Raw genomic sequence first — 455457 nt, 5'->3', positions numbered from 1 at the left:
GATGCGCAGGCCGGACACATCCGGCCCGATAGCCTGGATCTCGCCAGAGAGGTCGGAACCCAAGGTCAGGGGAAGGGGCTGGGGCAAGGCGCTGTTACCAGACCTGATCCAACCGTCCCAGGGGCCAACTCCGGCCGCGTGCACCTTGACGAGCACCTCGCCAGGGCCGGGAGTGGGCACGGCAATGGGTTCAAACTGCATCGCGTCCGGGGGACCGAACTCATGCACACGCCAAGCCATCATAGAGGACATCACCGCAGATCCTTACTTCTGCTCGGGGGTAACTAGAGTTTCGCCAGGATCGGTAACGAACACGGCGAGCAGCTTTGCCGGTTCGGTGGTACTGGCGTTCTCGCTGACCTTATGGTGCGAGCCAGGATCCTCGTACCAGCCTTCACCCACCTGGTAGACCCTGGCGGGCCCATCGCCGACTTGGCTGCGAATGGCGCCGGATGTCACGTGCGCATAGATGAAAGCGGACTTGGGATGGAAATGGGATGGAGACTTGCCACCCGGAGCATAGGCTACCTCGAGAGCGATCAGGGTCTTGCCCGGGATATTCGGGATGGCGCGCTCGAAGACGGTCTTCACCGTCTCGCCCTGTCCCTGGGCGGATGCGGGCATATTCGCGAGTGTGAGTGCAATGCCGGCGGCGCCGATAACGCTGACTGACTTGCTCTTGATCATCCTCATTGTCCTTTCCTCATGCTGGGATCGGGAACGCGGAGATCTTGGGGCCGGAGCGTCCTACTCGGGAGGCCCAAGAACGACTAAAAGGACTGTACCATCAGCAGGGGGCGTTATGTCCGGGCTCCTCCGAATGCAATGGCCACCGTTGTCGAGCGCCATTATGAGCGTTACGCCGGTCTATGCCTAAGCCGCAAATGTCTCGATATTGCGGGAGATCCTCCGATTTTGCGAAAATCGGCCCCGTCGAACGCATTCTGGCGCTCGGAGTAACAGAACCGCCTCAATAAAATGGCCCGGATTTCTCCGGGCCATTCCAATCGGAAGCTGCTCTACGGGAGACCGACTCCCCGAGTTTTCTGTCCTAAGCAGCGTTGCTGCGGCGCGGCAGCTTCCAGCCGGGACGGATGAAGTGGCACGTATAGCCGTTCGGAAGCCGCTCCAGATAATCCTGGTGCTCCGGCTCGGCCTCCCAGAAATCGCTCGCCGGCTCAAGTTCCGTGACTACCTTACCCGGCCAAAGGCCCGAGGCATCGACATCGGCGATCGTGTCCTCGGCCACCTGCCGCTGCTCATCCGAAGTGTAGAAGATCGCCGACCGGTAACTCAAGCCGCGATCATTCCCTTGCCGGTTCTTCGTGCTGGGGTCGTGGATCTGGAAAAAGAACTCCAGCAGGTCGCGGAAGCTCGTCTTCTCGGGATCGAATATGATCTCGATCGCCTCCGCGTGCGTGCCATGATTGCGATAGGTCGCGTTCGGCACGTCTCCACCAGAATAACCAACACGAGTGGAGACGACGCCGGGAAGGCGGCGGATGAGATCCTGCATGCCCCAGAAGCAGCCTCCAGCCAGAACGGCCCGCTCAGTCACGCCAGTCATACTGTTCCTCCTTTCTCTGCAAACAGCTTGCGGAATTCACCGTAGCCCTTGCTCTCCAGATCATCGTAATGGATGAACCGTAGCGAGGCCGAGTTAATGCAGTAGCGCAATCCGCCCGCCTCTTGTGGCCCATCCGGGAATACATGACCCAGATGGCTGTCGCCGTGGGCGGAGCGCACCTCGGTTCGCACCATGCCGTGGCTCGTATCGCGGATATCGACAACGTTGTCGGCATCGATCGGCTTGACGAAGCTGGGCCAGCCGCTGCCGCTGTCGTACTTGTCGAAGGAGGCGAACAAGGGCTCGCCTGATACTACGTCAACGTAGAGCCCAGGCTCCTTGTTATCCCAGTACGCATTGGCGAAGGGACGCTCAGTTCCGTCTTTCTGTGTCACCCGATACTGCTCTGGCGTAAGCCCGGACACAGCCTCGGGGTTCTTATGATAGGTTTTCATCTGATGTTCTCCTTCCGATGGGCGGAAGTGTGATTGGGGAGCCGCTTATGAGGCCACACTCTGACGCGCGATGGCATCGATATCGTTGCGCGAGATGCCAAGATCGTCGAGTTCGCGATCTGAGAGTTGCATCAGCTCGCGGATGACCTGGCGATAGCGCAGGAAGGCGCGGATCTTGGACGTGATAAAGGCGACAAACATGGGAAACTCCTGATGTTGAGCCGACTGTCACAGCCGGCGGAAGGAAGGCGAGGCCTCTTTGAGGCTTCGCTGGGGTTCGATTACGCAACGCGGGCGGAACGCATGCTCGAAAGCGAGTCGACAGCGATCGCGAGCGACACAGCGAGCAAACCTATGTCCTTGAGCAGGAACTGCCCGGGCGCGACGGATATCGCCGGATAGCCGACCTCCGGCAGAAACACGCCGGGCGTTGTTGCCATGAAACTAAGCGTCGTCACGAACAACCCGGCCGACAGCGCGCCGCCGACGAGCGAATACACCGGGTTGACGAGCCGGGCTGCGATCAGGGCGCCGATGCTGAGTTCGAGGACACCGAGAAGGCCTGAGAAGCCCCGCACTCCAAAGATGGGATAGACCCAACTCAACAGTGGGCTGTTTCCGACCAGTCCGGTCAGGCCTTCCGCCTCATAGGCGGTAAACTTCATGCCGCCGAACCAGGCATAAACCACAACCAGCGAGGCATAGAGGCCTGCTGTCGTGACCATTCGGCCATGACGATCAACGAGATCGAACAACGAAGTTGCGGCGGCCTGAAGGCTCGGATACGCCGCGACGCTGGGAATAGAAACGCGAGACATTGCTTGCTCCCTAAGTTTCGGAGGCCAATCTGACCAACCACTGCACAAGCGATACCGCTCTGTATCGCTGAGAGAGTTAAGTATACCGATCTGTATCGTTGGACAAGGGATTTCCGGCGGGCTTAGCCGGATCCCGGCGACGTAAGGTGCCATTTAGCACATGCAAAGAAATGCGCCGGCAATCGAGGTAGGAAGACTGCAAAGAGTACTAGTTGGTATCTTCTTAACAAAGCTAGGCCGCGGAAGCGCCTGTCGCGACTGAAACTGATTGCCAGCGCAAGACCAGGCGATTTGGCGTCCTCAGGCGGTCAGAAGATGAACCGGGTGTTGATGAAGTTGGACGTCTGCTCGGTGATGATCGCCTCAAGCAGGTCCTTGTTGCGCTGCGTTTCCTTGGTGGCGATCATCGAGCGGATCGAAAACGAGCGTAACGCATCGGTTACCGACAGCGTGCCTTCTGCCGAATCCTTGCGGCCGGTGAAGGGAAACACATCAGGACCGCGCTGACACTGGCAGTTGATGTTGACCCGGCAGACCTGGTTGACGAGCGGATCGACAAGCCGGCCGATCTGATCCGGGTTTGAGCCGAAGATGCTCACCTGCTGACCATGTTCGGACGTGGTCACGTACTCGAGCGCCATTTCGAGATCCTCGAAAGGCATCACCGGGACAACGGGCCCGAACTGCTCCTCCCGGTAGAGCCGCATGCCCTCTTGAACAGGATAAACGACCGCCGGGAAGAACAGGGTGCCGGCCACGCTGCCGCCGTCCTTATTGACCACGCGAGCCCCCTTGGCCTTCGCGTCCTCAACCAGCGCCGTCATGTGATCGGTCTTGCCGGCTTCAGGCAGCGGGGTGATGTTGACATCCTTCTCCCACGGCATGCCAACCTTGAGCTTACTCACCTCCTCGCTGAACCGGCGAAGAAACGACTCAGCGATTGACTCATGAACGATTAGCATCTTCAGCGCGGTACAGCGCTGGCCGTTGAACGTGAGAGACCCGATCAGACACTCCTTCACCGCAAGCTCAATGTCAGCGTCTGCCAGGATGATGGCGGCATTCTTCGCATCGAGCCCGAGAATGGCCCGCAGCCGGTTGGTCTTTGGATGCAGCTTTTTGAGATGGTCTGCAACCTTGCTCGAGCCAATCAGGGCCAGCACGTTCAGTTGGCCGGTATCCAGCAGGCGCGGCACGACCACCGAGCCACGTCCGTACACCATGTTGATCACGCCCTTCGGGAAGGAGTTTTGAAAGGCCTCCAGCAGCGGATAGAACAATAGTGCGCCGAACCGCGGCGGCTTGAACACGACGGTATTGCCCATGATGAGGGCCGGGATCAGGGTCGCAAACGTCTCGTTCAGGGGATAGTTGTACGGCCCCATGCAGAGGACGACCCCGAGCGGGGTGCGCCGGATCTGCCCGATGGTGCCTTCGATGATGGTGAACCGGGAATTGCTGTTGTCGAGCTCCTTCATAGCGTTGATCGTCGCCCGGATGTAATCGACGGTGCGGTCGAATTCCTTCTCGGAATCTGCTCTGGGCTTGCCGATCTCCCACATGATGAGATCCACGACTTCCTTCCGTCGGCCGATCATCCGACTTGTGAAGTCTTGCAGGCAGGCGACGCGTTCGGCAACCGTCATGGTGGGCCACTGGCCACGGCCGCCATCGTACGCGGCGACGGCAGCCTCGAGTGCCTCTTCCGCCTCCCGCTCTCCTCCAGAGGGGACACTTCCAAGTTCGATCTGCTGCAGTCGGCCATCCGCGGCACGCAGGCAGACTGGCGATCGCACCGCGTCGACAGATCCGTCCCAGACCTTCAATTCGCCGTTGACCAGATAGGCGCGCTGGTGAATGGGCGCTGGCGGACGATGTTCCGCAGGGATCCCACCGTCCTTGGGGAAGAGCAGCCTCAACGCATCGGAGTTGGCCATGTCATGCATCCCGTGTTGGTCACCGATGTAACCCGTCAGCGAGGCGGATCTATGGCTTGCTGGCCATCAGCCTGGGCATTGCTATGATCTGGTTTCGGATTGCCGGAGGGTGACCTCATCGAGATCGGCTTCAGCCCTGAAGGGGCTGCTCGGATCTCCACCAGAGTTCCCAATCGGGATAAGCTCTCAACCGAGAACGTGAACTGAACCAAAGCCTCACATCTAGGACACAATGCGGGTGATGAACGCGCTCCTCGCTCATCCTGAGCTTTGCGAACTCAGGATGAGCGAATCTAACTCACCGCTGCTGTTGATGGCATGCAGGTCATCGGATCCGCCGATATGCCGGCCGTCGATAAATACTTGAGGAACTGTGGTCCGCCTGCCTGCTTTCTGAACCATCTCCGCCCACTTCTCGGGCTGTGTTTCAACGTCGATTTCGGTAAAGCTGGCTCGTTTCTGGGTGAGCAGTCTCTTCGCTGAGGCGCAGTAAGGGCACCAGCTTTTGGTGTAGAGGGTGATTTCCGACATGATCATCATCTCCATAGTGTGAATGGTTGAGCTAGAGAAACAACGGCAGATAAAGCACGCCAATGACGAGTGTCAGCGTGAGCACCGCAGTGGCGGACGCCCAGAAAGAGTTTCGTTCATTGCTTCGGTCCATGGCTTTGTCCTCATCGATGGATTGGCACGGCCGCCCGCTTCGGACTGCGGGTCAGTGCGGGAGCGGGCCAATACGAGGGCCGGCATCATGCGCAGCGCTCACGATCATCTCGACAGCGGCTGCCAGTTCATCCTCGCCAAAGTCGTTGAATCCCAGACTGTCGATCGACATGTCGGTCGGGCCGGACATGACCTCGATCCAGAATGGCGGAAGGTCTAGGCTGGTACGTACCGGGCGCATTTCGGACAGATAAACTTCAACCAACCCAAGCCGCAGCACGGCAATAGTGCGCGAATTGTTTGTATTAACAGTCCGAAACACGAGTTGAAGATAGGCTTGGACGATGTGCCGCTCGATTTCGCCAGCGCAGAGGTCGCTCAACAGAGGGTAGTCGACACAGGCTTGTTCGACGATCGGTTTGGTAAACATTGTCGATGCCTCCAAGTGAGGGTTTTTATGGCCGACTGTAGGTTTCGGACGAGAACTTCGGTTAGGCCGCGACGCGCTGTGGACCGGGATGCGACCGTGGCATAAAAGCCTCCTGATTACCGGCTCACCGTTGACGTGACGACGGCTTGGTTGCCCAGCCAGACCCAAGCGTGAGTCCGGTCACCTTCGCTCTTGATGTACACGTAGCCGGTCTGATGCCACGGCAGGACGGTATCCCGCTTGTTGTCGAGGATGAAGTCACCGCGATCGGTCCGGACCGCCATGACGGCATGGCCTGCATCCAGCTCATCGAGCACCACAACCATGCGAAGCGCCCGCCGCGGCAGCCCGGCCTCGACCAGCAGACGACGCTTGAGAAGCTGATAGTCTTCACAATCGCCATAGCCATCGTCCGGGTAGTCCCAGCGGTCGATCACGCCCCAATGGGCATTGTCTTCCTGCGGTGAGATGGCGGCGTTGACATGCTGGTTGATCGCCACGATCAGGGCCCAGGCACGCTCGTCGAGCTTGATCGTGGCAGGCTCGGAGGGGTCGATCGCACAGTCACCCGGGCTCCGCTCGCAAAACTCACTCCAGGCGTCTGTCGGCTGAGCGCTCTCGCCCGCTGACGGAATCCAAGCTGCATTAAACGGGTGGAGCTCGCCTGCATTGACGCGCGGGATCCCGACAAGGGAGAACAACAGGAGGAGGCCGATCACGATCGACCGCAGAGTCCAAACCGGGCCTCCGCGGGCGGCCTTCTTTTCAGAAACAGGGTAACAGGAGAACTGCCGTTTGATGGTCCAGGGCATCATCGCCCCTCCTGGTCTGTCCGGCTTGGCAGGCCATTCCTGCCAATTCCGGAAACGATACAGTTCTGTATCGATAAACAGACAAATATACCGATCTGTATCGTCCGACAAGGCGGCTTTGAGAGCAGATCCGCCAAGTCACCCTTGCGCAAACGCAGAAATTCCCTCAGGAGCACTTGATCTCGCGTGGGGCTAGGCATAGGTAAAGCTACTGATCTGTTTTGTGCTTGAGGGTATGATGCGCCGTTCAGAGATCCGAAATCATCTGCTTGAGACCGCGCTCCGGCTGTTTAATCAGCACGGCTATCACGCTACGGGGATCGACTTGATCATTGCCGAGGCCGGAGTGGCCAAGACAACACTCTACCGCCACTTCGAAACCAAGGAAGACCTGATCCTGGCCGCCCTCGAGCGTCGTGACGAGCAGGATCGGGACGCCATGAGGGCCTTTGTCGAGCAGCGCACGAAGGATCCGGTCGAGCGCCTGCTGGCGACCTTCGATTTCCTCGAAGCCTGGTTCCGTGACGAGCACTTCCGCGGCTGCATTTTCATGAGCGCCGCAGGGGAGCATAAGGAGACCGTCAATCCGGTGTTCCAGGCCGCCGTGCTGCACAAGCGTCTGTCCCTGGCATACTTCGAGGAACTTGCCCATGCGGCGCGGGTTGCCGAGCCGAAGCGGCTTGCGGCCGAGATGAACATGTTGCATGAGGGCGCGATCGCCGTCGCGCAGATGACCCGCAACGTCGAGCCCGCCCGGCAGGCCAAGCAGATGGCGACCCAGTTGCTCGCAACGGAAGCACGGTCTGCGGTGGCGTCGGTATCCTAGGTGGTGTGGACGGATTTGATGAGGATGAAGCTCAAAGCAAGCGCGACGAAGGAGCCGTAGTTCTCGTCCGTTTTCTCGCAGCGTAAAGCAACGCGCTTGAACCGCTTGAGTTTGCCCATGGTCTGCTCGATGCGAGCCCGCCCACGATAAAGCGCTTTGGGAAAGTACTTTGGCTTGTCCTTGGTGGTCGTGCGATACGGAATGGCCGGGCCGATGCCGCGGGCCCGGGCCGCCTGTCGGTTGGCCCTCGCGTCATAGCCCTTGTCACCCACAGCCGCTCGCGGCGTGATCTCAGGCCCGAGATCGAGCAGCGTTTCAAAGTGCGGGCTGTCGCTGGCTTCCCCGCCAGTCAGGCAAAAGCCGAGCGGATCGCCATCCCAGTCGGTCTTGAGGTGGATCGTGGTCGAGAAGCCGCCCCGGGAGCGGCCCAGCGCCTGCCGGCTCTGCCCCCTTTTGCCCCGGCGGCCGAGACATGGGCCCGCACGATGGTCGAGTCGACCATCTGCACCAGATGAGCGGTCTCGCTCAGCGCCGCCAGGGCTTCGAAGAACGCCTCGAAGACGCCCGCCCGGCTCAAGCGCCAAAAGCGTTTCCAGATTGAGTTCCAGTTGCCGAAGCACGCCGGCAGCGCCCGCCAGGTGATGTTGTGGACGGTGAAGTCATGCAGCGCCTCGAGGAAGCGGCGGTCGTTGCGGCCCTTGGCGCCGCGCCGGGAACACGAGGCGGCAAACACCCGCAGCACCGTCGCCCAGTCGTCCTCCGTCATTCCCGTCAGCATGGTCGCGCCTCCTGAAGCCGACCCGCCATGAATCATCGCCACTCTGATTTGGGAATCCACTCACCCATTACTCATCTCAATCCGTCCACACGGCCTAGCTAAATCCCGGACTTGCGGTCAGGCTAAATGCCTTCAAGTCACTTCAGATTCGCTGAGGTCGATTGACACGAGCGTGCGTGAGCGGTCCGGCTGGCGGTTCGCGAGGCGCGGGTGAGCGCGTCTTTGGGTGGGGAACATGAATCCCCCGAAGTCTCTGACATCGTAGACGTACTGTGCAGCGAGGAAGCCGCCGGAAACGTCCACCTGATAATCGTGGCGGCGGAGCAGGAAATCGGGGCCAAAATAGAAGTCCTGTTCGCGGCAATGGCTGGCGATCGCAAGAGGAAAAGTCGCACGCAGGACCCGCCAGGTTTCATCTGCTTCCTGCCATGGCTCGACTTCCTCAACTTGAAAGCCGGGCATTGCCAGCAGGAAGGGAGTCGTCAGATACGTCCATAGCGCATATCCGTTGAAATAGGCCAGGTGTAAGGGGTCCCACGGGGACTCGAACCCATGACCCGCGAATGCTGATCTTGGATCGTCTCTTTCAGCGACGATCGATTTGTCACTGCCCTCGACCACAACACGGGTGGGGCCGAATGTCATGTGCCAGTCCGGACTGCCAAACGGCGCGAGTGTTGCCCATTCCTCATGGATCCCGGCTCTTGCTCGGCGCCGAATGTCGTCGGTGGGAATACCTTTCGTGGCCCAGAACTCACCCCCAGTCACAACGGTTGCACTAACCTCGTTAAAGGTGTTCCACCGGTCCAGTCCGCCATGTGCGGCGAGGACGCGCTTAAGTAGGTCTTGCATGGCATCCCTCATAAGGATCATTAGTCGGCCGATAGCTCTCCGATCTCAGCGCGGGCCTGCTCATGTAACGCTTCGAGTTTCGCGCGAAGCGCAGCTCCACCCACTTTGATGCCGGCAGCCCGCATATCGTCGCCGACTTTCTGGATAATATCGAGATCACCAGGTTCTTCCAGGTCAGCATCGACCACGCTCGCGATGTAGTGAAGCATCTCGCAATCGATCTTGCCGAGTTGCTTCCCCACCCAGAAGCCAAAGAGCCGGTTTCGCCGGAGGATGATCTTGTATCGGTGCACCCTCTCCGGATCGAACCTGAGGGTGTCGTCGGCTTGGTCTTCGATAATCATCATGGAATTCGACCCACTTTCTGAGACAGAGCGCGATCCTGCCGCCGGAGTGGGTCACGAAACAGATCCAAGAATCGTCGAAACGATTGTACTGTCGCCGGGCGGACATCATGTCGGCTCGCTGGCTGCTCCGCCGACGGTCTCGATTGGGTTCTGCATATCGGCTGGGTCAGGCCCTCTTTCCCCAGCGCCACGCTCCAGCTTTCCCGCAATCTCGGCCACATGCCGGCCCTGAAAGCGCGCACCATCAAGCTCGTTCTGGCTCGGCTGGCGGGAGCCGTCGCCATCGGCAATCGTGGAGGCTCCATACGGTGAGCAGCCGGTGATCTCGTCCATCCTGGACTGGCCGGCAAAGGAGTAGGGCAGGCCGACGATGATCATGCCATGGTGCAGGAGCGTGGTATGAAACGATGTGATGGTCATTTCCTGACCGCCATGCTGAGTGCCCGTGGAGCCGAAAACGCTGCCGACCTTGCCGATGAGCGCTCCCTTCACCCACAGGCTCCCGGTCTGGTCGAGGAAGTTGCGCATCTGCGCCGCCATTCCGCCGTAGCGGGTCGGCGTGCCGAAGATAATGGCGTCGTAATCGCCGAGTTCATTCGGAACCGCGATCGGGGCGTCCTGGTCGATCTTCATGCCGGCCTTGCGCGCGACTTCCTCGGGAACGAGTTCCGCAACCCGCTTGATGATGGCATCGGTGCCTGCAACAGAGCGGGCGCCCTCCGCAACGGCTTGGGCCATCTGCTCGATATGGCCGTACGACGAGTAGTAGACGACAAGGATCCTGGTCATAGGAGATTTCCCCCCTCATTCGGCCGGAGTCGAGTTAGGAACCGCAACCCGGGCGGGCTTAGAACGGCGCCTCCTGCTCAGAGTGATATTGTCGATGATTATATCCAAGCCCAAAGTCCTGACCCGGCGAGCCAGGGGTGACATGCCATCAAGAAGGTCCTGTCTTTGACTCCCCAGGATATCGTCGAGCGAGGCGAGCGCCGATCCCTCGAGCGACCACCACACGCTTTGTGTCTTTGTCGCGAGCATTCCCGTCTCTGCCAGCACCCGGAGAATGGCCTGCGCCATCAAGCGGCGGTTGAAGCAGTTGAGATTGCGGCCAGAATCCATAGTCGGCCATGCCTCGGCGAGCATTATGCCCGCATTCGTCTCGCGCCCCATAGTGCAGGCGGAATCGCGCGAGCCCGAGGCATCTTACCGTTCAAGAGAAAGAGCAGCAGATCCAGCTTTGCGGTAACTCGCCCGAAATTGCGGAAATCCGACTCACTTAAAGGTGATTGCGACGCTCCGGATCTATTCAGGGTGTTTCATAGTGCTCATGGCGGAAGAGGGATATAGTGTTGGCCCGATGGTATAGGGATCGTGAACTAATCGGCTGCCAGTGTCGGGCCCATGCCGGATCAGCAGCAAAACCGTCGTACCCGTTTATGCGTGAAACATTGTTCTAAGGGAATTCATCCACCCTGTGCTTTGGCTGCCCGGCGATCTTCTGGGCCAAGGCCTCCCCGGGGAGGGCGCCATGAACCCAGACGATGCCATCGCCGTGCAATTCCACCGATCGAAGGCGGACATTTTGAAGTTGAGCCATGGATGGGAAGTGCTCGACGCCGCTCATGTAATGATGGCGCACCCCAAGCCCTACGATTTTACGCTTCACAGCAGCCGCCACTGCGTCGTCCTCCTGAACTGCTATCGCAGAGACGGCGAAACAAACCTCGATGGTCTGCTACGCTCCACGATAAAGGACAATCGGGGCAAACTGACCTTTATCCCGGCCGGATGCCGCCTTCGGGGCTGGGCACAACCGGGATCAAGCGCCATGGCTTTCACGGCGGCCTACCTCGACCCGAAGCTATGCTCTTCTCTCGACGCCGGCGGGCAGCAGCTCTATCCAATCATGCATTTCGAGCATCCATTCCTGACCCAGATGATGCTGCGGCTCGAACGCATTCTGGCTCATCCCGAGAACTATTCCCGTGTCTATGTCGAGTCGTTCTCGGTGGTCATGCTGTCGGAGATCATGAGCTTTCAGGCAGCTCATCGCTTGCGCGACGGCCGCGTTGATGCAACCCGTCACCAGAAAGGAGGGCTGGCGAACTGGCAGTGCAAGGCCGTGTGCGACTACATTGACGCGAATCTGCACCAGGATATCTCCCTGGTTGAGTTGGCGGCGATCCTCCGGCTCAGTCCGTATCATTTCTGTCGCGCGTTCAAGCATGCCCTTGGGGTTCCGCCACACCGTTACCAGATGGATCGTCGCATCACATGGGCCAGGACATTGCTGGCCGACCACTCGCTGTCGATCACCGAGGTGGCGAACATCATCGGCTATGGCAGCGTCAGCCGGTTCTCCGCCTTGTTCCGACGGTTTACCGGCCACTCGCCCCGGGTGTTTCGGCGGCAGTTGATCTAGCATCTGGCTCAGGAGCGAACGATGCCTTCCATAGCTGCCGCAGGACCTTCGGTTATGGAAAGACGCCGGGAGCAGGCGTTTCCCGTCCTTGAGCAGGCTGAGATCGCTCGCATGCGCCGGTTTGGCGAGGTCCGCCATTACCAGCCCGGCGAGACGCTGGTCCGGGTTGGCGAAGCAGGACGCGGCCTGGCGGTGATCCTGACCGGCCGGGTGGAGATCATCCAGCACGCTTCCGGAAAGCGCCTGCTGATTATCACGCATGAGGCCGGGGAGATCATGGGCGAGCTCACCCAGCTTTCCGGCCGCCCCTCCCTCGTCGAGGCCCTGGTTGTCGAGCCGGTGGAGGCTCTGGTCATTCCGCCCGAAAAGCTCAGGGCCGTACTGATCGCCGAGGCGGAACTGGGCGAGCGCATCATGCGGGCGCTGATCCTGCGACGCATGGGGCTGGTGGAGTTGGGCGCCGGCGGGCCGGTGATTGTCGGAGCGGAGGAGCATGGTGACGTGCTGCGGCTGAGTGGCTTCCTGTCCCGCAACGGCCATCCGCACCAGAGCCTCGATCCGGACAGCGATCCGGAGGCAAGGGCGCTTGTCGAGCAGTTCGGTGTTGATCCCGGAGAACTGCCGATCGTCCTGTGCCCGGATGGGCGAATGCTGCGCAACCCGAGCGAAGACGAGTTGGCCCGCTGCCTTGGCTTGGTGGGTCCGCTCGATCCGGATCGGGTCTATGACGTGACAATCGTGGGTGCAGGCCCTGCTGGCCTGGCCACTGCCGTGTACGCGGCCTCAGAGGGGCTCTCGGTCCTGGTGCTCGACTGCCGCACCTTCGGCGGCCAGGCGGGCGCCTCCATGCGGATCGAGAACTATCTCGGCTTTCCCACCGGGATCACCGGTATGGCCCTGATGGCGCGCGCCTACACGCAGGCTCACAAGTTCGGAGCCGAGATGGCGATGCCGGACGAGGCCGTCAGACTTGAAGGTGAGGGAGCGGTGGGAGGCGGCCCGTATGTGGTGCATCTGCTCAACGGCGAGAGGGTCCGGGCTCGCTCGGTGGTGATCGCCACGGGCGCCCGCTACCGGCGGCTCGAGGTGCCCGACCTGGAGCGGTTCGAAGGTGCGTGCGTCCACTATTGGGCCTCGCCTCTGGAGAAGAAGCTCTGCACTGGACAGGAGGTCGCTCTCGTCGGCGGGGGCAATTCGGCGGGGCAGGCCGTGGTCTACCTTGCCAGCCAGGTCGCGAAGGTATGGCTGCTTGTACGCGGTCGGGATCTCGCAGCAAGCATGTCGCGCTATCTCGTTGACCGAATCGAATCTCTTCCCAATGTGGAGATCGTCACCCAGGCCCAGATCACCGGACTAGAGGGACAGCCCGGACGGATGGAGGCGGTGCGCTGGCGCCTGGCAACCGGAGAGGAAATCCGCCGGCCGATACGGCATCTGTTCCTGTTCATCGGTGCTTCGCCCAACACGCAGTGGCTGGAATCATCGCAAGTGGCGCTGGACCCGAAGGGCTTCGTTCTGACCGGAGCCGATGTGACTTCTGGCCGGAGGCCGTTGGAGACGAGCCTCAACGGCGTCTTTGCTGTCGGCGATGTCCGGTCCGGTTCGGTGAAGCGGGTCGCTGCGACGGTGGGCGAAGGGGCGCAGGTGGTGTCCGCGATACACGCCTTTTTGGCAAAGGATGCCGTTCTGACCAAGGCTCGCGCCGAAACTCACCCCTCCATCACAAGCGAGGTCCACCATGACGGTCTCGACGTTTCTGTTCGCCACAGGGATTGAGAACAGCGATCCGACCATCAATGGCGGCCGGACCCGCATCGATGAGATGGAAAAGTGCGGTCATTACATTCTGTGGAAGACCGACTTCGACCTGCTCGACGACGTCGGCATCAGGGTATTGCGGTATGGCCCGCCGATCCACACGACGTGGCTCGGTCACGGGCGCTACGACTGGGACTTCTGCGATCAGACCTTTGGTGAACTCCATCGCCGCAATGTGGTGCCGATTGTCGACCTGTGTCACTTCGGCGTGCCCGACTGGATCGGCAATTTCCAGAGCCCCGGCTTTCCAGAGCTCTTTGCCGGGTATGCCGGCGCCTTCGCCGAGCGCTTTCCCTGGGTTCAAGTCTACACGCCGGTGAACGAGATGTTCGTCTGCGCCGTATTCTCTGCGGCCTATGGCTGGTGGAACGAGCAGCTTACGAGCGATCAGGCCTTCGTCACGGCCCTGAAGCACATCGCCAAGGCCAATGTGCTGGCCATGGGGACGATCCTCGATGTCCGTGCCGATGCCATCTTCATCCAGAGCGAGGCCTCAGAACACTTCCACCCCGGCTGCCCGGGCGCGATGCCGGTCACCGAGTTCTACAACGCCCGCCGCTTTCTTCCTCTTGATCTCAACTACAGCCGCCGGGTCGACTCGGACATGTTCGTTTATCTCATGGACAACGGCATGAGCCGGAAAGAGTACGACTTCTTCATGCAGGCCAACCTCAAGCGTCACTGCATCATGGGCAACGACTATTACGTGACCAACGAGCATCTCGTCTCGGCCAGTGGACACACCAGCGCCTCCGACGAGGTCTTCGGCTATGCTGAGATCACCCGACAGTATCACGACCGCACATGCTACCGGTCATGCACACGGAGACGAACGTCAAGGAGGGCCCACGGGGCGACGAGGCGGTCAAGTGGCTCTGGAAAGAATGGTCCAACGTGCTGCGCGTGCGCAACTCCGGCGTGCCGGTGATCGGCTTCACCTGGTACTCACTTACCGATCAGGTCGATTGGGACACCGCCCTGCGCGAGGAGAACGGCAATGTCAACCCGCTCGGCTTGTGCGATTTGGACTGCAACATGCGGGCGGTCGGGCGGAGCTATAAGCAGCTGATCCATGACTGGTGCCAGGTTCTGCCGGTCCAGAGTGTTTGTCTTCAGCTTCCGATCACCGAACCACATGACTTCGACGACCCGTTTGCCGAACGTGCCCGTAACTCCATGAAGTGGATCTGCGAGAGGACGCCGAGCGAGCCGCTCATGTCGAAATAGGATCTCTGGAGAGACTCCAATGCGTTGGAAAACCAAACCCCGGCCTGAGTGCTACCCTGGAGTTGAAGCAGGATCCAAGCCGCAGGAACGTTTAGTGCGGCTTGTGCTGATAGCCATGATCGCGATCCTTGCGGTGTTCTCCTTAATCTATGTCTCCCGCGCCAGGGCGCATGGCACCCACCCGTCTGGTGTAGATTATTTGTATCCGAATGTATCAACATCAGCGTCTAGAGGCAGTCCGATACATCCGGGCAGTGTCCCTGAAACATCCAGGACACAGAAGTAGCGCGATCTTTCCACCAGCACGAGGCATGTCGCCTCCTCGGAAGGAAGAGCAGATGAAAGCGCTTAATCTCTTGATGTCCGCCGGCGTAATCGCGTTCGGTGCGCTGTCGCTTCAGGCCGCCCAGGCTCAGCAGAACGTGACCCAGCGCACTGATTTAGTGAAAAGCGATATCAGCGTACCCGGAAAAGAAGTCCTTCAGGTAAAAGTCGACTTCAATCCCGGTGTTGTATCGATCAACCACAGGCACCCTGGCGAAGAGGTCGCCTACGTGCTCGAGGGAACTCTCGAGTATCAGTTCGAAGGCCGTCAGCCTGTTACCCTCACGGTAGGCCAGGCGCTGTTCATCCCGGCTGGTGTGGCGCATATCGCCAAGAATGTCGGCACGGGCAAAGCGTCGGAATTGGCGACTTACATCGTCACGAAGGGCGCCCCTCTCCTCGAACCCGTGAAGTGAGCTTCCTGATGGACCTCAACACCGTGGAGAGCGAAATGTCATTGCAGGACACATCAGAGGATCGACAGTTCTCTCGTCGCTCGCTGCTTTTGGGCGGTGCGACGATGGGACTGGCGTCAGCTGCCCTTCCGTTGGCAGGCGCTTTGGCCTCAGATGCTGTGAGGAAGCCCGCTCCGGATTGGGTGCGACCCTTCCAGGTGAGCATCCCGGAGGCGGCTCTCGTTGACCTGCGCGTGCGCCTTACCGGGACACGATGGTCAGACGGGGAAACCGTGACTGACCGATCGCAGGGCGTTCAGCCCGAAAAGCTGAAGGCCCTCGTGGAGTATTGGCAGACCGCATACGATTGGCGTCAGGCCGAGGCCAAGCTGAATGCCTTTCCACAGTTCCTGACAACCATCGATGGGGTGGACATTCACTTCATCCACGTCCGCTCTCCTCACGAGAATGCGCTGCCGCTGATCATGACCCATGGATGGCCCGGATCCGTCTTCGAGCTCCTGAACCTGATCGGGCCCCTTACTGATCCCACGGCTCATGGCGGCAAAGCCGAAGACGCCTTCCATCTCGTACTCCCGACAATTCCAGGCTTTGGGTTCTCGCAGAAACCCACAACGAAGGGTTGGAACCCGCAGCGTATCGCGGCGGCATGGGATGTGCTCATGAAGCGCCTCGGATATCCGAGATATGTTTCTCAAGGCGGAGATTGGGGCGCCATCATCAGCGACGCCCTGGGCCGTCAGGCACCTGAAGGACTTCTGGCGATCCACGTCAACCGGATCGAACGTGCAACCACCTTCCCACCCGATGCCGCGCTTGCTCTCAGGAGCGGCGGCCCGGCACCGGACAACCTGTCCCCCGAAGAGAAGGTCATTTTCGATGAAGCCCGGGACTTCCTGAACAACGGCTTCGGATACGCCGCGATCATGGGAACCCGGCCTGAGACGGTCGGTTATGGGCTCGCGGACTCGCCAGTCGGCTTGGCCGCCTGGCTGTATGACAAGATCGCCGATTGGGTCTACACGCGGGGCGACCCCGAGGCGGCTCTCAGCAAGGACGCGATCCTCGACAACATCACGCTCTATTGGCTGACGAACACCGGCCCATCAAGTGGGCGGATCTACTGGGAAAATACCGCCTCCGGCGCGAAACTGACCCCTGTGAAGGTGCCAGTAGCCGTGACGGTGTTTCCAGGAGAGGTCTACAAGCCGCCGAAGAGTTGGCTGTCGCGGGCTTATCCGAACCTCATCTATTACAATCGGGTCGAGAAAGGTGGCCATTTTGCTGCCTGGGAAGAGCCCGAACTCTTCAGCGCCGAGATGCGTGCCGCATTCAGGACCGTTCGCTGATCAAGGTCATGCCGAGCCGGCGCATAGCCGGCTCGGCATGATACGTCGGGCGCGAATCATCATGGAAACTTCAGTGACAACACAATCGAAACGGAAGATCGCTTTTGCCCTGCTGATGGGCATCGTGACGACGGGTGTTATCTCCTTTGTGCTGCTCGCACTCAACGTGGGCTTCTCGGAGAAATTTGCCCTCACATGGCTGCGCTCATGGGGCATCGGATACGTGATTGTCGTCCCTGTCATTCTCCTCGTCGGTCCGTGGCTACAGGCACAGGTCAACCGAATGATTCAATGAACTCCCCGAGTTTTCTGGAGGGATCTGCTATGCTCAAGCGTTCGTTGTTTGCCATTTTCGGTTTTGTCCTCGGCTCCTCGGCTGCTTGGAGCTGCACCGACATATCTGCCGCGAAGGAACAGGCCATGGACATCGGATACATTGATGTAACTTCCGACATCACGCTCAGAAGGATGAGAGCCGGCCCTCCGAGTCCTAAGGGGACAGTGCTTCTGCTACATGGGTTTCCGGAGACGTTATGCGCCTGGAAAGAGATATCCAGGGATCTCTCCGCAGACTACGAGGTCCATGCCATCGACTGGCCGGGCTATGGTCTTTCATCGCGGCCTGCCGCCGATAGGTTCTCCTACTCGCCAAAAGACTACGCGGGTGTCTTAGGCGAATACATCAAGAAGGCTGGTATCGATACATCGAAGCTCACGATCTATGCGACAGATATCGGTGCCCTGCCGGCGCTGCTGTTGGCTCTGGACGATCCGAAGGTCGCTAGGACTATCATCGTGGGTGACTTCGCGCCCTTCAACCGGCCCCAGTACATGCACGATAGATTGCAAGGTCTGAAGTCTGAGCCTTCGGCAACGGCGATACTCGCTACCTACAAGACCAGGACTGGCGGGGAAATTCTTGACACTGCAGTGAGGGGAGGACTGTCCAAAGAGGCGCAGTTTGACGTCTCCGCTGACTTCAAGGAGGACGTCTCCCGTGGATGGAGCCATGGGGGAATGACGCCACCCGAGGCCTTCTACCACTACTATGCCAACTTCACCCGCGACGAAGATTTTCTCGAAGCGAACCTGCACAAGCTCAAAACACCCGTAAGGATAGTGTGGGGCGAAAAGGACGTCTACATTACGAAGGAGATGGGGATCGAGTTCGCGAACAGGGTCAATGCGGACATCACCCTTCTGCCTGGTATCGGACACTACCCTCATCTTCAAAGCCCGAAGCAGACCGTTGAGGAGATCCGTGCCTCGTTCCGATGACGGACAGAAACCAAGGGAAACGCGGAGCAATGTAAGGTAGCGCGTCATTGCCTCTGCGAACACCAGCGCTTAGACAGGCTGAGCATGCCGAGCCACCTCGATAGTGGCTCGGCGCACGACTTCAATCAAGCACGATCGGCATCAACAATCGCCTGGGCGAAGGCGTGTGGGGCCTCCTGAGGCAGGTTGTGGCCTATCCCGCCAGTGATCAGGCGATGCTCATACTTGCCGGAGAACTTCTTGGCATACACAGCCGGATCCGGGTGAGGTGCGCCATTGGCATCACCTTCGAGAGTGATCGATGGGATGCTGATCACCGGGAATTCAGCCAGACGGCGCTCGAGGTCGTCGTACCGGCGCTCGCCGTCTGCCAAGCCAAGCCTCCAGCGGTAGTTATGGATCGCAATCGCGACATGATCGGGATTGTCGAAGGCGGCGGCGCTACGATTGAATGTCGCCTCGTCGAAATCCCACTTTGGTGAGGCGAGTTGCCAGATCAGCTTGGCGAACTCGCGTCGGTACTTCTCATACCCAAGGCGCCCACGCTCTGTAGAAAAGTAATATTGATACCACCATTGCAGCTCAGCCTGAGGTGGCAGCGGCATCTGGTTGAGTGCCTGGCTGCCAATAAGATAGCCGCTCACGGAGACCATCGCCTTGAACCGCTCCGGCCAGAGCACCGCAAGGATGTTGGCGGTGCGCGCGCCCCAGTCGCAGCCGGCCACGACCGCCTTCTCGATCCTGAGAACATCCATCAGGGCAATGATATCGACGGCGATCGCCGACTGTTGGCCGTTACGGTGCGTATCGCTCTTGAGGAATTGCGTGCTTCCGTACCCACGCAAATAGGGCACGATCACCCGATAATCTGCCTCGGCAAGAACGGGCGCGACGTCAACATAGGTGTAAATGTCATAAGGCCAGCCGTGCAGCAGGATCACAGGCGTGCCATTGGAAGGACCGGCCTCCGCGTACCCAACATTCAGGACGCCTGCCTCGACCTGCTTAAGCGAGGAGAAGGATGTATGAGCGCCTCGCGTTAGCGGCGGAAGCCGGGATAGGGCTGCAGTGGGTACCTGCGCACGTGCGGCGCCCATCATCCCAAGTTGCGAGGCCGCCGCCGTTAGGGCAGCCAAGCCCACGAAGTTGCGCCTCGAACGGTCGATACTCTCTGTCATCGCTTTATCCCTCTGATGAATGAACCGGAGCCATAGAACAGGACCGTCGTGTGTCTCCATTGTGTTCGCTTGGACGCCTTTTGTAAGCTTTTGTATCAGGATCCCTGAACGAAACGTGCGCTTACAATTCGGGCCGATCTGCAAACATCCCGGATACGTAGTTCCGGCATCTGTTGGCTACGCTGACAGCACAATCCTCAGCGATGCAAGGAGCCGACACCATGTCAAAGATTGAAAAGGTTCTCTACACCGGCAAGACTCGCACGACCGGCGGACGCGATGGTACATCGCGCAGCGACGACGGTCGTCTCGATATCCAGCTATCTCACTTCGTGGGAAAGGGAAGCGGTACAAATCCCGAGCAGCTCTTTGCAGCCGGCTGGTCGGCCTGCTTCCTCGGCGCGATCGCCAAAGCAGCCTCCAAGCGGAAGATTGAGCTTCCGAAGGACCACGCGATCAATGCGGAGGTCGATATTGGTCAAACCGGCGATGCCTTCTCCCTCCAGGCTCGTCTCAATGTAAGCCTCCCGGGCATCGAACCGGAGACCGCCCGGGCTCTCGTCGATGAGGCCCACCAGACGTGCCCTTATTCCAAGGCCACGCGCGGCAACATCGATGTCGCAATCAACCTGATTTAAGGCCCGTCCAGGCGGGGGCTGCAAGCGGCGCTTTGCCGAACAGCTGGCTTTCCGAGGTGTGACTCCCCCGTGGCGCCATAGCCATGGGGGCTGTCACTCCGAGTTCAATTCTAGAGAATCTGCCTCTTACTGGAGATCGTTATGGGTGTTCCCATTTGGCTTAAGATTGGCGATGGCAGCGGCATTCCTCCATCGATGCGGCGGGCGTGCCCGGTTTGGCTTATCGCCGACAGTTCCAGCTTGGTCGGCCTCTCCGTTGCCAAGGACGTTGTCTAGCGTAGGCATCGGGTCATCCTCGCAGCCCGCGACACAACAGCGATGCAGGATCTTGTCAGGGGATTTCCGCATACGACTGTTGTTGTCGCACTCCCCGGCACGACGCCGGACGACATTTCTCGTATGGTTCAGGAAGCGAAGGACCAGTTCAGGCCGATCGAGGTCCTCGTCAATACCCCAGGTGTCGGCAGTCTTCCGTCCCTTGGATGATGGCGGCACCCTCCGTTGCGTGAGTGGGTGTCGAGGTGGGGTCAGCCAAGGACAATCTCCGCGGCAAGGCCCCCGCCAGACCGGTTCTTGAGGTTGAGCGAACCGTCGATTGCCAAGGCCAGTTGCTGGGCTATGGCCAGGCCAAGACCGGTTCCTCCCGTATCCCGGTTCCGGGACTGCTCCAGCCGATAGAAGGGCTGAAGGACAGCTTCGAGTTGCCCATCGGGAATCCCCGGGCCGCGATCGAGGACAACGATGTAAATTTTTCCATCCGGCTTCCTCCCGACATCGACTTCCGCCTCTCCAGCAAACTTCAGGGCATTGTCGATGAGATTCGTCAGGATCCGCCGGAGAGCATGGGGCCGTGTGGTCACGACGGCATCAATCGTCTGTAGAGCTTTTACGGCCTTCCCCGTATCCTGATAATCGGAGACGATGCTCTCAACGAAAGAACCGACATCGATCCGAGCCGGCTTTTCGACGTTGCCATGTGCTGTCCTGGCATAAGCCACACCCTCGCGCACAAGTCGCTCAATCTCCGAGAGGTCGCTGAGAAGTTTCTCCTTTCCCGGGCCATCCTCAGCGACCTCGGCACGGAGTTTCATGCGCGTAATGGGCGTCTGAAGATCATGCGAGATCGCAGCCAGGATCTGGACCCGCTCCTTGAGGTAGTGGGTGATCCGGTCCTGCATCGTGTTAAAAGCTGTCGCCGCGTAGGCGACTTCTGCCGGTCCGGTTTCATCGAGCCGAGCCACCTCTTTGCTAGGATCCAAGGCCTCGGCCGCCATTGCGAGCCGGTGAAGCGGCCTGATTGCCGAGCGGACAGCAATGTAGGTGCACAGCAAGAGAAGGGCGAGTTGTGCTAACAGAACATAGGGAAGCCACGAGGCGAGCGGCATGACCCTTGGACGTAAGTCGATCGTCACTTGAGAGCCATCACTAAGTGTCACATGAGCTTGAACCCGTTGCCGTACGCCCGGAATGGTTTCAATGGTAACTGGCAGCCGCTGTCCTACCGCTGTCTGGATGATGTCTGCGACCTCTTTGCCCAGCCCGCTCAGCTCGGGAACGCCAGGGAGACCTGGCCCGAGCTCATATCGATAGTTCCCCCGCTCCAGCGTGGCAATCCATTGATGGCGCTCGCCTGCTGGCAGGCGATCGAGCAGGGCCAGAGAGATCCCGACGTCCTTCTCCAAGTTGCCGAGCATCATCGTCTTGGCGGCCGTGTAACGCTCAAGGAACAGGACCCCAAACGAAAGAACGTGCGCTACGGCTAATCCGGCAAAGAGGATGAGAAACAGCTGCCATCGTAAGGTTCGCGGCAGTTGAAAGAGCCTGCGATGCCAGCTTTCCATGATCATTGCCGTGCCGTCGTGATCTCGACCGGCATTGCGAGTACATAGCCTTCGCTGCGGACGGTCTTGATATAGGCGGGTTCGCGAGCCTCGTCGCGGAGGCGTTGCCTAAGCCGGCTGACGAGCAAATCGATCGATCGGTCGAAGAGTTCGGATTCGCGTCCTTGTGTCAGGTTGAGCAACTGATCCCGTGTGAGAACACGTTGTGGATGGTCCAGGAAGACACGAAGCAGGCGGTACTCGGCGCCGCTCAACGCAACGGCAGTTCCCTCCTTGTCGAGCAGGTGCCTCATCGTCGTATCGAGTTGCCAATCGCCGAAGGTCAACAATTGGCCGGCTTCCGTCACCTGCAGGTTCGGCGGCATCATGCGCGTGCGGCGCAGCACCGCCTTGATCCTAGCAAGCAGCTCCCGAGCGGCGAATGGCTTTACCAGATAATCGTCGGCGCCCATCTCGAGGCCAACGATTTTGTCAGTCTCGTCACTTCGTGCGGTCAGCATCAGGATCGGCGTCGATTTGTGCTTTCCCGCCCGAAGTTCGCGACAGAGAACCAGCCCGTCATCCCCCGGAATCATAATGTCAAGGACAATGAGATCGACCCGGTTGGCTTCGAGAAACGTCCGCATTTGCCGTCCGTCAGCAGCGACGGTTGCGCGGAGACCATTCTTCTTCAGGTAATCGGCAACGAGTTCTCTGATTTCGCGATCGTCATCGACGATCAGGATGTGGTCTGTATGCTCCATGTCCATCACCGCAGATTGTGCCGAGCCACTTTAGCATCCCGATTTACGTGAGCATCCCACCTCCCATCGGAGATTTGTACCTTTCTGTATCCAGCCGATGCAATGATACACGTCCTGACAAAAAATTCCTTTTCGGCTGCCAAACCCATCAACGCGACGCTCCGGGCGGACCCTTTGAGACGTTACTTTGCGGCAATTGGGTGCGATCCTGCGCTCCAGGCACCTACACTGCGATACACTTCGGCCTGTCCTGGACACATGCCAGATACTTCAAGCTGAACAGATGCGGGTCGCGTTCGCCCCGGCCAGTGCACCAGCGCATTGACCCCATCCGAGAGGCCCGGCCATGACCCTGTTCATCGTTTCCTATCTGGCAGGAGTGCTGACGATCGTCAGTCCTTGTATCCTTCCGATCCTGCCATTTGTCTTTTCCAGGACGGACCAGCCGTTTGCCAGAAGCATCCTGCCGATGGCGTTGGGCATGGCCGGCACATTTGCGGCGGTCGCGACCCTTGCTGCCGTCGGCGGAAGTTGGGCGGTGCATGCAAACGAAATCGCGCGCGCTGCTGCCATCGCCTTGCTCGCTGTATTTGGCGTGACCCTCGTCTCGGCACGCGCGGCCGCCTTCCTGACCCGGCCCGTGGTTGCCCTTGGGGGACGCTTGTCTGGGGTTGCGCCCTCAGATCGGCCAAGTGCCAGTGGATCAATGCTCCTGGGAGCCGCGACAGGGCTCCTCTGGGCGCCCTGCGCCGGCCCGATCCTGGGATTGGTTCTGACGGGAGCCGCTCTCCAGGGAGCCAATTTGCAGACATCGTTGCTGTTGCTGGCCTACTCCGCCGGTGCGGCAACATCCTTGGCGCTGGCCGTCCTGGCAGGGGGACGGGTCTTTGCGATGATGAAGCGATCGATCGGTGTCAGCCACCGCGTTCAACAGGCCATGGGCATAGCAGTTCTTGCAGGCGTTGCAGCAATTGTCCTCGGCCTCGACACCGGCCTATTGGCACGCCTGTCCTACGCCAGCACAGCCGGGATCGAACAATCGTTGCTAGATCAGGTTCAGAGCAAGCCCGATGCCATCTCGACGAGTTCCGTAGGATCAGACGCGACTCTAGCCGTCAACAAGGCTGGTCAGGGCTATCGCAGCAGCTTGCCACTCGAAGGCAAGTTCCCGTCCCTTGATGGGGCCGTGAAGTGGCTGAACTCCGGGCCACTGACGACTGAACAACTGCGCGGCAAGGTCGTCCTCATCGGCTTCTGGACCTATTCCTGCATCAACTGCATTCGCACGATGCCGTACGTACGGGCCTGGGCCGAGAAGTACAAGGATCAGGGTCTCGTCGTGATCGGCGTCCATGCTCCCGAGTTCGCGTTCGAAAAGCGCATCCACAACGTCGAGCGTGCGGTCCAGAATTTCGGGATCACCTACCCGGTGGCGATCGACAACGACTTCAAGATCTGGCGCGCCTTCAGAAACAGCTATTGGCCTGCCCACTACTTTATCGATCCGCGAGGACAGATCAGGCACCACCACTTCGGCGAAGGCGACTACGAGGAGTCGGAGCGTGTCATTCAGGAACTGCTGGCGGAAGGCGGGACACAAAGAGCAGACAAGGGCTTCGTCGCGCCGGACGCAAAAGGAGCGGAAGCTGCAGCTGACTTCGACAGCGTCCAATCGGGCGAGACCTATCTCGGTTACAAAAGAGCCTCCAACTTCGCGTCGCCTGAACAGGTTGGCGCCGACGAAGCGCAGGTCTATTCCGCCGGACGTTTACAGCTCAACGAATGGGCTCTCGCCGGGAACTGGACCATTGGATCTGAGGAGGCTGTGCTCAATCAGTCAGGAGGGGCGATCTCCTACAAATTCTGCGCCAGGGACCTGCACTTGGTCCTTGGGCCCAGCCGCGACGGCAGACCGGTACGGTTTCAAGTCACGATCGATGGCAAAGCACCAGGGACAAACCGTGGTACCGATATCGACGCCAACGGGAATGGGACGGTTTCGGAGATCCGGCTCTACCAGTTGATCCGCCAAGATGATGATGTAGGAGAGCGCACTTTCGGAATTCGGTTTCTTGATCCCGGTGTTGAGGCATACGTGTTCACGTTTGGCTAGGAAGGCTGAATTCTGTCAACCGAAACAACCGTCATTTTGCGGATCGTTGGATGCCATGCCAGTTTGTTTATGACTGGCGTCGGGAATCATCGCCTGTCCGATGATGCGCAACCGCATCTGGGACAGGATGCGACGCGTGTAGAATGTCGCGAAAATGCAATCTGAACGCCGGAGTACTCAATTGATGCTAAGGGCAGTGCTGATCTCATTGATAGGGCTGAGCGCGACTATGCCTGCGTTCGCCAGCTCGGATGACGCTTGGCGGGCAATGCGACAGAAGGTGCGCAGCGGATGTCTCGCAAAGGCGAACGCGACTGGCCTTGGTAAGGTGAACGTCAGTGTGGATCCATTCGGAACGCAAAGTTATGGCACTGCCATTCTCTTCAAGCGCAGAGCTTCCAGACAAGCAGGTCTGGCCTACATATGCGTGATGGACAAGAAGACGGGAGAGGTTGAGATCGGAGGAGAACTGACGCTGCAATGATTGGCACTCAAGCCAGAATTGACCATGCGGGCCAACGGACTGTGAGTTACAGCATCCTGGGCGCCGTCCCTCAACGATGCACTCTCATAGCCTGCTCAGGCTTCAGTTGCGTTCCATCACATCAAATTGCTCACCCGCCTCAAAGCATCCTTTTCCACGAGGCTCGGGCCCGTTCGGTTAGCCGACCGAGACCCCTGATAGCTACCAGATCAATCGACAGATCTGCGGGAGGAACCTTGCTCCTCTGGTGATTCGCACCTTCGAAACGCACTGCCATAAACGGACTTCTCGTCCAAATGGTCCAGCGGCGCTCCGAACGCGGCCCATCGGCCCACGCGGCGCCTATTACGCTTCTTATTGTAGCGACCAGCTTTTGCCTGTACTAGCTGACACGTACTCGATCTTAGTCCCATACACCGATCATCTGCTGATCACGCTGTTCGATCAACTGGGTAACCGGAACAGGTGAATGCTCGGCCAGGAATTTGTCGGCTTCCAAGGCTGCCATGCTCCCCATGCCGGCGGAACTGATAGCCTGCCTGAACACCGGGTCGATGACATCGCCGGCGGCCATGCACCCGGCAACGGAGGTTTTCGTCGACCAGGAGCCGACCGTGATGTAGCCGGCCTCGTCCATTTCAAGCTGACCACGAAACAGCTTGGTCGCGGGATCATGGCCGATGGCAACGAAAAGGCCGTCTGTGGGGAGCTCCTTCGTCTCGCCTGTGTTCACATCACGGATCCGAACTCCAGTCACCGCCTTCATCGGCTCCTGTTTGCCAAGGACCTCGTCGATGACGTGGTTCCAGATCACCTCAACGTTCGGCTTGGCCAGGAGGCGATCCTGCAGAATGGGCTCCGCCCTGAGGCGATCACGGCGATGGATGATCGTGACTTTGGAAGCAAGGTTCGACAGGTAGAGCGCTTCCTCCGCGGCTGTGTTCCCGCCTCCCACAACCACGACTTCTTTGTTGCGATAGAAGAAGCCGTCACAGGTTGCACAGGCAGAAACCCCGTACCCGTTGAAGATCTCTTCCGAGGGCAATCTGAGCCAGCGAGCCTGGGCGCCCGTTGCGATGATGAGGGCCTCAGCGATGTACGTATCTCCGGAGTCCCCTTGGGCGTGGAACGGGCGCCTGGAGAGATCAACAGAGGTGATGGTGTCATACACCAGATTGGTGCCGACATTCTCTGCTTGCTGCCGCATCTGCTCCATCAGCCATGGCCCTTGAATGGGCTCCGCGAACCCAGGGTAGTTCTCGACATCCGTCGTGATCGTGAGCTGGCCGCCCGGCTGAATGCCGGTCACGAGAAGCGGCTTGCGGTTGGCGCGAGCCGCGTAGATGGCGGCGGTGTAGCCGGCCGGTCCTGCTCCGATGATCAGGACCTCGGTGCGATGCGTGGTCATAGGGTGGTCTCCGATTTCGAGGGTGGCGGATGCATGCACCCGTTGGAAGGCCTCGCTGCCCGAGCCGAAGCATACGAGGACCTTGTGACGGCATCGATCTCGTTACGGGAGATGCCGAGGTCATCGAGCTCGTGCTCGGAGTAAAGCAACAGCTCACGGACGGACGCACGATACCGCTGGTAGGCGCGGATCCTGGAAAGAAGAAAAGCGACGAACATGGGAATTCTCCGTTTGCAGCTGAAGCAATGGCTTCTTTCAATAGAGGTGATCCTGCCAGCCGGCTGGACTACAAAACAGGCCCAAGACTGAATGAAAGGACTGTACCGTCGCTCGCTCGATGGCAATTGACTGGTCGACGGCGCTATCGGGCTTGAGGATCAAATAGTCCTTGGCCAAAGGGATTATGCGGGATAGAGGCGCTGCAGTTTGGTGCGCGCTTGGACGGTCGTGAAACGCCAATGAGCTGTGGCTCTAAGTAGGTCGCCATAAGAGTTGCAACGGGAGAGCTGCGGGTGTTCCCTGGGGAGCATGCAACGACATGATCACTCTCCCGAGACGTGGCTCGACGAGGCGGATCGCAAGCGGCTGGCCGCAGCTCTTGCTGGCGCCCGTGAGGCCCGTGTGTATCGCCCCTCGAGGCGGTACTGTCAAGTTGATGCCTAATGGACAAAGTTGAAGTGGGCGGAGCCGTTAGGTCGGTCCAAGCGATTATACGAAGGCAGCACCGGTCGCATCGCGGTAATTGGCGAAGGCGTGATCACGCGCAATCCGGTACTCATTGGCAGGCAGGCGATGACGGCGGAGTTGGAAGTGGTTGTGGATCGGGCTATGGGTTGAGAGAAACTGCTGGGCCTGTTGAGCCGACTTGAATCGCCTCATGTGGCGCTCCTGCCGTCGGGTGGGTTGGTGTGGGACCTCACAGCGGTTGTTCAGGAATCGGCTCTGGCGATGTTCAACACCCTCCAGGATCTCGCGGTTAGCGGCGCCATAGGATCCGAGTTTATCCGTCACGATGACTCTGGGCGTGTAGCACAAACCCTTCAGCAGCTTGCGAAAGAAGCGCTTGGCCGCCTTCGTGTTACGACGGCTCTGGACCAGCACATCGAGCACGTTCCCGTGCTGATCGACGGCTCGCCAGAGGTAGTGCAGTTTGCCTCGGATGCGGACAAACACTTCGTCCAGGAACCACTTGTCACCGGGTTGCGGTCGGCGCCGCTTGAGGCTGTTGGCATAGGCTCGCCCGAAGCGCAGGCTCCACTCGCGAATGGTTTCATAGCTGACCACGATGCCTCGCGCCGCGAGGATCAGCTCGACTTCGCGCAAGCTCAGGCCGAAGCAGTGATACAACCAGACCGCTTGGTTGATGATCTCAGGCGGGAAGCGGAAGCCTCGGTACGGGTTGGATGTTGTGCTCATGTCCAAGACTCTGCCACAGGTCCCGAACCTTCGCCAACCTGACAGTACCAGCGCCAGTCCTTTTCTTGTCTGCTCTCCCAATTTGCGACGCAACCGGGCAGAATGCCTCTCCCGGAGAGAAGCAAGAGCTCGCGAGGAGTGCGCTCTACCTAGAGGTTGATAAGAGAATGCTTGACGTGGAGGTGCCGAATAGAGAAGGGTCAGCGGTCATGCAGCACCGCGCTTATAGGCCGGCGACATGACCGCACCCGCCAGGCCCAAACATCATCAACAATCACATTGCCAAACGAGCGCCATCCAGACATGACGACGCCTCTCAGAATTGCAGATCTCTGACTGTGAACTTTCGAGGTGGCGTTGCGTCGAGGATGCGGGCCATCACCGAGTTCAGTGTATCTGGGTCATTGTCAAAGCCACCATGCGAGTTGCTCCTGGACACACCGAGCCCTTTTTTTGCTCGTTCACCCGCCACCACAATCGAGTTCTGCAGGAGTGAGACAACAGCGGGATCGGGAGTTGAGTCGTCTGGACCCGCTGCTTTGCGCAGGTACTTCTCCATGCCTAAAAGTGGCACACCGCGCCTTCCCTCGAAAGCATTGCTCACGAGGTACAGCAGGGATTTGCCATAAGGACCGACATCGTCGTCCCGCTCTCCTGTGTCGCTGAGGACAAAAATGTCAGGTATGGGACAGCGTTTCTTCTCAATGAGCGGCAGCATCCGGTCCTTGAAGAGATCGACTGTCATGGCGGGAGCCATCAGCTGCAGCGTCTTCAGGCTGATGCCACATGAGAGAAAATGGGGCAGGGCATAGGCTGCATAGATCGATCCTGCGCTGTGGCCGACCACGTGCAACTCCCAATCGCGTAGGTCGTTCGCCTTTAGGCCAGAAGTTGCAGCCTTCACGCATTTCGCCAGGACCTGCATCGCGCCCCTTTTGTCGGGGTGTTCCGAGGAGAGCTTGGCGTTTTCCTTCATCTCGCGCCACAACGCGGATCCAGGTCCGGCTGCCGTGAGTTCAAGGGTCCAGTCCTTGGCCTCAATCAGATTATCTCTCGTCTTCCTGAGCCAATCGGCGACTCCGCCTGCACGCTCATCAGTATCGGTGAAGATGTCGGCAATCATGTGTCGGAGAGCGTCCATCACGCCCGACTCCCACATGATGTGCAGTGGATAAATCTCATTCGCCAGGAGAACATCCCGGAACGCCACAATCCGGCGCGCGACGGCATCCTCGTCGTTGAGCCCCCCATGCAGGTAGAGCAGCACGCGCCGTTTGCTCCAGCTTTTCGTCTGCTCAGGGATAACCTCCTCAAACAGCCGTACGACGTCGTCCTCGGTGGTCCAGTAATTGCCGGATCGGGACAGCTCTCCGTTGTTGCCGACATCAACAACAAAAGGTCTGACGTCGGCAAGTGGAATTGCGGTCGCGGCTCGGTGCAGACCAGCAGTCGTATCGGCGACGTTACTCCGCTCCCATAAGTCTGTTGTGACCGGAACACCAAGCTGCGCAGCCCAGACGTCGGTCGCATGGAGCATCCAGTCCTCGTACGGCAGAAGTGCGAAGCCTCTCTCGCCCCAGTCCTCTCCCCAGGAATTTTGAACTATAAACCCGTTTTCAGTGTAGCCGACGACAGCTACGGCATGACCGCTGTCGGCGCGCCCTTTCCTTTGAATGACAGGAAGACTGATCTGCCGCTTGGATCCAGATTCGAAGTAGTCAATGATCTGCGTTGTAGGCCCAGGCTCGAACCAGCCATCGTGAACCATCAGAGTCGCATAGAGGATCCCGATCTCGGCAAGAGCCCCATGCATGTCACGCACCTCGCGGTGCATGACACGGTAGAATGCTCCACCTGGGATTCGCCGCGACTCCTGTGCGAGGTCCGGAGTGAAATGGTGAGCCCCATGTTTTTTGTCAGGCCAACTCCTTCTCAGACAGACGCCGTGTCGAACCCAGCCTTTCATGGCTCCCCGGGCCGATGAGCCGGAATAGGCTTCACCGGGCCACTCATCGTAGCGCCGTGCAAGCTCATAGAGCATCCGAGGACTCACGGACTCATCTTGGTAGCGCCCGCGCAGATGGTAATTGACAACTGCAGCAAGGGCGAAGCCGGTGCAGGCACCCTCAGTTCCCTGATCCAGGATCAGCGGAACCCGGTCACAGTTCACAAGAATGTCGGGGAGCGGAAACAGCCGGGGCTGGTAAAACCAATCTCGAATATCGATCCGGTCCGGCACAGCGTCGAGCCGCCTGCCTGACCGCAATCCTACTGGCTGAGAAGAGCCAGGTGTGCGGCGGCTTGAGGCGAGCGGACGCGTTGTCTTCGGACCAGATGGATCAGAGATTCTTGAGGATGCAGACTTTCGAGCCGGTCGCTTTGCCATGCGTGTGCCTCCGCCATCGCATCAACCTTAAAATGAGGGTATGTTTTGGACAAGAAGTACGATGTAAATATGCTGAAACTCTGATGAGGATTATACTCACCTGATGCTCGGTAGCTTCTTGATTACTCAGTTGGGGTGGGTTCAGCCTTGATGTGGCCGCCCTCATTATTTTGGCAGTCACACAGTTTGGTGATACGGGCCGAGGCGTGACGGGCGCCATCCAGGCTCACGATGCCCGTCGGAGATCGGTGCGGCTCCTCAAAGCGTCCTTGGTGTGGAACTCGGCTCAAATTTCTAGAGCCGCTTCCGCAGCGGATTGGCTGTGTAGTGTTCAGCCGAATGCAAGGAAGTGACGAAGGCGGCTTTGGAGTGGGGTCGATCCATCAAACTTGCGCGTCTCGCCCTCAGGGTCGCGCGGTTCGGCAGCTAATGCAGCGATGATCGCTGGAGCCGCGGCGCCGATGTTCATCACTTGATTGCCGCTCATCGGTTCTGAATCGTAGAAGGTCGCAATCAGGCTGCCGACGACAATCATGGCAGTCGTTAATGTCCGGTAACAGTTGTGATCCAAGGCTAGTTCGGAACGGTGCTGCTCGTACGCATCGCAATCGTCCGAAACAGGTTCTGGGATCGCCTGGAACGCGCAGCCTAAACGCCCGACACTTCCTCATACTCCCGATTACATTGATGAACTGCGGATCTAGCAAGCGAGGAGTCCAGCACCTGCCGCCCTCCGTGTAGTGCTTTGATCGTTATCCATAAACGCCCTCAATCTTCTTCCACATATCCAGCAACGACATCACGGTGCTGATCAATAGAGCGCCCTGTGCACCCGCAAATTTCCCGAGTGTTACAAAATCGATTGGCCAAGTGGGGATGGTTCGCTGATGGAGATAAGTGCCGCGCAATGACTCAATCTGCGCAAGGCGGGCCGCCAGTTCCTTATGGTCGGTGTCCGCCCCAGACGCGAGGAGCGTCTCCTCAAGATCGGCGATCCGTCTGGCTAACGCGTGCCCTTGGGCTTCATAGACCGCGGTGTCTTCCTCCATGAAGCGATGGATACTAAGGAGAGGAACAGCGAAAGCCCCGATACTCAGAAGCACTATCCCGATCAAGCTGCCGGCGAAGACGGACGCGAAAACCTGGGCGCCATGGTCACTTCTGCCGCTTGTCCCGTAGAAGACCAGAAGCCAGCCACTCAAGTACACACCGACGGCAACGAGGATCAAGGAGAGGAAGAGGAACAAGCGCCCGATGGCGCCCAATCCCGCACATCCATCCGGGAAGAAGGGCCGAATCTTCAAAGCACGTTTTTGTCCCAACTGCCGGAATTCCCACCCGGTAACCAGAGCTTTCCAAGCGGCTACACCCGCGGCATATCCCAACAATATATCAATAGCCACCAAGGTCGTCCAAGCGAGGGCGAGATCGAGCCGCATGTTCCCCAGATCCGGCCATCGAAGCCAATAAAACCAATAAACGCCGAGCCCACACGCAATACCCATGATGGTTCCAACAGGATGATTCAGGCGACGTGTGAAATCCTCCGCTAATTGCTGCGCCGCCCGTTCGTCCAAAGCGCCGGTTTCGCGCAAGCGGGAAAAAACACCAGGAACCCTTTTGAACAGAAAGGACTTGGTGAGACCACCAACTATAATAAACATTGGATAAAAGGAAATTTCAATCGGCGCCGGCCACTTCGTCTCGCAGGTGAGCGGATAATTCATATGACAGTAGTGCGTATAATATACAATTAAACTGAGGCTAATGCCAGTAAATAACCAATAATAATCGATTGCGATCCTCGCAAGGGTCTCCTTGACAACCGTCTTTCCTGTGATTGGCCGAGCTGGCGTTTCGATTGCTGCTATATTAGCATCAGACATTACTTAAGTTCTTTGGCATTTGTTAGCAGGGACTTAACTTTGATACGCCTCCGCGCTGCCTGCCGGCTGGACTGGCATCTAAGAATAGAGGATGCGCGTCTCCACGGCTGCCCGCAATACAAAACCTGATGCGCTCCAAGGACGAAGTAGTCATAATCAGGGTAAGGCCGAGAGCATGCAACGTACCTACTCCTCCGGCTCTGGTGGTGCGAGCGGCAAGAGTTGTAAGTACTTCGCGCGCAGAATGCGGTAACACTCACATGCCGCACTTTCGAGGCGAGGACGGTCGAGGATTGTGATTTTCCCTCGCCCTTGGTGGATCAGGCCATTGTCCTGGAGAGCCCTGGTGATTGCGCTCACCGTTGACCGCTGAACGCCCAGCATCTCAGCCAGATACTCGTGTGTGAGAGGCACATCTTCGCGGCCGGTCCTGTCACTTGAGGCGATGATCAGCGGCAACAGCGGGCTTCAACACTATGAACGGCATTGCAGGCCACCGACTGGAGGGTAAGTGCCATCAACACTTCAGTGTACCTCAGGATCATGTGTTGAATGCCTGGCCAAGCAGCAACTACCTTGCCCATCCTCTCAGCATCCATGCGCAAGGCTGCTCCAGGGATCTGGACGAAATAGCGTCCAAAGGAGGCGAGCGGGATGCCACCAAACGACAGGCCAACCATGCCCTCACGGCCGAACGTCGCCATCTCGACAACCCGGCCATCAACCATATCCCGAACGAGCGAAACAATGGCCGTTTGAGGAAAATAGATATGTTGAAGTTGTTCACCTTGATGGGCGAGTTCCATTCCCCGTGGCAGGTCCACCTGGTCAAGGTAAGGCTCCAAGCGGTTGAGGTCTTCTGAACTCAAGGTCGCTAGAAGGCGGTTTTTGGGATAGCCGGCCGTCATTCAACTCTACGCCGATGCACAAGCACTTAGCCTATACTTCTAATGTTAGGATTAAAGAGCAAATGTAGGATAATGAGCTCGTCTTAATGGGTAGGCCGCAGCAGCGGAATGCTATCGAGCAAGCTAAATCCCGCGCACGGGTAGAGCCGAACAGCGTTCTGTGGAAGGCTTGATACGCACCATAGCCTTGCATTGTGTATGGCCGAAGGGCGTAAACGACCTGTGCCTCTCTCCGGGCCAGTGATGCTTGCGGATTCCCATGGTCACGCCAGGAAGGGCAAGGCCCTCTGCTATCAGGTTCGCGTCACCGGCTCGGGAGGTTGTGCCTCCCCGGCTTTCTCGTCCGGAACGGTTTCGATGATGTCAGCTAAGGCTCTCAGATCCAGATTGGCAGCCTTGAGCACCTTGGCGAGAGATTCAGTTGATGGCCATCGTTCGCGACATGGGAACTAAGCCGCTTAGAGCGATTGAATGTCGTCGCATCCAAGCCGGCGCTTTTCGCCAGAGCAGAAACCGACATCCCTTGCGCCTCGGCAATGGCATCAATGGCAGCCCAAATCTGTTTGTGAGTGAACATCCTTCTCTCCGCGCCTTAGAGGAATAAGATGCCCCACTCGGGGCGGGAGCAGAGTTTCAGTCGGGGTAAACTGCCTTTGCGTGATGCCGCCCAAAGAGAGAATGCTCAGAACTATTTAACGAAATGCTTTATGCCTTGCCCTCGTTCATGTGCAGGACGTCGAGGATGAGGGAAAGGCCGATGCTGTGGCCTGTTTCCAATCTCTCTTCGAGGGCATGGTCCAGTTCGTCCACCGTTGAGACTGTTGCGGGATCCAGAGCAGCCATCCGCGCCCATACGAGCCCCTTAGGTGTCTTCGACGCACTCTCGTCACTCCACCACATCCCGCCTTCCGCCGACGCGGGTGCGGCTCCGAACACTCAGAAAGAAAAACATGCCAGCTTATACAGCGGACTTTCATGTATCCAAGAGGATTAATCCCTCAGCCGAATAACCTGTTGCTTTGGATTAATCGCCAATACCCTCATCGAAAAGGGGAGTGCTGGCATAAAATAGTATCTGCTGTTGTGAATTCTTGGAGGCCGAAATGCTCATGGAGACAGTCAGCCGCCCCAAGAGGAATGTAGCAAGTGGCAACGCAAGCTCGCCCGTGGGAACTCGAGCCATCGAAACGGCGACCAGCTGGTCGACTGAACATGAGTACCAACGGGATATCGTTGAATTTCTAGCTCATTGTTGGCAGAGGAATGCACGCGCCATTGACGAGCTCACGTCGTGCAAACGCTTGAGTGAGTTAATTGTGGTGCAGTCCAAGTGGGCCTGGGAAGCCGAACAGGATCATCGCACTATGCTGGGCAAAATCCTGCTCTACCCCTGGAAGATCCTGTTCCGCCCCGGGCAGGTTCACTAACAGTCAACAGCGCTCCACCACACCCCACTCTCCGCTGACGGGGGCGGGGGATGCGGCTACGCTCAAGCCCGTGGCTGCGGGAATGATGGTGTCCTGGTTGGCACCTCCCGAGGCGTCGTTGGAGGCACACCTAACGGCTCTCCGTTGGGCACTTCAGCGGGCGTGGTTGGCGGGAGGCCTCAGGCTCCTCATTCCCCGGCAAGCCAGGCGGGCTAGCAGGTGGTAGGACAGGATTAGGACTAGGTGCTGGCGTGTCAGGCTGCGGAGATGGCGGAGAAGGAACGTCCGGCTGTTGCGGATCTGACATCACGCATAACCTCCCTTTCGGCAACTTGACCGTCTTGAGCCATCAACTCAACTCAGCCGTTTCGAATAGCGGGTGGGGTATGAAGAAACCAGAGTTAATGATGCACTCGCTGCTGTTGAGATATCGATCAAGCATCCGGTCCGGGCGAGGGCAGTATTGGGTTTGCGCCCGACAGGTCCCGAATCCAAGCACGTCACTGGTCACCTTGATCCCGTCCTCTCTCTGTGCGAGCTTAACCACCTCGCGGCTTATCTCATGACCGTGAATAGCGACGATGTAGTTTTGCGTTCTGATCAGAGGCTGCTTGGTGATCGTCTCCGCAAGGTCGGCTATGGACCACCGTATCAAGGGGGCAGCCTCATGGATGTACAGCTTTATCCCAATGAGCCTCAGCTTCATATCAGCAAGCTCACGAGCGTCCTGCGCGTGAATGCGGTAAACATCGATGAAGGTCACAGGTGTCTCGGCCACTGGTTTCCTCGCGGTTGATGCCATCACAAATCTCGATATCGCCGAGGATGATACCTCCGCATCCTCAATCCAAAGGATGACGGGCGCGCCGTCTCCACCAAACAAGTATGGAACGGGCAGGGGCGTTTCCGAATAGTAAGCTCAATGGGCCATCAGCACCGGCACCGTCATGGTTTGAAGGATCCTGCGGGTCGTGCCGCCCATCACGATTTCCCGCAGCCGCGAATGACCATAGCCGCCCATCACGATCAGATCGGCCTGCACATCGACGGCATGGGCCAGCAGCGTGCTGGCGACACTCCCCCGGTCGGCTGCCAGACTCGTCATCTGAGCCTCGATGTCGTGTCGAGCCAGATGACGCACCAGGTGACTGCTGTGCCGATTTCGGTCGCGGCCGTGGTCGCCGACAGTCACAACTTCGATCCGCTCGGCGATGGCGAGCAGGGGCAAGGCATCGGCAACAGCGCGGGCAGCGGGGCGCCCCTCATCCCATGCGATGAGGATTCTTTTGAGCTGTGAGTGTCCTTGGTGGGAGGGAACGATCAACACCGGTCGCCCTGATCCGAACAGAATCGCTTCGATGAGGTCGGCGGTCTTTGTACCCGCAGGATCAGGTTGCTGGAGCACGGTGGCATCGAAATACCGGGCCAGACGGCTGACCTCGGTGTCCGCATCACCGGTGGAGAGGTCAAGCATCACCGTCTCGACCGCCATGCCCATCTGCTTGGCTCTCTCCGAGAAGGCCTCTAGAGCGGCTCGGGCCCTGGTCTCCACATCCTCCCGCATGTGCTCCAGGAGATCACTCGGCATTTCCGAGCGGATAAAGGCAGGCAGGCTGGGAGCAGCTCCGGACGAGGTGACCGTCACGGACGCCCCATTGGTCCGAGCGAGTTCGAGGGCATAGCGCTCGCCGGCTTCAGTGTCTTTGCCAATCACGAGCAGCAGGTCTTTGAGGGGCATGCACGCCTCCTCTTGGCAAGGTGCGGGATGGCTCCGGGTGGCACCAACTCGCATCCAATGATAGCACAGCCAAGCATCAGGGCCTATCTGTGGCTGCGGTCAAGCTGTTGTCTCGACTGATTTCATGAAGGCTGATCGGCTGTACATGCCGTTTGACAACGCGTGACGAAACTCACATCGTGGATCCGCAAGGCTCCGCTGGCCCGAGGCATCTCCCGAGCGGATATGCGGGACATGGAAGTCCGCAGGTAACTAAGGAGCCCTGCTTTTATTTGCACTTCATATGAGACTTGCGCTCTCCTCAATCTCACATGAAGTGCACAAATCGGCATCCACATCGCCCAGCCCCATCACGAAGTGCAAAATGACAGCCGTGGCCGATAAACTCGAAGGGGTGCCTCGTCCTTGGCTTTAGAGGCTCAGACGCGGGAACCCTCAAACTACGCAGAGTCGTGGGCGGCCGTTTCTGGAACGGGCGCACGGACACCCGCTCTCATCCGCTGTGTGCCGTGTGGCCGGAGCTGTTGCAATGCTCAGGTCTGAATGCGGGTCACCACGCTAGATGTTCCTCATTGACCGCAGTCAGTAAGGGCCACGCTTGGCGAGAGCCTCAAAGCCGCCTCTCAGCTGCTGGACGCGCTCCTGATAGGCTTTGCCTAAGTAGGCTCGGTCGGCTCCACAGGCCGCCCGCCGTTTGAGCCAGGCAGCCTGTTCATCCTCCATGTCACCGCGGGCGCCCATGCCAAGCAACGGCTTGAGCTGGGTGTTGAGGACTGCCATCTCGACATCCTCGTCGTTCAGCTGGCGATCGGCACAAACTGCCTTCTCGTCAGCAGCTTCGGCTTTTGTGCAGTCGAAACTGGCAGCCCCGGCAGGCGGCCATCCCGCAGTCGTCAATAGGGCAACAAGACCCGTGAGGCAGAGAGCGGTCCTGATCATTGGATCATCCTTGATAAACTGACTCCTGAGCAAACCCCTCCAGCTGATCGAGGCTCCCGGTCGAAGAGAGCTGTTGTGAAGCAGGGTTAACAAACGGTGAGGGGCTTAGGTCATGCCCAAGAAGATCCTCAGCCGGAGCTCGCTGGATAGGCATCTGCTGATCTGGCGTGTGGCACCCGCTCGGCACAGCCGCTCTGTTGTTACGGTCGGCCAGCCGTCTCACGGATTTCTGCTGATCTCAGATCGAGAGTGACGCACGCTACCGCCGGCCATGATCCCGACTGTCAGCGGGTCGAAGCCGGTCAGGCGGCTGTAGTCACCTCCCGCACCCGACCCGACTGCCAGTCCTGTGCCGATCGGATCCATCCCCGTGATCTCGACTCGCGTGTTCTCGGCTCCTTCCAGCATGATGAGATCGAAGAGAATCCTCGCCTCTCTGGGTGCCAGCCGCACGCAGCCGTGCGAGGCTGGGGCCCCGAGATAGTTCGTGGCACGGCTGCCGTGAATGGCATGGCCCGCATCGGTGAAGAAGATCGAGTGCGGCATGGGTGCGTTGTCCCATTCCCGTGAGTAATGCACCCTGGCCAGCCGTGACGGCGTGAAGGTGCCGACTGGTGTGGAGTAATCGGCGGTGCCCGTCGATACCGGCCAGGAATAGCGCTGCTGCCCGTTGACAGACACAGTCATGCGCTGTGTCGTCTTGTCAACCACGATCGACACTTCAGCCACCGCAGGACCGGCCAGGATGATGCCTGCGAGCAGTGAGATCACGGGCCAGATTGCTCTGCGCATCGATCAGCCTCCGATGTTGTTCAAGCCTGGGTTGAGGCGCCGCACAAGGATGACGGTCGATAACAGCTAAGGTTCCGCCTTCAAGCCGGTGGTGCGCAGCGATCCACCCAGAGAGAGCTGCGACCGAGGGCAGGGGAGGGCCGTCCGATAGCCAGATCGGGAGCTCGCAGATGCTGATGAACTGCCGAAAGGCCGCGGCCTAGGATGCGAAAGCCTCCTCACCCGCCGTTGCCAGGTAGATGAGGAGGTTCTGTTGCAGCTTTGAAGCTTGCTCGGCCCGAGCTACGACAGGAGCGGGCTGAGAGGGGCTGGCGGTGAAGCGAAATAACAAAAACCCGTTCAAGGGCCGGCAATTTACGGCGGTGGTCATCCTGTGGGCGGTGCGTTGGTACCTGCAATTCCCGATCAGCTATCGCGACCTTGAGTGCATGCTGGCGGATCGCGGTGTCCGCGTTGATCACACGACGTTGTTTCGCTGGATCCAGGCCTACGCTCCAGAGCTCGAGAAGCGCATCCGACCGCATCTGCGTCCAACGAACGGCTCATGGCGCGTGGATGAGACATATATTCGGGTCAAAGGCGAGTGGGTGTACCTGTACCGCGCCGTTGATGCGACCGGGCAGACAATCGACTTTCTGCTTTCGCCCCAGCGGGATGCCGCGGCAGCCCGACGGTTCTTCCGGAAAGCTCTGAAGCAGTCACATACAGGCAGTCCGCGGACCATCACGATCAACAAGAACGCCGCTTACCCCATCGCGACAAAAGCCATGAAGCGGGAGGGGCCGCTTTGGCGCTTTGCCAAAGTCCGGCAGGTGAAAATTCTGAATAATATCGTCGAGCAGGACCGCCGGCGCATCAAGCGCTTGGTCCGGCCAGGTTTGGGCTTCAAGAGCTTTCAAACTGCCTTGCAGTTGCCGGCTATGAGGTGATGGCGATGATCCCCAAGGGTCAGGTGGCCTGCGTGCCTGCGAATGACATGAAGGCTCAGAGTGACTTCATTGCTGCTCTCTTCAGCGCTACTGCCTGACCAGAGGCCACGTCCGGCCGTCTCTTAACCTATGTCAGGGTTTGCAACGGAACCTGCGCAGGTGGGACCGTCACTCCGCATCGTGGACACTCCGCCGAATGCTGAAGCCATGCTGACGAACGAAGGCCGCAACGAAGGTGCCAGCCATGAGCAGAACGATGGTCGGGGCGGGGGCGCTGTCGATGAAGAAGCTGACATAGACACCGGTGAAGGATGCCACCGCGGCAACCAACACCGACACGACCAGCATCGTCCCGAACCGCTTCGTCAGGAGAAACGCCACGGCGCCCGGCGTGATCAGCAGGGCAATGGTCAGAATGATGCCGGTCGCGGTCAATGCGCCCACAACCGTCAGGGAGAGCAGGGACAGGAAGCCATAGTGGAGAAGCCGCACCGGCAGGCCCATAGCTTGGGCCTGCTGCGGATCGAACGCATGGAGCAGCAGATCCCGCCACTTCATGGCAATGATGGCCAAAACGACCGCGGCGATGATCCCGCTCTGTACCAGATCCGGCCAACCCACGCCGAGCATGTCACCAAAGAGGATGTGGTCGAGATGCACCTCCGTCTCCACCTTGGTGTAGAGCACGATGCCGAGGCCGAACATGCCGGAGAACACAATGCCCATGACCGTGTCCTCCTTGATGCGGCTATTCTCCTTCAAATAGCCAGTGGCGAGCGCGCAGGTCATGCCGGACGCGAAGGCGCCCACCGCCAAGGGAAGGCCGGCAATATAGGACAGGACAACACCGGGCAGCACCGCATGCGAGATCGCATCCCCCATGAGCGACCAGCCCTTGAGCACCAGGAAGCACGACAGCAGTGCCGCTGGCGCCGCGACGAGCATGGCGATCACAAGGGCTTCCCGCATGAACGGAAAGGTGAGGGGCAAGATGAGCGTGTCGAGCAGGCCGGTCATAGGCTCGCCTCCGATGTGGCTCGCATGCGCCGGCGGGCGGCGAGCAGCCCATGCTTGGGCGCCAGGAAGAAGGCGGTCAGGAACACCAGCGTCTGCAGCACGATGATGATGCCGCCGGTGGCACCGTCGAGGAAATAACTGAGATAGGCGCCGATGCCGCTTGAAAGCGCGCCGACCGCTATGCTGATCAGGATCAGCCGTGGAAACCGATCAGTCAGAAGGTAGGCCGTAGCACCGGGTGTCACCACCATGGCGATCACCAGGAACGCCCCGACCGTCTGCAACGCCGCGACCGTGCAGGCGCTGAGCAGGGTGAAGAACAGGACTTTCAGAGCCGTGGGATTCAGGCCGACCGAGCGGGCATGGTTCTCGTCGAAGAAGGTGACGAGGAGGTCCTTCCACTTCACCAGCAGAATGGCGAGAGACACGCCCGCAATGATGACAAGTTGCAGCGTATCCTCGGGCGTGACCGCCAGGATGTTGCCGAGGACGATGGTCTGGATGTTCACGGAGGTGGGCGACAGCGACACCATGAACAGCCCGAGGCCGAAGAAGGAGGTGAAGATCAGCCCGATGATGGCGTCCTCCTTGAGCTTCGTGCGCTGGTTCAGGAACAGCATGGCGCCGGCCGCCAGTCCGCCCGAGAGGAAAGCTCCGACGGAGAAGGGCAGGCCGAGCATGTAGGCGCCAGCCACACCTGGGACGATGGAGTGTGAGAGCGCATCGCCGATCAGCGACCAACCTTTGAGCATCAGATAGGCGGAGAGGAAGGCGCAGACCGCCCCGACGAGGGCGCTCACCCACATGGCGTTGACCATGTAGTCGTAGGAAAACGGCTCAAGGAGCTGGGCCATCAGGTGCGCTCGCTTCCTGCGGCCGGTGGGTTAGCCGTGCTATCCTTGGTCGCATCCGAAGCTTTGTCTGCGTAGATGACCAGCGGCCGCTCGTCGTCGGAGATGACATCCACCGAAGCAATACCGGCACGAAGTTTGGCATCGAACACGAAGTGCCGAAGCACGCCGCCAAAAGCCTTTTCCAGGTTGGCCCGCGTGAATACTTCTTCCGTCAGCCCGGCAGCGAGCACGGTCCGGTTCAGCAGCACGGCGCGATCACAGAACTCGGGAACGCTACCGAGATTGTGGGTCGAAACCAGGATCACGCGGCCTTCGTCGCGAAGCCCACGCAGGAGCACGATGATGGCCTCCTCCGTGGTCACGTCGACGCCGGTGAAGGGCTCGTCCAGGAGAATGACACGGGCGTGCTGCGCAAGGGCGCGTGCCAGGAAGACCCGCTTCTTCTGGCCACCCGAGAGCTCGCCGATCTGGCGCTTCCGGAAGGCCGTCATGCCGACCCGTTCCAGCGCCGCGTCCACCGCCTCGTGGTCCTGGCGCCGGGGCAGACGCAGCAGGTTCATGTGTCCGTAGCGGCCCATCATCACCACATCGTCGACCAGAACGGGGAAGTTCCAATCGACATCCTCACTCTGGGGCACATAGGCGACGATATTGTTCTTGAGCGCCTGGGCAACGGAGCCGCTGAGGATCGAGATCGAGCCGGGTGACACGGGGACAAAACCCATCACGGCCTTGAACAGGGTCGACTTGCCGCTGCCATTGACCCCCACCAGAGCCGTGATGGTGCCACGCGGGATCACAAAGCTCACGTCCCGAAGAGCCGTATGCCCATTGCGGTAGGTGACCGTTGCACCACTGACGGTAAGTCCTGCGTCGGCGGCGCCGGAACGAGGGTCGGCTCGTCGGGTGGGGGCATTCATTCGGTCAATCCCTTGGCGATGGTCTCCGAGGTGACGCGCAGGAGATCAAGATAGGTCGGCACCAGACCTGTGGCATCACTCAGGGAGTCGACGTAGAGAACGCCGCCGTATTTGGCGCCGGTCTCGCGGGCCACTTGCTTGGCCGGATCGGGCGAGACGGTGCTTTCCGAGAACACAGCCGGGATGGAGTTGGCCCGCACGGCATCGATGACCTTGCGCACTTGCCGCGGCGTGCCCTGCTGATCGGCGTTGATCGGCCAGAGGTAGAGTTCCTTTAGGCCGAAGTCGCGAGCGAGGTAGCTGAACGCGCCCTCGCTGGTCACGAGCCAGCGGCGCTGCTCGGGGATCGCCGCCAGGGTCGAGCGGATCGGCGCGACGGTCGCCTGGATCTTCGCCTTGTAGGTCTCCGCATTGGCCCGGTAGGTCTCGGCATTCCCGGGATCGTGATTGGCGAGCGCATCGCGGATGTTGTCGACATAGATGAGGGCATCGCTGGGGGACATCCAGGCATGGGGGTTGGGCTTGCCGGTGTAGGGCCCCTCCTGGATCCCCATCGGCTTCACGCCCTCGGACACGACGACGCTGGGCACCTCCCTTAGATTGCGGAGGAACTTCTCGAACCAAAGCTCAAGGTTGAGGCCGTTCCATAGGATGAGCTTGGCATCCTGCGCCCGCAGGATGTCGCCTGGTGTCGGCTGGTAATTGTGGATCTCCGCTCCGGGCTTGGTGGTTGATTCCACGATGGCTGCGTCACCAGCCACGTTCTGCGCCATGTCGGCAATGACCGTGAAGGTGGTAACGACCTTGAACTTGCCCTTTGCTCCTTGAGCAGATGAGGCAGCGAAGAACAAGGTTGCAAAGATCAGCAGCAAGGGAGGAAGCTTCATTAGGGTCTCCTCGAGAAACATCCCGGTAGTTTATGCAGTTGCAAAGCATTTGCAAGAAGCTCGATTGCCTAGGTGGCCTTAAGGCTGAGGGTTCACAGGCCTTGGTTTGCAAGTGTCCAAGACCCGATTGCTTCACCCTTCGACCTTGGCGTTTACGGCATCAGTTGGCGGATGGGCCTTGGCCGATTTCGAGGAGACGCGGATCGCCAAGCCAGAGTAACCAAGAGCCGCCTCTGCCCTTGGGTGGCTTTGGCTTCAAGGAGCTACGTGCCGGCTGCCGCCTTTGGGGCGTCGACTGGTCTCTGCCCACGTGCTCACGAGCGACGCTGCTGGCCTATAGGGACTACAAAGGGCCGCGTAAGCGGCCCTTGCCAAGCCCTTCTGCCAAGATAGCGTCAATGCGGACCGGGAGGTCCGTCCGACCGCTTCGTCGTCACAGGTCAGCGTCAGCGTCCGGGTTGGGCTTGGCGTCTGCGGGCGTCGCGTCTTTCACCGTGATCCTGATGGTGTGGCTCTCCACCTTGCCACTGGCCGACTTGACCTCGTAGCTGACCTCGTCGGCTCCCTTGTAGGTGGGGTTGGGCTTATAGAAGATCCCTTGGGCCGTAGCCTCCAGTTTCGGGCAGCGGGAGATCCGTCCGGCTTTGAGCTTCCCACTGCGCACATTCAGCTCGCCGTGTTTGGGCGGGGTCACGACCCGGACGGTTGGCAGCGGCCCCGACGTGCAGTCCTTTTGCACGTTGCCATAGACGCCTAAGCGATGCGGCTTGCCGGCAACCACATCCGTGCTCCGGTAGGCGCTGTTGCTCTGAGCGAGGACGGCGGTTCCAGACAGGGCAAAGATGCAGGCAAGGGCGAAGGTCGCGGCAGGCTGCAAACAGTGCATTCTTAAACTCCGTACGGGGATCGTGCTGCAGGAAATGATGGGGCTGGAAATCGGTGTAAGGTCACCGGGCAACGGCGTTGCAAGGCCGGCATTCCATCTCTGTCGTGAGCCTGAGACGCGCATGGACCTGCGACGGCGGAATGGTACTGGGGATCCGAGAGGTCTCCAAGACGGGCGCTCGGATCGGGAGGGATGAGATCATGGGGCGGTCAGCCCTGGTCTGGGAGGGCCGCCCCATCGTTGATCGGACTTAGATGTCCTCTTCGAAGCTGAAGTCATCGCCGCCAGTATCCTCGGCGGCGGCTTGCTGCGGCTCGGCCTGGCCGGCATCGGCGGCTTTCGCCTCGTCTCCACCTCCGAAAGCATCGGCGATCATGTTGCCCAGCAGTACGCCGCCGGCCACGCCCATGGCGGTCTGGGCCGCGCCAGCGAGAAAGCCTCCGCCGCCACGGGGAGCCATGCCGCCATGTGTCATGTGGGGCGGCATGCCGTGCATCGGCTGCTGATAGGGCTGATGCGGCTGATAAGCGGGTTGCGGCTGCGGCCGTGACTGCCCACCGCCAAACAGGCCAGAGAGGAATCCCCCACCGCCTGCCGGACGGCTGGCCAGCTCCTGTTCCAGTTGCTGGATCCGGCCTTGGGCGGCATTCAGTGCCTGCTCCTGCACCACGATGGTCTGGGCCATGTAGTACGGAGCATTCGGCTGCCGCGCGATCTGCGAGCGGATGAACTCCGCCGCCTGCGTGTCCGGAGCTCCGGCTTGGCCCTCGACCTGCGCGATCTTCCCGAAGAGCTGTTCGATGGCCTGACGGTCCTGATGGTCCATGTAAATCAATTCCTTTCTTGCAATGGACGGGGGTTACTCTTCCCGCTGCCCGGTGAGGCTCAGCAGCAGCTGGAAGAGATTGATGAAGTTCAGGTAGAGCGAGAGCGCGCCAAACACGGCCATCTTGTTGTTGGCTTCGTGGCCATAGCCTTCGGCATACCGCTCCTTGATCGACTGCGTGTCGTAAGCGGTCAGGCCGGTGAACACGAGCACGCCGATGATCGAGATCGCGAACTGCAAAGCGCTCGACGCGAGGAAGATGTTAACCAGCGAGGCGATGACGATGCCGATCAGGCCCATGATCAAGAACGAGCCGAACTTCGAGAGATCGCGTTTCGTCGTGTAGCCGTAAAGACTGGTGGCACCGAACATGGCCGCCGTTATGAAGAACGTGCGGGCGATGCTGGCTCCGGTGAAGACCAGGAACACCGAGGCGAGTGACAGCCCCATGACGGCCGAGAAGGCAAAGAAGGCAGTGCGGGCGGACGCCGCCGTCATCCGGTCTATGCGAAACGAGAAGAAGATGAAGGCCAGTGGCGCCAGCATCACCACCCACTTCAGCGGGGTTTGGAAGATCGGCACATAGAGGGCAGGGGTTGAGGCAACAAAAAACGCCACGAGTCCGGTCACCACAAGGCCAATGCCTATGTAGTTGTAGACCCGCAGCATGTGCTGGCGCAGGCCCTCGTCAAAGACGGCGCTACCCGCGCGTGCGGTCGTTGTCTGCCAGGCGTAAGGTGTATTCATCAAAGTCCTCCTGTGGGTGTTATCGAAGCTGGCGGGACAACCCGATGGCGGCCCGTTCAAGGGTTGTGTCGCTGCCGGTCCCGGTCAGCGCGTAGGCGAGCGGGCCGGTCTGCCAATAGACAGCCTTCGCCTTGTCGAAGCGGGCCAGGGTTGGGGCGATCACGTTGAAGGCCGGAGTCTGGGCGGCAAACAGGGACACCCGGCCAAGATCATTGGCATCGATGACGAGTTCGACGCTGTGGCCATGCCTGGACGGGAAAACCTGTGCATCCCGAACCTGCCAGTCATCAGGCAGGGGCGGAAGTTGGATCCCGGTCTCGGCCAGGATCTCGGCCGGGTCATAGGCCTCGACTTCAGGCTGTGAGACCATGCGAGCGCGCAGAAGGCCCGTCTCGTGCGAATGCAGGGCATCCTCGACGAAAGCCGGCGGCTTGGGCGAGGCCTCGCTGTCGGAAATCCCCAGCCCGACCTGCCCGTGAGCAAACCAGCCGAACCCGATCAGCGCCACCACGGCGGCGATCCGGCGCAGCTTCAGGCCGAACTCCTGCCAGGCCAGAGCGCGCTCAAGTCGGGAAGCCGCTGCAAAGGTGGTCTCTGGAGCGCGGGGCAGAGGACAAGCGTGGAGCAGCCGGAGGGCATCTCGGTCCTTCAGATCGGCCATGATCCGCGCGGCGGCTTCCGGATCGTGGGCAAGATGCTCCTCGACCTCAATCCGTCGCGCGACGTCAAGCTGGTCATCCACATAGGCCAGAAGGTCCGCTTCGGTGATAGGGTCAGACATCGGATCCTCCTACAGTGCGCAGGCTTGGACGCTTGCCTTCGGACGGTCGCGACACCTCGGTTCCTGACTCGAAGCCTCGCAAAGTGGCGCGGGCGCGGCCGAGGCGGGACATAAGGGTGCCGACTGGGATCTTCAGAGCGGTGGCGGCCTCTGGGTAGGACAGGCCTTCGATAGCGACGAGATGCAGGGCAGCCCGTTGCTCGTCTGGCAGGCTCACGAAAGCGGCCTGAACCTGCTGGAGCCGCACCCGGCTTTCCTGGTCGGGTGGAGCCGCTGTCTCGGCAACAGCGGCAACCTGCTCCAGGCGACGGAACTCCGCCACGTGACGCCGCCGGTGATCGATGAAGGTGTTGTGCAGAATCGAGAGCAGCCAGCCACGCAGGTTGCCGCCCGGGCGGAACGAGCTGCGCTGCTCATAGGCCCGAACAAGGGTGTCCTGCACCAGGTCCTCGGCTTGGCTCTCGTCCCGTGCCAGCGAGCGAGCATAGCGCCGCAAGGGTCCGAGCAGTCCGATGACATCCATGCGCTTGGCGTCGTTCATGACCCGTATACGGAGCTGATCGCAGGGTTAATCCGGCAAGGATCGAATTTTTCTGCCCGTCACCAGACTGGGAGCGGAAAAGAAAAGGCGTGTGCGGTCGAAGCACTCGCCTTCTACCTTTGCTTTAGCTCTGGGGCTGCGGAATCAGTTCCCCGTCGCTCTCCCGCGGCCGGCCACGGCCGGCGGTGGGCACGGCGGAGCCGCGGCTGGGGGTGATGGTCTCGCCGGTGTCGCGCACCGGCGGCTGGCCGTCGAGCAGATGGCGGATCTCGTCGCCGGTCAGAGTCTCGTATTCGAGCAGACCGCGGGCCAGGGCCTCGAGCTCGTGCGCCTTCTCGGTCAGAATGCGGCGGGCATCGTTGAGCCCGTCCTCGACCAGGCGGCGGACCTCCGAGTCGATCTTCTGGGCGGTGGCCTCGGAGACGTTCTGCTGGCGGCCCATCTGCATGCCGAGGAAGACCTCGTCCTGGTTCTCGCCATAGGCCACCGTGCCGAGTTCGGGCGAGAAGCCCCACTTGGTCACCATCATCCGGGCGAGACGGGTCGCCTGCTCGATGTCCGACTGAGCACCGGAGGTGACCTTGTCCTTGCCGAAGATCATCTCCTCGGCGATGCGGCCGCCCATCATGATGGCGAGGCGCGAGGTCATCTGCTCGTAGGACATGGACAGCTTGTCCCGCTCGGGCAGCTGCATGACCATGCCGAGCGCGCGGCCGCGCGGGATGATGGTCGCCTTGTGGACCGGATCGGTCGCCGGGACGTTGAGGGCGACGACGGCGTGGCCGGCCTCGTGATAGGCGGTCAGGCGCTTCTCGTCGTCGGTCATGACCAGGGTGCGGCGCTCAGCGCCCATCATCACCTTGTCCTTGGCGTCCTCGAACTCCTTCATCGTGACGATGCGCTTGCCGCGGCGAGCGGCGAGCAGCGCCGCCTCGTTGACGAGGTTCATGAGGTCGGCGCCCGAGAAGCCGGGCGTGCCGCGGGCGATCACCTTCAGGTCCACGTCGGGAGCGAGCGGCACCTTGCGCACATGGACGCGCAGGATCTTCTCGCGGCCCAGGACGTCCGGATTCGGAACGACGATCTGGCGGTCGAAGCGGCCCGGACGCAGCAGCGCCGGATCGAGCACGTCGGGACGGTTGGTGGCCGCGATGATGATCACGCCCTCGTTGGCCTCGAAGCCGTCCATCTCGACCAAGAGCTGGTTGAGGGTCTGCTCGCGCTCGTCGTTGCCGCCCCCTAAGCCTGCACCGCGATGGCGGCCGACCGCGTCGATCTCGTCGATGAAGATGATGCAGGGCGCGTTCTTCTTCGCCTGCTCGAACATGTCGCGCACACGGGAGGCACCCACGCCGACGAACATCTCGACGAAGTCGGAGCCCGAGATGGTGAAGAACGGCACGTTGGCTTCGCCCGCCACTGCGCGGGCGGTCAGGGTCTTACCGGTACCGGGAGGGCCGACCAGCAGCACGCCGCGCGGAATGCGGCCGCCGAGACGCTGGAACTTCTGCGGATCGCGCAGGAACTCCACGACCTCCTGCAGGTCTTCCTTGGCCTCGTCGATGCCGGCGACGTCGTCGAAGGTGACGCGGCCATGCGCTTCAGTCAGCAGCTTCGCCTTCGACTTGCCGATGGACATCAGACCGCCTCCGCTACCCTGCTTGTTCATAGCATTGCGGGACATCCAGACCACAATGCCGACCATCAAGGCAAACGGCAGCAGCGACAGCAGCAGGCTGCCGAGCAGGCTCGGCTGCGGCGGTGGCTCTGCTTTGATCACGACGCCCTTCTGCTGGAGTTGGGCGATGAGGCCGGCACCTTGCGGAACGTAGGTCGTGACGACGCCGCCGCCTGAACGCTCGGCCACGACCTCCTGCCCCTGGATAGTGACCGAGCGGATCTCGCCTTGATCGATTGCCGTGATGAAGGCGGAGTAGGGGAGTTGATCAGGTTGCGGTCCCGCCGTGCTCTGGAAGTAGAACATCGACAGCAGGGACATGACCGCAGCGGCTATCGCAAAATTGCGAAAGTTAGGCGCGGCGTTGGGGGTGTTCATCGCTATGCTTTCTGAGCGGCAAAGGTCTAGCCGAGATACGAGGGTAACAGCCGGACACGATCGGGTTCCTGAGTAGTGTCATCTCTGGAAGGTGTTCAGCCCTGGATGGAATCGGTCGAGATGGTCACGCAGCAGTGCCATGTTGCGCAGGTTCGAGCGAAAGAACACATCGCCAACCCAGCCGACCACCGGGACCGCGCTGATGGCGAAGTCGACGCCGACATTTCCTGTCATCCGCAGGAGCGTCGACATTGGTACACCAAGACGGCGCGCCTCCCAGATCAGGTAGGCCGACATGCCCTTTGACGTCAGCGTGCCGACGCCAGGAACCAGGTTCAAGAGCGCGTCGGCACCGAGCCGGATGTTGGTTCCCGGCACGCGAATGGCGCTGTCGAGGAAACGTGCAAGGGTATCAAGCCTCGCTCGTGTCTCGCTCGCGCGGAAAGAGGTGTCATTGAGGGAAGATACGTGGAGGTAAGACGTCACAGTCGTCTCCCAGATGCAGAGCAGCCTCACGCTCCTCAGGTGAGAGAGTCCGACATCGCAGCTTTGGGGAAGACTGCCAGAGGGGCCCGGACCCCGATAGTTGGCATGTGTGGTTAGAATGACTCCGGTTCAAGAGCTGGGTCCAATCCGTTTCCCCGTTATTTGCCTCGGATCCACCAGCCCGGCAACATTACGAAAGCTTAATGCCAGCATTCAGTACTCATTCACTGACCGCATCCTATGCAGACAACAAGATCACCACTGGCACCGTTAACTTAACTAAGTAATGGCTGTTTTAGGCTGACACCCCATCGGCCTAAGCTGTTGAAAATGCAGTACGGCGCACCCTTCAAACCACCGGCAAGAACAAGTAAAAGTGTTAAGTTGACGAGACCCCAAGGCGTTTGGCTCGCTCGGCACGTTGAGCTCGCATCGGATTTTGCCGGCGGCATCCACCACATAGACACCGGAGGATTCCAATTCCACGTCGGTGCCGGCATACTGCTCCGTGGCTGTCCCTCATGCTGCTGGGAGCCGATCCAATCGGACCCCGTTTCCATGCCATCACGCTGAGGGATAGCCGCTACGCTACTTCGCGAGCGGCAGGCGCATTACGATCTAGTTGATGAGGTAGCGATGAGACCAACCACTCGGCTCTTCCTGGTCAGTGCCGTGCCGGCCATGTTGATAGCAACGTCGCTTGTCGCACAGACTGACAGCTCCGCGTTGCGTGACGCCGTGACGGTGGCGGCGATCCGCACCCATCAGGAGGAACTGCAGAAGATTGCAGACGCCAACAACGGGACCCGCGTTTCGGGCAGTCCCGGGTATGATGCTTCCGTCCGCTACGTAGAGCAGAAGCTTCGGGACGCGGGCTACCAGGTCGTGGTCCAGCCATTCCAATTCCCAGTCTTCGAAGAAAGATCTCAGGCGGAGGTAGCACGGCTTAGTCCGGGGTCTCGGGCCTACGCTCATGGGACCGAATTTCTCACCCTGCGGTACTCAGGACCGGGAACCGTCGAGGGCGTGCTGGTGCCGACCCGCGACATCGTTATCCCACCAACCAGCAGTCCCAGCTCCCCCAGCGGGTGCGAGCCTACCGACTTTCCTGCCGCGCCGTCAGAGCCGGCCGTGGCGCTCGTCCAGCGCGGCACTTGCTCCTATCAGATCAAGGTCACGAACGCGGCAGCGGCCGGCTACGAGGCGGTGATTATCTTCAACGAAGGCCAAGACGGACGCCGGGAGGTCCTTACAGGCACGCTTGGTACGCCGGTCGGCATCCCCGTGGTGTTCGCGAGCTTTGCAGTGGGCGAGGAGCTGCACGCGCTGGCCCAGAGGGGCCCAGTGCGAGCCCGGGTCAGAACGGACACGATCACCGAAAGCCGTGAGACAGCTAATGTCATCGTCGAGACAAGCGAAGGTACGGCGGATCGGGTTGTGGTCGTGGGCGCTCACCTCGACTCCGTGCGAGAGGGGCCGGGCCTCAACGACAACGGCAGTGGCGCAGCCACCATTCTCGAGATCGCGCTCCAGATGCGACGGTTGGGCATTGCCTCGAATAACCGGCTCCGCTTCGCCTTCTGGGGCGCTGAGGAGTGGGGCCTGCTTGGCTCAAAGCACTACGTCGACCAACTTCCGCCGGAGGATCTCAGCAAGATCCTGCTCAACCTCAACTTCGACATGCTCGGCTCACCCAACCCCGTGCGCTTCGTCTACGACGGCGACGGCTCCGCGGATGGACCCGTCGGCCCGCCTGGCTCGGCCGAGATTGAGGCCGTTTTCCTCGACTACTTCCAGAGCCAGAACCTCCCCACGCTGGCGACACCTTTCGACGGCCGCTCTGACTATGGTCCGTTTATTGACAAGGGTATTCCGGCCGGCGGTCTCTTCACTGGCGCGGAAGGCCGCAAGACGGAGATGCAAGCCCAGATCTTCGGTGGGACGGCGGGTGAGGCCTATGATCGATGCTACCATCAGGCCTGCGATGACCTCGCGAACAACAACGACCGTGCACTCGACGAACTCAGCGACGCGGCAGCCCACGCGGTGCTGCACTTCACGACCATTCCGCCTCCGCCTCCTATGGTAGCCGCCCTCGCGGCTGGTGTTGTTGCTCGGGCAGCCAGAGGTGTGCCGCTGGAGACGCTTCCCTTCCGTGGTGAGGCCCAGCTTCAGAAATGAGACTCTGACCGAGAATTGCCCATGTGAGGGCACTGTTGCAGTAACTTGAAACGGGCAAAGGAAGCTCATCGAATGGGCCGCTCGGGCAGCGAGATCGAAGAGCTGATTGACGAGACGGATTTCGCCGGTCGCCTGTCGCTCGACGTTTCCGCTGGATGCAATGACCGCGGCGGATCATCCGCATGATTTCAAAACCCTTCAGGGTCGCGGCGGCAGTGTTCATCGTCTGGGAGCCGCGCGTCGGTCGGGTCATCCGCTTGAGCGCGCCGTGATTCGCCTCGGTGATGTTTTTTAAGTACTTTGACGTGCGGTGCTCGATGTCTTTCGGCAGCAGCCCTTCGTCCTGCAGGCGCAGGATAGCCTTGGGATACGACGCCAGTTGATCCGTCGTGATGGATGATGGTGGATAGTGGCTCATCGCCTTTACGGCTTTACGCAGGAAACGATAAGCGGCGTTGGTGTTCCGGCGATTGGACAGCATAGAGCCGATCAGCCGACCGTGTTTATCGACCGCTCGAAACAAGTACCGCCAGCGTCCGCCAACTCGCACAAGGTCTCATCGACCCGCCATGAGCCTGACCGATGTCCCTGGTACGGTCGCACCCGCTTCTCGATCTCTGGGGCATAGCGCTGCACCCAGCGGAAGATCGTGGGTGGGTTCACATTGATGCCTCGCTCTTGCATCATCTCGGCCAGATCGCGATAGCTGATGCCGTACTTGCAGTACCAGCGCACGCACAGCAGGTTGATCTCAACTGGGAAGCGACGACGCTTGAACAGATACATTGGAACGGCTCCTCAATAGCCGCTCCGGATTATCTAAGACCAGTTAACGCAACAGCCCCTGTCGTCTTCGGGATCATGTCGCACCCCCAAGTCGGCTGGTAACTATTCGAAAACCATGTTGGCTCATTCTATTGTCGTCGCAGGCGAATTTGCTTGCGCGACAAGCGGGGTGGACTCCGGTGGTTTTCAGCTTGTTCCTGGTGGTTGTTGTCTCCTTGGCCCTTCTGATTATCCCTGTGTTGGTAGGCATGATAAGCGAGCCCGAACGGTTCAGAGTTCGCCCTACACCTCCGAGCCTTGCCCCTCCCAAGGAGCGTAGCCGATTTGGTTTGCCGAACCGGTTGATCATGCCGCGCCCCCGAACATTTAGTTCCTCGCGAACGGACTCGTGATCTCAAGCGTAAGAGCAAGGCTAATCTTTCGTTCGTAATCTAGCTTCAATGCCTCAAGTGCGTTTGGCGGCAATCGGTCCTAATGATCTTCGCCGAAGTGCCTGCAACGGAGAGGCTTGCGTGACGAAAGAAACTGGCGATCATTTCGGGTCGCGGGTCATGGGCTTGAAACCCCGCAGGACCCATTAGACTTGGCCTATTTCAACGGCTATGCACTATAGACGTATCTCACGACTCCATTCCTCCTAGCGATGCCCGGCTTCAAAGTTGAAGAAGTCGAGCCCTGGCAGGAAGAAGATGAGCTTTGGCGGGTCCTGCGTGCGACTTTCCCCTCCGAGATTGCCAGCCACTGCCGCGAGCAGGACTTCTATTTTGGCCCCGATTTCCTGCTCCGCCGTCACGATTATCAGGTGGACGTTTCCGGCGGCTTCCTTGCTGCGCATTACGTCTACAATGTCAGGGAGTTTGGGGATTCATGTTCCCCACCCAAAGGCGCGCTCACCCGCGTCTCGCAAACCGCCAACCGGACCGCTCACGCACACTCGTGTCAATCGACCGCAGTGACTATGAGGTGACTTGAATGCATTTGGCCTGACCGGAATTCTGGACGTGATGCCTTCTGTCCTCAGACGGCTTGGTTCGGTTTCACAAGGGATGGGACCAGAGGAACTCAGGTCTGTCCGGTGTCTGATCCAAGGCCGGGCTCGGTGACCACTTGCTCTCGGTTGCCATAGCCAGCGCTGAATGCCGTTGCAGGCTCTGCGGCTTTTCTGACAACGAACTCGACTCAGGGCTCCTCCAGATTGACAGGGATGATGCCGGAGGATCACCATCCTGGAGTGGGGGCGCCACGAGGATGGCCGCCATGGGCAGTTTTGACCACATCCTGAACTGGACCCTGAAACAGGGCTCGCACGTGTTCCCCGGCAAGGACGGTGGGACCTGCATCAACGAAGCGGCCGTGGTCGCGGCGGGCTTCCACTACCGACCGGTGCGAACCGTCGACGACATGCCGGGTTGCTTCTCTCATCCAATCTGCCGGCTTGCGATGCACCTGAATGATGAGGCCGATGACGAGGAGCGGCAACTGCTACTGCCCTTCGTGACCCGCCTGGCCTGTGCTGACACGGCGGAGGTTGAGCGCAAGCGGCAGGCGTATATCGACGCGCTAATGCCATACCGCATCTCGTTTCGGGACCGGCTCGACGTCCTCGAAGATGCGCTCGCCATCGGACGCCAGGCTGACCTGTTCCCGTCAGAAGAGGTGAAGACCCGGCTGGAGGCTGTTCAGCAGGGTGCGAATACGGCCACCTCGGTCGCGGACTATGCTGTATTCTCTCAGGTGAAGACTTGGTTTGGTCCTCTCCTTTGAGATCAGGATCCTGCAGAGCTTCAGGTCAAGAGAGGCATCTGGACCGGAGCAGTCAGTTTGTGTTTTTGATGCGCTGCCCGACGCTTGGACGATCGTGGGGCTGGCATCATTGCGGCCAGCGGCCTTTACACCGTCTATCGCGAGCGGGTTCGGGCTGCCCGCCGACGGTAGTCCGCATTGGCTCGGCCCATTAGGCCTCTTGGTGCATAATCCTGACCGACAGCTTGATCTTCGATGCTCAGACTGAGGAGTTTGTGGATCTGGTCCAAGCCGGCATCGTCGATCCGGCCAAGGTCGTCCGTGGCTGGCCTGCTCGTCACGACCGAGGCCATGGTCGCTGCGCTGCCGAAGAAGGAAGCCGCCCCGGCAATGCCAGGTGGAGGAATGGGCGGCGGCATGGCGCGCGGACCATTCGTCAATGAGTCACTAGATGTTCGGTCCCAGGGTGTGGTGTGTCGGGTCAGTGATGAACGATGCGACTGCTCGGTCCAGGTTTTGCAGATGTACTCGTAGGGGGTGAGCCCGCGCAGGGTTTTAAGCCGGCGGGCGAAGTGGTTCTGTTGCAGCTTTGAAGGTTCCCCTGCCCGGGTTATGACGGTGAGGGCGTTGAGAGGGATCATGGTGAAAGCAGGCAAGAAGAACCCGTTCAAGAGTCGACAGTTTACGGCGGAGATCATTCTGTGGGCCGTACGCTGGTACCTGCAATTCCCGATCAGCTACCGCGATCTTGAGCGCATGTTCTCTGACCGTGGCGTGCAAGTGGACCATACGACTCTCTTTCGCTGGATCCAGGCCTACGCTCCCGAATTGGAGAAGCGCGTCCGGCCTCATCTGCGCATGACGAATGGCTCCTGGCGGGTGGACGAAACTTACATTCGGGTGAAGGGCGAGTGGGTTTATCTCTATCGCGCTGTCGATGCGAGCGGGCAAACCATCGATTTCCTGCTCTCACCCAGACGGGATGCGGCGGCAACTCGGCGCTTCTTCCGCAAGGCTTTGAAGCAGGCACATACGGTCAAACCGCGGACCATCACGGTCGACAAGAACGCCGCTTATCCTATTGCGGCGAAAGCCATGAAACGTGATGGAGAACTCTGGCGCTTTGCCAAACTCCGACAGGTGAAATTCTTGAATAACATCGTCGAGCAGGATCACCGGCGCATCAAGCACCTGGTTCGGCCGGGGCTGGGCTTCAAAAGCTTTTCGACCGCCTCGCAGACAATTGCTGGCTATGAGGCTATGGCGATGATCCGCAAAGGGCAGGTCGCGATCGCACCAGCAAACGACATGAAGGCTCAGCGTGATTTCATTGCTGCTCTCTTCAGCGCTGCTGCCTGATCTGGATCACGTTCGGCCTTCGCTTAACCTAAGTCAGGGTTTGCAACGGAACCCTGCCAGATTGCGTTCGCTCGCTGGACGCGCCGAGACGTCCCTGCCGGGACGTAGGTCAGGTCATTCCGTTGATGGGACTGCAGGTGCGCGTCATCGACCCGCAGACTGCGTCGAATACATTGGAAGGCCCCATCTGCGAAGACCATCATGCGGCGAACTGGTGTCGACCGCGAAGACAACCGTGCTCCCGGCAAGTGACCATCACTGGCGCCAAGGAGAACAGGCAACGCGATCACAATATCAGCCCTCTGTTCGCGATCCGTCGAACAATCGGCAATGGCATCGTCGATGCAATTCGATAAAAGACTTGATCAGGAGGCTGCGATTAGACAACCTCATCTGAGAACTCGCATCAGGTGATGCGCCGACGAGAGCGCAAGATGCAGGGCTTTCGCTCTCCGGGAGGTCTGCAGCGTTTCGCCAGTGTCTTCTCAGCTGCCCGCAACGTTTTCGTTCCACCGCGCTCCCGCCGCTCTGCGCTTGCCATCCATCTTCACCGCCTTAATGCTATGGCGGCGTGGAAGTCTGCAGCCTGCGTTGCCGCGTGAGCCCGTCAGGCGACCGCTGTTGCCTCAATGCGCCCGTTATCAGTTAACGTGATGTCGTGGATGGCGCCCTCCACCAGCGTCAGACGTGCCAAAATGGGCATGTTGAAGAACCGGAGAGGATCCACGTCCATGCCAGAGATTGTCACGATCGGCCTTGATATCGCGAAGAACGTCTTCCAGTTGCATGGCGTCGACAGGAGTGGAAAGATCGTCCTGCGCCGGGCACTGCGGCGCAGCCAGGTCCCAGGCTTCTTCAGCACTCTTCCGCCTTGCCTGATCGGGATGGAGGCCTGCGCGACGGCTCGCCCCTGGGCGCGCACGCTCATGGCCTTCGGGCATGACGTCCGCCTGATCCCTCCCGCCTACGTCAAACCCTATCTTCGTCGGCAGAAGAACGACGCAGCGGACGCGGCTGCGATCTGCGAGGCCGTCACACGGCCATCAATGCGCTTCGTTCCGGTCAAGAGCCCCCAGCAGCAGAGCACCCTCATGCTGCACGGAGCCCGCGATCTCCTGGTCGGGCAGCGGACCGCCCTGATCAATGCTCTGCGCGGTCACTTCGCCGAATTGGGCATCGTGGTCGCTCAGGGCGCTCGCACCACGCGCCAGTTGATCACTTTCCTCCATGAGGAGGGCAATCCAGACTTCCCCGCGGCAGCTCGAATTGCGCTCCAGCCCCTGGCGGCGATGCTGGTTGAGATCGAGGCGCAGATCGCCAAGCTCGACAAGGCCATTCTGGCGGCCCACCGCAGCGATCCGGTGAGCATCAGGCTCGCCACCATTCCCGGCATCGGCCCGATTGCGGCCTCTTGTCTCTCGGCCAGTGTTCCGGATGCCGGCCTGTTCCAGGGCAGCCGGGAGTTTGCCGCCTATCTCGGCCTCGTGCCCCGGCAGCATTCAACCGGCGGCAAGGCGAGGCTCGGCTCCATCTCGAAGATGGGCAATCGGCATCTGCGCAAGCTGCTGGTCGTCGGCGCACACGCGGCGCTCTACAGCATGAAGTCGGCCAAGACCAGGACGGCCCTGGCTGACTGGGCCCGGTCGCGGCTGGCCAAGAAGCCATTCAAGGTGGTCGCCGTCGCCTTGGCCAACAAGATGGCCCGGATCGCCTGGGCGGTCATGGCCGGGAGCACGGCTTACGAGCCCGGGAGCAAGGGAGCGGCCGCGCCGGCGGCCTCATAGACGACCAGCTCAAAACCATTCGCCCCTTGGGGCAACCCAGTTGGCACGGTGACGATGAGATGATGTGAAGCCAAGCGGATATGGATCGCCGGAACTGGCAAACCCGTGGTGTCGTCTGGCGTCAGTCGAGCGCGATAATGTGAGAGGGACCAGCTCCAGCGTAAAACATCAGGGCCAGCGGTCATAAGCACCGCATCAACAGGTCGAACACATGGCCTATGTGGACGGCCCCCGCCTCGCAAGAAGATTTCGGCATGGTTTGATCGGATCGCTTGCGGTCATATGTCCGGCCTTTCATTGCAGTCACACATGACCGCTGGCCAAGATGGCGTCCGCTCTGTGAGTTCCCAACAGCACCGCGGCCTCGCCAGACCACAGTCATGTGCGGAGTGTCTCACCGTCTGGATCGATCGATCACACCATCTGCTCGCTTCCTTGCAAGGTCCGACACCAGCTCAACACGAGAGCGCTTGAAGGGTTCTCATGTCGGGCTGATCTCTACACAGCGCACGCCGCTGCCGATACTGACGCTGGGGCTTTGTAGCTCTCCCCTGTCACCATCAGCTTCCAGGCAATGCGGGCGATCTTGTTGGCCAGCGCCACGGCAACCAGCTTGGGCGGCTTGCGCTGGAGCAACGCCACCAGCCACGGCGAAGGCGGCGCACTCTGGCCGCGCCGCAACTGCCGGATGACAGCAGTCGCCCCGACCACCAGCACGCTGCGCAGGGCCTCGTCACCGGCCCGCGTGATCACCCCATGCCGCACCTTGCCGGCGGTGGAATGATCCTTCGGGGTCAAGCCAAGCCAGGCGGCAAAGTGGCGGGCCGAGCGAAAGGCCTCGGGTGCAGGCGTCTTCATCACCAACATCGCAGCGCCGATCGGACCCACCCCAGGAATCCTGGCCAAGCGTCGGCTGATCTCATGGGCGCGGTGCCAAGCCATGAGGCGATCTTCAATCTCCTCCAATCGGGCCTGCAGCTGCGCATACTCCGTGGCCTGCATCGCAAACAGCTCCCGGGCGAGAGCCGGCAAGGTCTCCTCGGTTTTGACCCGCTCCAGCAGAGGCTCGATCCGGCACAGCCCCTTAGGGGCAATGAGCCCGAACTCCGCCGCATAGCCGCGGATCACGTTGACCAGCTGGGTGCGCTGCCGGATCAAGCGATCGCGCACGCCCACCAGCATCAAGGCCGCCTGCTGGTCGGCTGTTTTGACCGGCACGAAGCGCATGGTGGGCCGGCTCATCGCCTCGCAGATCGCCTCGGCATCAGCCGCATCGTTCTTGCCACGCTTGACGTACGGCTTGGCCAATTGCGGCGCGATCAGCTTCACCTGGTGCCCTAACGACTGCAGAAGGCGCGCCCAATGGTGCGAGCCCCCACAGGCTTCAAGGGCAACTACGGTGGGCGGAAGCTTGCCAAAGAAGGTGATCAGATCCTGGCGCCGCAGCTTCTTGCGCAGCACCGGCTCCTCGGCGGCATTCACGCCGTGCAGTTGGAAGACGTGCTTTGACGTATCCATTCCGATGCGGATAATCTGGTCCATGGACGGTCTCCTGTGACTGAGATCTGCAACGACCTCATTCTGGCACAGCGATGCCGTAAGGGGGCCGTCCACTCCAACAGCACCCGCCCCGCTCGGCCCAAACGTCAACAACAATCACATTGCCAAACGGGCGCCATCCAGACAGGACAGCACCGCACTTTCACTTCCTCACAAATCTGCTCAATCACCTCGCATGACGCCGAGAACACCCTTGTTCTGATACCAGCGGCTTGCACCGTCGTGAAACGGGAGAAAGGTATTGCGGGTGAAGTTCCCCGGCACCGTCTCGGCTGCGGCCGAGTGGACCTCAACCAGCTCGTCATGGTTCGCGAAGACCGCCTCAAGGATCGCGTGAGCGAGGTCCGCGGGAACATCACGATGAGCAACCGCGAAGTTGTAGAGCCCGACCGTCCCGTAGTTGCTCCTCAGTGACGGGTAGGTGCCTGCTCCGACCACAGAGGCTCCAAGCTCGGGCATGGCGAGACGCAGATCGAGGATCTGTTGCTGAGTAAGCGGAACGTAACGGACTCTTCCCTTTCGTTCGAGATCAATAAAGGAGGGGAATGGAACGCCAGCTGCCACTGCGAGTGCATCAAGGGTTCCAGCCTGCACCTGGTTCGCCACGTCAGCCCAGCCGCCATGAGCAAGTGAGGCGTCAACTTTCAAAACCTTGAAGAATTCGGGGATGTAGACTCCCGATGTGCCACCCTGCGGGCCGATCCCGACGCGCTTACCATTGAGTTCGCCCACTGAGCGGATCCCAGATTCCTCGCGGACCATGAACTGGAATGGCGTGTCGTACATGGGGAAGAGAGCACGCATCGTCCTCAGCTGTTTGCCTCCAGTCCAAGAAGCTGATCCGTTCCAGCCCTGCAGAGCGACACCAAGGGTGACAAACCCTATCTGGATCTCGCCTGTCTCCAGCAAGAGGATGTTCTGCCCCGGTCCTTCGGTTGCTCGCGCCGTCACCGGAATGTCAAGGACACGAGTCAGAATGCGCGCGAGTCCTTCGCCATAGGCGTGATATGTGCCTCCCGGCGAGGCAGTGCCGATCGTCAGCGATGGGGGCCAATGCGGTTCTACTGCTGAAGCGGGCCGATGGACCGCAACCAGCACCAGAAGCATCGCGAAGATTTTCGCAGCGAATCGAAGCATGAGAACCTTCCTCGCTTTCAATGCCGCGGTCCCGGTTCAAGTTCATTCGCATTGTCAGAAGACAGTCTCTCCCAAACGATAGGCCTTGTGAAGCGACATCGTGCAGTGATCGCATGAACTCGGTATCGGACAGCCTGTTCACCACGGCATGCTAGGCCGGATAGCCTAGCTTATTCCCGGCTGGGATCCTGTCGTAAGGCCCTGCTTAACGTCCTGAATGGCTGTGATATGGAAGATATTCAGGCCTGAGGAGAATGGTTGCAAGAACTTCTCCAGCTGAGTTTTCACAAGGGGAACCGAATGCGTTACTGCTGAGTTTACATCAACCAGCTAACCTAGGTTAGTCAGCACAGCTGTTCGGCCGAACCCAAGTCATCAGCGTACCCACGTCTAAGTAATCAGCGCACCCGCGTCTGACGGGAGGCGCCTGGGAGGTCACGGTGGACCGCAGTCGCGACCTTGATCCGATCGAGACCAGAGAATGGCTCGACTCGTTGAATGGTGTTCTGGAGGTCGATGGCCCCGACAGAGTCCACTTCCTCTTGGAACAAGTGATAGACGGAGCCCGACGCAAGGGCGCTCCTGTTCCGTACTCGGCAACAACCCCCTACGTTAACACAATTCCTGTCGAGCGGCAGGAGTCCCATCCCGGCGATAGGGCCATCGAGCATCGGATCCGGTCGGCCATCCGCTGGAACGCCCTCGCCATCGTGCTCAAGGCCAACAAGGAAACCTCCGAGCTCGGAGGCCACATTGCCAGCTTCCAGTCGGCGGCAACCCTCTACGACACCGGCTTCATGCATTTCTGGCGGGCCGCCTCGGATGAGCATAGCGGCGACCTCGTCTACGTACAGGGCCACTCCTCGCCAGGCGTCTATGCTCGTGCCTTTCTCGAGGGCCGCCTTACGGAGGAGCAACTCCTCAGCTTCCGTCAGGAGGTCGACGGCAAGGGCCTGTCGTCATATCCGCATCCGTGGCTGATGCCGGACTTCTGGCAGTTCCCAACGGTCTCGATGGGGTTGGGCCCTCTCATGGCAATCTATCAGGCCCGCTTCCTGAAATACCTGCACTTCCGCGGCCTTGCCCAGACTGAAGCCCGCAAGGTTTGGGCCTTCATGGGCGACGGCGAGATGGATGAGCCGGAGAGCCTCGGCGCGATCTCGCTGGCGGGACGGGAGAGGCTCGACAACCTGATCTTCGTCATCAATTGCAACCTGCAGCGCCTCGACGGGCCGGTGCGGGGCAACGGCAAGATCGTCCAGGAGCTCGAGGCCAACTTCCGAGGGGCAGGATGGAACGTCATCAAGGTGCTGTGGGGCTCAGGCTGGGACGCTCTGTTCGCGAAGGATATGAGCGGCATGCTCGTCAGGCTGATGGAGGAATGTGTCGACGGTGAGTACCAGGACTTCAAGTCGAAGGATGGCGCCTACATCCGCGAACATTTCTTTGGCCGCTACCCGGAAACCCTGGCGCTGGTGGCCGACATGTCGGACGACGAGATCTGGAAGCTCACCCGCGGCGGGCACGACCCGAGCAAGGTCTATGCGGCTTATGCAGCCGCCGTCAAGCACAAGGGCCAGCCAACCCTGATCCTCGCTAAGACTGTCAAGGGCTACGGCATGGGCGAAGCCGGCGAGGGCCAGAACATCACCCATCAGCAGAAGAAAATGGGCGAGGCGGTGCTGCGCCAGTTCCGCGACCGCTTCCAGATCGGCCTGACGGATGAACAGCTCCAAGAGATGCCTTTCATCCGCTTTGCCGACGATAGCCCAGAGATGCGCTATCTGAAGGCCCGCCGCGAGGCGCTCGGCGGCTATCTCCCATCGCGCCGACGTAAGTCGGATCCTCTGAACGTGCCCGCGCTCTCCGCCTTCGAGGCGCAGCTCAAGGCGACGGAGGGGCGCGAGATCTCAACCACCATGGCGTTCGTGCGCGTGCTCAACACGCTGCTGCGCGACAAGACCATCGGCAAGCACGTGGTCCCGATCGTGCCGGACGAAAGCCGCACCTTCGGCATGGAAGGTATGTTCCGCCAGTTCGGCATCTTCTCTCAGGTAGGCCAGCTCTACCGGCCCGAGGACGCCAACCAGCTCATGTTCTACAAGGAGGACAGGTCCGGCCAGATGCTCCAGGAGGGCATCAACGAGGCCGGCGCCATGTCGTCCTGGATTGCGGCCGCGACGGCGTATTCGACCTCGAATACGCCGATGATTCCGTTCTACGTCTACTACTCGATGTTCGGCTTCCAGCGGGTGGGCGATCTCGCCTGGGCGGCCGGCGATCTGAGAGCGCGAGGCTTCCTGATCGGTGGCACGGCAGGGCGTACCACGCTGAACGGGGAGGGCCTGCAGCACGAGGATGGCCACAGCCATCTGTTCTCGGCCACGATCCCCAATTGCGTCTCCTATGACCCGACGTTCTCGTATGAGGTTGCCGTCATTGTCCAGGACGGGCTGCGCCGAATGTATGCGGAGCAGGAGGATGTCTTCTATTACCTGACGGTGATGAACGAGAACTATGAGCATCCCGCGATGCCGGAGGGTGCTCAGCATGGTATCCTGAAGGGCATGTACCTGTTCCGGGAAGCGCAGGGGACTGGGAAAGCCCCACGGGTGCAACTCCTCGGCAGCGGCACAATTCTGCGGGAGGTGATTGCAGCTGCTGATCTGCTGGCGCAGGACTTCAATGTTGCGGCGGATGTGTGGAGTTGCCCGGGCTTTACGGAACTCGTCCGCGAGGCGATGGCGGTCGAGCGCTGGAACCTGCTTCATCCGACACAGGAGCCGCGCAAGTCCCATGTCGAAACTTGCCTGGAGAGCCGCGACGGACCCGTTGTCGCCGCGACTGATTACATGCGTCTGTTTGCCGACCAGATCCGGCCGTTCGTGCCGCGCCGTTACCGCGTGCTTGGCACGGATGGGTTCGGCCGTTCCGACTATCGCAAGCGCCTGCGCGATTTCTTCGAGGTCGACCGCCGCTGGATTGCGCTGGCCGCGCTCAAAACCCTTGCCGACGAAGGAGCGGTGAAGCCCACCGTCGTGGCCAAGGCCATCGCCCGGTACGGCATCGATCCGGAGAAACCCGCGCCCTGGACAGTCTGAGCATCGCGTAGTGAAGACATCGAAATGGCGACCCGCCCAACGAGGTTGCCCGATCACAGGAGGAACGCCGTGGCAACCGAGGTGAAGATCCCTGACATCGGCGACTACAAGGATGTGCCGATCGTCGAGGTGCACGTCAAAGAAGGGGATCCCGTCAATGCGGATGATCCTCTCGTGTCACTGGAGTCCGACAAAGCCACCATGGAGGTGCCGGCGCCCTCTTCAGGGATCATTGAGAAACTGCTGATCAAGCTCGGGGACAAGGTCAGCGAGGGCCATCCCATCGTCCTGCTGAAGGATGGCAACGCCACTGTCCCTGAGCCATCGTCACTCATCGAGCAGCAGGAGCCATCTCCTCCACCCGCCAGCCAGCCATCGCCGCCGGCCGCGGCGGCGGCCAGCGCGAAGCTGAATGGTCCAGGAGCCCAGGCCGACTTTGGGCACGTGCACGCCAGTCCGGGCGTGCGGCGCTTGGCACGGGAACTCGAGATCGATCTTGGGACCCTCCGCGGGACCGGCGAGAAGGGCCGGATCACCAAGGACGATGTGAAGGCGGCCGTCCGAGGCCCAGCTGCGCCGGTCTCGGCGCCTGCTCCGGTGAGCGGGATGGGCATCCCGGAAATTCCAGCAGTCGGTTTCTCCAAATTCGGCCCAACCGAGACGCGCCCGCTGCCGCGCATCAAGAAGATCTCAGGCCCGCACCTCCATCGCGCCTGGCTCAACGTGCCCCTCGTCACGCATCAGGACGAGGCGGATATCACCGAGACGGACGTCTACCGCAAGGAGCTCGACGCTGCCGCCAAGGACAAGGGTTATCGCATCACCCTGCTCGCCTTCCTGATGAAGGCCTCTGTGTCGGCGCTTAAGGAGTTCCCGGAGTTTAATGCTTCGCTGAGCCCCGAGAAGGACGCCCTGATCCTGAAGCAGTACTATCATATCGGGGTGGCGGTCGACACACCGGAAGGGTTGGTCGTGCCGGTGATCCGGGATGTTGATCGCAAGGGCATCGGCGACATCAGCCAGGAACTGGGCGCGGTGTCGAAGAAGGCCCGCGACGGCAAGCTCGGGGCGCTGACATGCAGGGCGCCTCCTTCACGATCTCGAGCCTCGGAGGGATTGGGGGCACGGCGTTCACGCCGCTCGTGAACGCGCCCGAGGTTGCGATCCTGGGCGTCGTGCGCTCCCGAATGGCGCCGATCTGGAATGGCGAGACCTTCCAGCCGCGCCTGATGCTGCCGCTCTCGGTGTCGTACGACCATCGCGTGATCGATGGAGCTCTGGCGGCCCGGTTCACGCGCCATCTCGCGCATGTGCTGGAGGATGTTCGCCGCTTGGTTCTCTGACCCGACCTGCGCTCTGGGAGACAATGTGATGAGCACGATGACCGAGATCCACCTGCCTGACATCGGCGACTTCAAAGACGTCCCGGTCATCGAGGTGCATGTTCACCCCGGCAGCAAGATCAACGTCGACGATACTCTGATTACGTTGGAATCCGACAAGGCAACGATGGACATCCCGGCAACAGCGGCTGGCACTGTTCGCGAGGTCAGGGTTAAGGCCGGCGACCGAGTATCCCAAGGCGATCTGATCGTCACTCTGGACGCGGAGGGAGCCTCCGCCACTCCGCCCAAGGAGCGGATCAAGGAGGAGGCCACTCCGTCCCCCGGTCAAGGCCAAGCCGGTTACGGCAGTCCCAGCGGAGTGTATGAGGCGATTGAAGTCAGGATCCCGGATATCGGCGATTACAAGGACGTACCAATCATTGAGGTGCATGTGCAGCCGGGAGCGACGATCAAGGTCGACGAGCCGTTGATCACGCTGGAATCCGACAAGGCAACCATGGAGGTGCCCGCGGCACACAGCGGCACGATCGGGGAGGTCAGAGTTAAGGTCGGGGATCGTGTCTCCCAAGGCGACGTGATCGCTGTCATGGAGGGGGGGGCAAGTGCCACCGTTGCACCTCTCAGCAACCACGCGCCCGGCCAGGGCCAGGCCGGCTACGGGTCATCGGCGCTCGAGGCTCGGGCCGCACCGAAAGGGAATGGACACAGTGCCCCAGCGCCAACCGCAAAGCCTCCAGTCGCTATGACCGGCGACTTCCATGCCGAGGTGCTGGTGCTCGGGGCAGGGCCGGGCGGCTACACGGCTGCCTTCCGGGCTGCAGATTTAGGCAAAAGGGTCGTGCTGGTGGACCGCTGGCCGAGCCTTGGGGGCGTCTGCCTGAATGTGGGCTGCATTCCCTCCAAGGCGCTCCTGCACGCCGCCAAGGTCATTGACGAGACAAGGAGCATGGGAGCGCACGGAATCGGCTTTGCGGAGCCTTCTATCGACATCGAGAAGCTACGTGGTTGGAAGGACGGCGTGGTGCAGCGCCTCACGGGCGGCCTGGCCGGGCTCGCCAAGCAACGTAAGGTGACCGTGGTGTCGGGGATCGGACGGTTCGCTTCCATGAATCAGCTCGAGGTCAGATGGGAGGACGGTGCAACCAAGATCGTGAGCTTCGAGCAGGCCATCATCGCGGCCGGATCGGAGCCGGTGAGGCTGCCCTTCATTCCGCACGATGATCCGCGCGTGATCGACTCGACGGGAGCACTTGAGCTGGACGGTATCCCGCAGCGGCTCCTGGTCATTGGCGGCGGCATCATCGGCCTGGAAATGGCGACCGTCTATCACGCGCTCGGTGCCATGGTAACGGTCGTCGAGCTGATGGATCAGATTATCCCAGGCGCCGACAAGGACATTGTCACCCCGCTGATGAAGCGGATCTCGAAACAATATGAGGCCATCCACCTCAAGGCGAAGGTCACCAGAGTCGAAGCCAACGGGCACGGGCTGACCGTGCACTTTGAGGGCGGCAGCGCTCCGGCTACTGACATGTTCGACAAGATCCTCGTGGCGGTTGGTCGCAAACCGAACGGCAAGCTGATTGGGGCCGAAAACGCTGGCATCGTGGTGGACGAGCGTGGCTTCATCCCGGTCGACCGGCAGATGCGGACCAATGTGCCGCATATCTTCGCCATCGGCGACATCGTCGGTCAGCCCATGTTGGCCCACAAGGCGGTGCACGAGGGCAAAGTTGCCGCCGAGACCGCCGCTGGCAAGAACGCGTTCTTCGACGCCAAGGTGATCCCGTCGGTGGCGTACACCGATCCGGAGGTGGCTTGGGTCGGGCTGACCGAGAACGAGGCCAGGGCGAAGGGGATCAAATACGGCAAAGGAGTGTTCCCCTGGGCCGCAAGCGGTCGCTCGCTGTCACTTGGACGTGACGAAGGTCTCACCAAGGTTCTGTTCGATGAAGCCACAGACCGGATTATCGGCTGCAGCATCGTCGGGCCGTCTGCGGGCGACCTAATTGCGGAGGCCGCGCTCGCCATCGAGATGGGGGCGGATGCGCAGGATATCGGGCTAACCATTCACCCGCACCCGACCCTCTCGGAGACGATTGGCATGGCGGCGGAAGCCTTCGAGGGCACGATCACCGATCTCTACATGCCGAAGAAGCAGCCACAGAAGGCACACTGAGCTGATTGTCGGGCGCGAACAGGCAACGTGCCTCTGAAAGTCTTGGAAACCACGTGCCGCCAGCCGTGCCAAAGTGAGGAACCATGAGCCAGGAAATAAACTTCAAAACATCAGGCGGTGAGATTAACCCATCCGAACCAGGCGCAGATGAAATCCTGGTCAAGGCGGCCCTCGACTACCATCGCTTCCCGACCCCGGGGAAGATCACGGTCCTGCCTACTAAGGACATGACCACCCAGCGCGACCTCGCGCTGGCCTACTCTCCAGGTGTGGCGGCCGCATGCTTGGCCATCAAGGACGATCCGCTCGAAGCTGCGAACCTGACATCGCGCGGAAACCTAGTCGCCGTGATCTCCAATGGCACGGCCGTGCTGGGCTTGGGCAATATCGGTGCACTGGCCGGCAAGCCAGTCATGGAAGGCAAGGGCTGCCTGTTCCGCAAGTTTGCTGGCATCGATGTGTTCGATATCGAGATCGACGAGACGGATCCCGATAAGCTCGTCGACATCATCGCCTCGCTTGAGCCGACCTTTGGAGGCATCAACCTCGAGGACATCAAGGCGCCTGAATGTTTCGTGATCGAGACGAAGCTGCGCGAGCGCATGAAGATCCCAGTCTTCCACGACGATCAGCATGGGACAGCGATCGTCGCTGCGGCGGCTGTCCTCAACGGCCTGAAGGTGGTCGGCAAGCGCATTGAGGACGTCAAGCTCGTCTGCTCCGGAGCCGGTGCTGCGGCCATTGCTTGTCTCAATATCCTGGTTGGCCTGGGCGTGCGGAAGGAGAACATCCTCGTTACCGACTCCAAGGGCGTCGTTTACGAAGGTCGCACCGAGGCCATGGACGAGCAGAAGGCGCAGTATGCTCGTTCGACATCGGCTCGCACGCTAGGCGAGATCGTCGAGGGAGCCGACATCTTCCTCGGTCTCTCGGCTGCCGGTGTTCTCAAGCCCGAGATGGTGAAGACGATGGCGGAGAGGCCGCTGATCCTGGCACTCGCCAATCCCGATCCTGAGATCCGACCGGAGCTCGCGAAAGAGGTCCGGCCCGATGCTATTATCGCGACTGGGCGCTCGGACTATCCCAACCAGGTCAACAATGTTCTTTGCTTCCCCTTCATCTTCCGTGGCGCCCTTGACGTCGGCGCCAGCACCATCAATGAGGAGATGAAGCTCGCCGCGGTGCGAGCGATTGCCGAACTCGCCCAGGCCGAGCAGTCGGACGTCGTCACGGCTGCCTACGGCACGCAGGATATCAGCTTCGGTCCGGACTATCTCATCCCGCGCCCGTTCGACCCAAGGCTGATCACCAAGGTCGCTCCAGCTGTCGCCCAGGCCGCGATGGACAGCGGCGTTGCGACCCGGCCGCTGCCAAACTTAGAGGAGTATCGACGGTCCCTCCAGCGGTTTGTCTACACCTCAGGTACGGTGATGCAGCCCGTTTTTGCCGCGGCGGCCGAGTCCGGCCGCAAGCGCATCGTGTACGCGGAAGGCGAGGATGATCGTGTCCTTCGTGCAGCGCAGGTGATCGTCGACGAGGGCCTTGCTATGCCAATCCTGGTGGGCCGGTCGGACGTAATAGCGCAGAAGATCAAAACGCTCGGCCTTCGGATCCAACCTGGCCAGCACGTTGAGATCGCCAGTTTCGATGACCAAGATGCCATTGCCGAAGCCACGGAGACCTATTACCAGCGGCGCAAGCGGCACGGACTGTCGCGCGATGTCGCCGCGGCCGAGATGCGGCGCAACAGCACTCTAATTGGGGCGATGCTGCTCTGCGGAGGCAAGGCGGAAGGGCTCCTGTGCGGCACGTTCGGAGCCTACACCCAGCATCTACGCTACATTGAGGAGGTGATTGGGCTGGCCGAGGACGCCCATGGCTTCGCGGCGATGAGCCTGCTTCAACTACCGCGGCACACGGTTTTCATCTGCGATCCCTATATCCACCTCGATCCGTCGGCCGAGGAGATCGCCGAGATGGCCGTACTGGCGGCAGCCGAGCTGCGGCGCTTCGGCCAGACGCCACGCGCCGCTCTCATATCCCACTCCAATTTCGGGACCGCCAGTGACCCGGCCGCCCGTAAGATGCGGGACGCTCTTGAGCTCATCAACCGCCGTGCTCCAGATCTCGAGGTTGAAGGCGAGATGCATGCCGATGCGGCGCTCAGCAAGCCGTTGCTCAATCGCATCTTCCCCGATGCGCGTCTTTCTGCGGAGGCGAACCTCCTGATCATGCCGAACCTCGATGCCGCGAATGCCACATTCAACGCTCTTAAGATCGTGGCAGGTCAGGGGATCAGCGTCGGGCCCATCCTGCTGGGTGCAGCCAGGCCGGCTCACATCCTCACCCCCACAGCGACTGTAAGAGGAATTGTGAATATGACCGCGTTGACAGCGGTGGCCGCCGGATCAGCTTCGCAGGACACCTAATAGAACCTCTTGGAGGGAGGATTTGCAATGGCAACGGTGACCCCGACAACGGCAGTCCTGGAATCCCACCATAAAGGCCGGTGGTACCAGCACCTCTATGTCCAGGTGCTGGCCGCCATCCTGATTGGTGTTCTCCTGGGCCATTTCTATCCTTCCATCGGCGAAGCGATGAAGCCCTTGGGCGATGCCTTCATCAAGATGATCAAGATGCTGATCGCCCCGATCATCTTCTTCACTGTCGTGCATGGCATCGCGAGCATGAAGGACATGAAGAAGGTTGGGCGGGTCGGCTTGAAGGCGCTCATTTACTTCGAGGTCGTAACGACGCTGGCTCTGGTAATTGGACTCATCGTCGTGAATCTGTGGCAGCCCGGTGTCGGGATGAATGTCAATCTTTCAACTGTCGATACCTCAGCAATCGCTACCTACACCACAAAAGCAAAGGACCAGAGTACAATCGGCTTCCTGCTTGACATCATACCTTCCACCGTCGTGGGCGCCTTCGCGACTGGTGAAATCCTGCAGGTGCTGTTCTTCGCAATCCTGTTCGCGTTTGGATTACAGGCGCTCGGCGAGCGCGGCGAGTCGGTCCTGCGCCTCATCGATGTCGTCAGTCACATCTTCTTCCGCATCGTCGGCTTGATCATGAAGCTGGCCCCGATTGGCGCGTTCGGCGCGATGGCCTTCACGATCGGCAAGTACGGAGTCGGAACCCTGCTGTCGCTCGGCAACTTCATGCTGGCATTCTATACCACCTGCCTGCTGTTCATCTTTGGCGTCCTGGGCGGAATCGCGGCGCTGTGCGGGTTTTCCATCTTCAAGTTCATCCGGTACATCAAGGAGGAGCTTCTCATCGTGCTCGGCACCTCGTCGTCGGAATCGGTGCTGCCCCGCATGATCGCCAAGATGGAAAACCTGGGCTGTGAGACCTCGGTTGTCGGGCTGGTGATCCCCACCGGCTATTCCTTCAACCTTGATGGAACCTGCATCTACCTGACGATGGCGGCTATCTTCCTCGCGCAGGCGACCAATACCGATCTAACCATGACGCAGCAGCTGGGGATTATAGCCATTCTCCTGCTGACCTCCAAGGGAGCCGCCGGAGTCACGGGCTCGGGCTTCATCGTGCTGGCCGCGACGCTTGCCTCAGTCGGCACGATCCCGGTCGCGAGCATTGCCCTGATCCTTGGCATCGACCGTTTTATGTCGGAGGCACGAGCCCTCACCAACCTAATCGGCAATGGTCTCGCAACTGTGGTCGTCGCTAAGTGGGAAGGCGCACTCGATGAGGACCGCCTTCACAGCCGTCTCAACAGGGAGACGGACCTCGAAGCTGACGAGCCTGAGACCGTAAAAGTGGAGGATGATGTCGTTGAGGCAGGGGCCCCACAGCCGATCCGGGTGTAAGCGAAAAACCCAAAGGACGGATGACCATGTCCGACGAGCCTAGTCCGGATACACACGCGGAACATCAACAGGACCCGCCTACCCAGCCACGAGCCGAGCCGTCCCTTCACCAGATTGTGGTTGTCGGCGGAGGCGCGGCGGGTCTGCAACTTGTGACCAAGCTTGGGGACCGGCTTGGCCGGCGCAGGAAAGCACAGGTGACGCTGGCCGAGCGCTCGAGGACCCATATCTGGAAACCGCTTCTGCATGAGGTAGCAGCTGGCAGCATGGATGTCGGCCACCATGCTGTCGATTATCTGGCGCAGGCGCACCGGCATCATTTCCGCTATCGAATCGGCGAGATGGTGGGCCTCGACCGTGACAAGCAGGAGGTATTCCTCGCGGCGGCACCGTCAGGTTAACGTCGAGTTGAGGGGATGCTGGCACAAGCGAGGAATGAAATCGACCCGCCATCCTCGCTACTCCCGCCACCGCTTTCCAGCTGAAGTGATCAGCCATGCTGTCTGGCTGTACTTCCGCTTCCCCTTGAGCCTGCGGATGGTCGAGGAGATGCTCACGGCCCGAGGCATCGAGGTGAGCCACGAGACCGTGCGGCAGTGGGCCCTGAAGTTTGGCCAGGAGTTTGCCGCGCAAATCCGCAGGCGTCTTCCGGCACCGGGAGACAAATGGCACCTCGATGAGGTCGCGATCAGTATTGCAGGTCGGAAGCACTGGCTCTGGCGAGCCGTCGACCAGCATGGAGTCGTGCTCGATATTCTGGTGCAGAGCCGCCGCAATACAAAAGCCGCCAAGCGCTTGCTGCGGAAGTTGCTCAAGAAGCAAGGTATCACACCGCGCGTGATGATCACCGACAAGCTGGCCAGCTACGCCGCCGCGAGAAACAAGGTTATGCCCAGCGTGGAGCATCGCCAGCACAAAGGCTTCTCTATTCGGCCGGGTTCAGTCAAGCGCTTCCGATCTAATTGGCTCCATAACATGGCTGCCCCGCGGGCTCTCGCTTCTCTCCGGAATCAGCGCGATGGCTCTTCCACTATGGGGTCAGAAGAATGAAGCGGAACGATCTGAACAGCGTCCTTTGTGCCGGGGGCGCAAGGAACAAACCTTTGTGCGGACTCGCTTCATTCATCGTCCCGCGAGGGACAGCTCTCCGCCTCGGGGCGGAACCTTGTCTTTCTGTCTGGCTCGGACGGTCTTCGTCGGCCACAAGCACCTACATCGCCTGAGCCTCTCTCGTCCAACGGAACTCAGTGCCATCACACCAGATCCGATGCAGAATGGTCGCCAGCCGGCGGGCGAGCGCGATGACAGCCTTTCCCCGCCCGCGCCGCTGGGCCACCTTCATGGCCCAGGCTTTCAGCCAGGACCAGCGGCTGGCTCGGGTCAGGATGATCTGAGCCGCCTCAAACAGTAGGGTTCGCATCATGGCATCGCCGCACAATGAGATCCGGCCGACCCGGCTGCTTTCCCCTGACTGGTGCAGGACGGGCGTCAGCCCCAGGGCCGGCCCCACCGCCTTGGAGCGCCGGAACCGAGCTGGTGTGTCGATCGTCGCCACAAAGGCCAGGGACACCACCGGCCCCACTCCCGGAACCGTCATCAGGCGCCGGCACACCTCATCATTGCGGACCAGGGCCAGCAGCTTCCGGTGCAGGGTGGCAAAGTGCTCGCGCAGCTCGCGACGGGCCTGCAGCAGCGGTTGGATGATCTCGATCAGATCGGGCATGCTCTCGATGAGCTCATGGATGCGCGCCTCGAACCGAACCGCCCCCACGGTCCCGACTTTGAGCCCGAAGTTGCGCAACAATCCGCGGATGTCGTTCTCAACCGCGAGGGCTTTCTCCTGCAGGAGCTTGCGAGCGGTAAGTAGGGCTCGGCGCTTCTGACTTGAGAGCGTCTTTACATGCACTGGGCGGAAGAGGTTGACCCGCATCATCTGGGCGATGCCGCGGGCATCGTGGCGGTCGCTCTTGTTCACCTGAGCTTTGAGAAAAGCCCTGGTGTGCCGCGCCTCGATGCACACAACGGGAAGCCCGGCCTGGGCAAGCCCCTCGAAGAGCCATTGGGAGAGCGGGCCCGCCTCAAGACCAACCCGCTCGAGGTGCCAGGCAGCGTCCTGCAGCACCCGCAGAAGATCCTCCGGATGGCTGAGAGCCTTGACCTCACGACAGATCTTCCCCGTCTCGTCAACGATGCACACCGAAGTCTCTTTGACCGAGACATCCAAACCCGCATAGTGTCTCATGCTGCGCTTCTCCCACTGGGGCCTGAGGCCGCTGCGAACGATCCTCGTTGTACCATCAGCCTGCAGTGCAGCACCTCACCGGGAATCGAGGGCTCCGGCGGCAGGCCGAATACATGGGGTAATCGCGGGGCGAGTCGCCTGTATGGGCTGGGTCACGCAGACGCCAGAGGCGAATGCCTATCCGAAAGGTGGTTGCTCCCCGATAAGATGAAGAAACGGGCTCACGACCTGACGCCGGGCCCAAGCATCGAACGGAGAGCAACCATGGCGCAGTATATCGGTCTGGACGTGTCGTTGAAAGAGACGGCGATCTCGGTGCGGCAGAATGGCAAACGGATCTGGCGCGGCAAATGCCCGTCGGATCCGACATTGCTGGCGGATGTGCTCCGCAAGCGTGCGCCCGCGGCAAAGCGAGTGGTGTTCGAGACCGGCCCATTGTCGGTGTGGTTCTATCATACCCTCAGTGCTGAAGGGCTGCCGGCGATCTGCATCGATGCTCGCCATGCCAAAGCAGCACTCGACATGGCACCGAACAAGACTGATGCGAATGATGCCGACGGCCTGGCGCAGCTCGCAGAGGCGGGCTTCTACCGTGAGGTGCGAGTCAAGCAGTATGACAGCATGCTGACCCGCACGCTGGTGGCCGCGCGCGGTCAACTGCTAAAATCCGTGACCGAGCTGGCCAATCAGATCCGCGGGCTCATGAAGACCTTCGGGCTGGTCGTTCCCAAGGGGGCCGGTCGCGTGTTTGAAACCAATGTCCGCGGTCTGCTTGCCGGTCACAGCGGGCTGGAGCGGATCGTTCTGCCTCTGCTCGAGGCCTGGCGCAGCCTGCGTGTCCGGGCAGCCGAGCTCGACCGACAGCTTGTCGCCGCCGCGCGGGAGAGCGCATCGTGCCAGCTCTTGATGTCGGTCCCCGGGATTGGCGCGGTCACCTCAGCGTCCTTCACCGCGGCGATCGAAGATCCGGAGAACTTCAGGACATCGCGCTCAGTGGGCGCGTGGCTCGGCCTCACAACCCGACGGTATCAGTCAGGCGAAGTCGATTACGATGGCCACATCTCGCGACGCGGAGACAAGCATCTGCGCGGCCTCCTCTACGAGGCGGCAACGGTGATCCTGACCCGGAGCCTTGCCGACAGTGCGCTCCGATCCTGGGGGCTGAAGCTGAGGGAGAAGATCGGCTTCAAGCGAGCCGCCGTGGCCGTAGCACGCAAGCTCGCGGTGATCATGCACACGATGCTGAAAACCGGCACGCTCTTTGATCGAGCCGCCCGCACGATCGCTTGAAAGCGCACTGCGGCATGGGAGACCGGCCATGACCTGAAGCTGAGCCACAACCAGATTGCGTCCGCTCGTCGGATGCGCCGAGACGTCCCTGCCGGGACGTAGGTCAGGCCATTCCGTTGATGGGATTGCAGGTGCGCGTCATCGACACGCAGACTGCGTCGAATACATTGGAAGGCCCCACCTGCGAAGACCATCATGCGGCGACCAAGTGTCGACCGCGAAGACAACCCTGCTCCCGGCAACCGGCCATCAATGGCGCCAAACGAATACGAATAAGCAGCACAGCCGCAATATCGGCCTCCCGTCCTTGCCGGTCACAAGACCGGCAAGGACATCGTTGAGCAATGACGAGAAAGGACTTGATCAATGAGCTGCGATTAGACAACCCCATCTGAATAACCGGGCGGAAAACTCACACCAGCCCACCCGCCGACGCGAACGACAGATGAAGCGCTTCAAATCAGCGGGGCAGGCCCAGCGCTTTCTCTCAATTCATGATCAGGTCGCAAACCTCTTCCACCGCACCGCTAACACTACTGCCGCAGAACATCGCACCTCCTGAGCCCAGGCCTTTACGACTTGGGCCGAGGTGACGGGCCTTGTTGCTGGCTTCTGACCGGCTGATCCCGTGGCGCTCTGTGACGTCAACTCATTAACCTGACGGTGCCGCAGGCACTCATCACCGAAGCTGCCAAGGAAGCCAAGGACTTTGAGCGTAAGACCATTCGAGGGTTTGAACTTACTGCTCTCGATGAGCTCAAATCTAAGGGGGTGGAGTTTTCGACCTCGCCGGAGGCCGAAGTGACAAAGCTGAGGGAGAAGACCAAGGCCGTGCGGGAGAAGTTCACCGTCGAGTTTGGGCAAGCCAGTGCAGCAGAGATGATGTCGGAGTTGGAGCGAATTCGCTCGACCAAACAGTAGTCTTGACGTTTCTATCATCTCCGATTGGCAATGGAGGTGCCGGCTCTCATTGTCGGCACCTCGAAGCCACAGCTCCAAGATCACGCCAAGGCTGCCCAATCCCTATTGACCTATGCTGAAGTTGATCGCGCTCTGGCAGGACGGCCAGCTCGCCGACTGACTTGTTTGCCTCGTGCGTCACTAAAATTTGTCAGGTCCAACGCTCGTTTGGAAGCAAACGTCGTCACCCAGTCCGTGTCACGGGCAAGGGCATCCTCGACGCAACCCTGAATGTGATCAATCAAAACCTGTTGGGCCGTCGCGAAGTCCCGTGCCAGCGAGCATTCGAGAAGTTTTTGATGCTGGTTTGCTGCAACTTCCCCGCGGAAGACCACTGCCACCATCTGGTAGCGGAGATACTTATCATAAATGACAGCATGCGTATCGAGAAGCACCTTGGAGCCGCAGGCGGAGATCAGCGCGTGATGGAACTGCCAGTCGAATTGCTTCCAGATCTCTGGCTCGGAGTGGTCGCCAGCAAGCATCCGCTTCTCCATCACTGATAGCTTATGATGGGCGGCGACAACCCGGCTTTCCCAATCCAGATCACTCCGTTGGAAGGACTGCTCCAGGGCGTGACACTCAAGGAGCTGACGCATGGCCGCCACTTCCCGGAAGTCCCCTGCCGAGACGGGCGCCACCTCAAACCCACGCTGGCCTTCAGCAACGGCTAAGCCCTCTGAGCACAGCCGGTTCAGAAGCTCCCGTAGTGTGCTGATACTTACACCATAGGCCTCACTGATCCGGTCGAGCTTGAGCTTCTCGCCCGGGATGAGCCGGCCGAACACGATGTCCAAGCGGATCCGGCGATAGGCGGTTTCGCCGACCGTTTCACCCTGCAACGGGTCTGACAGCATGATCTTACTCCCCTAAACCTTTGCGTCGGGCAGGAGCACAAATGGTCGTTGGAGCCGAAGCTATTGTTGGCTCTCGTCAATGAGACGCGCAAGCCGCTGAAGAGCCAATTGGTAACCTTGCGTCCCGAAACCAGCGATGACCCCGGAGGCAACGGTTGAGACATAGGAATGATGCCGGAACGCCTCCCGTCTATGCACATTCGAGATATGCACCTCAATGATCGGGAACTCGCAGGTGTTTAGGGCATCAAGGATCGCGACAGACGTATGGGTAAAGGCTGCCGGGTTGATGACGATGCCGCCCGCCCGCTCCCGCGCTTCGTGGATCCAGTCAATGATCTGATGTTCAGCATTGCTTTGGTAAAACTCAATCTCAAGCTTAAGTTCAGCCCCGACGCGGCGGCATTCTGCCTCTACGTCTGCTAAGGTTTCATGCCCGTAGATCGCCGGCTGGCGCTTTCCGAGAAGGTTCAGATTGGGGCCATTCAAGACATAGACGATGCGGCTCATAGTGGCTTTCCTGTTGCTGTGGGTTAAAGATGGTTCTGAGGTTGCACTTCCAGTGAAAAACGCGGCTCCACAAACTGCTTTGGGCCGTTGCCCGGGTCGCATCCAACAGCGCGAGCCAAAAACGTCAATTCTCATCCAAACCTTGGCCGAGTCGGCTGGAGGCATGAGCCGATGGCACGAAATGCCTCCCTCAGACGCGCAATCATACTCTGGACATCCCCACTGCTGTTGAGACCAATGCCTGCGCAGGGTGCAGATAATTAAGCCTTCAACACTTGTGTTATGCATCCTGCGCAGGCGAACTATGTGGCGTTTTCTCTGGTGCAGAGCGGCAAGCCGATCCATATTCCTTAGAAAGATCAAGAAGGAAACGCCTGAGGTCACGTTCTCTCTGAGAAGGATCCTCTCATGGCCACCACCCATTTCCCTGTTCAAGACCTGCCCAACCACAAGACAAGAATCCGCACACATTCACTGCTTCAGCTGCTTGGCCAGTTCGTCGCCAAAATGGTTAAGGTTGCGGGAGAAGCGGACCAAACCCACCAGGGACTTCGTCGTCAACGCTACGCAGCACTTCTGGGCTGACCGTCGGCGTCGCCATGCCCCAGCCACCGGAACATCACTTCCTCAAATAGCGGATAACCGTATCAATTACGGTTTCCCGCCGTTTGGCGAGCATGTCCGCTGACGCCATGTCTCTCTTGAAGATTTGAGAGAAAGTTGCACGGTTCGAGACGTTGAAGAAACACAACGCGCTAATCGTCATGTGCAGATCGATCTCATCAATGCCTTTCCGGAAGATTCCATCCTTGACGCCTCGCTCGTAGATGCCTCGCAGCGTGTTGATCACAGAGACGTTCAGTTCCTGGATTGCTCGGGAGCGTGCGAGATGGACGCCTTGGTGGATATTCTCGACCATGACGAGACGAATGAAGTCTTCATTCGAGTTCTGGTAATCAAAGGTGAAGCCCACAAGAGCTCGGATCGCCGCCTCGGGCTCAAGACCGGCTAAATCCAGGGTCGCTTCGATCTGCCTGATACGCCGGTAGGCGTCTTCGAGCACCGCAACGAACAATCCTTCCTTATCCTCAAAGTAATAGTAGATCATCCGCTTGCTGGTGTTCGTCCGGGCGGCGATCTCGTCGACGCGTGCTCCGCTATAGCCTTTCTCTGCGAACTCCTTGGTTGCTATTGCCAAGATGTTCTGCCGGGTCAATTCGGGATCGTACCCGCCGCGGCCGGAGGTCGACCGCTTCGCGGCATGACTGGAAGGTTTAACGTCATGCATGGCGGTTACATCCTTCATAGCACACCATCGACCAGCCTCTTCTCACCTAATCCTCTCGGGAAATGGCTCAGACCCAAGCCTGTTTTGAGAGCAAGTTCGCCTTAGCGTCAACGTGAAAGCTCCCAAGTACCAAACTCACTGGAACGCGTAAGATCTGTTCGCCTAAGGGCGTAGAGGCGCACGTAAAAAACACCGACGACCCCTGTTGACTATACTAACTAGTTCGTACATTAATGGCGTCGCCCGGCGGACGCAAGCAGTCGAGAGCAGAGAAATGCCTCGATCCCGGGCAATAATGAGGAAACTGCTCCGACCTAAGCGTCGGAGCACCAAGAGGGACATCATGGTCATGCCCATCGAAGGCATCCGACACGCTGATCCCATGCTTCATGCAGATACTGTCCGTTTCCAGTCGGCTGAGACCGGCAGTGGCAGCATCGGCAACTCTAGCCTGGCAGCACAGTACGCCTCCGCCCAATCTGTCCTGGTTGGTCTGATCGGATCCGGCATTCAGGCCTCCCGCACGCCCGCCATGCATGAGCGGGAAGGAGCCGAGCAGGGCCTCCGTTACATCTACAAGCTGATCGATCTCGATGTGCTCCGCCTCGGGCCGGAATCTCTGCCCGAGCTTGTCACAGGTGCCCAACGTATGGGCTTTGCCGGGTTGAACGTCACATACCCCTGCAAACAGGCCATCATCCCACTGATGGATGAACTGACACCGGATGCCCAAGCCCTCGGTGCTGTCAATACGGTCGTGTTTCGCGAGGGGCGCAGCATCGGACACAACACCGACTGGTGGGGCTTTGCGGAAAGCTTCAAGCGCGAACTGATGGATCTCGGCCGCGATCGCGTTGTGCAGTTCGGGGCCGGTGGCGCGGGTGCCGCTGTGGCACACGCCCTGCTGACCCTTGGCGTCGGCACGCTTATGATCGTCGATACGGACAAAAGCCGTGCTAAGCAGCTCGCTTCCGAACTGTGCGAGCGCTTCGGCGGCGAGCGCGCTGCGGCGGCCGATGACCTTGAGCCAGCAGTGTCGCGTGCGAACGGCATCGTCAACACGACGCCCGTCGGAATGGCCAAATATCCGGGCATGGCACTTCCCGCGCCTCTTCTGCAGCCAGGCCTTTGGGTTGCGGACATTGTCTACTTCCCCCTTGAGACGCAACTGCTGCGAACGGCCCGTGCCCTGGGCTGCCGCACCATGGGCGGCGGCGGCATGGCTGTCTTCCAGGCTGTCGGAGCCTTCCGTCTTTTTACCGGCATTGAGCCCGATCCGGAGAGAATGAAGCAACACTTTCAGTCGATGTGACGCGTCCAGATCAAATAGAACCAATAAGGACGCAAACCAGAGGAAACGCCCATGAACATGATCGTGGAAGGCTACTTTAAGCTGCTGAAGATCCTGATTGCTCTTTTCCTGGCGATCATGGTGGTCCTGGTCTTCGGCAATGTGGTGCTGCGCTACGCTTTCAACTCGGGCATCACTGTCTCCGAAGAACTCTCGCGCTGGCTGTTCGTCTGGCTCACCTTTCTCGGCGCGATTGTGGCCCTGCGAGCGCGCGGTCATCTCGGCGTGGACACCCTGGTCAAGCGTCTGCCCAATGTAGGCAAACGTGCCTGCCTCATCGTCAGCCAGGTCCTCATGCTCTACGCCACGTGGCTGCTCCTGCAAGGCAGCTGGGAGCAGACCCTGATCAACTGGGATGTGGCGGCACCGGCCTCTGGTCTGTCAACCGGCTGGTTCTACGGCGTTGGTGTGGTTTTCGGTATCTCAACGGGGCTAATTCTGTTGGCCGATCTCTACCGAACCCTGACCGGGAAACTCTCCGACGAGGAACTCGTCATGGTCAAAGAGTCGGAGGAGCAGGAGGAGCTTGAGGCCTTGCAGCACGAGCTCGCCGAGCGCGATCGCCGCGAAAGTGAGCTCGCCCCCCAGGCTCCCGCATCCGCACCGCGGAGGGCGCAGTCATGACCATCGCCATCTTCGTCGGCTCCCTTCTCGGCACCATGGCGATCGGCATGCCGATCGCCTATGCCCTTCTCATCAGCGGCATCGCCCTGATGGTCTACATGGACCTGTTCGACGCCCAGATCGTGGCGCAGAACATCATCAACGGCGCCGACAGCTTCCCGTTGCTGGCCGTGCCCTTCTTCATGCTGGCCGGTGAGATCATGAACACCGGCGGTCTGTCGAAGCGAATCGTGAATGTCGCTCTCGCGCTGGTCGGACATGTCAAAGGTGGCCTGGGCTACGTGGCAATCCTCGCCGCCTGCATCCTCTCGGCCTTGTCGGGATCAGCGGTGGCGGATGCAGCGGCGCTCTCGGCCCTGCTCGTGCCGATGATGGTGCAGGCCGGCCACGACAAGGCGCGCTCCGGCGGGCTGATCGCCGCCTCTGGGGTGATCGGACCGGTGATCCCGCCCAGCATCGGCTTCGTGATCTTCGGCGTCGTGGGCGGCGTGTCGATCACCAAGCTGTTTCTGGCCGGCCTGGTGCCCGGGATCCTCATCGGCCTCGGCCTCGCCTTCGCCTGGTGGTGGGAGGTGCGCAAGGAGACCATCGTCAGCCCGCCCAAGAGGTCTGCAGGCGAGATCGGTCGCGCCCTTCGGGAAGGCGTCTGGGCCCTGATGCTGCCCTTCATCATCATCTTCGGGCTGAAGTTTGGTGTCTTCACGCCCACCGAGGCGGCCGTGGTGGCGGCGGTGTACTCGCTGATCGTGGCGGTGTTCGTCTACCGCGAGCTTAAGATCGCGGAGCTGTTCGCCGTCTTCGTGACTTCGGCCCAGACAACGGCCGTCGTCATGCTGCTGGTCGCCGCAGCCCTGGTCTCGGCCTGGCTGATCACGGTATCGGAGATCGCCACTTCCGTGATCGACCTGCTGCAGCCGTTCATGGACAACCAGACGATGCTGCTGATTGCCATCATGGTGATTGTGGTGATCGTTGGCACGGCCATGGACATGACCCCGACGATCCTGATCCTGACGCCCATCCTGATGCCAGTGATCAAGGCGGCAGGCATCGACCCGGTCTACTTTGGCGTCCTGTTCATCGTGAACAACTCGATCGGCTTGATCACGCCGCCGGTGGGCACGGTGCTCAATGTCGTGGCCGGCGTCTCGCGCATCAGCATGGAAGACCTGATGAAGGGCGTGTGGCCTTTCCTGCTGGCGCAACTTGTCGTGCTGTTCCTGATGGTGCTGTTCCCGCAGCTCGTGATGTGGCCCGCCAAACTGATCGGAGGGTAGCAGACGACAATCCACAACCATGGTGCCGTGCACCGACAAACCATCCTGAGGAAACGTGAGGGAGATCAGAGTTATGAAGCATTTCGGAAAAATCATCTGCAGCGTCCTGTTGAGCAGCGTGTTTCTCTTGCCAGGATCAGCGAACGCCGAAATCAAAGAGCGCACCATTCGCTTCGCGTTTCAGAACGCGCAGGAGCACCCACAAGGACAGGGGGCCAAGAAGTTTGCAGAACTGGTCGAGCAGAAGAGTGGCGGCAAGATCAAGGTCCGTCTGTTCCCCAGCGGCCAGCTCGGTGGCGACCTGCAAACCGTCTCAGCCCTCCAGGGCGGCACCATCGATATCACAGTCCTGAATGCTGGGCTGCTCGTCGGCCAGGTCAAGGAGTTTGGCCTCTTTGACCTGCCGTTCCTGTTCGACAGTGCGAAGCAGGCGGACGCCGTGGTGGACGGCCCCTTCGGCCAGAAGCTCTCGGAGTCTCTCGTTCCCAAGAACCTTGTCGGCCTCGGCTATTGGGATCTGGGCTTCCGCAATCTCACAAACAGCCGACGTCCTGTGACGAAGCTCGAGGATATTCAGGGCCTCAAGGTTCGCGTGGTGCAGTCGCCGCTCTACATCGATCTGTTCAATACCCTCGGAGCCAACGCGGTCCCGCTGCCATTCCCGGAGCTCTACACGGCCCTAGAGCAGAAGACCGTCGACGGTCAGGAAAATCCCGCGACCGTCATCCAGACGTCGAAGTTTGCCGAGGTCCAGAAACACCTCACGTTCACCCGGCACGTGTACAACCCGCAGATCCTGATCTTCAGCAAACGCGTTTGGGATCGCTATGACCCTGAGGAGAGAAAGCTCATTGAGGAGGCCGCTGCGGAGGCGAAAGTCTACCAGCGTCAGGTCTCCCGTGACGCCGAGGCCAAGGCGGTTGAGCAGCTCAAGACCCAGGGCATGCAGCTGACGGAACTGTCGCCGGAGGAGGTCGCACGACTGCGTGACAAGGTGAAGCCGGTCACGGAGAAGTTTGCAAAGGAAGCGAACGAGGCCGCGTCTAAGGAACTCTTTGCGGAAGTCGAGAAGTCCCGCGCAACACGCTGAGCCATTACCAAATGTTATGCGTGCTGGCGGACAACCGCCGCCAGCACAACCACCCGCATCTCGCAAAACGAAGGTAGCAAAGCCGTGCAAACCGCCATCGCCACTGTTTGTCTCAGCGGTACATTGGACGAAAAGCTCCAAGCTATCGCGGCAGCTCAGTTCAAGGGCGTTGAGATCTTCGAGAACGACCTGTTGTCCTTCAATGGGACGCCAACGGACGTGCGCCGTATGGTCGGGGACCTTGGCCTCGTCACAGCTGTCTTCCAACCCTTCCGGGACTTCGAGGGGATGCCGGAGCCAAAGCGCGCCAAGGTATTCTCACGTGCCGAGCGGAAGTTCGATGTCATGCAAGAACTCGGCTGTGACTTCCTGATGGTCTGCAGCAATGTCTCGCCCGACAGCGTTGGCGGTATAGACCGGGCTGCTGCGGACTTCCACGAGCTCGGTGAGCGAGCAGCGAAGCGCGGCATGCGGGTTGCCTTCGAGGCGCTGGCCTGGGGCCGCCACGTCAACGACTATCGCGATGCCTGGGAGGTCGTCCGCCGTGCCAATCACCCCGCGGTCGGTCTTGTCCTGGATTCCTTTCACATTCTCGCGCGTGGGACGGACCTGACGGCGATCCGCTCCATCCCTAAAGACAAGATCTTCCTTGTCCAGATGGCCGACGCGCCGGAGCTCGATATGGATTATTTGTCGTGGAGCCGGCACTACCGCTGCTTCCCAGGGCAGGGGGATCTGCCCATCGATGCCTTCATGGATGCCCTGCAGGCAACGGGCTTCGATGGCCTGCTCTCGCTTGAGATCTTCAACGACCGTTTCCGGGCAGGATCCGCCCGAAGCGTTGCGCTCGACGGTCAGCGCTCGCTGCTCTTCATACTCGATCAGCTCCAGCGACGGACGGCGGTTCCGGTAAAGAGTTTGCCCAAGCTCCCCCCTCGCGCGACTTGCCACGGCGTAGAATTCGTCGAGTTTGCCATGGACGAGAGAAGCGCGAAACCTTTCGAGCATGTCTTAGAGGGGCTCGGCTTTGCCAAGGCTGGCAAACATCGCTCGAAGGACGTGACACATTGGCGTCAGGGTGACATCAATATCGTGGTGAACCGTGACAAGGAGGGCTTTGCCCATTCCTTCAACATCACGCATGGACCTTCGGTTTGCGCCGTCGCGTTGCGGGTCGATGATGCACCAGCGACGATCAATCGCGCCGTCCGACTTCTGGACCAGCCCTTCAGGCAGGCTGTGGGCCCGGGTGAGCTGGACATCCCAGCCGTTCGCGGTTTGGGCGGGAGCCTGATCTACTTCGTCGATCAAAAAAGCGGCCTTGACCGTCTTTGGGACACTGACTTCGAGCGTGTGACTGATGGCGATTTTACGGGCGCGGGGCTCACCGCCTTCGATCATGTGTCCCAGTCGATGTTTTATGAGGAGATGCTGACGTGGCTCCTGTTCTACGTCTCTCTGGTCGATGTGCAGAAAACGCCAGTCCAGAACGTGATCGACCCTGGCGGCGTCGTGCAAAGCCAGGTGATGGAGACCGAGGATGGAGCCTTACGCCTCATTCTCAACGCTTCGCAGAGCCGGCAGACCCAGTCATCCCGCTTCCTGACCGATATGTTCGGCTCAGGGGTTCAGCACATCGCACTGGCCACCTCTGACATCTTCGCGACAGTCGAACGGCTAAAAGCGAATGGGGTCGACCTGCTACCAATTCCTGAGAACTACTACGAGGACCTCGAGGCACGTACCGATTTGTCGGAAGAGGAGATCAAGCGGCTGCGAGCCGGCAACATCCTCTACGACCGTGAGGGTGCGGCAGAGTTTTTCCAGGTTTATACGAAAACTCTGGAGAATGGGTTCTTCTTCGAAATTGTCGAGCGCCGTGGCTACCAGGGGTTTGGTGCGGTTAACGCCCCGATCCGTCTTGCCGCACAAACCCGACTGGCGCCGGACCCCGCAATGCCAAAGCACTGAATGTCCAGGAGCGATTCCATGACTGTCGACAGCATCCGCAGGAGTCCCACGGCATTCTATCAGGACGAAGGCATGGGACCTGAGAGCGAGTTCATCCAGCGCGATCGCAGCCTTCACCCGCCCGCCTTCACGCCCAATTACAAGACAAGTGTGTTGCGGTCTCCGCGCATCCCGCTCTGGTCTCTGCAGAACTCCCTTTCGGAAGTGACCGGACCTGTTTTCAGTCCCGAGGACATCGGCCCGCTCGATAACGATCTGATCCTGAACTATGCCAAGGATGGCGAACCGCAGGGCGAGCGGATCATTGTCCACGGGCACGTCCTCGATGAGAACGGGCGAGGCGTGCCGAACACTCTCGTTGAGTTTTGGCAGGCCAATGCCAGCGGTCGCTATCGCCATGTCAATGACCGCTATCTGGCGCCAATCGATCCGAACTTCGGCGGGTGCGGGCGCACCCTGACCAATGAAGAGGGGTACTACGCCTTCCGGACGATCAAGCCTGGGGCTTATCCGTTCCGGAACTTTGTCAACAGCTGGCGGCCGGCCCACATCCACTTCTCGGTGTTCGGCTCCGGCTTCGCCCAACGGCTGATCACCCAGATGTACTTCGAAGGTGATCCGCTCCTGCGCCAGGATGTGATTGCCGGAACCATTCCGGACCCGGAAGCAGTCAAACGCTTGATTGCACCTCTTGATCTGGAGGCCGCTGTGCCGCTCGATTGCCTCGCCTACCGCTTCAACATTGTGCTGCGTGGCCGCCGGTCCACGTTGTTCGAAAACAAGTTGCAGGGGAACTAGAGCCATGATTCCGTCGCGTCCGTACAAGGAAAGCCCGTCCCAGACAGCCGGTCCCTACGTGCATATCGGCTTGATCCCGCACCAGGCTGGGTTCGTTATTTTTGAGAAGAACTTCAGTCATGTTCTGGTGGGGCCTGACACTGTCGGCGAGCGCATCCGCATCGAGGGGCGGATCTTTGATGGCTTGGGAGCGCTGGCGCGGGATGTCCTCGTTGAGATCTGGCAGGCAAATGCGGACGGCCGCTACAACCACCCTGCCGACCGGCAGGAGGATAAGCGCCTCGATCCCACCTTCCGTGGCTGGGGCCGAACCGGGACTAACTTCGAGACGGGTCTCTACACTTTCGAGACCATTAAGCCCGGCCCTGTCATTGGCCGCAGGGGGCACCGGCCCATGGCGCCGCACGTGAACGTCTGGCTGGTGGCGCGAGGCATCAACATTGGGCTCAGCACGCGTATGTACTTCTCCGACGAGGCTGAGGCGAACGCGCAGGATCCAGTGCTCAACATCATCGAGCCGCGCGAGCGGCGGGAGACCTTGATCGCCCGGCGCGAAGAGCGGGGAGGGGAGATCGTTTATGTCTTCGACATCCACCTCCAGGGTGAGCGCGAGACCGTCTTCTTCGATCTCTGAGCATCAACCAAGGACAATTTTGATGAACCCTGTTGTCATTGCCGTTGCCATTACTGGCTCGGTGCCACGCAAGAAGGACAATCCGGCGGTGCCGATCCTGCCGCCCGAGCAGGTCGAGAGCACGCGGGAGGCTTACGAGGCCGGAGCGACTCTCGTGCACATCCATGTCCGCAACGACGACGAGACCTCCTCCTCCGATCCGGAGCGGTTCCGGCAGGTTCAGGAAGGGGTGAACCATCTCTGTCCGGGCATGATCGTCCAGTTCTCCACGGGCGGACGCGGGCGTGACCCGTCCCTGCGCAGCAGTGCGCTGTACCTCCGGCCCGATATGGCATCTCTCTCCACAGGCTCGGTGAACTTCCCGACCATTGTCTATGAGAACCATACGACCCTGGTCGAGGAGATGGCTGGCAAGATGAAGGAGTTCGGTGTCAGACCTGAGATCGAGATCTTCGATCTCTCCCACCTACACGGCGCACGCCGCTTGGCTGACATGGGTCTGCTTGACGAACGACCGCACATCCAGTTCGTCATGGGCGTGCAGAATGCCATGCCTGCCGAGGAAGGACTGCTCGACATCCTGCTGAACGAAGCCAGGAGGCTGTTCCCGGCTTGTACCTGGACGGCAGCCGGCATCGGCCGTCATCAGTCACAGGTCATGGAATGGGCGCTGGCCTGCGGTGCCGATGCGGTCCGCACCGGGCTCGAAGACAACATCCGGATCACTAAGGACCGGCTCGCCGCCTCGAATGCGGAATTGGTGTCACTGGCGGCCGAGGCGGTGCGCCGTCATGGCCGGCGTGTCGCCACCGCTGAGGAGGCCCGTACGCTTCTCGGGCTTAAACCCACCCCGGGCGTACAGGCTGCGTGATCGAGCCCCGTACGGCCTTGTTTGTGATCGGATGTAACCGATGCCCGTGCTCAAAGTGAATGGTGTCGAAGTTTTCTACGAGCTGAGCGGACCAACCGGTGCACCGGTGGTCGTCTTCTCAAACTCACTCGGCACCACGTTGGCCATGTGGGATGGAATCGTTCCGGCCCTGCGGGGGTGGTACCGCGTTCTGCGCTACGATACGCGCGGTCATGGTCGGTCTCAAGTCGTGGACGCCCCCATCACGATCGATGACCTGGCCGCAGACCTCGTGGGTCTTCTCGATGGCCTTGAGATCGCGAGGGCCCATGTGGTCGGACTGTCTCTAGGCGGCATGACGGGTCAGGCGCTGGCGAGCCGCTATCCGGATCGGGTAGCCAGCCTAACTCTGATGGCCACTACCGCCTACATGCCGAGCCAGCAATCGTGGGACGAGCGGGCCTCCCTCGTGCGGGCGCAGGGCACAGTTGCCATTGTCGAGGCTACGATGGGGCGCTGGTTCACGCCGGGCTATCCTGACCAGGAACCAGAGCGGGTCTCTCCCGTACGCGAGGCCTTCATCGGCATCGATCCGGTGGGCTATGCCGTCTGCTGTAATGCGATCGGGCGCATGGACCTACGACCTGTCATCGGCCAGATTTCTGCCCCCACCCTGGTAATCGCAGGAGCCGATGATCCGGCCACACCTATTGCAATGGCGGAGGAGATCCGTTCTACCGTTACAGGTGCCGAGATGATCGTTCTCCCGCGCGCCGCGCACCTTCTTGCGGTCGAACAGGCGGAGAAGGTCGGAGCCTACCTGGTCTCGTTCCTGGACCAGTATCGTGACCGGGATCGCGACGGAGCCTTGGGCGCAGTGCCATTCGATGTTGGGCTTTTGAATCGCAAGAGCGTGCTGGGCGAAGAGCATGTTGACCGCTCACTGGCGAAGGCCGGGGCCTTCGCCCAGCCCTGGCAGGACTTCATTACGCGAACCGCTTGGGGTGAGGTGTGGGGCGACCCGCGCCTGCCTTGGAAGACACGCTCCCTGGTAACGCTTGCCCTGATGGTGGCCTTGCACCGGGAGGAGGAGTTCAAGCTCCATGTCAGGCCGGCGCTGAGGAACGGCGTGACTGCTGGCGAGCTTCAGTCCTTGCTCCTGCAGAGCGCGATCTATGCGGGCGTGCCGGCGGCAAATGCCGCATTTCGCTGGGTGAGGGATGTGCTCGGAGACGAGCTTGCGTGAAGGGACGATCACGCCAACAGAAAGGGCCAGAGAATGGATAAAGTTTACAGCGATGCGCGGGCAGCGCTGGCCGGTGCGGTGCGGGATGGCATGACCATCATGGCCGGCGGTTTCGGCCTGTGCGGCATTCCGGAGACGCTGATCGAGGCGATCCGTGATTCGGGGGCGAAGGACCTGACCTTCATCTCCAACAATGCCGGCGTCGACGGCATCGGCCTCGGCCGCCTGTTGGAGACCCGCCAGATCCGCAAGATGATCTCCTCCTACGTGGGCGAGAACAAGCTGTTCGCCCAGCAATATCTCTCCGGCGAGCTGGAGCTGGAATTCAACCCGCAAGGCACGCTGGCCGAGCGCATCCGCGCCGGCGGTGCCGGCATCCCGGCCTTCTACACCAAGACCGGCGTCGGCACGCTGATTGCCGAGGGCAAGGAGGTGCGCGCGTTCAACGGCGAGCCATACGTCATGGAGACCGGCCTGTTCGCCGACATCTCCATCGTGCATGCCTTCAAGGGCGACACCGAGGGCAACCTCGTCTACCGCAAGACCGCCCGCAACTTTAACCCGATGATGGCGACCGCTTCGCGCCTCACCATCGCCGAGGTCGAGCATCTGGTCGAAGCCGGTGAGATCGACCCGGATGGCATCCACACGCCGGGCATCTTCGTCAAGCGCATGGTGCATGTGCCGAACCCGGTCAAACACATCGAGCAACGCACGACCCGCAAGCGCGCCGAGGCTGCGCCTGCCGGAGCAGGGGAGGAAGTCTGATGGCCTGGACCCGTGACCAGATGGCCGCCCGTGCGGCCAAGGAGCTGCGCGACGGCTTCTACGTCAATCTCGGCATCGGCATTCCGACGCTGGTGTCGAACTACATCCCGAAGGGCATGCGCGTGCAGCTGCAGTCGGAGAACGGCATGCTCGGCATGGGCCCATTTCCTTACGAGGGCGAGGAGGACGCCGACCTGATCAATGCCGGCAAGCAGACGATCACCGAGCTGCCGACGACGAGCTATTTCTCCAGCTCCGATTCCTTCGGCATGATCCGCGGCGGCCATATCGACCTGTCGATCCTGGGCGCCATGCAGGTGGCGGCGAACGGCGATCTCGCCAACTGGATGATCCCCGGCAAGATGGTGAAGGGCATGGGCGGCGCCATGGATCTGGTGGCGGGCGTCAAGCGCGTCGTCGTGGTCATGGAGCATGTCGCCAAGGCCAAGGATGGCTCGGAGGATCCGAAGCTGCTGAAGGCCTGCAACCTGCCGCTCACCGGCACCGGCGTGGTCGATCTGGTGATCACCGATCTGGGCGTGTTTGCCATCGACAAGAAGGGCGGCTCCGGCATGAGCCTGATCGAGCTCGCCGACGGCGTCACCCTCGATGAGATCAAGGCCAAGACGGCGGCGGATTTCAAGGTTGCTCTCGTCGGAAGCCAGTCGAACGCAACCGAGGTCGGTCATGCCAAGCAATCCGAGGAAGAACCTGCCTCAAACTAGATCTCAATTGGATAGCTTGGTTGCGAAGGTATGATCTTCATCTCGATGCCATCGCTTGAGGAGGGTAGGGTCCTCTACAATGCCGCTGAGTTCTGAGATCTCTGCCATTCGCGAGGCTGTTAGCATCAGATCCCTTGTGCTGATCGGCATGATGGGCGTTGGTAAAACTAGCATCGGCAAGCGGCTAGCAGCCCGCCTACAGTTTCCGTTCGTGGACACGGACAAAGCAGTAGAAGAAGCCGCCCACCTGAGCGTGAGCGACATTTTTGACATTTATGGTGAGGCGGCCTTCCGCGATTGTGAGCAGCGGGTAATCGCCCGCATACTCCAAACTCCTGGCTAAGTGGTCGCTTTGGGCGGTGGAGCCTGGAAGGACATCCGAACCAGAGCGGTCGTGGAGGCGAATGCGATCTCGATTTGGCTTGATGCCGATCTGGCGACCCTCGTTGGACGTGTCCAACGCCGGACGACACGCCCGCTTCTGCAGAACGCCAACCCAGTCAGTGTGCTCGTAGCGCTCGATCACGAGCGCCGGCCGATCTATTCCCTTGCTGATATTCATCTAAAGGTCGGCCACGGTTCTCACAATTGCGTCGTCGATAATCTGATCCACGCTCTTGGCCGACACTTGGGCACGTGAATGTCCCGAGGTGTGGCGGATTCACTCGGACGACGACACGTATCAGAATCTTGCATCGAGTCCGACGATTGTCGGCGAACGTCTCTTTTTGGCACATCTCGGAAGAATTGCTTTGGTCTGCTCATGAGGCAGTGAGCGGACCTTCATTTCATTTGCTGTTCGTTACTCTTTGACCCTTTCCAGACGTTCAAGCAGCGGAGTGCACTTCACCAGCACAGTGTGAGCTGCGGCCATCGACTGGCGCCAGCTATCCGAGACGAATGAGCTGCCCCGTCTCTGCCGCCTGCTTCACAGCCGCTATAACTTTAAGAGTGTTCAGACCTTCTCTCCCTGAGACACGTGGGGCTTCCTCGCCACGAATGACCCGGCAGAAATGGCGGATCTGCAAAGCGAGAGGGTCCGCCTGATCGACACGAATCCGCTCCTGATGGATAGGCTCATGCCAGCCTCTTTTCTGGTTGTTGTACCAGACATCCAAGTACGGGATCGTCATGGACGCATGGGTGCCCCCGATCTGGTAGCAAGCTTCACCAGTCTGCGGGTAGGCAGGATTCTCGCCTGTGGTGAGTTCCCAACTCCATGGCGCGACGATCGCGTCGGACACGGTGATGGTTCCGAGAGCTCCGCTCCCAAAGCGCAACAGAATGGCAGCAGTATCTTCGACGGCGTTCCCGCGGGCCGCGTTGGACTCGATTGCCTGCACGGAGACGATGTCGCCGCAGAGGTAGCGGAGACTGTCGACGTCATGAATGAGATTGAGGAAGACGGGTCCTGCGCCTTTCTCGCGCCGCCAGGCAATGTTGAAATAGTCATCGGGCTTGAAGAACCAGCAGGTCCCGTGAACCGCCAGGACCCGGCCCAGCCGACCGGATTCGATCGTTTCCTTCGCCTTACGGATCAGCGGATTGTGGCGACGATGGTGGCCGACCAGGAGGGGCACACCGGCACTCTCGGCCGCTTCCACAAGCTTCTTTGCTGAGTCGATGTCATCAGCAATTGGCTTCTCCACCAGAGCAGGGATGCCGGCGGCGACACTTTCCAAGCCGTTGGCGGCGTGGACTTGGTTCGGCGTTGCGATGATGATCCCGTCAGGCCGACCTATCTCGATCAGAGCGGAGAAGCTTGGAGCCCACCCAACCCCGATGTCCTCGGCCAGGGCCTTCCCAGTCGGTGAGGGATCTACGACGGCCATAAGTTCTGCGTCGGGTGCGGCTCGCACATGCTCGATGTGCCTTTTGCCGATCAGCCCAGCGCCGAGCACGGCGAGCTTCACTTTCCTAGTCATCGCATCTCCCCCTCGATCATGAGACGGAACAAACCGGCGCAGGTTCTCCGCCAGCTTTGCTAGATTAGTTCTGGGACTGATCGATAAGGCGGGCGAGGCGCTGAAGGGCCAACGGGTACCCTTGCGTGCCGAAGCCGGCGATCACTCCCGAGGCGACGCAAGACACATAGGAGTGGTGCCGGAAGGCCTCGCGCTTGTGCACGTTCGAGATGTGTACCTCGATGATCGGGAACTCGCAGGTATTCAGCGCATCGAGAATGGCGACCGAGGTGTGCGTGAAGGCAGCCGGGTTGATGACGATACCCCCCGCACGCTCCCGGGCTTCATGGATCCAGTCAATGATCTGATACTCGGCGTTGCTTTGGTGGAACGCAATCTCGAGATTGAGCTCCTGTGCCACCCGCCGGCAATCCGCCTCCACATCGGCGAGGGTCTCGTAGCCGTAGATCGCAGGCTGGCGCTTTCCGAGTAGGTTCAGATTGGGACCGTTCAGGACGTAGACGATGCGGCTCATGGCGTTTTTCCTGTTGTAGTCTTGTATCTTGGTGTCAGCAGAGGCGCCCGATGCGGCCCCACCGTCATTGCTCTCCCGCGCGAGCCGTCGGGAAATGGGATGTCCTCAGCCTAGGGGCCGATGATGCGTGGCCTTCCTCGGAGAAGCGGCTACGGCGATTGCAGATCCTGGACCCGGCAGCTCTCAAACAGGGTTTGGGTCGCCTCGAAGACGTGCCGGGCGCGAGCCTCCGCTGGCGCCGTGCTGTCCATCGGGACCTCAACCGAAAGGCATACATCGTCCGGCAGCACGGCGAGCAGTTCACATAGGGGCAGATCTCCGTGACCGGGCGGGAGACGCCTGGACCGGGCTTCCTCGATGATGGCCTCGGTTGATCCCGGTCGTGTTGCCGGAGCATCGCAGAGCTGTGCGCTGCGGATCCGTTGCGATGGTACGGCCTTGAGATCGCTGGGAGACCCACCTGTGCGCGAGAGGTGGAGGGCATCGACGAGAGCACCACCGTTGGGGCGGCCCGCTGCCTCAACGACCCTAACGGCTTCCGGAAAGCTGGAAACCTGTCGCCAGGCCATGCACTCCAGATCTACGCCCATGCCGAAGCCGGCGGCCAGATCGCAGAGTTTGGCGAAGTTTGCTTCGAGCCGACCACGATCCGGATCGTCACCGCAGACGCTCAGCCTCCTGGCTCCCAGCTCACCTGCGGATTCGAGTATCGCCGTCAGCCGCGTCGCCGCAAAGTCAGGGTCGATGATCACAAACTCGATATCGTAGATGCTGACCCCTTCGCCTTGCATGCGCTCCCTCATCTCGCGCATGGCGCTGCTGCCGACCGGGATGGTGTAGTAAGGGGCTCCTGGGAATGCAGGGTGCAACCGAAGGCCCACGGCTGCATAGCCGATCCTTGCCGCCAGGCTGACGAGGTCAAGCGGCGGAACCTCCAGGACCGTGAAATGAGCCAGCCCGAGCGGCGGCGCGTCTTTGGCAATGATCACGATGGTTCCTCCCAGATCGCGGCCTTCTCGCCGCTTGGTTTCGGACCGCGGCGTCAGTCGCCGTCAGCTTGCGAAGCGTCGTTGAGAGCCGCAGCCAGGGCCCTCTTGAGGTTGGTGCCGGTTCTGTCGATGTGACGGCGCAAGGTCTCGCAGGCCTCTGATGATCGTCGTGCCACGGCCGCCTCAGCAATCGCGCTGTGTTCGCCCCGGACGTCGCGGTCGCCCGGATTCGTCGCAAGGAAGATCCTGCGATACCGGTCGTTCAGATTATGCAGCACTGAGCAGAAACGCAGGAGAAGAGGCATCCCACAGCCTTGGATCAACTGCCGGTGGAAGCCGTGGTGGGCCTCTTCCCAGGCTTCCAGGCTCGCCGGACGGGAGGGATCGCGCTCGATACGATTGAGGCGGTAGAGCGAGCGCATGACGTCGCTCTCCCATTCGAGATCGCCCTGTTCGATGGAGTGTTTGAGAGCGAGCGATTCGAACTCGACGCGAAGGCGGGTCACTTCGGCGAGGTTGCTTGTGGAGACTGGAGCAACCCGGTAGCCACGCAGATCCTCCAGTTCGACCAGTCCATCCGCGACCAGGCGCGAGAGGGCTTCGCGCAGGGGGCTGAGGCTGATGTCGTAGCCGGTGCGCAGCCGGTCGAGGTTGATTTTCGAGCCCGGCTTCATGTCGCCCCGAAGGATCGCCTGACGGATCTCTTGCGAAACCCTGCTGGCGATCGTCTTCTTCTCCCCGTCTTCGGGCGGGTGCTGCATGACCTTCATCTCACCGACGATCACTCCTGACCTCCAATATGGACCCTTTGCCTCAGCTTCACGGCTCAACTGCGAGCGGACCAGGCAGGTCCCTATGCAACAAAATACAAACAATCAGGCGAATGCGAATGCCGAGCCTCACTCGCTGCGAAGATACCACCAATAATCGCCGATTGACAATATAATCGATTATTCGTAATTAAACGATCATTCTAAGCCCCGACAAGAGGGTTGGCCGAGCCGCTCGACCGCTACAAGAGGCCTTTGAGGAGGGAACGGATGATCATCCAGCGTCAGGAAGACGTCACAACAGCCGCTCTTATCGTCATGGAGCAAACGACGGATCCGCGCCTGCGTCAGATCATGGTCTCGCTCATTCGCCACCTGCACGGCTTCGTCCGCGAGGTCCGCCTGACGGAGGAGGAATTCCGCGACGCCACTGCCATCCTGAATGAGATGGGAAAGCTGGCGAGCGACACCCACAACGAGATGGTCCTGATGGCCGGTTCGCTTGGCGTGTCGTCCCTCGTGTGTCTCCTGAACAACGGCGATAACGGCACGACAGAGACCTCTCAGTCGCTGCTCGGTCCATTCTGGCGCCTGAACTCGCCACGTGTTGAGAACGGCGGCTCGATTATCCGATCCGATACGCCTGGCCCAACGATGTTCGTCACGATGCGAGTCGTGGATCGGGAGGGGCAGCCGATTGCTGGCGCCGAGGTGGATATCTGGCATTCCTCACCCGTCGGCCTCTACGAGAACCAGGACCCTGACCAGGCCGACATGAACCTGCGTGGCAAGTTCATGACCGATGCTGACGGCCGCATCTGGTTCCGCTCCGTGAAGCCCGCAGGCTATCCAATCCCGACGGACGGCGTCGTCGGACGATTGCTCGAGGCGCAGAACCGGCATCCCTTCCGGCCGGCTCATGTTCATGCCCTCGCGTTCAAGGAGGGTTACAAAACCCTGACCTCGCAGGTCTATGCCGACGACGATCCGAATCTTGAGACGGACGTTCAGTTCGGCGTGACCCGTGCGCTCGTCGGCAAGTTCGACCGCCATGACGAACCGCATCCAAGCGAGCCCGACGTGGAAGTGCCCTGGTACTCGCTCGACTACACATTCGTGATGGAGCCGGGCGAAGCCCGCCTGCCGAAGCCGCCGATCAAGTAACCCTTGTCCCAGACCTGGCCCGCGGCAGCCGCCGGCTGGCCCCATGTATGAACGGATGCCACGATGCTGACCGATGACGAGCGCCGCCGCGGCGCAGAGGATCTCTACAACGCCGATCGCGAGCGGAGAGTCATTCCGCAGTTGAGCCGGACCTTTCCCAACATCGAGCTGGAGGATGCCTATGCCATCCAGGGCATGTGGGCCGAGAAAAGGATCGCGGACGGCGCCCGGATCATCGGCCATAAGATCGGTTTGACGTCCCGCGCCATGCAGATGGCGTCCAAGATCACCGAGCCCGACTACGGCTATCTGACGGACGACATGCTGTACCGGGATGGCGCCCAGATCCCGGCCGGGCGCTTTATGGCGCCCCGGCTCGAGGTGGAGCTTGCCTTCGTCATGAGCGAAACGCTGGAGGGGCCGGGCATTCAGATCTACGACGTCATGCGGGCGACCGAGTTCGTCGTGCCGGCCCTCGAGATCATCGACTACCGGACGGAAGTGCCCCGTGCGATCACGGACACGATTGCCGACAATGCGGCGGCCGGCGGCATGATTGTGGGCGGCCGGACCGTTCGTCCCATGGATGTCAATATCCGATGGGTTGGCGCCACGCTCTCGAAGAATGGCATCATCGAAGAGTCTGGCGTGTCGGCCGCCATCATGGGCCATCCGGCTGCGGGAATCGCCTGGCTCGTCAACAAGCTCCATGCCGTGGGCGCTCGGCTCGAGAAGGGCCAAATCGTCCTTGCGGGCTCCTTCACGCGGCCCGTGTCCGTTGCGCCGGGCGACGTGATCCACGCGGATTATGGGCCGCTTGGAGCGATCGGCGTTTCGTTCGTCTGACAGGAGAGGGCCGATGCACCTCCCCGAAAATCGATTCAAGCAGGCGTTGAACGAAGGGCGGCAGCAGATTGGGCTTTGGTGCGCCCTGTCGAGTTCCTATGCGGCAGAGGTCGTCGCCGGGTCGGGGTTCGACTGGCTCCTGTTCGATACGGAGCACTCGCCCAGCGACGTCGAGATTGTGTTAGGCCTGCTTCAGGCCGTTTCGGCCTACGACGTCTCTCCGATCGTTCGGCCGGCGAGTAACGATACGGTGCTGATCAAGTGCTACCTCGACATAGGGGTTCAGACACTACTCATCCCATACGTTCAGTCGGCTGAGGAGGCACGCAGCGCAGTCGCGGCGATCCGTTATGCCCCGGATGGTGTCCGGGGCGTCTCGGCTCTCACCCGCGCAACCCGCTTCGGCCGGGTGGAGGGCTATGCCCGCCGAGCCGCCGATGAGCTCTGTCTCCTGGTCCAGATCGAAACCCAGCAAGCGCTCGATGAACTCGAAGCTATTGCTGCCGTCGACGGCGTGGATGGAATCTTTATCGGACCGGCCGACTTGGCGGCGAGCCTCGGGCATGTCGGGGACCAGGGGCACCCTGACGTCAAGGCCGCCGTTGAAGATGCCGTGCGGCGGATCCGAGCCTGCGGGAAGCCCGCCGGTATTCTGACGGGAGACACCGTGTTCGCCCAGCGTTGCATCGAGATCGGCACGACCTTTACCGCCGTTGGCGTAGACCTGGGCGTCCTAGCCCGTGGCACGGAGAAGCTCGCACGACAGTTCCAAGCCGAAGGCACGTCCTCGCCGCACTCTGCGGTCAAAGCTCGTTGAGGAGAGGCCCATGTTCGCAACCGCCGACCTCATCGATGCCCATGAAGCCGTCCTTCAATCTTGTGATCTCCAGTTTCGTGACTTCGGCGGACGGACCCGTTTCCATGGGCCCATCCGGACGGTCGCCTGCCGTGAGGACAACGTGCTCGTTCGTGCAACCTTGTCGCGGCCGGGCCATGGCGGTGTGCTCGTGATTGACGGTGGAGGGTTGCTGCATCGCGCCCTTGTCGGCGATGTGATTGCAGGGCTTGCCATCGAGAATGGCTGGGCCGGGATTGTGGTCAATGGAGCTATCCGGGATGCCGCCGCGATAGCGGCGATGCAGATCGGTCTCAAGGCGCTCGGCACCAATCCCCGCCGCTGTGCGAAGACCGGCGTCGGCGCCGTCGATGTCCCAGTCGCCTTCGGCGGCGTGATCTTCACGCCTGGGGCTCACCTGTACACCGATGAGGATGGGATCGTGGTCTCCGAGCAGGCGCTTGAGATCATCAGGAGCGGCTGAGCCGCATCACGAATGCTCGGAGTGCCGCATGCAACAAGAACAATGGCGCTTCGAGGAGGTATCTAACCAGGAGGAAACACATATGAGACACCTCAAGTCACTGCTCACAGCAGCTCTCGTCGGAGCCGCTGCCTTGCTCGCAGGCGAGGCGAGCGCACAGGTGAGCGAACGGACTCTCCGCTGGGCGCAGCAGAATTCCCTGGAGCATCCACAAGGTCAGGGCGCGAAAAAGTTCGCCGAGCTCGTCGAACAGAAGAGCGGCGGCAAGATCAAGGTCAGGGTGTTTCCGAGTGGTCAGCTTGGAGGAGATCTTCAGAACGTGTCGGCCCTTCAGGGTGGCACGCTGGACCTGATGGTGTTGAATGCAGGCCTGCTGGTCGGCGTCGTGAAGGAATTCGCCGTTTTCGACCTGCCGTTCCAGTTCAACACGCCGCAGGAGGCCGACGCTGTCGCGGATGGCCCTGTCGGCAAGAAGCTGTTCGACAAGCTGCCCGAGAAGGGCCTGGTCGGACTAGGCTACTTCGAGCTTGGCTTCCGCAACGTCACCAACAGCAAGCGTCCCATCGCCAAGTTGCAAGACCTCCAGGGGCTCAAGCTGCGGGTGCTCCAATCGCCCCTGTTCATCGACGTGTTCAATACACTGGGAGCCAACACGATCGCGATGCCCTTCCCGGAGGTGTACACCGCCATGGAACAGAAGGTCATCGACGGGCATGAAAACCCGTTCACAGTGATCGCCGACTCCAAGCTGTACGAGGTGCAGAAGTACGTTTCGACGACCCGTCACATCTACAACCCGCAATCGGTGATCATGAGCAAGAAGAGCTGGGACAAGCTCTCGGACGAGGAGAAGACGATCATCCAGTCGTCCCTGGACGAGGCCAAGACCTACCAGCGCCAGGTCTCCCGCGAGGCCGAAGCCAAGGCGATTGCGCTGCTCAAGGAAAAGGGCATGCAGATCAACGAGGTGTCGCCTCAGGAGATTGCCCGCATGCGCGAGAAGATCAAACCGGTTCTCGACAAGTACTCCAAGGAAGTTGGCGAGGCTCTGGTTGCCGAGGTGAATGCCGAGATCGCTAAGAAGCGAGGCACGAACTGATCTCCCTGACTAAGGTGGGCGGCGATGTCACGTTAACTCAAGCGTGAGGGCAAGGCGGGTAGATCGACCGGCATGATTAAGCCTGTCAGCTACAAACGCCACCGGTTCCCACCTCAGATCATCGCTCATGCGGTCTGGTTGTATTTTCGTTTTCCCCTGAGCCTTCGCTTAGTTGAGGAAATGCTATTGGAGCGCAGCATTGCCGTCTCCTACGAGACGGTCCGCCGCTGGGCTTTGAAGTTCGGGCCGGACTACGCCCGCCGCATTAAGCGCAAAGCACCAAATCGCAACGACATTTGGCACCTCGACGAGGTTGTTGTTACCATCGCCGGCCAAAGGCACTGGCTGTGGCGAGCCGTTGATCAGGACGGATACGTGCTCGATGAGATCGTGCAGGCGCGCCGCAACACCAAGGCAGCCAAACGTTTATTGAAGCGTCTCCTGAAAAAGCAGGGATGTCCGCCCCGGCGGATAATCACCGATAAGCTCGGCTCCTACGCTGCCGCTCGACGCCAAGTCATGCCAGCTACCGAACATCGCTCCCATAAAGGGCTTAACAATCGCGCGGAAAATTCGCATCTGCCGTTGCGCCGGCGAGAGCGGGCGATGCAGGGCTTTCGGTCACCGGGAGGCCTGCAGCGCTTCGTGGCCGTCTTCTCCGCCGTCCGCAATCTCTTCGTCCCACCCCGCTCCAGCCGCTCTGCTCTTGCTACCTATCTGTATCGCCTCAACGCCATGGCCGAATGGAGAGCCGTGGCCAATGTCGCCGCTTGAGCCAATCAGGCGGCGAGATTTGCCTCAATTCGTTCGGCTTCAGTTAACGTGACAACGCCGAAGCAAGTATCTGCTCCCAGCCCGAATTCCGGCAAATGACGCCTTTTGGCACTTCTCGGAAGTAGCGTCATGGTCGGGTTGTACAGGCAAAGCCGACGTTGCTGGTGGGCAATGATTTCCTCATCGGCCTGATCCATTGCTGGGCATCAACAACAACCTTGGTGCGGTTCCACAGCCTTACCGCGTAGAAGGGCTGGTCAGACATTCGGTCGATGATCCTTAGTTCGGTTGTAAATAGCCGAAAGCTCCCCGGCAAAGTCTGCTGGGTGTCAGGTCTGGAGCATCACGAGTTCCACCCGGTCCGCCAGAAACTTGGTTCTAATAAACTGCACCGGCCGCCCTTCAAGATCCACATCAATTGCCTTACTAATCAGAACAATGGCATCGGCTGCGCAGCTCAATAGTTCAGCGTCCTTAGCCGAAACGCGCTCTGCTGTCAGGCGGGTCTCCCCGCGGCGATAATCGACAATTCCTTCGCGCCGTAGCGCTTCGGTGATGGAACCGGTTTCGGCATAGGCCTCGATGATCCCGGGAAAACGCTCAGCCGAAAAGTATGATGTCGAGCGCGAGAGCGGAACGCCATTCGCGACCGAGAGGCTGTCAAGACGGTGAAGTCGTGTGCCGACGCGGCATTCAAGCAAGGCCGCCATCACCAAATCCGACACGACATAGTCGGATTTGATGAGCCGGCCTGATGGCTCCAGCGATTGCTTCAGCATGTTTTCGGAAAAGCGTGTCCGCGAGCCGATGGGATAGACGATACGCTGCGGCTTATCGTTCACGAAGGTGCCGCGCCCACGCTCCACGCGAAGCACTCCATCTGCCGTCAAAGCTGCGATGGCACGACGAACCGTGTGGCGATTGACACCATACCGCGCTGCCAACTCAAGTTCGGATGGCAGAGCATCAGAAATGGCGCCGTCACCAATATTGCTGCGAATGTCATCCGCCACCCGCCGCCAGCGTGTGACGCCGTCTCCGTCCAAGCTCATCGACCCACCTTTCTTGAACCGTCATCAGGTTGTCACGGTCGGTGGAGTAAACAACGACCATGACTGGTTGTCTAGACAAATAGACAAGTGACGAGCTAAATGCACTCCTACGATGAAGCCCGAAAGCGGAGGCTGGATGCCCTGTCCTGTGGCGATCCGACCCACCTCGCCGAGCGATACGCTACGCTGGAGCCTTCCGCCCCTGCAGCAACACCCATCCGCGGTCCCGAAATCGGCATGGTCATGCTTCGAGGGCGTGCCGGCGGCGGGGGCGCGGTCTTCAATCTCGGCGAGGCCACGGTGACCCGAGCCACCGTGAAGCTCGCCACAGGTGAGGTTGGTCACGCGATTGTTCTCGGTCGCCACCTGCAGAAGGCAAGGATCGTCGCACATCTCGATGCGCTCTCCCAAATTCCCGACTGGGTCCAAGTGATCGAAACCGATTTCGTGGCGCCAGCGCTGGCGGAACAAGAGGCCGCGCGGACACGGCAGGCCGAAGAGACGCAAGCCACACGTGTCGACTTCTTCACCATGGTTCGCGGAGAGGACTGATGGCTGGTACAACACTGTTGGACGGCGGGTTCACGGCTCCCGTCTTTCAATCGCAGGCCGCATTCCGGCTGGTGATGGATGCGATGGCACAGCCGGGCCGCATCGTTGATCTGGGCCATGCGGTCCAGCCGCCTGCGCCGTTGGAGCCTGCAGCGGCGGCCTTCCTGGCAACGCTCGCCGATTATGACACACCGGTTTGGTTTGAAGACAATGGCACAGATGCAGCTGCGTCGTGGCTGACATTCCATACGGGTGCGGCTGTCGCGAACAACCCATCTACGGCGAGCTTTGTGGTTCTCTCCAAGGACAGCCTGGTTGCTGGCTGGCTGAAATTCGCCACCGGCTCTCTCTCTTACCCCGACCGATCTGCGACACTGCTTTTGCCGGTGGAAAGCCTGCGCGATGGCACGCCGCAAACGATCCGCGGCCCCGGAATTGAAACTGTCGCCACTATTGCACCACGCGGGCTGCCGGACGGGTTCGCCGCGACGATGGCGATCAATACGTCCCGCTATCCGCTGGGCTTCGACCTGCTGTTGACCTGCGGCAGCGAACTCCTCGCACTGCCGCGCACCACCCGTCTTGTGGAGGCTTGAGCCATGTATGTCGCGGTTAAAGGTGGAGAGGCGGCGATCTCCAATGCACATCGCCTCATGGCCGACCGCCGGCGTGGAGATCGCAATGTGCCGGCGCTCTCCGTCGAGCAAATCGTCAACCAACTGTCCCTCGGTGTTGATCGCGTGATGGCGGAGGGCTCTCTCTACGATCCCGAGTTGGCGGCGATGGCCGTGCGCCAGGCCCGTGGCGATCTGATCGAAGCCATCTTTCTTCTGCGTGCTTATCGAACCACGCTGCCGCGGTTCAGTAACGCATGCCCCATCGACACGAGTAGAATGCACCTTGAGCGCCGGGTCTCCGCGACCTTCAAGGACATCCCGGGCGGCCAGCTCTTAGGCCCGACCTTCGACTACACGCACCGCCTGATCGACCCATCCATGGCCGGTGACGAAGCTGTCGCAGGCCCTGTCAAGCGGGAGCGCCCCACGGATGAGAGCTGCCCGCGCGTGACTGATCTTCTCGATGGCCAAGCGCTGATCGAGGCTGATGTCCCAAGCAATGATGAACCGGGTGACCTGACGCGTGAAGCGATTGCCTATCCCGTCGGACGCGACATCCGCCTGCAGGCGTTGACGCGCGGCGACGAGGGCTTCCTGCTCGCCCTCGGCTATTCGACGCAGCGTGGCTACGGTCGCACACACCCCTTTGTCGGTGAGATCCGCATCGGCACGGTTGATGTCGAAGTGGACGTGCCGGAGCTCGGCTTTGCTGTGTGCATCGGCGCGATCCGGGTCACGGAATGCCAGATGGTGTCGCAATTCAAGGGAAGCGCCGATACGCCGCCGCGTTTCACACGTGGTTATGGCCTGGTCTTCGGCCAAGCCGAGCGCAAGGCGATGGCCATGAGCCTCGTCGACCGCGCGCTGAGAGCTGACGAGTTCAATGAGCAACGGCTGGCTCCGGCGCAAGATGAGGAATTCGTGCTGGAGCATTGCGACAACGTGCAGGCCACCGGCTTCGTCGAGCACCTGAAGCTGCCTCATTATGTCGACTTCCAGGCAGAGCTCGATTTGCTGCGAACGCTACGCCGGGAGGCCGAAATGGCGAGTGCTGACATACCCATGAGGGAGGCAGCAGAATGAAAAATCCGTCCTTGCCTGCTTATAACTTCGCCTATCTCGACGAACAGACCAAGCGCATGATCCGGCGGGCGATCCTGAAGGCGATCGCGATTCCCGGGTACCAAGTACCGTTCGCCTCCCGTGAGATGCCGATGCCGTATGGCTGGGGTACGGGCGGCGTGCAGGTCACCGCATCGATCCTGGGCCCGGATGATGTGCTCAAGGTCATCGATCAGGGCGCTGACGATACCACCAACGCGGTGTCGATCCGGGCCTTTTTCGCCAAGGTTGCGAATGTGGCAACGACGACGCGGACAGCGGATGCAACGATCATCCAGACCCGCCACCGCATTCCCGAGGCGCCCCTCACCCAGGGCCAGATCATCGTCTACCAGGTGCCGATCCCTGAGCCGCTTCGCTTCCTCGAGCCTCGTGAGACGGAAACGCGCGTGATGCATGCGCTGGAAGAATATGGCCTAGTGCATGTCAAACTCTATGAGGATATTGCGCAGCACGGCCATATTGCCACGACCTATGCCTATCCCGTGAAGGTCGAAGGCCGCTACGTCATGGATCCGTCTCCGATCCCCAAATTCGACAATCCGAAAATGCACCGATCGCCGGCGCTGCAGCTCTTTGGCGCCGGCCGCGAAAAGCGGATCTACGCGCTGCCGCCCTTCACTGATGTGGTCAGTCTCGACTTTGAGGACCACCCATTTACGGTCCAGCGCTTCGATTCCCGTTGTGCTCTCTGTGATGCACACGACGTCTATATGGACGAGGTCGTCACGGACGACCGCGGGGGGCGCATGTTTGTCTGCTCGGACACTGATCATTGCGAAACACGGCGGTCCGACGGGCATCAGGGCACAGGCCTGCCGCAGCATGGCGCCGCAAAGGACCATCGGGAGGCCGCGGAATGAACAGCGAACCCATCCTTTCCGTCCGCAAGCTGGAGAAGCGCTACGGCAACTTCATCGGCTGCACCGATGTCTCCTTTGATGTCTGGCCGGGCGAGGTCGTCGCGATCGTGGGCGAGTCCGGCTCCGGCAAAACGACCCTGCTCAACTGTATTTCCACTCGCGTGGAGCGGAGCAGTGGCGAAATCCGGTACAGAATGCGCGACCGGCGGTTCCCGGATCTCGCGGAGTTGAGCGAGGCCGAGCTGCGCTTCCTCATGAGGACAGACTGGGGTTTCGTTCACCAGAACCCGGCGGATGGATTGCGAATGCGCGTATCGGCAGGCGCTAATGTCGGTGAACGGCTGATGGCGATCGGCGACCGCAGCTACGGCGAGATCCGGAGCCGGGCGAGCGACTGGTTGGAGCGCGTCGAGATCGCAGCCTCCCGCATCGACGATATGCCCGTGGCCTTCTCGGGCGGTATGCGGCAGCGTCTGCAGATTGCGCGCAATCTCGTCACTCACCCCCGCCTGATCTTCATGGATGAGCCGACCGGCGGCCTCGACGTATCGGTCCAGGCGCGGGTTCTTGACCTGCTGCGAATGCTGGTCTCGGACCTCAGTCTGTCGGTGATCATCGTCACCCACGATCTGGCTGTCGCCCGGCTCCTGTCGCAGCGCATGATCGTCATGAAGAGCGGACGGATCGTCGAGCAGGGGCTGACCGATCGCGTGATGGACGATCCACGCCATCCCTACACCCAGCTTCTCGTCGCCTCGATTCTGGAGAACTGAGATGGTGCCTGACAATCAACCTGCCATGATCGGCATCCCGCTGCTTTCGGTCGAGGATGTATCCAAATCCTTCACGATTCATCTTCGCGGCGGCATCCGCCTCCCCATCGTGGCCAATGTTACGTTTGACGTCTCGTCCGGCGAATGCCTCGTGTTGGGCGGACCGTCGGGTATCGGCAAGTCTTCTATCCTGCGCATGATCTTCGGCAATTACGCCGTCGATACCGGCCGGATCCTGGTGCGGGATCGTAAGACGGGGGAGACGGCAGACCTCGCGTCCGGCGATCCCCGCCTCGTACTCGGGCTCCGGCGCGATCATATCGGCTATGTCAGCCAGTTCCTGCGGGCGATCCCGCGGGTTTCAGCTCTCGACGTCGTGGCTGAGCCGCTTCTCGCGCGTGGAGTGGATCGCAAGGTAGCATCGAACCGGGCCGCCGCCATGCTCGAGCGCCTGAACCTGCCATCGGCCCTGTTCAATCTTCCTCCGGCGACGTTCTCGGGAGGTGAGAAGCAGCGGGTGAACATCGCCCGTGGCTTCATGATCGATCACCCGATCCTTCTGCTCGACGAGCCGACGGCGTCGCTCGACGAGGCCAACCGGGACGTCGTCGTCGGCATGATCCGGGAGAAACTCGCCGCCGAAACAGCCATCCTTGGGATCTTCCACGACATTCCGGTCCGCGAGGCGGTCGCAACGAAGATTATCGACGTCTCGGCCTTCTCGACGCGGGAGGCCGCATAATGCCCAAGCTCAATGAGCATAGGCCGCTCATTCACCTGACGGCCGAAGTCGAGCAGTGCACGCTCGGCCGCTTTGTCGAGGTCGAAGCGCGTTCACGCGTAACCGAGACGGTGCTGGGAGACTACTCTTACATCATGCAGGATTGCGCCATCTGGTGTGCCAAGATAGGCAAATTTGCCAACATCGCGGCCGCCGTGCGGATCAATGCCACCAATCATCCCACTTGGCGCGCCACGCTGCATCACTTCACCTATCGCGCGGGCGACTATTTCGACGGAGCCGGAGACGAAGAGGACTTCTTCGGATGGCGCCGCTCCCAACCGGTGACGATCGGCCATGATGTCTGGATCGGCCATGGAGCGACAATCCTGCCTGGCATCACCATCGGCAACGGCGCTGTTGTTGGCGCAGGAGCCGTCGTCTCACGCGATGTGGCGCCCTACACCATCGTAGGAGGCGTTCCGGCCCGTCTCATCCGGGAGCGATTCACCCCTGAGATCGGGCAGCGGATGGATCGCCTGGCCTGGTGGGAGTGGCCGCACGGCAAACTTTTTTCAGCGCTCAATGATTTCCGAAGGCTTACGGCAGAGGCTTTTGTGGAACGCTATGAGGCGCTGACGCCAAACCTTCATCAAACTGACATTGAACTGTCGCCATCGAGTTACCCTGGCTAAGTAGGTTTAGACAAACGGGAATGATGCATATGGCTGCAATCAGCGTTTCTAGCCTCTCGAAGCGTTACGGAAAGACCCGGGCGCTCGACAATGTCAGCATCGAAGTCCAGCGTGGCGAGATGGTTGCACTGATCGGCGCCTCAGGTTCCGGCAAGAGCACCCTCATCCGCCATATCGCTGGACTTGAAGCAGGCGATGGCGAATCTGGCAGGGTCGTGGTTCTCGGGCAGGTATCACAGATGGCGGGACGGTTGATGCGTGGGCGGCCCGCCGGCCATGTGGCGGTCATCTTCCAGCAGTTCAATCTTGTGGGCCGCCTGTCCGTCCTGACCAATGTGCTCATCGGCAACCTAGGACGGGTTCCCCGCTGGCGCGGCACACTCGGCCTGTTCAACCGGTTCGAGAAAGAGAAGGCTGAGAACGCCCTGGCCCGCGTCGGTATTCCCCACGTGGCAACCCAGCGCTCATCAACTCTTTCGGGCGGCCAACAGCAGCGTGCCGCCATCGCGCGGACCCTGGTGCAGGAGGCTGAAATCCTGATTGCCGACGAGCCGATATCTGCGCTGGATCCGTCCTCCGCACGACGCGTGATGGACGTGCTAGCCGATATTAATACACAGGACCATATTACGGTCCTCGTGTCACTGCACCAAGTTGAGTACGCGCGGCGCTACTGCAAACGTACAATCGCCATGCGCGACGGGCGCGTTGTTTACGACGGGCCTTCGACGTCTCTTTCCAACAGTTTCCTCGCGGAGCTTTACGGCGACGCTTCGGAAGAGCTGGTTCTGCCGGAAAGTCCGGCCGAACCTCTGCCGCCTCGGCCAGCCCGGTCGAGCGGTCACGAACCAGTGCACATGTTAGCCTGAAACCAGGATATAAGCGGAGAATCTGGAATGAACGCGATGCTCAAATGGGTAGCGACGGTGTCGCTTGCCTGCACGACGTCGACGGCCGCTCTGGCCCAAGAGGTCATCAACTTCGGCATCATCTCGACCGAGTCCCAGCAGAACCTGAAGACCAGCTGGGAGCCCCTGCTTGCCGACCTGAAGAAGAAGACCGGCCTCGAAGTTAAGCCGTTCTTTGCGTCCGACTACGCCGGAATCATCGAAGGCATGCGCTTTGGTAAGGTGCAGATGGCCTGGTATGGCAACAAATCCGCCATGGAAGCTGTGGATCGCGCCAATGGCGAAGTCTTCGTGCAGAGCGTGCCGGTCGGCGGCGAACCCGGCTACTGGTCGGTCATCATCGTCCCCAAGGACTCCTCCATCAAGTCGGTTGACGATGTCCTGAAGTGCGACAAGTCCCTCAACTTCGGCCTTGGTGACCCGAATTCGACCTCCGGCTATCTGGTCCCGATAACTTTCGTGTTCAGCGCCAAGGGGATCGACCCGAAAACCTGTTTCAAGAACGTCACCAACGCCAACCACGAGACCAATGCGATGGTGGTCGCCAACAAACAGGTCGACGCGGCGACCAACAATACTGAAAACATGGCGCTGATTCAGAAGAACCAACCCAAGGCGTTTGAGAACATCCGCGAAATCTGGCGCTCGCCTCTGATCCCTTCCGACCCGATCGTGTGGCGTAAGGATCTTCCGGAGGCCCAGAAAACCAAGATCCGCGAGTTCTTTCTCACCTACGGCACCGACAAGTCGACAGGTGACATCGCTGCCGAGAAGAACGTGCTGGCTGGCCTGAAATGGGCCCCGTTCCGCACCTCTTCCGACCGGCAGCTCCTGCCAATCCGCATCATGGAGCTGACCAAATCGATTTCTCAGATCGAGGCCGACGCTTCGCTCGCGGTCGATGCCAAGAAGACCAAGCTCGACCAACTGAAGGCGCAGAAGGCCAAGTACGAGGCGGAACTGGCTGCCGCCGGCTGAGCCACCCCAAAGGAAGTGGCCTGGGTACAGGCCACTTCTCCCCATCAATGAACATAGAGCCTTGATGAACGGCATGGACCAGACAGTATCGACTCCCAGGCCTACGGCCCTCAAGCTTGTAAAGGCAATCGGGGATCGCGCCACTTCATCGCCAAAAGCTGAGCACGGATCCGGCGGACGCCGAAACCTGTTCCTATTAGCCGTGCTCGTAGCAGCGCTCTCCTGGAGCTGGGGACCGGCCGAAATAAGCCGCTGGACCTATCTTTTTACCGATTCCGGAAACATGGCCGAATATGCGGCCGGATTCCTGCGTCCCGATTTCAGCGGCTGGCGCCATTATCTCGAGGAGATGCTGGTCACGATCCAGATTGCGCTCTGGGGAACCTTCCTCGCGGTGGCGCTGTCGATACCCTTCGGAGTTCTATCCTCGCATAACATGGTGCCGTGGTGGGTCCTACAACCTGTGCGGCGGCTCATGGATCTTTTTCGCGCCATCCATGAGGTTGTCTTTGCCGTCCTGTTCGTCGTGGCGGTCGGTCTCGGCCCGTTTGCCGGTGTCATGGCTTTGTTCATTCACACGACCGGAATCCTGGCAAAGCTGTTTTCCGAGGCGGTTGAGGCGATCGACCCGCGTCCCGTGGAGGCCATCCGCACGACGGGCGCATCACGCGTCCAACAGGTGATTTATGGCGTGATCCCGCAGGTCCTGCCACTCTGGATTTCGTATTCGCTCTATCGGCTTGAATCGAACGTCCGGTCCGCGACTGTTCTCGGCATCATCGGTGCTGGCGGCATTGGCCAGGTGCTCTTCGAGTCGATACGCGCCTTCTATTATCCCGAAGCATCAGCGATCCTGATCATCGTCGTGATCACGGTCACGATCATGGATCTGATCTCGCAACTTCTCCGCCGGCTGGTGATCTGATGCGGGCGGCAATCTACTTCACCCCGGCCAAGGACCACCCGCTGACCTTACGCGCAGCCGAGTGGCTGGGACGCGACGCATTCGATCGTCGTCCGGTACGTGACCCTAATCCAAAGATAGACGTGCTCGTATCTGAGCCCGCACGTTATGGGTTCCATGCAACGTTGAAGGCGCCCTTTCGGCTTGCCGATGGCAGGACGCTCAACGATCTCGACCGGGCACTAGCCGCATTCGGGCAAAGGATGCAGTCTTTCTCTCTCGGAAGGCTTACGATTACCCGTCTGGACAGCTTCTTTGCACTCACGATTCAGGCCACGCTTCCGCTGTTGCTTGAAGCTGAGGAGGCCATTCGCATGGCCTTTGAACCATTCCGGGCTCCGCTGACCGAGCAGGAGCTGGCTCGGCGCGATCCGCAAAGTCTGTCGGAGCGCCAGCAGGCGAACCTGTCGCGATGGGGCTATCCACACGTGGGTCCGGACTTTCGCTTCCACATGACGCTGACCAACTCGATTGTGGACGAGGATGAGGCAGCCCGGGTCGAAAAGCGGCTGCACTCCCAGTTCAATCCCGTGCTCGAGACCCCTGTTGTCATTGACGCGCTCGCGCTGTTCGTCGAGCGGAAACCGGGTGCACCCTTCCATGTTCATTCGCGCCAGCCGCTTCAGGGCGGCATGCCATCCTAAGTCATAGAGCCATGAACCGAGAACTCATCTTCACCAATGCACGCATCGTCCTTGCCGACGAGATCGTTGAAGGTACCCTTAAGATCCAAGATGGCGATATCGCCGATATCTCGAGTGGGAGCTGCAGGACAGGCGAGGATTGCGCGGGTGATGTGCTGATCCCAGGCTGTGTCGAGCTGCACACCGATCACCTTGAGACCCATTTGCAGCCACGCCCAAAGGTGCGCTGGAACATGGATGCAGCACTCCAGGCGCATGACGGTCAGATTGCAACGTCAGGTATAACGACCGTCTTTGACGCACTTCGGGTCGGCTTAGAGGGTGATACCGAGTTCGGTTCGCAAGAGATGTCGGCCATGGCAGACGCCATCGCGTCGGCGAGTGCCGATGGGCGCTTACGTGCAGAGCACTTCATCCACCTGCGTTGTGAAGTTTCGGTGTCTGACGTGGTGGATCATTTCGACGAGCTTCGAGGCAACAAGCAGGTTCGTCTTGCCTCGCTGATGGATCACGCACCCGGGCAGAGGCAATTTGTCAGCCTGGAAGTCTACCGTATCTATTATCAGGGCAAGAAGAAGCTCAGCGACATCGAATTCACCGCCTATAGTGAGAGACGTATTGCGGAATCGGCGGCCAATTCCGAGCGCAACCGCCGGCTCCTCGCCGATCGCTGCCGCGCGGCTGGCATTTCGATCGCGTCCCATGACGATGCGACGCGCGAGCATGTGGAGGAGAGCGTCTCGCTCGGGGTTGCCCTGGCAGAATTCCCGACCACGATCGAAGCCGCAACATTATCGCGCGATGCGGGACTGCATGTGCTCATGGGCGCGCCGAATGTTGTGCGAGGCGGCTCTCACTCGGGCAATGTATCGGCCATTGACCTCCTGCATGCCGGCGCGCTCGACATCCTGTCCTCAGATTATGTGCCGTTTAGTCTCGTCCAGGCGGCCTTTCTTCTCGCCGAGCGGGCCGACATCAGCCTGCCCCACGCAATACGCCTGATCTCAGCCAATCCGGCCGATGCCGCGGGCCTGTCAGATCGCGGCCGCATCGAAATTGGGCGGCGTGCCGATCTGGTGCGTGTCCAGGCCACCAGCGGTCGGCCGCCCCGGGTTTACTCGGTCTGGCGCGAGGGGGTCCGCGTTGCGTAAGGGAATGCTCGTTGCGATCGTCGGCCCCAGCGGGGCAGGCAAGGATACGGTTATCCGAGCCGTTGCAGAAGCGGTGCGCGATCAGCCTGACATCATCTTCGTGCGCCGAGTCATTACCCGTTTGTCAGACGGCATCACCGAAGATCATGATACGATGACCTCGGAAGCGTTTGAAGCAGGACGTGCTGCCGGCATGTTCTGTTTGAGTTGGGGGGCACACGGGCTCTTCTATGGACTTCCTCAGTCAGCACTTGATGCAATTGATCGAGGCAACACGGTCGTCGCTAATGTATCCCGTGCTGCTCTTAACGAGGCAGTGCGAACGTTCGGCCGGGTTGCTGTCGTCGAGATTACGGCCGATCCGGAGATCCTGCTCAAGCGCATCGTGGCTCGGGGTCGAGAGAGTGCAGAAGAAGCGAAACGGCGCATCGCACGATCGGTCGATTTTCACCTACCACACGCGGCATGCAGTTACGTGCGGATCGACAACTCCGGCCCAATTGATGTCGCCAAGGATCAATTGACCAAGATACTCAGCTCATCATCGATCTGATGCCGAGCAGGCAGATTTCGAACTGCAGGACCTTCGGGTGTTTGGATAGCTCGGCATCGCAGAACCGATGAAGTCGCCCAGCCAATCGAGGCGTAGCGCAACCTCGCTCCTTATAGTTGAGGCCTTTGCAGGCGACCGGCTCCCATACCGTTCCATAGTACCTCATTCTCTCCTCGATATTCGGAACGCGGCTATATGATATCAATCAGGAAGCATACGTCTTGAGCAGACGCAGCAGAGCGAATCCTTAAATCTCTGTTCCGCTTAAACTGCAGAGAGTCATGCCAACGCGCTCGTCTGGCCTCCGATCACATGAGACCCGTTGGCGCCGAGCACAATCTACACGGTGAGACCTGCGACGACGTCGGCCGATTGGGGTGTCATCAAACCATCATCTGATCATCATCCAACCTTTGCATGTCAGGGCTAGTACCTCGGCCGTCGCGGTGTGGTGGCGTTTTCGTCCTTCCATCCGCCTTCCAAGCCGCGCCCGAGGTATTCGACCGGCTCATGCTGAAGCGTCTAAACAAGGGGATTTGAATGATGACGATAAACCGCCGTCAGGCGCTTGGGCTCCTTGGTGCAACCGGCGGCGGTTCTGTTGCAGCTTTGAAGCTTGCTCCGCCTGAGCTACGACACGAAGGTGTTGAGAGGGGCTGGCGGTGAAGCAGAATAACAAGAACCCGTTCAAGGGGCGGCACTTCACGGCGGAGATCATTCTGTGGGCGGTGCGTTGGTACCTGCAGTTCCCGATCAGCTATCGTGACCTGGAACGCATGCTTGCGGATCGTGGGATCCAAGCGGACCATACGACCTTGTTCCGGTGGATCCAGGCTTATGCACCCGAGCTCGACAAACGTATCCGTCCCCATCTGCGCATGACGAGCGGCTCTTGGCGCGTGGATGAGACTTATATTCGGGTGAAGGGTGAGTGGGTGTATCTGTACCGCGCTGTCGATGCGAGCGGGCAGACCATCGACTTTCTGCTCTCACCCAAACGGGATGCCGCGGCCGCACGGCGGTTTTTCCGGAAGGCTTTGAGGCAGTCGCATTCGGTCAATCCGCGGACGATCACGGTCGACAAGAATGCGGCTTACCCCATCGCGGCGAAAGCCATGAAGCGGGATGGGGAACTCTGGCGTTTCGCCAAACTCCGGCAGGTGAAGGTCCTGAATAACATCGTCGAGCAGGATCACCGGCGCATCAAGCGGTTGGTTCGTCCTGGGCTGGGTTTCAAGAGTTTCGTGACAGCCTCACGGACGGTGGTGGGTTACGAGGCTATGGCGATGACCCGCAAGGGCCAGGTCGCGATCGCACCAGCAAACGACATGCGGGCTCAGCGTGATTTCATTGCGGCTCTCTTCAGCGCTGCGGCCTAACCTGGGATCATTCCCGGCAGTCTCTTGACCTTTATCTGGGTTTGCAACAGATCCGTATTGACCGACAACGGCACCCACTTCACTAGTCCCGGCAACACCAGTTCGGCAGCCCCTCTGATCAAAGAAGCCATGGAACGAGGCGAGATCTTCCGCGCTCATTCCTTCGAACTCGCCTGTGCCCAGAATGACATTGATCATCGCCTGACCAAGCCGCGTCATCCCTGGACGAATGGGCAGGTTGAGCGGATGAACCGGACCCTCAAAGAGGCAACCGTCAGGCGCTACTACTACGATACTCATGACCAGCTGCGAGGCCACTTGGGTGACTTCCTGACCGCCTACAACTTCGCCCGAAGGCTCAAGACCCTGCGCGGCCTCACCCCCTATGAGTATATCTGCAAAATCTGGACAACCGAGCCCGGACGCTTCAGGCTCGACCCGCTCCACCAAATGCCGGGACTAAACACAATCCATTGTCACCAGCTTAGCGCCATGGCAGCGTGGAACGCTGCAGCCAGCGTTGCCGCTTGAACACTTATGTCTCCAGCTAAATCTCATCGCGTCCAACGACAGTTAACGTGACAAGCCCCACGTCACTTTCTGCCCCTGAACTCGCGCAGCAGAGCTTGAGCCTCGGAGTCCTCACTGCACTTGCTGCACTGCAGCATATAGTAGTACAGCTTGGCCATGAGGAGCGGCTTTTGACGGAATACGGCTATGCTTTTTGGGCATAACACCCGCGGCCTGTCAGACGGCCTTAGTCCAAGGAAAGCCGGTTCCTTTCATCTCGGCCTCCGGCCCAATGTGCCGCCTACGGCAACTGGCTGCAGATTAGAATAGCGGTGGCGACGGCGGTCATGGCGGTGGCAACCAAGCCAATATCGACAGCATCCGCCCTTGGCGACTCCGCCCTTGGCGACGCGGACTTCAACAATCGCTCAAACAATGTTTCGCCTCCACCGGCATAGCTCAGTTTATCGCCAGATGGTGCAGTGCAGCACCAGCGCAACCCGGGTGCGACAAACGGGCAGGCTATGGATCTGTGCGGTCATGACGAATTCGCCGCGCAAGGCTTGCCTTGGCTGGACAGTTGCCTCAGCCGTAATCCCGGCCAAGCCTAGAAGGCGCGGTCCTTCGCATCATTGCGGGATAGATGACGGAGGTTTGGGTAATTGAGTCACAATGGCATGGCAGTTGTAGGCGATCCAAACGACTCTGCCGCTGGAGAGTGTGAGCGCTTTGACACTGTCGTGGATAGATGAAGCTAACGACTTCTACGGCGAGCGACGAACACCCCGGGATAGTACGTGGATGACGTCGTTGACATGACGAAATATCCTACAGCTAGTTCCATAATGTTTGTTACCAGTCCTGTGCGTGTAGGCGCAAAGTTGAAATGTCAGCACTGAGCAACGTCCAAATGCGCTTATCCGTGCAGTCTTAATACCATTATGCTCTTTGATCGTTCCGGTTTGCAGGCGTGTTAGGTTGTCCGCGCGTTACGTGGATCTTATTCGGACTTCCGCATCGGGCACTTATCGACTCCGCTCTTCGCTACGTTTTGAACCGAGCACTATCTGCGTTTCGACCTCGATCATCCGATGTCAATCACTTCAAGCCTGAGACTAACTTATGCTGTGCAGCAGCATCATGCCGGCGTCCAACTGCCAATATACTGTCGAAATCCGTGCATGAAGGTTGTAGCCAATGCCGAAGCTGAGTGCTGAGGCGAGCGCAGGGCAACAAACCCGGCGTCAATGAAAGGGGTGAATGGCTTCGCGACGATGCCCTTGTCGAAAAACTCCGCTGCCGAATAGGGATCCACGAGGCTGATGCCGCCACCCTCGGCCACAAGAAGACAGGCAATGTGGGATAAAGGCGTTTCGAGCGAGATTGTTCGTGGGATCCCTGCAAGAGCCGTGTCGATCCTGGATCGAAAGAGGGTGCCCCGTCCGATCCCGACGAAGCGCTCCCCCTCAAAGTCGGCTGGCGTAATAGACTCATGCCGCGCCAGAGGGTGATCCTTTGGCATAATTGCTACCGCTGCCACGGGGATAGCCTCGGGTTCCATCCCGACCCGGTCAAGCGGTCCATCCGCGTACCCGAAATCAGCCTGACCACTTGCGACCGCGTCGATGACGAGGTGAGACGGTACTCCGCTGATCGAGATATGGACGCCCGGCCTGCGGGTGGAAAACTGGGCCACAAACCGGGTCAAGACGCTCCCAGCAAGTGCTGGCATCGCTGCAATCCGCAGCGAACCAGCCGTCTGGTCGCGGAGCGCCTGAGCGAAGGCTCCGATCCGCGAGAGGCCGACAAACGACCGCTCGACTTCCACAAGGAGGGCTGTCGCTTCAGCCGTGGGAACGACATGGTTTCCGCGCCGCTCGAACAGCGTAAGCCCCGTTACACCCTCAAGGCTCTGGATGAGCCGACTGATCGCCGGCTGGGTCACGAACAGAGCCTCGGATGCGCTGGTGATACTGCCCGTGAGCATCACCATGCGGAAGGCTTCGATTTGACGAGCAGTGATATCCATCGGCGGTGGCCTAGCATAACATCAAGACATACTGAGATGAATAAATCTGATTTGACGTTATGCAAAGGCCCCGATCATTGTGTCCGTTGGAGCATCAGAGATCGACTCGAACAGACCGGCTGATGGTCTCAAAGCCAGTTGAGGAACAAAGACGATGAACACCTTGGGAGTCTTGGGGGCTGCTGCTCTCAGCATTCTAGTGACCGCGAGCGGAGCGGCGGCACAGGAGAAGACCGTCAAGATCGCCACGGAAGGCGCCTATGCCCCGTGGAACTTCACGGGCGCGGGCGGCAAGCTGGAAGGCTTCGAGATCGATCTCGCCAACGACCTGTGCGGCCGCATGAAGGTGAAGTGCGAGATCGTCGCCCAGGACTGGGACGGCATCATCCCGGCGCTTCAGGCCAAGAAGTACGACGCCATCATGGCCGGCATGACGATCACCGATAAGCGTAAGGAGGTGATCAACTTCTCCATTCCGTACGCAGACACACCAAGCGTTTTCCTGACGGCAAAGAACTCGCCGTTGGCCAAGCTCCCGGGCACCGGCCAAGCGTTCAACCTCTCGACCCAGCAGGCGGCTGCCGAGAAGGCCATCGAGGATCTCAAGCCGCTCCTGAAGGGCAAGTCCATCGGCGTCCAGACCTCGACCATCCAGGCCAACTTCGCCGACAAGTACCTGAAGGGCACGGCCGAGATCCGGGAATACAAGACCACGGAGCAGCACGACCTCGATCTCGCAGCCGGCCGCATCGATGCCGTCTTCGCCGGTGCCGCCCAGGTGATTGGCACCCTCGAGAAGCCCGACTTCAAGGACTATGCCGTTGCGGGTCCATCCCTGACGGGTGGTCTTCTCGGTGCTGGTATCGCCGTGGGCCTGCGCAAGGACGAGGGCGATCTCAAGAAGGCCTTCGACGAGGCGATTCAGGGCGCCATCAAGGATGGCACAATCCAGAAGCTCTCGATGAAGTGGTTCAAGACGAACATCACGCCTCAAGGCTGAGGCGCATCATGCCCAGCGGGGCGCTCGCGCGCCCCGCATTTTCGGATGACAGGAATGGCAGTCAGTCGAATACACGCGGAGCCCGACATCATCGTTGTCGGCGGCGGTCTCATGGGTGCGTGCCTGACCTGGGGTCTGGCACGGCAGGGATTGCGCGTTTGCGTGTTGGATGAGGGCGACATTGCGCTGCGCGCGTCCCGAGCAAACTTCGCCCTGATCTGGGTGCAGGGGAAGGGCCTCGGGTTCCCCGCCTACACCGCCTGGACGAAGGCTGCGGCCGCGGCTTGGCCTCAGCTGGCGTCGGATCTCAAGTCCGATACCGGAATTGATGTCGGCCTTGATCAGCCTGGCGGCTTCACCCTTTGTCTTTCCGACCGGGAACTGCAGGCCAATGTCGATGCGCTGAGGAGACTGCACAACCAGCCCGGCGCGGTGGCACATCCCTACGACGTGCTCGATCATGGGCAAGCGAAGGCGCTGCTCCCTGCGATCGGCCCTGACGTGAGTGGAGCGATCTACTGTCCTCTGGACGGGCACGTGAACTCGCTCCGGCTCTTCCGGGCTTTGCATGCCGCGTTCAAGATCGGGGACATCGACTATCGGGCGGATCATGCGGTTGACACGATCGAGCCTCAGGCCGGGGGCTTCGTGCTGAAGGGAGCGTGGGGCGAGATCAGCGCACCGAAGGTCGTTCTTGCGGCCGGGATCGGCAACGCCCGGTTGGCTCCCATAGTAGGGCTCGACGCCCCAATGAAGCCGAGCCGAGGGCAGATCATCGTCACCGAGAAGGCCTCTCCCTTTTTGCGCCATCCCATCGTTACGGTCCGCCAAACCGATGAGGGCGGTGTCATGATCGGCGACAGTGAGGAAGCGGATAGTGCAAGTCTCACGATCGATCACGCAATCTCGTCCGTCATGGCCGATCGAGCCATCAGGATGTTCCCGCTGCTGGCAGACCTGAATGTCGTCAGAACGTGGTCGGCGCTTAGGGTCATGACGCTGGACGGCTGCCCTGTCTACGAACAGTCCCGATCCCATCCCGGCGCCTTCGTCGCAATGGCTCATTCAGGCGTCACCCTGGCTCCCCAACACGCTTACAATCTGGCGCAGGCGATTGCTGCCGGAGTGATCCCGGATGAGATTTCGGTCTTCGGAACCAGGAGGTTTCATGTTCCGGCGTGCGCCTGATCGCAGCGGCGATCAGGTTACTTTCACTTTCGATGGAATTCCGATCAACGCATCGGCGGGGGACAGCGTCGCTGCCGCACTCCTTGCAGCGGGCATCCGCTCCTGCCGCACGACCCCCGTTTCAGGCGTACCGCGAGGCCCCTATTGCATGATGGGCGTGTGCTTCGAATGTCTGGTCAGGATCGATGGCGTGGGCAACCGGCAGGGGTGCCTTGTCCCAGTGCAAGAAGGAATGAAGGTCGAAACCCAGAAGGGTCCGCATGTCCTGTCAGCGGAGCCGGCGCCATGACATGCACCATAGAGGGCAAAGCGGCCCATACGGTCAAGGATCTCGCCGATGCCTATGACGTTATCGTCATCGGTGCTGGGCCTGCCGGACTGTCCGCAGCAACAACGACTTCGACCCATGGAGCGCGCACGCTTCTCGTCGACGAGAACCAGACGCCTGGCGGCCAAATCTACCGGTCCATTCTCCTTGCGGAGACGGCAGATCGTCAGCGCCTCGGAGAGGACTACTGGAAGGGCCGGGAGATTGCCGAGACACTCCTTCGCTCGGCAGCTCAGTATGCTCCCGCAACGACAGCGTGGAGCATTGGGCCAGCAAACGATGAAGGAGGCCGGTTTATCGGCCACGAAGTCGGAGTCTCAGCCAGTGGAACGGCGCGCCTGATCCGCGCAAGGCAGGTTGTGCTTGCAACGGGTGCGCTTGAACGGCCCTTTCCGATACCTGGATGGACGCTGCCCGGTGTCATGACGGCGGGCGCCGCCCAGATCGCGCTGAAGACATCTGGCCTCATTCCGGAGGGGAGGGTGGTCATCGCCGGGACGGGACCGCTTCTCTATCTCCTGGCCGCTCAGTTGATCGAGGCTGGCGCGACAGTCACCGCGGTTCTCGACACAACCCCCAGAAGCAACTGGCTGAAAGCCTTGCGCCATATGCCGGCCTTCCTGACCTCACCCTATGTCAGCAAGGGACTGCGGCTCCTGCGCACGGTGCAGCGCCGTACGAAGGTGGTGCGGTGGGTCTCGGCCTTGTCAGCCGAAGGGCAGGGAGAACTGAAGGACGTCGTGTGGACGGCGGGCGGGCAGGAGCATCGCATGCCGGCGGACCTTCTCCTGCTTCATCAGGGTGTGGCTCCCAATATCAATTTCTCCAATGCGGCCGGCTGCAAGCATGTGTGGGACGAGACGCAGCTCGCTTTCCGGCCACAGGTCGAAGAATGGTACGAAACCTCCGTTCCCGGCATTGCGATCGCGGGGGATGGAGCGGGAATTCGCGGTGCTGAAGCGGCGGCCCTTCAGGGCAAGCTGGCAGGGCTCGGGTGCGCGGCCCGGCTTGGCTTGATCGGCAGTGAGGATCGCGATCGGCATGCGTCCTCGCTCAAAGTCCAGCTCACGAAAGTCACACGAGGCCGGGAGTTCCTTGATGCCCTCTACCGGCCTTCCAAGGCGTTCCGGGTGCCGCAGAACCCTGAGACCATTGTCTGCCGCTGCGAGGAAATCTCCGCCGCCCAGATCCGGGCATCGGTGAGCGCGGGCGCGATCGGCCCGAACCAGATGAAGGTGTTCCTGCGCTCCGGCATGGGACCGTGCCAGGGCCGGCTCTGCGGACTAACGGTCACAGAACTGATTGCAGACGAACGCGGCGTGAGCCCTGACAAGGTCGGCTATTACCGGCTGCGTTTCCCAATCAAGCCACTGAGGCTGCGCGAACTGGCTTCACTGCCGCAGTCGGACGCGGCCAAAGTTGCGGTTTTGGCCGACCTCGCCGACACACATCATTCGAAGGTCAACTAACCAAGGAAAAACCAAGTGACTGAGCGGCATATTCAAACGCCCATCATGCATCGCGTCGTCGTGCACAACGGACTTGTCTTCGTCGGCGGGACGGTCGCTGACGATATGTCGGTTGGACTCGAGGGGCAGACGGCACAGATCCTTGCCAAGTTCGACGAGTATCTCAGGACGGCCGGCACGGACAAAACCCGTCTGCTATCTGCAACCATCTTCCTGACGGATCTCAACCGAAAAGCCGAGATGGATGCGGCCTGGAAGCGATGGCTCTCGCCGGAGAGTTTTCCTGCACGGGCCACTGTAGGCGTCGCTGATCTAGGCGAAGATACTCTGGTCGAGATCGTGATCACGGCCGCCGCCTGATCAAACAGACATACGCTGGGCGAAGGAGACCACTCGTCGGCATTGACAGAACCTGAAGCGGGTAATGACTGAGGGCAGCGCAAGATCAGCAAGTCTTGTTCAAGCCCCTTACCTGACCAGCACGATAGGTGTAAGGCGGGCCTATGTTCACGCTGGACCAAACCACATCGCTCGAGCAGGTGATCAAGAAGAGCCGGTTCATCGCCGTAGCCGGCCCGCTTGCGAACGAGCAGGAGGCCAAGAGGTTCATTGCGGACCATTCCGATCCGAACGCCAATCACAATTGCTGGGCCTGGCGGACGGGTCAGACCTACCGGTTCAGTGACGATGGCGAACCCGGTGGCACCGCCGGTAAGCCGATCCTCCAGGCTATCGACCGGCTCGAGCTCGACCATGTTGCTGTGGTCGTGACGCGTTGGTTTGGCGGTGTCCTGCTGGGCAGCGGTGGACTGGCGCGGGCCTATGGCGGGACCGCAGCAGCCTGTCTGCGCGTCGCTCCTCGCGTTAAGATAGTACCGGTTCAGGAAGCAAGTATCTTTGTCCTGTTTTCTGACCTTGCGCTGGTGAGGGCACGGCTTTCCAGCGCTTCAGGGGTTCAGATCCGTCATGAGAGCTTTACCGAAGCAGGCGTGACCATCACCGCGGATCTGCCTGAGGAGAACACTGAGCACATCATCCGGATGATCACGGATGTCACCAGCGGGCGCGCATCGATCACGCGAAAGCAATGATGCCCAGGACGTGAGAGCTAGGACGAGGTGCCGGCCAGTTGTCTTTGAATCACGTCGTTGCGGGCGCCAGACGTTGTTGAGCCCCTGTCCGAAGATGCCAGGAAGTGATCAGGGTAGGGGTGCTGGCAGGAGTGGAGGGACTCGAACCCCCAACCCCCGGTTTTGGAGACCGGTGCTCTAGCCGATTGAGCTACACTCCTAAATGGTCGTTCCACAGGAACTGACCAGAGGCGGGGCCTTATGCGGCGAACGCTCGATAGCGTCAAGCTTCCGGCTGGCTCTCAAGTGGGCATGCTCAGGTGGCATGTAAGTGAGCTTCCGCAGTTCGATGTCGACTTCCAAAGCGAATTGCGGATCAGTGTAGAGCATAGCCGGCGTGCCTGAACCAGCTCGAGCATCCTCTGCGGTGATGGTATCGAAGGCTGGTTTAAGTTCTGCTTCCAGGGTTTCGAGGCTGCGGGCGGCTTTGGCCTCGAGCCGCTCTTTCATTTTGGACCAGGGGTGCTCGACTGGGTTGAACTCGGGCGAATAGCGCGGCAAGTACACCCGCCCGATCGCGGCACGGGCGAGAAGCTCACTGACTGTCGTGGCATGGTGCAGGCGCAGGTTGTCCATCACCAGAATGGCGTCGGGTTTCAATGGCTTCATAGCGATCGTCATCCTCGCGGGTCCGGCCAGTCTCATACTTGTCCATGAGAAGCTCACTCGAACGCAAGCCCAGGAAGTCTTTGAATCGTTCGAACCACCGCCAGTCCTGCGCCAGGCCTACACTCAGTGTGCCGACGCTCCCAAGCAGCAGCGTCAACCCAGTGCGACCAGTATGTGAACTTCTTCGAAGAGTGCGCCGCTCAGACGAACGAGTGCGGCCCGCAATCCGTCTACGAGGTCCTTACCAAGCTCATACTTTCAGAGCCACCCAAGAGATCAAAACCGGAAAAGCCTGTTATTCCGACTGGCGTCTAACCCAATAACCAGTGACAATCTCGTTTCGACGGTGCGTGCGACATTACTCAAGTGATCTATTCCCGCGAAACCACCGCGAAACCGGAACACATCGCATGCGCCCTGGTGAGAGGTCTGGTGCTCAGCCTCCTGCCGGGGCATTCCCGTTTATGCACAGCCACATGTTGAACCACTGTTCTGGCTGCGGTATTATTCGCGGGTAGGTGTTGCAACCGGCACCATACAGAATGCGCCCTGACAGTGAGCTCCGCACGGCTAACTCTGTCAGGGCGTTGTCGTTTGTGAGCGCCTTGCTCTCAGGGGTGACGAGGCGAGCGGAAACCATAGTGCGGGATCAGGGTTGCCGCTCCGGTCCAGCGCCCTGTACGAATGGCAGGCGTCCACAACCCCTCACCTTGATAGGGTGCCATGACAGTTCGCCGCCGCTTTCTGCTCACCCCGTCCTTCGCCCGCCTGATCCGGCGCGAGAGGGGTGGACTGCGCCACGTCGAGGGCTTCTTCCCCGAGCAGCGGGACCGCTCTGCCTGGATCCGCCTCGAAGAGAACAGAGGTCTGCTGATCCTCAAGACGGTCGGCGCTGATGGTGAGACCGAGGACCAGTGCGAAATCCCAGCGGGCCATGCCCATGCGCTGCTTGATGTCTGTGCCGGCGAGGTCGACTACACCCGGACCGCCGTGCCGATCGGCGAGGGGCATGCCCTGGTCGACGAGCTCACCCGGCCCCGTGCCCTGCACCTCGTCACGGTGGAGTTTGCGTCTGACGGGGAGGCGAGGGGCTTTCATCCGCTGGAATGGTTTGGGCCGGAGGTGACGGCGGATCGGCGCTATACCAATCAGTCCATCGCTCTCAAGGGGCTCGATGCCGTTGCGGAGATCCCGCTGTCCGACGCGGCGCTCGACAGCCTGATCGACACCTTGGATGGCCATGTCCCTGCCCAGGCGCCAATGGTTGCCAGCCGGCCCAAGGCTAAGCAGGTGCCGGTGACCAGGGCTAAGGCCCAGACGGATGGCGGAGCCGTCAAGGTCAACCTCGACGACATCGAGGCGGCGATGATGCGCGAGATGGAGAACACGCTCCGGAAGGGCAAACCCGAGTAGGAGCTCTGCCACGATGCCGGATGCCCGCTCGCCCATACGGCACCATCTGGTGCTCTATCGGCGTGACCCGGAGCAGGGCAGGGCGCGGTTCTTCAGCTTGATGATCGAACGGGATCTGTTCGGCACGATCCGGCTGGTCCGGAACTGGGGTTCCGTAGGCTCCAAAGGCAACGAGAAGGTCGAGATCTTTTCCGACGAGACCCAAGCCGCGCAGGCGCTGGAAGGCTGGGCCAAGGCCCAACGACACAAGGGCTATACGGACCTTTGATCTCGCCATGGTCGGCTCTCGTTTGGGTCCCGGCCTCTTGCCTCGAGTAGACCTGTCGACCTATATGGAGGCGCAAGAGAGGACGACCTCCCCCAGACACTGGGCCGATCGTTCGGGACGACCCGAGCTATGCCCCCTGGGGGACTTCATGCGAACCTCACGCGACCGCATTCGACACGCGATCAGCTTCGAAATCATTGGACTGGCTCTCGTCACACCCCTTGGTGCCTGGGCGTTTCACATGCCTGTGCATGACATCGGCGTGCTGGGGATCGTCGGCGCGACGATCGCAACGCTGTGGAACTACATCTACAATCTTGGTTTCGACCACCTCATGCAGCGGGTGCTGGGAAGCACCAGGAAAACTGCCTATTTCCGCATAGTACATGCTGTGATGTTCGAGGTCGGGCTCCTGATCGTCCTGCTGCCGCTCTTCGCCTGGTATCTCGGCATCAGTCTCTGGCAGGCCTTTCTGATGGATGCGTCCTTTGCCCTTTTCTACATAGGCTATGCGTTCGTCTTCAATTGGACGTATGACCGCCTGTTCCCGTTGCCAGAATGGCAAAAACTGGAAGTCGCATGATCGCTAGATGGGCGCGGCGATATCTGTGGCCTGATGGTCTGCCGCTAGCACGTGAGATCCCCGCTCCAGCGGTTCAGGCGGCTGTCGTATGCTCCTCCTTATTGAGAGGATGAAGGTCGCGGACCATCTGGTGCAAGCGAGAGGTGTCCAGATGGGTGTAGATCTGGGTGGTCTCGATGCCGGCATGGCCGAGCAGCTCCTGCAGCACGCGCAGGTCGGTGCCGCCGGCATGCATGTGGGTGGCGAAAGCGTGCCGCAGCACGTGAGGCGATACCCGCTCAGGATTGGAGAGGTCGGCGGCCACAGCAGCTTCCTTGATCTCGAGCAGGGCGGCCTGGCGCGTCAAGGCCTTGCTGCCATTGCGCACCGAGTGGAACAGCCACTGGCTTGGCTTGCCCCCAGAGTACGCGCTGGCGAGCTTCTGCCATTGGGCAATGGCCGCGATCGCTCGCTCATGCAGGGGCACCAGGCGCTGCTTGTCGCCCTTGCCGCGCACCAGCAGCATGCGCGTGCCCGCAGGCGCCGCATCGGACGGTAGCGACAGCGCCTCGCTGATGCGCATGCCCGAGGCATAGAGGGTCTCGAACAGGGCAGCCCGTCGGGCATAGCCGGCCTGCCGGTAGAGGCCAACCGAGGGATCGGCCGCAAGCCTGTGGGCGCTCTCCAACAGTGCTTCCGTCTCGGCAATCGACAGGACGAACGGCAACTTCCGGGCTCGCTTCATCGTCGACAGATTGCTTGTTGGGTCTCCGGACCCGAGTTCCTCGGCGACCAAAAACTTGTGCAACCCCCGCGCCACCGTAATGCGTCGGGCCATGGTCGATCCGGCATAGCCGCGCCCATCGAGAGCGGCGATGTAGTCGCGGATCTGCTCCAGGCCGACGTCGTCCAAACCGAGGCTGTTCTCATCGAGCCAAGCGAGATAGCAGTTCAAGTCATCGGTGTAGGTGTCGATGGTACCGGCCGCGGCGCCGAGCTCTGTTGCCAGGGCATCGAGCCAGAGCTGGGCCAGCCGTCGATTGGGCCGCATGAGATCCTCCTGTAAGAGGACCCTGCCACGGTACCGGTTACAGACTTCTTGTCAAAATGTTTGTTATCAGCCACAAACCATGTAGCCGCAAAGTTAAAATGTCCTGATCCTGCGTCATCAGGGCAGACGGCGGAAGCTCTCGAAAATCAGATCGTAAAGCCCTTCGGCATCAACATCACGGACGACGTAAGCGTTCTTTTGCCGGTTGGTGACGCCCCACCAATCGATCACTGTCATCCCAGTTGTCAGAGGAGAGGTCGTCTCGACCTCGACATTCACATGGAGACCCGAGAACAACTCGGGTCGCAGCAACCAGACAACTGTTGTCGGATCGTGCATCGGGGCGCGGTCAGTTCCGTACTTCTGCCAGTCAAACTGCTTAGCGTAGGTGAGGAGTTCCGCGAAGATCGGGCCGACCTTATTCCGCATTGTGCGAAAGCGTTCGATCCGATCAGCCGTCACATGAGCCTTATGGGTGACATCCAGCGGCATCATCACGACTTTGGCTCCGGAACTCAACACTCGCTCAGCCGCCTCCGGATCCACGTAGCAGTTGAACTCGGCGGCCGGAGTCACATTGCCGCCCTCCGACAAAGCACCGCCCATCCAGACGATCTGTTCGATCCTCTCAGCTATGCACCCGTCCCGTTCGAGGGCATTTGCTATGTTCGTCAATGGGCCAAGAGCACAGATCGTTATTGTCTTCGGCGGCCGGCTTACAACCTCTTCAACGATGAAGTCTGCCGCATGCAGTGACTGGACCGGCATCGTCGGTTCTGGGAGATCGTATCCGTCAAACCCGGTTTTGCCGTGTACGTATTCGGCCGTGAACAGAGGACGGGCCAGAGGAGCCTCGGCTCCGGCAAATGCCCTGACATCCTGTCGCTCAGCGAGCTCCAGGATCTTGCGAACGTTCCGGACGGTATGATGAAGGGGAACATTGCCGGCGACGGCACAGACCCCGAGAACTTCGATCACGGGAGAGCCCAAAGCCGTTAAGATAGCAATCCCATCATCTGGGCCAGGATCAGTATCGATAATAACCTGCTTCTTCATCGATCTGCGCTCACAGGCACCTCTGACCTCTGCCTTCAGCAAATGCTACGCCACAGTTGAAGTGCATTGATTTCTGCATGATTGTGATCGCCCATCCAGACCTGTGAGGGGCCGGATGGGCTACGCTGCCAGCCTTACTTCGGAACCCCAGCGCTCCAGTTCTGCCAATCCGCCACAACGGTGTGAACGAACCTGGCGCCGACCCGGTAGGCGTTCGTGACGGACGGAATGTAGCCGCCCGACTTTGCCGTCAGGGACTCCACCGGGGTCTGACCCGATCCTTCCCGATCGAAGTTCGACGCAGTCCTAAGGATGGCGACCCTGTCGAAGTTAAGGAGGTTGGCATCGGCACCGCGCCGAAGGGCCGTCAGGGTTGCGTTGTCCTCCTGCTGCGTCGTGCAATAGTTGGCCTCGCCATTGGTGATCAGCTTCGCCCATGCCTCCATCGTGGCACCAAGCTTAGAGCCGTGCCACCATGTATCCATGGAGATCGTATCGCAGATGCTCACACGCGGTGCGGCATTCGCCGGAGCGGCTGCGTACCGCGCCCGATAGGCTTTGGCGGCATCGCCATCGGCCAAGTCCACGTCCTTGGTCAGATTGTAAGCCTTCTGCAGAAGATCCTCGTTCAGCCGGTAGACTTCGCTTCCGTACTTGAGCTCGACCTTTTCGCCCGGTCGGCTCGCGCCGATGGCGACATAGCCGGTGCTCCAGTCACCGGGCATTTCGCGGGCATCGATCGCATTCTGCAGGCCACCGTCGACGGCAAAGCGTGCCCAATGAGCCGATCCCAATGTTCCATCCGCAGGATCGACACCAGCAATTCCGGCAATGAGAAAGTAGGTCTGTGAGAGGTCAAAGCGGCCGCTGTAGATCATCGCCGAAACAGAGCTCGCTGCGTTAGCATAGCCCATGCTGGTGGTCATCAGGCAGAGACCGGCATCCGTGCACGAGACATCGGGGAAGGTCTTCGACAGGCCAGGAACCGCTACTTTCCGGGTGAACGGCTCATTATCCAGCCAGGGCTTGGCCTCACCAGCGAACATGGTAATCACCACCACCTTGGGGCTGAGGCGTTGCGAGGCTTCCTGTGCGGAGAGGGCCAGCGGAAGGCTAGCCGCGATAAGGCCTAAAAGACCGGCTCTAAATTTACGTAACATCATCAGCTCCTCACGTCTACGATCACAATTTCTCCAGCAGCCAGACGGCTATCGGGGTGTCGACTGGGTTTGGTCTACCAAACCCAGTCGGATCGGAGCTATCGGAATGTTCGATCTTTGTTGCTTGTCATGCAGGCAGAGGGCTCGTTGAGGCCCCAAATCTGGTCATCGAGTGGGCATCTCAGCGATGCATCCATAGGCGGTTTGGGCCGCCAACTTCTGCTCGACTTGGCATCTGGTAAGGAGTCTGCCTCGTTGAGCGACTCCGCGGCTATACTCAGTTAATGTGACATTCCCACAATGTGACATCCCCTAGAAGATCCTGCGCTCGCTGGCGTTAGCAGGCAGGCACTTCGAGACTTGGGACGAGATCACCAACGCGGTCCACCGCTCCACGATCTACTGGAACGCGCATCCCCATCCCTTCATCTGGGGCAAGCGCCGTCGGCATCGACCACGCCGTGCACCCGGTGTCGCCCTCCTGCCGAAGGCTGCATAACTTACCGGATGATCCACTTCGACGGATCGCCGTGCTGTCCCACTCCGCACTTACTGAACACATCCAGCAAGGGCCGTGTGAGCGAGATCACAGTCGACAATCCCATTACTCGCTATAAGGGAATAATCGTTCGCTAAAGCGAACCTGGCCCTTGGAAAGTGCAGAGCCGTCAGCAGCGTGGACTCAGCCGCTCCGTGACGGCGCGAACAGGACTGCGTCATGCTGGTATTTGCTTATGGCTCGCTGATCTGGAACCCGGGTTTCGACTATGAGTCGACGATGCCCGCGATGGCTCCCGGCTGGCGCCGTTCCTGGTGCATCCCTTCTACTGTCCATCGTGGTTCCGCTGACAGTCCCGGCGTCGTCCTCGGTCTTGTTCCTGGCACCTGCTGCATCGGCATCGCGTATGAGGTCACCGATGTCCGGGAGGCCGCGGTCCGGCGCTACTTGGCGGAGCGCGAGACCGCGGAAGATGGCTACGTCGATTCCTTGATCGACGTTCTGACGCCGCGGGGATGGGACAAGGCCCTCTGCTATGTCGCCGATCTCTCGAATCCCTGCGTCCGCGAGTTGTCCGAGGCGGGGCTCCTGTCCCGGCTCAGGACCGCGTGGGGCCGGGCAGGAACGAACGCCGATTACGCCAAGAACACCATCGCTGCCGTCATGACGCTCCCACGTCCCCTTGCATGGCCCGAGCCGTGCCCCGGCATGGCTCTGCGACTTGCGGGCATCCTGTGCGGAAACGCCGGTGCCGAGTGGGTCTGAAGAAGGTCTGGGCCGTTACCGTCACCCTCGGCTTTGAGACCCGAAGTCGTGATTGTCGGGAGCCCCTGGCTTCGAGATCGACAGGGGATGGACCAGCTTGCGCGAGGTTGTGATCCCTGGGCCACACCTGGCCCGCTACTGTTTCCGGTTAGGTTGACTGATGTTCTTGGAAAGGTAGGTTGTCAGCCCCCTAAACGATGCCAAACGCCATGAGATTCATCACCTCCAGCATCATGAGAGGAGCGATCCCCGCTCTCGGCTTCCTTTTCCTGACTGCAGGAACGCAAGCCCAGACCCTGAACGGCATTCGCATCGGGGAGGAGATCTCGGCTGCGTCGCGGATCGCCGGGAAGCCGGCCTCGAGGGTTGCCGCTGGCGCCCACGAGGAGGTCAGATGGAGCCTGCCGGACGGGAACAAGCTCGCGCTCGCCACGGATCCGGGGAACGGACGGATCGCCTTTGCCAAGGAGACCTGGGGCGGGCGCCCAGACGGGAAGCCGGCCGACTTCCCAGGCTTCACCTACGGCGAGACCACCCTGGCCAACATCCGGGAGCACGCGGAAAATAATGGTTTCGCCTTCGTCGAGCGCCTCGTCGAGGAGAAGCCGGATGGGCTGAGGCTTTTCAATTCCTACGAGGTCGAGGGGACTCCAGGCCTCGTCGTGACCTTCGTCACCAGGATGTCCGCAAAGGATTCACAGAGGCTGCTCAACAAACAGCCGGGCCTGGACATCAATAAATCAGCCCGATTGGAATCGATCATTCTAGGGGATGCTAGGTATCTGGACTCCATCTGGGGCGAGCGGAAGCTCAAGGGCAAGAACTACAAACCGATTCGCTGGGCATCGATACGGCCCTAGTCTACCCTTCAAGGTCGTCGCTGTCGCCTTGGCCAACAAGATGGCCCGGATCGCCTGGGCGGTCATGGCCAGGAGCACGGCTTACGAGCCCGGGAGGCAAGGGAGCGGCCGCGCCGGCGGCCTCATAGACGACCAGCTCAAAACCATTCGCCCCTTGGGGCAACCCAGTTGGCACGGTGACGATGAGATGATGTGAAGCCAAGCGGATATGGATCGCCGGAACTGGCAAACCCGTGGTGTCGTCTGGCGTCAGTCGAGCGCGATAATGTGAGAGGGACCAGCTCCAGCGTAAAACATCAGGGCCCGCGGTCATGTAGCACCGCGTTCAAAGGCCGGAGACATGACCGCATCCGCCCCGCTCGGCCCAAACGTCGTCAACAATCACATTGCCAAACGGGCGCCATCCAGACAGGACATCCCCATCTGGATCGGTTCGGCGTCGAGCCGGATCGGATGCTGGCGCCCGGCGGCCCGCATGGTCACGTCGAGGTCTTCGACGAGACTTGCCAGATACGCATCGATCGCGACAACGCAAACGTCGTCGGAGTTGTACAGCCGGCGGTGCACGCCGGCGATTGCCATGACCCGGGCCTGCATCTCCTTGAGCGCGCTCGCCGCCGCCGGATTGTCGACGCTCGCAGTCTGCAGGTGCGCGAGCGCGGCGACCAGCGCCAGACTGCTGGCGATCCGGTGGTTCATTTCGCGCAGCAGTAGTTCCGCCCGATCCCGTGCTTCGCGGGCCTCTTGTTCGGCCTGATCCTTGGCGCGCCGCAGCCGCTCCTTTTCCAGCGCCGTCACGATCGCCTCGACCAGGAGCTCCCAGAAATGTCCCTGGATGTCCTTCCAGACGTAATTGGCTGCGCCCGCCTTGAGCGCGGCGACGGCGATGCGGCTGTCCTCGCAGCCGGTCACGTAAATGACAGGCGGAGGCTGAGGGAGCGCCTGGATCTGGGGAAGGATGTCGAGGCCGGTCTGGCCCAGCATATGATGATCCAGTGCGACGATGTCGATTCCGCCCCGACGGAGTTGCCGTAGGCCATCGGCGCCATTGGACGAAAGCTCGACGCCATAGCCCTTCTGTTCCAGCGTCCGCTGGACGCGGCGGGCCAGTCCCGGATCGTCATCGATGTAGAGAACCCAAACGGGCGAGTGATCGGACATTCTAATGATCTTCACGAATGTCATGTGACGGAGAGGCCTGCATGACGAAAGAAGCTGACGATCATCTCGGGTTGGCGTTGCAGGCGGACGAACTCGCGGCGCGCCAGCCGGTGCAGGTCGGCGACGGATTCGGGTAACGCATTCTCCATAGCCCGCTTGACGCACGCATTGCACTGCTCCTCCGGATTGAGTTCGGGGGCATAGGCCGGCAGGTAAGCGACCGCGAAGTCCCGCGCATGAGCTGCGATGAAGGCAGTGGTAACTTGTGATCGATGGGCATTGAGCCGATCCCAGACCACCAGCAGCGGCGTGCCGATCTTGCGCCGGAAATAGAGCAAGGCCGAGATCACGGTCTGGCTCGAGACGCTGGTGCGGAAGTGGCGGGCATAAAGCCGCCCGTCGGGCGTGATCGCCACGATGCTCGAGACCTCGCGCCGCTTGCTCACCCGCCGCAACAGCGGGGGCAGCCCGCGCCGCGCCCAGGTCGTGTCCGGCCGCGGCCCGGAAGCTGTGGCCGGTCTCGTCCCGGAGGAGCAGCGTGCGGCGCTCCCGCTGTGCCTTCTTTTCAAAGCAACCCATTCGCGCTTGGGCCAGACCGCAATCACGAGTTCGTCGCGCTCCTTGGCCTTTGTGGCGGGACGCTGCACGCTAAATCCATGCGCCTTCAGCGGCCGCTCCAGATAGTGCGGGATGATAGTGCACCCCGAACTCGCGCTCGATCAGGGCCGCAATGCGCTGGAGGGTCCAGCGCTCGGTGGCAAAGCCCGCTGCCAGGGCACCCCGGTCCAGGAGCCGATCCAGATCAGCCCAGGCCTCCTCATCAAGCCGGGGCGCTCCTCCATCTGCCCCGGCGTCAGATGCGCCGGACGCCACACGTTGTCCTCCATCGCGCACCTCCTCACGAGGATCGACACCGCCCTATGTTACACCACCTTCGTAATGATCATTAGGCGGTCTCCGGCGCCTGGACGACCGCGAAGAACAGCCAAGACTGGTGAATCGCGTTGACGAACCCTTCGTCGTTGACGGGCTTGATGATGTCGACGTTGCCGCCGAGATCATCGCAGCGTTGAATCTCACGCAGAATGAGAACGGGCCGTGCGGCACCGACCTCACCTAAACCATCCGGCTCGAACAGATAGGCGAGGGCATCGGTGCCGTTCGAGAAGGGCACAATGTCATTGTTGACACCGGGCGCCGGATGTTGCGCTCGATCAAATGCGCTTGGCCCTCATCATCTTCGATCGTCACGTCGGGGACGGGTACGCCAGTCGCTGGAGCAGGAGATGCTCCATCGAAGCGAACGCCAAGATCGAATGGCTCCCATCATACTCCAAGCCATCGCCCGCTTGTGTTTTCTAGCCGACACACCCGGGCAGAGCCGCATGCGGATTGAAACTGCGGTCAGTCCAGCAGGTTTTCCGGAATGTGAAGGAGAGCAAGTCATGTCGGAGGACCGCCACGGCACGCACAACTCGCTTCTCGGATCAACCCAACCCGTTGCAGCTTGGAGCTCGAAACAGCCACTGTGGTGCGCTGAGCCCCATCATCTGGGCCAAGAGTTCCTGGATCAGAGAAAGCATCTGCGCGATACGACTGCAACCAGGATCGAACGGCACAGACGGCTTTCGACAGAGAGCAGGATATCGTACGTGACGAACTGCCGGGCCTCCCTCAGGAGCATCTCAACATATTTATCTTTGGCTGCGCGCAAAGCGCGGGACTGCTTGAATTGCTCGCAATGTGTCGAGGCTCGCAGCCTGATCGCCTCGCCTGTAACCTGGACAGGTGCCGGAGCGAACGACTGCTGGCTGCTGCATGCCTCAGGGACGCTCCTCGCACCGTCATAGCCAACCATCGCGCGGCCAACGCTCTCGCCCTCAATTGTTGCCGAGACGATTGCCACGGCCCCGCGGCGGTACGTCTCCCAGCCATTCACATCGTTGCGCTGATCCAGTTCCTGATGTGTGTGTGACGATCTCGGCCGCCGGGAAGGCCACCGCATCGATCCAGATCACGGCACTCAGCGCGTCCGGCCTGGCCCGCTCCGGCAGCTGGTTTCCCAGTTCCACTCTCCAACATCGGGCCAAGGCGAGCCATCAGCCCTGTGCAGGACCCACGTGGTCGGCCATGTGGGCGCCGCGTCGGCCGAGGGGCTTTGGGGGCCCCTCTGTCGTGTCCTGGGCCGTCTGGTGCTCCATCTCGGCGTTGAGCTCGGCGCCCAGCAGGACAATCACCACCGACAGCCAGCTCCAGGTCATGAAACCGACCGCGGCCCCGAGTGCGCCATAGGTCCTGTTGTAGCTGTCGAAGTTCGCGACATACCAGGAGAACAGCATCGATGCCCCGAGCCAGAGGAAGGCCGCCAGGACGCTGCCCCACGTCACCCAGCGCCACTGCGCATCTCGTCGGCTCGGGCCATAGCGGTAGAGAACCGCCAGCCCCACGACCAGAACGCCGAGCAGGATCGGCCACCGCAGCAGGGCCAGGAGCCGGTCCGCCGGCGTGGCAACGCCGATGAAGCTCAGGACGAGCGGCGCCACGACCACCGCGGCAATCGCCGCGATGATGAAGCCGATCGCGCCCAGCGTGACCAGAAAGGTCGTGGCGTAGAAGCGCAGAAAACTGCGCTTCTCCTGCTCCTTGTAGACGACATTGAGCGCATCGAAGAGCGCCGCGACGCCGGAGTTTGCGCTCCACAGCGCAACCAGAAGGCCGAGGATGAAGGCAACGCCGAGCGTATCGCCGCTTTGGCCCGCAATGCGAGTGATCTGATCGCTGACCAGGCTCAACACCCCACCGGGCAGGATCCCGGCCAGCAGTGACAGGTGGCCGGCGATCGTGTGAGAATCTGCAACAAGCCCGTAGAGGGAGACGACGGTCGCAAGGGCCGGAAAGACCGCGAGCAGCGTGAAGAAGGCGACCCCTCCGGCCGTGGACAGGATCCGATCCGCCGGAATGGACCACAGCACGCGCCAGAGGATGTCGTTCCAGCCGCGTCTTGGAATCTGTGTCGGCGTGCGTGCCCGCCGGCCGCGCCCGCGCTCCCGGGCGCGGACCAGATCGACCGGTGCGGCGCCAGCCTCGGCTTCTTCGTCGACGGTCGAGCGCCAGTCCTCACCGTGTTCCTTGGTCATGGTGTGTCCTGCGGCGCAACCGGAAACGGCCGGCGCCGACCAGAGCACGGGCCGCGAACACGGGTCAAACGGTTTGGTGTGGCACGGGTCGGATCCATTTTGGTGGGCCCTCCTATCAAATGGGAGCGGTCGCTTGCTCCTCCAAGCCTGCTGGCGTGGCGTGGGATCTCTCTGTCGGCCCGGGATCTTCCGTCAGAGACATGCAACCTTCATTTAGGGCCGTGCGACCGCATGTTCTATGAGGCCGTCGGCACCGTCTCCTCATCCGAGGACAGCGACCAATCCAAACCAACAAGCCTCGTCCCAATAGTTCAATGATCTGCCGAAAGGGGACTCACGATTGTAAACTGCCAGAGCAAGACACAACCCTCCCGACAACCATACAAGATCAACGCAAAAATTTTGATGTCCGAGAGCAATCTGAAGCATGCAGATGGTTAGGATCACCACCATCTTCAAAATCGAATGAAAACATACGAACTGGGCAAGCGAGAGCCTCTTCGTGTCGTGTCCATCGCCCGACGATGCCCTTGAGCCAAAGTGCCCATACGCATCGGAGTTCACACTGCGCCGCACTGGCAGAACTGGCTTGGGGAGCGCACGCGGTCAGGAGACCGATCGACACTATCCTGCACGGCCAGAACCCGGTCTTGGGCCTGTCTCTTCGACCGGGAGGGTGCGGGCGATCAGCGCTGTCCGTGCCGGCTGGCCGCGCAGAAGAACACGCCGATCTGGCCGTGCGTGAGACGGCCGGCCGTTCCAGGGGAGCGCTCTCCATGGTCACCGCGTTGCTTCTGGCGTTCTTCGGGCGCGGCTTACGGCGGGAATCGTCGCGGGACTGCCGCTGATTGCTGGCGTGTTCGCCAACCGAAGCTCCTAACATTATCGTCAGACGGCCGTATTGTGCCTCAATCGCATTATCAGATGAAAGCCGCATAGATAGTCTGTACGCAACCGACAAAACGGCTCGCGTTCACCGTTGGGGCCGGTTGGGAAGGCGTAGCGGATCTCCACCTCACCGTCAGTGACAACAACGCGATCAACGAGCAGCTCGAGAAGAGCCCGCTTGCGGTCGAAGTCGGCACTGGCCAATCCATCGCGAACGCGTCGGCAGAACTCTTCAGCATTATCCGCCAAGCGCGCCGTCTCATGCCGATCGCGTGCGTCAGCAAGGAGTTCCTGTTCTTGCCTCTCCAAAGCCCCCAAGCGGCCCTCGGTTTCCCGGCGCCGCCGCTCAAACTCGGCTAAGGGCACGACCCCGCCTAAGTAAGCCTCGGTCAGTCGTTCGATCTGCTGGGTCAGGCTCATCCGGCCGCGCCGCAGGTTCTCCCGCCGGGCCTGCCATTCCTGCGGCAGCCAATGACCGCTGCGGGCTCGCTCCATGGCTTGCGCGATAACCTCTGGATGCTGCAGCACCTCACAAAGATCCTGCCAGACCAGCTCCTCCAGAGGCCTGGCCGGAATATAGCGCGCCGGGCAACGCTCACCAGGAACGAGCAGGCGCAGTTGGGTCTTCGTGCGGCACAGATAGTAATCATAAGCTGGCGGCAGCCGGCGGCCGGTGCAGGCACGCCGACAGCATCCGCAGCTGACAAGCCCGCGCAGAAGATACTGATGCACCCGGTTGTTACGTGGGGCCATCCGGCGATTATACACCAGCCGTGCGGCGGCCGCGTCAAACTGCTCCCGGCTGATGATGGCCGGAACAGAGGCCACCGCGATCCACTCCGCCACATCGGTAGGCCGGCGCGTTCCTTTTGAGTGGCCGACCGGGCGCAGCGCCGAGTATCGCGTTTGCGGAGGGCTGGTTCGCATGCGGTTGGCAAAGATCTGACCCGCATAGGCCGGATTGGTGAGCAAGCACCGCAAGGCCGAGGGGCTCCAAGTCATGCATCCCGTGGGCGAGGCAATGCCAAGTCGGGCCAGGCGCTGGATCAACGCGATCATGGTCGCGCCTTCGATGTACCAGGCGAAAAGATCGCGCACGACGGCGGCTTCGGCTTCGTCAATGCGCACGCCAGCCGGGTCTCGCGGGCGGTCGGGATCAAGACGGTAGCCGTAAGGTGGACGCGTCCACGGCAACAGCGTTCCCGCCTTGAGCCGCCGCAGCCGGCCGCGACGCATGCGCTCGGTAATCAGGGTTCGCTCGTACTCGGCCACCGCGCCGCGGATCTGGAGGAGCAATTGATCATGCGGATCCTGGCTCATGGGCCGGTCAAGGAACTCGACCGTGGCACCATGCTTCTGAAGCTCCTCCACCAGCAGAACCTGATGAACGTAGTTGCGAGCCAGGCGGTCCGGGCTTGTGATCAGGATGCGGTCGAGGCGGGCGCTTGCGACAGCATCGCGCAACCTATCGAGCCCAGGGCGTTGCAGGCTGGAGCCACTGTAGCCATCGTCGCGAAAGATGTACTCGGGGGCCAGATCTGTCCCTTGTGCGAGAGCGTAGGCTCGCAACCGTTCGATCTGCTGTTCAGTCGACTGACTTTGAACCTGGCGCTGGGTGGAGGCGCGGCCATAAGCGGCGAGGATTAGCATGGGGGCTCTCCTGTAGGGTCGCCTCGCCCCCGCCGCCGTCCGGGTCGGGTTCGGCCGGGCGTGCCGTTTCCAGGAGCAGCTGGAACGCACGGTCCCAACGCCGCTGCGCATCCGGGTGGTGGGCCCAGTGCCGTACGATCCTCCACGGTGGCTGGCGCATGATCTGCTCCCTGGGGGCGGGATGCCTCGGGAGCAGAACCCTGTTGGGCCGCACGTCGGCGGCAGGGGCTAAACGGAACCCGGCTCCATGTCAGAACCAAACGGCCAAGCCGGACGTAGCAGAATTTGTCGTTTGTGAATCTACCATCTAAGGCTTGTGTGGTCGGTCGTAACGCGTGTGCCACAAAAAACCCTGCCCGCATTGGGCAGGGTTGAGTTCTTCTCCTCGCCTTCGGGGGTTACTCCGAAGCCAGTCCAGTAGGGCATGCAACCGCCCCCGAGTCAAATCCATGGCTGTATTCGCAAGATCGGAGGCCTGTATTCACGTCAGCATTTCTGACGCACAAGGCGTAAAGCTGCGCGGTGTTGCATCTTTGCTATAGCCCATCTTGGCTCTCACTCCATACTCTGCCCTTGCGACTCCTCGCACTAGGGATGAATGCTCATGAAATCTCGTCTTCTTGGGTTGCTCGCCGCAACCGCTCTCTCAACGGCGGCGGTCTCGTCCGTTTCCGCTGCCGACCTCCCGGCCCGTGCCGCTCCGCCCCCAATGATCGCGGCTGTTCCGGTCTTCACCTGGACCGGCTTCTATGTCGGTGGCAACCTCGGCTGGGGCTGGCGTGATGACGACAACGAGACCGTGGTGCTGACCGGCCCGGGCATTCCGGCCGGCCTCGTGGGCACGCTCAACTTCGACAACGGCAACGACGGCAACTTCACCGGCGGCGGCCAGATCGGCTACAACTACCAGATCGGCGCGTTCGTGATCGGTGCCGAGGCCGACATCCAGTGGATTGACACCGACGACAATGATGCGGTGTTCATCCCAGGTCCGGGCTTTGCCGGCACCTTCGTGCCCGGCGAGTTCGAGGACTCTTCGGATTGGTGGGGCACGGTGCGCCTGCGCGCCGGTGTCGCCTTCGACCGCTTCCTGGTCTACGCCACCGGTGGTCTGGCCTACACCGACAACAACACCGGCTGGACGGCCGGCGGTGGTGTCGAGTGGGCCCTGCCGGTGAACTGGTTCGGCTCCTCAGCCGTCACCCTTGGCCTGGAGGGTCTGTGGGTCAGCATCGATCAGGACGATGATGACGACGGCCGCATCGGCACCTTCACGCCGGTTGGCGGAGCGCCGGTTGATGTGTTCCTGCCGCGGGACAATGACGAGCAGGACTTCTTCGTCGCCCGGGCCAAGCTGAACTTCAAGTTCGGCACCTACTAAGAGCGCCGCAGCACCAGCAGCCGAAGAGGCCCGGGGCACCCCGGGCCTTTTTGTTACTTGGACGTCAAGGCATGGGCTTGTGGCAACCAAGTTGAAATGTCGCTTGAAGCGCAAAGTCAAATTGTCAGTCAGGCCGGGTGAGACGGAGCCTGGGACGGCGGTGCGCAGACCGTCCGATCGGAGCGCCGGCGGCCCAGGCGTTTGGGTTTGGACTGGGACCGAGCAACTTGCGCCAGGCGATCTGCGCGATCTTTCATCAGGTCAAACTTTTGGCTCGAGCGGCGGGGGCCTGCCCCAACGCCGGATGGAACGGGCCGGGCATCCTGGCGCTCCTTGATCCAGGTCAGCACCTCGCCCAAGCGCTTGTTCTCGACAATCGCCGGCGTGTGTTTGGGAGCAGATCTTGTTCCAGCCCCAAAGATGCCCGAGGCTGGATCAGGCACGCCGGCTATGCCCTACACTGATCTCAAAAGCGCTTTAACGACCGGTCACGGGCTGGTCGGATGCCCGTCTTCAATCGTGACCTTTGGCAGGGGCATTGCTTGTTCGTGCGCCTTGCCGTGCAAGGAGGGCTTTCTGATGCCAGTCCGCACATTTGCATCGATCGCCGCGGCCATCTCGCTCACCGCTCTCATGGCATCGCCAGTCTCGGCCGACGAGCCCATGAAGGTGAAGGTCTTCATCGGGTCGATGTTCGAGATCGGCCAGAACACTGGCGACCGGGCCGGCGAGTTCCAGCACTGGTACGAGCGCTACTTCAGCCAGAGCAAGCCAATCACCGTTAAAGGCGCCCTCAACCCTGTTTACTGCAACGACGATGGCGTCTGCGGGTCCGTGCTGGGGATGGGCAAGGTCGCCTCGTCCGCGTCGGTGCAGGCGATCATCCTGAACCCGCAATTCGACCTGTCGGAAACCTATTTCATTGTCAGTGGCGTAGCCGGAACACCACCGGAGCACGGCACCATCGCAGACGTCAGCTGGGCGACTTGGCTCGTCGACTATGATCTCGGCCACCGCTGGGCACCGGAGGAGGGGGAGCCTGGTGCTCCGACCTTCATGCCGCGCAAGGGCTATGAGAAGGTCCGGCTGTTCCAGCTCAATCCCGATCTCGTCGGCTGGGCGATGCACCTCACGCGCCAGACGAACCTGAACGACTCGGACTCGGCCCGGAGCTATCGCATGCGTTATCCGCAGGAGGCGGCCCGGCGGGCCCCGGCGGTCAAGGCCGGCACCCACATGACCGGAGACACCTTCTTCCATGGTCCGGGCATGTCAGCCCAGGCGCAGTACATCGCCAAGCTCTACGGAGCGGATGATTACCTTATCACCGAGATGGAGGCGGCCGGCATCGCTCAGGTGGTCCAGCGGACGCTGGGCGACCGCAGGCTCCTGAGCCTGCGGGGAGCGGTGAACTTCGACCAGGGCAATCCCAACGAGACCACGCTCCAGCATCTCGACCCGGCTCCGGGCCAGACCGCCGGCGGGTTCGCCGAGACTGTCGATAACATCGCCGCTGTCGGAAGCCGGATGGTGGATCACATCGTGGCGAATTGGCCGGAGTGGAGGGACGGAGTTCCCCAGCTGTCGAAGCCATAGGAAAGGCTTACTCGTCGGGACGTGGCGAGCCTGTGCGACACCTCCCTGAGAGCAATTCAGGGGAATGCCCACCCTCGCGATCTCCTGATAGGATAGGCCCAGCTAGCTGACGAACTGGATGAGGTGACCCGTTTGGGTCTTCGGCCGCTGGTCCTACAGCCCCGCGGCAGACAACATCCGGAACCGGGGCATCTGTTGGATCGCATATAATGAGCGATGAAACCCAGACTAGCGATGCCCTCCGAGCCGAGTTGGCCGACCTGCGTGCCCTGTTCCAGCAGGCCCCCGGCCACATGGCGGTCCTGCGCGGGCCGAACCATGTCTTCGCACTGGTCAACGATGCCTACCGGCGCATCGTTGGCAACCGTGACCTCATCGGCAAGCCGGTGCGCGAGGCGCTGCCGGAGCTGGCCGGGCAGGGCTTCTTCGAGCTGCTCGATCAGGTCTACGCGACGGGCAAGCCCTTTGTCGGGCACCAGATGCCGGCGAAAGTCCAGCGGCAGCCCGAAGGCCCAGCCGAGCAGATCTTTGTCGATTTTGTCTACCAGCCGATCATCGGGGCCGATGGACAGGTCTCTGGCATCTTTGTTGAGGGCAGCGATGTCACGGCCCGGGTCCGGGGGGCCGAGTACCAGCAGCTGCTGCTGAACGAGCTCAACCACCGGGTCAAGAACACGCTCGCGACCGTGCAGTCGATTGTGTCGCAGACGCTGCGGAATGCCCCCACGCCACCCGAAGCGCGAACTCTGATCGAGCAGCGCATGATCGCTCTGTCGCGGGCGCATGACGTGCTGACCCAGGAGAAATGGGAGGGGGCGGACCTGCACGCGATCGTTGCGCAAGCGCTGGCACCGTTCCGCGACCCCAGCAACGACCGCTTTCATGTGCGCGGGCCAAACGTGCGGCTGTCGCCGCGCATGGCGCTCGATCTGGCGATGGCGTTGCACGAACTGGGGACCAACGCCGTCAAGTATGGTGCTCTGTCGAATGCGTCCGGCACGGTCGACCTCGCTTGGACGGTGGACCGTCACGGCACTCCGCCACACCTCAAGCTGCACTGGACGGAGAAGGGCGGCCCACCGGTCGAGCCACCCCGTCGCCGCGGCTTTGGCACCCGGCTGATCGAACGCAGCCTGGCGCAGGATTTCGGCGGCAAGGCCCAGATCGAGTTCGCCGCGACCGGCATCGTCTGCACGATCGACGCTCCAGTCGCCTAAGCACTCGGACCTTGGGGGCGGCCTGTCGCCAACTCGAAGTATAGGCATTAGATCTGGGGAGAATGCGACACCGTGCTGGCACCTCGGCTCGGCAGGCGCGACCGCCTTCAGGAGAAACCGTTTAACCATGCGGCGCATCGGCATGGCTGGACTTGCCGGATCCACCAATCATGTCATCTCGGCCGAGAGTTGCTGTACTCCTGAACATCTCTGCCGGGATGCTGGAGAGCCAATCCAGTGACACCCTGCGTGCAGCGCTGACCGCCGCCTTTGAGCAGCATCGGGTCTCCGCGGTTCTGGAGTTCCTGACGGGACCGGAGCTGCATAAGGCCGCTCAGCACGCTGCGCATCGGATCAAGGATCAAGAGCTGGACGCCATCGTGGTGGGCGGGGACGGCAGCATTCGCACCGTTGCTCATGTACTTGCCGGAACAGACATTCCGCTTGGCATCCTCCCGCTCGGAACCCTAAACCATTTCGCCCGGGATCTTGGCATTCCCACCACGATCGATGAAGCGGTGGCGCTGATCGCTGCCGGGCAAACCCATCTATTCGACGTCGGGGAAGTCAATGGAGAGGCGTTCATCAACAATTCCTCCATCGGACTTTATCCGTACCTAGTTCGAGAGCGGGAGCGAAGGCAGCACCGAGAAGGGATATCGAAGTTGAGCGCCTTGATCGTGTCCGGGTTTCGCGTGCTGCGCATCTTCCGCTGAGGCGGCTCTCGATTGCCGCAGAAGGTTTGGTTAAACCGTACCGGAGCCCAATCGTGTTTATTGGCAACAACGAATACGCTCTCACGGCGTCGGTCTTCGGCAGGCGGGGGAGGCTCGACGGTGGTGAGCTCTGCATCTACATAACCCAGGCCCAGAGCCGGCTGGCTTTGTTATGGCTCGCCGCTCAGGCGATCATGGGGCGTTTGGAGTTGAAGCAGAACCTACGGATCATGAGAGTCACGAAAGCCGAGATCCGCTCGCGTGCCAGCAGGCTTCTCGTCGCGCTCGATGGAGAGATTGCCGTACTGCGCTCGCCACTGTGCTACCGAAGCCGGCCCGGTGCCCTGCGTGTATTCATCGCCCCGATGCAAGAGGATGACGAGTAGCAGAGCCTCTGACTTTTAATCAGAGGGTCCTGGGTTCGAGTCCCAGCGCGCTCACCAACAATTTCAAAGGGTTACCGGCATCTGCCCTTTGAGCCATTTCCCCCAGGTAGCCAATAGGTAGCCAAACGTTGAGGCAAGGACATTCACCTCAACTTCGAGCCTCGTGCGACTCAGTGCTTGCTTTGGATGAGTCCCCGAACGTCATCGGGGCTGCTATGGCAGAGGCTTGGGAGAGGTAAGGCTGCTCAGTAGTGGCAGGAGTGGAGGGACTCGAACCCCCAGCCCCCGGTTTTGGAGACCGGTGCTCTAGCCGATTGAGCTACACTCCTTCAAGGCCGGCTATTGGAGGCCGGCGAGGGCTGGCCTTATCCACTGCGGGGAGCTTTACTGTCAAGCTTGTGCCGGCACTCACCTGTCCTTGGTGAGCGGAATACAGCGCCTGCCGAGATCCAGGTCTTGCACGCCGGTAGATCGTCAGCACTGCCGGGGTAAGCGGACCTTCATTTCGTCTGTTCTTCGTCGCTTTTTGACCCAGCCTGTCAAAACGCGAACGGGTCCGATCTCGGCGAACTATTTGTACAACATAAACCCCATACGCCGTGAAATCTCCGGCCTATTCGGCCCTCCAAGACATAAGATTGCTCCAACGAGCGGCACGTCAGCGTTTTTACACAACCAAGACCCGAACGCGACATTCGGAGTGTGGCCCAGTGCATTTCCAGAGGATCAGGCGCGATCTATTCGGGCCATCCCGCAACGGGTCCAGCCCTGCCGTTTGCCGCCGGGTGCTAATGTGAAAGGCAGCGTTTCCGGGGCCATCAACCGGTAGGGTCCCAAACCCCATCGACAGCAAACGCCTCGTCTTCGCCCGGCAATGGCGGCATGGTCGTGCCAACCGCCGTCAGAGGCCCGTGCGAGACAGAGCGAAACTGAAAGTGGGTCCCAACCGGAATTGAGATGGCGACACCAGGCTCCACATCGACGACTTCTTCCCGGTCATGCAAGCGGCGCCACATTTGTCCCCGGCCCGAGGCGAAGTACCAGACTTCCTCGGCGGTCCGGTGTGCCATGGCTTTTGAGACCGCATGAGGCGGCAGAGTGAATGCGCCAAGCTGCCCCGGCTGGTGCTGCACAAGACCCGCACCTCGGAACCGTCAGGGGCAGTAGCGCCAAGGAACGTGCCGAGCTGTTTGGCCGAGCTGTTTGGTGGCAAAGGACATCGAGCGTGCTTCTGCAGCCGGTGGAGGATAGTTACCATACCGATGAGGTGCTGCGTTGTATGCTTCGATGCCGGTCAGGGAATAGGATTGCTGGGGCCTTCGGCGACCACCATGAGGATGGTAGAGAGCACACCCGCCAAGGCCACGCCGCCCAGCAGAAGCGTACGCAAAGGGATATGGCGGCTGGCCCAAGACAAGCGAACCGCTTCGCGATGCTGCTGCCGTGCTGTCAGCTGATCGGCTGCTGTCTTGTTGAGCAGAGTATCGACGTCATCGAGCAAGTCGATCATATCCTGGGAGAGGGCTGTTTTCCGCCAGTGCTGCCGCTGATTCTTGCTTGTTTTCAGCTTTATGGACTGTGCCCGAAGCAGTGCCTCCGCATGGATCTCTCGGCGGATCACAAGAATGCCCAGGATCATCAGGACAGGCATCAGAGCAAGCAATCCGAACGCGATCCAATCGGCGGCTGTGAAGCTTGACTGAGGGATGCCCATGGCGGTTCCTCCGCATAGCTGTCCATAAATCGCTTCCTAAGCACATTTACGCTCGTTAGGGCCGGCCCTTCGCTGCCTCTAGGGCTAAGAACCTTTTGACCACCGTCTCATCTGGAGGCTTTCAGACAAAGCGTTAGAACCAAAACGGTTCAGGCGCGTGTCTCACGCAAGTGTCCCAGGTTGTGGCAGGAGCTCTGATGCGGCTGCTCGGAAACCTTTCTCAGACGCGGTTTTGGATCCGCGGGACCCTGGCGTTTGTGGTCCTTATCGCGATTGTTGTCCTGACGGCGAGCGCATCTGTGTATTGGCATTTGCGCGCCAGCCTTCCCGTATTGGAAGGCAGTGTTGCGGTGCGTGAGCTCTCGGCTCCCGTCACGGTGACACGGGATGCTCAAGGGGTGCCAACCCTGAGCGGCCGTTCCCGGGTCGATCTTGCCTGGGTGCTGGGCTTTTTGCACGCGCAGGAGCGCTTCTTCCAGATGGACGGTCAGCGCCGCCTCGCGGCCGGCGAACTCTCCGAGCTGGTCGGAACCGTCACCCTGGACCAAGATCGTCAGCATCGCGTGCATCGCTTCCGAACGCGGGCCGCCGCAGTTCTGGCCGCCATGATGCCGGAGGAGCGTGCGGTCATCGATGCGTATGTCGGCGGAGTTAACCGCGGCTTGCGGGATTTGGACGCTGCTCCCTTCGAATACATGATCTTGCGTTCCACCCCTGCGCCTTGGACAGCCGAGGACACCATACTGGCCGTCTACACGATCTATTTGGACCTGCAGGAAAACGATGGGGCGACCGAGCGTCAGCAGGCCGATGCGGAGGCAGCCCTCGGAAGCCCGCTGGCTGCCTTCCTTTTTCCTGAGGGCACAACATGGGATGCGCCACTCGATGGGTCGTCCCTGCCGATGCCGGCGATGCCCGACGGCAATGCCAAGACCAAGGCCGGTCTCCCGTTGCTGCTCAAGGAAGGCGGGGAGGAGGCTGTCAGCCGCGGTAGCAACAACTGGGCCGTAGGAGGCAGTCTCAGTGCCCGCGGGGCGGCTATCGTGGCCAACGATATGCATCTTAACCTGAGGGTTCCAAACACCTGGTACAAAGCACGCCTCGTGCTAAGCGATGAGAGTGGCGGCACGACTCTCGACATCACAGGTGTCACGCTGCCCGGGGCTCCGAGCATCGTCGCCGGCAGCAATGGCAAGATCGCCTGGGGCTTCACCAACAGCTATATCGATACGGGCGATGTCGTCATCCTCGAACCGGTCGCAGCAAACCCCGATCTCTATCGCACGCCCGCGGGCCCTCGGCACCTTGACCACGTGGAGGAGCGCCTCTGTCCGAAGGGCGCAGCATGCGAGATCCTATCTATCGAGGAGAGCCTCTGGGGACCTGTCATTGCCGCCGACCGCCAGGGCCGCAAGCTGGCTTATCGCTGGATCGCGCACGATCCGGTGGCGGTGAACCTGCGCGGCATATTGGACCTCGAACAAGCCGCCACAGCAGGCGCAGCGCTGGACATCGCCCACCGGTTGGGCATTCCGCACCAGAACCTTGTCGTCGGCGACGCTCACGGCAACATCGGCTGGACAGTGACATCGGTGATACCGAAGCGCTTCGGGTTCGATGGACGACTTCCAACGTCGTGGGCAGACGGGACCAAGGGCTGGAACGGATATCTGGCGCCGGAGGACGTGCCGGTGATCTATAACCCCGAGAACCGGCGCATCTGGACGGCAAACAGCCGAGTGGTCGGCGGGGAGGTCTTGGCGAAGATCGGCTTTGGCGCCTATGCCCATGGATCGCGTGCGCGCCAGATCAGAGACAGGTTATTGGCCAAGGAACTCTTCGACGAACAGGACATGTTGGCCATCCAACTGGATGATCGTGGGGTGTTGCTGGAACGGTGGCAGGTTCTGATGCTTCAACGGCTGCAGGCCGGTGCTGGAAACCCTCGCTACGCGGCCCTTATCCCAACAGTGGAGAATTGGGGCGGCCGGGCAGTCCCGGACTCTGTTGGCTATCGGCTTGTCCGCACCTTCCGGACCGAACTGATCAATGCCGTGTATGCCGCCTATTCCGTGCCGATGCGAACAGGCGAGCCCACGCCGGCGAGCGCGCGTGCCACTCCGCCTTTCGTCCCAAAGCAGGCTGACGAGCCGGTGTGGCGGCTGTTGACGGAGCGCCCGGCTCATCTTGTGCCGCCCGGGTATCGGGATTGGGATGCCGTTGTGGACGCCACAATCGAGAGAATCCTATCAGCCGTTGCCACACAGGCGCATGGCCGACTCGAAACCTTCACCTGGGGCGCCGCCAACCGGACCGAGATCAGGCACCCGCTTGCGCGAGCCATACCTGGGCTGGCCCTCCTCCTGAACCCGCCAAGTGTGGCGCAATCGGGGGATCTCTACCAGCCTCGGGTGGCGAGCCCGAGAACCGGAGCATCGGAGCGGTTCGTGGTCGCACCGGGTCATGAAGGAACAGGAATCTTTCACATGCCGACCGGTCAGACCGGCCATCCTCTGTCACCCTACTACAATGCCGGCCATGAGGATTGGGTGAGGGGCCGACCAATCCCATTCCTGCCGGGCGAACCGAAGTGGCGAATTGTATTCAACCCACAATGAGCGCACCGATCCGGATAGCCGCTCAGAGTGCAGCAACAACCGTGGGCGCCAATCGGAGTGGGGTGCTGCCGGGTCGTGCGACAGACGATCCTCTATGACGGCCCTCCGGTAGCTTGGCCTCGACGCCGCGTCTCCCGCAACGCACATATTGCTGCGAGCAATGTACGTCAGCTCCTGGCACAGCGCGGAAGTAAGCCGAACTTCCGCTCTGAGGTCGAAAGCAGTCGTTCGTGCCGAGCGCTGTAGGTCGAGTTGGGGGAAGGACTTTTGGTACACAAAGCTGGTCCAAAGCAGGTTTTACCCCAGCCTATCTCTTTGTTTTTCTTGAATACTGCGCCATGTGGTTCTCCTCTCCTCGGCTCCATTACGGCTCCGATTGGACTCGTGGGCGCCTGACGTTTTGCTGGAACATGAAGAAACGGATTGTCGGCTTTCACCTTGACGAAGAACAGCACTGGGTTGCTGAACTTGAATGTGGCCACAACCAACATGTCCGCCATAATCCGCCTTGGACCATTCGTCCGTGGGTGATTACAGAGGAAGGCCGTGATAGGGCGCTAGGCCACGAGCTGAACTGCAAGAAGTGCGACGTCGGCGCGCCACCCGACCAGGGTGATCTGCATTAAGAGGCTGGTGAGCAATTTTATTGCTCGATCCAAGTGTTTGATTCAGAATCGGTTTGGTGCTGGGCCGCGGAGGCGGATGCGGGCTGTTTCACGATCGAGGCCCGTGCCATGGATGTCAGTTCCTACGCCAGTGATCTCACCGATGCCGAATGGGCGCTGCTGGAGCCGCTGATCGCCCGCAGTCATCCCGCCGGGCGACGACAGACCTATCCCTTACGCCGCATCGCCGACGCCATCTTCTACCTGCTGCGGACAGGAGCTCAATGGCGGATGCTGCCGCACGAATATCCGCCACGCGACGCCGTCTTCTACCATTATACGCAGTGGCGGGAGAACGGCACGTGGGAGCACATCACTCAGGCGCTGCGCGAGAGTTATCGGCGCACGATCGGCCGGTCTGCTCAACCGAGTGCGGCGATCATCGACAGCCAGTCAGTCAAGACCACCGAGATGGGAGGGCCGCGCGGCTATGACGGCGCCAAGAAGGTGAAGGGCCGCAAGCGTCATCTGCTCGTTGATACGCAAGGCAATCTGCTGAAGAACAAGGTGCAGCCCGCCGACATCCATGACCGCGCCGGAGCTGAGGTCTTGTTGGAGGGTCTGCAGCATCTGTTTCCGGCCATCGAGCTGATGTGGGCAGACACCGCTTATCGAGGTTTGCGGGACTGGCTTCAGAAAGCCCTGGGCTGGAGATTATCCATCCCGCAGCATTGGTGGAGCGGCGGAACCTGGATGCGGATTGACGCAGAGCCACCGACGCGCCCGAGCGGCTTTCAGGTGCTCGCACGCCGATGGGTGGTGGAGCGGACCATCGGCTGGCTGACCACCAATCGTCGCCTCGCCAAGGACTATGAGCGCTTCGTCGAAACCGGCGAGATGCTGCTCTATCTCGCGATGAGCCGCATCCTGCTGCGCCGTCTCACTCGCAAAGGCGAAAGATAATTGCTCACCAGCCTCTAATGCCTGAGCTGGCACAGAGCCGAAGTAGACCGAGCGTCCGCAGTCGTGGGGTCAGCAGACCTTTACACGGTCACGCTTAACGGCTCAGTTTGACCCCAAGCCGACATTGAATGAGCATCAAGAACGCAGAGTAGGAGCGGATAAATCCCACCCTGACATGGGCATGAGTATCTTCCGCGCAGCCTTCAGTAAGTCGACGCGTCTCGTAGGCCCCTCAAGCCATGACACTGCATGAAGCTCAGAGGACATGCTCTGGCGCTGAGGTTCGCCAGAATAGGCGACGAAAGGGATGGCGTGGCTGTTGAGCTTGCCTGCAGCCTCTGTGGCAGGACCGTCGTTGAGCATGAAGTCGACAATGGCACCGCCGGCTGTTTGGCCTCCAGCCAAACCCATGCCTCGGCCATGGAGGCGACCGTCTGCACGGCAAAGCCAGCCCCCTCATGGGAGGTCGCGACCGACATGCGGTCCCGTCGAACTCGCTCACCTTCCTGGTCAGACGCACACCTATTCGCTGTTGCGTCGCGCAGGGTCATTCGATTGCGGACTCATCGTAAGCGCGCAAATCTCTGCACCTTTTCATTGCTGATGCAGTGAAGGAGTCTGTGTCCGCAATGGAGGCTGCGGACGCAATGACAGTGAATAGCGCGGAAGTACCAGGGCAGTTGCGGGTCGTCAGGGTTCTTCGCAACGGCAAGCGGTGGTTTGATCCGGTCGAGAAGGAGCGCTTGATCGACGCCTGCCTCGAGCCGGGGGTATCGGTGGCAGGGCTCGCGCTGGCGCACGGGATCAACGCCAATCAGTTGCGCAAGTGGGTCAAGCTGCGCCAGGACCGGAAGGCGACCGAGAAGGCGGCGTTGACGGTGATGCCGAGCGGCGCGCCGTCAGCCTTCGTGCCGGTGGTTGAGACCACGCCGATGGCGCGGCTGCCGGCCCCGTCAGCTCGGCCGCCAGCGGCACGGGTCCGCGTGACGGCGGCGCTGCCGAACGGGGTGCGGCTGGAGCTGGACGATGCGGATGCGCAGGTTCTGTCGGCGATGATCGAAGCGCTGGGGCGGTGCCATGTTCCGGCTCGCTGATGATCTGCGCGTCTACCTGCACCGGGATCCGATCGACTTCCGGGCCGGGATCAACACCTTGGCGATCCTGGTCGAGCAGGCGATGGGCCTCAACCCGTTCGAGCGTGCGGTGTTTGCCTTCTGCAATCGCCGGCGTACCCGGATAAAGTTGCTGTTCTTTGACCGGTCGGGCTTTGTGCTGGTGCTGAAGGCGCTGACGCAAGACAAGTTCCGCTGGCCGCGGCGGCCGGAGACGGTGGTCCTGCTTGACGCCGAGCAGTTGCACTGGCTGCTCGACGGCATCGATCTCGACGCGATGGTCCGCCATCCGGTGCGGCAATACGAATTTGTCGGGTGAGGTTGCCGGTTGACGTCAGGGGAGGCTTCCGATTCAACAATACGATGACTCGAGCCGGCACCCCGACCGTTGCGGAGTTGATGGCGCTTCTGGCGGCGCATACGGCCGAAATCACCGCGCTGAAGGCCGAGCGGGAAGCTCTTTCGCAGCGCATCGTCAAGCTGGAGGAAGAACTGGCACTGGCGCGGCTGCATCGGTTTGCGCCGCGGAGCGAAAAGCACATGGATCGCGTCTTCAACGAAGCCGAGCAGGTCGCCCGCGAGGCCGATGCAGACGAGGGCAGCGCCGAGGCGGATGCCGTTGAACTTCCGGACACGGGATTGCCGGACACCCAAAAGCCGGACGGCCAGAAACGCGGGCGCCGGCCCCTGCCGGCGAACCTGCCACGCGAGCGCGTCGAGTATGACCTCGCCGACGACCAGAAGAACTGTCCGTGCTGCAGTAACCCGATGCATCGCATGGGCGAGCTAGTGACCGAGCAGCTGCAGATCGAGGTGAAGGCGAAGGTTTTGCAGAATGCGCGGTTCAAATATGCATGCCGACACTGCGACCGCACCGGGATCATCACGCCCGTCGTCATCGCGCCGATGCCCGCGCAGCCCTTGCCCGGCAGCATCGCCACGGCCTCGACGCTGGCCTTCGCGCTCGTTCACAAATATGTCGACGGCACGCCGCTTTATCGCCTGGCGCAGGCCTTCGCACGGGCCGGGGTTCCTGTCAGCCGCGGCGCTCTGGGCCATTGGGTGATCGGTTCGAGCGAGAGGCATCTGCATCGCCTCTATGACGCGCTGAAGCTGCGGCTGCGATCCCAGACCGTCATCCATGGCGACGAGACCACGGTTCAGGTGCTGAAGGAAGAGGGTAAGGACCCCACCAGCACCTCGTACATGTGGACCTATCGCAGCGGCGAGGACAGCGAGCAGCCGATCGTGCTGTTCGATTACCAGCCCGGCCGCGGGCAGGAACATCCGCGGACCTTCCTCGGCGACTATCGCGGCATCTTGATGAGTGACGGCTACTCGGCCTGGCGCACGGTGAACGGGGCCACGCATGTTGGATGCATGGCTCATGCCAGGCGGCGCTTTGTCGACGCCCTCAAGGCGAGGAAGAAACCCGGCGGGCCGCCGGCGCAGGCCCTCACGTTCTTCGACCAGCTCTACCGGATTGAAAGGCAGGCGCGGGACGAAGAGCCGGATGAGGGCGCAACGCAAGCCGACGCCAGACGCCGCTTTCGCCAGAAACATGCCGTTCCGGTCCTGAACGCCCTCAAGGCATGGCTCGACGTTATCGCTCCGAAGGTTGTGCCAGACACCAAGCTCGAAGATGCCGTCTCCTACACGCTCAACCAGTGGGAATACCTGACGCGCTATACCGAAGACGGCCGGATGCCGATCGACAACAACCTTCTGGAGCGAGACATCCGGATTTTTGCAACAGGCAGGAAGAGTTGGCTCTTTAGCGATACAGTCCAGGGCGCCCATGCCAGCGCCGTCATCTACAGCCTGATGCTGACCTGCCGGGCCTGCCGCGTCGAACCCTTGGCGTGGTTACGACACGTCCTCACCGAATTGCCGCAACGTCCCGACGATGCCGATATCGAGGACCTGCTGCCCTTCAACTTCAACAAACAGCCAGCCTGAATGCCGCCTTACGAGGTGCACTGAAATGCGCGCTTACGACTCATCCATCCTTTCCTGATGTGACCGCTCGGCCCAAACGCCCCTTCTGCCGCCTCACAGGCCTGGATTGCAGACATCTTGGAGACAAGGGTTGAGTAGTACGACAGACGCTCCCTGAAGAAGGAGAAGTGTCGTCCACCGGCGCGCCATTGACGCGGTTGGAGATTGAGCTCTGAAAACCGCTTTTCAGCTTCGTTCAGATCAAGATGCCAGGAGAAGCATTTGCTGATCAGCAGAGTTGCCGCGGCAAAATCGTCCAACGCGACCTGTTGCGCGTCACGCGGCTGGACGGTGGCTGAGGGTGGCGCGACGAGCAAAGACACGACCATTGCCCCGCCTGGGCGAGGCGCGAGAGAGCCTTGAAGCCGAACCAGCAGACCGGTGCGTGATTGAGCCAGAAAGGCCTCGTACACACTCGAGGCAACAAAGCCATCGAAGGCAACCTGCTGCCCGTCACGCGGCTGGGCTTTGGCCGCTGCTATCGTAATGGGAAGAGGGATAACCGCTGCCGCACCGAGAAGCAGCCCAAGTGAGCTTTGACACCGACCAGGTAGTCGGCGGCGTGACTGGAGGGTCGAAAGCGTGTCATGGCTCAATCACGTGTCCTCCGGTTTGTAGAGTCTACCGCCCTGTTGGAACACGGTGCGCTCTGTTGCACACGGATCGGCGGAGAGCGCCGCGACCGGCCCCCAGACCGACAGGATGCTGCGGCCGGCACGAAGCCCAGGCCGTCCGAGCTAGCCATCGCGCCTCCTGAACGGGACGATGTTGCCGCTGGACTCGACCACCTTCTGCAGGCACGCCAGCTCGATAACCGCGCGGGCCCGGGACAGCCTCCACATCGGGCTGACCACTGGCTGGACGGGGATCGCCGTATTTAACGCCCACCGGTACTCCCACTCCCGGGCGGTGAAGTCGTCGCCGTATGCGTGCGTCACGTTCTGGTCCGGCTCGAGGCCGTCGTTGGCGCAGAGGGCCTTCGCCTTCTCGATCTCGTCATTCGTTACGCGGGATGGAGCCCATGCCCTTGAGTGTAACATCAATCCGACGCCGACTTGATTGCAGGGAGAGGCTTGCTGCGCTGCTCCAGGCAGCATGCCAGCTCTTGAATGACCCAGCGTCTGGCCTGGCGTTTCGAGGATCGCCTCATGATGACCTCCTACGGTTGATCCTAGGATCGCTCGAAACAACCCATGCTTCTGTGAACGGCACCACACAAGCCTTTGATTTGGCTCACAGCCATTCAGCGATGAAACGACTAGAGCTAAGGGGTTCGTTATGGTCCTCCCTGACTTAGGCGCCTCAGTTTGATACCGAGGCGCTCTTTTTGGCCCAGTTCAGCTCTACGAACGGCCCTCAGCGAAACTCTGCCTGTAGGCAGTCGAAGATTGGGCGTGTGGGATACCATGAACCTGGAAGGGCTCCTCCTGGCACGAGGTAGACGAAAGCCGAACTTCCGCAGTCATAGGGTAAGCTGATCTTCATAAGGCAAGGCCCAACGGCTCAGTTTGACCCGTTTGTATGGACCGGCCGTGCGTCGCAAGAGGCTTTTCGAGATGGCGAGGTTGGTCTTGCGCTAATGTATCCGGCCCATGTGGAGCGATTGCTCCTGGCCATCATGGAGATCCGCGCGCATCGGTTCTCATAAGCGGACCGGCCCTTCATGGCCAAACGGGTCACCAGAGCCCAGATGCGACGGCGCGACCGTTCTCCATCTCGTGTTCCTCTCGCAGACCTCGGCGAGTTCCAGGCGGTTGATGCAGGGGAGGGGCGATGCTGCCCTCAACCCATTACAGCCGCTGTCCGTGGTTCATAGGTGCGGTTCTGGCTCAGCACGCTCCAGGCAATCCGCGCCAGCTTGTTGGCTAAAGCCGCCGCCAGCACGTTGTGGTGCAGGCGTGTGGACGCGGCGGTGAGCCATGCCCCGAAACTGTGTTGGCGCCACTTGGCCGGCCAGAGCAGCAGCACGCGAGCGGCCTGAACCAGGAGCGAGCGCAGGTAGCTGTTGCCGCGCTTCGACAGGCGGCCCAGGATCGTGCGGTCGCCCGTTGACGTCTGTTTGGGCACCAACCCGAGCCAGGCGCCGAAATCACGTCCTCGGCTAAAGGCGGCGCCGTTGCCAATGGCGGCTACCATGGCGCTGGCGATGATCGGTCCCACGCCTGGCACGCTCATCAAACGCTGGCAGGCTTCGTCTGCCGCTACGAGAGCTTCAATCTCGTCGGTGACAGCATCGATGCGCTCATCCAGATGATGCCAGTCCTGCATCAAGCCTTCGATCAGGCGTACCATACGCGGCGTGAGGACATCGGCGCGTTTGGCCAGGATATCGGGCAGCGCTTGCCGCAGGGTTCGCAGCCCCTGTCGCACCGCAATCCCGCGCTCGAGCAGGAAGGCGCGGATCTGGTTGACCACGGCCGTGCGCTGGCTGACCAAGCGGGCGCGAACACGATGCAGAGCTTGCAGGTCGAGTTGCTCGACTGTCTTCGTAGGCACGAAGCGCATCGTGGGACGCTCCACGGCTTCAGCAATGGCCTCGGCATCGCGGAAATCATTTTTGTGGCTCTTGCGGAACGGCTTCACGAACTGCGCCGGGATCAGCTTCACATCATGGCCAAGGGCCAGCAACTGACGGCTGAGATGGTGAGCGCCGACGCAGGCTTCCATGCCGATCAGGCAGGCCGGCATATTGGCCAGGCGTGCCTCGATCTGTCCGCGAGAGAGCTTCTGGCGCAGAACGATGGCGCCACGGACATCCAGGCCGATGAGGTGGAAGCTGTTCTTGCCGATGTCGATGCCAAGAGTGGCAATGGGCGGAAGCGGGGCTTTAGGCATGGCTCAGATCCTCGTGCTGGGCGCCCCTGATGAAGGGTGCGCCGGTAAGCACGGCCGGTCCATCCCATTAGCGGACGAGCGGGAGCATGCCCCCTCGTCCGCGGAAGATTGAAGGCACAGTCGAGAGCTTTTATCAGGCTACCCTCATAGGACTCTGTCTGCAAACGATGGCCGCGCTTTGCCATTCCGTCGTTGTGCTTCGGGCCGGATCTGATCCATCCAATCATCCACATGGAGCTTCGTACGATCCACGGAGTTAGACGCCCAGTAGCGATTTTGGCTCAAGGAAAGCCTCCAGGCCGAATGGTCCATATTCCCGCCCAATGCCCGATTGTTTGAAGCCACCGAATGGCGCTTTGGGCTCATGAGCCAGCGTGTTGATCAGCACACGACCGGCGACAATCCGATCTGCGACGCTGCGGGCACGATCTCTATCGCCCGACAAGACATAAGCCTGAAGGCCGTAAACTGTGTCATTGGCGATCGCGATTGCTTCCTCCTCGTCTTGATAAGGAATAATGGACAGAACGGGTCCAAAGATCTCCTCGCGTGCAATGGCCATGTCGTTTCTCACCCCAGTGAACAGCGTCGGGCGAACGAACCAGCCGGTTGTCCCCTCCGGTTTTCCTGCGCCGCCGGCAAGCAGCGCTGCTCCTTCCTCGATCCCTTGTCGGATGTAACTCTGCACGCGCTCCCATTGCTTTCGGCTGACCATTGGGCCGACCTGCGTTGCCGGATCGCGCGGATCCCCCGCCTTCACTTGCTCGACTGCCGCCGTCGCGAGGGCCTCAATTTCAGCGAGGCGGCTGAAGGGGGCCAGCAACCGCGTGCCGGCGATGCAGGCCTGGCCGCTGTTCATGAACGCAGCGTTGACCGCAAGGGAAATGGCTTGTGTTAGGTCGGCATCGTCGAGAATGAGGGTCGGCGACTTGCCGCCGAGTTCCAACGTCACACGCTTCATCGTGTCCGCCGCTGCGCGCAGGATCGACTTGCCCACGGCGGTCGAGCCCGTGAAGGAGATTTTGGCAATGTCGGGGTGAGTGCTGATCTCCCGGCCCACGACCTCGCCTCTGCCGGTGATGATATTGAACACACCGGCCGGCAGGCCCGCCGCGTGGAGAGCCTCGGTCACGATCTGGGTCTGGATCGCGCTCATCTCGCTGGGCTTGATCACGGCGGTGGAGCCCGCTGCAATGGCAGTCGCAAGCTTCCCGCAGATGAAGCCCGCATTGCTGTTCCACGGCGTGATCAGCCCCGCTACGCCGAGCGGCTCCATCTTCACTTCGGCGGCGCCCATTCTCCTGACGAAAGGGTATTCCCCCAGGAGGTCAGCCGCTTCGGAGAAAACATTGATGGGATGATCCACCATGAAGGCGGCACGTGAGGCAGGGGCGCCATATTCCTCAACAACGGCTTCAAGGAGGTCGTTCCGGTGGGCGGCCATAGCATCACGAAGGCGATGCAGTATGGCAATCCGCTCCTCCGTGTTGGTCTGGGAAAAGGCCGGAAAGGCTCGTTTGGCCGCGGCAATCGCGGCGCGGGCATCCTCTTCGTCAGCCAAGCGGACCTGCCCAATCACCTCGCCTGTGGCCGGATTGTGCAGGTCGAACGACTCCGTCCCATGTGGGGTCACGAACTGTCCGTCGATGTAGATGTGCTCGATGCTGCGCACTGATTTAGCTCCTTTGCGTGTTCGCCCTGAAACATGACCCTGCTGGATTGATCCGATAAGCTGCATTAATCTGGATGAGTTATTGCAAGGATCAGGATAATGACGCGCGGTCGACTGGTGGAGCTTGAGGCCGTGGTTGCGGTCGCGCGGCGGCGCAGCTTCCGGGCGGCAGCCGTTGAGGTGGGGCTGTCCACCACTGCCTTGAGTCAGACGATCGCCGAACTTGAGGCACGATTGGGGGTGCGTCTGTTCAACCGGACCACCCGCAGCGTCTCACCCACAGAGGCGGGCGACCAGTTCGTAGCGGAGGTGGCGCCGGCGCTGAGCACCATCCGCAATGCCATGGACGGGGTGAACATACACCGGTCGACGCCTTCGGGCATGCTGCGCCTCAACAGCGCGGTGGGCGCGGCGCGTCGAATTTTGCGGCCGATCGTGTTCGAGTACCTGAACCGCTACCCGCAGATGTCTGTCGATCTCGTGACCGAGGACAAGCTGATCGACATCGTTCGCGATGGCTTTGATGCCGGCTTCCGCTTGGCCGATCAGGTGCCGGGCGACATGATCGCCATTCCCCTCGGGTCGAACGAGCGCCTCATCCTGGTTGGTGCCCCCTCCTATCTGGACGGGCGCGAGCCTCCCAAGAATCCTGCCGACTTGGTCCGGCATGACTGCATTCGCATGCGCCTCTCCGGCGGTGCAATCTATCGCTGGGAGCTTGAGAGGGGCGGGGAGGAGGTTTCGGTCGACGTGTCCGGCCGGATCATTTTGGATGAAGCTACTCTCATTCGGGAGTCTGTCCTCGCAGGCTACGGTTTGGCCTATGTGTCGGAATGGGAGGTGGCCGAGGACATACGGGCTGGCCGACTGATCCAGGTGATGGAGGATTGGACCCCACCGTTCTCAGGCCTCAGCTTGTACTATCCCGGGCGGCGTCACGTGCCTGCCGGATTGCGCGCCTTCATCGGCCTGATACAAGAACGGCGATCCAAGGCTGCCGGTTGAGTGCGAATGCTAGGCAGATTGCCATCGCTCATATGAGCACCTGCGATGAACGACTGCTATTGGCACGGGGCTGACCTTAGCCGTATTTCCGCAATGGGCCTACGAAGCGACCTTCACGCGATCTCACTTGAGGGCTCAGGTTGACCCCGAGCGGACCTTGCCCCGGGTGGATCTATTCCTGATAACTGACCAATGCCGTTCGGCCGTGCGCTCCATGCTTCCCGTCTTTCCCGAATTACGCACTCCAAGGCTGCGCAGGCTGATCCTCGACCTGGGCTCGTTCGAACCAAAGCGAGACGGTCACGGTGATCAGGCGCTCTTTGCTTTCGTTGCAGACCTCAACAATGACAACATGGTTCGAGGGTTCCAGCGGCATGGCCTTGGCGATCTCTCCGGCAAGGCCCACGGCGTGGGCTTTGGCAGAGCCCAGGTCCTCGAACTCCTCGCCGGCACGATCAGGACGGAATCCCAGCCCCTCGCGGATGTCGAAAAAGTAGCGCGGCATGGCTGTGCATCCCTGGCGGATGGTAACCATAACGCTCAGGTGAGCATTGTGTTCGCCGGTCCAGATCGGCGCCTACCGGACATCAGGCCCCTGATCGAGGCTCCGGCTTGGCGCCGTCGGCCTGAGCACGCCGCTCCTCTTCCTCCGCGAGCCCTTCCAGGCGCTTGGCCGTCTCAAGGAGTTGCTCGCGGGCCTCATCGACCGAGAGCTTCTGGACAATGGCCCGGATCTCCTGCGCCTGATGGCGATATTCAGCCGCCTTGTCGTGACAGGGATGTTGCACGGCCTACAGCCTCCACCACAGCCCGAGATTATCCCCTACAGCCAAGGGGGCGACGCCGGCGCGATAGGGGTTGGAGAACCTCCCGATCGGCCGGCGTCGGGGCCTCGCGATCAAGGCCGTCCAGCGGACCAGGCCATGAGAGGCCACTGACTCCAGCCTACTCCCGCAAGCCGCCGCTTCGAAGCTCTCCTTTGGTTGAGGCCACTCCTCGCATCCTCCGCAGATTGGGCGGTATGAAACGGGAACCCTCATCGGCATGAGCGCCATCCGTGAACCGATAAGGGGCCGGCGGGAGGCATGGCTTGGAGGCTGGATGGCCTTCTCATGGCACTTCTCGGAAGAAACGCTCTGGTCCGCTCATGAGGCAGTGAGCGGGCCTTCACTTCATTTGCTGTTCGTTACTCTTTGACCCTGAGCTGACCTTTAGACGCGATCTGGAACAAGACGTTCGTCCTGTCCATCGGTCCGCTTCAAGCTGCTTGGGTCATGAGCTCGCTTGCGCCCGTCCATCAGGCCGCGCGATCCTGGTCAGGCCGGCTTCGCAAGCCTCGGTCGACCGTCAAGAGCGCTGCTGTGCCTGGCCCCAGAAATCCAGAAACGCCCGTAGCTTGGGCAGCATCTGCGCCCGGCTCGGGAAGTAGATGAAGAAGCCGGGATGCTCGGGCATGTAGCTTTCCAGGCAAGGCTCCAGCAGCCCCTGTTTCACGAGAGGCTCGACGTTGGCTGCGATGTTGTAGGTCAAGCCGACGCCGGACACCGCCGCCGTCAGGCTAAGGCCCGCCCCGTTCACGATCAACGGTCCCGGCACGGCAATCTCAAACCTCCGCAGCTTGTTGCTCTTGAGCCGCTCCGCGAATTGCCAGCGGTAGAGGTTGCCGGTCGTCTGCCGGATGTTGATGCAGGCGTGTTCCGCCAGCGCTTCGGGGTACTGTGGCTTGCCGCGCTTGGCGAAGTACGCAGGCGAGCCCACCACGGTAAACACCGATGGCGTCGTCAGGCGCACCGACACCATGTCCTGCGCGACCATCTCGCCCACTCGGATGCCGGCGTCATATTCGTCGGCCACGATGTCGATGAAGCGGTCCTCGATCGCCAACTCCAGCTCGATGTCAGGGTAGGCGGTCGCAAAGCCCGCCAGCATCGGTTCCAGCACGGGTTGCGCGACCGCTGGAACGTTGAGGCGGAGCAGCCCTGTCGGGCGTGCGCCGAGCGTCTGGGCTGCATCGAATCCTGCCGCCACCTGCGCCACGCCAGCCCTTGCATGTTCCAGGAACAGCGCGCCCGCCTCGGTCAGGCCCACCGAACGCGTGGTGCGGGTCAGGAGGGGGGCACCAATCCGCCCCTCCAACTGCTTGATAGTCCAGCTCACGGCCGCCGGACTGACGCCAAGTTCCAGTGCCGCAGCCGTGAAGCTGCGCTTTTCCGCCACCCGGGTGAAGGCCAAGACACCATCGAGAAGGTCTGCGCGCATTATCAAATCCAAATTGAAAGTCCTTTTAGATTTTCAGCCATTATCAAGCAGTATGCTAGGGCCTACCTTCCTCTCATCATCGGGAGAGGACACGGATGACCCACGCATCGATCACTCGACGGACGTTCGGCTTGGCCGTCGGAGCGACCGCCACCCTCTTCAACACGGGGATCGCCATGGCACAGACGCTTACCGAGCAGAACCAATCGAAGCCACCGCTGAAGGTCAGCTTCCCGAGTGGAGACGGGTTCGTGGTGGCGAACCTCTATCTGCCGGAGGGATACGATGCCTCCCGCCGTTATCCCGCTGTCGCGGTCGGCGGCTCGATGAGCTCGGTCAAGGAGCAGATGGGCGGGAACTACGCCCGCGAACTGGCCCGACGCGGGATCATCGCGTTGGCGATCGATTACCGCAACTATGGCGAGAGCAGCGGCATCATCCGCCAGTACGAGGATCAGGAATCCAAGGCTGAAGACCTGTCGGCGGCCCTCCGTTTCCTGAAGGCGCGGTCCGACGTCACGGCGACCGGAATTCTTGGAGTCTGCACCTCGGGAGGCACCGCCATGTATGCGGCGGCCAGGGACCCGAACGTGCGCGCCCTGGCGACCGTTGCGGGATATTTCGGCGACCCAGAGTTCATGCTCAAGTTCTTCGGCGGCCAGGAAGGTGTCGATCGCCGGATCGCCCTCGGTCGTGCGGCCCGTAAGCGGTATGACGAGACCGGAGTGATCGAAACCGTCTTCGCCTACATGCCCAACGACAAGACGGCGACGAGCGCGAGCCCGAGCGAATATTACATGGATCAGACCCGTGGCGGTGGCGTGCGAGCCTGGCGCAACGAGTTCGCGGTCATGGCTTGGGAGCCGTGGTTGGCGTTCAACCCGGTTGCACAGGCTCCCAAGGTGACAGCGCCGACGCTCATCATACATTCGGACGGTGCGGCATTCCCCGAGCAGGCGCGCAAGGTTCACGACCTCCTCGCGGGGCCCAAGGAACTGTACTGGTCGGTCGGCAAGCACTTCGATTTCTACGATCAGGCGCCGACGGTCGGCGATGCCGCCGATCGGGTTGCGGCGCACTTCCGTGCGAAACTGGCCTGATCGGCAGCCTTCCCGCATTCGTGCGGGAAGGCTGCCCATTTATCTCATGACGGCGCTGGTGTTCGAGGTTTTACCAATGAAGTTGCTCGCCCAGCGGGCTTGGCGGGCTGTTGGTCTGTTCGCGATGCTGTCCCTGTCAGGACTACCCGCATTGGCGCAGAGCAACCGGGCCACCTTCCCGGCGAACGTCGATGAATTCGAGGTTTATTCGGTCCAGGAGCGGGGTTCCTCCAGGACCGAGGCCCTGGCTCTGCCCGAGACCATCCGCTTCGCAAAGGCGGGGCAGCCATTGCCACCCGGAACACGGATCCTACTCGGCATTTGGGAAAACAACACCCTGACAGGTTATTTTGTCATGGAGAAAGGCCAGGACTGGGGGCTCGATTTCAGCGCAGAGGAGCGTACCGGCGACTGGCATTTTCAGGAATACAATACAAAAGGCCAGATCAGCCGCCGGCCGATCGCCGAACGCTGTCAATCCTGTCATCAAGGCGCTGCCAAGACCGATTTCATCTTCACCTTCAACCGCATGCTTGACTAGGTCTTGTGACGCCAGTGTTTCTGTTGCGCCTGCTTCTGGACTTTCTCGCACTCGCCCTCCTGTTGGTAGCCCTCGCCTACGACTGGCTCGGCAACGTCGCTCACGAGATCATCGGGACCGTGATGTTCGCCCTGTTGCTTGACCACAACTTTTTCAATCGATGGTGGTACGCAGGGTTCAGCCGGCGGCTGTCCGGGCAAAGGGTCATCAGGATCGGAGTCAACCTGTCACTGCTGGTGTCTATGCTCGTCCTTGTGACGACGAGCATCATCGTCTCGCGGACGGTGTTCAGCTTCCTGCCGATCACGAGCACGGTTCTTGCCCGCCAGCTTCATACCATGGTCGGCTATCTCGTCCTGCTCATTGCAGGCGTCCACCTTGGCATGCACTGGAGGATGATCATGGCGGTGATCCGGGGCCTGCTCGGCATCTCAGGGCACAGCAGGAACCGCACGCTGATCTTGCGGGGTCTCACCGCGATGACCGCTCTCTTCGGCTTCGTGAGCCTCTCCGTCGTCAATCTCAAAGCCAAACTGACCATGGAGTTCACTCTGGAGGCCTGGGATTTCGAAGCACAAGCCGCCGCGTTTTTCATGCATCTCACAGGGATCATTGGCTTGGGAACCGCTATCGGACACTACGCCATCCGGATGTCCCAGCGGTTCGGAAAATAATCGGCAAGCCAGCCCTTCGCATGACGGGAAGCGGGAGCTTCGGGCTGACGGGTTGATCCTCTGATCCTTACAGTGCAATCGGGTAGCTTTTGCTATCTAATGTCGAGAATAGGTGTTGCTGCGGGGTGTGGGGCGGAAGGACCGCTTGTGGCACGTTCCTGAAGTACGCCGAGTGTCCGCAATGGGGCTGAAAACAGACAAAGCTACATTGACCGAGAAAAGAAAAGGTCGCCCGGTTGGGCGGCCTCTCGTTGCGATCTGTTTGCCGAAGTTTCCATTCGATTGCAGAAGAACCTCGTCTCACGCTTCAGTGGGTGAGGCGGACCGATGCGCGCATTGAGGAAGCACTTTGCCGGATTATGGCTATCCTATGCGAGCGTCCACATCTAGAACTCGTCTCCTACGAGCACTCGGTCGTGCTGCCGCATTAATAATAGGGGATCAGGCATATTCGTGTGTATGTAGAATGGTTTAGCTCTCGGCATATTCCGAGCGTCTTATTCCGACCTATACAACACGGAATAATCGCTTTTACGAGAGCAATAAGCTTCCCTCCGCCTTTCGGGATCGTCGCCCGCCTACACATGATCGGCTCTCGCTGTGTCTCTTCTGATTGGTTCAAGGCCTAGCCGGGGTGGCGGACCCAACCTTAAGAGTTGAGCCATTTACGTGGGGGATCGCCGTCCCACGCTCGGCTCAGCAGATCCCTCAGGCCTTCTTCCTCGAGTGGGCGGGGATTCCAGTAGGGAGCCGCCACCGCGGCCTTGACGGCCATCTCAATCCCGTCCGCCGGCATGCCGATGTCCCGCAGCGCCTGCTTGGCGCCCAAGCGCCGGGCTAGCGCGAACAGGCCTTGTGCGGCGTTCTCCACTCCCAAGGCGTTCGCTACTCGGTCCATGGCTTCGGGCGCAGCCGAAGCATTGTAGGCGACCGCGTGCGGCAGGATAATGGTATGGGTTTCCGCATGCGGCAGGTTGAAGGAGCCGCCCAGAACGTGACAGAGCTTGTGATGCAGGGCCATGCCGACTGCCCCGAGGCATGCCCCGCACAACCAGGCGCCATAAAGCGCATCCCACCGCGCCGCGCGATCCTGAGGATCGTCCTTGATCCTCGGCAGAGCCCGAGCGATAGCTCTGAGGCCCTCCTCGGCCATCAGGCAGATCACCGGATTGGTTTCCTTGGAGTAGAGTGCCTCGACCGCATGGGCCATGGCGTTCATTCCCGACGTGGCGGCGATGGAGGCAGGCAGCGCCATGGTCAGATCGACATCATAGATGACGACCTCCGGCAGGACCTTCGGCGTACGCTGCGTGATCTTCACGCCCTCCTTGGTCTCCCCCAGGATCGTCGTCATCTCCGAACCAGCGTAGGTGGTCGGCACCGCGATTTGCGGCAAATCGGTCCGCAGGGCGATGGCCTTTCCAAGGCCGATGGTCGATCCCCCGCCAACGGCCACTACGGCATCCACGCCGGCATCCCGAACCACCTGCAATGCGACTTCGGTGACTTCAACCGGGGTATGCATTACTGCGCCGGCATGCACACCGGCGGACAGATTCCCGAGCAGGGCGGCAATTTCATGCGCCAGCGCTTCGCCACGTCCTGGCGTGGAGAGGACAAGGACCCGTCGCACTCCCAAGCGCTCGGCCTCGGCCCTGACCTGCGTGACGGTGCCCTGTCCGAACACCACACGGGAGGGAAGGGTCTCATAGACGAAGGATTGCATCGTCGAACCTCCTCGAGAAGTCAGGCCGCGTCCGGACATCGAACTGCAATCTCTTCTACCGCGAGCGTCTGCCTTTTCGCATCATAAAGCTAGCGCAGGTGCTGGCGGCGGCCCTGAACGCCACCCTTGCCCCGACCGGCCCATCCGCTCGCCGACGCGGAAGAGCTCTTCCATGTACGTGCGATCGAACTCCGATCGAGCGACGTTGGCAAAATCCGGCGGAATGGAGGTAAATAAGACGTTTGCGTTGGTCTCGCCGGCAATCCGATCCAGCCTCCGCAGATCCGCCAGACCCTGATACTTGGTCATGGTCGAGATCGATCGGATCGCAAGGGGAAACGCCCCATCCTCCGTGGGCTTGTAATCGGGCGTGAGCTTGCCGTTCCGGATCACATAGAGGGTTCGCTCTCTCGCACGGCCAAATGCCAGCTGCTCGAAGCGGGTGAAGCGTGTCCGGGGTGGCGCAAAAAAGAGTTGAGCCGTGACGCCACCATCGACATGCAGCTCGTCGTAGACCCGTCCATTGGCATTCACCTGTATTCGCACAGGAGGGAATACCCCGGGGATCGCACTCGACGCGAGCAGAACTCGCACAATGAGATCCCGACGGTCAGGCTGCTGGCTCGCCGCGATCGCCGAAAGATCCCAGATTACGGGACGCTGTGCGTCAATATTGGTGGTCTGCACGAGGAGGCGGCGCCCTATCGAATACTCCCGTGCGATCGCATTCAAGACATCATCCGTCATGTACTGCTCGATCAATCGCTTAAGTGGGGCCGTGTCGTACAAGGACGAGCCAAGCAATCCGAGGAGGCCGCGATCAATAACGAGGTCACTGTCGCCGTACTTCGTGTACAGGTCCTTCAGAACGCTGTCATACTGCGACCCGAGGAAGGCGAACGGCGCTGCCAGGGCACCTGTCGAGACACCTGTCACCACCTCGAACTGAGGACGCCGTCCACTGGAACTCCATCCAGTGAGGAAGCCGGCCGCATACGCGCCATCGCCGCCGCCCCCTGAGATGGCCAGAAAGTCGGCCTTTCGGGTGCTGGCCGCGCGTTCACCAGCGAGAGCAGCCGCCTTAACCTGACGGTATTGTCGGCGGATGACAGCCTCGATCGTCGGTGTGACCTCGTCGCCCCAGAAGCGGATATCGCCATAACCAGCGACCCGAGCCCCCTCGAGCTGCGGTTCCGGTACAGCCGCGCGATCACCTGTGGTCACGCACCCACTCATCATCGCCGCGAGGGTCACGATGAAAGCCACGCGGGCTGGAACGCCATAGATCACGTCTGGACTCCCGGATAGTGCTTCGCTTGAGTTTTAATCTGAACGAACAACCTGCCTCTAGAATTTTAGGACGGTCTCGAACCCGACGAAGTGAGCCGTCTTGGACGGGCCGGTGTCCTTGATGAACTGTCCCGGCACGAATACCGAATAGGCAAGTTCAGCGCTGAACCACCGGGTGGGCTCCCATCCGAGGACTACATCCGCTTGGGTTCCGATGTAACGGGCGTGGCTGTTATCGGACGGCCGCACCAGACCGCCGGCACTATCGTAGATGCCGTCACCCAGGCTCTCCCGCCAATAGAACACCGCTGCTCCCGACAGCGTCCACTGATCATTCAGGTGGAGGGTCAGGTTAGGATGGAGATCCATCAGATTGTATGGCCCGATCAGGCCGATCTCGCCGAAGTATTTCCCTCTCGGAAACAGAGCGTTGAATGTCTGCAGGTTCGGATTGTTAGGATTGCGATCGCCGCTGATGATGTTGGCCCTCAGGCCAACCCGCGGGCTGAAGGTCAGGTCCGTGAACGTGTAGCCGGTGTCGGAGGCGACCGACCAGGCACGGATGTTGCCGCCGTCAAAGCTGCCGAATTGGAGCATCGCCTCAAAATTCCAGTCCCAGCCCTGCGCTTTGCCGAAGAACCGGCTGCCGAGCGTGTGCCGCACCTCATCGCCAGCCCCCTGGTTGAACACCGCATCAATGTTGCGATAGCCAATATAGTAGAGGTCGAGCCCGGATGTCGGGCTAATCTCCTCCAGGGTGCGGGTGGCGTAGACCGACCACAGCGACCGCTCCTCGTTGAAGCGGTCGTTGAAGCTGTCGACTTTGTTCCGCACCGGTCGGGCATAGAACGTGTCGACTCGCCAGGGACCCGCTTCAACGGATGCCAATCCTGCGTCGAACGAGCGGAGCACGTTGGGACCGTACCGCAAACTGATCAGCCGCTCCGACCCGTAGGACAGCAGTTGGCGTCCGCCTCGCAGGGTCAGATTGGCATCCTCGCCGAGCGGCAGCTTGAGTTCGCCGAAGCCCTGAAGGAACTCGAGCCCGGTCTCATCGACGCCGGTGACCGGAGTTTCCTTGCCCGTAGCCCAGGCTCCGATCATCTGACCGAACAGGCGCACATTTGGCCCGAGATGCAGGTCGGCATAGGGCAGCACCCGGTACCATTGGTAATTCTCGACCGGGACCTCGCCCCAGTTGAAGTTCCGGTAGGCTTCCTCCCTGAACCGGAGCTCGGCCCCAAAGCTTAGAAAGCTGGTCCCCGTGGGATCAAGCGGAATGTACTTGAACGGCTCCCACCACGCGCCGGTCCGGTTGGCCGGGTTTTGCAGGTACGAGTAGTCTTCCGTGTAACGGAGATTGGTGAGAGGTGGCGCCGGCACCTTGCTCGCGGACACGCTCCGATCGCCAGCTGACGTAGTCTCGCCCACAGATTGGGCGGCTGCTCCCGGGGCTGCCGCCAGAGCAATCGCCAGCAGAGCGACTCTCGGCGTCCATGAGACAACGACCGAACGGAACCGGGACCGCGCTCTTGGATCTTGAGAAGCTCTAGAGCTGGTAGTGTCGGTCACCGCACAGGACATGCCGTTCTTCCGTTTCATCTGGGTAAGGCCCCTCCGCACATGTCAGCAGGACAGCGGACAAGCCGTAGAGGGCGCTGTGTTGGAACGATCACACGGTGCCTGGAGGCTTGATCATGTCGCGGGCGTAGCTGAGGCCGATTCCGTAACCGCCGCCGTAGGTCTCCACGATGGAGCGTGCACCGTCATAGGTCTCGTGACGGGTCCAATCGCGCTGCAGTTCGAGCAGCACCTGGATCCACGACGTCATGCGTGCACCGGCGGATTCCATTCGGCGCAGAGCAAGTTCATGGCTGATGGATGTCAGACCTCCGCATGCATCCGCAACGACGTAGACGTCATAACCCTCAGCCAACGCTGAAAGCACGGCGAATGAGACACAGGCCTCCGTGAGAAGGCCAGAGACCAAAAGGCGTCGTCGACCCGAGGATACGACTGCCGCACGGGCCGCCTCGTCTTCCCAGACGTTCATGCTTTTGCGGTCGACCGCTTGCACATCCGGAATGACCTTCTGGATCGCGGGCATGAGAGGTCCGCTATAAACCCTCGTCGCCGATGTCGAAACAATGACGGGAACCCCGAAGACAATGGCGGTCCGAGCGAGAGCGGCGGTGTTGTTGAGCAACGTCTGACGGTCGATGGACTCCACCGCGAACGCGAGACCTGCCTGATGATCGATCAGCAGCAATGCGCATTCCGATGGCGTCAGAAGAGATGGGATGTTCGTCATGGATCTTCCTCGGGTTAATTAATGGCAGACGATGCGAATGCATCGAGCGAGTTTCATGGGCGACCTTGTTAGGATCCAAACGGGGGTCCGCGATTGCCGACTGGGCAGCATTGCTACAACGCGCGGGCGTTCACCCTCGCCAGCCATCGGCTCCAATTGAATAGTTCTTCGAACTCATCGTTCTACCTTCCATGAGGAGCAGCGGCAGCACGCTTAGCGCATGAGAAGCTGAAGAATTGCATTGCGCTGGCCAGTACTCCGAAGGCGAGGCCGAGACCGACGACTCCGGCCCAACCTCCCGCTTGCCAAGCGGCGGTTGCCGCAGCCGATCCGAGCGCTCCGCCGAGGAACATCGAGCCCATCAGGATTGTATTGAGGCGGGCGCGAGCGTCTGGTTGGAGCGCGAAGACGATGTGCTGATTGGACACCAGAGCCGATTGCATCGCGAAGTCCAGAAGGATCACGCCGACGACCAGACCAGCCAGCGACGTCCACAGGCCAAACACGATCCATGAGGCGAGCGTGAGCGCAGCGCCCATCGCAACAACCGGAGCCGGCCCCCGCGCGTCGGAGAAGCGGCCGGCAAGGGGAGCGGCGAAAATGCCGACAGCGCCGATGATGCCGAACAGGCCGGCCACGTCCGCACCCAGGCCGAATGGCGGTTCTTGAAGCCGAAAGGCCAGGATCGTCCAGAAGGCGGTAAAGGCTGCGAAGATCAGGGCCTGGGTAATCGCGGCAAACCGCAGCGCGGGAAATTCCTGCCAGAGGTGAACAAGGGAGTGCAACAGGCGGCCATAGCCGAGGCGTGAGGTCGGTGGACTATTCGGTAGCACGATCATCATCAGCCCGCCCGCCACAAGAGCCATCGGAACACCGAGCCAGAACATCTCGCGCCAGCCGCCATGGGTCGCCACGAAGCCGGCGAGCGTCCGGCTCAGCAAAATTCCGGTCAGAATGCCGGCCAGAATGGTGCCGACTACCGCACCGCGGCGCTCAGGAGCGGCAAGATGCGCCGCCAGCGGAACAATTTGCTGTGCCACCGTCGATGCAACACCGAGGACGAGGGAGGCAATCAGGATCAACGGCGCGTTCGGTGCGATAGCGGCCAGGGCGAGCGCCAGAGCCAGAACGCCGAACTGGACGACGATCAGACGTTTGCGTTCGAGAATATCCCCGAGCGGAACCAATAGAAACAGGCCTGCGGCATAGCCCAGCTGCGTGGCCGTCGGGATCAGCGATGACAAGTGTCCGGGAATATCCGCCTCGATGAGGCCCAGCATCGGCTGATTGTAATAGATGTTTGCGACCGCGATCCCTGCAGCAATCGCCATGACGTAAATCACCGACCGGCTGACAGCTGAAGACTGGTGGTTCACCGCGTTGGTTTGGTCCATGGTCCGAATTCCAGAGATCCGATTGTCGGGTCAGCTTCGATCCCGCTGAGGTGGCTCGCGATGATGTGCTCTGTGAGCTATGAACTCGTCGGCTGAGGATCGCGGATGGTGTCGAGCAAAATCCGACGTGACAGACGGATCTTGCTCGACACGTTTAGGAGGTGGTCTCGCGGTTGCGGAGCCGGGACTACTTGCGGATGAAGGCCAGCAAGTCGGCGTTCACCTGATCCTTGTGTGTCGTGCACGTGGCGTGCGGGGCGCCGGGATAGACCTTGAGCTGTGCACCGGGAACAATGCTCGCGGCCAGTTTTCCCGTCGGTCCGATGGGGACAGTCTGGTCGTCGTCGCCATGGATGATAAGGGTCGGAACGGTGATCTCGGCCATTTCTCGCCGGAAATCGGTTTCAGAGAACGCCGTGACACAGTCGATCGTGCCCTTGATGGACGCCTGCAGCGCGATCTGCAGCGTCTGGGTCAGGACGCCTTTCGATACCTTGCTGCCCGGCCGGTTCGTGCCATAGAAGATCGTGTTGAAATCATCCAGGAACTGTGGACGGTCGTTGGCGATACCGGCGCGGATGCCCTCGAACACGTCCGCCGGAACACCGTCCTGATGATCTTCGCTCTTGATGAACAAGGGGGTCACCGCGCTGATCAGCACCAGCTTGGCGACCCGGCCGCTCCCGTGGCGGGTGAGATAGCGAACGACATCGCCGCCACCCATGGAAAAGCCCACCAGGACCACATCCTTCAGATCGAGACGTTCGATCAACTGAGCGATGTCGTCCGCGAAAGTGTCGTAGTCATAACCGTCCCACGGCTGACTCGACCGGCCGAAACCACGGCGGTCGAAGGCCACGGCGCGATAGCCGTTCTGGGCCAGATGCAGCATCTGGTACTCCCACATATCGGCGCTGAGCGGCCAGCCGTGGCTGAACAGGATTGGCTGACCGGATCCCCAGTCCTTGTAATAGATCTCGGTGCCGTCCTTTGTCGTGATTGTACCCATGCTGGGTCCTTCGCTTGGTTGTGTGACTTGGGTGAGAGGGAGAGTGAGTTGCCGGCGCCCAGACACCGCGAGGGCGTCTGCGCCGGGAACTCAATGGGCCCGTCGGCCAGTGCGGTCGACCGTCAGGAAGTGCTGGACCAGGGGCGGCTCACCGCCCTGGTGGAAGCGGCGTGTCTCAGCCTGGATGTCGGCGTCCGCCTTCGAGACCCGCTTGTGCTGGCGCATATGCTCCGCCCAGGACTCGACGAAGAACCACTCGACGATGTGCTCGGGATCGGCCGCGTCCTCGGAGACGCCCCAGGCATAAGCGCCATCGCGGCGGCGCCCTTCGGAGAGACGCTCGAGCACGGTCAGGAAGGCGGCGCGGTCGGCTTGCTGGATACGGTAGGTCACCATGATCATGACCGGTCCCCGATCGTTCGCGACGGGTTCAGCCATGGCCGGCTCGGGCCAGTGCAGCGACGGGGTGAGATCGCCTTCGCCGCTCGGCAGAGGAGCGCGGTGAACCAGGACTGCAACAATTGTGAGAGTGATGCCGGCGACGATCAGCGTGGTATCGGTGCCGATCTCCTGGGCAAGGAAGCCCCAGCCCAGGCTGCCTGCGGCCATGGCGCCGTTAAAGGCGGTGAGATAGATCGCGAGACCACGCCCTCGGATCCAGTTCGGCAGAATGGCCTGCATGGTGCTGTTGAGCGTCGTCAGCATCGCGATCCACGCGACGCCAAGCACGAAGGTCGCCATGAGTGCCACAATCTCAAAATTGGTCAGCGCGAGCAGAGCCGTCGATCCGGCTGTGACGAGTGATGCGACCAGCACCAGTCGATCCTGCCCCAGCCGAGAGCGAACGCGCGGCAGCAGAACCGCTCCCAGGATAGCACCGGCCCCGACGCTGCCGAGCATCAGACCGTAGAAGCTCGGCCCTCCGCCGATCTCCTGTCGGGCCACGATGGGGAGCAGGGCCCACACAGCGCTGGCGAAGGAGAAGAACAGGACCGCACGCCATAGGATGCGGTGAAGATCATGGCTGGCCCGGGCATACCGCAGGCCGGCCCGCAAAGCCCCACCGAAATGCTCCCGCAGGCCGTCATCGGCATCAGCCTCGCGTCGCCACCACAGCAGGGCGCCCCCGACAAGAAGATAGGTCAACACGTCGAGGCCATAGACTGCGGCGGCTCCGAAGCCTGCCAGCAGGAAGCCTCCCAGGGCGGGTCCGATGGACCGTGCGATGTTGATGCCCAGCGAGTTGAGCGCGATAGCGCCTTTGAGGTCTGATCGCGGAACGAGTTCCGGGGTGATCGCCTGCCAGGCAGGCGTTGCGAGCGCAGCCCCGACACCGCCGAGGAAAGTGAGAACAACCAGGCTCTCGACCGTAACCGATCCCGTCCAGGCCAGCACGGCGAGCAGAGAGCTCACGGTCCCAAGCATGATCTGGATGGCAAGGAGAAAGCGGCGCCGGTCGAGGATGTCGGACAGGACGCCTGCCGGAATGGCCAGGAGGAAGACCGGGAGCGTTCCGGCCGCCTGAATCATGGCGACTGCCGCCGGCGAGGCGGAGAGCTCCGTCACCAGCCAGGAGGAGGACACATCGCGCATGAAGGTGCCGACGTTGCCGAGCACCGTCGCGGTCCAGATCACCGCAAAGAGACCGTGCCTTAGCGGGGCAAAGGTGCCGGGCGGAGGCGGTGGGACCGCCTGCTCAAGGGTCGTGCCTTGGGTCATGACCGTGTCCTCCGTTGGTTGACGAACAGAGCGGCAAGGGCGAGTCCGCCCACGATGGCAACGTGCTCGAAGAAGGTTGCGGTCTGGCGGCCCCGATCCGAGCCCTCGAACATCCAGAACGGATGCGCGAGCAAGGTGGCCATGACGGTGAACACGGCCAGGATGCCGGCGCCAAGCCAGCAGTAACGACGAGTGAGGAAGAGAGCGGACCCGCCGAGTTGCGTCAGGGTGACGGCGGCGGCGATCAGCCCTGCGGGCTGGAGCCCCAGCCCCGTGACCTCGGCGGTGGCTCCGCCGAAATCCGTGAGCTTCACGATCCCGCTGATCAGGAACGGCGAGGCGAGCGCAAGGCGCGCCAGATAATCGAACCCGGGCAGAGCCAGCAGCCGGCCGATCGGACGGGGAACTGCGACGTCAGTCATGGCGCCCTCCGTCAAAACGCCCAGCACGAGCAGCCCAGCACGCCCCAGAACGAGCGGGCGTCGGATGCAGGTGTGTTGGCAGCCCAGGCGCTGGCATGGCTGTGGCCATGCACGCCACAGGAATTGGCACAGGCGCAGGCCGCTGCCGCGAAGGCGTATTTGCGGTCGGCATCGAGCCCGGCACGCCGCTCCTGGTAGCCGCCGAAGGTGCCAACGGGCGACCAGTCCGGCATGGGAGGAGGCAGGGAGGGCGCGAGATCTTTGAAGTCGGCGTCGCCATGCACGGGCTTGCCACCGAGCAACGTCAGAACCGAGGTGATGTCCTGGATCGCGTCCTCCGGAACGGAGAAGTAGTCATCGGACAGCACCGCCAGATCGGCCAGTTGGCCCTCGGCAATCCGACCCTTTTTGGTCTCCTCGTTGGAGAACCAGGTGTTGGCCTCGGTCCACAGCCGAAGGGCACTTTCGCGATCGAGGCGATTGGCTGCTGGATAAAGCGTCAGACCACCCAGCGTCTTGCCGGTCACGAGCCAGGACAGCGACACCCACGGATTGTAGGAAGCAACACGTGTGGCGTCCGTGCCGGCGCCCACCGGCACGCCAGCCTCCAGCATGCGCTTGATGGGCGGTGTGCGCTCGGCCGCCCTGGCACCGTAGCGCTCGACGAAGTCCTCGCCCTGGAACGCCATGCGGTGCTGGACCGCGATGCCGCCGCCAAGGGCCGCGATGCGGTCGATGTTGCGGTCATCGATGGTCTCGGCATGATCGAAGAACCAGTGCAGGCCGTCGAAGGGAATGTCCCGGTTCACCTTCTCGAACACGTCGAGCGCCCGCGTGATGGTCTCGTTGTAGGTGGCGTGCATGCGCCACGGCCAGCGGTTCTCGGCCAGCAGGCGAACGACGGGCTCCAGGTCGCCCTCCATGTTGGGCGGCATCTCGGGCCGTTCGACCTTGAAGTCCTCGAAGTCGGCGGCGGAGTACACCAGCATCTCGCCGGCGCCGTTGTGGCGGTAGAGATCGTCACCCTGACCTGGTTTGACCTGCTTGGCCCAGGTGTCGAAGTCCTTCAGCTCTTCCTTTGGCTTCTGGGTGAAGAGATTATAGGCCAGGCGCACCGTGAGCTGGCCGTCCCGGTGCAGCTCCTCGATGATCTGGTAATCGTCCGGATAGTTCTGGAACCCGCCGCCGGCATCGATCACGCCGGTCACTCCGAGCCGGTTCACCTCGCGCATGAAGTGGCGCGAGGAGTTCTTCTGGTACTCGGGCGGAAGCTTCGGACCCTTGGCGAGGGTTGCATACAGGATCGTGGCGTTGGGCTTGGCGATCAGCAGGCCGGTGGGATTGCCGTTCGCATCCCGCTGGATCTCACCGCCGGGCGGGTTCGGGGTGTCTTTGGTGTAGCCTACTGCCCGCAAGGCAGCGCCGTTCAACAGGGCACGGTCATATAGGTGGAGGATGAAGACCGGCGTGTCAGGAGAAACGGCGTTGATCTCATCGAGCGTCGGCAGACGCTTTTCAGCGAACTGATGCTCGGTGAAGCCGCCGACGACGCGCACCCATTGCGGGGCTGGGGTGCGGTCGACCTGTTCTTTCAGCATCAGCATGGCGTCGGCTAGAGAGCGGACGCCGTCCCAGCGCAGCTCCATGTTGTAGTTGAGGCCGCCACGGATGATGTGCATGTGGCTGTCGATCAGACCCGGGATGACGCGCCGGCCCTTGAGGTCGATCCGCTGCGTGGTCGGTCCGGCGAGAGGCATCACCTCCTGCTCGTTGCCGACCGCGGCGAAGCGCCCGTCCCGGATGAGGAGCGCCGATGCTTCGGGCTGCTGGCGGTCAAGGGTCGTGATCCTCCCGTTGAACAGGATGAGGTCGGCTTGCATGGACGTGTCTCCCATCGGGGATCGGGTTGCGTCTGAAGCATTGGCGGGCGCGGTTGACCCGTGAAGGACAAAGCCTGCGGCGGCACCGAGAAACGTGCGACGTGTGGTCATGAGGCTTTATCCTGGGCATCAGCCGTCTGGTTGGAGGGGCTTGCCCCTTGTGGCAGGTGGCCGAAGACATGCGGACGCACTTGATGCGACCAGGACCGCGTCGGTGACTCCTTCTGCCAGAAGCTCTTGACGAGAGGCGGGATCTGCTCGCCGACCAGAATGCCGAGCAGACCCACCAGGGCGACCACCGGCGGCGCCGGCGAGCGCACGTTGATCAGGCTGTAGATGATGCCGACCAGCAGGCCGGCTCCAAGTGACAGAAGGTAGACTTTCAACAACGCCTCCCTGAGGATTGCACAAGGAGGGGCGACGCATCGATGCCGATACGGCGCCCCTTCGGCAGGGACGGGACACCTGTACCAAGTAGCTTATTCGGCAGCGACGGCCGACGAGCCGTGAGCGCCTTCGCTGGCGCCGAACATGGTCTTGGCGTAGATGATGCCGAGGCCGTAGGAACCGCCGAACTTTTTCGCGATGCCGGTGGTCATGTCGTAGGTCTCGGTGCGGGCCCAGTCGCGCTGCAGTTCGAGCAGGTATTGCAGCGAGGTCATCGGCCGAACGCCAGCCTGGATCATGCGTTCCACGGCACGCTCGTGGGCTTCGGTCGAGACGTCGCCACAGGCATCGGTGATGATGTAGACCTCGAAGCCCTGATCGAGGGCCGAGAGGGTCGGGCCGACGATGCAGACGGAGGTCCAGAGGCCGGCGAAGACCAGGCGGTTCTTGCCGATCAGGTTCACCTCGTCGATGACAGCGGCGTCCTCCCAGGTGTTCATGGAGGTGCGGTCCAGGAGGTTCTGGCCCGGGAAGGCGTCGGTGATCTCGGAGAACATGGGGCCCGAGAAGCTCTTCTCCGCAACCGTGGTCAGGATCGTGGGCACCTTGAAGCCGGCGGCGGCCTCGGAGATCAGGGCTGCGTTGTTGCGCAGGTTCACCGCGTCGATGGACTTGGTCGCGAACGACATCTGCGACTGGAAGTCGATTAGGATCAGCGCGTGATCGGTGGGGGTGATAAGCTTCGAGCCGGGAGTGGGAGACGCTTTGATCGCCATAGTCTGTCCTCTTGTGGTGCGAACTGCCGCAGGACAATTGCGTCATCGAGCCTCGAAATCTTGGACATCCTGAAACTCGGTTGGACAATCTGGTCGTCTCGTGACGGGAAAAGCCGAAAATCGCCAAAGAGTGCAAGACAAACCTTTCTCGGTGCAATTAGGGTCTAGGAAAGGATGCACTGGAGGGAGCCCATGGCCGGCCGCGGCCTACATCACGTCACGCTGATCTCGAGCGACGCCGAGCGGAGTTGGTGGTTCTACGCACGCCTGCTCGGAATGAGGCTCGTGAAGCGGACGGTGTCCCACCAGGACCCCGGCACGTTCCACCTCTGCCTTGGCGACGAGACCGGCCGGCCCGGCACACTGTTCACCCTGTTTCCATGGCAGCGCGTGCAGCGTGGGAGACGCGGGGCTTGCGAGGCATGGCAGACATCGTTCCGGATCCCAGCAGGCTCGCTGGATTATTGGACGCGACGCCTCAATATGGCGGACGTTCATCATCGGGTCAGCCAGACCGTATTCGGTGAGAATTGCCTGACCTTCGAGGACCCAGATGGCGCATTGCTCGCCCTTGTGGAAGCGGGCCTGCCAGCGCAGCCAACAGCTTGGCGCCATCCCGAAATCCCCGCGTCCTATGCTCTCCAAGGACTTCACGATCTTGTCTTGAAGGTGCGCGAGGCTGACCCGCTGAGCGAGTTGTTTCGGGAGATCCTAGGCTTTGCCGAGATTGGCCGTCACGGTGGACTCGTCCGGCTTCGGGCGCATGATGAGCCTGGCGGCACGATCACGCTTGACGGGTCCGGACCGCTCGCACGCGGCCAGCTTGGAGCAGGAAGCATTCACCATCCCGCTTTCCGCGCCTGTAACGCAGCCGATCAGGATGCTCTGGTCCAGGCTCTCCACGACCGGTACGGGATCGCTGCAACAGAGCCCAAGGATCGAGTCTATTATCGATCCGTCAACTTTCGCTCGACCTGCGGCATCCTCCTGGAGATCGCGACGGACGGGCCGGGCTTCGATGTGGATGAAAGCTTTGAGACTCTGGGCAGGAGCTTAAGGCTGCCGCCTAATCTTGAGGCGCGTCGGGCCGAGCTTCAGCGGCTTTTGCCGTCACTTCCAACCCCTGACATCTAAGGGCCCATGCCTGATAGCCAGAGGTCTGTGGCCACGCAAACCCAGCGTGCCCCCTCCGCACGCACAGTTTGCTTGGAGTCGCCTCATCGCCGTAATCCCAGAGACGCCACGAGGGGCGTCTCTGCTTCACTGGAGCATCGACCTGCGCCAGACGCCGGGGCTTGAGCCAACACAACGCGTAAACACACGCGTGAAGTAGCTTTGGTCTCCGAAGCCACAGATGAGAGCGATGTCGGCCAGGGACAGGGTTGAGGACGAAAGAAGGCTCTTCGCCTCCTGCACACGAATATGGGTCAGATACTGGTGCGGGCTCATACCTGTCGTTCGGCGGAAGGCCTTGGCGAAATAGCTCGGCGTGAGCCGGCATTCGCGTGCAACGTCGGCAATCGTCACACGGGCAGCAAGTCGGGAATGCATGATCTCCTTGGCACGGCGCTCCTGCCACGATGCAAGCTTGCCAGTGTCAGGAACCGGGGGAAGGTGCATGCCTCCATAGCCTTCGGCGAAATAGGTCAACAGGCTCAGGGCCAGCTGATCGACGAAAAGCTGATTGGTTTGGGCCAGCTCCGGCGGTGCCGACAGAAGGAACGCACACATTGATCCGAGAATGGGGTCAGGGGTATCGGGCAAGGCGCGCAGGGCCGAAACCGGTGAGGCGCCACGCTCATAGGCCAAATCGTCCAGAGCCTCCTTGCGCATGTAGAACTGCACGCCGTCATACGGTCCCCGGATACGACTGCGGGGGTCTTCCGACAGGTCGGCTGCGCTGACGGTTCCGGCCGCGAAGCCCCGGGCGTACCGCATGCGGCCATTGAGCCAGAACTCATGCTCCTCGACATCCTTCAACTTGTAAGAGGCGCTGAAGGCAGCCTCGGGTTCGATCAGAACCGTGCGCTCCCGGTCCTGGCGCATACAGGTCAGCCGGGTCACGGCGAGGGAAAGACGATCCCCCTTCGAGACCTGTAGAATGTTCTGGCTAACCATATCGAGATGGCGTCCAAGCCGCTGGCCAAATAGCCCGGGGCGTGTGTTCTGCTGAAGGATTTCCATTTTCATGTTGCCATCAACAAGCTTCGTGTCGGGGAGAGTGACGCCACTGGACCTCGGAATATTGTACGTTTCAGCGCATTTTTGAACGTTTCCTTCGCGGTTGGCGGAGCGGTTCTCAGGTCGCAAAACACTGCGTTACGTGTTCGGCGATCACCCGCGATCCGAATGACGCCAAACCCTCGGGGTGACACCTGTCATGCTGGTGAACACGCGCGTGAGATGACTTTGATCGGCGAATCCACAGGCCTGGGCGATCTGTGCCAGCCCAAGTCTCGGATCACGCAACAGGTCCTTGGCGATGTCGACGCGCCGCATCAGCAGCCAGCGCTTGGGATTGACACCGGTCGAGCGCTTGAATTGTCGGGCGAAATGGCCTGGTGAGAGCATGCACTCACGGGCGATCTCCGAGATGGAAATATCACCGTCGAGATTGGCTTCGAGAAGCTCCTGTGCACGACGAAGCTGCCAGGAAGCCAAGCCCCCTCGCACCTTTTCCGGCGGAGAGAACCCTCCACCGTACTTGTGCGCCACGTGCGCACACAAGGCCAGCGACAGGTGATCCACGAACAATCGGCTCACCTCATTGGGCCTGTCGAGCGCGGGAAGAAGGAGCTTTCCAATGCCCGAGATGACGGGGTCATCAACGCCGACGCCGATTGGTCCAGTCAAATCCTTAATCGCCGGGATTGAGTGAGCGGCCGCGAGTTTGTCGAGAAAGCTTTGGGGAATGTGGAATTGAATGAAATCGAAGGGATCTTCCAGATAGGCCTCGACCTCGTGCCGCAGATCGTAGAACACGCTATGATTCTCCCAGAGCTGTTCCTGCTTGTGGCTCCGCCCATCAAGCCAGAGCTCACCTTTCTGGAAGTTCATGAGTTCAAATGAGATGGCGTAGCCATCCTGTGCCGGAACAGGTGAAACAAAACCGTATTTCGCTCCGGCAGCGACGCGGGCGATCGTAACCCCGTTGGATTGGGGTAGGGAGAGCGACACAATTGAGCCCTCCCTTGGCCTCCAGTGGTCCTTGTACCGAGAACCGTAATGGGCGGACCCAAGGGCTTCCTGCATTCAAAATCTCCTAGCCCCCTGTAACCGGCCCGAATGTGACGCAAGATCAACAGGCACAGACCTCCAAGACTCTACCCATGATGTCAACCCATGTGCCTGGGGCGAGCCTGTAATGCTCTACGGTCCCGCCCTGACCGTCAGCGCGAGAGATTTCTGCATCGCCAACGCTCCAGGCAATGGTCCTGAACGGGTCAACCGTCCTAGATCTTCATGTGCTGGGGCGGCGGCGCGGGTTGGCGCCGGTCGCCGGATTCAGATGTTGCTGGATCAGCCAATTCGCGGGCGGAGCGAGGCTGCCGGAGCCGCTTGGAAGGCAACCGGCTTTACGGCGAAGACGCCGTCGCCGATCAGGACGTGAACTACAGCCGCAAGGGCGAGGAACGCCGGATACTCCCAGCCGCCGTTCGGGGCGTTGAACACCCAGCCGTTCGGCGCATGGACGAGAAAGGCGCCAAGCAGGACCGGCAGCAGGGCGACCGAGACGATGCGGGCATAGAAGCCGGCGAGGATGGCAAGACCACCGATCAGTTCGGCCAGTATAATCGGCCAGGCGAGGAAGCCGGGGAAGCCGACCTGGCTAAGGAAGCCGGCGAAACCCGGTACCGTGAACACGGCGAGCTTCAGGTAGGCGTGGGCAATGAATATGATGCCGAGGCTGGCCACGCAGGGCGAAGGCGCCATAGGGAGCGAAGCGATTGTCGATCATGGGTCTATCTCCAGGACCGGAAGTGGTCCGCTGGCGTCAAATCTGATCCTTTCGGAAATGCAAATCAATCGACTGATAAGCAACATTTATCTTGCATATATGCAATCGAAATTGCATGGCGCTCGTCCGGGTTCGGCTTATGTCTTGAAGCATCCCAGGGCGGGTATCGCCCGATGAAAGGACACGACAATGCGCCAGAACGGCATCCACCACATCACCGCCATTGCTGGCCCCGCACAGCGCAATCTCGACTTCTACACCCGCGTTCTTGGGCTGCGCCTGGTTAAAAAGACCGTCAACTTCGACGATCCCGGCACCTATCACTTCTACTACGGCGACGAGGCCGGTCAGCCTGGGACGATCCTGACCTTCTTCCCATGGGAGCATGCCGCTCCGGGACGGCTCGGCGTCGGTGAGACACAGGAGACTGTCTTCCGGGTGCCCGAGGGCGCCATCGGCTACTGGACGCATCGCCTGGTCGAGAAGGGTGTGACGCACGAGGCGCCCCAAAAGCGCTTCGGCGAGACCGTGATCGCGTTCAAGGATCCGGATGGCATGCGTTTGGCGCTTGTCGCCGTGCCCGACATCGAGAACGAGCCGGCGTGGACCACCGGCGAGATCCCGGCCGAGCATGCGATCCGCGGCTTCCACAGCGCCAGCCTGCTGGTGGCGAACGCCGCCCCCACGGGTGCGATCCTGACCGACATCTTCGGGTTTACCGAGGTCGCAAGGGAAGGCTCGGTGATCCGCTTCAAGGCGGGCGACACGGCACTCGGCGGCATCATCGACCTGCGTGAGGCGGAGAACTTCCCGCGTGGCCGCTCTGGTGCCGGAACGGTGCACCACATCGCCTTCCGCGCCGCCAGCGACGCTGTGCAGGCCGAGATGGTCAAGAAGCTCGCCGCGAACCACGGCATCCGCGCCACGGAACAGAAGGACCGCGACTACTTCCGGGCGGTCTACTTCCGCGAGCCGAACGGGATCCTGTTCGAGATCGCCACCGACGATCCGGGCTTCGCCGTCGACGAGCCGGTCGAGTCGCTCGGTCAGGCCCTGAAGCTGCCCCGCTTCCTGGAGCCGAAGCGCGAGAAGATCGAGGCCGTGCTGCCGAAGGTCGCCTGACCCGACGTCATCCCATCCTGCCGCTAGGTCCGTTCCGGCGGCAGGGACACTTTCCCGTTCCGCATCGCCAGGCCAGCAAGGTCCCGATCGAGGTTGCCATGATCACCACGACCGAACTCTCGTTCATCCATCGCTTCAAGCCGGCCTCTGAGCCCGGCAAGCCGCCGATCCTGCTGCTGCACGGCACCGGCGGCAATGAGGACGATCTGCTGCCGCTTGGGGACATGATTGCCCCGGGCTCTGCGCTTCTCTCTCCGCGCGGCAAGGTGCTGGAGGGCGGCATGCCGCGTTTCTTCCGCCGTCTTCGCGAAGGCATCTTCGATGAGGAGGATGTACGCCGTCGCGCCGGCGAGCTCGCCGACTTCATCGCCGAGGCGCGGGAGGCCTACGGTCTGGCGGCACCCATTGCCGTCGGTTTCTCGAATGGCGCCAACATCGCCGCCGCCGTGTTGCAACTCCGGCCCGAGGCTCTTGCTGGGGCTGCCCTGCTGCGGGCGATGGTGCCGTTGCAGGATCCGCCGGCAGCCGACCTCACTGGTAAGCCGGTGCTGATCCTTTCAGGTGCCTCCGATCCCATCGTGCCGGCGGATAACGCCAAGCGGCTGGCCTCGCTGCTGAAGGGCTCTGGCGCCACCGTTGAGCACCGGGTGCTCCCCACGGGCCATGGGCTGTCCCAGACCGACGTGGCCCTCGCCAAGGCCTGGATTGACAAACTCTAAACATTCCCGGCAGGCGGGCCGATCAGCCCGCCTTGCCTGACAAGGACACGGATCATGCAACTCACCGGCATCCACCATCTCACCGCCGTCACCGGCAACGCCCCGGCCAGCCACGCCTTCTACACCAAGACGCTCGGCCTGCGGCTGGTGAAGAAGACCGTCAACCAGGACGACGTGACAGCCTACCACCTGTTCTATGCCGACGGGCGCGGCTCGCCCGGTACCGACATCACCTTCTTCGACTGGCCCGTGGAGCGCGAGCAGCGTGGCACCCACAGCGTCACCCGCACGGGTATGCGTGTCTCTGGCACTGACACGCTGGCCTGGTGGAAGCAGCGCTTCCAGGATCTCGGCGTCACGCACTCCGATGTTGTCGAACGCGATGGCCGGCTCACGCTCGACTTCGAGGATTTCGAGGGCCAGCGCCTCAGCATGGTCGACGACGGCGGGCAGGGCGAGGAGGCCCATTCGTGGGAGCGCAGCCCCGTACCGGCCGAGCACCAGATCCGAGGCCTCGGGCCGATCACCATCAGCGTGCCCGTGCTGGATCATACGGACCTCGTTCTCACAAAGATCATGGGCATGACCCGCGTGCGGGACTACGCCACGCCCGGCAACGAGGAAACCCGCACTCATGTCTACCAGATGGGTCCAGGCGGCGCGGCCGCCGAGCTGCATGTCTCCGTCGAGCCCAACCTGGCGATCGCCCAGCCCGGGGCAGGGGGCGTCCACCACGTCGCCTTCCGCATCCCCGACGCCGACTATCAGGCCTGGGCCGAGCGGCTCAACCACGTGCGCATGCCATCGAGCGGTCCGGTTGACCGCTTCTGGTTCCGCAGCCTGTACTTCCGCGAGCCGAACGGAATCCTGTTCGAGATCGCCACCGACGGGCCGGGCTTTGCCACTGACGAGCCGATGGATACGCTCGGCGAGACACTGTCCCTGCCGCCGTTCCTAGAAGGGCAGCGCCAGCAGATCGAGGCTGGCCTGCAGACCCTGTAAGCGCGTATGCAGGTCATTGAACGAGCCGCCCATGACCAGAGGCATGGGCCGGCCCTCTGGTCCACCCCGCACCTCACCTACCCAACACAAGCGTGCAAGGAGACGATCTGATGAGTTGGAATCCCGCTGAAGATCCAAGGCCTGGCGACAAGCTTGCCTGTGATGCCATTGAGACGGTCGTCGTGCCCCGAGCCCGCGATCTCGGCAGCTTTGAGGTGCGCAGGGCGCTTCCCTCTGCCCAGCGGCAGATGGTCGGGCCCTTCATCTTCTGGTTCTGTTGCAATTTCTGACGGCGCTCAAGTGAAGACCGGACAGGAGCTCAGGTTAGGCAGCAGCGTTGAATAGACCAGCAATGAAATCACTCTGGGCTTTCATATCATTCGCTGGTACGCCGACGACTTGGCCCTTGCGGATCATCGCCATAGCCTCATAGCCGGCAATCGTCTGCGAGGCAGACGTGAGGCTCTTGAAGCCCAGCCCAGGACGAACCAACCGCTTGATGCGCCGGTGATCCTGCTCGACGATGTTATTCAGGACCTTCACCTGCCGGAGTTTGGCGAAACGCCAGAGTTCCCCATCCCGCTTCATGGCTTTCGCCGCGATGGGGTAAGCCGCATTCTTGTCGACCGTAATGGTGCGTGGATTGACCGTATGTGACTGCTTCAAGGCCTTGCGGAAGAACCGCCGAGCGGCAGCCGCATCCCGCTTTGACGAAAGCAGAAAGTCGATTGTCTGTCCTGTCGCATCAACAGCACGGTACAGGTACACCCACTTCCCCTTCACTCGGATATATGTTTCGTCGACCCTCCAAGAGCCATTGGTCATCCGCAGGTGCGGACGAATGCGCTTGTCCAGTTCGGGAGCGTAAACCTGGATCCACCGAAACAGGGTCGTGTGATCGACCTGAATGCCACGATCGGAGAGCATCCGCTCGAGATCGCGATAGCTGATTGGGAACTGAAGATACCAGCGGACCGCCCACTGGATGATCTCTGCCGTGAATTGCCGACCCTTGAACGGGTTCTTGCTACTCTGCTTCACTGCTGATCCCTCTTAACACCCCTACTTCATAGCTGCAGTGGGCGAAGCCTTAAAGCTGCAACAGAACCCTCGGGCATGCGCTCGAGCCGGGCCTGCGTCCGGTCGAGCACATCCTCATGCTGCCAGCGCTTCGCCCGCTTGTGCTTGTCCGGCGTGCACCGAGGTTTGAGCGCGCAGGCCGGGCACGCCGTCAGGTTACGATATGATCGATGGTGTCGCGCCGGTCTGAGCGCATCTTGCCCTTGGTCAGGTGCTGGCCCGCCGGGCAGATGTAGTGGTCATGCTCAGCGTCATAGACGAAGTCCTGCCCGGTGAAGAGACCGCGGTTGGTGTTGCCGGAGGTCTGGGTCTTGGGAACACAGGGCAGGACACCGCTGCCCTCGCAGGCCAGCACCTCGTCGCCGTTATAGTAGCCTCGATCCGCCAGCGCAGTGATTTCCTCGCACGCCATCACGTCCTGGGCTTGCCATCCCATCGCGAGCAGTTGTGCGGTCGTTGCCGACATTGGTCACCTCGTGCGCCACGATGAGATGATGCTCGGCCTCCACCGCCATCTGCACATTGTAGCCGACGATGCCCGTGCCCTTGCCGCTGGTGGCCATCGAGCGCGCATCCGGATCGGTGAGGGAGATCTGCTGGTCGGGCGCGGCCTCGACCTGCTGGCCCATAGCGTTGAGGGCTTGCATCTGCCGGCGCAGGCCCTTGATCTTTTCCTTGAGCCGGCTTGTGCGGGCCTCGGCCACATCGTTGTCCTGCCGGTCGGCTCGATCGAGCGCCGCCAGGTAGCGGGCAATACTGGCCTCGACCTGCTCGATGCGTTTGGCCACCTTGGCGGTGGTGAAATTCTTGTCGCGGTTGTTGACGGCCTTGAACTTGGAGCCGTCGAGAGCAACGACCGCGCGGGTAAACAGGTTGAGCTTGCGGCACAGCACGATGAACTGGGCACAGGCCGCACGGATGGCTGGCCCGTTGTCGCGGCGGAAGTCGGCAATGGTCTTGAAGTCGGGCCTCAGCCGGCCGGTCAGCCAGATCAGTTCGAGGTTGCGCTGACTCTCCCGTTCCAGCCTCCGGCTCGACTGAATGCGGTTGAGATAGCCGTAGATGTAGATCTTGAGCAGGATAGCGGGGTGGTACGACGGGCGGCCTGTTGCCTCCGGCACCACGCCGGCAAAGCCGAGGGCCGCCAGGCCCAGTTCATCGACAAAAGCTTCGATGATGCGCATGGGATTGTCGGGCGCCACATAGTCGTCCAGGCACTCAGGAAGCAGGGTGGCCTGCCAGCGGTCTTGCCCTTCAACGAAACGCTTCATCGCGACCTCCGCCGACCACGATCAGCTTAGCAGATCAAAGCGTTTCCACACAGGCTGGACCCTCAGGCGACATTCCCTAGCAACCCAAGGTCCTATGACCCCGGTCAGTTGAGATCCGCCAGCCTCTGGCGGAGAACCATGCGGCGCCCCGACGTTTACGAGGAAAATAGCCCTATATATACGTAAAAAGATGCGGAAATCTCATGAGTTCGCCTTGATGGGCAAGGAAGTGGCCTGTGGGGCAATCACGCAATTGTTCAATAGCCACTTACTTCACCTTTAGTCATATAATTCGCCTTCGCCGCTTGCTCCGGTTGAAAGTTGCTGTATAGGCCGCGCAGCATAAGCTGACCACATTCAGATGGAGTTCCCCATGGCCAGGTTATTGGCCCTCAGTCATGTTATTGACCGGATCACTTGGTTCGCGGGGATCATCGCCAGTTGGTTCGTGTTCTTGGCCTGCATGATCAGCGCCGGCAATGCCGTGTCCCGATACTTGTTCAGTGCCTCCTCGAACGCCTGGCTCGAGATCCAGTGGCAATTGTTCGCCGGTACGTTCCTGCTTGGGGCTGCCTGGGTGTTCAAGCTCAATGAGCACGTTCGCGTCGACCTGCTCTATGGCCCCCGGTCGGAGCGGGGCAAGCTCTGGACCGACGTGCTGGGTTTGATCTTCTTCTACTTCCCGGCAGTCTTCACCATCCTCTTCATGGCTTGGCCTTTCTTCCTCTCCAGCTTCCGCTCCGGAGAGGTGTCGTCCAATGCAGGCGGGCTTATCCTCTGGCCTGTAAAGATGCTGCTGCCCCTCGGCTTTGCGCTCCTAGTGCTTCAGGGCATCTCCGAGCTGATCAAGCGGATCGCTGCTCTGCGGGGAGAGGCACCTGCGAGCGAAGTCGTCGCTTACGAAAAGCCCCTCCAGTAGTTTCGGGGCTCGTAGAACGGGCCGCGCACACCAGAGAACCAACCTGACGCAGGGACCGGGTTTCGGCGCTCCTGCCCGAGAGACCAACAATGCTCGAATATGGCCTCACCGCCCCCCTGATGTTCGCCGGGCTCATCATCTTCTTGCTGGCGGGCTTCCCAGTTGCCTTCTCGCTTGCTGCGCTCGGACTGTTCTTCGGCATGATCGCCATCGAGATCGGCTACTTCACACTGCCGTTCCTCCAGGCGCTGCCGTACCGGATCTTCGGCATCATGTCGAACGAGCTGCTCCTCGCGATCCCGTTCTTCACCTTCATGGGCGTGATCCTTGAGCGATCGGGCTTGGCAGAGGACCTGCTGGACGGAACCGGTCAACTCTTCGGGCCCGTGCCCGGCGGTCTGGCCTATGCTGTCATCTTCGTGGGCGCAATCCTCGGTGCCATCACCGGTACCGTCGCCGCATCTGTCATCGCCATGGGCATGATCTCGCTGCCGGTGATGATGAAGTATAACTACGACATGCGCATTGCCACGGGCGTGATCGCCGCGTCCGGCACCATCACTCAGCTCATCCCGCCCTCCCTGGTTCTCGTCGTCCTGGCCGATCAGCTCGGCGTCTCTGTTGGCGATATGTATCTCGGCGCCATCGGTCCATCGTTTCTTCAGGTCGCGCTCTTCGTGCTCTTCATTGCCGGGGTGTCGATCTTCCAGCCACACAAGGTGCCGCCGCTGCCACCGGAAGCCCGCACCCTCAAGGGCTGGCCGCTGATCCGCAAGGTGCTGTGGGGCATGGTGCCCTCCATCGTGCTGATCTTCCTGGTGCTCGGCACGATCTTCATGGGCCTTGCCACCCCGACGGAAGCCGGCGCGATGGGCGCGGTCGGCGCCATCGTGCTCGCCGCCATGCACCGGCGCCTGACCTGGACCCTGGTCTGGCACGGCATGGATTCGACCATGCGCATCACCGCCATGGTGATCTTCATCCTCATCGGCGCCACCGTGTTCAGCCTGGTGTTCCAGGGCGTGAACGGCGGCAAGTGGATCGAGCATATCCTGTCCGGCCTGCCGGGCGGCCAGATCGGCTTCCTGATCTTCGTCAACATATTCGTGTTTTTCCTGGCCTTCTTCCTCGACTTCTTCGAGATCGCCTTCATCGTGATCCCGATGCTGGTTCCGGTGGCGAAGACGCTCGACATCAACCTGGTCTGGCTGGGCGTGCTGCTGTGCGTGAATATGCAGACCTCGTTCATGCACCCGCCCTTCGGCTTCGCCCTGTTCTACCTGCGCGGCATCGCGCCGAAGGAAGTGAAGAGCTCGGACATCTACTGGGGCTCGATCCCGTGGATCGTCTTGCAGATCATCCTGGTGGCCGTCGTGATCGCGTGGCCGGAGTCGGTGACGTACTGGCTTGGAAGTCACCAAGAGATCAATCAGGAGGAGGTCCAGAAGACCCTGGACAACCTGATCATGCCTGGCGCCGATCCCAATGCCCCGGGCGGTCTGCCCGGTCTAGACCTCCCTCCGCCTCCTAAGTTCCCATAAGGCAGGGTAATGCGGGAGGACTCGGTACGGAATTGTATGATGGAGGCCGAACCCACCTGGGATCTCTACCAAACCTTCCTTGCCGTTCTCTCCGAGAACTCGCTTGCCGGAGCGGCCAGGGTGCTCGGCCTCACGCGGCAGACCGTGGCCTGTCAAATCAAATCGCTCGAGGACGCCGTCGGGTGCGACCTCTTCATACGCTCACAACGTGGGTTGGAGCCGACAGAGGTTGCGCTTGAGCTGCGGTCCTATGCGGAGGCCTTGGCCTCGACCTCCGCGGCGCTACTGCGGGCAGCGTCGGGTTATGGCAGCGGTGTTAAAGGAAGGGTTCGGGTCAGTGCCAGCGAGGTAGTAGGTGTCGAAGTTCTGCCCACCATCCTGGCAGCTCTTCGGGCCCAGTATCCAGACCTCGTCATCGAGCTGGTGCTGTCAAACGGCCTTGACGGTCTTCGGCGGCGCGAAGCCGATGTTGCTGTCCGGATGGCTGAACCCGCACCTGAAGCTTTCGTGTCACGGCACGTGGGATCGATCACGCTGGGGCTTCACGCTCATGAGCGCTACCTGAACCAACGAGGTGTTCCCGCCACGCTCAAGGATCTGAGCCGGCACGACCTAGTTGGGTTTGACCGCAGAGCCAGAAGCGTGCTCAACGGTGTCAGCGGCTTCGAGCGCACGCGCTTCGCATTAAGAGCTGACAGCGACCTTGCGCAGTTTGCCGCCATTCGGGCCGGGTTTGGCATTGGTGTGTGCCAGGCTCCGCTGGCGGCTCGAAGCCCTGAACTCGTTCGGGTGCTCGCAGACGCGTTCAAGCTTGATCTCAGCACCTATGTCGTGATGCACGAGGATCTTAGGTCGAGTCCCCGGTGCCGCGTCGTCTTCGATGCACTGGTGGACGGGCTTACCACCTATACGAGAGCTGCCCAGCCTCTCACCTGATGGTGATGTCACAGTAACTCGCAGCAGGCGTGGGAATCTGCGGGCATTTCCGCAAAATGGACTATTGCAAAGCTACCCTTATCCGCCATCCCATAGCGGCATTGCCCGACAAACCTGTAAATCAGGAAGGTCTGGAATTGGCACTCCCCGGACCAAAGAGCTTGGTCCGCTTCGGCGCTTGAGAGCCGACGTTCGTTGAGCGGCCGGAAGGTGAAAGGTTGATCCGGTGCCGACCTCCAGGTGACCGTATGAGGGGTCCCGCTACTTCATTTGTCTGGCGTCCCTGACGACATCGAGGAATGCCCGCAGTGCCGGCGGCACTGCTCGATGCCCTGGGTAATAGACGGCCACTCTCTCCGGCTCGTGCATCCAGGCGGACAGCACCGTCCGCAAGCGCCCCTCCGCGATGGCGGCTTCGGCAACCCAGTTCGCCACATACGCAATACCCAAGCCCTGCACGGCCGCTTCCACCATCAAGTCCGTAAGCGTGGCGTGATGGCCGCGGGCTGGGACCGGATCCTGTCCACTCATGGCCAAGTGGACACTAAGACCGTGGCATCCAGTTCCATGGAAGGAGTTCATCGACCCTGTTGGCCGGGTGATCAGCAATGCGCTCGATGACGTCAGCAAGATAGGCTTGCGGGTTGACGCCGTTCATTTTGCAGGTTTCGACGATGGTGTAGATGACCGCTGCGCGATTGCCACCGGCATCGGAACCGCTGAAGAGATAGTTCTTCCGGCCCAGGGCCAAAGGTCTGATGGCCCGCTCAGCGGCATTGTTGCTCATCTCAAGCCGCCCGTCCGTGGCGTAAACCGTGAGAGCCTTCCAGCGGGAGGTCATATAGCGGATCGCCTCGGCCAATTCGCTTTTGCCGCTGATGCGCGTGAGCGTCGTGTCGAGATGGCTCTTCAGGATTTCCAGAAGAGGGACCGACCTGGCTCGGCGCGCAGCGAGCCGCGTTTCTGGATCCAAACCGTTGATCCCGGCTTCAACCGCAAACAGGTCGGAGATGAGGTCCAATGCCCGTTCCGCCGAAGGCGAGCGATTGCGGAGGAACTCGTTGTACAGATCGCGGCGGGCGTGGGCCCAACAGGCCACCTGAATCAGGCGCGTCTCGCCGGTGAGTGGATGGCCTGCATAGAACTTGTCGAAGCCGGCATAGGCATCGGCATGCAGGAAGCCACGGCATTGCGACAGCAGGTGCTGGGCACGCTCCCCTTTGCGATCTGGAGAATAGGCATAGAAAGCCGCGGGCGGCACGGCCGATCCCCATGGACGTTCATCCCGCACAACCGTCCAAAGCCTGCCGGTCTTGGTCTTGCCGCGTCCAGGGTCGAGCACTGGAACGGGGGTGTCGTCAGCATGCACCGTTTCGCCGGCGCGGGCATGGGTTCCGATCCTGTCACTCAAGACCTGAAGCAGCGCTGCCATGGCCCCGACCCAGCCGGCCAGCGTCGAGCGATCGAGATCGACGCCTTCGCGCGCATAGATGTCACTCTGGCGGTGCAGGGGAAGATGATCGCAATACTTGGAGACCAGGACATGGGCGAGAAGGCTGGGACCAGGTCGACCGCGCTCGATCAGCAGCGATGGCATCGGCGCCTGAACGATCGTCTCGCAGGTGCGGCAGCTCAACTTCGGACGAAGGTGGACGACCCGCTTGAAGTGCGAGGGCACATATTCCAGCACCTCACGTTCATCCGTGCCGATCGTGCTGAAGATGCTTCCGCCGCAATTCGGGCAGGTGCAATTCGGCTCGTGCACGATCGTCTCACACGGCAGATGGGCCGGTAGCGGCTTGCGGCCCAGCGACGGTTTTGCCGTCGCGCCAGCCGATGGGGAGGATGCGATTGGCCCCGCTGCCGTCCGCTCAATGTCAGCATGAGCCTCGCTCTCTTCCAGATCGGCAATCGCCAGTTCCAATTGCTCGATGAGATGGTCGAGTTTCTCCGAGGAGCGGCCGAAGCGGGCGCGCTTCAGGCTCGCGAGCTGCGCCTTCAGCTTTTCGATATAGAGGTTCTTGGCATAAAGCTCCGCCTGCAACTGCGCGGTCAAAGCGCGCAACGCCTCCAGTTCGGCCAGCACATCGGGAGCAGCAAGAGACATCTGTTTCTCTAGCACAAGCGGCCCGATGCAGCTACGTTTTTATATGTAAAAACAGTATGTTATCAGGCCATTGTCGGTTTTGGCAGACGCTCGGGCATCAGCGTCCGCCGCCAATCCATCCCTTCGATGAGAAGAGCGAGTTGTGCCGCCGACATTTGCAGCACGCCATCGACAAGCGACGGCCAGACGAACTTGCCATGTTCCAATCGCTTGGCAAAAAGACACATGCCGGTTCCGTCCCAATAGAGAGCTTTCAAATAGTCGCCTCTTTTCCCGCGGAAGAGGAACAGATGGCCGGAATAGGGATCGGCGTTCATCCGGTTGACGACCTCCGCGGACAGACCGTCGAACCCCCGACGCATGTCGACCGGCTGGCAGGCCAGAGACACCTTCGTTCCCGCAGCGATCTGGTCACGACTTCGCCCCGAGGGCCGCCAGAACCCGCCGAAGCGCCCGCTCGTTGACAAAGGCGTCAACCCGAACGCGCGCGCCGCCTGGCAGGTCGATCTCGATCACGCCAGGCCGCTCCTCCAGCGTCGACGTTCTGGTCGACCGATCGGCTCTCGACTGTGCTGAACTCTCCACCGGACTGGTGTCCGGCGGGCGAAGAGCCGGCATCGTGATCGCGGGCCCTTCGTCGTCGCACGTCCCGAAGACCCCGATCGGAATGAACTCATTGTGCGTCGAAGCCTTCGGTACAAGGATCAGAGGAGCCGGCCGGGGGCCCAGTTGGCCCGCTTCTGCCGCCCGGATCCAACCGAAAAGCTGATTGTTGTTGACGCCGTGCCGACGAGCCACCTCCGCGACAGCGTTTCCCGGGAGCCTGGCCTCCTCGACAAGCCGCCACTTCTCCTCCGTGGTCCAACTGCGTCGACGACGAGGCTCCATCTCTGACATGCATGCCGCCTAAGTGTCCGCTTCAATCTTCGTGGACACTTATCTCATCCTGATCGCCGCTTCGGTAGGCGGCCATGACGCCCTTTCAATTACCCACATCTCCGGAGTGAGGGCTGCTTGAGCTTGCGCGGCACGGCTCGGGCGTGATTCCTTGTCGGGCACCCGCTTGGATGGAGGGTGTCATGGATCCGATGGCTGAGGGTGCCTCGTGGCTCGACGAGGAACTGGCCGGTTCGACCTTTGCCGACGCACGGCTGGGCCAGCGGCTGCGGCGGCTCCTGGAGCAACTTGGCGGAGCAATCGGAGCGAGCCTGCCGCTGGCCTGCCAGGACTGGGCTGCCACCAAAGCCGCATATCGCTTCTTCGACAATGAGCGCGTCAGCGAGGCCCAGATCCTGGCCGGCCACTTCGCAGCCACCGCCAGCCGCGTGGCTGCGACCGAGGGGCCGATCCTCATTCTCCACGACACCACCGAGTTCGTCTATCACCGGGTCCGGCCCGAGCCCGTCGGCGTGATCGGGCAATATCCCTGCCGCAACGTCACTTATGATCGGCGCCAGTTCTATACCGTCTGCGGCCTGCTGATGCACTCCAGCCTTGGCGTCACACCGGACGGTCTGCCGCTGGGACTGTGCGCGATCAAGTTCTGGACCCGCGCCAACCTCAAGGGCTCAAGCACCCTCAAACGGCATATCAACCCAACGCGCGTGCCGATTGAGCAAAAGGAGAGCCTGCGCTGGCTCGACAACATGCGGCAGGCATCGGCGCTTGCTGCCGATCCGGCCCGATGCATCCATGTCGGTGATCGCGAGAGCGACATCTATGAGCTGTTCGTTGCCGCGCACGAACTCGGCACGCACTTTCTCGTGCGCAGCTGTGTTGACCGGCTGACGGACGACGGCGCCCGGACGCTCATGGCCGCGATGGAGACGGAGCAGGGCCAGGGCGAACACCGGATCGATGTGCGCGACGACAAAGGCAGGAGCAGTCAGGCGCGGCTTACCATCAAGTATCATCGCCTGACGGTACGGCCGCCTCTTGCCAAGCAGAGGCGCTATCCCGCGCTCGAACTTGCCGTGATCTGCGCCGATGAACAAGGCGCTCCTGAGAACCGTCAGCCGATCCATTGGCGCCTCATCACCGATCTGCCCGTCACCTGCGTTGATGAGGCGATCGCGAAGATCGGCTGGTACGCCCTGCGCTGGAAGATCGAGCTCTTTCACAAGATCCTGAAGTCGGGCTGCCGCGCCGAGGATGCGAAACTGCGGTCGGCCGAGCGGCTGGTCAACCTGCTGGCGCTGTTCTGCATCCTGGCCTGGCGGGTGTTCTGGCTGACGATGCTCAACCGGACGGCACCACAAGCCTCGCCACGCCTGGTCTTCACCCCGCTCGAGATCCGCCTGCTCGATCGCCTGGTCAAGAATAAGACAGTCTCACCGGCACCAACCTTGGCGCACTATCTGACCAAGATCGCCCAGCTCGGCGGCTATCTTGCCCGCGCCAAGGATCCGCCGCCCGGCAACATGGTCCTGTGGCGCGGCCTCTCGCGCCTCACCGATATCGAACTCGGCGCAACCGTCGGAACCGGACTTATGGGTAAGTGAAAGCATGACGCCACGCTTACTCAAGTCCTCATCATCGAGAATCACGGGTCCGTTTGCCGTGATCGTCATCTCTTGCCCAGCCCGCTCGAACTCCCATCGGTACAGCTTGCCGCTGGGCATGCGGTGGCCGATGCAGCGATGATGCTGCAAGTCCTCCGGGGTTTCCGGTTCGCAGAGGCGATTGAGATAGGCCGGTGATGCGACGCAGACGAATTGTATCGGGCTTGCGAGCGGCACCGCGATCATGTCCTTGGGGCCAGCGCAAGATCTGTTCCCATTGACACGCTAAGGTAGAACGGATCGGCAACCTTTCCGATAAGGCATGCGACCGGACCACTAAGCGTGGACCACGACGATGTTCCCGTCGATTGGGTACCCGTTTGAAACTATTGCATTAACTTGCTTTCTCGAACTCATCTCGACGGCGGCCGTCTCTCATCAGCAAGACCTCGGGGAGAAGTACGCTGCCCTGTCAGTCGTTCGCCCCAGGATGATGGCTCAGACACCAAGATGAAAGCTGGATTCAGCCATTGTGAGGGCACGCTCGGTCGGTTTGCGGGTCCACGTTCTTGCTACGTACTGCGTTAGCGTGTGTCGGCATTATAAACCAAACACAGCAATTCTGGAGATGGGATCGCTTTCTCGGATCTTGGTTTGACGCATTTCGTGCCCAACCGCCTGAACCGAAGCACCGGCGGTGTGATGGAGCGGCAATAGCCGAAGGTGAGGCAAATCCGCCTTATGCCAGACCATCGCCGCAAGCAGATGCCATCAATGGTCCTTATCTTGGAGGTCCTTATCTTGGAACGCCCTAGCCATGTCCGACATGGTAGTGATGCTCGCCACCGCCGACCACGAGGTCAGAGCCTCGCACAAAGCCATAGTTCCCAAGGAAAAGCTGTCTTTGGTTTATAATGCCGGCGTGTGTTTGGGAGCAGATCTTGTTCCAGACCCAACATGGGACATCCGAGGGTCGCAAGAGGGGCAAGGGTTTCGATGAGGCGGTGATCCGCGAACTCGAGCGGACGGGAACCCCACCGTCCGCAATCACGGAACAGCGACTACCGGAGAAAATGCCAGCCTGGCCGAGTCGCATCCCCAAGCAACTCGGCCAGATCGTCCTCGTGCTCCAGGGTGGCGGTGCGCTCGGCGCCTACCAGGTTGGCGCCTATCAGGCCCTGCATGAAGCTGGGGTCGAGCCAGACTGGGTCATTGGTACCTCGATCGGCGCCATCAATGCCAGCCTGATCGCCGGCAACGCTCCGGAGAGCCGGATGGAGCGGCTCCGAGAGTTCTGGAGCCGTATGCAGCGCAGCCCCTGGATGGAACTCCTGGGAGAGTGGCCTCTGATGGGGCCTTGGGCGGCCAACCTGACAACGATGGCTCAGGGCATCCCGGCCTTCTTCCGGCCGAACCTGCCGGCTTTCCTCGGCCCGCACGTCCCGCTCGGATCGGAGGCCGCCAGCTATTACGACACGTCTCCTCTGGCTCGGACTCTCTCCGAGCTCGTCGATTTCGAGCAGATCAACGGGCGGGAGACGCGGCTCACGGTCGGGGCGGCGAACGTGCGTACGAGCGAGATGCGCTACTTCGACAGCCGCGACATGCATCTCGATGTCCGGCATGTGATGGCCTCCGGTGCTCTGCCCCCGGCCTTCGCGGCCGTGCGCATCGACGGGGACCTCTATTGGGATGGCGGCATCCTGTCGAACACGCCGGTGGAGGCGGTGTTCGACGACAAGCCCCGGCGCAACTCGATCGTCTTCGCGACCCATATCTGGAATCCGCAAGGGCCCGAGCCCGATACGATCTGGCAGGTGATGAGCCGACAGAAGGACATTCAGTACTCGAGCCGCACCAACAGTCATATTGCCCGGCAGAAGCAGTTCCACCGTCTTCGGCATGTGATCGCCGAGCTCGTCCGTCGCCTGCCGGAAATGGAGCAGAAGACCCAGGCGGTGCGCGAATTAGCGGCTTATGGCTGCTTGACCCGGATGCACGTGGTCAGACTGCTAGCGCCGCCGCTCGATGGTGGATCACACGAAGGACATCGACTTCAGCCCGAGCGGCATCCGCGAACGCTGGGAGGCTGGCTACGCCGACACGAGCCGGGTTCTGGAGCTGGCACCTCGGTTCGGCGCGTTCGATCCGATGGAGGGCTTCATCCTGCACGAGGCACACTCCGGGGCGATGATGACGGCCGGCTGAGATATGGCAGTGAGGGCGGCTCTGGTGCATGAACCTGTCGGGCCAGAGGATTAAGGAACTCTTGGCCGGATCGAAGGCGCAACAGATCGTGACACGCGAAGTTCATGAACCGGTGCCCTGGCCGTGCCGGATGTCATACCTCGCGATACAGGCTGACCACACAGATGTGCGTGTCCTGTACAGCTGTCGCCTCAATACTCGCCCTAAAGCAGAATTCCTCAGGTAGGGCCGATATGACATTCGACTCAGCGGCAGCGCTTCTCAAGCTTTTTCGACAACAGAGACACCCGGAGAGTTGCCGGGTGTCTCGCCGTTGATTTCAGGCTCGGGTTAAGGCAACGAACCTTCCGAAAGACCCTGCGACCTCCCCAGTGCAGGAAGGCGCCCTGTGGCGAGCACGATCATGAGTGCAAGGAGGGTCGCGACCGCCCCTGTCCAACCCAGGTCAGCCGGCGTTCCAACATTGATCACCGCGCCGCCGACAACGGACCCGAGCGCCACGCCGAGATAAAGAGCCGAGGCGTTAAGCGATAGCGAAACGGGGGCGCTCGCAGGATGGAGCGCCACAAGGCGGCTCGCCTGCGCCGGCAGCAGCATCCAGCCCACGATCCCCCACAGAACGGTCAGCACGATGAGGGCCGGCCCAGCAAGCACAGGACTGAGGAGCTTGGCGGCCAGCGAGATGATCGTCAGGATCACGCTGATGCCGAGAATAGAGAAGATCCCGGTGGCACGCGCACCATACCGGTCCGCGGCTTGGCCGCCGATGAAATTGCCCAGAGCGGCGCCGCCACCCCAGGCAAGCAGCAGGCCCGGTATGACCACCGCCGGCAGCCCCGTTCCCTCAACGGCAAGGGGCGCGAGATACGTGAAGACGCTGAAGCCCCCGGTCATGACCAAGAGGGTCGTGGCCAGAATCGGCAGCATTCCGGGCTTCACAATCGTCATTGCACGCTCACGCAGCGGGATGCGTGTCCCCCGCAGATGAGCGGGAATCTTGAAAAGAAGAGCCACGGCTGCGACGGCACTCAGGGCCGCGATCGCCGCGAACGTGCCCCGCCAGCCCGTCAGTGTTGCCAGCAGCGCACCGATTGGAGCCCCGAGCGCCACCGCCACCGTGGTGCCGCCCACCACCACGGAAATGGCGCGTGCACGCCGTTCGGGTGGAGCGAGCGCAATGGCCGTGGCCTGTGCGGTCGCAGCATAGAGGCCCGCAGCGAGCGCCATGATCACACGAGCGAGGAGCAGCGTCAGGAACGAGGAGGTCAGGGCCGCAGCCAGGTTGCTGGCCGCGAAGAGAACCATCGTACCAGCCAGAACGCGGCGCCGGTCGACGTCACCCAGCAGTGTCGCAAGAACAGGGGCGCCGACAGCATAGGACAGGGAAAATGCGGTGACGAGGGTTCCACCCTGAGCGACAGAAATCCCTGCTTCTGCGGCGATGTCGGGCAGGATGCCTGCGATTACAAAGCCTTCCGTCCCAACGGTAAAGGTGCCGAGCGCCAGCCAAACCAGAGGTGAGATCACATGAATTCTCCATATTAAAAGGTTATTGAACAGCGGCAATCCCAGTCCTGCTGGATCAGCTGACCGCATCCGCCAAGCGCAAGGAGGGCAGGACGAGGGATCTTCAGATTGCGGCTCAGCCTCACGGATGCGAAAGCGGGGCACAGCGGTTGCCGACCCGATGGCGATGCAGGTTCTGATCTGACCCCCGCCCATTCAACTCAGTCGCATGTCCGCTCTCCTGGCAGGATCGGGTGCTAGTACTGGGCAGGCTCCCGGGAGTCGCGGCTGCCCTTTTCACTCCCCACATTGTACCGGGTGGCCGGCTTCGTCCTTGAAAGCTTGCCGGCCATCGCCCGGCGGGCCGCGTCGTAAGCATCCCACTCTGACTTTTGCTCAAGGGAGGGGATGGTGACCGTCTCGCCCTGGTCTAGACCTGCCAGTGCAGTGTCGACCAAGTCCTGCGCCGACATGACGATTTCCGCTGGGAGATTGTTCACTGGTAGCCCGGCAATGTCCCAGAACTCCGTCGCTGTGGCACCGGGCAGGACCGCCTGGATCCGCATGCCCTTGTCAGACAGTTCATGGTGAAGGGACTGGCTGAAGGCCAGGACGAAGGCCTTGGTGCCGCCGTAGACGCCGTTAAGCATCTCCGGCGAGATGGCAACGATGGATGCGATGTTGATGATCGTGCCGCCACCGCGCGCCACAAAGGCCGGCGCGGCCGCGTATGTCAGTCGTGTCAGCGCCAGAACGTTCAGCCGGATCATCCGGTCCATCGCGTCGATATCGGAGGCAAGCAGGGGAGCCGCTCCACCGATGCCGGCATTGTTCACAAGCACCGCAATCGCGGTGTTCGTCCGCAGGATCGTTTCGACTCGACGGAGATCGGCGTCGTCGTTTAGATCAGCAGGCAGGATCTCGACCGAGCGGCCGGTCTCGTCCCGCAGTCGCGCCGCAAGCGCCTCGAGGCGGTTCTGATTGCGTGCCACGAGGATCAGATCGTAGCCGCGCCGGGCCAGGCGATCGGCATAGATGGCGCCGATGCCGGACGAGGCGCCGGTGATCAGGGCGGTGCCCTGGGAGGTCGATGTATTCATCTGTGTCTCCTCATTCTCAAGGTTCTAAAGACCGTGGATGCTCACGGCCGAGGTTGGCCATCAGTTGGAATTCAATGGCCGGCGCTCTGGCCGCCGCCGACGTGGAGGATCTCGCCGGTCACAAAGCCGGCCGTCTCGAGGTAGAGGACTGCCTCGACGATGTCGGAAACCTCGCCCATGTGCCCGACCGGGTGAAAAGCCCCGAAGGCTGCGTGGGTCTCAACCGGGTGCATCGACAACTTGATGATGCCGGGCGAGACGGCATTCACCCGGATACCGTGCTTGGCGTATTCGATAGCGAGTGACTTGGTTGCCGCGTTGAGGCCACCCTTCGTCAGCGACGCGAGCACGGAAGGTACGCCGTCGACCGCGTGGTCGACGAGGCTGATTGTGATCTGCACGATATGGCCACTGCCCTGCTTCTCCATTTCGGCCAGAGCAAGCTGGGTAATGTGGAAGAAGCCGGCGGTGTTGGTTCGCAGGACAGCGGTGAAGTCGGCCTCGGTATACTCGGTGAACGGCTTGGCGATGGAGATGCCGGCATTGTTGACGAGCGTGTCGATGCGCCCAAAGCGCGATACACCTTCGGCGATCGCCTGCTCCGCCGTCTTCCGGTCACCGATGTCGCCGGAGATGACGAGAACGTCGGGGTTGCTCGACGGCCTAACGGACCGCGCCGTTGCGATCACTCGGTAGTTGCGATCGAGATATCCGTTGACGAGAGCGGCACCGATGCCTTTCGATGCATCTGTGATGATTGCTACTTTTCTGTCGATGCCCATGATGGGAACCCTTGGTTCTTGCTAATCGTGGTGCTGCTGCCCGTTGAGTTGGGTCATGCTGCATTGTTGGGGACATAATTAGTCTCGTCCGATGCGGGTGCGAATAGCCGCTAAACGAGAGACACTCTTTCGTTTCGTGGTTGAATGCGGAGAGGGGAGGGCGTTGGATTGCTGCTTTGACCGAGTGATGGCCGAAGGCGAAAGATCGGCTTCGGCCCAGCTTGCTTGGTTGCTCAATCCCTCAAGCGACGCATCGTTCGGAGCGGTCCTCTGGGTCCGCACGATGCGCAAGTATTTACCGACTGTGCCAACAGCCCTCTAAGGGCCCATCATTAATGCGGTCGATGAGCGAGTGACAGGCTCTCGCGTACTTACTCGGTGTCGCGGCTCGCAGTCGCGAAGTGACTGCGGAACCGCGGTAGAGCCAAGTCGAAAAATACGCGAACTTTTGGCACGGAGAGACGCCCGTTCGGCGAAATCAAGTGCACGGGCGTAGGCGGCAGCTCATGGTCCTTGAGAACAATCGCCAATGACCCTTCGCGCACCTGTTGTGGGACGTGATAAGAGAGCACGCGCGTCACGCCTCGGCCGCTGACAGCAGCGACTATGGCTCCCCAGATGCTGTTGACGATAAGCCGCGGTGTAAAATGCACCGTGCGGGGAGCAGATGATCCGTCCAGCGGGGGAAAGCTCCAGGAGTCGATCCCAAGATCTGCAAATGTGATGATCTGATGCTTGGCAAGGTCCGCCGGTTCTACAATGCGGGGATTCTGCGCAAGGTAGCGCGGCGACGCCGTAACGACCCGGCGCACCTCGCCGACACGGGTCGCCACCAAGCTCGAGTCGGCAAGGTGCCCGATGCGCAGGGCAACATCGATGCCCTCATCGATGAGATTTACAAACCGATCCAGCAGGTACAGACGCACCGACACGGCCGGGTAGGCATCCAGGAAGGCGTCGAGGATCGGGCCCAACACAGTCTCACCGGCAAAGACCGGGGCGGTCACGGTCAGCGTGCCGCGCGGCGCCGAGCGCTCCCCGGCCGCCGTGATGTCGGCCTCCTCGAGATCGATGAGCACGCGCCGGCAGGCGGCCGCGTAGCGTTCCCCTGCTTCGCTGAGCTTGATCGATCGCGTCGTGCGGTGAAGGAGTTCGGCGCCGACATGCTTCTCCAGGAAGGCGATGGCGCGGCTGACAGCGGCCGGCGAGCGGCGAAGCTTGCGGCCGGCGCCGGCGAGGCTGCCTTCGTCGAGCGCCGCGACGAAGACTTTCATGGCATCGAGGCGGTCCACGTCTTCGTCCTCCCCTTATTCTTCCGGCCGGAGGAGTAATGGCCGCCAAATCATAGCTATTCACTCGCGTTCCGGCAATTCCTGTCGTCCTCGCCGCTTCGCCCCGGGATGGGCTCTGCTCATCCCCATACAGGATCTGATTGGAAGAGAGTTGTCCCGGCTTTGCCTGTGCGTCCGCACATGATGAGGCAGGGTCAAAGCTGTCCTGCCTCCTTGCAGAACGCCTGTACCAGAGGGCCATTCGCTCACAAGGTGAAAGAGTGTCTCCCGAAACCGGGATATTCAGTCTCCCTCCGATTTCCCTCATCTTCTCGCCCATCAAAGCCATCGCATGAGGCCAATGGCTTTCTTAACGAAAGGAAAGACTGTAATGACTAAGCTCATCAAGACCCTTGCCGCGGCCGCTGCCGCTACCGTTCTCACCACGGGCGCCTTCGCTCAGAGTGCGAGAGAGATCCGTGGCCCCTCGCCATATGTCGCCATCGAGAACGAGCCCGCCCCCAAGCTGATCGTGGACGCCCCACTTCCCGAGGGGCTGGCCATCGGCGTCTACTGGGCCCAGTATCGGGTGGAAAACCTGCGCATCGTACCGGTGTTCGGGAAAGGCGCCCTCGGCGCATCGCCACGCATCGGGCATCTGCACGTTATCGTCGACGACCTGCCGTGGTGGTGGGCAGATGCGAGCGACAACAACACTGTCGATATAGCCAATTTTCCCCCGGGCCCGCACAAGGTGAAGATCCAGTTGGTCGACGCCGGCCACAACGTCATCCCGGGCCAGGAGGTGACTCACACGTTCACCATCCCGGACACTGCGGCTTCTCACAAGCACTGAGGATCGCGAAGGCTCTGTATGACAGTCCGACCGACTCAAAACGAGCTTGGCGTGAAACCCGAACTCTCACGCCGGCCCTATGACATTATGCTCGTAAGTCCATCTGATGATCATAGTGCAACAGGTCCACTATGGCAGCGCAACTGTAACGACGGGACAGACAACTCACGTTGATCGTCCCAAGCTAAAGTGAGGTTTTCATGCAAACGAACGAAGTATCCATTAGAAAAGCGTCGGAAGCGGACGCGCTCGCACGGCTTGGCGTCGGCGCAGCGGCTGCCGCCATTCGCAATGGCGACGTCTCGTCAGAGTCATATACCGCTGCGCTCCTCCAGCGAGCCCGAACGCACTCCGATCTGAATGCCTTCATCACGATAGATGAAGCCGCTGTGCTGGCTGCGGCCAGAGACGCGGACAAGGCTCGCGCCGCTGGTTCCACTGGTCCCCTTCTGGGCGTTCCGTTGGCAGTCAAGGACAGCTATCTAACTCAGGGCCTCCGCACGACGCTTGGAGTGCGGAACCTGAAAGACTTCGTACCGAACGAGGATGCCGACGTCGTTGGCGCGATCAAGGATGCTGGTGGCATCGTCTTTGGCAAAAACAACCTCGTTGAGTTGTCCTATGGCTTGACCGGCAACAACAGCCCGTATGGTCAGGTGAAAAACCCACACAACCGTGATCATATCTCTGGAGGTTCCTCCAGCGGGTCTGGCGCATCTGTCGCGGCTCGGATCGTACCCGCGGCCTTAGGGGGCGATACCGTCGGTTCGATCCGAGTGCCCGCGTCACTCTGTGGTGTGGTTGGCTTCAAGCCGACGACGGGACGGTGGCCACGCAATGGGGTCGCTCCGATCTCCCATACCCTCGATACAACAGGCGTCCTTGCCCGCAACGTTGACGACTGCGCGCTGATCGATCAAATCGTCACGAAGGATGAAGCGACCTCACCCTCCGATCGATCCGACCTGAAGGGCGTCAGGTTCGCCTATGCGCCCCGGCAATATCTTGATCTAGTCGAGCCTGACATCAAGACGCATTTCAAAGACACGGTCCGGCGCCTACGCGACGCTGGTGCCGAGGTCGTCGAGGTCGATCTCGGGGAAGGCTTTTCCGCGCGCGCCGAGACGGCGACGTGGAACATCTTTTTCCATGAAACGATGGAAGCGCTCTCGGATTTCCTTCGTCGCAACAACGTTCCAGCTACATTCGACGAAATCTATAATGGACTTAAACCTGGGCTAAAAGAAGCGTGGGCGCACGTCGTTCTGCCAAGTGGGACTGGGTTTATTTCTACAGACACATATGAGGCAGCGCTGTCTGCCGATCGCTCCGAAATCCGGCGCCGCTTCCATGAAGCATTTTCTCGCAGCGGGGCGGAGGCGCTTCTCTTTCCAACGACTCCCCGCACAGCGCCGTTGATCGAGCATCAGTCGAAGTTCTTAATCGCGGGTCAGGAGGTCAGCGATTTGGCTCTGGCCAGGCACACCATCCCTACGAGCGCAGCGGGTTTGCCGGGCATCAGCATTCCTACGGGTCTGTCCGAAAATGGCCTGCCGATAGGGCTTGAGATCGACGGCACGCACGGTCGTGACAGGCGCCTCCTCGACCTTGCACGTCGTGTGGAAGCTGCCGTTGGCGCACTGTCATCACCGGTCTGAAGAACCGGCGCAAGACACACCTATAGTGGGCTGGATGAACAACAGCCTACACGTCACAGCACTGAGTTGGAAAGATTACGAGAATGACAAATCAAACATACGTCAAGCAAACGATTTCCGTCGAGCACGTCACGATCCGGTCCAGCAACTCGTTCGATATCGTCAGAACGAAGCTGGAGGCGCTGCTTCCGCGGCTTGATGAAGGGATTCTAACGCTCTTGCGGGACGGTGAGAGCGCGCGGGCCTTGCAAGAGGCAGAGGCTTTGCCGACGCTCTCGATCTTCGGCTTTCGAGATCATGGCGCATTGCTGAGGTTAGCCGGTCTTCAGCGCCGAGCGGTGCAATATGATATTGGTAACCCACTCACGGCATCCAAGATGACCCGGCATCAAATCTCTGCAGCTCTCTATGCGCCCATTCGCATCCTCCTTCATGAAGACAGCGATGGACTCGTCGCGTTTGAGTATGACCGCCCGACTTCTGTTTTCGGCCAGTTCGGTGACGATCACGTCGATGGAGTTGCGCGCCAGCTTGATCAAGATTTGCAATCGGCGCTAGAGGCGGCCGCGTCCTGATGGGTGGTGGCCATCCGTATCCGACATGAAAGCGCGGCGCAGTTACGTCAAATACAGATCGTCACTTCCCAGACCGATCACTGAACCCTATCCCAGGCGCATCCACGCGCCGGAAGTTGGAGAAAGACTATGCGAACGTCATCAACGAGGCAGACATCGACAATTGGTCGTGGTGGTAAGGAGTTGCGTCAGTCTGCGCCTGGATCCAAAGGAGGTTCCATGAAAGACAATCTACACATAGATCGGCGCAGTCTGGTCGCAAAGCTCGGACTGGCTGCCGCAGCCGCCGCGCTTTCTGCGCCCACAGCAGCCCATGCCGTTCAAACTGTGGCGCTCCCGAAGGGAGCCGTTACCGTCGTTGCATTTGTTCGGGCACGCGGCGGCAAAGAGGCTGAACTCGCTCGGGCTACTGAGGTTCTGGTCCCAAAGGTGCGACAGGAGGCAGGAAATCTCCTCTGCCAGGTTCACCGGGGTCTAGAAGAGCCCGGGCTTTTTGTGTTTTATGAGATCTTCGAGAGTGCCGCGGCGCTCGAAGCCCATAAAGCAGCCCCATACGTGAAGCAGTGGGCCATGGACATTGAAGCGCTGACAGCAGGACCGGTCGAACTGAAGCTTCTCGAAGCCTTAGGTTAGAGCCAGCTCCGTTCCATGAGCGTGTCAGGCCGCGGAATGTAGGAGATGAACTGAATAAACGGACCATGCTTCTCATAATCAACCTAGCTCTGGTCCTCAGCCTTGCTGCTGCAGGACCAGCTTTTGCGCGCCGCCGCCCTCGAGACATGGCTGCCATCGATAATGCCCTGCGGACGGCGCAACTCTCGGCCTCTGGAAGGCAACAGGTTTGGATCTGCGCACAAGAGGCGGGGAAGTGCACGAGGCGGATAATCACCCCGAGTCGGAGAGACTTCTCGACCAAGCCAAGAGACCCCTCAAAATCTGAGGCTACCCTGAGCGGGCCACTCGTGGGTTAGTCCGCTTTGTTTTTCGGCCCTGATCTGCCGAGCGACCCCCGGGAGCACTTGTCATGCCTTGGAACTTCGACGGTACGCACGGAACGGCTTTTAGGGCATCAGCTTGCGAACGAGCCGGTCATGCACAATACCCTCGTCCTCGGGAGCGGCAGCCTCAATTCAGAGGCTTGAGATCGCCGAGCACGGTCGGTATCAGCTCGGAGACGGTGGGGTGGACCGGCACCGCCCATTGCAGTGTCGGATAGGCTGCTCCGGCATTCATCATATTGAGGACGCTGTGGACGACCTCATCGCCGGTCACGCCGAGAACGGCAGTGCCGAGGATCTGCTTCGTGTCCGCATCGGCGACGATCTTGATGAAGCCCTTGGTCTCGCCTCTCTCGATGGCGCGCCCGACCCGCGTCATCGGGCGCTTGGACATCAGCACCTTCCGGCCTGACCTGAGCGCTTCGGTCTCGGTCATGCCGACTCGCCCCAGCGGTGGATCAATGTAGAGCGCATAACCGGGCACACGCTCGCTGACCCGGCGGCTGGCACCGTCAAGAAGATTGGCGGCGACGATCTCGTAATCGTTGTAGGCGGTGTGGGTGAAGGCCCCACGCCCGTTGCAATCGCCCAGGGCCCAGATGCCGGGGACAGTGGTGGCGAGGCTGTCATCCACCTCAATGTAGCCCCGGGCATCGACCGCGACTCCAGCATTGTCGAGACCGAGATCGTCCGTGTTGGACCGGCGCCCCACCGCCAGCAGCACATGCGAACCGACCACGACGGGTGCCCCGGATGTGCAGTCGACGCTGGTCGCTACACCGTCCGCGTGAGGCTCGAACCCGATGCAGGTGACGCTGGTGCGCACCGTGATTCCCTCCTCGGTCAGGATCTCGCGGACCGCTTCGGACACGTCCTCGTCCTCGCGGGCAATCAGTCGCGGCATCATCTCGACCACCGTGACCTCGGCGCCGAAACGCCGATACATCTGGGCAAATTCAAGCCCGATATAACTTCCGCCGACGACGACTAGGTGCCGTGGAATGGTATCGAGCTTGAGGATCGAGGTGTTGGTGAGATAGTCGACTGTGCTGACGCCCGGCATGTCGGGCACGCTTGCGCGGCCGCCGACATTGATGAAAATGCGAGGAGCCTTCAGCAGGCTCTCGCCCACCTGGACGACATCCGGGCCTTCAAACCGGGCGTGCCCTTCGATGACTGTCAGGCCGTCCATACCGCGCAGCCACGCCTCGATGTTCCGGCGAGCATTCGTTGAGACGGTATCGGCCCGGGCCTTTACCCGTTTCATGTCGATGCTGACCGGACCCTCGCTTGCGATCCCGTACTCGGCGCTTCGGCGGGCAAGATGGGCCGCGTAGGCGCTGGCAACCAGCGTCTTGGTCGGCATGCAGCCGGTGTTGACGCAGGTGCCGCCGAAGAGCTTGCGTTCGATGAGCGCGACCCGCATTCCTGCAGCGGTCAGGCGCCCGGCCAGGGATGGGCCTGCCTGTCCGGCCCCGATGACGATGGCGTCGAAGACTTGGGTCATGGTACGGGCTCCACGATGGGCACTGGCCGAGGATCACTGCGGTGTTCCCCGGCTGGCCTCTTTCCAAAACGAAATCTTAGACCGCCGGGACCGCTGCTCACGTCGGCAGCGGCTGGCCGGTCTGCCGCGCGACCATGTACTCGGCGTACCAGTCCGGCCAGCCCTCATCATGGTGGCCAATCCGCTTCTCGTGCTCACCGTGCGCGGCCGCTGCACGCCGGAGCGCCGTCGCGAGGTCTGCCGACGAGGTAAAGGTCGCGCCGTCCGTGTCCACGCGTCCGGGCAGGCGCTCGATAACCTCCTGTAACAGCCAGCCGTTGCCGTCCGGGTCGCTGAACGAGGTATACGTGCGGTAGGTGCGGTTTTCGGGGTCCCGGCCGCTCACACGGACCCGCCCGAACAGGTACGGCTCGTCCGTACCAGAATGCTCGTCGCCGGCGTGGAACACCTCGCCGACCTCGACGCCACGTCGGAGCAGTTCATCGCGCGCGGCCTGAATGTCGGAGACGATGAGGTACAGTCCCTGGGCGGAGCCAGGGGCCGCCGCGGTCACGTTCTTGCCGAAGATGACCGAGCACCCGGAGCCCGGTGGCGTGAACTGAATCACGCGCCAGTCATCACCGGCGGCGAAGTCAGCGTCGAGCCTCCAACCGAGGTTGCTGTAAAAGCTTTTGGCGTGATCGACGTCCGCAACCGGGATGACGACGACCTCAAGCTTCAGGTCGACTGTTCGCGCTCCTGGGGTCTGGGTTGTGGTTTCTCTGAGGGCCTGAGTATCGCTCATGTTTCGCTCCTACGGTTTGGGCGTCTTGATACTGCGGGCTCAGGCCGGCCCCAGCCCCGATGGGCGCAGCGCTTGGAGCGTCCGCTAAGGCGTTCAGCTTCGCTTCCGCCTTCCGCCAGTCATAGCCGGTGCCGCAATACCCAACGAGCGACTAGCTGCGCCGGCGGGAAGCATATGCAACGCACCTGCGGCAGCCGAGGCAGCCGGGACCTCGCGCCGGTTCGGGAGTGATGACAGCTCCGACATTGATCTTCTCCATTCGTTCGCGTCGCTATAGTCAGCGCGGCGAGATTGGCGAATGGACAACCGCAAGACTGCTGGCGTTGTGTGCACAAACCGCTGCAGTGCGGCCTTTCCTAGACCTCTCCTAAATGTCGATGGAGGCTGCTGCCCTTGCGATCAGGTCCTCCTCCCGCGAGTTACATAACCACTCTGTTCACGAGCGACGTCGGCAAAGCTGCCGGTCAAAAGCGGCTCGTCGGGGAGCCCAAGTCCAACGCAGGGACATTGATTAAGTTAGTAGGCTATACCTCGGTAACTTGGCCCGCAAGTGGCGCCTGGAGTGTGCCCCATGTTCGTCGACCATGATGCCGCGAATGGCCGCATCGGGCCATGGGCCGGCAGAAGGCGAGGACGCTCTTTAACCCGGAGGCCGCCCGAAAGCTTCCTTCCACCGCATAATTCCAGATCGACACAGTCTCTCAGAACCGGCTTGTTAAAAGGTGGGGAGTCCCATCAGTTCATGCGCTGCCCCCAAATTACAACCGTGCTGCATTTTCAGCCTTATGTCCCAAGAAGTCGAAAAGGACGTGGGGCATGCCTTTCACCTCGAAGCGCGGTGGCTTGTCTGTACGGAGCTTGAGATAAAGTTCGATGGCAGCAACGAGACTTGCCTTTACTGATGCGAAATCATGGCGGGCGACCGTAGCGGCCAGTTCTCCCGTTTCATCAAGCGTTACGTCTCAACTCGTCTCACACCACGCTGCGGGCGCCCCGCACGGCGATGGAGCATAGGTCCCAGAACCTGATCACGGAAGAAGGCGAGCATGCTGATGGCCTCAAAGAGTTCTCCGCTCAAGGCTCTGGCCGCTCCGTAATGAAGCCAGATCCAGGCCCGGGCCTCAAACCAGTCCGGATCCAGGTTCGGCCAGGAAATGTCCGCCCGGTCCAACCTTTCCTCGACGGCCGCCTTGTCTCGTGACCAGAAGACGATCGGGCGCTGGAACCGCCAAGCTTGATCGCGCGTTCTGCTGCTGCGGCTCTCCCTTCCTTGGCCGCTCCGTGCTCCAAGCCTTTCTCTACAACGCCGATGGACATGACCAAGAGGTCGAGCTCGATCAGCAATGCCTTGTCGGCCTCGACGAGCGAACGCTCCTGTGGGTGGACGTCAGCGGCCGCAACCGGGATGAGATGGGGCATCTGGTGCGTCTCTTCGGTCTGGACCGCGGTTCGGGCCGGGAGCTCCTCAATCCGCAAGAGGCACCCTATCTCGACAATTACGGCGAGTACTTTCAGTTCGACGTCATCGGCCTCTCACGTGGAGAGAATGACAACGGGGATCGAGCCTTGACCAGGTGGCTCCCCGTCCATCTGGACTTTCTCGTCGGCCCGGGGTGGATCATCACCGTTCATGACGGCGAGCTGCCTTTCCTCCAGGCATTCCGCGACCAGGACAAGGGTGAGACCGTCATCGGAGCCTTGAGCCTGCCGGCGCTCGCGGCTTCGCTGCTGGACTGGCACCTGAGCGCATATTTCGAGGCCGTCAGCGAACTCGAGGAGTTTCTGGACCGGCTCGACGAGGCGATGCTGGCGCATTCGGCACGCCGCAGCCTGCTCGCAGGCGTGGTCGGGATGCGGCGCAAAGTGTCCGAACTGCGCCACTTCCTGAACCAGCAACGCCCCGTCTTCTACGCGCTCTCGCGTCCGGACTTCGCTCAGATCTTCGAGTCTGACGCGGCTGCGCATTATCAGTCGCTGGAACGGCGGTTCGAGCGGGCCGTGGATGCAGTTGACCATGCGCGCGAGCTGGTGAGCGGCTCCTTTGAGCTGTTCACGACCCGCACGGCGGAGGCGACCAATGATCTTGTCCGGCGGCTGACGTTCGTCACGGTGATGCTGGGCGTGGTTGGGGCGGTGGCGGGCGTGTTCGGCATGAACTTCGAGACGCCCTACACGCAAACCGGCGTCCTTGGCTTCTGGGTTGTCATCGGCGCCTTGGGTGCTTTCATCGGCATCGCGGTCGGCCTGGCCCGTCGCAGAGGCTGGATCTGACGGGTGGGGGCAACCGCCAGCGCGTCCCGGTCCTTCCGAACTCTGGTTAAGCGCATCAGGGCCAAGGAGGCAACGATTGAGAGATCATGCCAGTTAAGTCGACGATCACCCCCGATTGCGTTCATAACCGGCGAATTTCAGCGATGTTTCAGTGCAATCGTCGCCTCATGGCGCTTCTCGGAAGTGAACCGAATGTCAGCTCTGGCAGGGAATACCAGACGTCCCTGACGGACAGCAAATTTCCCGGATTGACCCGGTGCCGGCATTCGAACCGACTTGCAGCGCCCCAACCTCTTCCAAGGAAGCGGATTTCAGCGCGAGCGGGCTTCTTTGGCCCGCATTTGCGTCGGTGTCATCCCCGTCCAGCGCCGGAAGGCATGGGTGAAGGCGCTGACCTCCTGAAAGCCGAGCATCCAGGCAATGCGCGAAATTGAAATGCTTGCATCCTTAAGATAGCAAAGGGCCAGATCCTTGCGCATCTCCTCGCGGATCCCGAGGAAGGTCAGGTTCTCCGCCGCCAGCCGGCGCGCCAGGGTCCGTTCACTCATGCCCAGCGCCCGGGCCACTTCGCCCGCACGGCCCTTGCCATGGGGCAGGAGCGGAGCGAGGGCGTTCTCCACGCTCGCGCGGATTGGGCTGGCGGGATTGGCCCGCCGGGCCAGGGCCTCCTCGCTGTAGCGGACAAGGAGCTCGTTCAGAAAAGGATCCGCGTTGACCAGCCGAAGCTGCGACGCCCCGCGGGCGAAGGTAATGTCGTCAGCCTCCGACGCAAAGGCCACCTCACACCCGAAAAATGCATCAAGCTGACCTGATGCGCTGCAGCGCGGATGAGCGAAGCTGACCCGGATGGGCCTGACCTCGGTGCCGGTCAGGGTTTGACAGATCCGGACGAGCGTTCGCGACCAGAACTCGACCTGGTGCCGATCCGTGTGTCGCGGCACCCCGACATAGCTGTAGCGGAGGCTCAGGTCGCTGCCCTCCTGGCATCGCAGCCGGACGCCCTCATTGGTGATGGCGCTGAACCGCTCGACGCGGGCCAACGCCTCGCCGAGCGTCGCCGAGGAGGCCAGCACGAAATAGAGCAGGCCGCCCTCCCGCAGCTCGAATGCCGCGGCGAGATGGAATCCCAACAACTCATCGGGAAGGGTGTCGGCCACCAGATTCAGGAAGCTGATCTCGCTCGCCGCGTTCACGCGGGCCTGCCGATCCTGGATCTGGGACGCAGTCAGACCGACCTTACGCAGGAGCGGGCGGGCATCGAGGCCTGCCGCAGTGGCTCTGGCAAGAGCCAGGCGGGCAACAATGCCGACTGAGGTGGGGTGCATCATGAGAGGTGTCGAGGAAAGCTTTCGCATCGGGCACGCTCCTCGCTGCGACGGAGACCTGCATTCCAAGCCGGAGGCTGGGGCAGGCAAACCTCTGGCGGAAGATAGCAAGACCGGCGCGGACCGTCTCCGGTATGAGCACGCCCTTCCAGCACGACGTGATTGGCAGGCGGCAGGAGCCTCGCTCCTCTAGCAAGAAGCCAAGGTTGCGTGCGCCGCTGGAGTTTTTCGCGCTAATGGAGAATGGAATGCTGCAATCGATCGACGATCACGGGGATATGTCCCGACTGGCGCCGCTTGCTGGGCCAGCCACCGAGGCCTATACTTTTTACTCAATCAACGTGCCTGCGTTGGACTTGGGCTCCCCCGACGAGCCACTTTTTATCGACAGCTTTGCCGACGTCGCTCCTGAACCGAGTGGTTGCATGAGACCCGAAGGAGGAGCTGCCCGCAAGCGCCGCCGCTTCCATTAGTGCGCGGACCTGATCGCAAAACTGAGGCCTCCATAGAAGTCCGCAAAGAGATCTAGGGGCGACTGCGCTGCCGTGGCTTGGCACACAAGGCCAGGCGTCGTGCGCCCGTCCGCTCATCAATCTCGGTAATCGCCACCTGTGGCGATCCGAATGAATGGAGAATATCAATGTCGCAACAAACATCACTCCCGAACCAGCCTAACCCCGTGGCAGCTTCAACGGCCGCAGCCGCGTTGAATGTGCCTCCTGCAGGCTTGGCTCAAGCCGCCGAACAGGATGCGATCCGTCCCTTCCGTGTCGACATTCCGGAAAGTGAAGTTGCCGAACTGAAGCGTCGGATCAAGGAAACCAGATGGCCGGAGAAAGAAACAGTCGCGGATGAATCGCAAGGTGTACGACTGAAGACCATTCAAGAACTTGCGCGTTACTGGGCAGACGAGTACGACTGGCGCAAGATCGAATCCAGGTTGAACTCATATCCCAATTTCATCACCGAGATCGACGGTTTGGATTTTCACTTCATTCACGTCCGCTCCAAACATGAAAATGCGATGCCGCTGTTGATCGCGCACGGCTGGCCAGGCTCGATCGTCGAGCAGGTGAAGCTGATCGAGCCCCTGACTGACCCGACTGCGCACAGTGGAAGCGCAGCGGATGCGTTCCACGTCGTCATTCCATCGATGCCGGGCTACGGCTTCTCGGGCAAGCCGAGCACGACCGGCTGGAATCCCCAGCGCATAGCGCGCGCCTATGCTGAGCTGATGTCCCGCCTTGGTTATGAACGGTATGCGGCGCAGGGTGGTGACTGGGGTTCGATCGTCGTCAACTACATGGGAACTCAGGAACCCGAAGGACTGCTCGGCATCCACACCAACATGCCTGAGGTGATACCGCCCGACATCGATGCGCTTATCTGGTCCGGCTCCCCTCTGCCCGATAATTTGTCGGCCGAAGAGAGGAAGGCCTGCGAGCAAGTTCGTGAAAATAGGTTTGGCTACGCGATCGTCATGGGCACGCGTCCGCAAACGCTGACCGGGCTGGTGGATTCACCCGTCGGTTTGGCGGCCTTCATGATCGACCACGATTGGAAGAGCCATGCCATGATCGCGAGGTCGTTTGCCGGGGTCAAAGAAGGCCTCTCGCCCGACGATGTCCTCGATAACGTCTCGCTCTTCTGGTTCACGCGCACCGCGATTTCGGCAGCCCGCCTTTACTGGGAGCAAACGGTCGCCGGTAATTCTTTCTTTGCGACCAAAGGGGTCAAGCTCCCCGTCGCCTGCAGTGTGTTCCCTGACGAGATGTATGTAGCGCCGAGGAGTTGGGCCGAGAAAGCGTATCCCAATCTCATCCACTTCAATAAGCTTCCAAAGGGCGGCCACTTCGCCGCCTGGGAGCAGCCGGAGTTCATGATCTCCGAGATCCGCACGGGGCTCGGGCCACTCCGCAAATCGCTCTGAAGGCCTTGGCGCGCATCTTGTGCGCGCCGCCCCCCTCTGCGAGCGCGGCGGCCACGGGAGCGTTAAACGCCTTCATGGTCGCGGCTCCAGCATGAAGACCGCGATGTCCGTCTGAAGCAGCGCAGAGCGAGGCCGGCTGATTGCTTATTTGCCTGCGCCTAGTTCCGCCTGTGTGGCGCGCAGGAGATTGTCACGGATTCTTGCCACGGTCTTCTGCGTGGCGGGAAAGTCCGCTCCGAGCCCGATGGCGTCGACCAGCGCCGCGCCCGGATCCGTCTCGAGCAGTTGGCGGCCGGCCGGCGTCAGGCTGACCCGCACCTGCCGCTCGTCGGCGGGATCGCGGTGCCGCCGGATATAGCCGGTCGCCTCGAGCTTCTTGAGGATCGGCGTCAGCGTGTTGGATTCCAAATACAGCCTCTCGCCGAGGGCCCCGACGGTCTGGTCGTCCGCCTCGGACAGCGCCACCAGGGCGATGTACTGGGTGTAGGTCAGGCCAAGCTTGTCCAGGAGCGGCTTGTAGGCGCGGCCGAAGGCGAGGTTGGCCGAGTAGATCGCGAAGCACAGGAAATTCGAGAGCTTCGGACCGTCGCCGCTGGCCTGCGGGGCCTCAGGCCGGGGCCTGGTGGGCGTCTTCGGTCTTGGGGTCTGGGGCATGGGCCTCTCCGCGGGTGTCGCTGTTGCCCGAATATAAATCGTATCCGATTAAATCGAAAGTGCTTGACATGCCTTTGCTCGGAGCGTATTTGCATCGCATCCGAATTAATCGGATACGATGCAAACGGCACAGAAAGGGTTTCATCATGGCGGCGAACGTCCTCTTCACCGGAAAGACCCACAACGCCGGCGGCCGCAACGGCGGCACGCGCAGCAGTGACGGGTTCCTCGACCTCAAGCTGTCCCAGCCGCACCCGGCCGCCGAGAACCTGTTCGGCGCCGCCTGGTCGGCCTGCTACATCGGCGCGCTCGAGCTGGCCGCCGCCCAACGGAAGATCACCTTCCCGACCCTGCCGACGGTCGATGCCGAGATCGATTTGGTCCGCGACGGCAGCGCCTACTTCCTGCAGGCCCGCCTCAACGTCAGCGTACCGGGGATCGAGCGCGAGGTCGCGCAGACGCTGATCGATGCGGCCCACGAGATCTGCCCGTACTCCAAGGCGACGCACGGCAACATCAACGTCGAGACCAATCTGCTCTAAACCGGATCGGCCGGGCCCGCCACCCAGGCAGGCCCGGTTCCCCTCGGACGAGGCGCAGCGGAGACCTGCGCCTCATCGGCACGGCGTGGACCTCGTTTGCTGGTGCAAGCCGATCTGGAGAATGCTCGATGATTAATAGCCGCGCACACCGCCCCCCAGCGTATCGTGAGTTCTCGACCGTGCTCGATCCATCCATCTACGAGCCACTGCCGGATGACTGGATCATCGGCATAACGGACGTTGTCGACTCGACGTTGGCAATCAGCGCGGGACGTTACAAGGACGTCAACTACGCCGGAGCCTCTATCATTGCTGCCTTGGGCAATGCCTGGGGTGCGTTCGACTTCCCGTTTGTGTTCCGCGGCGACGGAGCGGCGTTTGCATTGCCGCCTCAGGGCTTCATGGTCGCGAACTCGGTAATGCGGCAGGTTGCGGGTCTTGCGGCAACCCGTCTCGGTCTGATCCTCCGCGTCGGTTTGCTGTCCGTGAGCGAGATCCGATCCCACGGGCACGACGTGAGAATAGCGCGATACGCGGCCTCGGACGACGCGACCTATGCGATGTTCTCCGGGGGCGGATTGAGATGGGCGGAACGGCAGATCAAGAACGGGCGGTATCTGGTAAAGCCGAGAAGGTACACGGTGCAGCTGGACCTAACCGGTCTGACCTGCGAGTGGACGCCTCTCCGGAGCCAGCACGGCGAGATCCTGTCGCTCCTAGTCGAGCCGCATGATCATACCAACCCAAAGGTCTTCTCTGCGCTTGCCAGGCAGGTGCTTGCGGTCCTCGACGCAGCTCCACGCCAATCTCACCCTGTCCCGGTGGAAATGGCGTTCCAAAAGGGCAAGGAGATGAATCTAGGTTCGGGGAATTGGTCGAGCGTCATCGCAAACTCGGACTATCGCAAATACGACGATGGGTTGCGTCTGACGCTCGACTGCACACGCGAACAAATCGATGCGGCTGAGGCCATCCTCATTGCGGCGAAGGCTCGTGGCGAGATCAACTTCGGGCTGCACCGCCAGTCTCACGCCCTCATGACCTGTCTTGTGCCGTCCGGCAGGCCGGAGTCGCATTTGCATTTTCTCGACGGAATGGGCGGTGGGTACGCCAAGGCCGCCGAGATGATGGAGGCAGGTGAAATCCTAATGGTCGCGGGTGCCGGCGAGAAGACCGCGATGTCCGCCTGAGGCGGTGCCGCAAGCCTCCATCCTGAAGGTTCGGACTTCCACAATAACTGCTGGTGCGCTGCCGTTTTTGAGGTGCCAAGTGCACCAACGGGAAACCTAGAATGAACAGTTCAGCAATCCATCATGAGTTCGCTGACGGGCAGGATGAACCTGCCGAACTGTACCAGCCTAGCATCGGCAACTCCAACGTCAGGAGAGAAGCCGCACGCGGCCCGTTGGGCGAGCGCATCCTGATCGTCGAGACCGATGCCGACTTTCAAAGCAGCCTGGCCCTATTGCTCCACGAGGCTGGTTTCGACGTGATGACCGCCACCACAGGGGAACAGGCCTTTCGCCTTCTTCGCGACTGGCGGCGCCCGATCGATTGGCTCTACACCCGGGCCATCCTGCCAGGCCTGATCGACGGCTGGATCCTGGCCGACCAGCATCGCGATAACCATCCCGACCGGCCCACGATCATCGGTGCGCGCGAGGTTGGGTACTCTGCGCAGGGAGACATCGTCTTGAAGGAACCGACAGCGGCGACCGTACTGGACGCTGCCCGCCACATCACCGTGTCGGCGCACCCCCAAGCCCCGGTCGAACCCGTTAGCGCTGACCCGCAGAGCCTTGCCGCATAGGAAGGCGCCAACTGACACGGATGACCCGGAGATAGGTCATTAAAGCAGGGCGATTTTTAGGAGACGCATATGACATCTAAGCAAGGAGCGGCGCAACGCGCCGCATGCTGGGATGAGAGCTTTCTTTCGTTGGACCTCTATACCGACGAAATTGAGCAACGGATCATCAGGGCCTACATCCAGCTTATGTTGCGGCCGGACAATGCCGACGGCTCTCGAGCCGTCATGGTAATGCGATTGGGAGCGCTTGAGGTGCGGCTCACCGAACTTCCACCGGACAGCGTCGCATCTGGCATACCGCCATTCTGGCTGGAGGTCTTCTCCGTTGCAGGCCACGAATCCATCGACAGCTGCGGGTGCTTCGAATTCGATGAGATCGAACTGGCGTCGGCAGTCAGCCTCGTGCTGGAGGCGGCGAGGGCACTGCCGTTGCGGCCGAGCGTCCGGCCTGAGCCGACTGAATGAATTAATAAGGGGAGCCGCCATACAATTGTGGCGACCATCTCTTCGTAAGCAGGTGCCGTTAGTGGCCACGATCCGCGCCCAACGACGCTTTGCCGCCATCCCGGTCAACGCAGTCGCCTGTACGGTGGCCGAGCAGAACGGCGTCGCTGAGCGGTAGGCGAAGGGGCCACCGGGCGGACGACTGGGATCCGGATCGGGGACATCATCTCATTCTGCCCCGGATGGTGAGACGATCACTCCATCGTCGGTGACGACCTCGAAACAGTATTGCTCGAACAGACTGGGCAGGAACGGGTCCAGGACAAAGAGCCCGGTGCCGAGCCGCGCGAACTCCTGCGCAGCCGCATCATCGGGACAGTCATGGCCGACACCATCGCGGGCGACAATTCGGAAGCCTAGTCTGAGATGGAAAAAGTAGCGGGGCATCAGGCCCTCCTCATCCCACCGTCACGGCCACTGACGTGAAACTGCCTCAAGCCCCGTCGGCGGGGGCGAGCCGGTCGCATGCGTCCCGCAGGAGCTGCCACACGCGTGCGACGTGTGCCTCGGTGGTGCGGATGTTGCCGACCGCGAGGCGCAGGGTGAAGCGGTCGTGGAGCTTCGTGTGCGAGAGGAACGCCTCGCCGGACGCATTGACGGCATGCATGATCTGCTCGTTCAGGCGGTCGAGGCGCGCAGCGCGCTCATCGGCAGCCTCACCGTCATGGGGCGGGCAGGCACGGAAGCAGACGAGGCTCAAGGGAACTGGTGCGAGCAGTTCCCAACCCGGCGTGGATTCGACCCACGAGGCGAACAGCCGTGCGAGGCGGCAGTGCTCGCGGATGCGTGCAGCGAGACCGTCGCGACCGAAGTAGCGCAGGACCATCCAGAATCTGAGGGCACGGAAGCGGCGCCCGAGCTGGATGCCGTATTCGGAGTGGTTGCGGACGGCCTCCTGCTCCTGGTCGAGCGTGCGCAGGTACTCGGGCACGAGCGAGAAGGCGCGGTGCAGCACCTCCATCCGCCGCGTGTACAACACGGACAGGTCGAAGGGCGTCATCAGCCACTTGTGCGGGTTGAGCACGAGCGAGTCCGCCCGCTCGCTGCCGTCGAGGATGTGGCGCAGTTCCGGAACGACCGCGGCCGAGCCTGCATAAGCGGCATCGACGTGCAGCCAGAGCCGCTCGCGCCCGCAAATGTCGGCGATGGCCGGCACAGGATCGATGCTCGCCGTCGAGGTCGTCCCGACGGTGGCGACGACGCAGAAGGGGAGATGGCCGGCAGCCCTGTCCTCCGCAACGGCGCGGGCCAGCGCGGCCGGGTCCATGCGGAACTCGGCATCCGTGGGGATTTTGCGCAAGGACCGCTGGCCGAGGCCGAGCGTGATGACACCTTTCTCGACAGACGAGTGGGCTTGCTCGGACGCGTAGACGCGCAGCAGCGGCAGGTCCGGGCGTCCGCTCATGCCATCCTCGCGCACGCGCAGATTGAGGCCCTCGCGTGCAGCGGCGATGGCGTGAAGGATCGACACCGAGGCGGTGTCGTAGATGATCCCCGAGAAGGCCTCGGGCAGGCCGATCATCTGGCGCAGCCACGCGAGGGTGACCTCCTCGAGTTCCTGCGTGGCGGGAGCCGCGCGCCAGAGCAGCGCCTTCGCGTCGAACGCGGCCGAGAGCATCTCCCCGAAAATGCCGGGGGCCGAGGTGGAGGTGGCGAAGTAGGCGAAGAAGCCCGGATGGCTCCAATGCGTGAGCGCCGGCACGATGAGGCGGTCGACATCGGCGATGATCGCCTCCATCGGCTCGCCGGTTTCCGGCGGTTCGGTCGGGAGTCTCGCAATGAGCGCGCCCGGCTCGACCTTGGCGAGGACGGAAAACCGTTCGACGCGCTCGAAGTAGTTGGCGATATAGTCGACGACGGAACGGCCGTAGTGCCGGAACTCCTCGGCGCTCATGTCGCCGAGCGGCGGGGCAAGCCCGTCCGAACCTAGCACGTTCAAGGCTTCCGATGTCGTCGCGCTCGGCACGGCGCCCAGCGGTTGGTCGTGAAGGTCGTCCTGGGGCATCGGTGCGCCTCCATCATGGCCGCACGGCGGATCGCGCCGGACGACGGGCAGGCGGAAGAACATCCGCAGGATAGATGAAATCCACACGGCGGACAAAAGCGGCGGCTGGTAGAGGCTCGAGGTGCCATCGAGACCGGTTCATCACCGAATGAGGCCCCAGGCCCAGATGGCGGTTTCGCAAGACGTTCAGATGCAACCTTGTCCGATTTCCTGAGGCAGAATACGCGAATGATGCGTACCCTTTCGCGCGCACGACACAAGTCCGGATGAGATGTAGGATCACCCTTGGAACGAAGAGGAGTTGCACCATGAAGGTCGATGGGCGCTGCCACTGTGGCTTCATCACCTTCGAGGCTGAGATTGAGCCCGAGAAGGTGTGGCTCTGCCACTGCACCGATTGCCAAACGCTCTCGGGATCCGCCTTCCGCACCGTGGCTCCCACGCGGGAGGGGGCCTTCACGCTGCTCACAGGTGGGGTGAAGAACTATGTGAAGATTGGAACGAGTGGAGCGAGACGGCTTCACGGGTTCTGCCCCGAGTGTGGGTCGTCCATCTACTCGACGTCGGAGCGTGACAGACCTAAGGTCTTCAACCTCCGGGTCGGAACGATCCGTCAGCGTTGGGACCTCGTGCCACGAAGGCAGATCTGGTGCCGTTCGGCCCTACCCTGGACCACTGGTATCAAGACCCAACAGCGTTTTGAAATGGGACCAGATCTACGCCCGTAGAACCGGTACTGGCACGGATTCCATCAACGGCCTTCCGCGAAATTGACTCAAAACCAGAAAGGTCGGGTCATGGCACTTCTCAGAAGCAGACTGGTTGTTGGCTTGAGGGTGGAAAGGAGACATTCCCATCATGTCGAGAACCTCCAGTCCCAACACCATCAGTATGAGCAAAGCGCACCACGCGCCTGTATCTTGCAGTCCTTGATGCACATCGCTTGAATGAGCGGTGGCTAAGCACTCGTCAGAAAGACTTATCGAGTAAGATCTCGGACAATAGAGGATGATTCGAGCGCTGCCCTTCGGCTGGAACTGCTGTCGTAGTTCTCTTCCCCAACTCTATCGCCGTTGTGCTGCAATACGCCTCTCGCTAGTCCAGGATATGCCCCGCCCAAGAAGGTGGCCGTCGCCTTTGCCGCGCGACGGAAGGCGTGAGGGCTTAGTCGGATACCCAGGGTTGCCTCTGTCGTCTCTACGATTGCAGCGCCGACGGCGGAGTAGGTAAGGGGAACTCCCGTAACCGAAATCCAGAGCGCACCTGCCTCGTGTTGAGGTAGATTAATCAGCATGGGCCGTGTTGCTCCGTTGCTTTTGCGTGCCTCGCGAGAGGCTTTATCCTTTTGCGTGAGGAGAATAGGCCGATAGACCGTTAGGTACCGCTCCACCAACGGGACGAGATCCTGCGGCACGCGCTTTTCGTCGATCCTGCCGGCCTTTGTATCCCCGGCCTCCAGTACAATCCACCAGTTGCCGTCCAAGTGGCGGAATGTGCTTCCGAGGGTCAGTTCACTAAAGTTCCTGTGCCGAATGGGGCGGAGCGCGAGCAGGGCGATCATGAGTCCATTACGGGCACGACGAGCTTGTTCCTTGGGCTTGAGGTGAGAGGCCTTCCCGGCCTCGCGGAATAGGGCCTCACCTGCTTCCACCAATTCGTCTGTGGTGACGTTTTCCCGACGCCGGGCAGGATGGGCCGCGGCCCGCAGGTCCGCCTCGATCTCGCGCAGCCAAGCAAAGCTCGTTTCAGGCGCTAGGATCTCAGCGATCCGTCGCAGCTTGTACACCGACTGGTATAGGGTCACGCTGCTCCAATGAGGCTCAGCCAACGAAATGAAGTGTTCGAGTGTGTCAGGCACGATCTGGGCGCCTGCCTGCTCAGCAGGATCGAGCTGCCTCGCCTGCATCAGAGCCCATAGGAAGTAGCCGTAACGTCGGGCCAGATCATCTTGGGTCACGGGTTTCATGTGAGATGCCAGACCACCAAGGCGCAGCCGCTGCGTCGGGCGGCAGGCTTCGGCCCAAACAAGCGGGTCGTGCATAGGCCATGAAGAGACGGGAAGGGATTGCATCATCGGGATCACCTCAACCTACCTGACGCGAGCGAATAGTCTCACGGACGAGCGCCGCGAAGATCTCATTGGCTTCGAGCGTCTCAAGGCCGATGTAGCTGTTCATTGTTGTGGCCGTTCCTTTGTGCCCGAGCACCTTCGCAACGAGCGGGTAATTGCCGGGATGCTTCTTGAGGAGCATCGCAGCTGCAACGTGTCGGAACTGATGAGCTGTGATCCTCAGGCCGATGCGCCTCTCGACCATGTTGCGGATCTGGGCGCTTAGGAGGTGAGGGGCCTTGAAGTCGCCATTCGCCCCAGGGAATAGCCAGTCCTCGTTGGAGCCACGCAGCAGCACCGGTCTGTGCAGCTCGATGTACTCGATCAGGAGATCCGTCAGCTCCTGATCGAACGAGAATTCCAGGTCGACATGGTTCTTCACCTCATGCGGCTCATACTGCAGCCAGAAGAGTCCTTTAGGACCGCCCATTTTGAAGAGATGTTGGTCGAGTCTGGTGGCAATGAGATTGCCAATCCGCACGGGGGCCATGGTCAAGATCGCAATGGCCGCCGCGATCTGCGCCTTCACGGCAGCCTTGTGAGGGCTGGTCGTGCGCTGTCGTCGCGCCTCAGCCATGAGCTGTTGGGGAAGATGACAGACGTGCGTCCATACGTTTGTCGACTTGACTGCGCGGATCACGGCTCGGTTCTTCTCAGTCAGGCCCTTCGATCGATGTCGCTGGGCCGCTGATCTGAGATCCGCCAGCTCTCTAAGAGGCTGACTGAAAAAGGTTGAGTGGCCTCAAGGCCCTGTGATTCCGTCGGATTTGCAAAGATTCGATGGAGGTCACGATGGTTTGGACCGAGGCCACTCGCCGACAGTATCGGCGGGATGGACTGCGTTATGCAAGCAATCTCACAGATGCCGAATGGGCCTTGATCGAGCCGTTCATGCCCGCCGCCCGGCGGATCGGGCGTCCGCGCATGACCTGCCTGCGGGCCGTGGCCGATGCCATTCTCTATCTCGCCTCGACCGGGTGCCAATGGCGCCAGCTGCCCAAGGAGTTTCCGCCCTATTCGACCGTGCAAGGATACTTCTATGCCTGGTCACGCGACGGCACCTTTGAGCGGATCAACCATGCTCTCGTGGCCGCCTCGCGCGAGAGGGCCGGCCGCGAGGCGAGCCCCTCGGCCGGCGTGATCGACAGCCAGTCCGTGAAGACCACCGAAGCCGGCGGCCCGCGCGGCTTTGATGCTGGCAAGAAGATCAAGGGCCGCAAGCGCCACATCATCACCGACACGCAGGGCCATCTCGTCGGGCTGCGCGTTCACACCGCCGAGATCCAGGATCGTGACGGTGCGGTGGAGGTGCTGACGTCCGTCCGCGCCCTCTATCCGTGGCTGCGCCATGTCTTTGCCGATGGCGGCTACGCGGGAGACAAGTTGCGCGACGCTCTCGCCGCTCTCGGGCACTGGACGATCGAGATCATCAAACGCTCGGATGCGGCCAAAGGCTTTGCGGTCCTCAAGCGCCGCTGGGTCGTGGAGCGAACCTTCGGTTGGCTTGGACGCTGCCGCCGCCTAGCCAAGGACTTTGACAAGGACTTTGAAGCCTCTATTGAAAGTGCGGTGGCATGGGTCTTCATCGCCCATATCCGGATGCTGACCAGGCGGCTCGCAAGGACCTGAAAGACCACATGTCTTTTTGAGTCAGCCTCTAAGGCTCAGATTATAGGCGAGATACCATCGGACGCACAGGAGGATGACTGAGCGATCAAAATGGCGGCCTTTGAACAACGTACACCTCCGGAGTTGGCCGGAGGCGTAGACCGAACTGAGTTACTGAACAGTTTGCGACGGAGCCCTTTCGACGCATCACATATCGTTAAGCCGCGCTGCAAGTCGCGTAGGGAGATCACCCATGCCGGAATCCCAGTGGGCGAATTCCGCGGCGTCAGGCACCGCCGCGGCTCCGCCGAGCACTGCTTCGGGAAACACGGAGCCCTGCATCGCGGCGCTTGTGGATGCGACCGGCATCTTGGTGCCGGCGAGCGCCGACGACGTGCTACAGCGGGCCACCGCCGGACAATTCTTCTGGCTCGATATCTTTACCGCGGATGCGGTTGCCCGCAGCAATCTGCTTGCCAAGCTTGGGCTCAACGATACGGATCGCACCTGGATTTTGCACTTCGGGCAAGCTCCGCGGATGGCGATAGCGGCCCCTGGCGCACGCGTCGTGACCATGGCCATTGGTCCGGAGGACCAGTGGGTTGAGATCCATGTTCTGTGGACCAGAGCGTGGATTGTGACGGTGTGGGCCGGGGATGCAGCGTCATTGCGAGAGGTCCGTCAGCGCTTCGCAACCGGACTACACGAGACGCATCAAACCGCTTGTGTCTCAGGGATGGTTTTTGCTTCTGCTGTTGCTCTCGACGATCGACGAAAGCGTGACCCAGGCCCGTGCGCAGCTTTACACGCTTGAGGAGTCTCTGGACGGATTGACCACGGCCGATCTGAACAGCCTCCGGTCGTTGCGCCGTCGGGTTCAGAAAGCGTCGGTGCACACCAGCCGGTACTACACTGCGGCCAGGAGCGCGGCAGTCAGCGTCGAGGTCATGCCCGGGAAGGATGCAGAGAGCGTCTCACTGGTGAAGGAGTATGCCGATCGTGTCGAGGATCTTGCGCACCAGTTGGAATCGCTGGCGGAGCTGGTAAGGGCCATCGATAGCGAGATTCCTGCCATCCTCGCTCGGAAACAGAGCCGCCGCATCGACCAACTTACGGCGATTTCCGCCGTCTTCCTGCCGATTACCTTCCTGACTGGCTTCTTCGGCATGAACTTTCAATGGATGATCGAGGCGCTCGGCAGTCGGGAGGCCTTCCTCGCTCTCGCTGTTGCACTGCCGACTGCCATGATAACGGTCACGGTGATGCTACTCATGCGGGAGGGGTTCATCGGGCAACGGTCGTCAAATTACAGTAACTGACCCGGGCAGTTCATACGCCGTCCCGTACTTGCAATACCAGCGCACGCACAACAGGATGATCTCGACCGGAAACCGGCGGCGCTTGAAAATTGACACAGGGGCGGCTCCTTCGGAGGCCGCAACCCGTTACACTGCCAAGGTTAGTGCAACACAACCGCTTGGGCTCAGGCAGGGTTCATCTCCCGTCCAATGCGCCTTGCTGCATGGATGAGCGGGTTGGTAACCACAGTTAGGTAGCGTAGGGGCCAGTTCGGCTTCTGACCAAAGATTTCCACCGTGCCCTTCAAAGCCAATGCCGCTCGCCGTCACCGCATTCCGAAGCAGCGGTACCGGGTGATGAACTGGGTGGAGTACGATGCGGCCCTGCGCCAGCGGGGCAGCCTCACGGTCTGGTTCTCTGACGAGGCGATTGCGGCCTGGCGGGCCGAGCCTCGCACGACACGAGGCGGTCAGCCGCATTACTCAGCTCTTGCGATCCAAACAGCCCTGACTCTGCGGGCGGTGTTCCGGCTGGCGCTGCGGCAGACCGAGGGGCTGATCGGCTCAATCGTGACGCTGCTTGGCCTTGATCTGTGGTGCCGGATCATTCAACCCTAAGCCGCCGCGCCGAGACTCTGGAGATCCCGAAGCCATGTCCAAGCTCCGGAGGACCGCTTCACCGGCTGGTGGACAGCACCGGCCTGCGGCTATGTGGACCTGGCGAGTGGTTGGCCGAGAAGCACGGGGCCCGGAGACGCCGCGCCTGGCGAAAGCTGCACATTGGAGTTGATGCCGAGACCGGACAGATCCTCGCCTCAGAGCTGACCACGAGCGATGTCGATGACGGCTCGCAGGTCGCTCCCTTGCTCGACCTGATCGCGGCTCCACTCGGCTCGTTCACTGGTGATGGTGCCTACGACCAAATCGGCGTCTACGACACTGTCGCCGAGCGCCATCCTGATGCTGAAGTCATCGTCCCACCACGTTCAACGGCGGTGCTGAGCGAGCATGCGGAGATCACCCCAGCCCAGCGCGATCGGCATCTCCAAAGGATCGACCGGCGCGGTCGCATGGGCTGGCAAAAGAGATCCGGGTACACTCGTCGGGCACTTGTGGAGGCATCCATCAGCCGCTTCAAACGGGTGATCGGGGATACGCTGCGCTCGCGGACAGACCAGCGTCGCACCACCGAGATCGCCATTGCGGTTCGCGCCCTCAACCGCATGCTTGAGCTTGGACGCCCAAAGTCTGTCCGCATCACTTGAACTTGAGTTACGGGTGCGTTCAATGCGTCCGTAATCCGATTCATGCAACAAAGCCCTCGGCCACTCCAACTTTTTGCCAAACCCGAGAGCAACTATCTAGTTTCTCCGTTGGCGCAGATCCTGTTTGGGCCCGTCCCCCAAGATCGCGCTGAGTACGTCTCTCATGTGAGAGATTGCGGATTTTCGGAGGATATGGCGGGTGGCAAATCCTCCCGGTTGCCGTAAAGATAAAAGTACCTTCTCGTCCTGGATAGGCTGGAACTCCCACCAGTCGAGAGGAGTGACAAGAACCGCTGTTGGGTCGTTGGCTTTCCTCCGGAGAGCTTCTCCAAGCGCGGTGGACGAGGCTTGAAGAAGGCCAATGCCAACGTCGTAAGGCAAGGCTAAAACAAGTTCCTGATCGTTATCGGCCCCAAACCTTACAAGGATGTGAGAACCATCCACGGTCGCTGAAACGCTGGCCACGCTAGCTATGGGAATAGCTTCAACAGAGACATCCATGACTTGTGATCCCTTTGGCTAACGTAATGTTGCGCAATCAGTGACTGGTCGTCCAGTCCCTGCTCGCCACCCTTTCATTCACGCGCTTTAGTGGGCTATTTCATGCCCAGAGCCCGGGCGGCATGCTGCAAATAGGAGGTCGACGAGATCGCGATGTCGAATAGCCAAGGTGTCTCGCCTGGAGCAAATGCTCCGACCACAGTGTGGTTTGTACCGTGGAAACGCTCAGCTCCTTTATCAAGGGCAAAAATAGAGTCCGTATTCGACATCGAGAGTGCGAAGCTGCGTCGGCTCCAGCAAGCGCATGGGTTCGAGCACACCAAGTCGAGCGCCGTTCTCAGTGTTCGGTCCGTGCGTGAGAGCGGCGGCTTTGAATTTGCCGGGTCGAACCAGACGATGCATAGCGCGTCAGACTTAGAATGATATACTTCCCGACGAACAAATTGCAGAATGTTCATTATCCGAAATCAGAGGCAGCGAGAACGTTCTTCCAAACTTATCCCGCTATCATAACGATGCTTGTTCGTTGCGCGACGAGCGCGATAGTATTGAAAGGATATGATTGCAGGCATTGTCGATAGCATGACTCGTGGGCATTTCCGATCATCGCTCAAGATGGTTCTCGGTATACTTCTTTTCTGGGTTATTGTCGGATCGGCGGTCGCGGGCAGGATTGCTTACTTCGATCAAATTTCGGCGTCTGCAGCGGCGCCTTTGAAGGGAAGTTTCAATCCGCTTCACTAATCCAACAGAGCAGGGGTGTCTTGTGGGGCCTTTGTTGCGAGCTCCTTTATTCTGTCGCGACGCTTGACCCTGCTCCGTTGGAGCGGATTTCCGGTGGCATCGCTGGCAGATGCGCCAATCGTAATGATCAGCGGCCCATCTTCAGGCAGAGGGATGCCGCGAGCAACACTCCCAACGGTTGTATGTAGGTTCTTCTGATCGGTTCTCGATACATTGCTGGTCGCGACGACGGGCGTGTCGGGCGGCAGCCCATTCTCGAGCAGACGCGTTGCCAACTTGGATGCCGTGCGCCGGCCCATGTAAACGACCGTGGTCGCTCTTGGGTCGGCCAATGCGCCGATGTTCAAATCTTCAGGGAGATCGCCATGCCGGTCATGGGCAGTGACGAACTGCACCCGTTGAGCGTGATCGCGGTGAGTCAGTGAGCCATTGAGCGAGGCCGCCGCGGCACTCGCGGTCGTGATGCCGGGAACGATGCGGGCTGGCACCCCAGCCTCCTGGCAAGCGGTGACTTCTTCGCCGGTGCGGCCGAAGACGGCCGGGTCACCACCTTTGAGACGGACGACACGTTCACCGGCAAGCGCCAGATCGACAATGAGGGCGTTGATGTCTTCCTGACGGCAGGATGCGCCGTGGCCCTCCTTGCCGACATGGACCCTGCGGGCTTCCCGGCGGGCCAGTTCGAGAATGGCGGGGGTGACAAGGCGATCGTAGACGATGACATCGGCCGCCTGAAGCTCGCGCATCGCCTTCAGGGTCAGAAGTTCGGGATCGCCAGGACCTGCGCCGACAATGACAACTTCACCGAGTGCCGGCCTCTCGGGAGCTACCCCGCTTGTCTCGCGTGCGAGTTGATCGAGAGTGTCCTTCAGCCCGCGCTCGGGGTCCCTGTTGTTGAATGCGGCATCCACGAATTGCTCCCAGAACCGGCGCCGATCCGGCTTCGATGGCACGATCTCCCGCAGACGATCACGGAAGTCCTTTGCGGCCTGCGCCCATGCCCCGAGGGAGGACGGCAGGACGGCTTCGATGCGCCGGCGAATGGCCTGGCCTAGAATCGGAGCTGCGCCATCGGTCGATATGGACACGATGACGGGAGCGCGATTGACGACCGTGCCGAACTGAAAGTCGCAAAAGGCCGGCTGATCGACGATGTTGACGAGGGCACCGTTCCGGCGCGCCGTGTCGGCGAAGATGGCGGCGTCCTGCCGGTCCTCGATGTCCGCGATGGCGACCGAGACTCCGACGAGATCCGTTTCGCGCCATGGACGTTGGATCAGGGTGAGACGCGTCGGATCGTTTCGAACGACGGCGCGGAGTTCGGATGACGGATCCTCCGCAAGGATCCTGACCATGCCGCCGGCGGCCGCGAGGAGTTCGACCTTCCAGGCGATCCCGTTGGATCCGCCCGCCACAAGGATCGAACGCCCAGCGAGATCGACGAAGATCGGCAGCTTCGGCAGGGCGTTGAGGCGCGCGGGACGCCGATCGTCGGGCCGAAGAGGCACGCTCATTCCGCCGCCTCGGCGAGAGGGCCCGTGTTGGCGTGAAAGTCCTGCCCGTTTCCCGTCGCCGCCACAATGCCCGCACGGATGACGAAATCTCCGAACCTCTCGGCGGGCTTTCGGCCATGAGCATAGGCCGCAAAGAGCGGGTCGAGAGCGGCGATGATCTCGTCGTGCTGCAGGTCGGCCGCATAGAGCTTGGAAAGACGGGACCCGTCGAACGCTGCGCCGAGATAGAGATTGTACCGCCCGGGGCCTTTGCCCACGAGGCCGATCTCAGCGATGTACGGGCGGGCACAGCCATTGGGGCAGCCGGTCATGCGGATCGTGATCTCGTCCTCGGCAAGGCCGCGAAGGCTGAGACGCTCCTCGAGGGCCGTCACGAGCGACGGTAGATAGCGCTCGCTCTCGGCCAGCGCCAGGCCGCAGGTGGGCAGGGCCACGCAGGCCATTGCGTTGCGGCGCAGCGCCGTGGCATGGCTCGTCAGGCCATGTTCCTCCACGAGGGCTTCGATCTGCCCACGTTTCTCCGGCGACACATTGGCCACGATGACGTTCTGGTTCGCCGTGAGGCGGAACTCGCCGTCGTGGATTTCGGCGATCCGACGGAACCCCGTCAGGAGCGACGGGCCGCCTGGAATATCGCGCAGGCGGCCGTTCTCGATGAAGAGCGTCAAGTGGGAGCGACCGTCCTCGCCTTCGACCCAGCCGTAGCGATCGCCGTTGCTGTCGAAGCGGAACGGCTGCGGCTTGCCCAGGGTCTTGCCGATACGGCGCTCGACCTCGGCGCGGAACGCCTCGAGACCACGATCCTCGATGGTGTATTTGAGCCGCGCATGCTTGCGGAGCGTGCGATCACCCCAGTCGCGCTGCACCGTCACCACCGCTTCGGCTACGGCCAGGGCATCTTCGGGCCGGCAGAAACCCATCACATCGGCGGTGCGGGGATAGGTGTCTTCCTCGCCATGGGTCATGCCCATGCCGCCGCCAACCGTCACGTTCCAGCCTTTGACCTCGCCTGTCTTGTCGAGGATCGCGATGAAGCCGAGGTCCTGCGCGAAGATGTCGACCTCGTTCGACGGCGGGACGGCCACCACCGTCTTGAACTTCCTCGGCAGGTAGGTCCGGCCATAGACGGGCTCGATGACTTCCTCGCCACCGACGACCTTCTCCCCGTCGAGCCAGACCTCGCGATAGGCCGGCGTCTGCGGCAGGAGATGCTCGGAGATCGACCGGGCGAGATCGAGAGCCGCCGCGTGGGCGCGGGATTGATGCGGATTGGTCGAGGCCAGCACGTTGCGGTTGACGTCGCCGCAGGCGGCCAGGGTGTCGAGAAGGGCCGTGTCGATGGCCTTCATCGTCGCCTTCAGGTTCGCCTTGATGACTCCATGGAACTGGAAGGTTTGCCGGGTGGTGAGACGCAGCGTTCCATTGGCATACTCTCGGGCAATCCGATCGAGCTGCAGCCACTGGGCCGGCGTGCAGACGCCACCGGGTATGCGCAGGCGGATCATGAAGGAATAGGCCTTCTCGAGCTTCTTCTTCGTCCGCTCGGCTCGCAGATCCCGGTCGTCCTGCAGGTACATGCCGTGGAACTTGACCAGCTGCTGATCGTCCTCGGTGATCGCACCGGTCACGATGTCGGTGAGGCCTTCCGCGAGCGTGCCGCGCAAATAGCCGCTCGCCTCCTTGATGCGCTCGTTGCGCGAGAGTTCCTTGGACATCGTTCGTGCTTCTCAATAAACGTCTTGGTGATAGCGGCGGCCGCGCTCAAGTTCGGTGACGGCGAGTTCGGCAGCCTCGGGAGAAAGGGCTTTCACGTCGGCGAAGGCCGCGACGAGCGCTGCGCGCACATCCTTCGCCATCGCCTTCGCGTCGCCGCAGACATAAAGCTGGGCCCCGTTGTCCAGCCAGCCGACGAGGTCGCGGCGCTGCTCCCAGAGGCGATGCTGGACGTAGACCTTCTGCGAGGTGTCGCGCGAGAAGGCGAGGTCGATCCGGGCCAGCGATCCGTCCTTCAGGGCATCCTGCCATTCGAGCTGATACAGGAAGTCGTGCGTGTAGCGCCGGTCGCCGAAGAACAGCCAGGACTTGCCGCTGGCCCCGATGGCGCGCCGCTCCTGCACAAAGGCGCGGAAGGGGGCGATGCCGGTTCCTGGGCCGATCATAATGATGTCGGTCGAGGGATCGGGCAGCCGGAAATGCTTGTTCGGCTTCAGACGAACACGGGTCGCCGCGCCCGCCTTGAGGCGATCCGCCACGAAGGTCGAGGCGACACCACCACGGGCACGACCATGCGTTTCATAGCGAACGGCGGCGATGAGCAGGTGGGCTTCGTCGCCGACGTCCTTGCGCGAGGAGGCAATGGAATAGGCCCGCGGCGGCAAGGGGCGTGTGAGGGCCGTGAGCTGCTGAGCGGTCAATGATGCGGGGAAGGCCTCGACCAGATCGATCAACTGGCGTCCCTCGATCCAGGCGCGAGCCTGCCCCTCATCCAGAAGCTTGCGCACGTCTGCATGCCCCGTCTCGGCAGCAAAGGTTTCGAGCGTCTTGACGGAGAGAGTGGTGGTATCCCGCTCGGTGGTCAGGGAGGCGCGCAGAGGGTCTTCGCCACTGAGCCCCGTGGCCGCAAGAACGGACTCGACAAGGGCCGGGTCGTTTTCCGGGAAGAGTTCGAGCGAGTCGCCGGGCTCATAGGCCGGAGCCCTGCTCTCAAAGCCGAGCGCCAGGTGAACGGTTTCCTTGTCCGAGCGCGAGGAGTTCAGATTGACGTGCTCGATGATCTCGGCCACCACCGGTTCGCGGCTGATCTCGGCGCCGGCACGGATGCCGAAATCGACGGCCACCACATTGCCCGAGTTCTCCAGAGCTGGTGCAAGCGTTTCGAGAGTGCTCTTGATCCAGGCCGCTGCCGGAGCTTCGAAGTCGAGGTCGCAATCGATCCTGTCGACGGCCCGCACCGCTCCCAGCTCGGCAAGCCGCGCATCGATGGCTTTGCCGACGCCGCAGAATTCCGCGTAAGCCGTATCGCCCAAAGCCAGAACGGCGAAGCGCGTGCTCTCAAGGCGCGGCGCCGATCCCCCCATCAGGTCGGCATAGGCCCGCGTGGCGCGTGAGGGCGGTTCGCCTTCGCCCCAGGTCGCAGTAATCACCACCAGCCGCTCATGCTTGGGCAGGTCGGCGATGTCGAGATCGGCGAAGTCGACGATCTTCGGCTTGAAGCCGCCTTTGCGGGCGAGCTTCGCCACGTCCTGAGCCAGACGCTCCGCATTGCCGGACTCGCTGGCAAAGAGGATCGTGAGAGGCTCTGCCGCACGGGCCGGTGCATCGACACAAGGGGCGGGTGCCTGGCCCGCATCGATCCCGGCGAGAAAGCCGGCGAGCCATGCACGCTGGATCGGGGAAGCCGCACCTAGGACACGATCGAGGCTGAGCCGGTCATCGTCTCCAAAGGGAGCCGTTTGAGGGAGAAGGGCTGATGCTGACATGGTTCGAATGTCGCGCGGGGCTTCAGTGCAAGTCAATGGAATGTTCTTTTTAAAGAACGTGGGCCTGAAGAAAACTTCTTTTGTCAAATTCTAAAAAGAGAGAAGAGAATTCTGTTTATCTATGAACTTAGGATTGTATATCTATAATCAGTCTGCCTTACACCGTCATCTCGATCGGTAGCGCCGTCGTGAACTTGACCCGCTCGACACTGAAGCGCGAGCTGACTTTCTTGAGCGGAACGATCCCGATCAAACGCTTATAAAACAAGTCATACGCCTTTACGTCCGAGACCACGACGCGGAGGATGTAGTCGACATCACCGGCCATCCGGTGGAACTCTACAACCTCGTTCATGGTCGCAATCGCATTGATGAACTGGTCGATAGCGTCCTGGGTATGGTCACCGGCCTCGATGCACACGAAGACCGTCAGGCCGAGCCCTAGCTTTTCAGGATCCAGAAGGGCGACCCGTCGCTCAATCACGCCCTCGGCTTCAAGACGCTGAATCCGCTTCCAGCATGGCGTTTGAGATAAACCGACCCGATGGCCGATGTCCGCGACAGAAAGTGTGCCATTCTGCTGAAGAAGGTCCAAAATTTTTCGGTCGATGCGATCCATCTCTGCATCCCGCCTTTTGTCGAATATGATTTTCCTTGTTCTGAGTTTTGAGGAAAGAATCTTCTCTTCTTGGGACAACTTGCCCCTTCGATCAATCGATCGCCTCTTCAAGTCAGAACAACCTGACCTTGACATCGTTCGTTATTAAGAACAAGTTCGAACTCGCAGTTTGGAGAATATTGCGATGGATTTTGCTTCATCAGGAGCGGCTGGGGCGGAGGCTCTGGCCCTTGCCTTGAGAGATGCCAGCCTCCCTGAACGGCTTTCCCTCGCCGCACGATCGCTCACTGGCCGGCTGGTGTTCACAACGAGCTTCGGCCTCGAGGATCAGGCCATTACCCATGCTCTGTTCAGGGCAGGCCTCGATCTTCATATCGAGCTCGTGACCCTCGATACCGGACGCCTGTTTCCCGAAACCTACGATCTCTGGGCGCAGACGGAGGATCATTACGGGCGCCGGATCAATGCCGTGAGCCCGGACCGCGCCAGCCTGGAAGTGCTCGTATCCCGCCAGGGCATCAACGGCTTCCGTCATTCCGTCGAGGCCCGAAAGGCCTGCTGCGACGTCCGGAAGGTCGAGCCCCTTGGCCGGGCTCTCATGGGCGCGGCAGGCTGGATTACGGGGCTTCGTGCCGAGCAGTCGGCGTTTCGAGCCGCCGTGCCGCTCGCGGTCCAGGATAGCGGCTATGGCCTGATCAAGATCAATCCCTTGGCGGATTGGAGCCGGCAGGACCTCGTCCGGTATGTGACGGACAATGCTATTCCCTATAACCCGCTGCACGACCAAGGATACCCGTCGATCGGTTGCGCTCCCTGCACCAGAGCGGTCCGCCTAGGCGAGCCTGAGCGTGCCGGTCGCTGGTGGTGGGAGCAGGAGGCCAAAAAAGAATGCGGCCTGCATCTCGGGCCGACCCATCAAATTCAGGAGCATTCCCATGATCAGCGGGCGTGAAGCAGAACGCGTTCGCCACGCAAGCCAGCTCGATTCTAGAAGCGATTCATCCGAAGGCGATCGTCTCCGGTCCGGCCTGACCCATCTCGATCGCCTCGAGGCGGAGAGCATCTACATCATGCGTGAGGCGGTCGCCGAAAGCGACAACCCGGTCATGCTGTACTCGATCGGCAAGGACTCGTCGGTCCTGCTCCACCTTGCACTAAAAGCCTTCTACCCGGCGAAGCCTCCCTTCCCTCTGCTTCATGTCGACACCACTTGGAAGTTTCGCGAGATGATCGCGTTCCGGGATCGCCGGGCGAAGGAGTTGGGTCTCGACCTGCTGGTGCACACCAACCCGGATGGGCTTGCACGCAACATCGGTCCGATCAGCCACGGCTCGGAGGTCCATACCGATGTCATGAAGACCCAGGCGCTCAAGCAGGCCCTGGAGCGATATGGGTTCGACGCCGCGTTCGGCGGCGCCCGCCGCGACGAGGAGAAGTCACGGGCGAAGGAACGGGTGTTCTCGTTGCGCAACGCCCATCATCGCTGGGATCCCAAGCGCCAGCGGCCGGAGCCCTGGCAGCTCTACAACGGACGCAAGCGTCGCGGCGAGAGCCTGCGCGTCTTTCCGCTCTCGAACTGGACCGAGCTCGACATCTGGCTCTACATCCACCGCGAGAACATCCCGATCGTTCCATTGTATTTCGCCACCGAGCGGCCGGTGGTGGAGCGGGACGGCATGCTGGTCATGGTCGATGACAACAGGCTGCCGCTGCATCCCGGCGAGCAGCCGCAGTTGCGATCGGTCCGCTTCAGGACGCTCGGCTGCTATCCGTTGACAGGAGCCGTGGAGAGCACGGCCGCCACTCTCCCGGACATCATCCGCGAGACGCTCGAGGCGCGCACATCCGAGCGCCACGGGCGCGCCATCGACAAGGACATGGCTGCGTCCATGGAACGCAAGAAGCAAGAGGGCTACTTCTGATGACGGTTCATCCCGCACCCGAGAGTTTCAAGCTGGAGGACTATCTCGCGGCCCATGAGCGCAAGAGTTTGTTGCGCTTCATCACCTGCGGCTCCGTCGATGATGGCAAGTCCACGCTGATTGGGCGTTTGCTGTACGAGTCCAAGCGTCTGTTCGATGACCAACTCGCAACGCTGGAGCGCGACTCGCGCAAGCATGGAACGCAGGGCGGCGGGATCGACTTCGCCCTTCTGGTCGATGGTCTGGCCAGCGAGCGCGAGCAGGGCATCACCATCGACGTCGCCTATCGCTTCTTCTCGACCGACCGGCGGACCTTCATCGTCGCCGATACGCCGGGCCATGAACAATATACGAGGAACATGGCAACAGGCGCCTCGACCGCGGATGTCGCCATCCTCCTGATCGATGCGCGCAAAGGGATCACCCGCCAGACCCGCCGGCATGCCCTTCTCGTTTCCATGCTCGGGATCCGTCATGTTGCTCTGGCCATCAACAAGATGGACCTCGTCGAATGGTCCGAGGAACGATTCAAGCAGATCGACGCGGAGTTTCGGGCCTTCGCGATCAATCTTGGCTTTGACCGGATCGCTTCCATCCCGTTGTCGGCTCTGCATGGCGACAACGTTGTCGCGCCCTCAGCGCAGACTCCTTGGTACGCCGGGCCGACGCTGCTCTCCTATCTCGAAACCGTCGAGGTCGAGCAGAAAGCCGAAGCGGAGCCGTTCCGCATGCCGGTGCAGTGGGTCAACCGGCCCAGCCCGGAGTTCCGTGGCTTTGCCGGCTTTGTCACCAGCGGCCGTGTCAAATCCGGCGACCGTGTGCGGATCCTTCCCTCCGGACTGGAGACGTCCGTTGCGCAGATCGTGACGATGGACGGAGTACTGCATGAGGCCATTGCCGGTCAGTCCCTCACGCTCACCCTGTCCGACGAGGTGGATATCTCCCGCGGGGACGTCATCGCATCCCTGGACAGGCAGACTCAGGTCTCCGACAGGATCAACGCCCGCCTGTTCTGGATGGCGACAGAGCACCTGAAGGAGGGTGACCAGTTTCTGTTGAAGATTGGTGCAGCGTCAGTGCCTGCAAGGGTCGTCCGTGTGCGTCAGCGGATCGATCTTGCCTCGCTCGCCTCTGTGCCCGTGTCGTCGCTGGGCGCCAACGATATCGGCCAGGTGGTTCTCTCCCTGGATCAGCCTATCGCCTTCGATCCCTATACCGAGAGCCGTCGCACGGGCGGCTTCATTCTCATCGACCGGGAGAGTTTCGACACGGTGGCAATCGGTCTCGTGGATGGAGCAGTGGCCGAGGAGCCCGTCAATCTCCAGGTCGTCCGGAACAATACTCCGTTGGCCTGGATCAAGTGGACGGGCGAGCAGAAGCGGCGCAGCGCTCTCAAGGCCATGTCGTGGCGGGTCATCGGATCGATTGCGACCATAGGTGCAGCAATTGTCCTGAGCCAGGATATCCGCTTAGCTGCGGCTATTGGCGCGACCGAGGTGGTGACCAAGCTCGTGCTCTATTACGGCCACGAGCGTCTCTGGGCCCGCATCAGATATGGCTTGTCCGTTGCAACCGGCCAGCATGGCGGCGGTCCCCAGAGTTCCGGCGCCAAGTAGGTTCCGGCCCTCTCTCTGAAGCATCAATCATCATGACAAATGCCTGCTGAGCCATCGAGGAGGAGCAGCCGGCCAGGTTGAAGGACGACCAATGAGCACGCGCTCACGCCGAAGCCGGCCCCTGCATGCGGAGACCCGTCTCGTCCATGAAGGCACGCTGCGGTCGGAGTTCGGCGAGACCTCCGAAGCGCTCTTCCTCACCCAGGGCCATGTTTATGGCAGCGCGGAAGAGTGTGAGGCCCGTTTCAAGGGAGAGAGCCCAGGCTTTCTCTATGCCCGCTTCTCGAACCCGACGGTCACGATGTTCGAGCAGCGCATTGCTTCCTTTGAAGGGGCAGAGTCTGCGCGCGCAACGGCAACCGGCATGGCCGCCGTGACGGCGGCTCTCATGGGCCCGCTGCAGGCAGGCGACCACATCGTCGCCGCACGCGCCCTCTTCGGCTCATGCCGCTATGTCGTGGCCGAACTCCTGCCGCGGTTTGGCGTGGCAGCCACTCTGGTTGACGGAACGGATCTCGGTGCGTGGCGCAAGGCCGTGCGGCCGGAGACGAAGATCTTCTTCCTGGAAAGCCCGGCCAATCCCACCCTGGAGGTCATCGACATCGAAGCCGTCGCCGGTATTGCCCATCAGGTCGGGGCGAAGCTGGTCGTGGACAACGTGTTCTCGTCCCCGATCTGGCAGAAGCCGCTGCAGCTCGGAGCTGATTGCGTCGTCTATTCTGCGACCAAGCATATCGATGGACAGGGGCGCTGCCTTGGCGGGGTCATTCTTGCGTCCGAGGAGTTCATCCAGACGCACGTCCATACGTTGCTCCGGCAGACAGGTCCTTCGATGTCTCCCTTCAACGCTTGGGTGCTTCTGAAAAGCCTGGAGACGCTTCCGCTGCGCGTCGAGCGTCAGACCCGGACAGCGGCCACCGTGGCGGACGCATTGGCTGGACATGGTAAGATCCGTCGCCTGATCTATCCAGGCCGCGCCGATCACCCGCAGGCTGATATCATTGCCCGGCAGATGACAGGCGGCTCGACCTTGATCGCCCTTGAGATCGAAGGCGGCAAGGCAGGGGCCTTTCGCTTCCTGAACGCCCTCGATCTGATCCGGATCTCCAACAATCTTGGCGATGCCAAGAGCCTGATCACCCATCCGGCGACGACGACGCACCAGCGCTTCACAGCAGAGGAGCGTGCGGAAATGGGGGTCTCGGAAGGTCTCGTCAGGCTCTCAGTAGGCCTTGAGCATCCCGATGATCTGATCGAGGACCTGACGCAGGCTCTTGAGTGCGTCTGAGGTCGTTGTCCGTCTCAGCTCACGTTCGTCGCGACAGGCCGGCTGGGATCCTGGGTCCACTCTGACATCGAACCATCATAGAGCCTCACATCCGGGCGTTTGAGCATCTCCGAGAGGATGAACCAGTTCGTGGAGGCGAGGTGGCCGGTGTTGCAATAGCTCACCACGGGCCCTGGGGGAATTTGCTCGTACAATTGCTCGAGTTCCGCGACAGGGCGTAGACGTCCGGTCCCCGGCTGGATGGCTCTGCAGTGGTCCAGGTGGAGGGCGCCTGGCAGGTGACCGGCCCGCCCAACCTGCGGACTCTTCTCTCGCCCGTCGAACTGAGCCTGTGAGCGCCCATCAAGCAGCGTTGCGTCGCCATGGGCTACAACCTTCTCGACAGCATGTGTCTCGGCGCGCAGGCTTCCGGTGAGCCGTACGGGATAATGCGGGCTCGGCGTCGGGGCAGACACGCCGGCTACGACAGGACCGCCGGATTCCTGCCAGGCCCGATAGCCGCCGTCGAGGATCGACACCTGCCTGTGGCCAAGGGCTTTCAGTGTCCAATAGACCCTTGCGGCTGCGCTGAAATCGGATGCAGCCTCTCCGGCCGATACGATGACCACGTGGTGCTCCGGCGTGATGCCGATACGGCTCAGCAGCGCAGACAAATGGCCGGCATCGGGCAACAAGCCGCCGGCGCCACCCTCAGCGATCCGCCAGCCAACGGCGGCATAGTCGCTGTGAACCGCGCCAGGAACGTGACCGGCCTCGAAGGCCGCTCGCCCACCGCTCTCTGCCGAGCGGATGTCAACGATCAGAACCGAGGAATCTGCGATATGGTCTGAGAGCCAGTCGACTGGAACGAGAGGGGAAGTTGTCATGATAACGGTCCCGAGCAATTACGCTGTTTGGCGGGGATCAACGGTCCAGGAGTGCGTGACCTCCGCAACCTGACCCAGCATGATGGACGCGAAGCAATACTTGTCCTTGGACAGCTGAATGGCGCGCTCGACCTTCTCGGGCGAGAGCCCTTGCCCTGAGAGATAGTACTTGAGGTGAATCGTCGTAAACACCTTCGGATCCGTCGATGCGCGCTCGGCTTCCACTTCCACTACGCAATCGGTGACAGGCTCGCGCCCCCGCTTGAGGATGAGAACGATGTCGAAAGCCGTGCAACCGGCGAGACCCAGCAACATGAGTTCCATGGGACGAATGCCAACATTGCGGCCGCCGTTCTCGGGGGCGCCGTCCAGCACGATGGCATGCCCGCTTCCGGACTCGCCTGTAAACATCATGCCCTCAACCCACGATACGCGCGCTTTCATGCTGGTCATTTCGTTTCCTTGAATATGAGCATCCGGCAACCCGGCCATCAGCGCATTTGGGCGCCGCCAGCAATCATGCAGGCGGCGCCGCTATCCGGGGCAATAGGTAATTGCCCCTCGCTTCGCATGTGCGATTGCAGATCAGTTCGCCTTGGCGGGCTGCGGCACAATGCGCAGATATGGCTTCGGCGCTTTCCAGCCGCCCGGATAAAGGCCCTTGGCTTCTTCGTCCGATATGGAGCCGACGATGATGACATCCTCGCCTTGCTTCCAATTGGCAGGAGTGGCGACCCGGTGCTGAGCCGTCAGCTGAAGGGAGTCGATGACCCGCAGCACTTCGTCGAAGTTGCGACCCGTGGTCATGGGATAGACCAGGACGAGCTTGATCTTCTTGTCGGGACCGATGATGAAAACGTTGCGCACCGTCTGGTTGTCGGCGGCCGTGCGCCCTTCGGAGGTTTCGCCTGCGTTGGCCGGGAGCATGCCGAAGAGTTTGGAAATCTTGAGGTCGGGATCCCCGATGATCGGGTAGTTGACGGCTGCGCCTTGCGTCTCCTCGATGTCACGGGCCCAAGCCTCGTGCTTCTCGACGGGATCGACGGAAAAGCCGACGACCTTCACGCCACGGCGATCGAATTCAGGTTTGAGCCGAGCCACCTCGCCCAGTTCCGTCGTGCACACGGGGGTGAAATTCTTCGGATGCGAGAACAGCACCGCCCAGGAATCGCCAATCCACTCATGGAAGCGGATCGGGCCTTCGGTCGTCACCGTCTCGAAATCGGGGGCAATCTGGCCGATTTGAAGTGTCATAGCAGGGATCTTTCTCCGTTACGCGTGGATTGGTCGCTGCATGTGCCAGGCAGGGTGCAATCGATTGGTCCGATCACGTGTGTTTCATCGCTTCGGTGCCAGCACACGGCGCATGCGACCGATCCTCATCGCAAGTTCAGCTATATGATCCGCATGAAATCGTGCCCGATGTTCACTTGAAGCGGAGGAATGCACCGGCTGGCAGGATCGGAGTGTCCGGCAGCAGGAGAGCCAAGTCAATAAAAATGTTCTTTTTATAGAACAGGCCGCAATGAAGTAGTTTGCCAGAGAGGTCCTTCCTTGAGAGAAGAATATTCTAAATTGCCCTACTGTGGGCCCGTTTGAGACATAATCAGCCTCGGCCGCAAATGCTCGGACGAATAAAAATTAGTCCTCCTCTATTCGTCCCCTTTCTAGTTCAACCATACTACAGTAACGCGGCTACAGTAGAATTTCATTCTATGAACCCGCCTCTGTATACTACAAAAGAGCACAAAACAGGAGAAAATTAACGAAGCAAACAGCCCGGGCCATTTGACACTCGTTCTTTTTAGCGGATATTTCTCTGCCCTGTTTGGGAGCTTGGGTAGCTTGCTGCCCGCTCTCGCTTCGATCTCAACCCAGGAGGGTAGAATGCACGGCAATTCCCTAGAAGTCGCTGGCGCGAGGACATATTCTCGACTGCGGTCCGTCCTGCCGGCCGTCGGTTTGATGGTCTTGGGAGGCATTGGCCTTCTGCCTCTGTCTGGTCCCGCATCGGCCCAGTCGCAATTGCTGAACGTGTCCTACGATCCGACGCGGGAACTCTACCGCGAGATCAATCAGGCCTTTGCCGATGATTGGAAGGCAAGGACCGGTGAGACCGTCTCGATCCGGACGTCCCATGGTGGATCCGGCGCTCAGGCCCGTACGGTGATCGACGGCATCGACGCTGACGTGGTGACGCTCGGGATTCCGTCCGACATCGATGCGATTGCGAAGGCCACCACGAAGATCCCGGCCGATTGGCGCGTCAAGCTGCCGAACAACTCGCTGCCTTACACGTCGACCGTCGTCTTTCTGGTTCGTAAAGGCAATCCGAAAGCGATCAAGGACTGGAACGATCTTGTGAAGCCAGGTGTCCAGGTGATCACGCCCAATCCGAAAACCTCTGCGGGCGGTCGTTGGAACTTCCTGGCGGCCTGGGGCTATTCCCAGACCAAGGATGGCAGTGCTGACAAGGCTAAGGAGTTCGTCACCGCCCTCTACAAGAACGTTCCGGTACTCGATACCGGTGCTCGCGGATCAACTGTGACGTTCGCGCAGCGCGGCCTCGGGGATGTTCTGCCGGCATGGGAGAACGAAGCCTTCCTCGTGCTCGATGAATTCGGACGCGACAAGTTCGAGATCGTGGTGCCGACGCTGTCGATCCTGGCGGAGCCGCCGGTCGCTCTCGTTGAGGGCAACGTGGATGGCAAGGGCACACGCAAGGTGGCTGAAGCCTTCCTCAGCTTCCTCTACACCGACAAGGCACAGGCGATCTTTGCCAAGCACCATTACCGGCCGATCAAGACCGAGGCTGCCAAACCGGAGGATCTCGCGGCTTTGCCGAACCTGAAGCTGTTCACGATCGAGTCGCTCCAGGGCAACTGGGACGACATCCAGAAGAACAACTTCGATTCCGGCGGGCTCTTCGATCAGATCAGCAAGCGCTGACCATGGCCTCGGCGTCCTATCTGCGTCTCAAGCAAGCGAGCGTGCTGCCGGGCTTCGGCGTCACGCTCGGTTACACGCTGCTCTACCTTGGATTGCTGGTGCTGCTGCCGCTCGGCGCGCTGGTGGTGAAGGCCTCAGGCATCGGGATCACCGGTATTGCTGCGACTGCCGCCGACCCCCGGGTTGCTGCGGCTCTCGAGACGAGTTTCAGCATTTCCCTGCTTGCCGCAGGCGTTGCCTCACTCTTCGGCCTCCTGATCGCATGGGTTCTCACCCGATACGATTTCCCGGGCCGTAAGCTCATCGATGCCATCGTGGATCTGCCCTTTGCCCTGCCAACAGCTGTTGCCGGCATTGCACTTGCCGCCCTTTATGCGCCGAATGGCTGGGTAGGATCACTTCTTGAGCCTCTGGGTCTCAAGGTGGCTTATACGCCCTTGGGTATCTTCATCGCCCTGGTCTTCATTGGGCTTCCTTTCGCTGTCCGCACCGTTCAGCCGCTGATCGCGGAAATTGAATGTGAGTTGGAGGAAGCCTCTGCGACTCTCGGTGCTTCCCGCTGGCGCACCCTTTGCAGTGTTCTCCTGCCTCCGCTTCTTCCTGGCGTGCTGACGGGCTTCGCATTGGCCTTTGCCCGCGGGGTCGGAGAGTATGGATCCGTGATTTTCATCGCCGGAAACCTGCCCTATGTTTCGGAAATCGCGCCGCTACTGATCGTCATCAGGCTGTCGGAATACGACTACACCGGCGCGACGGTGATCGCGACCATCATGCTGGCGATCTCGTTCTCAGTGCTTTTGCTGATCAACCTGATCCAGGCTTGGAGCCGCAGGAGGTTTGGCCATGTCTGATCTCAGCGCTGCTCTGGCCGTGCCGGTTTCATCGCAGCAGAGCGTGGTGACCGAGCAGAAGCCGATCCGATGGCTGGCCATCTCGGTCGCGCTCATCTTCCTGCTTCTGTTCCTGGTTCTGCCGCTCGCCGTCGTCTTCGTGGAAGCCTTCAGGCGAGGGCTCGAAGGCTTTCTCGCAGCCTTTCAGGAAGCGGACGCGCTGGCAGCGATCAGGCTGACGCTGACCGTCGCCGCAATCGCGGTGCCATTGAATCTCGTGTTCGGTCTCACGGCGTCCTGGGCCATTGCCAAGTTCGAGTTCAAGGGCAAGAGCCTTCTGATCACCCTGATCGACCTGCCATTTTCCATCTCGCCGGTCGTGTCGGGCTTGATCTACCTGCTTCTTTTCGGCGCGCAGGGCTTGTTCGGGCCTTGGCTCATGGCGCATGGCATCAAGATCGCCTTCGCTCTGCCGGGCATTGTCCTCGCCACCATTTTCGTGACGTTTCCGTTCGTGGCACGGCAGCTCATCCCGCTCATGCAGGAGCAAGGCACGGCCGAAGAAGAGGCTGCTTTGACGCTGGGCGCGAGCGGGTGGCGCACCTTCCTCACCGTGACGCTGCCCAACATCAAGTGGGGACTGCTGTACGGCGTCCTTCTGTGCAATGCCCGCGCCATGGGCGAGTTCGGCGCGGTTTCCGTGGTCTCGGGCCACATCCGCGGCTTGACCAACACCATCCCGCTTCATGTGGAGATTCTCTACAATGAGTATAACTTCGTTGCGGCCTTTGCCGTCGCCTCGCTCCTCGCCGGCCTCGCCCTCGTCACATTGGCGCTCAAGACTTGCCTCGAATGGCGTCACGGAGCTGACCTTGCCGGCAGCGCACACCGCTGAGCGGAGCCAAGCGGTCGATATCCGCGTTGCAGGTGTGACAAAGAACTTCGCGGGCGCGGCGGCGCTGCACGATGTGGATCTGGACGTCCGGCCTGGAGAACTCCTGGCGCTGCTCGGCCCCTCGGGTTCGGGCAAGACGACGTTGCTGCGCATCATAGCCGGATTGGTTGAGCCCGATCGTGGGCAGGTGTTCTTCGGGGGGGTGGAGGCGACATCTCTTCCCGTGCAGAAGCGGCAGGTCGGCTTTGTCTTTCAGCATTATGCCTTGTTCAAGCACATGAGCGTTGCCGACAACATTGCCTATGGTCTGAAGGTGCGTGAGCGGGCGAACCGTCCCTCCAAGAGCGAGATCCGGCGCCGCGTTTCCGAACTGCTCGATCTGGTCCAGCTCTCTGGGTATGAGAGCCGGTTTCCGGCTCAACTCTCTGGCGGCCAGCGCCAACGGGTCGCCCTGGCGCGGGCGCTGGCCGTCGAGCCGCGCGTCCTTCTGCTCGACGAGCCCTTCGGCGCCCTCGACGCCAAGGTCCGCAAGGATCTCCGCGCCTGGCTGCGTGACATCCACGAGCGCACCGGCACGACGACGGTCTTCGTCACCCATGATCAGGATGAGGCGCTGGAATTGGCAGACCGGGTCGCTGTCCTCAATGGTGGACATCTCGAGCAGGTTGGCAGTCCCGATAATGTGCAGGACTACCCTGCGACCCCCTTTGTGATGACCTTTCTCGGTCAGGCCGCCCGCTTCAATGCCGAAATTCGCGATGGGCGGGTGCTGGTGAATGGAAAGCCTGCTCCTGTGGCTGCACCGAAGTTCACTATTGGCCCGGCGTGTCTCTATTGCCGGCCATGGCATCTGAAGCCGGTACCCGCCGGCCATGGACACCATCAGGGTATTGTCAGTGGCGTTCGGCGCCTTGGATCCATGCGCCGGATCGAGGTCTCGCAAGCCGATGGGAAGAAGCTCGAGGTTGAGGTTGCTCTTGTGACGAACCTGAGGGTCGGCGAGGAGATCGGCCTGGACATCCTGGATGGTGCGATCTTCCGCGAAGGCTGAAAGCGCCAATAGCAGACATCTATGGATGCCAATGAAGACAGGGCAGAGGAGCCACATTCGGTGATCTCCCCACTCGGAAGTGTGCACCCGCTATCGCCGCAACGAGAATCGGTCGGCTCAATGCTAAAACGAATGCAGCTTCAGCGTGACGGGACGGCAGTTCGCTCGACGCTCATGAGGGGTGCTGAGCTGCTATAGATTGCCTGGCAGGTCGTCTGTCTAAAAGCCTATGGTGCGCATGATCCCAAAGCCCTGATGTACATTCACCGCGGCAATCCAGGGGCAGTTGCTAGGGTGGGTCGCCTCACGATGCTAAGGTCACCAGAGCATTATCCAAACTTCTCAAAGGAGGAGCTTATGATAGAGGCCCCCGAGAACTTACCGTCCGGCGCAGGCGAGATCGCACAGACGTACCCGGCGATCTGGAAGGCCTACGCGGCTCTTGGAAAAGCATGCGCTGAAGCACAGCCTAGCGTCGTTGTAGAGCGCCCGAATGCAAACCCCAACGGGCAACGATCGTCTGGCGTTCTATGCGCGACACAGGAAGTTTGTGCTGCCGGCTATCAGCGCTAGAGCTTGGCGGCGATTTCCGGGCGGTTCTCGGCCAGCCATTGTTGGGCATCGGACGGATCGACAACGCAGTCGAGTGCCGCCCAGGTAGGATCCTCCAGCGACTCCTCTCTGAGCCGGGTGGCCGCATACGCGACCAGCCGGTGCAACTCCTCATAGCCCGGGCGGGTCTCAAGAGCGTCGGCAATCCAGACGCTGGACCAGCCCTGCGCCGCCAGGTGCTGGATGCTCTGCGGATCCGCGTTTCGAAACCATGGCGTCGCATCGAACTCAATAGCCAGGGCATTGTCGGCGGTGTAGCACGAGGCTCGGATCATCCCCCGCCTCCCAAATCAGCTTTCGCGAGTTCGACTTTACCACACTCCGGCACCAGGGCTGAGCCCACTCTGCCACCCCAGGATGAGAAGATCGCTCTGAGCTGGCGAGCAAGCTCCCTCACGCAACATCCAGACCGAGATCGAGGATCGGTGCGCTGTGCGTGATCCAGCCGGTCGAGATCAGATCCACTCCTGTTGCAGCGATGGCCGCTGCTGTGGCTAGTGTAACCCGGCCAGAGGCTTCCGTGATGGCTCGCCGGTTCACCCGCCGTACCGCCTCCGAGAGGATGTCGGGGCTCATGTTGTCGAGAAGGATAGCATCGGCTCCGACCTCCAGCACCTCATCCAGCTGATCGAGAGTATCCACCTCGATCTCTATCTTCACGAGGTGGCCAACCGCTGCTCGAGCACGTTCCAGGGCTGGCTTGACGCCTCCGGCGATGGCGATGTGGTTGTCCTTGATGAGAACCGCATCATCGAGCCCGAAGCGGTGGTTGGCCCCTCCACCGGCCCGGACGGCATGCTTCTCGAGCGAGCGCAGCCCCGGGGTGGTCTTGCGCGTGCAGACGATCCGGGCATGTCCATGAGACCGGATGACATCGACCAGAGCCGCCGTTGCCGTTGCGATGCCCGACAGCTTGCAGAGCAGATTGAGAGTCACGCGCTCGGCCGAGAGAATGCTCCGGGCCGGACCCTCCACGCGGAGGACGGTCTCTCCCCGTTCCACCCGGCTGCCGTCGGGCCGGTCGACGGCGACCGTGACAGCAGGGTCGATCAGGGTGAAGGTGAGATGCGCTGCATCCACACCTGCGACCACACCGGGCTCGCGGGCCACGATGGCGCCACGCAGTCTGGCATCGGCAGGAATGACGGCATCGGTCGTGATGTCGCCCGCCCGGCCCAGATCCTCAAGCAGCGCTGCTCGCACGATGGGTTCCACCAGCAGGCGCGGGAGCGGAGATAAGGCAGCTTGTGTGGCGATGATCGGCTTCATGCAACTCTCCTGGCCGGTGCGTCTGTCTTGTTGTCGATCTCCGCTGCAATGCGCAGCACCTGATCGAGCGTCATCTCGGTATGTTGTCCCGGCATCATGTGAGGATAATCGAGCCGCTGGTGAGCACCGCGGCTCTCATGTCGGCTATACGCTGACGCTGTGATCAGCAGGCTGACCAACGCAGCGTCGCGCTCACCCAGTGAGTCGGCCTCGCGAAGCAGTGCACGGAAGCGCCAGATCGCACTTCGCAACCCAGCCTCGTCGCGGAGCACGCCCACATGGCGATCCATATGCGACCGGACCCGCTGGAGACGCGGAGATGGCACATCACCGAAGCCAGACAAATGGGGGGCACGAGGTGGATAGGGAAGCTGACTCGTCGACGACCGGAGCGCTCCTCCCTTGATGTCCTCGGCAATCCAGGCCGCATAGGCCAGCGCCTCGAGCAGGGAGTTGCTCGCCAGCCGGTTCGCCCCGTGCAGGCCTGTTGACGCGACCTCGCCGCAGGCCCAGAGCCCCTCAAGTGAGCTGCGGCCCTGACCGTCCACCTTGATCCCGCCCATGTGATAGTGAGCGGCCGGACGCACAGGGATTGGATCGCGAACCGGATCGACGCCTGCAGCCCGGCACAGCTCTGTCACGCCAGGGAATTTGCTGGCGATGCTGCCCCCAAGCACATGTCGCGTGTCGAGGAGCACGCGTTCACCGGCGCAGATCTGGGCGAAGATCGCCCGCGCTACCACATCGCGCGGCGCCAGCTCCGCTCCGGGGATACCGTGCATGAAGCGCTCGCCGCAACTGTTGACGAGCACCGCCCCTTCGCCACGCAGGGCCTCAGTAGCTAGCGGCATCGGATCACGACCGGCTGCAATGGCGGTGGGATGGAACTGAACGAACTCGAGGTCGCGCAGGACAGCTCCCGCACGGGTTGCCAGCGCCAATCCCGCACCTCGGGCACTCAGGGGATTGGTGGTATGGGCGTAGAGACCGCCGATCCCGCCTGTCGCCAGTACCACGGCACGGCCGGGGATCAGTACAGGCTCATCGCTGCCATCGGATCCCCAAGGGGCACAGAACACACCGGTCACTGCACCATTCGCATCCAGCGCCAGATCCGTGACGCGGTGGTCCTCCAGGATCTGAATCGAGGGGAAGTTCCTGACAGCAAGGATGAGCGCGTCCAGAACACTTTTGCCGGTTCGGTCACCCTGGGCATGCACGATCCGTCGGCGTGAGTGGGCGGCCTCGAGCCCCAGGATGAGCGCGTCATCCGATGTGGTTCGATCAAAGGAGGCGCCGTGAGCAACCAGCCACTTGATGCAGGACGGAGCGGCGCCTGCGACGCGCGCTGCAACGCCAGGATCGCCGAGTCCGGCACCCGCCTGAAGAGTGTCGGCGGCATGCAGGAGAGGGTCGTCGTCTGCTCCCAGGGCAGCTGCTATCCCACCCTGAGCGAGAGGTGTAGAGGCTTGCTGTCCAAGGGGCGACGCCAAAAGTAGGGTCACGGGCAGCGGTGCCAGATGAAGGGCTGTCGACAATCCCGCGATGCCGCCACCCACGACCACAACGCGGTCAAGTGAATTGGTGGAGGTCATGATCGATCCTCAGCGCACAGCCAGCATACGCTCGACCGCCAGCCGCGCCCGCTCGGCCACCGCCGGATCAATCGTGACCTCATGCTGACGCTGCTCCAGGGCTCGGCGGATCTTGGGTAAGGTGATGCGCTTCATGTGCGGGCACAGGTTGCAGGGGCGCACGAACTCGACCTCGGGATACAAAGCCGCCACGTTGTCGCTCATCGAGCACTCGGTCACGAGCGCAACACGGGCTGGGCGCTTCTCGCCCACGAAATCGGCCATGCCAGCCGTCGACCCGGCAAAGTCTGCCTCCGCCACCACCTCGGGCGGTGCCTCCGGGTGAGCTAGCACCACGACATCCGGATAGCTCTGACGCACTTCACGGATGTCCTCCGCAGTGAAGCGCTCATGCACCTCGCAGTGACCGGCCCAGGTGATGATCTCAACGCCGGGCACCTGAGCGGCCGTGTTTTGCGCCAGGAACTCGTCCGGCAGCATGATTACACGATCAACCCCAAGAGACTCAATGACCTTCTTGGCATTGCCTGAGGTGCAGCAGATGTCCGACACCGCCTTCACGGCGGCAGAGGTGTTGACATAGGTGATGACGGGCACCCCCGGAAAGCGCGCCCGGAGCTGGCGCACATCCTCGGCTGTGATCGACTCGGCCAGGGAGCACCCGGCCTCTGCATCCGGGATGAGCACTGTTTTGTTCGGATTGAGCAATTTGGCAGTTTCCGCCATGAAATGCACACCAGCGAGCACGATCACGTCGGCGTCGGTGTTCACAGCTTCACGCGCGAGCGCCAGGCTATCACCGACAATATCCGCCACCGTGTGGAAGATCTCGGGTGTCTGATAATTGTGCGCCAGGATGACCGCATTGTGTTCGCGCTTGAGGGTAAGGATGGCCTCGATGTCGTTGGCAAAGATTGGCCACTCGATCACCGGGACATGATGTCTGACGCGTGCGTAGAGGTCGGGCAGGGGAAGGGGTGCAAACCCCAACGGAGCAGCGGACATAGAGCCTCCTATGCTCAGGGAGAGCATTAGCGGGCCATGATAATACTCATCCTGAGTATTATCGGCTAATAAGAAGACCGGCTGCGTAGCCGGCACATCTCTTATGCTAGACAGGAGTATAAGTTGGCGTCAACCCACAATCGGTTGCGACAGCGCCTCACCGCAAGCGGGGCAGGCGCACCCCGGGAGCCGGTCGCTCGACCAGGACTTCGCGCCGGAAGCGTACCAGCCGGGCCGGTCGCCCGCCGGTCTCGGTCGTGACCTCGCCGGTTTCCTCCACCAGCCCCTGCATCTCCACCAGCCGGCGGAAATTCTGCTTATGAAGCCGCACCCCGGACAAGGCCTCGACGGTCTTCTGGAGGTCGAGCAGGGTGAAGGAGGCTGGCATCAGCTCAAAGATCACCGGGCGATACTTGATCTTGCCGCGCAGGCGGCCGATCGCTGTCGCGAGAATCCGCCGGTGATCGAGTGCCATCGACTGTCCAGGAGCCAGCCGCATCTTGGTGGAGCCAGACGGCTCTGCGTCACGGAGAGCCTCCTGGACCAGACCAGCCTCGAACAGGAGTTCATAGCGCTCCAGCACCCGTTCATCCGTCCAGTCTTCCGCTTCAAAGCCAAAGGTAAGCTCAATGCGCTCCTCGCGAAACGAGCGGAGGGATTTGCCCCCGGCCTTGGCCCAGGCCTTCAGCCGAGGCTCAATCACATCGAGGGCCTTTGGGCGCCCATCGCGCCAGTCTTCCCAGGGAAGGAAGGAGTACCAGTTGCGCCAAGCGGCATGGGCGAGTCCTGCCGGTCGGGCTTCCCGCACGAGCGCCAGATAGGCGATCGATAGGGAATGTCCCACCCCGTGGACGTCAGCCTCGGCCCGATCGCGATCACCAAAGGTGTAGAGCTGCTCGACATAGCCCAAGGTCAGCTGCGTCTGCTCGGCCACCCAGGTCCGCAAGCCCATCTCCAGGGTGCGGTGCTGCGACTGCAAGGGACCCGAAGGAAGGCCGTCAGGCTGCTGTGGGGTGGCCCGAACGGTGAGGACCCGCGGCTCATCCGGCGTGGCCGCCATGATCACGGCACTGAGATCGACCGTTGGAGCCACATGAGGCTGCACGCGGGTCTTTGGTCGTCGGGCAGGGGAGGAAGAGGCCATGGGTACTCAGAAGCGCACAAGACACGAGAGAACTACGATAGGTGGCTTGAACCCCTCGGTCGAGACGAACTTTGGATGTGGCGAGGTAATCCGCCCTCAGGCGCTTTGAATCGTCCATGACGCTGAAAGTGCAGCGGCCACACGAGATGAGACGAGATCAGGTCAAGCAGGCTTTGGCGCCAGGTAGCCAGGGAGCCGGGATCAGGGATGACCGTACGCCTGAATCGCTCTTTCCGATCGACTGCGGCAATTGTGCAACGCACAAATTTCCCGCTCGGGGCGTTATCTTGTCGGTCAAGGGGAATTGGTCAGATGGGTCGCAAGCAAACACCCGCCGAGTGGAGCCGTCGAAGAACGCGCCATGATCCTCCCGCGCTCAAGGAAGCCATCGCAGCCGCTCAAGGTTTAACCGGGCACATCGAGGATCAGATCGAGATCGCAGCGCAGTTGATGGGCCTGCCAGAGGCCGAGGTCCGGCCGGAGGTCCTGAAGGCAGCAGAGGGCGCTGCTGCAGTAGTGATAGGGGCGGCTCGCGTCCGCACGCGTCAGGCCCCAGTGGTTGTTGTCGAGCGCAGGGGCTTGCGCGTTCCGCGACGATGACATCGGCAATCGTCTCCCGGCAGCAGAACTTCGTAACAACAATGCCCCTTCAACTGGAGCACTCAAGCCGATGATCGGCCTCGCAACACCATCAGGCGGTCACTCTTCTCCAGAGAACCACTCGATGATCCTATTTCGCCTGCAGGCGCTCCACGGCTGCATCATTGGTCGAGGGTCACTCCGCGAAGCTCACTTCATAAGGCGGGCTGCGCGGTGATCAGGCGGTTCGTGAGTCCCAGACCAACTTCCAATGTACTGGTTGATAGCATTCTGCTGGCTACGGCTGTGACAGCAGGCGGTTTCGCTCTCCTGTTGTGTGCGCAGCTGCCGTAGCGGCAGCTTGCGAAATTCCGTCATGTGACGGCTTGAAGCACCATCCGTGGCGTGATGGCTGACGGCGTTATCCACCTGCTCGATGGCTCGACGGGGGCCATGAACCCGATTGATCTTACGGAACATCGCGCGACTGGCAGCCGCGGTTTCAGGCTCTATCTGCACTCCGGCTCATCATCAGGAGCGTTCCATGTCGGATCATGTCTACAAGGTGGTCGAACTCGTTGGTTCTTCTGAGAGCAGCATCGAGGATGCCATTCAAACGGCGATCAAGCGTGCCGACCAGACCCTGCGAAACCTGCGGTGGTTCGAGGTGGTGCAAACCCGTGGGCAAGTAGAGAACGGCGAGGTCCAGCATTACCAGGTGGTGCTCAAGGCCGGCTTTACCTTGGAAGGCGAGTATCCGTAGTACGAGACAAGCGCTTCCTAAACGCGGCAGGAAACCAGTGGCGGAGTAACCCTGAATCTCGAGCCCGAACTCAGCGGACAGTTGTGGCAGGATTAACAGGCAGAGTCTGTGATATCATTGTGGGTGATATCAACATGGGTTGCCCTACCTTGGGCTTGTGGACCGGGCACAGGCTGCTTCCCACAAGGCATCGAATTGTAAAAACAGTGACACTTCCGTTGTCACAAGGCGGGGAGTGTTTCGCTCACCCAGTTCCTTCAGGGTAGCTTCGCCTTTAGGCTAATCATTCTTCGTGAAAGAACAGTGATTTAGAGAGCTCGCAACTATCACGGCGATTTCCCATTGAGGAAAATCAGGGACTTAGCAGAAACCTATGGATTGCCAGAGAATGTAAAGAATTGACAGATTTACACTGGACCCATTGTAAAAGTTGACACTTGGACCTTAACTCGCCTTCACGGTCCTGAACACGCCCGCTACTTCCTCGTTCAACCTTCACAGAAACGAGGAATAAGATTGTGACGTACCAAGATCAGATCACGCAGGCTCAGCGGCTCATTGAGGGCCAGAGCACCTGGAACGGCATCAACCCCGAGTCAGTCGCTCGGATGCGATTGCAGAACCGTTTCCAAACCGGTCTCGACATCGCCCGCTACACTGCCCGGATCATGCGTGAGGATATGGCGGCTTACGACGCCGATCCTTCGCGCTATACCCAGTCGCTCGGGTGCTGGCATGGCTTTATCGGCCAGCAGAAGATGATCTCGATCAAGAAGCACTTTGGAACCACCCAACGTCGGTATCTCTACCTCTCTGGCTGGATGGTGGCCGCCCTGCGCTCGGAGTTCGGCCCGTTGCCGGACCAGTCCATGCACGAGAAGACCAGCGTTCCCGCGCTGATCGAGGAACTCTACACGTTTTTGCGCCAGGCCGATGGCCGCGAGCTCGGGCTCCTGTTCCGCGATCTCGATGCCGCGAGGAAGAGCGGCAACTCGGTTAAGGAGCGTGAGCTCGTCAACGCCATCGACGACCATCAGACTCATGTCGTGCCGATCATCGCCGACATCGATGCCGGCTTCGGCAACGCGGAAGCAACCTATCTTCTCGCCAAGAAGATGATCGAGGCCGGCGCCTGCTGCCTTCAGATCGAGAACCAGGTCTCGGACGAGAAGCAGTGCGGCCACCAGGACGGCAAGGTCACCGTTCCGCACGAGGACTTCCTCGCCAAGATTCGCGCTATCCGTTATGCCTTCCTTGAACTCGGCGTTGATGACGGCCTGATCGTCGCCCGCACCGACTCGCTCGGCGCCGGCCTCACCAAGCAGATCGCCTTCAGCCGCACGCCAGGCGATATCGGCGACCTCTACAACAGCTTCCTTGATTGTGAGGAGATCACGCCAGAGAACTGCGTCAACGGCGATGTGGTGATCAATCGCAACGGCAAGCTGCTGCGCCCGAAGCGGATGCCAAGCAACCTGTTCCAGTTCCGCTCCGGCACGGGCCAGGACCGCTGCGTGCTCGACTGCATCACCGCCTTGCAGAACGGTGCGGATCTGTTGTGGATCGAAACCGAGAAGCCGCATGTCGAGCAGATCTCCGGCATGGTGGACCGCATCCGCGAGGTCGTCCCGAACGCCAAGCTCGTCTACAACAACTCGCCATCCTTCAACTGGACCATCAACTTCCGCCAGCAGGTCTACGACGCCTGGGAGAAAGCCGGCAAAGACGTGTCCAAGTATGATCGCGCCAAGCTGATGAGCGTGGAGTATGACAATACCGAGTTGGCCAAGGAGGCCGATGAGCGCATCCGCACCTTCCAGGCGGATAGTGCGAAGCGGGCGGGTATTTTCCATCACCTCATCACGCTGCCAACCTATCACACTGCGGCGCTCTCCACGGATAATCTGGCAAAGGAGTACTTCGGCAGCGAAGGCATGCTGGGCTACGTGCGCAGTGTCCAACGCCAGGAGATCCGCCAGGGCATTGCCTGCGTGAAGCATCAGAACATGGCTGGCTCCGACATCGGTGACGACCACAAGGAGTACTTCGCGGGAGAGGCCGCGCTCAAGGCCGGCGGTGCTCACAACACCATGAACCAGTTCGGCTAGACTTCTGCCGCGGGCCGAGCCGCGATCTGTGCCGCCGCTCGTTGATTGCACCTCGCACTCGCGGATTGCCGAAGTCTAACGACACAGAGGCCGCACGCCTTTCAGTAGAAGAGATGCTGTGGTCACCGATTGACTTTAACAGGAGTGAAGAACATGACGATCTCTGAAAAGCCGCAACTGAAGAGCCGCTTCGAAGACGCTGCTAGCTCGATGTCTCCTGATCAAGAGGGCGCCATCCGGATCCTGGCCAATGAGCTCCATCGCGTGAACGAGGCGGTGATGAACTGCGTCAACCATGGCCTATCCATCGAGTTGCAGAGGGTGAAACGCTGCCATTCTGAGACAGGATATTGGGGCGATATGATCGTGCCGGTCATCGTCAAGCAAAGTGACAAACAGAGTTAGGCGGATTGAAGAGCGGGTCGTGTCAGCCGACGGTCCAGCCGCATCGTCGAAGCGTCGGGTAGGGCCGTCGAGTAGTGTTGTGGGGCTGAAGAGTTCATCTTGCAGACGCCGCTTGACGGCACACCCGGGCCTAATGATGGCTCTTGACCACGTGGCTGCTATTGCCGGTGTCTTTGTGGATCGAGGTGCCGTTTGCGTTTGGAATGTACCAGCACCAGTTCTAGCCAGATCCAATTCGCCCCTGCAACTTACGAGTTCCTCCCGAACAGGACCGTGGGGCGACGTGGATAGGCCTGGCGATCCAGGCACCAACACAACTTGGAGGACAGAGCTGCTCAAGGATCGCCTGCAGAGCAAGGGACGCGCTCCCTTCAAGAGAGCCAATTTGACTTTCTGACCCTGGAAGGGCTCTGCACCTGGTTTGTCGCCTTTAGGTGAAATGCAAGGTGCAGCAGACCTGGAGGAGAGTGCCGTGGCCCACTGTTATTTCGACGTCCTGAACGGGAAGCAGGTCATGCGTGATGACGAGGGCTCCGAGTTTGACAGTCTCGACACCGCGGTACAGGGAGTGGCACGCTCGGCGGCTGAGATTGGAACAGACCGGCTGGCAAAGAGCGATACTAGCCATGTTGTCATAGTGGTGAGAGACGAGCAGGATCAGCGGGCCTGCACCGTAACCGCGTCGATGAAGATCGACTGGCATGACCAATCGCCTCAGACCTATCATCTTTGGAGTGCGTAATCCGCAGACGTCCGCACCTATCAAAACGAGCCCGGGGACGATTGGCCCGGCTTTCTCGAAGACCATCAGGAGCATCAACACGTCTGACGGTCAACACCTGATGTCATCTTCCCGCTCCTCTGGGACTGGCACGAGCCCATGCTGGCAAAGCCTACTCCTAGGCAAACCAACCTGCCGGACATAAACTTCCGTGGGTATGACACGACGCAGGAGCAGTCGGGATGGCATTGAAGAAGCAAACCCTTACGATCCACGATGTCTACGTGCCTGTGAAGCGGCGCCAAACTCTGGACCTGCAGAAGGTTGATGCTTTGGCCGAGAGCATGATGGAAAAGGGGCATGAAGCCCCCATTCTCGTGCGCCCTGACGGGCAGCGGTTTGTCTTGGTCGAGGGGTTGCATCGGCTGGAGGCGTGCAAAGCTCTCGGTGAGACAACCGTTCCGGCCTACTTTGTGCAGGCTCGTCAGCACTGAGCTGCGACGACGACAGGGTTGATCCCTTCCGAGCGTCGGGCGTGGAGGGCAGTATCATGCCGTTGCAGCGTGCCGTTTCCTGACGGGGCAGAAGAGAGAAAGGCCGTCACTCAATGATGAACAATCCGCGCAAACAGGCTCGTTTGGCCAAGCGCAGGCGAGAAGACTGGGATGAGGCCGGCGAGGCCTACCTGCTCGAACATGCCCCCGGCTTGAAAGACCACTATGCCGCGCAGGACAAGGCCTTCATCCAGATTGAGGAGGATGCGCTGGTCCGCCATTCAGATCCGACACCGGACGACATCGCCGCGGCGCAAGCTGCGGAGGCCGCCCTCCCGTCCAGGAAGAGGACGGAGCTTCAACTGCGTCGCAGCTTCGTGCCTCTGGCGGCTCACCTTCCAAGCGAGATTAGACGCAGCAGGAAGCGCTTCATTCAGCGACATCAGCGCGCCTGGAACCGAGCCAACCCGATCTCTCTGACACGGGAGCTCGAGCGAATTCTCACGGCAAAGTTCAGAAGGACTTATGGGCAGCGACAGCCCATAGGGCAGGGAACGTGGACGGCAACGTACAGGGGCTCGTTGCTGTTACATAGCAGGTGCAGCCACTATGGCAGTTCGTCCCAGATTTGATCAATGAGCCGAGAGAGCGTCCAATGGGATCACCTGAACGGCTCGGCCGGAGCCATCAACAATCTCCAGGCGCCATCCCCGCCACTCGTCTGAACTTGTGGGCGCCTGTGCACGCAGCTCCTCGACGGCCTCTAGGGCGGAAATCACCGCCGCCTGGAGACTGGACACCTCAATGCCCTCTTCATCACGGATCATGTTAGCGCCGTCCGTGAGGTTGAAGTAATAGCGTGCTGGAGCCGCAAGAGCCCGTGCGCCCCCTGTCCAGGAGCCAGGCGATGGTATGCCGGTGTTAAGACCGTCGGTTGACACAGGCTTGCCTTTGATAACAGTTGTCACGGATCTTGTCGCCTTACTGAACTGCCGAATGGGAGATGTCATCGAGCTCCACCCAGCCGGTACAGGTCGGGAGTTCGGGAATGAGGTAGGCGCGGCTTCCTTCAACGCTCGCAACCCGGCACGCGTATGTTCGCTGATCTCCAGGGGGACGGTACAGGACAAGACTTCCAGCCGCGACACGTTCTGACAAGACATCCTCTGAGCTGGCTGTCGCGCCTGCTTGGCACGGCTTATCGGCATCCGGCGCGGAAGCGATGTTTTGCCTACCGGCCTGAACACGTTCGAGGGCGGCAATGGCCAGACGGGCTCGATCCCGATAGCGATCCATGACGAGTTTGACAGGGCCGTGCTCTATCCTCGAATGCCAGGAGAGACCACCCGCTTTTGCAAGCTCGGCCGCAACAGCCTCAACTTCATCCTCGGTCATGCGCCCCCCGGCTGTACTTGGCCACTACCGTTAAGTCCTAGGGGTCCTTTCCTGTTCCGCCCAACGATGGTGACATTCTGCGGCGAAAAGTCTCTATCCCAGGATTATTAGCACCGAACCCGTGATAGAATTGGTTGAGGTGGCTTGTCCCGAGAAGTAGTCGGGACGGCACGGCGACGTTGGGCGGCCCGACGAGACCATCCTGACGCGGGAGGGGTGCTATCCCGGCAGGAAAGTGCCGAGGCCCTCCGTCGCCAGGACCTGGATGGGGCACATGGAATGCGTACGGATGGCCCAGGTGCTCCGAGAGGATGGCCAGCCTGATATCGCGCTACTCGCGACGGGCTGCATCACAACCACGACGCTAAGGGCGGGCGCTATCTGTGCTCCAGCGACGGCAACAACGCGGAGTGAGGGACGGACATGGATGGTCTCTCTGCGGGAGCCTGATCAGGGAGTCGAGAGATAGAGGAGGGCGGTCCCGGCTGATGTGGACGGTCTGCAGGGTCGGTGCCATTAGGGATCTCCACTGGCCTGGACGGCCGAACTGCTCGAGGATTTGCCCTGGACCAAGAGACCGGCTCCCTTCAGAGGGATCGAGCACGACTTTGCAACCCTGGAGGAGGTGTGCGCCTGGCTCGGCAATCCGCCCGTGCAGAGCAACTTCGGGCGCAGTTCGACAGCTCGCTGACCTCGGACAAAATCCTACAGGGCGGGCTCACAATTCGCAACGAGAATGCATGGGACTCAAACTGTGTGGTTCAGATTGGATGGATATCCGACGGGTGCTGCCAGACGGTCATGACCAGCAGTGCACCTTTGCAAGCTGTTGGAGTGAGAGCGCTCCAATTGCAGTTCTTTGATCAGTTGCTGCCGCGCACCTACGCGATAGCCTGACCTGCAAATTGCTACTTCTCGCGACCGTCCTTGATTTTTGCCGCACTGTTTTGAGGAATTATTGACCAAACACCAGCGGGGCACTGTGATTTGTCGTGTTCCCGACAGACGCCATACATATTTTCCCAGATGATGGAGCGAGGGATGTAGTGTTCCATAGGGGTGGAGAGTGACCGATCAGAAGACCTGTCGCACGACGACCAATGGGAATGGCGTTGGGCTCGATGCTGCTTTAGAGGATCATCCTCTGATAAGGTCTCTTTGCTTCCTATTGAAAGAGCTCGATGAGCAGCATGAGCGGGAGCGGCAGAACCTCAACATCACGTTGCCGGATACGAGCGTGAAGGATCGCGCTTTGGCGATGCTCGAGTCCCAGTATTTCCATCGGCGGGAAACCTATCTCCGAGAATTGACCGCTCTGCGTGAGCGCTCTTGATGACAGCAACCCTCATCAGGATGCAAGTTCCCGAACCGTGCAGGTTTTCCACGGATGAGAGCGCCGTGTTGCGGCGGTTCCAAGACGGGATGCCAACAGACACGATTGCATCGGAGCTCGGCTTAGCGGAGCCGATCGTGAAGGAATACATCAAGGCGATCTTGAGGAAAGTCCGTCCGGACGGGACAAATCTGAGCGCCACTGGTGGAACAGATGAACAGTCGCAATCGACCCTTTGCCACGATGGTGATCGATCTATCGGTTCCGATCCCACCGTTAACTGGCCTGTCCAAGCTGACCGGCGGGCCAACCACTCTGTGCATCCCTCTCTACAGGACCGATCTGCTATGGCGACCATGACTGATCCTCATCACCTTCCGAAGACCAATCTCGCGGAGCACCGCGGGTATCAGATCCGCCTCAGCCAGAGCAGCTTGGAATGGATCGCCTTCGTCGCACGGCCCAAGCAGCGCCCAACCGTGATCATGGCTCCGGAGCGGCAGGCTGTCCTTGCCAAGGCTTATGAGTGGGTCGACCTGCAGCTTGCCTCTGGTCAGACCCCAGAATGACCTGGCGCCTAGTGCCTATGACCTCTTCTTGGATGACAATACATTGCCAGCGCGGTGAGGAACGGCTCACGACAGCCCTACACCTGGATCGCCGAGTTGCTGGAGGATTTGCCGCGCAGCAAACGACCCTGGCCACTCCGAGAGGTTGAGCACGACTTCCCTTCCTTGGAGGAATTGTGTGTTTGGCTCGGTCATCCAACGGTGACGACCAACAACCAGCATGGCATATCTCAGTGTGTGTGAGATGGCGAAGCCGGATGAGGACGACCTGTTGCAGGTGGACCAGCAGCCGTGGGTGCGGCGCGAGCCGTCCATGAGCATCCGCCTTATCGGTCTGGCGACAGCACTGGCCGGCATTGCGGTCACAATCTATCTGGCACTGCACTGGCTTTAGGGAGCCACGCCAGGGCTCGCGCATTCAGGCGGAATGGCAGATACGCCCTGAGTTTCCAAGGGAGCCGGTGGAGGGTAAAGGCTCCGCATCGTCTCGGGCTGATACGCAACATGCCCGGTGACGCCATCGTGACTTGAGCGCGTAAACATCCGGTTCACGCGTTGAGGAACTCAGAACCGAAAGCCAGCGCCCGCACCGCGTCCTGTTAGAAGCGGCCGAGCCAGAGGATCCGAGGCAGGGTGTTCCTCCAGATCGGGAGCCGCGGGCGCCTGAGCGCTCGATGATACGGGCCGAGCCGCCACCGACTGGGATGTATCTTGCGAGGTGCCAGCCATCGATGGTGGTGGCGGGACGGCCGTGCGGGGAAGAACGTCCGGGCTCCCGATCTGGAGGAACACCCCGTGAGAGTGGCGCACACCATCAGAAGCACGCATGATGTGGCAAAGGCTCGCATGCATAATCTCCAGCTGTAGCATCGGCCATGAAAAGCGCCCCGGCTGAGACGCTGTCTGAGGCCTCAATCGGAGCGCCGGTGTGCCAAGGGAATGACACACCTTGGAAGGAGGCTGCTCAGACCGATTGACAATGGTAGCACTGGCAGCGGACTTTCCGCGTCCGGTCCGGATAGCAGCAGAACCGGAGGTCCGCTACTTAGGTTCAGGAGAGATGCTGAGCAAAATGCTTGTTCATCTCGAACATGCTTACTTTGCTCTTGCCGCCAAATACGGCTTGGAGCTTTGCGTCGGCCAGGATCTCACGCTTGTTCGCCGGGTTCTGCAGATTGTTGGACTTGATGTAGTCCCACACCTTGCTCACCACTTCAGTGCGGGGCAGCGGAGCCGAGCCAACCACAGCCGCCAGTTCAGTCGAAGGCTGCAGTGGCTTCATCAGGGCCGGGTTCGGCTTCTTGGCTGCTCTGGCTTGTGACATTGTGAAACTCCTCGAGTACGCCTCACTGCCAGCTGCAGGGGCAAGAGGGGCGGGACCATGGCCAGCAAGAACTGAACAGTTCCTTAACCCCGCCATGGACGCGACGATGTCTGGAGAGTGGTTTCAGATGAAAAGCTCCAGATCGTCACCATCCGCGCCTTTTGCCTTGGGACTTTGCCATCATTTGCCGCATCGCTTCTTCAGCCTGTGCCCTTGCCTCTGCGTTATGAGAGAGGTTGCGCACCTCTGACTGTTCGTCTTGCTGATGCATACCATTCTTGCGCGCCCGCCACTGCTTTGCCTGCGCGGCAGTGGCAGCTGCGTTAGCCAGCTTCTCAAGCCTATCGAGATGCGGCGTACTAGCCGCCCCCTTGGTGTCAGGTTGTCCGTCCTCTTGCTCCAGGTGTTTAGCCATATGTTCGTTTCCTCACGATGAAAGTCGTCAACTGCGCCAGAATGTTACATGCTTCCATTTCAGGGTGCATCGGTTAACTTCGCCTTAACCATAAAGGTCCGAGGTATGACGATGCGAAAGATCCAACATAGCTTGATAGCTATCGCTATCCTCGGAGGGCCATCCACTATCATCCTCGCGCACCAGAAGCTCACGGAGACATTGCCGCAGGAGGCGTCCGGACCAGTTGATGTCACTGCGGTCGTGCAGCGAGCTATCCGAGAGCGCGGAAGCCCCGTGGCCTGTCAGATCCTCACAATGCGATGACTACATCCGGTCATTCGACGAATGCGCAGCCCGCAAGAACGAGTGCGACCCGCATTCTGTTTACGAGGTCTTGCTCAAGTTGAGTTTCACACCTTCAGATCGCGGCCACGAAACTTCGCCGAAGCCACTCTGAGGACCAATCGGCGCTGCGACCTGGCGCATGCTCGGGCGCTCTTATCGCATGTTCCGACTGGAGCGCATTAACCAGACGTTCACCACGTCCTCCCAATCAGTCCCTCGGTCTGACGAAGCCGCGATGAGCGCGGAACCATGCTTCCTCCAGACCATTGATGTCTGCCGGTTGAACGGACCCTCATCACCGGATGCTCGCGCATCTGTGTCATGCTTCGGGTCGCAACTGAGCGGTCCATTTCATGATGCTGTCATCACTTTCTGGGAGGGCCAGGAGGCTAACCCAGATTGTCTGAGCAAACGTCAGGCACTCGCGCCCGATGCCTGCTTTTGTTCAGCCACTGCCGGGCCACATTACCCGGTTCAAGTCAGACAAAGCACAACGTTGGGAGGCTCAGATTCGCTATGCTTGCACGTCAATCTGACGTCACCGTCCTGGCTCGTCACGAGCCTTCACCGATCCCTGTTTCTACGAGGAACCGTGCTGCAAATCCCCCAGATGACCGTTGGCGAGACATGTTCACGATCAACGACGCCACGACCGCAGCGATCAACATCCTTGGGGCAATCGATGCGCTTGAGTCTGCCTTGGATTGCCGGCGCCTCGATGCCAATGTTGTCATGACGACAGACCAGGAGCGGGAACTGCTGACTCTTGGGATCAGAGATTCGCTGTTCATTCTCGGGATGCACCGCAAGCCCCTGCCGAAAGTGCTGTCCTTGCTCTCGCTCCGAATGGCAACCTCCCTCAGGATCCCTCGCACGAAGGCGAGCGCGGCCTTGCATGAATTCCGCCTGGTGGAGGAACTGGCCGAAGGATTGTCTGCACCGGCGGCGTGCGCCGCCTAACAAACTCATCACAGGATTGGTCCGGCGCAAGCACATGCCGGGCTGCCGCTAGGACCGTCTCTCATGAAGGTGCCTCGCGCGTACTGTTCCTCCCGACCAAACACTCGTTCAGAAGTAATCAAGACGGCCAGGGGCAATAAATGACCTGATGGGGCTAGTCTCGGCAGCAGAATTCTGATATTGAAGCTGCCCTGCGGATCTTCCGCCCGTTTCACAGCCACAGCCAGAGGAGGCGTTACATGTCCATGCGACTTTGCACGTACGAACGCGCCGCTCTCCTCGTCACAACTTTAGCTGCTGTTGGCTCCGATGAATCCGACCGTCTTCCCTCTGCCCTTTGTAGGGTTCGCCTTCCGCTTTGAACTTGTTCGCGTTCCGCGCAGGCCTGCGAACGATCGCAGGCGGCTTGTGGTAACAAGCGAACTCGAGCAAACACTGCGTCACGAACTCAGCCCGCATATGCTTCGTGATGTTGGCGTCGACCGCAGCCGAGCTGACTGATGTTTCGGCTGCAGTGCTGTCCAATGATCTCGTTCGGAACTGACAGTGTGCGTCACCACACATCGGTTTGTCATGGGCGAATCTACATGGATCGTGCGATGCCGGAACACATCGCACGCGCCCGGGCGGGAGGTCTGGTGCTCAGCCTCCCGCCGGGGCATTTCGTACTTGTGCACAGCGTCCGGTTGAAGGTCCGGCATTCCTGGGGCATTATGGCAGCCGTGGTGTTGCAACCGGCATCACAAAAGCGCCCTGACAGTGAGCTCCGCACGGCTAACTCTGTCAGGGCGTTGTCATGTGTGAGAGCCTTGCTGCCAATGTCGGGAAGCCTATCCTCGAAGTGTGGATTCTTTCCCTTGGACCACCAACGCCTTGGCCGAGGTTTCAAGACAGCATCTCTGCCAAGGCGTCTTTGCAGCGTCTGCTCAGGCTAGTGCGGGTCGAGCACATCTCACTCCATAGTCAGGACTTGAATGGCGAACTCGGCAAGGGTGCGCTAATCGACTGTTTCCCTGAAACTGGGATTACCTGACCCCAGCAGAAAATCCGCGAGAAAAGGCCGACGGCTGAACGGAAACCATAGTGCGGGGTTCAGGGTTGCCTCCCTCTTTCTCTGCCATGTACGAATAAAAGGCTTCTCGATCCCTTATAGGCCCTGGGTTTCATGACCGTTCGCCGCCGCTTCCTCCTCACCCCATCCTTCGCCCGCTTGATCCGGCGTGAGAGGGGTGGGCTGCGCCACATCGAAGGCTTCTTCCCCGAGCAGCGGGATCGCTCCTCCTGGGTTCGCCTCGAAGAGGACAGGGGCTGGCTGGCCCTCAAGACGGTTGGCCAAGGCGGCGAGGCCGAGGACCAGACCGACATCCCGATTGCCCATGCCCATGCGCTGCTCGATGTCTGCGCCGGCGAGGTCGACTACACCCGGACAGCCCTGCCGATCGGTGAGGGGCATGCCCTGATCGACGAGATCCTCCGGCCCCGTGTCCTGCATCTCGTCACCGTGGAATTCGCTTCTGAAGCGGAGGCGAGGGGGTTCTGTCCATTAGAGTGGTTTGGGCCTGAAGTGACAGCGGATCCTCGCTATACCAATCAGGCCATCGCCCTGAGAGGTCTCGATAAGGCGCCAGAAATCCCGCTGTCCGATGCGGCGCTCAACAGCCTGATCGATACGCTGGAAGGCCACCTCCCGACCCAGGCGCGGCTGGCCGTCAATCGGCCCAAGGCCAAGCAGGTGCCGGTGACCAGGGCCAAGGCGCAGATCAGCGGTGAAGCCGTCAAGGTCAACCTCGACGAGATCGAGAAGGCGATGAGGCGCGAGATGGAGAAGACGCTCCAGAAGGGCAAACCCGAGTAAGGGACCGGCTGGGCCGATGCCTGACGCCCGCTCGCCCATCCGGCACCACCTGGTGCTCTATCGGCGTGATCCGGAGCCGGGGCCGGGCGCAGTTCTTCAGCCGGGTGATCGAACGCGACCTGTTCGGCACGATCCGGCTGGTGCGGAACTGGGGCTTCATTGGCGCCAAGGGTCAGGAGAAGGTCGAGATCTTCCCCGATGAGACGAAAGCCGCGCAGGCGCTGGAAGGCTGGGCAGAAACCCAGCGACGGAAGGGCTATACAGACCTCTGACTAACCGGGAGAGGGGCCGCTGCGCTTCTCGAGGCAACGTGTCAGCTCCTGTCAACATGTTCCTCCTGAGAAGAGGGCCAAGCGGAACGGCAACCGAGAATGCGATCTCAACAAGGGGCGCTCGAATCTTGAATCTGTGAGCACTGCCCTTGGATCGTCAGCACTCCTCCGGCCACAAAGTCCAGCCTGACGCGTTCCGCACGCTCAAGCGCGACCGACAGTATCCCGGATTGGAAGCTTGGCTGCTTCCAGGCCATGAGACGCTCTACCGACTTTGGATTGTTGTCGTTCGATGGTTTCGGTGCGATTGGCCGCTTGTCGATTTGTCGCTTGCACATGGGAGCCCCCTTTCCCTCTCATCCACTTAGCGCACCAACATTGTGCGAAGGTCGCTTCGCGAATGGGAATGATGACAGGCTGTGAGGAACTCCGCCGCTGAGTTCGGCAAACGGCTGGTCTCGAACCACCTTGTTCTGGGCTAAGGCCCGTGCCGCTTGCGTAAAGACAACATTAACCAGAGCATACTATCATCTTATGGTTGCGTTTAGGCGTCGGCATCGAGCAGCCGGCGATGAGACTACGCCACAGTGAATCCAGCGTAGCGAGCGTTAAGCATCGTTGAATGAGCCCTCTTGCACCGCGAGGGTGGACATCCGATATGCGGGAACCGCAAAGAAATCGAGTTCTGACAACCTACGCTCCACAAGCGAGCGTCGTGAATTCGACGTCTGCGACACAGATCGTCTCAGATGAAGCCTAGTCTGTGTCTCATGGAGATCTTTTCTGAATGAACACGAAGAACACTGCGCTGAGCTTCCAGGCTGGTGAAACGGTCGTGTATCCCGGCCATGGCCTCGGGGTGATCACGGGAATCGAGGGGCAAGAAGTTGCCGGGTTCAAACTTGAGCTCCTCGTGCTTTCACTCGACGCGGGAAAAGTCACAGTTCGCATTCCCTTGGCAAAAGCGAAAAGCAGTGGCTTGAGGAAGCTGTCCGAGCCGGCCATCGTCAACCAGGCACTCGCGATCCTGAGCGGAAAGGCTCGCGCCAAGCGTGGCATGTGGAACCGGCGTGCGGCGGACTACCAGGAGCGCATCAGCACTGGGCAGTTGACTGCCGTCGCGGAGGTCCTGCGGGATCTGAACCGCGGGCCGCAGCAGGAAGAGGCGTCCTACAGCGAACGACAGATTTTCGAGGGTGCCCTGGATTTCACGGTGAAAGAGATCGCAGCGGTGAGGCAGATAACGGAGACCGAAGCCCGCAAGCTCATTGAGCAGGGCTTGGCCGACGCTCCCCGTTCCAGCAAACTGGCTGGGAGCGAAGCGGCGGCATAACCGCAATACACACAGTTTCTATATCGGGTTCGCAGAGGAGAATAGGCTATCAGGCCCAGAGCGAGGCAGCGGGTGAGAAGTATCAGGAGCGTAGCGCGCGCATCCATGCGGACTATTCGGGCCGCGCCACGAAGCTCACACCTCCAGCCTGATTTTTGCTGATACGTCCTCGCCTCGCGGCGAAAAGTCAGCTGCGAGCGCCTGCTGGAGAATCCTGTCGCGGATCATCCGCTTCATGCTCCCGACCCTGCGGGCCATGGCATAGACCCGGTTCTGCAGGGCCGTCACATCCGCCATGACCTGGAACGGCGGTTCGGGCGAGAGCGGCAGTGCGAGGCTGTTCTCCAGTTCTTGCAGCAGTTCTGCAATCGCCGTGTTGTCATCGCGCAGCTGCTGCAACTCTGCCTCGAGCATGTCTGATGTCTCCTAAGCCTTTCCGGGAACCGCTGACTTCTGAATTCTGCGTGCTCTGCTCCAAGCGGCTACTGGGGCATGACAACGGTCAGGAAGGGGGCTGAGGGCTTCTCGCTTGTCCCGACCGGACCGGGCACTTGGTTCCTGACCGGCCTCAGGCTCTTGAGGTAGCTGACAAGGGCCCAGGCATCCTCATCCGTGAGCTTGCCGTAGGAATGATACGGCATGATCGGCACAAGCTGCCGCCCGTCCGGCCTGACGCCGGTCCGCACCGCCTTGATGATGTCGGCCTCACTCCACCGCCCCAGACCTGTCTCGGGATCAGGGGTCAGGTTGGGCGGATAGAAGATGCCGACGCCCGGGATCTGGAAGCCGACCTCCGATCCGGCCAGAGGCCGCTGCAGGTCGGGCTTGCCGAGAAAGGTGCCGGGGGTATGGCAGCCGGTGCAGTCCATGATGGTCACCAGGTACTCGCCGCGCTGCGTTTGCGTCTGCGCGAAAGCCGACGGGACTGAGAGGAGGCTGAAGGCGACCAAAGCGGCCCGGATAATTGATTTCATGGAGCTTCTCTGACTGAGGTTGAACCCCGCCAAAGTGCCAGATGCCACATGGGAGTGAAGTGCGCAGAAGGCGTAGACGGAAACGCCTGTGGCTGAAGCTTGCCACGCGCAACCGGCCCCAAAACACTCAGAGTCTGGACTTGGATGGCTCCCTTTCCGTCCGAGAGCCAAAAGAGGATACGCTTGGCTGTGAACCTTCCTCCTGGAGGAAATAGGTGTTGATGAGCGCTGTAACTCTGCGGCCCAGCGCCTGATCCTGTTCGAGGTTGTCCGTGTCGAGGATCTCAAGCCTGAGTTCAAAATCCGGATCGCAAATGAGAAGGGCCGGATCCTGCTCGTTGCCGCCGCTCAGACCGTCCAGAAACCAGCCCTCGTCCGGATCCGGGTCGTCCGGATGGAGACCCGCATTCAGGCTCTCAACGATGAACCGGGCGAGACGATCGTTGATCCGCGTGCCGTCATCTTCGCCAAAGAGGAGCCGGGGCTCGCCTTGCGGATCCCGGACGACGTGCTGCCGATCTCTTCCGGGGCGGGCGATGAACAGAGTCCATTGTGACGACGAGCTCACGGGCTTCTCCTCTCGTCATCGGCCGGCCGGGAGAGGTCCAGGATCGCCTTCCGACCGTCCGTGCTGGGAAAGTGATGGCGCATCACCATGCTCCTACACCTCCGGATCTACTCAGGTTTCGGTTCATCGAGTCAAGAACGAGTTCTGGGCCTTTGCGAGCAACGGCTGGTGACAATTCCCCTGCTTGTCCCCGCTCTCCACGGGATCCACAGGGATTGGCATCTCTGCAAGACCCGGATGACCCGAAAGAGCAGGCGGAAGTATGGGTTGGACGTTGTGGTCCTATCAGAGAAGACCCTACCAAGGATCTCGCCTTTGCCAACTTGGCAGTAGAATCTAGGCAGTCTGATGTTCAGCGTCACGATTCCCGCCGGATACGATAGCTCTCGCAGAGCAAGCTTGCCATGACTTTATCCAGTCCTTCTCTAGGACAATTTACCCTAAGGGATAATCTTCTCAGGTCTCAGCATCGCTGATATGGTTTTGGGCGGGGGCACGACAATGAAAACCTACGAGCTTGAGAGGCAGCGAAAGCTGGATGGCCTTCAGGCCCAGCGGGCGCGTCATGAAAAGGCAATCTGTATCACCCTTATGATCGTTATGATCTTAGCTGGACTGGCAATTGCGTGGTTCATGAGTCATCTCTTTAGTCAGTCGATATAAGCAACCAAAAACTCTGCAGGGGCTCATCATGAACTTCCATGCTCACCAGCTTAACCTCGCGCGCCTGTGTAACGAGTCGCTCGACCAGCCTCTGAGCGAGGCTGAGCGCGAAGGCATGATCGCCGCCGCCGCCCGGAAAGTGGAGGAGTTGTTCGACATCCTGCGCATCGATCATCAGAACGACCACAACACCCGTGAGACGCCGCAACGGGTGGCCAAGATGTACGTCGAGGAACTCTTGGAGGGCCGCTTCACCGCGCCGCCGCGGATCACCGAGTTCGATAACGCCCAGGCCTATGATCAGCTGATCGTCACGGGTCCACTTGAGGTGCGCTCCATGTGTGCACATCACATGATGCCAATCTATGGCGAGGCTTACATCGGCATCCTACCTGCCGCTGACGGCAAGATTATCGGGCTGTCCAAGTACGACCGCATCGTCGCGTACTTTGCCGCGCGGCTGCAGATCCAGGAGGAGCTCGTCAAGCAGATCGGTCAGTACATCATGGATATGACCGTACCCCGCGGGTTGGCGGTGCGCATCAGCGCGGTGCATATGTGCAAGACCCAGCGCGGCGTGCGCGCCAGCCACCGCAGCCGCATGGTCAACACCTACTACTGGGGCGAGATGGCCAACAGTGCTGACCTCAAGCGGGAGTTCCTGCAGGAATGCACCGCCCTCGATCAGACATGATCAGGGTAGGCCTGCCGCACCTACGTGGCCCAGCCCACCCCTTGTCTTGAGGCTTTTCGATCATGCGCTCGCCTTGGGATCGCCTGCGTCACGCCATCAGCTTTGAGCTCGGCGGCCTTGCCCTGATCTCACCGCTCGGCGCGTGGGCGTTCAGCATGCCGGTGGCAGAGATCACCGTAGTCCGGATTGCCTGTGCGAGCATCGCAACCCTGTGGACATACCTCTACAATTTAGCGTTCGATTCCATCCTGCAGCGCCTAACCGGTGGAGGTGACAAAAGCATTCCCGTTCGTGTCCTGCACGCTGTCCTGTTTGAGGCCGGGCTATTGGCCATGCTGACGCCGCTCTTGGCCTAGTACCTCAGCATCAGCTTGGTCCATGCCTTTCTCATGGATGTGGCATTCGCCCTCGTCTTCATCGGCCACGCCTTCGTGTTCACTTGGGTCTATGATTGTGTTTTTCCTGGACCTGCGGCGCAACACTCGGCGAGGCCCCAGCCAAGCTCTTCGGGGAATGCGCCAAGTTGGATCGCAGGACGGATGAAGGGGCGGCTCGCCTGAGAAGGCATGACGGAGGTCACGCCATCGGACAGGCCTGTTAAGGGCACTAGGCGGCGAGACTGCTGCCTGTCGTTTCGCCGCGATAGATGCGGCCTTCCGTCGAGCCGGGCATGCCGCGCTTGAGCTCGACCTCTTCGAGGTTCGGGAAACGCGCCTTCACCAGCCGCCAGATATAGGTGGTGACGTTCTCGAGCGAGGCGATGCCGATCTCGGGATTGAGATCGAGATTGCCGTGATCGAGGCCCGATCCGTACTCGCCCTTGATTTCCTTGATGTAGTTCTCGACGTCATAGAGATTGACCGGCCAGCCATAGATCTCGTCGGCGGCTCCACCGAAGGTGAGTTTAACGATGAAGGTATGTCCATGCAGCCCGGAATAGGGAGCCACCGAGTGCGCGGCTTCGAACGTAAACTCGCAATATGTCTTCATTGATCGTGCCCCTGACCGTTATCTCTTTCGCGTGAACAGAGTTCTGAACGCCATAGGTCCTGAGCTGGACACACCATCTCCAGGACAAGCTATCTTATCGCGTCGCTCGCGCTGCATCCAAGAGCGAGTTGGCGTTTTGGCCCGGCGCAGCGTGCAGTCTCAGAGAAGATGCACGGCTTGCAGCCGACATCGTCATCCTTCGGTTAGCCTGACGGTGCCGATAACGCTGGGTCCAGGGAATAGACCAGTTCATGGGCCGGCCTGGGACGTCCGAAGTAGTAGCCCTGGGCCTCCGTGTAGCCCGCCGTCTGGACCTGGAGGAATTGCTCCTTTGTCTCGATGCCCTCAGCAACAGTGGACATGCCAAGTCCGGCTCCAAGACTTGCGATCGATCGTACGATCGTCATCGCATCACGCCGGGACGAGAGATCCCGCACGAATGACCGATCTATCTTGATCCGGTCGAATGGAAAACTGCGGAGATAGCTGAGGGATGAATAACCTATGCCAAAATCATCAATGGCAATCTGCACTCCCAGCCGGCGCAGCTCATGCAGCGCCGCCATGGTCGCCTCGGTCTCATCGAGCAGCGACGTCTCGGTGAGCTCCAGTTCAAGCCGCCCTGGAGCGAGCCCCGTACTCTGCAGCGCCTTGCGCACGCTTTGCACAAGGCCTCCGCTCCGGAACTGAACCGGAGAGACATTGACGGCGACCTTGATGCACCGTGGCCATTTGACAGCTTCAGCGCAAGCCGTTTGGATGACCCACTCGCCAAGCGGTGAAATCAACCCAATGTCCTCAGCGACCGGAATATACTCTGCCGGCGAGACCTTGCTCCATTTGGGGTGGCGCCAGCGAAGAAGAGCCTCGAAGCCGTTGATCTCATTGAGCTGGATATCAACCTGGGGCTGGAAGAACAGCTCGAACTCGTCGTTTGCCAGAGCCGTGCGCAAGTCGATCTCAAGCGACCGGCGTGCATCCAATTGCGCTTCCATGCTCGGTTCGAACGAGCAAAACAGGCCGCGCCCCTGGGATTTAGCCGCGTAGAGGGCGAGGTCTGCGCGTTTCAGCATCTGGTCGGACGATACAATGTCTGCCTCAACTGCAGCGATGCCGATGCTGGCTCCTATGACGATCTCACGCCCGTCAACAGAGTAGGGCGCGCTCAATTGCCCTACAATGTGTCTCGCAAGGGCCATACACGGTTCAAGCCCGCCCGGAATCTCCTGGAGGATGGCAAACTCGTCGCCACCAAGACGGGCGACGGTGTCGCTATCGCGTAGGCAGTTCCGAAGGCGATCAGCGACGATTTTCAAAAGCGCATCGCCGATCTCGTGACCTAAGGTATCGTTGACGCTCTTGAACCGATCAAGATCCAAGCACAGGACAGCAAATCGAAGGCCCTCTTGCCGCCACCTGCCGAGATGCGTCTCCAGTCTCTCATGAAAAAGCACGCGGTTCGCCAGGCCAGTCAAGGCGTCGTGTCTGGCTGCATGGGCGAGATGACCGGTTACAGCGTGCAGATCACTATGTGCCCGTTCCAGCAATTGATTATGCCTGCTGAAGAGGCCAATCAGGATCAGCCCCAGCAGGATCAGACCAAGAGACAGTCCCGAGAAGATCCAGTATAGGCGATTGAGCTCTTGCTGATCCTGGGCGATCCTCTCCCCTCCACGGATCTGGGCGTAGGATGCGAGTTGCAGCAACTTTGGTTCCAGCGGCTCCAAGAGCTGAAGCGCCTGCTGAACCGAGCCAGGGTGCTCGAGTTCTGCGATGAGAGGCTGCAATATGACCAAGACATCAGCGAGACGGCGGAGCGTGGCCAGCTGATCAGCATCGTCCTGAATGATGCTTTGGAAACGGCCCTCGATGAGGAGCTTTACTCTGCTGAGAAGAATCTCGAAGCGGAGTTCAACTTCGCCCTTGTCGACACCTCGGCCCGGGACATTGAACGCATCCAACCGGCGCTCGAGGCGCATGAACTCTGCAACCGCCTGGCTGGCCTGCCACGCCGGGTTATAGTGTGTAATATCTCCCAGGACCTTCTGACGTTCTGTCACCAGCACCGCAATGTAGGCGCTCGCCAGGAGGAAGCAGACGGTAACGGCACCAAAAATCACTTTGAGCGTGCGCAGTGACACAGACACATCCTTAGGCGATTAGGTGCTGATCCTATCTCACGGATCATGACAGAATCCTGTTAAGTATCTGTGGATGGGGAAAACTCTGATGCTAAGAGCGCACGCCCTGAGCGCAAATTTAGATCATGCCGCCATCGGTGACGATATCGGATGTCAGTCCGGCGCGCAGGGCTTTCGCGGTCTGCGCGAGACCTGCATCTTGACGCTGGCGCGGGTGCGGACTGTCAATGCGATGCTCGGCGACGATCCGTCCAGGGGATCCTGAGAGAACGATGACTCGGTCCGCCAAATAGGTTGCTTCATCGATGTCGTGCGTCACGAACAGGATCGTCTTGCCTGTCTTCTGCCAGATGCGGATGAGTTCGTCCTGGAGGCTCTCGCGGGTAATCGCATCGAGAGCCGAGAAGGGCTCGTCCATGAGCAGAACCTCGGGCTGGACCGCGAGGGCCCGCGCCAGGGAAACACGCTGACGTTGTCCGCCCGACAGTTCGTGCGGCCAGCGCTGCGCCAAATGGCCCAAACCGACGAATTCGAGTGCGTTTTTAGCCTTGGTCCGGCGCTCACGACGGGGCATATGAGGATGCTCCAGGCCGAAGGCGACATTGGCGATCACGCGGCGCCAGGGTAGCAGACGGGAGTCCTGGAACACGAAGGCGACAGGCCGGCGCTGCGGATTCTTCGCGATGACCCGCGCCGTGCCGGCACTGGGACGCGCAAGTCCTGTCAGCACGCGGAGCAGGGTGGACTTACCGACCCCTGAGGGGCCGACGATGGCGAGGAATTCGCCGCGACGCACATCCAATGAAAGACGGTCCAACACGGTGGTCTTCTGGCCGTCTCTCGCGAAGGCGAGCGACAGGTCCCGGATCTCGATCACGCTTTCCATCGTAACAGCCATCCTTGCAGGGCCACGAAAGCCGTGTCGAAGAGCCCATACAGGGCTGCCATGGTCAGCATATAGACGACGACCACATCGGTCGCGAGAAGGCTGGACGCCTGCATCATGCGCTGGCCCAGGCCGCTCACGCCAAAAATCTCGGCGGCTACGACGGCCATCCACGCCTGCCCGAGAGCGGTGCGCAGGCCGACCAGAATGCCGGGAGTGGCAGCGGGAAGCAGGATCTTCTGCAGGCGCCGCAAGCCGGAATGAAACCCGAAAGCCTCCGCCACCTCCACGAGGTCGCGGTCTACCGTGCGCACGGCGCCATGAGCCGCGAAGTAGACGATCCAGAACACGCCGACGGCGATGATGAACACGGCCGCCGGCGTGCTGACGCCGAACCAGATGATGGCGAACGGAACCCAGGCCAGACCCGGAATCGGCCGCAGCACACGCACAATCCAGGCCGTGAAGCCTTCCGCGCTTCGGTACATGCCCGTGACGATGCCAAGGGCAACGCCAAGTCCGGCGCCAACGCTCAGTCCGACGACATAGTGGCTGAGGCTGCTGGTTACGGCTGTCAGCCAGGCACCACTCGTGACTTCCTTCATCAAAGCCGGGGGAATGGCGCTGGGACCAGGCAGCATCGCCGCATTGACGAGGCCCAGACGCGGAATGGCCTCCCACAATCCGAGAAAGATGAGGAGGCCGAGGCACGAAAGCAGGAGAAGGCGCATCAACGATCAGTTGCTCTTGGTGGCGCGCTCATAGAAGCGTGGCTCGAACAGGCCTTCGAACGGCAGCTCCTTGTCGAGAGAGCCCAGCTTGACCTGATAAGCCTGCATGAGGCGCGACGACTCGACGATCGTGCGGGGATCGATCTGGAACTTGGTCGCCGGTGAGGAGAGCGCCTTGCGGATCGTTTCGCTGTCCACGATCCCCTTGCCGAGAGCAGCTTCCAGCGGCGGGACAGCACGATCAGGAGTTTTCGCAAGGAGATCTGCGGCCTTCACAAGCCCGCTCACCAAAGTCTGAACAGCGTCCGGGTTCCTCTCAAGGAGGGCTCCTGACACGGCGACGACCGTTCCGGGCTGGCCGGGGAACATCTCATCGCCCAGGGCCACCAGCTTAATGCCGGGATTGCGTCCCTGCACGATGGTCACGGCCGGCTCGCGGATAGTCGCGCCCTCGACCGCTCCGGCCAGAATGGCCTGCTGCGTCGCGTCAATGCCCATGGGCACGATCTCGACATCGGCCTTATCGGCCTTAGCCTGCTCCCACAGCCAATATTGCAGGGTGGTGTTCGGAACCGAGCCTGCCGGCTGGGTTGCAAGTCGTGCCGGCTTGCCCTCCGCGGTGCGGTAGTTCTTGAACGCCGCAGCATGAGACGTGCCCGAGGTGAAGTATTTGGCAAGCTTTGGCGACGCCACGAACACGTTCTCAGCTGTTGCCGTCGCGGCAACGACGCGCACATCGATGCCCTTCGACCGAGCAACCGCCAGCGGCGCCACACCGGCCACGTAGATGTCGATGGTGCCCGAGGCCAGCGCCTGGATCATATTGGGGCCCGACTCGAACGTGGTGACGGTGAGATCAAGGCCACCCTGCTTCAGCCAGCCTTCGTTCTGCGCCACGAACAAGGGCGCCGTTCCAATGATCGGGATGATGCCGACCCGCGCCGTGACCGATGCCTGCTGCGCGAGGGCTTGCGGACTTATGATCAGGGCAGTCGCCAACATGCCGGCACAGGCGAGGAAAGTGCGACGCTTCATGAGGTTCGCTCCCCCTACGGCACCGCTTGAGCTGACCACGCCATCAGCAAACTCGTTGGCGGTCCCTTGTGCTACGTGGGACATCGTAGGTCTCCTTGATGCATATTTTTGCCCCCGATCCGATTTCTCATCTGCTTCGGCAGCGTTCCAGGTCAGGCGCAGAAGTTGTTCGTTATAAAGAACAAAGTCAAGAGGCTGAGCTCGTTAGCTGGTTTGCCGAGTGACAGCCATGGCGGGATGATTGGTGCATCTCTCGGCACGTGAGAAGAATTTTCCCCTTCAAGCCCCACTTGAAGGCGATTTTTTCTCTTTAGCAATGTCCTTTAGAAAGAACATACTTTTGCGAAAGGTGCCGGTTTATTGAGCACGCTTATGACGAGCTTCGAGCTTAAGCTCGCTGCCCCCTGTATCTTCGTAACCCAGATGACTGACCGAGGCATGACAAGGATCGTACGGAGCCATCTCTCGAAGAGCCCATCGGGCTAGGTTTCACAAAATCTGTTCAGCCCAATTCACCTAGACGGATCGAGTTTGATCCTGCCTCTCATGTCGGGCTTTAGCCAAAATGTTCGTTGCTCAGAACAGGAATTGGAACCTTGTCTGGTCTCAAAAACAGCAGGCATTACAGTCAGATGCGGCTGCAGCAACTGCTAAGGTTCCATTATATTGACAATCTGTTCTTTATAAAGGATAATGCGTTCTGTTTGATGAACTCTAGGCATGGGTTATGGCCGCAACGGCACAAATCATCGATCTCAACGAAGTGAGGCGCCAGCGCCAGGGGGTAACGCAACCCGCGGCGCCGATGCCCGCCGTTGTGCCCGGGACTTGGGTTGCGGTATGGTTCTTCGTGCCTGTTTGGGTTGGGAATGCTTGGCCCATGCATCGGTAAGACGAGGTGTCGCCGTGAGAGATGCGCCTAAGGATCATCTCGCCGGCGTCGCGCATGACGCCGAGGGCAATCTCGAGAGTGAGGCTCACGAACTTGCCGAGATCGTCAGCAGCAATCTCAAGCGGCTGCGCCGCTCGCGTGGTCACTCCTTAGAGCGCCTTGCAAATCTCGCTGGCGTCAGCCGCGCCATGCTGAGCCAGATTGAGCTGGGGCGAAGCGTCCCGACAATTTCGTTGCTGTGGAAGGTGGCGCGGGCGCTCAACGTCCCATTTTCGGCGCTGACAAGCCCGAGTACGGGCAGCGGCACAGTGGTCATGCGCTCGAAGAATGCAAAGATCCTCACATCGGCAGACGGGAGTTTCACCTCACGGGCGTTGTTTCCCTTCGAAGCGGAGCGGCGCGTCGAATTTTATAAGCTCACCCTTGCCGCGCAGTCACAAGAAAACGCCGGTGCCCATGCGGCGGGCACAATCGAGAACCTGACCGTCGTGGTCGGCGATGTGGAGATCGAGGTCAACGGCTCCGTTTACAGTCTCCACGCCGACGACTCGATCATCTTCCAAGCCGACGTTCCGCACATCTACCGCAACCCAGGCCACGTGATGGCGATCATGTACCTAGTGATGACCTACGTGGAGACGGTCTGACAGTTCGATCACTGTGCCCCGAGTGGGCGGTGCCACACCCGGCGGGAGGCAGCGCCTTTCGGAGGGGGCCTACTAAGCTCGACTTTGGCCAATCACGCGGCGTGGCAGAGCGCGTAAACCAAGCATCGCTGAAGAGCTCGTGAGGGTTTTGGCGTTTTGTGCTGGCGTTGGGATTTGAGTAAACCTGTCTCGCGCCAGATGTCCCGCCGCACGGCGGCCAGAGCATTCGCGAAGGTCGGACGAGACTTGCGGTACCAGCTGTCGATCCAAACAGCCGTGCGGGCGCGCTGACCGAGTTGGGCCGTCAGCAGGGTTACGATCGAGAACAACCCGAACAAGCAAGGCGTGGTGCGGGCGATGGCGCGATCCGACCATTGCCGCTGGGTCTCGACACCCAGATGCGCCCGGGCCTCCTGGAAGGTGACTTCGACCTGCCAGCGCAGGATGAACCAGCGGATGATTTGCAAGGGATCTCGCATGGGGTCAGTGCACAGCAGCGCCTGCGGTGAGAAACGGCCGAGTGGATCGCGCAGCAGCACCCAGCGGATTGGAACGATGGGTCTTCCGCTATGGTGCCACACGGCCGTGGCCGAGCAGAACTCGATCGACCGATCCCCTTCACCATGCCAGCCCGGCACCGTGACGCGTCGCCAGCGCGTGCTCGTCCGCTGCAGCACATCAGACAGGTTCGGCAAGCGAGCGCCTTTGGTGCGGGGACGGCCGTTTGTTCCGGGACGGCGCGGCGGGACCGGCTCATAGAGGGCAGCATCCAGCCGCAGACGCGTGATGCAGATCACGCCCTGGCGGGACAAGGCGGCCAGCAACTCCAGAGCCGCAAAGCCCATGTCCGCCACCAGCACCAGCCCGCGCTCGGGCAGCCAGCGGCGCACCTGCAGCGCCATCTGACGCGCCCAGTCGGTCAGCTTCTTGTGCCGTTGCCCATGCTCATGGCAGTACCGTTCGGAGGGCGCCAGGGCGGTCAGGACCGGCAAGGCCCAGGTGCGAGCCGCCCACGGGATCGGAGCCAACAGCATCAGACTAAGCCAGCGTAGGCCTGACGCTTTGACGAAGTGGGCATCCGATGAGCGCACCGGATCGCGGTAGATGCCCTTGGCTGTAATGTGCTTGCCGCGGCGGCGCTCAATGGTGTCGTCAAGACCGAGGATCACCGGGCCGGCTGGGACAAAGGTGTTGATCAGCAATCCAAGGAGCAGGTGAGCGGCGCGGCGGCCATTCCATCGTGCGCGATTGAGAACGCGGTGATAATTGACGAAGTGGCGCTCACGGCTGAGGCCGGTGATGCGCAGGATGCTGGTCACGGTGCGCTTGCCGGGCGCCAGGATGGCTCCGACGAGCAGGATCTCGGCATGGAGCCAGGTCCGGTGGCGAAAGAGCGGGGCAAAGGCTACAATGATCGCGGCGAAGCGGGCGGGCAGATCCGGCATGGCGGCGTCTCTTGGCGGAAACTCCGCTAGCCTACCGCATCGTTCGCTTCGCCGCCTCGCGCTCCCAATTCACCCACCAAAATGGCCAAAGTCGAGCTTAGGCACTCTTCTTCATCGGCTTGGTCTGCGCGCCCATGGCCGAGCTCATGCCGATCAACATCATGCCGCCGCACATCATCATGCAGGGCATGCCCATCTCCATCATCCTCATCATGTTCTCGCAGCACATCTTGAACATGTCTGCTGACATGCCTTCCATCGGCATCATGGTGCAGGTCATGGAACCGTCGGCGGCCATGTCGCAGGACATCCGGCACATCATCCCGCCCATCTGCATGGGCGACATCATGTTCGGCATCATGCCGGGCATCGGCATTTGAGGCATCATTCCGCCCATCATGGGCATCATTCCACCCATCATGGGCATCATGCCGCCCATCATCGGCATCATACCCGGCATCATGTTGCCCATCATGGGCATTGCGGCTGAGCTGGTCATCTGTCCGTCTCTCATCTGCTTATCAGAATTTCGCCAGCGTTTCCGCTGCGTCAAAGAGAAGGATGAGCCTGGCACGGTCCCGCAGCAACGCATCCCAACGACGAGGCCGCTTCTTTCCTCCAATTTATTGGAGGTCGGGTCAATTGCTCGAATAAACCATCGTTTTATTGGATGCGCCTCAGCTTTAGCAGACAACCTAAGCAGTGCCGAAACAGTGCGACATGCTCAAGATCACGCCGCCGTTGGTAGGCCCCTGCATGGTGCGGGTTGGAGGTGCGTGCGTGTCTCGGGTGCGGCCCCTTCCTCCTAGGCTCTCAACACCATCTCAATGGCCTAGTTGAGGCCATGGAGGACTTGCGCGAGAAGCGCCAGCACCAGCAATTCTTCCTCTTGCACACAGGCGGATCTATCCCGGCCGCAGACCTTGGATTCTGGTGCATACGTGCTGGCCGGCAAAGCTGATCTTTCAGCATCCAACCCAGTACTGGTGCTGCACGGCGGATCGGCAGCAACATCTTCCATGGCGCTCTGACGCTCGATCACCTCTTCGGCGCCTGGCCGATGCTGGGCGACGCCGACTTCCGGGCGCCGCTGGCGGGACTGTACATGTGCGGCTCGGGCACGCATCCGGGCGGTGGTGTCACCGGCGCCCTAGGCCACAATGCAGCGCGGGCTGCTCTCGCATATAGCGGACGCCGCTTCAGAAAGGCCTGATGCGGAATATCCGGTTCGGCTCTGGCGCCAGTCTCTTCAGGCGACCTGCACCACTCGGATGTCTACTCCTGCGTGTCGAAGAACTCGGTCACGGTGTATTCTTCCGGATTGTCACCCAGGCAAACGAAGTCCAGGTAGTCCTCTGGGACCTCCTCAAGGCTTCTGATCACCCGCGGCTTTTTCTCGCCGTCGAAGTAAGGCAGCAGGCTCTCCTCATCGACATCGCCGTGGTCCTGCGACTCCAACGCATGGAGAAGGCTGTCCACATCCTCGGCGAGGACAAAAATCGCCGTGGGCTCCCCATCCGCAGTGACGTTGAGACGGTATAGCTTCATGTGTTGCAAGCCCTCCTGCATCTGTTCAGTTCCTACAAATGCTCACCAGAGAAGCTGATGGTGGCTCGAACCGGGTTAAAGAACTTAGCGGCCAAACCCACGTCGACATTGTGTGCTCGACGGCACGAGCTTGACACCGGCTAATCGGGCATGGGCATCGAAGCCTGGACCACTCCTCCACTCAGGAGCAGCCAAGGGCCCACGGCTCCTGCAGCCGTTTCGATCTCGTGACGCTCAACCCAAATCCAGACCGCAAGGTCAGCCTCGTGCGAGCGGCGCGCCAGCCAGTAGCTCTCGGTCGGGCAACGGCGCACCTCCGGGTAAGGCTGCAGGAACTCAACCACTGCCGCCAGTGCATCGTTATAAGCGCAAAAGCCTTCACCCACGCAGCCGCTGTCCAGCGGTTGCCCGGACCGTCCGACGAGTTGCCACCGGACCCGATAGGCCATCAGGAGCTCCCAGGCATCACGAGGCTCAAATTGACATACCTCCCTGTCTTCCAACAGAGCTGACGCAGTTGGCAGTCGTTAGGTTAGAGATCGTTGTCGCTCGTCAGCTGGTTGGGTCTCAGGCCCTCGTCAGGTAGCCCAAAGCTGCGCAGGCGAACGCCGGGCCCTTCACCTCCTGCAGCCTCGAGAAAGATCACGCCCTGATCCTCCAGAGCAACCCGGATGGCAGCCACAGCGGCCACCGAGGCTCCAAGTTTACCGTCTGCCTCAGCTCGCTTGATGGTCGGCAGGGGCAGACACGCGCGTCCGGCGAGTTCAGTCTGGGATAATCCGAGGAGTGCTCGTCCGGCGCGCAGCTGTGCCGGGATGATGGGTCTCTCGTACATCACGATGATCCCTTTTGCGGATCCGAAGGCGTCACCCGGGCGTAACGGTGCCAAGGCGTCATGAAAGGCTCTCTGGGCAAGAATAGAGGTAGGACGACGGTGTCCAAAGGGCATGCTGAGGTGTTCAGATGGAGCGATCCACGCTGCAAATTTGCACTGAACGCAGGCCAAGGTCCGCGTTACCGTCGATGCAGCGGATTTCTCGCATAGCGAGACAGGGCAGGGGGTTCTGATCAGAGCCCGAACGTCGCTGGAGCCGCTCTCCCCACAGCCACAGGGGCTTGCCAGGTGGCTGTGGCGTTCGCTCGCTTGAGCTGATTGGTACGATGATGGATGTCATTCCACCATAGATGACAACGTAGCCTTGCCGCCTGAGATCGCGCTCGGCCTCGTTCAGGGTTTCGAGCCATGGGCGGAGAAAGTTCAGCATGCTAGCCTCAGAACAGGAGAGTTCCTTCGGCGAAGCAAGAACTATGCCCAGATGCCCGAAAAGGCCCGCCGCTAGCGCGGGAAAGCAGCGTTGGGACCATGGCTAACCTTTCTCGTTCCACAGGCACGGCTCACCCGGGTCGAGGAGCCGTGCCGACTTGACCACGAGCAGTCAGCGTTGGGTTTGATCCCGGCCCTGACCCGAGCCCTGCGGATTCCGATCCTGGTTCTGTTGATCCTGCTGCTTCCGATCCTGTCCGCTTTGGTTCTGCTGATCCCGGGATTGGCCCTGGTTCTTCTGATCCGAACCCTGTGGGTTCCGGCCTGGGTTGTTCTGGCTTTGTTGATTCCGATCCTGGCCCTGGTTGCCTTGGTCTTGCTGGCGGTTCGTCATGGCGTTTCTCCTATCGGCGACGCCTCTGCAACGCAGCAGACGCGTCGCCGGCGGACCTTCGCGCCGAAGCAACCGACAAGCAAGCCTAAATTTTCATCTGGAACCTGCAGCTTTCAGAAGCGTTTTAGAGTCCCAACGACAGCATCAATGCTTTAGCTTACATCGAGAACACAAGAACCTCGTACAGTTTAGCTTGTATTTTTCTTGCGCTCAACGAGATCTGAGAGATCCTGATCCCATGGCGCAGACGCTTGTTGCATGACAGCGGCAGGCTCGGCATTCTCTGACCACTGGTGGCACAGATGAGGGCCGTCGATGACGTATTGCGTCGGTGTTCTGGTGGAGCAGGGCTTGGTGCTGATCGCCGATACCCGCACCAATGCGGGCCTCGATGACATCTCCACCTACCGCAAGCTCACAACGCTAGCTGTTCCAGGAGAGCGCGTCTTGGTGCTGGCCAGTGCCGGCAATCTGTCCCTGTCGCAGTCTGTGCTCGGACTTCTAACGGAGGGCCTGCGCAATGAGGAGACTGGCGAGACTGAAACGCTGCAGACGGTCCCGACGCTGTTTCAGGCCGCCCTGTTGATCGGCCGAGCCATTCGGCAGGTCTGGACAATGCAGCAGGCGGCCCTGGAGCAGGCAAACCTGAGGTTCGATGTGACGTTCCTGTTCGGTGGGCAGATCGCCGATGGGCCGATGGAACTCTACCTCGTCTACTCAGCCGGCAATTTCATCCGCTGCGGGCCGGACGCCCCTTATCTTCAGATCGGCGAGCACAAATACGGCAAGCCCATTCTGGATCGAGCGGTTCGCTACAACACAGATCTGTACGAGGCCTTGAAGATCAGCCTGATCTCGATGGACTCGACCATGCGCTCGAACATCGGGGTCGGGCTGCCGATTGACCTGGCGATTGCCCGACGCGATGCCTTTGCCTTCGAAGTGCTCCACCGCATCGAGCCGGGCGAGCCTTACTTCCATGACCTGAGCGAGCGCTGGTCGGCTGCCTTGCGAGCCGCCCACAAGAGCATTCCCCGCCCGCCATATGGAGGGGACCCCTTATAGGATCATTGAAAGTCGACTCAGCTCACGTCCGGCCATCGACCCTGCACCTTTCTCCAGATCACATGCCAACCCGTGGGGCCGCGTGTGCCTACGGTAGCAGCGACCGGTGGCTAGGGAACGTCCGCCATGGCCGGCATCGAGCATTCGAGTGCTCGACTGGTCGCGCGACAGATGAGCCACCTTTGGACCCTGTTGAGAATAAGCGATCTCAGCATAGGATCAAATTTCGGTTGAGCAGCTGCATCGCAGAGCCCGCGAGCTCCGAACTCAGATATTTTTGCGAGCGCGATTATCCCGACTTGGATTTCCTGGCAATCTTCCAGACGCGGGTCGCTACCCAGAAAAACATGAGAAAGATCATGTAAGCCTCACCGGTTAGCGCTGGGGCGGCTATACCGGACCGGCTTGGTGGTAAGGAAAGCTCTGCTCCAGCCGAAACATTGCTCCCTGGACCGTTTCTGCCAGCTGCAAAGCGAGCACTCTTGGAATTGGCTTTGGGCCTACCAATCGAACGATCTGATGGTCGACGTCTAGAAAGAATTTGCTAGTAACCCATGCCTCTGGCAGCTGAGGTGTGTGCGAGTCTACCGCTTGCAAGAATGTGATCGACAATGGGCCATCTCCTGTGCTGTCAGACACGGATGATCCCGAGCGCTTCCGTTCATGTTGTTGCGAGAAGAATGATCGGGTTGGCTGTACTGTGGTAGATCGGTCTAGGCATATGACCTATGCGGAAGTCGCACAGAACATTTCGCGCAAATCATAAACTGAGCTACTGTGCGGGCTCTCAAGCGTTCCGACCTAGTGCATCGTGCGGAAGAGTGGCCCGGTTTCCCGCAAGAACGATGCTCTCGACTAAAGAAGAGGTATCGGATGAGCATCAGTCAGGGGGCTCATGGCCTCTCTATCTCGGCTATCTGCGTCAATCATGCGTTGCACATTCCTACGTCGGCTGAGATCAGCTGCGAGGCATAGGCTCGTCAGGAACAGCGCTTGTTCTGACCCCATAAGGTCCCAAACTACTGGTCTCAGTCTGGTCAGTCGGCTTCGCCCCCGCCCGATGTGGTTCTCCAGGACAGATTGAGCAGCTTTGCCAATATTTTCTGGGACTTCTGCCAAAGCTCTCTCACGCTCAAAGACAGTGGTAAAGTGACCGGTTGTGCTCTCATCGAGGGGGACAGTCTCGCAGTCTGCGGTGGCCTTGCCGCTCTGGAAGGATCAACAGGTGATAGCTCCCAACTGCTAGAGAGCCAGCGATCTGCCGCCACCCGCCCAGCATCTCGTAGCTGAAGCAGGAAGTGCCAGTCCGAATTCAGAGCACTTGATTGGCTCAGCAAAGGGTACTCCGTCTCCGCCGAGACATGATGAAGACGCAGCTTCTGCAGTCTCTGGAGCAGACGCGATCCTTGGACCTCAGCCTCGGCGAGCTTCGTCATCGCCGCAAGAGCATCCATGTCCCGCAGGAGCGAACTGTTGAATGTAATCTGTTCCATACGCTTCGCGATTTCAGAGGCCGTTGTCGGCATGTCGGCCCCGGCCGTGGGCATGATCTGTACAATGAGGATCTCGGATGCCCGAGACCTGGCGACCAGCGGGATCAGCGGCGGATTGGCCGAGTAGCCGCCATCCCAATACGTCTCGCCATCAATGGAAACGGCGTGATGGATCACGGGCAGGCAGGCTGAGGCGAGAATGACATCGATTGTGAGATCCTTCTCCTGAAAGACGTGCATCTTGCCATCGCGCACGCGTGTTGCTCCAATCAAAAGACGTAGGCTTGGGTTATGCCTCAGAACATCGAAGTCGATTTCGTTGGCGAGAAGCGTGCGAAGCGGATTCAGGTTGAAAGGGTTGAACTGATACGGCGACAGAATGCGGGTTGCGATCGCGGCGGCAATGCCGGGCTGGATTCGGGGAGCAGCCTCACCGGCTCGCTGCCAGAAGCGTTGCAGCCGCTTCCTTGCGCCCCTTCGCCCACCGTCCGCGAGGCCTGACGCCAGGAGGACGGCATTCACGGCTCCAGCGCTTGCTCCGCTGACGGCATCGAACAAAAGATTCTCCTCCTCCAGAAGCCGGTCGAGCACGCCCCAGGTGAATGCTCCAAACGAGCCGCCACCCTGAAGAGCGAGTGACAGGGATCTCGTTTCCTGTTGACGCCCAGGACCATGACGGATTGAGGCCGATGCATGTGCCTCGACGCATTGCTCCTGATCGAATCGAGCAGACCTGACTTCAGGTGATGATCTCATCGAGGCAAACCACGCAATGTAGCATCAGGTCTCAAGGACGTGCGTTACGGTACGAGTCTGATCCGTCTTCGATCATGAGGAAATCCCAATTCAAAACGGTGATTGCCTGTTCTCGCGTCACGGTGCCTATTGCGAGTGCGCTGTTGTGCAGATGCCATTCGCGCACAGCAACGGATTGCAAAGGCATCCTGTCCGTTGCGTCGAGCAATCCCGTTAGCCAAGAGGACGGATTGTAGGATAGAGCCCTCAAATGCATAGTCAGTGGTTTCAATTAAACCGGAAGGCTGCTCGTTGAGACCTGCTTGCCATGAACACTCCTTAAAGGGCCGCAACCTGTTTGACTATTGCTTTGGATAACAGCATTCAATAAGTGCACATACCTTTGGTTGTTGATGAACGGGAACTTAGCATCCTTTGACGCGACCTATTCGTCCTGCAAGTGCTGGCGGGTTGCTTCCCAAAGATCTAGCGGAGATAACCTGCGAGCACGGGCCCGCGATGTCTGGGGGAGATCAGTTGCCTCAGAAACCACCTTTCCAGGCGACAACACGCGACTTCAAGTTGTTTCGACGGCAAGCCAGTTTCCACTGATATACGGATGGAGATCGAACGGCGTTCCAGTGCGACTTTACTCACGAAATAAGAATGACAGGACACACTTCGGAAGCACGAGATGCCATAGCCCTGCTCGGGTGCGATCTGCCGGCCATCGTCCTGTCTTCGTTGGTGGAACGATCAGAGACTTCTCGCAATGGCTGCCTGCGCACGATGGTCCGCTTTGTCGCATGACGGAGCGTGGAACCTTGGTCACCATCGACGAATTAGCCTGCGTTAAGAACATCAGAACGGGCTGCTCCGTGAGCAGCCGGGGCTTAGGGACAAGCATCCGAGCTATTGAGTAGCGGATCAACACCAGAAAGCCACCGATTGCGTACGCAATGTTTTTCGTCCCGTCGACATACAAGTGTCACATCCTGTGGCACAACCTACAACGCTTGAGACTGTCGCTTTCATCCCTTGTGAGGACCAATGACGAACGGACGGTTCAGCCAGGCTCCGCCGGACAAGGCAAACGAGCTCTTCGACAAACTTCTCGCTACCTCTGACACCGCGGTCAAAACCCGCGAGCGGCTGTTGGCGGAGCTGAAGGAAGAGCTGGAGCTTCTCGCCACCCTTCAGGAAGAACACCTCTTTCCGGTGCTGACGCGGCACGGAATGCACGATCTCCTGCAGGAGGCTATCAGCGCAACGAGGAGACGGCCGCGCTCTTAGGTGAGCTGGAGCGCATGCCCAAGAACAGTGCTGAGTTCATCAGCCAGGTGACCGCGCTGCGGAACGTATTTCAGCAGCACATCCGCGACGACAGGAAGGAGCTGCTTCCCGCCGTGCTCAAGGTTCTGAGCGACGAGGAAGCCAACGCCATGGTCGAGAGAGTGGAGGATGAGATGAAACGCGCCGATAACCGCCGGACCCGTGAGCAGACCGAAGCCGTGCAGCGCGTGACGGAGGACGTGGCCGACACGCTGCGGGCCAGCGTCGAAAATGCCCAGACCATGGCGCAAGCCATGCAGGAGGCGGTGGGGACCAGCTTCGGCGCGTTCTCGGAGCTAACCCGGCGCACAACGGGCCAGGGCCTGCAGATCTTTGGCCGTGCCGACGGTGATGCCCTCGGGCTGAGCGAAGAGGCGGCCCACAACCTGCGGGCGGCCGCACAGTCCGGTACGGTTCTGGCCCGTGGTCTCCAGGACGCCTCGCGCGAGGTGGTCGACCGCAGCCAGAAGCGTCTGCAGCGCAACCTCGATGGCCTGCAGGCTCTCGCCCGCTGCCGGTCGGTGACGGACTTCGTCGAGGTGCACAGCTCATTGCTGCGCGACAATCTGGAGCAGACGGTCGAGAACAGCCGGCGCATCGCCGAGCTCACGATCGCAATGGCCGACGAGGCCGCACGCACCATGACCATGCAGGCTGAGAAAACCGCCGCCCGGGTCAGCCGCGTCGCGTAGAATCCGATCTTAATGTGATCAGGCCCCGCTCCCGGCTTCGGCTGGGAGCGCCTGCCCATCGGCGTGCCCACTCGTCAGAAGCATGGCTAAACGCGGAATTGAGTGTCGCCACACCTCAATGGCTCATTTGCGCGACAGATCCCCAGGCCTCTCACTCGCTCATAGGTCCGGACACATCGCTCTTCCGTAAGTGGCGAAGGGTCGTTGCCACGCTGCCACGGAGGCCTATCGATCCTGATCCCATGAAGGATATCGCGTCTGCGAATGCACTGTCATATGACGATATTATGACAATGCCAGCGAAATTACTTTCCTGTTGTGTCGGCTTGCAGACAGACATGTTCCTTTCGTTGGTGTGAGGTTAGCGGCCCCAAGGTAAGACGTGATCAGGAAGGCTCATGACCGCACGAGATTCTGCGACCCACACGACGAGACGCCTCCTTACCTTGCAGGCATTTCCCAGTTTCCCCGTCATCTAGCCACATCCGTTCGTTCTGTGTCAGACCCGTCATCGGTGGCGTCGCTACTCGGCAGGCATTGCTTGGATGTGGCATGAACGTCCACCTGCTGATCAGGCCCGGGGAACGACGTTGTCATCCGCTCATGCTCGCAGTGACGCGGTGACCCGGCATAATCCACTTCGCATCAGGGCAATAACGACTTGCGTCGAATCCGGGCAACATCAGGAGGCTGCCTTTGACCACTGACAGACAATCCGGGGCCGTGGTGAATTCGGGATTTGCGATGACGGATCCCTACCGCTTCGCAGGCAACATGGCCCGTCTGGTGACTGAGGCCGGCAAGGCCGCAGCAGCCTACATCCAGCCGCAGATCGGCACACTTGGACCGCTGGCGCAGGCTGACAATGTCACACCGGCTCTACACACCTTCGCACAGGTGCAACAAGCTTTGGTGACTCAGCCGGGGACCCTCATCAAATCCCAATCCAAACTCTGGCAGGCTTACCTCGATCTCTGGAATTCGTCGGTGCGCCAGACGCTGGGCATGGGTGATAATGAAGTCGCTCCTTCCAGCACCAAGGATGCCCGCTTCAAAGATCCGGCCTGGACCGAACACCAGTTCTTCGATGCCATGCGGCAGTCCTATCTCATCACCTCGCATTGGGCCGAGCAGCTGGTCGATGCAACCGAGGGGCTCGACCCGGAAGCACAGCGCAAGGCCCGCTTCTACATGAGGCAGATCATCAATGCGCTGGCGCCATCGAACTGGGTCTTCACCAATCCAGAACTCCTGCGCGAGACCTTCGCCTCAGATGGCGAGAACCTCGTGCGCGGCATGCAATTGTTGGCCGAGGACATCGAGCGCGGGGGCGGGCAGCTCAAGATCCGCCAGACCGATCCGACCCAGTTTGAGGTCGGGCGCAACCTGGCGATCACCCCAGGCAAGGTGGTCTATCAGAATGCCCTGATGCAGCTGATCCAGTATGCACCCACGACCGAAAAGGTGCTCAAGCGGCCATTGCTGATCGTACCGCCCTGGATCAACAAGTTCTACATCCTCGATCTCAATTCAGAGAAGAGCTTCATCCGGTGGGCCGTGGATCAGGGGCACAGCGTCTTCATCATCTCCTGGATCAACCCGGATGAGAGCCTCGCGGCCAAGTCGTTCGAGGACTACATGCGCGAGGGCATCCTCGAGGCTTTGGACGCGGTCGAGCAGGCCACAGGCGAGACGGCCGTGAACGCCATCGGCTATTGCGTCGGCGGGACGTTGCTTTCGGCCACTTTAGCCTACATGGCGGCAATGAATGATACCCGCATCAAGAGCGCGACGTTCTTGACCACGCAGGTGGACTTCAAGCAGGCCGGCGACCTGAAGGTGTTCTCGGACGAGGAGCAGATCCGAGCGATCGAGCGCGACATGAGCCAGTGCGGCTATCTCGACAGCAGCAAGATGGCCACAGTCTTCAACCTGCTGCGCTCCAACGACCTGATCTGGCCCTACATCGTCAACGTCTACCAGAGGGGCCAGGAGCCGCTGCCGTTCGATCTGCTGTACTGGAATTCGGATTCGACCCGCATGCCGGCCGCGAACCACAGCTTCTATCTGCGGCGCTGCTATCTGCAGAACGATCTGTCAGAGGGCCGGATGGAGTTTGGCGGCATCCAACTCGATCTCTCAGCCATCACGCTTCCGGTCTACCACCTCGCAGCGCGCGAGGACCATATTGCACCACCGCAGTCGGTGTTTGCCGGAGCAGGGCGCCTGGGCGGCCCGGTGACCTTCGTATTGGCGGGCTCCGGGCACATCGCCGGGGTTATCAACCCGCCGTCTCGCGGGCGCTATCAGTACTGGACTGGCGGGGCGCCCGAGAATTCCCTTGAGAGGTGGCTTGAACAGGCGGAGGAGCATCCCGGATCCTGGTGGCCGCACTGGCAGGCTTGGGTCGAGGCGCAGGACCGCAAACGGGCCAAAGCACGGGTAATCGGCGCGGGCAAGCTCACCCCGATCGAAGATGCGCCCGGCCGCTACGTGCGGGCAGCTTGAAGCAATTTCCTGCACAACACCATGAAAGAGGATCCCATGACTTCCATCGTCATTGTCGGCGCGGCGCGCACCCCCGTCGGCTCGTTCAACGGCGCCTTCGCCAACACGCCGGCCCATGAGCTCGGCGCGGTTGCCATCAGGGCGGCCCTCGAGCGCGCCAAGGTCGAAGGCGGGGACGTGGACGAGGTCATCCTCGGCCAGATCCTCACTGCCGGCCAGGGCCAGAACCCGGCCCGGCAGGCCGCCATGGCCGGTGGCGTGCCGCAGGACAAGACCGCCTGGGCGCTCAACCAGCTCTGCGGCTCCGGCCTGCGCACGGTCGCCATCGGCATGCAGCAGATCGCCAACGGCGATGCCAGCATCATCGTGGCCGGCGGCCAGGAATCGATGTCGCTGGCGCCGCACGCCGCGCATATGCGCGCCGGCACCAAGATGGGCGACTTCAAGCTCGTCGACACCATGCTGAAAGACGGCCTGATGGACGCCTTCAACGGCTACCACATGGGCAACACCGCCGAGAACGTGGCCCAGCGCTGGCAGCTCACCCGCGAGGAGCAGGATCAGTTTGCCACCGCCTCCCAGAACAAGGCCGAGGCGGCGCAGAAGGAAGGCCGCTTCAAGGACGAGATTACGCCGGTGACGATCGCGACCCGCAAGGGCGACATCGTGGTCGATCAGGACGAGTACATCCGCGCCGGCACCACCGTCGAGTCTCTCGCCAAGCTGCGGCCGGCTTTCTCGAAGGACGGCACGGTCACGGCCGGCAATGCCTCGGGCATCAATGACGGCGCGGCCGCCATCGTGCTGATGACGGAGGCCGAGGCCGAGAAGCGCGGCCTGACCCCGCTTGCCCGCATCGCCTCCTGGGCGACCGCCGGCGTCGATCCGGCGATCATGGGCACCGGCCCGATCCCGTCCTCGCGCAAGGCGCTGGAAAAGGCCGGCTGGAAGGTGTCCGATCTTGAGCTCGTCGAAGCGAACGAGGCCTTCGCGGCCCAGGCGCTCGCGGTCAACAAAGACATGGGCTGGGATCCGTCGATCGTGAACGTGAATGGCGGCGCCATCGCCATCGGCCATCCGATCGGCGCCTCGGGCGCCCGCGTGCTCGTGACCCTGTTGCACGAGATGGGCCGGCGCAACGCCAAGAAGGGCCTGGCCACTCTCTGCATCGGCGGCGGCATGGGCGTCGCCATGTGCCTCGAGCGCTAAAAGCTGCCTCGCGCCAAAAAACTTGACGAGGCTCCGGGAAATTCCGGGGCCTCACCCTTCCCCGTTCTGTCAAATATCCTAAGCTATGTTGTGAGGCGGTTTGAAACCGATCGTCTCACGACGAATGGATCCCTGAGAGATCCGCACGGGAATGGTCTTGGGAAGGAAACAGCATGGCGCGCGTTGCATTGGTCACCGGTGGCACCCGCGGCATCGGTGCCGCGATCTCGAAAGGCTTGAAAGACGCAGGCTACACGGTTGCCGCGAATTACGGCGGCAATGACGAAGCCGCCAACCAGTTCAAAGCTGAGACCGGCATTCCGGTCTTCAAGTTCGACGTCTCCGACGCCGCCTCCTGCGAGAGCGGGATCAAGGCGGTGGCGGCCGAACTCGGACCGGTCGACATCCTGGTCAACAACGCCGGCATCACCCGCGACGGCATGTTCCACAAGATGACCTTCGATCAGTGGTCCGCCGTCATCCGCACCAATCTCGATTCCATGTTCACCTGCACGCGCCCGGTGATCGAGGGCATGCGCGAGCGCGGATTTGGGCGCATCATCATCATCTCGTCCATCAACGGCCAGAAGGGCCAGATGGGACAGGCGAACTACTCCGCCGCCAAGGCCGGCGTGATCGGCTTCGCCAAGGCGCTGGCGCAGGAGAATGCCAACAAGGGCGTCACCGTCAACGTGATCGCGCCGGGCTACATCGCCACCGAGATGGTGAAGGCGGTGCCCGAAGAGGTGCTCAAGTCGAAGATCCTGCCGCTCATTCCCGTCGGCCGCCTCGGCGAGGCGGAGGAGATCGCCCGCAGCGTGCTGTTCCTGGCTTCCGACGAGGCCGGCTTCGTCACCGGCTCGACCCTGTCCGTCAATGGCGGACAGTACATGGCCTGATCGGGCGTGCCGTACGATCTGGTGACGGGTCTTGATGGTGGGACTGCTCGGGCGAGGGCGGAGTCCTGCCACAAAGCAAAACGCCCGGCATCATGGCCGGGCGCTCTGGCCCAATTGCACAAATTCATCGTTACTTCGCGCGGGTCGTGGACTTCGCGGGAGTAACGGCCGACTGCGTAGCAGAATAGAGAGCACCGAAGGGCGCAAAGCTGTCCTGCGCCAGCTTGGCATACAGCTCACGGGTCTTCGCCGACTGGGCGACAAACCCCTCATAGGCGCTCTTCACATAGTCGGCCTGAACCTCGATCGCCTTGCCGAGCGACTTGACGCCGACGAGTGTCTCAAAGGTGGCCGCGCTGTGCTGAAACGACTTCTTGGCATAGTCAGTGGTTTCAACAACGATGGCGTTGGTGCCGGTGGACGCAACTTCAAACGCCTTCACGGTCGCATCAAAACTGTCTTTGCCGAGCTTCTGAACGGCTTCGAACTGCTGGTTCATAGGAGATCTCCAATAGGGGGCGTTGGCCCTCAGACAAGTCTAGCCGCGTCATACATCGGCTGGTTGTTTATTGTGCACAGCACAATGAATGTCAACTAAAATGGTGCAATGCACAATGTGCTGTTAATGGCCATGTTGCAGGGTTTTTCAATTGTAAGCCTCACGATGCTTGTCACTTTATGCTGCACTGCGATATGAACTGTGGTGCTTCGTGACCGTGGCCACGCCTTCCCTGATGCACGGGTTCGAAGGCGATCCATCAGCGACTGCCTCGGTAGAGAGCAATACGCATTGGACGGATTGGCTTGGCTGGCACCTCGTCATCCCATCAGGAACCGCTCGGCTTGGTAGTGGGAGACAAAAGCAGCTTTGCTCCAAGTGAATACTGATCATGCGTTGCGCGCATAGACCCATTGAAGAAATTTCATTTCAAGATTCATTCTGATTTGATAATGCCGTTGCGGCACGTCGCTTCTCTACCCTGCGGCGTCGTTCCCTTCAGAGGGAGATGTCCTCTGCACCTCCGGTCGCTGGCAACAGCGGCCTTTTTCTTGAGCACAAGATCAGCGCCAAGGACTCAGCATGACGGGCAAGACCATCACCCGGGCCAATCTGGCCGAGGTTGTTTCTGACACAGTCGGCCTCTCACGGGCAGAGGCCGCGGACTTGGTCGGGCAGGTCATCCGCGAGATGAGCGATGCCATTGTCGCCGGTGAGAGCGTGAAGCTGTCAGGCTTTGGGGTTTTCACCGTCCGCCACAAGACCGAGCGCGTCGGCCGCAATCCCAAGACAGGCGAGGTGGTGCCGATTGGGCCCCGCCGATCGCTGACCTTCAGCGCCTCGCCTCTGCTGAAGTCTCGCATCAACGGCGATATCCCTAAGCCTCGCCCACGGCGGCGCCGTAAAGGGCCCCTTGTGTTGGCTCAAGCCGCAACGGAATGAGACCTATGCCTGACTTTTACCGGATTAAGCGCCTTCCGCCTTACGTCTTCGAGCAGGTCAACCGGATCAAGGCCGCGGCCCGGGCCAACGGCGCCGACATCATCGACCTCGGGATGGGCAATCCGGACCTCCAGGCGCCGCAGCACGTCATCGACAAGCTCATTGAGACCGTCGGCAAGCCGCGCACCGACCGCTATTCCGCCTCCAAGGGCATCGGCGGCCTGCGCCGTGCCCAGGCCGGCTATTACGAGCGCCGCTTCGGCGTGAAGCTCAACCCGGACACCCAGGTCGTTGCGACGCTGGGCTCGAAGGAGGGCTTCGCCAACATGGCCCAGGCGATCACCGAGCCGGGCGACGTGATTCTGGTGCCGAACCCGAGCTACCCGATCCATGCCTTCGGCTTCCTGATGGCCGGCGGCGTGATCCGCTCGGTGCCGGCCGAGCCGACGCCGGAATTCTTCGTCGCGGCCGAGCGCGCCGTGGCCCATTCGATCCCCAAGCCGGTGGCCCTCGTCGTCTGCTATCCGTCGAACCCGACCGCCTATGTGGCCTCCCTCGACTTCTACCGCGATCTCGTCGCCTTCGCGAAGAAGCATGAGCTGATCCTGCTGTCGGATCTGGCCTATTCGGAGGTCTATTTCGACGAATCCAACCCGCCGCCATCGATCCTGCAGGTGCCGGGCGCCATCGACGTGGCGGTGGAATTCACCTCGATGTCCAAGACCTTCTCGATGGCCGGCTGGCGCATCGGCTTTGCGGTCGGCAACGAGCGCCTGCTGGCGGCGCTGGCGCGGGTGAAGTCCTATCTCGACTATGGCGCCTTCACGCCGGTCCAGGTCGCCGCCACCGCCGCCCTCAACGGCCCGGACGAGTGCATCCGCGAGATGCGCGCCACCTACAAGCGCCGCCGCGACGTGATGGTCGAGTCCTTCGCCAAGGCCGGCTGGCAGGTGCCGGTACCGACCGCCTCGATGTTCGCCTGGGTGCAGATCCCGGAGAAGTTCCGGTCGCTGGGCAGTCTCGAATTCTCGAAGCTGCTGGTGGAGAAGGCCGATGTGGCGGTCGCGCCCGGCATCGGCTTTGGCGAGCACGGCGACGACTATGTCCGCATCGCGCTTGTGGAAAACGAGCAGCGCATCCGGCAGGCCGCGCGCAACATCCGCAAGTTCTTCGACAATGCCGACCAGACCCTCCATAACGTGGTGCCCCGGTCAGCACAGGCACAGTAGGCTTCTCGAGGCCGATGCCATGCCTTGGTTGAGAGTGTATCAGGGGCACAAGGCAGCAAGTGAACTGCCTTGCTGATCCAGGAAGGCATCTCTGACGTGCACGACTACATCCGCAAGATCTTGACCGCCCGGGTCTATGACGTGGCGATCGAGAGCCCGCTCGATCCCATGCCGCGCCTGTCTCAGCGCCTGGGGAGCCCTGTTCGGCTCAAGCGCGAAGATCTCCAGCCGGTGTTCTCGTTCAAGCTGCGCGGTGCCTACAACAAGATGGTCGGGCTATCACGCGAGGCACTCGAACGTGGCGTGATCTGCGCGTCCGCCGGCAATCACGCCCAGGGCGTCGCTCTCGCAGCCCAGAGACTGGGCACCAAGGCGACGATCGTGATGCCGCGCACCACGCCTGCCATCAAAGTCCAAGCGGTGAAAGGGCAGGGCGGCCGTGTGGTCCTGCACGGCGAGAGCTTCGACGAGGCCTATACCCATGCCCGTCAGCTTGAGGCGGAGAAGGGCCTTACCTTCATTCATCCGTACGATGATCCGGATGTCATTGCCGGGCAGGGCACGGTGGGCATGGAGATCCTGCGCCAGCACCCTGATCCTCTCGAGGCAGTGTTTGTGCCCATCGGCGGAGGAGGACTTGCCGCGGGAGTGGCCGTCTACACCAAGTTCCTGCGGCCCGAGGTGAAGGTGATCGGGGTCGAGCCTGAGGATGCCGCGAGCATGGCCGGCGCCCTTGCGGCCGGCGAGCGCATCATCCTGAACCAAGTCGGGCTGTTTGCAGATGGTGTTGCTGTGCGCCAAGCGGGTGAGGAGACGTTTCGCCTGTGCCGGGAGCTGCTCGACGAGGTGATCACCGTCAGCACCGATGAGATCTGCGCGGCCGTAAAGGACATCTTCGAGGACACGCGTGCCATTGCCGAACCATCCGGCGCCGTCAGTCTGGCCGGTCTGAAGAAGTACGTGGAGCGGGAAGGAGCAAGACCGCACGGACTGGTCGCGATCAACAGCGGCGCCAACATGAACTTCGACCGGCTCCGCCACATTGCCGAACGGGCTGAGATCGGTGAACACCGCGAGGCGTTGCTGGCAGTCAGCATTCCCGAGCAGCCGGGCAGCTATCGCCGCTTCATCCAGCTGCTGGGCAAGCGCTCGATCACCGAGTTCAACTACCGCTACTCGGATCCCCAGGCGGCGCAGATCTTTGTCGGCGTGCGGCTCTCGGAAGGCGACCAGGAGAAGCGCCAGATCATCACGATGCTGCGGGAGCAGGACTATCCCGTGCTCGACATGAGCGACAACGAGATGGCCAAGCTGCACGTGCGCTACATGGTCGGTGGACACACGCCTGGCCTTCAGGATGAGCTGATCTTCCGGTTCCAGTTCCCCGAGAGGCCGGGAGCCCTGCTGAAGTTCCTCAACGGTCTGTCCGGCAGCTGGAACATCTCGCTGTTCCACTACCGCAACCATGGCGCCGACTATGGGCGGGTGCTGGCTGGCATCCAGGTTCCCACCGCGGAGCGAGCGCAGCTCAAGCGCAGCTTGGATGAACTTGGATATCCGTACTGGGACGAGAGCGACAATCCGGCGTATCGCTCGTTTCTGAACCGAGACACAGCGGGAGTAACCGGCCGGATCTGAGGACCTGTCCATAGCAGGCTTCCCCTAGGCCGCTCTGTCTGATCAGATGTTCACAAGGGCAATGGCTGAGTGGTCATCTGTTTGATATCCGACTAATGCGCAGAGCGGGCATCAAGCGGGATCATCTGCAAGGCACGACCTCAGGTATCGATGATCTCAAGCCGCCATCCCTGCCACCCATCTGAATTGGACGGATCCTGGGCGCGAAGCTCCTCGACTGCCTCCAGCGCCGAAACCACAGCCGCCTGAATGCTGGACGTCTCAATACCCTCCTCATCGCGGATCATGATCTCGCCATCCGTGAGATTGAAATAGTAGCGGGTTAGCCCTGAACGAGATGGAGGATAATCATCTCCGGAGCGCGCCAACGAGTTGGCTTCGATGGAACAGTCAGTCGGGATCACTTTGCTCTTGATAGAAATTGTCACCGATTGGGCGCCTTACTGAATGGCCGGAGAAGAGAGGTTGTCTAGATCCACCCAGCCGGTGCAGGTTGGGATTTCAGGGAGAAGGTACACGCGGCTTCCATCGATCCTCTGAACCCGGCAGGAATAGGCCCTTTTGTCCCCAGGAGGGCGGTACAAAAGCAGGCTCCCGACAGCGATCCCATCGTGCGACGCAGGATCAAGGCTAGCTTGAAGGTTCAGGCCGACCTGCTCGATCTCCATTGGATCAGGAAAGTGAGCCTGCTTGGCGGCCCTGACACGCTCAAGGGCAGCAAGGGCGAAGTGGGCCCGGTCGCGGTATCGATCCATGACCAGCTTCAGAGGGCCGCGCTCTTGCCCGGAAGGCCAAGAGACGCCTCCCGCTTTGGCCAGTTCCGCCGCCACAGCCTCAACTTCATCGTCCGTCATCGTCAGCCCTCCGCCACCTCAACCAGAGTTCGTGCCTGCTAGAGCAATGCGACAGACTTGCCTTCTGTTGATGGGAAGGGTGAGATTGCTTGTGGTCGATGTGTCTGCTCCAGATACCCCGCAAGAGTGATACAAAATCCAGTTAGCCTGATGTAAGGCATACCTCAGACGCTGCGCACGACCGTCGGATCAAGAAGCCAACTTCGGGGGACCTCATGCCATCCATTCAGCACCTGGCTTCTGCCAAGGCAAACGCGCGTGACTGTACCTACAACCTGTTCCGGAACAGGCCGCGGCCCGCACTTTTCTGTGCCGTGCCGGAGGACCGTCCGGTTCCCGGTTTTCTTGATCCATGTAGCTGGAGGTTTGAGCGGGCGCTGCGGCCGTTGGACATGAACCCTTGGGGTTTTGACGACAAGGCGGCCCAGGCTGGTGTGCGGTTTAATGGGTTCTACCTGTTCCAGCTCACAGGTTCGCGCAGAGAGCTGGCGGCTTAGTCCAAGCACCTCCGTCTGCTAGAGTAACAGGACTTGAGCAGTAAGGAGATTTAGGCGTCGCAATTCCGTGTTCGTGCTCAGGCTATAAGTGGCATTGTGCAGATCCTATCCTGTTACCACAGCCACTTGCTCCAAACATTTGGCGGTTTGCATCTGCTTTGGCAGGGTTTGACGTTTCTGCGCCAATTTACATTTCGTCGCTGCACGTGAATGACAGAGCTGGTTCCTTGCACCCTGAGCCGCTACTGCGGTGCTCCAGCGATGACCCGGAAAACTGGCATGAGCCATGCAAGCGGAATCGCAACAAACCATCGGAAAATGTTCAAGTCGATCCCCAGCGATCGGCCAAGCATCGGCAGAAGAAAAATGATCCCAAGCAGAACCAGGAAACCGAACCGCTCCAGCTTTGCAAAGGGCTTTGCCAAGGCGTCGGGCAGAATGCTCAAGACGACGCGACCTCCATCCAGGGGCGGAAGGGGAAACATGTTGAAGATCGCCAGGATCAGGTTCAGCAGGATCGACTGATAGAGTGTCTGAACCAGCCAGGGGACGAGCGCCTCTGGCAACACCCAGACAATCCGCAGGAGACCCGCCGACGCAATGGCCAGCAATACATTCGCTAGTGGCCCGGCGATCGCGACAATCGCCATGTCGCGGCGCGGATGGCCCAGCCGCCCGAACGCCACGGGGACAGGCTTCGCCCATCCAAACAGGAAAGGAGCCTTGGTCAGAAAGAGCAGGGCCGGAAGCAGGATCGTCCCAAAAGGATCGACATGCTTCAGCGGATTGAACGTGACACGGCCCAGACGGTGCGCGGTGTCATCCCCCAATTTCCAGGCGGCATAGGCATGGGCCGCCTCATGGAAGGTGATTGCGATGAGGATCGGGACGACCCAGGTCGATGCCGCATAGATGGTGCCAGGAAAGTCCAAACAGCAATCCTCTTCGTTGGCCAGGGTCATTCATTGATGAGGCTCGACCCAAACCCGGCTGAAGGGCGGTTTTAACCTTCCGAAAGGCCGAATTGTCGTGCTGGCTCTCGGGAGACCGTCGGCCTTTTCGCGAATGCCTGTCAAGAAGCGCGATGGGATGGAGAGGCTTCGACAGGTGGGTTACCAATGCGCCCCGAAACGAATGCAATGGGTTCATTGGCTCCCAGACACAATCACGCAACTCGCGCATGCAACCGCTTCTGCAAGCGTTCAAGTTGTACAACGCAGGGCATCCGGCGCTCTCGATGGCACTCTTGCAGCTTTCTGATCGTCGCCTGCTTGAACAACTCATCCACTGAGCTCTTCCTGACGGTCTCAATGTCACTCTCGTATTCGAAGTCAATGTCGGCGAGGGTTGCCCGGAGCGATTGCAGGAACGGTTGAAGTTCCAATGAATACAGACAGGTAGCACCATTGCTCATGTGCGTAAAATGTTGTGCCGTGTTGGCCGGCATGGGCTTCCTCCGGGTGTTTTGGGTCATGGGCGGCGCCTGTTTCGGGCGGAGTTAAGGACGTTGGACTTGGCGAGACATCCGCCAGAGGAGGGTAAAGCTCTCTGACTCATCCGGCTGCCGGTCCGGAGAGGCCAACCATCCTAAGGCTCGTCACAATCCTGGTCCGTGCCTCCCTGTGGAACGGCAACGGTCACGAGTGATCCTCAATGACGCCTTCCTCTGGAGCGGAGGGTAAGCCGGATCCGTGGACTCCGAGGCAGTGAGTTCGATCGGAATGGATCTCGTGGTACTGGTCCAGGCGGCGTGTCAGCTCTTCAAGAAACCACCGCTTGATCCGTCGTTGGAAAGACCGTTTCATCCCTACCTCCGCGGTGTTCAGAACATTGAACGGTGTGGTTTGGTCCAGGTGTCGCTCTCGACCGGCCTTGGCGATCGGATTGAGAATGCTCCAGGTAATCTTCTTGCCGGAGCAGACGAAGAACGCTGCGCGCCCTGTTTCGATCAGGTTCGATTGGGATCGTGGTTAAGCCTCAGTTACTGCGCGGGTGCGGGAACATCCTCAAAGCAGAACGAGGTGGTCCACCCGCACCCCGTCTGCTTTGGAGGAGAGTGCTGATCCCTGAGCCGGATCTGCATGAGCATGCTCGCCGCAAAGTGGTTAACAGACAGCTAACAGGACTTGCGCGATCGCCATCAGCGCTTCCCTCGCTTCGTTAACCCCCTGGTAACTATCTTGAGCGCCGAATGAGGCTGCTTACGAGGGGTATGACCGTCACTGCTTCAGCTCGTTCGGCCTTGTTCCGTGTTGCTACCTCTCGATCTCGCTTGTGCCTGCGTGGGTGCCGTGCCTCCTCACGGTCTCTCTGGAGATAAGCCAGCGATGAAGAAGCCAAGGCCAAAGCAGTCCAAGACGAAGACAAAGTCCAGACAGGGCAGGGTGCTCGTCGTGACCTCCGGCAAGGGCGGGGTCGGCAAGACGACCTCCACGGCGGCACTAGGAGCTGCGCTGGCACAGAGCGGTCAGAGGGTGGTGGTCGTCGACTTTGATGTTGGGTTGCGCAATCTGGATCTGGTCATGGGCGCCGAGCGGCGGGTTGTCTTCGATCTGATCAACGTCATCCAGGGCGAGGCCAAGCTCACGCAGGCCCTGATCCGGGACAAGCGTCTCGACACGCTGGCTCTTCTGCCGGCCTCACAGAGCCGCGACAAGGACAGCCTGAGCGAGGACGGGGTCACACGTATCATCTCCGAATTGCGGGCGCAGTTCGACTGGGTGATCTGCGATAGCCCGGCCGGCATCGAGAAAGGTGCGACGCTCGCGATGCGGTACGCCGATGTTGCCGTTGTCGTGGTGAACCCGGAGGTCTCCTCAATCCGGGATGCCGATCGGATCATCGGCATGCTCGACGCCAAGACAGCCAAAGCCGAGAACGGGCAGTGCGTCGACAAACATCTGCTTCTCACCCGCTATGATCCCGTTCGTGCCCGGCGCGGCGAGATCATGCAGGTGGAGGATGTGCTGGAAATCCTGTCCATTCCACTGCTGGGCATCATCCCGGAGAGTAGGGAAGTGCTGCTGAGCTCAAATGTCGGAGCTCCAGTGACCCTGGGCAGCCCTGGCAGTGCACCGGCTCAGGCCTATCTTGAGGCGGCGCGACGGCTGAAGGGGGAGGGGACGGGGCTTGTTATCTCAAGTGATAAACCTCGCCTGTTGCACAGGCTGTTCACCCGACGAGCCGCATAACCTCACTCGACTTTCTTACAAGAACGAGATCTGATGCACTCCAGAAGAAATCTTCCAGAATTTATTCTGGCCCCTGCAAGTTCACGAAGGTTTTGAGGCGCGACCTGCATTCTTCAGGTTGACGTCATGCGCGCAAGATCTTAGGTCCTCATCGAATAAAATCATCATCAGCGTATAAGATGAAACGGAATCCAAAGCCTTTCTCTGTTGAAATCAAGAAGTCTCGTGTTCAAGGCCAGCATAGCCATCTTGCGCCAAGGCGTCTGTTCGCAATCTTACCGGATGAGCCTGCAAAGGTCTTCCAGAAGGAAGCACCTCAAGTTGTCGCTGAACCAGCGGTGGTCCCTCGCATTCTACCGAGCATCCTTGCGCCTGGACCGGACATTTCTAAGCCCGTTGAGCCTGTTCACCGCAAGCGCTCTTCGCCCGAGGCTCATCGGGGACAGATGGAATTCGATCTGGTTGCGATAGTCCCTGAAGACATCAACGACGCGCATGCACAAGCGCTGGAAGCCGCTGATGCCGTGACCCCGACCGATGTTACTCCTGGCGCTGGAGAGGGCATAGCACTCGCCGATGACGTTCGGTCGGCACAGGCCGAACCTGTGAAGGCCAATGTGCGGCAATCTCGGAAGAAGGGTTCTGCATCTGTCGAACAGATAACAGCGCTCAACCCAGCATCAGGGCTAGAACTGATAGGACAGGCAGACCTGATTGGCCACTCCTACATGGTGACATCAGAGAAGGCAGACCAGCCTAGACGAACTAAGCGCCAGGCCGCCGCTGTTCAACTTCCGAGACACGAGCGTTGGAAGCGCCGCCTCCATCCCGCATCTTGGTAAGGCCGGCGCAAGCCGAGGCCAATTGATACAGCGACCCGTTCACGTCCGCTCCTCCGCCACCCTCATGGATTGTAGAGGAGCACGACCAAAGGGGTGTGAACGCACCAATTTAACTTCTTCCTAATCAGGATCGAGGGGCAGTACCCAGTGCAACTCGCCTTTAGTCAAATAGCTTGGGGCTGATGGTTGTATCCCTTCGAGGGTCACGTTGGGAACGTCGGATGAGCAAAGAACATCCTGCTGCCTATGCAATGGATCTGAAGCGGTCCTGGCGCGTGGTCGTCCCTGTGCGCGGAAAGCTGACGCCTAGGATCTGTCGAGAGAAATTCACCTGCCGGGCAGAAGCTCTCACCTGGATGAACACGGCTGAAGGTCACCAAGCCATAGCATCCGCTCGAGGGGGTGACGCTTTTCTTTGCCAGCCATGTACCGGGATTCATCGCCCGGTCGGTTAAGGATGTTAGCAGAATCTCATACCATTCCATCGCAACTACTACCTACACTCGCCTGAGCCTTTCAGAGAGGTGATGGCATGAAGAGATTGGTCACGGTCACCGGTCCTGTCACAGCTGCCCAGATGAATGGATACCTCATTGAGGAAAGATTGCTGGATCAGATTATAATCCAGGTCAGCGACAAGGGCGATGGCAACCTGGAGGTCGCCTTCCATGAACGGGATCAGCGCTACCTGTCGCAATTCTCTGCCGCGCAGCAGGCCGAATGGCTACATGAAGCAGTGATCCATATTGAAGCTGGATGCCCGCTAGAGACGCCTGATGGGAAGTCGGCCTGGATTACTGACGAGGCGCCTCCGAAACCAAAATCCTTCATCAAGGCGATGAGACCAGCGCGACAGGAACACGACCTACCACCAGGATTGGAGTTCTTGAGGCGAGACTAACTTTTGCAAAATCCAAAGCGAGATCACTGCGGCCAGCGATTTGCCATCCTGTTTGTTCAACAGACCTCTCATCAACCCTGTCCCGAGAACGGCAACGCCGGCGCGATAGGAGGTTGGAGAACCTCCCGATCGGCCGGCGTCGGGACCTCGCGATCAAGGCGATCCAGCGGATCAAGCCATGAGAGGCCCTGACATGAGATTAGCCGCTCCAGCCATTCCAGCGAAGGTCTCCTTTGGCATAATGACTTGCCCTGTGGTCGAACCTGAGAGCGTCCTTTGAGATGGTGGGCGCTCCTTTTCGCAGAGGACGCGTCAGCGGTGCCATTGCTCGCACGGCTCGATAACAGCCTGATCGAAAGGCATACGCTGTGCCGGAACGATCCAATGATCACCGCTTCCCCTTCGACTTTGCCATCAACTGCTGCATGGCCGCTTCCGCTTGCGCTCTGGCCTCGGCATCATGAGAGAGGTTGCGCACCTCTGAGGATTCCTCTTGCTGATCCAGGCCGCTCTTGCGTGCCCGCCATTGTTTTGCCTGAGCAGCAGTCGCCGCCGCGTTCGCCAACCTCTCCAAACGGTCGAGCTGGGGGCTGGCAGGGCCGTTGGTGCCGGGTAGCTTGTTCTCTTGCTCAGAGCGCTGGACCACTTGTTCTCTCCCTCACAATGGATGCTGCATGTTTTCATAGAACGTTACATGCTTTTATTTCAAGAGAGATTGCGCGATGCCTGCATCACCATGACGGCCCGAACTATTCCAATCTTGTCTCTCACAAGGGCTCTGGTGCGAACAGTGCCGGCTGGCTTGACCACCGCCTTCGTTGCACGATGAACAGCCGTGCCCGCGATTGAGGAGATTTCGCTTCTGCCCGGTGGGCGAGGATCATCCGGCTCGAATGCTCTCTGACCGACGCAGTGCCGAGATCTCTTCCCTGATGAGTCCTTAACCCTAGCTTGAGATGAGCTGGCTCGACCAGCAGAACCCTTTGTGGAGAGCTGACCCGATGAGCGCCACCCGCGTCTTCCTGCTCGCTTCCGCTCTGGCTCGGCTGATTGAGAAGGAGAGAGGAGGCCGCCTCGTCCGACAGGGCTATTTCCCGGAAGGACCAGGGCGCAGCACACATGTGGAGGTGACAGAGAATGCCGGTCACCTCATCCTGATCTCCCACGCCTCAACCAGTCCGCTGGAGGAATCTGCTGAGATCTCCTGTCCTCAGGCCGAGGCGCTGCTTGAGCTGACGGCAGGACAGACCGAGCATCTGAGCATCCCAATCGACATCGGCTCGCACAGCGCCACCATCCAGCGCTTCGTCACCCCGGCGCCTCTCGACCTGATCAGCATTGCGTTCAAGCAAGACAAGATGGCGCGCAAGTTCCAGCCACCGGCTTGGTTCGGTCCCGAGGTCACCAGTGAACCCGCCTACCAGGTCCGCTCTCTGGCTCTCGCTGGTCTGCAATCCACTCTGGAGCTGGAAGTCACGAATGAAGCCCTTCATAGCTTGCTCGATGTCTTGGACAACCGCGCTGGTGAGCCCCAGCCACAACCAACTGAGGTGTTGCGCGTGCCCGAGACCTCGGAGGCAGCCTTAGATCCTGAGGCTGAGCAAGAACTCGGCAGGCTCAACATTGAGGATAGCGTGATCAGGGAGCTCGCCCGGTCGTTGCAGCCGCAGGGGCGCTGAGCCTATCCTCGAGATGACGGAACTCGCATCAGACGGATCCGCTGCACCAATCATGTGAAACTCTGACGATTGGACCGAAGGGGCGTCGCAGGAATCTGCCTTCACAAAAATTTACCAGCGAACACCCGCGCGTCTCGAGTACATGATCTTAGAGCAGCCATCATGGGCCATGACCGGCCCTGGCCTCCTCAGAGGCTCCTTGACATGCGCTCGTCGGTCGGAAGGACAATCATCAGGTCTCGAGAGTGGGGCACTCGACAGGACAGGGTACAGCAAAATGGCCGCTCCATCGGGAGCGGCCATTCGTATCCACGGGAAGCCCGTATAATACCTTGAAGTGTCCTAAACCTTCAGGTCGACCGCCGACTCCTTGCCGGTTCTGCGGTCGGACTGGACCTCGTAAGAGACCTTCTGCCCTTCGCTCAGACCTCTGAGGCCAGCGCGCTCAACCGCACTGATGTGCACGAAAACATCTTTGCCACCGGTGTCCGGCTGAATGAAGCCGTAGCCTTTGGTCTCGTTGAACCACTTCACGGTACCCGTCGCCATTGTCGTCTGTAGTCCCTCTCGTCGGCCCGAATGGTGTCTTGAGCCCATTCTGCCTGTGCCGCCCTATCCCCAGCGGAGGAAGGCTAGTTGCGGGACCAAGGATTGGCAAGCATCAATGGAATGCCCGTCCATGCGTTGCTCCATCGTGAAACCTCGCTATTTTCAGGTCCCATGGGATCGGATCTAACCGGGAGGAAGATGATGTCGAGATCACCAGGTGGGCGCCGTTCAGGCGATCCACTGAAGGCTTCTGCCATCCCGGGCGTGAAGGAGACGGTCACTCTCCGCATCGACCAGGATGTGCTGGAGTTCTTCCAGGAGGACGGCCCAGGCTGGCAGGACCGGATCAATTCAGCCCTGAGGAAGGCCGCTGGCAAGTGAGAGGCGATCTCATGAAGCAGGCCATCCGTATTCATTGCCATGCAATGGTGGTTCCGCTCCCGTTGGGATTGGCCGGCTGCGCCTCGTCCTCGTTGCCCATCCGACCGAGTATAGGGGCGTGTGAGGCAGGGGATCAGTCGATGGTTCGCGACACGCTCTATTTTGGCCGTAACCGCCCCAATGGAGGAATGGTCCGCGAGACCCAGTGGCGGCGGTTCCTCAATGAGATCATCACGCCACGCTTTCCTGATGGCCTGACGGTGGTGAAGGCAGCCGGGCAATGGCGGAGTGCCAATGGCCAAATCGAGCGGGAGGCCTCGGAAGTCGTGACCGTGCTTCACTCCGGTGATCCCACAGCACGGAGTAAGATCTCAGAGATCATTGCCGAGTACAGGCAGCGCTTTGACCAAGAGGCCGTCCTGCGCGAGCGTACTGCGACGTGCGCACGCTTCTAGAAACGAAGTTGAGGCATCTGTTGGGCAGATGTCGCTTTCTAAGGGTATCGCGAAAGGAGTTTTCGACCTCAAAGCCGACCGCTTTCTGGGCACTCAATACTCTGCAGCGGAACGGGATGCGTCCGATCCGAGACATATGAGTCTTGCGGCGGACACTTCTGTTTTTACCGGAGTCCGTGTTCACTCCAGCGCCCATTTGGAGGAAGCGGTGGTGCTGCCCGGAGTTGAGATTGCTCCTTCGACCCGACTGTCCAACGTCATCGTCAACCGTGGCGTGCGCATTCCGCAAGGGCTTGTCGTAGGGAAGGACCCGGATCTTGAGGCAAAGCACTTCCGGCGCACTGAAAGCGGTATCTGCCTGATCAATCAGCCGATGATCGATTGGCTTGACTAATAATGCAGGGCTTTCTTTCACGCTGTTCCCTGGGCGCAGGCGCTATCAGGCTTGGGAGCTCGTTTGCGGTGCAGACTGACAGTCTCAGCGTCATGGCTCGCGCTTGCTGTTGTTGCGGTTGATGCAACAGACGCTTAAGCGTCGACGCGACTGACAATGTCAGCAGCATTCGATGCCATGAATGCTGTTCTGTTTCGGTGCCCTAGCGATGAGGGATTGAGACGCTGATGCATCTCCTTGGCAGCCTTGAAGGCAGGCACGAGTTTTTCTGAAACAGAAACCGGTTCTTTGGTGCGCGGATTACAACCCATCCGAGCGGCATGCTTGCGCACCGCAAACGTTCCGAAGCCACGGAGTTCAACCCGGTCGCCTCGGGCAAGCCCATCACGAATGGCGTGAAGGATGGCATCCACGATTACTTCGAAATCATGTCGACACAAGTGCGGATCGTGCTCGGCGAGCTTCTGAACTAGTTCGGACTTGATCATGTTATTGGAGTTCTTTGTTGTGGCGCTGTCCCGTCAGAAGGCTGTCAGTACAGTAAAGGACCGTCAAGTCATCATCCGTAGCCATAAGATCTCATGCTTCCAACATCAGCCTCATCGATATGTCTTATCTCCGTGTCGGGAGGCTTCATCCCTATTCATTCCTTCTGCCAGGATTATTGCCTCAGTCTGAGCTTGGTGAAACACACGCGGGGCGGACTTGGTCAACTGGATCCGCTGTCTGGTGCTATCAGATAACCTCACAGGCGAAGCAATGCTGCCGGCAGCATCAATATGCTCAATGCTAGGACAATCAGAGCTGGGAACGGGCAGCACAGTGACAAACACCCTGGGTGTGACGTGGTGAGATCGTGACGATGGAGGACGTGCTCGAGATCCTCTCCATCCAGGTGACAAGCCCATCTTGTTCTACTGACTGTTCAGCTGGAGAGACGCATGGACCGCCCCAGCTGCGGCGGATTACCGTGGCCTGTGTTGATCCTGGATTAGTGTCGCGATGTCTGGTCTGTTCTCAACCAGCCAGTGCATAGCATCAGACGGGCTGACGCTGCAGTCGAGTGCATCCCAGGTGGGATCCTCAAGCGACTCCTCCCGCAGCCCGGTGGCGGCATAGTTGACTAGCTGATGCAGACCCTCATAGCCAGGATGTGTCTCAAGGGCATCGGCAATCCAGATGCTGGACCAGTCCTGATCAGCAAGATGGAGGATGCTCTGTGGATCGGCCTCGACAAACCATGGCGTCGCGTCGAACTCGACCGCAAGGGCATTATCGGCGGTATGGCACGAGGCTCGGATCATCCCGCATCTCGCTGAGCAGCTGTCCCAAAGACCATCTTAATATATCCCACCGTGCCGGCTGTCGAACGCTGCTGACGAACACGGTTTATCGCCTGAGCTTTTCCAGGCCCAGATCCCGCCAGAGCCAAGTGAAATCGTAGCTGGCCATCGGATCGTCCGACTGGCGTCCGCTCTTCGTCTGGTTTTCGATGTGCTTCAACCAGTCGGCGACCTTGCGCCGACCTGCGGCGGTTCGGGCTGCTGCCCGTGGGCTCAGATCCCCGAGCGCCGGGATCGGCTCGTCGAGGGTCTTGCGGTAGTGGTCGGTCAAGGCACCATGGACGAGTTCAGCCTGCAATTCGGCCGGGAGGTCGCTGGCTTGGTCCTGATGAGTGGACCCATCTCGTCTGGTCATGACCTGTTCAAGCGTTTCGATCTCGGTCAGAGACGGCCCGACCAGCGTTCCAGCCAAGTCAGCTAGGATGGCCGTCCCACGCTCGGCTCGCTCGCGGGAGTTCGCCTCCAGCACCAGTGCCTTGTCGGTCAGCTCGATGTTGCCCAGGACCGTGTCGCCCGTGTCGAGCGTCACCCGCACAGATGGGCCTTGCTGTGGGACGGACCTGCTCGCCGGCTGGCCTGAGGATTTCCGTTTGGCAGGCTGCCGCTCGATCCAGTTCCAGAAGCCATCGTTTTCCTCCTGGAATGCCGGAACGGCGCGCAGGCGCTCCCGGATCTCAGCGGCTGCGCCTCCTGAGCGCAAGGGAAAGCGAACGCGGCAGAAGACCACCTCGTCGCCATCGCTGTTGAGAATGGTCGGCAGGCTCTGATCGAGGGCACAGGCCAAGGCGTCATCCAGCCAGATGTTGCTGAAGATCGGTGCAGCCGTCGCCATGAACAGGAGGTCGGCGATTTGGCCATCTTCCCGGGTGGACCTGGGCGGCGGCTGGACCTCCTTGGTCAGCTTGCGGAACTCGCGCCGGGCCTCCTTCCTAGCCGCCGTGAGCTCTTCCATGAGCAGAGTGGCGGCGCTCGGGCGGAAGGGCAGGAGGCCTCCGGCCAGGACGTTCTTGCCCGAGACCGCAACGATGCGGGCGGCGATCTTGTCCCAGAGCTGGAGGCTCTTGGTTGCAGAGTGCTCGCGGACCCGGATCGGCTCACCGCCGCGCAGAAGATCCCGCGCCAGGAAGGATTGGCCGGGCACGATCTCGCTGACCTCGTACAGGCTCATGCACGAGTTCCGCAGCGCCTCCATGTAGCGTCGGTTGCCGGCACTCTCCTTCCAGCCACGCCGCTTGAGATAGTCCTCGATGATGTTACGTCCGTCCGGCTCGATCGACTGGGTCAGGAAGTCCTCGAAGGCGCAGCCCCACAGGGTCATGGCCGCATGATCGCCGATCACCTCGGCGATCTCTTCGAAGTCCATCTCGTAGTCTTCGCACGCTGGACCGAGGTGCAGGTCCAGGACGTCCGCAAACGGCTCGCGCCATTCCTCGTGTGTAAGCCATTTCATCAGACCGGAGAGGGAATGGTTGCCGAGCATGGTCATTCGATCCTGGTACGACTGCAAGAGAAGCGCTGGCAATCTGGCGTACAGTGACTGCGTTTCATCAGGACAAGAGCCCTTTGAGCTCAGTGTATCGCTGCGGATCTGCCGATCAAAGTTGCTTCCTGAGACCGTCGCAAGCATTGCTCCAGCTGTTCAGGCCGCTGACGTGCTCTCCACATTAAGCGGGTGGAGGTCGCGGACCATGTGGTGGAGGCGGGAGGGATCGAGATGGGTGTAGATCTGGGTGGTCTCGATGCCGGCATGGCCGAGCAGCTCCTGCAGCACACGCAGGTCCGTGCCGCCGGAATGCATGTGGGTGGCAAAGGCATGCCGCAGCACATGCGGCGACACTCGCTCGGGGCTGGAGAGCCCTGCGGCCACCGCCGCCTCCTTGATTTCGAGCAGGGCCGCCTGGCGCGTGAGCGCCCTGGCGCCATTGCGCACCGAATGGAACAGCCAGGGGGAGGGCGCTCCACCGGAATAGGCCCCCGCCAGCCGTTGCCAGAGGGCAAGGGCCGCGATCGCCCGCTCATGCAGCGGCACGAGGCGCTGCTTGTCGCCCTTGCCGCGCACCAGCAGCATGCAGGTGCCCGCAGGCGCAGCGTCGGATGGCAGGGACAGGGCTTCGCTGATGCGCATGCCGGAGGCATAGAGCGTCTCGAACAGGGCAGCTCGCCGGGCATAGCCGGCCTGCCGGTAGAGACCCACCGAGGGATCCGCCGCAAGCTTGTGGGCCGTCTCCAGGAGCGCTTCGGTCTCGGCAATGGAGAGGACGAAGGGCAGCTTGCGCGACCGCTTCATAGCCGCCAGATGGGCGGTGGGATCGCGCGAGCCGAGCTCCTCGGCGATCAGGAACTTGTGCAAGCCGCGCGCCACCGTGATCCTGCGGGCGATGGTCGAGCCCGCGTAGTCGCGCTCATCGAGAGCGGCGACGTAGTCCCGGATCTGCTCCAGGCCGACCTCGTCCAGGCCGAAGCTGTTCTCCTCCAGCCACGAAAGATAGCAGTTCAGATCGTCGGTGTAGGTGGCGAGGGTGCCCGCCGAGGCCCCGAGTTCGCTGGCCAGGGCGTCGAGCCAGAGCTGGGCCAGCCGCTGATTGGTCCGCATGAGATCCTCCTGTGGGAGGATCCTGCCACAGCACCGGTTACCGACTTCTTGTCAAAATCCGCAAACCACCTGCTGTGACCCGAATTCTCGGCTGAGCTCGAGAACCATCATGAGCGGTCGGTCCTTGAGCTCCATTCGATCGGCGAGGTCGATCAAGGAGTCAGGATCATCATCGTCAAGATTGTAGTGCTCGCGGAACCGCCAGAGTGCATGGATCGTCCAGTGGCGTCTGATTACCGTCATGATGGCCCGGTGAGACTTGGTGGAGGCCATGACCGCTCGACAGAGAACTCCATACCACACGACGGACAGTATCGTTCACATCAGCTCGGTTACAATCGCGACCCCCGACAGAATTGGCCGGGATTAGGTGTGATGCTAGACTTCCATCCATGACACAGATGGCCGACGAGATCCGCACTCTCATTGCAGATCTTTACGATGACCCTGAGGACTTCCTGAAGAGACCTCACCTGTGGTTCGGCGGGCGTTCGCCGGACGAGCTCTTGGTGACCGAGGCAGGCCAGTTCGTACTCCTGAAGTTCCTTCGTGGCGAAGACCATATCCCACCCATTGAAATGGACGTGGATTTCGAGCCCTACACCGCAGCGAACACCGACTTAGTTGACCAAGCGATTGCCCGCCTCGAAGGGCAAATCGAGCAGATCAAGTCCCTCAAAGGCGCTGGACCGGAGATCGCCACGGTCATCGGGAGGGCACAAGAGGTCTTCGGTGAGCGGGGCCTGAGCTGGTAATTCGACCTAATCAGGTGCTGCAGGCCACACCTCTGGACCTGGTAACTCAGGGTAAGACGGACCGAGTCCTCCGGCTTCTTGTCCAGATTGAGCACGGAGTACACCCATGAATGCAGAACAGGAGTCAGCTCAGGAGGCTGTTTTCGGTAGCCATGGGTGGACGGCGGCATTCAAGGACGCCGTCAAGCAGGCCATATCAGAAGCCGTCTCAGAGTTTTCCTCGTAAGGACACAACGTCACTCGGCCCCACAGCCTCGTGCAATGTCCATGACGGCCCTGAGGCGCCCTTCCTTGAGAGCTTCAAGTGGGGCACGCCCATCGAGGGCATCATCTGAGACTAAGAGCCATTCGAGACGCATCCAGTCAGATCGGAGTGGCATTGCCTCCAGGATGGCAGCAAGACCTTCGACAATCCCATCGGATTTGAACTGGCAGGCCGGGTAGCCGTATCTGCCTCCACTTCGTACCGCGATCAGAGCTCCTGCTTTGTGTTGATCCTCGACTGCTTCCTCAGAAACATTGAGGAGTGATGCAACCTCCGGAAGCGTGTACAGGCCACCAGCCATTGCAACCAGTTCCGTCTTCCGGGCGAGCCCTGCAGCTGTGAGGGCCTGTGTTTCGGATGGCATCAGTTTCACCTCGGAGTGTAGGCCACAGCTTTAATTGGAAGGTAGCCTGATCGACTTGGCATGTCTGGATACGCTTATAATTACCCTCAAGCTGGAGGAGTGTCCGTCTCCCACGCAGCCCATATTGTCTACTTCTAGAGCATCGGACTGAAAGACAGATTCAAGAGGTTTCGCCCGGGCTGGAGTGTGATTCCCTTCTGAAAGGAGGTGGATCAGGACCGAGAGCGTCTCCTTGGATCTGCGCGTGTAGCCGCCGCTCATCTCTCACGTCTGTGTGAGCGTACAGCCTGCCGCACTTGTGGCCGGGCATGGAAGGCCGATCTCCCTTGGACGCACCAATCCGTGCGGCTCGGACATGAGAACCGCGTGCCCCGTTTGCTCCCGAACACCTGTCGAGCGGCCTTCGCCACCGCTTTCCTGCTAACGGGAACCGTCGTCTCGCGCGCCGACGTCGGCTTGCCCGCAACTGACGCTGAAACCGATCCGTTTCGCCACGTGCAGGCACTGCAGGACATCGCAACGGCCAACCGAGGCAACCGCGCGGCCGGTACCCCCGGCTATGATCGATCCGCCGAGTATGTGGCCGACCAGCTTCGTGCCGCCGGCTACATCGTGCGGTTCGAGGAATTCACCTTTCCGTTCTTCGAGGAGCGCAAGCGGCCGGTTCTTGTCTCGGGAGCGGACGGGTCGGATTCCTTCGTACCTCCCCGGGAGGCCCTGCGCACGCTGATGAACTCGGGCTCCGGCGCCGTGACGGCACCCGTCCAAAGCGTCGATCTCGGCTTGGAGAATGAGCCCCTACAGGCCTCCACCAGCGGCTGCGAGCGCGAGGACTTTGCCGGGTTCACGCCGGGCAACATCGCCCTCGTGCGGCGTGGGACCTGCCCATTCCAGGCCAAGGCCGAGCAGGCAAAAGCCGCCGGGGCCGCAGGCCTCATCATCATGAATCAGGGAACGGGCGACCAGACCGGGATCTTCGGCGGCCGCTTGGAGACGCTGGCGACGATCCCGGTCCTCGGCGTGACCACGGAGGTGGGCCGACGGCTCGCGGAGGCCTCCCGCAATCCCGCACGCAACCGGGTGCGCCTGGCGGTCGAGGTCGAGACGGGCACCCGCTCGACCCGCAACGTCATCGCCGAGCGTGGCGAGGCGAACGGCGCTGCCATCGTCGTCGGGGCCCATCTTGACGGCGTGTCCGAAGGGCCCGGCATGAACGACAATGCCAGCGGCTCGGCGGCCGTTCTGGAAACGGCCCTGCGCCTCGCCAAGGAGCCTCAGCCTGACCCGCCCATTCGCTTCGCCTTCTGGGGCGCGGAGGAGCGCGGCCTCGTCGGCGCGCGGCATCACCTGAATGCGCTGTCCGAGAACGACCGCCGCCGCATTGGCCTCTACATCAACCTGGACATGGTGGGCTCGCCCAATTTCGGGCGTTTCATCCAGATGACCCAGCCGGGGGGCCGCACGAGCGCCACGGCCGGCCTCGCCCAATCCTTCGCGGACTACTTCGCCGCCCGAAATCTCGCCGTGGAGGAGCGGACCCGGAACGAACGCGGCTACGGCTCCGACGATGCGGCCTTCGCGGCCAGAGGAATCCCGACGCTTGGCCTCTTCACCGGCGCCGGCAGAACCAAGAGCGAAGACCACGCCGTCGGGTTCGGCGGAACCGCCGGCAAGCCCTTCGATCCCTGCTACCACAAGGCCTGCGACACGGCGGAGAACGTGAACCGCGAGGTGCTGGGACAGATGACCGATGCGCTCACCCATACCTTGAGGCAGGCGGGCTCCCGCGCGGTCGTGCCGGATCGGTAGGTCGCTTTCCCTCTGCCGTGTGAGCGGTACACCGCCTGTCATCCACAGGCCGAGCCCGAGGCGAGGGAAGGGCGTTCCATTTCAAATCTGGTCCTATAGGCCTCAACAACCTTGATCCCAACGCATCGGATGCCGGTCAGCGGGTAGCCGAGGAATTTGCAGACGAGGCGGATCCATACTGCCGCTCTCCAGTCACCGGACGACTTCTTGTCAAAAGCCTTATTATGCGAATTTTATTTGTAGCTGCCATATACAAATGTCAGTGCCCTGCCATTTAGAGATGTCAGTCCGTATGATCGTAACAAAGGATCATGAGGACACGGCGGGTGATGACGGTAGTGAGTATGAGCACGGCAGAGTTAAACCGACTGACAATCATCATGGATCTGGCGGAAAGCCGCCTCACCGCTCGCCAAGCCGCCAATATGCTGCGCCTGACGGAGCGGCAGGTCTGGCGGTTGCTGGGACGTTTCCGGCACGATGGCGCTGCTGGACTGGCGTCCCGCAAACGCGGCCGAGTGAGCAACCGGCGTCTGCATCCGGCTCTGCGGGAGATCACGATGAGCCTGGTGCGCGTGCATTACGCGGATTTCGGACCGACGCTGGCTGCCGAGAAGCTGGCCGAGCGTCATGATCTGCGCGTCGGCCGGGAGACCCTGCGCAAGTGGATGATGGAAGACGGTTTGTGGCTGGATCGCCGTCGGCGACTTCCTTCCGTGCACCAACCGCGCAATCGCCGGGAGCGCATGGGCGAACTGATCCAGATCGACGGCTCCAAGCACTGGTGGTTCGAGAACCGTGGGCCACAATGCACGCTGCTGGCCTATATCGACGATGCCACCAGCCAGCTCCTGCATGCGGCTTTCGTGTCCTCCGAATCCACCTTCGATTACCTGCGCGAGACGCATAAATACGTCACAGCCCATGGCCGCCCGATCGCCTTCTACTCGGACAAGCACGCCATCTTCCGGGTCAGTAAGACAGAGGCTGAAGGCGGTGACGGCATGACCCAGTTCGGACGGGCCATGCATGAGCTCAACATTGACATCATCTGCGCCAACACGGCCCCGGCCAAGGGCCGCATCGAGCGCTCGTTCGGCACGCTGCAGGATCGCTTAGTCAAGGAGATGCGGCTGCAAGGGATCTCTACGATCGCGGCAGCCAATGCCTTCCTGCCGGGGTTCCTGGCTGATCACAACCAGCGCTTTGCCAAAGCGCCATTCAGTAACTCGAATGCACATCGGTCTGTCGCGCAGGACATGGTGCTGGAAGACATCTTTGCCTGGAAGGAGGAACGTACGGTCACACACAACCTCACGCTCCAGTACGACAAGGTGATGTTCCTGCTCGAGCCCAATGAGATGACACGTCCGCTGGCCCGGCAGCGTGTGACGGTCATCGACTATCCGGACGGGCGGCTGGCGATCCGCCACAAGGGCATCGATCTGCCTTACCGCACCTATGACAAGCTCCAGCGGGTCACCCAGGCCGCGATCGTCGAGAACAAGCGCTTGGGGCCTGTTCTGGCGTATGTTGCGCAACTTCAGCAGGAGCGGGACGAGCAGCGCTCGGCCAAAGCGCCTCGCCGGCGTGGCCAGGCCGATCGCCACATGTTCAAGGTCAGCTGAGTGCAGCCATTCTCTTGGATAGATCCGAACTTAATGGTATTTTGAGGCGCTTCCAATTCGCTTTGATGGTATAATTTGGATGTTGTTTGATCCCTGCCCTGCAACCCTGACCAGCTCCGCAGGGATCAAACAACGCGCCGGCGCCATATGACTCATCCTATACTTCACTGACATTTCTATTTGGCGCCGATTGCGACATTTCTATCTTGCAATGACAGTTATACTATATCGGTAGATTCTATTCTGAAGTGCGAATTCCGTTACAAACAAGGGTTTGCACTCGGAGGCCGAATGACCCTGCCCTACATCCACCTGAGCCTGGCTGACCGGCGCGAGATCGCCCGCATGCACGCAGCCGAGGTCCCGATCCGTGTGATCGCTGAACGCCTGCAGCGGCACCGATCGACCATCTACCGCGAGATCAAGCGGAACTGGGTTCACGATGAGGAGCCGTTGTATCGCGGCTATTTCCATGTGGCCGCCGACATGCAGGCGCGAGCCCGGCGTCAGAGTCTGAGCAAACTCTCCCGCAAACCGGTGCTGGCGGTCTACGTCATGGACCGCCTCAAAGCTGGATGGTCGCCAGAGCAGATCGCTGGCCGGCTGCGGACATCCGGGGCGCCTGAACGGCTGTCGCATGAGACGATCTACCGGTTCGTCTACAGCCCTCAAGGGCAAAAGCTCGGGCTGTACCAGGATCTGCCCTTGGCGCGGCGCCGGCGGCGAGCGCGCTACCAGCGTAAACCTCGCGGGCTCTTCATTCCGGCGGGCAATACCATCGAGCAGCGTCCGGCAGAGATCGCCGACCGCACGAGCTTTGGTCACTGGGAAGGCGATCTGATGATGTTCCGTAAGGATCTGGGCAAGCACAACCTCACGTCACTGATTGAGCGCCAAAGCCGCTACACGATCCTGACCCGCAACCCGGATCGCAACTCAACTGGGGTCATGACTGGCGTGATCGAGAAGCTGAAAGTCCTGCCGGAAACGGCGCGTCTGTCGATCACTTTCGATCGCGGGACAGAGTTTGCTTATTACCCGTTGCTCAAGCAGCAGCTCGGCATGGACAGCTACTTCTGCAAGGCGCAGGCCCCCTGGCAGAAGGGTTCGGTGGAGAACACCAATGGCCGGGTCCGGCGCTACCTTTCACGGGACACGGCCATTGCCGCTTTGCCTGAGCAGGCTCTGCTTGAGATCTGTGACCGGCTCAACTCGACCCCACGCAAATGCCTGGGCTATCGCACGCCCCAAGAGGTCCTGATGAGCTCTCTGGATCCGAGACTGCCGGGGCTGTGCAACCCAGACCAGCTCCGCCCCGGCAGTCCCTGACCGACCGGGAACCGATGGCGCACCAACTGTCGCACTTCGGCTTGATTCCACACAATGATGAACTTCCGCGCCGAGATTGCATTATGTCCTGAAGGAGATATAGTCTATATCTAGACACAATGGTAACGCCATGGCACAGCCTCTCAAGAACCAAACGGAAGCTGCCTCACAGGATCTCCCTCGCCTGGAGCAAGCGCGCTTTGAGCCCGCCAATCGCAGGCGCCTGAGCGCTCCCGGCATGCGTACCTTCCTGGCGATTGCCGACCTATGGGCCTTAACCGAACAAGAGCGCCTCCGGATTCTCGGGTATCCACCGCGTTCCACCTATCACAAGTGGGCCAAACAGGCCCGTGAGCATGTCGAGTTCACCCTAGACGCCGATGTTCTGACCCGGATCTCAGCAGTCCTCGGGATCTACCAGGCGCTGCGAATCCTTTTCGCAACAGAACAGGAGGGCTTGTCATGGCTTCGCGGGCCACATCAGGCAACGGTGTTCGGAGGTCATCCGCCGATCGAACTCATGATTGATGGCACCCAGGACAGTCTCCTGACCGTACGGCGCTTCCTCGATGCGGCCCGCGGTGGCCTCTACATGGAGCCCAATGCGGCAGACCGAAACTTCATCCCTTATGAAATTCACTTTTCGTGACCAGCGTCGCTGAAGCACCTTACCCGACTTATCGTCTGATCCCGTCTCAGTTTCCGCCCATTGGCCTGTTTGACACAGTGGCAACGCCTGCCGATCTGTCGGCGGTCATGGAGTTGGTCGGGTGGACCAATGACCGGCTGGTCGCCAGCCGCATTGCCCGCCTTCCTCAACAGGAATGGGTTTATGGCCGGCCGAACGCCAGCATCGTGATGGCGGCGTTCCTGCACGTCAGCCCCGCAGGCATGCGGTTCAACTCATCCGAACTCGGAGCCTGGTATGCGGCCACCGAAATCGAAACGGCGGCAGCGGAAGTCGGACATCACCTCCAACGCGAGGCGGCGGCACGAAGCCTTCCGGAATTGACACGGGTCTATCGAAGCTATTCAGCGCGGCTAAACGGCGTCTACCTGGATATTCGCGGCCAACAGACAGAGCGCGCCGATGTTTATGCGCCGGATCGCTACGAGGCCTCGCAGCAATTAGGAGAAGCGATCCGTCGTGCAGGTGAGGCTGGCATCATCTACGACAGTTTGCGGCGCCACGGAGGGACCAACATCGTTGCGCATCGGCCCACGAATATTCGCGATGTCACGCAGGCTGATCATTTCGAGATACGCGTTCCGGCTGTCGGACGTCGAATTGACGTGCGGAAACTCACCGCTCCCTAGACGGAAAAATCATCGAGCCAAGAGGTCTTGCTAGCGAGCACCTTTTCCCATTGCTAGCATTAATTAGCAAGCGGCATGATCTTTTTCGCGCCCGAGAAAGCACCAATGAACCGCTGGACTACCTTTGGTTGGCATTTGGCGGAAGGGATGTTAATTCGTGCCCATCCCTTAACGTTTGTTTCTGTGTGGAGCGATGACGCTGCGTCTCCCCGCCTGAAATTCATTTTCAACGATCAGGATTTGCCAGATGCCCGGCATCGCACGTCAGTTCGAGCCGCAGATTACCCGCAGTGGCGGCGCTCCCTCCAAGTTCCGCTTTACCGTCCGCTGCTCGGGCTGTGCCAATACCGACACCTACGAAGCGTCCAGGCCGACCAGCGATGACGCCGTCAGAGGCCACTTCAAGGATCGCGGCTGGCTTCTCGCCCGCGATCGCGCCCATGACCTGTGTTCGACTTGCCTGGTGAACCCCCACAGGGCTCAGCCGCCTCGCCAGCGCACCGAAGTTCGGCACCACAGGTCACCAGCAGCTGCGAACCATCCAGATCGCCCGACACCAGTTGCGGACAAGCGGTCCCGAGACACCGCTGATATCCTGGCGCGCCACCTGGGCAAGCCTGACGCGCTCGCCGAGGAGGTGTTTCGCCCCAAGCCGGTGCAGGCCCCTCGCCCACCAGCTGCGGACGTGCCCCAGCAGATCACACCAGCCTCTGCCCTGTCACGCGAGGTCGAACAAGCCCTGACGGGAATGGCCGCCGAGTTGAAAGGCCTTCGCTCAGCCATGGAGCTCATGGCGGAGCAGATGGGAAAACTGGTCTCTCTTGGCACTCAGCAGATCGAGGCCATTGCTCGTCTGACGCCGCTGATGGTGCAGTCGGCAGAGGGGATCTCCAGAAGCCTGCGGGAAGTTGCCAGCGCGATCCAAGGCATCCCGACTGTTTCCATCCCTGCCAGTGGGGCCACGAAGCCATCAGCCAAAGAAACAGGGGCTGAGGAGCCGCCGGCACTGCAGCTTAACCTTCTGCAAGGCTTGGACCAAGCGGCTGGTCCGGACGCTGAATCTGCACCAATAGCGGCCGAGACTAGGACGCCGGCTAAGCAGAGCCGACGCTCCAAGAGGAACCCGGTACCCGCGTCAAAGGCAGGCTCTGCGCCAGTTGTGGTCAAGTCGATACCCGATGCCAAGCGTTCGGACCGGTTCTACACAATCATCAGACTGCCACGAGAGTTATGGGACCAGGCTGGCTTGGGTCCGGAAGATCGTCTCCTGCTCGACTGGAGCGGCAAGGCCCTGACCATCGAACGCGCTATCGAGGGCGGGGTGAAACCTAAAGCGGTCGGGGAGAACTCAGTGGTGCTGCAGTCGTGGAGGCTGGGAAACCTGAACTTCGATCACCCGAAGGTGAGCCGTGGAGACACTTCCCTGCGCCTGACGGCAAGGCCGTCGCTCGTCTGATACCCCTGCCATGAAAGGTGATCTGAAACTTGTCACCGGAAGCACATGGGAGCAAAACTCGCACCAGCCAGGCAAAATTGCATACCGTTGGAACGCGAACGCCCTGACTGGTGCCTCTTCCAGACTCCAGACAGGGTGTGTGCGATGCCGGTTGCAACACCGCGCCACTAGCCTACCCTGCTTCGGATGAGCGTTAACGGTAGCCGACATAGATGCGCCCCAGCGAAAGGCCGAGCACCAAACCTCCCACCAGGGCGCACGCGATCGGTTCTGATTGCGCTTGAGGAGTATGAGCGAGGACTGTGCCAACGAACGTGCGCTTGAGCACATTGCTATGGAGTGATGGCAGGCTGCTGTTGTGTCGCTGCCCGCAGCCGAGTGAAACCGATGGTTAACCATGAGAGCGCATGCTGGCCGATGTGTCTCAAGGGCTGCGCGGGCTCCCTCTTACCTAGAGACGGTTGCTTATGGCGGAAAATTGTTTCACCGACACGATTGAAGAGAAGCTGGCCTTGATCTCGCCAACAGTGAAGGCCATCGAGTTCGGAGGCGAACTGCCCTATCTGTGTGAATTGCAGACGCTCCTCAGACAGCACTTAGTAGGCTTAGTCGTCCTGTTCGAGCGTGATCCCGGCCTGGATGCTGCAACAACTGACCTGTATGCGGCTGCCGCAATGGTGCAGGACACCCCAACGGCCGCGCAGCCCCTCGCCCGAAAACCCCGTCTTCTCAACGAGGCTCAAACGCGCTTTCAGGAGCGCATCGCGACGGCACGTCCAAACGCCAGACGAACCTGCGCGGCTTGGCGCGAGAATGAGCTCTTCCTTGCTGCCTGATCTCGGCCCGGGTTCCGCATCACTCCTTGCTGCATAGCCGAACCCGATGCCCTGCCCTTCTCACGAGAAGAGTTGCTGGCCCGTTTAGCCGAGCACGCAATCTGCTGCCAGGTAACAGGTAAAGAGAAAGTCCTCCGCTTGCAGTCCTGTGAGAGACTTGGGCGAGAGCGCTGTGTGTCATTTCAAATCTGGTTGGTCCAGTTTCCGATTACATGCTTGGGCCCTCGTCCCTGCCCTTGCCGCGGCGCTTTGGCTTCTTCGGTGGCTTTGTGCCTTCGACGCGGATCGGCTCGATCTGCTTGGGAGTGACGGGAGACAGAGGATTGCCGACCCGGATCTCTGCCTTCTCCTTTGCAGGTTTCGCGTCCGAGCCCTCGCCAGATCGTTCTCCGGGTGTCCTGGCAGGACCCAATTCAGCCGTGGATGGCTTGGGTGCGACAAAGGCCCTCTCAGGCCGAGCAGGTGCCTTGGCCTCGGTTGCCGCCTTTGCACCGTCAGGTTTGCCGGTGCTCGTTTCCGCGCGAGGTGTCGGCCGAGCGGGTTCAGTACGAGGAGTCGGGGCTTGGGCAGGCGCGGGGGCTGGTGCCTTTTCCGGAGCCGCGGCTGGTGCCGATGTGACCTTAGTCGTGGCTGGCTCCTTCGCAGATCCGATCTGAGGAGCTGTGGGTCGGACGGACGGAGCCGCGGGAGCTTGCGCCGGGCGAGAAGGTGCCTGCGTCTGGCCAGGTTTCGCGTCGGTTTGAGCAGCGGCCGGGCGCTGAGCTTGAGCCGGCGCCGACGGAGCCGGGGCAGCTGTTGCTGGCTTCGACACAGCCGAACCTGAATTGTCGCGCGCGGGCTCCGTGCCTGGCGCGGCATTTTCCGGCTTCGGCACATTATTTACAGCCGGCCTGGATGGCTGATGGGAATTTTCTGCCACAACTGGCTTAATTCCTGCCTCGAACCGGGGATTATTCGGGGCAGGGGCCTTGGCGGCGGAACTAGCTGGAGTTGGCGCTGGCGATTTACCTGGACCCGCGGCAGTATTTTTCGTCTGTGCAACAGCCGGTTCATCAGGGAGTGATGAACTCTTTATTCCGACACTCTCCGTTTCTTCGCCGGGCATTGAAGTTGGAGATGTTCCACTCGTGATTATGATACCGGCAGGACTATCCGCCAGCCTGCCTAGGTCGGTTCGGTGGACGGGAGCTGGTGGCTCATGAACGGCTCTTACTACCTCTTGACCGTGAATCGGCGATAACACGTCAGAGCTCAGACTTGGATTTGTTCCGGAAGGCTTCCGGAGCGCGTTCCCAGAGGGTTCTTGACCCGACGGTGCTCCAACCGAATGTAACGCCTGTGATCGCTCAGATGCGGTTTGACTGATTCTGATCTTGGGAGCGCTAATCGGATCCGATGATGCAGGTAGATTTTGCGAGGTTAAAGCGAGCTGTTGCTTTTCACCGCTCACCTGCCCAATTCCTTTGATGTCGCTGCTAGCGTCCTGCTGCTTCATATCTGATGTAGGCGGCTGAACAAACACTGAGGCCGGAGAAACGACCTTATCTTGTGCTCGGGTAGGCCTGGAAGGCGCCTCGATGTTGGCAGAGGTCTTACCTTCAAGAGGCGCCCCCACCGATTCCGTGATTGAGGCTCCCAAGGCTGAAGCGTCCTGGGACGGCACACTTCTTATTGGCCGGCCCTGCCCTTTTGCTATCAGTTCTGCGACGGTAGGCTCCGACCCGAGCGCCGTTTGCTTAGTCGTTCTCGCTCGGTCGCTCTGCAAGACACCGGTGCTACCGACCTGAGGAGATTGAGTCGGGGCTTCCTTCGATGCGGGCCTGGACGAGCCGGATCGCGGCATTCCGCCGACACCCCCAGCATCCTGCTGCATCAGCGGCAATTGCATGGCAGGGCCGCCGGTCAAAGGGTTTGCTGCAGGGCTGTTAGCAGCGGCCGATTTCGATGGACTACGGGGTGACCGTCTATCAGCTGCGATCTGCTCTTCAATTGACCGTTTGACCGCCTCCCTTTCTCTGGCCGCCTCAGACACCGCGCGTAGGCGTTCAATCATGTTTCTAACTGGAGCCGTCACGCTTTCGGGACCGACAACGTCCGCATGCGAATGTGCCTGACCCGCACTGTGTCTCAGCTCACCAACAGCCTCCGGAACATGCTGGCCGCCCCTATAGGCGATAGGCTCGACAGAATTGTCCGATTCCTCTCCATGAGGAATCAACGATTGCTGGTCCTGTTCACCTTGGGTGGCGGGTGACCCGGAAAGAGGCTTTAGCCCCACACTCGCTTCCAGAGACGGGGTCCGTGTCGGCGGGATTTCTGGACCATCCCCTGCACTCTCTTGAGCATCAGCTCCATCATTTCCTGGTGATCCGAGCGCCATCGTTGTGGACACGGCCTTAGATACCGGATCAGACGGGCAATCGATCTCCTGGTCCGAGGGCGGCTCCCCTTCACCGCTTATCGGAAGCTCGTTGTCCCTCATCGGCCCCTCGGCCCTGCCAGCACTGGCTCCATCAGGGACGGCAGTTCCTTCCAAGCCAGGCATCGTCTCAGTGCTATCCTCCTGGGATATAAGCGGATCTGTTACCTTGCCGACTGAGGTAAACAGCGGTTCGTCTGTTTGAGCCTCCTCTTGCCTTTCGAGATACTCGCCAAACTCCTGTTTCGAAGGGGCAGCCGCAGCACTCTCCGTGCGACGTCTTCGAGCCTCGAGACCAAACCGCCGCCACCTCCCATCCGCAGAAACAGCATCGAGATAGATAAGGCGCGCGGTCCTTACCTCTTCGAGAATTTCCCGGGTCGCCCGTCGATCAAGATTCGTCCTGGCAGGACCAAGATGCTCCTCTGCTACGCGATCAAGGCCCTGCTTTGCGTAAGACCGGACGTCGATCTGCACTCCCAGATGATGGAGTGCTTCATTGACACAGTCCTGCCAATGAAGCCGCCACTCGTTGATAATGGCGGACCCGGTCCGGTGCTCATCCAGCTTCCTCGTCTTCTTGCCGCAGATTACATCACCCGCGGGACCGATCGCGACTTCGCGGGTTGTGAGCAAAAGATGAGCATGGAAGTTCCGCTCATCTCCCTCCTTCCCAGGTAAGTGGATAGCCACATCCACGGCGACGCCGTGGCGCTCTGCCAGATAGCGAGCGTGTTTTCGAACCAGCGACGCGTAGCGCGCTTGATCCAGCTCATGAGGAAGAGCCAAGATCGTTGAGCGCGCCACCACACTATTGCTCCGCGTCTCAGCAGCCTCTGCGGCATTCCACAGAACTTCACGATCGACTTTGCACTCGTCTGGGGCAACAACAAAGGCGCAATGCAAGCCGGCCTTCCGGCGGAAGTCGAATACTTCACCCGTCAGACGATCCTTTAAACGCTGACAGGCAATATAGGCAGAGGCCGCAAGCGCACTCCTGCCCTGCGCCCGTTTGACCGTGCTCATTCTATAGAATGCTATGGCCATTCATTCCTCGATATGCCCGACGCCGCCACCCGAACTCCTCGAGCCTCAGCCGCGCAAAGTTTGCATAATTGCGCCCTTCCGCTTTTCCAACAGAGACCTTGCCAACTTTCCCAGCAAAGGGATAGAGTCTTGAACGCACTATATACAGATAACGCCTTCTCCCGGAACGAAACACAAATGCCTGACCAGAACGACCAGACCAGCTCATACCCGACCCAAGGGGCCGAGAAAACGCTTCACGCGACACCAAGCACTCCGGGCGGGAGTGCTTTGAACGCCGAGCTTACAGCCCCCGATGCCCTACCCAACGATGAGTTGCTATTAGATGGTAAGGCCGACAACACTACCTCACAGGCGCCAATTGAGGATGCTCCGAACCGGTCTCAAGAAAGCACCCCTCCAGCCCGCAAGAGAAAGAGATCAGAGATTCTCCTTGAGAAGGTCCGTGAGCGAGAGAAAGAGACCGAGGAGAGCAGGAGGGCAGAGGTCGCGTTGAAGCGACAGTTGCAGGGTGCCCGGCGACGAGAAGAAAACGAGCTCGTTCGAACCCAGCAGATACTCATCGGACGGTGGTATCTCGAGTTGGCCTACGCTGATCCCGAGAAATTCGGTGCGTCTGTCGCCCGACTGATCACTATGAAGCTTCGGACACCGAAGGAACACGAAGCGGTAAGCGAACTCTATACGAAGTTCACAGGCAAGGTCCTACCAGTACCGCCGGACCCGGACCCAGGTGCAGCCAATGGTCGGAGGAAAAAGCCGGACTAATGATCTTCACGAATGTCATGTGACGGAGAGGCCTGCATGACGAAAGAAGCTGACGATCATCTCGGGTTGGCGTTGCAGGCGGACGAACTCGCGGCGCGCCAGCCGGTGCAGGTCGGCGACGGATTCGGGTAACGCATTCTCCATAGCCCGCTTGACGCACGCATTGCACTGCTCCTCCGGATTGAGTTCGGGGGCATAGGCCGGCAGGTAAGCGACCGCGAAGTCCCGCGCATGAGCTGCGATGAAGGCAGTGGTAACTTGTGATCGATGGGCATTGAGCCGATCCCAGACCACCAGCAGCGGCGTGCCGATCTTGCGCCGGAAATAGAGCAAGGCCGAGATCACGGTCTGGCTCGAGACGCTGGTGCGGAAGTGGCGGGCATAAAGCCGCCCGTCGGGCGTGATCGCCACGATGCTCGAGACCTCGCGCCGCTTGCTCACCCGCCGCAACAGCGGGGGCAGCCCGCGCCGCGCCCAGGTCGTGTCCGGCCGCGGCCCGGAAGCTGTGGCCGGTCTCGTCCCGGAGGAGCAGCGTGCGGCGCTCCCGCTGTGCCTTCTTTTCAAAGCAACCCATTCGCGCTTGGGCCAGACCGCAATCACGAGTTCGTCGCGCTCCTTGGCCTTTGTGGCGGGACGCTGCACGCTAAATCCATGCGCCTTCAGCGGCCGCTCCAGATAGTGCGGGATGATAGTGCACCCCGAACTCGCGCTCGATCAGGGCCGCAATGCGCTGGAGGGTCCAGCGCTCGGTGGCAAAGCCCGCTGCCAGGGCACCCCGGTCCAGGAGCCGATCCAGATCAGCCCAGGCCTCCTCATCAAGCCGGGGCGCTCCTCCATCTGCCCCGGCGTCAGATGCGCCGGACGCCACACGTTGTCCTCCATCGCGCACCTCCTCACGAGGATCGACACCGCCCTATGTTACACCACCTTCGTAATGATCATTAGGACAGGGTTATTCGATCTCACACCGGCTCGCGGCCATCGGTCCACCCTGCTCCGGAGTATTTCCGCAACTTCCTCACCGATGACCTCGCCACACTTTCAGGAAAACGAGCTCCACTGCCGGTGGTTGCTTGGGGCTTCCGATGGCCTCAACAAGAGCTGATCTAGCTGAGACGGGTCAAAGGGTCATCGCACAGCCGGATGACGATCCTTTCATGGATGATTAACCCGGTTGCGAGCGCGATCGTCGCCCATCCTTCTGAGTTCATTCAAGTCACCGCGTCTTCCAAGGCACATAAGAGACATAAGACAGGCTTATCACCAGTAGCTGAAGGGTCCTCTGTCGAGAGATCAGCATCTCCTGCGGTTCACCTGTGGCAACATCGTAGACGAGTGCGCAGCTCTGGCCGCTGCGGTCGAGCCGCGTCTCATGCCACATCAGTTCAATCTGGATGTGGCTGGGCGTGTGGGTCACCTCATAGCCGCCAATCCGATGGATAGTCGATGTGTTGAGGGCAACTGAAGTAGCCCCCGAATTGACCGGACATGATCTCCCACCTCGCTAAGAGATAGGAGTAGTGTTGGTGCTATGACTGGTTCTTCCTCGAAGTTAGAGGTCCTCGATGGACCGCAACACCGCCGCCGCTGGACGGCCTCTGAGAAGCTGTCCATCGTCCAGGAGACCTACGAACCTGACGCCACCGTCAGCCTGGTGGCCCGCCGGCATGGGGTCGCTCCCAACCAGCTCTTCCGCTGGCGCAAGCTCGCCGCGCAAGGCGCACTGACCGCCACCAGTGCCCAGGAGGAGGTCGTTGCCGCCTCCGAGTACCGCGCCTTGCAGAACCAAGTCCGAGAGCTGCAGCGCCTGCTCGGCAAGAAGACGCTCGAGGCCGAGATCCTCAAGGAGGCGCTGGAGGTCGCCACCGGGCCAAAAAAGCAGCTGTTGCGCTCGCTGTCATGGCCCAAGGGCGGTTCGCGATGAGCGCCGTCTGCGCCACTCTTCAGGTCGCCCGCTCGAACATTGCCGAGCAAGCGGCAGGGCGACCAGTCAAGCGCCGGGGACGTCCGCCCGAGCCGGAGGAGGAACTCGTCGCATCCATCAAGGCGATCATCGGCAGCCTGCCGACCTATGGCTATCGGCGCGTGCATGCACTTCTGGTGCGCCAGGCTCGCGAGCAGGGCCGGGCGCCGCCCAATCACAAGCGGGTCTACCGGGTCATGAAGGCCCACGGTCTCCTGCTGCAGCGGCATGCCGGCGGGGCCGAGGCGCGCCGGCACGACGGTCGTGTGGCCGTGGAGCGCTCCAACCTGCGCTGGTGTTCGGACGGCTTCGAAATCGGCTGTGACAATGGCGAGAAGGTGCGGGTCGCCTTTGCGCTCGACTGCTGTGACCGGGAGGTGCTGGGCCATGTGGCCACGACCGAAGGGATCAAGGGTGAGGATGTACAGGATCTGATGATCACCGCTGTCGAATACCGCTTTGGGCCGGTGAACCGACTGCCAGAGACCATCGAATGGCTCTCCGACAATGGCTCGGGCTACATCGCCCATGAGACGAAGGGCCTGGCGCGAGAGATGGGACTGGAGCCGAGGACCACACCCGTGCAGAGTCCGCAAAGCAAGGAGCAGGCATCACGATGCACCTTGTTGGAGTGGTTGAGCGACAATTAATCTGGGCGGACGACCACCATATCGGCTGCCGGCACCTTTTTCGAGTCTGACGTTGCCCGGCGGTTCGTACAAGTATCGATGGTTGGTGGCGTATCGATGGCGCTTGAGAATGCCCTTCCGCCCGAGTTGGTGAACGGTCGAGACGCACACGCCGAGCTGCTGGGCTACTTCTTCGCCGGTGATCATGCCGCTCTCCCGCAGCCGTTCGTACCGGCTCTTCAAGCCATAGGTGCGGCGCACCAGCATGACCTTCTTCAGCGTGAAGGGTTCGCCGCGCCAGTTGCGATGCCCGAGTTCATTGAGACGGGCGGCGATCTGCCGGTCGTTGGCGATCTCCAGCAGCTCGTTCATCAACGCCACGACCTTTGCCGGCGTCTTGCGTATCACTGACATAGGCCGTGGTCTGGCCACCGACAGGCTCTGCGTGCGCCCGCCGCGCCAACGGATATGGATGTTGACCTGCTCGTCGACGAGCAGCGTCACGTCATCGATGAGAAGGCCGAGCATGCGCTTGCGTTCGACGGCACCGGTGCGCTCGTCATTCCAGATGCGCGGGAAATCGGCGGCCAGCGCCCTGATGCGCTCCTGCGCTGGCTCGTCCAGCAGCGAACAGTCGGCCTCGTTCTGGCGCTCGTGCGTGCGCTGGAGTGCGTCGAGGTCACGCAGCCGTGCGTTCCAGTCGGCTTCCAGCGCGTCGGCGACCAGACGGTTGTCCGGATCGACCTTCAGGTAGCGCCGGCGGGCCAGTTCAGCTTCATAGCGGGCGCGTTGCAGCTGCGTGCCGCGCAGCGCCGCAGCCTGCTCCACGCGCTGGGTGATCTCCTGCTGCACGGCGAGCGCGACATCGATCGCCGCCGGCGCCATCGCCTCCAGCAGGAGCGTGCTCACCGCATCATCGACCGGAGCGCCGCGCACCCATTGGCAGTGCTTGCCGGCGTGTCGCACGACCGCTTCGTTGCAGACATAATACGGGCGCAGCCGCCCCTCGAACGGCTCATAGTGGACCCGCATGCGTGCACCGCAGCGGCCGCACAGCAGCCGTCCCTGCAACAGACCGCTGCCTTGGCGAGGCATGCGTCCACGCAGGCCAGGTGAAAAGCCGGCGGCGTTCTGTTCCAGGGCTGTCTGATTGCGCTCGTACTCGGCCCAGGGAATGTAGCCCTCGTGGGCTTCGGGTATAAGCACCTGCCAATCGGATCTCGCCACGCGCAGCTGCACGGACTTGAGCTTGGCATTGTAGGCTGTGCGCGTGCGCCCATAAGCGAACGCGCCGGCATATCGCGGGTTGTGCAGAATCTGGAGTACGCGGGAATGGTCGATCTCGCTCCACAGAACGTCGCCCTTGCCGATGCCGCGGCGGATCCGCCGGGGGAAGAGGATCTGCTCACCCCGCAGGCGGCGCACGACAGCGCAGGCTGAGCCGGTCTCGCGGAAGGTATCGAACAGGAGCCGCACCGTGTCCTGGATCTGCCGGTCGGGATCGAGCACGACCCGCGCGTCAGGGGTGTAGACCAACCCGATCGGCAACGGCATCTCGAGCTCGCCGCGGCGTGCCTTGTTGAGAATGCCGCCTTGCAGCCGCGACTTCAGGATGTGCAGTTCGGCCTCGCTCATCGTGCCCTTCAGCCCGAGCAGCATGCGATCGTTGAAATAAGCCGGATCGTAGACGCCGTCCTCGTCCATGATGAGCGTGCGCGACATGGCAGCCAGCTCAAGGAGACGGTGCCAGTCGGCATTGTTGCGTGCCAGGCGCGACACTTCCAGCCCCAGCACGATCCCTGCATGCCCCATCGCCACTTCGGTCACCAGGTGCTGGAAGCCGTCGCGGTCCTGCGACTGCGCGCCGGAGAGACCCAGGTCGCTATCGATGACATGGACACGTTCGATGGGCCAGCCTAGCGCCACGGCGCGATCGCGCAAGGCGTATTGCCGCTTGGTGCTCTCGGTGTTCTCGAACACCTGACGAAGAGAGGACTGACGCACGTAGAGGAACGCATCACGCCGCAGATGGTCGGCGCCAACCTTCATGGCAATATCAGTAGACATGATTGCCTCGCGTCTCTGCTGCCAGCACCATGTTGGCGAGCATATGCACGAGCTGGCGATCGTGCACTGCCGCCGAAGCCGTGGGCGGTGGTTCCGGCCGCCGATGGATCGGCGGGGGAGGCTGAGGAGCCGCGATCAGCACCGCCAGCCCTTGCCAAAAGCCATGAAAAACGATGGCGCCCATGTCCTTGACGCAGGCCTGACCGCACAAGACGGCGGCGCGCAGCGTCTCATAGCAATCCTTGCAGCCGTGCGGCAGTGTCGGGATGCGCGCATGGGTCTCACCGTTTTTTTTTACGGGCGATCGCGCGCTCGATGCTGCGGGGATGGACACTGATACCGAGCGTCGAATGCAGCAGTTGCGCCAGGGATCGTGCCTGCAACGGGGCCCCCGCGTGCTGGTTCTGCTCGATGAGCTGCATAACCTCGGCGGTGAGCTTGTGGGCTGACTTTGGTCCCCGGGGGCGTGGCAGCAGGCCGGTGATGCCCTCGCGTTCGAACGCGGCCTCGGCCTGATAGTAGGTTGGCCGCGACAGACCGAAAAGCGCGGCGGCATCGGCCTTGGTGACGCCGTCCTCCTGGACGTAACGCAGCATCTCGTACTTCACCTGCACGAGATCGAGAGGATCGAAGAAGCTGGACTCACGAAACCAGGGTGCGCGGACAGCTTCGGGACGAGGGTTGAGTGCTCCGAGATGGCGCAGTCGATCGCGTTTGGTCTCGTTGGGCATGGTATAGCCTCTTCCCTCTATGTAAGCCAAATTACGCCTTAGCAGAGAACGTGTCAATCTAATGAAGGCTGCTACCATACGGAACGAATGCCGGAAATTAACGCAAACCAGAGGCCAGGGCCGACGGCAACGTCTGCATGCAGCGGCATAATTAGCTTGACATATGCGGCATAAATTGCCTGACACGCGGTCAGCCGCCATGGCTGCGCTCGATTTGCGCGATCAACGCCGCCAAGGTTGCCAGATCATCGGGACGCACAAACGACCTGCCGGCCGCGACCTGAATGAAAACATCGGGTCCGGCGACGTCCGTCCATGACGCAAGCAGCGAACGAAGCCGTCCCTCCGCGTCGTAGAACATGACGCGGTCCTCACCCCAGTTCTGCTTGCGGGTCGACAGCACGAAGCGCTGGCCGCGCCACGGATGGAACGGGTGCGTGACCTCGAACTCTATACGCGCTTGAGTGTCAGCACGAACTGCAGTCCTGGACTTGAAAGAACGGCATGGCAGAAGCCTTCGTGCGCACCATCAAGCGCGATTACGCCCGCGTCAGCCCGGTCCCGGATGCGAGAACCGTACTGGAGAGCCTGCCGTTATGGTTCGAGCACTACAACAGCCTTCACCCACACAAGGCACTCGGCTATCGTTCCCCACGTGAGTTCATTGCCTCACGTCAACCCGGGTGATCCTGTCCGATCTTTCGGGGGCAACAACAGCAACCCGTTTCTCCCTCCCCTCCCCCTTCGGCTCAATATTGCCGACGCCGGCGGCCCGACCCTTAAAGTTGCCGCCGCTGCCCTTGAAGACACCTATGAATGAAAACCGCGTCCGCTTCGTCAGCGGAAGCAGAACGATCAGCCGTCGCGCGTCGAGCGGGCGAAGATTTCGCCGTCAGCGATAAGTCAGTCGATGAAGGCATGCGCCTCGGGCCGCGTGGTAGGATCAAGCGTGTGGTCGCTCATGCGACCATCTCCCGGTCGTCGGCTTGCGCTTTCAAATGGTCGACCAGAGCCACGACCTCACCTCTCACGGCCCAGCTCGGAAGAGCAATTCGGGATCCTGGCCCCAGTCGGATGATAGATCGTATGCCTTTGCCTCGGCAGGAGGTGCGTTGATGAGGCTGCCGGCGATCGACAGGTGGTCCTTTTTATTATTGGGCCTGACCAGGAGAATGACGTCGACCAGTCGATCGGCTGGACGGGAGGCGTGGCGCCGCACGAACTTTGCCGTGACGGCATGGGCTACGGCGTCCTGTCCGACGACCTCGGACTTGATCAGCGTGATGAGCTCCTGCTTGCTGAGCGTGGACGACTGAGGAGGGGCGCCATAGAAAAGACCTACCAAAATTGACGGATTAAGAAGTGTGACAGCGTTTCCCTGGGTTAGCTCCAGCCCAGGGGAAAAGATCGCTCCGGCTGGGCCTCATGCTGAGAGGCCGAGGAACCGCGAAGACGCGAGTCAGAGCACGTCCCACGATGGTGAGCCGCGACGCCGCGGTTGGAAACTGCAGCTGATCAGGTGAGCAAGGTGATCACGGGCAATGGCGAGGCGGTCTCCCGCGCTTTCTCCGGCGGCAGGGTGACGGGCCACAGCACTCGCGCAATCGGCGACGGCGCTCGACCTCGTTCGGGGCCATCATTGGGTACTTAGGCGACAGCCCCCATTTCCGGCGATAAGCTTTCGGGTTCAGTCCCAGTTTGCTCAGATGATCGTAAAGATCCTTGTAGGGCTGGCCGTCCTCGAGCGAGATAATGGCATCCGGCAACACCGCGCCCGGGATGGCAGGGCCTGAAGGCGCACCGCTGGGGAAGCGTGCCGGGGCCGGCGCGATCTCATCCAACAGATGATCCAGGCGGCGTCGGACCTGACCGGGGGCGGCGGGGCTATTCGGGTGCGACAGGATCAGGGCGAACCTGACGCTAAGGCGGACGATGTCGTCAAAGGTAAGAAAGGGTCGTTCGGTCATAATGGGTGCTTTGGATGATTGAAGAAGGGCCCGCCGATGCGATCGCGGCAGATCGCTGCGGTCCCGCTGAGGTGTCGTGAGGCTAAGAACGATATAGCGCTCTCCGCGAGCCTGCTGTGCCGGAGAAGTTGCCGGTACGCTGACTAGTGGTGCTGGTCAGGCTCGCGGTTCTCGGCTGCAACCGCCGTATCAATCGGCTCGACCCCAATCTCGTCGCCGTCCATCACCAGCCGAATGTGCGTGACTTCCCTTTCGCTACATTGCGTGAGGCGACGGTCGAGGGCGACCCTGCGGTGCCTGAATGCCAAGGACGAGACGCCGAGTGCCGACGTCATGGCGCATGCCAGCACCTCGGGGGCGAGGCCATCCCCCGCCAGGCTCAGCCCATGCACGGCCACTTGCTGTTCCAGACGCTGCCGGCATGCGCGGGCAAGATCATGCATGCTCATGCCCCCGAGGCAGAATGCGGCATCGACACGTCGTAGGAGATGGGCCGGCAAGCCTTCGTCCGACATAATCTTGAGGCAGGCCAGATGCCGTTGATCGGACGACAGACCGTCCCGGCCGATCTGGCCGAGCCGGTCCTGCGCAACAGCAGTCGTCAGCAGGAAGATCGCCGCGTCGGTTGGGATCCGGATCCCCGCGGGATCGAGAATGACGCCGCTACGCCAGCAGGCGACCAAGCGCTCGATCACCTCGGGCTCGGCCTGTTCGATCTGGTCGAGCACGATGACGGAATGCGGCGCTCTCATAAGCTGGTGCTGCAGCGAGCCCGGCAATGGACCCGACGGCCCAGACCGAAATAGCCGTGCAGCGGTCAGATCGGGGTCGGCGAGATTGTAGAGGCCCCAGTCGTAACCGAGCACGTCAGCAAGTGCATGGGCGATTGCATCTTTCTCGTGAGCAATCTCCGGGCCGGCGAGGAGGAAGATGGCGGCGGGTCGGGCGGGCTGAGCGAGGGTGAGCTGATCGCGCAACTCGGCGGCCAAGGCGATAAGCATCGCGTCATATCCGATCACGGCACCTCTGAGGGCGTCTGCGATCCTGGCGGCAGAGGGCGTCGGCGTTACCGGCATGCCTTTGGGAGGGGTCGTCGTCATGAATGTAGTCCAGGCTGAATGAAGACCGCCGATGTCATCGGCGTCGGGTCAAAATGTTTTGGGATTGATTATTGATGATTGTCTGGGGTGCCGTTGCTCTTTTTGGGATTTGAGGTCTGTCTTCTTTCACCATCGCAATCCTGTTCTTTCTGGCCTTTGTCTGAGTTCTTGATCTGCAATCTGACCCTCCTCGGGTCAGGTCCTCTTTGTCTTTCTCGGGATTTTGCGGCTCCTTTCCTTGATGAGGATCTTTCCGGTTCTCTGTGTTTCTTTGGCATCCCGACGAACACACAGGATCGCGCCTGCGATGCAGCGTGCGCGGCGTGGTCGGTCTGTCACCGCAGTCCGGTTGGGATGAGCGACGGCGAGATTGCGGATGGGGCTGCGTTTAGAACCCATGCAATCATCGACGCCGTCGGTCCTTCATACGGTTAAGTTTGAAGTAAGCCTTGCCGTTTGAGGCAGAGGACCTCGAACCGCTCTCTCGGGAGCGGGATTATTGCTCCAGCGACGCTGTTCACTGTCAGCATCCTGAACCCCGCCGGGGTGGTCCTTCCGGCCTTTGCAAGGGGGCGACGGTCGCAGAGATGTGTGGGACTGCATCCGGAAACACCGTTGACCCCGGTCGCGAACCGCCACAGGTTTTACCTGAATGCGCAGGATCTCGTGCTGGGATCAGGATCGAAACCGCCAGAGAATTTCTGTAAGGGCAGGCGACAGCGGACTGAGTGAGGAACGGGTATACGCTCATAACGCTTGTGAGCACCAAACCTGTCGTCATGCGCATCAGTAAAGAGGATAGCAAAACGCATCGCCTCTGAGCTGCAGCGACAGCTTTTGATGTAGGGATTTATTGGTTCACTTGATAACTGCAGAAGTGGTTCATCTCTCTGCTCAAGATCTCTTATCCTCACGGCGCTCAGACACTCTCGGGCGTCTTCCACGGGATGAACGAGACGAAATGAAAGGTAATGAACAGCATGCTCAGTGACTTCTGCACAGCGATGCGCATCTCCTCTGGCTGTTTGGTTCTGACGTCATAGATCAGAGCGCAGCTCTGCCCCGTTTGGTCGGCTCGGGTCTCCGCCCACATCAGCTCGATTTCCAAGTGTCCGGGAGTATGCGTCACCACATAGCCGCCGATTCGGTGCGAGGCAGGTATGTTGAGAGTCAACGTTGTTTGCTTCGCCTCCCCTTCCAAGTTGACATCGCCGATGCCGGCGGCATGCCCTTTGGCGCCAGGCTCTCGACTTCGAAAGATACCCGTGAACGAGATGCGGGAGCTGGGTGCCACGGGAACGAGGTCAATCAGCCGACGGGCGTCTGCTGTCCGGAACGTTGGCCCTTTGGCTACGAGGCGATCCAGGATAGCATGCGCTTCCAGCCGAGCGCTCAGGTCAAGTCGTTGTTCATTCATAATGGTATGGCAGGTCAATGATGGGCCGCGAGCCATCAGAGCGTGGCAACGCAACCCAAGGATGAGAGGATCCGATCCTGGGTCGGTGTGCTCAGGTCAGATGGTTCACTTCAGGGATTTTTTCTTTTCGTCCCTCAAAACAAACACTCTCGTACACCTTTCGCCGCGCACTACCTGTCGCTGCCAAATACTTCGTTAGAGAACCCTTTATGTACGACCAGCCCGGGGATGGTGTGGCGATCTCCACCATAGGGCGTCTCATCGACCTGTCGAAATAGCAGTGTACCGTCGAAGCGCCACTCCGATTTGGTAACAGGCAAGCATCGCGGAAGGATTGCGCGTTTTCCAAAGGTACCTACTGGTGATCAAGGCCGGCAATCGCGCCGTCTAAGGCGAGGCACGACGGGATTGAATGGGTCTTGATCGGCCCGCCCCAACGCCGAAGCCTCAGCGGCTGAGGCGAACTGGCATGCCGATCTTGTCGTGATTTGAACGCGGCCTGGGCTGTTTGATGTCGACGCCGTTCAGGCAACGATCCAGGCATTCCGTGAACTGAAAAAGCCTTATGCGGTGGTGATCAACGCCGCGCCGGCCAAGAATGGCTCGGTTGACCCGATGGTTACGGACGCAAGAGGTGCGATGCAGACGCTCGCCGTTCTGACATAGGCGCGTCAGATGACACACAGCCCTAAATTGTCGCTCTCCGTGGTCTATGGGGCCGGAGCGAACGAGTTCAGTTCCAAGGCGTCTGAATCGGAGGATAAAACAGCGGATAACTAACCTTTTGACAAGAAGTCTGGACTCTCACCAAGGTGGGCGGCACTGAACGGTCCTCATGATGTGGGACACGGCTTCATTCCAGGATCTGCCTTTGACCAAGATTGCGTTGATCTCTGATCCTCACCTCAAGGAGCACAAGGATCCTCCTGTGCTTGGAACACCACCGGGGATGTTCCAGGTCTATGGCAGCCTCGTGCTTCTCCGCTTATCGGTGATCTCGACCAGCGTCCCGAAGGCATCGAAGCATACAGCCTGGATCTCGGTCATCGTGTCTCCACCATCCTCAAGAACTCTCGATCGGCTCGGCACACCTCACGTTGCTCCAAAAGCATAGGTAGGCGCTTCATAGCCACTCTGACATCGTCCAGGATGCTTTCGGCTCTCTCGCGTGTCAGCCCGAAAGCAGCATAGGACGCGAATGCCGGCTGTGGGTCGCAGTCCGTGCTGAGCCCGGGCGCAGGCGCACAGACGTGCCGCTTGCGTCCAAGATAAGGCACCACGTCGAATACGGGCGAGAGCTCCCACCCTTCTCCTCTGTTGATCACGGCGTGGTTGCGCAGATGATCATCGGTATTGTGCAGGTAAGCATTGACGAGCAGCCGACGGAACATTTGCTCCTCCGGATCCCAAACCCCGATCGAGCGAGCCGCCGCCGCCATGTCCGTGTAGGTTTTCGACGTGCCGTAGCTACTTGGCGGCTCCCGGAGGAGTGTCCCCATGCTCAGGTATGAATAAGGTCGGCCGTCTTCCGATCGGTCGAAGCGCTTCACGAGCAGAACAGTTTTGCCAGAGAAGGTCATGAGCCGGCGCTCGGGCACCGGAAGGCCGGCGGCCTCAGCGACATCCAAACAGACGGCCTCGATGCGGGGATCGTCGAACTTGTCCCCCCAGGTTGGGAATTTCGCGATCCATTCCCCCTCCCCGTCGCGCCATCGGACCTTTGGGCGGGCTCCTCCCACATCGGCACTGGCTCGCACAAGCAGGGCGAGTTGTTCCTGTGTCGCGCTTCCCTCATCCGCGGTGATCGCAGCCCTCATCAGAGCCTCGAGGTCGGAACTCGCTTCTGGGCTTGTGAGGCAACGTGCTTGATCCGGGTAATAGGCCCCCGGTCCTGCTTGCGCCGATGCACCAAAGGCAAGGTCCCCCGTTCGAGCGGTTGTGCCGGCTGCCAGAAGTTCCGCCGCACCAAAGGTGGACGCCTCGAAGGCCGCGGACAGCACGGTCCGGCCCCAGCCTTCCGGTCCGGCATCAAGGCAGGCGAGCGGCACTTCCGGAGAGCCCGGAAACTGGTGCTGGCGCAGCGGGAGGCCAATGGGATCAATCGCAACAGCACTGTCAGACTCAAGATAACTTTGGGCATAGCTGAATGTGCCCGGGCGAAGGATCTCTTGCCCTTGGAACGCCAGTTCACCGACTGGCACGTAGCGACCATTGCGGTGCTTGAAGACAGTGAGGTTATCCAGGCGACCGGAGGGGGAGACACGCCACATCGAGAATTCCGATTAGTTGATCGACCGCTCTATGGCATCTGCTACCGTGAGCACTTTGGCGGGGGGACACGAACGCTGTAATCCAGTCAGGGCTGTCCACCGTAGTCGACATCTCCGCGCTCATGCGTAGATCCCATGCTCGATCTGGACAAGAAGCCGGAGGACTCGGTCCGTCTTACCCTGAGTTACCAGGTCCAGAGGTGTGGCCTGCAGCACCTGATTAGGTCTGATTAACCAGCTCAGGCCCCGCTCACCAAAGACCTCTTGTGCCCTCCCGATGACCGTGGCGATCTCCGGTCCAGCGCCTTTGAGGGACTTGATCTGCTCGATTTGCCCTTCGAGGCGGGCAATTGCTTGGTCAACTAAGTCGTCGGTATTCGCTGCGGTGTAGGGCTTGAAGTCCCCGTCCCTTTCAATGGGTGGTATATGGTCTTCGCCGCGAAGGAACTTCAGGAGTACGAACTGACCTGCCTCAGTTGCCATCAACTCGTTCGGCGAACGCCCGCCGAACCACAGGTGAGGCCTCCTCAGGAAGTCCTCAGGGTCATCGTAAAGATCTGCAATGAGAGTGCGGATCTCGTCGGCCATCTGTGTCATGGTCGAGAGTCTAGCATCATGGCTGATTGCGGCCAATTCTGTCGGAGGTCGCGATTGCAATCGAGCTGACGTGAAACATAATCCTGATCATGGGTATGGGTTCTCTGTCGAGCGGTCATGACCTCCACCGAGCCTGATCAGGACATCATGGCGGCAATCGAACGCCACTGGACGATTCATGCAATCCGGCGATTCCGCGAGCGCTACAATCTCGACGATTATGATCCCGCTTCCTTGATCGATCTGGTTGATCGGATTGAGTTCAAGTACCGAGCTGCTTTTGCGAGTCCTTACTGGGACCCCTATCCTAGGGTCATGATCATTGCGAAGCTGACACGTCCCAATCTCTCAGCATCCCCGAAGGTAAGGATCGTCTACCAGCGACGAGAGCAGATGATTGTGACGGTACTCCCGCTGAGGCTGGACCCCAACCGCCCCAACAAGCTCAAGACATTGAGGGTGTAATGCAAGTCGTGCATTCAGCCTGCGGGGAATAGGCGGCCGGAGAGTTTTGACAAGAAGTCGGTAACGGATGCCGTGCCATGTTGCTCCCGATCGGGAGGATTTCATGCGGACTAATCAGAGGCTTGCCCAACTCTGGCTCGACGCCCTGGCCACCGAACTCGGGGCCTCGGCGGGCACCATTGCCACCTACACCGATGATCTGAACTGTTATCTCACCTGGCTCGATGAGAACAGCCTCGGCCTGGACGAGGTCGGCCTGGAGCAGATCCGGGACTACGTCGCCGCTCTCGATGAGCGCGGCTACGCCGGCTCGACCATCGCCCGCAGGATCACGGTGGCGCGCGGCTTGCACAAGTTCCTGATCGCCGAGGAGCTCGGCTCGCGCGATCCCACCGCCCATCTGGCGGCCATGAAGCGGTCGCGCAAGCTGCCCTTCGTCCTCTCCATTGCCGAGACCGAGGTGCTCCTGGAGACGGCGCACCGGCTGGCGGCGGATCCCTCGGTGGGGCTGTACCGGCAGGCTGGCTATGCGCGCCGGGCGGCTCTGTTCGAGACCCTCTATGCCTCCGGCATGCGCATCAGCGAAGCGTTGTCGCTGCCCTCCGATGCCGCCCCGGCGGGCACCCGCATGCTGCTGGTGCGCGGCAAGGGCGACAAGCAGCGCCTCGTGCCGCTGCATGAGCGGGCGATCGCGGCCCTTGCCCTCTGGCAACGGCTGGCGGGGGCCTATTCCGGTGGAGCGCCCTCCCCCTGGCTGTTCCATTCGGTGCGCAATGGCGCCAAGGCGCTGACGCGTCAGGCCGCCCTGCTGGAGATCAAGGAGGCGGCGGTGGCGGCAGGTCTCGCCCATCCGGATCGAGTGTCGCCGCACGTGCTGCGGCATGCCTTTGCCACCCACATGCATTCCGGCGGCACGGACCTGCGTGTGCTGCAGGAGCTGCTCGGCCATGCCGGCATCGAGACCACCCAGATCTACACCCATCTCGATCCCTCCCGCCTCCACCACATGGTCCGCGACCTCCACCCGCTCAATGAGTTATCGACAGCTGGTGGGTAAGGGCATCCTGATACAACCCGCAACTCACTCTTTGGCTTTTTAGTATTCAATCGGGCCAGTATGGCCCTTCCCCTTAGTGTGGCTTCTGTCGCTGTCGCAACTTCAGCCGAGGCAATCTTGCTCTTTTCCGATCACATCATCTTCGTTGACGAGAGTGGTGATCACTCGCTCAAATCCATCGATCCGCAATATCCAATCTTCGCCCTTGCCTTCTGTATCATTCGCAAAGACGACTACATCCATCGGCTTGTCCCAGCTGTTCAGGAGTTCAAGTTTCGATGATTTGGCCACGACTGCGCAATTCTGCATGAGCACGAGATTCGGCGAGCCGAAGCCCCGTTCGTGTTTCTTGGCAACAAGGACAAGAAATGGCGCTTCATGAGGGAGCTCACCAAGATCATTGACGAGTGCCCGATGGTCGTCGTGGCGTCCGCAATCTGGAAGGATGTGCTAGCCCGCCGCTACACCGAACCGAGGAGTCCCTACGAACTGGCGCTCCTGTTTTGTATGGAACGGGCGCGTGAGTACCTGGATGACATCGCGAAGGATACAGATGGGTTGACCCACATCGTCTGCGAAGCAAGGGGAGGCAGCGGGGGTAAAGAGGATCGAGAGCTTGAACTTGAGTTCCGCCGGATTGCGACAGGTGCCAATCCCCTCAGCCGCGGGCCCATAGAAGGCTTCGAGATTCTTTTTGCCGACAAGAAGTCGAATTCGGTCGGGTTGCAGATCGCTGACCTCATTACGCGGCCGATCGGTCTGAAGACGCTGCGTCCGGATCAGGAGAACCGCGCCTATGACACCATCCTGCCGAAGGTCTAGGGGGCGAAAAGTGTTCCCCTAGAAAAGCGAAAGGCCCCGGTAAACCGAGGCCCAGCGCCGACCGGGGACAACCCCCAATCCACTTACCCGAGATATTGGGATGAGTTGCGGGAATGTCAAGTTGTCCAGCGGCCTCAAGCTTGGCTTTAATAGGGTCATGAACGCCATGACACTGAGCCGGCTCATCCCCTTGCTGGCACCCACTGTCAGGTTCAGGATCTTAGCCGATGGACGACCTATTGCACCCTGGCACGACCAAGACGTTGCTGATCGTGTATCATTCGATGACCGGCGGCACCCGTCAGATGGTCGAGGCCGCTGCCCGTGGAGCAGCGTCAGAGCCGACCGTTCGCGTTCACCTGCTTTCGGCACCGGCGGCTCAAGCAGCCGACCTCCTCGAGGCGGACGGCTATCTCTTTGGCACTCCCGAGAATTTGGCGGCCATCGCCGGACTAATGAAGGATTTCTTCGACCGGACCTACTATCCGGCGTTCGATCGGATCAGCGGGCGTCCCTACGCGACGCTGATCTGCGCCGGTAGCGACGGTCACAACGCGGCCCGTCAGGTTGAGCGGATTGCAACCGGATGGCGGCTCAAACCCATTGCCGAACCGTTGATCGTCTGCACCCACGCGCAAACACCGGAAGCGATTTTGGCCCCTAAGGTCATCAGCCCAGACGATCTGAAACGCTGCGAAGAGCTTGGGGCTGCGCTCGCGGCAGGAATGAGTATCGGGATGTTCTAAGCAGCAAGATGGTGCGAACCGAACGTTATCGAACTGCAGACGCCTCTTGTCAGCGAACAGCCTCAACGTTGCCACAGCAGAACCAGTCAGCCTCCGCACCTTCGACTCCAACGTATGAGATCGTGCCCCCTCCCCGCATCTGTCACGGCAACTCTCTTACCCATCCCTGAGCGCATAGCCACGTCGGCGCTTTCGCTGGAGCCAGGTCTCAAGAGCTTCCACGGCCATTGATTCGGTTTCATAAAGCTCGATCCGCGTCTGTCCCAGCCGGCCGATGCGGCCCCATTCGCGGATCAAAGAGGCATCACCGAACAGGCTGGTCTCGATAGACAACACATAGTGGCGGGCCATGTTGCAGGTGGGATCACGCCTGTCGAGCACCAGGTACTGGATCGTGTCTTCGGACATGTCTCCATGTTGGGCAGAGCATGAGGCGAGGTCCAATCAAAGTCGTGAATCGATTGCGACGCACTGATTCACAACAGTGATGTGCCCTGCTGACACAGAGCATCTTGCCTGTATCTGCGTCGAGCTTGAGCCTGGTTTGAGGTTGCCTCAGTTCAGGCTTGAATGCGGGCGGTCGAGCATCAAGCCTGGCCGCCATCGCTCTCCTCTTCGAAGGAGACCGCGACATCGGCGTTAGCCGAGAGGCGTACCTGGTTGCCCTCGATGTCTGCGACCAAGGCGATTGAGATGTAGTGGTGGTGGCCCTCGTGCGCCCCCTGCCTGTCAGCTCTTCCTGGCAGAGTGCCATGCGAGAGAAATGACGAGCCTCTCAGGAGAGGCATCCAGCTGGCTCGCCATTTCGGCTTCGACCTTGTCGAGAAGCTGCTCGGTCCTGGGGTCACCGGCACAGCCGTCGAGGCGAGGGTCAGTGGCAGAAGGATCAACGCTCGGCGTCAAACACATCGATTTCGCGATTGCAACACTCTCTCCTCCCCGATATCCACAGGTCCGCTCTCGAACCGCGCGTTGACTCTCTGTGTTGGTCCATGTTCCTGTTTTGTTCCATTTTGTCGTAGGAGGGAGGTGAGCTTGACCGATGGCCACCCGGCGCGAAGTCATCGACGACTTACGGCGCCAGATCGAGAAGCTCGGCGGAGCTCAGGGCTCACGCAAGTCCCTGCCCTTTGGCGTCTCGGCGCTCGACCGGCACCTACCTGGGAGAGGGCTTACTCTTGGATCCCTGCACGAGGTGATCGAGGAGGGACCCGTTTCGGAGTTCGCCGGAACCGCCACGTTCTTCGCGGCCGGGATTGCCGCTCGCCTCAAAGGGCCGGTGCTCTGGTGCCTGACCCGGCGCGATCTGTTTGCGCCTGGCCTCCTGCAGGTCGGCCTTCACCCGGATCGTGTCATTTACGCCGAGACTTGCCGTGATGCCGACGTCCTGCCTCTCATCGAAGAGGGCCTCCATCAGAAAGGCCTGGGCGCGGTCATCGGGGAAGTGTCCCGGCTCGGCCTCACCGCCTCCCGTCGCCTGCAGGTGGCCGCGGAGGCTTCGGGCGTTCCCGCCCTGGTCATCCGGCGCTGGTGGACGGTCGCCCAGAAGGACCTGACCAAGCTTCCCACCGCTGCCTCGACGCGATGGCGCGTGTCGCCGATCCCGTCAGAGGTTGTTCCTGCTGCTGGCCTCAAACGCGGCCGCTGGCAGGTCGAACTCGTGCGCTGCCGGGGTGCGGAACCCCGTTCGTGGATTTTGGAGGCCTGCGATGCGCAGGGTCGTCTCGCTCTACCTGCCAACCTGGCCGACCGACAGGATCAGGCGCAAGTTCGGTGATCCCCCGCGCGAGAAGCCGCTTGTGACCGTGATCAAGCAGGGCTCGCGCCGGCTGATCGCGTCAGCCTGCCCGGCCGCTCAGAAGGTCGGCCTGATCGAGGGCATGGCCGTCGCCAAAGCCCAGGCCATGGTCCCCGATCTGCACATCATCGACGCCGATTCTGAGGGTGAGAATGCGTCGCTCCGTCAACTGGCGGAATGGGCCATCCGTTTTTCACCTGTTGTCGCACCCGATCCTCCGGCCGGCATCTGGATCGACATTGCGGGAGTGGAGCATCTCTTCGGCGGCGAGGAGGCTCTGCTCAAGAAGCTGCTCGACCGGATCGAGAACAACGGCATTCATGCCCGCGCCGCGATTGCCGATGTGCCGGGTGCGGCATGGGCCGTCGCGCGGTTCGGCAAGGGCGGGATTATTCCGCCGGGGTGGGCTGTGGACGCAGTTTCCACCCTGCCCGTGCAAGCTCTCCGGCTCTCGCATGAGACGGTGAGCGCCATGCTCCGACTGGGCGTCGAGCGTGTTGGTCAGCTTGCCGCAATGCCGCGGGCGCCAATGGTGCGCCGCTTCGGACGCGAAGCAAGTCTGCGCCTGGACCAGGCGCTGGGGCATGCTTTCGAGCCGATCACTCCGATCATTCCGGACGAGGCGGTTATTGCATCCCGCGCCTTTGCGGAGCCGATCAGCCGGTTGGAGGACCTGCAGTTGGTGGTGCGACGGCTCTCAGAGGAGTTGTGTCAGACTTTGGAAAAACGCGGCGAGGGTGTCCGGCGGCTGGATCTGATCTTCCGCCGGGTGGATCAGAAGGGCGCGTCTCTCCGGGTTGGAACAGCCAAAGCCAGTCGGGATCACATCCACTTGGCAAAGCTGTTCGACGACAGAATCGAGACGGTTGATCCGGGCTTTGGCATCGAGGAGATCGTCCTCATCGCCAACCGCACCGAGCCTCTCTCTGAGAAGCAGACGGTGGCAAGAGGGATCGAGGCCGAGGACGAAGCCGTCGATCTGAGCCAACTCGTTGACCGGTTGACCGCCCGCATCGGGCAGGACCGCGTCTATCGGTTCGCCCCGGTCCAGTCCCTGGTGCCCGAGCGCATGACCAGGAGGGTCTCCCCTCTCGCGCCTCCATCGGGCTCCAACTGGCCAGAGAACCTGGAGCGTCCCACCCGCCTCCTCGATCCGCCGGAATCGATCATGACGACGGCGTTGCTGCCGGATCACCCGCCGGTGTCCTTCATCTGGCGCCGGGTCCGCTACAAGGTCATGAAGGCTGACGGCCCTGAACGCATCACCTCCGAGTGGTGGCTCGGCAATGAGCAGAAGAGGATCCGGGATTATTACCGGCTCGAGACGGCCGAGGGTTCTCGCTTCTGGATCTTCCGAGATGCGCCGATGATGGAAGGCGGCCGCTGGTGGATGCACGGGTTCTTTGCATGACCGTGTATGCCGACCTGCAGGTCACCACTCATTTCTCGTTTCTGCGCGGCGCATCCAGTCCGGCCGAATTGTTCGAGCAGGCAAAACTGCTCGGGATCTCGGCGCTGGGCGTGACCGACCGGAACTCTCTGGCCGGGATCGTCCGAGCATACGAGGCTGCGAAGGAGACAGGCGTGCGCCTGGCGGTCGGATGCCGGCTTGATCTGATCGACGGCACATCGCTCCTGGTCTACCCGATGGATCGCCCAGCTTATTCCCGGCTGTGCCGTTTGCTGAGCATCGGGAAGAGCCGCGGGGGAAAAGGCAAATGCTTTCTGACATGGGATGATGTCATCCAGTGGAGTGAAGGCCTGCTAGCAATCCTTCTTGGCGACGAGGCCAACGGCACACTGAAAGCCAACCTGTCGCGCCTCAAAGCCACCTTCGGCAACCGCGCCTATATGGCCCTGATCCGCCGGTTCTCTCAGAACGAACACCTGCGTCTCTATGAGATCGAGGAAGCCGCTCGGGTCGCCCGCGTTCCGACCGTCGCATTGGGTGACATCCTCTATCACCATCCAGACCGGCGCCGGCTGCAGGACGTGATGACATGCATCCGGGAGGGCTGCACGATCGATAGCGCAGGCTACCGGCTGGAGCGCAATTCGGATCGACATCTGAAGGACCCGACCGAAATGCAGCGCCTGTTCGAGCGGCATGCTGGCTCCTTCAAACGGATCCAGGAGATCCTCGATCGCTGCACGTTCTCCCTCGACGAGCTGCGCTACCAGTATCCCACCGAGACCGATCCGGGTGAGACCGCTCAGGAGAAGCTCGAGCATCTGACCTGGGACGGAGCGAACCGCCGGTACCCGGATGGTGTCCCCGATACGGTGGCCGGAACGATCCGACATGAGCTCCACCTGATCGAGAAGCTGGACTACGCGCCGTACTTCCTGACGGTCAACGCCATCGTCCAGTTTGCGCGGGCGCGAGGCATTCTGTGCCAAGGCAGGGGCTCGGCCGCCAACTCTGCTGTCTGCTATGTGCTGGGCATCACCTCGATCAACCCGATCGAGCACGATCTCCTGTTCGAGCGGTTCGTGTCCGAGGAACGGCGCGAGCCGCCGGACATCGATGTCGACTTCGAGCACGAGCGCCGGGAGGAGGTGATCCAGTGGATCTACGACATCTATGGTCGCCATCGGGCTGCCCTGACCGGTGTGGTGATCACCTATCGCGCTCGTGGTGCCGTGCGGGAAGTCGGCAAGGTCATGGGCCTGCCGGAGGACGTGACCGCCGGCCTGTCCGGTCTCGTCTGGGGCTGGGGCAACGATGGCGTGACAGAAAAGGAGGCGCAGGAACTCAACCTCAATCTCAAGGATCCGCGCCTGCGGATGACGCTGGAGCTGGCCTCCAAGCTGATCGGAGCTCCCCGGCATTTATCGCAGCATCCGGGCGGCTTTGTGCTGACCCAGGATCGCCTCGACGATCTCGTGCCGATCGAACCTGCCGCTATGGAGAACCGCCAGGTGATCGAGTGGGACAAGAACGATATCGACACCCTCAAATTCATGAAGATGGATGTGCTGGGCCTTGGCATGCTCGGCTGCATGCGCCGGGCCTTCGATCTTCTGCGGGAGCATAAAGGCGAGGAGCGGGAGATCGCCACGATCCCGATGAATGATGGCCCAACCTATCGCATGATCCAGAAGGCGGACACAGTTGGCGTGTTCCAGATCGAGAGCCGCGCCCAGATGGCAATGCTGCCGCGGATCAAGCCAAAGGTCTTCTATGACCTCGTCATCCAGGTGGCGATCGTCCGGCCGGGACCAATCCAGGGCGACATGGTGCATCCGTATCTCCGTCGGCGGGAAGGTTACGAGAAGCCGGACTATCCCCGGCCGGAGCTGCAGCGGGTTCTGGAAAAGACACTCGGCGTGCCGCTCTTCCAAGAACAGGCCATGCGGGTGGCGATCGAATGCGCCGGGTTCACGCCATCTGAAGCGGACCAACTCAGGCGGGCGATGGCAACGTTCAAGCTGACGGCGGGCGTCACCAAGTTCCGGGACAAGCTCGTCAGCGGAATGACCGCCCGCGGCTACGACCCGGAGTTCGCCGAGCGGACATTCAAGCAGCTTGAGGGCTTCGGATCCTACGGCTTCCCGGAGAGCCATGCCGCCTCCTTTGCCAAGATCGCCTATGCCTCGTCCTGGATGAAATGCCACCATCCGGATGTGTTCTGCTGCGCCATCCTGAACGCCCAGCCGATGGGGTTTTATGCCCCCGCACAACTGGTTCGGGATGCGCGAAATCACAGCGTCGAAATCCGGCCGGTGGATATCAATCACTCCCGCTGGGACTGCACATTGGAGCCGACGCGCAACCCGAAACGTTTCGCGGTCCGCCTCGGGTTACGGCTGGTCGCGGGGTTAAAGAATTCGGAAGCCGCCATGATCCCGTTGGCCCAGGCGGACCATCCTTTCACATCGATCGAGGATCTCTGGCGTCGGGCTGGAATTTCCGTAGCCGCTCTCGAGCGACTGGCGGATGCGGATGCCTACGGATCGATTGGAGTCAGCAGACGCGACGCTCTCTGGACGATCCGAGGCCTTTCGGATGTGCCCCTCCCCCTCTTTGCAGCAGCTGATGAGCGAGACAGCCAAATACGGCCGGAAGGCTATGAACCGCATGTCGAGCTCACGCCGATGACCGAGGGTCGAGAGGTCGTTGAGGACTATCGATCGAAGGGGCTGACGCTTCGACAACACCCAATCTCCTTCCTCCGAGAGGAATTACGGCGCCAGCGCATTCATCGCTGCTCGATGATCCGAATGATGAGGGATGGCCGCCGGCTGACAGTCGCCGGGATGGTTCTGGTGCGACAGAAGCCGGGATCCGCGAAGGGAGTGATGTTCATGACGATTGAGGATGAGACCGATGTGGCGAACCTCGTCATCTGGCCTTCGCTGTTCGAGAAGCAGCGCCGGCTGATCCTGTCCTCAGGAATGATCGGGTGTCGTGGACGCCTTCAGAAGGAAGGCGGGGTGATCCATGTCATCGCCGAGCACATCGTCGATCTATCGCACCTGCTGCGTTCCGTCGGCGATCGGGATCAACCATTCCAGGCGGAGCACGGTCGAGGAGACGAGGCAAAGCTCGGAGCCCGTGACATCCTAAGGCAGGGTGCGCGTGACTCCGATGAGGAACTTCCGGTGGCGCAAAGCAACCCGGCATCAACTGCCGAGATCAGATTCACCGCTCGGAATTTTCACTGAAAATTTGTGTCACGACACTTTTCCTTATGGAGCACGAGATGGGAGCAGGAACAAGTCGATCTACGTCGGACCTTTTGGGCGAAATCGAGGATCTGAAATCGAAGATCGAGACGATCCACGGTCGGATCTCGGAACATCAAAGAGAAATGACGGCCTTGCAAGGAGAGGTCGCACAGATGGAGGCGACGCGTCGTTCCCTCCTCGCCGAGGTCGAGCGACGCTCCCGGCCGACAGAGGACATCCGGATCACCGACCATGCCTTACTGCGATATGTCGAACGGGTGTTCAAGATCGACATTGATGCTTTGAGGCGGCAAATCCTGACCGATGGCGTCGCGAAGGGCATTGAGCACGGCGCGTCGACGATTACTGTCAACGGCATCCAGTTTCGCGTGAAGGATCGGAGTATCGTAACTGTGATCGGGGGTGATCAGAAGCCCCATCGGAAGACGTCAAAGGCTCAACACCGAGGTCGGCGTCCTGAACGGGACGACATCAACTCACATCTGGCGGATTACTATAGTCCGGACGATACCAATGATTGAGCCCATTCGCTCTTAAGCCAGTCGAGAGCAGCGACGAGGCAAAGAATGCCCATGAACTATCTTGCATCACAGGTGCTCTGCCTGAGACAGAGACAAACTGGGCCTAAAGGCTGACCCGCACCCTATATTTTCCGCACTTGGTAGCCGCGTCGCTGTTTGCGGCAAAGCCAGGTTTCCAGAGCCTCGATCGCCTTATCCTCTGACGAATGGATTTCGATCATCTGCCGGCCCCGCTGACCGCTCCGCCCCCACTCTCGGACCAGTGTTGGATCACCAAACAGCGATCGCTCGATGCGCAGCACATAAAAGCGCGACATGTTCTGTGACGGGTCACAGCGGTCCAGGACGAGCACGTTGAGCTTCTCAGACATGAGCCCAAGTGTCGTGATCCCTGGACTCGAGGTCTAATGAAAAGCCGGAATCTTTCACAGGCCGACTGATTCATGGGCCTGATCAATCGCATCGAGTGCGCTCGTTTTCAGAGCCATCAGAAAGCGGATTGGTTCCCTATGCGCGTGTGCCGACAAGCCCTGTGGCCTGACAAAGAGTTGCCATCGCCAGGAGCGTGATCAAAGCCCTACCCATCCCTGCCGGTTTCATGGCGAGCAGGCATCTGCGCTCCTCCGGAAGCTGGATCAGCCTTATCGTCCCAAGGTGCAGCCCATGGCTTACTCGCGCTCCTATGCCATTCTTCGCCTCCTCATGGCCAGGAGCTCGACGGCGAGGTCGATCTTGCCCGATTTCACCATGCGGGTCAGCGCACGGAAGTAGCCGCCCGGGTTCTTGATCCGGCTCTCCCCGCCGTTTTTGGCGACGTCGTCCTCATAGAGCTGCAGGACGTAGATCACGGCGATGGCGGCTCTGACGGTGCCGATGTCCTCGACGGCCTCGGCCCAGGCGCTCTCGTGAGCCCCCAGGGACGCCCGCAGGTAGCGGCCGGCCGAGACGATATCCGCCAGATCCCGTACGGGCTGGCCGTAATCGCCAAGAGTGGGGCAAGCCTCGAGGATCAATTCCGGTGATAGGTGCTCCGAGGGTTGTTCGGTTGAACGAACCGCCTCAGCTTTCTTCGGAAAGCTTTTGTTACAAGGCTCACTAGGAGATCCGTTGTTGTTATTAGTGTGGCGGCACTTAGTTCCGGCATAGCCTGCTCGATAATAAGCTTCCTCGCACGCACTTCTGAGGGATTTCCACTCGTCCAGAATATCGATCGGCATGGCTTTCGTGCTGCGTAACGGGGTCCGGGTCAGCAGTCCTCTAAGCCGCTCCTCAAGATCGGAGCGGTCCAGATCTGGGTACTCCCGTGACAGGCTCCCGAGCGCCTCCTGGGCAGCTCGTCTGGCAATCGTAATCTCGTCAAAGGTGCGCTTGCGGGCTTCACGCGCCTGCTTTTGCTCGATCAGACGCTCGGCCCACTCCCCTCGCCTGGCATAGACCGGCGTCAGGTCGAACCCAAAGGCGTCGACGATCTCGCCCGCTAAGTCTTTGACGGCATAGCGCTTCCCGTTGGGAGATTCCTTGGGAACAATCAGTTGCTGGTCGATGAGAACACGGAATGCCTTGCGGATTCCCCTCTCGGACATCCCGGTCCGAGTAACCAAGTAGTCGTTGGACGGCCAGACCAGCAGCCGCTCCCACTCCTGCTCGCCCCAACAGGCGACCAACTCGGACAGGACCGACCGGGGTCCATTCCGCAATTCCAGGGCTTTGGCAGCCTCCCGGGCTGCCGCAGATAGTTCTTTTCGCGTCACAGTGCGCCCGGTTTCGAGCGCAAGTTCTCTCGCGGCCAGAGCAGCATGTCTCAGCTGCCGGCCTCCTGACGATGCAAGCTGCATCGCACCCTCCATGTTGAGGGCAAAGCGGGAGCGTTCACCGAAACCGATGCTCTTGACAGTCAGTTTGTCGGGATGGCATAAGGATGTTGCGACACATTCTTTACGCCGCCCCTCGCGGGTAGCTCCAAAGGCCCTCGAAGTTTCCAGCTTCGTGGGCCTTTTGCTTTGCCTGGTTTACGTCACGACATTCCGACCCTTTTCGGCAAACATGGCTTCGAGGGCATGATTGATGACGTCCTGACGCGACTTAAATCGGCCACTCTCGACCGCTTCGTCGATCGCAGCGCCTATAAGCCTAGGGACCCAGACGTTCATCTCCCGGTCGCCGCGCTCTTTGCGGGACTTTCGGAAGCGTTGAACGCGCTCGGTCTGCTTTGCATCAGGCATGGCATCCACCTGTTACACTCGTGCCGTTTCGAGTGATGACCGATTCTGAGTTGGCTGTGGAGTCGCGCGTCAAGAATCCATTCACAATAGATCGATTCAGCGGTGGGAAACTTCTTTAGTCAGAATCATTTAGCTCATGAGGCCGAATCAATTCGCATGTAAATCCGTGGTTCCGGGCTATTTCAGGTTACGCACTTGATTCGTTGTCGCGAGTATTGGGGCTGAAGCTCGAGTCGCGATCCGGCTTAATGATTCGAGAAGCACTGATTCCAGGTGGTTAAGAACTGCTAACGAAACTCCCGGCGTTGCTAGATATTTGAATTAGATTCTAGTCAGCTACTAACGGGCCTTTGTTCGTATGTCGGCGGATCTCCTGGCTGATCGCGTGAGCGCCGCAAGGACAAAAAGTCTGGTCCGCAGTCATGGATTGAGATCATCAATCCGCGGCCGTGATCAACAATCTATTAACCATACTCGCGCGACTATGTATTGCCTGATCGATCTGGGACAACGAACAGGTCTTTCCACGACAGCAGGCGGGGCGGGCACAACGCCCTGTTTGTTTTCGGAAAGTATTGCAACGCAGTTGCGGTCTCGTCATCACGATCGATTTGCCGAGATCAGGAGACCTGGCATGAATGTCTTGGTTTTTGCTTCCCGCAAGGGCGGTTCTGGAAAGAGCACCCTTGCCGCGCATTTGGGGTGCTATATGGCCGAACATTCTCGACCGACGCTCCTGATTGACGCAGATCCACAGGGATCTCTGGCCCTTTGGCACGAGGTTCGGGGCGCACGGGATCTTCCGCTCCACGTTGGCACCAAGCATCTTTCGGCCACATTGGCAAAAGCGCGGCGCGACGGGGTCGAATGGGTCTTGATCGACACACCGCCCAATGCCGAAGCCCCAGTGGCCGAGGCGATATGGCACGCAGATCTTGTCGTGATCCCAATGCGTCCGGGGCTATTTGATGTCGACGCCGTTCAGGCAACGATCCAAGTCTGCCGTGAATTGAAAAAGCCCTATGCAGTGGTGGTCAACGCTGCGCCGGCCAAGAATGGCTCAGATGATCCGATGGTGGTGGATGCACGAAAGGCGATGCAGGCGCTCGACGTTCCGACATGGGCGGGTCAGATTACACATAGCCCTGAACTGTCGCTCTCCCTGGCCCACGGAGCCGGCGTGAACGAGTTCAGCTCTAGATCGCCCAGATCGGGGGAGATTGGCAACCTATGGCGGGCACTGACAAGAAGCTTTGAGGCAATTGAGGCTATGACGGGCAAACACGCTCAATCCGCCTGAGCATCTTCGGCGGATGCTTGGCTCCCGATCCGTTGGGCGACTCGCGTGATCCTGGGCAACATTGAGATGACCTGCCTGATGCATGAGTAACAGGCGACATATGTCTTCGAATCCGCGAATACCGTTGCCCGAGCAGTTTACCTGCTCACCGCATGAGGGCGACACGGCGGGCCTACTGCTGTCTCGTCCTTGATCCGGATCCGCGACAAAACCAGCGAAGCTGGCTGGATAAGTATCTCTACAAGAAGTTCGTAGCCGGTGCCATGGCAGAACCCTCGCACAGGGGCGCCTTCGCATTAGTCGAGATACGTACGGAAGACACCGTCAACTTGGCTAAAGGGCTTCGCTGCCGAACAAATCATTAGAGACAGAAAGCAGCTGCTTGAGCCACATTCCAGCGAGCTTGATCACGATGCCGCAGAGGTCGGTTTCGCAGTCGTTCTTGCTTGCATCCGGTGGCAAACAAACTCATTCCTGGATCATCAGCCTCCAGATTGATTCCCGGAAAATCGCATGTGCAATTGGTGGTCGTATCGTCGCGCGTGCGACGTTGTCGAGGGCGATTTGGCACGGGCCAAATCTGCGTTGATCTCTATTCGAGTTCGGCTGGACAAGCAGGGCAAAGAGAAGGCTCGGGCCTGTGGCGATGCTCTCATTCATGTCGCCCGAATGCTGTCAGATGGATTCAACATTAGTGTATCAGATGCGCTGAGTGGACGTGGTTTGCGAACCGAGGACTTGGATGCTGCGCATCATGATCTTCGGCGCAGCGTGCAGCGATGCCGGACATTCCTCATCGAGAACTCGCCCTGTTACGAGATGGCGGATGACTTGGTAAATGCCTGCTCCCTTCTCGAGCATATCTATCGAATGCGGTTCCACTCGGTGATGGCTGATCCCAAGCTGCGACCTGCGTGCGAGGAGGTTGCGCAGAACCTTGTCCTTCTGGTCGGGACGCTCCCACGACTAGGGGCGAAGCAGAACCAGTCCAGCAGGCGCCGTGGGGCTCCGCGGATGGCAGCATGATGCAGATCATCCGGCTCGTGCCGACCCAGACGCAATGCCGCGTTTCTGCTCATCCAGCTCAAAGCGATGGGCTTTCGGGTCGGCGATGCACCGCTCAGCTCCCGGATGAGGCCGTTGCTGGCAAGCAAGAAGGTCCTCGTCGGCCGAGAATGCTACGTCTTCTGGCAGCAGGAGCTTGAAGCCAAGCGCGAGGCAGAGATGGCACATTAACGGGGAATACTGGCCTGTACTCGTCAAGGAAGAATCTCGCGCCATGAGAAATCAACGGCTTGGGCTGTGCAAAACCAAACCTTGTTGAGCGGTTCCGCGGCTCTACACGGTTAATGTGACGTCCCCCTTGCGAGTAGCGGATGGAAGATCTCGACAATTAGAAGTGCTGGCAATGTTCTCGATGGTAGGAGGCAGGTAGTTACTTTTGGCAAAGCATCTACACCCCGAGTTGGCGAAGTCGATGTCTGGTGCCGCCTAGAATGAGGATGGCACAAAATGGGGCCTCGATTGATCACCAGTTTTTGGCGATCACCTCAGCCGACAGAGCGCCATTGCTTGGTCCTTTGCTGGCTTCAGCAGACCCACTCCTGAGCGATGCGGTTCCCACTGCGGATCATCTCGGCGATCCGGGCATAGAGTTCTTCATCTCCGAGCCATTGCCGGGTGAATGCCGAAACCGCACGGTCCCATGCCGCGTTGGGATCATAGCGGTCTTCGTACGTGGCGGCCTGCGGGGAACCAACGGAGAGGCATTCCCGGTACAGGTCCAGATGCGGCACGATGGTAAAGCCGGATGACCGCTTCGACGCATTCTGGATAGCTGTCACGGGAATGTCGAACCCAGGCACGTCTATGTCCCCGAAGTAGAGAACCTTTCCGGCATCAAGCTTGCGGACCAGATCCTCAAGTGCGGGTATGGAGCTCTTGAATGCGGCCCCTCCCCCGAATACAACGGCCCTGTAGCGGCGCTCGGCTTCGTTCCGCTGCTTGAAGATGTGGTAGGACTGCGCGTTCTCGATGACGAGGATGTCGTTCGATGCCGATCCAGCGCAGGCGTCGTGCACGAGGAACGACTCGTAGGGGACATAGCAATGCAGGTCGTCCAATCGAAGCGTGGGCGAGATCTCCCCCGTATCCCGGTTCCTCACGAGCCTGAGAAGCGTTTTCTCATCCCCGAAGATGTGGAGAGAGCGACAGTTGACCGGGATCTTGCCTGGGCGCTCGCCCGAGGTCCGCTTCAGATAGGCATCGATGCGGCTGAGCTTCTCCAGCTTATCGGTGGACGATCCCCTGACCATAGGGGCGAGCCGGATGTCCCACTCGATGGCGAACGGAGGACTCTCCGTTTTCTCGGACGGCAACTTGATCCATTTGGGCAGGAGCGTCGTCGCGCGTCGCTCGTAGGCTGCCTTGGACGAGGCGGACGGCAGGATGATCGCCCCTGCATGCCGGAGGCTATCTAATGTGCGCCCGAGACGGGCGTAGCCGAAGTCTGGGTCCATCCGTGCTTCAAGGACCGCCCGTTGGAATATGCGCTCACACTCGTCCAGCTCGATCCTAGATCGTCCATGACGCTTCAGCTCGGAAAGGAACGTATCGGATGACATACCAGCAGCCTGTAGGGTGCCGCCGCCGTCAGGCAGCGACACTGTCCTCTAGTTTAAGGGCGATGTGGAAGTTGTGGATCTTGTTCTCCTCGTAGTCGACGCTGACGTGGTTGCCCGCACCTGTCTGCCTGTTGGCGCTGAACGTCACGATCCACTCGTATGAGTTGATGCACTTGTCCGTGATGCCGGAGGCAGAGATGAGCTGGATGCCAAACGCCTTGGCCACCTGCAACTGCGTGTCCACGAGCGACTTCTGGTTTGCCTTCCCGATGGGATTGTCGAGGATGATGAAGCCTGAGGAAGCATCCTGGTCGCCGTTCCTGTTCCGGAGGCTGCTGGCGAGCATGTTCAGGAGGAGGCCGGCCGTGATCGTCTGGCCGCCGGACCCCGTGAGGGTGTGCATCCTCTCGTACGTGCTGCGGGCGGACTGGACCACGGGCTTGAGGAGGAGCAACTCGAACGGCTGGCCGTTCAGGCGCTTCGACATGATGTTGAGCATCTCGGTCGACATCACCCGGAGGCTGTTGATCCGGTGGGTGCCGTCGCTTGCCATCAATTGCTGGAGGTATTCCCTCGACACATCCTTCGTGCCCATGGCCTTCAATGCCTTGAAATCGATGTTCGTGGGCAACTTCACGATGGTACGGCCGGAGAACACGCCGCCGAATTCGGGAATGGTCTTCCGAATGGCGCGGCCGATGATCTCGACCGTATCCTCAAGTATGCTCGAGAGGTTGTCGACGATGAGGTCTTCCTCACGGGTCAGGGTGTCGATGATGCTGTGGTGACCCTTCAGCTTCTGGGTCAGGGCATCAAGGATCTCCTCACTGCAATCACCGTGCTCGGAAAACCCGTTGAACCTTCCGAAGCGCATCCTGAGGCCGTCGTCGCTGCCCAAGGGGAAGTTCTGGTTCGCGGCAAGGGACACGATCTCGTCGTGGTACTTGCGGGCCTTGAGCTCTGCGGCCTTGAGGCGATCTGTCAGTTCCTCGGTATCCCTGACGATGCCGAGAATGACGTCATTCCATTGCTCGGGAGAGGGCGGGAGCTCGACGTAGGAAGCCACGACCTCCGTACCCTTCAGCATCTGGTCGAGCCTCGCATGGATCGGCCGGGCGATGTTGAGGCGGTTAACGATCTGGCTAAGATCCCGCTGCAAGGTGCCGATGCTGATGCCGTTCAGGCGAATGGTCCGTTCGATGGTGTCGATGGATTTCGTTAGTTCGGACAGCAGGCCTCCCGTCGTGTCCCCCTCGAAGTCGGGATCAGCCAGGCGCACCTCGACGCGGGGCAGGAGATCGGCGTCGATCTGGATCGACCCTTCCGCCTTGAGTGCGCCGATGGATTGCCGATGTTCCTCAATCTCTTTCTGCAAGCCGGCGTGGGTGAGGCCCGATTGCGCGAGATCGGCTTCCCGTTCGGCCTCAGGAGGCAGTGCAAGCTCTTCCACGAGTTGGATGAACCTGCTCCGCTCCTGGTCCGGGACCGGCTTGTAGATGCGGTTCAGGCCGTCCATCGCGGAGTCCACGGACTCCTTCAGGGCAGACCTTCTCGCCCGCGCCTGCGCGAGCTCGGAGTCTGCGCTCTGGGTGATGCGGTAATCGTCCCGCAGTCGATCGAACTCGGCCTGGTAGGTGTCGACGGATCGGGTGAGGTCGGTCGTGACGCCATGACCCTCCATCTCGAAGTCGACCTTCCTCAGTCGGTTCTGGAGCGACACCTTCTCGGAATTGAGCCTTGCGCGGTTCTCGAGATGCTGGCGGTGCGCTTCCTCGAAGGACAGTTTGGTCCGTTCGCAGTGGTCGATCCCCGACCTCACCTCGTCTGCACGGCGGGACTTGCCGACGAAGTCGATGGCGGCCAGTTCCTCCGTGCGGCTGGCAACGGCTGCCTCGTCATTCCGAAGCCTTTTGAGACGATGGACCAACTCTGTGACACAGGCATCGCACCGTTCGATCAGTTCTCCCTTCTCCAAGAGCTGTGCGGACTTGCTCGCGTGGCCCTCGCGGGCTTCCTCTAAGGCAACGACGACGCCTTCGACACGTGAGACGGCATACTCGGCGGCCTCGGTCAGCGTATCTGCCGTTTCGGCGCCGAACTTCTTGGAGAATGCGGAGATGGCGTTCCGTGCCCCACGGAGAAGGGTTTCCCTTTCATCCAGCTTGGAGATGTCATCCTTTAGACGGTCCTCTTCTGCGCGCATCTTCTCCAGATGCTCCCGCCGGGTAGGCTCGTGGTAGGCGTAATCGTTGCGCGCCGACAGGACGATCTGGTCATGGATGAGCTCATCTTTCAGACTGTCGATATCCCGAACGACCGAAACCGCCACGGGTTTGCGCAGGCCCCAAGTCTCCCGGTTGAAGGCCTTGCGGATCTTTTGGAGGTCGGCTTTGTTATGGACGCGCAAGCCGAGCGTGATGTCGAGATTGCACTCCACAAAGTTCTTGGCGGCTTCTTGCGACGTGACGTTCTCCGAAACCCAATGGACGTAGGTGGAGATGTCGGTTACGCCGGCCTTCCTGCACAGCTCCATCGCCCGCGCGACATCATCGTCATCGAAGGATCCACCTTCCTCCGCCAGCCTGATGCGATCCCGGAGAGCCGAAAGACGGTCCCGCAGGTCGTCCAACTTCCTGGACAGGTGTGTAATCTCGTCATCGATCTTGATCGCCAGGTCAGGATCTGACGGATTGGCATCCGCCCCGGGGTATAGACCTTCGAGATAATCGCGCTTGATTGCATTGGATTGATCGATGAAGCCCTTCAGCTTCTCACGGGCGATATCCGACTGGCGCTTGGCATCGGCCAGCTCGCGGGACAGGGCACTTTCCCGGCTCACGAGTTCACGCAGCTCGGCCGTCAGTTCCGACTTCTTCATGTGGAGGTTGCGCTCTTCCTCCCTCAGGCGCTCCTCCTCCCCTTCAAGGCCCTTGAGTCCGTCCCTGAGCGCGTCGAGGTCGGCAGGTGCGTCGGGCAGGATACCGTCGGCGGCAATCTTGGCGAGCCTGCCGGCGATCTCGGTCTTCTTGCGTCCGTGCTCGGCAAGGGACGCCTCGAGGGAGGCGAGCTCCCGCCCCAAGCGTCCGAGGGTGGCGTCTGCCTCCTTAATCGAGAAGGCAAGGCCCGTGATGGATTCGTCCTGCTGCCCGATGGAGGCATCGAGCTGCTCGACCTCCATCCCGATGCGGGCCTTGAGGTTGGAGCCAGCAGTCCTGAGAGGGACGAGTTTCTCCCGCTCGCCTTGCTCCAGCCTGTACACCTCCTCGGTGGCGGTGACGAATTGATGGTTAAGTTGCAATGCCTTTGCCTGCGAGGGGGCGGCCTTGAGCGCCTCGATGCGGAAGCCGACCTCGGCGAACCGGGTCTTCGCCCCTTCGAGGTTCTCCTCGACCTTGCGTACCATCTTCCGCTTCCCGTGGACGCGGACAGCCTCCCACTCGACCTTCGCATCTTCGAGATCGCGTCTCAGGGATCTGTCGGAGGCCTTCAGTTCCTCAATCTGTTCGTCGGCCCGCTGCTGATCCGCCTCCATGACCGCGATCCGCGTGGCGGCCGTCTCGAGGGCGCCCTTCGCCTGCCCCTGCTTGTCGACGAGCCCCTTGCGGATGCCGATGACCTCCCGGTAGGCCCCGGCGAAGGTCGTCTCGACAGTGATCAGCTTCCCCGTGTTGGCAGCGATCGCCCTCTCCTTGGGGAGATCGCGGATCTTCTCAAGGTACTCGTTGATCCGGCCGATGGTGTCGGTCGCCTGGCTCTCGTCGATGATAACCGAGAGCAGGCGCTCCATCATCTCCGTGGGGTTGCTGGCCTCGAGGAACTTCTCGATGCCTCCCTCGGAGGACGCCATGTCGATCTGCGTCTCGAAGGATGCGAGGGACAGGCCGTTGCCCCGTAGGAGCTCCTGCCATTCCTTTTGGGTGGACGTGACACGGGCACTGACGGCCGAGTTCCGAAGCTCGCGAAACCAAGTGAAGGCGTCGGAGTTGGACCAGTCCAGTTCCTTGCCCTGCTTGGCAAGCTGGACGAACGGAAGGTCGTCGAAACCGTAGTCACCCGAGGGACGGATCATGAAGAAGGTCTCTTCCGAGGCGCCGTCGGGTGACTTGGTGGCGACCACGCCGATCACGAGCGCGGGCCTGTCTGCATCGATGAGGCCACGTTCCTTCGTGCAGAGTTCCATGACGAAGATCGTCGGCTTCTTCTCCGCCACGTAGTCCGCGAACTTGTGGCTGCTCTTCTGCCGGGTCTGAACGAACCACGGCTTCGCCGGGACGAACAGGTGAAGGATGAAGCTCAGGATCGTCGTCTTGCCGTTGCCGTTCGGGGCGTGGAGCATGACGCTACTGGCAACTTTGTTGCTTTCAAATGTCAGGAACGAGATCAGGTTGTTCTTGAAGACGGCATCCCGGTGACCGCAATTCGAGACGCAAATACGTGAGATCTGGTACATGACGGTCCCCGATTAGGCCTCTGAACTCATTTCGACGGCATCGTAGTAGCGGTTGAGGATCTCCGACATTTGGAGCGTGCTGCCGTTGATGCGGGTCGACACGATCTGCCGGAGCAGGGTCGTTGCGACGTAGGTCGTCTCGCCGGTGCCGTCGTCCTTGCGCTCCTGCACGTACTTCACGTCGACGAGGAGGCGGAGGGAGGCCCTGACGTAGTAGTCCCTGTAAGCCGTATGCCTGCCGTCGGTCGTTCCCCGGTCCGACATCCCGTCGATCTCGTAGGCAAGGGTAGTCACACGGTCGGCTTCGGACCCGCTGGCATCCTGCTTCGCGAACTCCACGAGCTTCGAGATCATGTCGAAGACGTCCTGCTCGCGGACCGAGTTGACGCTGCCGTGGGAGATGCTCTCGCGGGTCGGGTAGAAGGCGGCCACTGTGGCCATGAGGACGAACCCGAGGATCTGGGTGCGGACCTGTCCATCCTTGCCGCTGCCCATTCGGCGTCGGACCTCCTCGAGCTTCATGGCGAACGGGGACGTCACATCCGATGGCACGAATGAGATCGAGTTCCGGAGGGCACCGGGGATGATCTCGAGACCCATCCCGCGGGTGACCTCCTCGAAGGCCTTCTGCTTGTCCCGGTCGGAGAAGATCCGCCCATAGGCCTCCTTCGCCTCCCGCGAGAAGCTGGCCTCACGCCTGAGCCCGTGGTTCAGCAGCAGCCCGACGTCCCTTCCGAAATCCACAATGCTCATTCAGCCTTCTCCACGGGAACGATGCGGACGTCCTCACCCTGCAAGTACTCGTTGTCGATGGTCATTCCGGTCCCTTCCTTCCTGACCGCCCGCGTATCGCCCTTATCCAGGTTGAAAAGCGCGGCACTGTGCATGAGTCCCCTCCTGGTCCTCTCCGACAGGCGATCGTCTCTCTTCACGACCTCATAGAGTTCCGAGAGGGAGACGCCCTTGCTGCGGGAGAAGACGGCCTGGACGATGGTCTCGTAGAACTGGTTCAGCTCTCTGAGCTTGTAGTTGTCGTCTCCCCTGAGGATGGCCGTCTCGCCGAGGTCCTCGGGTCCGCTCTCCTCGCCCTCGCCTTCCGGCCGCAGCGGCGTCTGCTCGAAGAGGACGAAGGGGTCGAGGAAGGCCGGGGTCTGGCCAGGCAGGATCGCCGCGGCAAGACGGTTGGAGAGGTTGTGACCAATGAGGAAATCGGTCGGCTGGACGACGATGGGCTTGAGGAAGTCGTTGATCAGGTCCGGCGCCATCGAGCGGATGCCGGCGGTGACGATCCTCCTCTCCTGTTCCCGCACGAACGCCTCGCTGACGCGGTTGACCTCGGAGCGGAGCTTGGAATGGGTCTCCCTCATGGTGCCGAGCATGTCGCGCAGGGCGCCGAGCGCCCAGGCGTTGTCTGCGGTCAGATCGTCCTTCTCGGAGGCGCGTCCCACCGCTTCCCGGTAGGCGTCGCCGTCCGTCTTGTACTCGTCGATCTCCGCATGAGACGACTGGATCAGGAGTTCGATCTCGTCGTCGAAGCCCTTGTCATACTGGAGGCGGCCGATCTCGCGGGTGATGTCCTTCAGGCGCGCCCAGATCTTGGTCGCCCTTGCCTGCTGGACCCGCAACTGCTGCAAGGCCTTTTCGAACTCCCCCTTGTTAATCGAGTTCGTGATGAGGAGGTTCATAAGGTCGATCTGGTCGGGGGACGACCACATCACGAGGATCAGCTTCGCCCCGTGCTCGGTCAGCCGATAGACGGTGTCGCTGTTCCTCCTCTCGTCACGGCGCTCGCTGACGACGAGCTCGAAGACGAACTCCTCTCGGGCACCGGTCCTAGGGTCCGTGACGAACTCGCGGTACTTCGCATAATTCTGCTGCTTGTTCCGGATGGCATCGATGACCCTCCGGGCGGCGGTGCGCCGCTGGGCCTCCGACAGCCGATCATCGGGGTCGAGCCGGGCAATGAAGTCGGCGAGGCGATATTCAGCAAGGCCATGCTCAATCCCGTCGTCGATGAGCATGCTGTTGCAGACGATCGACAGGAACTCCTGTGCGACTTGGACCGGGTTCACTGTCTCGAAGAGGGCGACCTCCTCGGCGTTGAACCTGTCCCGGCTCACGTCGAGGTGGCTGATGGGCTTCTGGAGCATCGCGTGCCGGGCCCGGCGGATCGACTCCTCCGCCTCCACGTCCGTCATCTCGGAACGGCGGGTGGCCGAAAACGAGAAGAGGTCGTGGGTGACGGGTGCGTTCATTAGGTTCGGGAGCCCGCGTGCGAAGCCAGAGGAGCGTATAGACGCATCCTTAGGGTGTCCAGATAGCTTGGGCGAAGGCGTTTAGCGGCAACGATCTCTGATCGGATTTCAGAGCCATCCGATCAGAAAACCTGCAAGGACGCGGTGGGTATCAGACGGACAGGCAAAGAAATCATCGGTCAGATGCCAAGCGATTGAGTAGTAATCCGACCGATGGTGGAAACTTCACGCTGTGGACAACCGCGCATCAGCCGCTACTCGACGTGGACGGCACGCTGGTGATCGTGGGCCAGATCGGCCCGTTCGACGAGATGTCCACCGTGCCGCTCCTACTCGGGCAGCGGCATCCAGGAGACGCAGGAACTGCGGTTCCGTTGCAAACCCTGATGCAGGCCAATGGAAGGCTTAGCGAGATCTCAGATCAGGCAGCAACGCTGAACAGGGCAGCAATGAAGTCACTCTGGGCCTTCGTATCATTGGCGGGTGCGCCGACAAGCTGACCCTTGTGGATCATTGCCATAGTCTCATAGCCCGCAATCGGCCGGCTGGCAGACATGAAGCTCTTGAAGCCCATCCCCGGTCTGACCAGCCGCTTGATGCGCCGGTGATCCTGCTCGACGATATTGTTCAAGAACTTCACCTGTCGGAGTTTGGCGTACCTCCACAGTTCTCCGTTCCGTTTCATGGCCTTTGTCGCGATCGGGTAAGCGGCATTCTTGTCGACCGTGATGGTGCGTGGATTGACCGTATGCGGCTGCTTCAGCGCCTTGCGGAAGAAGCGCCGGGCTGCCGCAGCATCCCGCCTGGATGAGAGCAGGAAATCGATGGTTTGCCCGCTACCATCAACAGCACGGTACAGATAAACCCATTGACCCTTCACCCGAATATATGTCTCGTCCACGCGCCATGAGCCGTTTGTCATGCGCAGATGCGGACGGATGCGCTTATCGAGCTCGGAGGCATAGGCTTGAATCCAACGGAAAAGGGTCGTGTGATCCACCTGCACGCCACGATCGGCGAGCATGTGTTCCAGGTCGCGATAGCTGATCGGGAACTTTAGGTACCAGCGCATCGCCCACAGGATGATTTCCGAGGTGAACTGCCGACCCTTGAACAGACTCTTATTATTCTGCTTCACTGTCAGTCCCTCTCGCCCCCTCCTGTCGTAGCTCAGGTTGAGCACGCTTCAAAGCTGCAACAGATCCCTCTGAGGTCCACCTAAGGCTGGTCAGCCTCAGTACACTGATCAGATAACGAAGAAGTCATGATGGCTCATCTTGAGGTTTTTAGATACGGTGGCGATCTTCACCTGTGACTTGGAACCAGTGCCGTCGGGATCATAGTAAAGGATACCCTTCTTGTTGTCATAGATGATACGATCTTCCTTATCGTGTGCGATCTTGCCCTTGAGGAACATATCAGTTTTGAACTCCCTCGGCTTGGCAGCAGTGCCCGGACCAAGCGCGGCGAACACCTTATTGTCGAGCCAGAACCTGTCATCTTTGACGCTGAAGTCCAGAATCTCGTCGACGTTCCTGCTTCTTTCCGGCTTGGTATCGAACACGAATGTGTCTCGGCCCTTGTTGCCCTTGAGAACATCGTTGCCGGCCCCACCATAGAGGCTATCGTTGCCACCTGCGCCGAAGAGTCGGTCGTTTCCGAGGCCTCCTTTGATAAGGTCGGATCCTGCAGTACCGACGACCCGTTCCCGTACCACGTCTTGAATGCTAATAGAGAAGGCTTTGTCGATAACCAAACCAGCATCGTCACTCGCACGAACCACGACATGGTATGATGTCGCCTGTTCATAATCGAGCTTCATCCTGTGGACGACAACTAACTGGTTATCTTTGATCGAGAACCGCCCACCTGCATCGTTGAGTAACGAAAAGTGGAGCCTTGTGCTGTCAACGTCGGTTGCAGATAGATTTCCAATCACCGTTCCCGGTGCACTGTTCTCAAGGGCATTTGTGCCCGTAAGGAGCAGGTTATCAGGAGCATCATCGACGGGAGCGACAGTCAAGAGGAACGAATCGACTGATGCTGTATCTCCGGTCGATGATGCTATGACAGTCAAACCGATCGAGCCCGAATAGTTGTGCGGCGGTTCCGCTTGAAATGTTTGTGTCTCTGCATCGAAGGTGATCCAACCCGGGAGAGGAGATCCATTACTAAGGGTCGCGGCATAGGAAATGCTGGCGCCGGCTACGAACGTATTGGCCGGAACCTGGTAGAGCCAAGCCTGATCCTCATTCATGACCTGATCAGGAACAGGATTGGCGAGGATGATCGAGTTTGGCGATAGGAGAATTGCGCCATCGGCAAACTGAAGCTGCTCGATATCGACAACGATGTCAGTGCCATCGCCAAGCGGGCGATAGTCCGAAACCTGGATCTTACCGTCGGGGCGAACCAGGAACGTGTAGTCGGCCCTCCTCCCGGTGAAAGCTGCTGTGTCAGAGCCACCGCCACCATCAAGGAAATCGCTGCCGGGCCCTCCCTGCAAAGTGTCGTCGCTCTTGCCTCCCTGCAGAATGTCATCACCTCGTAGGCCGCTGAGTATGCTATTTCGCTCTCCACCATAGAGTTGGTCGGCATTGCCCGAGCCGAGCAGAACGAGAGGGAAGTCGCTCGACCACATCATGGGCTGCAGCTCGGAGACTTTGTTCTGATGGACGGATGTCCAGTCATCCTGCAGGATGCCGCCGGTGTCGCCGGAGTTCGGGTTCCACGACCACCAGGTCCAGTGGACGCCCTGTTGGCCCGCGGCGATGTCGCTCGTGCCATTGGCATCGAAGTCACCCGAGAGATAAGCCGTGATCGTGTCGAGCCAGGCCAGATCCTTCGGATCCGTCAGCTTGCTGCCGAACTCGCCGAGATACACCGGGGCGATGTTCTGCTTGTAGATGTAGCCCCACATCTGGTCGAACTTGGACGGAAGGTTGGCGGGAAACGCCGGATCGTTGAACCAGGGCTGGGCATAGATCGAGTTGGGATAATCGTGGGCCGAGTAGACCAGCCGTCCGGGGACATCGAGCTCAATCGGCCGGTCCTTCACGCCCATGAGGTTTCCGCCCCACCAGTAGGACTGGTTGTTGTACGCCTCGATGCCTTCGACGAAGATGAGCCAGTTCGGATTGGCCGCCAGCACGGCATTGCCGGCCCGCTCGGCCGCCGCGGCCCAGTCGGTTGCGGCATTGCCGCCCCAGGTCGCCGGCCCATGCGGTTCATTGTGCAGATCGGCGCCGATCACGGTCGGATTGCCGGCATAGTGCCGGGCCAGCATGGTCCAGTTGGCGATCCACTTCTGCTCGGTGTAAGCGCCCTCGTACCAGAGGCCGTTGGCGTTGGCGCCGGCCCCTGCGCTGGAGCGGTGGTGATCGAGGATGATCTTCAGGCCGATCTGGCCGGCATAGGCGACGATCCTGTCCATGATCTGAAGCCCGGTGAGGCCGGCCAGATCCGGGTTCTTGCCGAAGTCGATGCCGGTGGGCGTGCTGCCGGCTTCAAACAGCTGGTCGGAGAAGGGCAGACGGATGGTGTTGAAGCCCAGATCCGCCATCTGCTGCATCATGTCCTTGTAGTTGCGCGCATGCAGACCGTCCGGGGCATAGCGGTTTGACTCCAGGCCAAACCAGTTCACGCCGGCAATCTTCACCCCATTGCCCGACGCATCCACAATCTGATTGCCGTGTGTACTGAGATATCCTGTTGTCAATGTACGCTCCAGCCATCTGCAGGATGAGTGTGCTCCGCACTGGCAGACCTAAAACTTTTGCGGCGATGGCGGAGCCATTTGCAGCCAAGGCAACGCACCATGAGGACTGGTCAAAGTTCATGGGAGCTCCCCGAAAGAATCCATGGCCGCCGGACTAGCCAGGTCCACTACCAAGAGAGCGGGATAACGGACTGACATTCATCAGTCGCCCCTATGAAGGGGGTCCAGCTTGGCTCCCGAATAATACAGGCCATACTGGGTGTCGCGGGTGGATTGCTTCTTGTCCAGTTCGGCAAACTTCTCGCGCGCCTTGTCATATTGATTCAGATGGTACAGCGCCCAGCCGCGCAGCACGCCCAAGCCCTGGTCCTCCCGGGCAACGCCGCCTCTCTTGTCCAAGGTCGCAAGGGCTTCGCGATACTGTCCGTTCTTGAACTGCTCGACGGCTGCACTGGCCAGCTGGCTCGCCTGGGGCGACCCGCCACCTCCGCCGCCGCTACGCCGGATAACTCGACCGCCTTCGCCTGTTCCGCCTTGCGGTCGGTCATAGGTTTGCAGCGCTGCAACGGCAGCATATTGTGGGCCGTATTTTGAGACTGTCTTGCGGAACAGCGCTTGGTCTTTGATCCGGTGTGCGGCCAAGGCGAGCCCGAGCACGTTGGCTTCCGTCGCCTCCCAAGCAACCGATGTTTCAAACCACTGTCGTGCCTTGGGAAAGTTGTTCTTGTTGTAGTGATACCAGCCGAGTGCTTGGCCTCCGTTGACGGACTTCGTGGAGGAGACCACATCTTCGGTCCGCACCAGACGTGCGTCATCGAAGGGAGCCGGGTTCGGCTGCGTCAGCGCCGTCGCGACGATCTCGACAAAGAGCTTGGCGATCAGCGGCGAGGCATTCCGCCATTCATAGGCCACGGCCTCCGCGTCCTCAAGACGGCCCTGCTGGCGCAACGCAAGGGCATACCCTTCCGCCGCTTTGGGCAGCTTATCCCATTCCATAGCTAACTTGAACCAGTCTGCGGCTCCCGACCACGACTTCAGGGAGTAATAGTGCCAGCCCAGCAGGTCCGCATCGTTCGATCGCTTCTTCTGCTTGACCAGGCCCTCGAAGCTCTTGAGGTCCGCTGGCGGCACGGGCGTTGCGGTGGCGTCGGATGCCACCGCTCCGATCTGGCGTCTCAGGAGATCGAGTTGCACGCTTTCGAAGGCTTTCCCGTTATCCGTGCGGTACCGCGCAGCGGCCATGAGTGCTTTGACAGCCGGCACCGGCAGCAATTCCATGGCCTTTTGTACCGTCGCGAGGCGTTCCGCAGGATCAGGGCAGCGGATAAGAATGTACTTGTAGAGCTCCTGCGCCCGCTCCTCCTGGCCTGTCTGGATCAGAGCCTGCGCGACGCGCCACATGGAATCCACATCCGTGCAGATCAGCATGCCGGGGTGGGATTCCGCGATGGCGAGAACCCCATGCGCATCCTTGGCATCCGAGGCTGCGATCAACTGAGCGCGAACCTGCGCCCGGTCGAATTCCCGAACAAGTTTTCCCGAAGGACGCCAGCTCGGATCCGCCTTGCGGATATTCTCGACCGCAATCCGGATCTCGTCATAGCGGCCTTCGCCGAAGAGATCCCACAGCTTCTGCTCCACAGCTGGATCTCCGGCTTCGTTGAAGAGGTCGCTGGGCGGCTCCCATGATGGGTTCAGTGCCTTGATGCGCTTGATCTCCATGGATACGCGAGCTGAATCGTTCTGGGACGCGTAAAAGCGCAGGGCACTTTCATCGACATTCGAGGATGACGCGCGCGCGGGTCTCGCCGCCGGCTGTGAGATCGGGGGGGCTGTTGTCGCCTCCATGCCCGGCAACAGCGGTCCACCGCTCGACAGTGCCTTTGCGCCTGTATTGCCCGGCAAGGGAGCCTTGAGATCGAAAGGCGCATCGGCCGCAGTGTCATCGAGTTGGCTCAGAAGCAAACCACCCTGCTGGCTTGGCTTGTCGGCCGAAAGAGTCCCTGAAGCGATCAAAACAGAGGAGCCGATGCAGCTCAGGAGAAGGGCCATACGTTTCATAGACATTCCGGGTACCTTTCCTGAAGGGCGATCAGTGACAGAATGTGGAGGGTCATCGCGTAATAGCTGTCGGACTCGACCTTCCGCAGGGAAGGATGCAGCTTCTCCCGGTGCAGCGCGCACTTTGCGGACGCCACTACGGCCTTGAAACCTGTGCCGCCGAAGGTTTGAAGGGCACTGCCGGACGACAGTTCGACCTCGAAGGGGCCAAGGTTCAGTTCGTCGTTCCAGAGCCCGACGAAGGGACGCAACAGATCGGGCTGGGTCGCCTTGGCCCATACGAGATAGAGAGGAACGCGGATCGCGTTGTAACTGAATTTCGCCGGGAAGGCTTTGGCAGGAGCCGGCGGACCGGAGCCGATGGCAATCCAGTCGGCCGGGAGGCGAAGGGGCCCGAACCGGCTTTCCCGCAGCAGCTTCAACCCGGTCGCCTGGACCGCGGCCCAATCCGTCGCCGGATCGAGCTCCTTGAACCGCTCGAAGGCCGGAAAGACCCAATAGGACAGATTGAGCACCTGACCATCGGGATGGTCTTCCGGCGAAAAGCCGACCCGCCCCGGAAGCAAAGCGGGCCCTGCAGGCGTCAGAGCGATATTGGCCTGCCCGATGGCGCGCACAATGTCGCGGGCCGCCTCCCGGTGTTCCAGTGTGCTCCATCGTTCCGAAGCTTCCGCCAAGGCCCAGGCGATGAGAATGTCCCCATCGGAGGCATTGTTCTTGTCAGCCACTTTCGGCACCGAGCGCTCATCCCATTTCCAGGCAGCAAGACCGCTGGCATCGATGTAGAGCTCCCGCTTCGTCCATTGCCAGATCTCATCAAAGCCGGCACGGTCTCCGGCCTTGACGGCCATCAGCATGCCATAGCCCTGTCCCTCGCTGTGGCTGATGCGGTTCACGTCATCGATCACCCGCCCTGCCCTGACGAAACGCTTCTTGTAGACACCCCACGCCGTCTCGAGCCAGCTGGCGGCAAGACCCGCTCCTGCAGTCTGGGCTTTCTCAGATCCCGGACTCGCTGCTGCTCCCAAAGGGATGATGGCAGCTGAGATAAGCATCGCAAGACCGATGCCGGCCTGTCGCACCATCATGACTCACGCACTCCGGAAGAGCGCAGCGTCCACTGCATGAAGGCAGTCATCACAATGAACAGACCTAGCAGCACCCCGAGATAGATCGGGATGTTACGGGACAACCATCCCGCGGTGATCAAGCGGACATTCTGAAGGCTCAGCGTTTCCGTCGGAACGAGCAGGATCTGCTGCGAGACCCGGGTGCTCACGGAACCATCCTTGGCGGAATAAACGGCCGCATCGCCGACGAATTGCTGCCAGAGCGATCCGGAGAGGATCTCGGTCACCGCATGCGACAGATGCTCAGGGCTTGGCGCAACGAAGACAGTTGTCGAGCTGACATTCGGGAGCAGCTTGGCATGCCAGCCTTCCCCGAGGCCCTCCGTCCTGGCACCCTGTGCGACGACGAGCGTGCTCGTCTCGTCGAGCGGCAGATCCTCCCGTTGCGCGGGCTCAAGGAAGTTTACACGGCTCACGGTGCCGGCCACCAGCTTCGAGATGGATCCGAATGTCGACTGGACATGCCCTCGCAGCCAGTCTGACCCCTCACTGTCGAAGGCCTTCAACATTTTCGAGGCTTGCGACGGTGCTGCCGGAGAAGAGGCGAGCGTCAGACTGCCTGTGCTGTCGACAGGCACTCTCCCATTCGGAACATTCGAGGACAGTTCGATGGCTTCCCCGGCGGAGGCTACCTGCACTCGCGGCATAGCACTGGCCGCTTCCGGCGCCCGCGAGGCAGGCTGTCGCCAGATGCGTCTCAGCTTGTCTGGGTCGAGTCCGGCCGCCCTTAAGGTCGCCTCCGGCATGTCCTCGTAGGTGCCGAGGGCGAGCACATGGGGCGTTCCTGCGGGAACCAGATCGAAGGCGAACCGAGCCCTGGCTTCGCGACGCGAGACACTCGCCATCTTAGCCAGGGCTGTCAATGCCGTCTCTACAGCCTCAGGCCGGGCTTTCGGCACGAAAACCATCAGATCGTTTGCATCGGACAAGCGGGCGAGGCCGCCAGGAATGATGGACGAGATGTTGGGCAGAGCGCCGACGCGTCCCAGTGTGGGAACCGCGATCTGGCTCGTGCCAGAGAGCAGGAAGCGCTCACGCTGGTCGACAAGAGCCTCCAGAGAGCACTTCTCATCGCCACTGGTGCGGGTCTCAGTCTCGAAGTCGATCGTGTTCAGCCCTGGCTTGAAGGTGCTGATCGGCAGATGAAAGGATCGTTTGTTGAGGATATCGCCGGCCGAGTTCGCCATTGGGGCATCCGCAATCGCTGTGCCATTCACGCGAATGATCATCTTGTTCGTCGGCAAAAGACCGGCGGCATAGACCGCATCGACAGCAACCGTTACCCGATCATAATCGGCAGCCAAGAGGTCAGCCGGCATCTGGATCCGAACCGTCTGGCGGTGGAGACGCCCGCGGAAAGGTTCAGACTCGAGTCCAAGATCCGTAAGTGTGATGGTTTCCCCGCCCTCAACCTGCCAGCCGCTCGCCTTCTTGAGTGCGCGAAGTCCAGCCGGCGAGCCCTGCGGTGCGGATGCTTGAGCCTGCTGTGACAGGTCATCCAGGGCGGTATCAACTTCTGCAGCAGTGTCGCCCGTCACGATCAGCATCACATTGCCGCTTCGGCTATTGTGCTGGATCTGATGACGCGGCCCGACGCCGGGAACTTTCAACCCCATGGAGCGAGCGATCTCAGGAGCTGCGCCGACGATGACGTCGAGCCCTGGTTCGCTCTTCAACTCCGAAGCCAGCTCCACTCTGGGAGTGGTGAAGTGACCGAACATCACCGCCGACTGAACGGCGCGAGAGGCTTGGTTCAGCTCGGAAGGTGCGCGGCTGTCGGGAACTTTGATGCGGATTGGAACAGCTCCATCCCGTCCCGGATTCACGGCAGCAAGATCCTGCAGACTGCGGATTTCTCCAGATGCTCCTGCAAAGGACAAGGCGCTTTGCTCCGGCATCAATTGCGTCCACAGCTCGTAGGTCGAGTTGACGGAGCAGTCCACGCGGTGGGTTTGGCGGACGCTGACCCGAACCGAGTTGAATCCGGCCTGCAAGATTCCGATCGGAACGTTGAGATTCAGGATCTCTGTCTGGTTCGCGTTCTGAACCGAGGTCTCGCCGACGACGATGTCATTGATCTTGATGGTAAGCCGGAAGGTTTCCGGCATCACCGAGATTGCGTTGCGGTAAGCCAGCTGGAACTTGCTCATGCGAGTAGCCTCGCCGGCCGTCAGGAAGATGGGAAACTCGCGGCTTGCCGCCTCCCCGATCAGGCGGGCGTCCTCACCAGCAATGGGAAGAGGTCGGCTCCATTCAGGTGCAGCGGGCGTCAAGGAGGTAAGGCTAGCCCCCCCTTGGTTGCGCGGAGCGTCCGAGGCTCCAGCACTGGTTGCAGTAGCCAATATGAAGATAGCGACCGCCGATAAAAGGCGCATTGGACACTCCTGAGAGGCTAAAGAGAAAGGGAAGAGGTCACTGACGAAGCGATTTACGACCCTGAGGTTGCAGGAGACTCAGCCCCTCCTCCTCGACGGAACAGGGCGAAACTCACCCCGCGGAAGGTATGCCCGAGTCCCCAAGCCATGACTTCGATGGTGCCGGCCAGAATGCTCCTGGTGCGCTGACGGCTCATGCGTGCGTTGCGCAGCAGCCTCAGGTCTCCGAACATCAACGCCGAAATGGTGCTGTATTGCGACGGCTGCAGGTGGCCGAAGCTCAAGCCGACCAGCTGACCGTCCTTTTCAAAGCGCACATTGGCGAGTTTCACCGGCAGGACTGAACTCACCTCCCGTCCGGTGGGAGAAGCCACAGCTAAGTGGGCTTGAGACTGCATGCGTAGGGGGCTGGTTCCCGGAACCCGGATCAGCATGCCGCCCTGCGAGATGTCGACGATCTGGGCCGTGAGGTTCACGCTGTCGATCTGGAGCAGACCGCGCCCTTGAGTGGGCACCCGGTGCGTCGTCCGGCGTTCGCGACGCTCAGACACGACACCCAAGGCCAAGCCTGCCATGAAGAGGTTGAACAGGTTCCACAACCCAGCAATCACCAGAATGCCCGCCGATTCGGGTTCATACTGAAGCCGGTAGATCACCGTCACCGCGCCAGCGAGGAGAACCCCGAAGATTGCGAAATAAGGCCAAGCCAGATTCGAAAGATAGTCCTCCCCCGTTGCACCGCCCTTGGCCGTGACATTGAACGTCGGTCGGCGCGGATTCCTGATGACACTTAGGATTGCCGGCAGCAGGTAAACCGACTGAACATATTCGTAGAGCTCAGAGACCCAGGGCCAGCGGAAGCGTCCGTAGGCGTAGCTCTGAAGCAGGATGGCGGCCGCCAGGTATGCGCACGTATAGGCTCCGAACTCGCCAACGGTGGCGTTGTAGACCTTCAGATCGAAGAAGATGAACAGAAGCGGCGCGAAGATGAAGGTCATGCGCGGGATCGGGAAGAGCCAGAACATGCAGCTCGAGAGATAGCAGGCTCGCTGCGCCAGGGTCAGGCCCCGCTTGAGGACGGGGTTCTTCATCATGAAGATCTGCATCATGCCCGTGCACCAGCGGGTGCGCTGGCCGATGAAGGAGCCGAAGGTCTCCGGCTGCAGTCCGGCAATCAAAGGCTTGTCGACATAGATGCTCTTCCAGCCAGTTGCATGAAGCTCAAGAGCCGTCTCGCAATCCTCGGTGATCGAGGTTCCTGCAAAGCCTCCGGCCTGCTCAAGGGCGCTCCGGCGCAGCACAGCAGCGGAACCGCAAAAGAAGGCTGCATTCCACTTGTCGAGCCCCTTCTGGATCATGCCATAGAACATCTCGTTCTCAGACGGCATGCGCTCGAATGTCGATAAGTTTTTCTCAACAGGGTCGGGATTAATGAAGAAATGCGGTGTTTGCACGAGGAACAGCTTCGGGTCACGGGCAAAGAATCCGACCGTCTCCGTCAGAAAGTCTCTCGCAGGAGCATGGTCAGCATCGAAAACAACGACCAGCTCTCCTTTGGAATGAAGCAGTCCGTTCGAGAGATTTCCCGCCTTGGCATGCACATTGCGCGCACGGGTCAGATATTGGATCCCCAATTCGCGGCAGAGCTTTTGCAGTTCCTCCCGGCGCTTCAGGGCTGCATCAGCAACGATGGGATCGGCGGACTGAACCTTCTGGTCGGTGCCGCCATCGTCAAGCAGATACACCATCAGCTTGTCCTGCGGATAATGCATGGCCTTCGCGGCGGACAGGGTCATTGCAAGGAGTGCAGCATCCTCGTTGTAGGACGGTACGAATACGTCAACCGACGGCGCTTCTCCGTCGGAAAGCCGCGGAGCGCGAGGACGATGGATCGGACGGGAGATGACGAACAGGCTCAGTCCCAGCATGACGACGCAGAACATTTCGGCCGCATAGATCATGACGCCTGGAATAAAGTCCAGGAGGCTGTTCGCGGCCGGCAGCGTCGCCGTCGTGCGCCAGTAGACGTAACGGAGAACCAGGAGAGCACCCAGCGCGAAGAACAGGTGGCGCCAATACCCTTGCAGATTGAGGATCTTGATTGCCGCCATCACGGCAAGACACATCGTGGCGATGGCCCATTGCGTTTCCGTTCCGACAGGCTGCAGTACCAGAAACAACGCCAATGTTAATGTCAGCAAATAGAGTCCAAGCGATAGCGCCCGCAACATTGCCCCTCCAAAAATCACTAAGATTTGGGTGATTCCGTGCGCTCAAGGTAGGCTAAGAGGTGATTGCGGAACTATTCCTCAAAAAGGTCTCTTACGGAGTTTGTGTTGGTAGTCCAAAATTGGATCACGGTCTTCTTGGTACTACTTATGATAAATCGACCAATAATTCCTCCCGGTTGCTCAGGAAATGCCCAAATGGTGCTCCTTTCTCGAGCACATCAACAGCGCTGAACCGGATCGACCTCGCTAGGAATTGGCTGGTTCAGATGATGTAGAAATTGTCATCATTGATGGCGAGGCCGGCCTTGATTTTCGCGAACAGCACCGGCTTGCGGCTACCTGACCCATCCGGGTCATAGGAGAGGTAGCCGACGTTCTTGTTGTAGATGATGTGGTCGTTCACGTCCTGGGCCTTGCGGCCAATGGTGAAGAAGTCAGAGTTGAGATTACCTGACTTTCCCAAGGCCTTGAAAATCTTGTTCTCAAGCCGAATTGTATCATCCTGAACGCTGAAGTCTGTGATCGTATCGACATTGGACTTAGCGTTCGGTGTACTTCTAAAGATGAACGTGTCCCGTCCCCATCCGCCCGACAAGGTATCCTTTCCAAGTCCTCCGTCGATCAAATCCTTGCCGGCGTCACCATAGACCCTGTCGTTGCCGTCGCCGCCGTAAAGCGTATCGGCATGGGCGCCGCCATAGAGAGTATCGTGCCCGGTCTGGCCTTGCAGCCTGTTGTTCTCGGTCCCGCCATAAAGGCGGTCATTCCCCGCGCCGCCGTCTAAATAGTCTTTTCCAACATCTCCATAGAGCCGGTCACTACCGTCACTTCCATAGAGACTATCATTGCCCGCTCCTCCAAAGAGGCCATCATCGCCATTAGCGCCGTTCAGCAGATCGTTGCCGACATCTCCATACAGTTTGTCGTTTTCATTTCCTCCATCGAGATGATCATTACCGATACCTCCATAGAGATCATCCTCTCCGTTGCCCCCAAGGATGTAATCGTTTCCGCCATCCCCGTAGAGCGTATCGTCTCCATCGAGACCGTGGATTTCGTCGTTTCCCTGGTTTCCGGTAATGACATTCGAAAGGTGATTTCCCATAAGTCCGATAGAAGACGCGCCTGGGTCAGCCTTCAGATTCTCAAGATTGTACCCTAAGGCATATGACACACGAGTGACGACAGTGTCGTAACCACTCCTTTCATCTTCCAAAACCAAGTCCGAAGGATTATCGACCAAATAGAGGTCATCTCCGCCGCCGCCGATCAACGTATCGGCGCCACCTCCGCCGTCGAGTTCGTCTTGCCCCGGCGTCCCGGCAATCAGATTGCGGAATCCGTTGCCGATCAGAGACAGGGAGATAGCCCAAGGGGAAGCTTTAAGCTCTTCAATCTCCGTATCGGGCGCCATCGCAAAGCTGGCACTTGTCTGGATGATGTCATAACCGGCGCCCGCGTTTTCGAAAACGCGATCATCCTTGTGATCGACGATGTACATGTCATTGCCCGCACCACCGTCAAGCGTATCGCCTCCTTCAGCACCATCGAGCAAATCATCGCCCGCGTACGCCTCCATAAAATCCCCATGTGAGGAGCCCATGAGATGATCTCGGCCTGCCATGATGGCAGCAGCGGTGGCAGCGCCCTGCTGGTGGAAGTTGGCAAGTCCTCTATAGGTGAATTGAATGGCTTCACTCATTTCGCCGTACGTCAGCCAGGGCGAGCTCGCTGGACCGAAGCGCAGATAGGACACCTCTCCGGCATCCTCTGAAATGGATAGCCCCGCATAGAATGCGTCCGTGGGATACTGATAGATCATGATCTGAAAGCTTGCGGTCTCCATGCCAGCTTCAGTCCCATAACTTTGGCTGCCGCTTACGATGAATGAGAACAGCGCTTGCAGCCGCAGACCGACGGGCATGCTGCTATTGAACTTGAGAATGGCCATCCATGCTTTCCGGGAGTTTTCAGATGCGAGTCTATTGGAAGCCGGATTATCGCAGGCCCCGGATCCAGCGTCTTCGACAGCATTGGAGCAGATCCCTATAGAAGACGGAGTTGCAAATTCGGTCGATAACTCCAAATACTCGATATTGCATAGCCGAAAGAGTCCGGCTCTGTACCAGGCGGCTCCAAAGCATTATGGATGGACGGTAATGCCCCCTGCCGATCTTGCCGCTGATGTTTGCCACCGCGGTCGTGGTCTATCGGGTATTGATGGAACCATTCTGCCTCGTGTCGACGTTGTTAGGATCCGCAACAATGGCAAGTCCATCGATCAGGACTGGCCTGACATCCTCGGCGTCAGTGAGGGAATCGGCTGCTGCCACCCCGCGGTCGGAAAGAGTGCGCGCATTCTGCCGAATTTCCTCGACGCGTGCCGCTCACCGTGCCGTGTCTCTTGATGGTCCAGCATTGTGCCAATCATAGGATTACGGGTCACACAAATGAAAGAGCCCTCGCTCGCTTAGGAAGCAAGGGCTCTTGCCGCATTTGAAGGATGGTCTGCGCCAGCAGGCTTGCGGGCGCTCGTCCTCCTCGCCAGCGCGCTTAAAGTAGCCAGTCAAAAGACCCGGAGGGTGGATGACCTGGAGTGGCCTGGAAGCCAAAGGTCACTTCCTGACCCGGCGCGATCGTGCGGTTCCAACTTGCATTATTGAGCACGTAAGTATCGTCGCTGTGACTGACGATCTCCGCATTCCAGATATTGGAGATGTCCACTGGGGTCTTAAGCCGGAGGGTCCAAGTATCGACAGCCGTTGTTCCGGTATTCTTCACCACAACATTCGCCGTGAACCCGCTGCCCCAGTCGTTCACCACGGTTGTCGTTGTCTTCAGGGCCGAGGTCGCAGGTGTCGTGGGGGGGATGGTCGGGGGTGTCGAAGTACCACCGTCGTCGTTGATAATTGTGGCGGTCGCTGATGAATTGGCCAACGTTGCCCCTGTCGGACTGGACAGTGCGAGCTGAAAGGTTTCGTTCGCTTCCTGCAACGCGTCGCCCGTCAACTTCACGGTGACGGTTTTCCTCGTCTCGCCGGGGGCAAAGGTCAACGTCCCAGTAAGAGGCGTGAAGTCGCTGTCATTCGCGGTTCCTGTAACGGTCTTGTAGGCGACGGTCACGGGCGTGGCGGAAGCGGACGATAGTTCCACAGTGAAGACCGCATTGGTGGTCCCGTCGACCGTCGAGCCTCCGCCCCTAGTGTCGAAATCGAACATAATCGGCTGCAGTTCGGAGATCTTGTTCTGGTGGACGGATGTCCAGTCATCCTGCAGGATGCCGCCGGTGTCGCCGGAGTTCGGGTTCCACGACCACCAGGTCCAGTGGACGCCCTGTTGGCCCGCGGCGATGTCGCTCGTGCCATTGGCATCGAAGTCACCCGAGAGATAAGCCGTGATCGTGTCGAGCCAGGCCAGATCCTTCGGATCCGTCAGCTTGCTGCCGAACTCGCCGAGATACACCGGGGCGATGTTCTGCTTGTAGATGTAGCCCCACATCTGGTCGAACTTCGACGGCAGGTTGGCGGGAAACGCCGGATCGTTGAACCAGGGCTGGGCATAGATCGAGTTGGGATAATCGTGGGCCGAGTAGACCAGCCGTCCGGGGACATCGAGCTCAATCGGCCGGTCCTTCACGCCCATGAGGTTTCCGCCCCACCAGTAGGACTGGTTGTTGTACGCCTCGATGCCTTCGACGAAGATGAGCCAGTGTGGGTTGGCCGCCAGCACGGCATTGCCGGCCCGCTCGGCCGCCGCGGCCCAGTCGGTTGCGGCATTGCCGCCCCAGGTCGCCGGCCCATGCGGCTCATTGTGCAGATCGGCGCCGGTCACGGTCGGATTGCCGGCATAGTGCCGGGCCAGCATGGTCCAGTTGGCGATCCACTTCTGCTCGGTGTAAGCGCCCTCGTACCAGAGGCCGTTGGCGTTGGCGCCGGCCCCTGCGCTGGAGCGGTGGTGATCGAGGATGATCTTCAGGCCGATCTGCCCGGCATAGGCCACGATCTTGTCCATGATCTGAAGCCCGGTGAGACCGGCCAGATCCGGGTTCTCGCCGAAGTCGATGCCGTTGGGCGTGCTGCCGGCTTCAAACAGCTGGTCGGAGAAAGGCAGGCGGATGGTGTTGAACCCCAGATCCGCCATCTGCTGCATCATGTCCTTGTAGTTGCGCGCATGCAGACCGTCCGGGGCATAGCGGTTTGACTCCAGGCCAAACCAGTTCACGCCGGCAATCTTCACCCCATTGCCCGACGCATCCACAATCTGATTGCCGACTGTGTGGAAGAAGCCCTGGCCAGCGCCAGCCCCCGTTCCGGGCAGGGTAACCGGATTTCCCTCCTGAACGGAAATATCAGCCACCGTAATGGTCGATGTGGGAGCTGCCTGATCGTCATCGAGAATGGTTCCAGTTCCCTGCGCCTGGGCGATGGTTGCTCCCGAAGCGCTAGACAGGTTGAATTTAAAGGATTCGTTCTGCTCCGAGAGTATGTCGCTGAGGATGGAAACCGCGACCGTCTTCGAGGTTTCGCCTGGAGCAAAAGTCAGTGTGCCGGATTTCGGTGTGTAGTCGGCTCCTGCGACGGCTGTTTCATCTTCTGTCGCATAGGAAACCGCGACGGGACCAGTGGATGCTCCGGACAGGCTTACTGTGAACACCGCATTCATCGTGCCGCTCTGCCCCTCAAGGATGCGGACGTCAGACACACTCAGGGCTGCCATCGGTGCGGTGACATCGTCATTGGTAATCGTCACCGCGCCTTGCCCATCGGCGATGGTCGCCTTTGTGGGAGAGGAAAGGTCCAATCGAAAGGACTCATTCGCCTCGACAGTCGTATCTCCGATGACTGCAACGGCAATGGTCTTGCTGGTCTCACCTGGAGCGAAGGTCAAAGTACCGGACTTGGCCACATAGTCGGCGCCCGCCTGGGCTGTGCCATTGGCCGTGGCGTAGTTGACGGTGATCGCCTCGCTTGAAGCTTTGGAGAGCGAGACGGTGACCAAGGCGTCCCTCGAGCCTGTGCTACCTTCAATCAGGCTTACATCTGCGATGGCAAACGTCGGGAGGGTAACACTTTCGCCAACCTTCTGGCCGTTCACAATGTATCCAGCGGGCTGTGGAGCCGAACCACTGTAGCTGGCTTGGAACCCGAAGGAAGCCGTCCCATTCGGGCCGATGGTACCATTCCAGGATGCATCACGAATGACGTAATGGCTTCCAACATGGCTGACAATCTGGCCATTCCAGAGATTGGTGATCTCGAAAGGAGCGTCAAATTCAATTATCCAACCGTTGATTGAACTGGAGTTAAGATTTCTCAAGGAAATTGAGCCAGTGAGACCGGTGCTCCAGCTGTTATCAACCTTGAAATTAAGATTATAATCCATTTCCCCGCCACTTTCCCAAACCTGTTTCGCATCCATCTGAAGCAATATTAGCGTATAGTGTGAAATCTTCCCCGATTGAGGCAATTTAGTGTCTTAGATGCTCATAGTTTGAGCATTCTAATTGGAAGAAATGATCTAAACCTGGATATCATCTAGAATCAGGAAGAAAACTCTTAGTTGTATATACGCAGGAACATCGTGTTTTCTGTTGCGCGACGGAAGTACTGCTGGAACAACGCTATGCAGTTCTTGTTTGGCTAAACTCTTGCCTGCTTTCTTGGAGAGCATGAGGTTTTGTGGGGCAGATTGGTGACGGGTCGGCTGTACAAGGTTTCGAGCCAAACGAAGCAAAGCTGTTGGACACCTTCATTTGTCAAAGCGCACCTAATCCGAACTAGAGAGGCCGGACCTTCCCAAGCTCCGGAGATCCTGCGGTTCAAGACCTGGCTGCTCGGCATCAGCCCCATGGTCTGGCGGCGAGTTCAGATGCCAGCCAGCGTGATGCTTCGGGGGTTGCATGATGTCATCCAAGTGGCGATGTGTTGATACCGGAGTGAAACTGGTTCTCCCGCAAAGTGTGTGGTGCAGGAGTAGCGTGGCCGGAGCGGTCAGGATTTCTCGGACATGGACCTTTCCTTTGCAGGTGGCGCCATGTCCAAACGTCTTCTGCCTCTCGTCCCTGATGGCTTGAACGTGCTTCAGGTGCTGTCCAAGCCCGACAGCCTCACCATTGTCGCTGCTGCGCGACCAGCTTGGTGCCCGCCTAGAGCCGATCCGCGCAAGGTCAAACGATGTCGTCGGTCGCGCACTTGTCCGAGAGTTAATCCCCGTGCGCTGCCAGGATCATACCCTTGATTTCCACTTCATTCACGCAAGCGGTCTAAAATCAGGTTCGGCTATCCCTTTGCCTGGATCGGGATCATGTCACACGAGCGGAAAACCCAGTGGACGCATCGGCTCGAGCACCTGCATGCCTTGCGGGAGCGCTTTCTGGCAGCCCGCCGGTACGACCGGGCCTACGAGACCTACCTGATCATTCAGCACGCCTATGACCTCTGGGCGGATGAGATGTTCCATTCGCGTGGGTAGCTCTTTCGGCAGACCTTGCCTCCACTCCCATCAATTGTGGCTGGACGGAATTCCAGTGAACGCCGCCCTCAAGACAAAGCAACGCATCGAGCCGGTTGTCGTCCGGAGAGCCGCATCGGTGCGGGCCGAAACATCGGCGCGCACAAAGGTCAGGCACCTGCACTAGGTGAGCGGGTTCGCTCAGAGCTGCGGGGCCTCGAAGAACAGCGCAAACACACCCGCCCGGCTTAAGCACTAGAACAGCTTTCGAAACGTGAGGACTGCGCCTCCGACCCTGCACTCGGACGAGGGATTGCAATCCAAGGACCACACTATATTCTATATTTAGTAAGCGCTATGATTCCGAGGCCCGATATGTTGCGGCATGTCACGGATGAAGAGATTGAGCAGCGTGTCAAGGCCCTCCGACGGGAGCTTGGTCTCCAGAACCAGAGCCGCCCTGACATGATGACCGTGATCCAGAAACTTACGACCAGCTTTCGGCACTTCGCCTATCAGCGGGTGCCAGACGCCGAGATGCCCGATGCAGAGGCGCAATGGGAGGCCCGAAAGGGCGTCCTGCGGATCCGTGAGAGCGTCGTTGGTGCCATGCAGAGGGGTGAGCCACGAGCGCGAATGGCCATCGCCAATGAGATTGGGCACTTCGCCATGCGGCACCCGGGTGTTCGCAACAGGAGCACGACCCAACCGACAGCTGGAAGATCGTTGTTAGAAGCCAAGAAAGAGGAGAGTGAGGCAAGACGTTTCGCTGCGATGTTCCTGGCTCCTAACTATCTCCTCAGGTCGACCGATACGGTTGAGGATATTGTGGACCGTTTTGGACTGAGCTTTGAGGCAGCAATGATCCGCAAGGGCGAGTTCGATGCGTTTCAGCGACGGGCCGCCGGGCACCGGCGCGAGCTACCATCTGTCGTGGTCGATTACCTGAAGGATGCTCGGAGACAGGGCGCGAAGCTGCGGACAGACTTGAATTAGGGACCTCTGGCGTTGGCGAACGAACTGGTGCGGAGTACCGGACCCAGCTGGCGGTGCGGTGTAGGAACGCCGATTGCAATCGTTGAGCATCCGGTGCCAGGACGCGCCGGCTTTGGGTCGCTTCAAATGTAGAATCCTGGACTTGATTTGACAGACAGTGTCCGAGTTCATCCCGGCCAAGGATAGATCGCTTGGGGCTTGGCCATGCCGTCAAGCCCTGCGCCCCCGGCGCACCGCTGCGCGGCTCTGGGGCTTGCCCGCCGGTCCGGCCCAAGCCTTTGGGTTTTCACGCCGAGATGAACTGCTGCACCCATCACGTCTGATGGGATTCGATCTAACGCTGTCTGACAGGTCAAATCCTGACTTTTACACTTCAAAGAAGATCTGGATTGCTTCGGACAGCATCCAGCGCCGGATCGTCTCCACATTCGCAGCGATGCCGGACCGCTTTGCGAGCTTTTCAGGACATTCTAACTTTGCGGCTACAGTGAATTTCGTTAACATTTTTTATGGAACTTAAATTTGCGCTCGGGGGTGAGCCAGTCGCATCGCCGTTTTGCCCATCCACTGATCCTTAACAGTGTTCTGTCATGGTCCATCGAAACAGGATCGGCGTATAATCTCCTAAGGATGGGTCTGTGTCACTGCGCACCCTCAAAGTGATTTTTGGTGCCGTTACCGTCTGCTTCCTTTTGGCGAGTGCCTACATTGCGGTGCTGGTGACAGAACGTCAGAAGGTCCTGGGAGATATTACGCACTATAACCCGGCGTGGCAGGCCAGCCAGGCGGTTGCAGAGTTCATGCGCCTCGAGCGCCGGTTGGATGCTTTCAATCTCCCAGGCCGAGGCGTCGACAAGGGCGAAGTTGAACTCCGCTTCGAGATCCTACTCAGCAGAGTAAAGCTCCTCATCGAGGGCCGTTTCCAAAGCATCATTCAGGACGATCCTGATCAGCTGGCCACGCTCCACCGTCTCGCCGATGTCTTGGTGTTATTGCAGCCTCTTATCGCAGAACTCGAGCACCCTGGCTCGGTTCAGCAAGCACTTCAGCTCTTGGAGCCGCTGGAACCAAAGTTGCTGCAACTCGCATCCTACGCCCAGATCCGTGGAGGGGAGAGGATCGCCCAGGATCAGCAAGAGCTCAATCGCCTGTACTGGATCTTCTCGGGACTGTCTCTTGGTCTTATCCTGCTGGGGCTGATCCTGATTGGCCTCTTCAGCCGGCATAATCAATTGCTGGAACGGGCCCATAAGGACCTCCATGCTCTCACCGGTCATCTCGCCCATGCCGCCAGACACGATGCTTTGACTGGGCTAGCGAACCGCGTGCTTTTCCAGGAGCAGCTAGAGACGCATCTCGGCAGGTGGCGGCAAGAGCGCCTTCGATTTGCTGTCCTGTGCTTGGATCTTGATCGGTTCAAGAGCGTCAACGATACCTTAGGTCATGAGATTGGCGATGCGCTTTTGAAAATCGTCGCTGATCGCCTGCGGAACTGCCTACGCGATAGCGACACCGTCGCCCGTCTTGGTGGCGACGAGTTTGCCATCCTCCAGGAGATTCCGGGCGGGCTTGAACCGTGTATGGCCCTTGCGAGACACATTGTAGGGCAGTTGAGCGCGCCCTACTCTGTTGACGGGCGTGAGATCGTCATTGGGGTCAGCATCGGCATCGCTGCAGTTGAGGCAGACATTGTATCGTCCGACCAGATGCTGAAACGCGCAGACCTCGCCCTCTACGCGGCTAAATCCCAGGGGCGCGGCCTGTTTTGCTCGTTCGAACCGAGCATGGAAGCGCAATTGGATGCACGCCGGTCGCTTGAGATCGACTTGCGCACGGCTCTGGCAAACGACGAGTTCGAGCTGTTCTTCCAGCCCCAGGTTGATATCCAGCTCAATGAGATCAACGGCTTCGAGGCTCTTCTTCGCTGGCGCCACCCCAAATGGAGCAAGGTCTCGCCGGCAGAGTATATTCCGGTCGCTGAGGACATTGGGTTGATTTCACCGCTTGGCGAGTGGGTCATCCAAACGGCTTGCGCTGAAGCTGTCAAATGGCCACGGTGCATCAAGGTCGCCGTCAATGTCTCTCCGGTTCAGTTCCGGAGCGGAGGCCTTGTGCAAAGCGTGCGCAAGGCGCTGCAGAGTACGGGGCTCGCTCCAGGGCGGCTTGAACTGGAGCTCACCGAGACGTCGCTGCTCGATGAGACCGAGGCGACCATGGCGGCGCTGCATGAGCTGCGCCGGCTGGGAGTGCAGATTGCCATTGATGATTTTGGCATAGGTTATTCATCCCTCAGCTATCTCCGCAGTTTTCCATTCGACCGGATCAAGATAGATCGGTCATTCGTGCGGGATCTCTCGTCCCGGCGTGATGCGATGACGATCGTACGATCGATCGCAAGTCTTGGAGCCGGACTTGGCATGTCCACTGTTGCTGAGGGCATCGAGACAAAGGAGCAATTCCTCCAGGTCCAGACGGCGGGCTACACGGAGGCCCAGGGCTACTACTTCGGACGTCCCAGGCCGGCCCATGAACTGGTCTATTCCCTGGACCCAGCGTTATCGGCACCGTCAGGCTAACCGAAGGATGACGATGTCGGCTGCAAGCCGTGCATCTTCTCTGAGACTGCACGCTGCGCCGGGCCAAAACGCCAACTCGCTCTTGGATGCAGCGCGAGCGACGCGATAAGATAGCTTGTCCTGGAGATGGTGTGTCCAGCTCAGGACCTATGGCGTTCAGAACTCTGTTCACGCGAAAGAGATAACGGTCAGGGGCACGATCAATGAAGACATATTGCGAGTTTACGTTCGAAGCCGCGCACTCGGTGGCTCCCTATTCCGGGCTGCATGGACATACCTTCATCGTTAAACTCACCTTCGGTGGAGCCGCCGACGAGATCTATGGCTGGCCGGTCAATCTCTATGAGGTCGAGAACTACATCAAGGAGATCAAGGGCGAGCACGGATCGGGCCTCGATCACGGCAATCTCGATCTCAATCCCGAGATCGGCATCGCCTCGCTCGAGAACGTCACCACCTATATCTGGCGGCTGGTGAAGGCGCGTTTCCCGAATCTCGAAGAGGTCGAACTCAAGCGCGGCATGCCCGGCTCGACGGAAGGCTGCATCTATCGTGGTGAAGCTGCGAGCAAAGCCAGCCTCGCAGCCTAGCGCCCTATCGGCCTGTCCAATGGCGTGACCTCCGTCATGCCTTCTCAGGCGGGCCATCCCTTCATCCGTTCTGCGATCCAACTTGGCGCATTCCCCGGAGAACTTGGCTGAGGCCTCGCCGACTGTTGCGCCGCAGGTCCAGGAAAAACACGATCATAGACCCAAGTGAACACGAAGGCGTACAGGATGAAGACGAGGGCGAAGGCCACGTCCATAAGAAAAGCGTGGACCAGGCTGATGCCGAGATACCAGGCCAAGAGCGGCGTCAGCATGGCCAACAGCCCGATCTCAAACAGGACCGCGTGCAAGACGCGCATGGGGATGCTCTTGTCAATTGCGCCGGTGGTGCGCTGCAGGATGGAATCAAATGCTAAATTATAGAGGTATGTCCACAGGGTTGCGATGATCGCACAGGCAATCCTCACCACAGTGATGTCCGCCACCGACATACTGAAGGCCCACGCGCCAAGCGGGGACACAAGAGCAAGGCCGCCGAGTTCAAAGCTGATAGCATAACGGAGGCGATCCGAAGGTGCGCGCATGACCGAAATGCCTCAAGAGAAGGGGTGGGCTGAGCCACTCAGGTGCGGCAGGCCTACGCCGATCATGCCCGATCGAGGGCGGTACATTCCTGCAGGAACTCCCGCTTGAGGTCGGCATTCTCTGCCATCTCACCCCAATAGTAGGTGTTGACCATGCGGCTGCGGTGGCTGGCGCGCACGCCGCGCTGGGTCTTGCACATGTGCACCGCGCTGATGCGCACCGCCAGCCCACGGGGTGAAGTCATGTCCATGATGTACTGGCCGATCTGCTTGACCAGCTCCTCCTGGATCTGCAGACGCGAGGCGAAGTACGCGACAATGCGGTCATATTTGGACAGGCCGATGATCTTGCCATCAGCGGCGGGCAGGATGCCGATGTAAGCCTCACCGTAGATCGGCATCAGGTGATGCGCACACAGGGAGCGCACCTCAAGTGGACCCGTGACGATCAGTTGGTCGTAGTCTTGCGCGTTGTCGAACTCAGTGATCTTGGGCGGAGCGGTGTAACGACCCGCGAGGATCTCCTCGACGTACATCTTGGCGACGCGCTGAGGCGTCTCGCGGGTGTTGTGGTCGTTCTGATGATCGATGCGCAGGATGTCGAACAACTCCTCCAGCTTCCGGGCGGCCGCGGCGATCATCCCCTCGCGCTCGGTCTCGCTCAGAGGCTGGTCGAGCGTCTCGTTGCAGAGGCGTGCGAGATGAAGCTGGTGAGCATGGAAGTTCATAATGGCCCCTGCAGAGTTATTGGTTACTTATGTCGACTGACCGAAGAGATAATTGATGAACCAAGCAATCGCCACCCCGGCTATGATCACGACGATCATGAGGGTGATGCAGATCGCTTTTTCATGACGCACCCGCTGGGCCCGAAGGCCATCCAGCTTGCGCTGCTTCTCAAGCTCATAGGTTTTCATGGCCGTGCCCCCATCCATACCGTTACCAGCTCTGACGAGACCTGAGAAGATTGTCCCTTATGGCAAATTGTCCTAGAGCATGGTTGAATAATGTTGCGGAAGTCTTGTGCTGCGGGAGATGGACAACTGCCAAGCAAACGAAACATGCGCAACTAGCTGAGTCAAAATGAAGGATAATGCCGCACGTACCGACCCGTGAATTGGGGTCAGGTTGAGCCTCCGTCATTTGGAGGAGATGATGGCCGAGCGCGGCATCTTGGTCGACCATGCTACTGTCCCTTGCTGGACCGTCGACTATGCGCCACTCCTGCCGGAGCAGTTCAATCGACGCAAGCGGCCGGTCAGCGGCAAAAGACAGGTCGATGGAACCTATATCAAGGTTCGTGAACAGGGGCGGACCAACCTAGTGGGTCGTCTGCCATTGGATCTGGTATAGTGGCGTGCTGATCCTCGTGTTGCGAGGTGTGCCATGTCGCGCCACCAGAAAGACCCCTTGCGCCCGCTCACCGCGGAGGAGCGCACAGAACTTACTCGCCTGAGCCGTTCGCAGAGTGCCCCCGCCGCCGAGGTCGACCGGGCCCGCGCCCTGCTGGCCATTGCCGAGGGCGCCAGCTACACCGCCGCCGCGCGTCTGGTCGGGCGCGGCCACAATGAGACCATCTCGGCCTGGGTCAGCCGCTTCAACCGCGAGGGACTGGCCGCCGTGCGCCCGCACCATGGCGGCGGGCCACGCATCCGCTATGGCGCTCGGGAGCAGCAACGCATTCTGGTCGAGTGGGCCCGATCGCCCGAGCGCGAGACGGACGGCACCGCCACTTGGTCGCTGAGCCTGCTGCAGAAGGCCCTGCGCCGGGCGCCGGACGGCCTGCCGCGGGTGAGCCGGTTCACCATCGCACGCACCCTGCACGAGGCGGGCCTGAGCTGGCAGAAGAGCCGCACCTGGTGTGAGACCGGCGTGAGCCTGCGGCGGCGCAAGCGCGGGCTGGTGCGCGTCAGCGATCCCGATGCGGCGGTCAAAAAAAGCTGATCGAGCAGGCCTACACGCTTGGTGCCCACCTCGGGCTGTCGGTCTGGTGCGAGGACGAGGCCGGCCCGTTCCAGGCGGTGCCGCATCCGGGGACGTCATGGCAGCCGCAAGCTCACCCGGCCAGGCAACCCCACGAATACATCCGCGGTGGCACGACCAAGATCCTGACCCTGTTCCATCCCGCCTCAGGCCAGGTGCGGCTGCAATCCGCAGAGCGATGCACGAATGCGGTGCTGCATCCGTGGCTGCGCGAGCATCTGAGCGAAATTCTGGTGGCGTTGCCGGCGCCGGCTCCCCTGCAAGATCCCACCGCCACGCGCGCCGCGTGGCAGATGTGGCAGGCGGGCCTGACCCTGCGCTTCACCTTGCCAGAGGACTTGCCGCCGCTGCGGCTTCTGCTGGTGTGGGACAATCTCACCGGTCACAAGTCGCCCGAGCTGGTGCTGTGGCTGTGTGCACATGGCATCATGCCACTGTACACGCCCGTAGGCGGCAGCTGGCTCAACATGGCGGAGTCGATCCAGCGCGTGCTCAAGCGCCGCGCACTGGCCGGACAACATCCGCACAGCCCTGCCGAAATCGGGCGCTGGTTCGAGCAGACGGCACGGTGCTGGAATGCCCAGCCGACGCCGTTTGTCTGGAACGGCAAACGCCGGCAGCGGCGACGGCGCTCCGCGAACGAGCAGGTCCATCGCGTCGGCGGTTCCGGAGCGTGCACCTGCCAGCCGCTTCCTCAGCCGAGATCACAGGCGCCAGCAGAATGCCAGATCCGACGGCAGACGACCCACTAGTGGTACGAGTTTGAAGTTGATTTGCAGTTTGGCGATGGCGGGAGCAGTCTGACAGACTCTCTCCTGGGAGGCTGCCATGGCCCGCGGACCCAAGCCGGTTGCGTTGTCCCTCACTGCACCGGAGCGGGAAACCCTGGAGGCCCTGGTTCGTCGACGAAGCATCCATCAAGATGTCGCGATGCGGGCGCGGATCGTGCTCGCCTGCGCCGATTCTCGCGCCACCAACACCGCTATTGCTCGCCGGCTCGGCGTCAGCCGGCAGAGCGTCGTCACTTGGCGACAGCGCTTCCTGGCCCACCGCTTGGATGGTCTGAGTGATGCTCCCCGCTCCGGTGCGCCGCGCCGGGTCGGTGATGATGAGATCGAGCGCCTCATCGCTCTGACCTTGGAAACGCAACCGTCTGCCGCCACTCACTGGTCCACCCGCAGCATGGCCCAGCACGTGGGACTGAGCCAGACCATGGTCTCGCGCGTCTGGCGCGCCTTTGGCCTGCAACCGCATCGACAGGAGACGTTCAAGCTGTCGCGCGACCCTGCCTTTGTCGACAAGGTCCGGGATGTGGTGGGGCTCTACCTCAACCCACCGGATCGTGCGCTGGTGCTGTGCGTGGACGAGAAGCCGCAGATCCAGGCTGTTGAAGGCACAACGCCGCTTCTACCGATGCGTCCAGGACAGGTTGAGCGCCACAGCCACGACTACCGGCGGCATGGCACCACCAACCTGTTTGCAGCCCTGAATGTGAAGACCGGCAGCGTGATCGGCGCCTGCACGAGGCGGCATCGCAGTGAAGAGTTCCGCGCCTTTCTGGATCAGGTCGAGGCGTCTGTCCCGGCCGATCTGGATGTGCATCTGGTGCTCGACAATGCCTCAAGCCACAAGACGCGCCTGGTGCATGACTGGTTGGTGAAGCGGCCGCGCTGGCATCTTCACTTTACCCCCACCAGCGCCTCATGGCTCAATCTGGTGGAAGGCTGGTTCTCTCTTCTGACCCGGCGCTGCCTCCAACGCGGGGTCTTTGTCAGCACCGACAGCCTGAAAGCCGCAATCCACGCGTACATTGAGCAGACCAACCTGGATCCCAAACCGTTCATCTGGACCAAATCCGCTGACGAGATCCTCGCCAGTGTCAAACGCTTCTGCCAACGCACTTTGAACTCGCACCACTAGGTTGCGCGCTCAAGGCACGCGATCGCGAGGATAATTGCCCCGAAAAGCTGAGCCTGCAAAAAGAAAGCGCCCGTTCTTGTAAGAGGCGCTCTACGGTCCGACCCGTAGGGGCAGATACGGGCCAAGGGGTCGCGCGCATGGGCATAAGACCGGGTGCGGCCCTTTTTCATCGATGGCTTTGGCTCTTCTGCGCCCCTTGAAATCCGCCCTGACTTCATGACGCCAATGCTCGGGCTTGGCGCTGATCCGCTCCTCAGGGTAGAACCGCTTGATGTCGAGCGTGTAGCGCGCGCCGACCTGCAGATCGACCTCCTGGGCATCGATGTTGTTCAGGATCAGGGTAATCTCCTGTCTGCCTTCGGCACCGGTTCCCTCGAACTCGGCTTCGGTGCGGTGCTCGTCCTGAACCATGCGAACGAGCTTGAAAGCCATCAGGGTTTTCATGGGCATGATCTCCTCTCAGGAGGATGGCCAGCCCAAGCATCGACCAGGATCTGAGGCTTGTCATCCTCGCTGGCTTCCAGCTTCAAAATCTCCCCGAAATTTCGCGGAAGGCCCGTTGGAAACTGACGAGTCAACTCAAGGGTGGCGTTGCGGATAGGCGGGTCATCGACCGCGCGCTGAAAGCGAATTCAGGAGCATGAGAAGATCGGCGACATCAGTGCGCTGATCGTGGACAGCAGCGGCAAGATCCAGGCCGTGGTGGTGGGTGTGGGTGGTTTCTTGGGCATCGGCGAGCACGACGTGGCGTTCCCGCCAGACCAGATCAGGTTCGTGAATGGGCCCTGCGCGGTGGCAACCGCGACCAGCCCTAAAAAATACCCGCGAACCACCCCTGGAATTGGGCGCACAGAGGATACTCCTCCACGGAGGTGGCTGTTGCCGCATTCTGCTGGACTGTCGCCATCCGACTGCTGACCATCTCCACTCCCGGCGTGCCAGCCTGTCGTCCGATCGCAAGGGCGCCTTCGAGGATGGCCAGACGGTCACGGAAGGAGAGACGCCAACTCAGGCGCGCGGTGATGTAGGCCTCCCGCTCCTGCTCCACCGTTGGCGTATCGGCACAGGCCAGGCGGGTGACAAACGGCAGCAGGAGCTGCCGCTCCTCATTGTCGGCCTCATCATTCAGGTGCATCGCGAACCGACAGATCGGGCGCGAGAAGCAGTCCGGCATGTTCTCGACCGACCCGACAGCTTGGTATGGGAAGCCCGCCGCCACTATGGCCGCCTCGTTGATGCAGGTGCCACCGTCTTGGCCGGGGAAGGTGTGCGAGCCCTGTTGCAGTCTCCAGTGCAGGATGTGGTCGAAGCGGTCCATCGTGGCCATCCTTGTGGCGCACCCCCACGCGGGAATCGTGCTCCTTGGGCGTCAGTCCTGTCAATCGATCGGGCGCACGTTCTCCGGCCCCTCGTCGCGCCAAAGAATGATCCTGGGCGGCTATGGACCGATCTGGAATGTGTCGAGCTTTGGCGGATTGCCGTCGGTCACGAACGCTCCCTCGTACAGACCCGCCCGGGTATGGGCCACGCACTCGATCGTCGAGCCTCTCTTGGTCACGTCGCCAAAGCGGCAGAAGCCGATCGCGGTCTCCACGGTGGCATCCTCCTCTCGGACAATATTTGTCGTGTCCGCCAGGAACACCCGCTCGATGGACTGGATCACGTGGTCGGAGGCTTGTTCAAGCCGGCGGGCGCCGCCGCCGGCAAAGGACACAATGCTGTTCCCGGTCATGAACCAATACCCGCTCACGCCCGTACCGTAGTTCGTATTCACCAGGATGTTCTTGCATCCCCCGACGGGTCGTCCGGCCTGAACCAGCCGGGTGCATTCCCCGGAAACGGTGACGGTCTGGGCGAGCTGACCCGCTCTGGGTTTCGTCTTCGGCTTTCCCGAGGCGGCATCCGCACCGAGCGTGGCGGCCAAGAAGAATGCAAGGGCGAGAGACAGCGTCATCGCCTGCCTCCATCACAACCCGGCCCTAGATACTATAGGTGCATCGGACCTCTGCTGTCGATCTGACGGACCGGGCAAGCATCTTGGCTCGCGATCCAAGAGGATGGTGACGAATGAACGAGAGTTTCTCTCCGGTGATCTTTCTTTATGGGATCGCCATCATCCTTGCGGTCAGCAAGGCCTGCACGCTGTTCATCTGGCGGGCGCTGCCCAAGCCGAGGCCACCCTTGCGGCAGGAGATGATCGCGGCATGGCGCGGCCGGAAGACCCGCATTCAGGCATCGGACGTGGCCAGGCCTGATCCTCAAGGCCCAGCCTCGGCTCACCGCCCTGACGTGTCGGCCTCTGAGGCATCCGTGGCTGATGTACACGGACGATTGACCTAGGGTGTTGAGAAGGACGCGTTCGCCACCAGACGATCAGGGGAACGGTGGCCGTGAGGCCGCGTTGGAGAACAGAGCTTAACCTAGGTTAAAAGGGAGGTGACCCATGCGCCTCAAACCAAGACAGCTTTTGCTGACCGCAATCGTCATGGCTGGCGGGGTCGCCGGCACGATGCCCCTGGCCCAAGCACAGGGGCAGCCTCAGACCTCCGAGACTCTCAAGTCCGAGAGCACCGGGCCCCAGGATCCCCGCTCCACCGGCTCGGTGGGCCGCTCGAACGCACCGCTCAGCGACAAGCTGAATCGCACCGACGGCGTGATCCGCCCACCTGCCAACATCGCCCCCGACATGGCCGTGCGCCCCCCGGTGCCGAACCCCGGCACGACGCGGGTCATCCCGCCTCCAGGAACGCCAGGCGGCGATCAGACCATTGAACCGAAATGACAACCGCCTCCTGAACCCGCCATGCCGATCGCGCCTGACGCGGCCCCGCTCGACCACATCATCGAACTCGCCAACGGGGTCATCGACGCGTGCCCGTCCTGCGCGGGTACGGCATCGGAGATTGTCATGTGGGCCAGCGAGATCCGGGAGCGCCGGCCCGGCCGTGAGCAACTGGCAGCTCTTGTTGATGCCTGCCACCTGTCCCGGCCTGCCGGCCGATCAGAGGATGCTGCTGATCGGCGGTTTGCGGGCCTTTGTTCGCTGCGCCGAGACCTGAACCGCTCCACGGAACAGATTTTAGACCGGGACGTTTCCGCGCTTGGGTGGATGGTCCAAAGCCCCATCATGACGACCTCCGGCCCATAGCCTGCGTTCAGGCGAGACAGGTCAGACGGGCGAACCGCCGCGTGGTCTGCGACGGCATCAGGCAAACAGTAAAGATTGGCGTTCTGTAGGAGAGTTGCGGCTTCCAACTCATCCACGTCAGGAGACAGTTCATGGTCGATCTGGGCTCATGGCACGACATCGTCCTCCTTGGTGGCGCGGTTCTCATCATGGTGGTGATCTGTAGCCTGGAAGGATGGATGCGGTAGCTGAAAGCACCTTGGATGGATAGCGGGAGGCGGCAGGAGACAGCCGGGCCCGCCTAAGGGCCAAGGTGATCGTCTCAGCCGGCCATCGCCGTGGAGTCGTCCGGATAGCGGATTAACAGAAAGAGCGCCTGAACGGCACTCTTTGCGTGGGACCAGTCAAACCTGAAGCACGGGGCCTTACTTCCGAGGCTTGAACGGCAGCCCTACGTGAGCGGCCCTGCGCAGCACATTATCCGCTCTGCGTACCTGCTCGAGTCGAGCGGATGTGGAGCAGCCTATGCGCCAAGGGCTCGCGCATGGGCGACTGGCTCATCCGGATCTTGTGTCGCTAGCCTGGTCCGAGGCGCCGGCCTTCCCTTGATCCTCGCTTTCAGTGCCGGTGCCGCCGGAGGCGCCCCGAGCACCTTGAGCGCTCTGGGCACCTGGACCTCCACCTCCTCGGCCCTGCACCTGAATGCGGCGCGTGCGCTCCTGTCGACCGATCTTCGGCACCGTCACCGTGAGCACCCCATTCTCGAAGCTGGCTTGCACTTGCTCCGGATCCACCGGGAAAGGCAGCCGCAAGGAGCGCTGGAAGGTGCCGTAGGAGCGCTCGACGAAGTGGAAGTTCTCCTTGTCGTCCGTGCGTTCGAACTTCTTCTCGCCCCGGATGGTGAGCACATCGTCATCGAGGCTGATATCAATATCCTGCTCGGTGACGCCGGGCAGTTCCGCGGTGATGCGGATTTCCTTCTCCGTCTCCGACACGTTCATGCTGGCGGTGACAAAGGTGCCACCACCTTGACCCTGTGCCTCAGCAGCGGGCAGGCCAGCACCGCGAAAGACATCGTCGAACAGGCGGTTCATCTCGCGATGCAGCGAGAGGAAGGGATCACCAGGGACCATTCCGCCACCGGGACGGAACGGGGTCATAGGATTGCGGGCCATTGTGCGTTCCTCCTCGTTCAACTTGCGGTCTTCGGCGGAGATGGATCCGCCGGAAGGGCAACACAACTCAGACTGGATGATGGCGGAGCCAAAGCACTCGACCATCGGAACCAATTATATTCCGACACCAATCCGTCTGGAATGGAGACAGGACAATGATGGATGGGCAGCAGCCTTGGGTTTGCTTGGGCGTGCCAGTGCTCCTCCGGTCTCCCCGAGCCAGCAAGAATCGGCATCCCGGTGGCCCGAACACCGCGGCAAATCCGTTGCCGATGGAACGTCATCCGCAGCGGAGGCCTGTCACGATGCCGGCGCGGTCCACCTCGATGTTCAGCCGATCGGCATTGAGGTCGGTCGTGTAGGCGCCCCCCGGCTCGATCTTTTGGATCTCGCGAGCCCCGGCGGCCCGGCGGGCTCTCTCGGCCAGCTCAGGCGAGTAGGGTTGCCCGACGACCGCCTGGGCCTCGCCCATCGCACAGACCTGCCGGTCCGGTGCCGGTTGGGTGAGCCCTCCGGCCGGGATCAGGGGGAGAGCGGTCAGCAGGACCGCCAAGAACCGGATTAGACGCAAGCTCATGCGATGCCTCCGCTCCCAGATCAACCGAGGTGATGCAAACTCCCTGCGCCTCGGCGTTCCGCCCGCTCAGGGTGCGAGAACCGCGTGCCGATGGCATCGTCTGGTCCCAGACCAAGGACCTGTGCGAGATGGTGGCGCGCGCGGTTGACCCGGCTCTTGACGGTGCCCACGGTGACGTGCTGACGGGCGGCGATTTCCTCGTAGCTCAGGCCCTCCACGCCAACCAGCAGGAGGACCTCGCGCTGCCACGCCGGCAGCTTCGACAACGCCTGCGAGAGATCCTGCAACTCCAGCTCATCCAGCTGCTCCGGCAGCGCGATCAGGCGCGCGGCATAGGCGCCTTCGACATCCTCGACCTCCCGCTGCCGTTTCCGGTGCTCAGTGTGAAAGTCGTTCCTCAGGATCGTGAACAGCCAGGCCTGGAGGCAGGTGCCCGGCTCGAACCGGTTGCGCCGGTCACAGGCCTTCAGGAGCGTGCTCTGCACCAGGTCTTCCGCACGGTTCACGTCATGGGTGAGCGAGATCGCAAAGGCACGCAGATGACGGATGGAGTTCAGGAGGTCCTGGACGAAGCCTGGATCATGCGGATCGTGGGGGATCCGAATGGAACTCTCGAGGCGTCCGATCAGCCTGACGAGATCCGGCGGCAGATCGGAGGCGATGAGGTCGGAATAGACGCCACGCAACTGCTGTCCCAGGTGCTCTTGGACCACAACGCCAAGAACAATGGGGTTGGGTGGCCTGAACTTGGAGCCAGCCATAAGTAAAGAGATGTTGCTTGCTCTCTGTGGCATCAACCTATCAGGCTGTGACAAGCTCACGCAGTCTCCCGCAGGACCTACAACACCTTGGCTCCTCATCAGCCTTACCGCTCGTAGACGCCGACCACCTCCGCCTCGGCAATGATGTGGGGCAGCGCCCTCGCCCAAACGTCCTCGGCCCTTGTCGAAGCCGGGATGTCGAGCCGCTCCGCATCGAGGGCTGCGAGCCGGAAATGGTAATGATGCGGCCCATGCCCCTTCGGCGGCTGGGGCCCGTCATAACGGGCGTTCCGGAACCCGTTAACGCCCTCCTTCGCCCCGCTGCGTCCCTGGGCGGACACTCCCTCTGGCAGGCCTGCTTCGCTGGAGGGAATGTTGTAGATGGCCCAATGCCGGAACGTGCCTGATGGCGCATCGGGATCCTCAACGAGCAAGACGAAGCTCTTGGTTTCGGGAGGCGCATCCCGCCACTCCAGCGGCGGCGAGAGATTCTCGCAGTCGCGGGTGTACCGGGTCGGGATGACCTCGCCGTTCCGGAAGGCCGGACTGGTGATGGTAAGCGACATGGCTCCTCTCCTTCAGCGTCAGGTTGCGGCATCCGGATTGATCGTGCACTTGGCGAGCAGGCTCAGCCGCTCGTCCGTGCGTTTCTCCTCCTCCAGGATGGCCAGCAGCGCCTGCACATCCTCGTCCAGCCCGAGCTGCTTGGCCCAAGTGGCGAGCGAGCCGTACACCGCGATCTCGTAGTGCTCGACCCGCTGCGCCGAGGCGATGATGCCGGCATCGCGCAGATCCCGGTCCTGCACCATGCTGGCCCACTTCTCGGCTTCCTGCAGCATCGCCTGCATGGCCTGGTCGACGTGCTCGCGCGGCTCGGCGCTGTGCCGGCGCAGGATCTCCTCCACGCGGGATTGCTGCGCGCGGGTCTCCTCCAGGTGGGTTTGGATCCCCTGCTTGAGTTCCGGATGGCCGGCCACATCGGCCATCCGCGGCAAAGCCGCGACGAGTTGCTCCTCCACGCTGCGGATTTCCTGGAGCTCGGCAATGTACAGGTCACGAAGACTGCTGACGTTCATGGCACATCCTCCCTGTTCCAACGTTGGGCCTCGTCCAGAAGGGTGGTCACCTCCCGATCCGAGGTCTGGCGGAAATCCTCGTAGTGCTCGCCGACGGCGTAGAACTGCTCCGGCGTCCTCAGGCAGATCACCTCGTCGGCTTCGCTCGCGAGGCGTGCGAGGGTGTCCCGCGGCGCGACTGGCACGGCCAGGACAAGGCGTGCCGGCCGGGCAAGGGACAGGCCCTTCAACGCCGCCCGCACGGTGCTGCCCGTCGCGATTCCATCGTCGACCACGATAGCGACACGCCCCTCCACGTCGACCGGCCGCCGGCCCGCCAGGTAATGCTCGCGCCGCCGCTCGATCTCCTTCAGCTGCCGTTGGGTTTCGTCTTCGATGTAACCCGGCGGCACTTTGACGTGGCCAAGGGCCTCCTCATTGAGCACGACCTGGGGATGGGCGCCGTCGACCACCGCGCCGAGGCCGAATTCGGCGTGGCCGGGAGCCCCGATCTTGCGCACGAAGATGAGGTCGAGCGGTGCCTGCAGAGCCCGAGCGACCTCGAACGCCACTGGTACGCCGCCACGCGGCAAGGCCAAGATGGCCGGGCTCTGATCCGCATAGGCCATCAGACGCGGAACGAGCTGGCGTCCAGCCTCGGCGCGGTCCCGAAAGCTCAGATCATCCGGCTGCATGTTCAACCTCCCTGGCCCAGGCGCGGGACGAACCAATCACGCGCCAAGGTCACCACCTGATCGAGCGTGCCGGGCTCCTCGAACAGGTGCCCGGCGCCAGGCACACCCGCCAGGCGCTTCTCGCAGGTCAGATGGGTCAGCGCCTCCTCGTTCAGCTCGATCACCGCATGATCGTCTCCGCCAACGATCAGGAGCGTGGGCGCCCGGACGCGCGGGTGCGCGACACCCGCCAGATCCGGGCGGCCGCCGCGGGACACGACGGTAGCGATCCGGTGTCGTGTCAGGGTCTCCGCCACCAGAGCCGCGGCCGCGCCCGTGCTGGCGCCGAAGTAGCCGACGGGCACGTCCGGCAGTTCCTGGGAGCACACCCAATCCGTCGCCGACACCAGCCGCTTGGCGAGCAGGCTGATGTCGAACACGTTAGTGCGGTTGTCTGCCTCCTCTGGTTGGAGCAGGTCGAACAGCAGCGTGCCGAGTCCGCTCCATTGAAGCCCTTCGGCCACCAGGCGGTTGCGCGGGCTCAGGCGGCTGCTGCCGCTGCCGTGGGCGAACAGCACGATGCCCTGCCCGCCGGCCGGATGGACCAGCGTTCCCGGCAGGCCGAGCGGCGCAATCGAGACCTCGACCTCAGGCCGGTCGTTGCGCTGGTCCAGCGGCGCGTTGCGGTTCCCGCCTGTCATGGCAAGTGTCCGGGCTATGCCGATCTCGCTGTACCAAGGCTCAGTGCCGGGGACCGCCGGTTTGGCTGTGCTGACCGCCCGGCTGCGAAATGCCGGCTACGGCTTCGCCGGCCTTGCCAGCCTCGTCCGACACCGCCATGTCGCCGAGCGAGATGATGCCGACCAGACGCTTGTCGCGGGTGAGCACCGGCAGGCGGCGGACCTGGATGTCGGCCATGTTGCGGGCGACATCGTTGGTGTCGTCGTCCTCGTAGCAGTACTTCACATCCTCCGTCATCACCTCGCGGATGGTGGTGTCGGGCCCCTTGCCCTCCGCCACGGCGCGGACCGCGATGTCGCGATCGGTGATCATGCCGACCAGGCGGTCGCCCTCACGCACCGGCAGGATGCCGGCATCGAGCTCGGCCATCAGCTTCGCCGCATCGCGGATGGTCTGGGCGGGCTCGATCAGCTGGACGTCCCGTGTCATGACTTCACTGACTTTCATGGCTTCCTCCTCTGGAATGCCCCCGTCAGGCTTGGTTAGAGCGGTTCAGACCGATCATCTGGGCCAATCGCGCCAGTAGTCCCACATCTCCTGCTCCCGCTTCTTGCCAGGCCAGACCTCGTCCTCGCCGTAGAAGGCCGGAGCGCCGCGGACCTGCTCCTCGGTGATGTCGGTGCGGTACCCGTGAAGCCCCATGTCGTAGGTGAGCTTCTCCCAGGGGATGGTGTGATGGTGAACGCCAAGGCCCAGGAAGCCGCCGAAGGTCACATCGACGTAGACCACCCGGCCGCTCACCTTCTCGATCAGCAGCCGCTTGATGGTGCCGATCCGATGCCCCTGGAGATCGAACACTGCGGTGCCCTCGACACGGTCGCTTTCGATGACAGGCTTGGATGACGCGTGCTGCGGGATCGGGCCCAAGAGATAAAAGCCATTCTCCCCGATCCCGAACTCCACAACGGATTGGTTGACGTCGAGGGGCCAAGGCTCGTCCGGATCGATCTGCCGCTCAGACGTCCACGGTCCATCTGTTGCGGAGAGCATAGTACCGTCAGGATCGCTGGTAATCCCACGCAGGTCAGGGGCCATTGCCGAGTGGAACACGTAATACGTGGTTCGTCTCATGAGCACCTCCCTTGCTCGGGATGGATCGCCTCGGGGCATCGACTCATGATCGAAAGGATAACGCAAAGGCTGGTCCTTCAGGTCCGGTCGCGCGCACCAGGAAGGACAGATCCGGCAGTCCAGCCCCACCGTACCCGGTTGCAAAGATAATGGGGATCCTGCGGCCGCAGATCACCTCGGCGACGGGATAGCTGAGCATTCCGTTCAGATCGAGAACGGCGATGTCGAACTCGGCGTCCTGGGCCAGTGCCAGAGTCGTCTCGAAGCCGGCACCGGCCCGATGGGGCTCTCTTCACCGGCGACGTTGATCCGGTTGCTCAAGACGCTTCTGCCCCAGTCCGATCAAAAAAGCCTTACGCGCTTCAACCAGCCTCCGCCCGTTTACCGACCTTCACATTGATAGAATATGCGATCAAACGCGCAGAGAGACTCTGCCATTCGCAGGCGAAGGGCCAGGTTACTCAGAACTGAGGCCGATCGGTTCGCATTGATCCGGGTAGGGCACAGCGGCAGCGATGCAGCACATCACAGTCTTCGGTGGATCAGGCTTTATCGGTCGGCATCTGGTCGAGCATCTCACCAGGACGGGAGTATCCGTGCGGATCGCGGCGCGCCATCCGCTCACCACCGCAGAGCCTCCGAGGCTGGCCCAGATCCAATACGTCGCGGTCGACATTCTTAATGATGCGGCTGTGCAGGCGGCGATCCAAGGAGCCGACACGGTCATCAATCTGGTCGGCATTCTCTCGCAGGCAGGACGGCAAACCTTCACGGCCCTTCATGAAGGTGGGGCTCACCGGGTGGCCGCCAGCGCCAGGCGCTTGGGGGTCCGGCAACTGGTTCACGTCTCGGCACTCGGGGCCAGCCGCACCGCACCCGCGCGGGCGGACCGCTCCAAGGCGGCCGGCGAAGAGGCAGTGCGCGCCGTTTTCCCCGAGGCGACGATCATCCGGCCCAGCCTGGTTTACGGGCCAGACGATCACTTCTTCAACGGCTTTGCCGCGCTGGCGCGCCGGCTGCCGGCGCTGCCGCTGATCGGCGGCGGCCAAACGAGGTTTCAGCCCGTCTATGTCGAGGATGTGGTGGCGGGCGTTGGGGCCATTCTTGCGAACCCCGCCAGCCGCGGCACGACCTACGAATTCGGCGGCCCCCGGGTCTATACCTTCGAAGAGCTGCTTGAGTTTGTCTGCGCGACCATCGGCGTCCGACCGTTGCTGGTGCCCCTGCCCTTCTGGCCGGCCGAGATGTTGGGCGGGCTGCTGCAGGTGTTCCCCGATGCGCCGCTCACCCGCGATCAGGTCCGGCTGCTGAGGACCGACAAGGTGGTCAGCGGCTCCGAGCCGATGCTCCGTGATCTCGGTGTCGAACCCCGAGCACTTGAGCCAATCGTCCCAGAATATTTGACCACCTATCGGCGGCAGGGCTGACCCTTGAGGCACGCATGGTGAGGATTTTGATTGTCGGAGCTGGCATCGCAGGGCTGTCCCTCGCCCGCGCGCTCGAGCAGCGAGGCATTATCCCGGATGTTGTGGAACGACAGACCACATGGAACACAGGAGGCACAGGCCTTTTTCTTCCCGGCAACGCCTCGAGAGCCTTTTCTCACCTTGGACTCCTTCCAGACATTGCTCGAGTTGCCATGCCAATTCGCTATCAGCGATTTCTCAGCCAAGATGGCCATGAATTGAACGCCATCAACACCGAGCGTTTCTGGAGCGCCTGTGGCCCGTGCCTTGCATTAAGCCGTGCGGAGATGCATTCGATCCTTCTGAGCGGGGTGAAGCAAACCCCCATTGCCATGTCGCGGTCAATCGATCAGATCCAGTCCGCGTCCGATGCCTGCGAGGTCACATTTGAGGACGGCAAGACGGAGCGCTATGATCTTGTGGTTGGGGCGGACGGTATTCGTTCGCGTGTGCGCGATCTTGCATTTGCGAGCCTAACGTCGGTCTATGCGGGATATATCTGCTGGCGCTTCCTGACAGAAAACACTGGTGGCGTTGATAGCTGGACCGCGATGATTGGCCAGGGCCAGACGCTCCTCGCCATTCCGGTGAGCCCCTCAATGGCTTACGTCTATGCGGATCGCTCAGTGGAACTGGGTGCGACGCGGCCATACTCCGACACGACCAGTCTTGAGCGTCTTTTCTCCGGCTTTTCAGGTCCGCTGGTTTCACTCGTGAAGACGGTGCCTCCTGAGACGAAGGTGCATTTCAGCCAGATCGAGACCGTCCCCAGCGGGACCTGGCGACGAGATCGTATCATTCTCATTGGGGATGCTGCGCATGCGTCTTCGCCCAGTATGGCCGAGGGAGCAGGTCTGGCCTGTGAGGATGCTCTCGTGCTGGCCGAACTCCTTTCGAAAAATGGGGCTATAAATCTCGCCCTAGAAGTCTTTGTCCAGCGTCGCGAGCGGCGCGTGGCATGGGTGCAGAAGCAATGTGCGGCCCGCGACAGGATGCGAACTCTCCCCGCATTCGTCAGCAGTCCTCTGTTGAAGTACTTCGGCCCGGCTCTCTACAAGAAAAGCTACACGCCCCTTCTCGCCTCGATCTGAAGAGATCCTCTTCGTCTTCGATCACACTCGGATCATCATGGGTGGTCTAAGAACGGACGTCGATGTGACAGCTCACAATAGTCCGCTCTGCATCCGAGCCTGTGTGAAAACGCAAACAGGCTCGATCTCGGCGAACTATTTGTACAGTTTTATGCCTCTGCACCGGGCAAATCTCGGTCTGCATAGGACAGCAAGACAGAAAATTGCTCCAAGCCGTGGTCGGTCAGCGTTTTCACACAGGCTCCATCCGAAAGCGAACCAAAGTGAAATGTCTTCGATGTGCCAAGATGCGACCTTGACGCAGGCTGTCAACAAGCATTGCTGGGCGGGTACCGTCCCTGATCGTTGGACAAAACGATTGGCATCCGGTTTGATCGCGTAAGTCTTCTTCCTTTGGGACTATCCTAACCCGTGGTGCGCACTGTGAGTGGTTTCAAAACGGCTGATCTTTGCGATGAATTCGCAGACGAGTTGGAAGTCTGCCTCGCTCAGTTCCGCACCTTTGGTGGCTGCAAATCCTTCAGCGGCGAGATTCAAACTATCAGTACATTCGAGGATGTCGGGCTGGTCAGACAATGCCTCGAACAGCCTGGACAGGGGCAGGTTCTCGTCGTCGACGGAGGGGGCTCGACCCGGGTGGCTCTCCTTGGCGACAGGCTCTCGGCAAAGGCAATCGAAAACGGCTGGGCTGGAATACTCGTTTTTGGTGCCGTTCGCGACATCGAGGCACTTGCGATCATGGATCTTGGCGTGATGGCGCTCGGCGTCGTCCCAGCTCGAGGATCGTTCAACGGCACGGGCGTGATCGGCGCTTCATTCCAAGTCGGCAGGGTGGAGTTCGCTCCGGGTCGGTTCATCTACTGCGATATGGATGGAGTTGTCGTGAGTTCCCGGAGATTGCACGACCTCTGAGACCTCCCAATGATTGGCTCAACACCCCAGTCCCGTGTTGAAGCGCGCCTGAAGCTGCTCAAAGGAGACCAACTCGCCCGCGATGGCACTGGCCGCTACCGTGGGAGGGCTCGCGAGCCAGACCTTTCCAGGGCCCGTACGACCCGGAAAATTCCGGTTGATGGCGCTCACGGTCACCTGATCGCTACTGGTCGATGTGCCAGGACCGCAATTCGCACAGGCGCCACATGCGGGCTGAAGGATTTCGGCTCCTACCCGCGCGAAGGCGTCAAGGTAACTCTTCTCGATGCAGTAATCCCGAACAGCGATCGTGCCGAACTGAAGGAAGAGCCTGATGTGAGGCGGGACTTTGAGCCCCCTCTCTGCCGCCCATGAAAGCACCTCATGGTAGCGGTCGAAGTCCTCCCGCTTGCCGGCTGTGCAGGACCCGCCATAGGCGATGTCGATGGTCACCGGCTGTGACAATTTCGAAAGATCGAGTCCGTTACCAGGATCTCCGGGAGCCGCCACCATGGGCGACAAGGCCGACAGGTCGACGCGGATCACCTCGGCATAGGCAGCTCCCGCGTCGCTGCGCATCCATGGCTCGATTATGGCGTCGATTCCGCGACGTTCCTTGAGGAACCGTACCGTCTCCGCATCGGGTTCGACGATTCCGGTAAAGCCTCCCAACTCGGCAGTCATGTTGGTCAGCGTGGCGCGTTCATCCGTGTTGAGCTGTGCGATGCCGGGTCCGCCGAACTCGAAGACCTTGCCGACGCCTGTTCCCGCCTTGAGCCCAGGCAGCGCGAGCAGATGGAGGACAACATCTTTTGCTGTGACGCCACGGGGCAACGTGCCCGAGAGTTCAATGCGCAGGACCTCGGGTACCGTGATCCGCACTGCGCCCGTGACCATGCTGTTCGCGATGTCGGTCGTACCAACGCCGAACGCCAGGCAGCCGAGCGCTCCGCTATGCGGCGTATGCGAGTCCGTGCCGACGATCAACTGGCCCGGCAAGGCGTACTGCTCCGCCATCAGTGCGTGGGAGATGCCCTCGGACCCTTCTCCGCTCGGCAGATAGCCATGCGACCGCAAGCCGTAATCAGCCACAAATGCCCGGTGCGCCCGCGAAAGCTCATGGACCTGGGGCAGCAGGCCACGCTCGATGTGTACACGGCTGCGGTGCGCATACGAGTAGTGGTCCTCGAAGACGACGATCGACTCCGGTTCATAGAGGCGAACGGGTTTGCCAAACGTATGATGCAGCATATAGCTGCACATTCCGGTGTAGATGTCATGTATGAACCGGATATCGGCTCGAACGAATCCGCCCATCCCTGGCGTCAGGTCGCCTGGGAGATCGGTGGTCTTCACCACATGGCGGGCCAGGATCTTTTCGAAGAGGGTGCGGGGTCCCTCCCCGTCCGACAGGGTTTGAGTGGCTGAAACGGTGCCCAAACGCTCCCGGCCATAGCGCAGCAGGCCGCCACTGCGCAGGACTGCGGCCGCAATCCTGTCGCGGTTTCCGACCAGTTCCTCGATGTCGATGTCCTCACCCCGCCGGATTCGCTCGATCAGACCGAAGTCGGTCGACGTGAACAGCCCGACATTGTCGGCATTCTGGCGGTAGATGCGCTCGAAGCTCTCGGCGATGACGAGGCGAATGCCGGCTGCCTTCTCGGCGACCGGGCTGTGTTCACGCGATGAGCCCTTACCATACCGCTTGCCGCCGACAGTAACGGCGAAGCCGCCCCGTCTGACGGCATCCAAGCCGATCGGCAGTCGTTCGCCGGCCTTGAAGCCGGTATAGGGATGACTGGCCAAGCGCTCGTCGAAATAGACGAGCGACGGCAACGGGGTGATCTCGTCAGTCGAGACATCATCGCGAAGCGGCCCGGCCTGCTCCAGGGAGAGATCTGTTCCAGCAAGCTGGGCATCAACCTTGTCGGGATCGGCCGACAGGAAGAGGATGCGGCCAGGGAAGGTGATCCTAGTCATGCACTTGCCTGATCGAACTGGGGCTGCCACCGCAGGAGATAGGCTTGGATCCGGCGCACACCGATGGCGAGCAGGATGCCGACCACCATCAGGACAAAGATGGCGACCATCATCTCGGATGCGTTGGCGCGGGCCTCGGCTTCGACGATCAGCTTGCCGATGCCCCGCTCGGCGCCGATGAACTCACCCACGATCACGCCGATCAGCGCAAAGGACACCGCCGGCGTTAAAGAGGCGAACACCCAAGCCAGGGTCGAGGGGATCACCACCGTGCGGGTGACCGTCCACGAGTTAGCTCCAAGCAGCCGTGATGCGGCGATCTGGTCCCGGTCGACGGAACGGGTGCCCTCGAAGGTGTTGAAGAACACCACGAAGAAGACGACGATCCAGGCCGTGACAATCTTGGAGATGTCACCGAGGCCAAACATCAGGATGATGAGTGGAACGAGCGCGATGCGCGGGATCGAGTTGAACGCCACGATGTAGGGCTCGAACACCCGCGACAGGAAATCGGACCGGCCGAGGATCAGGCCCATCGCAATGCCCGAGAGGGTGCCGCCGAGAAAGCCCCAGAACGTGTTCTTGAGCGTCACGGCCGTTGCCATCCAGATATTGTTGGCGTCCTCGGCAAGGCACGCCGTCATGCCGCTCCAGCCGTGCAGCGTACCGCCTCGGTCCGTGAGGCAGCCCAGGCGCAGGAAGCTCTTCCAGATCTCGGACGGCTTGGATACGAAATACGGGTCGAGGAAGTTGGGCACGTAGGGCTTGAGCGCCGCAAACGCCCGCAAGTCGTAGGCCCACTGCCAGACAGCAAGAAGCAGGAGCAGGATCGCCACCCGCCAGAGCAGGACAGTCGTCGAGGATTGCGTGGATGCCATGTGTCTCACTCCGCCTTCGTCTTGCGGAATTCTTCGCCGAGCGAATGCCAGATGTGGGAGAACAGCCGAGCGAACTCGGGACTTTCGCGCAGGGCTACAGCATCTCTCGGACGCTCGAGCGGCACCTCGAAGTCCTCCTTGAGCCGTCCGGGCCGGGCCGACAGCAGGATGATGCGGTCCGCCAGTGTCAAGGCCTCACCAAGGTCGTGGGTGACGAACAGCACAGTCTGGCGCTCGCGCTCCCACAGTTGCAGCAGGATGCGATGCATCTCGAGCTTGGTGTGGGTGTCGAGGGCACCGAACGGCTCGTCCATCAGCAGGATCTCAGGCCGCGTGATCAAAGTGCGCATCAGCGCGACGCGCTGGCGCATGCCGCCGGAAAGGGTCCGCGGAAAGGCCTTGGCGAAGGCGCCGAGGCCTACCTGATCGAGAGCCTCGGCCACGCGCGCTCGGCGTTCGGCCGCAGGCGCGCCTGCGATCTCGAGCCCATAACCGACATTGGCCTCGACTGTGCGCCACGGAAAGACTGTGTCCCGCTGGAACACGTAGCCGATTTCACGCCGCACTTGGCCATGTTCCATAGACTTGCCGTCGATGAGAATGTCGCCGCCGGTCCGGGGAATCAGCCCGGCGACCATGTTAAGGATCGTGCTCTTGCCACAGCCCGATGGGCCTAGAAGCGCGACGAACTCGCCGCGCCCAATGTCGAAGGACACCTTGTCCACGGCTGTGACCTTCGCGTTACCACGTCCAAAGGCCTTATCGAGGGAGCGCACGGAGATCCGGACGTCCTTGCGTGCGGTCACAGCCTTCGGCATCGGCTCGGCCGTCGTGTAGAGCTGGGCTCCCATGTCAGGCCTTCTTCTGTGCAGCGTCGAGGAAGCGCATATCGACCACATCCTCATACTTCATCGGCGGGATATCAGTCCCGGTGCGGTACCACACGCGCCCGCCCCGCTCGAAATCCTCCTTCGTGATGCGACCGTTGTAGTCCCATGTGTCCTTGTCGAAGGCGAGTTCTGCCTTCGCGGACGCCGGATCGATAGAGCCGTAGTACTTGGTTCCGAGGAGAGCGAAGACCTCGTCTACGGGCGTTTCCTTCACCCAGCGCATCGCCTTGTACAGTGCATTGACGGTGGACTGCACGAGCGCAGGATCCTGGTCGATGGTGTCCTCGAGCGTATAGAAGGCCAGGACTGGAAGATTGCCTCCGAAGTCCTGCGCCATGACCCCAGGCGTGCGAACGTCGTAAAGCGTCTTGCCAAAGCCGTTGCGCCCTGCCTCCAACTGCCAAGCAGGGGGGGCCATGATGACGTCGAACTGCTTGCTTTGCAGGCCGGCGAGCATGGTCTTGCTGCCGCCGCCCGCAACCCAGTTGATGTTCTGGCCGAGTTTCCGTGCCTCGAACACGTACGTGCCCAACATCCATGTTCCCGACCCAATAGCGGTCGCTGCCACGATGGGCTTGGCACCATCCGGGCGCTTCCATTGCCCGAGTTTATCGACGGTGTTGATGCCTTGATCGTAGAGGTCCTGCCGGATCACCATGTTGGCGGTGGACGGAACCATTTGGGTGGCTAGGATGAGCTTCGCCTTTTTGCCACGGTTCGAGAGTTGGAGTGGATGGCTGCCATCACCGTGAGCAAACAGCGCATCCCCTGCGGCTAGCGTTTGGCGAGAGCGGGCACCGGCATCGGTGATGACGGTTTTGACGTTGACCCCTTCGTCCTTGAAGAAACCCCTCTCGACCGCGACGAAGGTCAGTGCGTAGACGGGCAGAGCCGGTCCAAACGTGATGCTTGCCGTCGTTGCAGCATGTGCAAGACGCGGGAAGCCGAGAACTCCTGCGGCAGCGGCGCCACTAGCAGTGGCGAGAAAGTGTCGGCGATTGATCATGCGTTTCCTCCTAGTTGTTTGATTGGGGCCGTCAGATCATCCGGGCCTTTGGCTCCTTGCTACGATCTCCGCCCTTCTGAGTTGAATGTCTGTCTGTCCTCAGTCCCCTGTGAGTCATCCTGCATGGCTGTTGCCCATGGCCATGAATTATCCTCGGTGCATCATCGAATGATGCGTAGACCCGACCTGAATCTCTCGGCGTTCCGGACGTAGCTTGCCGCGGATCTCCGCAGGCCCTCCAACGCTTTGGGGGCAAGTTCCCGGACAACCTTCGCCGGGGAGCCGACAATGAGAGACCCGTCGGGAAACTCCTTGCCTTCGGTTACAAGGGCATTCGCGCCGATGAGACAGTTTGCGCCGATCCGGGCCCCGTTCAAGATCGTGGCTCCCATGCCGACGAGCGAGCCATCCCCTATGGTACACCCATGGACGATCGCGCGGTGCCCGATGGTCACGCCCGCTCCTATGGACAGCGGGAAACCCGGGTCGGTGTGCAGTATCGCCCCCTCCTGGATATTCGTCCCGTCCCCGACATCGATCAGTTCGTTGTCACCGCGCAGCACGGCACCGAACCAGACACCGACATCACGGCCGAGCCTCACGCGGCCGATGATGTGGGCGTCCGGCGCGATCCAAATCTGATTGATGTCCGGGAGTTCCGGCACCATGTCGCCTAATGCATAGATCGGCATCGTTTGAAGTGTTCCTTTCCATGCTCATTTGCTTGGACCGCCCAGCCTCAGCCTGCGCTCTTGCATCAAGCCGCGGCCGGGGATTCTTGGGCGGACACTGACACGATCCCTTCGGCGATCATCATGTTGATCTCCGCCTCTGAGAGACCGGCCTCCTGCATCACCTCGATCCCATGCTCACCGGCATGCGGGGGCTGGCGCCTTAATCCAGGGCGACCGGTGCCCAAAGCGACGGGAAGTGCCGGGATCCCGGCCTCAGGAACAACCGGAGCACCATTTGGGGCGCCCTCGGCACTTCTGAGGTCAACCGGCAGCAACCCTTCCGATGCCAACAGGTGTGGGTCATCGAAAAGGTCGGCCGGCCGTGCGATGGGAGCGAAAGGCAATCCGAGGGCTTCACACCTCGCCATCAGCTCGGTTTTCGGCAGCTTCCGGAAGACATCGGCCACGCGCAAGCGGATCCGCGGTCGTGCAGCCGCCAACTGCGCCATGTTTGCAAGTTCGGGATCGGACAGGAGATCGTTAAGACCGAACGCCTCGCAGAACCCACGCCATTGACTCTCCGTGACCGTCCCGACGAATACCTGCTCACCCTCGTCGGCGGAATCGAAGACGTCATAGACGGGCCAAGGCTTCTTCATCTCCGGGTCGCCGAACGGCTCCGGATTGCGGCCCTCAATAGCCGCACGGGCCATATGCTGCGCCACAAGCACCATATTGGTTTCGAACAGGCCCGATTGAACGAGAGAGCCGTGGCCGGTCGTATCGCGCTCGCGCAGCGCTGCCAGAATGGCAACGGCCCCGAACGTCCCGCCTAGGATGTCGTTGACGGAGGCGCCCGTTCGCAGGGGGCGGCCGGGAGGGCCTGTCATGTAGGCAAGCCCGCCCATCATCTGGACCACCTCATCGAGAGCCGTGCGATGCTCATAGGGCCCGGGCAGGAAACCCTTGAGCGAGCAATAGACGAGACGCGGATTGATTCCTGATAGTGCCGAGTATCCCAGTCCGAGCTTTTCCATGGCTCCCGGGCGGAAGTTCTCGATGATGACATCCGCGCCTGCGGCAAGCCGGCGGACGAGCGCTGCCCCGGAGGGGCTCTTCATATCGACGCAGATGCTGCGCTTGTTCCGGTTATAGGTCGGGAAGAAGCCGATGGCCGCGCCCGTGAGACGTCGCGAATTGTCACCGGCAGGACCAGGCTCTACCTTCACGACATCGGCGCCGAGATCAGCCAGGATCATCCCGCAACTCGGCCCCATGATCATGTGGCTGAATTCGAGAACGCGGATCCCGGCGAGAGGCGCCGGTGCTTGCGGCGCAGATTGGGTCAAAGGTGCGGACACAGTGTAAACATCCTCAAGATTCTCAGGGTGGCGCCGGTGACGCCTGATCCCGCTATGCGGCGGCTGACGACAAGCGGTAGGTACGGGGAATGCCGGCGGCCGCGACCCGGCCCTGAAGTGTTTCGCTCGGAAGCCCCGCCTGGAGGGCCTTGCGGGCTTCAAGGAGCGCCTCAAGGTCAATTCCGGTCGAGAAGCCTTCCGATTCCAGGAGATAGACGAGATCCTCCGTTGACACGTTGCCGACCGAGCCGGGCGCGAACGGGCAGCCGCCGAGACCGCCTAGGGCTGCATCGAAACCGCGCACGCCCTCCTCGAGAGCCGCGAGGACGTTGGCCAGAGCTGTACCGAGCGTGTCATGCAGATGCAGGTTGCCGAAGGTCGTGTTGCCGATCTCGGCCTTCACGGACCGTACGAGACGATGAATGTGAGACGGGCTCGCGTACCCTAGGGTATCGGCCAGGGCGATCACGTCCACGCCCGTTTCGGCCAGGGAGGCCGCCAAGGAGATGACATCACGCTCGGGGACGATGCCTTGGAGCGAGCAGCCAAAGGCTGTCGAAATGCCGACCTCGATCCGGGGCGCATCGCCTCCCAGGGACCGGGCCCACTCGACAACGCGCCTGACCTCCGCAACCTGCTCGGCCCGTGACCGGCGCACATTGGACTGGCTATGAGCCTCGCTCGCCGACACGGGCAAGATGATGGACTGCGCTCCAGCAGCCGCCGCGTTCTGCACGCCACGCAGATTGGGAGCGAGAACGATGACGCGCAGGCTCGGGTGGGCCGAACGGACAGCGCGGGTCACTTCGGCCGCATCCGCCATCTGCGGCATCGCCGCCGGTGGAACGAAGCTGGCGACTTCCATCTCGCGGATGCCTGCTGCCGTCATCGCGGCGATCCAGGCAAGCTTGGCTTGTGTTGGCATGATCGCCGATGCGTTCTGCAAACCGTCGCGGGGGCCGACCTCGCGCACCACGACGGCTTCCGACTTGGAGCTGATCTCCATGGCGTCTCCTCGGGCGTAGTTTTGCTTTTGCTATCCCGCAGAGACTGCCGGCGCGAGAGCAGAAGGAGAAGCGCTATTTCGCGGACGCAGCGTCCGTCGCTCGCGAACGCTCCACCTCAGCCGGATCCCCTTTTGAGGCAGAAAGGTAGTCTAGCAGCAGGCGCGCCGAAGGCGTCAGCATAGTGGCCGGGCGACTGACCAGCCTCACCTGCCGCCGTGCCCAGGGCTCGGCCAGCCAAACCCCTGCAAGGCGGAGGTCGGGATTGTAGGTGGGCAGGACGCCATCCGGGATGATGGCCAGGTCATGGCCGGCGGCAACGAGCCGGGCGGCAGCCTCGACCGTTGCAACGCGAAGGCGCGGGCGCAGACGCACCCCAAGACGTTCTGCGGCCTCTTGCAGAAGCAACGTCATGGCGCCGCCCTCGATGATTTCGATCAGGGGATGGCCAAGGACTTCCGCAAAGCGCAGGCTCTGGCGCGCTGCCAGCTCATGCCCCATTGGCATGACGACGAGGAGTTGGTCAGAGCGCCAGGATCGCGCCTCCAGTCCATTGGGGACGGTTCCGCCAACGGTGATAATTCCAATATCCGTTTGGCCCTCGACGAGGTTTTGCAGGACGGACAGGCTCGTGACTTCCCGCAGCTCGACACTGACCCCAGGATGCTCGATGGCAAAGTCCGCCAACGCCTCCGCGAGTGGATGCCCGGCCAGGACCGAGAGGGTTGCGTGGAGACGCACACTGCCCAGTCCACCTTCAGCAACCGCACGGAGGTCCTCTCCAAGCCGCGCACCGAAAGCGAACATTGTACGGGCATGCCGGGCGAGGAGCTCCCCTGCCACCGTCGGCGTTACACCTCTTGCACCCCGGGTCAGGAGTTGGACCCCGAGTTCCGTCTCCAGATCCTGAATGCGTTTCGCAGCGGCCGAAACGGCGATGCCGCACTTTTCGGAGGCACGTGTAACGCTTCCGCACTCGATGGCGGCGAGAAAGATGCGCAGGGTCGTCCAATCCGGCAGGTTCATTGGCCCATATTCGTCAATGCGGCCTCAGGTGCAAGAACCGACCCAAGAAAGCCCAAGCTAGCTGGACACCAAGATCTTTCTAAGATCTCCTCTGGGTCAAAGGACGGCATAGAGTTGGCTTAAGGAATGTCCGCTCATCCCCCGATGCGGGACGCTGGGATAAGAGCAATCTCTTGCTAAGCGATGACCCTTAGGGGCCATTTGGATCATCCATGAAGGTCGCGGACGATCTTTCGAACAGTCAGAGCTCTCTGCTTCGATCGGTATCGCTATAAGCCCCAACCGAATGTGCGGTTCGTCCAACGCAATGCCTATTTGATCCATTGAGAAGAACACCCGGTCCTCTAACCTCTTTCCTCCCAGATACGCGCAAGCGGCAGTGATGGCCGCGGCTACGGGAGAGGAACGCGCATGAATGCCTTTGAACGCCCGCTTCTGGCCACCGCGGTGCTTTGGATCGGCATCATCCCGGCTCACGCACAGAACGCCTCCAGCTTTACCGCGACACCGCCCGATGCCCCCTTTCGCTCGACGCCGGTGTCCCCGCAGATGGCCTGCACGGCCATCGAGCGATTGGTGCTCCCAGAGGTGTCCTACCTCAAAGCGAGACATGCCGAGGCGACCGACCAGCACCCTGCCCACTGTCAGGTCACGGGCATGATCCAGCCGGAGGTCCAGTTCGAAATCACTCTGCCGGATGCCTGGAACCGGCGGCTCTACATGTTCGGCAATGGTGGCTATGCCGGCGAGAGCCTGGCGGAAGCCAGCCGGCAGGACACCCGCAACGCCGCTCTGCGGCAGGGCTTTGCCGTGGGCCAGCAGAACAGCGGCCACGATGCCCGCGCCCAACCGCTCGGCAGCTTTGCGGAGAACAATCTCGGCAAGCTGGTGGACTATGCTTCGCGCGGGGTCCACGTGACCGTCACCAGGGCCAAGGACCTGATCCGGGCCTACTATGATCGTCCTCCCGCCTACTCCTACTGGGATGGCTGCTCCACGGGTGGGCGTCAGGGCCTGATGTCGGCCCAGCGCTACCCGGGCGACTTCGACGGTATTCTCGCCGGCGCCCCGGTGCTCGATTTCACTGGAACCCAGCTCTGGGGCGTGTGGAACGCTCAGGCACTGGCCAAGGCGCCGATTTCCCTCCGGCAGCTTCCTGTGATCGCCAAGGCCGTGCTGGACAAGTGCGACGCCGTGGACGGTGCCAAGGATGGTCTGTTGGCTGACCCACGCCAATGCACGTTCAACCCAGCTCAGGACCTGTCGAAATGCACCGAGGGCCAAACCGGTGATCAGTGCTTCACCCAAGCCCAGGTCGAGACGCTCGAGACGATCTACGGTGGCGTGAAGAGTAAGGGCGAGGTCATCTTCCCGGGCCAGCTTCCGGGTGCGGAGCCGGCGGATGCCAGCGGCGCGAGTGGCTGGAAAGAGTGGATCGTCACCGAAGGGGCCAAGAGCCGGCAGTTCGCCTATGGTGAAAGCTTCCTGAAGTACTTTGCGAGCGCTCCGACGTCGCAGCCCAACCTGGATTGGAAGCAGTTCAACTTCGACAAGGATGTCGAGCCGATTACCCGGATCCGGGAGATCCTCGATGCCAACAACCCGGATCTGTCCGAGTTCGAAAAGCGCGGTGGGCGCCTCATCACGTACTTCGGTTGGGCTGATCCTGCCCTGAACCCGATGATGGGCGTGAACTACTACGAGCGAGTCCGCCGAACCATGGGCGAGGAGCGAACAAGTAACTTCTATCGCCTATTTATGGTGCCTGGCATGTTCCACTGCCGCGGCGGATTTGGCCCGGATCGGTTTGACGCCATGACGCCACTCATCAACTGGGTCGAGACCGGCAAGGCACCCGAGAGTATTCAGGCCCGCCAGATGGCAAGCTCTCAGGTCGTGCGAGCCCGCCCGCTGTGCCCGTATCCGCAGGTAGCGAAGTACTCCGGTGCTGGGAACCTGGACGAGGCTGCCAGTTTCAGCTGTGCCCAACCATAGGAGACCAAAGCGGGTCACGGAGATCCTGTTGAACCCGCTCGGATGTGGTCATAGCCCGCATGATTAAGCAGCAATGCCCGATAATCCCTAATTAGTCGGCCCTGAACAATGCCGTTTGATCAGGCGGCGATTGGATTCCAGGGTTCGTGGGCAGTATCCGATTGCGCGAATGAACTGATCAGGGCTGCCAGGACGCCTTGATGGTGTGGACGCCCCCAACGGCCTCAGTGTGCCACAGTGGAGGTGTTGAACACCACTTAAGGGAGGCGTCCATGGGAGAGGTTAGCATGATTGGCTTGGATCTGGCGAAGAGCGTGTTCCAAGTGCACGGTGCCGATGCATCCGGAGCGGTTCTATTTCGCAAGAAGCTGCGGCGGCATCAGGTTCTTACGTTCTTTGCTGGCCGACCACCCTGCACGGTGGCGATGGAGGCCTGCGGCAGCGCTCACCATTGGGCCCGTGAAATCGGCCGGCTCGGGCATGCGGTCCGGCTGATCCCGCCGGCTTACGTGAAGCCTTTCGTCAAGCGCCAGAAGAACGACGCTGCCGATGCTGAGGCGATCTGCGAGGCGGCCCAGCGCCCGACCATGCGCTTCGTGGCTCCCAAGAGCGAGCAGGCTCAAGCCGCCGCTGTCGTGTTCCGGGCGCGCGATCTCCTGGTGAAGCAGCGAACCCAGATCATCAATGCTTTGAGGGGACATCTGGCCGAGTTCGGCATCGTGGTGCCGAAAGGGCCAGCTCACGCCCCGCACCTCGTGCGGGCTGTCGAGGATATGGCAGAACCGATCCCGGAGCTCGCTCGACCGATCCTTCAGATGCTGGTTGAGGCGCTCCATCGGTTGGACGAGCAGATCACATATCTGGATCGCGAGATTGCCGAGAGGGCTAAGAGAGATGAGACGGCGCGTCGGCTGATGACCATTCCTGGTGTGGGCCCAGTCACTGCGGTGGCATTGGCGGCGCTTGCCCCACCCGCTGAGACCTTCAAGCGCGGACGGGACTTTGCCGCCTGGGTGGGACTCACGCCCCTGCAGCATTCGACCGGCGGCAAGCAGAAGCTCGGCGCCACCTCGAAGATGGGCGAGCGGACGCTGCGGCGCTTGCTGATCCTTGGCGCCAGCGGCGTCTTACGCTGGGCGGCCCGCAACGGAGTTCCGGCAGGGTCGTGGCTTGCACGAATGCTGGCCCGCAAGCCGCCGATGCTGGTGCGGGTGGCCTTGGCCAATAAGATGGCTCGCGTCATCTGGGCCTTGATGGCCAGGGGCGGGATCTACCGAGCTCCGGCCGTGAGCGTATAAGCGCTCGCGTCTGTGGGGCGGTTGGGGCGGAGGAAGGTCGAAGGAGAGAGATGGCGCAACGGTCGATGAAACGGGAGCAGGAAAACCAGTGTGCAACAACGCGCCTTGAGCGCGCCGCCTTGAATTGGACCTGATCCGCGAACTCCATCCGGGCCCGCGGCATGTGAATGGCCGCAGATGAGGCCGTACACATGGCTTATGTGGACGGCCCCCGCCTCGCAAGAAGATTTCGGCATGGTTTGATCGGATCGCTTGCGGTCATATGTCCGGCCTTTCATTGCAGTCACACATGACCGCTGGCCAAGATGGCGTCCGCTCTGTGAGTTCCCAACAGCACCGCGGCCTCGCCAGACCACAGTCATGTGCGGAGTGTCTCACCGTCTGGATCGATCGATCACACCATCTGCTCGCTTCCTTGCAAGGTCCGACACCAGCTCAACACGAGAGCGCTTGAAGGGTTCTCATGTCGGGCTGATCTCTACACAGCGCACGCCGCTGCCGATACTGACGCTGGGGCTTTGTAGCTCTCCCCTGTCACCATCAGCTTCCAGGCAATGCGGGCGATCTTGTTGGCCAGCGCCACGGCAACCAGCTTGGGCGGCTTGCGCTGGAGCAACGCCACCAGCCACGGCGAAGGCGGCGCACTCTGGCCGCGCCGCAACTGCCGGATGACAGCAGTCGCCCCGACCACCAGCACGCTGCGCAGGGCCTCGTCACCGGCCCGCGTGATCACCCCATGCCGCACCTTGCCGGCGGTGGAATGATCCTTCGGGGTCAAGCCAAGCCAGGCGGCAAAGTGGCGGGCCGAGCGAAAGGCCTCGGGTGCAGGCGTCTTCATCACCAACATCGCAGCGCCGATCGGACCCACCCCAGGAATCCTGGCCAAGCGTCGGCTGATCTCATGGGCGCGGTGCCAAGCCATGAGGCGATCTTCAATCTCCTCCAATCGGGCCTGCAGCTGCGCATACTCCGTGGCCTGCATCGCAAACAGCTCCCGGGCGAGAGCCGGCAAGGTCTCCTCGGTTTTGACCCGCTCCAGCAGAGGCTCGATCCGGCACAGCCCCTTAGGGGCAATGAGCCCGAACTCCGCCGCATAGCCGCGGATCACGTTGACCAGCTGGGTGCGCTGCCGGATCAAGCGATCGCGCACGCCCACCAGCATCAAGGCCGCCTGCTGGTCGGCTGTTTTGACCGGCACGAAGCGCATGGTGGGCCGGCTCATCGCCTCGCAGATCGCCTCGGCATCAGCCGCATCGTTCTTGCCACGCTTGACGTACGGCTTGGCCAATTGCGGCGCGATCAGCTTCACCTGGTGCCCTAACGACTGCAGAAGGCGCGCCCAATGGTGCGAGCCCCCACAGGCTTCAAGGGCAACTACGGTGGGCGGAAGCTTGCCAAAGAAGGTGATCAGATCCTGGCGCCGCAGCTTCTTGCGCAGCACCGGCTCCTCGGCGGCATTCACGCCGTGCAGTTGGAAGACGTGCTTTGACGTATCCATTCCGATGCGGATAATCTGGTCCATGGACGGTCTCCTGTGACTGAGATCTGCAACGACCTCATTCTGGCACAGCGATGCCGTAAGGGGGCCGTCCACTCCAACAGCACTCGCCGACGCGCTCCACCACTCCAGAAGATTCTTCTTGCGTCACCACGGGCGTCCACACATGTTGCAGCACTCGCCGACGCGCTCCACCACTCCAGAAGATTCTTCTTGCGTCACCACGGGCGTCCACACATGTTGCATGGATGAGCGAATTGGTAACCGCGGCTGGGTAGCATAGAGGCCAGTTCGGCTTCTGACCAAAGATTTCCACCGTGCCCTTCAAAGCCAATGCCGCTCGCCGTCACCGCATTCCGAAGCAGCGGTACCGGGTGATGAACTGGGCGGAGTACGATGCGGCCTTGCGCCAGCGGGGCAGGCTCACGGTCTGGTTCACCGAGCAAGCCATTGCCGCCTGGCGCGCTGAGCCCCGCAGGACACGCGGTGGTCAACCGCATTACTCGACCCTGGCGATCAGGACAGCCCTGACCCTGCGGGCGGTGTTCCGGCTGGCGCTGCGGCAGACCGAGGGGCTGATCGGCTCAATCGTGACGCTGCTTGGCCTTGATCTGGCGGTGCCGGATCATTCAACCCTAAGCCGCCGCGCCGAGACTCTGGAGATCCCGAAGCTATGTCCAAGCTCCGGAGGACCGCTTCACCTGCTGATGGACAGCACGGGCCTGCGGCTATGTGGACCTGGCGAGTGGTTGGCCGAGAAGCACGGGGCCCGGAGACGCCGCGCCTGGCGAAAGCTGCACATTGGAGTTGATGCCGAGACCGGACAGATCCTCGCCTCAGAGCTGACCACGAGCGATGTCGATGACGGCTCGCAGGTCGCCCCCTTGCTCGACCAGATCGCAGCTCCACTCGGCTCGTTCACTGGTGATGGTGCCTACGACCAAATCGGCGTCTACGACACTGTCGCCAAGCACTACCCTGATGCTGATGTGATCGTCCCACCTCGATCAACCGCAGTGCCGAGCGAGGATGTGGAGACCACTCCGACCCAGCGCGACCAGCATCTCCAAAGCATTGCTGAGCATGGACGCATGGGCTGGCAAAAGGTGTCAGGTTAAAATCGCCGTGCTTTGGTGGAGACCGCAGTAAGTCGCATCAAACGAGTGATGAGAGACAGCTTACGCTCACGGGCGGAATCCCGGCGCGCCACCGAGGTCGCTATTGCCGTTTATGCCTTGAACCGCATGCTTGAACTTGGACGCCCGAAGTCCATCCGCATCGCCTGAAATCGGTTTAGCAGAGCGTTCGATGCGTGCACTAACGGATCCGTGCAACATGTGTGGACGCCCGTGGTGACGCAAGAAGAATCTTCTGGAGTGGTGGAGCGCGTCGGCGAGTGCTGCAACATGTGTGGACGCCCGTGGTGACGCAAGAAGAATCTTCTGGAGTGGTGGAGCGCGTCGGCGAGTGCTGTTGGAGTGGACGGCCCCCTTACGGCATCGCTGTGCCAGAATGAGGTCGTTGCAGATCTCAGTCACAGGAGACCGTCCATGGACCAGATTATCCGCATCGGAATGGATACGTCAAAGCACGTCTTCCAACTGCACGGCGTGAATGCCGCCGAGGAGCCGGTGCTGCGCAAGAAGCTGCGGCGCCAGGATCTGATCACCTTCTTTGGCAAGCTTCCGCCCACCGTAGTTGCCCTTGAAGCCTGTGGGGGCTCGCACCATTGGGCGCGCCTTCTGCAGTCGTTAGGGCACCAGGTGAAGCTGATCGCGCCGCAATTGGCCAAGCCGTACGTCAAGCGTGGCAAGAACGATGCGGCTGATGCCGAGGCGATCTGCGAGGCGATGAGCCGGCCCACCATGCGCTTCGTGCCGGTCAAAACAGCCGACCAGCAGGCGGCCTTGATGCTGGTGGGCGTGCGCGATCGCTTGATCCGGCAGCGCACCCAGCTGGTCAACGTGATCCGCGGCTATGCGGCGGAGTTCGGGCTCATTGCCCCTAAGGGGCTGTGCCGGATCGAGCCTCTGCTGGAGCGGGTCAAAACCGAGGAGACCTTGCCGGCTCTCGCCCGGGAGCTGTTTGCGATGCAGGCCACGGAGTATGCGCAGCTGCAGGCCCGATTGGAGGAGATTGAAGATCGCCTCATGGCTTGGCACCGCGCCCATGAGATCAGCCGACGCTTGGCCAGGATTCCTGGGGTGGGTCCGATCGGCGCTGCGATGTTGGTGATGAAGACGCCTGCACCCGAGGCCTTTCGCTCGGCCCGCCACTTTGCCGCCTGGCTTGGCTTGACCCCGAAGGATCATTCCACCGCCGGCAAGGTGCGGCATGGGGTGATCACGCGGGCCGGTGACGAGGCCCTGCGCAGCGTGCTGGTGGTCGGGGCGACTGCTGTCATCCGGCAGTTGCGGCGCGGCCAGAGTGCGCCGCCTTCGCCGTGGCTGGTGGCGTTGCTCCAGCGCAAGCCGCCCAAGCTGGTTGCCGTGGCGCTGGCCAACAAGATCGCCCGCATTGCCTGGAAGCTGATGGTGACAGGGGAGAGCTACAAAGCCCCAGCGTCAGTATCGGCAGCGGCGTGCGCTGTGTAGAGATCAGCCCGACATGAGAACCCTTCAAGCGCTCTCGTGTTGAGCTGGTGTCGGACCTTGCAAGGAAGCGAGCAGATGGTGTGATCGATCGATCCAGACGGTGAGACACTCCGCACATGACTGTGGTCTGGCGAGGCCGCGGTGCTGTTGGGAACTCACAGAGCGGACGCCATCTTGGCCAGCGGTCATGTGTGACTGCAATGAAAGGCCGGACATATGACCGCAAGCGATCCGATCAAACCATGCCGAAATCTTCTTGCGAGGCGGGGGCCGTCCACATAAGCCATGTGTACGGCCTCATCTGCGGCCATTCACATGCCGCGGGCCCGGATGGAGTTCGCGGATCAGGTCCAATTCAAGGCGGCGCGCTCAAGGCGCGTTGTTGCACACTGGTTTTCCTGCTCCCGTTTCATCGACCGTTGCGCCATCTCTCTCCTTCGACCTTCCTCCGCCCCAACCGCCCCACAGACGCGAGCGCTTATACGCTCACGGCCGGAGCTCGGTAGATCCCGCCCCTGGCCATCAAGGCCCAGATGACGCGAGCCATCTTATTGGCCAAGGCCACCCGCACCAGCATCGGCGGCTTGCGGGCCAGCATTCGTGCAAGCCACGACCCTGCCGGAACTCCGTTGCGGGCCGCCCAGCGTAAGACGCCGCTGGCGCCAAGGATCAGCAAGCGCCGCAGCGTCCGCTCGCCCATCTTCGAGGTGGCGCCGAGCTTCTGCTTGCCGCCGGTCGAATGCTGCAGGGGCGTGAGTCCCACCCAGGCGGCAAAGTCCCGTCCGCGCTTGAAGGTCTCAGCGGGTGGGGCAAGCGCCGCCAATGCCACCGCAGTGACTGGGCCCACACCAGGAATGGTCATCAGCCGACGCGCCGTCTCATCTCTCTTAGCCCTCTCGGCAATCTCGCGATCCAGATATGTGATCTGCTCGTCCAACCGATGGAGCGCCTCAACCAGCATCTGAAGGATCGGTCGAGCGAGCTCCGGGATCGGTTCTGCCATATCCTCGACAGCCCGCACGAGGTGCGGGGCGTGAGCTGGCCCTTTCGGCACCACGATGCCGAACTCGGCCAGATGTCCCCTCAAAGCATTGATGATCTGGGTTCGCTGCTTCACCAGGAGATCGCGCGCCCGGAACACGACAGCGGCGGCTTGAGCCTGCTCGCTCTTGGGAGCCACGAAGCGCATGGTCGGGCGCTGGGCCGCCTCGCAGATCGCCTCAGCATCGGCAGCGTCGTTCTTCTGGCGCTTGACGAAAGGCTTCACGTAAGCCGGCGGGATCAGCCGGACCGCATGCCCGAGCCGGCCGATTTCACGGGCCCAATGGTGAGCGCTGCCGCAGGCCTCCATCGCCACCGTGCAGGGTGGTCGGCCAGCAAAGAACGTAAGAACCTGATGCCGCCGCAGCTTCTTGCGAAATAGAACCGCTCCGGATGCATCGGCACCGTGCACTTGGAACACGCTCTTCGCCAGATCCAAGCCAATCATGCTAACCTCTCCCATGGACGCCTCCCTTAAGTGGTGTTCAACACCTCCACTGTGGCACACTGAGGCCGTTGGGGGCGTCCACACCATCAAGGCCTCACCACCTCCAACTTGAAGACGCCCTGATCCTGAAGGATGGTCGTCCCGTTCAGGAAGTCGCGCGCAGCATCACACTCCGACACGCTACCTTCAGCGCTCGGATCATCAGGAGACGCTTAGGCCTGAACAGCGTCAGGACGGCGGAGTTGATCACGTAGGTGACGACGAGAATTCCGCCCAGCGCGACGGGCGAAGGGGCCTGTAGGGATGCCTTGACCAGAACCAGCGCAGATGCGCTCACCAGGAGACCGCAGGCATGGGGGATGACGATTCGGTAGATGTCACCAACCCCGACATAGCCTGCCCGTCCCGTCATGTACCAGGTGAAGGGAAGTCGTAGCGCATAATCGCTGACGACATAAGAGATGGCGACGCCAAGAGGTCCCCAGGGCAGACCGACGGCAAATGAGGCTATCGCCAATGTTGAACCAACAAGGCCGACGATACCGAATTCCCGCATCCTTCCTTGGCTTATGAACAGCCAGCCCGTCGTCGACGTGAATGTCTGGTGCAGACCCGCGAACCCCAGCCAGGCGAATATGGGCGCTGCTTCCGCCCACTTGCTTCCGAGCAGCAGCGCGACGGTTGCATCGGAATAGATCACCGCACACAACACACCTGGTTGCACCGCAAGCATCAGGAGGCTCACGCTGCTGACATAGGTGAGGCGATATTCCTCCGGTTCGTCCTGCAGCCGCGAAAGAATTGGTATTATGATGCGGCCCAACGGCCAGGTCGCCTGCGTGAGTGGCAGCAACATGAGCTTGTAGGCCCGATCGTAGAAGCCAAGCGCGACGGCGCCATGCGCTTTGGCAATCATCAGATTGTCCGCGCTGCGCGCGAAGAAGTTCAAGACATTGAACGTCGACAGGCCTGCGCCGAATCCGATCATCTGTCGCGCGGCCTCATCCCAAACCGGTCTCCCCGGGAACCACCGGGCCGCAAGGGCCGAAACAACCAAGTTCAGGAAACGGGCACACGCCAGAGGCACCAGCAAAGCCCAGTAGCTGCGGGTGTACCACGCGATCGCAACCCCAAGGGCAGCCCCAATGACGATGCCGAGAATGTCAAGGACGGCCAGAAGCCTGAAACGAAGGCCTCGGGTCAGGAGCGCCATAGGCTGCTCGGCGATGACGGAAACCACGGTGAGCACCGCACCGGCCCAGATGATGGCCGTCAAACGCGGTTCCTGAAAATAACGCGCCAGCAAGGGCGCCAGAACGGACAGACCGGCGGCGAACGTGAGACTGAGAAGCAGGGACAGCCAGAACAGCGTGTTGGTTTGTCCTTTCGTGATCATCTGGCGTTGAATGATCGCCTGGGTCAGACCCAGATTTTGAATCATTGTTACAAAACCGATGATCGGCGCCGAGGTTGCGATTAGGCCGAAGTCGGCGGGGTGCAGCAGCCTGCCGAGGATCGGGGCGGTTATGAATGTAACTATCAATCTGCAAGCCTGAGCCGCCCCCATGAAGACCACGGCTCTCGCTGCTGAAATTCTTTTGGTCATCCGGCTACCTGAGACGAGATGCGCGCCACGAGGAGCGCGTGAAACGACGGCGTGAAGGCTTCAGACGCTCGTGCCATGGCACTCGATCGGATCCCGGGCGCGGCCCGATCGACAATCCGCGACGCACCTGAAGTCTGTTCCGGCGTTCATGGGAACGTCAGATCGCCTCAACCGGCCGCCTTCCGGACGTGAGGACTGAAAGGCTTGTATCAATCACGGCTCGATACTCCATCAGACTGTGATCAAGGGAGAAGTCGTGCGCGCGCCTCCGGGCCGCAGCGGCGAAGTGCCTGCGATTGCGGGGCTGGCTCATTGTCCGAAGCGCGGCGCTCATGGCGCGCTCGTTGTCAGGTGGGACCAGAATGCCGAACCTGGCCTTCGTCAGCTCCGTGACTTTCGGCGCTCCCACTCCTCCCTGAAGGATCTCGGATGGGCCGGATTCGCAATCCGTCGACACGACAGGCAGTCCGATGCACATGGCCTCGATCATCGCATTCGGAAAACCTTCCGCGTTCGACGGCGACACGTAGAATTGGGCCCGCGCGACGATCGCGTGGGGATTCGCCGCGAAGCCCAGCAGGTGGACCTTGTCGGACACCCCGAGCTCGGACGCGAGGGCTTCGAGCCTGGACCGTTCGGCTCCCTCTCCGAGGATCACGAGCGAGCTGCCGATACTCGCAGCCGCATACGAACGCAGCAGCATCGAAAAGTTCTTGTTCGGCACGAGGCGCCCGACCGCCACGATGAAGTCATGAGGAAGATCGACCGAAGGAGCGGTCAAAGCCGCGCGCCTGATCCTCTCCGCATCGACGGGATTGTGGATCGTTACCACCTGTCTGGCGGCCACGCCATAGTGCTCGACGAGATCGTCCCTGATGCCTTGGGAGACGGCGACGATCCGATCCGCATAGGGGTAGAGGCACCTGATCAGAGCTTTCTTCAATCGACGGCCCCGGTCGGACGAGAGATGGCTTGTAGTGTGGACACGTTCGCTGACGACGCATGGAATCCCCGCCAGCCGTGAGCAGGCAATTGCGGCGCAGTTCGACCGCGTCAGAAAACTAATGACGACGTCGGGACGTTCCAGACGAAGAAGCCTACGAAGGGCGATCATGCTCCATAGCAGGCTTCCTCCTGCATTCAATCGAATACGGGTCACGCGCTCCGAAAGCGCATAGCTTTCGCGTTCCTGATCGAGGGTGGCAAGACTGACCCTCCAGTGCCTCTCGGCTTCTGCTACTGCGGCTGCCACAAGACACATCACCCGCTCTGCCCCGCCGCCCTCGAGGGAGTTGATGATGAAGAGAATCCTGCGGGTTGGTGCTTCGTCGACCATGAGTAAGGCATCTCCGCCCTGCCGGATTGGGCTAAGCTTGATCCAGGAGGAATGATAGCACAGGCTTGTGAGCTCGGCTGGCCGATCAGGCTGACAACTCCGGATCGACGGGCGCTAATTTAGCGGTCCGGCGCGATCCCTGTCGGAAACGTTCATTGCCGAGGCGTCCTGGACATCGGTTCTGCTGCATAGACGCGACAACGTTCCATAGGCCGGCGTGACGACTTCCGAACACTTCAGATCGTGTTCCAAAGATGATGGAGTGGACGGCGCCTGCTCCCGGCAGTGCCCTTCAGATAGGGTGTTTGCCTCAGCGCCAGACAGGGAGCCGCTCCAATGCAAGTCACGACAGTAGGTTTCGATCTCGCCAAGCATGTGTTTCAGGTCCACGGCATTGATGACGCAGGACAGGCTCTGATCCGTCGTCAGATACGGCGCAGTGAGGTGCTCGGCTTCTTCCACTGTTTACCAGCTTGTCTGATCGGGGTGGAGGCCTGCTCCACGGCGCACTTCTGGGCGCGGGAACTGGCGGCTCTCGGCCACGAGGTCCGGCTCATGCCTGCGGCCTATGTGAAGCCTCATGTCAAACGCAGCAAAAGTGATGCCCGCGATGCGGAAGGCATCTGCGAGGCAGTGACCCGGCCGACCATGCGCTTTGTCGCCATCAAGAATCCTGAGCAGCAGGCCGCGCTCACGCTCCACCGCACCCGCGACCTGCTCGTGCGCCAGCGGACCATGTTGGTCAATGCCCTGCGTGGTCACTTGGCTGAGTATGGCATCATCTCTCCTCAGGGGCTGCCCAGCGTTCCCAAGCTCATTGAAGTGGCCGAGAAGGCACGCGGCGCGGCGTTGCCGGACCTGGCATGGCGGTGCATCCGCCTGATCCTTGCTCAGATTGAGGACGTCCACGGCCGTATTGGCCAAGTTGAGCATGAGATCCTGGCGTGGCATCGCACAAATGAGCTGAGCCAGCGCCTGGAGACGATCCCCGGCATCGAACTGATCACCGCCAGTGCCCTGGCGGCCACCATCCCGGATCCGAGTTCCTTCCGTTCGGGCCAGCACTTGGCGGCCTGGATCGGACTTGTGCCACGGCAGAGCGGCACTGGCGGTAAGGTGCGATTGGGGCACATCTCCAAGCAGGGAGACCGATACCCACGACGGCTTCTGGTGTTGGGAGCCTCCACGCTGATGCGGCATGCGCGCGGCCGGAGCTCGGTGACAGCAGGGTGGATCAGCGCGCTTCTGGCTCGCCGCCCAGCCAGCGTGGTCAAGACCACCATTGCCAACCAGCTGGCTCGGATCGCTTGGGCGGTGCTGCAGGACAGCGAAGGATACCGCGCTCCGGCGGCTGCGGCTGCTTAGGCAGCGTTTGGAGCCGAACGAACATTTGTAGGATTGGTGAGGTGGTGATGGTGTGATGACGAACCGCTCGAGCCGGGGATCAGAGCAGCCCGAGAAGGCCGTTGCGCTCAGACGCAGCATAAACGATGGGGACCTGATCCGCGAACTTCATCAGGGCCAGCGGTCATGAGGCCGCATAAAGGCCAAACACATGGCTTATGTGGACGGCCCCCGCCTCGCAAGAAGATTTCGGCATGGTTTGATCGGATCGCTTGCGGTCATATGTCCGGCCTTTCATTGCAGTCACACATGACCGCTGGCCAAGATGGCGTCCGCTCTGTGAGTTCCCAACAGCACCGCGGCCTCGCCAGACCACAGTCATGTGCGGAGTGTCTCACCGTCTGGATCGATCGATCACACCATCTGCTCGCTTCCTTGCAAGGTCCGACACCAGCTCAACACGAGAGCGCTTGAAGGGTTCTCATGTCGGGCTGATCTCTACACAGCGCACGCCGCTGCCGATACTGACGCTGGGGCTTTGTAGCTCTCCCCTGTCACCATCAGCTTCCAGGCAATGCGGGCGATCTTGTTGGCCAGCGCCACGGCAACCAGCTTGGGCGGCTTGCGCTGGAGCAACGCCACCAGCCACGGCGAAGGCGGCGCACTCTGGCCGCGCCGCAACTGCCGGATGACAGCAGTCGCCCCGACCACCAGCACGCTGCGCAGGGCCTCGTCACCGGCCCGCGTGATCACCCCATGCCGCACCTTGCCGGCGGTGGAATGATCCTTCGGGGTCAAGCCAAGCCAGGCGGCAAAGTGGCGGGCCGAGCGAAAGGCCTCGGGTGCAGGCGTCTTCATCACCAACATCGCAGCGCCGATCGGACCCACCCCAGGAATCCTGGCCAAGCGTCGGCTGATCTCATGGGCGCGGTGCCAAGCCATGAGGCGATCTTCAATCTCCTCCAATCGGGCCTGCAGCTGCGCATACTCCGTGGCCTGCATCGCAAACAGCTCCCGGGCGAGAGCCGGCAAGGTCTCCTCGGTTTTGACCCGCTCCAGCAGAGGCTCGATCCGGCACAGCCCCTTAGGGGCAATGAGCCCGAACTCCGCCGCATAGCCGCGGATCACGTTGACCAGCTGGGTGCGCTGCCGGATCAAGCGATCGCGCACGCCCACCAGCATCAAGGCCGCCTGCTGGTCGGCTGTTTTGACCGGCACGAAGCGCATGGTGGGCCGGCTCATCGCCTCGCAGATCGCCTCGGCATCAGCCGCATCGTTCTTGCCACGCTTGACGTACGGCTTGGCCAATTGCGGCGCGATCAGCTTCACCTGGTGCCCTAACGACTGCAGAAGGCGCGCCCAATGGTGCGAGCCCCCACAGGCTTCAAGGGCAACTACGGTGGGCGGAAGCTTGCCAAAGAAGGTGATCAGATCCTGGCGCCGCAGCTTCTTGCGCAGCACCGGCTCCTCGGCGGCATTCACGCCGTGCAGTTGGAAGACGTGCTTTGACGTATCCATTCCGATGCGGATAATCTGGTCCATGGACGGTCTCCTGTCACTGAGATCTGCAACGACCTCATTCTGGCACAGCGATGCCGTAAGGGGGCCGTCCACTCCAACAGCACCCGACCAAAGCGTCAAAACATAAACAGCCCTCTTGCCAAGCAGGCGCCGTCCACACACGGCCTTCCGCGAATTACGTGGCCTAGGCGCGCGATTTGGTGCATGATCTTGGGCGCGTGCCATCTGTAGTCAAGCATGGACGCTCTTATCAACGAAGCAGCGCGGTTGCACCGCGACCCCAAATGAGACCGGAGGCGAGGTAAGATGCTCCAGGTCAAGAATTTGATTCAATCTGTGCTTGCGCGGTACGGCTATAGGATTGTCAGGATTGAACCAGAACTGCAGTATCGGCCGACTCGTCTCGACACGGACAACTCTGCCGGCCTGCTGCAGGACATTCTTCCAGAGATACAGCACAACGCCGTTACCGGAGCGTGGCCGACGCCGGCGTTCCTGCAGAAGTACTTCACCCCGCATCGGCTCGCGATGGTCCGCCTTCTGCTCGACCAGTGCGACGCGGAAGCAGTCGAAATCGCAGGAAAGCGTGTTCTGGATGTCGGTTGCCATGCGGGATGCCTGCTGCGCCTCATCGGAGCGCGATACCCCGGCGTCTCTCTCGCCGGATGCGACATCGGTAACGAGAAGCTCGCCATGGCGAAGCGGGCCTGCCCCGATGCCGAATTGTTCTTCTGCTCACTGTGGGATCTTCCGGAGGCACCGAGCTATGACGTGGTTTTTCTGACCGAGGTGCTCGAACACCTAGTAAATCCCGAGGCGGCCGTCCGGCGCCTGTTCGACATAGTCGCAGACGGCGGCACCCTGGTCCTAACGGTACCCGACGGGCGGAAGGATCGGTTTGTCGCCAAGGAGTACAACCCGGAATTCCAGTCCTACGCTGGGCACATTAACTTCTGGAGTCCGGAAAACTGGCACTACTTCCTCGCCCGCGTTGCCCCTGATAGTGAGGTTCGCACGGTGAAGCTGCCGACCGGCCACCTGTTCGCAGCGCTGACCCGGCAGAAATACCGAGAAATCACCGGATCGCCGCAGACGCCACTGCTCCTTTCAAGTCAGAGTTGAACTCGGCCGTAGGCGTCGTCGAGACCGGCAGACGAATTTGCTGACGTAGAACGGACGATTTCCTGCTGTGACGGCGTGGGCGGCCTAGTGCGGCGTTCTCCCGCTGAGTCACAAGCAGCCCATTCCATAAAGGCAGTTCTGCGAATTACGCACCTTCCTGTATGCACTATTTGCCTTGGCACACGATGCCATAGTTTCAGACAGCAAGCGGATTATGGTGCGGCAGCTTGTCCCGCCAAGGCGCCACGCTAGTTGCGGCGGTGCCGGACATTCCTCTGGCCTATGGCTTGTTTGTTGATGGACCCGCGAGGATAGGGACAGATGATGAGAAAACTCATTCAGGCCTACATCCAGGATCAGGCGCTTCCACGCACCGCACGGCTTGTTCAGCAAATTGCAACCGGCGGCTTGGATCCGACGAACCCCGGGCTGGAAGCCGTCTACCAGCGTATCTTCGAGCGGGATCTGGCGCAAATCGGGGTCGAGAACAAGTTCTATCCGGTCGGAAATGCCGCGAACTATGGACTGTTGTATTTCCTCCTTCGGGTCGCGCGCGAGACAAAGCTCTCGTCTGTCCTGGAGTTAGGGGCTGGACAGACTTCCCTGCTCTTCGATGAACTGAGACGGCACGGCCTGATCACGGGCAGCGTCTTAACGATAGAACATGATCCAATCTGGGCGGACTACGTCCGAGCGCGTGTGAGTCATGAGGTCAGGGTTGTCACGCTCAGACATTACGAGGACGACGGCCTCTCGTATGACGGTTACGATTTTGACGCAGCCCAACTTGATGCGACCATTGACCTTCTTGTTGTCGATGGCCCCCCAGCCCTAACACCGAAGCAGAGATACACACGTCACTGCTGCCTAACCCTCCTCGGCAAGCTGAACCCAGCAGGCTTCATCATCGTAATTGATGATGCGGAGCGACGGGGTGAGACCTTACTGCGTGATCGGATCGCCCAAGAACTCCAATCAGCCGACATTGCATTTACGCGCGGCCGAGTCGTCGCAAACAAACGGCAGTCCATATTTGCATCGGGCCAGTTTTCTCACGTTGCGTTCTACTGACCCAAGAACGTGATTGGCCTCTTGTTCCTAGGCCCTCATCGCTTTGAACAATACTTCGCTATGGCGAAGAGGAGGCGCAATGGCCACCCAGACCACCATCCCCGACGCAAAAACCCCATGCTCACCAAACTTATTTCTCCCTCGCAGCTTCCTCTTCTCACTTGATGGGCGCTGCGAAGCAACTTGCATGAATGACATATCAGTCCCCTTGGGGCATCTCCAGATTTCCCCTGATTACCGGTGTCACATAGCTGAGGCCGAAGCTGCTTTCCTCGTATTAATTGGGCACTGCATCGATCTGCAAACGCCTTCCCTCTCCGAGGCAGAGATCGCTCGCACGCTTCTACACACCGCGCTACAAGACAGCATCGAAATGATGCTTACTTCAACGGATCACCTGGTTGGACGTTATACCACGATCTGTTACGCCCATGGAAAGTGGACAGTGTTCACCGATGCATGCGCAATGCGGTCGACCTACTTTGCGGAAGACACCTCCTTAATTGCCTCCCATTCAACTATGATAGGAGAGATATTAAACCGCGAGCCGCGCAGGCAGCTGTTCCGACACTATCGTTATGGTCTGCCTGGAAATGCCTCGCCCGTGACAAGGGTGCGCGTTCTCCCCGCCAACTTCGCCCTGGATCTTTCCAGCGGACGACTCACCCGTTTCTGGCCGCGGGAGGAGCGGGTCGAGAGGTCGGTAGAAGAACTGATTGATCCGCTAGAGCGTGTCCTCGTTGGAACCGCTAATGCCATCGCTTCCCGCTGGACGCCTGCAGTTTCGCTGACCGCTGGGATCGACAGTCGCACCTCGCTAGCCGCATTTCGACACATCCCGAGTACAGTACCATTCACCTATGACCTCGACGCGAGCACCGCGATCGACGTAAAGATTGCAGGAGAACTGTGCCGATCTCTTGGCTTCGAGCACCGCCGCCTTTTAGTTGTCAGTCGTGAGGAAGCTCCATCTATCTATGCCGCCGTTGAGGCTATGCCGGACTACAAGCACTTTGACGAAGCGAGTGCAATTTATGTGAAGGCGTTTTCAGATCACAACTATATTCATGTGCGTTCCAATCTCGCAGAAATCGGGCGTGCTTTCTGGCGCAAGCATCCGGTAATGCCGACCTGCTTCGATGTTTCGAATTGGATCGATATAGCCACACACCAGCACTGCCAGAGTGAACCCCTCCGCGAAGAGGCAATTCAATATCTGCTGCACGAGATGGAGGCCTTCCTCGATTTAGCTGGATATGACGTTTCCGATCCGGCCAATCCCTTACTATTTGGCTACGATGGATGGGACCTCGTTTATTGGGAGCACCGCATGTCGACCTGGCACGCGCAGGTTCTTCTAGGCTCCGATTTCGCATTTGATACAAGCATCATCTTCAATTCGCGACGTGCCTTGAGTTTGCTGCTATCGGCCCCTCTGAAGGACCGGATCAAAGCCTCGCTGCTTCACGAATTCACAAATCGCAGATGCCCGGAAGTTAGAAACATACCGATCAACCCGAGAGCCGCTCCCCGCAGTCTGGAGGATCTCGTAATTGGAGCTTACCGCCAGATCCGACGCAGGGTCCCAATCCTGAGGTCGCTGGACCGATCTACCAATTTGATGGCTAAGCTACGGTAGGCCCCTTGCGTCGACCAGATCCGAAAGCGGATAATCACGTCGAACGATGCATCAGGTAGGTCGATGCGTTCAATGTTGATTACTAGATCATCCCCACCTAATGATCTTCACGCAGGTGGTGTAACATAGGGCGATGTCGACCCTCGTGAGGTGCGCGATGGATGACGACTTTTGGCGCCCGACGCATTTGACATCCGAGCAGATGGAGGAGCGGCGTCTGGCAGGCGCGACGCTGTTGCGCCAGGGGCGGCTCTCCCAGGCCGAGATCGCCCGGCAGCTGGGGGTGAGCCGCGCCAGTGTCTGCCGCTGGGCGGCCACCCTCGCCCAAGAGGGCCCGCACGGCCTGCAAGCTCGCCCCATTCCAGGACAGCTCCCCCGCCTGGATGAGAAAGCCTGGACCCGCTTGGGGCGGCTGCTGGACCGAGGTGCCATCGCGGCGGGCTTTGCCACCGAGCGCTGGACGCTTGAGCGCATCGCCGCCCTGATCGAGCGCGAGTTCGGGGTTCACTATCATCCGCGCTACCTGGAGCGTGTCATAGGGCGGTGAATACTGCCTGATTGTGGGCTTCGAAAATTCCCTAGCTGATGCCCCTGCCTTCACGTCCTGAGACCTGCTCCGGCCGTGCAGGCGCTCCCGCCGTCGCCGATGATCCTGTCCATGTCAATGCGGACGGGAGCGGCGATGGTGATCCAGCTTGGAGAAGTGCCTATGATCCTCGACCTTCATCGTCAGGGATTGTCCATCTCAGCCATCGCCCGCCGCACCGGCCGCGATCCCAAGACCATCCGCAAATACATCGCCCGCGGCCTCGAGCCGCCCTTCTACGGCCCACGGCGGGCCGGTCGCCCCGGCAAGCTGGCGCCGTATCTCGATTACCTGAGCGAGCGCGTCACGGCCTTTCCCGACCTGAGCGCGGTGCGGCTCACCCGCGAGATCCGCGAGCGCGGGTATGAGGGCGCCTACACGGCCGTGAAGCGCTTCCTGTCTGCTACCCGCCCGGCCGATCGGCCCAAGCCCTTCGAGATCCGCTTCGAGACGCCTCCCGGCCAGCAGGCCCAGGTCGACTTCGCCCGCTTCGTCACCGTCTTCACCGACCAGCCGGAGATTACCCGCGTCGTCTGGCTGTTCTCCCTGGTGCTCGGCCACTCGCGCTACATCTTCGCCCGCTTCGTCCTGCATCAGGATCTGCAGACCCTGCTGCGCTGTCACATGCTGGCCTTCGAGAGCATCGGCGGTGTGCCGCTCGAGATCCTCTATGACCGCATGAAGACCGCGGTGACCGGCGAGGATGGCGAGGGCCATATCATCTACAACCGGGCGCTGCTGAGCATGGCGCAGCACTACGGCTTCCTGCCCAAAGCCTGCCGGCCGTACCGGGCCAAGACGAAGGAGCAGGCATCACGATGCACCTTGTTGGAGTGGTTGAGCGACAATTAATCTGGGCGGACGACCACCATATCGGCTGCCGGCACCTTTTTCGAGTCTGACGTTGCCCGGCGGTTCGTACAAGTATCGATGGTTGGTGGCGTATCGATGGCGCTTGAGAATGCCCTTCCGCCCGAGTTGGTGAACGGTCGAGACGCACACGCCGAGCTGCTGGGCTACTTCTTCGCCGGTGATCATGCCGCTCTCCCGCAGCCGTTCGTACCGGCTCTTCAAGCCATAGGTGCGGCGCACCAGCATGACCTTCTTCAGCGTGAAGGGTTCGCCGCGCCAGTTGCGATGCCCGAGTTCATTGAGACGGGCGGCGATCTGCCGGTCGTTGGCGATCTCCAGCAGCTCGTTCATCAACGCCACGACCTTTGCCGGCGTCTTGCGTATCACTGACATAGGCCGTGGTCTGGCCACCGACAGGCTCTGCGTGCGCCCGCCGCGCCAACGGATATGGATGTTGACCTGCTCGTCGACGAGCAGCGTCACGTCATCGATGAGAAGGCCGAGCATGCGCTTGCGTTCGACGGCACCGGTGCGCTCGTCATTCCAGATGCGCGGGAAATCGGCGGCCAGCGCCCTGATGCGCTCCTGCGCTGGCTCGTCCAGCAGCGAACAGTCGGCCTCGTTCTGGCGCTCGTGCGTGCGCTGGAGTGCGTCGAGGTCACGCAGCCGTGCGTTCCAGTCGGCTTCCAGCGCGTCGGCGACCAGACGGTTGTCCGGATCGACCTTCAGGTAGCGCCGGCGGGCCAGTTCAGCTTCATAGCGGGCGCGTTGCAGCTGCGTGCCGCGCAGCGCCGCAGCCTGCTCCACGCGCTGGGTGATCTCCTGCTGCACGGCGAGCGCGACATCGATCGCCGCCGGCGCCATCGCCTCCAGCAGGAGCGTGCTCACCGCATCATCGACCGGAGCGCCGCGCACCCATTGGCAGTGCTTGCCGGCGTGTCGCACGACCGCTTCGTTGCAGACATAATACGGGCGCAGCCGCCCCTCGAACGGCTCATAGTGGACCCGCATGCGTGCACCGCAGCGGCCGCACAGCAGCCGTCCCTGCAACAGACCGCTGCCTTGGCGAGGCATGCGTCCACGCAGGCCAGGTGAAAAGCCGGCGGCGTTCTGTTCCAGGGCTGTCTGATTGCGCTCGTACTCGGCCCAGGGAATGTAGCCCTCGTGGGCTTCGGGTATAAGCACCTGCCAATCGGATCTCGCCACGCGCAGCTGCACGGACTTGAGCTTGGCATTGTAGGCTGTGCGCGTGCGCCCATAAGCGAACGCGCCGGCATATCGCGGGTTGTGCAGAATCTGGAGTACGCGGGAATGGTCGATCTCGCTCCACAGAACGTCGCCCTTGCCGATGCCGCGGCGGATCCGCCGGGGGAAGAGGATCTGCTCACCCCGCAGGCGGCGCACGACAGCGCAGGCTGAGCCGGTCTCGCGGAAGGTATCGAACAGGAGCCGCACCGTGTCCTGGATCTGCCGGTCGGGATCGAGCACGACCCGCGCGTCAGGGGTGTAGACCAACCCGATCGGCAACGGCATCTCGAGCTCGCCGCGGCGTGCCTTGTTGAGAATGCCGCCTTGCAGCCGCGACTTCAGGATGTGCAGTTCGGCCTCGCTCATCGTGCCCTTCAGCCCGAGCAGCATGCGATCGTTGAAATAAGCCGGATCGTAGACGCCGTCCTCGTCCATGATGAGCGTGCGCGACATGGCAGCCAGCTCAAGGAGACGGTGCCAGTCGGCATTGTTGCGTGCCAGGCGCGACACTTCCAGCCCCAGCACGATCCCTGCATGCCCCATCGCCACTTCGGTCACCAGGTGCTGGAAGCCGTCGCGGTCCTGCGACTGCGCGCCGGAGAGACCCAGGTCGCTATCGATGACATGGACACGTTCGATGGGCCAGCCTAGCGCCACGGCGCGATCGCGCAAGGCGTATTGCCGCTTGGTGCTCTCGGTGTTCTCGAACACCTGACGAAGAGAGGACTGACGCACGTAGAGGAACGCATCACGCCGCAGATGGTCGGCGCCAACCTTCATGGCAATATCAGTAGACATGATTGCCTCGCGTCTCTGCTGCCAGCACCATGTTGGCGAGCATATGCACGAGCTGGCGATCGTGCACTGCCGCCGAAGCCGTGGGCGGTGGTTCCGGCCGCCGATGGATCGGCGGGGGAGGCTGAGGAGCCGCGATCAGCACCGCCAGCCCTTGCCAAAAGCCATGAAAAACGATGGCGCCCATGTCCTTGACGCAGGCCTGACCGCACAAGACGGCGGCGCGCAGCGTCTCATAGCAATCCTTGCAGCCGTGCGGCAGTGTCGGGATGCGCGCATGGGTCTCACCGTTTTTTTTTACGGGCGATCGCGCGCTCGATGCTGCGGGGATGGACACTGATACCGAGCGTCGAATGCAGCAGTTGCGCCAGGGATCGTGCCTGCAACGGGGCCCCCGCGTGCTGGTTCTGCTCGATGAGCTGCATAACCTCGGCGGTGAGCTTGTGGGCTGACTTTGGTCCCCGGGGGCGTGGCAGCAGGCCGGTGATGCCCTCGCGTTCGAACGCGGCCTCGGCCTGATAGTAGGTTGGCCGCGACAGACCGAAAAGCGCGGCGGCATCGGCCTTGGTGACGCCGTCCTCCTGGACGTAACGCAGCATCTCGTACTTCACCTGCACGAGATCGAGAGGATCGAAGAAGCTGGACTCACGAAACCAGGGTGCGCGGACAGCTTCGGGACGAGGGTTGAGTGCTCCGAGATGGCGCAGTCGATCGCGTTTGGTCTCGTTGGGCATGGTATAGCCTCTTCCCTCTATGTAAGCCAAATTACGCCTTAGCAGAGAACGTGTCAATCTAATGAAGGCTGCTACCATACGGAACGAATGCCGGAAATTAACGCAAACCAGAGGCCAGGGCCGACGGCAACGTCTGCATGCAGCGGCATAATTAGCTTGACATATGCGGCATAAATTGCCTGACACGCGGTCAGCCGCCATGGCTGCGCTCGATTTGCGCGATCAACGCCGCCAAGGTTGCCAGATCATCGGGACGCACAAACGACCTGCCGGCCGCGACCTGAATGAAAACATCGGGTCCGGCGACGTCCGTCCATGACGCAAGCAGCGAACGAAGCCGTCCCTCCGCGTCGTAGAACATGACGCGGTCCTCACCCCAGTTCTGCTTGCGGGTCGACAGCACGAAGCGCTGGCCGCGCCACGGATGGAACGGGTGCGTGACCTCGAACTCTATACGCGCTTGAGTGTCAGCACGAACTGCAGTCCTGGACTTGAAAGAAGGGAAAGGTCGAGCGGCCCTTCAGCTACATCCGGCAGGACTTCTTCCTGGCGCGCCGCTTTTGCAATCTCGACGACCTCAACGCCCAACTGCGCGACTGGCTCGACACGGTCGCCAACGCCCGCCTGCACGGCACGACCCAGCGGATCGTCGCGGAGGCTTTTGCCGCTGAGCAGCCGGAGCTGCAGCCTCTGCCGGCCTTTCCCTTCGATGCCCTGCTCAAGCTCGAGCGCCGGGTCAGTCATGATGGACTCGTGTCGATCGGCGGCAATTACTACAGCGTTCCGGATCGCACCCGGCGCATCGTCGAGGTGCATCAACTCCCCGACCGGATCCGCATTCTCGACCAGGGCCGGGGGGTAGCCGAGCATCCGGTGCTCGAAGGGCGGCGTCAGTCGCGGGTCGATCCAGCCCATCGCCAGGGGTTTATCGCGAAGGCATCGCGCTCGTCGTCCGAGGCGATTGTGGTTGGGCGCCTGGGTGATCAGGTCGCACGTCGCTCGCTGGCCTTCTATCAGGCAGTCGCGGATCATCTGGCCGCCACGGGAGGCCGGGCATGACAGGCCATGGCCACACCACTCTCGAGAGCATCCGGAGAAGCCTGGTTGGCTTGCGGATGCCCCGCGCCCTGGAGATGCTCGACGCGACGCTGCGGCGCATCGAGCAGGGCGAGATCGACGGGATCGAGGCGCTCGATCACTTGCTTTTGGAAGAGCTCACGTTGCGGGAGAGCCGACGCATCAAGGCGGCCCTGCTGATGGCGCGGCTGACGACGGTCAAGACCCTGGCGAGCTTCGACTTCGCCTTCCAGCCCTCGCTCGACCGCAGTCGCATTCTGGCGCTGGCAGAGCTCAACTTCATCGACCGGGCCGAGGCGGTTCATCTGTTGGGGCCACCCGGCACGGGCAAAAGCCATCTCGCGACAGCCCTGGCGGTGGAGGCGGTGAAAGCCGGCAAGAGCGTCTACTTTGCGACCCTGGCGGAGATTGTTGCCTCTTTGGCGAAGGCGGAACGGGAGGGGCAACTGCGCGAGCGCATCCGCTTTCTGTCGCGGGCCGCGCTGCTCGTGGTGGATGAGATCGGTTACCTGCCGGTCACACCCGGGGGCGGCAATCTGTTCTTCCAGTTGGTCAACGCCCGCTATGAGAAAGGCGCCATGATCCTGACCTCGAACCGCGGATTTGCCGAATGGGGCGAGGTGTTCGGCGATCCCGTTGTGGCCACGGCACTGTTGGATCGCCTTCTTCACCATGCGGTTGTGATCCAGATCGAGGGCTCGAGCTACCGTCTGCGCCAGCATGCCGAGCTTGTTCCTGAGCACGTGCGTTCGAAAGCCCTGATCACGCCGCCACCGGCACCAAAGCGCCGCGGCCGACCACCCGGAGGGACATCGATGGATCATTCAACCGGCTGATCACCGGAGACAGCCCCACCCATCAGGTAGGGAAAATTGAAGGCCCACAAATGCGGAAGCTTCAACGCCCGTTGACAGAGCGGCCGCTCAAGGCGCACGGCTTCAGCGTGCAGCGCCCAGCCACACGGGCCAAGGAACGCGACGACCTCGTGATCGCGGTCGGCCCAAGCGCGAGTGGGTGGCGCTCAAAAAAAGGTGCGCCGGGAGCGCCGGACCCTCCTGCTCGTGGATGAGACAGGCCACAGCTTCCGGATCCGGCCGGCCACGACCTGGGCGCGGCGCGGGCTGACCCCGGTGCTGCGGCGGGTGAGCAAGCGGCGCGAGGTGTCGAGCATCGTGGCGATCACGCCGGACGGGCGGCTCTATGCCCGCCACTTCCGCACCAGCGTCTCAAGCCGCTGTGTCATCCTGGCCCTGCGCTTCTTCCGGCGAAAGGTCGGCACACCGCTGCTGGTGGTTTGGGATCGGCTGAATGCCCACCGCTCGCGAGCAACCACCGCCTTCATTGCGGAACACCCGCAGGACTATGCAGTGGCCCATCTGCCGGCCTATGCACCAGAGCTCAATCCGGAGGAGCAATGCAATGCCCTCGTCAAGTGCGCCATGGCGAACGCGCTACCTGGATCGGTCGCCGATCTGCACCGCCTGGCCCGCCGTGAATTCTGTCGCTTGCAACGTCAACCCGAAATGATCGTCAGCTTCTTTCGGCACGCGGGTCTCTCTGTTGCAGGTCTTCCGTGAAGATCATTAAATGGCGGATCAGGGTCATTTTGCCGGTGAGGCCGTCAAGGCTCTCGCGCAAGGCAGCGGGAGCATTGACGATGATCGTCTTGAGGGTGACCATCGCCTGGGTGCGGCTCTTGACGGCGGTGTCTCGCGCCACCTTGAGATGGCGGATCATTTCCACGGAGCTGGTGCCCGACTTCGGAGCCGCCCTTGCCTGGCCACTGAGAACGGCGCGGGCCGCGTTCTCAGCGTCAAGCGGGTCATTCTTGCCATGCTGGTGCCGGATCTGGCGATTGGGGCGGTTGACCTCGATGACATTGTGGCCTCTCTCCTGCAGGAAGCGTGCCAGGCCAGCCCCATAAGAGCCTGTCCCCTCGATCCCGAAGGCGCGAACGGGACCCAAGGATTGAGCCCAGCTCTCCATCTCGTGATAGCCTCTGCTGCTCGCCAGCAGGGTCATTGCCCCAAGGCGGGCTCCCAGCCCGTTGATGGCGACAGCGGCGTGGGCCTCCTTGTGAGTGTCAATGCCGATGATGATCTCAGCAGGATCAGTCATGCGCATTCCTCGTCCTCCGCTCGCAGGAACCTGTCAGGTTCCTGCGAGCGGACAGGACTGTGATGGGACGAGACCCTCAAGCTCCTATCAAGTCACGCGACAGCAGACCGTCAGGTGCCGCCCGGAGGACCGACACGTCAATGCAATGACACGCAGTCAATCGTACGAAGGGTCAGGCCTTCCGAGCGGCTCTCACATTCTCACAGTCGTACGAGTCGCCAACACTGCCGACGGATGGTTCAATCCCCGCCTCGGCAAGGCGCTCGGTGTACTTGATCGACACGTATTGAACTCCCCTGACTGTCGGAGTGGTGAATGAGGTCGGTTCGCCAGGGCTGCCGGTCATGGAGGGCCTGCTCCAGGGCATCGAGCACGAACTCGGCCCGGGCCGAGCGTGACACCCGCCAGCCCACGATCCGGCGGGCGAAGGCATCGATCACGAAGGCGACAGAGACGAAGCCCGACCAGGTCGCGACAAAGGTGAAGTCGCTGACCCACAGGGCATTCGGCCGCGGCGCCGTGAACTGTCGGTTGACTTGGTCACGCGGGCATGGGGCTGCGCCATCGCTGACGGTCGTCCTGATGCTCTTGCCGCGAACCACCCCTTGGAGGCCCATCTGTCGCATCAGCCGGGCGACCGTGCAGCGCGCCACATCGATGCCCTCACGCTGCAGCTGGCGCCAGACCTTGCGGACGCCATAAACGCCGAAGTTTGCCGCAAAGACCCGGCGGATCTCCCGGCACAGTGCGGCGTCCCGGCGCTCGCGGGCCGGTCTGCGGCCGGGATTGGCCTTGCGGGCGGCGTGCTCATGGTAGGTCGACGGGGCGATCGGCAGCACACGGCAGATCGGCTCGACCCCGTAGATCTCACGATGCTCGTCGATAAACGCCTTCATGGCTTGAAGCGGCGGTCGAGCTCCGCCTGGGCAAAATACGCGCTGGCCTTGCGCAGGATCTCGTTGGCCTGGCGCAGTTCGCGCACCTCACGCTCGAGCGCCTTGATCTTCTCCTGCTCCGCGCTCGTCGGCCCGGCCCGGAGGCCTTGATCGCGCTCGGCCTCCCGCACCCAGTGCCGCAGCGTCTCGCGCGAGCAGCCGATCTTGGCTGCGATCGACAGGATCGCCTCATACTGCGAGGCGTACTCGTCGCGGTGCTCGAAAACCATCCGGACCGCTCGCTCGCGGACCTCTGGTGAATAGGGTGGTGTTCGCTTCGTCATGGCTCCATCCTGTCAGGTGTTGGAGCCTCCGGGAATCCCGGCGCGGTTCGACAGCCAGCTTGCGGGCGGTTGCCACCGCCGCCACATGCTGCCCGCGCCGGCTGCTCACCCGGAGGAAGAACGCCCGCAGGGGACCAGGGGCTCACGCCGCAGCCCAGGCGGCCTCGACCAGCATTCCGCGGGCATGCCCGCGTCCCTGCTTGGTGATCCGGCCGTGATGGGCTGGCCCAGGACCGGACTGGCGCACGCTCGGGTTCAGCCCGAGATAGCTGACCAGCTTCTCGGGAGCATCGAAGCGCTGGATATCGCCGATGGCTGCCGCCAGCGCGAGCGCCACCACCATGTCGATGCCGGGGATGGTCATCAGGCGCGCAACACTCTCGTCGGCCAGAGCGGAGCGCGCGAGATCTCGCTCGATGACCCGGAGATCTTCCGCCAGTCGATCGAATTCCCGCAGATGGCGCACAATGGCAAAGCGCTCATCGTCCGGCAGAGACTGCTCCGACAGCCAGGCTCCTCCTCCGGCGCATGTCGATGCGCCCAATCCGCTTGAGCTTGCCCTCCTGCCAGGCGACCGCCTCGGCGAAGGCGCGGTGGATATCCAGTCCGATGACGCGCACGCTGGCTCCCTCCGAGCTGTGCTCGTTCAAGACGGGAGCTAGCGGGCAACACGACACCTACTGATCCGCGCTCGCAGCGCATCCGGGCAAGTCGCAAGGGGGCGGCCATGTAACGAGTTCGGGCTCTCAGCCCAACGTCTATCGGCGGCCTGCCCGCACCTTCGTGCTCCCGGTGCCCCGCGTCCCAGAGGGGCTCACCATAGCACCGCCTCCCGAGGAAAGCAGATGGACGCATAAGGCACCGAGATCATTATGCCCGATAATAGTCTCGTGGAGCGCTTCAACGGACGGGTGCAACGCGAGGTGCTGGGGATCACGATCTATAGCCATCGCGACCTCGAGAAGCTGCTCAAAGGCTTCAATCAGGCCTATAATAGAAGACGCCAGCGCGTGCTCAAGGGGGCCTCACCCGAACAGGTCGTGCAACGGCGCCTGGCTGCCGGGCCCAAACTCGCCAACTTGCGCTTCAAGCCACCCGATCCACACGCTTTGCCCCAAGCCTTCCACGTCGTCGCTCACGCCAAGGAGGTCTCGCATCCAGACAAGCCAAAGCACCAGAAGGCGATGCCGCTCGAGGCTATTACATTGCGGGCAGCGCGCATCATACCGATGAGGATGGCCAAAGCCTCGGGAAGCCCCTTTACGCCGCAGAGACAGCATTCAGGAGGAAATAACCCTCCATTCGAGATAAAAGAGTCTGCTCATACGGGCTTAACAGGACAGCCCTTAAGTGCTTCTGTATCCCATGCGGGACTTTCGCTAGATGTTCGGACCCAAGGACACACTCCGATGCTCTGGCGAGCAATAGCTCTGTCGACCCTTGCTTCAACGCGACAAATGATCCTTCACACCGAATTGCAGGGCCAAACCCCGCGTTATGCGCGGCTCGCCTGCGGGCAATAGCGACAACGTACCTAGGACAGGCTAATTGACCCGGTCCGGATCACTCCCGCCTACGTCCGCCCTTGATCGTTCAAGTTGCTCCCGTGCCAATAATCAGGAGTCGGCCGTGATCACGGCTTGCAAGACTGGGAGACAGATCTAGTTTCGACCCCTGGCAGTCTGTCAGGACCAATGAACCCCAAATTGCCTGTCCTTGCCAGTCGAGACCCGAGGCCGCTAAACTAGAAGGGACAGGCCTTGCTCGAATGTCGAACCACCTGCATCAGCAGGGTACGCCATACATCGGATCAGCGGGCGATGGGTTTGACTGCCTCGCCCCATAGCGATGATCGCGATGTGGCCAGTCGTTGAATCTCTAGTGGGAAATTTCGGCCGGGACTGACTTGCCGACATTCCCCGTTCGCAACAGGATCGTGGCAGCGTGGTTGCGTCCGATTCTCTTTTGGAGGACGACCCTATGACGACGCATGCGTTCAAGATCGGCCAACATGTCCGGGCAAAGGAAACGCCTCTGTGCAAGATGCCTCATGGTATCTTCAGCATCGTCAGCCTGCTTCCGTCTACCGCCGATGGCATTCCGCTCTACCACATCAGGCGCATCCCCGACGGAGATGAGCGGATCGTGCGTCAATATGAGATAGAGGTGGCAAGAAGCGGTTCAGGTGACGAATCCGGGCGAGACGGAAGAATGCATTGAGGCCCGATCCCGGCGAGACTACCGCTCGGGCTCACCTCCGCAAGCGAGGCGGATCGTTTCTCGGATCTCGGCCGCCGTGATGGCACGCTGTACCTTGAGCAGTCCCGTCACAAGCTCCGTTTCGCTGGCTCTGGCCCGATGCAGATCGCGGTAGCGCGACCATCCGCGTCTAAGAACATGTCTCAGAACGCGCAGAGTCCTCAGGCTCCTCGGAGTGCGGTTCCATGCACCACCTACCGTACGGCGATGCTTCCTCAGAAGTTCCTCAAGTGTGGTCCGCGTCGGATGCCGCACAACTGCATTTGGAGCGTAGATAAGGTGATGGCCGGCCGCTTTGATACGTCTCGAAAGATCGACGTCGGCGCCAGATCGCAGCGACGCGTCAAAGCTGCCCAATTCGGTGAGGATCTCTCTGGCGATAAGCCAGTTGGCCGTCACGAATGAATCCCCCCTGCCGTTGATCAGGCCGAGATAGCTGAAACGCATCTCGTAGAGAGAGATCGGGCGCTGGTCGGCCGGATAGAGAGCCACTGGACCCGAGACCACGCCGGGACGAGTGTGCGTGTCCCAGGCTTCGATCGCCGCCTCGAGCCATTCCGGCAGCGGCTGGCAATCGGCGTCGGTGAACGCGATCAGTTCGCTTTGCGAATTCGCGACGCCGGCATTGCGCGCATGGTAGGAACCGGGTTGGCGGCATCCGATGCCGCGCACTCGCAGGCCCGCGGCCGCAAACGCGGAGATGACGGCCTCGATCCCCGCGCCGACGCCGCCGTCTGCTGCTGGCTCGTTGTCGACAACCACAACCTGGAAATCGCCATAGGTCTGCCTGGTAAGGCACTCCAGGCACTGCCGCAGCTCCGCGTCCATCCGGTAGACCGGGATGATCAAGGAGACGCGTGCAGGGCGCGCGCCATCCGCCGAACTCGTCAGGCCGTACTCGCCGGTCAGGGTCCTTGGTTCGCCCACCGTCTCCATCTATCTCGCGTCCTGGACACTGGAGCGATCCACCGGAGGCTTCGTAGGGACCAGCTCCTGCAGAACCAGAAGCGTGTAGAGACGATCCGCGAGCAAACGGTGCCCCTCCGCATTGCTATGGTTGTCCCACGATGCGACCCAGAGCGATTTCCGGTCTCGGACTTTCGCAAATGATCCCTGAAGATCGAGAACGGGAAGTCCAGCCGCCCGCCCGATGCTCACCAGGCGGTCGAATTCCGGTTTACGGGTCCGGCCATCCTTGGGGATTTCAAGCAGAACAAGTGCCGGACGGGCACCACGCGCGAGCGTAGCCTTGCGGAAGCTGCGGAGCAAAGCCGTGAGAGCATCTTCTGCAAAGGGCGCCAATTTGTGAGTGAGGATGTCATCCTTGGGAAGCATTGCAGGATTGAGTCCCGCTCGTTCGATTGCGTCCCCGACATAGGGAAACTGATCGAGAAGAGCATTCCGCGCGAGCTTTGATGCCGACTTGAACATCCACAGAAACTCGGCCGTGTTCGCAACGTACAAGACGACATCCGGACGATAGGGGAACATACGATGTTCGATCACGGCGAGCTTCTGGGTCGGGCCATATCCCCTGAAGGAAAAGTTCATGATCTCGAACTTCTTTCCGGTTATCGGTCCCAACTCCCGGTTCAGCCGATCCTCGACGAGGTTCTCGTATGTCTCGTCATCTTTCACTCCCCAGCCCATGTCATGGGACGCGCCGACGAGACCAATCCGGAAAGTCCCAGAATCATGATCGCGCGGGTATTCACGGTCGCGCAGCCCAAAGCTGTTGACCGTACGAATCGTTCCGGCTGCGACCGTTGCCGTTGAGGGAACGAACTGCCTCTCGATGGCGTCATTTGTTTCCAATTCCGGGCCCAATCCCTTCCAGTCCGCAGGCGCCACGCCGAACAGCATGCCCAGTTCATTATTGAACCGGCCGGCATCGCCGAGATCCTCATAGTATCCGCGCACCATTTTCATTTCGTCGGCCGCATTCAGTTGGTTGCGATCGCGCAGGTCAGTGATCAGACTCGCGAGCGCCGGCGATACCGGCTGGAGCAGAGAGGGATGCAGCGCCACGACGATGAGGAGACCGGCTGTCAGCGTCACGGCCCCAGCCTGAATCATGAAGCTTCTGTCATCGCCACCGGTGTCCGTTCCGGGGGTCTCGCGCTTTCTGTTCCGGAATATGGCGCCCAGGACGCCCACGGCTACCGGGATGCCGAGGAGGATCAGGACATCTGCCGGACCCGAGTTGAGGATGCCCTGCCAGAGAACCGTGAGCTCGGCTACATCGGGCGTGCTCCAGATGGTCCAGAGCACGCAGATCGCCGCGAACGTGCCCGCCGTCTTCGCCGCAAGCACAGCATCATCCCGAAATGTCCGCGCAGGTTTGGTCAGCGTTCTCAGGCGCCCTTTTCGGGATTCCAGCAGCACGTTGACCAGGACGACCAATCCCAATCCGAACCAGAATACGATGTCGGCCCACACGATCGGGAAATCGCCTCTGATCCAGAACCACTGATAGGAGTGGAGAAGCCATGTCGCCGCAAAGGCGATCAGGGTCGCGGCTGCGACCGCGAATGTCTCGCCTCTCTTGCGCAACCGGAAGTATGCGGGATTGAAGACGATTTTCTGGATGAAGTCCTTCCAGTATATATTGATGCGGCGCCAAAAGTCGGTGAAGCTCGCCGAGAACAGATAGAAGTGATGTGTTTCTGCAAGGCCGAACCCATACAGATGAAGGAGCCCGACGATGATGTGAAACAGGCCGGAAATCTTCAAATACAGTAGGAACGTCGAGACCATATACCTCGCCGCATCGGTTCCATTCACGACGCTTCCCGGCTCGACCACGGCCAGGAAGTACACGGCCTTGTACAGGGTCAGGTGGATCAGTCCTCGAAGAATCCACTTCACGCCCGTTTGATACAGGCGCAAGGGATCTACATTATAGAAGCTGCGCTGAAACGTCTTGTAGTCGACGACCGGGAAGAGCGGCATGCAGACGCTCGGCAGCATGAAGAAGTAAGCCACGGCGCGGCTCGCGCTGAAAGGCGCGGCCTCGTGCTTGAGGTCATAAAGGTAGACGATCAACCGAAACATGAACATCGATCCCAGGATCGGCCAGATCGTCGGTGGGATCGCGGTGAATACGGGAAGCACTTGCTTGCGTGCGAGAGCCAGCGCAAGCGCCAGGGCGACGATAAGCGCAACGCGGACACGAAATGCAACCGGCACGTGGCAGAGCGCGATCAGCAGCCCCCCGAAGGCAAGCAGCCACATGCCGGCCTGCCAACCAAAGACGAGCGGCACGGTGGCCAGCGACAGAGCTGCGAAAAATGGAATTCGCCAGAGGAGGGGCAGAAAGTGATGGATGAGAAAACCGCCGAGAGCCAGCGTGAGCACGGATTCGAAAGCGGGGCTCTCAATATTGAGGAGCCTGACCGCGACTGCGACGAGCGCGAGTTCGACGACGATGGTCCCCAGCCTTAGAAGGCGACGGAATGTCAGATCGTGGCGCACCTGCTCCCAGTAGGCCTTGACGGCGCTGGCCTCCCTGGAAGGCGGGCTCCCGACGAGGACGTTATCGGCGTCGCGTGACTGCGCCGAGCGCACTGATGTGACAGGAGCCTCCACCGCTGTGGCCTCCGTTATAGGTCGTTCCCGGTCGTCCGGTCCTCGTGGATGCCAGTTAGAGCATCGATTCCAAAAGTGGACCCCGGTTGGGGATCGACCCGATGCCCGATCCCTTCAACGGCGCTCCGCCCTGCGCGACCCAAAGGGCCGCATAATGGGCTAGCCATGACGATCTTTGACCGCGCCGCGACGGGAGGTCCAGTACAGGCCGGGTGCTAAATTAGTCATTGGGCGGCTAGACGACGATATCTTGGCAGATCGAGTGCCCCGTGTGCGCCTAAGGGATTGGGCATCGAATCGATCTCAAAAGTGCAGATCCACTTCAGGGTCCGATGCTCCATGGGGCAGTACGTATATCGTCTCGTATCGACTGTCTTAATGCATCCTGGTGCAGTGCAGGTAAGCCGCCCGCATGATCCTGGTCGTTCCTCAATTCCGGAGGGCCACTAGCTTTTGAACGAGAGCTACCTAGAATCGGGAATCGTGCAGATCAGTTGACGCTGCGAGCCAGATGGAGCAGCTTTCATGACAGATCAGAGCGCCACTATGTCCGTCGTCAAGGACTACATCCTTGAGGAATTCCTTCCGGGGGAGGACCCAGGGCAGCTCACGCCGAGCACGCCCCTGGTGTCGACAGGCATCCTTGATTCCTTGGCGATGTTAAAGCTGGTTGCATTCCTCGAGCGCGAATTCGACATCCCGATCAAAGCCCATGAGGCCGACGAGGAGCACCTGAACACGTTGCAGGCCATTTGCGAGCTCGTCGACTCGAAGCGTTCGCTCGTGCGCTAGAGCTGTTTCCCATTTCGTGGACCCAGTTCTCTTCTCTGTTGTGCCGCATTTTCTGACGGCTTCTGACGGCGAACCGGATGCACTCGCCGAAAAATGCTCTAGGTCGTGCGCCGGAGGATCTATCAGATGAATCTCCATCAATATCTTCTCAATGCCGCGCATCACTGGCCTGACAAGATCGCGATCCAGGAGCTCGACGGCAGCTCCATGACATATGAGGATCTCGATACCCAGTCCGATCGGCTGCGTGACCGATTGGTCAGCCTTGGCATTCAGCCTGGCGATCGCGTCGGCTTCTGGCTTCACAAGTCGATCGATGCCGTCGTGACACTGTTCGCAATCCTGAAAGCCGGTGCCGCGTATGTTCCGCTCGATCCGACCGGACCGGCCGCGCGCAACAACTACATCCTTGCCGATTGTCGGGTGGCCGCCATCGTGATTGAGAGACGCTTCGAGCCGATGCTTGAAGCACACGACGAGGAAGAGTGGCACCCCACCATTGTCGTCGTCGATGAGGCGAGAGACGGCGGTCCGGCGCGAGCCACACTCGCCCGCAATGTTCGGACAGGGACGTCATTCGCCCTTTCTGCGGCCGGGACCGACGATCTGGCTTTCATCCTTTACACCTCCGGTTCCACCGGCAAGCCGAAAGGCGTCCAGCTCACGCATGGTAACGCGGTAAGTTTCGTTGAGTGGTGCGCGAGAACCTTTGTCCTCGCGCCATCGGATCGTTTTTCATCCCACGCTCCGTTCCATTTCGACCTGTCGGTCTTTGATGTCTTCAGTTCCGTGAAGCATGGCGGAACCTTGCTCATCATCGGTGAGGAGGTTGGAAAGCAGCCTTACGAGCTCGCTCAGCTGATAGCAGATCACAGGATCACGGTCTGGTACTCGGCTCCGTCGATCTTGAGCCTTATGGCTCAGTTTGGGCAGCTCGACACGCGCGACTACTCGGCGCTGAGACTGGTTCTGTTCGCCGGCGAGGTGTTTCCTATCAATCACCTGAAACTGCTGACAACATGTTGGCCGCATCCGCAGTATTTCAATTTGTACGGCCCGACCGAAACGAATGTCTGCACGTATTACCAGGTCCAGACGCCCATTCCGGCCGAGCAGATGGAGCCGGTTCCAATCGGGAAGGTCTGCCCGCATCTTGAAGGCATCCTCATTCAGGCCGATGGAACCGAGGCGAGCGAAGGGGCGGAGGGTGAGCTGTGTATATGCGGGCCCGCGGTTACGAGAGGTTACTGGAATTTGCCCGAGCAGTCACAGCGGTGCTTCGTCGAGGTGCGGGGCAAGAACTATTACCGGACTGGCGATATCGTTCGCGAGGATGCGGACGGCAACCTTCGTTACCTCGGTCGAAAGGACAGAATGATCAAGAAGCGTGGGTTCCGCGTTGAGCTGGGCGAAATCGAGGTATGTCTCTACCGCCATCCGGGCATTCGGGAAGCCGCCGTTGTCGCGTTAGCGGACGAGAGCGTCGGCATGAGGGTCCATGCCCACATCGTGTCCAAGGAAGGGAAGCCCTTGTCGCTGATCGACATGAAGACGTTCTGCTCCGAGCACATTCCGATCTACATGATCCCGGACCGGTTCAGCTTCCATTCGTCGCTTCCAAAGACATCGACAGACAAGATCGACTACCAGACCCTGAAAAGCTGGAGCGGGAGCTGATCCGTGGACTTCACCTGGTCCGATGAACAGATGCAGCTGCGGGAGGCCGTCAAAAGCTTTGCCCGCGACGAGCTGAATGAGGGCCTGCGCGAGCGCGACAAGCGCGGCGAGTTCAACCGTGAAGGCTGGCTCAAATGCGCCAGGTTCGGGATTCAAGGACTTCCCGTCCCGGCGGATTACGGCGGGATGGGGGCCGATGCGCTGACGACGGTGGGGGTGCTCGAGAACCTTGGATATGCGTGCAGAGACAACGGCCTGGTGTTCTCGATCAACGCCCACATGTGGACGGTCGAGATCCCGTTGCTCGATTTCGGATCGGAGTCGCAAAAGCGCAAATACCTGCCCGACCTCTGCAACGGTACCCTGATCGGTGGAAACGCGATGACGGAGCCCGGCTCGGGATCGGACGCGTACAGTCTCCGGACGACAGCGGAGCGGCGCGGCGACCGGTATGTGCTGAATGGCAGCAAGACCTTCGTGTCCAACGGCAATGTCGCGGACCTTATCGTTGTGTACGCCACCGTAGACCGGTCTGCCGGACCGAATGGCATCTGCGGCTTTCTCGTCGAGAAAAAGTACCCTGGCTTTCAAGTCGGACGTCCTCTCGAGAAAATGGGCCTTCGCACATCGCCGATGGCCGAACTGTTCTTCGACGATTGCGAGGTCCCGGCAGGGAACCGCCTTGGGCGGGAGGGAAGCGGCCGGAGCCTTTTCACGCATTCTATGAACTGGGAACGAGCCTGCATTCTTTCCAATGCCGTCGGAGCGATGCAGCGACTGCTCGACATGTCGATCCGCTACGCGAGAGACCGGAAGCAATTCGGCCAGTCCGTCGGCAAGTTCCAGTTGGTAGGTAGCAAGATCGTCGATATGAAGATGCGCGTCGATCAAGCGCAGGCAGCGCTGTATCGGACGGCCTGGCTCCAAACCAAGGGGCGAAACGTCTATCTCGAAGCGGCTCTGGCGAAGCTCACGATCAGCGAGAACTGGGTACGGTGCGCGGAGGATGCCATCCAGATCCACGGCGGCTACGGCTACATGGTGGAATTGGAAGTCGAGCGTGAATTGCGCGATGCATTGGGCAGTCGACTATATTCGGGAACATCGGAAATTCAGCGGGTGCTCGTCGCCTCTCTCCTGGGTTTATAGAGCCGTTGTGTCGGGTAACGCTATGGGTCCCCGAGTTTTAGCGGACCGTTTGACCTGGAGCATGATCAACGCAGGGACCCTGTGAGGGCCAATGACGTCCAAGACCAACGCAACGTTCGGGCCGATCCTGTTTCCGTTCACCGGTTCGACCGTGGGCGGAAGTCACATATCCGCCTTTCACCTTGCGCGATCCCTGGCGGCGGACCACGGCATCAAAGGTATCGTTCTGGCAGCACCGGCTTCGAATGTCGCGCGTCAAGCCGCCGAGATGGGCCTTGACGTACACTCCACCGGGGACGCCCCGGCGAAGGCCCGCGATCCTGTCGCCGACATCGCGAGGCTGTCCCGTCGCGTCCGGACGTTGAAATCCTATGGGCCCGGCGCCATCGTTCACTGTAACGACATCTGGAGCCTTCAATCATGGGGCATCGCGGGGCGGATGCTCGGATTGCCGCTCGTATATCACCATCGAGCGCTCTTGAGGATGCGCTGGTTCGATCGGGCGCTCGTGCGGCAATCACAGGGCATCATCACCATATCGGACTCCTGCCGGCACGATCTCGGATTTCTGCCCGCGAACTACGTCAGGTGCGTTCTCAATCCTTTCCCGGATCCCATGCTCGAGCCTCCCAAGGGCTGGCAGGAGGAATTCCGCGCCCATGCGCCGGAAGACGCGGAGCCGATTCTCATCGGATTCATCGGCAACTTTCAGTTTCGGAAGCGACCGGACTTCTTCCTCGATGTCTGTGCGGCCATCGCCGCGCGAGAGCCTCGCGCTCGGTTCGTCATCTTTGGCCGCGAACGCAATTTCCAAAGCGGCGATCTGGAGAGCCGCGCGGCGGACCTCGGGATCGCCAATAGGCTCATCCTGGCGGGTTTCCGGTCGCCGCCCGAGATGAACATCGCGACCCTCGACATCTTGCTCGCCCCGGCCTTCGGCGAACCGTTCGGCCGGACTCTCGTTGAAGCCCTGCTTCTCGGCGTTCCCTTCGTTGCAACCGACGATGCCGGTCATTCCGAAATCGTGGCTCGCTGGTCCGGCGGGATCCTGGTCGAGCCTCACGCCACGGTCGACGAATTCGCGGATGCGGCCATGCGCGTCCTCGCTGAGCCGAAGGACGTCATCCTGTCCCTCGATGCGCGCCGCAAGGTGGCTGAGGAACTCTCGCCACGAACGCATGCAGCCAGAATCATGGATGTGTATCGCAATATCAGCGGAGCCAGGGGATGAGCCCGTTCAACGCGCCCTCCGCCGGTCTTTGACGCAATTCTTCATACACGGCGCTCGTCTCATCGCTGATCCTGTCCCAGTCGTAGTTATGTAAGACGCTTGTCGATGGGACGAGATACGCCTGATGCGGTGCGGACAGCTTTTTTCGAAGGTCGTCCTCGTCGCCGGTCCTGAAGTAGTTTGTCGTCGGCAGGCCAAGATCGAGATTGGCCTGAATGTCGCTTAAGAGGGCCGGGCACCCCGACGCTGCGGCTTCCAAGGCGGCAATGGCCAGGCCCTCGTGCCGGGACGCAAGGACGAACAACGCGGCGTTTGCCAAAAGCACGCGAATGTCGACCGGATCGAGGGCGCCGGTGAAGATGACCCGTTCATCGGACTCGCGGTGCAGGTATTCGGCATATCGATCCTCCGACGAGGCGCCCCCGACAACGACGAGGTTCGATGGGTGAGGAACGCCGCGATATGCGTGAATGAGAGTCTCGACCCCCTTTTCCGGCACGAGACGCCCGACGGTGATGATATAGTTACGGCGGTTCAGCCCATACCGTAACAGGACCGACTGGTTCGCGCCGTCACCGGCATCGGCCCCTGTCATGTGATTTGATCCGTTGGGGATGAACGAGATGCGCGACGAACGCGACCGATAGCGGCGCCTCAAGTGATCCGCGGCGGATGGCGACACGGAAATGATATGATCGGCGAAATGGACGGCGCAGAACTCGCCCGCGCGCAGGACCGTCTTGGCGAGCACGTTCCAGCGCGCCCGGTTGTAGTCGGCGCCGTGATGGGTCACAAGCACCTTCATACCCAGCATCTTTGCCAACGGAGCGACCAAGGCCGGACCGATCGCATGGATATGGAGGATTTCGGCGTGAAGCCGGAACCTGGCATACAGGAGCCCGATCAGGGCGTTCGAGATCGTTTCGAGGTACTTGCCCCTTGCATGAGCAAGCGCAACGATCCGCACGCCGTCGAATTCCGAGACGTTGTTAGGGCAATAAGACCTGCGCCCGATGACAGTGAACTGATCCTCCGGCCGGCGCTTTTTCAGCCGCGGGAAGAGTTGCTCGCAGTGCATCTCAATGCCCCCGCTGACATGGGGCATGCCTCTGAGACCAAGAACACAGATCTTCACGACGGACCTCGACCTGGCTGCTACTGACCTGATGTGATCTGGAGATGGCCGCCATCGCGGACTAACGACAGCCTCCCACTCGAATTCGTCTTGATCGACGAGTTCTGGACGACGAGCGATCCTCCGGGTTCAATCTCAAAGGCCGTGGTCTGCTCATCGGGATCCCCGATCACGCATCCGGAGACATCCGCCATTGCGCCTTTTGCAATCCAAAAGTGGTTCTGCAAGCCGCTTCCGCCGCGCTTGTGCGGATCGCGGCTGACACAATCGACGATCGTGGCCTCGCCCCAGATGCGGTAGTTGCGCTTGTTGTCATCGGCAATGGTACGACGCAGGGTCGTCGCGGATGACTTGAGATCGTAACCGCCATCGGTGGACCCGGATGCCACCGTGTCTTCGAAGATGATGTTGCGGACCTTGCGTTCGGTCGTGAATCCGTCGCCGTTCCAGTACTCGTTCGTGCTATCGTGACTGTTCATCATCGTCACGCGCCGCAGAACGACGTCGTGGACCGTGTCCTCCAGGGCGACGCCGATCGCGAAATTGTCGCCATCCTGACGCTCACTGTCGCCGAGAACGTCTTCCATGGTGACATTGCTTGAATCGCCGCGAATACGAAAGGCTCCCTTAGAATAGCCCCGAACCGCCACGCGCCGGATCGTCAGATCGTCGACGCGCGCGCCTTGTTCCGCGCCGCTGGGATTAACCTCAAAGAAGCGGCGGACATTCCGGGCAGAGACGTCTTCGATGTGCAGACCGCGAATGCTGCCTGCCACCCGGAAGCCGCCGTCACCCGTGTTGCGAAAGGAAATATTCTTGAAGACGAGATAGTCGGCCCCCGTTTGAAGGCGAAAGACCTCCGGTCCGGGATGCGCGCCCTGTTGCCAGGGATCCGCACGTGACCCAAGAATCTCGGCATTCGCGGGATTCCCGTTCCCGTCAACGCCACGGATCGTGATCTGCGTCCCGTCGCTGCCGCCGTTCCGGATGGAGATCTGCCGATCGACCCGGTAGGGGCCGGCATCCGCCCTGAGCAGAATCGAGCCGCCGGGCCCAAGTTTGGCGATGAATGCGGGAAGTCGATTGAGCGATCCGGCATTCGCCCAGTCGGAGCCGTCCTCCGATCCCGCCGGTACCGGTGCAATATGCAGGGTTCGTGCCTCTTGGCCCAGTGCCAGGCACTGGCTGCCACAGACCGCAAGAAGTGCCAGCCTGACGAAAAGCCCGGGCCGCCATTTCGCACCATGCGCTGACGTCGATCTGAGCGATGAGAACGGCATGCGGGTCTCCCATAGATGCGTTTCGACATCGGGACCGATGCGAATGGCACCGATCTAGTACGCGTTCGTTTGACGGAGCACTTCACGGATTGTCCGAACGAGGATCAGGACATCGAGGCGCAGATTACGGTGCGCGATGTAGTCGTTGTCGAAATCGACACGTCGTTGGATGGCCTCAACCGTCGATATTCCGCCGCGAAGACCATGGATCTGCGCCCATCCCGTGATGCCCGGCTTCACCTGGCTTCTCAGCGCGTAGCCGTTGACGAACTTGCCGAACTCGATATCGTGCTGAAGCGCATGCGGACGAGGTCCGACGAGTGACATCTCGCCTCGAATGACATTGAGCAACTGGGGAAGCTCGTCGAGGCTCGTTTGCCGGAGGCGGCGTCCCACCTGCGTAATGCGCGGATCGCCGCGGGTTGCCTGAGTGATCGCTCCATCATCCTCGGTGACTGTCATCGTGCGGAACTTGTACATCCGAAACGGACGGCCGTTGATCCCTCCTCGGGTCTGACGAAACAGTATGGGGCCGGGCGAGTCGATGCGTATCGCGACTGCAATGGCGAGAAGAACCGGCAGAGTAATGATAAGTGCCACGACCGCAATGATGAGGTCGAACGCGCGTCTGCGCACCTCCTCACCTTGCGAGCGCAGTATCCGGTTGAACTCGTATGGGACTGTCGGCCTCGATGTAAGCATGGCGATGGACGGTCCTACCGTCACCAATGTGCGAGTTCGTGGTGCGGAGAAGTAGCGAACCGACGCGCAACGGAATCATCACTAACGCTGCACGTAGCGTGCCTAACGAACGCGCCGTTACGTCAAATTGTTCAGCCTACCTAAGCATTGGAATGTGCGTTACTCGACAAAGTCAAAGTTGTCGGCGGTGTTTATAACGCGCCGCTCGCCAAGAACAACGGCTGGGCCTCGGCCGACGGCAATGCGCACCCTGGGCTAAATTAGCCCTCCAGGGCCGAATCTGGCGCGAGGGAGTGCCGGCATTACTTCGGATCCGCAACGGACGAATGGGGAGAAGCATCTTCAAGCGGCGACGCTAGAGAATCGGACGTGAAAAGTGGACCCACTTTTGGGATCAATTCCGATGCTCCGTGTTTGGGCTGGCGCATCGTTCGGCGCGGAAAACCGGGTCCACTTTTCGCTGTCGCGGCCCTTCGGGTCCGCACGATGCACTAGAGCTGCTTCCATTGAGGTGGAATTATCTCTCCTCTTTTCTTCTCTTTGCTTTGCCGCATTTTGTGACGACGAAACTGATTCACTTCGCCAAAAATGCCCTGGAGCATCGTTCGACGCGACCCGAAAGGTCGCGTCAGCGAATAAGCGGATCCGCACGATGCGCTTGAGCTATTTCGATATCATGGGATCAGATCTCGTCTTGGGCCTGCCACATGGTTTGACTGCGAGCAGAATCGGCGTCTCCGGGAATGTTCTAGGCTATCGCACTGCACGGATGCTTCGCACCAAACCATGCTCCGGCCGAGAACGCGAGCTTTACACCTATGGCAGATCGCCCATCGGCTTGACGCGAGCCCTCTCGTCTGCAGGACAGGAAGCGCCTCGGATACCCAATCGCTGTCCCTGGGCCTGCCGACGGCGTTCCAGGCAGGGTATGGGCACTTGGACAGGGTATGGGCATTTGGACAAGTGGGTTCGGCACACCGGTGATACCTCTGCATCGATACCGTCAAGAGTCGCACCGCGAGCCGCAATGGCAGCTAGTTTAAACCTATCCGGGCCAAGCTTGAGCGTCGGATGGGAAGAGCGGTCGCGCCTATCACGGCCGATGTTCTTGGGAGAGAGCCGACCGAGGCTCGAACGACTGGCGATATCCGGTCGCCGCCATAGATTGGCATAAGGGCATCTTGAAAAACGTGCATCGGCAGTGACATTGCAGAGCAGACAGAGCGTCAACGAACAGGAGAGCCCTGTACCGTGGCTATGAAGGAGGCAGGGCCTTCCGGATCCCGCATCGATCGGGAACAACGGGAGCTGTAATGCATCAGCGCCGGAACGAATTGCGAGGAACCACATGCTGCAGCTATTCGCGCGAAATACTCTCGAAGAGCCGAACTTCGCATCTTCTCACGGGAGAGATCAGGGCGATTACTTCGACGTGAGGTTCATCCTTGCGGCTGTCAGACGACAGTTGAAAATAATCCTTTTATTCGCATTCCTTGGCGCGCTGGCCGGGATATTGTTTGTGACCACGTCAGTGCCCCTGTTCACGGCGACCACCAGCATCATGATCGATCGCCGGCAGGTTCGCGCCGTTCAGGACGTCTCGGCGGTGACGGAAATCGGCTCGGTGGATTCTTCTACCGTTGTCGATAGCCAAGTCGAGGTCCTGAAATCCGAGAAGATTGCACTTGCGGTGGTTGACGGACTGAATCTCACCGACGATCAGGTGTTTTGGATCGATGACGGCTGGATTCTCACTTGGTTTAGCCGATCGGTCGACCGGACCGTTCGCGCTCTCATCAGCCTCATACAGGACATGCCTGCGTCCACTCCCGATGAAGCGCGGGCACGGGAAGCCGCACGATGGACGGCTGCCTACCGCCTCCTGCGCCGGACGACAATCACACGGGTCGGCAAGACCTACCTCATCTCGATCAGCTACACCGGCGCGAATGCGGATCAATCGGCTCGCATCGTCAACACCTATGTCGAGGCCTACCTCACTGACCAGCTCGAAGGGAAATACGACTCCACTCGGCGAGCCAACGCTTGGCTTCTCGCGCGGCTCGAAGAGCTTCGGCAACAGGCCGTCGATTCAGATCTCGCCGTTCAGCAGTTCCGCGCCAGCAACAACCTGATTGCCGTCGGAGGGCAGCTCGTTACGGACCTGCAACTTTCCGAACTCAACGGCCAACTCGCCGCCGCCCGTGGGGAGGTGGCCCGCACGGGCGCCCGGTTAGACAGAATTCGCTATGTCTTGAGAACGAACCAGGTCGAGGCATTGGTAGGCGAGGGCCTCAAGGACAATGTCATCAACGATCTGCAAACGCGGTATATCGAGGCCGGGAGGCGCGAGGCGGAGATCAGTGCGCGCTTTGGGCCGGATCATGAGCGAGCCGTGCAATATCGAACCGAGAAGGCGGAGATCCAGCACCAGATTCTCTCCGAGCTGAGCTCCGTCGCGCAGAGCTACGAGAGCGACTTCGAGGTTGCGAAGGCCCGGCTGGAGGAACTCGACCGCAATGTGAACAACTTGATTGCCGTTGCCGCCGACGCAAACGCCAAGCTTGTCCAGCTGCGCGAGCTTGAGCGTTCCGCCGACACCTATAAAGCCCTCTACGACACTTTCTCACAGCGCTATCAGCAAACGATCCAGCAGCAATCGTTCCCGTTAAGCGACGCGCGGGTTGTTACCTCGGCGGCCCCTCCGCTGCAACCCAGTCAGCCGAAGCCTATCATCAGCATCGTCCTTTCGGCACTTGTCGGGGCGCTCGCCGGGGGAGCGTGGGGGACCGTGCGTGAGTATCGCGACGGGTCGGTCCGAACCGGCAAGGACGTCCGCGAGGAGCTCGGATTGCGGTGCCTTGGATTGCTGCCGGCCATTTCCATCCCCCATATCGGGAAACGGCGCAGGTTCGGGTTTCCGATCGGCAGATCCTCGAAGGGTCCAAGGGAGATATCATATGCCCTTGCCAGGTTCGTCGATCTCTTCCCCGAGTCGAGATTTGCCGAGACTCTCAGATCAGTGTCGCTCTCGGTTGCCGGGAGGGGGCCGGAGGGCTCGAAGGTCATCGGGATCCTGTCTGTCGCCCCGCAAGAGGGCAGGTCGCTGATTGCGGCCAATCTCGCGACACTTCTCGGGCGGGGAGAAGGACCGACCTTGCTGATCGACGGCGATACCAGGAATCCTCATCTGAGCACGATTTTCGCTCCCGATGCCGCGGTCGGGCTTCTGGACGTCCTCGCAGGTGCGTGTTCCTGGAAAGACGCCTTGCAGTGCGGCCCTATCCGTCGGGTCGCGACGCTTCCCATAATTAAACGTCCGGACCTGCCGCATCCAAGCCACCTTCTGGCCGGCGATCAGCTCGATCATGTTCTCCGAGATGCAGCGGCTCACTTCAAGTATGTCGTCGTCGATCTTCCGCCCCTGAGTGCTGCGAGCGAGGCGAGGATTTTCGCAAGAAAGGTCGATTGCGTGCTCTTCATCGTGAAATGGGGCGAGACCTCGAGGGAACTCATACGCGAGGTCTTGGGCGCCGACGAAGGTGTAAGACTTCAATGCGTTGGTGCAATCCTAAACGGCGTAGACATGGCGCGGATCCGGCAATACCAGGAACCCAGTCACGCTGGCGCCAGAACCTTGCCGGAGTGAAACGATTACGACGATGCGCCGGGCCTGTGCATGAATACCGCAGCCATGACGCCTCACGGCCCATAGTCAGCCCCCTCCGGGACGTATGCTTGTCAAGGATCATCCATGCCAACGTCGATCACCCAATCGAGGCAACGAAGCGTGAGGGCAGTGGTGTTCCCCTTCGTGAGTGGCGACATGGGGGGAAGCCACGTTTCCACCTTTACCCTTGCGCGGGCGCTGCAGGAGGAGCACGGAGTTCAATGCTGCGTCCTCTGTTCTGCTGACACATTGATCGCCCGGCACGCGATCGAGAGCGGGCTTTGCGTCATCCCGACGGGCGAAGCGCCGACATCCCGTCATCATCCGATATATGACGTCTCCCGGCTGTTCGCCCGCCTGCAAATTGCAAAAGCGCTTCCGGTTGACAGCGTGGTTCATTTCAACGACCTGCGGACAATGCAATCCTGGGGGCCGGTCGCCCGGCTTGCCGGGAAGCCCGTCGTGTATCATCACCGCTCGCTCAATCGAATGACCCTTCCGAAACGCTTTCTCATCGGCCTCGCCCATGAAGTCATCTGCATCTCGGCGTCATGTCGGGACAATGTCTCATTCGTCCGACCGGCCAAGAGCACGCTTGTCCTCAACCCGGTCCATATCGACCCCAAGAGCGCGCAGCGGGCCGATGCGCGCCGGTTTGCCGCCGAGCAAGGCTGTCCGACGGATCGGCTCCTGGTCGGCTTCGTGGGCAATTTCTGGTTCTGGAAGCGCCCGGACCTGTTCCTGCAGACCTGCTCGAGATTGCTGCAGGCCCGGTCCGACTGCCACTTCGTGGTCTTTGGGCGTGGCGGCGACTGGACCGAACACGACCTCATCCGTATGGCGCAGGACCTCGAGATAGCCGAGCAGGTGACATTCGCGGGCTTCCATCTGCCAGGGGAACGGAACATCGCGGCTCTCGACCTTCTGATCGCGACATCCGTTCGGGAGCCCTTCGGCCGCACGCTCGTTGAGGCCGCAATTGTTGGAACGCCATATGTTGCGACCGACGACGCAGGCTACCGGGAGATATGGAACGCTTGGCGCGGAGGCCGCCTGGTCCCGGCGACTGCCACTGCGGACGAATTCGCCCAGGTCGTACTCGACATCTTGCGCGCGCCTGAGAGTGTCGCTCTTAGCAGCAATGAGCGCGACCGGGTCGCCCAGGACGTCTCGGCAAGCACGCACGCGCTTCAGATCATGAAGATCTACGATCGCGTTCGCCCGCTACTGCGCGAAGCGGTGGAAGATACTCGGGAGGCGAGGATCTGAGAGCCATCTTTGCCGGCTTCGATGCTCCAATCGCGCCCTATTCAACACGAGGAATAGCCATACCCGGAGGCATGCCCGAGACCCGGATGCGCCGGGGCATCTGAACGTACAGCGTATAGGCCAGCGTGAGTGCGAGCAGGATATTCCCTTCGATCAGCCAGAGCGGCATCGTTGCCAAGTTGAGAATGAGAAATCCCACGTGCGCGCTGACGACGAGAAGGCGATGCTCGGGTACGCTGCCGAAGGCAAACCTGAAGTTCGACACGAACAGGACGATCATGCTGGCAAGGCCGACGGCTCCGATCTCATAGAGCGACGATATAAACGTGTTATGAGCGTATCCTGTAAAGACGTCTTCCCAGGAATCGGGACCGAAGCCTAAGGCGAGGTTGAGAATCGAGCCATCGAGATATGCGGTGACGTACCGGCTCCAGATGAGGGCACGGGCCGACAGCAATTCTTCATCGGACGCGGTATAATACTCCGGCGGCTTCACGAGATTGGAGATGTTGGCCAGTGTGACGAACAGGTCGTTGAAGCGCTCCTGCAGGGCAATGGCTGCGACATAGAAGAGCATGGCTCCTGCAAGACCGAACACGACGAGGACGAATGGGCGATCGGACGGGGAAACGCGTCGAACCGCGCCAATGAGCGGAGTCGCGATGACGATCGGGACCGCGGCGAGAAGAGAGGTTCTGTAATTGGCCAGAAGAAGCGCCACGAGGGCGATAGGGATGCACATCGCGGTGAGGATCGGCCGGTCGGGCTCAAGGAAGCATGAGCAATAGAGGAAGGTCAGCATGATAATCGAGAATGCCGCCTCGTGGTTGTATCCGCCGATATAGCATATCGAGTTATCGGACACGCTGAATTTCCCCAAGCCCACGACCACGGACAAGGCCTGGAGCGCGAGAGGTGGCAGGAAGGCAACGATCAAGGTGCGAAACACGGCGCCGGGCCCATGCCGACCGAGAGACTCGAAGGCGGCCGCCGTCAGAACAATAAAGTATCCCCATTTTGTCAGGCTGCCGACGACTTGGGCAGGATCGTTGATGCTCGCGCTGACTACCGTGGCGACGATCACCAGATAGACGCCCCCGAAGGCTTTCAGCAGCAATAGGCGTCGCTCGATGACCAGGAAGCCGATTGCCGTGAGCGCGATCGAGCCCAGTGCATTGAGCGACAGTCCACCGGCGATAGGCGGATATGTGTATTGATGGAACGCGGACAGGAGGTACCGCAGCCATAGAGCGAGAACCAGAAAGCGTGTCGGGGCGTCCTTGTTGCGGAGCAGGGCGATTAGGGTCAATGGGAACAGGGCCAGATAGACGCCCCCGACAACATAGGGAGAGAATGTCGGGACACTACTCAATTCCATTCTCATCGACCTCCGGTGAGTTGCGTATCGCTCCCGAAAGCGTGTCCACCTCTCGCCGACGCGGACCTCCGGGTCCGCACGACGCGCTGGCAATCGCCCTCGTTCCAGTGGTCCAGCGGCGCCTTCAGTGTCTCTCGGACAGCGCGCTCATGTCTCGGATGCTCCTGGACGGCGAATGCGCAGAGATTTCCGCCCTCGGCGTGGGGAGCAGCTGGTTCAGTTCCGCGCGAATCTGGTCTCGGATGCTCTCGACTTGGCTGATACGCATCGTTCCGGCATACATCGCCGCCCTCGTTTGGATCGCAGCAAGCTCGATCGTGTCGAAGGCCTCCAACAAGGCAAGCCCGCTATCTCTCCAATGGTCGTTGCTGTGGAGAACCTCGCACAGGGCACGGATCATCCGGGATGTGAGGGCCCCAGGCTTGTTGTTCGCCGTTTGGGTGACGCATTGAAGGGCCGTAATCAACGTGTCCGGACCGAAGCGCTTCAGGCATTGCGTGATCGCGCCGACCGCCATCGTCTGCCCGGGATGCTGACGCTCGACAGGGAGCGGATACCGAAGGAGCTCGACCTCGGCCCTGAGGCAGATATCGGCGGTGTCGATGGCCCAAGGCTCGCATGCCACGACCGCGGCAGCATGCAGGGCCATCGGCGAAATCGGCACGGTAATTCCGTTGATGGCCTTGAAGGCAGCGGCTTGCTGCTCGCGCGACGCAATGACCACCTGGCACGGAACGCTGTCGAATCCGATGAGCGCCGCCGCTGTGGTCCGATGCTGTCCATCGATGATGACGAATTTTCCCCCCTCGACAGGCGAGACGACAACCGGGGAGAAGCAGGACCAGGAGAAGGCTTTCGCAATTCGCATGACATTGCGTCGGCCCTGGCCGACAATCGGCCTTTGATAGGCTGGATCAACCAGCAGATCTTCAATGCGCAGCCATTGCAGCATTGGAACCGCGCCGGCATTGACATTGGCCGGCTTTTCGAGCCCTTCCGTTGAGATCGATCTCATGCCGCTGTTCCTCTAGATGTCGACCTTGGCGTAATGGTTCTCCTTCGAACTCTTCTTGCGAACCTTCCCACGGCATTGCCTATCTCGCTCCGCAGGACTGTTCGTTGGGCCTCCTCCGATGGTTTGCCTCTCTGTTGGGCGCTCATTATTATCGTGTGACGGGTTCTTCGCTGGCAGCGCTCATGCTGGATTGCCCGGATGAAGTGCTCTCCCCGATGGCTTGGTCGACCTGCACGACATCCCCTGGCTCGATCGTCGCTGTATCGTCGACGACGGATTTGACGGTGCTGCTGCCAACCCGGCGAATGACCGAGAACACCGACGTCGGCTTTGTGGGCAGTTTGTCGAGGAGAAGCTGTGGCGTGGCGACCGTCGCCTCGTTGATAAGGCTCAAGGCGGTCGCGAGACGTGCCTTGGATTGATCGATCTGCGCCTCGGTGTCCTGCTTCTCAGCGACGATCGTGGCCTTCCGCTCGGCCTTCAAGTCGTCCGCGGTGCGTTCCGCCTTGCTGATCTCCTGTCGGGCGCGGAGGACAGCAGTCGTGTAGTCGAGCAGCTTGCTCTCAAGGTCTGCCAACGTGCGTTCGAGAACGAATTCGCGGGAGGTGACTGCCAGGCCCTTGGCGACCAAGGCGCTGACGGTTTGCTGTTCACGGCGCGCAAGGGCAACTTGCCTGTTCTGGACCTCGATCTTCTGCTCGAGCGCCTCCACCTCCCGGGAGAACAGGCTTCTGATCTCGGAATGGGCCAGGAGCTGCGACTTCAACGCATCGCTGCGGGCGTTCATGACGGCCGTTTCATCCGCGATCAGCCGCGCGACATCGGCATCGTTGCGCAGTTCGTCGGGTGTCGCGATCTGCATGGACTCGTCAAGCTCGGCCGCGAGCCGCGCGCGGCGCACCAGCAGTCGACGGGCCTCAAGGCGCGCAATTTCGTGGACTCCCTGTGCCGTTATCCGGTCTTTCTCCAGGCGGCCGGACTCCGTTCCCGCCTGCTGGAAAATGCCCCCGGCCAGGCCGACCGCCTGCAGGACGGTCAGACCGGGCCGATACGGATATTCGCCCGAGTGCTGCACGGTCCCGACGACGTAGATCGGCCTGTATTGGACGATCTCGACACTGGCCTCCGGTCGGCGTGAAAGTCCGGCCCGTTTCTGCAATGTCTCGGCAACGGACGTTGCGAACTCCTCCGTCGTCCTTCCGGTTGCGGGCAGACTCCCGATGAGCGGCAAGGAGACGGTCCCGGAGGCGCTGATGGAATATTCGTTGGCGAAGACCGCCCAGTCGAAGTATTCGGCGCTTCCGGCCCGCCATTCAACAACCTTGATGCGTAATTTGTCCTGTGGGCCGAGACGATAATCGTCAGCCGTCGCGCGGATCGGGAGGGCGATCATCCCAACCGCGCAGAGCAAACTGCAGGATGTTGAGATTTTGAAGCGCATGCCTTCGGCCTTTGCTTGATCAAAAACGAGAGCACATCTCCGTCCTGCCACTTCCCGATATGATTCACGCTACGCAGGGCTATGGGTACATGCCATTCACGGGCTGCGCCCGAGATAAGTACGTCTTGGTTATCCAAACCTAGTTGCGAGTCAATGAAGTCCGGCCTCTCGTGGCACAACGTACTGAATTACAAATAAGTAATGTAGTCGAAAGCAAATCCGGGCCGAACCACTTGCGGCCAGATGACACCCTATACCATCGATTGTCAATCCCGGGAGAACATCTTGGGACGACTGATCCCTTGTGACGTGGCAGCTTGGCAGATCCTGTCGCAGATCAATGTCACACGTTGAGGACCTGCCCAACGGGCAGTAGATACATCGGAAGAATTACCTCGTTCTTGCCGCACTGACCGATGCGTCGCGCCGAAAGCCGGGCCCGACGACTGGCGGCCGAAGCAGTGCTCGGCGATAGGAATCCGGTTCGCCGCAAAACATGCGGCAACCCTAGAAAGAGAGGTGATTCCACCAAAGTGGGATCATCAAAAATATCCGCGGTCCCTTTGTAGCGCCGGCGGATTGTTGTCGTCTTCGACCTCGACGAGAGCACCGGACCCAAATGTGGACCACATTTGGGTCCGGTGCTCAATCCCTGAAGCGGCGCATCGTTGGACGCGGTCCTTCGGGTCCGCACGATGCACTACAGGATGAAATACTGGGCGCTCAGATGGAAGGTGCCGCTCAGCTTGACGCAGATGTCGACATGGCCGTCTCCGTTCACATCACCGTGGACTTCCGTGACGCCGTTGACGCTGAAGGCGCGCAACTCGCCTGCCACCTTGCTGAATCTAGCGTCGCCGATGAACACAAAGGACTGATTGCCCACGCTCTTCGTACTCGCGTCGATCAACGAATAGTCGATCTTGTCCTCGCCGAGCTTGAAATCCTTGATCGTGTCGACAGTTTTCGAAGATCCCGACTCGCTCGTCGCGTTGAAGCAGAAAGTGTCCTGTCCGCTGCCGCCGGAGAGCACGTCCTGACCGGCGCCGCCGATCAGCTTGTCGCTTCCTGCCCCGCCGGACAACGTATCGTTGCCCGCCAGGCCATTAATCGTATCGCTGCCCGCAGCGCCGTTCAGCTCGTCATGACCCGCCGTGCCCATGATCGTCTGCGGGGAAGGGAACGGAGCCTCCTCGGGCGCGGTGGCCATGGTCATGAGAACCTGGGAGTTGGATCCCAATCCTGACATCTTCCCGCTTGTGTTGATCGTCGTGCCGGTGACCTCCAGGATCGCACCGGTCTTCCACAGATCGAACACCGTTACGCTGGCATTCTGGTCGAGGATGGAGCCACCGCTGATTTTCGCATGAGCACCGTCGGCCAGCCAGAAATGATCGGTCGAGGCACTGCCGCCGAAATAGTGAGGATCCCGGCTCTGCCCGCCTTCCATGGTGATCGACGTGCTCCAGAAGCGGTAATTGCGGTTGTTGCCCTCCGCGATCGTGTTGACCAGAACCGTATCGCTGGATTTGAGATCATAGCCGGCATCCGTGTTGCCCGACGCCACCGTGTTCTCGAGCCGAATATTGTAATTGCCGGATTCTGTCGTGAAGCCGTCGCCGTTCCAGTACTCGGTGCTCAATCCACGCGCGTTGCTGCCCTGCATTGCGACGTTTCTGAACACGACATTGTGCGCCGTATCATCCAGTGCGATGCCTTGCACGTATTTCTCGGGTGTGTTCACGTCACCGTGCCCGGTGACATTCTCGATGAGAATGTTGCGGCTGTCGTATCTGAGCTTGATTGCATTCTGCGAGAACTTGTCGATATTCACATCCCTCACCGTGAGCCCATCGACACTGGCGCTCGCGTAGCCGCTCGAGATCGTATCCTCGAGGAAGCGTCTCACATTGTTCGCCTGCATGTGCTCGAGGGTGAGATCCTTGATGTCGGCGCCGATCCGGAAAGCACCATTGCCGATGTTCTCGAACGACATGTTCTGGAATTTGAGGTGGTTGGCGCCTGCCAGGAGACGGAAGACCTCCGTTCCTTCGGGTTTGCCCGTCGACCAGTCGGTCGCCCGCGTGCCGACGAACTGCGCATTCATGCTCTTGCCGGTCGCGTCCACCCCACGGACAGTGACGGGCGCTCCCGTCTCGCCACCCGCCCTGATGGTTGTCTGACTGGTCACCTTATAGGCACCCTGGTCGGCGCGTAGAAGAACCTCTCCATTCGGGCCAGCCTTGGCGATGAAGCTTGAAAGATTGGGGATCGTGCCTGCATTGGCCCAGGAGGAACCATCCTTGGTGCCGGATCCGGTTGGAGAAATATACAAAGTCGTCAAAGCAAATACCTTTCCGTGCGACCTCGGCAGGGCCTGCCTCGGTCGGCAAAAAGCGTGCGGCCTCCAAAGAACAGCCGCATGATCGTCATGAAATTGCACAGAACGCAGATGCCGGAGCGGAATATGTCCGACGTATGCTTATAATGTTCTGGCAACGAGCGAAGTGAATCAGAAGATCGTTAAAGTCAAGCTACTTCGATCCGCTCGGGCCGCGCCGGGCGATGCGCTCTTTTGGCGCGAGTTATAAACGGCGCCCTGCCAATTCGGCTCTGGCGCAATTTCGGAGTGCATAGATCAGCAGCGGCAGGCAGCCGATCAGCAGCCCGTGGCTGGCGATCAGCGCGATGACCGCGAGGTACATCGGATTGCGCACGTAGCGGTAGGCGCCCGAGACCACCAGAGTCGCGGTGGGATAGATCGGCGCCGGTGTGCCACGGCTCTGCAACGCGAAGCGGGCGAAACGGTCAGCCATCCTCTGTGTGGTTTGCTCCCTTTTGGATAAGCATCAGCACATTAGGATAGTGGTCCTGTCGATCCATAAACCCAAGGCTACAGCAGTGGTTTAGTGCTTTGTGAATTAGGGTGGGATTGCCGAACGATAATCTGTTTCCAACCGAGCTTCTAGGTTCACGTGCTCAGGCAAGCATCTTGGAGAAATTCGGCGGCCGCTGCCCCTCCATATCTGAGGTGGCAAACATCCCTGATGCTGATCTGCTGATGCTCGCAGGTATCGGACCTTCAACCATTCGGAAGATTCATTCGATCACCGGCGGTGGGATTATATCCTCCACCGCAATGGCAGGCTTGAGTGACGATGAACTCCTGTCGAAGTGTGATCGTCTCCTAGCCCAACTCAATGAACTGCGTGGCGAGTTCAAGTGGAGGGAACAGGAACTCAGAAGCTGGTGAGCAATTATCTTTCGCCTTTGCGCGTGAGGCGCCGGAGCAGGATGCGGCTCATCGCGAGATAGAGCAGCATCTCGCCGGTCTCGACCAAGCGTTCGTAGTCCTTGGCGAGCCGCCGGTTGGTATTAAGCCATGCCAGTGTTCGCTCAACGACCCACCTGCGCGCGAGCACCTGGAAGCTGCTCGGCGCGTCGGCGGCTCCGCGTCTACCCGCGTCCAGACGCCGCCGGACCACCAGTGTTGTGGGATCGAGAGCCTCCAGCCCAGTGCTTTGCACAGCCAATCCTTCAATCCGCGATAAGCCGTGTCAGCCCACATCAGCTCGATGGCAGGGAACAGATGCTGCAGGTCCGATAACAGGATTTCGGCTCCGGCGCGATCGTGGATGTCGGCTGGATGCACGCTGTTCTTCAGGAGATTTCCTTGCGTATCCACAAGAAGATGGCACTTGCGGCCCTTGATCTTTTTACCGCCATCATACCCACGTGGTCCGCCCACTTCAGTGGTCTTAACTGATTGGCTGTCAATGATCGCCGCTGTCGGCTGAGGATTGCGGCCGATCTTACAGCGATAACTCTCCCGCAGAACCTGGGTCACGTGCTCCCAGGTGCCATCCTCGCGCCATTGAGCATAGTGGTAGAAGACGGCACCACGCGGTGGATACTCATGCGGCAGCAGCCGCCATTGTGTAAGCGCTGTTCTCAGGCCACGGCCTTGAGGTCTGGCGTAGTGGCATAGGCCCACGGCAGTAGATCATCGATGCGGGTGTTGAGATGACCGGTGGCGATGCGGCTCAACACGTCGGCGAGATAGGCCTGCGGATCCACTCCGCACAGTTTGCAGGTCTCAACTAGCGAGGCGATGATCGCCCAGTGCCCGCCACCGCGGTCCGAGCCAGCAAACAGTGCGTTCTTGCGCGTCAATGCCAAGGGCCGGATCGCCCGCTCGACCACGTTGGAGTCGATCTCAATGCGCCCGTCGTCGACAAACCGCGTCAGCCCGTCCCAGCGCGAGAGCGCGTAGCGGATCGCCTCGGCCAGCTTGCTCTTCTGGCTGATCAGACCGAGCTTGGCGCGCAGCCACGGCTCGAGAGCCTCCAGAATGGGACGGCTCTTGGCCTGACGAATCCGGCATCTCTCCGCCGCACTCATGCCACGGATGTCGCTCTCAATCCGATACAGCTCCGCGATGCGCGTGAGGGCTTCGCTGGCGATCGGCGCCGCGCCGGCCGCAGCCAACTCGTAAAAGCGCCGCCGCACATGTGCCCAACAGAATGCGAGGGTGACCTGATTGCCTCCCGCCAGGGCTCGGTAGCCGCTGTAGCCGTCCACCTGCAGCACACCGGCAAAACCGGACAGATGCTCGATCGGCCGTGCTGCCTTGCGATCGGGCGCATAGACGTAGGCCACTCCGGGCGGGTCCGTGCCGCCCCAGGGCCGATCATCCCGGGCATAGGCAAACAGCTGACCCGTTTTGGTCTGGCCGCGGCCAGGGTCGAGCACGGGCGCCGTGGTCTCATCGGCAAACAGCTTCGACGAGGCTTTCAGCTGCGCCAGCAGCCGTTCATGCACCGGCCGCAGGTGCCAGGCGGCCCGTCCGACCCAGTCGGCCAGGGTCGAGCGATCCAAGCTGATGCCCTGCCGGGCATAGATCTGCGCCTGCCGGTAGAGCGGGAGGTGATCGGCGTATTTCGACACCAGCACCTGCGCGACCAGCGCATCGGTGGGCAGGCCGCCCTCGATCACACGGGCCGGAGCCAGGGCTTGCACCACTCCATCTTCGCAGTGGCGGCAGGCGTATTTGGGCCGGCGCATCACCAGCACGCGCAGTTGCGCCGGCACGATGTCGAGGCGTTCAGAGACATCCTCGCCGATGCGGTGCAGGAGGTTGCGGCAGCAGGGACAGGCCGGATCGTCGATGTCGATGATCGTCTCGATGCGCGGCAGATGCGCCGGCAAGGATCCACGGTTCCGGCGCCGCTGGGCCGCGCGGCTTTTACGCTCGGCCGGATCCGCTTGCTCGTGTTGGGCGTCCTCAGCGGCCTCAGTCTGTTCGGCCTCTTCCAGGCCCAGCAGCAGCTGATCCTCGGGCAGGCTCTCGGCGCGGCGGCCGAAGCGGTGACGCTGCATCGCCTTGATGATCTGCTCCAGCCGCTCGGCCCGCGCCCGCTCGGCCAGGAGCATGGCTTTGAGCAGGTCAGGATCATCCGGGAGAGCTGGCATCGCGCTGGTCACAGGACGAAGTGAATCATGCTTTGCGGTGGGCGACGACTGCTCTTACGGGGTGGGACTGACGGTGTGATCAACTCGCCGCCGACGGCACTGTGATCTGGCGCGCCTCATGCACGCGGCGCCAGTCCAAACCTTCGAGCAGCGCTGAGAGTTGAGCGGCCGACAGGTGAAGGCCACCATCTTGCACCTTGGGCCAGCGGAACTCGCCGTCCTCCAACCTTTTGGCCACGAGAACCACGCCCGTACCGTCCCAGAACACCAGCTTGACGCGATCCGCGCGTTTGGCCCGGAAGACATAAACAGTCCCGGAGAACGGATCCGCTCCCATGGTGTCGCGCACGAGCGCAGCGAGGCCATCCGCCCCTTTGCGGAAGTCAACGGGCTTGGTCGCCACGAGAACGCGGACGGTCCCGCTCGGCCCAATCATCGCAGGCTCTTGAGCGCGTGCAGCACGCGGGCCAGTGTCGCTCCATCGACACCGGGCGGGACGCGGATGACGACACCCTCCACGACAATCTCGATGATCGCCTCACGGCCAGCGGCCGGCGTGGGCTGCGGCGTGTCAGGGCTGACCACAACTGGGGTAAAGGTCAGAGGATGAGTGTCGGCCTCTCGCTTGGCCTGCCGGCGCCAGGTGAACAGGTGCTGGGGCGACATGCCATTGCGGCGGGCCACGTCGGACACCACCGCGCCGGGAGCCATCGCCTCCTCCAGGATCCGCGCCTTCTCAGCGGCTGACCAGCGTCGGCGTCCGCCAACTCCGGTGATCACTTCCAGGCGCCGCACCAGCCGCGGCGGCTCAAGCATATGGTCAACCATCGACACAAAACGATCCCAAATCAGAGATCGTTAGTCTCGCCGCTCAGAGACACGGACGTAAGGTGGGTTCAGAACACCGCTTACGCCATTGTGCGCCGGTGCGCAGCAGATAGAAGATCGCATCGACGATGCGCCGTAAGGGATAGGTCTGCCGCCATCCGGCCGGATGGCTGCGGGGGACAAGGGGCGCGAGCAGCGCCCATTCGGCATCGTTGAGATCGCTGGCGTAGGAACAGACGTCCATGGCACAGGCTCCCCAATCGTGAAGCAGCCCATGTCCGCCGCAGCAGCGGCCAGCACCAAACCTATGGTGAATCAATCACTTGGAGCGAGCAATAAAATTGCTCATCAGCCTCTTAAGACTGATTTGATGAAGTGCCGAAAAATGAAGTGTTATTTATGTTCGCAATCTTGCGAGCCAAATCGGCGCGGATTTGCTCCTTAACATCACCGCTAAGGCTTTCGCAGATGCTGTGGGCTAATAGGTGCCGGTGTATTGTTTCGATCTTAGCGTGAAAGTCATGCGACTCGGCTGCGACGTGTCCAGACAAACGGAATAATAGACCCGCTATCCCCTCAATTACGACTCCGGAGAGAACGAGCACGACGGCAGTACCAACATTGCCGGTTGCAATACTATATACCGCGGCAATTACGAAAAAGAAGAGGCCGATTCCTGCTGTGACTAGCGCCCAGAAGAAACATCGGCGCGATTGAGATAGAACAATTTTGTAGCTGCCCGTCATGAGCTGAAGCTGAGAGGCTGCTACCTCTTGAAGGTCTTTGGGATCAGCCTTGGCGAGACGATCGATGCAGGGCTTAAGCTGCAAGAGGTCCTCTCCGACATTGCCTGTAGCTAAAACGTCAAGGGTTTCAGCCAAACCTCCGCCGCGTCGGCCTCTGTTTACCGGACTTCCGCCGCCCAAGTCTCTTCCTACTAAGGCTCTGCTTTGCCAACCTTCGCGTACTAGGCTTCCACTTACCAAGCCTCGGCCAATCTGGCTCGTCTCACTGTGGTTCTTAGCCATAGCTGAATACCTAAGCGGGTCTTTGTGCAGAACAACGTGATGGAAATGTCGATTAGGTAACCCTTATGTTCAGTTACCTTTTAAAAACTTACGCACTCTATCGCTAATACGAAGGCTCGTCAGCCGGGGCGCTAAGTTCAAAGCACCAAGATCATGACTATTGGGTATTAGCCAAAATCTGAAATTGAAGCTTATCTCTGCGGCCATCCTGCTCCCCTCTACCGCATCAAGAGTGCCATAGAGGGGACGGAGCGTGCCGTCATTCAAGTGGTTCTGTCGCGAATTTTTGTCAAGGACAGAAAGGCACCTGTCCCGCACGCAGGCGCTACGCGGCCAGGAGCTCGAACTGCTCGGCGA

Annotated in this window: 421 protein-coding genes, 2 tRNA genes, 38 pseudogenes and 1 other annotated feature (2 of these 462 running past the window's edge); of the genes and pseudogenes, 215 read left to right on the top strand and 246 right to left on the bottom strand. The window is 60.9% G+C overall.

Annotated elements, in window-relative coordinates; genetic code table 11:
* From JO965_RS37845 to JO965_RS37800, 10 genes are all read right to left on the bottom strand, one after another.
* Positions 1-243, bottom strand: the 5' end (the start) of a protein-coding gene (locus JO965_RS37845; protein WP_203446734.1) for an NADP-dependent oxidoreductase. It extends 690 nt beyond the left edge of the window; only the first 243 of its 933 coding nucleotides appear in the window; it begins with the start codon at positions 241-243; its stop codon lies beyond the left edge, outside the window.
* 21 nt (positions 244-264) lie between these two features.
* Positions 265-693, bottom strand: a complete 429-nt coding sequence (locus JO965_RS37840) for a cupin domain-containing protein (protein ID WP_203445928.1) — start codon at positions 691-693, stop codon at positions 265-267.
* A 358-nt stretch (positions 694-1051) separates the two neighbouring features.
* Positions 1052-1567, bottom strand: coding sequence for a peptide-methionine (S)-S-oxide reductase MsrA (gene msrA / locus JO965_RS37835; RefSeq protein WP_203445927.1), 516 nt, complete (start codon positions 1565-1567; stop codon positions 1052-1054).
* A complete protein-coding gene (gene msrB, locus JO965_RS37830; protein ID WP_203445926.1) occupies positions 1564-2022 on the bottom strand; it encodes a peptide-methionine (R)-S-oxide reductase MsrB in 459 nt (152 codons plus the stop codon). Before msrB ends, msrA begins: the two co-directional genes overlap by 4 nt.
* A 45-nt stretch (positions 2023-2067) precedes the next feature.
* The gene (locus tag JO965_RS37825; RefSeq protein WP_203445925.1) at positions 2068-2223 is read right to left on the bottom strand and encodes a DUF1127 domain-containing protein; all 156 of its coding nucleotides are present in this window, start codon (positions 2221-2223) and stop codon (positions 2068-2070) included.
* An 80-nt stretch (positions 2224-2303) separates the two neighbouring features.
* Positions 2304-2840: a YkgB family protein gene (locus tag JO965_RS37820; protein WP_203445924.1), complete on the bottom strand. Its 537-nt coding sequence runs from the start codon at positions 2838-2840 to the stop codon at positions 2304-2306.
* A 308-nt stretch (positions 2841-3148) separates the two neighbouring features.
* The gene (locus JO965_RS37815; RefSeq protein WP_203445923.1) at positions 3149-4777 is read right to left on the bottom strand and encodes an NADP-dependent glyceraldehyde-3-phosphate dehydrogenase; all 1629 of its coding nucleotides are present in this window, start codon (positions 4775-4777) and stop codon (positions 3149-3151) included.
* Positions 4778-5035: 258 nt separating this feature from the next.
* On the bottom strand, positions 5036-5308 hold the full coding sequence (gene grxC / locus JO965_RS37810; protein WP_203445922.1) for a glutaredoxin 3: 273 nt from the start codon (positions 5306-5308) through the stop codon (positions 5036-5038).
* 184 nt (positions 5309-5492) lie between these two features.
* Entirely contained in the window at positions 5493-5870 is a 378-nt protein-coding gene (locus tag JO965_RS37805) for a hypothetical protein (RefSeq protein ID WP_203445921.1), read from the bottom strand.
* 116 nt (positions 5871-5986) lie between these two features.
* Positions 5987-6685 carry a transglutaminase-like cysteine peptidase gene (locus JO965_RS37800; protein WP_246777127.1) on the bottom strand — a complete coding sequence of 233 codons (699 nt, stop codon included), beginning with the start codon at positions 6683-6685 and terminating at the stop codon, positions 5987-5989.
* 235 nt (positions 6686-6920) lie between these two features.
* Here JO965_RS37800 and JO965_RS37795 point away from each other — a divergent pair, with 235 nt between their 5' ends.
* The gene (locus tag JO965_RS37795) at positions 6921-7508 is read left to right on the top strand and encodes a TetR/AcrR family transcriptional regulator (RefSeq protein WP_203446732.1); all 588 of its coding nucleotides are present in this window, start codon (positions 6921-6923) and stop codon (positions 7506-7508) included.
* Here the strand turns inward: JO965_RS37795 and JO965_RS48575 are convergent.
* The 6 genes from JO965_RS48575 to JO965_RS37765 form a co-directional block, all read right to left on the bottom strand.
* Positions 7505-7939 carry an IS5 family transposase gene (locus JO965_RS48575; RefSeq protein WP_246777204.1) on the bottom strand — a complete coding sequence of 145 codons (435 nt, stop codon included), beginning with the start codon at positions 7937-7939 and terminating at the stop codon, positions 7505-7507. The two genes, JO965_RS37795 and JO965_RS48575, sit on opposite strands and share 4 nt — an antisense overlap.
* A complete protein-coding gene (locus tag JO965_RS37785) occupies positions 7858-8286 on the bottom strand; it encodes a transposase (RefSeq protein ID WP_203445920.1) in 429 nt (142 codons plus the stop codon). Before JO965_RS37785 ends, JO965_RS48575 begins: the two co-directional genes overlap by 82 nt.
* A 132-nt stretch (positions 8287-8418) precedes the next feature.
* Positions 8419-8931, bottom strand: a complete 513-nt coding sequence (locus tag JO965_RS37780; protein ID WP_371826973.1) for a hypothetical protein — start codon at positions 8929-8931, stop codon at positions 8419-8421.
* A gap of 227 nt (positions 8932-9158) precedes the next feature.
* On the bottom strand, positions 9159-9485 hold the full coding sequence (locus JO965_RS37775) for an ATPase inhibitor subunit zeta (protein WP_203445919.1): 327 nt from the start codon (positions 9483-9485) through the stop codon (positions 9159-9161).
* A gap of 105 nt (positions 9486-9590) precedes the next feature.
* Positions 9591-10274, bottom strand: coding sequence for an NAD(P)H:quinone oxidoreductase (gene wrbA / locus JO965_RS37770; RefSeq protein WP_203445918.1), 684 nt, complete (start codon positions 10272-10274; stop codon positions 9591-9593).
* 15 nt (positions 10275-10289) lie between these two features.
* Entirely contained in the window at positions 10290-10628 is a 339-nt protein-coding gene (locus JO965_RS37765; protein ID WP_203445917.1) for a hypothetical protein, read from the bottom strand.
* 385 nt (positions 10629-11013) lie between these two features.
* On the opposite strand from JO965_RS37765, the gene JO965_RS37760 reads away from it, so the two are divergent.
* From JO965_RS37760 to JO965_RS37730, 7 genes and pseudogenes are all read left to right on the top strand, one after another.
* Positions 11014-11907 carry a helix-turn-helix domain-containing protein gene (locus JO965_RS37760; RefSeq protein ID WP_203445916.1) on the top strand — a complete coding sequence of 298 codons (894 nt, stop codon included), beginning with the start codon at positions 11014-11016 and terminating at the stop codon, positions 11905-11907.
* Positions 11908-11928: 21 nt separating this feature from the next.
* The gene (locus tag JO965_RS37755) at positions 11929-13683 is read left to right on the top strand and encodes an FAD-dependent oxidoreductase (protein WP_203445915.1); all 1755 of its coding nucleotides are present in this window, start codon (positions 11929-11931) and stop codon (positions 13681-13683) included.
* Positions 13646-14952, top strand: a pseudogene (locus tag JO965_RS37750) (family 1 glycosylhydrolase). Before JO965_RS37755 ends, JO965_RS37750 begins: the two are co-directional and overlap by 38 nt.
* Positions 14953-15290: 338 nt before the next feature.
* On the top strand, positions 15291-15692 hold the full coding sequence (locus JO965_RS37745) for a cupin domain-containing protein (RefSeq protein WP_203445914.1): 402 nt from the start codon (positions 15291-15293) through the stop codon (positions 15690-15692).
* A gap of 35 nt (positions 15693-15727) precedes the next feature.
* Complete coding sequence (locus JO965_RS37740; RefSeq protein WP_203446730.1) at positions 15728-17041, top strand: epoxide hydrolase family protein; 1314 nt, start codon at positions 15728-15730, stop codon at positions 17039-17041.
* A 73-nt stretch (positions 17042-17114) separates the two neighbouring features.
* Entirely contained in the window at positions 17115-17336 is a 222-nt protein-coding gene (locus JO965_RS37735; RefSeq protein WP_203446729.1) for a DUF2798 domain-containing protein, read from the top strand.
* Positions 17337-17365: 29 nt separating this feature from the next.
* Complete coding sequence (locus JO965_RS37730; RefSeq protein ID WP_203445913.1) at positions 17366-18319, top strand: alpha/beta fold hydrolase; 954 nt, start codon at positions 17366-17368, stop codon at positions 18317-18319.
* Between the two features lie 125 nt (positions 18320-18444).
* Here JO965_RS37730 and JO965_RS37725 read toward each other — a convergent pair whose 3' ends face one another.
* The gene (locus JO965_RS37725) at positions 18445-19497 is read right to left on the bottom strand and encodes an alpha/beta fold hydrolase (RefSeq protein ID WP_203445912.1); all 1053 of its coding nucleotides are present in this window, start codon (positions 19495-19497) and stop codon (positions 18445-18447) included.
* Between the two features lie 221 nt (positions 19498-19718).
* Here JO965_RS37725 and JO965_RS37720 point away from each other — a divergent pair, with 221 nt between their 5' ends.
* Positions 19719-20135 (top strand): organic hydroperoxide resistance protein, encoded by a 417-nt coding sequence (locus JO965_RS37720; protein ID WP_203445911.1) that lies wholly within the window; start codon positions 19719-19721, stop codon positions 20133-20135.
* A gap of 318 nt (positions 20136-20453) precedes the next feature.
* Positions 20454-20621: a hypothetical protein gene (locus JO965_RS37715; protein ID WP_203445910.1), complete on the top strand. Its 168-nt coding sequence runs from the start codon at positions 20454-20456 to the stop codon at positions 20619-20621.
* 41 nt (positions 20622-20662) lie between these two features.
* On the opposite strand, the gene JO965_RS37710 is transcribed toward JO965_RS37715, so the two are convergent.
* Entirely contained in the window at positions 20663-21976 is a 1314-nt protein-coding gene (locus tag JO965_RS37710) for a HAMP domain-containing sensor histidine kinase (protein ID WP_203445909.1), read from the bottom strand.
* 2 nt (positions 21977-21978) lie between these two features.
* Positions 21979-22719 carry a response regulator gene (locus JO965_RS37705; RefSeq protein WP_203445908.1) on the bottom strand — a complete coding sequence of 247 codons (741 nt, stop codon included), beginning with the start codon at positions 22717-22719 and terminating at the stop codon, positions 21979-21981.
* Positions 22720-23065: 346 nt separating this feature from the next.
* Here JO965_RS37705 and JO965_RS37700 point away from each other — a divergent pair, with 346 nt between their 5' ends.
* Positions 23066-24832 (top strand): cytochrome c biogenesis protein DipZ, encoded by a 1767-nt coding sequence (locus tag JO965_RS37700; RefSeq protein WP_203445907.1) that lies wholly within the window; start codon positions 23066-23068, stop codon positions 24830-24832.
* 887 nt (positions 24833-25719) lie between these two features.
* On the opposite strand, the gene trxB is transcribed toward JO965_RS37700, so the two are convergent.
* The 9 genes from trxB to JO965_RS37660 all read right to left on the bottom strand — a co-directional run bounded on the left by trxB (position 25720) and on the right by JO965_RS37660 (position 34163).
* Positions 25720-26724, bottom strand: coding sequence for a thioredoxin-disulfide reductase (gene trxB / locus JO965_RS37695; RefSeq protein WP_203445906.1), 1005 nt, complete (start codon positions 26722-26724; stop codon positions 25720-25722).
* On the bottom strand, positions 26721-26942 hold the full coding sequence (locus tag JO965_RS49780; protein WP_203445905.1) for a DUF1127 domain-containing protein: 222 nt from the start codon (positions 26940-26942) through the stop codon (positions 26721-26723). The genes trxB and JO965_RS49780 overlap by 4 nt, the downstream gene beginning before the upstream one ends.
* Positions 26943-27432: 490 nt before the next feature.
* Positions 27433-28140 carry an IS6 family transposase gene (locus JO965_RS37685; RefSeq protein ID WP_203445904.1) on the bottom strand — a complete coding sequence of 236 codons (708 nt, stop codon included), beginning with the start codon at positions 28138-28140 and terminating at the stop codon, positions 27433-27435.
* A 316-nt stretch (positions 28141-28456) separates the two neighbouring features.
* Complete coding sequence (locus JO965_RS37680; protein ID WP_246777125.1) at positions 28457-30526, bottom strand: C1 family peptidase; 2070 nt, start codon at positions 30524-30526, stop codon at positions 28457-28459.
* A gap of 331 nt (positions 30527-30857) precedes the next feature.
* Positions 30858-31061: a hypothetical protein gene (locus JO965_RS37675; protein ID WP_203445902.1), complete on the bottom strand. Its 204-nt coding sequence runs from the start codon at positions 31059-31061 to the stop codon at positions 30858-30860.
* Positions 31062-31278: 217 nt separating this feature from the next.
* The gene (locus JO965_RS37670) at positions 31279-32412 is read right to left on the bottom strand and encodes a hypothetical protein (RefSeq protein ID WP_203445901.1); all 1134 of its coding nucleotides are present in this window, start codon (positions 32410-32412) and stop codon (positions 31279-31281) included.
* Between the two features lie 186 nt (positions 32413-32598).
* On the bottom strand, positions 32599-32796 hold the full coding sequence (locus JO965_RS48565; RefSeq protein ID WP_246777203.1) for a helix-turn-helix domain-containing protein: 198 nt from the start codon (positions 32794-32796) through the stop codon (positions 32599-32601).
* Between the two features lie 65 nt (positions 32797-32861).
* Positions 32862-33320 carry a Crp/Fnr family transcriptional regulator gene (locus tag JO965_RS48560; protein WP_246777124.1) on the bottom strand — a complete coding sequence of 153 codons (459 nt, stop codon included), beginning with the start codon at positions 33318-33320 and terminating at the stop codon, positions 32862-32864.
* 705 nt (positions 33321-34025) lie between these two features.
* Positions 34026-34163 (bottom strand): hypothetical protein, encoded by a 138-nt coding sequence (locus JO965_RS37660; protein ID WP_203445900.1) that lies wholly within the window; start codon positions 34161-34163, stop codon positions 34026-34028.
* A 260-nt stretch (positions 34164-34423) separates the two neighbouring features.
* Between JO965_RS37660 and JO965_RS37655 the strand changes: the two genes are divergently transcribed.
* Positions 34424-34747, top strand: a complete 324-nt coding sequence (locus JO965_RS37655) for a hypothetical protein (protein ID WP_203445899.1) — start codon at positions 34424-34426, stop codon at positions 34745-34747.
* Between the two features lie 349 nt (positions 34748-35096).
* Here the strand turns inward: JO965_RS37655 and JO965_RS48550 are convergent, their stop codons facing one another.
* The 4 genes from JO965_RS48550 to JO965_RS37635 form a co-directional block, all read right to left on the bottom strand.
* Complete coding sequence (locus tag JO965_RS48550; RefSeq protein WP_246777123.1) at positions 35097-35549, bottom strand: hypothetical protein; 453 nt, start codon at positions 35547-35549, stop codon at positions 35097-35099.
* A 117-nt stretch (positions 35550-35666) separates the two neighbouring features.
* A complete protein-coding gene (locus JO965_RS37645) occupies positions 35667-36485 on the bottom strand; it encodes a universal stress protein (RefSeq protein ID WP_203445897.1) in 819 nt (272 codons plus the stop codon).
* Positions 36486-37067: 582 nt separating this feature from the next.
* Positions 37068-37424: a lysozyme inhibitor LprI family protein gene (locus JO965_RS37640; protein WP_246777122.1), complete on the bottom strand. Its 357-nt coding sequence runs from the start codon at positions 37422-37424 to the stop codon at positions 37068-37070.
* 219 nt (positions 37425-37643) lie between these two features.
* Positions 37644-38216: a L,D-transpeptidase gene (locus tag JO965_RS37635; protein ID WP_203445896.1), complete on the bottom strand. Its 573-nt coding sequence runs from the start codon at positions 38214-38216 to the stop codon at positions 37644-37646.
* A gap of 314 nt (positions 38217-38530) precedes the next feature.
* Here JO965_RS37635 and JO965_RS37630 point away from each other — a divergent pair.
* A pseudogene (locus JO965_RS37630) lies at positions 38531-39243 on the top strand (IS6 family transposase).
* A gap of 70 nt (positions 39244-39313) precedes the next feature.
* On the opposite strand, the gene JO965_RS37625 reads toward JO965_RS37630, so the two are convergent.
* From JO965_RS37625 to JO965_RS37575, 11 genes are all read right to left on the bottom strand, one after another.
* Positions 39314-40162 carry a metal ABC transporter permease gene (locus JO965_RS37625; protein WP_203445895.1) on the bottom strand — a complete coding sequence of 283 codons (849 nt, stop codon included), beginning with the start codon at positions 40160-40162 and terminating at the stop codon, positions 39314-39316.
* Positions 40159-41016: a metal ABC transporter permease gene (locus JO965_RS37620; protein ID WP_203445894.1), complete on the bottom strand. Its 858-nt coding sequence runs from the start codon at positions 41014-41016 to the stop codon at positions 40159-40161. The genes JO965_RS37625 and JO965_RS37620 overlap by 4 nt, the downstream gene beginning before the upstream one ends.
* Entirely contained in the window at positions 41016-41936 is a 921-nt protein-coding gene (locus tag JO965_RS37615) for a manganese/iron ABC transporter ATP-binding protein (RefSeq protein ID WP_203445893.1), read from the bottom strand. The genes JO965_RS37620 and JO965_RS37615 overlap by 1 nt, the downstream gene beginning before the upstream one ends.
* Positions 41933-42823 carry a metal ABC transporter substrate-binding protein gene (locus JO965_RS37610; RefSeq protein WP_203445892.1) on the bottom strand — a complete coding sequence of 297 codons (891 nt, stop codon included), beginning with the start codon at positions 42821-42823 and terminating at the stop codon, positions 41933-41935. Before JO965_RS37610 ends, JO965_RS37615 begins: the two co-directional genes overlap by 4 nt.
* 433 nt (positions 42824-43256) lie before the next feature.
* Positions 43257-43709 carry a 4-aminobutyrate aminotransferase gene (locus JO965_RS37605; protein ID WP_203445891.1) on the bottom strand — a complete coding sequence of 151 codons (453 nt, stop codon included), beginning with the start codon at positions 43707-43709 and terminating at the stop codon, positions 43257-43259.
* A gap of 250 nt (positions 43710-43959) precedes the next feature.
* The gene (locus JO965_RS37600; RefSeq protein WP_203445890.1) at positions 43960-44535 is read right to left on the bottom strand and encodes a DUF2076 family protein; all 576 of its coding nucleotides are present in this window, start codon (positions 44533-44535) and stop codon (positions 43960-43962) included.
* A gap of 33 nt (positions 44536-44568) precedes the next feature.
* Entirely contained in the window at positions 44569-45282 is a 714-nt protein-coding gene (locus tag JO965_RS37595; protein ID WP_203445889.1) for a Bax inhibitor-1/YccA family protein, read from the bottom strand.
* 19 nt (positions 45283-45301) lie between these two features.
* Positions 45302-46063 carry an anti-sigma factor gene (locus JO965_RS37590; RefSeq protein ID WP_203445888.1) on the bottom strand — a complete coding sequence of 254 codons (762 nt, stop codon included), beginning with the start codon at positions 46061-46063 and terminating at the stop codon, positions 45302-45304.
* Positions 46056-46604 carry a sigma-70 family RNA polymerase sigma factor gene (locus JO965_RS37585; RefSeq protein ID WP_203445887.1) on the bottom strand — a complete coding sequence of 183 codons (549 nt, stop codon included), beginning with the start codon at positions 46602-46604 and terminating at the stop codon, positions 46056-46058. The genes JO965_RS37590 and JO965_RS37585 overlap by 8 nt, the downstream gene beginning before the upstream one ends.
* A gap of 124 nt (positions 46605-46728) precedes the next feature.
* Positions 46729-48660, bottom strand: a complete 1932-nt coding sequence (gene ftsH, locus JO965_RS37580) for an ATP-dependent zinc metalloprotease FtsH (RefSeq protein ID WP_203445886.1) — start codon at positions 48658-48660, stop codon at positions 46729-46731.
* Between the two features lie 78 nt (positions 48661-48738).
* Positions 48739-49146, bottom strand: coding sequence for a DUF4112 domain-containing protein (locus JO965_RS37575; RefSeq protein ID WP_203445885.1), 408 nt, complete (start codon positions 49144-49146; stop codon positions 48739-48741).
* A 636-nt stretch (positions 49147-49782) separates the two neighbouring features.
* Here JO965_RS37575 and JO965_RS37570 point away from each other — a divergent pair.
* On the top strand, positions 49783-51327 hold the full coding sequence (locus JO965_RS37570) for a M28 family metallopeptidase (RefSeq protein ID WP_203445884.1): 1545 nt from the start codon (positions 49783-49785) through the stop codon (positions 51325-51327).
* Between the two features lie 90 nt (positions 51328-51417).
* On the opposite strand, the pseudogene JO965_RS37565 reads toward JO965_RS37570, so the two are convergent.
* Together JO965_RS37565 and JO965_RS37560 are read right to left on the bottom strand one after the other, a co-directional pair.
* Positions 51418-52113, bottom strand: a pseudogene (locus tag JO965_RS37565) (IS6 family transposase); the annotation flags it as partial.
* Between the two features lie 637 nt (positions 52114-52750).
* Positions 52751-52948: a hypothetical protein gene (locus JO965_RS37560; RefSeq protein WP_203445883.1), complete on the bottom strand. Its 198-nt coding sequence runs from the start codon at positions 52946-52948 to the stop codon at positions 52751-52753.
* 422 nt (positions 52949-53370) lie between these two features.
* On the opposite strand from JO965_RS37560, the gene JO965_RS37555 reads away from it, so the two are divergent.
* Together JO965_RS37555 and groEL are read left to right on the top strand one after the other, a co-directional pair.
* A complete protein-coding gene (locus tag JO965_RS37555) occupies positions 53371-53877 on the top strand; it encodes a hypothetical protein (protein WP_203445882.1) in 507 nt (168 codons plus the stop codon).
* A gap of 230 nt (positions 53878-54107) precedes the next feature.
* Positions 54108-54273: pseudogene (groEL, locus tag JO965_RS37550) on the top strand (chaperonin GroEL); the annotation flags it as partial.
* A gap of 30 nt (positions 54274-54303) precedes the next feature.
* Here groEL and JO965_RS37545 read toward each other — a convergent pair.
* Positions 54304-54431 (bottom strand): annotated as a pseudogene (locus JO965_RS37545) (IS481 family transposase); the annotation flags it as partial.
* A 64-nt stretch (positions 54432-54495) separates the two neighbouring features.
* On the opposite strand from JO965_RS37545, the gene JO965_RS37540 reads away from it, so the two are divergent.
* The 3 genes and pseudogenes from JO965_RS37540 (at position 54496) to JO965_RS37535 (ending at position 56999) form a co-directional block, all read left to right on the top strand.
* On the top strand, positions 54496-55215 hold the full coding sequence (locus JO965_RS37540) for an IS6 family transposase (protein WP_203445881.1): 720 nt from the start codon (positions 54496-54498) through the stop codon (positions 55213-55215).
* Positions 55216-55607: 392 nt separating this feature from the next.
* Positions 55608-55817 (top strand): annotated as a pseudogene (locus JO965_RS48545) (IS6 family transposase); the annotation flags it as partial.
* 129 nt (positions 55818-55946) lie between these two features.
* Positions 55947-56999 carry an IS110 family transposase gene (locus tag JO965_RS37535; RefSeq protein ID WP_203445880.1) on the top strand — a complete coding sequence of 351 codons (1053 nt, stop codon included), beginning with the start codon at positions 55947-55949 and terminating at the stop codon, positions 56997-56999.
* A 498-nt stretch (positions 57000-57497) separates the two neighbouring features.
* Here JO965_RS37535 and JO965_RS37530 read toward each other — a convergent pair whose 3' ends face one another.
* Both JO965_RS37530 and JO965_RS37525 read right to left on the bottom strand, forming a co-directional pair.
* Complete coding sequence (locus JO965_RS37530) at positions 57498-58541, bottom strand: IS110 family transposase (protein WP_203439317.1); 1044 nt, start codon at positions 58539-58541, stop codon at positions 57498-57500.
* Positions 58542-58721: 180 nt separating this feature from the next.
* Positions 58722-59696 (bottom strand): TAXI family TRAP transporter solute-binding subunit, encoded by a 975-nt coding sequence (locus tag JO965_RS37525; RefSeq protein WP_246777121.1) that lies wholly within the window; start codon positions 59694-59696, stop codon positions 58722-58724.
* Positions 59697-60136: 440 nt separating this feature from the next.
* On the opposite strand from JO965_RS37525, the gene aceE reads away from it, so the two are divergent.
* From aceE to JO965_RS37490, 7 genes and pseudogenes are all read left to right on the top strand, one after another.
* On the top strand, positions 60137-62797 hold the full coding sequence (aceE, locus tag JO965_RS37520; protein WP_203445879.1) for a pyruvate dehydrogenase (acetyl-transferring), homodimeric type: 2661 nt from the start codon (positions 60137-60139) through the stop codon (positions 62795-62797).
* A gap of 69 nt (positions 62798-62866) precedes the next feature.
* Positions 62867-64140: pseudogene (aceF, locus tag JO965_RS37515) on the top strand (dihydrolipoyllysine-residue acetyltransferase).
* 28 nt (positions 64141-64168) lie between these two features.
* Entirely contained in the window at positions 64169-66322 is a 2154-nt protein-coding gene (gene lpdA, locus JO965_RS37510; protein WP_203445878.1) for a dihydrolipoyl dehydrogenase, read from the top strand.
* 83 nt (positions 66323-66405) lie between these two features.
* Positions 66406-68751 (top strand): NADP-dependent malic enzyme, encoded by a 2346-nt coding sequence (locus tag JO965_RS37505; protein ID WP_203445877.1) that lies wholly within the window; start codon positions 66406-66408, stop codon positions 68749-68751.
* A gap of 27 nt (positions 68752-68778) precedes the next feature.
* Positions 68779-70158: a dicarboxylate/amino acid:cation symporter gene (locus tag JO965_RS37500; RefSeq protein ID WP_203445876.1), complete on the top strand. Its 1380-nt coding sequence runs from the start codon at positions 68779-68781 to the stop codon at positions 70156-70158.
* Between the two features lie 113 nt (positions 70159-70271).
* Positions 70272-70547: pseudogene (locus JO965_RS37495) on the top strand (FAD-dependent oxidoreductase); the annotation flags it as partial.
* A gap of 46 nt (positions 70548-70593) precedes the next feature.
* Positions 70594-71091 (top strand): annotated as a pseudogene (locus JO965_RS37490) (IS6 family transposase); the annotation flags it as partial.
* Positions 71092-71368: 277 nt separating this feature from the next.
* On the opposite strand, the gene JO965_RS37485 reads toward JO965_RS37490, so the two are convergent.
* On the bottom strand, positions 71369-72400 hold the full coding sequence (locus JO965_RS37485) for an IS110 family transposase (RefSeq protein ID WP_203445875.1): 1032 nt from the start codon (positions 72398-72400) through the stop codon (positions 71369-71371).
* Between the two features lie 264 nt (positions 72401-72664).
* On the opposite strand from JO965_RS37485, the gene JO965_RS37480 reads away from it, so the two are divergent.
* The 3 genes and pseudogenes from JO965_RS37480 to JO965_RS37470 all read left to right on the top strand — a co-directional run bounded on the left by JO965_RS37480 (position 72665) and on the right by JO965_RS37470 (position 74611).
* A complete protein-coding gene (locus tag JO965_RS37480) occupies positions 72665-73690 on the top strand; it encodes an IS110 family transposase (RefSeq protein WP_203445874.1) in 1026 nt (341 codons plus the stop codon).
* A gap of 379 nt (positions 73691-74069) precedes the next feature.
* A pseudogene (locus JO965_RS37475) lies at positions 74070-74252 on the top strand (DDE-type integrase/transposase/recombinase); the annotation flags it as partial.
* Between the two features lie 101 nt (positions 74253-74353).
* On the top strand, positions 74354-74611 hold the full coding sequence (locus tag JO965_RS37470; RefSeq protein WP_203445873.1) for a hypothetical protein: 258 nt from the start codon (positions 74354-74356) through the stop codon (positions 74609-74611).
* Between the two features lie 110 nt (positions 74612-74721).
* Here the strand turns inward: JO965_RS37470 and JO965_RS37465 are convergent, their stop codons facing one another.
* Both JO965_RS37465 and aroQ (JO965_RS37460) read right to left on the bottom strand, forming a co-directional pair.
* Entirely contained in the window at positions 74722-75504 is a 783-nt protein-coding gene (locus JO965_RS37465) for a GntR family transcriptional regulator (protein ID WP_203446726.1), read from the bottom strand.
* A gap of 63 nt (positions 75505-75567) precedes the next feature.
* The gene (gene aroQ / locus JO965_RS37460) at positions 75568-76017 is read right to left on the bottom strand and encodes a type II 3-dehydroquinate dehydratase (protein WP_203445872.1); all 450 of its coding nucleotides are present in this window, start codon (positions 76015-76017) and stop codon (positions 75568-75570) included.
* A 408-nt stretch (positions 76018-76425) separates the two neighbouring features.
* On the opposite strand from aroQ (JO965_RS37460), the gene JO965_RS37455 reads away from it, so the two are divergent.
* A complete protein-coding gene (locus JO965_RS37455) occupies positions 76426-76602 on the top strand; it encodes a hypothetical protein (RefSeq protein ID WP_203445871.1) in 177 nt (58 codons plus the stop codon).
* 34 nt (positions 76603-76636) lie between these two features.
* On the opposite strand, the gene JO965_RS37450 is transcribed toward JO965_RS37455, so the two are convergent.
* Complete coding sequence (locus JO965_RS37450; RefSeq protein WP_203445870.1) at positions 76637-77305, bottom strand: TetR/AcrR family transcriptional regulator; 669 nt, start codon at positions 77303-77305, stop codon at positions 76637-76639.
* 343 nt (positions 77306-77648) lie between these two features.
* Between JO965_RS37450 and JO965_RS37445 the strand changes: the two genes are divergently transcribed.
* The 12 genes and pseudogenes from JO965_RS37445 (at position 77649) to JO965_RS37390 (ending at position 89279) form a co-directional block, all read left to right on the top strand.
* Entirely contained in the window at positions 77649-78617 is a 969-nt protein-coding gene (locus JO965_RS37445; protein WP_246777120.1) for a shikimate dehydrogenase, read from the top strand.
* Positions 78618-78668: 51 nt separating this feature from the next.
* Positions 78669-79280, top strand: a complete 612-nt coding sequence (locus tag JO965_RS37440; protein WP_203445869.1) for a TRAP transporter small permease — start codon at positions 78669-78671, stop codon at positions 79278-79280.
* Positions 79277-80557, top strand: coding sequence for a TRAP transporter large permease (locus tag JO965_RS37435; protein ID WP_203445868.1), 1281 nt, complete (start codon positions 79277-79279; stop codon positions 80555-80557). Before JO965_RS37440 ends, JO965_RS37435 begins: the two co-directional genes overlap by 4 nt.
* Before the next feature lie 73 nt (positions 80558-80630).
* On the top strand, positions 80631-81647 hold the full coding sequence (locus JO965_RS37430; protein ID WP_203445867.1) for a TRAP transporter substrate-binding protein: 1017 nt from the start codon (positions 80631-80633) through the stop codon (positions 81645-81647).
* 84 nt (positions 81648-81731) lie between these two features.
* Complete coding sequence (locus JO965_RS37425) at positions 81732-83618, top strand: bifunctional sugar phosphate isomerase/epimerase/4-hydroxyphenylpyruvate dioxygenase family protein (RefSeq protein WP_203445866.1); 1887 nt, start codon at positions 81732-81734, stop codon at positions 83616-83618.
* A 72-nt stretch (positions 83619-83690) separates the two neighbouring features.
* The gene (gene pcaH / locus JO965_RS37420; RefSeq protein WP_203446724.1) at positions 83691-84416 is read left to right on the top strand and encodes a protocatechuate 3,4-dioxygenase subunit beta; all 726 of its coding nucleotides are present in this window, start codon (positions 83691-83693) and stop codon (positions 84414-84416) included.
* Positions 84417-84420: 4 nt separating this feature from the next.
* Positions 84421-85050: a protocatechuate 3,4-dioxygenase subunit alpha gene (gene pcaG, locus JO965_RS37415; RefSeq protein WP_203445865.1), complete on the top strand. Its 630-nt coding sequence runs from the start codon at positions 84421-84423 to the stop codon at positions 85048-85050.
* A gap of 22 nt (positions 85051-85072) precedes the next feature.
* Positions 85073-85921 (top strand): 3-keto-5-aminohexanoate cleavage protein, encoded by an 849-nt coding sequence (locus JO965_RS37410; protein WP_203445864.1) that lies wholly within the window; start codon positions 85073-85075, stop codon positions 85919-85921.
* A 40-nt stretch (positions 85922-85961) separates the two neighbouring features.
* The gene (pcaD, locus tag JO965_RS37405) at positions 85962-87146 is read left to right on the top strand and encodes a 3-oxoadipate enol-lactonase (protein WP_203445863.1); all 1185 of its coding nucleotides are present in this window, start codon (positions 85962-85964) and stop codon (positions 87144-87146) included.
* Between the two features lie 33 nt (positions 87147-87179).
* Positions 87180-87914, top strand: a complete 735-nt coding sequence (locus JO965_RS37400) for a CoA transferase subunit A (protein WP_203445862.1) — start codon at positions 87180-87182, stop codon at positions 87912-87914.
* Positions 87914-88639 (top strand): 3-oxoacid CoA-transferase subunit B, encoded by a 726-nt coding sequence (locus tag JO965_RS37395; protein WP_203445861.1) that lies wholly within the window; start codon positions 87914-87916, stop codon positions 88637-88639. The genes JO965_RS37400 and JO965_RS37395 overlap by 1 nt, the downstream gene beginning before the upstream one ends.
* A gap of 79 nt (positions 88640-88718) precedes the next feature.
* A pseudogene (locus JO965_RS37390) lies at positions 88719-89279 on the top strand (shikimate kinase).
* Between the two features lie 247 nt (positions 89280-89526).
* Here JO965_RS37390 and JO965_RS37385 read toward each other — a convergent pair.
* From JO965_RS37385 to JO965_RS37370, 4 genes are all read right to left on the bottom strand, one after another.
* Complete coding sequence (locus JO965_RS37385; RefSeq protein WP_203445860.1) at positions 89527-90564, bottom strand: Gfo/Idh/MocA family protein; 1038 nt, start codon at positions 90562-90564, stop codon at positions 89527-89529.
* A gap of 64 nt (positions 90565-90628) precedes the next feature.
* Positions 90629-91078, bottom strand: a complete 450-nt coding sequence (aroQ, locus tag JO965_RS37380; protein WP_036369834.1) for a type II 3-dehydroquinate dehydratase — start codon at positions 91076-91078, stop codon at positions 90629-90631.
* A 149-nt stretch (positions 91079-91227) separates the two neighbouring features.
* A complete protein-coding gene (locus tag JO965_RS37375) occupies positions 91228-92067 on the bottom strand; it encodes a sugar phosphate isomerase/epimerase (protein WP_246777119.1) in 840 nt (279 codons plus the stop codon).
* 53 nt (positions 92068-92120) lie between these two features.
* On the bottom strand, positions 92121-92852 hold the full coding sequence (locus JO965_RS37370; protein WP_246777118.1) for a GntR family transcriptional regulator: 732 nt from the start codon (positions 92850-92852) through the stop codon (positions 92121-92123).
* 255 nt (positions 92853-93107) lie between these two features.
* On the opposite strand from JO965_RS37370, the gene JO965_RS37365 reads away from it, so the two are divergent.
* From JO965_RS37365 to JO965_RS37340, 6 genes are all read left to right on the top strand, one after another.
* A complete protein-coding gene (locus JO965_RS37365; protein ID WP_203445859.1) occupies positions 93108-94001 on the top strand; it encodes a dioxygenase in 894 nt (297 codons plus the stop codon).
* A gap of 63 nt (positions 94002-94064) precedes the next feature.
* Positions 94065-94847 carry a 2-oxo-hept-4-ene-1,7-dioate hydratase gene (gene hpaH, locus JO965_RS37360; RefSeq protein ID WP_203445858.1) on the top strand — a complete coding sequence of 261 codons (783 nt, stop codon included), beginning with the start codon at positions 94065-94067 and terminating at the stop codon, positions 94845-94847.
* A gap of 13 nt (positions 94848-94860) precedes the next feature.
* Positions 94861-95664 (top strand): 4-hydroxy-2-oxoheptanedioate aldolase, encoded by an 804-nt coding sequence (hpaI, locus tag JO965_RS37355; protein WP_203445857.1) that lies wholly within the window; start codon positions 94861-94863, stop codon positions 95662-95664.
* Between the two features lie 10 nt (positions 95665-95674).
* Complete coding sequence (rraA, locus tag JO965_RS37350) at positions 95675-96166, top strand: ribonuclease E activity regulator RraA (RefSeq protein ID WP_203445856.1); 492 nt, start codon at positions 95675-95677, stop codon at positions 96164-96166.
* Between the two features lie 82 nt (positions 96167-96248).
* Entirely contained in the window at positions 96249-97265 is a 1017-nt protein-coding gene (locus JO965_RS37345; protein ID WP_203445855.1) for a TRAP transporter substrate-binding protein, read from the top strand.
* Between the two features lie 72 nt (positions 97266-97337).
* On the top strand, positions 97338-98039 hold the full coding sequence (locus JO965_RS37340; protein WP_203445854.1) for an IS6 family transposase: 702 nt from the start codon (positions 97338-97340) through the stop codon (positions 98037-98039).
* A gap of 5 nt (positions 98040-98044) precedes the next feature.
* Here JO965_RS37340 and JO965_RS37335 read toward each other — a convergent pair whose 3' ends face one another.
* Entirely contained in the window at positions 98045-98236 is a 192-nt protein-coding gene (locus tag JO965_RS37335) for a hypothetical protein (RefSeq protein ID WP_203445853.1), read from the bottom strand.
* Positions 98237-98368: 132 nt separating this feature from the next.
* A complete protein-coding gene (gene phnF / locus JO965_RS37330; protein WP_203445852.1) occupies positions 98369-99091 on the bottom strand; it encodes a phosphonate metabolism transcriptional regulator PhnF in 723 nt (240 codons plus the stop codon).
* A gap of 99 nt (positions 99092-99190) precedes the next feature.
* Here phnF and phnG point away from each other — a divergent pair, with 99 nt between their 5' ends.
* From phnG to JO965_RS37255, 15 genes and pseudogenes are all read left to right on the top strand, one after another.
* The gene (phnG, locus tag JO965_RS37325; RefSeq protein ID WP_203445851.1) at positions 99191-99643 is read left to right on the top strand and encodes a phosphonate C-P lyase system protein PhnG; all 453 of its coding nucleotides are present in this window, start codon (positions 99191-99193) and stop codon (positions 99641-99643) included.
* A complete protein-coding gene (gene phnH / locus JO965_RS37320; RefSeq protein WP_203445850.1) occupies positions 99643-100239 on the top strand; it encodes a phosphonate C-P lyase system protein PhnH in 597 nt (198 codons plus the stop codon). The genes phnG and phnH overlap by 1 nt, the downstream gene beginning before the upstream one ends.
* Before the next feature lie 3 nt (positions 100240-100242).
* Entirely contained in the window at positions 100243-101343 is a 1101-nt protein-coding gene (locus tag JO965_RS37315; protein ID WP_203445849.1) for a carbon-phosphorus lyase complex subunit PhnI, read from the top strand.
* Positions 101340-102245: an alpha-D-ribose 1-methylphosphonate 5-phosphate C-P-lyase PhnJ gene (locus tag JO965_RS37310; protein ID WP_203445848.1), complete on the top strand. Its 906-nt coding sequence runs from the start codon at positions 101340-101342 to the stop codon at positions 102243-102245. Before JO965_RS37315 ends, JO965_RS37310 begins: the two co-directional genes overlap by 4 nt.
* Positions 102242-103018 (top strand): phosphonate C-P lyase system protein PhnK, encoded by a 777-nt coding sequence (gene phnK / locus JO965_RS37305; protein ID WP_203445847.1) that lies wholly within the window; start codon positions 102242-102244, stop codon positions 103016-103018. Before JO965_RS37310 ends, phnK begins: the two co-directional genes overlap by 4 nt.
* 1 nt (position 103019) lies before the next feature.
* Positions 103020-103760 (top strand): phosphonate C-P lyase system protein PhnL, encoded by a 741-nt coding sequence (phnL, locus tag JO965_RS37300; RefSeq protein WP_371826972.1) that lies wholly within the window; start codon positions 103020-103022, stop codon positions 103758-103760.
* On the top strand, positions 103760-104434 hold the full coding sequence (locus JO965_RS37295; RefSeq protein WP_203445846.1) for a DapH/DapD/GlmU-related protein: 675 nt from the start codon (positions 103760-103762) through the stop codon (positions 104432-104434). Before phnL ends, JO965_RS37295 begins: the two co-directional genes overlap by 1 nt.
* A gap of 29 nt (positions 104435-104463) precedes the next feature.
* Positions 104464-105303, top strand: coding sequence for a phosphonate ABC transporter ATP-binding protein (phnC, locus tag JO965_RS37290; RefSeq protein WP_203445845.1), 840 nt, complete (start codon positions 104464-104466; stop codon positions 105301-105303).
* Between the two features lie 27 nt (positions 105304-105330).
* Positions 105331-106320 (top strand): phosphonate ABC transporter substrate-binding protein, encoded by a 990-nt coding sequence (gene phnD, locus JO965_RS37285; protein WP_203445844.1) that lies wholly within the window; start codon positions 105331-105333, stop codon positions 106318-106320.
* A gap of 127 nt (positions 106321-106447) precedes the next feature.
* Positions 106448-107245, top strand: a complete 798-nt coding sequence (gene phnE, locus JO965_RS37280; protein ID WP_371826998.1) for a phosphonate ABC transporter, permease protein PhnE — start codon at positions 106448-106450, stop codon at positions 107243-107245.
* Positions 107245-107928 (top strand): DUF1045 domain-containing protein, encoded by a 684-nt coding sequence (locus JO965_RS37275; protein WP_203445842.1) that lies wholly within the window; start codon positions 107245-107247, stop codon positions 107926-107928. Before phnE ends, JO965_RS37275 begins: the two co-directional genes overlap by 1 nt.
* An 11-nt stretch (positions 107929-107939) precedes the next feature.
* Positions 107940-109079 (top strand): alpha-D-ribose 1-methylphosphonate 5-triphosphate diphosphatase, encoded by a 1140-nt coding sequence (locus JO965_RS37270; RefSeq protein ID WP_203445841.1) that lies wholly within the window; start codon positions 107940-107942, stop codon positions 109077-109079.
* A 4-nt stretch (positions 109080-109083) separates the two neighbouring features.
* Positions 109084-109632 (top strand): phosphonate metabolism protein/1,5-bisphosphokinase (PRPP-forming) PhnN, encoded by a 549-nt coding sequence (gene phnN, locus JO965_RS37265; protein ID WP_203445840.1) that lies wholly within the window; start codon positions 109084-109086, stop codon positions 109630-109632.
* Positions 109633-110294: 662 nt separating this feature from the next.
* Positions 110295-111011 (top strand): IS6 family transposase, encoded by a 717-nt coding sequence (locus JO965_RS37260; RefSeq protein WP_203445839.1) that lies wholly within the window; start codon positions 110295-110297, stop codon positions 111009-111011.
* Positions 111012-111062: 51 nt separating this feature from the next.
* Positions 111063-111542 (top strand): annotated as a pseudogene (locus tag JO965_RS37255) (integrase core domain-containing protein); the annotation flags it as partial.
* 1117 nt (positions 111543-112659) lie between these two features.
* Here the strand turns inward: JO965_RS37255 and JO965_RS37250 are convergent.
* Entirely contained in the window at positions 112660-113550 is an 891-nt protein-coding gene (locus tag JO965_RS37250) for a LysR family transcriptional regulator (RefSeq protein WP_203445838.1), read from the bottom strand.
* 154 nt (positions 113551-113704) lie between these two features.
* On the opposite strand from JO965_RS37250, the gene JO965_RS37245 reads away from it, so the two are divergent.
* The 6 genes from JO965_RS37245 (at position 113705) to JO965_RS37220 (ending at position 118626) form a co-directional block, all read left to right on the top strand.
* Entirely contained in the window at positions 113705-114550 is an 846-nt protein-coding gene (locus JO965_RS37245; RefSeq protein WP_203445837.1) for a lysine/arginine/ornithine ABC transporter substrate-binding protein, read from the top strand.
* A gap of 54 nt (positions 114551-114604) precedes the next feature.
* A complete protein-coding gene (locus JO965_RS37240; RefSeq protein WP_203445836.1) occupies positions 114605-115738 on the top strand; it encodes an FAD-binding oxidoreductase in 1134 nt (377 codons plus the stop codon).
* A complete protein-coding gene (locus tag JO965_RS37235) occupies positions 115719-116027 on the top strand; it encodes a (2Fe-2S)-binding protein (RefSeq protein ID WP_203445835.1) in 309 nt (102 codons plus the stop codon). Before JO965_RS37240 ends, JO965_RS37235 begins: the two co-directional genes overlap by 20 nt.
* Positions 116024-117535 (top strand): FAD/NAD(P)-binding oxidoreductase, encoded by a 1512-nt coding sequence (locus tag JO965_RS37230; protein WP_203446765.1) that lies wholly within the window; start codon positions 116024-116026, stop codon positions 117533-117535. The genes JO965_RS37235 and JO965_RS37230 overlap by 4 nt, the downstream gene beginning before the upstream one ends.
* 15 nt (positions 117536-117550) lie before the next feature.
* Positions 117551-117895, top strand: coding sequence for a RidA family protein (locus JO965_RS37225; protein WP_203445834.1), 345 nt, complete (start codon positions 117551-117553; stop codon positions 117893-117895).
* A gap of 143 nt (positions 117896-118038) precedes the next feature.
* Positions 118039-118626 (top strand): YigZ family protein, encoded by a 588-nt coding sequence (locus tag JO965_RS37220; RefSeq protein WP_203445833.1) that lies wholly within the window; start codon positions 118039-118041, stop codon positions 118624-118626.
* Between the two features lie 123 nt (positions 118627-118749).
* On the opposite strand, the gene JO965_RS37215 is transcribed toward JO965_RS37220, so the two are convergent.
* A tRNA-Trp gene (locus JO965_RS37215) sits at positions 118750-118826 on the bottom strand.
* The gene (locus tag JO965_RS37210; RefSeq protein ID WP_203445832.1) at positions 118825-119274 is read right to left on the bottom strand and encodes a transposase; all 450 of its coding nucleotides are present in this window, start codon (positions 119272-119274) and stop codon (positions 118825-118827) included. The genes JO965_RS37215 and JO965_RS37210 overlap by 2 nt, the downstream gene beginning before the upstream one ends.
* A gap of 723 nt (positions 119275-119997) precedes the next feature.
* Here JO965_RS37210 and JO965_RS37205 point away from each other — a divergent pair.
* The 3 genes from JO965_RS37205 to JO965_RS37195 all read left to right on the top strand — a co-directional run bounded on the left by JO965_RS37205 (position 119998) and on the right by JO965_RS37195 (position 121538).
* Entirely contained in the window at positions 119998-120687 is a 690-nt protein-coding gene (locus JO965_RS37205; protein WP_203445831.1) for a hypothetical protein, read from the top strand.
* Between the two features lie 13 nt (positions 120688-120700).
* Positions 120701-120955, top strand: a complete 255-nt coding sequence (locus JO965_RS37200) for a WGR domain-containing protein (protein ID WP_203445830.1) — start codon at positions 120701-120703, stop codon at positions 120953-120955.
* Between the two features lie 148 nt (positions 120956-121103).
* Positions 121104-121538 (top strand): PACE efflux transporter, encoded by a 435-nt coding sequence (locus JO965_RS37195; RefSeq protein ID WP_203445829.1) that lies wholly within the window; start codon positions 121104-121106, stop codon positions 121536-121538.
* A gap of 73 nt (positions 121539-121611) precedes the next feature.
* Here JO965_RS37195 and JO965_RS37190 read toward each other — a convergent pair whose 3' ends face one another.
* The 3 genes from JO965_RS37190 to JO965_RS37180 all read right to left on the bottom strand — a co-directional run bounded on the left by JO965_RS37190 (position 121612) and on the right by JO965_RS37180 (position 124784).
* On the bottom strand, positions 121612-122568 hold the full coding sequence (locus JO965_RS37190) for a tyrosine recombinase (protein ID WP_203445828.1): 957 nt from the start codon (positions 122566-122568) through the stop codon (positions 121612-121614).
* 117 nt (positions 122569-122685) lie between these two features.
* The gene (locus tag JO965_RS37185; protein ID WP_203445827.1) at positions 122686-123624 is read right to left on the bottom strand and encodes a nucleoside hydrolase; all 939 of its coding nucleotides are present in this window, start codon (positions 123622-123624) and stop codon (positions 122686-122688) included.
* Positions 123625-123758: 134 nt separating this feature from the next.
* Positions 123759-124784, bottom strand: a complete 1026-nt coding sequence (locus tag JO965_RS37180; protein WP_203446720.1) for a purine nucleoside permease — start codon at positions 124782-124784, stop codon at positions 123759-123761.
* A gap of 718 nt (positions 124785-125502) precedes the next feature.
* Between JO965_RS37180 and JO965_RS37175 the strand changes: the two genes are divergently transcribed.
* The 3 genes and pseudogenes from JO965_RS37175 to JO965_RS49775 form a co-directional block, all read left to right on the top strand.
* Positions 125503-126048 carry a gamma-glutamylcyclotransferase gene (locus tag JO965_RS37175; protein WP_203445826.1) on the top strand — a complete coding sequence of 182 codons (546 nt, stop codon included), beginning with the start codon at positions 125503-125505 and terminating at the stop codon, positions 126046-126048.
* Between the two features lie 209 nt (positions 126049-126257).
* Positions 126258-126908, top strand: a complete 651-nt coding sequence (locus tag JO965_RS37170) for a hypothetical protein (RefSeq protein WP_203445825.1) — start codon at positions 126258-126260, stop codon at positions 126906-126908.
* 4 nt (positions 126909-126912) lie between these two features.
* A pseudogene (locus JO965_RS49775) lies at positions 126913-127002 on the top strand (hypothetical protein); the annotation flags it as partial.
* 326 nt (positions 127003-127328) lie between these two features.
* Here JO965_RS49775 and JO965_RS37165 read toward each other — a convergent pair.
* The 6 genes and pseudogenes from JO965_RS37165 to JO965_RS37140 all read right to left on the bottom strand — a co-directional run.
* Positions 127329-128069: pseudogene (locus tag JO965_RS37165) on the bottom strand (response regulator); the annotation flags it as partial.
* 20 nt (positions 128070-128089) lie between these two features.
* Positions 128090-128716: a transposase gene (locus JO965_RS37160; RefSeq protein WP_203445671.1), complete on the bottom strand. Its 627-nt coding sequence runs from the start codon at positions 128714-128716 to the stop codon at positions 128090-128092.
* 1 nt (position 128717) lies between these two features.
* The gene (locus JO965_RS37155; RefSeq protein WP_203445670.1) at positions 128718-128942 is read right to left on the bottom strand and encodes a winged helix-turn-helix domain-containing protein; all 225 of its coding nucleotides are present in this window, start codon (positions 128940-128942) and stop codon (positions 128718-128720) included.
* Between the two features lie 73 nt (positions 128943-129015).
* Positions 129016-129320: pseudogene (locus JO965_RS37150) on the bottom strand (response regulator).
* Positions 129321-130168: 848 nt separating this feature from the next.
* The gene (locus JO965_RS37145) at positions 130169-131206 is read right to left on the bottom strand and encodes a YihY/virulence factor BrkB family protein (RefSeq protein WP_203445823.1); all 1038 of its coding nucleotides are present in this window, start codon (positions 131204-131206) and stop codon (positions 130169-130171) included.
* A gap of 888 nt (positions 131207-132094) precedes the next feature.
* Positions 132095-133744 carry a recombinase family protein gene (locus JO965_RS37140; RefSeq protein WP_203445822.1) on the bottom strand — a complete coding sequence of 550 codons (1650 nt, stop codon included), beginning with the start codon at positions 133742-133744 and terminating at the stop codon, positions 132095-132097.
* A gap of 604 nt (positions 133745-134348) precedes the next feature.
* Here JO965_RS37140 and JO965_RS37135 point away from each other — a divergent pair.
* From JO965_RS37135 to JO965_RS37115, 5 genes are all read left to right on the top strand, one after another.
* Positions 134349-135125, top strand: coding sequence for an outer membrane protein (locus tag JO965_RS37135; protein WP_203445821.1), 777 nt, complete (start codon positions 134349-134351; stop codon positions 135123-135125).
* 633 nt (positions 135126-135758) lie between these two features.
* Positions 135759-136721, top strand: a complete 963-nt coding sequence (locus JO965_RS37130) for a purine nucleoside permease (RefSeq protein ID WP_371826997.1) — start codon at positions 135759-135761, stop codon at positions 136719-136721.
* Positions 136722-136930: 209 nt separating this feature from the next.
* Positions 136931-137938, top strand: coding sequence for a sensor histidine kinase (locus tag JO965_RS37125; RefSeq protein ID WP_203445819.1), 1008 nt, complete (start codon positions 136931-136933; stop codon positions 137936-137938).
* Between the two features lie 170 nt (positions 137939-138108).
* Positions 138109-138654, top strand: a complete 546-nt coding sequence (locus tag JO965_RS37120) for a diacylglycerol kinase family protein (RefSeq protein ID WP_203445818.1) — start codon at positions 138109-138111, stop codon at positions 138652-138654.
* A 53-nt stretch (positions 138655-138707) separates the two neighbouring features.
* Positions 138708-139040, top strand: coding sequence for a hypothetical protein (locus tag JO965_RS37115; protein ID WP_203445817.1), 333 nt, complete (start codon positions 138708-138710; stop codon positions 139038-139040).
* Positions 139041-139292: 252 nt separating this feature from the next.
* Here JO965_RS37115 and JO965_RS37110 read toward each other — a convergent pair.
* The 3 genes from JO965_RS37110 to JO965_RS37100 form a co-directional block, all read right to left on the bottom strand.
* Positions 139293-139369 (bottom strand) — tRNA-Trp (locus JO965_RS37110).
* A 489-nt stretch (positions 139370-139858) separates the two neighbouring features.
* Positions 139859-140173, bottom strand: coding sequence for a cupin domain-containing protein (locus JO965_RS37105; protein ID WP_246777116.1), 315 nt, complete (start codon positions 140171-140173; stop codon positions 139859-139861).
* A 161-nt stretch (positions 140174-140334) separates the two neighbouring features.
* Positions 140335-140691, bottom strand: coding sequence for a hypothetical protein (locus JO965_RS37100; protein ID WP_203445816.1), 357 nt, complete (start codon positions 140689-140691; stop codon positions 140335-140337).
* Between the two features lie 260 nt (positions 140692-140951).
* On the opposite strand from JO965_RS37100, the gene JO965_RS37095 reads away from it, so the two are divergent.
* The 6 genes from JO965_RS37095 to JO965_RS37070 all read left to right on the top strand — a co-directional run bounded on the left by JO965_RS37095 (position 140952) and on the right by JO965_RS37070 (position 148011).
* Complete coding sequence (locus tag JO965_RS37095; RefSeq protein WP_203445815.1) at positions 140952-143372, top strand: penicillin acylase family protein; 2421 nt, start codon at positions 140952-140954, stop codon at positions 143370-143372.
* A 410-nt stretch (positions 143373-143782) separates the two neighbouring features.
* A complete protein-coding gene (locus tag JO965_RS37090; protein ID WP_203446719.1) occupies positions 143783-143998 on the top strand; it encodes a DUF3565 domain-containing protein in 216 nt (71 codons plus the stop codon).
* A 108-nt stretch (positions 143999-144106) separates the two neighbouring features.
* On the top strand, positions 144107-144940 hold the full coding sequence (locus JO965_RS37085) for an IS5 family transposase (protein WP_203439360.1): 834 nt from the start codon (positions 144107-144109) through the stop codon (positions 144938-144940).
* 647 nt (positions 144941-145587) lie between these two features.
* Complete coding sequence (locus JO965_RS37080; RefSeq protein ID WP_203445814.1) at positions 145588-146034, top strand: transposase; 447 nt, start codon at positions 145588-145590, stop codon at positions 146032-146034.
* Positions 146018-146371 (top strand): IS66 family insertion sequence element accessory protein TnpB, encoded by a 354-nt coding sequence (tnpB, locus tag JO965_RS37075; RefSeq protein WP_203445813.1) that lies wholly within the window; start codon positions 146018-146020, stop codon positions 146369-146371. The genes JO965_RS37080 and tnpB (JO965_RS37075) overlap by 17 nt, the downstream gene beginning before the upstream one ends.
* Positions 146372-146415: 44 nt before the next feature.
* A complete protein-coding gene (locus tag JO965_RS37070; RefSeq protein ID WP_203445812.1) occupies positions 146416-148011 on the top strand; it encodes an IS66 family transposase in 1596 nt (531 codons plus the stop codon).
* 8 nt (positions 148012-148019) lie between these two features.
* Here JO965_RS37070 and JO965_RS37065 read toward each other — a convergent pair whose 3' ends face one another.
* The 4 genes from JO965_RS37065 to JO965_RS37050 all read right to left on the bottom strand — a co-directional run bounded on the left by JO965_RS37065 (position 148020) and on the right by JO965_RS37050 (position 152557).
* On the bottom strand, positions 148020-148373 hold the full coding sequence (locus JO965_RS37065) for a hypothetical protein (RefSeq protein ID WP_203445811.1): 354 nt from the start codon (positions 148371-148373) through the stop codon (positions 148020-148022).
* Positions 148374-148787: 414 nt separating this feature from the next.
* Positions 148788-149090, bottom strand: coding sequence for a hypothetical protein (locus JO965_RS37060; protein ID WP_203445810.1), 303 nt, complete (start codon positions 149088-149090; stop codon positions 148788-148790).
* Positions 149091-149832: 742 nt separating this feature from the next.
* Positions 149833-150885, bottom strand: coding sequence for an IS110 family transposase (locus JO965_RS37055; protein WP_203445809.1), 1053 nt, complete (start codon positions 150883-150885; stop codon positions 149833-149835).
* Between the two features lie 256 nt (positions 150886-151141).
* Positions 151142-152557 (bottom strand): aldehyde dehydrogenase family protein, encoded by a 1416-nt coding sequence (locus JO965_RS37050; protein WP_203445808.1) that lies wholly within the window; start codon positions 152555-152557, stop codon positions 151142-151144.
* A 99-nt stretch (positions 152558-152656) separates the two neighbouring features.
* Here JO965_RS37050 and JO965_RS37045 point away from each other — a divergent pair, with 99 nt between their 5' ends.
* Positions 152657-153562, top strand: coding sequence for a LysR family transcriptional regulator (locus JO965_RS37045; protein WP_203445807.1), 906 nt, complete (start codon positions 152657-152659; stop codon positions 153560-153562).
* A 235-nt stretch (positions 153563-153797) separates the two neighbouring features.
* Here the strand turns inward: JO965_RS37045 and JO965_RS37040 are convergent, their stop codons facing one another.
* The 3 genes from JO965_RS37040 to JO965_RS37030 all read right to left on the bottom strand — a co-directional run bounded on the left by JO965_RS37040 (position 153798) and on the right by JO965_RS37030 (position 155821).
* Positions 153798-154067, bottom strand: coding sequence for a hypothetical protein (locus tag JO965_RS37040; RefSeq protein ID WP_203439827.1), 270 nt, complete (start codon positions 154065-154067; stop codon positions 153798-153800).
* A gap of 82 nt (positions 154068-154149) precedes the next feature.
* Complete coding sequence (locus JO965_RS37035; RefSeq protein ID WP_203445806.1) at positions 154150-154350, bottom strand: hypothetical protein; 201 nt, start codon at positions 154348-154350, stop codon at positions 154150-154152.
* A 559-nt stretch (positions 154351-154909) separates the two neighbouring features.
* Complete coding sequence (locus JO965_RS37030; protein WP_203445805.1) at positions 154910-155821, bottom strand: LysR substrate-binding domain-containing protein; 912 nt, start codon at positions 155819-155821, stop codon at positions 154910-154912.
* A 95-nt stretch (positions 155822-155916) separates the two neighbouring features.
* Here JO965_RS37030 and JO965_RS37025 point away from each other — a divergent pair, with 95 nt between their 5' ends.
* Genes JO965_RS37025 through JO965_RS37015 form a run of 3 tightly spaced genes read left to right on the top strand, consistent with a single transcriptional unit; the run spans position 155917 to position 158136 of the window.
* Positions 155917-156921 carry an alpha/beta hydrolase gene (locus JO965_RS37025; RefSeq protein ID WP_203445804.1) on the top strand — a complete coding sequence of 335 codons (1005 nt, stop codon included), beginning with the start codon at positions 155917-155919 and terminating at the stop codon, positions 156919-156921.
* 46 nt (positions 156922-156967) lie between these two features.
* Complete coding sequence (locus tag JO965_RS37020) at positions 156968-157462, top strand: cytochrome P460 family protein (protein WP_203445803.1); 495 nt, start codon at positions 156968-156970, stop codon at positions 157460-157462.
* A 5-nt stretch (positions 157463-157467) separates the two neighbouring features.
* On the top strand, positions 157468-158136 hold the full coding sequence (locus JO965_RS37015; RefSeq protein WP_203445802.1) for a DUF4405 domain-containing protein: 669 nt from the start codon (positions 157468-157470) through the stop codon (positions 158134-158136).
* A gap of 649 nt (positions 158137-158785) precedes the next feature.
* Here JO965_RS37015 and JO965_RS37010 read toward each other — a convergent pair.
* The 11 genes from JO965_RS37010 to JO965_RS36960 form a co-directional block, all read right to left on the bottom strand.
* On the bottom strand, positions 158786-159862 hold the full coding sequence (locus JO965_RS37010) for a maleylacetate reductase (RefSeq protein ID WP_203445801.1): 1077 nt from the start codon (positions 159860-159862) through the stop codon (positions 158786-158788).
* A gap of 81 nt (positions 159863-159943) precedes the next feature.
* Positions 159944-161152 carry a patatin-like phospholipase family protein gene (locus JO965_RS37005; protein ID WP_203445800.1) on the bottom strand — a complete coding sequence of 403 codons (1209 nt, stop codon included), beginning with the start codon at positions 161150-161152 and terminating at the stop codon, positions 159944-159946.
* Between the two features lie 57 nt (positions 161153-161209).
* Positions 161210-162550 (bottom strand): alginate export family protein, encoded by a 1341-nt coding sequence (locus JO965_RS37000; RefSeq protein WP_203445799.1) that lies wholly within the window; start codon positions 162548-162550, stop codon positions 161210-161212.
* Positions 162551-162824: 274 nt separating this feature from the next.
* Positions 162825-163463 carry a hydrolase gene (locus tag JO965_RS36995; RefSeq protein ID WP_203445798.1) on the bottom strand — a complete coding sequence of 213 codons (639 nt, stop codon included), beginning with the start codon at positions 163461-163463 and terminating at the stop codon, positions 162825-162827.
* A gap of 182 nt (positions 163464-163645) precedes the next feature.
* Positions 163646-164857: an MFS transporter gene (locus tag JO965_RS36990; RefSeq protein ID WP_246777115.1), complete on the bottom strand. Its 1212-nt coding sequence runs from the start codon at positions 164855-164857 to the stop codon at positions 163646-163648.
* A gap of 187 nt (positions 164858-165044) precedes the next feature.
* Positions 165045-165866, bottom strand: coding sequence for an alpha/beta fold hydrolase (locus tag JO965_RS36985; RefSeq protein ID WP_203445797.1), 822 nt, complete (start codon positions 165864-165866; stop codon positions 165045-165047).
* A 90-nt stretch (positions 165867-165956) separates the two neighbouring features.
* The gene (locus JO965_RS36980) at positions 165957-167585 is read right to left on the bottom strand and encodes an MFS transporter (protein ID WP_203445796.1); all 1629 of its coding nucleotides are present in this window, start codon (positions 167583-167585) and stop codon (positions 165957-165959) included.
* Positions 167582-168007 carry a DoxX family protein gene (locus tag JO965_RS36975; protein WP_203445795.1) on the bottom strand — a complete coding sequence of 142 codons (426 nt, stop codon included), beginning with the start codon at positions 168005-168007 and terminating at the stop codon, positions 167582-167584. Before JO965_RS36975 ends, JO965_RS36980 begins: the two co-directional genes overlap by 4 nt.
* 11 nt (positions 168008-168018) lie before the next feature.
* Positions 168019-169902, bottom strand: coding sequence for an amidohydrolase (locus tag JO965_RS36970; RefSeq protein ID WP_246777202.1), 1884 nt, complete (start codon positions 169900-169902; stop codon positions 168019-168021).
* Between the two features lie 92 nt (positions 169903-169994).
* Positions 169995-170273 (bottom strand): XapX domain-containing protein, encoded by a 279-nt coding sequence (locus JO965_RS36965; RefSeq protein WP_203445793.1) that lies wholly within the window; start codon positions 170271-170273, stop codon positions 169995-169997.
* A 93-nt stretch (positions 170274-170366) separates the two neighbouring features.
* A complete protein-coding gene (locus JO965_RS36960) occupies positions 170367-171050 on the bottom strand; it encodes a hydrolase (RefSeq protein WP_203445792.1) in 684 nt (227 codons plus the stop codon).
* A gap of 192 nt (positions 171051-171242) precedes the next feature.
* Between JO965_RS36960 and JO965_RS36955 the strand changes: the two genes are divergently transcribed.
* On the top strand, positions 171243-172184 hold the full coding sequence (locus JO965_RS36955) for a VOC family protein (RefSeq protein ID WP_203445791.1): 942 nt from the start codon (positions 171243-171245) through the stop codon (positions 172182-172184).
* A gap of 126 nt (positions 172185-172310) precedes the next feature.
* On the opposite strand, the gene JO965_RS36950 is transcribed toward JO965_RS36955, so the two are convergent.
* From JO965_RS36950 to JO965_RS36940, 3 genes are all read right to left on the bottom strand, one after another.
* Positions 172311-173240 (bottom strand): helix-turn-helix transcriptional regulator, encoded by a 930-nt coding sequence (locus JO965_RS36950; protein WP_246777114.1) that lies wholly within the window; start codon positions 173238-173240, stop codon positions 172311-172313.
* A 144-nt stretch (positions 173241-173384) separates the two neighbouring features.
* On the bottom strand, positions 173385-174302 hold the full coding sequence (locus JO965_RS36945; RefSeq protein ID WP_203445790.1) for a helix-turn-helix domain-containing protein: 918 nt from the start codon (positions 174300-174302) through the stop codon (positions 173385-173387).
* A gap of 267 nt (positions 174303-174569) precedes the next feature.
* The gene (locus JO965_RS36940; RefSeq protein WP_371826971.1) at positions 174570-174965 is read right to left on the bottom strand and encodes a DoxX family protein; all 396 of its coding nucleotides are present in this window, start codon (positions 174963-174965) and stop codon (positions 174570-174572) included.
* A gap of 232 nt (positions 174966-175197) precedes the next feature.
* Here JO965_RS36940 and JO965_RS36935 point away from each other — a divergent pair, with 232 nt between their 5' ends.
* From JO965_RS36935 to JO965_RS36920, 4 genes are all read left to right on the top strand, one after another.
* On the top strand, positions 175198-176130 hold the full coding sequence (locus tag JO965_RS36935; protein ID WP_203445789.1) for a ring-cleaving dioxygenase: 933 nt from the start codon (positions 175198-175200) through the stop codon (positions 176128-176130).
* 98 nt (positions 176131-176228) lie between these two features.
* Positions 176229-176849 (top strand): alpha/beta hydrolase, encoded by a 621-nt coding sequence (locus tag JO965_RS36930; RefSeq protein ID WP_203445788.1) that lies wholly within the window; start codon positions 176229-176231, stop codon positions 176847-176849.
* Between the two features lie 54 nt (positions 176850-176903).
* Positions 176904-177851, top strand: a complete 948-nt coding sequence (locus tag JO965_RS36925) for a ring-cleaving dioxygenase (RefSeq protein ID WP_203445787.1) — start codon at positions 176904-176906, stop codon at positions 177849-177851.
* A 110-nt stretch (positions 177852-177961) separates the two neighbouring features.
* A complete protein-coding gene (locus JO965_RS36920; protein ID WP_203446764.1) occupies positions 177962-178141 on the top strand; it encodes a hypothetical protein in 180 nt (59 codons plus the stop codon).
* 34 nt (positions 178142-178175) lie between these two features.
* Here the strand turns inward: JO965_RS36920 and JO965_RS36915 are convergent, their stop codons facing one another.
* Together JO965_RS36915 and JO965_RS36910 are read right to left on the bottom strand one after the other, a co-directional pair.
* Positions 178176-178892 (bottom strand): IS6 family transposase, encoded by a 717-nt coding sequence (locus tag JO965_RS36915; RefSeq protein ID WP_203445786.1) that lies wholly within the window; start codon positions 178890-178892, stop codon positions 178176-178178.
* 68 nt (positions 178893-178960) lie between these two features.
* Positions 178961-180202: pseudogene (locus tag JO965_RS36910) on the bottom strand (IS1182 family transposase); the annotation flags it as partial.
* A gap of 373 nt (positions 180203-180575) precedes the next feature.
* Here JO965_RS36910 and JO965_RS36905 point away from each other — a divergent pair.
* The 3 genes from JO965_RS36905 (at position 180576) to JO965_RS36895 (ending at position 183598) form a co-directional block, all read left to right on the top strand.
* On the top strand, positions 180576-181121 hold the full coding sequence (locus JO965_RS36905; RefSeq protein ID WP_203445785.1) for a TRAP transporter small permease subunit: 546 nt from the start codon (positions 180576-180578) through the stop codon (positions 181119-181121).
* An 89-nt stretch (positions 181122-181210) separates the two neighbouring features.
* Positions 181211-182662: a TRAP transporter large permease subunit gene (locus tag JO965_RS36900; RefSeq protein ID WP_203445784.1), complete on the top strand. Its 1452-nt coding sequence runs from the start codon at positions 181211-181213 to the stop codon at positions 182660-182662.
* Positions 182663-182698: 36 nt separating this feature from the next.
* On the top strand, positions 182699-183598 hold the full coding sequence (locus tag JO965_RS36895; protein WP_203445783.1) for a LysR family transcriptional regulator: 900 nt from the start codon (positions 182699-182701) through the stop codon (positions 183596-183598).
* 261 nt (positions 183599-183859) lie between these two features.
* Here the strand turns inward: JO965_RS36895 and JO965_RS36890 are convergent, their stop codons facing one another.
* The 4 genes from JO965_RS36890 to JO965_RS36875 form a co-directional block, all read right to left on the bottom strand.
* A complete protein-coding gene (locus tag JO965_RS36890; protein ID WP_246777113.1) occupies positions 183860-184129 on the bottom strand; it encodes a LysR substrate-binding domain-containing protein in 270 nt (89 codons plus the stop codon).
* Between the two features lie 13 nt (positions 184130-184142).
* Complete coding sequence (locus JO965_RS36885; RefSeq protein WP_203445782.1) at positions 184143-185705, bottom strand: IS66 family transposase; 1563 nt, start codon at positions 185703-185705, stop codon at positions 184143-184145.
* 62 nt (positions 185706-185767) lie between these two features.
* Positions 185768-186094 (bottom strand): IS66 family insertion sequence element accessory protein TnpB, encoded by a 327-nt coding sequence (tnpB, locus tag JO965_RS36880; protein ID WP_371826970.1) that lies wholly within the window; start codon positions 186092-186094, stop codon positions 185768-185770.
* 22 nt (positions 186095-186116) lie between these two features.
* Positions 186117-186602, bottom strand: coding sequence for a transposase (locus JO965_RS36875; protein ID WP_203445781.1), 486 nt, complete (start codon positions 186600-186602; stop codon positions 186117-186119).
* Positions 186603-186784: 182 nt separating this feature from the next.
* Between JO965_RS36875 and JO965_RS36870 the strand changes: the two genes are divergently transcribed.
* On the top strand, positions 186785-188206 hold the full coding sequence (locus JO965_RS36870) for an IS4 family transposase (protein ID WP_203443565.1): 1422 nt from the start codon (positions 186785-186787) through the stop codon (positions 188204-188206).
* Between the two features lie 90 nt (positions 188207-188296).
* Here JO965_RS36870 and JO965_RS36865 read toward each other — a convergent pair.
* Positions 188297-188452: pseudogene (locus JO965_RS36865) on the bottom strand (LysR family transcriptional regulator); the annotation flags it as partial.
* Positions 188453-189279: 827 nt separating this feature from the next.
* On the opposite strand from JO965_RS36865, the pseudogene JO965_RS36860 reads away from it, so the two are divergent.
* A pseudogene (locus JO965_RS36860) lies at positions 189280-190414 on the top strand (patatin-like phospholipase family protein).
* A gap of 330 nt (positions 190415-190744) precedes the next feature.
* On the opposite strand, the gene JO965_RS36855 reads toward JO965_RS36860, so the two are convergent.
* From JO965_RS36855 to JO965_RS36840, 4 genes are all read right to left on the bottom strand, one after another.
* Entirely contained in the window at positions 190745-191941 is a 1197-nt protein-coding gene (locus JO965_RS36855) for an MFS transporter (RefSeq protein ID WP_203445780.1), read from the bottom strand.
* A 236-nt stretch (positions 191942-192177) separates the two neighbouring features.
* Complete coding sequence (locus JO965_RS36850) at positions 192178-193020, bottom strand: SDR family oxidoreductase (protein ID WP_203445779.1); 843 nt, start codon at positions 193018-193020, stop codon at positions 192178-192180.
* Positions 193021-193091: 71 nt separating this feature from the next.
* A complete protein-coding gene (locus JO965_RS36845; protein WP_203445778.1) occupies positions 193092-193802 on the bottom strand; it encodes an SDR family NAD(P)-dependent oxidoreductase in 711 nt (236 codons plus the stop codon).
* 371 nt (positions 193803-194173) lie between these two features.
* A complete protein-coding gene (locus JO965_RS36840) occupies positions 194174-195094 on the bottom strand; it encodes a LysR family transcriptional regulator (protein WP_203445777.1) in 921 nt (306 codons plus the stop codon).
* A 370-nt stretch (positions 195095-195464) separates the two neighbouring features.
* Here JO965_RS36840 and JO965_RS36835 point away from each other — a divergent pair, with 370 nt between their 5' ends.
* The 4 genes from JO965_RS36835 (at position 195465) to JO965_RS36820 (ending at position 198795) form a co-directional block, all read left to right on the top strand.
* A complete protein-coding gene (locus tag JO965_RS36835) occupies positions 195465-195929 on the top strand; it encodes a DUF6130 family protein (RefSeq protein ID WP_203445776.1) in 465 nt (154 codons plus the stop codon).
* Between the two features lie 200 nt (positions 195930-196129).
* Positions 196130-197587, top strand: coding sequence for an amidase family protein (locus tag JO965_RS36830; protein WP_203445775.1), 1458 nt, complete (start codon positions 196130-196132; stop codon positions 197585-197587).
* Positions 197588-197670: 83 nt separating this feature from the next.
* Positions 197671-198162, top strand: coding sequence for a DUF302 domain-containing protein (locus JO965_RS36825; RefSeq protein WP_203445774.1), 492 nt, complete (start codon positions 197671-197673; stop codon positions 198160-198162).
* Positions 198163-198381: 219 nt separating this feature from the next.
* Complete coding sequence (locus tag JO965_RS36820; RefSeq protein WP_203445773.1) at positions 198382-198795, top strand: putative quinol monooxygenase; 414 nt, start codon at positions 198382-198384, stop codon at positions 198793-198795.
* A 492-nt stretch (positions 198796-199287) separates the two neighbouring features.
* On the opposite strand, the gene JO965_RS36815 is transcribed toward JO965_RS36820, so the two are convergent.
* Positions 199288-200667, bottom strand: a complete 1380-nt coding sequence (locus tag JO965_RS36815) for an FAD-containing oxidoreductase (protein ID WP_203445772.1) — start codon at positions 200665-200667, stop codon at positions 199288-199290.
* 97 nt (positions 200668-200764) lie between these two features.
* Positions 200765-201451: a VOC family protein gene (locus tag JO965_RS36810; protein ID WP_203445771.1), complete on the bottom strand. Its 687-nt coding sequence runs from the start codon at positions 201449-201451 to the stop codon at positions 200765-200767.
* 1197 nt (positions 201452-202648) lie between these two features.
* Between JO965_RS36810 and JO965_RS36805 the strand changes: the two genes are divergently transcribed.
* Entirely contained in the window at positions 202649-203722 is a 1074-nt protein-coding gene (locus JO965_RS36805) for a magnesium transporter CorA family protein (RefSeq protein WP_203445770.1), read from the top strand.
* Between the two features lie 311 nt (positions 203723-204033).
* Here the strand turns inward: JO965_RS36805 and JO965_RS36800 are convergent, their stop codons facing one another.
* On the bottom strand, positions 204034-205077 hold the full coding sequence (locus JO965_RS36800) for an AraC family transcriptional regulator (RefSeq protein WP_246777112.1): 1044 nt from the start codon (positions 205075-205077) through the stop codon (positions 204034-204036).
* A gap of 218 nt (positions 205078-205295) precedes the next feature.
* On the opposite strand from JO965_RS36800, the gene JO965_RS36795 reads away from it, so the two are divergent.
* Entirely contained in the window at positions 205296-205520 is a 225-nt protein-coding gene (locus JO965_RS36795) for a hypothetical protein (RefSeq protein WP_203445769.1), read from the top strand.
* 167 nt (positions 205521-205687) lie between these two features.
* Positions 205688-206977 carry an epoxide hydrolase family protein gene (locus JO965_RS36790; protein WP_203445768.1) on the top strand — a complete coding sequence of 430 codons (1290 nt, stop codon included), beginning with the start codon at positions 205688-205690 and terminating at the stop codon, positions 206975-206977.
* 144 nt (positions 206978-207121) lie between these two features.
* On the opposite strand, the gene JO965_RS36785 is transcribed toward JO965_RS36790, so the two are convergent.
* Positions 207122-207631: a MarR family winged helix-turn-helix transcriptional regulator gene (locus JO965_RS36785; protein ID WP_203445767.1), complete on the bottom strand. Its 510-nt coding sequence runs from the start codon at positions 207629-207631 to the stop codon at positions 207122-207124.
* Between the two features lie 146 nt (positions 207632-207777).
* Here JO965_RS36785 and JO965_RS36780 point away from each other — a divergent pair, with 146 nt between their 5' ends.
* From JO965_RS36780 to JO965_RS36765, 4 genes are all read left to right on the top strand, one after another.
* Positions 207778-208173: an Ohr family peroxiredoxin gene (locus tag JO965_RS36780; protein WP_203445766.1), complete on the top strand. Its 396-nt coding sequence runs from the start codon at positions 207778-207780 to the stop codon at positions 208171-208173.
* Between the two features lie 128 nt (positions 208174-208301).
* A complete protein-coding gene (locus JO965_RS36775; RefSeq protein WP_203445765.1) occupies positions 208302-209363 on the top strand; it encodes a DUF3095 family protein in 1062 nt (353 codons plus the stop codon).
* A 101-nt stretch (positions 209364-209464) separates the two neighbouring features.
* On the top strand, positions 209465-209983 hold the full coding sequence (locus JO965_RS36770) for a hypothetical protein (RefSeq protein ID WP_203445764.1): 519 nt from the start codon (positions 209465-209467) through the stop codon (positions 209981-209983).
* Between the two features lie 69 nt (positions 209984-210052).
* The gene (locus JO965_RS36765; protein WP_203445763.1) at positions 210053-210448 is read left to right on the top strand and encodes a hypothetical protein; all 396 of its coding nucleotides are present in this window, start codon (positions 210053-210055) and stop codon (positions 210446-210448) included.
* A 207-nt stretch (positions 210449-210655) separates the two neighbouring features.
* On the opposite strand, the gene JO965_RS36760 is transcribed toward JO965_RS36765, so the two are convergent.
* Positions 210656-210874, bottom strand: coding sequence for a hypothetical protein (locus tag JO965_RS36760; protein WP_203445762.1), 219 nt, complete (start codon positions 210872-210874; stop codon positions 210656-210658).
* Between the two features lie 46 nt (positions 210875-210920).
* A complete protein-coding gene (locus JO965_RS36755; protein ID WP_203445761.1) occupies positions 210921-212492 on the bottom strand; it encodes a pyridoxal-dependent decarboxylase in 1572 nt (523 codons plus the stop codon).
* Positions 212493-212800: 308 nt separating this feature from the next.
* On the opposite strand from JO965_RS36755, the gene JO965_RS36750 reads away from it, so the two are divergent.
* Entirely contained in the window at positions 212801-213220 is a 420-nt protein-coding gene (locus JO965_RS36750) for a GFA family protein (RefSeq protein WP_203445760.1), read from the top strand.
* 251 nt (positions 213221-213471) lie between these two features.
* Here the strand turns inward: JO965_RS36750 and JO965_RS36745 are convergent, their stop codons facing one another.
* Positions 213472-214566, bottom strand: a complete 1095-nt coding sequence (locus tag JO965_RS36745; protein WP_203445759.1) for a site-specific integrase — start codon at positions 214564-214566, stop codon at positions 213472-213474.
* Between the two features lie 10 nt (positions 214567-214576).
* Positions 214577-215242 carry a site-specific integrase gene (locus JO965_RS36740; protein WP_203445758.1) on the bottom strand — a complete coding sequence of 222 codons (666 nt, stop codon included), beginning with the start codon at positions 215240-215242 and terminating at the stop codon, positions 214577-214579.
* 152 nt (positions 215243-215394) lie between these two features.
* Here JO965_RS36740 and JO965_RS36735 point away from each other — a divergent pair, with 152 nt between their 5' ends.
* On the top strand, positions 215395-216231 hold the full coding sequence (locus tag JO965_RS36735; protein WP_203445757.1) for an IS5 family transposase: 837 nt from the start codon (positions 215395-215397) through the stop codon (positions 216229-216231).
* A 27-nt stretch (positions 216232-216258) separates the two neighbouring features.
* Here the strand turns inward: JO965_RS36735 and JO965_RS36730 are convergent.
* The 3 genes and pseudogenes from JO965_RS36730 to JO965_RS36720 all read right to left on the bottom strand — a co-directional run.
* A pseudogene (locus JO965_RS36730) lies at positions 216259-216339 on the bottom strand (IS6 family transposase); the annotation flags it as partial.
* A 78-nt stretch (positions 216340-216417) separates the two neighbouring features.
* Positions 216418-216621: a hypothetical protein gene (locus tag JO965_RS36725; RefSeq protein ID WP_203445756.1), complete on the bottom strand. Its 204-nt coding sequence runs from the start codon at positions 216619-216621 to the stop codon at positions 216418-216420.
* On the bottom strand, positions 216608-216823 hold the full coding sequence (locus JO965_RS36720; RefSeq protein ID WP_203445755.1) for a hypothetical protein: 216 nt from the start codon (positions 216821-216823) through the stop codon (positions 216608-216610). The genes JO965_RS36725 and JO965_RS36720 overlap by 14 nt, the downstream gene beginning before the upstream one ends.
* Before the next feature lie 130 nt (positions 216824-216953).
* On the opposite strand from JO965_RS36720, the gene JO965_RS36715 reads away from it, so the two are divergent.
* The gene (locus JO965_RS36715; RefSeq protein WP_203445754.1) at positions 216954-217529 is read left to right on the top strand and encodes a CorA family divalent cation transporter; all 576 of its coding nucleotides are present in this window, start codon (positions 216954-216956) and stop codon (positions 217527-217529) included.
* Between the two features lie 276 nt (positions 217530-217805).
* A pseudogene (locus JO965_RS36710) lies at positions 217806-218773 on the top strand (IS5 family transposase).
* A gap of 96 nt (positions 218774-218869) precedes the next feature.
* Here JO965_RS36710 and JO965_RS36705 read toward each other — a convergent pair.
* From JO965_RS36705 to JO965_RS36685, 5 genes are all read right to left on the bottom strand, one after another.
* On the bottom strand, positions 218870-219274 hold the full coding sequence (locus JO965_RS36705; protein WP_203445753.1) for a hypothetical protein: 405 nt from the start codon (positions 219272-219274) through the stop codon (positions 218870-218872).
* 740 nt (positions 219275-220014) lie between these two features.
* Positions 220015-221532, bottom strand: coding sequence for a siroheme synthase CysG (gene cysG / locus JO965_RS36700; protein ID WP_203445752.1), 1518 nt, complete (start codon positions 221530-221532; stop codon positions 220015-220017).
* Complete coding sequence (locus tag JO965_RS36695) at positions 221529-223247, bottom strand: NADPH-dependent assimilatory sulfite reductase hemoprotein subunit (RefSeq protein ID WP_203445751.1); 1719 nt, start codon at positions 223245-223247, stop codon at positions 221529-221531. The genes cysG and JO965_RS36695 overlap by 4 nt, the downstream gene beginning before the upstream one ends.
* Before the next feature lie 12 nt (positions 223248-223259).
* A complete protein-coding gene (locus JO965_RS36690) occupies positions 223260-225011 on the bottom strand; it encodes a sulfite reductase flavoprotein subunit alpha (RefSeq protein WP_203445750.1) in 1752 nt (583 codons plus the stop codon).
* 157 nt (positions 225012-225168) lie between these two features.
* On the bottom strand, positions 225169-225630 hold the full coding sequence (locus tag JO965_RS36685) for an Lrp/AsnC family transcriptional regulator (protein WP_203445749.1): 462 nt from the start codon (positions 225628-225630) through the stop codon (positions 225169-225171).
* A gap of 184 nt (positions 225631-225814) precedes the next feature.
* Here JO965_RS36685 and JO965_RS36680 point away from each other — a divergent pair, with 184 nt between their 5' ends.
* From JO965_RS36680 to JO965_RS36665, 4 genes are all read left to right on the top strand, one after another.
* Positions 225815-226582, top strand: coding sequence for a phosphoadenylyl-sulfate reductase (locus tag JO965_RS36680; RefSeq protein ID WP_203445748.1), 768 nt, complete (start codon positions 225815-225817; stop codon positions 226580-226582).
* Positions 226566-227552: a sulfate adenylyltransferase subunit CysD gene (gene cysD / locus JO965_RS36675; RefSeq protein ID WP_203445747.1), complete on the top strand. Its 987-nt coding sequence runs from the start codon at positions 226566-226568 to the stop codon at positions 227550-227552. The genes JO965_RS36680 and cysD overlap by 17 nt, the downstream gene beginning before the upstream one ends.
* Positions 227552-229168, top strand: coding sequence for a sulfate adenylyltransferase subunit CysN (gene cysN / locus JO965_RS36670; RefSeq protein ID WP_203445746.1), 1617 nt, complete (start codon positions 227552-227554; stop codon positions 229166-229168). Before cysD ends, cysN begins: the two co-directional genes overlap by 1 nt.
* A 91-nt stretch (positions 229169-229259) precedes the next feature.
* Positions 229260-230456 (top strand): O-succinylhomoserine sulfhydrylase, encoded by a 1197-nt coding sequence (locus JO965_RS36665; protein WP_203445745.1) that lies wholly within the window; start codon positions 229260-229262, stop codon positions 230454-230456.
* A 14-nt stretch (positions 230457-230470) separates the two neighbouring features.
* Here JO965_RS36665 and JO965_RS36660 read toward each other — a convergent pair whose 3' ends face one another.
* The 3 genes from JO965_RS36660 to JO965_RS36650 all read right to left on the bottom strand — a co-directional run bounded on the left by JO965_RS36660 (position 230471) and on the right by JO965_RS36650 (position 232576).
* Positions 230471-231322, bottom strand: a complete 852-nt coding sequence (locus JO965_RS36660; protein WP_203445744.1) for a sulfurtransferase — start codon at positions 231320-231322, stop codon at positions 230471-230473.
* 18 nt (positions 231323-231340) lie between these two features.
* Positions 231341-231766: an OsmC family protein gene (locus JO965_RS36655; protein ID WP_203446715.1), complete on the bottom strand. Its 426-nt coding sequence runs from the start codon at positions 231764-231766 to the stop codon at positions 231341-231343.
* Positions 231767-231907: 141 nt separating this feature from the next.
* The gene (locus JO965_RS36650; protein ID WP_203445743.1) at positions 231908-232576 is read right to left on the bottom strand and encodes a peroxiredoxin; all 669 of its coding nucleotides are present in this window, start codon (positions 232574-232576) and stop codon (positions 231908-231910) included.
* Positions 232577-233287: 711 nt separating this feature from the next.
* Between JO965_RS36650 and JO965_RS36645 the strand changes: the two genes are divergently transcribed.
* From JO965_RS36645 to JO965_RS36630, 4 genes are read left to right on the top strand one after another with little or no spacing between them, the layout of a single operon-like run.
* Positions 233288-234271: a sulfate ABC transporter substrate-binding protein gene (locus tag JO965_RS36645; protein WP_203446714.1), complete on the top strand. Its 984-nt coding sequence runs from the start codon at positions 233288-233290 to the stop codon at positions 234269-234271.
* Between the two features lie 2 nt (positions 234272-234273).
* Positions 234274-235122 (top strand): sulfate ABC transporter permease subunit CysT, encoded by an 849-nt coding sequence (gene cysT, locus JO965_RS36640; RefSeq protein WP_203445742.1) that lies wholly within the window; start codon positions 234274-234276, stop codon positions 235120-235122.
* Positions 235115-235996 carry a sulfate ABC transporter permease subunit CysW gene (gene cysW / locus JO965_RS36635; protein WP_203445741.1) on the top strand — a complete coding sequence of 294 codons (882 nt, stop codon included), beginning with the start codon at positions 235115-235117 and terminating at the stop codon, positions 235994-235996. Before cysT ends, cysW begins: the two co-directional genes overlap by 8 nt.
* Entirely contained in the window at positions 235974-237047 is a 1074-nt protein-coding gene (locus JO965_RS36630; protein WP_203445740.1) for a sulfate/molybdate ABC transporter ATP-binding protein, read from the top strand. The genes cysW and JO965_RS36630 overlap by 23 nt, the downstream gene beginning before the upstream one ends.
* A gap of 569 nt (positions 237048-237616) precedes the next feature.
* On the opposite strand, the gene JO965_RS36625 is transcribed toward JO965_RS36630, so the two are convergent.
* From JO965_RS36625 to JO965_RS49770, 6 genes are all read right to left on the bottom strand, one after another.
* On the bottom strand, positions 237617-237934 hold the full coding sequence (locus JO965_RS36625) for a hypothetical protein (protein ID WP_203445739.1): 318 nt from the start codon (positions 237932-237934) through the stop codon (positions 237617-237619).
* A 118-nt stretch (positions 237935-238052) separates the two neighbouring features.
* Complete coding sequence (gene nadC / locus JO965_RS36620) at positions 238053-238928, bottom strand: carboxylating nicotinate-nucleotide diphosphorylase (protein ID WP_203445738.1); 876 nt, start codon at positions 238926-238928, stop codon at positions 238053-238055.
* On the bottom strand, positions 238925-240523 hold the full coding sequence (locus tag JO965_RS36615; protein WP_203445737.1) for an L-aspartate oxidase: 1599 nt from the start codon (positions 240521-240523) through the stop codon (positions 238925-238927). The genes nadC and JO965_RS36615 overlap by 4 nt, the downstream gene beginning before the upstream one ends.
* Positions 240524-240532: 9 nt before the next feature.
* Positions 240533-241528 carry a quinolinate synthase NadA gene (gene nadA / locus JO965_RS36610; protein WP_203445736.1) on the bottom strand — a complete coding sequence of 332 codons (996 nt, stop codon included), beginning with the start codon at positions 241526-241528 and terminating at the stop codon, positions 240533-240535.
* A gap of 157 nt (positions 241529-241685) precedes the next feature.
* Complete coding sequence (locus JO965_RS36605) at positions 241686-242672, bottom strand: hypothetical protein (protein WP_203445735.1); 987 nt, start codon at positions 242670-242672, stop codon at positions 241686-241688.
* Positions 242673-243077: 405 nt separating this feature from the next.
* Complete coding sequence (locus JO965_RS49770; protein ID WP_203445734.1) at positions 243078-243275, bottom strand: hypothetical protein; 198 nt, start codon at positions 243273-243275, stop codon at positions 243078-243080.
* Between the two features lie 520 nt (positions 243276-243795).
* Here JO965_RS49770 and JO965_RS36595 point away from each other — a divergent pair.
* The 5 genes from JO965_RS36595 to JO965_RS36575 all read left to right on the top strand — a co-directional run bounded on the left by JO965_RS36595 (position 243796) and on the right by JO965_RS36575 (position 247742).
* Positions 243796-244014 (top strand): dodecin, encoded by a 219-nt coding sequence (locus JO965_RS36595; protein ID WP_203445733.1) that lies wholly within the window; start codon positions 243796-243798, stop codon positions 244012-244014.
* Positions 244015-244532: 518 nt separating this feature from the next.
* Positions 244533-246122 (top strand): isocitrate lyase, encoded by a 1590-nt coding sequence (locus tag JO965_RS36590; protein WP_203445732.1) that lies wholly within the window; start codon positions 244533-244535, stop codon positions 246120-246122.
* 153 nt (positions 246123-246275) lie between these two features.
* Complete coding sequence (locus tag JO965_RS36585) at positions 246276-246527, top strand: hypothetical protein (RefSeq protein WP_203445731.1); 252 nt, start codon at positions 246276-246278, stop codon at positions 246525-246527.
* Positions 246528-246999: 472 nt separating this feature from the next.
* The gene (locus tag JO965_RS36580; RefSeq protein ID WP_203445730.1) at positions 247000-247269 is read left to right on the top strand and encodes a hypothetical protein; all 270 of its coding nucleotides are present in this window, start codon (positions 247000-247002) and stop codon (positions 247267-247269) included.
* 221 nt (positions 247270-247490) lie between these two features.
* Positions 247491-247742 carry a ParB N-terminal domain-containing protein gene (locus JO965_RS36575; protein WP_203445729.1) on the top strand — a complete coding sequence of 84 codons (252 nt, stop codon included), beginning with the start codon at positions 247491-247493 and terminating at the stop codon, positions 247740-247742.
* A 110-nt stretch (positions 247743-247852) separates the two neighbouring features.
* On the opposite strand, the gene JO965_RS36570 is transcribed toward JO965_RS36575, so the two are convergent.
* Positions 247853-248023, bottom strand: a complete 171-nt coding sequence (locus JO965_RS36570; protein WP_203445728.1) for a hypothetical protein — start codon at positions 248021-248023, stop codon at positions 247853-247855.
* A 351-nt stretch (positions 248024-248374) separates the two neighbouring features.
* Positions 248375-248710: a hypothetical protein gene (locus tag JO965_RS36565; protein ID WP_203445727.1), complete on the bottom strand. Its 336-nt coding sequence runs from the start codon at positions 248708-248710 to the stop codon at positions 248375-248377.
* 1493 nt (positions 248711-250203) lie between these two features.
* Between JO965_RS36565 and JO965_RS36560 the strand changes: the two genes are divergently transcribed.
* The 4 genes and pseudogenes from JO965_RS36560 (at position 250204) to JO965_RS36550 (ending at position 251433) form a co-directional block, all read left to right on the top strand.
* The gene (locus JO965_RS36560) at positions 250204-250470 is read left to right on the top strand and encodes a hypothetical protein (RefSeq protein ID WP_203445726.1); all 267 of its coding nucleotides are present in this window, start codon (positions 250204-250206) and stop codon (positions 250468-250470) included.
* Positions 250470-250631: pseudogene (locus JO965_RS49765) on the top strand (hypothetical protein); the annotation flags it as partial. The gene JO965_RS36560 and the pseudogene JO965_RS49765, both read left to right, overlap by 1 nt.
* A 186-nt stretch (positions 250632-250817) precedes the next feature.
* Complete coding sequence (locus JO965_RS36555) at positions 250818-251039, top strand: hypothetical protein (RefSeq protein WP_246777110.1); 222 nt, start codon at positions 250818-250820, stop codon at positions 251037-251039.
* A 220-nt stretch (positions 251040-251259) separates the two neighbouring features.
* Positions 251260-251433, top strand: coding sequence for a hypothetical protein (locus JO965_RS36550; RefSeq protein ID WP_203445725.1), 174 nt, complete (start codon positions 251260-251262; stop codon positions 251431-251433).
* Between the two features lie 657 nt (positions 251434-252090).
* Here the strand turns inward: JO965_RS36550 and JO965_RS36545 are convergent.
* Both JO965_RS36545 and JO965_RS36540 read right to left on the bottom strand, forming a co-directional pair.
* Entirely contained in the window at positions 252091-252363 is a 273-nt protein-coding gene (locus JO965_RS36545) for an SWIB/MDM2 domain-containing protein (RefSeq protein ID WP_203445724.1), read from the bottom strand.
* 145 nt (positions 252364-252508) lie between these two features.
* The gene (locus JO965_RS36540) at positions 252509-252778 is read right to left on the bottom strand and encodes a hypothetical protein (protein WP_203445723.1); all 270 of its coding nucleotides are present in this window, start codon (positions 252776-252778) and stop codon (positions 252509-252511) included.
* 954 nt (positions 252779-253732) lie between these two features.
* Between JO965_RS36540 and JO965_RS36535 the strand changes: the two genes are divergently transcribed.
* The 4 genes from JO965_RS36535 to JO965_RS36520 all read left to right on the top strand — a co-directional run bounded on the left by JO965_RS36535 (position 253733) and on the right by JO965_RS36520 (position 257525).
* Positions 253733-254065 carry a hypothetical protein gene (locus JO965_RS36535; protein WP_203445722.1) on the top strand — a complete coding sequence of 111 codons (333 nt, stop codon included), beginning with the start codon at positions 253733-253735 and terminating at the stop codon, positions 254063-254065.
* A 1165-nt stretch (positions 254066-255230) separates the two neighbouring features.
* On the top strand, positions 255231-255920 hold the full coding sequence (locus tag JO965_RS36530) for a hypothetical protein (protein WP_203445721.1): 690 nt from the start codon (positions 255231-255233) through the stop codon (positions 255918-255920).
* Between the two features lie 65 nt (positions 255921-255985).
* A complete protein-coding gene (locus tag JO965_RS36525) occupies positions 255986-256192 on the top strand; it encodes a WGR domain-containing protein (protein ID WP_246777109.1) in 207 nt (68 codons plus the stop codon).
* A 787-nt stretch (positions 256193-256979) separates the two neighbouring features.
* Positions 256980-257525, top strand: a complete 546-nt coding sequence (locus JO965_RS36520) for a CarD family transcriptional regulator (protein WP_203445720.1) — start codon at positions 256980-256982, stop codon at positions 257523-257525.
* Between the two features lie 135 nt (positions 257526-257660).
* Here the strand turns inward: JO965_RS36520 and JO965_RS36515 are convergent, their stop codons facing one another.
* From JO965_RS36515 to JO965_RS36505, 3 genes are all read right to left on the bottom strand, one after another.
* Positions 257661-257939 (bottom strand): hypothetical protein, encoded by a 279-nt coding sequence (locus JO965_RS36515; protein WP_203445719.1) that lies wholly within the window; start codon positions 257937-257939, stop codon positions 257661-257663.
* Positions 257940-258007: 68 nt separating this feature from the next.
* Positions 258008-258499 (bottom strand): cytochrome c, encoded by a 492-nt coding sequence (locus JO965_RS36510; protein ID WP_203445718.1) that lies wholly within the window; start codon positions 258497-258499, stop codon positions 258008-258010.
* 127 nt (positions 258500-258626) lie between these two features.
* Positions 258627-259067 (bottom strand): hypothetical protein, encoded by a 441-nt coding sequence (locus JO965_RS36505; protein WP_203445717.1) that lies wholly within the window; start codon positions 259065-259067, stop codon positions 258627-258629.
* Between the two features lie 691 nt (positions 259068-259758).
* Between JO965_RS36505 and folE (JO965_RS36500) the strand changes: the two genes are divergently transcribed.
* Together folE (JO965_RS36500) and JO965_RS36495 are read left to right on the top strand one after the other, a co-directional pair.
* The gene (folE, locus tag JO965_RS36500; RefSeq protein WP_203445716.1) at positions 259759-260424 is read left to right on the top strand and encodes a GTP cyclohydrolase I; all 666 of its coding nucleotides are present in this window, start codon (positions 259759-259761) and stop codon (positions 260422-260424) included.
* A 62-nt stretch (positions 260425-260486) separates the two neighbouring features.
* Positions 260487-260984 (top strand): annotated as a pseudogene (locus JO965_RS36495) (PACE efflux transporter).
* Positions 260985-261030: 46 nt separating this feature from the next.
* On the opposite strand, the gene JO965_RS36490 reads toward JO965_RS36495, so the two are convergent.
* The 5 genes from JO965_RS36490 to JO965_RS36470 form a co-directional block, all read right to left on the bottom strand.
* The gene (locus JO965_RS36490) at positions 261031-261414 is read right to left on the bottom strand and encodes a 6-carboxytetrahydropterin synthase (protein ID WP_203445715.1); all 384 of its coding nucleotides are present in this window, start codon (positions 261412-261414) and stop codon (positions 261031-261033) included.
* Positions 261415-261617: 203 nt separating this feature from the next.
* Positions 261618-263555, bottom strand: a complete 1938-nt coding sequence (locus tag JO965_RS36485; protein ID WP_203445714.1) for a bifunctional diguanylate cyclase/phosphodiesterase — start codon at positions 263553-263555, stop codon at positions 261618-261620.
* A 118-nt stretch (positions 263556-263673) separates the two neighbouring features.
* Positions 263674-264441, bottom strand: a complete 768-nt coding sequence (locus JO965_RS36480; protein ID WP_203445713.1) for an ABC transporter ATP-binding protein — start codon at positions 264439-264441, stop codon at positions 263674-263676.
* Positions 264429-265172: an ABC transporter permease gene (locus tag JO965_RS36475; RefSeq protein ID WP_203446712.1), complete on the bottom strand. Its 744-nt coding sequence runs from the start codon at positions 265170-265172 to the stop codon at positions 264429-264431. Before JO965_RS36475 ends, JO965_RS36480 begins: the two co-directional genes overlap by 13 nt.
* A gap of 6 nt (positions 265173-265178) precedes the next feature.
* Positions 265179-266207, bottom strand: a complete 1029-nt coding sequence (locus tag JO965_RS36470) for an ABC transporter substrate-binding protein (protein WP_203446711.1) — start codon at positions 266205-266207, stop codon at positions 265179-265181.
* Positions 266208-267113: 906 nt separating this feature from the next.
* On the opposite strand from JO965_RS36470, the gene JO965_RS36465 reads away from it, so the two are divergent.
* Positions 267114-267746, top strand: a complete 633-nt coding sequence (locus JO965_RS36465) for a helix-turn-helix domain-containing protein (protein ID WP_246777108.1) — start codon at positions 267114-267116, stop codon at positions 267744-267746.
* A gap of 92 nt (positions 267747-267838) precedes the next feature.
* Here the strand turns inward: JO965_RS36465 and JO965_RS36460 are convergent, their stop codons facing one another.
* Together JO965_RS36460 and JO965_RS48535 are read right to left on the bottom strand one after the other, a co-directional pair.
* Positions 267839-269191, bottom strand: coding sequence for a transposase (locus JO965_RS36460; protein WP_203445711.1), 1353 nt, complete (start codon positions 269189-269191; stop codon positions 267839-267841).
* A 97-nt stretch (positions 269192-269288) separates the two neighbouring features.
* Complete coding sequence (locus JO965_RS48535) at positions 269289-269885, bottom strand: hypothetical protein (RefSeq protein ID WP_246777107.1); 597 nt, start codon at positions 269883-269885, stop codon at positions 269289-269291.
* A 306-nt stretch (positions 269886-270191) separates the two neighbouring features.
* On the opposite strand from JO965_RS48535, the pseudogene JO965_RS48530 reads away from it, so the two are divergent.
* Positions 270192-270404: pseudogene (locus tag JO965_RS48530) on the top strand (FAD-dependent oxidoreductase); the annotation flags it as partial.
* A gap of 62 nt (positions 270405-270466) precedes the next feature.
* Here JO965_RS48530 and JO965_RS36450 read toward each other — a convergent pair.
* From JO965_RS36450 to JO965_RS36440, 3 genes are all read right to left on the bottom strand, one after another.
* Positions 270467-270739 carry a hypothetical protein gene (locus JO965_RS36450; RefSeq protein ID WP_203445710.1) on the bottom strand — a complete coding sequence of 91 codons (273 nt, stop codon included), beginning with the start codon at positions 270737-270739 and terminating at the stop codon, positions 270467-270469.
* A gap of 140 nt (positions 270740-270879) precedes the next feature.
* On the bottom strand, positions 270880-271188 hold the full coding sequence (locus tag JO965_RS36445; protein WP_203445709.1) for a hypothetical protein: 309 nt from the start codon (positions 271186-271188) through the stop codon (positions 270880-270882).
* An 83-nt stretch (positions 271189-271271) separates the two neighbouring features.
* Positions 271272-271574 carry a DNA-binding protein gene (locus JO965_RS36440; protein ID WP_203445708.1) on the bottom strand — a complete coding sequence of 101 codons (303 nt, stop codon included), beginning with the start codon at positions 271572-271574 and terminating at the stop codon, positions 271272-271274.
* Positions 271575-272235: 661 nt separating this feature from the next.
* Between JO965_RS36440 and JO965_RS36435 the strand changes: the two genes are divergently transcribed.
* On the top strand, positions 272236-272553 hold the full coding sequence (locus tag JO965_RS36435) for a hypothetical protein (protein WP_203445707.1): 318 nt from the start codon (positions 272236-272238) through the stop codon (positions 272551-272553).
* Between the two features lie 159 nt (positions 272554-272712).
* Positions 272713-273462, top strand: a complete 750-nt coding sequence (locus JO965_RS36430; RefSeq protein WP_203445706.1) for a peptidase — start codon at positions 272713-272715, stop codon at positions 273460-273462.
* 1037 nt (positions 273463-274499) lie between these two features.
* Here the strand turns inward: JO965_RS36430 and JO965_RS36425 are convergent.
* Complete coding sequence (locus JO965_RS36425) at positions 274500-275711, bottom strand: patatin-like phospholipase family protein (protein WP_203445705.1); 1212 nt, start codon at positions 275709-275711, stop codon at positions 274500-274502.
* Positions 275712-276740: 1029 nt separating this feature from the next.
* On the opposite strand from JO965_RS36425, the gene JO965_RS36420 reads away from it, so the two are divergent.
* The 5 genes from JO965_RS36420 (at position 276741) to phbB (ending at position 282330) form a co-directional block, all read left to right on the top strand.
* Positions 276741-276983: a hypothetical protein gene (locus tag JO965_RS36420; protein ID WP_203445704.1), complete on the top strand. Its 243-nt coding sequence runs from the start codon at positions 276741-276743 to the stop codon at positions 276981-276983.
* Positions 276984-276997: 14 nt separating this feature from the next.
* The gene (locus JO965_RS36415) at positions 276998-277714 is read left to right on the top strand and encodes a phasin family protein (protein ID WP_203445703.1); all 717 of its coding nucleotides are present in this window, start codon (positions 276998-277000) and stop codon (positions 277712-277714) included.
* A 744-nt stretch (positions 277715-278458) separates the two neighbouring features.
* Positions 278459-280222, top strand: a complete 1764-nt coding sequence (gene phaC / locus JO965_RS36410; protein WP_203446709.1) for a class I poly(R)-hydroxyalkanoic acid synthase — start codon at positions 278459-278461, stop codon at positions 280220-280222.
* A gap of 36 nt (positions 280223-280258) precedes the next feature.
* A complete protein-coding gene (locus JO965_RS36405) occupies positions 280259-281431 on the top strand; it encodes an acetyl-CoA C-acetyltransferase (RefSeq protein WP_203445702.1) in 1173 nt (390 codons plus the stop codon).
* A gap of 173 nt (positions 281432-281604) precedes the next feature.
* The gene (gene phbB, locus JO965_RS36400; protein WP_203445701.1) at positions 281605-282330 is read left to right on the top strand and encodes an acetoacetyl-CoA reductase; all 726 of its coding nucleotides are present in this window, start codon (positions 281605-281607) and stop codon (positions 282328-282330) included.
* Between the two features lie 130 nt (positions 282331-282460).
* Here the strand turns inward: phbB and JO965_RS36395 are convergent, their stop codons facing one another.
* The gene (locus tag JO965_RS36395; protein ID WP_203445700.1) at positions 282461-282829 is read right to left on the bottom strand and encodes a phasin family protein; all 369 of its coding nucleotides are present in this window, start codon (positions 282827-282829) and stop codon (positions 282461-282463) included.
* A 582-nt stretch (positions 282830-283411) separates the two neighbouring features.
* On the opposite strand from JO965_RS36395, the gene JO965_RS36390 reads away from it, so the two are divergent.
* The 3 genes from JO965_RS36390 (at position 283412) to ilvA (ending at position 286638) form a co-directional block, all read left to right on the top strand.
* Positions 283412-283771 carry an integration host factor subunit alpha gene (locus tag JO965_RS36390; RefSeq protein WP_203445699.1) on the top strand — a complete coding sequence of 120 codons (360 nt, stop codon included), beginning with the start codon at positions 283412-283414 and terminating at the stop codon, positions 283769-283771.
* Positions 283772-283776: 5 nt separating this feature from the next.
* Positions 283777-285000 carry an LL-diaminopimelate aminotransferase gene (locus JO965_RS36385; RefSeq protein ID WP_203445698.1) on the top strand — a complete coding sequence of 408 codons (1224 nt, stop codon included), beginning with the start codon at positions 283777-283779 and terminating at the stop codon, positions 284998-285000.
* A 96-nt stretch (positions 285001-285096) separates the two neighbouring features.
* Entirely contained in the window at positions 285097-286638 is a 1542-nt protein-coding gene (ilvA, locus tag JO965_RS36380) for a threonine ammonia-lyase, biosynthetic (protein WP_203446708.1), read from the top strand.
* Between the two features lie 140 nt (positions 286639-286778).
* On the opposite strand, the gene JO965_RS48525 is transcribed toward ilvA, so the two are convergent.
* The 4 genes from JO965_RS48525 to JO965_RS36360 all read right to left on the bottom strand — a co-directional run bounded on the left by JO965_RS48525 (position 286779) and on the right by JO965_RS36360 (position 289436).
* A complete protein-coding gene (locus JO965_RS48525; protein WP_246777104.1) occupies positions 286779-287066 on the bottom strand; it encodes a hypothetical protein in 288 nt (95 codons plus the stop codon).
* Between the two features lie 12 nt (positions 287067-287078).
* Complete coding sequence (locus JO965_RS36370) at positions 287079-287492, bottom strand: hypothetical protein (protein WP_203445697.1); 414 nt, start codon at positions 287490-287492, stop codon at positions 287079-287081.
* Between the two features lie 739 nt (positions 287493-288231).
* A complete protein-coding gene (locus JO965_RS36365) occupies positions 288232-288921 on the bottom strand; it encodes a site-2 protease family protein (RefSeq protein WP_246777102.1) in 690 nt (229 codons plus the stop codon).
* Positions 288922-289154: 233 nt separating this feature from the next.
* Positions 289155-289436, bottom strand: a complete 282-nt coding sequence (locus tag JO965_RS36360) for a hypothetical protein (RefSeq protein WP_203445695.1) — start codon at positions 289434-289436, stop codon at positions 289155-289157.
* Positions 289437-290316: 880 nt separating this feature from the next.
* Between JO965_RS36360 and minD the strand changes: the two genes are divergently transcribed.
* From minD to JO965_RS36345, 3 genes are all read left to right on the top strand, one after another.
* Positions 290317-291180 (top strand): septum site-determining protein MinD, encoded by an 864-nt coding sequence (gene minD, locus JO965_RS36355; RefSeq protein ID WP_203445694.1) that lies wholly within the window; start codon positions 290317-290319, stop codon positions 291178-291180.
* A gap of 179 nt (positions 291181-291359) precedes the next feature.
* On the top strand, positions 291360-292022 hold the full coding sequence (locus JO965_RS36350; protein WP_203445693.1) for a hypothetical protein: 663 nt from the start codon (positions 291360-291362) through the stop codon (positions 292020-292022).
* Positions 292023-292563: 541 nt separating this feature from the next.
* A complete protein-coding gene (locus JO965_RS36345; RefSeq protein ID WP_203445692.1) occupies positions 292564-292923 on the top strand; it encodes a hypothetical protein in 360 nt (119 codons plus the stop codon).
* A gap of 388 nt (positions 292924-293311) precedes the next feature.
* Here JO965_RS36345 and JO965_RS36340 read toward each other — a convergent pair whose 3' ends face one another.
* A complete protein-coding gene (locus JO965_RS36340; RefSeq protein WP_203445691.1) occupies positions 293312-293569 on the bottom strand; it encodes a hypothetical protein in 258 nt (85 codons plus the stop codon).
* A gap of 355 nt (positions 293570-293924) precedes the next feature.
* On the opposite strand from JO965_RS36340, the gene JO965_RS36335 reads away from it, so the two are divergent.
* On the top strand, positions 293925-294602 hold the full coding sequence (locus JO965_RS36335; protein ID WP_203445690.1) for a hypothetical protein: 678 nt from the start codon (positions 293925-293927) through the stop codon (positions 294600-294602).
* Between the two features lie 342 nt (positions 294603-294944).
* On the opposite strand, the gene JO965_RS36330 is transcribed toward JO965_RS36335, so the two are convergent.
* Complete coding sequence (locus JO965_RS36330) at positions 294945-295151, bottom strand: cold-shock protein (protein WP_203445689.1); 207 nt, start codon at positions 295149-295151, stop codon at positions 294945-294947.
* 201 nt (positions 295152-295352) lie between these two features.
* Here JO965_RS36330 and JO965_RS36325 point away from each other — a divergent pair, with 201 nt between their 5' ends.
* From JO965_RS36325 to JO965_RS36315, 3 genes and pseudogenes are all read left to right on the top strand, one after another.
* Positions 295353-295532 carry a BrnA antitoxin family protein gene (locus tag JO965_RS36325; protein ID WP_203446707.1) on the top strand — a complete coding sequence of 60 codons (180 nt, stop codon included), beginning with the start codon at positions 295353-295355 and terminating at the stop codon, positions 295530-295532.
* Positions 295533-295672: 140 nt separating this feature from the next.
* Positions 295673-295987, top strand: coding sequence for a DUF3574 domain-containing protein (locus tag JO965_RS36320; protein WP_203445688.1), 315 nt, complete (start codon positions 295673-295675; stop codon positions 295985-295987).
* A 160-nt stretch (positions 295988-296147) separates the two neighbouring features.
* Positions 296148-296381 (top strand): annotated as a pseudogene (locus JO965_RS36315) (glucose-1-phosphate adenylyltransferase); the annotation flags it as partial.
* 134 nt (positions 296382-296515) lie between these two features.
* On the opposite strand, the gene JO965_RS36310 reads toward JO965_RS36315, so the two are convergent.
* The 5 genes from JO965_RS36310 to JO965_RS36290 form a co-directional block, all read right to left on the bottom strand.
* Positions 296516-296869, bottom strand: a complete 354-nt coding sequence (locus tag JO965_RS36310) for an HU family DNA-binding protein (RefSeq protein ID WP_203445686.1) — start codon at positions 296867-296869, stop codon at positions 296516-296518.
* Positions 296870-297346: 477 nt separating this feature from the next.
* Positions 297347-297685: a hypothetical protein gene (locus tag JO965_RS36305; RefSeq protein ID WP_203445685.1), complete on the bottom strand. Its 339-nt coding sequence runs from the start codon at positions 297683-297685 to the stop codon at positions 297347-297349.
* An 85-nt stretch (positions 297686-297770) separates the two neighbouring features.
* Positions 297771-299210, bottom strand: coding sequence for a hypothetical protein (locus tag JO965_RS36300; RefSeq protein WP_246777101.1), 1440 nt, complete (start codon positions 299208-299210; stop codon positions 297771-297773).
* 153 nt (positions 299211-299363) lie between these two features.
* The gene (locus tag JO965_RS36295) at positions 299364-300317 is read right to left on the bottom strand and encodes a tyrosine recombinase (protein WP_203445684.1); all 954 of its coding nucleotides are present in this window, start codon (positions 300315-300317) and stop codon (positions 299364-299366) included.
* Between the two features lie 51 nt (positions 300318-300368).
* Positions 300369-300590 carry a hypothetical protein gene (locus JO965_RS36290; RefSeq protein ID WP_203445683.1) on the bottom strand — a complete coding sequence of 74 codons (222 nt, stop codon included), beginning with the start codon at positions 300588-300590 and terminating at the stop codon, positions 300369-300371.
* Between the two features lie 119 nt (positions 300591-300709).
* On the opposite strand from JO965_RS36290, the gene JO965_RS36285 reads away from it, so the two are divergent.
* Positions 300710-301072, top strand: a complete 363-nt coding sequence (locus JO965_RS36285) for an antitoxin Xre/MbcA/ParS toxin-binding domain-containing protein (protein ID WP_203445682.1) — start codon at positions 300710-300712, stop codon at positions 301070-301072.
* A gap of 236 nt (positions 301073-301308) precedes the next feature.
* On the opposite strand, the gene JO965_RS36275 is transcribed toward JO965_RS36285, so the two are convergent.
* A complete protein-coding gene (locus JO965_RS36275) occupies positions 301309-301701 on the bottom strand; it encodes a hypothetical protein (RefSeq protein WP_203445680.1) in 393 nt (130 codons plus the stop codon).
* A 366-nt stretch (positions 301702-302067) separates the two neighbouring features.
* Between JO965_RS36275 and JO965_RS36270 the strand changes: the two genes are divergently transcribed.
* The 7 genes from JO965_RS36270 to JO965_RS36240 all read left to right on the top strand — a co-directional run bounded on the left by JO965_RS36270 (position 302068) and on the right by JO965_RS36240 (position 310076).
* Complete coding sequence (locus JO965_RS36270; protein WP_203445679.1) at positions 302068-303510, top strand: M20/M25/M40 family metallo-hydrolase; 1443 nt, start codon at positions 302068-302070, stop codon at positions 303508-303510.
* 329 nt (positions 303511-303839) lie between these two features.
* On the top strand, positions 303840-305138 hold the full coding sequence (locus JO965_RS36265) for an ISNCY family transposase (protein ID WP_203439478.1): 1299 nt from the start codon (positions 303840-303842) through the stop codon (positions 305136-305138).
* 291 nt (positions 305139-305429) lie between these two features.
* Positions 305430-306467 carry an IS30 family transposase gene (locus JO965_RS36260; protein ID WP_203445678.1) on the top strand — a complete coding sequence of 346 codons (1038 nt, stop codon included), beginning with the start codon at positions 305430-305432 and terminating at the stop codon, positions 306465-306467.
* 130 nt (positions 306468-306597) lie between these two features.
* Complete coding sequence (locus JO965_RS36255; RefSeq protein WP_203445677.1) at positions 306598-307116, top strand: antitoxin Xre/MbcA/ParS toxin-binding domain-containing protein; 519 nt, start codon at positions 306598-306600, stop codon at positions 307114-307116.
* Entirely contained in the window at positions 307113-307784 is a 672-nt protein-coding gene (locus JO965_RS36250) for an RES family NAD+ phosphorylase (protein WP_203445676.1), read from the top strand. Before JO965_RS36255 ends, JO965_RS36250 begins: the two co-directional genes overlap by 4 nt.
* Before the next feature lie 247 nt (positions 307785-308031).
* A complete protein-coding gene (locus JO965_RS36245) occupies positions 308032-309240 on the top strand; it encodes a hypothetical protein (protein WP_203445675.1) in 1209 nt (402 codons plus the stop codon).
* Between the two features lie 467 nt (positions 309241-309707).
* Positions 309708-310076 (top strand): hypothetical protein, encoded by a 369-nt coding sequence (locus JO965_RS36240; RefSeq protein ID WP_203445674.1) that lies wholly within the window; start codon positions 309708-309710, stop codon positions 310074-310076.
* Between the two features lie 208 nt (positions 310077-310284).
* Here JO965_RS36240 and JO965_RS49760 read toward each other — a convergent pair whose 3' ends face one another.
* Positions 310285-313521 (bottom strand): MobA/MobL family protein, encoded by a 3237-nt coding sequence (locus tag JO965_RS49760; protein WP_203445673.1) that lies wholly within the window; start codon positions 313519-313521, stop codon positions 310285-310287.
* Between the two features lie 198 nt (positions 313522-313719).
* Here JO965_RS49760 and JO965_RS36230 point away from each other — a divergent pair, with 198 nt between their 5' ends.
* A complete protein-coding gene (locus JO965_RS36230; protein WP_203445672.1) occupies positions 313720-314310 on the top strand; it encodes a hypothetical protein in 591 nt (196 codons plus the stop codon).
* 15 nt (positions 314311-314325) lie between these two features.
* Here the strand turns inward: JO965_RS36230 and JO965_RS36225 are convergent, their stop codons facing one another.
* Both JO965_RS36225 and JO965_RS36220 read right to left on the bottom strand, forming a co-directional pair.
* On the bottom strand, positions 314326-314952 hold the full coding sequence (locus JO965_RS36225) for a transposase (protein ID WP_203445671.1): 627 nt from the start codon (positions 314950-314952) through the stop codon (positions 314326-314328).
* A 1-nt stretch (position 314953) separates the two neighbouring features.
* Positions 314954-315178: a winged helix-turn-helix domain-containing protein gene (locus tag JO965_RS36220; protein WP_203445670.1), complete on the bottom strand. Its 225-nt coding sequence runs from the start codon at positions 315176-315178 to the stop codon at positions 314954-314956.
* Between the two features lie 663 nt (positions 315179-315841).
* Here JO965_RS36220 and JO965_RS36215 point away from each other — a divergent pair.
* Positions 315842-316884 (top strand): annotated as a pseudogene (locus JO965_RS36215) (IS3 family transposase); the annotation flags it as partial.
* On the opposite strand, the gene JO965_RS36210 reads toward JO965_RS36215, so the two are convergent.
* From JO965_RS36210 to JO965_RS36200, 4 genes are all read right to left on the bottom strand, one after another.
* The gene (locus JO965_RS36210) at positions 316885-318969 is read right to left on the bottom strand and encodes a recombinase family protein (RefSeq protein ID WP_203439340.1); all 2085 of its coding nucleotides are present in this window, start codon (positions 318967-318969) and stop codon (positions 316885-316887) included.
* Entirely contained in the window at positions 318959-319153 is a 195-nt protein-coding gene (locus JO965_RS48515; RefSeq protein WP_246776545.1) for a hypothetical protein, read from the bottom strand. Before JO965_RS48515 ends, JO965_RS36210 begins: the two co-directional genes overlap by 11 nt.
* A 97-nt stretch (positions 319154-319250) precedes the next feature.
* Positions 319251-319700: a helix-turn-helix domain-containing protein gene (locus tag JO965_RS48510; RefSeq protein ID WP_246776544.1), complete on the bottom strand. Its 450-nt coding sequence runs from the start codon at positions 319698-319700 to the stop codon at positions 319251-319253.
* 190 nt (positions 319701-319890) lie between these two features.
* Positions 319891-320103 carry a DUF5372 family protein gene (locus JO965_RS36200; RefSeq protein ID WP_246776543.1) on the bottom strand — a complete coding sequence of 71 codons (213 nt, stop codon included), beginning with the start codon at positions 320101-320103 and terminating at the stop codon, positions 319891-319893.
* 95 nt (positions 320104-320198) lie between these two features.
* On the opposite strand from JO965_RS36200, the pseudogene JO965_RS36195 reads away from it, so the two are divergent.
* Positions 320199-320387 (top strand): annotated as a pseudogene (locus JO965_RS36195) (integrase core domain-containing protein); the annotation flags it as partial.
* 340 nt (positions 320388-320727) lie between these two features.
* Here the strand turns inward: JO965_RS36195 and JO965_RS36190 are convergent.
* From JO965_RS36190 to JO965_RS36165, 6 genes are all read right to left on the bottom strand, one after another.
* Entirely contained in the window at positions 320728-321045 is a 318-nt protein-coding gene (locus tag JO965_RS36190) for a hypothetical protein (protein ID WP_203445669.1), read from the bottom strand.
* A gap of 187 nt (positions 321046-321232) precedes the next feature.
* Positions 321233-321667, bottom strand: a complete 435-nt coding sequence (locus JO965_RS36185; RefSeq protein WP_203445668.1) for a MucR family transcriptional regulator — start codon at positions 321665-321667, stop codon at positions 321233-321235.
* Positions 321668-321810: 143 nt separating this feature from the next.
* Positions 321811-322767, bottom strand: a complete 957-nt coding sequence (locus JO965_RS36180) for an AAA family ATPase (protein ID WP_203445667.1) — start codon at positions 322765-322767, stop codon at positions 321811-321813.
* A 919-nt stretch (positions 322768-323686) separates the two neighbouring features.
* On the bottom strand, positions 323687-324220 hold the full coding sequence (locus JO965_RS36175) for a hypothetical protein (RefSeq protein ID WP_203445666.1): 534 nt from the start codon (positions 324218-324220) through the stop codon (positions 323687-323689).
* A 1007-nt stretch (positions 324221-325227) separates the two neighbouring features.
* Complete coding sequence (locus JO965_RS36170) at positions 325228-326454, bottom strand: type II toxin-antitoxin system HipA family toxin (protein WP_203445665.1); 1227 nt, start codon at positions 326452-326454, stop codon at positions 325228-325230.
* A gap of 120 nt (positions 326455-326574) precedes the next feature.
* The gene (locus tag JO965_RS36165) at positions 326575-327051 is read right to left on the bottom strand and encodes a Y4oB family protein (protein ID WP_203445664.1); all 477 of its coding nucleotides are present in this window, start codon (positions 327049-327051) and stop codon (positions 326575-326577) included.
* A 117-nt stretch (positions 327052-327168) separates the two neighbouring features.
* Here JO965_RS36165 and JO965_RS36160 point away from each other — a divergent pair, with 117 nt between their 5' ends.
* The 4 genes and pseudogenes from JO965_RS36160 to JO965_RS36145 all read left to right on the top strand — a co-directional run bounded on the left by JO965_RS36160 (position 327169) and on the right by JO965_RS36145 (position 330141).
* On the top strand, positions 327169-327516 hold the full coding sequence (locus tag JO965_RS36160; protein ID WP_203445663.1) for a hypothetical protein: 348 nt from the start codon (positions 327169-327171) through the stop codon (positions 327514-327516).
* Between the two features lie 103 nt (positions 327517-327619).
* Positions 327620-328573, top strand: a complete 954-nt coding sequence (locus JO965_RS36155; protein ID WP_203445662.1) for a tyrosine recombinase — start codon at positions 327620-327622, stop codon at positions 328571-328573.
* Positions 328574-328633: 60 nt separating this feature from the next.
* Positions 328634-329395 (top strand): annotated as a pseudogene (locus JO965_RS49755) (DUF3800 domain-containing protein).
* Between the two features lie 227 nt (positions 329396-329622).
* Positions 329623-330141, top strand: a complete 519-nt coding sequence (locus JO965_RS36145) for a flavodoxin family protein (RefSeq protein ID WP_203445661.1) — start codon at positions 329623-329625, stop codon at positions 330139-330141.
* 156 nt (positions 330142-330297) lie between these two features.
* Here JO965_RS36145 and JO965_RS36140 read toward each other — a convergent pair whose 3' ends face one another.
* Positions 330298-330549, bottom strand: coding sequence for a WGR domain-containing protein (locus tag JO965_RS36140; protein WP_203445660.1), 252 nt, complete (start codon positions 330547-330549; stop codon positions 330298-330300).
* A 179-nt stretch (positions 330550-330728) separates the two neighbouring features.
* On the bottom strand, positions 330729-330929 hold the full coding sequence (locus tag JO965_RS36135) for a DUF2171 domain-containing protein (protein WP_203445659.1): 201 nt from the start codon (positions 330927-330929) through the stop codon (positions 330729-330731).
* Positions 330930-331183: 254 nt separating this feature from the next.
* Here JO965_RS36135 and JO965_RS36130 point away from each other — a divergent pair, with 254 nt between their 5' ends.
* From JO965_RS36130 to JO965_RS36115, 4 genes are read left to right on the top strand one after another with little or no spacing between them, the layout of a single operon-like run.
* The gene (locus JO965_RS36130; protein WP_203445658.1) at positions 331184-331918 is read left to right on the top strand and encodes an ImuA family protein; all 735 of its coding nucleotides are present in this window, start codon (positions 331184-331186) and stop codon (positions 331916-331918) included.
* Positions 331851-333350: a DNA polymerase Y family protein gene (locus tag JO965_RS36125; protein ID WP_203445657.1), complete on the top strand. Its 1500-nt coding sequence runs from the start codon at positions 331851-331853 to the stop codon at positions 333348-333350. The genes JO965_RS36130 and JO965_RS36125 overlap by 68 nt, the downstream gene beginning before the upstream one ends.
* A complete protein-coding gene (locus tag JO965_RS36120; protein WP_203445656.1) occupies positions 333347-336607 on the top strand; it encodes an error-prone DNA polymerase in 3261 nt (1086 codons plus the stop codon). The genes JO965_RS36125 and JO965_RS36120 overlap by 4 nt, the downstream gene beginning before the upstream one ends.
* 38 nt (positions 336608-336645) lie before the next feature.
* Positions 336646-337152, top strand: a complete 507-nt coding sequence (locus tag JO965_RS36115; protein ID WP_203445655.1) for a hypothetical protein — start codon at positions 336646-336648, stop codon at positions 337150-337152.
* A 122-nt stretch (positions 337153-337274) separates the two neighbouring features.
* On the opposite strand, the gene JO965_RS36110 is transcribed toward JO965_RS36115, so the two are convergent.
* The 3 genes from JO965_RS36110 to JO965_RS36100 all read right to left on the bottom strand — a co-directional run bounded on the left by JO965_RS36110 (position 337275) and on the right by JO965_RS36100 (position 339374).
* A complete protein-coding gene (locus JO965_RS36110) occupies positions 337275-337523 on the bottom strand; it encodes a WGR domain-containing protein (RefSeq protein WP_203445654.1) in 249 nt (82 codons plus the stop codon).
* A gap of 309 nt (positions 337524-337832) precedes the next feature.
* Positions 337833-338987, bottom strand: a complete 1155-nt coding sequence (repC, locus tag JO965_RS36105; protein ID WP_203445653.1) for a plasmid replication protein RepC — start codon at positions 338985-338987, stop codon at positions 337833-337835.
* Between the two features lie 174 nt (positions 338988-339161).
* On the bottom strand, positions 339162-339374 hold the full coding sequence (locus JO965_RS36100; protein ID WP_203446763.1) for a hypothetical protein: 213 nt from the start codon (positions 339372-339374) through the stop codon (positions 339162-339164).
* Between the two features lie 634 nt (positions 339375-340008).
* Here JO965_RS36100 and JO965_RS36095 point away from each other — a divergent pair.
* Positions 340009-340674, top strand: coding sequence for a ParA family protein (locus tag JO965_RS36095; protein ID WP_203445652.1), 666 nt, complete (start codon positions 340009-340011; stop codon positions 340672-340674).
* 1589 nt (positions 340675-342263) lie between these two features.
* On the opposite strand, the gene JO965_RS36090 is transcribed toward JO965_RS36095, so the two are convergent.
* The 13 genes and pseudogenes from JO965_RS36090 to JO965_RS49750 all read right to left on the bottom strand — a co-directional run.
* Positions 342264-343193, bottom strand: a complete 930-nt coding sequence (locus JO965_RS36090; RefSeq protein ID WP_203445651.1) for a Wadjet anti-phage system protein JetD domain-containing protein — start codon at positions 343191-343193, stop codon at positions 342264-342266.
* A 133-nt stretch (positions 343194-343326) separates the two neighbouring features.
* Entirely contained in the window at positions 343327-347748 is a 4422-nt protein-coding gene (locus tag JO965_RS36085; RefSeq protein ID WP_203445650.1) for a hypothetical protein, read from the bottom strand.
* 12 nt (positions 347749-347760) lie between these two features.
* On the bottom strand, positions 347761-348501 hold the full coding sequence (locus JO965_RS36080; protein ID WP_203445649.1) for a hypothetical protein: 741 nt from the start codon (positions 348499-348501) through the stop codon (positions 347761-347763).
* A complete protein-coding gene (locus tag JO965_RS36075; RefSeq protein ID WP_203445648.1) occupies positions 348498-350003 on the bottom strand; it encodes a hypothetical protein in 1506 nt (501 codons plus the stop codon). Before JO965_RS36075 ends, JO965_RS36080 begins: the two co-directional genes overlap by 4 nt.
* 421 nt (positions 350004-350424) lie before the next feature.
* On the bottom strand, positions 350425-351141 hold the full coding sequence (locus JO965_RS36070; protein ID WP_203445647.1) for an IS6 family transposase: 717 nt from the start codon (positions 351139-351141) through the stop codon (positions 350425-350427).
* 108 nt (positions 351142-351249) lie between these two features.
* Positions 351250-353721 carry a cellulase family glycosylhydrolase gene (locus JO965_RS49220; protein WP_305846610.1) on the bottom strand — a complete coding sequence of 824 codons (2472 nt, stop codon included), beginning with the start codon at positions 353719-353721 and terminating at the stop codon, positions 351250-351252.
* A gap of 201 nt (positions 353722-353922) precedes the next feature.
* Positions 353923-355788, bottom strand: coding sequence for a hypothetical protein (locus JO965_RS36050; RefSeq protein ID WP_203445646.1), 1866 nt, complete (start codon positions 355786-355788; stop codon positions 353923-353925).
* The gene (locus JO965_RS36045) at positions 355779-356870 is read right to left on the bottom strand and encodes a glycosyl hydrolase family 8 (RefSeq protein ID WP_203445645.1); all 1092 of its coding nucleotides are present in this window, start codon (positions 356868-356870) and stop codon (positions 355779-355781) included. The genes JO965_RS36050 and JO965_RS36045 overlap by 10 nt, the downstream gene beginning before the upstream one ends.
* Positions 356867-359287 (bottom strand): cellulose biosynthesis cyclic di-GMP-binding regulatory protein BcsB, encoded by a 2421-nt coding sequence (locus tag JO965_RS36040; protein WP_203445644.1) that lies wholly within the window; start codon positions 359285-359287, stop codon positions 356867-356869. The genes JO965_RS36045 and JO965_RS36040 overlap by 4 nt, the downstream gene beginning before the upstream one ends.
* A gap of 53 nt (positions 359288-359340) precedes the next feature.
* Positions 359341-361518, bottom strand: coding sequence for a UDP-forming cellulose synthase catalytic subunit (bcsA, locus tag JO965_RS36035; protein WP_203445643.1), 2178 nt, complete (start codon positions 361516-361518; stop codon positions 359341-359343).
* A gap of 262 nt (positions 361519-361780) precedes the next feature.
* A complete protein-coding gene (locus JO965_RS36030) occupies positions 361781-363469 on the bottom strand; it encodes a calcium-binding protein (protein ID WP_203445642.1) in 1689 nt (562 codons plus the stop codon).
* Positions 363470-364071: 602 nt separating this feature from the next.
* Positions 364072-366516: a Calx-beta domain-containing protein gene (locus JO965_RS36025; protein WP_246777098.1), complete on the bottom strand. Its 2445-nt coding sequence runs from the start codon at positions 366514-366516 to the stop codon at positions 364072-364074.
* Between the two features lie 93 nt (positions 366517-366609).
* Positions 366610-366900, bottom strand: a pseudogene (locus JO965_RS49750) (cellulose binding domain-containing protein); the annotation flags it as partial.
* Between the two features lie 309 nt (positions 366901-367209).
* On the opposite strand from JO965_RS49750, the gene JO965_RS49050 reads away from it, so the two are divergent.
* The 5 genes from JO965_RS49050 to JO965_RS36000 all read left to right on the top strand — a co-directional run bounded on the left by JO965_RS49050 (position 367210) and on the right by JO965_RS36000 (position 372130).
* A complete protein-coding gene (locus tag JO965_RS49050; protein ID WP_256451929.1) occupies positions 367210-367446 on the top strand; it encodes a plasmid pRiA4b ORF-3 family protein in 237 nt (78 codons plus the stop codon).
* Positions 367447-367821: 375 nt separating this feature from the next.
* Positions 367822-367989: a hypothetical protein gene (locus tag JO965_RS36015; protein WP_203445640.1), complete on the top strand. Its 168-nt coding sequence runs from the start codon at positions 367822-367824 to the stop codon at positions 367987-367989.
* Positions 367990-368343: 354 nt separating this feature from the next.
* Complete coding sequence (locus JO965_RS36010) at positions 368344-368964, top strand: ImmA/IrrE family metallo-endopeptidase (protein ID WP_203445639.1); 621 nt, start codon at positions 368344-368346, stop codon at positions 368962-368964.
* Between the two features lie 638 nt (positions 368965-369602).
* Positions 369603-371540, top strand: a complete 1938-nt coding sequence (locus JO965_RS36005) for a bifunctional diguanylate cyclase/phosphodiesterase (RefSeq protein WP_203445638.1) — start codon at positions 369603-369605, stop codon at positions 371538-371540.
* Positions 371541-371743: 203 nt separating this feature from the next.
* Positions 371744-372130, top strand: coding sequence for a 6-carboxytetrahydropterin synthase (locus tag JO965_RS36000; protein ID WP_203445637.1), 387 nt, complete (start codon positions 371744-371746; stop codon positions 372128-372130).
* A gap of 44 nt (positions 372131-372174) precedes the next feature.
* Here JO965_RS36000 and JO965_RS35995 read toward each other — a convergent pair whose 3' ends face one another.
* The 3 genes from JO965_RS35995 to JO965_RS35985 form a co-directional block, all read right to left on the bottom strand.
* Entirely contained in the window at positions 372175-372672 is a 498-nt protein-coding gene (locus tag JO965_RS35995) for a PACE efflux transporter (RefSeq protein ID WP_203445636.1), read from the bottom strand.
* A gap of 62 nt (positions 372673-372734) precedes the next feature.
* On the bottom strand, positions 372735-373400 hold the full coding sequence (folE, locus tag JO965_RS35990) for a GTP cyclohydrolase I (RefSeq protein ID WP_203445635.1): 666 nt from the start codon (positions 373398-373400) through the stop codon (positions 372735-372737).
* Between the two features lie 27 nt (positions 373401-373427).
* Positions 373428-373589, bottom strand: a complete 162-nt coding sequence (locus JO965_RS35985) for a hypothetical protein (protein ID WP_203445634.1) — start codon at positions 373587-373589, stop codon at positions 373428-373430.
* A gap of 211 nt (positions 373590-373800) precedes the next feature.
* Between JO965_RS35985 and JO965_RS35980 the strand changes: the two are divergent.
* The 4 genes and pseudogenes from JO965_RS35980 to JO965_RS35965 all read left to right on the top strand — a co-directional run.
* A pseudogene (locus tag JO965_RS35980) lies at positions 373801-373974 on the top strand (IS6 family transposase); the annotation flags it as partial.
* Between the two features lie 84 nt (positions 373975-374058).
* On the top strand, positions 374059-374616 hold the full coding sequence (locus tag JO965_RS35975) for a helix-turn-helix domain-containing protein (RefSeq protein WP_203445633.1): 558 nt from the start codon (positions 374059-374061) through the stop codon (positions 374614-374616).
* Positions 374617-374693: 77 nt separating this feature from the next.
* Positions 374694-375407: a transposase gene (locus JO965_RS35970; protein ID WP_246777097.1), complete on the top strand. Its 714-nt coding sequence runs from the start codon at positions 374694-374696 to the stop codon at positions 375405-375407.
* A 76-nt stretch (positions 375408-375483) separates the two neighbouring features.
* Positions 375484-376575 (top strand): IS630 family transposase, encoded by a 1092-nt coding sequence (locus tag JO965_RS35965; protein ID WP_203445632.1) that lies wholly within the window; start codon positions 375484-375486, stop codon positions 376573-376575.
* Between the two features lie 90 nt (positions 376576-376665).
* On the opposite strand, the gene JO965_RS35960 is transcribed toward JO965_RS35965, so the two are convergent.
* Positions 376666-377025 (bottom strand): hypothetical protein, encoded by a 360-nt coding sequence (locus JO965_RS35960; RefSeq protein ID WP_203445631.1) that lies wholly within the window; start codon positions 377023-377025, stop codon positions 376666-376668.
* 180 nt (positions 377026-377205) lie between these two features.
* On the opposite strand from JO965_RS35960, the gene JO965_RS49045 reads away from it, so the two are divergent.
* Positions 377206-377493 carry a PRC-barrel domain-containing protein gene (locus tag JO965_RS49045; protein WP_203446702.1) on the top strand — a complete coding sequence of 96 codons (288 nt, stop codon included), beginning with the start codon at positions 377206-377208 and terminating at the stop codon, positions 377491-377493.
* Here JO965_RS49045 and JO965_RS35950 read toward each other — a convergent pair.
* Both JO965_RS35950 and JO965_RS35945 read right to left on the bottom strand, forming a co-directional pair.
* Positions 377387-377893: a hypothetical protein gene (locus JO965_RS35950; RefSeq protein WP_203445630.1), complete on the bottom strand. Its 507-nt coding sequence runs from the start codon at positions 377891-377893 to the stop codon at positions 377387-377389. The genes JO965_RS49045 and JO965_RS35950 overlap by 107 nt on opposite strands.
* Before the next feature lie 120 nt (positions 377894-378013).
* Positions 378014-378529, bottom strand: coding sequence for a hypothetical protein (locus tag JO965_RS35945; protein WP_203445629.1), 516 nt, complete (start codon positions 378527-378529; stop codon positions 378014-378016).
* A 113-nt stretch (positions 378530-378642) separates the two neighbouring features.
* On the opposite strand from JO965_RS35945, the gene JO965_RS35940 reads away from it, so the two are divergent.
* The 3 genes from JO965_RS35940 (at position 378643) to JO965_RS35930 (ending at position 379723) form a co-directional block, all read left to right on the top strand.
* Positions 378643-378915 carry a hypothetical protein gene (locus JO965_RS35940; protein WP_203445628.1) on the top strand — a complete coding sequence of 91 codons (273 nt, stop codon included), beginning with the start codon at positions 378643-378645 and terminating at the stop codon, positions 378913-378915.
* A 103-nt stretch (positions 378916-379018) separates the two neighbouring features.
* A complete protein-coding gene (locus JO965_RS35935) occupies positions 379019-379357 on the top strand; it encodes a hypothetical protein (protein WP_203445627.1) in 339 nt (112 codons plus the stop codon).
* 21 nt (positions 379358-379378) lie between these two features.
* Positions 379379-379723 (top strand): hypothetical protein, encoded by a 345-nt coding sequence (locus JO965_RS35930; protein ID WP_246777096.1) that lies wholly within the window; start codon positions 379379-379381, stop codon positions 379721-379723.
* Between the two features lie 536 nt (positions 379724-380259).
* Here JO965_RS35930 and JO965_RS35925 read toward each other — a convergent pair.
* The 9 genes from JO965_RS35925 to JO965_RS35885 all read right to left on the bottom strand — a co-directional run bounded on the left by JO965_RS35925 (position 380260) and on the right by JO965_RS35885 (position 385756).
* Positions 380260-380877: an Hsp20/alpha crystallin family protein gene (locus tag JO965_RS35925; protein ID WP_203445626.1), complete on the bottom strand. Its 618-nt coding sequence runs from the start codon at positions 380875-380877 to the stop codon at positions 380260-380262.
* A gap of 280 nt (positions 380878-381157) precedes the next feature.
* Entirely contained in the window at positions 381158-381454 is a 297-nt protein-coding gene (locus JO965_RS35920) for an I78 family peptidase inhibitor (RefSeq protein WP_203445625.1), read from the bottom strand.
* Positions 381455-381474: 20 nt separating this feature from the next.
* The gene (locus JO965_RS35915) at positions 381475-382215 is read right to left on the bottom strand and encodes a sigma-70 family RNA polymerase sigma factor (RefSeq protein WP_203445624.1); all 741 of its coding nucleotides are present in this window, start codon (positions 382213-382215) and stop codon (positions 381475-381477) included.
* Between the two features lie 104 nt (positions 382216-382319).
* Positions 382320-382781 (bottom strand): YbhB/YbcL family Raf kinase inhibitor-like protein, encoded by a 462-nt coding sequence (locus JO965_RS35910; protein WP_203445623.1) that lies wholly within the window; start codon positions 382779-382781, stop codon positions 382320-382322.
* Positions 382782-382799: 18 nt separating this feature from the next.
* Positions 382800-383291, bottom strand: coding sequence for a ferritin-like domain-containing protein (locus JO965_RS35905; protein WP_203445622.1), 492 nt, complete (start codon positions 383289-383291; stop codon positions 382800-382802).
* On the bottom strand, positions 383288-383965 hold the full coding sequence (locus JO965_RS35900) for a phosphoribosyltransferase (RefSeq protein ID WP_203445621.1): 678 nt from the start codon (positions 383963-383965) through the stop codon (positions 383288-383290). The genes JO965_RS35905 and JO965_RS35900 overlap by 4 nt, the downstream gene beginning before the upstream one ends.
* A 2-nt stretch (positions 383966-383967) precedes the next feature.
* A complete protein-coding gene (locus JO965_RS35895; RefSeq protein WP_203445620.1) occupies positions 383968-384645 on the bottom strand; it encodes a dienelactone hydrolase family protein in 678 nt (225 codons plus the stop codon).
* Positions 384646-384685: 40 nt separating this feature from the next.
* On the bottom strand, positions 384686-385132 hold the full coding sequence (locus JO965_RS35890) for a CBS domain-containing protein (RefSeq protein WP_203445619.1): 447 nt from the start codon (positions 385130-385132) through the stop codon (positions 384686-384688).
* A 54-nt stretch (positions 385133-385186) separates the two neighbouring features.
* A complete protein-coding gene (locus tag JO965_RS35885) occupies positions 385187-385756 on the bottom strand; it encodes a PRC-barrel domain-containing protein (protein WP_246777095.1) in 570 nt (189 codons plus the stop codon).
* A 515-nt stretch (positions 385757-386271) separates the two neighbouring features.
* On the opposite strand from JO965_RS35885, the gene JO965_RS35880 reads away from it, so the two are divergent.
* The 3 genes from JO965_RS35880 (at position 386272) to rraA (JO965_RS35870) (ending at position 389225) form a co-directional block, all read left to right on the top strand.
* Positions 386272-387183 carry a complex I NDUFA9 subunit family protein gene (locus JO965_RS35880; protein WP_203445618.1) on the top strand — a complete coding sequence of 304 codons (912 nt, stop codon included), beginning with the start codon at positions 386272-386274 and terminating at the stop codon, positions 387181-387183.
* 14 nt (positions 387184-387197) lie between these two features.
* Positions 387198-388313 carry an FAD-dependent monooxygenase gene (locus JO965_RS35875; protein ID WP_203445617.1) on the top strand — a complete coding sequence of 372 codons (1116 nt, stop codon included), beginning with the start codon at positions 387198-387200 and terminating at the stop codon, positions 388311-388313.
* Positions 388314-388736: 423 nt separating this feature from the next.
* On the top strand, positions 388737-389225 hold the full coding sequence (gene rraA / locus JO965_RS35870; protein WP_203445616.1) for a ribonuclease E activity regulator RraA: 489 nt from the start codon (positions 388737-388739) through the stop codon (positions 389223-389225).
* Between the two features lie 18 nt (positions 389226-389243).
* On the opposite strand, the gene JO965_RS35865 is transcribed toward rraA (JO965_RS35870), so the two are convergent.
* From JO965_RS35865 to JO965_RS35830, 8 genes are all read right to left on the bottom strand, one after another.
* Complete coding sequence (locus JO965_RS35865; RefSeq protein WP_203445615.1) at positions 389244-391205, bottom strand: aconitase family protein; 1962 nt, start codon at positions 391203-391205, stop codon at positions 389244-389246.
* A complete protein-coding gene (locus JO965_RS35860) occupies positions 391202-392083 on the bottom strand; it encodes an ABC transporter permease (protein ID WP_203445614.1) in 882 nt (293 codons plus the stop codon). Before JO965_RS35860 ends, JO965_RS35865 begins: the two co-directional genes overlap by 4 nt.
* A gap of 5 nt (positions 392084-392088) precedes the next feature.
* Positions 392089-392934 carry an ABC transporter ATP-binding protein gene (locus JO965_RS35855; RefSeq protein ID WP_203445613.1) on the bottom strand — a complete coding sequence of 282 codons (846 nt, stop codon included), beginning with the start codon at positions 392932-392934 and terminating at the stop codon, positions 392089-392091.
* Position 392935: 1 nt separating this feature from the next.
* Complete coding sequence (locus JO965_RS35850) at positions 392936-393979, bottom strand: ABC transporter substrate-binding protein (protein ID WP_203445612.1); 1044 nt, start codon at positions 393977-393979, stop codon at positions 392936-392938.
* 161 nt (positions 393980-394140) lie between these two features.
* Positions 394141-394671, bottom strand: coding sequence for a gamma carbonic anhydrase family protein (locus JO965_RS35845; RefSeq protein WP_203445611.1), 531 nt, complete (start codon positions 394669-394671; stop codon positions 394141-394143).
* A gap of 65 nt (positions 394672-394736) precedes the next feature.
* Positions 394737-395936 (bottom strand): CaiB/BaiF CoA-transferase family protein, encoded by a 1200-nt coding sequence (locus JO965_RS35840; protein WP_246777197.1) that lies wholly within the window; start codon positions 395934-395936, stop codon positions 394737-394739.
* A 130-nt stretch (positions 395937-396066) separates the two neighbouring features.
* Positions 396067-397020, bottom strand: a complete 954-nt coding sequence (locus JO965_RS35835) for a hydroxymethylglutaryl-CoA lyase (protein ID WP_203445610.1) — start codon at positions 397018-397020, stop codon at positions 396067-396069.
* Between the two features lie 73 nt (positions 397021-397093).
* Positions 397094-398044 (bottom strand): LysR family transcriptional regulator, encoded by a 951-nt coding sequence (locus JO965_RS35830; protein ID WP_203445609.1) that lies wholly within the window; start codon positions 398042-398044, stop codon positions 397094-397096.
* A gap of 411 nt (positions 398045-398455) precedes the next feature.
* Here JO965_RS35830 and JO965_RS35825 point away from each other — a divergent pair, with 411 nt between their 5' ends.
* On the top strand, positions 398456-400039 hold the full coding sequence (locus tag JO965_RS35825; protein ID WP_203445608.1) for a DUF6351 family protein: 1584 nt from the start codon (positions 398456-398458) through the stop codon (positions 400037-400039).
* A gap of 272 nt (positions 400040-400311) precedes the next feature.
* Positions 400312-401337 (top strand): IS110 family transposase, encoded by a 1026-nt coding sequence (locus JO965_RS35820; RefSeq protein ID WP_203445607.1) that lies wholly within the window; start codon positions 400312-400314, stop codon positions 401335-401337.
* 478 nt (positions 401338-401815) lie between these two features.
* On the opposite strand, the gene JO965_RS35815 is transcribed toward JO965_RS35820, so the two are convergent.
* Entirely contained in the window at positions 401816-402859 is a 1044-nt protein-coding gene (locus JO965_RS35815; RefSeq protein WP_203439317.1) for an IS110 family transposase, read from the bottom strand.
* Between the two features lie 293 nt (positions 402860-403152).
* Here JO965_RS35815 and JO965_RS35810 point away from each other — a divergent pair.
* Positions 403153-404121: pseudogene (locus JO965_RS35810) on the top strand (IS5 family transposase).
* A 264-nt stretch (positions 404122-404385) separates the two neighbouring features.
* Positions 404386-405429, top strand: a complete 1044-nt coding sequence (locus tag JO965_RS35805; RefSeq protein WP_203439317.1) for an IS110 family transposase — start codon at positions 404386-404388, stop codon at positions 405427-405429.
* 478 nt (positions 405430-405907) lie between these two features.
* Here JO965_RS35805 and JO965_RS35800 read toward each other — a convergent pair whose 3' ends face one another.
* The 3 genes from JO965_RS35800 to JO965_RS35790 form a co-directional block, all read right to left on the bottom strand.
* A complete protein-coding gene (locus JO965_RS35800; RefSeq protein WP_203445607.1) occupies positions 405908-406933 on the bottom strand; it encodes an IS110 family transposase in 1026 nt (341 codons plus the stop codon).
* A 130-nt stretch (positions 406934-407063) separates the two neighbouring features.
* A complete protein-coding gene (locus JO965_RS35795; RefSeq protein WP_246777196.1) occupies positions 407064-408485 on the bottom strand; it encodes a lipopolysaccharide biosynthesis protein in 1422 nt (473 codons plus the stop codon).
* A 196-nt stretch (positions 408486-408681) separates the two neighbouring features.
* On the bottom strand, positions 408682-409860 hold the full coding sequence (locus tag JO965_RS35790; RefSeq protein ID WP_203445605.1) for a glycosyltransferase: 1179 nt from the start codon (positions 409858-409860) through the stop codon (positions 408682-408684).
* Between the two features lie 336 nt (positions 409861-410196).
* On the opposite strand from JO965_RS35790, the gene JO965_RS35785 reads away from it, so the two are divergent.
* The gene (locus JO965_RS35785; protein WP_203445604.1) at positions 410197-411225 is read left to right on the top strand and encodes an IS110 family transposase; all 1029 of its coding nucleotides are present in this window, start codon (positions 410197-410199) and stop codon (positions 411223-411225) included.
* 477 nt (positions 411226-411702) lie between these two features.
* On the opposite strand, the gene JO965_RS35780 is transcribed toward JO965_RS35785, so the two are convergent.
* Complete coding sequence (locus JO965_RS35780; RefSeq protein ID WP_203439317.1) at positions 411703-412746, bottom strand: IS110 family transposase; 1044 nt, start codon at positions 412744-412746, stop codon at positions 411703-411705.
* Between the two features lie 285 nt (positions 412747-413031).
* Between JO965_RS35780 and JO965_RS35775 the strand changes: the two genes are divergently transcribed.
* The 5 genes and pseudogenes from JO965_RS35775 to istA all read left to right on the top strand — a co-directional run.
* Complete coding sequence (locus JO965_RS35775) at positions 413032-413847, top strand: class I SAM-dependent methyltransferase (protein ID WP_203445603.1); 816 nt, start codon at positions 413032-413034, stop codon at positions 413845-413847.
* Between the two features lie 321 nt (positions 413848-414168).
* Positions 414169-414918 (top strand): class I SAM-dependent methyltransferase, encoded by a 750-nt coding sequence (locus JO965_RS35770; protein ID WP_203445602.1) that lies wholly within the window; start codon positions 414169-414171, stop codon positions 414916-414918.
* Between the two features lie 79 nt (positions 414919-414997).
* Positions 414998-416557 carry a hypothetical protein gene (locus JO965_RS35765; RefSeq protein ID WP_203445601.1) on the top strand — a complete coding sequence of 520 codons (1560 nt, stop codon included), beginning with the start codon at positions 414998-415000 and terminating at the stop codon, positions 416555-416557.
* Positions 416558-416714: 157 nt separating this feature from the next.
* Positions 416715-417104 carry a helix-turn-helix domain-containing protein gene (locus JO965_RS35760; RefSeq protein ID WP_203445600.1) on the top strand — a complete coding sequence of 130 codons (390 nt, stop codon included), beginning with the start codon at positions 416715-416717 and terminating at the stop codon, positions 417102-417104.
* A 138-nt stretch (positions 417105-417242) separates the two neighbouring features.
* Positions 417243-417962, top strand: a pseudogene (gene istA / locus JO965_RS35755) (IS21 family transposase); the annotation flags it as partial.
* On the opposite strand, the gene JO965_RS35750 reads toward istA, so the two are convergent.
* From JO965_RS35750 to JO965_RS35740, 4 genes are all read right to left on the bottom strand, one after another.
* Entirely contained in the window at positions 417957-420041 is a 2085-nt protein-coding gene (locus tag JO965_RS35750; RefSeq protein ID WP_203439340.1) for a recombinase family protein, read from the bottom strand. The pseudogene istA and the gene JO965_RS35750 overlap by 6 nt on opposite strands.
* A complete protein-coding gene (locus tag JO965_RS48485) occupies positions 420031-420225 on the bottom strand; it encodes a hypothetical protein (protein WP_246776545.1) in 195 nt (64 codons plus the stop codon). The genes JO965_RS35750 and JO965_RS48485 overlap by 11 nt, the downstream gene beginning before the upstream one ends.
* Before the next feature lie 97 nt (positions 420226-420322).
* Positions 420323-420772: a helix-turn-helix domain-containing protein gene (locus JO965_RS48480; protein ID WP_246776544.1), complete on the bottom strand. Its 450-nt coding sequence runs from the start codon at positions 420770-420772 to the stop codon at positions 420323-420325.
* Positions 420773-420962: 190 nt separating this feature from the next.
* A complete protein-coding gene (locus JO965_RS35740) occupies positions 420963-421226 on the bottom strand; it encodes a DUF5372 family protein (RefSeq protein ID WP_203444175.1) in 264 nt (87 codons plus the stop codon).
* A 44-nt stretch (positions 421227-421270) separates the two neighbouring features.
* Between JO965_RS35740 and JO965_RS35735 the strand changes: the two are divergent.
* The 3 genes and pseudogenes from JO965_RS35735 to JO965_RS35725 all read left to right on the top strand — a co-directional run.
* Positions 421271-421831, top strand: a pseudogene (locus JO965_RS35735) (IS21 family transposase); the annotation flags it as partial.
* Positions 421828-422685, top strand: a complete 858-nt coding sequence (gene istB / locus JO965_RS35730; protein WP_203445599.1) for an IS21-like element helper ATPase IstB — start codon at positions 421828-421830, stop codon at positions 422683-422685. The pseudogene JO965_RS35735 and the gene istB, both read left to right, overlap by 4 nt.
* 174 nt (positions 422686-422859) lie before the next feature.
* Positions 422860-423426 (top strand): transposase, encoded by a 567-nt coding sequence (locus tag JO965_RS35725; protein WP_203445598.1) that lies wholly within the window; start codon positions 422860-422862, stop codon positions 423424-423426.
* On the opposite strand, the gene JO965_RS35720 is transcribed toward JO965_RS35725, so the two are convergent.
* The 4 genes and pseudogenes from JO965_RS35720 to JO965_RS35705 all read right to left on the bottom strand — a co-directional run bounded on the left by JO965_RS35720 (position 423380) and on the right by JO965_RS35705 (position 425806).
* A complete protein-coding gene (locus JO965_RS35720) occupies positions 423380-423967 on the bottom strand; it encodes a transposase (RefSeq protein ID WP_246777094.1) in 588 nt (195 codons plus the stop codon). The genes JO965_RS35725 and JO965_RS35720 overlap by 47 nt on opposite strands.
* Before the next feature lie 205 nt (positions 423968-424172).
* Positions 424173-425186, bottom strand: a pseudogene (locus JO965_RS35715) (IS3 family transposase); the annotation flags it as partial.
* Positions 424789-424905: a sequence feature (AL1L pseudoknot), on the bottom strand. Its footprint overlaps the pseudogene before it by 117 nt.
* Before the next feature lie 49 nt (positions 425187-425235).
* Positions 425236-425706, bottom strand: a pseudogene (locus JO965_RS35710) (transposase); the annotation flags it as partial.
* Positions 425666-425806: a hypothetical protein gene (locus JO965_RS35705; RefSeq protein ID WP_203445596.1), complete on the bottom strand. Its 141-nt coding sequence runs from the start codon at positions 425804-425806 to the stop codon at positions 425666-425668. The gene JO965_RS35705 and the pseudogene JO965_RS35710, both read right to left, overlap by 41 nt.
* 270 nt (positions 425807-426076) lie before the next feature.
* Between JO965_RS35705 and JO965_RS48475 the strand changes: the two genes are divergently transcribed.
* Both JO965_RS48475 and JO965_RS35695 read left to right on the top strand, forming a co-directional pair.
* Positions 426077-426709 (top strand): hypothetical protein, encoded by a 633-nt coding sequence (locus JO965_RS48475; RefSeq protein ID WP_246777093.1) that lies wholly within the window; start codon positions 426077-426079, stop codon positions 426707-426709.
* 457 nt (positions 426710-427166) lie between these two features.
* Positions 427167-427406, top strand: a complete 240-nt coding sequence (locus JO965_RS35695; protein WP_203445595.1) for a hypothetical protein — start codon at positions 427167-427169, stop codon at positions 427404-427406.
* A gap of 18 nt (positions 427407-427424) precedes the next feature.
* Here the strand turns inward: JO965_RS35695 and JO965_RS35690 are convergent, their stop codons facing one another.
* Positions 427425-428372: a glycosyltransferase family 2 protein gene (locus JO965_RS35690; protein ID WP_203445594.1), complete on the bottom strand. Its 948-nt coding sequence runs from the start codon at positions 428370-428372 to the stop codon at positions 427425-427427.
* A 9-nt stretch (positions 428373-428381) separates the two neighbouring features.
* The gene (locus tag JO965_RS35685) at positions 428382-431033 is read right to left on the bottom strand and encodes a hypothetical protein (protein WP_203445593.1); all 2652 of its coding nucleotides are present in this window, start codon (positions 431031-431033) and stop codon (positions 428382-428384) included.
* Between the two features lie 525 nt (positions 431034-431558).
* On the opposite strand from JO965_RS35685, the gene JO965_RS35680 reads away from it, so the two are divergent.
* From JO965_RS35680 to JO965_RS35665, 4 genes are all read left to right on the top strand, one after another.
* Complete coding sequence (locus JO965_RS35680; protein WP_246777092.1) at positions 431559-431825, top strand: acyl carrier protein; 267 nt, start codon at positions 431559-431561, stop codon at positions 431823-431825.
* Between the two features lie 126 nt (positions 431826-431951).
* Complete coding sequence (locus tag JO965_RS35675) at positions 431952-433502, top strand: amino acid adenylation domain-containing protein (protein WP_203445592.1); 1551 nt, start codon at positions 431952-431954, stop codon at positions 433500-433502.
* 3 nt (positions 433503-433505) lie between these two features.
* On the top strand, positions 433506-434651 hold the full coding sequence (locus tag JO965_RS35670) for an acyl-CoA dehydrogenase family protein (RefSeq protein ID WP_203445591.1): 1146 nt from the start codon (positions 433506-433508) through the stop codon (positions 434649-434651).
* Positions 434652-434742: 91 nt separating this feature from the next.
* On the top strand, positions 434743-435882 hold the full coding sequence (locus tag JO965_RS35665) for a glycosyltransferase family 4 protein (RefSeq protein ID WP_203445590.1): 1140 nt from the start codon (positions 434743-434745) through the stop codon (positions 435880-435882).
* On the opposite strand, the gene JO965_RS35660 is transcribed toward JO965_RS35665, so the two are convergent.
* The 3 genes and pseudogenes from JO965_RS35660 to JO965_RS35650 form a co-directional block, all read right to left on the bottom strand.
* Positions 435863-437017, bottom strand: a complete 1155-nt coding sequence (locus tag JO965_RS35660) for a glycosyltransferase family 4 protein (protein WP_203445589.1) — start codon at positions 437015-437017, stop codon at positions 435863-435865. The two genes, JO965_RS35665 and JO965_RS35660, sit on opposite strands and share 20 nt — an antisense overlap.
* Positions 437018-437037: 20 nt before the next feature.
* Positions 437038-438297, bottom strand: coding sequence for a hypothetical protein (locus JO965_RS35655; protein ID WP_203445588.1), 1260 nt, complete (start codon positions 438295-438297; stop codon positions 437038-437040).
* Between the two features lie 54 nt (positions 438298-438351).
* Positions 438352-439044 (bottom strand): annotated as a pseudogene (locus JO965_RS35650) (exopolysaccharide biosynthesis polyprenyl glycosylphosphotransferase); the annotation flags it as partial.
* A 1303-nt stretch (positions 439045-440347) separates the two neighbouring features.
* Between JO965_RS35650 and JO965_RS35645 the strand changes: the two are divergent.
* Both JO965_RS35645 and JO965_RS35640 read left to right on the top strand, forming a co-directional pair.
* The gene (locus JO965_RS35645) at positions 440348-442648 is read left to right on the top strand and encodes a Wzz/FepE/Etk N-terminal domain-containing protein (protein ID WP_203445586.1); all 2301 of its coding nucleotides are present in this window, start codon (positions 440348-440350) and stop codon (positions 442646-442648) included.
* Positions 442649-442753: 105 nt separating this feature from the next.
* Positions 442754-443938 carry a glycosyltransferase family 4 protein gene (locus JO965_RS35640; RefSeq protein ID WP_203445585.1) on the top strand — a complete coding sequence of 395 codons (1185 nt, stop codon included), beginning with the start codon at positions 442754-442756 and terminating at the stop codon, positions 443936-443938.
* A gap of 37 nt (positions 443939-443975) precedes the next feature.
* Here JO965_RS35640 and JO965_RS35635 read toward each other — a convergent pair whose 3' ends face one another.
* From JO965_RS35635 to JO965_RS48470, 5 genes are all read right to left on the bottom strand, one after another.
* A complete protein-coding gene (locus tag JO965_RS35635; protein WP_203445584.1) occupies positions 443976-445316 on the bottom strand; it encodes an O-antigen ligase family protein in 1341 nt (446 codons plus the stop codon).
* Between the two features lie 124 nt (positions 445317-445440).
* Positions 445441-446331, bottom strand: a complete 891-nt coding sequence (locus tag JO965_RS35630; protein ID WP_203446648.1) for a ParB N-terminal domain-containing protein — start codon at positions 446329-446331, stop codon at positions 445441-445443.
* A 148-nt stretch (positions 446332-446479) separates the two neighbouring features.
* Positions 446480-447724: a polysaccharide biosynthesis/export family protein gene (locus JO965_RS35625; protein ID WP_203446647.1), complete on the bottom strand. Its 1245-nt coding sequence runs from the start codon at positions 447722-447724 to the stop codon at positions 446480-446482.
* Positions 447725-448472: 748 nt separating this feature from the next.
* Entirely contained in the window at positions 448473-450116 is a 1644-nt protein-coding gene (locus tag JO965_RS35620; protein ID WP_203446646.1) for a M10 family metallopeptidase C-terminal domain-containing protein, read from the bottom strand.
* 241 nt (positions 450117-450357) lie between these two features.
* The gene (locus JO965_RS48470; RefSeq protein WP_203446645.1) at positions 450358-450588 is read right to left on the bottom strand and encodes an isoprenylcysteine carboxylmethyltransferase family protein; all 231 of its coding nucleotides are present in this window, start codon (positions 450586-450588) and stop codon (positions 450358-450360) included.
* Between the two features lie 176 nt (positions 450589-450764).
* Between JO965_RS48470 and JO965_RS35610 the strand changes: the two genes are divergently transcribed.
* Positions 450765-451025: a hypothetical protein gene (locus tag JO965_RS35610; RefSeq protein WP_203446644.1), complete on the top strand. Its 261-nt coding sequence runs from the start codon at positions 450765-450767 to the stop codon at positions 451023-451025.
* 4 nt (positions 451026-451029) lie between these two features.
* Here JO965_RS35610 and JO965_RS49745 read toward each other — a convergent pair whose 3' ends face one another.
* The 8 genes and pseudogenes from JO965_RS49745 to JO965_RS35575 all read right to left on the bottom strand — a co-directional run.
* Positions 451030-451299, bottom strand: a complete 270-nt coding sequence (locus JO965_RS49745) for a transposase (RefSeq protein WP_371826996.1) — start codon at positions 451297-451299, stop codon at positions 451030-451032.
* 41 nt (positions 451300-451340) lie between these two features.
* Positions 451341-451520: pseudogene (locus JO965_RS49740) on the bottom strand (transposase); the annotation flags it as partial.
* A 203-nt stretch (positions 451521-451723) separates the two neighbouring features.
* Positions 451724-453244, bottom strand: coding sequence for an IS66 family transposase (locus tag JO965_RS35600; RefSeq protein ID WP_203439343.1), 1521 nt, complete (start codon positions 453242-453244; stop codon positions 451724-451726).
* 79 nt (positions 453245-453323) lie between these two features.
* A complete protein-coding gene (gene tnpB, locus JO965_RS35595; RefSeq protein WP_203439342.1) occupies positions 453324-453680 on the bottom strand; it encodes an IS66 family insertion sequence element accessory protein TnpB in 357 nt (118 codons plus the stop codon).
* Positions 453677-454072, bottom strand: a complete 396-nt coding sequence (locus JO965_RS35590; RefSeq protein ID WP_203439341.1) for a transposase — start codon at positions 454070-454072, stop codon at positions 453677-453679. The genes tnpB (JO965_RS35595) and JO965_RS35590 overlap by 4 nt, the downstream gene beginning before the upstream one ends.
* 79 nt (positions 454073-454151) lie before the next feature.
* Positions 454152-454316: pseudogene (locus tag JO965_RS35585) on the bottom strand (transposase); the annotation flags it as partial.
* Positions 454317-454428: 112 nt separating this feature from the next.
* Positions 454429-454953 carry a hypothetical protein gene (locus JO965_RS35580; RefSeq protein ID WP_203446643.1) on the bottom strand — a complete coding sequence of 175 codons (525 nt, stop codon included), beginning with the start codon at positions 454951-454953 and terminating at the stop codon, positions 454429-454431.
* Between the two features lie 472 nt (positions 454954-455425).
* Positions 455426-455457: pseudogene (locus JO965_RS35575) on the bottom strand (DDE-type integrase/transposase/recombinase); its annotated part runs 163 nt beyond the window's last position; the annotation flags it as partial.

This window comes from Microvirga sp. VF16 (assembly GCF_016864375.1).
Taxonomy (GTDB): Bacteria; Pseudomonadota; Alphaproteobacteria; order Rhizobiales; family Beijerinckiaceae; genus Microvirga.
This window is presented reverse-complemented; position numbering and strand designations above follow the sequence as displayed.

What these genes read in the sequence shown, in the direction of transcription:
- JO965_RS37840 (WP_203445928.1), bottom strand. Translation starts at nt 693, where the DNA reads ATGAGGATGATCAAGAGCAAGTCAGTCAGCGTTATCGGCGCCGCCGGC.
- msrA (WP_203445927.1), bottom strand. Translation starts at nt 1,567, where the DNA reads ATGACTGGCGTGACTGAGCGGGCCGTTCTGGCTGGAGGCTGCTTCTGG.
- msrB (WP_203445926.1), bottom strand. Translation starts at nt 2,022, where the DNA reads ATGAAAACCTATCATAAGAACCCCGAGGCTGTGTCCGGGCTTACGCCA.
- JO965_RS37825 (WP_203445925.1), bottom strand. Translation starts at nt 2,223, where the DNA reads ATGTTTGTCGCCTTTATCACGTCCAAGATCCGCGCCTTCCTGCGCTAT.
- JO965_RS37820 (WP_203445924.1), bottom strand. Translation starts at nt 2,840, where the DNA reads ATGTCTCGCGTTTCTATTCCCAGCGTCGCGGCGTATCCGAGCCTTCAG.
- JO965_RS37815 (WP_203445923.1), bottom strand. Translation starts at nt 4,777, where the DNA reads ATGGCCAACTCCGATGCGTTGAGGCTGCTCTTCCCCAAGGACGGTGGG.
- grxC (WP_203445922.1), bottom strand. Translation starts at nt 5,308, where the DNA reads ATGTCGGAAATCACCCTCTACACCAAAAGCTGGTGCCCTTACTGCGCC.
- JO965_RS37805 (WP_203445921.1), bottom strand. Translation starts at nt 5,870, where the DNA reads ATGTTTACCAAACCGATCGTCGAACAAGCCTGTGTCGACTACCCTCTG.
- JO965_RS37800 (WP_246777127.1), bottom strand. Translation starts at nt 6,685, where the DNA reads ATGATGCCCTGGACCATCAAACGGCAGTTCTCCTGTTACCCTGTTTCT.
- JO965_RS37795 (WP_203446732.1), top strand. Translation starts at nt 6,921, where the DNA reads ATGCGCCGTTCAGAGATCCGAAATCATCTGCTTGAGACCGCGCTCCGG.
- JO965_RS37785 (WP_203445920.1), bottom strand. Translation starts at nt 8,286, where the DNA reads ATGCTGACGGGAATGACGGAGGACGACTGGGCGACGGTGCTGCGGGTG.
- JO965_RS37780 (WP_371826973.1), bottom strand. Translation starts at nt 8,931, where the DNA reads ATGACATTCGGCCCCACCCGTGTTGTGGTCGAGGGCAGTGACAAATCG.
- JO965_RS37775 (WP_203445919.1), bottom strand. Translation starts at nt 9,485, where the DNA reads ATGATGATTATCGAAGACCAAGCCGACGACACCCTCAGGTTCGATCCG.
- wrbA (WP_203445918.1), bottom strand. Translation starts at nt 10,274, where the DNA reads ATGACCAGGATCCTTGTCGTCTACTACTCGTCGTACGGCCATATCGAG.
- JO965_RS37765 (WP_203445917.1), bottom strand. Translation starts at nt 10,628, where the DNA reads ATGCTCGCCGAGGCATGGCCGACTATGGATTCTGGCCGCAATCTCAAC.
- JO965_RS37760 (WP_203445916.1), top strand. Translation starts at nt 11,014, where the DNA reads ATGAACCCAGACGATGCCATCGCCGTGCAATTCCACCGATCGAAGGCG.
- JO965_RS37755 (WP_203445915.1), top strand. Translation starts at nt 11,929, where the DNA reads ATGCCTTCCATAGCTGCCGCAGGACCTTCGGTTATGGAAAGACGCCGG.
- JO965_RS37745 (WP_203445914.1), top strand. Translation starts at nt 15,291, where the DNA reads ATGAAAGCGCTTAATCTCTTGATGTCCGCCGGCGTAATCGCGTTCGGT.
- JO965_RS37740 (WP_203446730.1), top strand. Translation starts at nt 15,728, where the DNA reads ATGTCATTGCAGGACACATCAGAGGATCGACAGTTCTCTCGTCGCTCG.
- JO965_RS37730 (WP_203445913.1), top strand. Translation starts at nt 17,366, where the DNA reads ATGCTCAAGCGTTCGTTGTTTGCCATTTTCGGTTTTGTCCTCGGCTCC.
- JO965_RS37725 (WP_203445912.1), bottom strand. Translation starts at nt 19,497, where the DNA reads ATGACAGAGAGTATCGACCGTTCGAGGCGCAACTTCGTGGGCTTGGCT.
- JO965_RS37720 (WP_203445911.1), top strand. Translation starts at nt 19,719, where the DNA reads ATGTCAAAGATTGAAAAGGTTCTCTACACCGGCAAGACTCGCACGACC.
- JO965_RS37715 (WP_203445910.1), top strand. Translation starts at nt 20,454, where the DNA reads ATGCAGGATCTTGTCAGGGGATTTCCGCATACGACTGTTGTTGTCGCA.
- JO965_RS37710 (WP_203445909.1), bottom strand. Translation starts at nt 21,976, where the DNA reads ATGGAAAGCTGGCATCGCAGGCTCTTTCAACTGCCGCGAACCTTACGA.
- JO965_RS37705 (WP_203445908.1), bottom strand. Translation starts at nt 22,719, where the DNA reads ATGGAGCATACAGACCACATCCTGATCGTCGATGACGATCGCGAAATC.
- JO965_RS37700 (WP_203445907.1), top strand. Translation starts at nt 23,066, where the DNA reads ATGACCCTGTTCATCGTTTCCTATCTGGCAGGAGTGCTGACGATCGTC.
- trxB (WP_203445906.1), bottom strand. Translation starts at nt 26,724, where the DNA reads ATGACCACGCATCGCACCGAGGTCCTGATCATCGGAGCAGGACCGGCC.
- JO965_RS49780 (WP_203445905.1), bottom strand. Translation starts at nt 26,942, where the DNA reads ATGTTCGTCGCTTTTCTTCTTTCCAGGATCCGCGCCTACCAGCGGTAT.
- JO965_RS37685 (WP_203445904.1), bottom strand. Translation starts at nt 28,140, where the DNA reads ATGAGCACAACATCCAACCCGTACCGAGGCTTCCGCTTCCCGCCTGAG.
- JO965_RS37680 (WP_246777125.1), bottom strand. Translation starts at nt 30,526, where the DNA reads ATGGCAAAGCGACCGGCTCGAAAGTCTGCATCCTCAAGAATCTCTGAT.
- JO965_RS37675 (WP_203445902.1), bottom strand. Translation starts at nt 31,061, where the DNA reads ATGATTGTCGTCGGCAGCCTGATTGCGACCTTCTACGATTCAGAACCG.
- JO965_RS37670 (WP_203445901.1), bottom strand. Translation starts at nt 32,412, where the DNA reads ATGTCTGATGCTAATATAGCAGCAATCGAAACGCCAGCTCGGCCAATC.
- JO965_RS48565 (WP_246777203.1), bottom strand. Translation starts at nt 32,796, where the DNA reads ATGCTGGGCGTTCAGCGGTCAACGGTGAGCGCAATCACCAGGGCTCTC.
- JO965_RS48560 (WP_246777124.1), bottom strand. Translation starts at nt 33,320, where the DNA reads ATGACGGCCGGCTATCCCAAAAACCGCCTTCTAGCGACCTTGAGTTCA.
- JO965_RS37660 (WP_203445900.1), bottom strand. Translation starts at nt 34,163, where the DNA reads ATGGCTGCTCTGGATCCCGCAACAGTCTCAACGGTGGACGAACTGGAC.
- JO965_RS37655 (WP_203445899.1), top strand. Translation starts at nt 34,424, where the DNA reads ATGCTCATGGAGACAGTCAGCCGCCCCAAGAGGAATGTAGCAAGTGGC.
- JO965_RS48550 (WP_246777123.1), bottom strand. Translation starts at nt 35,549, where the DNA reads ATGGCATCAACCGCGAGGAAACCAGTGGCCGAGACACCTGTGACCTTC.
- JO965_RS37645 (WP_203445897.1), bottom strand. Translation starts at nt 36,485, where the DNA reads ATGCCCCTCAAAGACCTGCTGCTCGTGATTGGCAAAGACACTGAAGCC.
- JO965_RS37640 (WP_246777122.1), bottom strand. Translation starts at nt 37,424, where the DNA reads ATGATCAGGACCGCTCTCTGCCTCACGGGTCTTGTTGCCCTATTGACG.
- JO965_RS37635 (WP_203445896.1), bottom strand. Translation starts at nt 38,216, where the DNA reads ATGCGCAGAGCAATCTGGCCCGTGATCTCACTGCTCGCAGGCATCATC.
- JO965_RS37625 (WP_203445895.1), bottom strand. Translation starts at nt 40,162, where the DNA reads ATGACCGGCCTGCTCGACACGCTCATCTTGCCCCTCACCTTTCCGTTC.
- JO965_RS37620 (WP_203445894.1), bottom strand. Translation starts at nt 41,016, where the DNA reads ATGGCCCAGCTCCTTGAGCCGTTTTCCTACGACTACATGGTCAACGCC.
- JO965_RS37615 (WP_203445893.1), bottom strand. Translation starts at nt 41,936, where the DNA reads ATGAATGCCCCCACCCGACGAGCCGACCCTCGTTCCGGCGCCGCCGAC.
- JO965_RS37610 (WP_203445892.1), bottom strand. Translation starts at nt 42,823, where the DNA reads ATGAAGCTTCCTCCCTTGCTGCTGATCTTTGCAACCTTGTTCTTCGCT.
- JO965_RS37605 (WP_203445891.1), bottom strand. Translation starts at nt 43,709, where the DNA reads ATGCACTGTTTGCAGCCTGCCGCGACCTTCGCCCTTGCCTGCATCTTT.
- JO965_RS37600 (WP_203445890.1), bottom strand. Translation starts at nt 44,535, where the DNA reads ATGGACCATCAGGACCGTCAGGCCATCGAACAGCTCTTCGGGAAGATC.
- JO965_RS37595 (WP_203445889.1), bottom strand. Translation starts at nt 45,282, where the DNA reads ATGAATACACCTTACGCCTGGCAGACAACGACCGCACGCGCGGGTAGC.
- JO965_RS37590 (WP_203445888.1), bottom strand. Translation starts at nt 46,063, where the DNA reads ATGTCTGACCCTATCACCGAAGCGGACCTTCTGGCCTATGTGGATGAC.
- JO965_RS37585 (WP_203445887.1), bottom strand. Translation starts at nt 46,604, where the DNA reads ATGAACGACGCCAAGCGCATGGATGTCATCGGACTGCTCGGACCCTTG.
- ftsH (WP_203445886.1), bottom strand. Translation starts at nt 48,660, where the DNA reads ATGAACACCCCCAACGCCGCGCCTAACTTTCGCAATTTTGCGATAGCC.
- JO965_RS37570 (WP_203445884.1), top strand. Translation starts at nt 49,783, where the DNA reads ATGAGACCAACCACTCGGCTCTTCCTGGTCAGTGCCGTGCCGGCCATG.
- JO965_RS37560 (WP_203445883.1), bottom strand. Translation starts at nt 52,948, where the DNA reads ATGCGCAGCAAGGAAGCCGCCGGAAACGTCCACCTGATAATCGTGACG.
- JO965_RS37555 (WP_203445882.1), top strand. Translation starts at nt 53,371, where the DNA reads ATGGGCAGTTTTGACCACATCCTGAACTGGACCCTGAAACAGGGCTCG.
- JO965_RS37540 (WP_203445881.1), top strand. Translation starts at nt 54,496, where the DNA reads ATGGTGAAAGCAGGCAAGAAGAACCCGTTCAAGAGTCGACAGTTTACG.
- JO965_RS37535 (WP_203445880.1), top strand. Translation starts at nt 55,947, where the DNA reads ATGCCAGAGATTGTCACGATCGGCCTTGATATCGCGAAGAACGTCTTC.
- JO965_RS37530 (WP_203439317.1), bottom strand. Translation starts at nt 58,541, where the DNA reads ATGGACCAGATTATCCGCATCGGAATGGATACGTCAAAGCACGTCTTC.
- JO965_RS37525 (WP_246777121.1), bottom strand. Translation starts at nt 59,696, where the DNA reads ATGCTTCGATTCGCTGCGAAAATCTTCGCGATGCTTCTGGTGCTGGTT.
- lpdA (WP_203445878.1), top strand. Translation starts at nt 64,169, where the DNA reads ATGAGCACGATGACCGAGATCCACCTGCCTGACATCGGCGACTTCAAA.
- JO965_RS37505 (WP_203445877.1), top strand. Translation starts at nt 66,406, where the DNA reads ATGAGCCAGGAAATAAACTTCAAAACATCAGGCGGTGAGATTAACCCA.
- JO965_RS37500 (WP_203445876.1), top strand. Translation starts at nt 68,779, where the DNA reads ATGGCAACGGTGACCCCGACAACGGCAGTCCTGGAATCCCACCATAAA.
- JO965_RS37485 (WP_203445875.1), bottom strand. Translation starts at nt 72,400, where the DNA reads ATGAGACACTATGCGGGTTTGGATGTCTCGGTCAAAGAGACTTCGGTG.
- JO965_RS37480 (WP_203445874.1), top strand. Translation starts at nt 72,665, where the DNA reads ATGGCGCAGTATATCGGTCTGGACGTGTCGTTGAAAGAGACGGCGATC.
- aroQ (WP_203445872.1), bottom strand. Translation starts at nt 76,017, where the DNA reads ATGAGCCGCATCGTCTATGTCTTGAATGGCCCCAATCTGAACCTTCTC.
- JO965_RS37455 (WP_203445871.1), top strand. Translation starts at nt 76,426, where the DNA reads ATGGCCACCACCCATTTCCCTGTTCAAGACCTGCCCAACCACAAGACA.
- JO965_RS37450 (WP_203445870.1), bottom strand. Translation starts at nt 77,305, where the DNA reads ATGCATGACGTTAAACCTTCCAGTCATGCCGCGAAGCGGTCGACCTCC.
- JO965_RS37445 (WP_246777120.1), top strand. Translation starts at nt 77,649, where the DNA reads ATGGTCATGCCCATCGAAGGCATCCGACACGCTGATCCCATGCTTCAT.
- JO965_RS37440 (WP_203445869.1), top strand. Translation starts at nt 78,669, where the DNA reads ATGAACATGATCGTGGAAGGCTACTTTAAGCTGCTGAAGATCCTGATT.
- JO965_RS37435 (WP_203445868.1), top strand. Translation starts at nt 79,277, where the DNA reads ATGACCATCGCCATCTTCGTCGGCTCCCTTCTCGGCACCATGGCGATC.
- JO965_RS37430 (WP_203445867.1), top strand. Translation starts at nt 80,631, where the DNA reads ATGAAGCATTTCGGAAAAATCATCTGCAGCGTCCTGTTGAGCAGCGTG.
- pcaH (WP_203446724.1), top strand. Translation starts at nt 83,691, where the DNA reads ATGGGACCTGAGAGCGAGTTCATCCAGCGCGATCGCAGCCTTCACCCG.
- pcaG (WP_203445865.1), top strand. Translation starts at nt 84,421, where the DNA reads ATGATTCCGTCGCGTCCGTACAAGGAAAGCCCGTCCCAGACAGCCGGT.
- JO965_RS37410 (WP_203445864.1), top strand. Translation starts at nt 85,073, where the DNA reads ATGAACCCTGTTGTCATTGCCGTTGCCATTACTGGCTCGGTGCCACGC.
- pcaD (WP_203445863.1), top strand. Translation starts at nt 85,962, where the DNA reads ATGCCCGTGCTCAAAGTGAATGGTGTCGAAGTTTTCTACGAGCTGAGC.
- JO965_RS37400 (WP_203445862.1), top strand. Translation starts at nt 87,180, where the DNA reads ATGGATAAAGTTTACAGCGATGCGCGGGCAGCGCTGGCCGGTGCGGTG.
- JO965_RS37395 (WP_203445861.1), top strand. Translation starts at nt 87,914, where the DNA reads ATGGCCTGGACCCGTGACCAGATGGCCGCCCGTGCGGCCAAGGAGCTG.
- JO965_RS37385 (WP_203445860.1), bottom strand. Translation starts at nt 90,564, where the DNA reads ATGACTAGGAAAGTGAAGCTCGCCGTGCTCGGCGCTGGGCTGATCGGC.
- aroQ (WP_036369834.1), bottom strand. Translation starts at nt 91,078, where the DNA reads ATGAGCCGCATCGTCTACGTCCTGAACGGTCCCAATCTGAACCTACTC.
- JO965_RS37365 (WP_203445859.1), top strand. Translation starts at nt 93,108, where the DNA reads ATGATCATCCAGCGTCAGGAAGACGTCACAACAGCCGCTCTTATCGTC.
- hpaH (WP_203445858.1), top strand. Translation starts at nt 94,065, where the DNA reads ATGCTGACCGATGACGAGCGCCGCCGCGGCGCAGAGGATCTCTACAAC.
- hpaI (WP_203445857.1), top strand. Translation starts at nt 94,861, where the DNA reads ATGCACCTCCCCGAAAATCGATTCAAGCAGGCGTTGAACGAAGGGCGG.
- rraA (WP_203445856.1), top strand. Translation starts at nt 95,675, where the DNA reads ATGTTCGCAACCGCCGACCTCATCGATGCCCATGAAGCCGTCCTTCAA.
- JO965_RS37345 (WP_203445855.1), top strand. Translation starts at nt 96,249, where the DNA reads ATGAGACACCTCAAGTCACTGCTCACAGCAGCTCTCGTCGGAGCCGCT.
- JO965_RS37340 (WP_203445854.1), top strand. Translation starts at nt 97,338, where the DNA reads ATGATTAAGCCTGTCAGCTACAAACGCCACCGGTTCCCACCTCAGATC.
- JO965_RS37335 (WP_203445853.1), bottom strand. Translation starts at nt 98,236, where the DNA reads ATGGATCAGGCCGATGAGGAAATCATTGCCCACCAGCAACGTCGGCTT.
- phnF (WP_203445852.1), bottom strand. Translation starts at nt 99,091, where the DNA reads ATGAGCTTGGACGGAGACGGCGTCACACGCTGGCGGCGGGTGGCGGAT.
- phnG (WP_203445851.1), top strand. Translation starts at nt 99,191, where the DNA reads ATGCACTCCTACGATGAAGCCCGAAAGCGGAGGCTGGATGCCCTGTCC.
- phnH (WP_203445850.1), top strand. Translation starts at nt 99,643, where the DNA reads ATGGCTGGTACAACACTGTTGGACGGCGGGTTCACGGCTCCCGTCTTT.
- JO965_RS37315 (WP_203445849.1), top strand. Translation starts at nt 100,243, where the DNA reads ATGTATGTCGCGGTTAAAGGTGGAGAGGCGGCGATCTCCAATGCACAT.
- JO965_RS37310 (WP_203445848.1), top strand. Translation starts at nt 101,340, where the DNA reads ATGAAAAATCCGTCCTTGCCTGCTTATAACTTCGCCTATCTCGACGAA.
- phnK (WP_203445847.1), top strand. Translation starts at nt 102,242, where the DNA reads ATGAACAGCGAACCCATCCTTTCCGTCCGCAAGCTGGAGAAGCGCTAC.
- phnL (WP_371826972.1), top strand. Translation starts at nt 103,020, where the DNA reads ATGGTGCCTGACAATCAACCTGCCATGATCGGCATCCCGCTGCTTTCG.
- JO965_RS37295 (WP_203445846.1), top strand. Translation starts at nt 103,760, where the DNA reads ATGCCCAAGCTCAATGAGCATAGGCCGCTCATTCACCTGACGGCCGAA.
- phnC (WP_203445845.1), top strand. Translation starts at nt 104,464, where the DNA reads ATGGCTGCAATCAGCGTTTCTAGCCTCTCGAAGCGTTACGGAAAGACC.
- phnD (WP_203445844.1), top strand. Translation starts at nt 105,331, where the DNA reads ATGAACGCGATGCTCAAATGGGTAGCGACGGTGTCGCTTGCCTGCACG.
- JO965_RS37275 (WP_203445842.1), top strand. Translation starts at nt 107,245, where the DNA reads ATGCGGGCGGCAATCTACTTCACCCCGGCCAAGGACCACCCGCTGACC.
- JO965_RS37270 (WP_203445841.1), top strand. Translation starts at nt 107,940, where the DNA reads ATGAACCGAGAACTCATCTTCACCAATGCACGCATCGTCCTTGCCGAC.
- phnN (WP_203445840.1), top strand. Translation starts at nt 109,084, where the DNA reads ATGCTCGTTGCGATCGTCGGCCCCAGCGGGGCAGGCAAGGATACGGTT.
- JO965_RS37250 (WP_203445838.1), bottom strand. Translation starts at nt 113,550, where the DNA reads ATGGATATCACTGCTCGTCAAATCGAAGCCTTCCGCATGGTGATGCTC.
- JO965_RS37245 (WP_203445837.1), top strand. Translation starts at nt 113,705, where the DNA reads ATGAACACCTTGGGAGTCTTGGGGGCTGCTGCTCTCAGCATTCTAGTG.
- JO965_RS37240 (WP_203445836.1), top strand. Translation starts at nt 114,605, where the DNA reads ATGGCAGTCAGTCGAATACACGCGGAGCCCGACATCATCGTTGTCGGC.
- JO965_RS37235 (WP_203445835.1), top strand. Translation starts at nt 115,719, where the DNA reads ATGTTCCGGCGTGCGCCTGATCGCAGCGGCGATCAGGTTACTTTCACT.
- JO965_RS37230 (WP_203446765.1), top strand. Translation starts at nt 116,024, where the DNA reads ATGACATGCACCATAGAGGGCAAAGCGGCCCATACGGTCAAGGATCTC.
- JO965_RS37220 (WP_203445833.1), top strand. Translation starts at nt 118,039, where the DNA reads ATGTTCACGCTGGACCAAACCACATCGCTCGAGCAGGTGATCAAGAAG.
- JO965_RS37210 (WP_203445832.1), bottom strand. Translation starts at nt 119,274, where the DNA reads ATGAAGCCATTGAAACCCGACGCCATTCTGGTGATGGACAACCTGCGC.
- JO965_RS37205 (WP_203445831.1), top strand. Translation starts at nt 119,998, where the DNA reads ATGACAGTTCGCCGCCGCTTTCTGCTCACCCCGTCCTTCGCCCGCCTG.
- JO965_RS37200 (WP_203445830.1), top strand. Translation starts at nt 120,701, where the DNA reads ATGCCGGATGCCCGCTCGCCCATACGGCACCATCTGGTGCTCTATCGG.
- JO965_RS37195 (WP_203445829.1), top strand. Translation starts at nt 121,104, where the DNA reads ATGCGAACCTCACGCGACCGCATTCGACACGCGATCAGCTTCGAAATC.
- JO965_RS37190 (WP_203445828.1), bottom strand. Translation starts at nt 122,568, where the DNA reads ATGCGGCCCAATCGACGGCTGGCCCAGCTCTGGCTCGATGCCCTGGCA.
- JO965_RS37185 (WP_203445827.1), bottom strand. Translation starts at nt 123,624, where the DNA reads ATGAAGAAGCAGGTTATTATCGATACTGATCCTGGCCCAGATGATGGG.
- JO965_RS37180 (WP_203446720.1), bottom strand. Translation starts at nt 124,784, where the DNA reads ATGTTACGTAAATTTAGAGCCGGTCTTTTAGGCCTTATCGCGGCTAGC.
- JO965_RS37175 (WP_203445826.1), top strand. Translation starts at nt 125,503, where the DNA reads ATGCTGGTATTTGCTTATGGCTCGCTGATCTGGAACCCGGGTTTCGAC.
- JO965_RS37170 (WP_203445825.1), top strand. Translation starts at nt 126,258, where the DNA reads ATGAGATTCATCACCTCCAGCATCATGAGAGGAGCGATCCCCGCTCTC.
- JO965_RS37145 (WP_203445823.1), bottom strand. Translation starts at nt 131,206, where the DNA reads ATGACCAAGGAACACGGTGAGGACTGGCGCTCGACCGTCGACGAAGAA.
- JO965_RS37140 (WP_203445822.1), bottom strand. Translation starts at nt 133,744, where the DNA reads ATGCTAATCCTCGCCGCTTATGGCCGCGCCTCCACCCAGCGCCAGGTT.
- JO965_RS37135 (WP_203445821.1), top strand. Translation starts at nt 134,349, where the DNA reads ATGAAATCTCGTCTTCTTGGGTTGCTCGCCGCAACCGCTCTCTCAACG.
- JO965_RS37130 (WP_371826997.1), top strand. Translation starts at nt 135,759, where the DNA reads ATGGCATCGCCAGTCTCGGCCGACGAGCCCATGAAGGTGAAGGTCTTC.
- JO965_RS37125 (WP_203445819.1), top strand. Translation starts at nt 136,931, where the DNA reads ATGAGCGATGAAACCCAGACTAGCGATGCCCTCCGAGCCGAGTTGGCC.
- JO965_RS37120 (WP_203445818.1), top strand. Translation starts at nt 138,109, where the DNA reads ATGTCATCTCGGCCGAGAGTTGCTGTACTCCTGAACATCTCTGCCGGG.
- JO965_RS37100 (WP_203445816.1), bottom strand. Translation starts at nt 140,691, where the DNA reads ATGCCTGTCCTGATGATCCTGGGCATTCTTGTGATCCGCCGAGAGATC.
- JO965_RS37095 (WP_203445815.1), top strand. Translation starts at nt 140,952, where the DNA reads ATGCGGCTGCTCGGAAACCTTTCTCAGACGCGGTTTTGGATCCGCGGG.
- JO965_RS37090 (WP_203446719.1), top strand. Translation starts at nt 143,783, where the DNA reads ATGAAGAAACGGATTGTCGGCTTTCACCTTGACGAAGAACAGCACTGG.
- JO965_RS37085 (WP_203439360.1), top strand. Translation starts at nt 144,107, where the DNA reads ATGGATGTCAGTTCCTACGCCAGTGATCTCACCGATGCCGAATGGGCG.
- JO965_RS37080 (WP_203445814.1), top strand. Translation starts at nt 145,588, where the DNA reads ATGACAGTGAATAGCGCGGAAGTACCAGGGCAGTTGCGGGTCGTCAGG.
- tnpB (WP_203445813.1), top strand. Translation starts at nt 146,018, where the DNA reads ATGTTCCGGCTCGCTGATGATCTGCGCGTCTACCTGCACCGGGATCCG.
- JO965_RS37070 (WP_203445812.1), top strand. Translation starts at nt 146,416, where the DNA reads ATGACTCGAGCCGGCACCCCGACCGTTGCGGAGTTGATGGCGCTTCTG.
- JO965_RS37060 (WP_203445810.1), bottom strand. Translation starts at nt 149,090, where the DNA reads ATGTTACACTCAAGGGCATGGGCTCCATCCCGCGTAACGAATGACGAG.
- JO965_RS37055 (WP_203445809.1), bottom strand. Translation starts at nt 150,885, where the DNA reads ATGCCTAAAGCCCCGCTTCCGCCCATTGCCACTCTTGGCATCGACATC.
- JO965_RS37045 (WP_203445807.1), top strand. Translation starts at nt 152,657, where the DNA reads ATGACGCGCGGTCGACTGGTGGAGCTTGAGGCCGTGGTTGCGGTCGCG.
- JO965_RS37040 (WP_203439827.1), bottom strand. Translation starts at nt 154,067, where the DNA reads ATGCCGCGCTACTTTTTCGACATCCGCGAGGGGCTGGGATTCCGTCCT.
- JO965_RS37030 (WP_203445805.1), bottom strand. Translation starts at nt 155,821, where the DNA reads ATGCGCGCAGACCTTCTCGATGGTGTCTTGGCCTTCACCCGGGTGGCG.
- JO965_RS37025 (WP_203445804.1), top strand. Translation starts at nt 155,917, where the DNA reads ATGACCCACGCATCGATCACTCGACGGACGTTCGGCTTGGCCGTCGGA.
- JO965_RS37020 (WP_203445803.1), top strand. Translation starts at nt 156,968, where the DNA reads ATGACGGCGCTGGTGTTCGAGGTTTTACCAATGAAGTTGCTCGCCCAG.
- JO965_RS37010 (WP_203445801.1), bottom strand. Translation starts at nt 159,862, where the DNA reads ATGCAATCCTTCGTCTATGAGACCCTTCCCTCCCGTGTGGTGTTCGGA.
- JO965_RS36995 (WP_203445798.1), bottom strand. Translation starts at nt 163,463, where the DNA reads ATGACGAACATCCCATCTCTTCTGACGCCATCGGAATGCGCATTGCTG.
- JO965_RS36990 (WP_246777115.1), bottom strand. Translation starts at nt 164,857, where the DNA reads ATGGACCAAACCAACGCGGTGAACCACCAGTCTTCAGCTGTCAGCCGG.
- JO965_RS36985 (WP_203445797.1), bottom strand. Translation starts at nt 165,866, where the DNA reads ATGGGTACAATCACGACAAAGGACGGCACCGAGATCTATTACAAGGAC.
- JO965_RS36980 (WP_203445796.1), bottom strand. Translation starts at nt 167,585, where the DNA reads ATGACCCAAGGCACGACCCTTGAGCAGGCGGTCCCACCGCCTCCGCCC.
- JO965_RS36975 (WP_203445795.1), bottom strand. Translation starts at nt 168,007, where the DNA reads ATGACTGACGTCGCAGTTCCCCGTCCGATCGGCCGGCTGCTGGCTCTG.
- JO965_RS36970 (WP_246777202.1), bottom strand. Translation starts at nt 169,902, where the DNA reads ATGGGAGACACGTCCATGCAAGCCGACCTCATCCTGTTCAACGGGAGG.
- JO965_RS36960 (WP_203445792.1), bottom strand. Translation starts at nt 171,050, where the DNA reads ATGGCGATCAAAGCGTCTCCCACTCCCGGCTCGAAGCTTATCACCCCC.
- JO965_RS36955 (WP_203445791.1), top strand. Translation starts at nt 171,243, where the DNA reads ATGGCCGGCCGCGGCCTACATCACGTCACGCTGATCTCGAGCGACGCC.
- JO965_RS36950 (WP_246777114.1), bottom strand. Translation starts at nt 173,240, where the DNA reads ATGAAAATGGAAATCCTTCAGCAGAACACACGCCCCGGGCTATTTGGC.
- JO965_RS36945 (WP_203445790.1), bottom strand. Translation starts at nt 174,302, where the DNA reads ATGCAGGAAGCCCTTGGGTCCGCCCATTACGGTTCTCGGTACAAGGAC.
- JO965_RS36935 (WP_203445789.1), top strand. Translation starts at nt 175,198, where the DNA reads ATGCGCCAGAACGGCATCCACCACATCACCGCCATTGCTGGCCCCGCA.
- JO965_RS36930 (WP_203445788.1), top strand. Translation starts at nt 176,229, where the DNA reads ATGATCACCACGACCGAACTCTCGTTCATCCATCGCTTCAAGCCGGCC.
- JO965_RS36925 (WP_203445787.1), top strand. Translation starts at nt 176,904, where the DNA reads ATGCAACTCACCGGCATCCACCATCTCACCGCCGTCACCGGCAACGCC.
- JO965_RS36920 (WP_203446764.1), top strand. Translation starts at nt 177,962, where the DNA reads ATGAGTTGGAATCCCGCTGAAGATCCAAGGCCTGGCGACAAGCTTGCC.
- JO965_RS36905 (WP_203445785.1), top strand. Translation starts at nt 180,576, where the DNA reads ATGGCCAGGTTATTGGCCCTCAGTCATGTTATTGACCGGATCACTTGG.
- JO965_RS36900 (WP_203445784.1), top strand. Translation starts at nt 181,211, where the DNA reads ATGCTCGAATATGGCCTCACCGCCCCCCTGATGTTCGCCGGGCTCATC.
- JO965_RS36895 (WP_203445783.1), top strand. Translation starts at nt 182,699, where the DNA reads ATGATGGAGGCCGAACCCACCTGGGATCTCTACCAAACCTTCCTTGCC.
- JO965_RS36890 (WP_246777113.1), bottom strand. Translation starts at nt 184,129, where the DNA reads ATGAGTGGACAGGATCCGGTCCCAGCCCGCGGCCATCACGCCACGCTT.
- JO965_RS36885 (WP_203445782.1), bottom strand. Translation starts at nt 185,705, where the DNA reads ATGTCTCTTGCTGCTCCCGATGTGCTGGCCGAACTGGAGGCGTTGCGC.
- JO965_RS36875 (WP_203445781.1), bottom strand. Translation starts at nt 186,602, where the DNA reads ATGTCAGAGATGGAGCCTCGTCGTCGACGCAGTTGGACCACGGAGGAG.
- JO965_RS36870 (WP_203443565.1), top strand. Translation starts at nt 186,785, where the DNA reads ATGGATCCGATGGCTGAGGGTGCCTCGTGGCTCGACGAGGAACTGGCC.
- JO965_RS36850 (WP_203445779.1), bottom strand. Translation starts at nt 193,020, where the DNA reads ATGAATACATCGACCTCCCAGGGCACCGCCCTGATCACCGGCGCCTCG.
- JO965_RS36845 (WP_203445778.1), bottom strand. Translation starts at nt 193,802, where the DNA reads ATGGGCATCGACAGAAAAGTAGCAATCATCACAGATGCATCGAAAGGC.
- JO965_RS36835 (WP_203445776.1), top strand. Translation starts at nt 195,465, where the DNA reads ATGACTAAGCTCATCAAGACCCTTGCCGCGGCCGCTGCCGCTACCGTT.
- JO965_RS36830 (WP_203445775.1), top strand. Translation starts at nt 196,130, where the DNA reads ATGCAAACGAACGAAGTATCCATTAGAAAAGCGTCGGAAGCGGACGCG.
- JO965_RS36825 (WP_203445774.1), top strand. Translation starts at nt 197,671, where the DNA reads ATGACAAATCAAACATACGTCAAGCAAACGATTTCCGTCGAGCACGTC.
- JO965_RS36820 (WP_203445773.1), top strand. Translation starts at nt 198,382, where the DNA reads ATGAAAGACAATCTACACATAGATCGGCGCAGTCTGGTCGCAAAGCTC.
- JO965_RS36815 (WP_203445772.1), bottom strand. Translation starts at nt 200,667, where the DNA reads ATGACCCAAGTCTTCGACGCCATCGTCATCGGGGCCGGACAGGCAGGC.
- JO965_RS36810 (WP_203445771.1), bottom strand. Translation starts at nt 201,451, where the DNA reads ATGAGCGATACTCAGGCCCTCAGAGAAACCACAACCCAGACCCCAGGA.
- JO965_RS36800 (WP_246777112.1), bottom strand. Translation starts at nt 205,077, where the DNA reads ATGCGAAAGCTTTCCTCGACACCTCTCATGATGCACCCCACCTCAGTC.
- JO965_RS36795 (WP_203445769.1), top strand. Translation starts at nt 205,296, where the DNA reads ATGCTGCAATCGATCGACGATCACGGGGATATGTCCCGACTGGCGCCG.
- JO965_RS36790 (WP_203445768.1), top strand. Translation starts at nt 205,688, where the DNA reads ATGTCGCAACAAACATCACTCCCGAACCAGCCTAACCCCGTGGCAGCT.
- JO965_RS36785 (WP_203445767.1), bottom strand. Translation starts at nt 207,631, where the DNA reads ATGCCCCAGACCCCAAGACCGAAGACGCCCACCAGGCCCCGGCCTGAG.
- JO965_RS36780 (WP_203445766.1), top strand. Translation starts at nt 207,778, where the DNA reads ATGGCGGCGAACGTCCTCTTCACCGGAAAGACCCACAACGCCGGCGGC.
- JO965_RS36775 (WP_203445765.1), top strand. Translation starts at nt 208,302, where the DNA reads ATGATTAATAGCCGCGCACACCGCCCCCCAGCGTATCGTGAGTTCTCG.
- JO965_RS36770 (WP_203445764.1), top strand. Translation starts at nt 209,465, where the DNA reads ATGAACAGTTCAGCAATCCATCATGAGTTCGCTGACGGGCAGGATGAA.
- JO965_RS36765 (WP_203445763.1), top strand. Translation starts at nt 210,053, where the DNA reads ATGACATCTAAGCAAGGAGCGGCGCAACGCGCCGCATGCTGGGATGAG.
- JO965_RS36760 (WP_203445762.1), bottom strand. Translation starts at nt 210,874, where the DNA reads ATGCCCCGCTACTTTTTCCATCTCAGACTAGGCTTCCGAATTGTCGCC.
- JO965_RS36755 (WP_203445761.1), bottom strand. Translation starts at nt 212,492, where the DNA reads ATGCCCCAGGACGACCTTCACGACCAACCGCTGGGCGCCGTGCCGAGC.
- JO965_RS36750 (WP_203445760.1), top strand. Translation starts at nt 212,801, where the DNA reads ATGAAGGTCGATGGGCGCTGCCACTGTGGCTTCATCACCTTCGAGGCT.
- JO965_RS36745 (WP_203445759.1), bottom strand. Translation starts at nt 214,566, where the DNA reads ATGATGCAATCCCTTCCCGTCTCTTCATGGCCTATGCACGACCCGCTT.
- JO965_RS36735 (WP_203445757.1), top strand. Translation starts at nt 215,395, where the DNA reads ATGGTTTGGACCGAGGCCACTCGCCGACAGTATCGGCGGGATGGACTG.
- JO965_RS36720 (WP_203445755.1), bottom strand. Translation starts at nt 216,823, where the DNA reads ATGGATCTCAACCCACTGGTCCTCCGGACCAATGGCCATGGTCACGAC.
- JO965_RS36705 (WP_203445753.1), bottom strand. Translation starts at nt 219,274, where the DNA reads ATGGATGTCTCTGTTGAAGCTATTCCCATAGCTAGCGTGGCCAGCGTT.
- cysG (WP_203445752.1), bottom strand. Translation starts at nt 221,532, where the DNA reads ATGAGCGTGCCTCTTCGGCCCGACGATCGGCGTCCCGCGCGCCTCAAC.
- JO965_RS36695 (WP_203445751.1), bottom strand. Translation starts at nt 223,247, where the DNA reads ATGTCCAAGGAACTCTCGCGCAACGAGCGCATCAAGGAGGCGAGCGGC.
- JO965_RS36690 (WP_203445750.1), bottom strand. Translation starts at nt 225,011, where the DNA reads ATGTCAGCATCAGCCCTTCTCCCTCAAACGGCTCCCTTTGGAGACGAT.
- JO965_RS36685 (WP_203445749.1), bottom strand. Translation starts at nt 225,630, where the DNA reads ATGGATCGCATCGACCGAAAAATTTTGGACCTTCTTCAGCAGAATGGC.
- JO965_RS36680 (WP_203445748.1), top strand. Translation starts at nt 225,815, where the DNA reads ATGGATTTTGCTTCATCAGGAGCGGCTGGGGCGGAGGCTCTGGCCCTT.
- cysD (WP_203445747.1), top strand. Translation starts at nt 226,566, where the DNA reads ATGATCAGCGGGCGTGAAGCAGAACGCGTTCGCCACGCAAGCCAGCTC.
- cysN (WP_203445746.1), top strand. Translation starts at nt 227,552, where the DNA reads ATGACGGTTCATCCCGCACCCGAGAGTTTCAAGCTGGAGGACTATCTC.
- JO965_RS36665 (WP_203445745.1), top strand. Translation starts at nt 229,260, where the DNA reads ATGAGCACGCGCTCACGCCGAAGCCGGCCCCTGCATGCGGAGACCCGT.
- JO965_RS36660 (WP_203445744.1), bottom strand. Translation starts at nt 231,322, where the DNA reads ATGACAACTTCCCCTCTCGTTCCAGTCGACTGGCTCTCAGACCATATC.
- JO965_RS36655 (WP_203446715.1), bottom strand. Translation starts at nt 231,766, where the DNA reads ATGAAAGCGCGCGTATCGTGGGTTGAGGGCATGATGTTTACAGGCGAG.
- JO965_RS36650 (WP_203445743.1), bottom strand. Translation starts at nt 232,576, where the DNA reads ATGACACTTCAAATCGGCCAGATTGCCCCCGATTTCGAGACGGTGACG.
- JO965_RS36645 (WP_203446714.1), top strand. Translation starts at nt 233,288, where the DNA reads ATGGTCTTGGGAGGCATTGGCCTTCTGCCTCTGTCTGGTCCCGCATCG.
- cysT (WP_203445742.1), top strand. Translation starts at nt 234,274, where the DNA reads ATGGCCTCGGCGTCCTATCTGCGTCTCAAGCAAGCGAGCGTGCTGCCG.
- cysW (WP_203445741.1), top strand. Translation starts at nt 235,115, where the DNA reads ATGTCTGATCTCAGCGCTGCTCTGGCCGTGCCGGTTTCATCGCAGCAG.
- JO965_RS36625 (WP_203445739.1), bottom strand. Translation starts at nt 237,934, where the DNA reads ATGATCCGAGCCTCGTGCTACACCGCCGACAATGCCCTGGCTATTGAG.
- nadC (WP_203445738.1), bottom strand. Translation starts at nt 238,928, where the DNA reads ATGAAGCCGATCATCGCCACACAAGCTGCCTTATCTCCGCTCCCGCGC.
- JO965_RS36615 (WP_203445737.1), bottom strand. Translation starts at nt 240,523, where the DNA reads ATGACCTCCACCAATTCACTTGACCGCGTTGTGGTCGTGGGTGGCGGC.
- nadA (WP_203445736.1), bottom strand. Translation starts at nt 241,528, where the DNA reads ATGTCCGCTGCTCCGTTGGGGTTTGCACCCCTTCCCCTGCCCGACCTC.
- JO965_RS36605 (WP_203445735.1), bottom strand. Translation starts at nt 242,672, where the DNA reads ATGGCCTCTTCCTCCCCTGCCCGACGACCAAAGACCCGCGTGCAGCCT.
- JO965_RS49770 (WP_203445734.1), bottom strand. Translation starts at nt 243,275, where the DNA reads ATGTCATCGTCGCGGAACGCGCAAGCCCCTGCGCTCGACAACAACCAC.
- JO965_RS36595 (WP_203445733.1), top strand. Translation starts at nt 243,796, where the DNA reads ATGTCGGATCATGTCTACAAGGTGGTCGAACTCGTTGGTTCTTCTGAG.
- JO965_RS36585 (WP_203445731.1), top strand. Translation starts at nt 246,276, where the DNA reads ATGACGATCTCTGAAAAGCCGCAACTGAAGAGCCGCTTCGAAGACGCT.
- JO965_RS36575 (WP_203445729.1), top strand. Translation starts at nt 247,491, where the DNA reads ATGGCATTGAAGAAGCAAACCCTTACGATCCACGATGTCTACGTGCCT.
- JO965_RS36570 (WP_203445728.1), bottom strand. Translation starts at nt 248,023, where the DNA reads ATGGCGGACCAGCGCATCCTCCTCAATCTGGATGAAGGCCTTGTCCTG.
- JO965_RS36555 (WP_246777110.1), top strand. Translation starts at nt 250,818, where the DNA reads ATGGCGACCATGACTGATCCTCATCACCTTCCGAAGACCAATCTCGCG.
- JO965_RS36550 (WP_203445725.1), top strand. Translation starts at nt 251,260, where the DNA reads ATGGCATATCTCAGTGTGTGTGAGATGGCGAAGCCGGATGAGGACGAC.
- JO965_RS36545 (WP_203445724.1), bottom strand. Translation starts at nt 252,363, where the DNA reads ATGTCACAAGCCAGAGCAGCCAAGAAGCCGAACCCGGCCCTGATGAAG.
- JO965_RS36540 (WP_203445723.1), bottom strand. Translation starts at nt 252,778, where the DNA reads ATGGCTAAACACCTGGAGCAAGAGGACGGACAACCTGACACCAAGGGG.
- JO965_RS36535 (WP_203445722.1), top strand. Translation starts at nt 253,733, where the DNA reads ATGTTCACGATCAACGACGCCACGACCGCAGCGATCAACATCCTTGGG.
- JO965_RS36530 (WP_203445721.1), top strand. Translation starts at nt 255,231, where the DNA reads ATGACCGTTCGCCGCCGCTTCCTCCTCACCCCATCCTTCGCCCGCTTG.
- JO965_RS36520 (WP_203445720.1), top strand. Translation starts at nt 256,980, where the DNA reads ATGAACACGAAGAACACTGCGCTGAGCTTCCAGGCTGGTGAAACGGTC.
- JO965_RS36515 (WP_203445719.1), bottom strand. Translation starts at nt 257,939, where the DNA reads ATGCTCGAGGCAGAGTTGCAGCAGCTGCGCGATGACAACACGGCGATT.
- JO965_RS36510 (WP_203445718.1), bottom strand. Translation starts at nt 258,499, where the DNA reads ATGAAATCAATTATCCGGGCCGCTTTGGTCGCCTTCAGCCTCCTCTCA.
- folE (WP_203445716.1), top strand. Translation starts at nt 259,759, where the DNA reads ATGAACTTCCATGCTCACCAGCTTAACCTCGCGCGCCTGTGTAACGAG.
- JO965_RS36490 (WP_203445715.1), bottom strand. Translation starts at nt 261,414, where the DNA reads ATGAAGACATATTGCGAGTTTACGTTCGAAGCCGCGCACTCGGTGGCT.
- JO965_RS36480 (WP_203445713.1), bottom strand. Translation starts at nt 264,441, where the DNA reads ATGGAAAGCGTGATCGAGATCCGGGACCTGTCGCTCGCCTTCGCGAGA.
- JO965_RS36475 (WP_203446712.1), bottom strand. Translation starts at nt 265,172, where the DNA reads ATGCGCCTTCTCCTGCTTTCGTGCCTCGGCCTCCTCATCTTTCTCGGA.
- JO965_RS36470 (WP_203446711.1), bottom strand. Translation starts at nt 266,207, where the DNA reads ATGAAGCGTCGCACTTTCCTCGCCTGTGCCGGCATGTTGGCGACTGCC.
- JO965_RS36460 (WP_203445711.1), bottom strand. Translation starts at nt 269,191, where the DNA reads ATGCCGGATCTGCCCGCCCGCTTCGCCGCGATCATTGTAGCCTTTGCC.
- JO965_RS36450 (WP_203445710.1), bottom strand. Translation starts at nt 270,739, where the DNA reads ATGAAGCTATACCGTCTCAACGTCACTGCGGATGGGGAGCCCACGGCG.
- JO965_RS36445 (WP_203445709.1), bottom strand. Translation starts at nt 271,188, where the DNA reads ATGGCCTATCGGGTCCGGTGGCAACTCGTCGGACGGTCCGGGCAACCG.
- JO965_RS36440 (WP_203445708.1), bottom strand. Translation starts at nt 271,574, where the DNA reads ATGTACGAGAGACCCATCATCCCGGCACAGCTGCGCGCCGGACGAGCA.
- JO965_RS36430 (WP_203445706.1), top strand. Translation starts at nt 272,713, where the DNA reads ATGACGTATTGCGTCGGTGTTCTGGTGGAGCAGGGCTTGGTGCTGATC.
- JO965_RS36425 (WP_203445705.1), bottom strand. Translation starts at nt 275,711, where the DNA reads ATGAGATCATCACCTGAAGTCAGGTCTGCTCGATTCGATCAGGAGCAA.
- JO965_RS36420 (WP_203445704.1), top strand. Translation starts at nt 276,741, where the DNA reads ATGACGAACGGACGGTTCAGCCAGGCTCCGCCGGACAAGGCAAACGAG.
- JO965_RS36415 (WP_203445703.1), top strand. Translation starts at nt 276,998, where the DNA reads ATGCCCAAGAACAGTGCTGAGTTCATCAGCCAGGTGACCGCGCTGCGG.
- phaC (WP_203446709.1), top strand. Translation starts at nt 278,459, where the DNA reads ATGACGGATCCCTACCGCTTCGCAGGCAACATGGCCCGTCTGGTGACT.
- JO965_RS36405 (WP_203445702.1), top strand. Translation starts at nt 280,259, where the DNA reads ATGACTTCCATCGTCATTGTCGGCGCGGCGCGCACCCCCGTCGGCTCG.
- phbB (WP_203445701.1), top strand. Translation starts at nt 281,605, where the DNA reads ATGGCGCGCGTTGCATTGGTCACCGGTGGCACCCGCGGCATCGGTGCC.
- JO965_RS36395 (WP_203445700.1), bottom strand. Translation starts at nt 282,829, where the DNA reads ATGAACCAGCAGTTCGAAGCCGTTCAGAAGCTCGGCAAAGACAGTTTT.
- JO965_RS36390 (WP_203445699.1), top strand. Translation starts at nt 283,412, where the DNA reads ATGACGGGCAAGACCATCACCCGGGCCAATCTGGCCGAGGTTGTTTCT.
- JO965_RS36385 (WP_203445698.1), top strand. Translation starts at nt 283,777, where the DNA reads ATGCCTGACTTTTACCGGATTAAGCGCCTTCCGCCTTACGTCTTCGAG.
- JO965_RS36370 (WP_203445697.1), bottom strand. Translation starts at nt 287,492, where the DNA reads ATGACGGACGATGAAGTTGAGGCTGTGGCGGCGGAACTGGCCAAAGCG.
- JO965_RS36360 (WP_203445695.1), bottom strand. Translation starts at nt 289,436, where the DNA reads ATGCCGGCCAACACGGCACAACATTTTACGCACATGAGCAATGGTGCT.
- minD (WP_203445694.1), top strand. Translation starts at nt 290,317, where the DNA reads ATGAAGAAGCCAAGGCCAAAGCAGTCCAAGACGAAGACAAAGTCCAGA.
- JO965_RS36350 (WP_203445693.1), top strand. Translation starts at nt 291,360, where the DNA reads ATGAAACGGAATCCAAAGCCTTTCTCTGTTGAAATCAAGAAGTCTCGT.
- JO965_RS36335 (WP_203445690.1), top strand. Translation starts at nt 293,925, where the DNA reads ATGAGCGCCACCCGCGTCTTCCTGCTCGCTTCCGCTCTGGCTCGGCTG.
- JO965_RS36330 (WP_203445689.1), bottom strand. Translation starts at nt 295,151, where the DNA reads ATGGCGACGGGTACCGTGAAGTGGTTCAACGAGACCAAAGGCTACGGC.
- JO965_RS36325 (WP_203446707.1), top strand. Translation starts at nt 295,353, where the DNA reads ATGTCGAGATCACCAGGTGGGCGCCGTTCAGGCGATCCACTGAAGGCT.
- JO965_RS36320 (WP_203445688.1), top strand. Translation starts at nt 295,673, where the DNA reads ATGGTTCGCGACACGCTCTATTTTGGCCGTAACCGCCCCAATGGAGGA.
- JO965_RS36310 (WP_203445686.1), bottom strand. Translation starts at nt 296,869, where the DNA reads ATGATCAAGTCCGAACTAGTTCAGAAGCTCGCCGAGCACGATCCGCAC.
- JO965_RS36305 (WP_203445685.1), bottom strand. Translation starts at nt 297,685, where the DNA reads ATGATCCGAGCCTCGTGCCATACCGCCGATAATGCCCTTGCGGTCGAG.
- JO965_RS36300 (WP_246777101.1), bottom strand. Translation starts at nt 299,210, where the DNA reads ATGACCATGCTCGGCAACCATTCCCTCTCCGGTCTGATGAAATGGCTT.
- JO965_RS36295 (WP_203445684.1), bottom strand. Translation starts at nt 300,317, where the DNA reads ATGCGGACCAATCAGCGGCTGGCCCAGCTCTGGCTCGACGCCCTGGCC.
- JO965_RS36290 (WP_203445683.1), bottom strand. Translation starts at nt 300,590, where the DNA reads ATGGCCTCCACCAAGTCTCACCGGGCCATCATGACGGTAATCAGACGC.
- JO965_RS36285 (WP_203445682.1), top strand. Translation starts at nt 300,710, where the DNA reads ATGACACAGATGGCCGACGAGATCCGCACTCTCATTGCAGATCTTTAC.
- JO965_RS36275 (WP_203445680.1), bottom strand. Translation starts at nt 301,701, where the DNA reads ATGCCATCCGAAACACAGGCCCTCACAGCTGCAGGGCTCGCCCGGAAG.
- JO965_RS36265 (WP_203439478.1), top strand. Translation starts at nt 303,840, where the DNA reads ATGACGGTAGTGAGTATGAGCACGGCAGAGTTAAACCGACTGACAATC.
- JO965_RS36260 (WP_203445678.1), top strand. Translation starts at nt 305,430, where the DNA reads ATGACCCTGCCCTACATCCACCTGAGCCTGGCTGACCGGCGCGAGATC.
- JO965_RS36255 (WP_203445677.1), top strand. Translation starts at nt 306,598, where the DNA reads ATGGCACAGCCTCTCAAGAACCAAACGGAAGCTGCCTCACAGGATCTC.
- JO965_RS36245 (WP_203445675.1), top strand. Translation starts at nt 308,032, where the DNA reads ATGCCCGGCATCGCACGTCAGTTCGAGCCGCAGATTACCCGCAGTGGC.
- JO965_RS36240 (WP_203445674.1), top strand. Translation starts at nt 309,708, where the DNA reads ATGGCGGAAAATTGTTTCACCGACACGATTGAAGAGAAGCTGGCCTTG.
- JO965_RS49760 (WP_203445673.1), bottom strand. Translation starts at nt 313,521, where the DNA reads ATGAGCACGGTCAAACGGGCGCAGGGCAGGAGTGCGCTTGCGGCCTCT.
- JO965_RS36230 (WP_203445672.1), top strand. Translation starts at nt 313,720, where the DNA reads ATGCCTGACCAGAACGACCAGACCAGCTCATACCCGACCCAAGGGGCC.
- JO965_RS36210 (WP_203439340.1), bottom strand. Translation starts at nt 318,969, where the DNA reads ATGTCTACTGATATTGCCATGAAGGTTGGCGCCGACCATCTGCGGCGT.
- JO965_RS48515 (WP_246776545.1), bottom strand. Translation starts at nt 319,153, where the DNA reads ATGGGCGCCATCGTTTTTCATGGCTTTTGGCAAGGGCTGGCGGTGCTG.
- JO965_RS48510 (WP_246776544.1), bottom strand. Translation starts at nt 319,700, where the DNA reads ATGCCCAACGAGACCAAACGCGATCGACTGCGCCATCTCGGAGCACTC.
- JO965_RS36185 (WP_203445668.1), bottom strand. Translation starts at nt 321,667, where the DNA reads ATGACCGAACGACCCTTTCTTACCTTTGACGACATCGTCCGCCTTAGC.
- JO965_RS36180 (WP_203445667.1), bottom strand. Translation starts at nt 322,767, where the DNA reads ATGACGACGACCCCTCCCAAAGGCATGCCGGTAACGCCGACGCCCTCT.
- JO965_RS36175 (WP_203445666.1), bottom strand. Translation starts at nt 324,220, where the DNA reads ATGGCTCGCGGCCCATCATTGACCTGCCATACCATTATGAATGAACAA.
- JO965_RS36170 (WP_203445665.1), bottom strand. Translation starts at nt 326,454, where the DNA reads ATGTGGCGTGTCTCCCCCTCCGGTCGCCTGGATAACCTCACTGTCTTC.
- JO965_RS36165 (WP_203445664.1), bottom strand. Translation starts at nt 327,051, where the DNA reads ATGACACAGATGGCCGACGAGATCCGCACTCTCATTGCAGATCTTTAC.
- JO965_RS36160 (WP_203445663.1), top strand. Translation starts at nt 327,169, where the DNA reads ATGACCTCCACCGAGCCTGATCAGGACATCATGGCGGCAATCGAACGC.
- JO965_RS36155 (WP_203445662.1), top strand. Translation starts at nt 327,620, where the DNA reads ATGCGGACTAATCAGAGGCTTGCCCAACTCTGGCTCGACGCCCTGGCC.
- JO965_RS36145 (WP_203445661.1), top strand. Translation starts at nt 329,623, where the DNA reads ATGGACGACCTATTGCACCCTGGCACGACCAAGACGTTGCTGATCGTG.
- JO965_RS36140 (WP_203445660.1), bottom strand. Translation starts at nt 330,549, where the DNA reads ATGTCCGAAGACACGATCCAGTACCTGGTGCTCGACAGGCGTGATCCC.
- JO965_RS36135 (WP_203445659.1), bottom strand. Translation starts at nt 330,929, where the DNA reads ATGCCTCTCCTGAGAGGCTCGTCATTTCTCTCGCATGGCACTCTGCCA.
- JO965_RS36130 (WP_203445658.1), top strand. Translation starts at nt 331,184, where the DNA reads ATGGCCACCCGGCGCGAAGTCATCGACGACTTACGGCGCCAGATCGAG.
- JO965_RS36125 (WP_203445657.1), top strand. Translation starts at nt 331,851, where the DNA reads ATGCGCAGGGTCGTCTCGCTCTACCTGCCAACCTGGCCGACCGACAGG.
- JO965_RS36120 (WP_203445656.1), top strand. Translation starts at nt 333,347, where the DNA reads ATGACCGTGTATGCCGACCTGCAGGTCACCACTCATTTCTCGTTTCTG.
- JO965_RS36115 (WP_203445655.1), top strand. Translation starts at nt 336,646, where the DNA reads ATGGGAGCAGGAACAAGTCGATCTACGTCGGACCTTTTGGGCGAAATC.
- JO965_RS36110 (WP_203445654.1), bottom strand. Translation starts at nt 337,523, where the DNA reads ATGTCTGAGAAGCTCAACGTGCTCGTCCTGGACCGCTGTGACCCGTCA.
- repC (WP_203445653.1), bottom strand. Translation starts at nt 338,987, where the DNA reads ATGCAGCTTGCATCGTCAGGAGGCCGGCAGCTGAGACATGCTGCTCTG.
- JO965_RS36100 (WP_203446763.1), bottom strand. Translation starts at nt 339,374, where the DNA reads ATGCCTGATGCAAAGCAGACCGAGCGCGTTCAACGCTTCCGAAAGTCC.
- JO965_RS36095 (WP_203445652.1), top strand. Translation starts at nt 340,009, where the DNA reads ATGAATGTCTTGGTTTTTGCTTCCCGCAAGGGCGGTTCTGGAAAGAGC.
- JO965_RS36090 (WP_203445651.1), bottom strand. Translation starts at nt 343,193, where the DNA reads ATGGACCCAGACTTCGGCTACGCCCGTCTCGGGCGCACATTAGATAGC.
- JO965_RS36085 (WP_203445650.1), bottom strand. Translation starts at nt 347,748, where the DNA reads ATGTACCAGATCTCACGTATTTGCGTCTCGAATTGCGGTCACCGGGAT.
- JO965_RS36080 (WP_203445649.1), bottom strand. Translation starts at nt 348,501, where the DNA reads ATGAGCATTGTGGATTTCGGAAGGGACGTCGGGCTGCTGCTGAACCAC.
- JO965_RS36075 (WP_203445648.1), bottom strand. Translation starts at nt 350,003, where the DNA reads ATGAACGCACCCGTCACCCACGACCTCTTCTCGTTTTCGGCCACCCGC.
- JO965_RS36050 (WP_203445646.1), bottom strand. Translation starts at nt 355,788, where the DNA reads ATGTCTATGAAACGTATGGCCCTTCTCCTGAGCTGCATCGGCTCCTCT.
- JO965_RS36045 (WP_203445645.1), bottom strand. Translation starts at nt 356,870, where the DNA reads ATGATGGTGCGACAGGCCGGCATCGGTCTTGCGATGCTTATCTCAGCT.
- JO965_RS36040 (WP_203445644.1), bottom strand. Translation starts at nt 359,287, where the DNA reads ATGCGCCTTTTATCGGCGGTCGCTATCTTCATATTGGCTACTGCAACC.
- bcsA (WP_203445643.1), bottom strand. Translation starts at nt 361,518, where the DNA reads ATGTTGCGGGCGCTATCGCTTGGACTCTATTTGCTGACATTAACATTG.
- JO965_RS36030 (WP_203445642.1), bottom strand. Translation starts at nt 363,469, where the DNA reads ATGGCCATTCTCAAGTTCAATAGCAGCATGCCCGTCGGTCTGCGGCTG.
- JO965_RS36015 (WP_203445640.1), top strand. Translation starts at nt 367,822, where the DNA reads ATGTCACACGAGCGGAAAACCCAGTGGACGCATCGGCTCGAGCACCTG.
- JO965_RS36010 (WP_203445639.1), top strand. Translation starts at nt 368,344, where the DNA reads ATGTTGCGGCATGTCACGGATGAAGAGATTGAGCAGCGTGTCAAGGCC.
- JO965_RS36000 (WP_203445637.1), top strand. Translation starts at nt 371,744, where the DNA reads ATGAAGACATATTGCGAGTTTACGTTCGAAGCCGCGCACTCGGTGGCT.
- JO965_RS35995 (WP_203445636.1), bottom strand. Translation starts at nt 372,672, where the DNA reads ATGCGCGCACCTTCGGATCGCCTCCGTTATGCTATCAGCTTTGAACTC.
- folE (WP_203445635.1), bottom strand. Translation starts at nt 373,400, where the DNA reads ATGAACTTCCATGCTCACCAGCTTCATCTCGCACGCCTCTGCAACGAG.
- JO965_RS35985 (WP_203445634.1), bottom strand. Translation starts at nt 373,589, where the DNA reads ATGAAAACCTATGAGCTTGAGAAGCAGCGCAAGCTGGATGGCCTTCGG.
- JO965_RS35975 (WP_203445633.1), top strand. Translation starts at nt 374,059, where the DNA reads ATGTCGCGCCACCAGAAAGACCCCTTGCGCCCGCTCACCGCGGAGGAG.
- JO965_RS35965 (WP_203445632.1), top strand. Translation starts at nt 375,484, where the DNA reads ATGGCCCGCGGACCCAAGCCGGTTGCGTTGTCCCTCACTGCACCGGAG.
- JO965_RS35960 (WP_203445631.1), bottom strand. Translation starts at nt 377,025, where the DNA reads ATGCCCATGAAAACCCTGATGGCTTTCAAGCTCGTTCGCATGGTTCAG.
- JO965_RS35950 (WP_203445630.1), bottom strand. Translation starts at nt 377,893, where the DNA reads ATGGACCGCTTCGACCACATCCTGCACTGGAGACTGCAACAGGGCTCG.
- JO965_RS35945 (WP_203445629.1), bottom strand. Translation starts at nt 378,529, where the DNA reads ATGACGCTGTCTCTCGCCCTTGCATTCTTCTTGGCCGCCACGCTCGGT.
- JO965_RS35940 (WP_203445628.1), top strand. Translation starts at nt 378,643, where the DNA reads ATGAACGAGAGTTTCTCTCCGGTGATCTTTCTTTATGGGATCGCCATC.
- JO965_RS35935 (WP_203445627.1), top strand. Translation starts at nt 379,019, where the DNA reads ATGCGCCTCAAACCAAGACAGCTTTTGCTGACCGCAATCGTCATGGCT.
- JO965_RS35930 (WP_246777096.1), top strand. Translation starts at nt 379,379, where the DNA reads ATGCCGATCGCGCCTGACGCGGCCCCGCTCGACCACATCATCGAACTC.
- JO965_RS35925 (WP_203445626.1), bottom strand. Translation starts at nt 380,877, where the DNA reads ATGGCCCGCAATCCTATGACCCCGTTCCGTCCCGGTGGCGGAATGGTC.
- JO965_RS35920 (WP_203445625.1), bottom strand. Translation starts at nt 381,454, where the DNA reads ATGAGCTTGCGTCTAATCCGGTTCTTGGCGGTCCTGCTGACCGCTCTC.
- JO965_RS35915 (WP_203445624.1), bottom strand. Translation starts at nt 382,215, where the DNA reads ATGGCTGGCTCCAAGTTCAGGCCACCCAACCCCATTGTTCTTGGCGTT.
- JO965_RS35910 (WP_203445623.1), bottom strand. Translation starts at nt 382,781, where the DNA reads ATGTCGCTTACCATCACCAGTCCGGCCTTCCGGAACGGCGAGGTCATC.
- JO965_RS35905 (WP_203445622.1), bottom strand. Translation starts at nt 383,291, where the DNA reads ATGAACGTCAGCAGTCTTCGTGACCTGTACATTGCCGAGCTCCAGGAA.
- JO965_RS35900 (WP_203445621.1), bottom strand. Translation starts at nt 383,965, where the DNA reads ATGCAGCCGGATGATCTGAGCTTTCGGGACCGCGCCGAGGCTGGACGC.
- JO965_RS35895 (WP_203445620.1), bottom strand. Translation starts at nt 384,645, where the DNA reads ATGACAGGCGGGAACCGCAACGCGCCGCTGGACCAGCGCAACGACCGG.
- JO965_RS35890 (WP_203445619.1), bottom strand. Translation starts at nt 385,132, where the DNA reads ATGAAAGTCAGTGAAGTCATGACACGGGACGTCCAGCTGATCGAGCCC.
- JO965_RS35885 (WP_246777095.1), bottom strand. Translation starts at nt 385,756, where the DNA reads ATGAGACGAACCACGTATTACGTGTTCCACTCGGCAATGGCCCCTGAC.
- JO965_RS35880 (WP_203445618.1), top strand. Translation starts at nt 386,272, where the DNA reads ATGCAGCACATCACAGTCTTCGGTGGATCAGGCTTTATCGGTCGGCAT.
- JO965_RS35875 (WP_203445617.1), top strand. Translation starts at nt 387,198, where the DNA reads ATGGTGAGGATTTTGATTGTCGGAGCTGGCATCGCAGGGCTGTCCCTC.
- JO965_RS35865 (WP_203445615.1), bottom strand. Translation starts at nt 391,205, where the DNA reads ATGACTAGGATCACCTTCCCTGGCCGCATCCTCTTCCTGTCGGCCGAT.
- JO965_RS35860 (WP_203445614.1), bottom strand. Translation starts at nt 392,083, where the DNA reads ATGGCATCCACGCAATCCTCGACGACTGTCCTGCTCTGGCGGGTGGCG.
- JO965_RS35855 (WP_203445613.1), bottom strand. Translation starts at nt 392,934, where the DNA reads ATGGGAGCCCAGCTCTACACGACGGCCGAGCCGATGCCGAAGGCTGTG.
- JO965_RS35850 (WP_203445612.1), bottom strand. Translation starts at nt 393,979, where the DNA reads ATGATCAATCGCCGACACTTTCTCGCCACTGCTAGTGGCGCCGCTGCC.
- JO965_RS35845 (WP_203445611.1), bottom strand. Translation starts at nt 394,671, where the DNA reads ATGCCGATCTATGCATTAGGCGACATGGTGCCGGAACTCCCGGACATC.
- JO965_RS35840 (WP_246777197.1), bottom strand. Translation starts at nt 395,936, where the DNA reads ATGATCATGGGGCCGAGTTGCGGGATGATCCTGGCTGATCTCGGCGCC.
- JO965_RS35835 (WP_203445610.1), bottom strand. Translation starts at nt 397,020, where the DNA reads ATGGAGATCAGCTCCAAGTCGGAAGCCGTCGTGGTGCGCGAGGTCGGC.
- JO965_RS35830 (WP_203445609.1), bottom strand. Translation starts at nt 398,044, where the DNA reads ATGAACCTGCCGGATTGGACGACCCTGCGCATCTTTCTCGCCGCCATC.
- JO965_RS35825 (WP_203445608.1), top strand. Translation starts at nt 398,456, where the DNA reads ATGAATGCCTTTGAACGCCCGCTTCTGGCCACCGCGGTGCTTTGGATC.
- JO965_RS35820 (WP_203445607.1), top strand. Translation starts at nt 400,312, where the DNA reads ATGGGAGAGGTTAGCATGATTGGCTTGGATCTGGCGAAGAGCGTGTTC.
- JO965_RS35815 (WP_203439317.1), bottom strand. Translation starts at nt 402,859, where the DNA reads ATGGACCAGATTATCCGCATCGGAATGGATACGTCAAAGCACGTCTTC.
- JO965_RS35805 (WP_203439317.1), top strand. Translation starts at nt 404,386, where the DNA reads ATGGACCAGATTATCCGCATCGGAATGGATACGTCAAAGCACGTCTTC.
- JO965_RS35800 (WP_203445607.1), bottom strand. Translation starts at nt 406,933, where the DNA reads ATGGGAGAGGTTAGCATGATTGGCTTGGATCTGGCGAAGAGCGTGTTC.
- JO965_RS35795 (WP_246777196.1), bottom strand. Translation starts at nt 408,485, where the DNA reads ATGGGGGCGGCTCAGGCTTGCAGATTGATAGTTACATTCATAACCGCC.
- JO965_RS35790 (WP_203445605.1), bottom strand. Translation starts at nt 409,860, where the DNA reads ATGGTCGACGAAGCACCAACCCGCAGGATTCTCTTCATCATCAACTCC.
- JO965_RS35785 (WP_203445604.1), top strand. Translation starts at nt 410,197, where the DNA reads ATGCAAGTCACGACAGTAGGTTTCGATCTCGCCAAGCATGTGTTTCAG.
- JO965_RS35780 (WP_203439317.1), bottom strand. Translation starts at nt 412,746, where the DNA reads ATGGACCAGATTATCCGCATCGGAATGGATACGTCAAAGCACGTCTTC.
- JO965_RS35775 (WP_203445603.1), top strand. Translation starts at nt 413,032, where the DNA reads ATGCTCCAGGTCAAGAATTTGATTCAATCTGTGCTTGCGCGGTACGGC.
- JO965_RS35770 (WP_203445602.1), top strand. Translation starts at nt 414,169, where the DNA reads ATGATGAGAAAACTCATTCAGGCCTACATCCAGGATCAGGCGCTTCCA.
- JO965_RS35765 (WP_203445601.1), top strand. Translation starts at nt 414,998, where the DNA reads ATGGCCACCCAGACCACCATCCCCGACGCAAAAACCCCATGCTCACCA.
- JO965_RS35760 (WP_203445600.1), top strand. Translation starts at nt 416,715, where the DNA reads ATGGATGACGACTTTTGGCGCCCGACGCATTTGACATCCGAGCAGATG.
- JO965_RS35750 (WP_203439340.1), bottom strand. Translation starts at nt 420,041, where the DNA reads ATGTCTACTGATATTGCCATGAAGGTTGGCGCCGACCATCTGCGGCGT.
- JO965_RS48485 (WP_246776545.1), bottom strand. Translation starts at nt 420,225, where the DNA reads ATGGGCGCCATCGTTTTTCATGGCTTTTGGCAAGGGCTGGCGGTGCTG.
- JO965_RS48480 (WP_246776544.1), bottom strand. Translation starts at nt 420,772, where the DNA reads ATGCCCAACGAGACCAAACGCGATCGACTGCGCCATCTCGGAGCACTC.
- istB (WP_203445599.1), top strand. Translation starts at nt 421,828, where the DNA reads ATGACAGGCCATGGCCACACCACTCTCGAGAGCATCCGGAGAAGCCTG.
- JO965_RS35720 (WP_246777094.1), bottom strand. Translation starts at nt 423,967, where the DNA reads ATGACTGATCCTGCTGAGATCATCATCGGCATTGACACTCACAAGGAG.
- JO965_RS35695 (WP_203445595.1), top strand. Translation starts at nt 427,167, where the DNA reads ATGACGACGCATGCGTTCAAGATCGGCCAACATGTCCGGGCAAAGGAA.
- JO965_RS35680 (WP_246777092.1), top strand. Translation starts at nt 431,559, where the DNA reads ATGACAGATCAGAGCGCCACTATGTCCGTCGTCAAGGACTACATCCTT.
- JO965_RS35675 (WP_203445592.1), top strand. Translation starts at nt 431,952, where the DNA reads ATGAATCTCCATCAATATCTTCTCAATGCCGCGCATCACTGGCCTGAC.
- JO965_RS35665 (WP_203445590.1), top strand. Translation starts at nt 434,743, where the DNA reads ATGACGTCCAAGACCAACGCAACGTTCGGGCCGATCCTGTTTCCGTTC.
- JO965_RS35655 (WP_203445588.1), bottom strand. Translation starts at nt 438,297, where the DNA reads ATGCCGTTCTCATCGCTCAGATCGACGTCAGCGCATGGTGCGAAATGG.
- JO965_RS35645 (WP_203445586.1), top strand. Translation starts at nt 440,348, where the DNA reads ATGCTGCAGCTATTCGCGCGAAATACTCTCGAAGAGCCGAACTTCGCA.
- JO965_RS35640 (WP_203445585.1), top strand. Translation starts at nt 442,754, where the DNA reads ATGCCAACGTCGATCACCCAATCGAGGCAACGAAGCGTGAGGGCAGTG.
- JO965_RS35635 (WP_203445584.1), bottom strand. Translation starts at nt 445,316, where the DNA reads ATGGAATTGAGTAGTGTCCCGACATTCTCTCCCTATGTTGTCGGGGGC.
- JO965_RS35630 (WP_203446648.1), bottom strand. Translation starts at nt 446,331, where the DNA reads ATGAGATCGATCTCAACGGAAGGGCTCGAAAAGCCGGCCAATGTCAAT.
- JO965_RS35625 (WP_203446647.1), bottom strand. Translation starts at nt 447,724, where the DNA reads ATGATCGCCCTCCCGATCCGCGCGACGGCTGACGATTATCGTCTCGGC.
- JO965_RS48470 (WP_203446645.1), bottom strand. Translation starts at nt 450,588, where the DNA reads ATGGCTGACCGTTTCGCCCGCTTCGCGTTGCAGAGCCGTGGCACACCG.
- JO965_RS35600 (WP_203439343.1), bottom strand. Translation starts at nt 453,244, where the DNA reads ATGCCAGCTCTCCCGGATGATCCTGACCTGCTCAAAGCCATGCTCCTG.
- tnpB (WP_203439342.1), bottom strand. Translation starts at nt 453,680, where the DNA reads ATGATTGGGCCGAGCGGGACCGTCCGCGTTCTCGTGGCGACCAAGCCC.
- JO965_RS35590 (WP_203439341.1), bottom strand. Translation starts at nt 454,072, where the DNA reads ATGGTTGACCATATGCTTGAGCCGCCGCGGCTGGTGCGGCGCCTGGAA.